The following is a 461373-nucleotide window of genomic DNA, read 5'->3' on the forward strand; positions in this document are numbered from 1 at the left end:
ATCACGATCACCATGATCACGACCACGGCCATGTCCACGGACCGAACTGCGGCCACGCTCACCAGGAACCGGTGCGCAACGCCTTGAAGGACGTTGGCCGCAACGATCCTTGCCCGTGCGGCAGCGAGAAGAAATTCAAGAAGTGCCACGGTGCGTAAGCCACACCAGGACAAACCCTGATACCTGTAGGAGCGAGCAAGCTCGCTTCTACAAGGCATTACACAACTCCCGCTTGCGTCGTTTCGCCGCGCTCACTAACGTAGCGCCTTTACTGACGCTACCCCCCCGCAGGAGCTTTGCCATGGCCTCGCCAGCCCTCTCACATTTTCTTCCCCGGTTCGGCGTTGCCGCGGCAGTGGCCAGTGCCTTGGGCCTGGCCGGTTGCCAGCTCCAGAACACCCAGGACACCCTGCCACCCGTGGCTGGCGTACAGCCAATCAAGGGCCTGGCACAGAATGTATCGGTACGCCGCAATGCCCAAGGCATGCCGCTGATCGAAAGCAACACCTTCCACGACGCGCTGTTCAGCCTTGGTTATGTGCACGCCAGCGACCGCATCACGCAGATGGTCACCTTGCGCCTGCTGGCCCAGGGCCGTCTGGCGGAAATGTCCGGGCCGCAAGTGCTGGACGTAGACCGCTTCATGCGCGCCGTAAACCTCAAGAAAAGCGCCGGTGAGCTGTACAACGCCTCATCGCCACGCCTCAAGCGCTTCTTTGAAGTGTATGCCCGGGGCGTCAACGCTTACCTGTTCCGCTATCGCGACAAGCTGCCGGCGGATCTGGCTCAAAGCGGTTTCAAACCCGAATACTGGAAACCGGAAGACTCGGCACTGCTGTTCTGCCTGCTCAATTTCAGCGAGTCGAGCAACCTGCAGGAAGAGATTTCGTCCCTGGTACTGGCGCAAAAGGTCGGCGTCGACAAACTCGCCTGGCTCATCCCAAGCGCGCCGGATGAAGCCGTACCGCTGGCCGAGGCCGACAAGCTCAAAGGTGTGAACCTGGGGCAGATCAGCGGCCTCGCCGCCCTGGGCACGGTCAGCCAGCAATTGAGCAGCCTCAACGCGCTCGGGGTCACCACCTCAAGCAACTGGGCCATCGCCCCGCAACGCAGCCGCAGCGGCAAAAGCCTGCTGGCCAGCGATATCGCCGCCACGCCACAGGCTCCGTCGCCATGGAGCTACGTGCAGATTCGCGCGCCTAAATACCAGGCCGTCGGCGCTTCGATTGCCGGCCTGCCGACCCTGCTGTCGGGTTTCAACGGCAAGGTGGCGTGGAGCATGAGCGCGGTCAAGGGCGATACCCAGGACCTGTTCCTGGAGAAGGTCAAGCGCCAGGGCAGCGCGTTGTACTACGAGAACAACGGCAAATGGCTGCCCGCTGCCGTGCGCAACGAAACCTTCTTTATCAAGGGCCAGCGCTCGATTCGCGAAACGGTGTACGAAACCCGTCACGGCGCGCTGCTCAATAGCAGCCAGGCCCTCACCAGCGGTCTGGGCCTGGCCTTGCAAACTGCCGACTTCAAGGACGACAAGAGCCTGGATGCGTTCTTCGACCTGTCCCGTGCGCAAAACGCCGGCAAGGCCTCGGACGCCACTCGCGAGATTCGCGCCATCGCGTTGAACATGATCTTTGCCGACGCCAGCAATATCGGCTGGCAGGTCACCGGCCGCTTCCCGAACCGCCGCGAAGGCGAAGGCCTGTTGCCATCGCCGGGCTGGGACACGCGCTTTGACTGGGACGGTTATGCCGATGCGATGCTGCATCCCTACGATCAGGACCCGGCCCAGGGCTGGATCGGCACGGCCAACCAGCGCACCGCACCCCGTGGCTACGGGATGCAGTTGTCCAACTCCTGGGATGCACCGGAGCGCAGTGAACGCCTGGCGCAACTGGCCGGCGCGGGCAAGCATGACAGCCGCAGCCTGATCGCCATGCAATACGACCAGACCACGACCTTCGCCGCCAAGCTCAAGAGCATGTTCCAGGCCCCGGGCATGGCCCAGCCGCTCAAGCAGGCGATCGACGCCCTGCCGCCAGCGGAGCGCGCCAAGGCCCGTGAAGCACTGGAACGCCTGATGGCCTTTGATGGCCGCCTTGCGCCCACCTCGGCTGACGCGGCGGTCTATGAGTTGTTCCTGCAGGAAAGCGCCAAACAGATCTTCCTCGACACACTCGGCCCTGAAAACAGCGCCACTTGGAAAGCCTTTATCAGCAACGCCAGCATGTCCTATTCAGCCATCGCCGACCACCTGCTGGGCCGCGAAGACAGCCCGTTCTGGGATGACACGCGCACCGCGCAAAAAGAAGACAAGCCCGCGATCCTGGCCCGCACGCTTGCCGCCGCTATCAGTGCCGGTGACAGCCAACTGGGCGCCGATCACAAAGCCTGGCAATGGGGCAAGCTGCACAGCACCACTTGGAAGAACACCAGTGGCCAGGTTATCCGCGGCCCCTTTGCCAGCGGTGGCGACCACAACACCCTGAACCCGGCTCCGTACAACTGGGGCGAGGATTTCAACACCACCCAAGTACCGGCGCTGCGCATGATCATCGACTTCGGCCTGGCCGAGCCGATGCTGGGTCAGGGCGGCATCGGCCAGTCCGGCAACCCGGCCAGCCCGAACTATGCCAATGGCATCGACCCGTCGCTCAAGGCGCAATACCTGAGCTTCCCGATGCAGCCGCAGAACTTTGAAAAGGTGTATGGCAAGACCAGGTTGACCCTGACGCCCGGTAAGTGACCCGGTCTCGCTGAAGACATCAGGTAAATCCCGTAGGAGCGAGCTTGCTCGCGAAAAACGTCAACGATAACGCGTGCTTCCTGAATGAACGCGGCGCCTATGAGTTTTTCGCGAGCAAGCTCGCTCCTACAGGTATAGGGCTTGCCCTTTCCCACATTTGGATCCCATGCATTCAGATAGAACTTCTACACCCAGCCCCGCCTCATAAGTAACAAGCCCACCGCCCCGGCAAATCCATGGACCTCGTCATCGCCCGCCCCGAAGGCCTCTATTGCCCTGCCGGTGATTTTTACATCGACCCCTGGCGCCCGGTGGAACGCGCGGTCATCACCCACGCCCACGGTGACCATGCCCGCACCGGCAACCAACATTACCTGGCCGCCGCCCCCGGCGAAGGCATTTTGCGCTGGCGGCTGGGCCAGGACATCAACCTGCAAACCCTGGCCTATGGCGAGCAGTTGGTGCATCACGGCGTGACCTTGAGCTTCCATCCGGCCGGGCACGTGCTCGGATCGGCGCAGGTGCGCCTGGAATATCAGGGGGAAGTCTGGGTCGCGTCCGGCGACTACAAGGTCGAACCCGATGGCACCTGCGCGCCTTTCGAACCGGTGCGTTGCCACACCTTTATCACTGAATCCACGTTTGGCCTGCCGATCTACCGATGGCAGCCCCAGGCGCAGATCTTTGCCGGGATCAACGACTGGTGGCAGGCCAATATCGCCACTGGCAAGGCCAGCGTGCTGTTCTGTTATTCCTTCGGCAAGGCCCAGCGCATTCTCCATGGCCTCGACGCCAGCATCGGCCCGATCCTCAGCCACGGCGCCGTCGAGCCGTTGAACCGGGTGTACCGCGAAGCTGGCATCTACATTCCCGAAACCCTGTATGCCGGGGATTTCAAGAAGACCGACCCGTTGCTGCGCCAAGCCCTGATCATCGCCCCGCCCTCCGCCGGCGGCAGCACTTGGATGCGCCGTTTCGGCGACTACAGCGACGCCTTCGCCAGCGGCTGGATGCGCTTGCGCGGTACAAGGCGTCGGCGCGGGGTGGATCGCGGCTTTGTGCTGTCGGACCACGCCGATTGGCCCGGGCTGTTGTGGGCCATCGAACAAACCGGCGCCGAACGGGTGATGGTTACCCACGGCTCGGTCGGCGTACTGGTACGCCACCTGCGGGAAAAGGGCCTGGATGCCCAGGGTTTCAGCACCGAATACGGTGATGACGAAGAAGAGGCCACGGCATGAAAGCCTTCGCCGAGCTGTACGCCAACCTCGACGCCACCACTTCCAGCAATGCCAAGCTCGCAGCCCTGCAAGCCTACTTCCTGCAAGCGCCGCCGGAAGATGCGGCATGGGCCGTGTACTTTCTCTCCGGCGGGCGGCCGCGGCAACTGGTGCCCACACGCTTGCTCAGGGAGATGGCGACTGAAGCGGCGAGCATTGAGCCGTGGCTGTTCGAAGAGAGCTATCAATCGGTAGGCGACCTGGCCGAAACCATCTCCCTGCTGCTCCCGGAATCGACTTACACCTCTGAAGACGGGCTTGCCGTGTGGCTGGAAGAAAAGCTGCTGCCCCTGCGCGGCCTGTCGCCCCTGGACCTTGCCGAGCGCCTGCCGGCGTTATGGGCGCAACTGGATCAGCCGAGCCTGATGGTGTGCATCAAGTTGATCACCGGCAGTTTTCGCGTCGGCGTCTCCAAACTGCTGGTTACCCGCGCCCTTGCCGCCATGGCCAATCTGGATAGCAAGCGCGTGGCGCAGCGGTTGGTGGGCTACACGGATCTGTCCAATCGCCCCACCGCCGAGGGTTATCTCAAGCTGATCGCTGCCCAATCATCCGACGAACATGCGCAACGTGGCGGGCAGCCGTATCCGTTTTTTCTCGCCCACGGGCTGGCGCAACCCGTGGAGCAATTCGACACCTTGCTCGGCTCCCCCGCCGACTGGCAGGTGGAATGGAAGTTTGATGGCATCCGCGCGCAGTTGGTCAAACGCGAGGGGCGCCTGTGGATCTGGTCCCGAGGCGAAGAGTTGGTAACCGAGCGTTTCCCCGAGCTTCACAGCCTGGTCAGTGGCTTGCCCGATGGCACGGTGATCGATGGCGAAATCGTGGTGTGGAAAGACGCGGTGCAACCTTTTGCGCTGCTGCAACAGCGGATCGGTCGCAAAACCCTGAGTAAAAAAGTGCTTGAGGATGCGCCTGTCGCCGTGCTCGCCTACGACTTGCTGGAATATCAGGGCGACGACTGGCGCAACCACATCCAGGCCGAACGCCGTACGCAATTGGAACAGGTGATTGCTGCGTGCGACCAACCGGTGCTGTTGCCTTCGCCGCTGATCGAGGCGCCAACCTGGGCAGCGCTGGCGACCCAGCGCGAAGCCTCTCGCAACCTGGGCGTTGAAGGCATGATGCTCAAGGATCGCAAGGGGCTGTACGGTGTAGGCCGCACCAAGGACATGGGCCTGTGGTGGAAGTGGAAGGTCGATCCCTTCAGCGTCGATGCCGTGTTGATCTACGCCCAGCGCGGCCATGGCCGGCGCGCCAGCTTGTACAGCGACTACACCTTCGCGGTATGGGACGGCCCGCCGGGCAGCGAGCGCACGTTGGTGCCGTTCGCCAAGGCTTATTCCGGGCTGACCGACGAGGAGATGCGCAAGGTCGATGCGATTGTGCGCAAAACCACGGTGGAGAAATTCGGCCCGGTCAGCAGCGTGACGCCAAGCATGGTGTTTGAGTTGGGGTTTGAGGGTATCGCCCTGTCCAAGCGGCACAAGAGCGGGATTGCGGTGCGGTTTCCGCGAATGCTGCGCTGGCGCCAGGACAAGGCGGTGGAAGAAGCGGACAACCTGGCCACGCTACAAGACCTGCTGACCTGATATAGCCCTTGTGGGAGCTGGCTTGCCTGCGATGACGGTGAGTCAGCACCCCATGTAACAACTGACCCACCGCTATCGCAGGCAAGCCAGCTCCCACCTTTTGATCAGCAACCGATCCAGAATGGTGCACTGGAAATTCCATGCCCACTTTCGGGCACCGCCTACACTTGAAACGGCCTCATCCCACCTTTTAAAAAGCTCATCCGGGACTATGGTGCAGAAATTGCTACTTGTGCTGCGTCTGACACCGTTCAGTAACAGTCCTCAACGCGCCACAAGCGCTTATCTTGGTTTCCAGGGAATACATAATGAAAAAAGCATTGCTGACCCTTTCTGCACTGGCTCTGTGCATGGCCGCTGGTGTTGCTACCGCCAAGGAATACAAGGAATTGCGTTTTGGTGTCGACCCTTCCTACGCACCGTTCGAATCCAAAGCCGCCGACGGCAGCCTGGTGGGCTTTGATATCGACCTGGGCAATGCGATCTGCGCGGAGCTGAAGGTCAAGTGCAAGTGGGTTGAAAGTGACTTCGACGGCATGATCCCGGGCCTCAAAGCCAACAAGTTCGATGGCGTGATTTCGTCCATGACCGTAACGCCGGTGCGCGAAAAGGCGATCGACTTCTCCACCGAGCTGTTCTCCGGCCCCACGTCGCTGGTATTCAAGAAAGGCGCCGGCTACTCGACACCTGAGTCCCTCAAGGGCAAGTCCGTGGGCTATGAGCAAGGCACCATCCAGGAAGCCTACGCCAAGGCCGTACTGGACAAAGCCGGGGTAACCACCAAGGCCTACGCCAACCAGGACCAGGTGTATGCCGACCTGACCTCCGGCCGTCTCGACGCTTCGGTGCAGGACATGCTCCAAGCCGAACTGGGCTTTCTCAAGTCGCCGGCCGGTGCCGGTTATGAAGTCAGCGCAGCCATTGACGACCCGTTGCTGCCATCGAAAACCGCTGTCGGTATCAAAAAAGGTAACACTGAACTGAAAGCGCTTTTGGATAAAGGTATCAAAGCGTTACACGATGATGGCACCTACGCCACCATCCAGAAGAAACACTTTGGCGATTTGAACCTGTACAGCGGCAAATAATGCCTGGAGCGCCCCTCCCGGCAGGGGCGCTTTTCTATCGCCATAGGTCCTGATTTATGTTCGAAGAACTGTTGCAAACCCTCGGGTTGAGCGCGCTCAGCTTGAAGGGTTTCGGCCCACTGTTGCTGCAAGGCACCTGGATGACCATCAAGTTGTCGGTGCTGTCCCTGGCCGTCAGCGTATTGCTGGGCCTGCTCGGCGCCAGCGCCAAACTGTCCAGCTTGCCGTTCCTGCGCATCCCCGCCCAGCTCTACACCACGCTGATTCGCGGAGTACCCGACCTGGTGCTGATGCTGTTGATTTTCTACAGCCTGCAAACCTGGCTCAGCAGCTTTACCGACTTCATGGAATGGGAATATATCGAGATCGACCCGTTCAGCGCCGGAGTGATCACCCTGGGGTTTATCTATGGGGCCTATTTCACCGAAACGTTTCGCGGCGCGATCCTCGCCGTGCCCCGCGGCCAACTGGAAGCCGCCACTGCTTACGGGCTCAAGCGCGGGCAGCGGTTTCGCTACGTGACCTTCCCGCAGATGATGCGCTTTGCCCTGCCGGGCATCGGCAATAACTGGATGGTGATGCTCAAGGCCACCGCGCTGGTATCGATCATCGGCCTGGCAGACCTGGTGAAAGCCGCTCAGGATGCGGGCAAAAGCACCTATCAACTGTTCTACTTCCTGGTACTCGCGGCGCTGATCTACCTGTTGATCACCAGCGCCTCCAACTTTGTCTTGCGCCGTCTGGAACGTCGCTACTCCGCCGGCGCACGGGAGGCAGTGCGATGATCGAACTATTGCAGGAATACTGGCGCCCCTTCCTTTATAGCGACGGTCAGCACATCACTGGCCTTGCCATGACCATGTGGTTGCTGACGGCTGCACTGGTCATCGGCTTTCTGGTGTCGATCCCGCTGTCCATCGCACGCGTCTCGCGCAAGCGCCTGATCCGTTGGCCGGTGCAGTTTTACACCTACCTGTTTCGCGGAACGCCGCTCTATATCCAGCTACTGATCTGCTACACCGGCATCTACAGCATTGCCGCCGTACGCGAACAACCGCTGCTGGATGCGTTCTTTCGCGACGCGATGAATTGCACCATCCTGGCCTTCGCGCTGAACACATGCGCCTACACCACGGAGATTTTCGCCGGGGCGATCCGCAGCATGGCCCATGGCGAAGTCGAGGCGGCCAAGGCTTACGGCCTCAGCGGCTGGAAGTTGTACGCCTACGTGATCATGCCGTCAGCGCTGCGTCGCGCGTTGCCCTACTACAGCAACGAAGTGATTCTGATGCTGCACTCGACCACGGTGGCGTTTACCGCAACGATCCCCGACATCCTGAAAGTGGCACGGGACGCCAACTCAGCAACCTTCATGACCTTTCAATCGTTTGGCATCGCCGCGCTGATCTACCTGGCGGTGACCTTCGCCCTGGTTGGCCTGTTTCGTCTGGCGGAGCGCCGCTGGCTGGCCTTTCTCGGGCCGAGCCATTAAGGAGCCTTCATGCGCCATGAGCTACATGACCTGATCGCGCCGGTGCCCGGCACGGCGCGGCAGATCCATAGTTTTCACTTCGGCCCGCAACAGGCCGCAGGCAAGGTCTACATCCAATCATCGCTGCACGCCGATGAACTGCCGGGCATGTTGGTGGCCTGGCATTTGAAAGTTCGCTTGGCCGAGTTGGCGGCGGCCGGGCACGTGCGCAGCGAAATCGTGCTGGTGCCGGTCGCCAACCCGGTGGGCCTCGAACAAGTGTTAATGGACATCCCATTGGGCCGCTATGAACTGGAAAGCGGGCAGAACTTCAATCGCTTGTTCGTCGACCTTGGCGAAGAGGTCGGCAACCAGGTCGAAGACCTGCTGGGCGATGATCCCCAGCACAATGCCCGCTTGATCCGCACGGCATTGTCCAGCGCCCTGGCCGCACAAACCGCCCAGACCCAACTGCAATCCCAACGCCTGGTATTGCAACGCCTGGCCTGTGATGCCGACATGGTGCTCGACCTGCATTGCGACTTCGAAGCCGTGGCGCACCTGTACACCACGCCCGAAGCCTGGCCGCAGGTAGAGCCGTTGGCGCGGTACCTGGGCTCCGAGGCCAACCTGCTGGCCACCGATTCCGGTGGGCAGTCCTTTGATGAGTGTTTCACCCTGGTGTGGTGGCAGTTGCAGCAACGTTTCGGCGAGCGCTTCCCGATTCCCATGGGCAGTTTTTCGGTGACCGTCGAACTGCGCGGCCAGGGCGATGTAAACCATGGCCTGGCCGCGCTGGACTGCCAGGCCATCATCGATTATCTGATTCACTTCGGCGCCATCACTGGCGACGTGGCGCCCCTGCCCGCCCTGGCATACCCGGCTACGCCATTGGCGGGTGTTGAACCGGTCACCACCCCGGTCGGCGGTTTGCTGGTGTTCAGTGCGTTGCCGGGCCAATACCTGGAGGCCGGGCAACTGATCGCCGAAATCATCGACCCCATTACCGACCGTGTCACACCGGTGCGCTGCGAGCACGCCGGCTTGCTGTACGCCCGCTCGCTACGCCGCATGGCCACTGCCGGGATGGTCATCGGCCATATCGCCGGCGCGCAGGCCTACCGCAGCGGCTACCTACTTTCGCCTTGAGGATGCACGCCCCATGTACAAACTGACCGTTGAAGGCCTGCATAAAAGCTATGGCGACAATCAAGTGCTCAAAGGTGTTTCGCTCAAGGCCAGAACCGGTGACGTGATCAGCCTGATCGGCGCCAGCGGCTCCGGCAAGAGCACCTTCCTGCGCTGTATCAACTTCCTGGAACCCCCCAACGATGGCGCCATGACCCTGGACGGCCAGGCGATCCGCATGGTCAGCGACCGCCATGGTATGCGCGTGGCCGACGACGCCGAGCTGCAACGCTTGCGTACACGCCTGGCGATGGTGTTCCAGCACTTCAACCTGTGGAGCCACATGAGCGTGCTGGAAAACATCACCATGGCCCCGCGCCGTGTGTTGGGTTGCAGCAAGAAGGACGCCGAAGACCGTGCCCGCCGCTACCTGGACAAGGTCGGGCTGCCGGCGCGCGTGGCCGACCAATACCCGGCGTTCCTGTCCGGCGGCCAGCAGCAACGGGTGGCGATCGCACGTGCCCTGGCGATGGAGCCTGAGGTGATGCTGTTCGATGAACCCACTTCGGCCCTGGACCCGGAGTTGGTGGGCGAAGTGTTGAAGGTAATCCAAGGCTTGGCCGAAGAAGGCCGCACCATGATCATGGTGACCCACGAAATGAGCTTTGCGCGCAAGGTTTCAAGCCAGGTGCTGTTCCTGCACAAGGGCCTGGTGGAGGAGCAAGGTACGCCTGAGGCTGTGCTGGGCAACCCGAAAAGCGAACGCTTGCAGCAGTTTCTGAGTGGCAACTTGAAGTAGGAGCGAGCTTGCTCGCGAAAATCGTCAACGATAACGCGGGCATCCTGGATGAACGCGGTGCCTGGGCCTTTTTCGCGGGCAAGCCCGCTCCTACAGTTGGAACGTCAGCAGTGCCTGAGAGGTCTGTGCAATAGACCCTCCAGAGCGTGCGCTGCCGAATGGCAAAAACCCACGACTTCGCCAAACAATGGTTCGCCGCCAAAGGCTGGAAACCGTTCGCCTTTCAGAAAGACGTTTGGGCAGCGGTCAAGGCAGGCCAGTCGGGGTTACTGCATGCCAGTACAGGGGCAGGTAAAACCTATGCCTTGTGGTTTGCCGCCCTCAATCGTTTCGCCATCACCCGCCCACCCGCCACCGGCAAGCGCAAACCGCCTGCCGAACCGCTGACGGTGTTGTGGATCACACCGATGCGTGCCCTGGCGGCGGACTCCGCACGTGCCCTGCAAGCACCTTTGGAGGCCCTGCACATTCCCTGGAGCGTGGGCCTGCGCACCGGCGACACCAGCAGCAGTGAGCGCGCACGCCAGACACGCCGCCAGCCCACCGCCCTGGTCACCACCCCGGAAAGCCTGACCTTGATGCTCGCACGGGCCGACAGTGAAACGAGCCTGGCGCACCTGCGCATGGTGATCGTGGATGAATGGCATGAGCTGATCGGCAACAAGCGTGGCGTGCAGTTGCAACTGGCGCTGGCACGCTTGCGGCGCTGGCATCCTGAGTTGATGGTGTGGGGCATTTCCGCGACGCTGGGTAATCAGGCCCACGCTTTGGAGGTTCTGGTCCCACAGGGCGGTGGGATCAATGTACAGGGGCAGACGGCCAAGGCACTCAAAGTCGACACCTTGCTGCCGCCCGTCGCAGAGCGCTTTCCCTGGGCCGGGCATATGGGTTTAAAGATGTTGCCGCAAGTAGTCGCCGAGGTAGAGGCCAGCAGCAGTTGCCTGGTGTTTACCAACACCCGGGCGCAATCGGAAATCTGGTATCAGGCGATTCTCGACGCCCGACCGGACTGGGCCGGATTGATTGCCCTGCACCACGGCTCGCTATCGCGGGAGACCCGGGACTGGGTGGAGCGAGCGTTGAAAGACGGGCAGCTCAAGGCGGTGGTGTGCACCTCCAGCCTCGACCTGGGTGTGGATTTCCTGCCGGTGGAGCGAGTACTGCAGATCGGCTCGGCGAAAGGTGTGGCGCGGCTGATGCAACGCGCCGGGCGCTCCGGCCATGCACCGGGTCGACCTTCACGGGTAACGCTGGTGCCGACCCACAGCCTGGAGCTGGTGGAAGCCGCCGCCGCCCAGGATGCAATCGCACAACGGCGCATCGAAGCGCGGGAGTCGCCGCACAAGCCGCTGGATGTCCTCGTACAACACTTGGTCAGCATGGCTTTAGGCGGTGGTTTTACCCCGGATGCACTGCTGACGGAAGTACGCGGCGCCTGGGCCTACCGCGATCTTACCGAAGCGGATTGGGCCTGGGCCCTGGGGTTTGTGCGCCATGGCGGCCTGTCGCTGACCGCCTATCCGGATTACCGCCGTGTGGAGCCTGATGAGCACGGTATATGGCGCGTCCCGGACGCCCGCCTGGCACGCCGTCACCGCATGAGCGTGGGCACCATCGTCAGCGATGCCAGTATCCAGTTGAAATTCTGGAGCAAGGGCGGCGGCGGCAAAAACCTGGGCAGTGTCGAAGAGGGCTTTATTGCGCGGCTCAAGCCAGGAGATGGCTTTCTGTTTGCCGGGCGTTTGCTGGAGTTGGTGCGCGTGGAGAATATGACCGCCTACGTGCGCCGCAGCAGCGCGAAAAAAGCCGCGGTACCCCGCTGGAATGGCGGGCGTATGCCGCTTTCCAACGAGCTGGCCCAGGCGGTGGTCGAACGATTTGACGCGGCGGCGCAGGGGCGTTTCGACGGCCCCGAAATGCACGCGGTACAGCCGCTGCTGCAAACCCAGCTGCGCTGGTCCGGCCTGCCGACGCGCCACAATCTGCTCGCCGAAACCCTGCAATCGCGAGAAGGCTGGCACCTGTTTTTGTACCCCTTCGCCGGACGCCAGGTGCATCTGGGTCTGGCCAGTTTGTTGGCGTGGCGGGTCAGTCGGCAGCAGCCGGTGACATTCTCCATCGCGGTGAATGATTACGGCCTGGAACTGTTGAGCGCCACGCCCGTGCACTGGCCGCAGCTGCTGGATGCGGCGTTGCTGAGCCCCCAGGGCTTGCTGGAAGACGTGGCCGCCAGCCTCAACGCAGGAGAACTGGCCCTGCGCCGCTTCCGCGAAATTGCGCGGATCGCCGGGTTAGTGTTTGCCGGGCATCCCGGGGCACCAAAAAGCACGCGGCAGGTGCAAGCCTCCAGCGGCTTGTTCTTTGAGGTATTCAAGCAATATGACCCGCAGAACCTGCTGCTGGCGCAAGCCGGGGAGGAAGTCTTGCGCGACGAGTTGGACATTCGCCGGCTGGAGCAGACCTTACGTCATCTTTCGACCCTGAAGCTGGACCTGCACAAGATCGAGCGCCCCACCCCACTGGCGTTCCCGCTGCTGGTGGAACGGATGCGCGAGAGCATGAGTTCGGAAAAACTGTCGGAGCGTATCGCGCGGATGGTCAAGGACCTGGAAAAAGTCGCAGACAAAGGAAAAGCTTGATGCATTGCGCACTGACGCTGGCAGGCGAAGAACTGTGGTTATTGGCCGACAAGGCCGTGTACTGGCCCGCTCGTCAGTGCCTGCTGATTGCCGATGCGCATTTTGGCAAAGCGTCAGCCTATCGCAGCCTCGGGCAACCTGTGCCTCAGGGCACCACAACGGCCAACCTGCAACGCCTGGACCAGCTATTGTCGGCCTTACCTTGTAGGCAGGTGGTCTTTCTCGGTGACTTCCTTCATGGACCAGGCTCCCACGCCAGCGGCACCCTCGGCGCGATCCGGGCCTGGCGTGAGCGCAACAGTGAACTGGCGATGACCCTGATTCGCGGCAATCACGATAAACGGGCGGGCGACCCGCCTGCGGACCTGAGAATTGAGGTAGTGCCCGAGCCACTGCTGATGGGCCCTTTCGCACTGCAACATGAACCTGACGCCCATGCCAGCCACCACGTACTGGCGGGGCATGTGCATCCGGTGTATCAGTTGCGCGGCAGGGGCCGACAGCGCTTGCGCTTGCCGTGCTTCCGGATCGGCGAACGGGTCAGCCTGCTGCCGGCGTTTGGCGCCTTTACCGGGGGCTATGCCGTGCAGGAGGACGATGAGCACCGAATCTTTGTGATCGGCGAACACCAGGTTTGGCCAATTCAGTCAGCCAGCGACTGATTGGCCGTCCAGGTATCAGGCGACAGGCGCGGGTGGTGGATCGTCTGGCAGGGTTGGCTCACCGGGCTCGGTAGGCTGGGGGTAATCAGGTTCGGGTTGGCCTGGAATGCCGCCTGCATGGGCAGGGTTGGCCATCAGGGACCAGGCCAGAACACCAATCTGGTTGGGTTCAAGCCGGGCGAGTTCTGCGCTGATTCGCGGGTCGATCTTCATAAGGTACTCCTCAAGCGTGGCCCGACGCGTTTTACACGCGTCGAGGCAGTACACCTGAATAGAGTCAATTTACGCAGACTAATTCCCTTTCCTCGTAGGAGCTTTCGATCAAGCGCGTGGAAGAGTGACGCCGCGCTGGCCCTGGTACTTGCCGGCGCGGTCCTTGTAGGACACTTCACAAGCCTCGTCGGACTGCAGGAACAGCATCTGTGCCACGCCCTCATTGGCATAGATCTTTGCCGGCAAGGTGGTGGTGTTGGAGAACTCCAGGGTCACGTGGCCTTCCCACTCCGGCTCAAGCGGCGTGACGTTAACGATAATGCCGCAACGAGCGTAAGTGCTTTTACCCAGGCAGATGGTCAATACATCGCGGGGAATACGAAAGAATTCCACGGTACGCGCCAGGGCGAAGGAGTTAGGCGGGATGATGCACACGTCGCTCTTGACGTCGACGAAGCTCTTTTCGTCGAAGTTCTTCGGGTCGACAATCGCCGAATTGATGTTGGTGAACACCTTGAATTCATCGGCGCAACGCACGTCGTAGCCATAGCTGGAAACCCCGTACGAAATCACCCGCTCGTCGCCTTCGCCACGAATCTGGCGCTCGACGAACGGCTCGATCATGCCGTGTTCCTGCGCCATGCGGCGAATCCACTTGTCCGATTTGATGCTCATGGCGGTGTCCTGAATAGCGAGGTGGAAAAAATCTGTGGGCCATCTTACCGGGGCCAGCCTTGGGGTTCAAAGGCCACAAGGGTTTTCTTGATCAAAGCCCTGTCCGCCATAAGCTCCAGCCAACGGGGCCGGGCCCGGGGTTGCCGTCAGGCATGGCTGTAAATACCACCGCCAGTCACGAAAATAGAGAAACCTTCGGAAATACCATTGGCACGTTCCGGAAAAAGGGTTAAGGTGGCGTCACTGTGTTGCTTGTGTCACTGAGAATCTCTACACGATATGTTGAATTTCGATCCAACCATCTCCAAGAATTTTTCCTGCTCTTTGCACTCAGTCTCGGCCAGGGCTTTTCCTGAGTCGCAGTTAACTTTGTCCAAGGAGTTACACCATGTCTAATCGCCAAACTGGTACCGTTAAGTGGTTCAACGATGAAAAAGGCTTCGGCTTCATCACTCCACAATCCGGTGACGACCTGTTCGTTCACTTCAAAGCTATCCAATCCGACGGCTTCAAAAGCCTGAAAGAAGGCCAACAGGTTTCTTTCATCGCTACCCGCGGTCAGAAAGGCATGCAAGCTGAAGAAGTTCAAGTTATCTAACTTGTACTGAATCAGTCGAAAAAACCCCGCCCTTAAAAGCGGGGTTTTTTTATGCCTGGATTCTGGTGTGCTACACCGATGAATATCGGACACAAAAAAATGTGGGAGGGGGCTTGCTCCCGAATGCGGCGTATCAGTCAACACATCAGCGACTGCCACACTGCATTCGGGAACAAACCCCCTCCCACATTCAAGCATTCAAACTGCGTTACTTACTGGAACAACGACTCACTCGACAAGCCATTCTTTTCAAGGATCTCACGCAAGCGCTTGAGGCCCTCCACCTGGATCTGCCGCACCCGCTCACGGGTCAGGCCAATCTCCAGGCCTACGTCTTCCAGGGTGCTGCTCTCGTGACCCCGCAGGCCGAAGCGGCGAATCACCACCTCACGCTGCTTGTCCGTAAGCTCTGACAGCCACTGGTCAATACTTTGGGAAAGATCATCGTCCTGCAACAGCTCGCAGGGATCGGTCGGGCGATCATCCGTCAGGGTGTCCAGCAGGGTTTTATCCGAATCCGGCCCCAGCGAGACATCGACCGACGATACACGCTCGTTAAGGCCCAACATGCGCTTGACCTCCCCTACCGGTTTTTCCAGCAGGTTGGCGATCTCTTCAGGCGAAGGTTCATGATCGAGTTTTTGCGTCAGCTCACGTGCCGCCCGCAGGTAGACGTTGAGTTCCTTGACCACATGGATCGGCAACCGAATCGTACGGGTCTGATTCATGATCGCCCGTTCGATGGTCTGGCGAATCCACCAGGTGGCATACGTGGAGAAGCGGAAGCCCCGCTCGGGGTCGAACTTCTCCACCGCCCGGATCAAGCCCAGGTTGCCTTCCTCGATCAAGTCCAGCAGCGACAGCCCACGATTGACGTAGCGTCGGGCGATTTTCACCACCAGGCGCAGGTTGCTTTCAATCATGCGTTTGCGCCCAGCCGGATCACCCTTTTGCGACAAGCGCGCAAAATGGACTTCTTCTTCGGGAGTGAGCAGAGGGGAAAAGCCGATTTCATTGAGGTACAGCTGGGTCGCATCGAGCGCCCGGGTGTAGTCAATGTACTTGTGTTGCTTTAACGCGGAGGCGTTCCTGGATTTGGTACGAACTGAAGGTGGTGCCGCTCCTTCATTATCTGACATCGGATCCGTATCGATACCGGCCTCCATAAGGAGAACCTCATCGTCGATGTCAAACTCCGGCGCTTCTTTACTGAGAGCCATTGTTATAGTCCTTTGGTGAGTTCGACCTCAAGCTCAAGCGACGCCTTTATCCTTGGCAACGCTGGAGCCTGTTCCTTCTACGTGAGGGAACAGGCTGTGCAACACATCAACGACGGGGCAGGAATTGCAGCGGATCTACAGGTTTCCCTTGGCGGCGAATCTCAAAGTGCAGTTTCACCCGGTCTGTACCCGTTGAACCCATTTCGGCAATTGTCTGTCCGACCTTGACCTGCTGCCCCTCCCGAACCAACAGCCTGCGGTTATGACCGTAGGCACTGACGTAGGTATCGCTGTGTTTGATGATGACCAGCTCGCCGTAGCCCCGTAGACCACTCCCGGCGTACACCACTGTCCCATCAGACGCAGCCAAAACAGGCTGTCCCAAATCCCCGGCGATATCAATGCCTTTATTCAAACTACCGTTTGAAGAGAATTTTCCAATCAGCACTCCGTTTGAAGGCCATCCCCAGCCGGTCGGCGCCGGCCCTGCAGGTGGCAACGGCGCGGGTGCGGGCTTGCTTGTAGCGCTAGGCGCAGCACTGCCCGCAGGCCGGGTGATGATGGTGGTTTTGCTCGAAGACGATGGCGAAGATCCCGACTTTGTCACAACTGCCGTAGGCGCCGAACCTGGGCGACCATCGAAACGAATGGTCTGCCCTGGATGAATCGTATAGGGCACGGGAATGTTGTTACGGGCGGCCAGCGCCTTGTAGTCCCAGCCATAACGGAAGGCAATGGAGAACAGTGTGTCGCCCTTGCGCACCACATACTGGCCGGTGGTCACCGTGGGCCGCTGCGGTGCCGCTTTAGTGCGGTCAACGACACGGGCGCCGCCCGATGGCGTGCTCGAACAGGCGGCCAATAAGGAACTCAAGACAAGGCCAAGCACCAGTCGCTGAAAGCTTGTTTTACTCATTCGCTGCGCAGGACCTGTGAGACTCACCCGCCGCTCCCTTTGTGGTGGCTGAACGTTAACGCCTGTATCAGGCTTGAAATATGACGCAAGTATAACTGGGCATTGGCTTTTTACTGGCACACGACTGAAACGAAAAATTCATCATGTTTAATTCCGAGTACCAAGCCTGATGATTCAATAGACCCCGGCGTAAGACACATCCTCGCCAGCAGAATTCACTGCAAGGAAATAAATGCTCAGGCCAGGGGGCCATTCAACAGCGGCACGAAGCGCACTGCGCCCAGCACATGCCGGGAAAAGCCTTCTTCCTCGCGGATAATAAGCATCAACTGTTGCACTTCGCCGGAGCCCACCGGGATGACCAGCCGCCCGCCAGGCGCCAATTGGTCCAACAGGGCTTGAGGTACGTCGGTGGCCACGGCGGTGACGATAATGCCGTTGTACGGCGCCAGCGCCGGCCAGCCTTCCCACCCATCGCCCCAACGAAACACCACGTTGCGCAGGTTCAGTTCGACCAGACGCTCCTTGGCACGGTCCTGCAGCACCTTGATGCGCTCCACCGAAAACACCCGCTCTACCAACTGCGACAGCACAGCTGTCTGGTAGCCGGAGCCGGTGCCGATCTCCAGCACCTTGTCCAGGGGCCCGGCCGCCAACAACAGTTCGCTCATGCGCGCAACCATGTAGGGCTGGGAGATGGTCTGGTTGTGGCCGATGGGCAACGCCGTGTCTTCATAGGCGCGATGCGCCAGGGCCTCATCGACAAACAGGTGTCGCGGCGTGCGCCGGATTACTTCCAGCACCTGGGCGTTGGACAAGCCTTCTTCGTACAGACGCTGGATCAGCCGCTCCCGGGTGCGCTGGGAAGTCATGCCGATACCACGGCGCAACAGGTCGTCTTGTTCACGAGCCATCAACGCAGTCCCTCCAGCCAGCCATCGAGGCCACTGAAGGCATCACTGAAGGTGCGATCCAATTGCAACGGAGTAATTGACACATAGCCTTGCATCACCGCATGAAAATCCGTGCCCTCCCCGCCATCCTCGGCATCACCGGCCGCGGCGATCCAATAGCCTTCCTTGCCCCGCGGGTCGACCACCTTCAGAGGCGCCGCCGCTCGGGCGCGATGGCCCAGGCGCGTCAGCTGGATGCCGCGGATATGGTCGAGGGGCAGGTTGGGAATATTGACGTTGAGTACCGTACGCGGCGGCAGGTCCAGGGACCCGTGGGCCTCCACCAGCTTGCGCGCGTAATACGCGGCAGTCGCCAGGTTATCCAGTTGCCGCGAGGCAAAGGAAAAGGCGAACGCGGTGCGTCCCAGGAACCGCCCTTCAAGGGCCGCCGCCACGGTGCCGGAATACAGCACGTCATCGCCCAGGTTGGCGCCCAGGTTGATCCCCGAGACTACCAGGTCCGGCTCATGCTCCAGCAAACTGTTGATTGCCAAATGCACGCAGTCGGTGGGGGTGCCGTTTACGCTGATAAAGCCATTGGCCAGAACCTGCGGGTGCAACGGACGGTCGAGCGTCAGCGAACTGCTGGCGCCGCTCTTGTCCTGGTCGGGGGCAACCACCACGCACTCGGCGTAATCCTGCAGCGCAGCATAGAGCGCGGCAAGACCGGGTGCGGTGGCACCGTCATCGTTTGATATCAGAATACGCATGGGCTGTCCGTCTGCCCCACCGGCACCAGATCAACAAGCTCGCGCACCAAGACAGTGGCGAAGCATCCGGCCGGCAGGACGAATTCCAATTGCAGAATGTCAGGACCGGGATAATGCCACGTCAACCCGCCAATGGGCAGTCGCAGAATGCGACGTTCCTGGCTCATTCCCGCATTCACCAGCCAATCACGTAGGTCGGCTTCGCTGGCAGCGACAGATTGTTCCAACTCATGTGTAAGACCTTTCGCCGGCGAGTCACCTTCGCCCCACTGTGGGCCTGTCGGGTGCAGGTCCAGGATCGCCAGGCGCGGGTCGCTGCACTCAGCCTCACCGGCCGGGAAAAAACTGCGACTGTCGGTAAAGGCCAGCAGGTCGCCCACCTGGGCGCGCTGCCAGGAACCGTCGGCGACACGCGCTGCCAGCACTTTGTTGAACAAGTAGCTACGGGCGGTGGACAACAACCGCGAACGCACATTGCGCTGCTCCGGCAGCGCCTTGCGAGCAGCCCATTCACGGGCATCCACGACGTTACCGCCGTTGTGGCCGAAGCGCTGGGCGCCGAAATAATTGGGAATGCCATGCCGGGCAATCAACTGCAGGCGCGCGTCAATGGCGGCGGTGTCGCCGGTCAGCTGGGTCAGGCGCAAGGTAAAGCCGTTGGCCGAATGGGCACCACGTTGCAACTTGCGTTTGTGCCGGGTGGTTTTCAGGATCTTGAGGGTGTCGTTTTCGGCGCCGCTCATATCCGGGTCGGCCTTGCCGGGCAACTGCACGCTGAACCACTGGCGCGTCAGGGCCTGACGATCCTTGAGCCCGGCATAGCTGACGGTGCGCAGCGGTACGCCGGCCGCCTTGGCGATACGCCGTGCGGCCTCTTCCGTATTCAAGCCGCGCTTTTCCACCCACAGCCACAGGTGCTCACCGTCACCGGTCAGCGGAATATCCAGCACCTCATCAACCTGGAAGTCTTCTGCCGTCGCCTTCAGCACCGCGCTGCCCAGGGCCTCGCCGTAGGCCCGTGGGCCCAGCAGTTGCAAGTCGTTCATGCGCGCAGCAACAAGGCAACGGAGTGCACGGCGATGCCCTCTTCACGACCGGTAAAACCGAGCTTTTCGGTGGTAGTGGCTTTCACGTTGACTTGATCCAGTTCAATTTGCAGGTCTGCGGCAATCAACGCGCGCATCGCTTCGATATGGGGAGCCATCTTGGGCGCCTGAGCCACAATGGTGTTGTCGACGTTGCCGACCTTCCAGCCCTTGGCATGGAGCAAACCGACCACATGGCGCAGCAACACACGGCTGTCCGCGCCCTTGAAGGTCGGATCGGTGTCGGGAAAGTGCTTGCCGATATCACCCAATGCTGCCGCGCCGAGCAAAGCATCGCTCAAGGCATGCAAGACAACATCGCCGTCGGAATGAGCCAGCAACCCATGATGGTGTGCAATGCGCACGCCGCCCAAGGTGATGAAATCGCCCTCAGCGAAACGGTGCACATCGTAGCCGTGGCCAATACGCATAAAAAAACGCCCCGATTTAATTCAGGGCGTGATTCTACCTACTTTTGCCTCACATTAACCGAGCAAAGCACGCCCATGATGGCGCAAATGGTCTTCGATGAAGCTGGCGATGAAAAAGTAGCTGTGGTCGTAGCCAGGTTGCAGGCGCAGTTCCAACGGATGGTTGGCCGCCTTGGCCGCTTGCAGCAGGGCTTCAGGTTTAAGCTGAACCGCCAGGAAATCATCGCGATCGCCCTGGTCCACCAGCAACGGCAACTTTTGCGAGGCCTCACTGATCAGCACGCAGGCATCCCATTCACGCCACTTGGAGCGCTCTTCACCCAAGTAACGGGAAAAGGCTTTTTGGCCCCAGGGGCAGTCCATCGGATTGTTGATCGGCGAAAACGCCGACACCGATTGGTAGCGGCCCGGGTTGCGCAGCGCGCATACCAGCGCACCATGTCCACCCATGGAGTGACCGCTGATGCCGCGTTTATCCGACGCCGGGAAATGCGCCTCCACCAGGGCCGGTAACTCCTGCACCACGTAGTCATGCATCCGATAGTGCTTGGCCCAGGGCTCCTGAGTGGCGTTCAGATAGAAACCGGCGCCGAGGCCAAAATCCCAGGCGTTGTCCGGATCGTCCGGCACACCGGGGCCGCGGGGGCTGGTGTCCGGTGCAACGATAATCAGGCCCAGCTCGGCGGCCACACGCTGGGCGCCGGCTTTCTGCATGAAGTTCTCATCGGTGCAGGTCAAGCCGGACAGCCAGTACAGCACCGGCAACTTACCGCCCTGCTCTGCTTGCGGCGGCAGATAGACGGCGAAGGTCATGTCGCAACCGAGCACATCGGAATGATGCTTGTAGCGTTTATGCCAGCCGCCGAAGCTCTTCTGGCATGACAGGTTTTCCAGACTCATGGCCGACCTCAGAAGTGAATGACGGTACGAATGCTCTTGCCTTCATGCATCAGATCAAACGCTTTGTTGATGTCTTCCAGGCCCATGGTGTGGGTGATGAAGGTGTCCAGTGGGATCTCACCGGTCTGGGCCATTTCCACGTAGCTTGGCAATTCCGTACGGCCACGCACACCACCGAATGCCGAACCGCGCCAGACACGCCCGGTGACCAGCTGGAACGGACGCGTAGCGATCTCCTGGCCTGCACCGGCCACGCCGATGATTACCGATTCGCCCCAGCCTTTATGGCAGCACTCAAGGGCCGCACGCATCAGTTGCACATTGCCGATGCACTCAAAGGAAAAGTCCACGCCGCCATCGGTCAAATCGACAATCACGTCCTGGATTGGGCGGTCGTAGTCTTTCGGGTTGATGCAGTCGGTAGCCCCCAGTTGCTTGGCAATTTCGAACTTGGCAGGGTTGATGTCGATGGCGATGATACGACCGGCCTTGGCCTTGACCGCGCCGATCACCGCCGACAGGCCAATACCGCCGAGGCCGAAGATAGCCACGGTGTCGCCCGGCTTGACCTTGGCGGTGTTGAGCACTGCGCCGATGCCTGTGGTGACGCCGCAACCGAGCAGGCAGACTTTTTCCAGCGGCGCGTCTTTAGCAATCTTGGCCACGGAGATTTCCGGCAACACGGTGTACTCGGAGAACGTCGACGTGCCCATGTAGTGGAAAATCGGCTGACCCTTGTAGGAAAAACGCGTGGTGCCATCCGGCATCAAGCCTTTGCCCTGGGTAGAGCGGATGGCCTGGCACAGGTTGGTCTTGCCCGACAGGCAGAATTTGCACTTGCCGCATTCCGGGGTGTACAGCGGGATCACATGATCGCCCACAGCGACCGAGGTTACGCCCTCGCCGATGGCTTCAACCACTGCGCCGCCTTCGTGCCCCAGGATCGAGGGGAAAATGCCTTCCGGGTCCGCACCCGACAACGTATAGGCGTCGGTGTGGCACACGCCGGAAGCAACCACCCGCAACAGCACCTCGCCGGCCTTGGGCATGGCGACGTCCACTTCAACAATCTCAAGGGGCTTCTTGGCTTCGAAGGCTACGGCGGCGCGAGACTTGATCATCCGGGTTTCTCCAGGGGGTTAAAAATTGATGGCAGGAGTGTAAAACATGGCTGCCTGATTAATAATCCAGGCAAAAGCAAAACTTTATTGCTGTACAGGGATAATGACCATGCTGGAAAACCGCTGGGAAGGCATCGACGAATTCGTTGCTGTGGCCGAATGCAGCCAATTCACTGCGGCGGCCGAGCGCCTGGGCGTGTCGTCGTCGCATATAAGCCGGCAGGTGGCACGCCTGGAAGAGCGGTTGCAAACGCGCCTGTTGTATCGCAGTACGCGCAAGGTGACGCTGACCGAAGCAGGTCAGACGTTTTTGCAGCATTGCCAGCGTTTGCAGGACGGTCGCGAAGAGGCCCTGCGGGCGGTAGGCGACCTCACCAGCGAACCCAAGGGCATGTTGCGCATGACCTGCGCAGTGGCCTACGGCGAGCGCTTCATCGTGCCACTGGTGACCCGGTTCATGGGGCTCTATCCGCAATTGCGGGTCGATATCGAACTGAGCAACCGCCAACTGGATCTGGTGCATGAAGGTCTGGATTTGGCAATCCGCCTGGGCCGCCTGCAAGACTCGCGCATGGTCGCCAGCCGCCTGGCACCTCGGCGCATGTACCTGTGCGCCTCCCCTTCCTACCTGGAAAGGTATGGCCGGCCACACAGCTTGTCGGAATTGAGTCGGCATAACTGCCTGATCGGCAGTTCGGATATCTGGCAACTGGCCCAGGACGGGCGGGAATTTTCCCAAAGGGTTCAGGGGAACTGGCGTTGTAACAGTGGGCAGGCGGTGCTGGACGCGGCGCTGCAAGGTGTGGGTTTGTGCCAGTTGCCGGACTATTACGTGCTGGAGCATTTGCACAGCGGGGCACTGGTGTCGTTGCTGGAGGCGCATCAACCACCGAATACGGCGGTGTGGGCGCTGTACCCACAGCAGCGGCATTTGTCGCCGAAGGTCAGGAAGCTGGTGGACTTTCTCAAAGAAGGCTTGGGTGACAATCCGGTCTATCGAGCATAAACAACTACCGTCTATGTATTGCCTGGATACCGGTTAATAGCCGCTCTCATTGAAAAACCAGGCAAGTCCATGACGTCCAACGCCCAGCAACTGCAGCATATCAATCATTTTGTCCGTAAGGTCCTCGCCGACTTTCCGGTGCCCAGCGCTATCGCCGCCCAATTGCTTGACGAGCATCTGCAACCCTTCACCCAGGAACAACTGGACCCGGACACTACGTTTCTGACCACTTTGGAATACAACCTCGACAATCCCAATGCGCCCTACACCGCAGTGATCGTCCAATCCATGAGCCTGATCGAGGCCATGATCTGTGATGCCCCCCATGCTCCTGGCGGCATGATCAACACCACGGGCTTTTCTACCACCGCGCCGTACTTCCATATCGTGAGTGAACTGCCGCGCCTGATGGATAACCGCATCCCGCAAATGTTCAACGAAGAGTTCATTACTTCCAGCTGGATTCCGCCCAGGCGGTATGAGGCGCTCTACCGGCAAAGTGAACCTCAGGTCTACGGCCCGACCACACAACTGGAACTGGCGCCTGCTATTTTCAGAAAGATTGTTCACTCCAGCGACTTCGAAGACGTTTACGACAATGCCATCACTCGGTTCTGGAGCGAACACCGGGACAACTACACAACCCTGATGCGCATTGCATTCACCAAGGCCTACCTCAATCAATACGAGGAATTCACCCTCACCCAGGCAGAAAGGCAGTTGGCCGCCCGGGCCGCAGGGATCGGCATCGACAAGGACGCCAGCAACCTGACCCTGGAGGACTTTCAAGCACCCTATTCATCGGATGCAAACCTGTCTCTGCGCGTGCTGCGCATTCATCAGTACGAAGCCACCGACATCCTTACGATTACCGACAATCAGAGCCAGATCACCCTGCTGTACATCCCGGGAAACTCCTCCCCCATCCATGGTTTCAACACCCCTACGGACATGCGCAATGCGCTGGTAAAAGCTGCCAGGGACCCGACCCAGCGCAAAGCCCTGACCACCCACTTTGAGCCCGACTCGATTGACTCCGGCCTGCTCTACAGTGGTGTCGAGGAAGCATTGATCGGTATGGCGATGTACCCGGAACCCTCCAGCCCACCCGGTCTTTTCAACAGTTTATTGCGCAATGGCTACTGGGACCCCGAGCAATACATTAATAACCCCATGTATCCGGCGCTCAGAAGTGACCCATTTGCATTTATCGCGCGGCAGATCCGCACTCGCATTGCAAAACTGGCAGCGAAAACCATCGTCTCGCCCCTGGACACGTTCAAGGCCGACACCCTCGACGCCCTGGAAAAAGCCTGCCTGCTGGCAATCCCCGTGGCGCTGACTATGGGCACGGCGCTACTCGCGGAGTTTTGCTTCGTAACATCAGGTTTGGCTGGAATGGCCATCGGTGCTGATGATGTATTCAAAGACAAACCCCACGCCATAGAGCGCATGGTGTTCGGCGCTCTGAACGCACTACCGGTGGTTATCCACGGCATCAGCACAGGAGCGAGCAGTCTTGAGGCGTTGCGCCCTGCGCTTGGCCAAGCCACGCGAACAGAGGAGGGCCTGATCAGTGTCAGAGTCACCACTCTGCCCCCTGCGCCCATCCAGACAGAAACTCGCCCTCTGGTCGCGGCAACACCCCCCAGCGGCTTGCAGTCCGTAAAGATTCAGGGCGAGACCTTCCTGACCTACAAAAAACCGAATGACTGGGGCTTTTTTGAGCTCTTCGTGAACAATCCAGAAGCGCCCGAGACAATTCAATCCACGGGTCTCTACGCTATTCAGAGCAGCGACCTGCAATGGCGCCGTGCCGGTCTGGCCGGAGGTGGGGCATTTCGCAATGCCTGGCAACGGGTGTACAGATTATTCAGCGACACCGAAAACCGAAGTTTCTTCAGTACCTATGAGATGCCTTCGCACGCTAGAGACACCCTGGCGGACATGCTCACTGACAGCAGCTCATTTTCGGAAGACTTCGAGCCCTTCGGTACGGGTGAACAATCGATCAAAAACACGCGAAAACTGTTCTTTGAGAAAAGAAACCTATTAGATCAGGATTCGGCGCTCTTCTTTAACTACCTACCTTATTCGCCCCTGCAGCCGGTAATCCCCCGCTTGAGTCTGAATGAGTCACAGCAAAGCATTATTGAGAAACTGCTGCGCGCCAGTGACGGCCTCGTGATCGGCGAAAGCCACAGCGCAGAAACGAGCAAAGCCTTTCTGATCGACAATATGCAGCTACTCGCCAGCAAAGGCGTGAAACGCATCTACTTCGAACATCTGCTGACCGATGTACATATTCCGCCGTTGAAAGCGTTTTATCGGTCAAAGAACGCGCCCATGCCCCAGGAGCTGACGAATTTTCTGAATGGAATCTACCCACTGCCCCGCAATCACTATTACTCATTCAGAAACGTCGTTACCAAAGCCAGAGACGCCGGGATCAAGATCCAGCCGATCGACTGCACCGCAAGCTACGTGCTTCGCGATATGCGCGACAGCGCGGGTACCCTTCGCCAGCGGATGATGAACTATTACGCCACCGAGGTGATTGAGTGGGTGCAGACCACCAAGCGCCAACCAGGAAAATGGGTAGCCTTGGTGGGCGATACCCATACCAACACTTTCAAGGATATCCCCGGGATTGCCGAACTCACTGGCAGCATCGGCCTGCGGATAGAAGATAGAGTGGGTGCCCGCCCCTTGGGCATCGAAGTCGATCCGGGGCGCACTGCCAGCCTGGGCCTGAACAAAGGGGAAGGCACGGTCAAGGCCAACCTGGTCTTGCGTGTTGATCCTGCCGCGTTGCAGCACTCAATGGAACCACAGCCCGGCCCTTCGCACAGTCGAGTAGTGAAGTCGGCCCAGGCACTGCTGGCACTCCCGGGCCAATTCATGCTCACCGGGGCCAGCCACATTGACTATCGTTCGCGACGCGGGGAACTGCGCAGTTTCAGAATCAACAGTCAGGAGGGCCGATTCTTTATCAATGCGTCCGGCTGGTCTATCGATCAAAAGCCATTCGACAACATCGAGGCACTGGTAAGCGAGCTGGACGCTCAGCCCGGGTTGGAGCAGGTCAGCAACTGAGGATCAAGACGTTTGATAAGCACGCCGCTGACGCAGCCACTCAAGGTCTTCAGGGCGGGTGACCTTGATGTTGTCCGCACGCCCCTCCACCAGCCGCGGCGCCTGGCCAGACCATTCCATGGCCGAAGCTTCGTCGGTGATCACCGCATCGGCTACCAGGCTGTCAGCCAGGGCACGGTGCAACGCGCCCAGACGAAACATCTGCGGCGTGTAAGCCTGCCAGATCAGGCTGCGATCAACCGTTTCTACCACGCGGCCGTGCTTGTCGACGCGCTTGAGCGTGTCGCGAGCGGGCACTGCCAGTAGGCCACCCACCGGGTCATCCGCCAGTTCGGCCAGGAGTTTGTCCAGATCATCACGGCTCAGGTTAGGTCGCGCAGCATCGTGCACCAGCACCCAGTCATCGTCACCAGCGCCCAAGGCATTGAGGTGCAGCAGCGCGTTGAGCACCGAACCCGAGCGCTCCGAGCCACCGTCCGCACGCTGGATACGCGGGTCAGTGGCGCACGTCAGGGTGGGCCAATAGGGATCATCAACAGCAAGACTGACCACCAGGCCCTTGAGCGAGGGGTGGTCGAGAAAACAGCCAAGGCTATGTTCGAGAATAGTGCGCCCGCCCAGTTGCAGGTATTGCTTGGGACGGTCCGCGGCCATACGGGCACCGACGCCCGCGGCAGGAATCACGGCCCAGAAGGCCGGTAGATCGTGGTTCATTGGGCCAACTGATAGAGGGTTTCGCCCTCCTTGACCATGCCCAGCTCATGACGTGCCCGCTCTTCAACGGTCTCCGTGCCTTTTTTCAATTCAAGCACTTCGGCGTCCAGGACACGGTTGCGCTCCAGCAGGCGTTCGTTTTCAGCACGCTGGTCGGCAATTTGCTGGGTCAGTTCTTCCACCTGCGCAAAGCTGCCATTACCGACCCATAGGCGGTACTGCAGGCCAGCCAGCAACAAGAGCAAGACGAGGAACAACCAATTGGGACTGCGCATCGAAATCCGGGTATCCAGTGAAAAAAGACAGTCATGCAAACCTTTTGCAGCAACTGATAGCACAAAGCCTGGAAAAACCAGGCTTGCGCTTGTCAGTCAGCAGATTAGCGCCGAAATTCACATTTTCGTGAGATTTCTGACGCCATCTGCCGACTTTTTACCATTTACTGCTTAGCCGCGAAACTCGCCGCGACCGTTGTACTTGGCTTTACCTGCCAATTGCTCTTCGATGCGCAGCAATTGGTTGTACTTGGAAACGCGATCGGAACGGCACAGGGAACCGGTCTTGATCTGGCCAGCCGAAGTACCCACGGCCAGGTCGGCAATGGTGGAATCTTCGGTTTCGCCGGAGCGGTGGGAGATCACAGCGGTGTAGCCCGCAGCCTTGGCCATCTGGATAGCTTCCAGGGTTTCGGTCAAGGTACCGATCTGGTTGAACTTGATCAGGATCGAGTTGGCGATCTTCTTGTCGATGCCCTCTTTCAGGATCTTGGTGTTGGTAACGAACAGGTCGTCGCCCACCAGCTGGATTTTCTCGCCGATCTTGTCGGTAAGGATTTTCCAGCCATCCCAATCGGACTCGTCCAGGCCGTCTTCGATCGAGATGATCGGGTAGCGCTGGGTCAAGCCCTTCAGATATTCAGCGAAACCTTCGGAGTTGAACACCTGGCCTTCGCCGGACAGGTTGTACTTGCCATCTTCGTAGAATTCGCTGGCCGCGCAGTCCAGAGCCAGGGTCACATCGGTGCCCAGTTTGTAGCCGGCATTGGCCACAGCTTCGGAGATGACTTTCAGTGCATCTTCGTTGGAGGCCAGGTTTGGTGCGAAACCACCTTCGTCACCCACGGCGGTGCTCAGGCCACGGGCCTTCAGTACAGCCTTGAGGTGATGGAAAATCTCGGTGCCCATGCGCAGGCCTTCGGAGAAGGACTTGGCACCTACCGGCTGCACCATGAATTCCTGGATGTCGACGTTGTTATCCGCGTGCTCGCCACCGTTGATGATGTTCATCATCGGCACCGGCATCGAGTAGACGCCCGGGGTGCCGTTCAGGTTGGCGATGTGCGCGTACAACGGCAGGTCCTGGTCCTGGGCTGCTGCCTTGGCGGCGGCCAGGGACACAGCGAGGATCGCATTGGCGCCGAGGCTGCCTTTGTTTTCAGTGCCGTCGAGCTTGATCATCGCGTGGTCCAGGGCTTTCTGGTCCAGCGGGTCCTTGCCCAGCAACAGGTCACGAATCGGACCGTTGATGTTGGCTACAGCCTTGAGTACACCCTTGCCCAGGTAACGGTTCTTGTCGCCATCACGCAGTTCCAGCGCTTCGCGCGAACCGGTGGAAGCACCGGACGGCGCACAGGCGCTGCCGATGATGCCGTTATCGAGAAGCACGTCGGCTTCGACGGTGGGGTTGCCACGGGAGTCGAGAACTTCACGACCTTTGATGTCGACGATTTTTGCCATTGTTGTAAACACTCCAAAGTTGACGAAAACGACGCAGCTGAAGGAAATCTTTTGACCGACCGCAAGGGTGGAACAACGGGGCAGGCTTGCAGACGACAAGGCTCAGGCCCGAGGGCCTGAGCGTAAAGCGTGGGAAATTCTACCGGAGAAATGGCAGTTACGCGGTCTCTACCGTCGGAAAACTCTTGACCAGCTCGTCCAACTGCTTGAGTTGGGCCAGGAATGGCTCCAGCTTGTCCAGGCGCAGGGCGCATGGGCCATCACATTTGGCGTTGTCCGGGTCTGGGTGGGCTTCAAGGAACAGGCCTGCCAGGGACTGGCTCATGCCTGCCTTGGCCAGGTCGGTCACCTGGGCACGCCGCCCGCCAGCGGAGTCCGAACGACCACCGGGCATTTGCAGCGCGTGGGTCACGTCGAAGAACACGGGGTATTCGAACTGTTTCATGATGCCGAAACCGAGCATGTCCACCACGAGGTTGTTGTAGCCGAAGCTCGAACCACGCTCGCACAGGATCAACTGGTCGTTACCCGCTTCCACGCATTTGCTCAGGATATGTTTCATTTCCTGGGGCGCGAGGAACTGGGCTTTCTTGATATTGATCACAGCGCCGGTCTTGGCCATGGCGACCACGAGGTCGGTCTGGCGCGACAGAAAGGCCGGCAACTGGATGATGTCGCACACCTCGGCGACCACGGCAGCCTGCTCAGGCTCGTGGACGTCGGTGATGATCGGCACGCCGAAGGCTTGCTTGATGTCCTGGAAGATCCGCATGCCTTCTTCAAGGCCCGGGCCGCGATAGGAGGTCACGGACGAACGGTTGGCCTTGTCGAAACTGGCCTTGAACACGTACGGGATACCCAGCTTCTGGGTAACGCGCACGTATTCTTCACAGACCTGCATCGCCATGTCGCGGCTTTCCAGCACGTTCATGCCACCGAACAACACCATGGGCTTGTCGTTGGCAATCTCGATATCGCCTACGCGAATGATCTTCTGGGCCATCAGGGTTACGCCTTCTTCTGATGTTGCGTCAGTGCTGCTTTGACGAAACCGCTGAACAACGGGTGACCGTCGCGCGGCGTCGAGGTGAACTCCGGGTGGAACTGGCAGGCCACGAACCAAGGATGATCCGGCGCCTCGACCACTTCAACCAGCTTGCCGTCACCGGAGCGACCGGAAATCTTCAGGCCAGCCTCTTTGATCTGCGGCAGCAGGTTGTTGTTCACTTCATAGCGATGACGATGGCGCTCGACAATCACGTCCTTGCCGTAGCAGTCGTGTACCAGCGAGCCGGCTTCCAGCAGGCAGTCCTGCGCACCAAGGCGCATGGTGCCGCCCAGGTCGGAGGTTTCGGTACGGGTTTCAACGGCGCCGGTGGCGTCTTCCCACTCGGTGATCAGACCCACGACCGGATGGCCGCTGCTGTGATCGAACTCGGTGGAGTTGGCGTCTTTCCAGCCCAGCACGTTACGGGCGAACTCGATAACGGCCACTTGCATGCCCAGGCAGATACCCAGGTACGGCACCTTGTTCTCGCGAGCGTATTGCACCGCGGTGATCTTGCCTTCCACGCCGCGCAGGCCGAAACCGCCCGGCACGAGGATCGCGTCAACACCTTCAAGCAGCGCAGTGCCCTGGTTCTCGATGTCTTCGGAATCGATGTAGCGCAGGTTGACCTTGGTACGGTTGCTGATGCCGGCGTGGCTCATCGCTTCGATCAGCGACTTGTACGCATCCAGCAGTTCCATGTACTTGCCGACCATGGCGATGGTGACTTCATGCTCAGGGTTGAGCTTGGCGTCGACCACGGCGTCCCATTCGGACAGATCTGCGCCATTGCACTGCAGGCCGAAACGCTCGACTACAAAATCATCCAGCCCTTGCGAATGCAGGATGCCCGGGATCTTGTAAATGGTGTCGGCGTCTTCCAGGGCAATCACCGCACGTTCTTCAACGTTGGTGAATTGCGCAATCTTGCGGCGCGAGGAAATGTCGATCGGGTGATCGGAGCGGCATACCAGCACGTCCGGCTGCAGGCCGATGGAGCGCAGCTCCTTGACCGAGTGCTGGGTAGGCTTGGTTTTGGTTTCGCCGGCAGTGGCGATGTACGGCACCAATGTCAGATGCATCAGCATCGCGCGCTTGGCGCCGACTTCGAAACGCAACTGGCGGATGGCTTCGAGGAACGGTTGGGACTCGATGTCACCCACGGTGCCGCCGATCTCGACCATGGCCACGTCGGCATCGCCTGCACCCTTGATGATGCGGCGCTTGATTTCGTCGGTGATGTGCGGGATCACCTGGATGGTTGCACCCAGGTAGTCACCACGGCGCTCTTTGCGCAGCACGTGCTCGTAGACACGGCCCGTGGTGAAGTTGTTGTTCTGGGTCATGGTCGTGCGGATGAACCGCTCGTAGTGGCCCAGGTCCAGGTCGGTCTCGGCGCCGTCATGCGTGACGAACACTTCACCGTGCTGGAACGGGCTCATGGTGCCCGGGTCGACGTTGATGTACGGGTCCAGCTTGAGCATGGTGACTTTAAGCCCCCGCGCCTCCAGGATGGCCGCCAATGAAGCGGAGGCAATGCCTTTCCCCAATGAAGAAACAACACCGCCCGTGACGAATATGTAGCGCGTCATGAAAAACCCTAGAAGTCTGCGTTAAAGCGGTCCGAGCCGCCGGGGAAAGCGAAGGAAGGCCGAAGCCCCCGATCACCTGCATTAATCACAGTGCACCTTTCAAAAAAACCGCCGCGTTGTGACAGACCAGCAAGGAAACACCGGTACGTTGATCGCTACACATTTTTTGGAATCGCCCAGCAAAGACTGCTTGGTAATCGGCAACTGCTGCGATTCAGTCGAATCCACAGAAGTTGTATCAAGAAGGGAGCGTAGTCTACCGGAAAGGCGCTATCAGCTCAAACCTTGATCGCAAGTCTGTGGCAACCAATGTAATTGCCCGTGATCCGTCGAGCTGGCCCACGACCCCGCAAGGGTTGGGACAGCCAGCAATTGTTCACCCCGGTAGACCAGCGGCAATCTGCCACGGACAAAGCCGGGCAAGCCGCTTTCGTTGAGCAGGCGCTTGAGGTCGCGATGACCTCGCCCCGGCACTTCGATGACTTCGCCGCCCTGCCGATAACGGATCACCAAAACACCAGATGGTGCCTTGCCAGCGAACCTGAGTTGACCGTTGCCGGGTAACTCTAGTGGGTTTTGCGCATCGGGCCAGCTCACCGGCGCGTGGGAAAATTCGGACCATGATGAAGGCAGCCACCAGATGCGCTCACCGCTGCGATGCAGTTGGCCGTCGGCCAGACGCCACACCGGCTGCGCATCATTCTTTGCATCGCGCAGGGCATACCAACCGGCCCAGTGGTCACTGTCGGGCAAACGGGTCAGCGGTGTCAGCCAATGCCGCAGGGCATTACGTTGGCGGGCATCGGACAGTTCGCGCAACGGCGCAAGCGCCAGGGACGGCAAAGGCAACCAGGGAAACGCTGAAGGCTGATCGGCACGCTGCAGATCCATCAGCGCCAATTCGTCGAGCAGCCCTTGAGCCTCAGCCATGTGTTCAGCCGTGCGAGCCAGGTGGGTGATCGCCTGGGGCCAGCGCTCCGTCACGGTAGGGAGTACACGGTGACGCAGATAATTGCGGGAAAACCGGGAATCAACGTTGGAGGGGTCTTCGATCCACTGCAACTGATGCTGATGGGCGTAGGCTTCCAGCTCGCTACGGGAGAACGCCAGCAACGGCCGCACCAAGCGGCCTTGGGCCAAGGGGCGATGCTCAGGCATAGCCGCCAACCCTCGCACACCGGCGCCACGCAGCAGGCGAAACAGCAGGGTTTCGGCTTGATCGTCGCGATGCTGGCCAGTGAAAAGCACCTCCCCTGCCCCCATGATTTGCATGAACGCTTGGTAGCGCGCATCGCGCGCCGCACGTTCAAGGCTCGCGCCGGGCCTCACCTGCACACGCATGACGCGCAAAGGTACGCCCAGGCTGTCGCAGACCGATCGGCAATGAGCAGGCCACGCATCGGCAGCAGCTTGCAGGCCATGGTGGACATGGACGGCGCTGACAGGAGGCAGATTTTCGATTTTGGCCAGTGAGGCCATGAGGTGCAGCAGGACGGTGGAGTCGAGACCGCCGGAGAATGCGATATGCCAGGCCGGCGCGTTGCGCCAGGGGGCCAGGGTGTGCAGGAGTATGGCCGGCAGGGTTGGTTTCATCACACGTCACCGCCGCAAAGCTGGAATACGTTCGTCAGCATATACAAAGCAAATGTGGGAGCCGGGCTTGCCCGCGATGCAGGCACCTCGGTGTATCAGTGATACCAAGGTGATGCTATCGCAGGCAAGCCAGCTCCCACACAAGCCGGCTACCACATTGGGTACAGCGTCGACTTAGAGGCCGTAGCTCATCAGGCGCTCGTAACGACGAGCCAGCAGCGCTTCGTTATCCAGCTTCTTGAGCATCGCCAGTTGCGAGCCCAACTCGGCACGGATGGTCGCGGCAGCGGCAGCCGGGTCACGGTGGGCGCCGCCCAGTGGCTCGGCGATGACCTTGTCCACGATACCCAGGCCTTTGAGGCGATCGGCGGTGATGCCCATGGCTTCGGCAGCGTCCGGCGCCTTTTCGGCGGTTTTCCACAGGATCGAGGCACAACCTTCCGGCGAGATCACCGCGTAGGTCGAGTACTGCAACATATTCAGTTGGTCGCAGACACCAATGGCCAAGGCACCGCCGGAACCACCTTCACCGATTACGGTGGCGATGATCGGGGTTTTCAGGCGAGCCATGACGCGCAGGTTCCAGGCAATCGCTTCGCTCTGGTTGCGCTCTTCGGCGTCGATACCCGGGTATGCGCCCGGCGTGTCGATGAAGGTCAGGATCGGCATCTTGAAGCGCTCGGCCATTTCCATCAGGCGGCACGCCTTGCGGTAGCCTTCCGGACGCGGCATACCGAAGTTGCGACGGACTTTCTCGCGCACTTCACGGCCTTTCTGATGGCCGATCACCATTACCGGCTGGTCGTCCAGGCGAGCGATACCGCCCACAATGGCCGCGTCGTCGGAGAAGTGGCGGTCGCCGTGCAGTTCATCGAACTCGGTGAAGATGTGTTCGATGTAGTCCAGAGTGTACGGACGGCGCGGGTGGCGAGCCAGGCGCGCGATCTGCCAACTGGTCAGCTTGCCGAAAATGTCTTCGGTGAGCGTGCTGCTTTTGTCTTGCAGGCGAGCGATTTCGTCGCCGATATTCAGCGAATTGTCATTGCCGACCAGGCGCAGCTCTTCGATCTTGGCTTGCAGGTCAGCGATCGGCTGTTCGAAATCAAGAAAATTCGGGTTCATAAGCGTCCGTCTTGGGTCGACGGCCAGGGAGTGCCTGGCCAGCCGGTTGTCTATTCGCGCCCTACCTTAAGGGAGAGGCGCGTTTAGGTCGAGATTAAATGTTCAGCCGAGGTCAGGGGTGCTGACCGTCAACGGTATTGGAGGAAGACGTTGTCTCGCCCGAACTGGTCACGCAAAGCTTGAATCAAGCCATCAGCCGGATCAATCCGCCACGTCTCACCAAACTGCAACATCGCTTTGGCATCGCTGCCGGTGTACTCCATGGTCACCGGGCACGCGCCCCGGTGGCGTTTGAGCAAGTCACCCAACCAGCGTAGCTGATCGCCCTTGAGCGCTTCGGTCTTGACCTTCAAGCGCAGGCTTTCAGCCAGGTTGGTGCGGGCATCTTCCATGCTCATCACCCGTTTGATACGCAGGCGCAGGCCGCCGGAGAAGTCATCATTGCTGACCTCCCCTTCTACCACCACCATGGCGTCAGTCTGCAAAAGTGACTGGGCGGAGTGGAACGCGTCGGCAAACAACGATGCTTCGATCCGGCCCGAGCGGTCATCCAGGGTGATGAAGCCCATTTTGTCGCCTTTTTTATTTTTCATCACCCGCAGGGCGATGATCATGCCGGCGACGGTCTGGGTATCCCGCGCCGGTTTGAGGTCGATGATGCGCTGGCGTGCAAAACGGCGAATTTCGCCTTCGTACTCGTCAATCGGGTGACCGGTGAGGTACAGGCCCAAGGTGTCTTTCTCACCCTTGAGGCGCTCCTTGAGGGTCAGTTCCTTGGCCTTGCGATGGTTGGCGTAGACATCCGCGTCTTCTTCGACAAACAGCCCACCAAACAGGTCGGCGTGGCCGCTGTCATGGGTGCGGGCAGTCTGTTCGGCGGCCTTGATCGCCTCTTCCATGGCGGTGAGCAGCACCGCGCGGTTACGGTCGATATTGGCCTGGTAAGCCTTCGGCTCATCATGGAAATACGGGCCGAGACGGTCGAGCGCGCCGCTGCGGATCAAGCCATCGAGGGTACGCTTGTTGATGCGCTTGAGGTCAACCCGTGCGCAGAAGTCGAACAGGTCCTTGAACGGCCCATCCTGACGCGCTTCGGTGATGGCCTCCACCGGGCCCTCGCCCACGCCCTTGATCGCGCCGAGACCATAGATGATGCGGCCCTCATCGTTCACCGTGAACTTGAACTCAGAGGCGTTCACGTCCGGCGCATCGAGGCGCAGCTTCATGGTGCGCACTTCCTCGATCAAGGTCACGACCTTGTCGGTGTTGTGCATATCCGCCGAGAGTACCGCCGCCATGAACGGCGCCGGGTAGTGGGCTTTCAGCCAGGCGGTCTGGTACGACACCAGGCCATAGGCGGCGGAGTGGGATTTGTTGAAACCATAACCGGCAAACTTTTCTACCAGGTCGAAGATGTTACCGGCCAGGTCGGCGTCGATGTTGTTGGTGGCGCAACCTTCAATGAAACCGCCACGCTGCTTGGCCATTTCCTCGGGTTTCTTTTTACCCATGGCGCGACGCAGCATGTCCGCACCGCCGAGGGTGTAGCCGGCCATGACCTGGGCGATCTGCATCACCTGTTCCTGATACAGGATGATGCCGTAGGTCGGCGCCAATACAGGCTTGAGGCCCTCGTATTGGTAATCCGAGTGCGGGTAGGCCAGCTCGGCGCGGCCGTGCTTGCGGTTGATGAAGTCGTCCACCATGCCCGATTGCAGCGGACCCGGACGGAACAACGCCACCAGTGCGATCAAGTCTTCCAGGCAGTCGGGCTTGAGCTTTTTGATCAGCTCTTTCATGCCCCGGGATTCAAGCTGGAACACCGCCGTGGTTTCGGCTTTTTGCAGCAGGCTGTAGGTCGGTTTGTCGTCCAGCGGGATAAATGCGATATCCAGCGGTTCTTCGCCAACCTTGGCGCGGTCGCGGTTGATGGTTTTCAGCGCCCAATCGATGATCGTCAGGGTACGCAGGCCGAGGAAGTCGAACTTCACCAGGCCGGCCGCCTCCACGTCATCCTTGTCGAACTGCGTGACCAGGCCGTCGCCTTCTTCATCGCAATAGATCGGCGAAAAATCGGTCAGCTTGGTCGGGGCAATAACCACACCACCGGCGTGTTTACCGACGTTACGCACCACGCCTTCGAGCTTGCGCGCCATGTCCCAGATTTCGGCGGCTTCTTCATCGACCTTGATGAAGTCGCGCAGGATTTCTTCTTGCTCGTAGGCTTTTTCCAGGGTCATGCCGACTTCGAAAGGAATCATCTTCGACAGGCGGTCGGCCAGGCCATAGGACTTGCCCTGCACCCGCGCCACGTCGCGGATTACCGCTTTCGCCGCCATGGAACCGAAGGTGATGATCTGACTTACCGCGTTGCGACCGTATTTCTCGGCCACGTACTCAATGACGCGGTCACGACCATCCATGCAGAAGTCGACGTCGAAGTCGGGCATGGATACCCGTTCCGGGTTCAGAAAACGTTCGAACAGCAGGTCATATTCCAGCGGGTCGAGGTCGGTAATCTTCTGTACGTAGGCCACCAGCGAACCAGCACCTGACCCCCGGCCCGGACCTACCGGCACGCCGTTGTTTTTGGCCCACTGGATAAAGTCCATTACGATCAGGAAGTAACCGGGGAACCCCATCTGGATGATGATATCCAGCTCGAAATTCAGCCGGTCGACGTAGACCTGGCGCTTGGCTTCGTAATCTTCGGTGGTGTCCTTGGGCAAGAGGACGCTGAGGCGCTCTTCCAGACCATCGAACGACACTTTGCGGAAATACTCATCGATGGTCATGCCATCGGGAATCGGGAAGTTGGGCAAAAAGTGTTTGCCCAGTTTCACTTCGATGTTGCAGCGCTTGGCGATCTCGACGGAGTTTTCCAGGGCCTCGGGCAAGTCGCTGAACAGCTCCGCCATTTCCTCGGCGCTTTTGAGGTACTGCTCTTCGCTGTAGTTCTTCGAGCGGCGCGGGTCATCCAGGGCCCGGCCTTCGCCGATGCACACGCGGGTTTCGTGGGCTTCGAAGTCTTCTTTCTTGATAAAGCGCACATCGTTGGTCGCCACCAGCGGCGCGCCCAGCTTGTCGGCCAGGGCCACGGCGGCGTGCAAGTGTTCTTCATCGTTGGGGCGATTGGTGCGCTGGACTTCCAGATAGAAGCGATCCGGGAAAACCTGCATCCACTCGCGCGCCAGCACCTCGGCTTCCTGGGGATTGCCCCCCAGCAACGCGATACCGACTTCACCCTCCTTGGCCGCCGAGAGCATGATCAGGCCCTCGCTGGCTTCGGCCACCCACTCGCGCTCGATGATGATCGAGCCGTTGCGCTGGCCGTCGATAAAGCCACGGGAGATCAGTTCGGTGAGGTTGCGATAACCCACGCCGTTCATCGCCAGCAGGCTGATGCGGCTCAGGGGGTTATCCGGGTCTTTGTTGGACAGCCACAGATCGGCGCCGCAGATCGGCTTGATGCCGGCGCCCATGGCGTTCTTGTAGAACTTGACCAGGGAACACATGTTGTTCTGATCGGTTACCGCCACCGCAGGCATGTTCATGCCCACCAGGGTTTTGACCAGCGGTTTGATCCGTACCAGGCCGTCGACCAGGGAATATTCAGTGTGCAGGCGCAGGTGAACGAATGAAGCCGGCATAGTGATCCTGTCTTGATACATGAAAACAACAAGGCCCGGATTGTACCGGGCCTGGGTAAAAACATCAGCCTTGCTGCTAAACCTCGATCAGGCTCTCACGCGCCTCATAAGCCTGGCGCACCGGGGCAAACGAGCGGCGATGGATCGGGGTGGGGCCGAGCCGAGCCAGGGCTTCCAGATGAACGGGCGTCGGATAGCCTTTATGGCCGCCAATACCGTAGCCGGGATAGATCAACTCGAACGCAGCCATTTCACGATCACGGCTGACCTTGGCCAGGATCGAAGCGGCGGCAATGGCTGGAACCTTGCTATCGCCCTTGACCACCGCTTCCGACGGCATTGTCAGCTTCGGGCAACGGTTGCCGTCGATCATCGCCATTTTCGGGGTGATATGCAGCCCTTCAACGGCACGCTGCATGGCTAACATCGTCGCATGGAGGATATTGAGCTCGTCGATTTCTTCGACTTCAGCCCGGGCGATATGCCAGCTCAGAGCCTTTTCACAGATCTCGTCATAAAGCTTTTCGCGACGGGCCTCGGTGAGCTTTTTCGAATCATTGAGGCCCAGGATCGGACGGTTCGGGTCCAGGATCACCGCCGCCGTCACCACTGCGCCACACAGTGGGCCGCGCCCTACTTCGTCAACACCGGCCACCAGCTCGTGGGCTTGGGCAACCAGGCTGAAATCCAGACCCATTTGCGTGGTCATAAGGCTTCCTGTTTATGGCCGATCAAGGTCAGAACGGCGTCGGCCGCCTGGTTCGAGGCATCACGACGCAGGGTGCGGTGAATATCATCGAAACCACGGGTCTGCTCTTCGCCGCCATCAATCAGGGGTAGTAGGGTTTGCGCAAGCGCTTCGGGCGTTGCATCGTCCTGCAGCAACTCCGGCACCAGCAGGCGCTGAGCCAGCAAATTGGGCAGTGAGATGTAAGGGCTCTTGACCATGCGCTTGAGAATCCAGAAGGTCAGCGGCGCCAGGCGATAGGCTACAACCATTGGCCGCTTGTACAGCAAGGCCTCAAGGGTGGCCGTGCCCGAGGCGATCAACACCGCATCGCAGGCTGCCAGGGCCAGGTGGGACTGACCGTCGAGCAGAGTCAGCGGCAGGTTGCGACCTTCCAGCAGCGTCTCGATCTGTGCGCGGCGCTGCGGGCTGGCACACGGCAGCACAAAGCGCACCTCCGGCTTTTGTGCCTGCAGGCGTTCGGCGGCATCAAAAAACAGCGCGCCCAGGCGCCCTACCTCACCGCCACGACTGCCCGGCATCAACGCCACCAACGGGCCATCGGGCAAGCCCAGTTCGGCACGCGCGGCAGCACGATCGGCTTGCAATGGAATGGCATCGGCCAGGGTATGACCGACAAACCGCACCGGTACGCCCTTCTCTTCGTAGAACCTGGCTTCGAACGGCAACAGGGTCAACATCAGGTCGCAGCCTTCGCGGATCTTCAACACACGCTTCTGCCGCCACGCCCATACGGATGGGCTGACATAGTGCACGGTCTTGATTCCGGCCTGACGCAATTTGAGCTCGATATTGAGTGTGAAATCCGGCGCATCGATGCCGATAAAGACGTCGGGCTTTTCATCGATCAGCGTCTTGATCAGCAGCTTGCGGCGAGCGAGCAGCTCACGCAGGCGCCCCAACACTTCCACCAACCCCATGACCGACAACCGCTCCATAGGGAAGTAGGAAGCAAGCCCTTCGGCCTGCATCAGCGGCCCACCCACGCCGATAAACTCCACCGCAGGATGCCGGGCCTTGAGGGCTCGCATCAAGCCGGCACCCAGAATATCGCCGGAAGCTTCACCCGCCACAAGCGCAATACGCAGATTGGCCATGATCAGCGGGTGATGCCGCGGGTCGACGCCTGGATCGAGTCACGGAACACCGCGACTTCCGGAAACAGGGTTGCCGGCTCGGTCAGTTCGGTCAGCGCCTGCTCAACCGTCAACCCCTGGCGGTAAACCGTCTTGTAGGCACGGCGCAGAGCGTGGATCGCCTCTTCGCTGAAACCGCGACGGCGCATGCCCTCGAAATTCATGCTGCGAGCCTCGGCAGGGTTGCCGAACACCGTCACGAATGCAGGGACATCCTTGCCAATGGCGGTACCCATGCCGGAAAAGCTGTGGGCGCCGATGTGGCAATACTGATGCACCAGGGTGAAACCGGAGAGGATCGCCCAGTCGTCAACGTGCACATGGCCTGCCAACGCGGTGTTGTTGACCAGGATGCAATGGTTGCCGATCACGCTGTCATGGCCGATGTGGGCATAGGCCATAACCAGGTTGTGATCCCCCAACGTGGTTTCGGCGCGATCCTGCACGGTGCCACGGTGGATGGTGACGCCTTCACGGATGATGTTGTGGTCACCGATTACCAGGCGCGTTTCTTCACCCTTGTACTTCATGTCCGGGGTGTCTTCGCCTACCGAGGAAAACTGGTAGATACGATTGTGTTTGCCAATACGGGTCGGACCTTTAAGGATCACGTGTGGCCCGATGACAGTCCCCTCGCCGATTTCCACACCTGCGCCGACGATCGACCAAGGGCCGACCTCAACGTCGGCGGCCAGTACGGCCGACGGATCGATGATTGCGCGAGGGTCAATCAAACTCATAGTTTGCGTTCCGCACAGATGATCTCGGCAGAGCACACCGGCTTGCCATCTACCGAGGCCTGGCATTCGAACTTCCAGATCTGGCGCTTGCAGCTGATGAACCTGGCTTCCAGGATCAACTGGTCACCCGGGGTGACCGGGTTGCGAAAACGCAGCTTGTCGGAGCCCACGAAATAGTAAAGCGTGCCGTCGGCAGGCTTGAGGTCGAGCATTTTGAAACCAAGGATACCGGCAGCCTGGGCCATCGCTTCGATGATCAACACGCCCGGCATGATTGGATGCGCAGGGAAGTGACCGTTGAAGAATGGTTCGTTGATGCTGACATTCTTGTAGGCACGAATGCGCTTTTCCTCGACGTTGAGGTCCACTACGCGGTCCACCAGCAGGAACGGGTAACGGTGAGGCAGGTATTCGCGAATCTCGTTGATGTCCATCATTTCGGGGGGAAGCCTGTAATAAAGATTGGGGGCGGGCGAACTAAGCGCACGCCCCGCTAGCAAATCAAGGGGGCAGTCCAGCGGCTGTGCACACTTGATATGGAAATGGTATCAGCCTTCAGATGAAGCATTACCGCCAGGGGTCACGTCCCCAACACGCTTTTCCAGCTGTTTGATACGTCGTGCCATGTCGTCGATCTTCCTCAAACGCGCCGCGCTCTTGCGCCATTCTGCCGCAGGTTGCATGGCGGTACCGGAAGAATAGGCCCCCGGCTCGGTAATCGAGTGAGTCACCATGGTCATACCGGTGATGAAGACGTTGTCGCAAATATCGATATGCCCCACCAGCCCAACGCCGCCGGCGAGCATGCAATGCTTGCCGATCCTGGTGCTGCCGGAGATGCCCACGCAGGCCGCCATGGCGGTGTGATCGCCAATCTGAACGTTGTGGGCGATCTGGATCTGGTTGTCGAGCTTCACGCCGTTACCGATCACCGTATCGGCCAAGGCCCCGCGATCCACCGCAGTGTTTACACCGATCTCCACGTCGTCGCCGATCAATACGCCGCCGACCTGGGCAATCTTGTGCCAGACACCTTTGGAGTTGGCAAAGCCAAAGCCTTCGCCACCGATAACGGCGCCGGATTGAATGACCACACGCTGACCAATACGCACATCGTGGTAGAGGGTGACACGTGGAGCCAGCCAGCCATCAGCACCGATTTCGCAGCGAGCGCCGATGAAACTGTGGGCACCCACGGTGACACCGGCACCAATACGCGCCCCGCTCTCGATCACGGCAAACGCACCGATGCTGGCCGCCGGGTCAACCTGGGCACCTTCGGCGATCACGGCAGACGGGTGAATACCGCCGGCCGCTTTCGGCTTGGGATCGAACAGGTGCGAGGCCTTGGCGTACGACAGGTACGGGTCGGCCACCACCAGCGCATCCCCGATAAACCCTTCGGCGTCAGCGGCCTTCAGCAACACGGCTGCGGCCTGGCAATCGACCAGGTATTTACGGTATTGGGGATTTGCGAGGAAGCTCAACTGAGCTGGGCCAGCCTCCTGCAAGGTGGCTAGCCCAGTGATTTCTTTCTCCTTGGAGCCACGCAATGTGGCTCCAAGGAACTCGGCCAACTCGCCGAGTTTGATAGTCGCTGTCATGGTTTACTTCAGCTGGTTCATGCGCTCGATCACCTGACGGGTGATGTCGTATTGAGGCTTGACGTCGATCACGGCGCCACGCTCGAACACCAGGTCAAAGGCACCCTTCTTGATGACTTCTTCCACAGCGCTGTCCAATTTAGGCTTGAGCTGCTTGAGCATTTCGCGGTCGGCCACAGCCTTGGCTTCGTTCAGTTCCTTGGATTGGAACTGGTAGTCACGGGCCTTTTGCTTGAATTCAAGCTCCAGACGCTCGCGCTCGCCTTGCTGCATCTTGTCGCCACCGGCTACCAGACGGTCCTGGATACCCTTGGCGCTGCTTTCCAGCGTCTTGAGCTTGGTCAGTTGCGGACCGAATTTCTTCTCGGCATCCACGGCGTATCGCTTGGCCGCATCGGATTCCAGCAGGGCCATCTGATAGTTCAGGACGGCGATTTTCATTTCGGCGAAGGCCGGGGTGGTTACCAGCACAGTGGCCAGCAGGACCAATTGAGTCAACTTACGCACGATGTACTCCTACAGAATCCGTTGTCGTTATCTTGGGTCAGACGCTTAGAACGTCTGGCCGAGGGAGAATTGGAAAATCTGGGTTTCAGCGTTATCCGGTTTCTTGATCGGCATGGCCAGAGCAAAGCTCAACGGGCCCAGCGCAGTCACCCAGGTCACACCCACACCCACGGAGCTCGCCAGGTTGCTGAGGCTCACGTCGTTGCACTGGGTGTTGGACTTCAGCCCGCTTGGGTTCTTGATCTGCTCACACTTGGAGTCGAACACGTTACCCACGTCCCAGAAGACCGAAGTCCGCAGAGAACGCTGGTCCTTGACGAACGGCAGCGGGAACAGGATCTCGGCACCACCCTGGATCAACACGTTACCACCGAACGGCAGTGGATCATCGTCATCATCGCGGCGAGTACCGACGTTACCGGTTTGTTCAACACCGCGACTTGGCGTGCCACGAGGCCCCAGGGTGCTGTCCTTGAAGCCACGCACCGAGTTGAAACCACCAGCGTAGTAGTTCTCGTAGAACGGCAAACCATCGGTCGAACCATAACCATCGCCATAGCCCAGCTCAGTGTGCAGGCGCATGGTGTAGTTATCGCTCAACGGCTGGAACAACTGGCCGCGGTAGTCGAGCTTGAAGAACGACAGGTCGCTGCCCGGCGTGGTGACTTCCGCAGTCAGGCTTTGGGAATGGCCACGGGTTGCCAGTACCCCTTTGTTCAGGGTCGACTCGGACCAGCCGGCAGACGCCTTGAAGTTCAGGAACTTGTCACCTTCACGGCGAGTGAAGTCGAAGATCTCATCCACGGTGTACACACCGGTCTTGATCTCGTCCTGCTGCGCAGTGATGCCGAAGGTCAGGCGTGAGGTTTCGCTGATCGGGTAGCCGATGTTGGCGCCCACACCCAGGCTGTCGATCGCATAGCTTGCAACGTCGACGTCGAGGTCTTTGTAGTCTGTGGTGCGGTAGAAGGCGTTGTAGCCCAGGCTCACACCGTCCGCAGTCCAGTAGGGGTCGGTATAGCCGAAGTTGTATCGGCTCTGGTATTCGCTGCGAGTCAGGCCGATGGACACACGGTTACCGGTACCCAGGAAGTTGTTCTGGGTGATCGAGCCACCCAGGATCAGGCCGGCACTCTGTGCGAAGCCGACGCTGGCGGTGATCGAGCCCGATGCTTGCTCTTCAACGGCGTAGTTCACGTCAACCTGGTCATCCACACCCGGTACGGCCGGGGTTTCGACGTTGACTTCCTTGAAGAAGCCCAGACGTTCAAGACGGGTCTTGGACTGGTCGATCAGGTAGGTCGAAGCCCAGCCACCTTCCATCTGGCGCATTTCACGACGCAGCACTTCGTCTGCTGACTTGGTGTTGCCACGGAAGTTGATGCGGTTTACATAAGCACGCTTGCCGGGGTCGACGACAAAGGTGATGTCCACGGTGTGGTCTTCATCATTCGGGGTCGGCACGCCGTTGACGTTGGCGAAGGTATAGCCTTCGTTACCCAGACGACGGGTGATGAGTTCGGACGTGGTAGTCATCAGCTTGCGCGAAAACACCTGGTCCTTCTGCACCAGCAGCAGGGACTTGACCTGGTCTTCAGGGACTTTCAAGTCACCACTGAGCTTGACGTCACGAACCTTGTACTTCTCGCCTTCGTTGACGTTGACGGTGATGTAGACGTGCTTCTTGTCCGGGGTGATGGACACCTGGGTCGAAGCGATGTCCATGTTGATGTAGCCACGGTCCAGGTAGTAGGAGCGCAGGCGTTCCAGGTCACCGGAAAGTTTTTCGCGGGCGTACTTGTCATCGTTCTTGAAGAACGACAACCAGTTGGTGGTCTTGAGTTCGAACAGGTCGATCAGGTCGTCATCAGCGAACTTGGTGTTGCCCACCACGTTGATGTGCTGGATGGCGGCCACGGTGCCTTCGTTGATGTTGACCTTCAGGCCCACACGGTTACGAGGCTGCGGGATCACTTCGGTTTCCACGGTCGCGGAGTAGCGGCCCTGGGCAACGTACTGGCGTTGCAGCTCGTTACGCACACCTTCAAGGGTGGCGCGCTGGAAGATCTCGCCTTCGGCCAGGCCGGATTGCTTCAGGCCCTTCATCAGGTCTTCAGTGGAGATGGCCTTGTTACCTTCGATCGCGATACTCGCGACGGAAGGTCGTTCGACGACCGTGATGACCAGGACGTTGCCTTCGCGACCCAGTTGGATATCTTGAAAGAACCCGGTTTTGAACAGCGCACGAGTGGATTCCACCAGGCGACGATCATCCGCCTGTTCCCCGACGTTCAACGGCAAGGCACCAAAGACGCTACCCGCGGAAACCCGCTGGAGGCCGTTGACGCGAATATCGGAGATGGTGAAGGACTCGGCGTGAACTTCGGCGATCATCAATACGGTGAGAACCGCAGTTAGCAGCAGACGTTTCATGAAGTCCTTTCTTATTCCAACTGGCAATAAACAAACTGCCGCAAAATGCGGCAGATTCGCAATTCAGCGAAGCGTTACAGTCGTCCCAGATCGTTGACCAGAGCTAACAACATCACCCCGACCACCAAACTGATACCGATCTGTATCCCCCAACCCTGCACCCGATCCGACAAGGGGCGACCACGCACCCACTCGACCAGATAAAACAGCAGATGCCCCCCATCCAATACTGGAATGGGCAGCAAATTCAGAACCCCAAGGCTAATACTCAGATAAGCCAGGAAATTCAGGAAATCCGCGACACCCGACTGGGCAGAAGCGCCCGCCACTTTAGCAATGGTTATCGGTCCACTCAAGTTTTTTACCGAGAGCTCACCGAACAACATTTTCTTGAGGGATTCGAGGGTCAGCACGCTCATGGTCCAGGTGCGTTTCGCGCCCTCGCCAATCGCGGCCAAAGGCCCGAAGCTGACCTCTCGAACCATCGATGGCGGCCACTCGACACCTTTGACCCCGGCACCCAGGTAACCCCCGGCTGCCTTGGCCTCCCCACGAACCGACAGGGTCACGGGAACATCGATTTGAGCACCCTCGCGCTCAACTTTCAGCACAATTTTGGTATCAGGCCGCACACGTACCAGGTCGACCACCTGCTGCCAGTCACCCAGCGCCTGGCCATCGAGGGCCAGCAGGCGATCACCGGTTTTCAGGCCAGCGGCCTGGGCCGGACCTTTTGGATCCAGCTCCGCCAATACCGGCGGCAAGGCCGGACGCCAAGGACGAATCCCCAGGGATTTGATCGGATCAGGCTCATCGGCGCCTTTGAGCCAATGGTCCAGAGCCAACGCACGCGGGGTTTCGGCGCTGGAATCCTGGTCACGCACCACCAGATCGACGGTGCCGCTTTCACCCAGACGACGCACCAACTGCAAATTGACCGCACCCCAACCGGTGGTCGGTTCGCCATCAATGGAAACAATTTCCTGCCCAGCCACCAAGCCGGCCCTGGCCGCGATACTGTCCGCCTCGACCGCACCGATGACCGGACGCACCTGCTGACTGCCCATCATGGCCAAAACCCAGAAGAACACCATCGCCAACAGGAAATTGGCGATCGGGCCCGCTGCGACAATTGCGATACGCTGACGAACGGTCTTGCGATTGAAAGACTGGTCCAATTGATCAGCCGGCACTTCACCTTCGCGCTCATCGAGCATCTTGACGTAGCCACCCAACGGGATAGCGGCGATCACGAACTCGGTGCCACGACGATCATGCCAGCGCAACAATGGCATGCCGAAACCAACGGAAAAGCGCAATACCTTGACGCCGCAACGACGCGCCACCCAGAAGTGGCCGAATTCGTGGAAGGTAACCAGCACACCCAGAGCAACCAGGGTGCCGACAATCATGTAGAGCGCACTCATCTAATTTCTCCGCATTTCAATCCAATGCCTGATGGCTCAAACCCGCCTACCCGCTAACGCGCGTCGCGATCCAGCCATTGCCGGGCCAAGGCTCGGGCCTTGGTATCGGCCTCAAATACCGCTCCCAGGTCATTTACAGCCACGACCGGCTCAAGATTCAGGACGTCCTCGATGATACTCGCGATCTGTGGAAAGCGGATGCGCCGTTCGAGAAACGCCGCCACGGCCACTTCGTTGGCCGCATTGAGCATCGCCGGCGCACTGTTACCCGCCTCGGCCGCTTGCCGCGCCAGACGCAGGCACGGAAAACGCTGCTCGTCCGGAGCTTCGAAGTCCAGGCGCGCAATTGCAAACAGGTCCAGGGGTGCAACGCCGGAATCGATCCGCTCCGGCCAGGCCAGGGCGTTGGCGATCGGCGTGCGCATGTCCGGGTTGCCCAACTGCGCCAACACCGAACCATCCACGTAATCAACCAGGGAATGAATCACGCTTTGCGGGTGAATCACCACCTGGACTTGATCAGGCCGTGCATCGAACAACCAGCACGCCTCGATCAACTCCAGGCCTTTGTTCATCATGCTGGCCGAGTCCACGGAAATCTTGCGCCCCATGGACCAGTTCGGATGCGCGCACGCCTGGTCGGGAGACACATGTTCAAGCTCAGTCAGCGGAGTCTGCCGGAAGGGGCCACCGGATGCCGTCAGCAGAATTCGGCGCACGCCGACCTGGCTCAAGCCGCGGGCGAAATCCCCGGGCATGCACTGGAAGATTGCGTTGTGCTCGCTGTCCAGCGGCAGCAGCACCGCCCCACTCTTGCGCACGGCCTGCATGAAGAGCGCACCGGACATCACCAGCGCTTCTTTATTGGCCAGCAGAATTTTCTTGCCGGCATCGACTGCCGCCAGTGTCGGACGCAAACCCGCCGCACCGACAATCGCCGCCACCACGGTATCCACATCGGCGTCGGCCGCCACCTGGCACAACCCTGCTTCCCCGACCAACACCTGGGTGGTCAGACCCGCGGCCCGCAGATCTTCCTGCAGCCCGCGAGCCTGCGCCGCCTCGGGCACAACGGCGAAGCGCGGTGAGTGGCGCACGCACAAGGCCAGCAACTCGCGCAAACGCGTGAAGCCGGTCAGCGCAAAAACCTGGTAACGATCCGGGTGACGAGCGATGACATCCAGAGTGCTCAGCCCAACCGAGCCGGTCGCGCCCAGCACGGTAACCTGTTGCAGGCCGCTCACGAGGCGATCATCCACAACAGCACGGCAAAGATTGGCAGCGCAGCAGTCAGGCTGTCGATGCGGTCCAGCACACCACCATGACCCGGCAGCAAGTTACTGCTGTCCTTGATCCCGGCCTGGCGCTTGAACATGCTTTCGGTGAGGTCACCCACCACCGAGATAAACACGACGATAGCGGTGCCCAGCAAGGCCAGGAGAACCTCCTTCACCGACCAGTCACGCATCACACCCACGACGAGCGTGATCAGCAGCGTCAAGGCCAGGCCGCCGTACACGCCTTCCCAGCTCTTGCCCGGGCTGACGGCCGGAGCCAGCTTGCGCTTGCCGAACGCGCGACCCGAGAAGTAGGCGCCGATATCGGCACCCCACACCAGCACCATCACGGCCAGGATCAGTTCATTACCGAGAGGGTAGCGCTTGATTTCCACCAGCCCTTGCCAGGCCGGCAGCAGGATCAGCAAGCCGATCACCAGCTTGCAGGCCACGCTGGACCATTGACCACTGGTGCGTGGATAGGTCAGCACCAGGAATGTTGCCAACGCCCACCACAGCACCGCTGCCCCCAATACCCAGGGCGCGATGTCCGGCAGGATATACATCAGGAACAACAGCACCGCGACGACTGCGGCGTATGCCACACGCGGCAACTGGTTGCTGAAACCCGCCAGGCGCGCCCATTCCCAGGCGCCCAGGGTCACGACCAGGCCGATAAACAGCGCAAAGCCGGAGCCTTCAAGCAGGAAAAAACCGCACAGGGCAATCGGCAGCAGAATCAGTGCCGTGATGATTCGTTGTTTAAGCATTTAAACCCGGGCTCCAGCTTCGATCTGCTCGCTCGTTTTACCGAAACGACGCTGACGGGAAGCGAAATCGGCCAGCGCATTGCGCATGGCATCGTGTTTGAAGTCCGGCCAGAACAGGTCGGAGAAATACAACTCGGTATAGGCTAGCTGCCACAGCAGGAAGTTGCTGATGCGATGTTCGCCACCGGTACGTATACACAGGTCCGGCAACGGCAGGTCGCCGGTCACCAGGCAGGTTTGCAACAGTTCGGGCGTAATGTCTTCGGGGCGCAGATGACCGGCCTGCACTTCGCGGGCAAGCCGTTGCGCAGCCTGGGCGATATCCCACTGGCCACCGTAATTGGCCGCAATCTGCAGCACAAAACGATTACTGCCGGCGGTGATGGCCTCGGCTTCGCGCATGGCGACCTGCAGATCCGGATGGAACCGCGAGCGATCACCAATGATGCGCAGACTGATGTTGTTGTCATTGAGGCGCTTGGCCTCACGACGCAGGGCCTTGAAGAACAGATCCATCAAGGCACTGACTTCGTCGGCAGGCCGCTGCCAGTTTTCACTGGAAAAGGCGAACAAGGTCAGCACCTCGACCTTGGCCTCGGCACACACCTCAATCACCGCCCTTACCGCGTCAACACCCGCTTTATGCCCGGCAACACCCGGCATAAAGCGTTTTTTCGCCCAGCGATTATTCCCATCCATGATGATCGCGACATGGCGCGGCACCACGGAGGGCACAGTCTGCTTGGTCTTTTCCATAAAGGCGTCCTGACCCCTTATACGGCCATCAGGTCCTTTTCTTTTTCTTCGGTAGCCTTGGTGATCTGGGCTTCGGCGTCCTTGGTCAACTTGTCGATATCAGCAACGGCACGACGCTCTTCGTCTTCGCTGATTTCCTTGTCCTTGACCAGTTTCTTCAGGTCACCCAACGCATCGCGACGGATGTTACGCACAGCAACGCGCGCATCTTCAGCGGCACTGCGCGCCTGCTTGGTGAAGCCCTTGCGGGTTTCTTCGGTCAGTGCAGGCATGGAAATCAACAACAACTCGCCGAGGTTGGTCGGGTTGAGGTTCAGGCCGGCGCTCTGGATCGCCTTGTCGACTGCCGCGAGCATGTTGCGCTCGAACGCCACGACTTGCAGGGTACGCGAGTCCTTTACGGTCACGTTGGCCACGCCGCTGAGCGGGGTGTCGGAACCGTAGTAAGGCACCATCACGCTACCCAGGATGCTCGGGTGCGCCTTGCCGGTACGGATCTGGCCAAATGCATGGCTCAGCGATTCCAGGGATTTCTGCATACGCGCCTGGGCGTCTTTCTTGATTTCATTGATCATTGTTGGCCTTCCTCGATCAGAGTCCCTTCCGCGCCGCCGTGTACGATATTCAGCAGGGCGCCGGGCTTGTTCATGTTAAATACGCGCAGCGGCATCTTGTGGTCGCGGCACAGGCAGATAGCGGTCAGGTCCATCACACCCAGCTTGCGATCCAGCACTTCATCGTAGGTCAGATGATCGAACTTCTCTGCATGCGGGTCTTTGAATGGGTCTGCAGTGTATACGCCATCTACCTTGGTGGCTTTGAGCACCACGTCGGCATCGATTTCGATAGCGCGCAGGCACGCAGCCGAATCGGTGGTGAAGAACGGGTTGCCTGTGCCGGCGGCAAAGATCACCACTTCCTTGGAGTTCAGGTGGCGCATGGCTTTGCGGCGATCGTAGTGATCGGTCACGCCAACCATGGAGATAGCCGACATCACGATGGCCGAGATATTGGCACGCTCCAGAGCGTCGCGCATGGCCAGGGCGTTCATCACAGTGGCCAGCATGCCCATGTGGTCGCCAGTGACCCGATCCATACCGGCCGCACTCAGTGCCGCGCCACGGAACAGGTTGCCGCCGCCAATCACCAGGCCGACCTGCACACCGATACCGACCAATTGGCCGACTTCCAGCGCCATGCGGTCAAGCACCTTGGGGTCGATCCCGAACTCTTCCGAGCCCATCAGGGCCTCGCCGCTGAGCTTGAGTAGAATGCGTTTATAGCGAGCCTGATAACCACTGCCCTGCTGAGCCATTGCGAATCTCTCCTGCGGCGTATTTTTTAAAAATTCTTGGCGAGCCGTTTACGGCTTGCGTTCACTCTAGCTGGACGCTGTCACAGCGCCATCGGAACACGGCTTTGTAAGCCAGTTCCGAGAGGAATCCAAATAAAATTGGCCTTCCCATTTGAAAAGAGGCTGCGCGCGTGAGCGGGCAGCCTCTTTCGGCGACAGTTTGGGACTGTCTTATTGCTTGGCGGCAGCCAGCTGGGCAGCAACTTCTTCAGCGAAGTTGTCGACCGGCTTCTCGATGCCTTCGCCTACTTTGAAGTAAGTGAAGGAAACGATTTCGGCACCGGCTTTCTTGGCCAGTTCGCCAACCTTGATTTCAGGGTTCTTGACGAACGCCTGCTCAACCAGGCTTGCTTCGGCCAGGAACTTGCTGATACGGCCTTTGACCATGTTCTCAACAATGTTTTCTGGCTTGCCTTTGATTTTTTCTTCGTTCAGCTGCAGGAACACAGCTTTTTCACGCTCGATCGCTTCGGCCGAAACTTCCGAAGGCAGCAGGAACTCAGGGTTGCTTGCAGCAACGTGCATAGCGATGTCTTTGGCCAGCTCAACGTCGCCGCCTTTCAGAACAACTGCTACACCGATTTTGTTGCCGTGCAGGTAGCCACCAACCACGTCACCTTCAACGCGAACCAGGCGACGGATGTTGACGTTTTCGCCAACCTTGCCGACCAGTACCAGGCGAGCTGCTTCTTGAGCTTCGATCAGAGGCTCAACAGTGGTCAGCTTGTCAGCGAAAGCTTTTTCGACGCTGGCAGCAACGAATGCCTTGAAGTCATCCTGCAGAGCCAGGAAGTCGGTCTGGGAGTTAACTTCCAGCAGAACGGCGGATTTGCCGTCTTCTTTCAGAGCGATAGCGCCTTCAGCAGCGACATTGCCTGCTTTCTTGGCAGCCTTGATGGCGCCGGAAGCACGCATGTCATCAATGGCTTTTTCGATGTCGCCGCCGGCCTTGGTCAAGGCCTTTTTGCAATCCATCATGCCTTCGCCGGTACGCTCACGCAGTTCTTTAACCAACGCTGCAGTAATCTCTGCCATTTCAAAATCCTCTTGGATAGGTTTTCAACCATTCCACCCGATCAAACGGGCGATCAATTCTTCCCGAATTTCAGTTGTAGGCCGCTGCACGTTACAAATGATGTAGCTGCGCTGCCGACAAATGGTTTTCGAGGTGGCAAAAAGGGGGCCAAGCCCCCTTTTTGCTTACTGAGTCAACGCCAGGGCGTCAGTTACTCAGCGGCAGCTACCGGAGCTTCTTCAACGAACTGCTCGGTACCGCCAGCAACGTGGTTGCGACCACGGATTACAGCGTCAGCCATCGAACCCATGTACAGCTGGATAGCGCGGATTGCGTCATCGTTGCCTGGGATGATGTAGTCAACGCCTTCCGGGCTGCTGTTGGTATCGACTACGCCGATAACCGGGATGCCCAGCTTGTTGGCTTCGGTGATCGCGATGCGCTCGTGATCAACGTCGATAACGAACAGTGCGTCAGGCAGACCGCCCATGTCCTTGATACCACCCAGGGAACGATCGAGCTTTTCCAGGTCACGGGAGCGCATCAGCGCTTCTTTCTTGGTCAGCTTGGCGAAAGTACCGTCTTCGGCTTGCACTTCAAGGTCACGCAGACGCTTGATGGAAGCACGGATGGTTTTGAAGTTGGTCAGCATACCGCCCAACCAGCGGTGATCGACGTACGGCGAACCGCAACGTGCTGCTTCTTCAGCAACGATCTTGCCAGCGGAACGCTTGGTGCCGACGAACAGGATCTTGTTTTTGCCCTGGGCCAGACGCTCTACGAAAGTCAGAGCTTCGTTGAACATTGGCAGGGTTTTTTCAAGGTTGATAATGTGAATCTTGTTACGCGCGCCGAAAATGTATTTACCCATTTTCGGGTTCCAGTAACGGGTCTGGTGACCGAAGTGCACACCGGCCTTCAGCATATCGCGCATGTTGACTTGGGACATGATAGTTCCTTAATAAGTCGGGTTTGGCCTCCACGTATCCCAATGACCAACCAGCGGCATCAAGGCCTCCGGCACCCAGGTCATCGTGTCGACACGTGTGTGGATTTAAGCTTTTCGGGGTATCCCCGGAAAGCGGCGCATTTTATACCACAGCAAGGGCGAAAACGAAACCCGCAATCACACCTGACCGCAGCGACCTGCGCGCAACCCGTTGAATAGAGCGGATTTACCCCCACCCTATAGAGAGAAGCGATCGTCAGAGGCTCATGATTTACCGCCCGCGTCTGGTAGAATCGCGTTTTTTGTGGCTTGTGCGAGCTCAGCAACCTTTTGTCGCACGCCCGTAAACCGTATTGATTTCAGCGCGTCGCGCTAGAGAGAGCCTGTATGACCGTTAGTTTGAAAACCGCCGAAGACATCGCCGGCATGCGCATCGCCGGCAAACTGGCCGCCGACGTGCTGGAAATGATTGCAGAGCACGTAAAGCCGGGCGTCACCACCGAAACCCTGAACCAGATCTGCCACGACTATATCGTCAACGTGCAAAAGGCCATCCCTGCGCCACTGAACTACAAAGGCTTCCCCAAGTCGATCTGCACCTCGGTCAACCACGTGGTGTGCCACGGCATTCCCGGGGACAAGCCACTGAAGGACGGCGACACTCTGAACATCGACGTCACCGTGATCAAGGACCGCTACTTCGGCGACACCAGCCGCATGTTCCACGTCGGTAACGTGCCGGTCTGGGCCGAACGCCTGTCCCAGGTGACCCAGGAGTGCATGTACAAGGCCATCGAAATCGTCAAACCCGGCTGCCGCCTGGGTGACATCGGTGAAGTGATCCAAAAGCACGCCGAAAAGAACGGCTTCTCGGTGGTGCGCGAGTTCTGCGGCCACGGCATCGGCACCGTATTCCACGAAGAACCGCAGATCCTGCACTACGGCCGCGCCGGCACCGGCATGGAACTCAAGGCCGGCATGACGTTTACCATCGAGCCGATGATCAACCAGGGCAAGGCCGATACCAAAGTGCTGGGCGACGGCTGGACCGCCATCACCAAAGACCGCAAGCTCTCGGCCCAGTGGGAACACACGCTGCTGGTCACCGAAACCGGCTACGAGATCTTCACGTTGCGCGCAGACGACACGATCCCTCGCGTTTCGGCGTGAGGGTTGCGTCGGTTTTCCAGCTTCAACCGTGTGACTGACTCTATAGATAGATAGGAAAGCCGATCAATGCCCCAGGTGGATCCCGAACTCTTCGACCGTGGCCAGTTCCAGGCCGAGCTGGCATTGAAGGCGAGCCCCATCGCCGCCTTCAAAAAAGCCATTCGCCAGGCACGCGAGGTGCTCGACGCGCGTTTTCGCAGTGGTCGGGACATCAGGCGACTGATCGAAGACCGCGCCTGGTTCGTCGATAACATCCTGCAAAAAGCCTGGGAACAGTTCAGCTGGAGTGCAGACGCCGATATCGCCCTGGTGGCGGTCGGCGGCTACGGTCGCGGCGAACTGCACCCCTACTCCGACATCGACCTGTTGATCCTGCTGGGCAGCGCCGACCACGAAACCTTTCGCGATTCCATCGAGCGTTTTCTGACATTACTGTGGGACATCGGCCTGGAAGTCGGCCAGAGCGTGCGTTCGGTAGACGAATGCGCCGAAGAGGCCCGTGCCGACTTGACGGTGGTCACCAACCTGATGGAAAGCCGCACCATCTGCGGCCCCGAGCGCCTGCGCCAGCGCATGCTCGAAGTCACCAGCACCGCACACATGTGGCCGAGCAAGGATTTCTTCCTGGCCAAGCGCGCCGAACAGAAGGCGCGACACCACAAGTACAACGATACCGAATACAACCTGGAGCCCAACGTCAAAGGCTCCCCGGGGGGGCTGCGGGATATCCAGACGATTTTGTGGGTGGCCCGCCGCCAATACGGCACGCTGAACCTGCGCGCCCTGGCTGGCGAAGGCTTTCTGGTGGAGAGCGAAAACACTCTGCTGGCGTCGTCCCAGGAGTTCCTGTGGAAGGTGCGCTACGCCCTGCACATGCTCGCCGGTCGCTCCGAAGACCGCCTGTTGTTCGATCACCAGCGTTCCATCGCAACCCTGCTGGGCTTTGAGGGCGAAGACGCGAAGACCAGCATCGAAAGTTTCATGCAACAGTATTATCGGGTGGTCATGAGCATTGCCCAGCTCAGCGACCTGATCATCCAGCACTTCGAAGAGGTGATCCTGGCCCCCGAAGACGAAGCGCCGCCGCAGCCGATCAATGCGCGCTTCCAACTGCATGACGGTTATATCGAAGCACGCAACGACAACGTGTTCCGCCGTACCCCGTTCGCCATGCTGGAGATCTTCGTGCTGATGGCCCAGCAGCCGGACATCAAAGGCGTGCGCGCCGATACCATCCGCTTGCTGCGGGAAAACCGTCACCTGATCGACGACGACTTTCGCAACGATATCCGCAATACCAGCCTGTTTATCGAACTGTTCAAGTGCCGCATCGGCATCCACCGCAACCTGCGGCGCATGAACCGCTACGGCATTCTCGGGCGCTACCTGCCGGAGTTCGGCTTTATCGTCGGGCAAATGCAGCATGACTTGTTCCACATTTACACCGTGGATGCCCACACCCTGAACCTGATCAAGCACTTGCGTAAGTTGCAATACACTCAGGTATCAGAGAAATTCCCGCTGGCCAGTAAGCTGATGGCCAAGCTGCCCAAGCCCGAGCTGATTTACCTGGCGGGCCTGTATCACGACATCGGCAAGGGTCGCCATGGCGATCACTCGGAAATCGGTGCCGTGGACGCCGAAGCCTTCTGCCAGCGCCACCAGTTGCCCTTGTGGGATAGCCGCCTGATCGTCTGGCTGGTGCAAAACCATCTGGTGATGTCGACCACCGCGCAGCGCAAAGACTTGTCAGACCCGCAGGTGATCCACGACTTTGCCGGCATCGTCGGTGATGAGACCCGTCTGGACTATCTATATGTGCTGACCGTCTCCGATATCAATGCCACCAACCCCACACTGTGGAACTCCTGGCGCGCCAGCCTGTTGCGCCAGCTGTACACCGAGACCAAGCGCGCCCTGCGCCGCGGCCTGGAGAACCCGGTGGACCGCGAAGAACAGATCCGTCGCACCCAAAGCGCGGCCCTGGATATTCTGGTACGCGGGGGTAACGACCCGGACGACGTCGAGCAGCTCTGGTCGCAACTGGGCGACGATTATTTCCTGCGCCACACCGCCGGCGACGTGGCCTGGCACAGCGATGCAATCCTGCAGCAACCGGCCGATGGTGGCCCACTGGTGTTGATCAAGGAAACCACCCAGCGTGAATTCGAAGGCGGCACGCAGATCTTCATCTACGCGCCGGACCAGCACGACTTCTTCGCCGTGACCGTGGCCGCCATGGACCAGCTCAACCTGAACATCCATGACGCCCGGGTCATCACTTCCAGCAGCCAGTTCACCCTCGACACCTACATCGTGCTCGACACCGACGGCGACTCGATCGGCGATAACCCGGCGCGGGTGAAAAAAATCCGCGAGGGCCTGACCGAAGCCCTGCGCAACCCTGACGACTACCCCACCATCATTCAGCGCCGGGTACCGCGCCAGCTCAAGCACTTTGCCTTTGCGCCACAGGTGACCATTTCCAACGACGCCCAGCGACCCGTGACCGTGCTTGAACTCAGCGCACCGGATCGCCCGGGGCTGCTGGCGCGTATCGGCGGGATTTTCCTGGAGTTCGACCTGTCATTGCAGAACGCCAAGATCGCGACGCTTGGCGAGCGGGTAGAAGACGTGTTCTTCATTACCGATGCCGACAATCAGCCGCTGTCCGACCCAGAGCTGTGCCTGCGTTTACAGGCCGCGATCGTGGAGCAATTGAGCGTGACCCAGGAACCCGGCGTCGAACTGACACGCCTGACTATTTGAATTCTTAACTTTGTGAACAGGAGTCATGTGGGAGCTGGCTTGCCTGCCATGCAGATACCTCGGTGCGTCAGCTCGACCGCAGTGAGGCCATCGCAGGCAAGCCAGCTCCCACAGGGTCCGCGCTCACCGTGACAGAGGCTTATATGAACAACGCCCTTAACCAGTTGCAGCCCTACCCCTTCGAGAAACTGCGCGCCCTGCTCGGCAGCGTGACGCCGAACCCGGACAAACGCCCGATTGCACTGTCCATCGGCGAGCCCAAGCACACTTCACCGGCCTTCGTTGCCGAGGCCCTGAGCAATAACCTCGATCAAATGGCGGTGTACCCCACCACACTGGGTATCCCGGCGCTGCGCGAAGCCATCGGCGCCTGGTGCGAACGCCGCTTCAACGTGCCCAAGGGCTGGCTGGACCCGGCGCGCAACATCCTGCCGGTCAACGGTACCCGCGAAGCGCTGTTCGCCTTCACCCAGACCGTGGTTAACCGCGGCGACGACGCACTGGTGGTGAGCCCGAACCCGTTTTACCAAATCTACGAAGGTGCTGCGTTCCTGGCCGGGGCCAAGCCGCATTACCTGCCGTGCCTGGATACCAATGGCTTCAACCCGGACTTCGATGCCGTATCGCCGGATGTCTGGAAGCGCTGCCAGATCCTGTTCCTGTGCTCCCCGGGCAACCCGACCGGCGCGCTGATCCCGGTCGACACCCTGAAAAAACTTATCGCCCTGGCCGACGAATACGACTTCGTGATCGCCGCCGACGAATGCTACAGCGAACTCTACTTCGACGAACAAACCCCGCCTCCGGGCCTGCTCAGCGCCTGCATCGAGCTGGGTCGCCAGGATTTCAAGCGCTGCGTGGTATTCCACAGCCTGTCCAAGCGCTCCAACCTGCCGGGCCTGCGTTCGGGGTTCGTGGCTGGCGATGCCGACATCCTCAAAGCGTTTTTGCTGTACCGCACCTACCATGGCTGCGCGATGCCGGTGCAAACCCAGTTGGCCAGCATCGCCGCCTGGCAGGACGAGGCCCATGTACTGGCCAACCGTGACCTGTACCGCGAGAAGTTCGATGCGGTGCTAGCCATTCTCACGCCGGTACTGGATGTACAAAGCCCGGACGGTGGGTTTTATTTGTGGCCGAATGTGAATGGCGACGACGCCGCCTTCTGCCGCGATTTGTTCGTGGAAGAACATGTAACCGTGGTGCCGGGGTCGTACCTGTCACGGGAAGTGGACGGTTTCAACCCGGGCGCTGGCCGTGTACGCCTGGCGTTGGTTGCGCCGTTGGCCGAATGTGTGGAAGCGGCAGAGCGGATTCGCGCGTTTATCCAGCGCCGCCGCTGAAAGCTGGCGGGTCACTTCATGTGACCCAAATTCGCCTCGCTCATATCCAGTTCCGCCAGCACCTCCCTCAATACGTCATCACCAATCTGGTGGTGACGGCTCAAGCTGTACAACTCCAGCCGTTGCGCGCGCAGAGCCTTGAGTCGCAGCTTGCGCTCAAGCAGGTCCATTTGCTGCGCCAGCGCCTGGGCTTCAGCCGAATCGTTGAAGACTTCCAATTGATGGCGATATTCCGACATCAGCCGTGCCTTCAGTTCGGTAGCCAATGCCGCCTGGGCGGCGTCCGGCGTTTCGGCCTCGGCTGGCTCGTCGGCCTCCAGCGCATGAATCGCGGCCACGGCGGTCTTTTTCCAGGCTTCGCGCACTTCTTTGTGGCGTTTTTCATCCGGGCTATTCTCGACGCCGCGTAACAGTAGCGGTAGCGCGATACAGGCAGCGACCAGTGATAACAGGATCACACCGGCCGCGATAAAAATCAGCAAGTCACGCTCCGGAAAGTCCTGCCCTGGAGCCAGCAGCAAGGGCACCGACATGACACCCGCCAAGGTCACCGCCCCCCTGACACCGCCGACGGTCAGCAACCAGCAGGAACGGGCCGTCGGCACCAGGGTCAGCGCGCTTTTGCCACGCAGCCTGCGCAGTAACCCCGACAGTCGCCAGATGCTCTGCACCCAGATAAAGCGCAATACCACCAGCACCATAAAGATCGCCACCACATCCAGGCAGCGGTACAACAAAGTGGGCCACAGGGTGGTTTCGTGGCTGACCACGGCTTTGATGATGTCCGGCAGTTGCAGGCCCAGTAGCAGGAAGATCAGGCCGTTGAAGGCAAACTCCAATAGCGACCAGACACTGCGGTTGAGCAAGCGGGTACTGGTCTGGCGCGGCAGCAGATCAAGCCAGCTTTGCATCATGCCTGCGGCCACCGCCGACAAAATACCCGAAGCGCCCAGGCGTTCAGCCAATACGTACGCCGCAAAGGGCAGCAGCAACATGAACACCACATGGGTCGCGGGGTCATCCCAGCCCCGGGCAATCATCCATGCGCGCAGGCGACCGACCAGCCAGCTCAACGCCACCCCGATCGCCAGCCCGCCCACAGCCACCAGTACAAAGGTCAGGCTGGCATCCGCCAGGGAGAAAACCCCGGTCAGCGCCGCTGCCAGGGCAAATTTGAAGGTCACCAGGCCCGACGCGTCATTCATCAAGGCTTCGCCCTGAAGCATATGCATCAATGGCTTGGGCAAACGATTCTGGGAAATGGCCGACACTGCCACGGCGTCCGTCGGCGATAGAACCGCCGCCAGGGCAAAAGCCACCGGCAAGGGGATCGAGGGCAGCAACCAATGAATGAAGTAGCCGGCGCCGACCACAGTAAACAGCACCAGCCCCACCGCCAATGTCAGAATCGGGCCACGCAGGCGCCACAATTCGCGCTTGGGCATGCGCCAACCATCGGAAAACAGCAGCGGCGGCAGGAACAAAAACAGGAACAGCTCCGGGTCCAGCGCCACATGCAGCCCCAACGTGGGCCAGGCCAGCAAGGCGCCAGCGGCAATCTGCACCAGGGGCAACGGCAGTGGGATGATGCGCCCGACCAGGCGCGAAAGGCTGACCAGCATCAGCAGGATAAGAACGGTGTAGGCGGTTTGCATAACGCGGGTTTCCCGGACAATCGACTTGCAACGACACATCAGGCAACAACTGGCCGTTGAAGTGCCATATTACCCCGCTATGTTACTCGCCTAGGCTGCGCACCGGCTTTTGCACAAAAGTCGCACGCTGTTGACGAGCGGCGCCGAAACCGGCTGGTCGTGGCATAATCCGCGATCTTTCATTTTTCATTCGTCCAAAGGGGGCAATTCCTTGACCGCTTCAAGCAAAACCTTGCACCTTTTCGGCATCAAAGCCTGCGACACCATGAAAAAGGCGCGCACTTGGCTCGATGAGCACGCGGTGAGCTATGAGTTCCATGACTACAAAACGGCCGGTATCGACCGCGAACACTTGACCCAATGGTGCAACGAGCACGGTTGGCAGGTGGTTTTGAACCGTGCGGGCACCACCTTTCGCAAACTCGAAGACGAACGCAAAGCCGATCTCGATCAGTCGAAAGCCATTGAATTGATGCTCGCACAACCCTCGATGATCAAGCGCCCGGTGCTCGATCTCGGTGACAGAACCCTGATTGGCTTCAAGCCAGATAGTTATTCGGCGGCCCTCAAGTAGGCCAGCCTTCCATTTTTGTAGAGGTAACAGCATGTCCAATTCCCTGTTCAGCCTGGGCTTCGGCGTCGGCACTCAGAACCGCCAAGGTGCTTGGCTGGAAGTGTTTTACGCACAACCCTTGCTCAACCCGTCGGCTGAAATCGTTGCCGCCATCGCACCGATCCTCGGTTACACCGAAGGCAACCAGGCCATCACCTTTACCGTGAGCCAGGCCCTGCAACTGGCTGACGCACTTAAAGGCGTCGACACCGCCCAGGCCGCCCTGCTGAGCCGTCTGGCGGAAAGCCACACGCCGCTGGTCGCCACCCTGTTGGCCGAAGATGCCGCGCTGACCTCCACGCCTGAGGCCTACCTCAAGCTGCACCTGTTGTCCCATCGCCTGGTCAAGCCCCACGGCCTGAGCCTGGCCGGTGTGTTCCCGCAGTTGCCGAACGTGGCCTGGACCAGCCAGGGCGCCATCGACATCAATGAACTGGCCGAGCGCCAACTGGAAGCGCGCCTGCGTGGCGACCTGCTGGAAGTGTTCTCGGTGGACAAGTTCCCGAAAATGACCGACTACGTCGTACCGGCCGGCGTGCGTATCGCTGACGCTGCACGTATCCGTCTGGGCGCCTACGTGGGCGAAGGCACCACCGTGATGCACGAAGGTTTCGTCAACTTCAACGCGGGCACCGAAGGCCCGGGCATGATCGAAGGCCGTGTATCGGCAGGCGTGTTCGTCGGCAAGGGTTCGGACCTGGGCGGCGGCTGCTCCACCATGGGCACCCTGTCGGGCGGCGGCAATATCGTGATCAAGGTCGGCGAAGGCTGCCTGATCGGCGCCAACGCCGGTACCGGTATCCCGTTGGGCGACCGCAACACCGTGGAGTCGGGCCTGTACATCACCGCCGGCACCAAGGTGGCGTTGCTCGATGAGAAGAACCAACTGGTCAAGGTGGTCAAGGCACGCGAACTGGCCGGTCAACCGGACCTGCTGTTCCGTCGTAACTCCGTAACCGGTGCCGTGGAGTGCAAAACCCACAAATCGGCCATCGAACTGAACGAAGCGCTGCACGCTCACAACTAAGCAGCCACTCGATGCCACTAGCGGCCGCACCTTCGGGTGCGGCTCGCTTATACGAGTCTTGATCACCATGCTTGTGCCCTCCCCCTGGCGCGCCGATTTCCCGGCCATCGCTACCCTGCAACGGCAAGACCAGACCTATCTGGACAGTGCCGCCACCACCCAAAAACCCCAAGCTCTGCTGGATGCCATCAGCCATTACTACGCCAATGGCGCAGCCAATGTGCACCGTGCCCAGCATTTGCCGGGGGCCCATGCGACCCAAGCCTTTGAGGACAGTCGCAGCAAGGTCGCGCAGTGGTTGAATGCAGGCGACAGCGGGCAGATCGTATTCACCCACGGCGCAACCTCTGCGCTGAACCTCCTGGCCTATGGCCTTGAGCATCTATTCAATGCGGGCGATGAGATAGCCATCAGCGCCCTGGAACACCATGCCAACCTGTTGCCGTGGCAGCAGTTGGCCAAACGACGTGCGCTGACGCTGGTGGTATTGCCCCTGGACGATGACGGCGTGATCGACCTGCAAGCCGCCGCATCCTTGATCGGCCCGCGCACGCGCCTGCTGGCGCTGAGCCAGTTGTCCAACGTGCTGGGCACCTGGCAGCCGCTGGAAGCCCTACTGACGCTGGCCCAGGCACACGGCGCCCTGACGGTTGTGGATGGCGCTCAGGGCATCGTGCATGGGCGCCACGACGTACAGGCCCTGGGCTGCGATTTCTACGTATTCTCCAGCCATAAACTCTACGGCCCGGACGGCGTCGGCGTGCTGTTCGGCCGCAACGCAGCCCTGCATCACCTGCGCCACTGGCAGTTTGGCGGCGAAATGGTGCAGCAGGCAGATTATCAAGGCGCCAGCTTCCGCCCTGCCCCACTGGGGTTTGAAGCCGGCACGCCGCCCATTGCCGGCGTGATCGGCCTGGGTGCTACCCTCGATTACCTGAGTTCGCTGGATCAGCACGCCGTAGTCGCCCACGAAGCCGCACTGCACGACTATTTGCTGCGCGGGCTGAAAGCTCGCAATGGCGTGCGTGTACTGGGATCACCGCAAGCAGCGCTGGTGAGCTTCGTGGTGGAAGGTGTGCATAACGCCGACCTGGCTCACCTGCTGACCGAGCAAGGCATCGCCGTGCGCGCCGGGCATCATTGTGCAATGCCGCTGCTCAAGGCCATGCACTTGTCCGGCGCCATTCGAGTGTCCCTTGCGCTGTACAACGATTCCGATGACCTGGAGCGCTTCTTTGAAGCGCTGGACCAGGCGCTGGATATGTTGCGATGAGCCTGCCAGTGGACGCGATGATTGCACTGGAGGCATTCCAGGCCGTCGGCGGTTGGGAGCAACGCGCACGGATGCTGATGCAATGGGGCGAGCGACTGCCCGTATTGGCGGATGATGAAAAGGTCGATGCCAACCTGGTGCAAGGCTGTGAAAGCCTGGTGTGGCTGGTGGGGCGTTTGCAGGGCGGCCATTGGCAGTTTGCCGCCAGCAGCGAGGCGCGGATGATTCGCGGTTTGGTGGCGCTGTTGCTGGCGCGGGTCAATGGGCTATCGGCGGCCGAGTTGCAGGCTGTCGACTTGCCCGACTGGTTCAATCAACTCGGGCTTTCCCGCCAGCTGTCACCGTCACGCAGCAACGGCCTGAATGCAGTCCTGCAGCGCATGCGCGAACTAAGCCGTACATAAAGGGGGGCTTGCCCAAATGCCTGTAGGAGCGAGCTTGCTCGCGAAAAACTCACAAGCGCCGCATTCATTCAGGAAGCACGCTTTATCGTTGACGTTTTCGCGAGCAAGCTCGCTCCTACAGAGGGCAATGCCCCGATATCGGTGGGTCAGTGACAAAAGCATCACCTGACACTCCCTCATCGGGAGCAAGCCCCCTCCCACATTTGGATCTATGTTTGGCAATGAGATTCAGGCGGGCTTGATGCGCTCCGAAGGTCTACGCACCCCAGCCACAATCTTGTCCACCGCCTTGGTCGCCGCGACCATGCCGAACGTGGCGGTCACCATCATCACCGCGCCAAACCCTCCGGCGCAGTCCAGCTTTACCCCGTCACCGACAAAACTCTTCTGCAAACAGATACTGCCATCGGGCTTGGGATAGCGCAGTTGCTCGGTGGAAAACACACACGGCACGCTGTAATGACGGGTCACGGTGCGTGAAAAACCGTAGTCGCGGCGCAGGGTAGAACGCACTTTCGAGGCCAGCGGGTCATTGAAGGTGCGGTTCAGGTCGCACACCTGGATCAGCGTGGGGTCAATCTGCCCGCCAGCGCCGCCGGTGGTGATGATCTGGATCTTGCGGCGTTTGCACCAGGCAATCAACGCCGCCTTGGCGTTGACCGCATCGATGCAGTCGATCACGCAGTCAATATCAGGCGTGATGTACTCCGCCATGGTGTCGCGGGTGACGAAGTCCGCTACGGCATGCACGGTGCACGCCGGGTTGATGCCGCGCAGGCGCTCAGCCATCACCTCGACCTTGGGCTTGCCCACGGTGCTGTCCAGAGCGTGCAACTGGCGGTTGCTGTTACTGACGCAGACATCGTCCAGGTCAAACAGCGAAATCTCGCCCACCCCGCAACGGGCGATCGCTTCCGCCGCCCAGGAGCCCACGCCGCCGACGCCGACAATCGCCACATGGGCCGCTTTCAAGCGTTCCAGCCCCTCGATGCCGTACAAGCGGGCGACGCCTGCGAACCGCGGATCTTCTGTACTCATGATCATTACCCCAAAAACCGGCGCGCATTATGGACTACAGCGCGACAAGTTCGAAGCTTCCAGCTACAAGTAAAGAACTTAGGTGGACTTTCGCAGACTAACGTCCGGCTTTTCTCTGTCTGCTGTACGCTCAGGGAAAGGCCGGTGTAGGATGCGCGCCGTTCGGCGTAGGCCGACACCTCTTTTCGTTCCGCACCTTTTGGAACCCGACATAACCATGGCATCGCGTAAATTTGGACTCAACCTGGTGATCGTGCTGGCCATCGCCGCGCTGTTCACCGGTTTCTGGGCGCTGATCAACCGCCCGGTCACCGCTCCCAACTGGCCTGAACAGATCTCCGGGTTTTCCTACTCGCCGTTCCAGCAAGGCCAGTACCCGCAGAAGAATCAGTTTCCGACTGAAGAGCAGATGCGTCAGGACCTTGCGATCATGAGCAAGCTGACGGACAACATCCGTACCTACTCGGTCGATGGCTCCCTGGGCGAAATCCCCAAGCTGGCCGAAGAGTTCGGCCTGCGCGTGACCCTGGGGATCTGGATCAGCCCGGACCTTGAACGCAACGAGCGTGAAATCCAGCGTGCCATCGAGATCGCCAACAACTCGCGCAGTGTCGTGCGTGTGGTGGTCGGCAACGAAGCCTTGTTCCGTGACGAAATCACCCCTGAAGCGCTGATTGTGTTGCTGGACCGTGTGCGCGCTGCCGTAAAAGTGCCGGTGACCACCTCCGAGCAATGGCACATCTGGGAAAAGAACCCCCAACTGGCCAAGCACGTCGACCTGATCGCCGCGCACATCCTGCCGTTCTGGGAGTACATCCCGATGGACAAGGCCGGTCAGTACGTACTCGACCGTGCCAAGGATCTGAAGAAAGCTTTCCCGAAAAAGCCGCTGCTGCTGTCGGAAGTTGGCTGGCCGAGTAACGGTCGTATGCGCGGTGGTAATGAATCGTCGCCGGCAGACCAGGCCATTTACCTGCGTACGCTGGTCAACAAGCTCAACCGCCAGGGCTACAACTACTTTGTGATCGAGGCCTTCGACCAGCCGTGGAAAGTCAGCGACGAAGGCTCGGCAGGTGCTTACTGGGGCGTGTTCAACGCCGCGCGCCAGCAAAAATTCAATTTTGAAGGCCCGGTCGTGGCGATCCCGCAATGGCGGGTGCTGGCCATCGGCTCGGTAGTGCTTGCACTGCTGTCGCTGACCCTGTTGATGATCGACGGCTCGGCGCTGCGCCAGCGTGGCCGCACCTTCCTGACCTTTATCGCGTTCCTGTGCGGGTCGGTGCTGGTATGGATCGGCTATGACTACAGCCAGCAATACAGCACCTGGTTCAGCCTGATCGTCGGCGTGTTGCTGGCCCTCGGTGCCCTCGGCGTGTTTATCGTGTTGCTGACCGAAGCCCACGAACTGGCGGAAGCGGTGTGGACCCACAAGCGCCGGCGCGAATTCCTGCCGGTCGAAGGCGATTCGGACTACCGCCCGAAAGTGTCGATCCATGTGCCGTGCTACAACGAGCCACCGGAGATGGTCAAACAGACCCTCGACGCCCTGGCTGCCCTCGATTATCCGGACTACGAAGTCCTGATCATCGACAACAACACCAAGGACCCGGCGGTATGGGAACCGGTGCGCGACTACTGCGAAACCCTGGGCCCGCGCTTCAAGTTTTTCCACGTCGCGCCCCTGGCCGGTTTCAAGGGCGGTGCGTTGAATTATCTGATCCCGCACACCGCCAAGGATGCCGAAGTGATCGCGGTGATCGACTCGGACTACTGCGTGTCACCCAACTGGCTCAAACACATGGTGCCGCATTTCGCCGATCCGAAAATCGCCGTGGTGCAGTCGCCCCAGGATTACCGCGACCAGAACGAAAGCACCTTCAAGAAGCTCTGCTACGCCGAATACAAAGGCTTTTTCCATATCGGCATGGTCACCCGCAACGACCGTGACGCGATCATCCAGCACGGCACCATGACCATGACCCGTCGCTCGGTGCTTGAGGAACTGGGCTGGGCCGACTGGTGCATCTGTGAAGACGCCGAACTGGGCCTGCGCGTGTTCGAAAAAGGCCTGTCGGCCGCGTACTACCACGACAGCTACGGCAAGGGCCTGATGCCGGATACCTTTATCGACTTCAAGAAACAGCGTTTCCGCTGGGCCTACGGGGCGATCCAGATTATCAAGCGTCACACCGCCAGCCTGATACGCGGCAAAGACACCGAGTTGACCCGCGGCCAGCGTTACCACTTCCTCGCGGGCTGGTTGCCGTGGGTGGCCGATGGCATGAACATCTTCTTTACCGTCGGCGCGCTGTTGTGGTCGGCGGCGATGATCATCGTGCCGACACGGGTCGACCCGCCGTTGCTGATTTTCGCAATCCCGCCGTTGGCGTTGTTTGTGTTCAAGGTCGGCAAGATCATCTTCCTCTACCGTCGTGCGGTAGGCGTGAACTTGAAAGATGCGTTCTGCGCGGCCCTGGCCGGTTTGGCGTTGTCCCATACCATCGCCAAGGCGGTACTGTATGGTTTCTTCACCACCAGCATTCCGTTCTTTCGCACGCCGAAAAACGCCGATAACCACGGCTTCTGGGTGGCCATTTCCGAAGCCCGCGAAGAAATGTTCATCATGCTGCTGCTGTGGGGCGCTGCGCTGGGGATCTACCTGGTGCAAGGCCTGCCAAGCAATGACATTCGCTTCTGGGTCGTGATGTTGCTGGTGCAGTCGCTGCCCTACGTGGCCGCACTGATCATGGCGTTCCTGTCGTCGCTGCCCAAACCGGCACCGAAGGCTGAGCCTGTCACTGCGGTGTAAAAACTTGCGCAATGCACTAAACGGCGGCCTCTGGCCGCCGTTTTGCTATAAGATAACGGCCCTTTTGTGAGACTTGGCCTGGCCCAATTCTATGTGGGAGCTGGCTTGCCTGCGATGCAGACGCCGCGGTCTGACAGGCACACCGCAGTGATGCTATCGCAGGCAAGCCAGCTCCCACATTGGAATTGCGTCGCTCCAGGCTCGATATTTCCACATTCGTCCTGCGCCCATCACACGCTTTCCGGAGTTTTCCCATGACGGCCCATGCCGACCTTTCGCCGACCCTTCAACTGGCCATCGACCTGATCCGTCGCCCCTCGGTCACGCCGATCGATGCCGATTGCCAGAAGCTGATGATGCAGCGCCTGGGCGACGCCGGTTTTGCGCTTGAACCGATGCGTATCGAAGACGTAGACAATTTCTGGGCCACCCACGGCAAGCATGAAGGCCCGGTGCTGTGCTTCGCCGGTCACACCGACGTAGTGCCGACCGGCCCGGTGCAGGCCTGGCAGAACGACCCCTTCGACGCCCTGATCGATGAAAACGGCATGCTCTGCGGCCGTGGCGCGGCAGACATGAAAGGCAGCCTGGCGGCGATGCTGGTGGCGGCGGAACGCTTCGTCACCGACTACCCGGACCACAAGGGCTCGGTCGCCTTCCTGATCACCAGCGATGAAGAAGGCCCGGCGCATCACGGCACCAAGGCCGTGATCGAACGCCTGGCCGCGCGCAAGGAACGTTTGGACTGGTGCATCGTCGGCGAACCGTCGAGCACGACCCTGGTGGGCGATGTGGTCAAGAACGGCCGCCGCGGCTCCCTCGGCGCCACCTTGACCGTACGCGGCGTACAGGGCCACGTGGCTTACCCGCATCTGGCGAAGAACCCGATCCACCTGGCAGCCGCCGCCCTGGCCGAATTGGCTGCCGAGCACTGGGATGACGGCAATGCCTTCTTCCCGCCGACCAGTTTCCAGATTTCCAACCTCAACTCCGGTACCGGCGCCACAAACGTGATCCCCGGCGACCTGACGGCGGTGTTCAACTTCCGCTTCTCGACCGAGTCCACCGTTGAGGGCCTGCAACAGCGGGTCGCGGCGATTCTGGATAAACATGGCCTGGACTGGCATGTGGACTGGGCGCTGTCGGGCCTGCCGTTCCTCACCGAACCGGGCGCACTGCTGGATGCGGTCTCTGCCAGTATCAAGGCGATCACCGGGCGTGAGACCAAGGCGTCCACCAGCGGCGGTACTTCCGATGGTCGCTTTATCGCCACGCTGGGCACCCAGGTGGTCGAGCTGGGCCCGGTCAACGCGACCATCCACCAGGTCAACGAACGCATCCTGGCCAGCGACCTCGATGTGCTGACCGAAATCTATTACCAAACCCTGATCAAGTTGCTCGCCTGATGCTTGCCTGCCCCCTTTGCAGCGCACCGCTCAATGCGGTGGACAATGGCGTGGCCTGCCCGGTCGGGCACCGTTTCGACCGCGCGCGCCAGGGCTACCTGAACCTGCTGCCGGTGCAGCACAAGAACAGCCGCGACCCGGGCGATAACCTGGCCATGGTCGAGGCGCGCCGTGACTTTCTCAACGCCGGGCACTACGCGCCGGTGGCCAAGCGCCTGGCCGAACTGGCCGCCGAGCGTGCACCGCAGCGCTGGGTCGACATTGGGTGTGGCGAGGGTTACTACACCGCGCAAATTGCCCAGGCCCTGCCCGACGCCGATGGCTATGCCCTGGATATCTCCAGGGAAGCGGTCAAGCGCGCGTGCAAACGCAACCCGGCGCTGACCTGGTTGATCGCCAGCATGGCCCGTGTGCCATTGGCTGATGCCAGCTGCCAGTTCCTCGCCAGCGTGTTCAGCCCGCTGGACTGGCAAGAGGCCAAGCGCCTGCTCAGTCCCGGCGGCGGCTTGATGAAGGTCGGCCCCACCAGCGGCCACTTGATGGAACTGCGCGAGCGCCTTTACGACGAGGTACGCGAGTACACCGACGATAAACACCTGGCCCTGGTGCCGGAGGGCATGAGCCTGGCGCACAGTGAAACCCTTGAATTCACCCTGAGCCTGGCCGAGCCTACTGACCGCGCCAACCTGCTGGCCATGACGCCTCATGGCTGGCGGGCCAGTGCCGAACGCCGTAGCGAGGTGATCGAGGCCGCCGAACCGCTGCAGGTCACGGTGTCGATGCGCTACGATTATTTCGTGCTTCAATAGCTCACTTTACAAATTTCGCGATATGGATTTTCGAATCCCGCAACGAGGAACATCCATGCGCCAACCCGATATTGAGATTTACCTGAAAGACGCCGACGTCGATCACAAAGCCATCGCCGCCTGGCTGGGCGCCGCCCTGGGCCCTTGCTCCGACTGGGTCCAGAGAGGCCAGACCTACAAGTGCAAGGCCGGCAGCGTGCCGGTTACCTGGCTGCCCAAGGCTGTAGGCAAATGGAACAGCCTGTACCTGGAAAGCGACCAGACCCCGTGGGACGACGACATCGCCTGTGCCCGTGCCGCATTTGCCGCGCTGAATGTCGAAGTGCGCTGCGCACCGGGGACGTGGGTCGAGGAAGAAGGCGAGGAAAGCGCCGATACCTGGATTCGCATCAGCGCAGATGGTGAAGAGCAGATCACCTGGAAAACTGCCTGACAGCGGGCTAATCCAATCAATGTGGGAGCTGGCTTGCCTGCGATGCAGACACCTTGGTCTATCCGTGAGACCACAGTGATGCTGTCGCAGGCAAGCCAGCTCCCACAGTTGAATGGGTTAGCAAAACAAAGTTGTTACAGGCCCACCACATCCTCCGCCTGCAAGCCCTTCTCGCCCGTCACCACGGCGTATTCCACCTGCTGGCCCTCGGCCAACGAGCGGTGGCCTTCACCGCGAATGGCGCGGTAGTGCACAAACACGTCCTTGCCGTCTTCACGCTGGATAAAGCCGTAGCCCTTCGCATCGTTGAACCACTTCACATTGCCGGTTTCGCGCGTTGCCATCTGTTCACTCCCACTTGGTTTTTATTGTTGAGTCGCACGTATTGAACTGCCGAGTATAAGACAGGCTCAAAAACCATCAACTCAAGTTTACATCGCTGCTTTTTTGCCGATTTTCGGTGAATACGGCACACTACCTGCCCGAGCATCTGCTCGGTTTTTTCCACTTGAAGCAGTTCGCCTATGACCCGCTCCCCGTTCCGCCGTCTGGTGTTTGGCACCTTGCGCCGACTGTTGTACCTCTGGGTTCGCTCGGAGACGATCAATCAGTCGTCCCTCACCCTTAACCTGGACCGCAGCCGGCCGGTTTTCTACGTCCTGCAATCCCCCTCCCTCACCGAGCTGGCGGTGGTCGATGCCGAGTGCACCAAGGCCGGCCTGCCACGCCCGGTGCTGCCGGTTTCGGTAGGCCCATTGATGGAGCCCGCGGCGTTCTTCTATCTCACGCCGGATCCGGATTGGCTCGGGCGCCAGGACAAGCGCGGCGCGCCGCCAACTCTGACGCGCTTGGTCAACACCCTCACCGAACACGCCGAAGAGAATGCACAAATCATTCCGGTCAGCGTGTTCTGGGGCCAATCCCCCGAAAGCGAGTCCAGCCCGTGGAAGTTGTTATTCGCCGACAGCTGGGCGGTCACTGGGCGTCTACGCCGGCTGTTGAGCATCCTGATCCTGGGGCGCAAGACCCGCGTGCAATTCTCCGCGCCTATCAACCTGCGTGAATTGATCGAGCACAATAAAGGCCACGAACGTACCGTGCGCATGGCCCAGCGCATCCTGCGTGTGCACTTTCGTAACCTGAAGACGGCGGTGATCGGCCCCGACCTGTCCCACCGGCGTAATCTGGTCAAGGGCCTGGTCAACATGCCGCTGGTGCGCCAAGCCATTGCGGATGAAGCCGAACGCGAAAAGATCGCCCCGGAAAAAGCCAAGGCGCTGGCCCTGCGCTATGGCAACGAAATTGCCTCGGACTACACCTACACCGCGATCCGCTTCCTGGAAGTGGTATTGAGCTGGTTCTGGAACAAGATCTACGACGGCATCAAGGTCAATAACATCGAAGGCGTGCAACAGGTGGCCCAGGGCTACGAGGTGATCTACGTGCCTTGCCACCGCAGCCACATCGACTACCTGCTGCTGTCCTACCTGCTGTTCAAGAACGGCCTGACCCCGCCGCACATCGCCGCCGGCATCAACCTCAACATGCCGGTGATCGGCAGCCTGCTGCGCCGTGGCGGTGCGTTTTTCATGCGCCGCACTTTCAAGGGCAACCCGCTGTACACCTCGGTGTTCAACGAATACCTGCATACCCTGTTTACCAAGGGCTTCCCGGTGGAGTACTTCGTCGAAGGCGGCCGCTCGCGCACCGGGCGCATGCTGCAACCGAAAACCGGCATGCTGGCGATCACCCTACGCAGCTTCCTGCGCTCCTCGCGCATGCCCATCGTGTTCGTACCGGTGTATATCGGTTATGAGCGCGTGCTTGAAGGCCGCACTTACCTGGGCGAACTGCGTGGCGCGAGCAAAAAGAAAGAGTCGATCTTCGACATCTTCAAAGTGGTCGGCGCGCTCAAGCAACGCTTCGGCCAAGTGGCAGTCAACTTCGGCGAGCCGATCAAACTGGCAGAATTCCTCGACGCCGAACAACCGGACTGGCGCGCCCAGGAACTGGGGCCGAACTACAAACCGGCCTGGCTCAACGAGACCACCAATCGCCTCGGCGAACAGGTGGCGCGCCACTTGAACGAAGCCGCTGCGGTGAACCCGGTGAACCTGGTGGCGCTGGCGCTGCTATCTACCACCCGCCTGGCCCTGGATGAACAAGCCATGGCCCGCCAGTTGGACCTGTACCTGGCGCTGTTGCGCCGCGTGCCCTACTCGCCCCACACCACCCTGCCGGAAGGCGATGGCCTGGCGCTGATCAAGCACGTCAAGGACATGAAGCTGCTGTCGGAGCAAAGCGACGCCCTGGGCAAGATTGTGTACCTGGACGAACAGAACGCCGTCCTGATGACTTATTACCGCAACAACGTGCTGCACATCTTCGCCCTGCCGGCGTTGCTGGCGAGCTTCTTCCAGAGCAGCTCGCGCATGAGCCGCGAACAGATCCTGCGTTTTACCCATGCGCTCTATCCGTATCTGCAATCGGAGCTGTTTATCCGATGGTCGCTGGAAGAGTTGGACACCGTGGTCGACCAATGGCTGGACGCGTTTGTCGAGCAAGGTCTGCTGCGCTTCGAAAACGCCGTGTACCTGCGCCCGGCGCCAAGCTCGCGGCAGTTTGTTCTGCTGACGCTGTTGTCCAAAAGCATCGCCCAGACCCTGCAACGGTTCTACATGGCGATCTCGCTGTTGCTCAACAGCGGCCAGAACAGCATCAGCGCCGAAGAACTGGAAGACCTGTGTACGATCATGGCCCAGCGCCTGTCGATCCTGCACGGCCTCAACGCGCCGGAATTCTTCGACAAAAGTCTTTTCCGACATTTTATCCAGACGTTGCTGGAGCAAGATGTGCTGCGTCGTGATGAAGCCGGCAAACTGGGCTATCACGATCTGCTCGGCGAACTGGCCGAAGGCGCCGCCAAACGCGTGCTGCCAGCCGATATTCGCCTGTCGATCCGGCAGGTGGCCCTGCATCGCGTGGACGGCGCGGCCGAAGCGCCAGCGCACGCAGACACTGTCACACCTGAACAAAGCCGTTAGAGTGACTGAGGCGCCGGGCGGATTCCGGCGCCGTTGAAAAGGAGCTGCACCATGAAAAAGATCATCCTCCTGGGCCTGACCGCCCTGCTCGGAGCCTGCCACTCAATGACCCCAACGCCCAAAGCCAGCCTCGACGGCGAAGTGTTCTACCTGCAACGCATCGCCTTGCCACCGGCCGCCACCTTGAGCGTCAGCCTGCAAGATGTGTCCCTGATGGACGCCCCAGCCGTGACCCTCGCCGAACAGAAAGGCCCGGTCAAAGGCCAGGTGCCGCTGCCGTTTCACCTGAGCTATGACCCGGCCCAGGTCAAACCGGGCCACACCTATTCGGTCAGCGCTCGCATCGAGCTGGACGGCAAACTACTGTTTATCACCACCGAGCGGCACACCGTGCAACTCAACGGCCAGGACCCACAACCGCTGCGCCTGCGGGTTGATGCGGCCGCACACTGATCATTCCCACTTCATAAGGAAGCGCCCATGCTCCGCAAATCTCTTCGCCTCACCGCCCTGTGTGCCGGCTTGCTGTTTGGTGCCAACGCCATGGCCCTGGACCTTGGCAGCCTGTCTCAGGGCGACGCCAACGGCGGCCTCAAGGATGCCCTGACCCAAGGTGCGCAGATTGCCGTCAAACAACTGGGCAAACCCGGCGGTTTCAGCGACAACCCGGAAGTAAAAATCGGCCTGCCGGGCAAGCTCAACAAAGTCGCCGACAAACTGAAAATGTTCGGCATGGGTGACCAGGTCACGCAGCTGGAAACCAGCATGAACAAAGCGGCTGAAAGCGCCGTGACCCAGGCCCAGCCGATTCTGGTCAATGCCGTGAAAAACATGAGCGTGACCGACGCCAAGGGTATCCTCAGCGGTGGTCAGGATTCTGCCACCCAATACCTGAACAAAAGCAGCCGAGAGGAAATCCGCGCCAAGTTCCTGCCTATCGTCAAGGCCTCTACCGACAAGGTTGGCGTGGCTCAGCAGTACAACGCCCTGGCTGGCAAGGCTGCGGCCTTCGGCGCCGTGGACGCCAAGAGCGCCAACGTCGAAAACTACGTAACCGAGCAAGCGCTGGATGGTTTGTTCAAGATGATTGCGCAGCAGGAAGAGACGATTCGCAAGAATCCGGCGGCGGCTGCCACCAGCCTGGCAAAGAAGGTGTTTGGAGCGCTGTAACCCCGCACTGCTACCCTACTGCGCCAAGGCCGCTTGTTACGGGCCTTGGCGCAGTTGTTTCAGGCCAGACCTGTCACGGGTTTAACGAAAGCCAATACCAAGGCCGCCTGGCCTGGCAAAGAACCCTGAAAAACCAAATGCTCGTGAAACGGCAAAGTCCTCACTACGCTGCATCCTTCCTGACTCTGAACCACGCCGCGTATAACGCCGGCAAAAACAGCAGCGTCAACGCGGTCGCCACGATCAACCCGCCCATGATCGCCACAGCCATCGGCCCGAAAAACACGCTGCGCGACAGCGGGATCATCGCCAATACCGCCGCCAGAGCCGTCAGCACAATCGGGCGGAAGCGGCGCACGGTCGCTTCGATAATCGCCTGCCACGGTGCCAGCCCAGCCTTGATGTCCTGCTCGATCTGGTCCACCAGAATCACCGAGTTACGCATGATCATGCCCGACAGCGCGATGGTGCCAAGCATGGCGACAAAACCGAAGGGTTGGCGGAATACCAGCAGGAACAGGGTCACCCCGATCAGGCCCAGGGGAGCAGTCAGAAAAACCATCGCCGTGCGTGAGAAGCTGCGCAATTGCAGCATCAGCAAGGTCAGCACCACCACGATAAACAGCGGCACGCCGGCCTTCACCGAGTTTTGCCCGCGAGCGGAGTCTTCAACGGTGCCGCCTACTTCCAGCAGGTAACCGTCCGGCAATTCGGCGCGCACCTCTGTGAGCGTCGGCAGGATCTGCTGCACCAGGGTCGCCGGTTGCTCCTTGCCGTAGATGTCGGCGCGCACGGTCACGGTCGGCAGGCGGTTGCGGTGCCAGATGATGCCTTCTTCGAAACCGTATTCGAGGGTGGCGATCTGCGACAGCGCTACGCTTTTACCGTTATCGGTGGGCACGGCAAGGCTGGGCAGCAGTGACAATTCAGTGCGTTCGTGGGCGGTGCCGCGCAGGAGAATCTCGATCAATTCATTGTCCTCCCGGTACTGGCTGACGCTGGAACCGGTCAGAGAGCTCTGCAGGAATTTCGACAGGTTGGCGGTACTCACGCCGAGGGCGCGCGCACGGTCCTGGTCGATATTCAGATACACGATCTTGCTCGGCTCTTCCCAGTCCAGATGCACGTTAACCACATGGGCGTTTTCGCGCACCCTGGCCGCCACTTTGCGGGCCAGGTTGCGGACCTCTTCGATGTGTTCGCCGGTCACGCGAAACTGCACCGGGTAGCCCACGGGCGGGCCATTCTCCAGGCGAGTGACCCGCGAGCGCAGCTCCGGGAACTGTTCGTTGAGCGTTTCAATCAGCCAGGTGCGCAAGCTTTCACGCTCCTCGATGGTGTGGGCCAACACCACGAACTGCGCAAAGCTGGCGGCCGGCAGTTGCTGGTCCAGCGGCAGGTAGAACCGCGGCGAGCCGGTGCCCACGTAGGCCACATAGTTGTCGATACCCGCATGCGCCTTGAGCAGCGCCTCCAGGCGCTTGACCTGCTCGGCGGTGTTGCTCAGCGAGGCGCCTTCGGCCAGTTTCAGGTCGACCATCAGTTCCAGGCGCCCGGAAGCCGGGAAGAACTGCTGCGGTACAAAGCGGAACAATGCGACCGAGCCGATGAACAACAGCAGGGTCAAAATGATGACCGTCTTGCGCCGACGTACACACCACTCCACCCAACGTCTTACGCGCTGGTAGAAAGGTGTGCCGTACGGATCCGGGCCATCGGTGCCGTGCTTGGCCGCGTGAATTTTCGCCAGGTCCGGCAGCAGCTTTTCCCCGAGATACGGCACAAACACCACGGCAGCCACCCAGGAGGCCAATAAGGCAATGGTCACCACCTGGAAGATCGAGCGGGTGTATTCGCCGGTGCTCGATTGCGCGGTGGCGATCGGCAAAAACCCTGCCGCCGTGATCAAGGTACCGGTGAGCATGGGGAACGCAGTGCTGGTCCAGGCGAAACTCGCGGCCTTGAGCCGGTCGTAGCCCTGCTCCATTTTGATCGCCATCATTTCCACGGCGATAATCGCGTCATCCACCAGCAAGCCCAGGGCCAGCACCAAAGCGCCAAGGGAAATCTTGTGCAGGCCGATGCCCAGGTAATACATGCTGGCAAAGGTCATCGCCAGTACCAGCGGGATCGCCAGGGCGACCACCATGCCAGTGCGCACACCGAGGGAGAAAAAACTCACCAGCAATACAATGGCCAGTGCCTCTGCCAGCACCTGGACGAATTCGCCGACGCTGGTCTTCACCGCTGCCGGTTGGTCCGACACCTTGCGCAGCTCCATGCCCGCAGGAAGGTTCTTTTGCAGGCGTGCGAATTCGCCCTCAAGGGCTTTGCCCAGTACCAGAATATCCCCACCGTCGCGCATGGCCACGGCCAGGCCGATGGCGTCCGCGCCCATATAACGCATACGCGGTGCCGGTGGGTCGTTAAAGCCTCGGTGGATTTCAGCCACATCGCCGATACGGAAGGTGCGATCGCCCACTCGAATCGGGAAGTCGCGAATCTGCTCCACGGTTTTGAAGTTGCCCGACACGCGCAACTGTACGCGCTCGCTCGGGGTTTCAAAAAAGCCGGCCGTCGATACGGCATTTTGTTCCTGTAACGCTTGCTGTACCGCGGCCAACGGCAGACCCAGGGTCGCAAGTTTGAGGTTGGACAGTTCGATCCAGATCTTCTCGTCTTGCAGTCCAAGCAGCTCGACCTTGCCCACGTCCGGCACCCGTTGCAGCTGAATCTGGATGCGGTCGGCGTAGTCCTTGAGCACGGCGTAGTCAAAACCGTCGCCGGTCAGGGCGTAGATATTGCCGAAGGTGGTGCCGAACTCGTCGTTGAAAAACGGCCCCTGGATATCCGGTGGCAAGGTTTGGCGGATGTCGCTGATTTTCTTGCGCACCTGGTACCACAGCTCAGGAATCTGCGCCGAACGCATCGAGTCACGGGCGATGAAAGTGACCTGGGATTCGCCGGGACGCGAGAAGGACACGATGCGCTCGTACTCACCGGTCTCCATCAACTTTTTCTCGATGCGCTCGGTGACCTGGCGCGACACCTCCTGGGCCGTGGCGCCGGGCCAGTTGGTCTTGATCACCATCGCCTTGAAGGTAAAGGGCGGGTCCTCGCTTTGCCCCAGCTTGGTGTAAGACAAAGTGCCGACCACAGCCAGCAGGATCATCAGAAACAGTACGATCTGGCGATTACGCAACGCCCATTCGGAAAGATTGAAACCCATCGGGACTACTCCTTGGCCGCCAGATTCACAACACGGTTGGAGCGATCCACTGGGCGCACTTGCTGGCCCTCATGCAGCACATGCACGCCTGCGGCAACCACCCAGTCGGTGGGCGCCAAGCCTTCGAGCACCGGCACGGTTTTTTCACCGAACGCGCCAATGCGCACCGGCGTGCGCTGAAGGGTGTTGTCCGGCTGTACCCGCCAGACGAAGGACGCGCCGTTCTCTGCGCTGAGGGCCGACAGCGGTACCGAGAGAGGAATGACCCCGTCGGCTTGTATGAACACGCGCGCGCTCTGGCCCAGTTCGGCAGGCACCTGACCGCCGGTGAAGGCAACACGGGCGGCGAAGGTGCGGGATTTCGGGTCGGCCGCGGGAGACAACTCACGGATGCGTCCGGCAAAGCGCTGTTCGGGCTGGCTCCACAACTCTACCGACACCGGCTGGCCGACCTTGAAGCGACCGAAGCCTTGCTCGGGCAGGCTGATCAGCACTTCGCGTTCACCATCGGTGGCCAGGGTGAATACGGTCTGGCCCGCAGACACGACTTGGCCCACCTCAACAGCACGCTTGGCAACCACGCCGTCCTGGGGCGCGCGCAGTACGGCATACCCGGCCTGGTTGCTCGATACGTCGAACTCGGCCTTGATCTGCTTGAGGCGCGCTTCACCTGCTCGGTAGAGGTTTTCGGAATTGTCGTACTGCGAGCGGCTGACCATCTGACGATCCATCAGGGTCTTGTAGCGATCGCGTTCAGCCCGTACCAGGCTTAGATTGGCCTGCGCGCCAGCCACTTGGGCACGGCTGGCTTCCAGTTGCAGGCGCACATCCTGGGGGTCGAGTTCAGCCAGTGGCTGGTTGGCCTTGACCCGCTCGCCCTCTTCCACCAGCCGCTTGCTGACTTTGCCGCCGATGCGAAAGGCCAGGTCTGGCTCATAACGAGCACGTACTTCGCCGGGGAAGCTGTCCATTGCCTGTGCCGAGGGCTGCGGTTGCACCACCATGGCTGGACGGACGGTAGCCTGGGTCGCTTCTTCATGGCCGCAGGCGGCCAATAAAAAGACCAGGCTGACAGGCAAAGCAAGGGGCAGGAACGCGCTGCGCATGCTGAAGGACCTTTCGCAAATGGAGCTTGGAATAATTATACTGGCCGGTATGTTATTAATACCAAACTCACCAGTCCAGTATTAAAGGTGAAAATGTCCGACAATCCTGTAAACACCGCAAGCCCCGGGCGCCCCAAGGACATGGCAAAACGCCAGGCAATCCTCGAAGCGGCGAAATCCCTGTTCCTGGGCAATGGCTATGCGAACACCAGCATGGATGCCGTCGCCCTTGCGGCGGGCGTCTCGAAGCTCACCGTCTACAGCCATTTCACCGATAAAGAGACGTTGTTCACCGCTGCGGTGGTGGCCAAATGTGAAGAGCAGTTGCCGGTGATGTACTTCGAGCTACCCGCAGGCATACCCGTAGAGACGGTTTTGCTGAACATCGCGCGCGGCTTTCATCGGCTGATCAACAGCGAGGAGTCGGTCAACCTGCATCGCCTGATGATGACCAGCGGCAATCAGGACGTGAAGCTGTCTCAGATCTTCTTCGACGCCGGCCCCATGCGCATGTTGCAAGGCATGGAGCGCCTGCTCGGCAAGATCGACCAGAGCGGAGCCCTGCGCATCGATAACCCCTTCAAAGCGGCCGAACACTTCTTTTGCCTGCTCAAGGGCACGGCGAACTTTCGCTTGTTGTACGGCTGCGGCGGGCAACTGAGCGCGGCAGAGGCCGAGGCGCATGTGCAGGATGTGGTGAGGTTGTTTATGCGGGCGTTTAGAACCTGAACTACCGTTCCCACGCACGAGCATAGGTATCGACACCACTTTGGTGCGCCGCCGAACCTGTGGCGAGGGAGCTTGCCCTAATGCCTGTAGGAGCGAGCTTGCTCGCGAAAAACTCACAGGCGCCGCGTTGATTCAGCAAGCACGCGTTATCGTTGACGTTTTTCGCGAGCAAGCTCGCTCCTACAGAGGGCAATGTACGCTTCGGCTTGCCCCCGACACCCTGGGAACGGCCCAACTTCAAGGCTTCAGGGCTTTTTTGGGATAGATATCATAACGGCTGGATTTGCCATCCAGTGCATGACTCGGCTTGGGCCCGTCAATGCACGGCGCCTTGCGCGGGCGCTTGACCACCACGCGGTGGCTGGCCAACGCCAGGGCGGCCGCGAGCAAGGCCGGCGCATCCGGATCATCGCCCACCAGCGGTCGAAACAGGCGCATTTCCTTCTTCACCAGGGCGGTTTTCTCGCGGTGTGGAAACATCGGGTCCAGGTAGATCACCTGGGGCGGCTCACCCTCCCAATTGAGCATCACATCGATGGAATTGCCCTTGAGCAGCTTCATGCGCGCCACAATCGGCGCTACCTCAAAATCCTGAGCAGCGCGGGCCAGGCCGTCTTCGAGCAAGGCGCCGATCAGCGGCTGGCGTTCGATCAGGCTCATCTCGCACCCAAGGCTGGCCAGTACGAACGCGTCCTTGCCCAAGCCGGCGGTGGCGTCCAGCACCCGAGGCCGCACGCCTTGAGCAATGCCAACGGCCTTGGCGATCATTTGCCCGCTGCCACCGCCATATAAACGCCGGTGCGCCGCGCCACCTTCGACAAAGTCGACCCGCACCGGTCCCGGCGCATCTGGCCCAAGCTGCTGCAATTGCAGCCCCTGCTCGCCCACTTGCAGGGAAAAATCCGCATCCGCCACCTGTAGCGGCAAGCCCAGCTGCGAAGCCCACTGCTCGGCGCGGGCCTGGAAACTGTCGGCCAACGCCTGGACCTGGATGCGGCTGGCCGCTGGTTGTTCGTTCATCAATCGCTACGCTCAAAAATATTAAGGATCGGCAAACAGCGGCCGATAAAAAAAGCAGTCAGGTATTTTGCCAGAGCTGAGCGTCGACCGAGAAAAATGTCAGACATTCTTCCCCTAACCATCGGTGTACTGCCGACCCACAACCACTACGGCCTGCGCAATACTCAAGCGCTGGCCGGGGTGAGTCATGTGTGGCAGGACTTCTTCGCCCGTGCGCTGGCCGAACAGCTTGGTGAAACGTCGCAGGCACTGGCGGCCAAGGCGCCTGCAACGACCGACCCGACGGTGGAACCCAGCGAAGGCGCCGACCTGCTCTCGCAGATCCTCACCCAGCGTGAGTGCGATGTAAAAGACACCGAGATCGCCCCGCCTGAGCCGCTGTTCCTGCCGATTGCCGAATTCGAAACCGAGTTGCTGCCACCGGCGGCCACGCCGTTCCCGGAAGAAGAAATCGTCGCCCAGCAGCGCCAGCAGGATTTCGACAGCGGTTGGGTTCGCCCGATTGTGCTGAACGCCGGCCAACCGCTACCAGCACCCGGCCCGGCGCCCCAGCCGCGTCCACTGCATTTGCCGATTGCCGAGTTCGAACTGGACCTGTTGCCACCAGCGGCCACGCCATACCCCGAAGAAGAAATCATCGCGCAACAGAAGGCGCTGGACTTCGACTACTACTGGGCGCGCCCACTGGTTACCCACAACCTGCGCCTGGCCGCTTAAGCCTCAGCGACACACCCACCATCGCCCCATGTCGAGGTGAAAATGGTTGCGGTGGGCAACGTTGTAGTCCGGGCTCAGCACCACGTTGAAGTCGTCACAGGCGCCATCGCGCACCAGGCGCAGGAAACGCGCGCTGTCGCCCTCCCCCGGCCAATCCTTCAACACGCTGATGCTGCGCCCATCGGCCAGGCGAAAACCGGCGATATCCAGGGCATTGGCTGATGCATGTTGACTCAGGCGCCCGTCCGCACGGTTGTAGATAGTGCGGCAGGCAAAGCTGCCCAAATGCTCGACCCGACTCACTGCCTGGCCAAACACAGCCTGGGCGGCCGGTTGCAGGCTGTGACGCTCGAATAACGCAAACGCCACAGCCAGGGGGCAACTGGCCAGAAAGCTGCTGTTCAAAGCCACCTCAGCGCCCTGCACACGCAGCACATTGCGCAACGGGCACGCCGCATCGGCTGCGCTATCCGCCTGACGAGTCACCCGCAGGCCAGAGGTTTTCAAGACCTGGTCACACAGCGCCGGCTCATCCTGCAAACGGCTGAGCTTGTAGCGCGTGAGCAGGTTGGGACTGGCGCGCACATCAAGGGGTGCCCAGGGGTTCCATTCAGCCGGCATCGGCAGCCAGTCGCGCCAGACACCCAGCACAAAGGCGCCCGCCAACAGCAACAGCAGGCCCAGCACTTTTATCGAACCCACGGCTCAATCCTTGAAAAATCGAACGCCTAGAGTAACCCCAGTTGCTGTGCAACGGGCTCTCGATGCAGGGTGGGCAGCGGCGGCAGGCCGGGCAGACGCGCCATCAGCTTTGCATGAAAGCGCAACGCCAATTGGGCCGCGAGGCGGTTGTCCGAGGTGTGCAGGAACATGTAGGGCGTGCGCCCCTCTTCGATCCAGCTGGCGATCTTTTCTACCCACGGGATCAGAAACGGGTCATTGGCTTCCAGCTGCGGATGCCCGATGAAGCGGACCTGGGGAAACTGGGTCAGCGCCGCCGGGCGCGGTGGCACCCTGGGCTTTTTGGATTGGGCGTGCAGCACTGCCGCCGAGATTGACGTGCAACTGAACAGGGCGCGAGGGTCAAGGCAGATGCGCTCGACGCCACGGTCGCGCAACAGGCGGTTGAGCATACGTTCGGCGTCACCCTTGGCGAAAAACTGCTCATGCCGGACTTCCACCGCCAACGGCCGATCAATGCCATCGAGGAATCCGGCCAGCTCAGCGAGGCGTTGCGGGGTAAACGCCTTTGAGAGCTGCAGCCACAGGGGTGAAACGCGCTCACCCAAAGGGCTCATCAAGCCGACAAAACTTCCTGCCGCGGGCAATTGCTCGCGCAAGTCACCTGCGTGGCTGATATCGCCCGGGAATTTGGCGGTGAAGCGAAAGTCAGCGGGCATGATCTCGGCCCAGCGCTGCACGGTGGCGGCCGAGGGTCGAGCATAAAAGGTGGTATTGCCTTCAACGGCATTGAAGACTTGGGAATAGAGCCCGAGGTAATCGCTGGAACGCGCGTCAACCGGGTACAGGTACTCGCGCCAGGCGTTTTCACTCCAGGACGGACAACCGATGTAGTAAGGCAAACCCATCAGATATGAATGTCGAGACCCAGCACTTCCATATCCCATTCGACAAAGCCGGCGGTGGTCAGGTAACTGGCCAGGGCGGTGGCGACGCTTTTGCTCATGGAACGGGGGAAGACCATGTCTTGCTGACGGGCAGGAACGCCGCTGATGCGTGCGCTACCGGAACCCTTGGCGCTGGAAGGCGAATCAGCGTGAACTTCAATGAAGTCGGGCGAATCTTCTACGGACTCATCTACAGTCACGTTTGCCTTGCGCGGCTTACGCTTGAGAGGGTAGGACTGTGAGGAGAAGCCGTCTATACGCATACATGCAGACTCGGTATCAATGATGGCAATTTAGCGGCACTTTCCGTAGTGCGCAAATGCTCTGGTGATAACTAGAACACATAATTTGTAAAAGGTTTAAAAACCGCGGCAAATTCTGACGATTGGCGAAATTTGCCGTCGAATTCGCCTATTTTTGACGTCAAATAATCCCGCGCTCGGCCTTGGTCTGCGCCACTTTATCGCGCAGGTAAACCGGCGCAGCTTGATCCGCCGGAATCGCTTCGCCGCGCTCGAAGGCAAAACGTGCCAACGTCAGCAGGTCTTCGGCATGGGGCAACATCGCAGCATCCTGCCCGGCCAATTGCACGTTGATACGCTCGCCATAACCCCAGCCAGTGCCGGCACCGAACCACTCACCGCTGGCATCGGCCGGCAACCCTGCCGCTTCCGGCGGCTGCACGGCCTCCACACCCACCAGACGCATTTCGCCGGCAGTTTCGCGATAGCAGCCCCAATACACTTCGTCCATCCGCGCATCGATCGCCGCGGCCACTTGCGTGGCGCCGTGTTCACGCAGTGCGCGCTGGGCCAGCACGGCCAGGTTGGACACCGGCAATACCGGACGCTCCAAGGCAAACGCCAGGCCCTGCACCACACCAATGGCAATGCGCACGCCGGTAAAGGCACCGGGGCCACGGCCAAAGGCGATGGCATCCACGGCCGCCAGGGTGGTACCGGCGTCTTCGAGCAACTGCTTGATCATCGGCAGTAACTTCTGCGCGTGCAGGCGCGGGATCACCTCGTAGTGGCTCGTTACCTTGCCATCGTGCAGCAAGGCAACGGAGCAAGCTTCAGTCGCGGTGTCCAGGGCCAGCAGGGTGCTCATCGGTGTGGGTGTCCAAATCGGGAAAAAAGTGCGCCAGTATAAACAACAACGGCCCGCAAGCGGGCCGTTGTACGCAAAGCGGATGGCGGGATCAGCTCAGTGCTTGCAAAACCTTGGCGGTGATGGCTTCAACCGAGCCCACGCCAGGGATGTGGCTGTATTTTGGCTTGCCCTGGGCTGCCGACAGCTTCTGGTAGAAGTCCACCAGCGGCTTGGTCTGGGAATGGTAGACCGACAGGCGATGACGCACGGTTTCTTCGGTGTCGTCTTTACGCTGCACCAGGTCTTCACCGGTAACATCGTCCTTGCCTTCAACTTTCGGCGGGTTGTAGACGATGTGGTAAACGCGGCCGGAGCCTTCGTGAACGCGACGACCGGCAATACGCTGGACGATTTCTTCGTCTTCTACGGCGATTTCAACCACGGCGTCCAATTCAACACCGGCCTTCACCAAGGCTTCAGCCTGGGGAATGGTGCGAGGGAAACCGTCGAACAGGAAACCGTTCTTGCAATCGTCCTGGCTGATGCGTTCCTTGACCAGGTTGATGATCAGGTCATCGGAGACCAGGCCGCCGCTGTCCATCACGCTCTTGGCGATCAGGCCCAGCTCGGTGCCCGCCTTTACGGCGGCACGCAGCATGTCGCCGGTGGAGATTTGTGGAATGCCGAATTTTTCAGTGATGAACTTTGCCTGAGTACCTTTACCGGCCCCGGGAGCTCCCAGCAGAATGACGCGCATCGATGTGCTCCTCAATTTTTTATAGAGATGACGCTCGGATTCGCCGCGTGGGGCCAATCTCGTAAAAATATGGTTCCAGGCCGATCAAACGGCCAAAGGCTGATCAAGATACACAGCGGGCCCTCACCATACAAGCCGCCAAAAGTAGGAGAAACCCGCACCCGACATGCGTCAGCAACGGGGTGTGCCTGAGCGCAACCCGCCTGCTCAAACAGCGACCGCCCTTTTCAGGGCGGTCGTTGTGGTTGATCCGCAAGCCATTGAGAACACGCGAGAAACCTCAACCGGTGTTGCGCAAACCGGCGGCAATTCCGGCCACGGACACCAGCAGCGCCTGTTCCAGAGGGCTGTCTTGCGCCGCCTCTTGTTGGCGGGAACGTGCCAGCAACTCGGCCTGCAACAGGTGCAAGGGGTCGAGGTAGGTGTTGCGCAGGCGGATGAACTCCAGGGTATCGGGACTATGGGCCAGTAGCTGCGACTGGCCGGTCAGGCCAAGCACCACAGCGCAGGCCTGCGACAATAGGTCGCGTAAATGCGCCCCCAATGGCAGCAGGTCTGGCTGCACCAGGCGCTCATCATAAAGACGGGCGATATCGGCATCGGCCTTGGCCAGCACCATTTCCAGCATGTCGATGCGCGTGCGGAAAAACGGCCACTGTTCACGCATCTGCCCCAGCAACTCACCTTCACCGCGCTCCAGCGCCTTGCTCAATGCGGCTTCCCAGCCGAGCCAGGCCGGCAGCATCAGGCGCGTTTGGGTCCAGCCGAAGATCCACGGGATCGCGCGCAAGCTTTCAATCCCTCCTGCGCGACGCTTGGCCGGGCGGCTGCCCAGGGGCAAGCGGCCCAACTCCTGCTCCGGCGTGGACTGGCGGAAATACTCGACGAACTGCGAATTCTCGCGCACCACGGCGCGGTAAGCGCTGACGCCGTCTGCCGCCAATTCGTCCATCAGGTGACGCCACGCGGGCTCCGGTGGTGGCGGTGGCAGCAGTGTGGCCTCCAGCACGGCGGCCAGATAGAGGTTGAGGTTCTGCTCGGCGATATCCGGCAGGCCGAATTTGAAGCGGATCATCTCGCCTTGTTCCGTGGTGCGGAACCGCCCCGCCACCGAGCCCGGTGGCTGCGACAGGATCGCCGCGTGAGCCGGGCCGCCGCCACGGCCGACGGTGCCACCGCGACCGTGAAACAACAGCAGCTCCACCTGCTGTTCGCGGCAGATATCCACCAGACGCTCCTGCGCCCGGTATTGCGCCCACGCGGCGGCGGTAGTGCCGGCGTCCTTGGCCGAGTCGGAGTAGCCGATCATGACTTCCTGAGGGCCCTGCAACCGTGAGCGATAACCCGGCAGTTGCAACAGCCGTTCCATGACCGGCCCGGCGTTATCCAGGTCGGCCAGGGTCTCGAACAACGGCACCACACGCATCGGCCGTTGTACGCCCGACTCTTTGAGCAGCAGCTGCACCGCCAGTACATCCGAGGCGGCACCCGCCATGGAGATGACATACGAGCCCAACGACGCAGCCGGTGCGGCAGCGATTTCCTTGCAGGTATTGAGCACCTCGGCAGTGTCTGCCGACGCTTTGAAATACCCCGGCAACAACGGCCGACGATTGGCCAGTTCCTGGGTCAGGAAGCGGATGCGCGCGTCTTCGTCCCAATCCTCATAACGCCCAAGGCCCAGGTAGTCAGTGATTTCAGTCATGGCCGCCGAATGACGGCTGGAGTCCTGACGCACATCCAGGCGCACCAGGAACAAACCGAAGGTCACTGCACGGCGAAGGCAATCGAGCAGCGGCCCGTCGGCGATCACGCCCATGCCGCATTCGTGCAGTGACTGGTAGCACAACTCCAGCGGGTCCAGCAGGTCGCGGTTGTTTTGCAACACATCGGCAGGTGCCGGGGTGCTGGCAGTCAACGACGCATGAGCCCACTGGCGTGTGGCACGCAGGCGTTCGCGCAGTTGCTTGAGCAGGGCGCGATAGGGTTCGACGCTGTCGCCGACCTTGGCTTGCAACGCCGGGCTGGCCTGTTGCATCGACAGCTCGGAGGCCAGGTGATCAATGTCGCGCAAGTACAAGTCGGCCGCCATCCAGCGCGCCAGCAACAGCACTTCGCGGGTGACCGGCGCGGTGACATTCGGGTTGCCGTCTCGGTCGCCGCCCATCCACGAGGCAAAGCGAATCGGCGCAGCCTCCAGAGGCAGGCGCAAGCCGGTGGCAGCGTGCAGGGCCTGGTCAGCCTTGCGCAGGTAATTGGGGATGGCGTGCCACAGCGAATGTTCGATCACCGCAAAGCCCCATTTGGCTTCGTCCACCGGGGTGGGCCGGATGCGGCGGATTTCTTCGGTGTGCCAGGCTTCGGCAATCAGCCGTTGCAAGCGCTCGCGGATCTGCTCGCGTTCGGCGCTGGTGAGGTCACGGTGGTCCTGCAGGGCCAGTTGCGCGGCGATGGCATCGTATTTCTGGATCAGCGTACGGCGGGCCACTTCGGTGGGGTGGGCGGTGAGCACCAGCTCAATCTCCAACCGCGCCAACTGCCGGGCCAGCGATTCATTGCTGTGGCCTTCGCTTTTAAGGCGTGCCAGCAACTCCGGCAAGACCCGGGATTCAAAAGGCGCCGGTTGCGATTCATCGCGTCGATGAATCAGTTGATATTGCTCGGCAATATTGGCCAGGTTGAGGAACTGGTTGAAGGCCCGGGCTACGGGCAGCAACTCATCCTCCTGCAACTGATTCAAGCTGGCACTCAGTTCGTCGCCGGCCGCCTTGTCCGAGACAGCGCCGCGGCGGTCAGCCTTGGCGCCTTTGCGGATTTGCTCGATCTTGTCGAGAAAGTCATCGCCGTACTGCTCTCGAATGGTGTTGCCCAACAGCTCACCCAGCAGGTGAACATCCTCACGCAAGCGTGCATCGATATCACTCATCAGCCAATCTCCAGCCAGAAATCCGGGACGCGCAGGTGCTCAAGAGTGCCGTCGGCATCGGTTTCTGACAAGGCCGAACGCAAACCACTTTAAACCTTGCGCCTTGGAGCTAGTCTCAAGGATAAGCCGTCGCGTTATTCACGCGGGCGGCTGGTCACTCATCACCGCCTGCCTGCGCGGGCTTATTGAGGTAGCCATGAAAATTCGAGAACTGGCCCAGCATTGGGAAGAAACCGCCAAGGGTCGCCTGACCAAGACTGAGTACGCGATTCATCTGGATGTGGAATCTGCCGCACGGCTGGCCGCCATTGCCGAGATGTACCCCAAGCGCCACGTCGAAGCACTGCTCGGCGAGTTGATCGGCGCCGCCCTTGAAGAGCTGGAAGAAAGCTTTCCCTATATCAAGGGTGACCAGGTGATTGCCACCGATGAAGAGGGGGATCCGCTGTATGAAGACGTGGGTCTCACCCCCAGGTTTCTGACATTGTCGCGCCGCTACTTGCATGATTTGTCCGCAAGCGCTGACGAACAGAAGCACTGAAAAACAGTTTATTGACGTCAATTTAACCCAGGTATTCCGGGCCTTTTACGGGTTCGGAGTACCGCTGCGCGCTGGGAAAGTTCCATATCCTGAACACTGACCATTCAGTCAGATATTTTTTTAGGCAAATCGCCATATCCGCTGAACTTTTGAAAAAAGCCTCAGGTCACAGCCAGTAGCCATCACTTGTGGAACGGTCGTTTGAACTGGCGTCATGTGCTTTATCGCCGGGCCCGCAACCGATACGCCACGATGGATTTTGATGTTTTTCAGGAGTTATCCAATGGAGTTGAAGACGATGAACACCAGCACCGCCAAATCCTCGTTTAACCACCTGCGCGGGCTCAAATTGGCCGCGCTGGCAATCGGCACCAGCTTCGTTCTGGCAGGCTGCGCCGGCAACCCTCCAACCGAGCAGTACGCTGTGACCCAGTCGGCCGTTAACAGCGCCGTGAGCGCTGGCGGTACCGAGTTTGCAGCCGTTGAAATGAAGTCGGCTCAGGACAAGCTCAAAGAAGCTGAAATCGCGATGCACGACAAAAACTACGAGAAAGCTCGTCAGTTGGCTGAACAAGCCGAGTGGGATGCCCGCGTCGCTGAGCGTAAAGCCCAGGCTGCCAAGGCTCAACAGGCTGTGAAGGATTCTCAGAAGGCTGTTGAAGAACTGCGTAAGGAAGGCATGCGCCCAGCTGCAATCATGCAGAAGTAAGCACTGCCCCTTGACTGCATCGCACCTGATATCGAATTGAAAGGACGACACGACTATGCGTAAACAATTGATGATCCCTGCCCTGCTGGCGATGAGCGTTGCCTTGGCGGCCTGCTCCACCCCGCCGAACGCGAACCTGGAAAATGCACGGACCAATTTCTCGGCCCTGCAAACCAACCCGCAAGCCACCAAACTGGCAGCCCTGGAAACCAAAGACGCCAGCGAATGGCTGGACAAGGCTGACAAGGCGTACCGCGACAACGAAGACGAGAAGAAAGTCGACCAACTCGCGTACCTGACCAACCAGCGCGTTGAAGTGGCCAAGGACACCATCGTCCTGCGCGAATCCGAAGCCAAGCTGAAAAACGCCGGCGACGAACGTGCCCGCGCCCTGCTGGACGCCCGTGACGCGCAAATCAAGCAGTTGCAAAACAGCTTGAACGCCAAGCAAACCGACCGTGGCACCCTGGTGACTTTCGGTGACGTACTGTTCGCCACCAACAAGTCCGACCTGAAATCCAGCGGCCTGGTGAACATCACCAAGCTGGCGCAGTTCCTGCGCGACAACCCGGACCGTAAAGTCATCGTTGAAGGCTACACCGACAGCACCGGTTCGGACTCGTACAACCAGAGCCTGTCGGAGCGTCGTGCAGCTTCCGTACAGCGTGCACTGGCTCAACAAGGTGTGGATATCTCGCGCATCGTGACTCAGGGCTACGGCAAGGAATATCCGGTTGCCGACAACGGCAGCGTTTCTGGCCGTGCCATGAACCGTCGCGTTGAAGTGACCATCTCCAACGACAACCAGCCGGTCAAGCCACGGTCTTCCGTTGCTAACTGATTGATTGTTGAGTGATAAAAAAACCCACCTCGCGGTGGGTTTTTTTTGGCTACGAAAATGTGATTGGACGATCGGTATCTTCATCCGGCGGCGTTATCATCTTCGCGCTTGTGGGGTTGCCTGGCGGGTTGCCAGTCAATTTGTTACGCGCCTGCTCTTGGGCATCGTGCCGCTCCAACGCCTGATGCGCCCTGGCCATGGCCAGCATGTTGCGTATCACATTAATATCGATCACTGCTTCCCCGCCCCCTTCTGTGTAAGTTACATGGCCCTCTGTGGCTTTTTTACACAAAACGGTTCCCGGTATTTTCGTCGGGGCGCTGATCAAGCGTTGTGATCCTCAGGCCTACTCCTGCAATTGCGGGGTTTGCTCCCCCATGCAACGCACGGCCTGCTTCTTGTTGTTCACCAGCACGCCGCTCAAGCCTTTCTGATCGGTATCAAACATCACCAGCACACCGTCGACACACTGCGCCACTTGTGCGGCGGGCGTGAGGGAGACTTTGTAATCCTCACCGGGCACGGTCTTGAGCATGGTGAAGTCGCTGAGCAACAACGCATCTTCGGGTTTGGCAAAGTGCAAGTAGCCGTAGTACCACAGGCAACCGACTGTACCGATGATGGTGCCGATGCCGGTGAGGATCAGCGGGATCATGTTGCGTTCTTCGCTCATTGCGGGCTCTCTGATGAATCAACTTTAGGAACTGGATAATTCGGAATCTCGCCCAGACGGCGCAGGCCATTGAAGTGCTGCGGGTCGTCCAGGTAACGCAGCATGACGGTTTGCCAGGTCTTGTCGGCAAATGTCTGTACATGACCGCCACGGGTCAGTTGCAGCACCCTGGGCGGGGGGGCCGCTTGATACAGGCGGATGCCATTGGCCACCGGCACGATGGGATCATCCAGGCTGTGGAACAGCAGTTTTGGCACGCCGGTCAGCTGGGGTATGGCATTGATTGCACTGTCGGCGTCGGGCACCAGCCACGACAGGGGCACCTGCAACGGCCAGGTTAACCAGGAAGTGCTCAGGGCGAATTGTCCTACGTCACGATAACTGGCGGGCACGCCGTCCAGTACCAAGGCTTTTAGTTGGGCTTGACGCTCCGGGTGGGCTGCCAGGTAATGCACCGCCAGTGCACCGCCCAGGCTTTGGCCGAGAATAATCAGCGGTTGACCCTGGGTTTCAGGCGCCTTGTCGATCCAGCCGAATGCGGCGTCGATATCCTGGTAGATCGCCGGCAACGACGGCTTGCCTTCCGACAGCCCATAGCCGCGATAGTCCAGCAACAGCACTTGATAACCCTGCTCCGGCAACCACCAACTGCCCCCCAGGTGCCAGGCGAGGTTGCCGCCGTTACCATGCAGGTGCAGCACCGTTCCCTTGAGAGGCACGCCGGGTTTGGCCGGCAGCCACCAGGCGTGCAGTTTCACGCCATCTGCGGTGGTGAGCGTGACGTCGCGGTATTGCAGGTGGGCTTTTTCTGGGGTGAAGGGTAGGCCGGGCTCGGGGTAGAACAGCAAGGAGCTGCAGCCGTTCAATGTGAGTAGCAGGCATAAAATGCCGAGGATTCTCATCCGTTGAAACCTCGCGAAAGTTCTGAAGACCAGTAAAGATCAAATGTGGGAGATGGCTTGCCTGCGATAGCGGTCTATCAGTGACTGAGTGCTGGCTGACCCAGCGCTATCGCAGGCAAGCCAGCTCCCACATTTTTTGATTCGGTTTCGTCAGTTACAGGATATTGGAGTAATCCGCCTCGATCCGATCCAGGCTCAAATGGTTGAGGAAGTTGGAGAAACACATCCACGCCGCCAGCGCGTTCATATCGCGAAACTGCTCCGGCAGGTACTTGGGCGGTACCACCAGCCCCTCATCCACCAGTTGGCGCAGGGTGCGCATGTCTTCCAGGGTGGTCTTGCCACAGAACAGCAGCGGCACTTGTTCCAGCTTGCCTTTGCGCACGGCGAGCTGGATGTAGTTGTAGACCATGATAAAGCCCTTGAGGTAGGACAGATCCTTGGTAAACGGCAGACCGGTCGGCACCGAACCACGGAACACCCGGCTGGCGTTGCCATAGCTCTCGGCCATTTCAAAGCCTTGCTCACGGAAGAACTCGAACACCTGCAGGAAGTCGGCGCCCTCCTCCACCATATGGATGGCGCGGGTACGGTTGGTCAGTTTGCGCAAGCGGCTGGGATAGGAGGCAAACGTGATGATTTCCATCAGGATCGCCAGGCCCTCCTGAGTCACGGTGGACGACGGCGGGCCCTTGGACAGGAACGTACAGATCGGCTGGTTCTGGCCGTTGAGCGTGGTGCCCACATGCACCAGCCCTTCGTGTACTTCCAGGGCGCGCACGTCGCGGTCATTGAACATCGCATCGGCGCGGATCTTGATGTAGTCGGCGCCCGCGGCTGCATCGGCGACGATACCGTCGGATTCGAACACGCGAATGGTCTCTTCTGCTTCGCCAAACACCTTGTTCAGACGGGTTTGCAGCAGGCTTACGGCGTCCTTGGCGGTGAGGGTCTTGGCTTCGTCCTTGAGATCGCCCCGGCCATCGATATTGTTCAGGTAGTCCGAGAGCATCAGCCCCAGGTCTGCCAGGGTCGGGTCGCCGGCGTGGAACGCATCGGAGGCAGCGCCGTACAGTTCCTGAGAGATAAGGCCAAAGTCCTCGGTGCCGCGCGCTTCAAGCATACGCACCACCATGCGGTATTCGCGGCACATGCGCCGCATGATCTGCCCCACCGGGCTGAACTGCCCCAGGCGGCGGGTGATGTCGCGCTCGATGTTCTGGAACTCCAGCTTCACGGCACTGGAATCAAAAGACAGGGGCCGGTTCAGGTAGTAATCGCGGTCCACGGCAGGCATGGCCTTGCCCTTGGCCTTGAGAAAACCCTGGCGGATGTTCTCGTCCCACTTCACTGCGTCGAGAACCCGGATCGGTGTCTGCGCCAGCACAATGCGATCGGACAAGCTGCGTATCGTCTGCTGGTAATCGTCCACCCGGTATTTCCCTCTTTAAACGTTGAACCCTCTCAGGCTTTGCTCAAACGCTGTCAGACCGAAGCCAATACCAGGTGCATGTAGCGCTTGAGGATTTCAAGCATCTCTTCACCGGTCAGAGGCTCTGCGCCGCCCAACAGGCCCTGATATTCCATCCGACTGATGATAGCCGTCAACACCTTGGCATCCTGCTGCGGCTCACGGGAGCCCAATACCTGGAAAAACTGCCCGGTGCCCTGCAACAAAATCTGTTGATGGGAGCGCACCAGTTCGGCCAGGCGCGGGTTCAGCAGGGCTTCCTGGCGAAACGCCTGCTCGGCCATCAGGTATTCGCGGCGATTGGTGAGTTGGCGCAGCACGTAATCGGCGGTCAGCCGCGCGATATCATCGGCCAGTTGCGAGCGCGACTGCGGGCTGCCGTCGCCATAGGCGACCATCTCGCGCAACAGGCCTTCGTTGCGCACCCACAGCTTGCCCATGAACGCAGCGCTTCGTTCCACGTACTGGGCGAAGGTGTCGGTGAGCAGGTCGTCGATGTCTTTGAAGTAATAGGTGGTGGCTGATAGCGGCACCCCCGCCTCTGCCGCCACTGCACGGTGACGGACCGCACGCACGCCATCGCGCACGACAATACGCATGGCCGCATCGAGAATGTCTTGCCGGCGTTGCTCGCTGCCCCGTCGACTGGCCTTGCGGCCCTGGTACTGAACGCTTTCAGCCACGGCAGCAGCAATGCCGGCGGCACCTTCTTGAGCCATTACGCGGTTCACCACACTTCTTCCTTTAAAGGTGCCACTGGAATACGCCACATAAAAAAGCCGCCTTATAAAAGGCGGCTTCGGATTTCGCAACGGTTACGCTTGTGGCCGCATGTGCGGGAACAGGATCACATCGCGGATCGACGGCGAGTTGGTCAACAACATCACCAGGCGGTCGATGCCGATGCCTTCACCGGCGGTCGGCGGCATGCCGTATTCCAGGGCACGTACGAAGTCGGCGTCGTAGTGCATGGCTTCGTCATCACCGGCGTCCTTGTCGGCCACCTGGGCCATGAACCGCTCGGCCTGATCTTCCGCGTCGTTAAGCTCGGAGTAGGCGTTGGCGATTTCGCGACCGCCGATGAACAGCTCGAAACGGTCAGTGACGTTCGGGTTGTCGTCGTTGCGACGCGCCAGCGGCGACACTTCGAACGGGTACTGGGTAATGAAGTGCGGCTGTTCCAGCTTGTGCTCAACCAGCTCTTCGAAAATCATCACCTGCAATTTGCCCAGGCCTTCGAAGCCCAGCACCTTGGCGCCGGCTTTCTTGGCGATGGCACGAGCCTTGTCGATGTCATTCAGGTCGTCAGCGGTCAGCTCAGGGTTGTACTTGAGGATCGAGTCGAACACCGACAGACGCACGAACGGCTCGCCGAAGTGGAACACCTTGTCGCCGTACGGTACGTCGGTAGTGCCGAGAACAAGCTGCGCCAGCTCACGGAACAGTTCTTCGGTCAAGTCCATGTTGTCTTCGTAGTCGGCGTAGGCCTGGTAGAACTCCAACATGGTGAATTCAGGGTTGTGACGGGTCGAGACGCCTTCGTTGCGGAAGTTGCGGTTGATCTCGAACACCTTTTCAAACCCGCCGACCACCAGGCGCTTGAGGTACAGCTCCGGCGCGATACGCAGGAACATTTCCATGTCCAGCGCGTTGTGGTGGGTTTCGAACGGCTTGGCTGCGGCACCACCGGGGATGGTTTGCAGCATCGGCGTTTCCACTTCCAGGAAGTCACGCTGCATCAGGAAGCTGCGGATGTGGGCGATGACTTGGGAACGCACACGGAAGGTCTGGCGTACGTCTTCGTTGACGATCAGGTCAACGTAACGCTGACGATAGCGCTGCTCGGTGTCGGTCAGGCCGTGGTGCTTGTCCGGCAGCGGGCGCAGGGACTTGGTCAGCAGGCGCACGTTGGTCATCTCGACGTACAGGTCGCCCTTGCCGGAACGAGCCAGGGTGCCTTCGGCTGCGATGATGTCGCCCATGTCCCAGGTCTTCACCGAGGCCAGGGTTTCTTCCGAGAGGGTTTTACGGTTGACGTAGACCTGGATACGCCCGGTCATGTCCTGAATCACCATGAACGAGCCACGGTTGAGCATGATGCGACCTGCCACCTTGACCGGGATCGCCGCTTCTGCCAGCTCTTCCTTGGTCTTGTCCGCGTACTGTTTCTGCAAGGCATCGCAGTAGTTGTCGCGGCGGAAGTCGTTGGGGAAGGCGTTACCCTTGGCGCGCTCGGCAGCAAGCTTTTCCTTGCGCAGGGCGATCAGGGAGTTTTCTTCCTGTTGCAGGGCTTGCGGATCGAGTTGTTGGTCGCTCATGTCTTTAAATATTCCATCAGGTTCGTTGCCCCCAGCCTTCGGCGGGGGATCGCGGGCAAGCCCGCTCCCACAGAGGGTATTAGAGGCCGGACTTCAGGCTGGCTTCCAGGTATTCGTCGATATCACCGTCGAGTACCTTGTCGCAGTCGCTGCGTTCGATATTGGTGCGCAGATCCTTGATCCGCGAGGCATCCAATACATACGAACGGATCTGATGACCCCAGCCGATATCCGACTTGGTGTCTTCCAGCGCCTGGGAAGCGGCGTTGCGCTTCTGCATTTCCTGCTCGTACAACTTGGCCCGCAGCATTTTCATGGCGGTGTCCTTGTTGGCGTGCTGGGAACGTTCGTTCTGGCAGCTGACCACGGTGTTGGTCGGTACGTGGGTGATACGTACAGCCGAGTCGGTGGTGTTTACGTGCTGACCACCAGCACCGGAGGAACGGTAGGTGTCGATGCGCAGGTCAGCCGGGTTGATCTCGATTTCCACCTTGTCGTCGATCTCTGGCGAGACGAACACCGCAGAGAATGAGGTGTGGCGACGGTTGCCGGAGTCGAACGGGCTCTTGCGCACCAAGCGGTGCACGCCGATCTCGGTGCGCAGCCAGCCAAAGGCGTATTCGCCCTTGATGTGTACGGTCGCGCCTTTGATACCGGCGACTTCACCGGCAGACAGTTCCATGATGGTCGCATCGAAACCGCGTTTGTCGGCCCAGCGCAGGTACATGCGCAGCAGGATGTTGGCCCAGTCCTGGGCCTCGGTGCCGCCGGAACCGGCCTGGATATCCAGGTAGGCGTTGTTCGGGTCCATTTCATGGCTGAACATACGGCGGAATTCAAGCTTGGCGAGGTTTTCCTCAAGACGGGCCAGCTCGGCGACGACATCGCCCACTGCGCCTTCGTCATTCTCTTCGACAGCCATGTCCAGCAGGTCACGGCAGTCGGCCAGACCGGTGTTCAGCTCGTCGAGGGTGTCGACGATCTGCGCCAGCGCCGCGCGCTCGCGCCCCAGTTCCTGGGCGTATTCAGGTTTGTTCCAGACACTCGGATCTTCAAGCTCGCGATTGACCTCGGTCAGACGCTCATGCTTTTGATCGTAGTCAAAGATACCCCCGAATAGTTTCGGAGCGCTCGGACAGGTCCTTGATGGTGTTAAGGATCGGGTTGATTTCCATGGCGGGCAGCACTCGTTGGCGAACTTTTGAAAGCCGGTGAGTATAACGGCAAACGGCTGGAAACGGCAGCCCGCTTGGTCGATTCTGCCAAGACAGCGCTTCCCTCTCATCACGCTTGCTTCAGTGACAGACACGCGACCATCACAGCATTTCCTATAGGTTGACGATGCCGCGCGTTAGAAAACCCGACCTACTACTCGCTAAAACCAGACCGCTCATCTGTTTATGCAAATAATTTGAAAATCCAAATCAGAGCCTGCCTAAAAGACCACAAACCAACCCACTCCAATAAAAACAAACAATTAGGTTGCTAGCCAAATCATCCCAAGACTCAAGTCACAAACATACAAGAATATAAATACATCAGTTTCAGAACCATCTTACAAAGGCTCCTACACGCATAAAATCAAATCAAAACGCCATCAGTTTTTTATTTCCTCCTTCTCAAATAAGTTCGATCAAAGCGCCTGAACTTTTTCTTCAGGACGCAGAAACTTCTAACGATCACTCTCACAAAAATGGAGAGGCCCTATGGCACAACAAGGGTGGCAGCCAGGACAACCTTTAGAACTCAAACCGACGATAATTACCGCCGGGAGACGAAACACTTATTGGGGTGGTGAAGGCGGAGGTTACGTAGGAAGTGGAGATGGCTGGGGCCTTCAAGAAGGGCCACGTCGAGGTGAAGGAGACCGTAGCCGCTTCAAGCAATTTGATTTCCCTAGCACCACCGCCGATTTCATTGGAGAGCAAAAGTACAATCAATCCTTGATTGACGCGGAGTACAGCGCACGGTTCGCAACCCTCACTACTGAAACTGAAGGCGAACTCGCAGAGAAACAGCAAGCCGCGAAAGCTTCACAGGCACTCACAGAGACAGCCTCAGCCATTCTCGATCAAAAAATCGCATTTGAAATCATCGACGCGAAAAAATCCAAATACGCCAGTACTGCACCGCTCATCTATGGGCTCTATGATCAAAGCCCTTTTTACCTGATGGAAAACTTAACTTATACAAAGCTACGTGAAACACTTGCCTCTTCTGACCCGATAAACAATCTGGGCGATGCCTACACACTTTACGACAACGTCTGGAGGGCCGCACAAGAACTCAAGGCTCTCTCGCGCTCCATAGACATTCTGACTAAAAAACTTTCAGGGTTGGCAAAGGCTCGGCAAACACTGGAGGCCAATTTAGCCGAACATGATCCTGGCTGGGCAAATTTACACAATGAGTATCTGAAGGCCATTGCCGATGAGTTGGAAATTCAGGTGCAGTTGCTGCCGGAATACCTGCAGGTGGAACTCGCCTCTCTTGCCGGTTCGGTCGTTGGATTGACACCCGACCAGACCCTCATGCTTTACAAAAACACGCTGGACAAAATGATCGAAGAAACGATGGCTGCGATCAAACCTATTGACCCACCGTTAGCCATAAACCGGAACGGGTTGATGATTTACTATCCCGCAGCCAACCCACAGGTTACACCGCCACTGAGCAAACCCGAGCTTGAGGGACTCAAACAGCTTATTTATCTGCAGCAGAACACCGCTCTTGGGGTGAGATGGCTCAGCCACCATGATTTTGTGCTGAAGTCAGAGTCCGCGCGGTTTCTTGCCAACGCCTCCAATGCAATCAGCGACCTCGCGGAACGTGCGCAGCAGATAGCAACGGCCCAGGCGCGTATTGAAGCGGTACGAGTAGCCAATACCTATCGACTGTCGGGCACTGCTTCTGCGACTCAAGCGATAGTCATGACCTCAGTCGGGACTATCGCTACAGCAGAAGGGATTACCATCACGCTGCAAGCTGCCATTCGGTCAGCAGTGGCCGCATTGACGGAGTTGGTCGCAAGCACGGCAGGCGGCTTACTTGTCGGTGTTTCAGCTCTGGTCTATTCACCCAAGCTTGCAAACGGAGAACTGGCGGAGCGTTACGCACTCGGTACCCCGGTTTCAACGTTTTTGCCAGACGTCAACGAGTCAACGCTCACCACCGCACTCAATGGCACAATCGACCTGCCAGTGCGAATGAGTTCAAAGACGGCGGAGGATGGACGCTCCGAAGTGTTTGTGGTCATTGCCGACGGTACAAGCGTGCCTTCCAAGGTCAAGGTGGTTGCCGCGACCTACGATCCAGCGCGGAAGGTGTACACCGTCACGACAAGTGACGTCCCACCCAGGACGTTGGTCTGGACACCTATCGTTGCCCCCGGGGATAGCTCAACAACTCTGCCCGTTGACCAGCCTGAACCGCCTGTTTACGTTGGAGCTACGGTGACGCCGGTTGCTGGCAGAGTTGATTCGTTTCCAGGAGTCCGTGAGTCACGTTTTGATGACTTTATAACCGTATTCCCTATAGATTCCGGGTTGCCTCCTATCTATGTGATGTTCAGGGATAGGCGGGAGGATCCGGGAGTTGCTACCGGGATGGGCCAACCTGTGTTTGGCAACTGGCTTGGAGCAGCGACCACAGACGACGGCGCCCCCATTCCATCGCAAATCGCTGATCAGTTGAGAGGCCAGCAGTTTAAAAATTTCAAGGCATTTCGTGAGGCTTTCTGGAAAGCAGTGTCTACAGATTCAGAGTTGGCTCAGCATTTTGCACCTAGTGAGTTAGCCACCATGAAAAATGGACGTTCGCCGATTGTTAAAAAAAGTGAAGCAGTGGGTAAACGGATACGGTTTGAGCTTCATCATAAAAAATATGTGTCTACTGACGGTGAAGTATACGGCATCGACAATATCGTGATTCTAACGCCAAAAAAGCATATCGACATTCACAGAGGTTCCTAAAAATGGGCACATTAATGAGCGAGATGACGGAGCGTGAGTTTTTAAACTTGGTTGTGAAAATCTATAACGACGACTACGCCACAGAAAAAGAGCACACCGATGCAATTTTAAAATTTGAAGCGTTAACCGAACACCCTTCTGGTTCAGATCTAATATTTTATCCGGAGCCTGAAAAAGATGGACCTGAATTTGTAGTAAAAGAAGTTAAAGAGTGGCGCGCGAATAATGGCAAGCCTGGTTTCAGAATTGAATAACGCCGTCCTATCACCTGCCATCGTTTCCACAACGATGGCAGACTTCTTATTTCACTCAACAAGTCAACGGTAACCTCGGCAGTCAACAGCACAATCGACCTGCCGATTCGAATGAGTTCGAAGACGGCTGCCGATGGGCGGTCAGAATCATAATGCTGAAAATCTACACCTACTAACCCCTAAACGTCACATGGAACTTCACAATAAAGGAGCCGAACAATGAAACTCAAACAAAGCTTTTCCGAGTATACAAAAGATGAGTTCCTACTACTCATGCAAGAAATACTCAAGGAAAACACCGCTCCAACCGATGAGCGACTAGATGAGCTTTTACAACACTTCGAGTTAATCACTGAACACCCGGCAGGAACAGATCTTATTTATTACGCCGCATCTGACGCAGAAAGTACAATTGAAGCTATAACTGAAAAAATTGAAACCTGGCGCGCCACCAATAACAAGCCTGGATTTAAGGTTGAACCATAATAAATACGGCCATTAAACTGATATTAAGAGCGGCGTTTTTACTCAACGCGCCTAAGTTTTTTACTAAACCATGAAAAACTCTGAAGTTTAAATATGTGAGGGGCCACCCTCCCACATTTGAATTGGTATACAGCCCTCAGATCATTCGATACCAACCTGATTACGCCCATTATGCTTGGCCGTGTACAGTCCCTCGTCCGCCGCCATGATCAATTGCCGGCAGTCCGTACCCTGGACCAGCGTCAACGTCGACAGCCCAATACTGATGGTCAGGCTGGCACCTTCAGCCGGGGCTGATGCTCCAAAACTTAACAAGCGTATTCACGGCAAAGGTAATTAAGATGAAAATATCAATTTCCGAGTACACAGAAAGCGAGTTTTTAAGCTTTGTAATCTCTCTTTGTGACAGCAGCGTTCGCACCGAAGAAGAAGACATTGAAATGGTTTTCGAGTTTGAACGCCTGACGGAGCACCCGGACGGAGCAGATCTAATCTACTACCCAAGAGATGACAGAGAGGACAGCCCAGAAGGCATTGTAAAAGAGGTCAAAGAGTGGCGGGCGAATAATGGCAAGTCTGGATTCAGAATAGAATAACGCCGCCCTGCCCCCTGCCATCGGCTCTACAACGATGGCAGATTTCTTAGCTCAAAAACTTTCATATGTAATCAATTTGGATGAGTACGAAACTCAGGAGTGCAAGGGGGAAGCCCCCCTCTCACATTAGAATTGGCCTCTAATTACTCGATACCAACCTGATTACGCCCATTATGCTTGGCCGTGTACAAGCCCTTGTCCGCCGCCATGATCAACTGCCGGCAGTCCGTACCTTGGACCGGCGTCAATGTCGACAGCCCAATACTGATGGTCAGGCTGGCACCTTCAGCCGGGGCTATGTGCGGGATTTTCAACGCCGCCACCGCCATGCGCAGTTTTTCTGCCACCAGGCGCGCACCGCCCGGCGAGGTGTTGGGCAGGACCAGCGCAAACTCTTCACCACCATAGCGCGCCGGCAAGTCCGAAGGGCGACTGCTGGCATCGCGAATGGTGGCGGCGACTTTGCGCAAGGCTTCGTCGCCCTCGACGTGGCCGAAGCTGTCGTTGTAGGTCTTGAAGAAATCCACATCGATCATCAACAGCGACAGTTGGGTCTGGTCACGCATGGCGCGGCGCCATTCCAGCTCCAGGTATTCGTCGAAGTGGCGGCGGTTGGACAGCCCGGTCAGGCCGTCGGAGTTCATCAGGCGTTGTAGCACCAGGTTGGTATCGAGCAGCTGTTGCTGGCTGACGCGCAGTGCACGGTAGGCCGCGTCGCGCTGCAACAGGGTCATGTAGGAGCGCGAGTGATAGCGGATACGTGCCACCAGTTCGATGTTGTCCGGCAGTTTGACCAGGTAATCGTTGGCCCCGGCCGCAAAGGCCGCGCTCTTGATCAGCGGGTCTTCCTTGGTGGACAGCACGATGATCGGGATATTCGCGGTCGCCGGGTGATTGCGGTATTCACGCACCAGGGTCAGGCCATCAAGCCCGGGCATCACCAGGTCCTGCAGAATCACCGTCGGCTTGATGCGGATCGCCTGGGCAATCGCCTGGTGCGGGTCGGCGCAAAAGTGGAAGTCGATGTTTTCTTCATGGGCCAAGCCGCGCCGCACGGCTTCGCCGATCATGGCCTGATCGTCGACCAGCAGCACCATGGCGGCGTTCTCATCGGTCTTGAAGTCGTCGAGCTGTAAATCATTCATGTGCAGTCACCTGAATTACTACCTGCAAGCCAGCACGGCGGGAGATTTTTGATCATTTTGCAAAGACCTCCAGCAATCGGGGCGCAATTCTATCCAGTGGGCGAATTTCAACAGCAGCATCAATCGCCGCCGCCGCTTTGGGCATGCCGTACACCGCCGAGCTCTGCTGATCCTGGGCGATGGTCAAATATCCTTGTTCGCGCATTAACTTGAGGCCCTGGGCCCCGTCGCGTCCCATGCCGGTCAGTAGTACGCCGACGGCGTCACCGTTCCAGTAACTGGCGACGCTTTCGAAAAATACGTCTATGGAGGGCCGGTAAATCTCGTTCACCGGCTCTGCGGTATAGGCTAGCGTGCCATTTTTCAACAAGCGAATATGGTGGTTGGTGCCAGCCAGCAATACTACCCCGGCCTGAGGCGGCTCGCCCTCACAAGCCAGGCGCACCGGCAAGCCTGAGGCGCTGCTCAGCCACTCGGCCATGCCAGCGGCAAACACCTGGTCCACATGCTGCACTAGCACGATGGCGGCAGGGAAATCCCGGGGCAAACCCTTGAGCAGAACTTCCAGGGCCGCCGGCCCACCGGCCGAAGAACCAATCGCCACCAGCCGTTGACGCTTGCCGGTGACCCGCTGCGGCGGGGTTTCGGCACGCACCCGCGTGCCGCGCTGGCCGATCAGCCAGCCAATATTGAGGATCTTGCGCAACAGGGGCGCCGCCGCATCCTTGGGGTTGCCCACGCCCAGTGCCGGGGTGTCCACCACATCCAGGGCGCCGTGGCCCATGGCTTCGAATACACGGCTGACGTTGGCCTGGCGGTCAACGGTGACGATCACGATCGGGCATGGCGTGTCGGCCATGATCTGGCGGGTAGCTTCCACGCCGTCCATCACCGGCATGATCAAGTCCATCAGGATCAGGTCCGGGGTCAGCTCGGCGCAACGCTGCACCGCTTCCAGGCCATTGCTGGCTACCCACACCACCTCGTGGGCGGGCTCGTAACTCAAGGCACGGCGCAATGCCTCTACGGCCAGGGGCATGTCATTGACGATCGCAATCCTCATGCCCGGGCGCCTCCAATCAGTTCAACCACGGCGTCGAGCAAGGCGTCGTCATGGAAACTGGCTTTGGCTAAATAATAGTCGGCGCCCGCGTCGAGCCCACGGCGGCGGTCTTCTTCACGATCCTTGTAGGAAACCACCATCACCGGCAACGATTGCAGGCGACTGTCACGGCGCAAAAGTGTGACCAATTCAATACCGTCCATGCGAGGCATATCAATATCAGTGATAAGCAGGTCGAAGTCCTCGGAGCGCAATGCGTTCCAGCCATCCATGCCATCGACCGCAACAGCGACTTCATAACCGCGATTGAGTAATAGTTTGCGTTGCAGCTCGCGTACCGTCAGCGAGTCGTCCACCACCAGCACGCGCTTGCGCGGCGCTTCGGTGGCCTGCTGGCTGCGCCGGGCGATACGTTCCAGGCGGCCGGTGTTGAGCAATTTGTCCACCGAACGCAGCATGTCTTCGACATCGACAATCAATACCACCGAGCCATCATCGAGCAAGGCCCCAGCAGAAATGTCCTGGACCTTGCCCAGGCGATCATCCAGCGGCAACACCACCAGGGTGCGCTCGCCGATAAAACGCTCTACGGCAATCCCGTACACGGCATCGCGCTCGCGGATCACCACCACTTTCAAGGTATCTGACGGGGTCTGCCCCGGCGGGCGCTGCAGCAACTGGCTGGCGGCAACCAGGCCAACATGCCGACCCTCATGCCAGAAGTGCTGGCGGCCTTCCAACTGCACGATGTCGTCGGGGGCCAGGTCGCACATGCGTTCGATATGCGCCAGGGGAAAGGCATAGGCTTCTTCGCCGACTGCCACCACCAGGCTGCGCACCACTGACAAGGTCAACGGCACTTCCAGATGGAAGCGACTACCCTGCCCCGCCGTCTGCTCCAGCACCACCGCGCCACGCAATTGGCGGACCATATGCTGCACCGCATCCAGGCCAACACCACGGCCGGACACCTCGGTGACCTTGTCGCGCAGACTGAACCCCGGCAGGAACAGGAAGGTCAGCAGCTCCTCTTCGCTCAGGCGCAGGGCCGTTTCCACCGGCGACAAATTCCGATCGACAATGGTGCCGCGCAGGCGCTCCAGGTCGACACCGTTGCCGTCGTCGCTCAACTCCAGCACCAGCAACCCGGCCTGATGGGATGCGCGCAGGCGGATCAGGCCTTCCGCCGGTTTGCCTGCCAGTACACGCTGCTCGGGCATTTCGATGCCGTGGTCGACGGCATTGCGCAGTAAATGCGTGAGCGGTGCTTCGAGCTTTTCCAATACGTCTCGATCGACCTGGGTTTTTTCGCCCTCGATTTCCAGGCGCACTTGCTTGCCCAGGCTGCGACCGAGGTCACGCACCATGCGCACCTGCCCTGCCAGTACGTCGGCAAACGGTCGCATGCGGCAGGCCAGCGCGGTGTCGTAGAGCACCTGGGCGCGCTGGCCGGCCTGCCAGGCGTACTCGTCCAGTTCGGCGTTTTTATCCGCCAGCAGCGTCTGGGCTTCGCTCAACAAGCGGCGCGTATCGGCCAGGGCTTCCTGAGTCTCAAGATTCAAATCCAGGTGCTTGAGGTGACCGTCCAGAGTGTCGAGGGCGCGCAGGCTGTTACTTTGAATGCGCTTGAGGCGTTGCATACTGGCCAGGTGAGGCTTGAGCCGCTGGGTTTCCACCAGGGATTTGCTCGACAGGTCCAACAGGCTGTTCAAGCGCTCGGCGGTGACCCGCAGCACACGCTCGCCCCCCTCGGTCATGCGCTTGTTCTGGCGCGGCGGTTCACTGCTGACAGGCGGTACAAGTTCTGGCTCTTGCGGCAACACCTCAACGAACGGCGCCGGGGCAGGCTCGGGCTCAGGTTTTGGCGCAGGTACGGCGGGGGGCTGTGCCGGGTCGAGCAAACGCTCCATCAACGCCACGTACGCCTGGATATCCACCGGCCCCACACTGTTGCCTGGCGTGGCGATACGCATCAGCAGGTCAGTGCCTTGCAGCAACGCATCGATATGTTCGGGTTGCAGGTACAGACGGCCTTCCTGGGCGCTGACCAGGCAATCCTCCATGACATGGGCCACGCTGACCCCGGCATCCACCCCAACAATCCGCGCCGCGCCCTTGAGCGAATGTGCGGCACGCATACAGGCTTCGAGTTGATCCGCCTGGGTCGGGTTACGCTCCAGCGCCAGCAGGCCCGTGCTCAATACCTGGGTTTGCGCATCGGCCTCCAGGCTGAACAGCTCCAACAGTGAGGCATCACGCATCTGGTCGGGGGTCATGCGAGGCTCCGGGTCACGGCGGACAACAATTGCGCTTCGTCCAACCAGCGCAGGCTGCGGCCTTTGAACTGCAACACACCTTGGGTATAGCGTGCGCTGGCCTGGGTACCGGAAGCCGACGCCGCGTTCAAGGTGCGCTCATCGATGGCGTGGATACCATCCACTTCATCCACCGGCACGACCACTGGGCCGTCCTGGGCGGCGATGATCAACATACGCGGCATGATGCGCCCGCCTGAGGGCGCGCTGCTGGTGCTGTCCAGGCCCAGCAATTCCACCAGCGACAGGCACGCCACCAGCGCGCCCCGCACGTTGGCAACCCCCAGAAGCGCACGGGAACGCTGGTGCGGCAAGGAGTGGATCGGTTGCAATGGCGCCACTTCCACCAGGCAGCGGGTGGCAATACCAAGCCATTCTTCACCGAGGCGGAACATCAACAGCGAACGGGTGACCACCTCGCTATCCGCTTCGGCGGCGGCCTGCGGGCGCTGATCATCCTGCTGCAGGGCATAGCGGTCGAGCAGGCGCGTAGCGGAGGCGGAATACACCGAGCAGTTGCGGCAATGGATGTGCTCGACCAGCAATGGGCAGGACCTGTCGCCATGAATGCCGATACGGTTCCAACAGTCGTCGATGGCTTGGGTATCGGTCAGCGTCAGGTCCAGGCCTGCGGTGTCGAGCGCGTCAGGGCTGTTCATCGTTCGGACTCACTGTGTGCTCGCTCGCTACGGGCGGCGCGAGCCTGTAGCCGGCGCGCCCCCGCACTGTCGCCCTGAGACTCGAGTAACGCGGCCAGGTGCATCAAGGCCTGCGCATGCTGCGGTTCCAGGTACAAGGCTTTTCGGTAGTACCCCTGGGCCTCCAGGGCGCTGCCGGCCACATCGCTGAGCAGACCCAACCAGTAAAACACCTGGGCAACCGGCGGGTGGCTGCTTAAATAACGCTCACAGGCGGCCCGGGCTTCGGCACTTTTGCCTTCATTGGCCAGGGTGGCGATCTGACCGAGCAAATCCGCCGCGTCGCTGTGGGGCACCTTGACCGGCGCCACTTGAGTGCTGACCGTACTGACCGTGCTGAACGGACGCGGCTTGCGGGGTATCGGTGCCGTGCTGCGCTGCGGTATTGGCGCCGGCGTCGGCACGAACACCGGCGCCGCCTGCTCAACGTGCCGACTGAAGGCAAAGGATTGCGGCACGCCAATCGAACGCATGCCATGACGCCCCAGCAGGCTGCCCTCGGCCGGGCCGATAAACAGCACACCGTCTACGTGCGTCAGCTCCTTGAGTACATCGAAAACTTGCTTCTGGGTTGGCTGGTCAAAGTAGATCAACAGGTTGCGGCAGAACACAAAATCGTAGGTTGGCTCGTTGGCCAGCAGTGTCGGGTCCAGCAAGTTGCCCACTTGCAGGCGCACTTGCTCGCGCACGCGGTCGGCGATGCGGTAACCGCCGGTCTCTTCAATGAAGTGGCGGTCGCGAAACTCAAGATCGGCACCGCGAAACGAGTTCTTGCCGTACACGCCGCGCCGGGCGCGTTCCACCGACAGCGGGCTGACGTCCATCCCCTGCACCTTGAACTGATGAGGCGCCAGGCCTGCATCCAACAAGGCCATGGCAATCGAATAGGGCTCTTCACCCGTCGAACACGGCAGGCTGAGAATGCGCAGCGCGCGCATCTGCTTGATCTCGGCCAGGCGCAGTTGGGCCAGGCGGGCCAAGGTTGCGAAGGACTCGGGGTAGCGAAAAAACCAGGTCTCGGGAACGATCACCGCTTCGATCAGCGCCTGCTGCTCGTCGTGGGAATGTTGCAACAGCTGCCAGTAATCCTGCGTCGACTGCGCCTGGGAGGACTGGCAGCGCTGGCGCACCGCACGCTCGATGATCGCCTCGCCCACCGAGGCAACGTCCAGGCCGATACGTTCTTTCAAGAACGCCGAAAAACGCGGGTCACTGCTCATAGGCTCAACTCGGCGGAAAACAGCAAGGCACGTACTTCAGCGGTCAGCAACTGGGCAACACCAATCCATTGCATCAAGCCCTGGGCATCCTCGCGTACCGGCCCCAGGTAGGGGGCCTGCTGGTTGTCCACGCCATAAGGTTGGAACTCGGCGGGGTCGCAACGCAGGGTGTCGGTGGCCTGCTCCAGGATCAGCCCCAGCCAACGCGCTTCACTCCAGGGCTGCGGCTGGTAGTTGACCAACACCAGCCGCGTGCTGGTGCGGGCCTGGGCCGAGGTGCCGAACGTCAGGGCACTCACATCGATTACCGGCACCAGTGCGCCGCGATGGGCGAAGATACCCGCCACCCACAGGGGCGCATGGGCGATGGGTTTGAGCGGCAGGCGCGGCAACACCTCCGCCACTTCGGTGGCCTTGAGAGCAAAGCGTTCGGTGCCGATGCAGAACACCAGGAACAATGCTTTTTTCGCTGCCGGGACGGCGACGCGTTTAGCCGCGAGGTCGCTCATCAGACTTTGAAACGCGACACGCCGCTGCGCAGACCCACTGCGACCTGGCTCAGTTCATCAATGGCAAAGCTGGCCTGGCGCAGGGATTCGACGGTCTGGCTGCTGGCATCGCCCAATTGCACCAGCGCGTGGTTGATCTGTTCAGCGCCGGTGGCCTGAGCCTGCATCCCTTCGTTGACCATCAACACCCGCGGCGCCAAGGCCTGAACCTGATGGATGATCTGCGACAGTTGCTCGCCCACTTGCTGCACTTCGGACATGCCCCGGCGGACTTCCTCGGAGAACTTGTCCATGCCCATTACGCCCGCCGACACTGCTGACTGAATCTCACGCACCATTTGCTCGATGTCGTAGGTCGCCACGGCAGTCTGGTCGGCCAGGCGGCGCACTTCGGTGGCCACCACGGCAAATCCGCGTCCGTATTCACCGGCTTTCTCCGCTTCGATGGCGGCGTTGAGCGACAACAGGTTGGTCTGGTCGGCCACCTTGACGATGGTGACCACCACTTGGTTGATGTTGCCGGCCTTCTCATTGAGGATCGCCAGCTTGGCGTTGACCAGGTCGGCGGCGCCCATCACCGAGTGCATGGTCTCTTCCATACGTGCCAGGCCCTGCTGGCCGGAACCGGCGGCCACCGAAGCCTGATCGGCGGCGGTGGAGACTTCGGTCATGGTGCGCACCAGGTCTTTGGACGTGGCCGCGATTTCACGGGAGGTAGCGCCGATTTCGGTGGTGGTAGCTGCTGTTTCAGTGGCGGTGGCCTGCTGCTGCTTGGAGGTCGCGGCAATCTCGGTGACCGAGGTGGTGACCTGCACCGACGAACGCTGCGCCTGGGACACCAGGGCAGTCAGCTCGGTCATCATGTCATTGAAGCCGGTTTCGACCGCGTTGAATTCGTCCTTGCGCTCCAGGTTCAGGCGCTTGCTCAGGTCGCCGGTGCGCATGACTTCCAGGATCTGCACGATACGTTGCATCGGCGCCATGATCGCGCGCATCAGCAACAGGCCGCACAGCGCCGCGGCGAGAATCGCCAGCAGCAGCGAGACACCCATGCTGACCTTCGCCGCCGCTACTGCATCATCGATGGCTGCGGTGGCGTTGTCGGCGACCTGTTTGTTCTCATTGATGATGTCGTTGAGCTTCATGCGGCCTGCGGTCCAGGCGGGGGTCAGTTGCTCGTTGAACAGCCTCAGTGCCTCGGTCGGGTTGTTACTCTGATGAGCCGCCAGGACCTGGGCAAGAATAGCGTTGTAGTTCTGGTGCAGTTTTTCGAAGGCATCGAACTCGGTGCGATCCTGGGTGATATTGATCGTGCTCGCGTAACTGGCCATGTGCTGCTCAAGCCGCGCTTCGAATGACTTGTAGTCCTGCCTGTCTTCGTCGGAAATGCCCTGGTTTTCGTGGATCCCTACCAGTTCCTGGGTTTGCAGGTAGCTGTCGACCCAGGCGCTGCGGATCATCGAGCTGAAAAACACGCCGGGCACGGCGTCGTCGCGCACGGAGTTTTCGCTGGCTTCGATCTTCAGCAGGCGTGAATAAGAGAGCACTACCATCAGCAGCATGATGGCGATGATTACCGCAAAGCTCGCCAAAATCCTTTGGCGCAGGGTCCAGTTCTTCACAGTAATTCCTCGCAGGGGCATTCAAATGGAGGGGAGTATAGCTGAGCGGATGCTCGGGTTTATCAACGCTTTTGAGGGAGGGGCCACAGAATGCATAAGTGGGATGGGGGCATCTGCAGCTATAGGGATCTAACTGAGGGGGCGTGGAGCAGATGTGGGAGGGGGCTTGCTCCCGATGAGACCGAGTACATATCCGTTATTTGGGTAACGGCTGCTATGGGTTCCGCTTTTACAGCGGGTCACTTTTGGAAAAGAGCCCCAAAAGTAACCAAAAGGGCTCTTGCCCCACCACTCGGCACCTCGCCTGGGCTCGGTGTGCCCGTAATTCGCCATGAATTTGGGGGGCCGCCGCCACGCGCCATCCATGGCGCGGGGCGGCTAAACCGGCGTCCCTGCCGGTTTACCCCCCAAATCCCTGTCGAATTCCGGCCAGCGTGGTTTAACGGGGCGCCTGAGATCAAGATCAAAAGCAGATCAAGAGCAAGAGCGGCTCGCTTCGCATCGTGGTTAGCGGGTAGAGCTGCGTCGATAGCCTTACTTATGCGTTGAGCCGCACTTGCTTTTCCAGCTCCAGCTTTAAACCGGGTTCAAGTTTCAGTTGGCGCGCCAGTTCGTCCAGGTAGGCTTTTTCCATGAAGTTTTCCTCATCCACCAGCATTACGCTGGCGATGTACATTTCGGCGGCCATTTCCGGGGTGCTGGCGGCGCGGGCAACATCGGTGGGGTCCAGGGGTTTGTTGAGTTCGGCGTGCAGCCAGTGTTGCAGCTCCTGGTCGTTGTCCAGCTTGGTGAATTCGCCTTCGATCAACGCGCGTTCGCGCTCATCCACATGGCCGTCTGCCTTGGCCGCTGCAACGAGTGCCTTGAGGATGCCCTGGCTGTGTTGTTCGACCTGGGCCGGTGGCAGGCGGTCGATGGTTTGTGGCTCGGCTTGCGGGGCGCTGGCTTGCTGGGCTTGCCAGTTGCCGTAGGCTTTGTAGGCAATCACGCCTAATGCAGCCAGGCCGCCGTAGGTCAGGGCCTTGCCGCCGAATTTGCGCGCTTTTTTGTTGCCCAGCAGCAAGCCCATGGCTCCTGCCGCCAGGGCACCACCGCCGGCACCGCCGAGCATGCTGCCCAGCCCGCTGCCGCCGAGCAAACCGCCAAGGGCGCTTTTGTCGTTGGATTTGCGTTGGCCGCCTGCCTTGTTTTGCAACATATCCTGGCCAGACTTGAGCAACTGATCGAGCAATCCGCGGGTATTCATTCGTAGCCTCCAGACACTTGGGTTCATAGGACCAATAGGCCCCAAGCGTAAGACTAAGTGCCAAAAAGCCGTGATCTAGAGTGCTTCCAGATGTAACGCTGACCTGCCAAGCGGGAAATGTCTTGTTGCACATGCAGAGCTATCATCCCGCCATCAATCAATTTGCCTTGTTCATCGAACCGCTTAAGCTATCCGGCGTCTGTTTATTGTCCGTTGCGTTTGGCCGAAGGCATGTCCGAACCGTTATTTCTGATCCGTTACGTGCCAGGAACGGCGCGGGATTTGCTCACGACAGGTTGTCTCTATGCACCGCAGGAATTTGCTCAAAGCATCCATGGCCATTGCGGCTTACACAGGGTTGTCGGCCAGTGGCCTGCTGGCCGCGCAGGCTTGGGCCGGGAACCGTGCCGCCGATGGCAAGGCCGTGGCGTTCGATTTCGAATCGCTCAAGGCGCAAGCCAAGCAACTGGCCACCCGTGGCTATCAGGACACTAAGCAGGTGCTGCCGCCCACCCTGGCCAACATGACCCCGCAGAATTTCAATGCCATTGGTTATGACGCCAACCATTCGTTGTGGAAGGAGCTGAACGGCCAACTGGACGTGCAGTTCTTCCATGTCGGCATGGGCTTCAAGACGCCGGTGCGCATGCACAGTGTCGATCCCAAGACCCGGGAGGCCCGCGAAGTGCACTTCCGCCCTTCGCTGTTCAACTACGAAAAAACCACGGTGGACACCCAGCAACTGACCGGTGACCTGGGTTTTTCCGGTTTCAAGCTGTTCAAGGCGCCGGAGCTGGACCGCCATGATGTGCTGTCGTTTCTCGGCGCCAGCTACTTTCGCGCGGTGGATTCCACCGGCCAATATGGCCTGTCGGCCCGTGGCCTGGCGATTGATACCTACGCGAAAAAACGCGAGGAGTTCCCCGACTTTACGCAGTTCTGGTTCGAAACTCCGGACAGGAATGCCACCCGGTTTGTGGTCTACGCCCTGCTTGACTCGCCAAGCGCAACCGGCGCCTACCGCTTCGATATCGACTGCCAGGCCAACCAGGTGGTGATGGCAATCGACGCCCACATCAATGCACGCACCGCCATCGAACAATTGGGCATCGCCCCAATGACCAGCATGTTCAGCTGCGGCACTCATGAGCGGCGCATGTGCGACACCATCCACCCGCAAATCCACGACTCGGACCGCCTGGCCATGTGGCGCGGCAACGGCGAGTGGGTCTGCCGCCCACTGAACAACCCGGCCAAGCTGCAATTCAACGCGTTTGCCGACACCGACCCCAAAGGCTTCGGCCTGGTGCAAACCGACCATGAATTCGCCAGCTACCAGGACACCGTTGACTGGTACAGCAAGCGCCCAAGCCTGTGGGTTGAACCTACCACTGCGTGGGGCGAAGGCTCGATCGATCTGTTGGAAATCCCTACCACCGGCGAAACCCTGGACAATATCGTCGCCTTCTGGACCCCGAAAAAGCCCGTCGCCGCCGGTGATTCGCTCAACTATGGCTACAAGTTGTACTGGAGCGCACTGCCACCGGTGAGCACGCCGTTGGCGCAGGTCGACGCGACCCGCTCAGGCATGGGTGGTTTTACCGAAGGCTGGGCACCCGGCGAGCATTACCCGAAGGTGTGGGCGCGGCGTTTTGCCGTAGATTTCAAGGGCGGCGGCCTGGATCGCTTGCCGGCGGGCACTGGCATCGAGCCGGTGGTGACCTGTTCCCAGGGTGAGGTGAAGGATTTCAGCGTGCTGGTGCTGGATAACATCAAGGGCTATCGCATCCTGTTCGACTGGTACCCCACCAGCGACAGCGTGGAGCCGGTTGAGCTGCGTCTGTTTATTCGGACCCAGGACCGCACTCTGAGCGAAACCTGGCTCTATCAGTACTTCCCGCCTGCACCGGAGCAGCGCAAGTACACCTGAAATTAACCGCCTGATCATTCCCACGCCGCAGCGTGGGAATGATCACAGGTGGCTTAGAACCGCGACACGCTTTTCATCGCGCCAATCAGATACCGCATCGCCACCTGATCGCTCTCGGTCAGCGCCCGGTACTGGGCCAGCAACTCCATTTCATCCGAACTCAACCTTCGACCCCGCAAAGACATCCGGCGGCTCAGAAAAGAAGCCATCGCACCCGCTACGCCATAGGATTTGGCCATGGACCACTACTCCTGCTATCAGTCAAATACTCCTGGTGCCCATTTCCAAACTCCCCGAAGTACAACGCTTTCGTGGACAAACAGCCTGCCTCCCTGGGCCAGGAACCAGGCTCACCCTAAGCTTAGAAACTATCTCGTCACACGTGGGATTTTTTTAGAGTATTCACTTAAAAAAATAGCTTCAGTAATAAAAACCTACAGCCATTACTCACGTGATAGCCGGTGTCGGCTGCGGAACGCCTACAACGCGAGCATGAAAAAACCCACCGTATCAGGGTGGGTTTGGCACAGAGGTGAGTAGGGTCAATCGCGCAGATCCGACTCATGGATCGGTTGGTCCCGGTGGGTTGCCCGCTGGTACTGCGCCGGCCAGATAGCTTTGCGCCCGCCCAGGTCATCGTCGGCATGCAACGGCCAGTACGGGTCGCGCAGCAGTTCACGGGCCAGGAAGATGATGTCGGCCTGGCAGGTACGCAGGATGTGCTCGGCCTGGGCCGGTTCGGTAATCATGCCGACCGTGCCGGTGGCAATGCCCGACTCCTTGCGCACGCGCTCGGCGAAGCGGGTCTGGTAGCCGGGGCCGGTGGGAATCTCGGCGTTGGCAGCGGTGCCGCCGGAAGAGACATCGATCAGGTCAACACCCAAATCTTTCAGGCGGCGCGCCAGTTCCACGGTTTCATCCGGGTTCCAGCCATCTTCTACCCAGTCGGTGGCCGATACCCGCACAAACAGCGGCAATTCCTGTGGCCAGGCGGCCCGCACGGCCTTGGTCACCTCCAGCACCAGGCGAATGCGGTTTTCGAACGAGCCACCATAGTGGTCCTGACGCTGGTTGCTGATGGGCGAAAGAAACTGATGCAGCAGGTAGCCATGGGCGGCGTGGATTTCCACCACTTCAAAGCCTGCGGTCAAGGCGCGCTTGGCGGCGGCGACAAAGTCGGCGATCACTTGTTGGATCTGCCCTTCGTCCAATTGCTTGGGCTGGGTGTGATTGGGGTCAAACGCAATTGGCGAAGGGCCCACCGGCACCCAGCCGCCCTCCTCCGGCTTGACGCTGCCATGCTTGCCGATCCAGGGCCGGTGGGTGCTGGCCTTGCGTCCGGCGTGGGCCAGTTGAATACCCGCCACCGCGCCCTGGGCCGCGATAAAGCGCGTGATGCGCTGCAGCGGTTCGATCTGGGCGTCGTTCCACAGGCCCAGATCCTGGGCGGTGATACGCCCATCAGCCGTCACGGCGGTGGCTTCGGTGAAAATCAGCCCGGCGCCGCCCACAGCTCGGCTGCCGAGATGCACCAGGTGCCAGTCATTGGCCAGACCGTCGTCGCTGGAATATTGGCACATCGGCGAGACCGCGATGCGATTGAGCAGGGTCAATTGGCGCAGGGTATAAGGTTCGAGCAGCTGACTCATGGCGCACCTCTTGTGGGTTTCATAAGCATTTGTGTAGGAGCGAGCTTGCTCGCGAAGGCCGCACAGGCGCAGCGTTTAACCAGGATTAACGCGTTATCGTTGACGTTTTTCGCGAGCAAGCTCGCTCCTACCAGCCTAGTCGACAACCATCGATTGCACAGGGTTCAGAAAGGAAAGCGGGAGCCGATTGCCGGCTCCCGATATGCAGCGCCTTACATTTCGACCTGGGTGCCCAGCTCGATCACACGGTTTACCGGCAACTTGAAGAAGCGCAGGTTGCCGTTGGCATTCTTCAACATGAAGGCAAACAAGGTTTCGCGCCAGCGCGCCATACCCTTGATGCGCGAGGCAATCACGGTCTCGCGGCTGAGGAAATAGGTGGTGCGCATCGGGCTGAAATCCAGGTCATCCAGATGGCACAGCTTCAGTGCTTCGGGCACGTCCGGCTCATCGGTGAAGCCAAAGTGCAGGATCACGCGAAAGAAGCCCTCACCGTAGGAATCCACCTCGAAACGCCGTGCGGCAGGCACCCGTGGAATGTCTTCGTAGACCACCGTCAACAGCACCACTTGCTCATGCAGCACCTGGTTGTGCAGCAGGTTATGCAACAGCGCGTGGGGCACAGCATCCGGGCGGGCGGTGAGAAACACCGCCGTGCCCTGTACGCGATGGGGCGGCTGCACGCGAATGCTGCCGATAAAGATCGGCAACGGCAGCCCACCCTCGTCGAGGCGCTCGACCAGCAATTGCTTGCCGCGCTTCCAGGTGGTCATCAACACGAACAACACGATCCCCGCGAGCACAGGGAACGCGCCACCCTGGATCACCTTGGGCACGTTGGCGGCGAAGAACAGACCATCCACCAGCAAGCAGCAGAGCAACACCGGCACTGCCAGCACCGGCGGCCACTTCCACAACAACAGCATGACCGCCGACACCAAAATAGTGGTCATCAGCATGGTGCCGGTCACCGCTACACCGTAGGCCGAGGCCAGAGCGCCGGAGGACTCGAAACCCAGCACCAGCAGGATCACGCCCACCATCAGCGACCAGTTCACGGCGCCGATGTAGATCTGGCCCTGCTCGGCACTCGAAGTGTGCTGGATATGCATACGCGGGATGTAACCCAACTGGATCGCCTGGCGCGTCAACGAGAACGCACCTGAGATCACCGCCTGGGACGCGATCACGGTCGCCAGGGTGGACAAGCCCACCAGCGGGATCAGCGCCCAGCTCGGCGCCAGCAGGTAAAACGGGTTGCGCGCGGCCTCCGGATCGCCCAGCAGCATCGCGCCCTGGCCGAAATAGTTGAGCACCAGCGCCGGCAGCACCAGGATGAACCAGGCACGGGCAATGGGTTTGCGCCCGAAGTGGCCCATGTCGGCGTACAGCGCTTCGGCGCCGGTCAAGGCCAGCACCACCGCGCCCAGAATCGCCACGCCGATGCCGGGGTGAACCATAAAGAAACGCACGCCCCATGCCGGGTTAAGTGCGTTCAATACTTCGGGCTGCTGCAAGATGCCATATACCCCCAGACCGCCCAGCACCAGGAACCAGGTGACCATCACCGGGCCGAACAACTTGCCGATACGATCGGTGCCGTGCTTCTGAATCAGAAACAGCGCCACCAGCACGATCAACGCAATGGGCACCACCCATTTTTCCAGGCCGTCGAACGCCAGCTCCAGGCCTTCGATGGCCGACAATACCGAAATCGCCGGGGTGATCATGCTGTCGCCATAAAAGAGCGCCGCACCACACAGGCCGCACACCACCAGGAAACTGCGCAATTTTGCGCGTTCCCCGGCGGCCCGCCGCGCCAACGCGGTGAGCGCCATAATCCCGCCCTCGCCCTGGTTGTCGGCACGTAGCACGAACAACATGTACTTGATCGACACCACCCAGATCAGCGACCAGAAGATCAGCGCCAAAATCCCCAGAACACCGTCATGGTTGACCTGCACGCCATAACCGCCGTTGAACACCTCTTTAAGGGTGTAGAGCGGGCTGGTCCCGATATCGCCATAAACCACCCCGACCGCCGCCACCAACATGCCAATCGGCTTGGCGTTTGAATGCTCGGCACCTGCTGCCTGACTACTTGCCTGACCCATCAACCACTCCTGCCCTTTGACCCGAGGTCTTTTATAAACAGCACGACTAAGCTGACCCTAGCATGTACTGTTTTACTTCTCGTAACAGACGTTTTATTGACCCAAGGGCATTACCCGTGTGCAACGGCGCAAAGCATAGCGCAGCACTCGTCGCATTTCCCTGCATAAAGCTGGTCAAGTGCGCTGCCCGCCGATAGAATTGCGCACTTTTTGATCAGAGGCGCACCAAGCGCCCATCCGTTGCCTTGTCGTGCACGACCGGCAGCGTCATTCAATACCGAGGTTAGACATGTCCACCACCATCGCAAAAGCCAACCCCAAGGTTGGCTTTGTTTCCCTGGGTTGCCCGAAGGCTCTGGTCGACTCCGAGCGCATCCTCACGCAATTGCGGATGGAAGGCTATGACGTCGTGTCCACGTACCAGGACGCCGATGTGGTGGTGGTCAACACCTGCGGCTTTATCGACTCGGCCAAAGCCGAGTCACTGGAAGTGATCGGCGAAGCCATCAAGGAAAACGGCAAGGTCATCGTGACCGGTTGCATGGGTGTGGAAGAAGGCAATATCCGCAACGTGCACCCGAGCGTGCTGGCCGTGACCGGCCCGCAGCAGTACGAGCAGGTGGTCAACGCCGTGCACGAAGTGGTGCCGCCACGTCAGGACCACAACCCGCTGATCGACCTGGTGCCACCCCAGGGCATCAAGCTGACCCCGCGTCACTACGCGTACCTGAAGATTTCTGAAGGCTGCAACCACAGCTGCAGCTTCTGCATCATCCCGTCGATGCGCGGCAAGCTGGTGAGCCGCCCGGTCGGTGATGTGCTTGATGAGGCCCAGCGCCTGGTCAAGTCTGGCGTCAAGGAGCTGCTGGTGATCTCCCAGGACACCAGCGCTTACGGCGTCGATGTGAAATACCGCACCGGCTTCTGGAACGGCGCGCCGGTGAAAACCCGCATGACCGAACTCTGCGAAGCGTTGAGCAGCCTGGGCGTGTGGGTGCGCCTGCACTACGTTTACCCGTACCCGCACGTGGACGAACTGATCCCGTTGATGGCCGCCGGCAAGATCCTGCCGTACCTGGACATCCCGTTCCAGCACGCCAGCCCGAAAGTGCTCAAGGCGATGAAACGCCCGGCGTTCGAAGACAAGACCCTGGCACGCATCAAGAACTGGCGCGAGATCTGCCCGGAACTGATCATCCGTTCCACCTTCATCGTCGGCTTCCCCGGCGAGACCGAAGAAGACTTCCAGTACCTGCTGGACTGGCTGACCGAAGCGCAGCTGGACCGCGTCGGCTGCTTCCAGTACTCGCCGGTGGAGGGCGCTCCGGCCAACCTGCTGGATCTGGCCGTGGTGCCGGACGACGTCAAGCAAGACCGTTGGGAGCGCTTCATGGCGCACCAGCAGGCGATCAGCTCGGCACGCCTGCAACTGCGCATCGGCAAGGAAATCGAAGTGTTGATCGATGAAGTCGACGAGCAAGGCGCCGTTGGCCGCTGCTTCTTCGATGCCCCGGAAATCGACGGTAACGTGTTTATTGACGATGCCAGCGGCTTGAAACCGGGCGACAAGGTCTGGTGCACCGTGACCGACGCCGACGAGTACGACTTGTGGGCTGAAAAGCGCGACTGAAGGGTGTTTGCGTAAAATTTTAAAAAAGCCCCGCCTCTGACAAGATGCGGGGCTTTTTTAGGTCTATCGTTTTGCCCATCAGCGCCAATTACGCCAAGGGGCAGCGGTCATGCGTCAGCATTCGGTCATCTACACACCTAAAGCCAGCGACCACGAGCGCCTGGCGCAGATCTGGGAAGCGTCGGTACGCGCCACCCACGACTTCCTGCCGGACAGCTATATCGATCTGCTGAAAAACCTGGTGCTGACCCGCTACCTGGATGCAGTGATGCTGATTTGCACCAAAGACTCACGCCAACACATCACCGGGTTCGCCGGAGTGTCGGCGGGTAAGGTGGAGATGCTGTTTATCGACCCGCACCACCGTGGCCAGGGACTGGGCCGGCAATTGCTGGTATACGCGATCGAACACATGAACGCCGATGAACTGGACGTCAACGAACAGAACCCCCAGGCCCTGGGTTTTTACCTCAAGCAAGGCTTTGAGGTCATCGGGCGCACAGAGCATGATGGTCTTGGGCAGCCCTATCCATTGCTGCACCTGCGCCTACACCAGCAGCAACAGGCCCGTAAGGCCTGAACTGTGGGAGCTCGCTTGCCTGCGAAGGCGTCGGATCAGTCTACCCATCCGGTGCTGGTATACCGCCATCGCAGGCAAGCCAGCTCCCACATTTGATCCGTGGTGCCTCAGTTAAATAATGTTAAGGCACATGCGCTGAAATGGGGCCGGGATTAACCGGCGCCAGGCAGGTACAATAGTGGCCCCCTTTTGTTACGGCCCTTGTCATGACTGACCCCATACGCCTCTCCAAACGCCTTATCGAACTGGTCGGTTGCTCCCGTCGGGAGGCTGAGCTGTTTATCGAAGGCGGCTGGGTCTCGGTGGACGGCGAAGTGATCGACGAGCCGCAGTTCAAGGTCACTGACGAGAAAGTCGAGCTGGACCCAGAAGCCAAAGCCACCGCGCCTGAGCCGGTGACCATTCTGTTGCACGCGCCGGCTGGCATGGACCCTGAAACCGCCATGGCCACGATCAGCGCCGAGACCCTGTCCGAAGAACACCGCTTCAGTAAGCGCCCGCTCAAGGGGCATTTCCTGCGCCTGACCGCCAGCGCCGACCTGCAAGCCAAAGCCAGCGGCCTGCTGGTGTTCACTCAGGACTGGAAGATTCTGCGCAAGTTGACCGCCGATGCCGCCAAGATCGAGCAGGAATACGTGGTAGAAGTCGAAGGCGACATGGTTGCCCACGGCCTTAACCGCCTGAACCACGGCCTGACCTACAAGGGTAAAGAGCTGCCCGCCGTGAAAGCCAGCTGGCAGAACGAAAACCGCCTGCGCTTTGCGATGAAAAACCCGCAACCCGGCGTGATCGCACTGTTCTGCGAAGCCGTTGGCCTGAAAGTCATCGCCATCCGCCGCATCCGCATCGGCGGTGTGTCCATTGGCAAGGTGCCAGTGGGTCAATGGCGTTACCTGTCCGGCAAAGAGAAGTTCTAAACCGTTCCCCTTTTCCCGACACCGCCTGATTCCGGCGGTGTCATCAGTTGAATACCAGGATTGCCCACCATGATTCACAACGACGTACTGCGCAGCGTGCGCTACATGCTCGACATCAGCGACAACAAGATGGTCGAGATCATCAAGCTCGGCGGCATGGACGTGACCAAGGAAGACCTGCTGACCTACCTCAAAAAAGATGAGGAAGAAGGCTTCGTGTTCTGCCCGGATGAAGTCATGGCTCACTTCCTTGATGGCTTGGTGATTTTCAAGCGCGGCAAGGACGAAAGCCGTCCACCGCAGCCGATCGAAACCCCGGTGACCAACAACATCATCCTGAAAAAGCTGCGTGTGGCCTTCGAACTCAAGGAAGACGACATGCATGCCATCCTCAAGGCGGCGGAGTTCCCGGTATCCAAGCCAGAGCTGAGCGCACTGTTTCGCAAGTTTGGTCATACCAACTACCGCACCTGTGGCGACCAGTTGCTGCGCAACTTCCTCAAGGGCCTGACCTTGCGGGTCCGTGCCTAAGCCATGAGTTACCAGGTCTCGCCCGTCGGCTTCGTACGCTCCTGTTTCAAGGAGAAGTTCGCCATCCCGCGCCAACCGCAACTGGCACCGGCTGCCCGTGGCGTGCTGGAGCTGGTGGCGCCGTTCGACCAGGGCGAGGCGGTGCAGGGGCTGGAACAGGTCAGCCATGTGTGGCTGCTGTTTCTGTTTCATCAGGCCCTGGAAGACAAACCACGCCTGAAAGTGCGCCCGCCACGCCTGGGCGGCAATACGTCCATGGGCGTGTTTGCCACCCGCGCAACCCATCGGCCCAATGGCATTGGCCAGTCGGTGGTGAAGCTGGACAAAGTGGAGCCGGGGCGGTTGTGGATTTCCGGGATCGATTTGCTCGATGGCACGCCGGTGCTGGATATCAAGCCGTATGTGCCCTATGCCGATATCGTGGATGCGGCCACCAACGACATCGCCAGCGATGCGCCCGCGCAGATCGGCGTGCAATGGCTCAAGGCTGCGCTGCAACAGGCGCAAGGCCATGCACAGCGCCTTGGTGAACCGCTGGTGGAATTGATTGATCAGTGCCTGGCGCAAGATCCGCGACCGGCCTACCAAACGCCCGGTCCTGAGCGTGAATACGGTGTGCGTTTCTGGGATGTGGATGTGCGCTGGCACTACCCGGAGCCGGGGATGATTTGTGTGCTGGAAGTGGTTTCGGCTAAATAGGGCGAAAACCAAATGTGGGAGCTGGCTTGCCTGCGATAGCATCACCTCGGTTCAACTGAACCACTGAGGTGTCTGCATCGCAGGCAAGCCAGCTCCCACACTTTTTGGATCGCTGGTGTTACTGACTCTGTATTACTTCTCGACGAACGCACGCTCGATCAGGTAGTCACCCGGCTCACGCATCCGTGGCGAAACCTTCAGGCCGAAGCTGTTCAACACTTCGCTGGTTTCATCCAACATGCTTGGGCTGCCGCACAGCATGGCGCGGTCGTCTTCAGGATTGATCGGCGGCAGGCCGATGTCGCTGAACAGCTTGCCGCTGCGCATCAGGTCGGTCAGGCGGCCTTCGTTTTCGAACGGCTCGCGGGTCACGGTCGGGTAGTAGATCAACTTGTCACGCAGGGCTTCACCGAAGAACTCGTTCTGCGGCAGGTGCTCGGTGATGAATTCGCGGTAGGCAACTTCGTTGACGTAACGCACGCCGTGGCACAGGATCACTTTTTCGAAACGCTCGTAGGTCTCCGGGTCCTGGATCACGCTCATGAACGGCGCGAGGCCAGTGCCGGTGCTGAGCAGGTACAGGTGTTTGCCCGGCTTCAAATCGTCAAGCACCAGGGTGCCCGTCGGTTTTTTGCTGATGATGATCTCGTCGCCTTCCTTCAAATGCTGCAATTGGGAAGTCAGCGGGCCATCCGGCACCTTGATGCTGAAGAATTCCAGATGCTCTTCCCAGTTTGGGCTGGCAATCGAGTAAGCGCGCATGAGCGGGCGGCCGTTGGGCTGTTGCAGGCCGATCATCACGAACTGACCGTTCTCGAAGCGCAGGCCCGGATCGCGGGTGCACTTGAAGCTGAACAGAGTGTCGTTCCAGTGATGAACACTGAGGACACGCTCGTGGTTCATGTTGCTCATGTACGGGGGACTCCTGGAAATGGGTCTGCGCCAAAGGTAAGGATGCGCAATTGCACAGCATTCTAATGGCGGCGACAATATCTGTTAACTGGATTATTAAGATAAGGGTTATCGGTTATATCGATATGCGATTTACTCTCCGTCAACTGCAAGTTTTCGTCGCCGTCGCCCAGCAGGAAAGCGTCTCTCGCGCTGCTGGCCTTCTGGCCTTATCTCAATCCGCCGCCAGCACGTCGATTACCGAGCTGGAGCGTCAATCCAGCTGCCAATTATTCGACCGCGCCGGTAAACGTCTGAGCCTCAACGCCCTCGGCCATCAGTTACTACCCCAGGCGGTGGCGCTACTGGACCAGGCCAAGGAGATAGAAGACCTGCTCAACGGCAAATCCGGCTTCGGCTCCCTGGCAGTCGGCGCCACCCTGACCATCGGCAATTACCTGGCGACGCTGCTGATTGGCAGCTTTATGCAGCAGCATCCCGAGAGCCAGGTGAAACTGCATGTGCAGAACACTGCGCATATCGTGCATCAGGTGGCGCACTACGAAATTGACCTGGGTCTAATCGAAGGTGACTGCAGCCACCCGGATATCGAAGTGCAAACCTGGGTAGAAGACGAGCTGGTGGTGTTTTGCGCGCCCCAGCATCATCTGGCCAAGCGTGGCGTGGCAAGCATGGATGAGCTGACCCACGAAGCGTGGATCCTGCGCGAACAAGGTTCGGGCACGCGCCTGACCTTTGACCAGGCCATGCGCCATCATCGCAGCGCGCTGAATATCCGCCTGGAGCTGGAACATACCGAGGCAATCAAGCGGGCTGTGGAGTCGGGGTTGGGGATTGGCTGCATTTCGCGGCTGGCGCTACGCGACGCGTTCCGTCGCGGCAGCCTGGTGCCGGTAGAAACCCCGGACCTGGACCTGGCCCGGCAGTTCTACTTCATCTGGCACAAGCAGAAGTACCAGACCTCGGCGATGCGCGAATTTCTCGAACTGTGCCGCGCTTTCACCGCCGGGGTGCAGCGCAGCGACGAGATCGTGCTGCCGAGTATCGCCTGATCGTCAGATCAGGATCACAGCCCACACCAGAGTGATCATGGTCAGTGCCACAAATTGCGCGGCGCTGCCCATGTCCTTGGCGTTTTTCGATAAGGGGTGGCGGTCCAGGGAAATGCGGTCAATGGCCGCTTCTACCGCAGAATTGAGCAATTCGACGATCAACGCCAGCAAGCACACCGCGATCAGCAACGCGCGCTCAACCCGGCTGACCTGCAGGAAAAAGCTCAACGGGATCAGGATGACGTTCAGCAATACCAACTGACGGAACGCCGCCTCGCCGGTGAAAGCTGCGCGCAGGCCATCCAGGGAATAGCCCCCAGCATTGAAGATACGTTTGATACCGGTTTGACCCTTGAAAGGCGACATAGATGTAGGCAACTGAACCAAAGAAGTGGGGAAGCTAGATCACGCAAAGTCAAAAAAGCGTGAAGCGGCTGTAACTTAATGTTGCGAGATTGACTCAAGCTGCTGCAAGAGCAACGCCGCCTGGGTCCGGGTACGCACTCCGAGCTTACGGAAAATCGCCGTCACGTGGGCCTTGATGGTCGCCTCCGACACGTTCAATTCGTAGGCAATCTGCTTGTTCAGCAAACCTTCGCACACCATGGTCAGCACCCGGAACTGCTGAGGGGTCAGGCTGGCCAGGCCATCACGGGCGGCCTTGGCTTCGTCGGACACATTGATTTGTTCAAACGCCTGGGGCGGCCAGGACACATCGCCGTCCAATACCGCACGCACGGCTTTCTGGATATCTTCCATCGCGCTGGACTTGGGAATGAAACCGCTGGCGCCAAACTCTTTGGAGCGTACCACCACGTCGGCTTCTTCCTGGGCCGAGACCATGACCACCGGGATCTGCGGGTACTGCCCGCGCAGCAGTACCAGCCCGGAAAAGCCATAGGCGCCGGGCATGTTCAGGTCGAGCAATACCAGGTCCCAGTCGGATTTTTCGGTGAGGCGCGCTTCCAGTTCAGCGATGCTGGCCACTTCGACCAAGCGAACATCAGGGCCAAGCCCCAGGGTGACTGCCTGATGCAGAGCGCTGCGAAACAGCGGATGGTCATCGGCTATCAGGATTTCGTATGTGGCCATTGGTTAAATGATCCTGTTTTTTATGGGAGCCCCGATGGTTCAGGGCTCACCAATACACAAGGCGACGGCCTGGCAGCTATCGCCACAGGGCCTGCTCGACGTCAAAAGCACTTGAAACGACGTCAGGCATTCACGGTTGCGCCCCAATCGGCGCCCAGCATGACCAGCGTAGCCTGGAGGGTCAAGCACTACGCCTGCGGGCATTTTAGCGGGTTGCAGGTTTACGGTGCCATCATGCAAACGTCGTCTGGTTATACCGCCGGGATGTAGGGTGCGAGGCGAGTATGCACAGCGTCCGTCGGATCCAGCGGCATTTGAAACTTGGCAGCCAGGTAGTGGGTGCTGAATACATCGAGGTAGGCATCCAGCACTTCGCTGGCCGCCAAGTCATCAGCCAATTCCAGGCACAACGCCGCCACCTCGGCGGTACAGAAATGGTCATCACGTTTGGAACGGCGCAGTTTGTAGCGAGACAACTGCTCGGGCGCCAGGCTCAGGACCGGCAGATGCTCCAGATAAGGGCTTTTGCGAAACATCTTGCGCGCTTCGCTCCAGGTGCCGTCCAGCAAGATAAACAGCGGGCGCTTGCCCTCCCCTGCGCGGACTTCACTGACCACCCGTTGTGGCGCCACGAATTCACCGGGAAATACAATATAGGGCTGCCACTGTGGATCGGCCAACAACCTGAGCAAATCAGGGTCGACTTCGGTACGCGACCAGGCGAATGCGGTGGTGTCGTGTATGACATCGGCGATCAGCCAGCCGGTGTTGCTGGGTTTCATCGGCTCAACGTCATGCATCAACAGGCACATGGCTGACTTGGCTTGTACCTGGGGCCGCCAGGCGCACAAACAGTACTCAGGAATGACCCGACAACCGGCACAGCGCTCAGCGCGGGAACCCCGATTGAGAAACGGCCTGACGGCACGCGCCAGACGCTGGGCACGCAAACGAGAAACGGCGTGGCTCATCGAGCACGCGGCGAAGAAAAGGAAATCGACACGGGAGAAACTCGTGAAAAACAGAAGTCCCGCAGTTTACCAGCGATACGCCTGGCTGTAGTGGCAAGGGCTCACCTATAATTGCGCGCCACTGAACGCACAGCGCAGTGGCTGGTCTATGCACCAGTAACCGAATCAGGAGATTTCCATGCTGCGTTCCATGCTGCGCCTTGTTGCCCCATCCGTCGCCCTTGCGCTGGTTTTGCCTATGGGCGCCCACGCGGCCTCGCTGCTGGAGGCTCAAATGAACAAGAAGCTGCAAAGCGTCGCGGCCGAAAGCAACAAGGACCTGCCCCGGGAAATCGACGAAAAGACCCTGGAAGTGGCCTACACGGTTGAAGGTATGCAACTGATCGATCACCTCAGCGTTCAGTCTGATCGTGCCGAACAGATGCGTGCCAACCCCAAGGCTGTGTATTTCCAGCTCGGACGCAGTGTTTGCACCAACCCTGGCTACCGCGAATTGATGGCAAAAGGTGCGGTGATGCGCTACGAAATCACCGAGAACAAGACCAATCGCCCTGTGGCGTCGGTCAAGTTCGTTGAAGCCGATTGCCCGACTCCGGCAAAAAAGAAAAAGTAATTGCTGCTGCCCCCTCGCGCGCGGCTGTCCAGCGGCGCGCAATCCCTGGATCCGTTTTCTGCCAACGACTGAACGCTCTGATGTGTAACCAATAAGTGGTTGCCAGCCAAGGGTTTTTCGGCCCATGATCAAGCCATTCCATACGCCCGCCCACAGCTATTTCAATGCTGTTCTGTAACACTTTCAGGGCAAAAGAGGCCTGCCCTCCTGTGGCATGCAACGACACATGCAGTGTCGTGGCCCCCGACGACGCTCTCGTCGACTATCCAGGCCCTGTAAAGAAGGAGAAGTTGAATGCCTTATGAATCCAATGACCAGTTGCTTCGTCACTTTGAAGAAAACGGAACCGACCTCACGCAGCAGGTCGACGCACAAATCCAGCTGATCGCTCCCAACAGCCCGAATATCCCCCTGTATCGCGACATGATCCTCACCGTTCTGCGCATGGCTCAGGACGACCGTGATCGCTGGAACGCCAAGATCACCCTGCGCGCCATTCGCGAGTTGGACCATGCCTTTCGCGTACTCGAACAATTCAAGGGGCGGCGCAAGGTGACGGTGTTCGGCTCGGCACGTACCCCTGTGGAAAGCCCACTGTATTCGCTGGCCCGAGAGGTGGGTGCCGCGTTGGCGCGCTCCGACCTGATGGTGATCACTGGCGGCGGCGGCGGCATCATGGCGGCAGCCCACGAAGGCGCAGGGCTGGCACATAGCTTGGGGTTCAATATCACCCTGCCCTTTGAACAACACGCCAACCCCACCATCGATGGCACCGAAAACCTGCTGTCATTCCACTTTTTCTTTACCCGCAAGCTGTTCTTCGTCAAGGAAGCCGACGCGCTGGTGTTGTGCCCTGGCGGTTTCGGCACTCTGGACGAAGCGCTGGAAGTACTGACCCTGATCCAGACCGGCAAGAGCCCGCTGGTGCCAGTAGTATTACTGGATGCACCGGGCGGTGGGTTCTGGCAAGGCGCCCTGGACTTTATCCGCAGCCAGTTGGAGGCCAACCGCTATATCCTGCCCACCGACCTCAAGCTGATACGTTTGGTCTACAGCGCCGAAGAAGCCGTGGATGAAATCAACCAGTTCTATGCCAACTTCCACTCCACCCGTTGGCTGAAACGTGAGTTTGTGGTGCGCATGAACCATCCTCTCAGTGAACGCGCCCTGGCCCATTTGCAGCAAGAGTTCGCCAGCCTGCGGCTCAGTGGCGAATTTCAACAACTCGCCTATACGGGCGAAGACCATGACGAACCCAGGTTCAGCCACTTGACCCGCCTGGTGTTCAACTTCAATGGCCGCGACCAGGGGCGGCTGCGGGAGTTGGTGGATTACATCAACCTGCCGGAAAACTGGGCACAGGCCCAAGGCGAGACGCAGCAACGCGTGACGTCACTGCCGGCGTAGTTTTTTGCAGGCGAAAAAAAAGGCCCACTATTTTCATAGTGGGCCTTTCGTTTTGGGGCGTTCAGTCGTCCATATCCCGACCGCTTAACAAGCGACTGATCATGTCCATCGAAAACCCGCGATAGCTCAGGAAGCGACCTTGCTTCGCACGCTCCCTGGCATCAATCGGAAGATGCCCCGCAAACTTGCGGCGCCAGGTGTCTTCCAATTGAGACTGCCAGCTGATACCGCACTCACGCAGGGCAAGATCAATATCGGCACGTTGCAGGCCACGCTGGCTCAGCTCTTCACGAATTCGCGCAGGGCCATAACCGGAGCGCGCTCGGTAGGACACAAAACTTTCAAGGTAACGGGCTTCCGACAACAGCCCCTCTTCCGTCAAACGGTCGAGGGCTGTTTCGATCATCTCAGGCTCTGCGCCGCGCTGACGCAACTTACGCGTCAGCTCGACTCGGCCATGCTCGCGGCGAGCAAGCAGGTCCATCGCAGTGCGCCGAACGGCGACGAGTGTATCCAGTACAACAGTCATCGTTTGCTTCAGATGTCAGTGTCTGCTTCTTCCATCTCGTCAACCGGCTCGCGGTTGGCGGCAGCTTTAACGTCCGGCGCCGGGGTCAGCAGCTTGTCGCGGATCTGCTTCTCAAGCGTGGCAGCGATATCCGGATTGTCCGCCAGGAACTTGGCCGAGTTGGCCTTGCCCTGACCGATCTTGCTGCCGTTGTAGGCATACCAGGCACCGGACTTCTCGACGAAACCGTGCAGTACGCCCAGGTCGATCATCTCGCCGTTCAGGTAGATACCCTTACCGTAGAGAATCTGGAACTCAGCCTGACGGAATGGCGGGGCCACTTTGTTCTTCACGACCTTGACGCGGGTTTCGCTACCGACAACCTCGTCACCTTCCTTCACCGCGCCAGTACGGCGGATATCCAGACGGACCGAAGCGTAGAACTTCAGCGCGTTACCACCGGTGGTGGTTTCCGGGCTGCCGAACATCACGCCGATCTTCATACGGATCTGGTTGATGAAGATCACCAGGCAGTTGGCGTTCTTGATGTTACCTGTGATTTTACGCAGCGCCTGAGACATCAAACGGGCTTGCAGGCCCACGTGCATGTCGCCCATTTCGCCTTCGATTTCAGCCTTGGGTACCAGGGCAGCCACGGAGTCGACCACGATCACGTCGATGGCGTTGGAGCGCACCAGCATGTCGGTGATTTCCAGGGCTTGCTCGCCGGTGTCCGGCTGAGAAACCAGCAGGTCATCGACGTTGACGCCCAGCTTGCCGGCGTACTCAGGATCCAGGGCGTGCTCGGCGTCGACGAACGCACAGGTGGCGCCCATCTTTTGCGCCTGGGCAATCACCGACAGGGTCAGGGTGGTTTTACCGGAAGATTCAGGACCGTAGATTTCAACGATACGGCCTTTTGGCAGGCCGCCAATGCCGAGTGCGATGTCCAGACCCAGAGAGCCGGTGGAAATAGCCGGGATCGCCTGACGGTCGTGATCGCCCATACGCATTACGGCACCCTTGCCGAATTGACGTTCGATCTGACCCAGGGCCGCAGCCAAGGCTTTCTTCTTGTTGTCGTCCATTAAAGTCCTCACGTAATCAATAAGGCCTGACGGCCAACACCTGTATAAGTAGACAGTATTGTTCCACAAAGATCGGTGATCGCCTACCCCTGATTGTCTATTTCTGCTGCAGCTCGTCGCAACAAGCCCTCCAGCGCGGCTTTCACCGTTTGTCGGCGGACCTCGTCGCGGTTGCCGGGGAAGTGCGCGAGCTCGGCGGTCACCTCATCGCCCACCGCAAAGGCCAGCCAAACGGTGCCCACCGGCTTGTCCGGCGAGCCGCCATCGGGGCCGGCCACACCGCTGACCGCCACGGCAAATCGCGCCAGGCTTTTTTCCTGCGCACCGCGGGCCATCGCCTCCACCACTTCCTGGCTGACAGCCCCGACCTTGACGAACAGTTTTTCCGGCACATTCAACTGTCGGGTCTTCTGCCGGTTGGAATAGGTGACATAGCCCGCCTCGAACCAGGCCGAGCTGCCCGGAATTCGCGTGATGGCTTCGGCAATGCCGCCGCCGGTACAGGACTCGGCAGTGGTCACGTGAGCACTGAGCACCTGCAAACGGCGACCCAGTTCGGCAGCCAGTTGAGTGATTTCCTTCACAGTCGTCTCCAGGAGTGGGCGGGGGTTCGCCTACCCTACAGGAGCCTATCGGCCATGCAAGATACAGAGTGCATCAAGAGACTAACGCGCGACGGCCTGCACATAGGCCTGGCAAGCACGCAAGGCGATCAGGGCGCTGTCGCCGTCGTCGGTGATGCGGATAATTCGTTGAGCATGCGCCGGGTCAAGTCGGGCTCGCGGGGCTGCATGAACCACGCCGCCGGGGGTGGAGGTGGCTGGCACTGTACAGCCAGTGGCGGTGGTGTCGAGAAGGACTGACAGCCGCACATCAGCAGTGGCCAGGCGATCGCGCAGAGCCGCTTGGTTGCGTTGGGCATCGCTTAATTCCTGGGTGTGTTGCTGGTCGCTGGCGTTGAGCTGTTGCTCAAGAGCCAGGCGTTTGGTTTGTTCGGCCTGTTGACGCTCCAGGGCTGCCTGGCTTTGTCGACTCAGAGCCTGGGCATGGGCGACCGATTGCAACTCAATACGCGCACCGTATCGCCACGCTTGTACCTGCCAGACCAACGCCATGAGCAAGCACACACCGATCAAGCGAAACGCGCCTAGGAAGCGCATAACACCGCCTTCGCCCGGGCCCATAATTGCAAACGGTCGTCCAGACCGTTAAGGCCACCGTTGATGCGGCGGGTGATGGTGGTGAACTGGCCTTTGTCGGCGAGCTCGTTGAGGCCGTTGCTTTGCCAGAACCAGGCGGCGGATTCGCAGGCCCATTGCGGTTGCTCCAGCAATTGTGGCTGGAGCAACAGGCGATCATCGGCGAACAATGCCTGGCTGCACGCAAGGTAATTACGGCGGCCAGTTATCTGGATGAGCCCTCTGCCACGATACTTTTGTCCATCTCCGTCCGCTTCGGGGGTGTTGCCCAGGCGCGCGGCCAAGCTGCCGGTGTCGTACTTGGTCAGGTATTGATCACTGCCCAGTTCGCGCACGTAGTGCAGTTCACCCGACTCGTGACCGATTTGAGCAAGGAAGGCTGCGGCGCGTTGGGGAGTGTTGATTTGCCGATTCAGCATTGCCAAGTTGAGTGAGGATATGAAAACGCCCGCTAGAGAGCGGGCGCGTGGGAAGACTTGCTGAAGTTGCGCGAGTGTCATGGGATGACCTTGCCACGGGCCACCGCTCTGGCAGCCAGAATCGCTTCGGGCACGGGCGTGTTCTCTTCGAGGTACCGCAAGCTGTACCAGTCGGTAGACGCCAGATAAGCAAGGGCCTCACGGGAGTCCGCCTGTGCCTGGAGGTCTTGGGGGGTCTGGTTTTTTTCAAGCTTCGACAAATCAAACATCGCTCAAGTCCTCCACGGGTTTGGCTGAGTGATTGGGCGGATCAATCGGCTCGACCGGAAAGGGAACCGGCCCGGCGGATACCTGGAGCCTGCCGTTCTGCCACATATAAGCTGGCGCCCCCGCGTTGACGGCCAGCTTCAAGGTCAATTCGATCTCGCCATTACGACGGGTGACGGGCCCTGCGAACAATTCATGCCCGATGGCGGACATCGGCAGGGTCATTCCGTCAGGGATCTGCGAAAGGTCAATCCTTTGGTCATTCAGGATCAATGTTTCACCTTCGACAAAGGCTGTCGTGGGAGTCGCGATGCCAAGAGGCCGAAAAGGAACATGGTGAATAATCATGCGTGCCATCTCCCGATTGCCGTCACTGTCACGATATTGTTCAGCGTCCGGTCAGACATAAAAAAGTAGGAACCACTATTGCCGTAGCATCTGGCCGACATGTCCCAGTCAATCGACGGGTAAATGTTGGGGAACACCGCCACAGGCGTGTCCGCGAAAGCCGCCAGCCATGCAACGTTGCGCGTGACACCAGCGGTGTAGCCGGTGAAGCGCTGCTGACAGATTTGCAAACCCCCGGCAAAGCGGAAGTACCAATTATCGAGCGCACCGCCACGTTCGATCAGCCCGGAATTAATTGGCAAAGCACCCGAAGGGCCAGCGTTAAGCACCCCGGAAATCGCGTTACCGTTATGAAGAATGCTGCGCCAGTTGGGTGCCGCCGCGCCTGGGTTGACGCTGAACTGGCGGAAGTGAATACCATCCCCCGATACCGCCATCGACAACTGCGCACGCCACTGCGGATCATGGCCCCACGCCTGGGACAGCACACTGATCGCACCAAAGCCCGGCACACCGTCGGGGTGCAGGTAATAACTGTACAGGCCGGTATTGGCTTTGTTGGGCGAAGCGGTTTGCGCCGCCGATAGCCCCATCAATTCTCCCGGCGTTGCGCCTGGCGCAGTCCCCAGGGCGAAAACCGATGTATTGATTTCGGCGCGCCACGGTGACCACTGCCCATCGCCCCGTCGGCCGCGGGTAAAAACCGACTCATCCAGCATGGCTTTCGCGGTTTGCCAGATATAGCCGCCCGAGTTGGCAATCTGCAGGATCTGTACATAGGGATTGGGCAGGTTGGCGCCCCCATTGCCGAACTGAAACAAACCACTGACACGCGGCAACTCGTTGGCGTCGTCGGTCGGCTGTTTCGAAATGGGCTCGGCGCCCCAGCCCGCATGACCCATCATTGACACTCGCCCTGGGGTGAAGTCGTCGCTGCCCGTCACTACGTTTTGAGTGGCTGCCGTGCCCAACTGAGCCTGGCGGGCAAACAGCTCCTGGGTCATTGCGTTGATCTTGATACTGGCGCTGCGCGGAGTATCACCGCCGACGCCAGTGGGTGCCGCACCAATATTGATTTCCTGTCGTGCCATGGGGACTCTCCATAGTCAGTTCAATAAAAAGCCCGCGCGAAGGCGGGCACTGGAAAACGCCTGTCAACCGTTCAAAAAACTGGCACCACCACCGGAGCCGCATCGGCTATTTCACAATGCAGGGAAACAGCCCCGACCAACTCGTAGGGTTGCCCGTCTTTTTGCAATTTGACGGTCATGACTTTTCTGGAGAACGTGATAACTGCCAACACTTCTTTCTCACCGACTCCCATGCTGTAGCCCCACCCACTCCCTTCAGGCGCCAGCGGGATAAGACCCAACGTACCGCGCACTTCATAGACACCTTGAGCCTTTCGCTTCGAGGTGACTTTCTGATTGCTGAACGGGACAACCGTGCAAGCGCCCTCGGCCCCGCGTAGTTCAATGACTGCTCTCATTTCAAATCGCCTTTATCGAGCCATCAGCCTGTTTTGCGCAGTTGGCCGTGTTCAGAGTGGTAATGACATTCAGCGCGCCCACGTTCATGCCGGTGGTAGGCGGTGCGATGTCCGCCTCCGTGATCCAGTTCGATGCAAAGGCTGCGGGCACTTCAAGGGTGCCGGTCTGAATTGAATACATCGCAAACCGGGGCAGGTAGACCACTCCGGGAAACCCGATGTAAACGGACATCAGGCCGGTCTCTGGACGGCGATATACGCTGACTTTCAAAGCGGGTCCGCCTTGCACATTACCGATGGCCGGGGATGCTGCATTCAACAGCGCAACGCCGGAACTGAACGCGCCCTGGTAGTAATACCAGGACAGGTCAAGCGTAAACGGCGACGTGTATCCGTTTATGCAGCCCACACAACGAATCAACGGCGATTCGCTCTCGGTATAGGGGATGGCGGTGTGGATGGTCAGCGAGGAAACCAGAGAACCACTGGCCCTCCCCGCCTCCGTGGTGTTTTGCCCAAGCAGGCGCTCACCATCAGCCTGAAAGGCACGCGACTTGAGGCCCAACCTTTGCTGGCTGGAGGCCAGGCCTGGGCCGTCGGTGAGGACTTTTTGCCAGGGTTGCCAAACGCCCACCATCTCCACACGGACCCACTTGGAAGCGTCGTTGACGACAAAGTACTCTTGCATGGTATAGCCAGCGCCGGCCTCATTGACGGTCAACCAACCGTTTTGACCTGTGGGAGTATGCAAGCCGGATATTGAATAATAGGTGCCCGGTTTGCGCACACCATCAAGGTCTGCTTCCGGGAGGGGATTGTAGGCGCCCACGCCAAAGTCGCCCACGCGAACGACTCGGCCCGGAGTATGGTCATCGGCGCTTGTCGTCAATATGCCCGAAGCCGCCGAGCCAAGTGCATCCATCCGGCTATATAGCTCTTGAGTCATCGCGTTGATTTTAAAATTAGCGCTACGCGGTGTATCACCGCCCACACCGCTGGGGCGCGTACCGAGATCAATTTCTTGTCGAGACATCCTTAACCTCCAAATTGAAAATCCATTTCAACCTCAGCAAGTTCCTTATCTTATTATCACTTGCAGTCATATCCCGCTCACATCGACTACGAGGTAGCTGTAGGCTTCAGCTCGATAATTGAACTCTTTCACCTGATGCTGCTTGGTATATCCATAGTAATAATAATATTTGACCTTAAAATTTATTTTACCTGGACCATGAGTGAAGAAGTTAGTGCTCGCATATTCATTAATCCTGAAGTTCCCACCGCCACCCGTAAATTGCGTGGTGCGCCAACTTCGCCCACATCGACCTCCAAATACAACTGCATATTTCTTGCCTGTCTCATAATTATGATCGCCGACCACCGCCTCAAAATTATCCGTCCCTACCAATACGTCTCTTACAATTAACTGAGGCGTCGTCGCGTCATAAACCAACTCGCCATGGTCATTGAATATCTGCATGCCAAAGGCTCCTCCCGCAGACACGCCCGGCCGGAAACGATAAACGTCCAGGTTGACGATCGTTGAACCATCGGTGACGTAACGCTGGATGTAACCACCTCCACTGCGCGATACATTCGCCAGGCACACTGAGTGAGCTTCGTTCTGGGCGCGTACAGCCACAATTTCCTCGGCATCCGGTATCCAGACATCCAAGTACTGCCCCCATGCCGGGTTGCTGCTGGTGGCAGTACTCACCTGAGTTGTCTTACTCACAAAACCGTAAGTTTTAAAGTTTTGATCAAGGAGTACGCTGCGGTCATCGTTTAAAACTTGAAAACCAATAGCCATCATGAAATACCGTAAGTGATAAGCCCTGGATTGACAGAGGCACTCCACATCAAGGTGTTCTGTGAAATACGGCATTGGGGCCCATCAGTAACATTGATGCCTGCCTCGAGTGTGACCATATACCAAGGACGACCTTGAGCGAATGCATCGACCATCAACGAACCTGATCCAGTGCCGCTGCTTATTCTACCAATCACTCGAGCAAGCCGAGTGTTTACATCGACCAGCACTTCGCCCTGTGCATTGAACGCTTGAAATCCTGCTGCCATAGCCTCTCTCCTGTTGATGGGTTGGTGATTAACCCCAGATCCCGAATCGAACACGCAATACCTGGTTAGCATCAAACACTTGAACCAATTGATTGCTGATGGTCATCCGGCCACCGCCACCTACCCCGTTAAGTTCCAACCCACCCGCCTTGTCAAGCTTCCAACCACGGACACCCGGTTGATAGTCATTGGACTGAATAACCTGACCAATTTTGGCGTTAGTGATCGTGCCGTTCTGAATAAATGCACTATCGATAAATGTCTCAGTTCCCCTGACTGCGAACGGTGTCGAAGGCTTACCCGGCGTATTTTCGTTATAAATCGCAAACTGATCCGCCGAAATCAGAAACTGACTTTGTAACCCACCTGGACCATTCTCGATGCCCAACCCAATACCGGCGAACTTATAACCACCACCCGCAGCAACTTGCATCCGCACTGACCAATTCGCCGCCAACTTCCCATTGGTATCCGCAATCGCCGAGGCATTGGTCTGGATACTCACTGACTGTTGGTTAACTTTGGTCTGTACCGTTTCAATGCTTTGGGCCAGCGTTTTATCCGCAGTGGCCAACGTCGTTAGTCGCGTATCAATCGATGCCGAGTTGTTATTGACCTTTGCATCCAGCCGCGTAACCCGCTGGGCAAGGGCTTCATCCCGGGAAGCAGAAGCGCTATCTACGCTGGTGATACTGGCTCGGTTCTGATTAACCCTGACCTCCAACGCATCCGTCTTAATCGCCTGGGCAATATCACCTTCGGCAATCGCAGACATCACCGACCAAGTACCAGCCATGGAAACGTCATCACCCGCAAATGAGGTTTGCTCATCACCTGCCATCTTCGGATTGACCTGAGCATAAACCCCGTCGGTTTTCTGGGCGGTGCTGGTAACCTTGCCGTCCACCGTCTCAATCGCTGTTTTGTTCTGCTGGATCTGCAACGCCAGTGCATTGCTGGTTTGCACCAGGGAGCCAATGTCGAGCCAATAAGCCGCGTTAGGCGGCGGGCTGTTAGCCGGTACTGTCTGGATAGCCTGGTAAAGATGATTTTCCTGGCGTACAAACTCGCCACTGGCATATGCCCTGGCCGCGTCATACAGCAACGCATCCGTCACTTGATCAACCAGTGCTTGCAGTTCTTTACGGGTATTGTCCAATCGGTCGTTGACCGAACCCGCGCCCGATCCATCAATCAACTCGATACGGTCGAGCAAGTGCTTGCCCAGTTCCGTCTCGCTGATTTGCCCTGCGATCAGATCCAGAATCGGCGAAGCATCCGAACTCGCTTGCCCGTTGACGCCCGACCCGCTTGGAAACCACGGCCCGATATTGCCCGTGCGATCCACCAACCGTGCCCAGAAGAACAACGACGTCCCCGCCGCCAGCCCCATCATGGTCAAATCAGTCTGCGGATAGGCGTAATCCCCCAGCTTGGTTGCCATCGCCAGATCAGCGGTCTTCCCGTACCAGATTTCCGTACGCTGCAAATCCGCCGTGCTCACTCCCTGCGGAATCTGCCATTTCACCTTGATCGCAAACACCAACGACTCCGTCGTCAGCGCGGCCACGGTCGGCGGCAGTGTGGTCTTGCCGTTAAGGACGGTTTCCACGGACTCGCTATACAGGGAGCCGATATCCAGCGCGTTGATCGCCCGCACCTTGGCCACATAACGCCCGGCATAAATGCCGGACACCTCGATAGAACTGCCGCCCGTGCGGCCTGCGTAGACCCATTCACCGTCGTTCTTGCGCCAGTAAGCCTCGTACGCAATGGCATTGGCCACTCGCTGCCACTCGATGGTCATGACATTGACCGCGCTGCCTTGCTCGACGAAATGGTCATTGCTGACCGTCACGCCGGTCGGTGCTGCTTGCACGCTCGGCGGGATCACGGTGATCGGCGGGCTGTCGATTTTGGCGCCGTTGTCGATGGCGGCAAATTTGCTCGGTACGTGCTTGACCGCGCTGAGGCTGTATTTGATTTCGTCATCCGAAAAGTCTTCGGAAATCGACAGTACGCGAAACTGTTGCAAAGCCAGGGTCGCCGAATCGATAGCCCAGATCGATTGGGCCGACGGGAGTTCGTCGAGCCTGGTTTGCAGCACTACCAACTGCTCATCCGCACCTGCGGCGCTGACGGATTTTACCGCTCGGGACACCGCCTTGCCGTTGGGCATCACCAGGGTGATGGTGTCGCCGGCAGTGGCGGTGACTTCGGCATCCAGGGTCAGGGTGTCGAGGGTGGCAGCGCGCAAGCGCCCGCCAATGCGGCGGCCGGCGCGGTCGTTGTCGGCCACGCGGATGATCTGGCCGGGGCGCGCCAGGGTGCCGTCGAGGCCGACCGCGAAGGTCACGCTTTCGGTTTCCAGGCGGTTGGTCAGCAACGCCCATTTGCCGATGCGCTGGGCTTGGGCTTGCGACGTGCAACCGGTGGCGCTGATTTCGGTTTGCTGAATGCCGTAGCGTGCGATGCCTTCGGCGTCGTCGACGTATTGCACCTTCTGGCGATAGAAATCCGTCGGGTCATTCCAACTGACCAGGGCGACGGTGTAGCGGGTCTTTTTCGCCGAACCGCCGTAGATGAACTGGCCGCCGATCACGTTGGCGTTGGAGTAGGTGTAGACCGGGTCTTCCGGCATATCCGCCACCGCCATCACGGAACCCGCGCCCCAATAGGCCATGCCCCGAAAGGTAGTCGCCAGGTCTTGCAGCACCTTCAAGGCATCGGCACGCACCGACAGGTACAGGTTGCAGGTGAAGCGCGGTTCGGTGCCGCCCTTGCCGTCGGACACCGGCTGGTCGCAGTACTGGCCGATGCGGTAAAGCTCCCACTTATCCACTTGGCCGGCGTTGAGCAGGTGGCCCAGGCCATAGCGTTGGTGCAACAGCAGATCGTAGTAAATCCAGGCCGGGTTGTCGGTCCAGGCCGATTTGAACGTGCCGTCCCATACCCCGCTGTAGGTGCGGGTTTGCGGATCGTAGTTACTTGGCACCTTGATGATGCGCCCGCGCAGTTCGAAAGAGCGCGAGGGGATCGACTGAAATTGTGCGGCATCGAATTGCAGGCCGATCAGCGCCGAGCCCGGGTAGCGCAGCTTGGCGTCAATCACCTCGGTGGACGACTCCACGGTGGTGGTATCGGCAATCGCACCACTGGTGGAGTTGGGTGTAATACGCCGCACGCGCAGGGCCCAGCCCACTTTGGCTGGGGGCAAGTCAACGCGGTGGGAACGTTCGTACTTGGTGGTGGTTTTACCGCTGAACGCAGCGGCCAGCACCTCTGTAAACGCACCGCCGTCGGTGGACAGGTCGATGGCGTACTGCACGGTATAACCGTTGGTGTCGCCGTTGCTGGTGTTGGTCTGCGACAGCCGCGTCACGGCCAGGCGAACCCGTACCGCCGACAGTTGCAGGTTGGAATAGGACTTGGTCCAGGGCTGATCGCTGCGCAGCTCGATCGACACCGGGCTTTCGTTTTCCACTGCCGGGAAGCCAGGGATATGTGACTGGTCCTGGCTGCCATTGCGGGTGTCGAGGGTCACGCCACTGAAGTTGAGGCTGCCATCGGCGTTGGCCAGCGGGGTCTCGTCGAGAAACACCGAGCGCTTATCGTTTTTCAAACCGACAATCTCGCCTTCGCTGACGAGATCGAGGATACGGGCATAGGCCGTACTTTGCAGGCTGTCTGGCGCCTCCACGGAGGGACGGGGCTTGGACGCGCCGCCTTTGCTGCCAGCGAGAGTGAGGTCAGTCATGGCTTTCCTTCAGGCGAAATAAAGCCCGCACTCGGCGGGCTGGTTGAAGAGCAGGAACGTTAGAGTTGATCCTGGGTGTAGATCCCGGCGCTGATCACGGAGCTGCCGACGATCAGTTGGCCGTAAAGCAGGCCTACCGGGTTGCCCTGGGCACTGGTGTTGACCGGTCCGTTGAAGCTGTAGCTGGCGCGGTTATTGGGGCCATCTTGTGCCGCCAGCCCCTTGGGTACGGGTGACAACATCTGCATCACGCCTCCCATTACCATGGAGGCGCCCATCATGATCATGCCCGAACCAAACGGTGCGCCGGCACCAAAGGTACCGCCTGTGATAATCGCGCCAACGACAATCAGCACCGCGCCGACAATGGTCTGCAGGGCGCCCGCGCGCTTGCTGCCGATCAGCACTGGCGCCAGGCGGATGTCGTCATTGCCGATCGGGGCACCGAGGCGCTCCTGGGGGATGTTTTCCTTGCCCGTGAACACCGAATAGGTCAGCCCGTTGTCTTTGGACTCCATCAGGAAACGTTCAAAGCCAGGCAGAAGGATGCTCAGGGCATGTATGGCCTCTGAAACGCTACTGACTGCCAATCGATGCACTCTGCCAAAGCGCGCCCCCAGCACGCCATACAGGCGAACCGTGCGCACCTTTTCGGCAGCGGTTTGTTGTGTGGCTGGCACGCACGTTTGGGAATTGGGAGTCACCGCAATCTTCCTCATAGTTGGTCCTGTGCATAAATGCCCGCGCTGATGACCGCGCTGCCTACCGTCAACTGACCATAAAGCAGGCCCACAGGGCTGCCTTGAATGCTGGTATTGACCGGCCCATTGAAGCTGTAACTCGCACGGTTTTCCGGACGGTCCATGGTGCCCAGGCCTTTGGCCATCGGCGACATCAACTGCATAACGCCGCCCATGGCCATGGAAATCCCCATGCTCGCGGCAAAGGTCCAACCGGTGGTGGATGAAGCACCGATCAAGGCTGAGGAACTCCCCGAGGCCAGACCGCCAGAGAAGTACGAGGCAGCGACAATCAGCGCCACGCCAATAATGGTTTGCATGGACCCTGCGCGTTTGCTGCCCATCAGTACCGGTGCGATACGTATATCCGCAGCGCCTGGAGGTGCCTTGAGGCGATCCTGGCCAATGTTGTCACGCCCCAGGAAAATCGAATACGTCACGCCCCGGTCCTTGGACTCCATCAAGAAACCCTCGAACCCCGGCACCAGAATGCACAGCGCATGGATCGCTTCTGAAGCATTGCTCACCGCCAGCCGATGCACGCGCCCGAAGCTGGCGCCCAGGCTGCCGTAGAGGCGCACCGTCCTGACTTTTTCATGATGCATGGCATCCTCCAGGCGAATGATCCGCCGATGTGGTTAGTGTTTGGCCCGCAGGCCGTGTCGCCAATAGCTCACCGTCACCTCGCCCCAATAGCCGCCGTAGGTATCGCGCTTGCTGTCGCGGCCATACAGGTGGTGCAGGATCGAACCTGGGGCCGGGTAATGTTCGGGTTCACTTTGCAGCACGCCGTCGGCCAGGTAGATCGCAGCATGGTTGGGCACTGGCGAGCGGATCTGCATCAGTACGATATCGCCCTGTTGCAGTTGGCTGACCTGCACGAAGCCAGCGGCCGGCAGGTTGTCCAGGTAGAGGTTGCCGCCCTTGTCCCACCAACCGTCTTCGCGCTGATAGTCGCCAAGCTCGATGCCCAGCTCGCGACGGTAGTAGTCGAGGATGATGCTCAGGCAGTCATGCACACCGTGGGCGAAGGCGCGACCGATCAGGGGCGCCTGGTAGCCGTTCGGCGTGCAACTGGCCCATTCACCAGTGCGGACCTGCCCATCGTCTTCCGTGCGTACTTCCACAATGTGCCAGGGCAACCCGGAGGCTTCGCACGCCACACGGTCTGCTTCACTGGGTGTCGCCGGACAATCGGGATGGCTGTGTACTACTGCGAGAATCTCGCCCCGCTCTTCGGCGCCGGCGTAGTCCTCGGGCGCCAGGCGAAAGTGTTCGCTGGGCGTGCTCGCCGTATTTCGACACGGCACATACACACGCTTGCGCCCTTCGCGAATCAGCAGGCCGCAGCACTCATGGGGATACGCGGCCACGGCGTGCCGGGCAATCGCCGCCAGGTTGGTCTTGTTCATGCTCAGCTCCGCAACAGGCCGGCTGCCGGAAATGAGCCGTAGGGCAGCGGGTTGTTCTCGCCGAAACGCAGCTTGCAGCTGGTCAGCCGCCCACCGCATTTATCCTTGGCCGCGTCGGTGACGATCACGTCATTGGCATCCGCCACCGGGCCGCCGTTATAGCCGCAATAAGGGCCACGGTAACCACCGCAACTGAGCCACCAACACACGTTGGCAACGATCTGGCGACGTGGCAGCTGCACGCCGTTGAAGTCCAGCGCACTGGCCAGTTCGAACTTCACCGTCTCGCTGCTTTCCGCGACTTTGCGCTCGACGTACCAGATGTCCGGCGGCAGTTCCTCTTCCGGGTCGGCTTCGGGCTGGCCGTCGAGGTACTTGGCCAGAGTGCGATGGCGGATCAGGCGCGCGCCTACCAGGTCTTCGAAATACAGCACCAGCGCCGTGATGAAACCGCCGACGTTACCTACGGCCAGTGTCGGCGTCGGTTGGGTGCCCTGCCCCGACATTTCAAAACCCTCGGCCTGGATCGGCCAGGGGGAATATTCGTGGCCCTGCCAGAAGATCGAAGACTCCTGGGGGTAACCATGAAACCGGTACAGCTCGGCGCCCAGGGGAGTGGCATCGAGCTCGAAAAGTTCCACCCAGGCCCCGGGCTCCAGGGTCTGGATATCTGCAGTGATGGACATATGATTCTCCGGGCAAAGAAAACCCCGCACTGTGGCGTACTGCCGTTCAGTTAAGGCTTTTTGTAGGAGCGAGCTTGCTCGCGAAAAACTCACAGGCGCCGCGTTCAATCAGGAAACACGCGTTATCGTTAACGTTTTTCGCGAGCAAGCTCGCTCCTACAGAGGCGATATACGCTTAACTGAACGGCATTACGCACTGTGGCGGGGTGGGGGCGGCGCTAGGGGTGGAAGGCTTGCTCGAACGTCGCCGTCAGGGAGTAGAGCCCGGCGCCCATGGGCGTGGGCTGGTAACCCTTGCAGCGATACAACGCAGGCGCTGCCAGTGGCGCGGTCCAGTTGAACGCCTTGGCGCCGGCATGGCGATCAAGGAAAGCAACGATCGCTTTGATGCGCGCCTCGTCACCCACGAACGTCAGTGGCCAGGACTGGGTTTTGTTGTTGATCCCGTCCGCTGCCGTCTGCTGGTAGCCATCGCCGAACTTGGCCGTCTTCAGGCGAAACTCGACGCTGCCGACGGGCTCCACCTTGGGCACCCAGGTGAAAGTTTCTGTGCTCATGTTTTCTCCAGGCCGAAGCCGTTGGTGGTCAGCGGCCGTTGATGGCCGACCAGATTTGCCCGCCCGGCTTGAGGTCGCGGGCGATCTGTTCGGCAGCGCCCTGGCGGGCGGAACCGGCATAGGCGCGAGCGACGTTCTGGGCGTTGGTGTCGGTGCCTGAGCCCTGGCCGTCGGCGACGTTGATGGTTTGCTGGATCACCACTTGGTTACTGCTGGTGCTGCCTGATTGGCCGCCGCCCAGTGCACGCACGCCCAGGGAACCGTCGGAGCCACGGCTCAGAGGCATGATGGCTTCGGGGCCGGCTTCGCCGAAAAGGGCCATGGGGGCTAACGTTGGGCCAGTGGCGAGGGAGTTGGTGAAGGTGCCGCCATTGGCAAAGGCTTGAACACCGTAGTTCCAAGCGCTCCCTTTCGCGTTGTAATGAATACCCGCCGTGTTGAGCTGGGGGTTAAAGGTGTAGCTGTTAGCATCGACACTGGTGGTTGTCGGAGTCGGCGTGCTGCTACCCAACCAGGCACTCACTGCCGAACTGGCCAGCCCGAACAACGAACTCAGCGCACTGGATGCCGCGGTCTTGGCCGCCATCGTGGCCATGTCCTTGAGCACTGACGTGGCGAAATCCGAAAAATTGAATTTGCCCGTGGTGGCGAACGTCAGCACCGCCTGGTCCATTTTCTCGAAAGCGCTGGTAAACACTGCCTTCGATTGTTCGGCCGCCGTACCTGCCTTGTTCGAATACTCATCGAACGCACTGTTAGCGCCCTGACGCCAGTCATCAAGCAGCTGCGTCATTTCGGCGAAGTTGCTCTTTACCTGCCGGGCCTTTGCATCGTCCAAAAACGCCATCGCCGCTTCGTCACCCGAAGGCGTGGGTACAGCCTCTGCGTATGGCCCACCCACTGGAAACGTCAGCCCCGCCCGCTCGGTGTAACTGGACTGCGCATCCAACGCGCCAACAAAATCATTCTGCGCCCCCTGGCTCTGCTTGAGCACTTGCACCAGTTGCGCATTTTTCTGGATAAATTTTTCCGCCGCATCCGTGGCCGGGTCATAGGCCCGTTGAAAGCCCTTGAACTGGCCGGACGTGACCTGTAGCGCCGCTGCGGCAGAGGCGCTGACCTTTTTACCGGCGTCCTCGATCTTCTGCTGCATCTCGCGCAGGCTGTTTTCGGTAATCCGTGACGCCTTCGCCAGGGCCTGCTCCAGGCTGCCGAGGTTGAGCGTCAGATTACCCTGGGTAGCAGTTGCCATAGGTTTCTCCGGGTCATGGATAAAACCCGTCGAAACGGGTTTCAAGGAAAGTGGCGTCGTCCTTAACGCCACTCGTTCATCGCACGTTCGAGCGACACACCCCGGCGCAGCTCATGAGGCATGAAGTCAATCATCTCGGCCGTGCCGCCGCCCAGCCGGTGGGTCTGCAGCGCTATCAACGCGCTGCCCGCCTCCAGCCGCCTACCGGCGTGCAGGGAGCCATATCGGTCGATATAGCGCCCCCAGGCCAGGGCTTCTTGATAGGTCATGCGTTCCTTGGCTTCGGCGATCGTCCGGCCGCCCACTCCGTTCAGCACCAGTTCGTGCCAGAACTCATCGGCAGCCGTCAGCTCTTTACGCCGCCACCCTGGGTGCCATTGACCTCATTGACTGCATTGAGGATCACAAACCCCAATGACGGCTCAAGGCCGAACGCATCGTCGTAACTCAGAGCTTCATCACCCTCGGCACCCAGCGACACTGACGCGGCGAGATAGCTGGCGTTGCGGCTCTGTGCTGACTCGCCTTGACTGAACAGACGCTCGATCACGCCGAAGGACTGGCGGCGAATGTGCAACGTGAACGTGTCAGTCACTTGCTTGCCGGTCTTGCTGTCCAGGTGCGTCCAGCTGATGTCTTTCTTCACCGGCTGGGCATCGACGATGCCGCCCTTGGCTTTCAGTTGTTTGAGGTTCATGGCGTCTCTCAGGCTTTCTTGATCCAGGCGCTGGCGCCAGTGCGTTGGATGGTGACGGTAGTGGTCACGACTGCGTTCAGTGCGAAGTTGAACGGGAAGTCCGATACGTAGCCGTCAAAGGTGAACCAGGTGCGGGTTGCCGGCAATTCAAAGCCATCGCCCTTGGCGTTGACGGTCGGCAGCACGTCCTTGCCATCGGACCAACCCACGGCCCACTTCACGCCGGTATCGCCCTTGGCTTCAGACAGCTGGTGCAGGCGGATATGGCTGGCGTTGGTCGGGTCGGCGTTCAGGCCCAGGCTCGCCGTGCCAGGGGTGCGCAAACCTTTCTTGTAGCTGCGTTCTTCGGCGTTGAGGCTGGTGTCTTCAATCTGCTCGGCCGGCGCGCCACCCGGTTCAAACGAAGTGGCGTGCTCGACTTCCAGCACGGTATAGGGCCCGGTGCCGGAGACCGGCGGAACGAGGGCGAAAATCTGGGTACCTTGGGTAAGAATCGACATCGAGTGTTCTCCATGAACAATAAAAAACCCGCGAAGGCGGGTTGTGGGGTGCAACGGCTGTGTTGCTGCGTACAAGGCAGGTCGAGACGGGATCAGGGCGCCGGTTTGCCGTCCAGGTAAGGCGGTGAATTCGGGTCCGGCTCTCGGCTCTTGATCAGGTCGACCAATGCCTGGTTGCTCTGGGCCAACAGTCGAATGGCCGCGTTGAGCGCCACTTGGCCATCGGTCTGGGTTTGCAGGGCGGCGATCAAACGGTTGATCGCGGCCAATTTTTCGTCATTCATAGGCATCCTGGTTCCTGTAGCGAGTCAGTGGTGAGCGTGCGCAACGTGCAACGGTGACGATCAAGACGCCAACCCACCAGCCATGATCGAACTGCGATACCCCGTCGCCGGGTCGCCAACGTGGGTCACTTTGGTAATCGACCAGCGCCCCTGCATGTACACAGGCCAGGTGTCATCCAGCACCAGCAACCCTTCGGCTGCCAGCAACGGGTTGCCTGGGCAATCGATCTGTAACTTCAAGCCTTCACGGCCCACGCGGCGCAGTTCACCTTCGGCCACGGCGCGGGCTTCGGCTTCGTTCTGGCAAGGCTGGCGCAAGGTCTTGAATGGGGCTATTCCGATCTGGACCACACGCTGTTTGCCTGCAGCGGCGTCCCACCAGCTGACGCGGCTGCCCATGTATTTGGAGCGCGATTTTTCATCAAGCTTGGCGGTGATAAAGGCCTGGTTTCCCGGGCGGTTATCGTGTGTCACGGACAGCTTTACTTCGGGCAGCAACTGGCCGGTGAGTGACTTGGCCTGCCCCGCTTCGGCCAGCACATAAAGCTCGTTGAACGGCTTGGTGACCGCGTTGTAACGCTTGGCCAAGCGGGTGATAAAGGCCATGTCGCTTTCGTTGGACTGGTCGATATGCTCGATCGCAATACCGTCCAGCGTGGGTGCCACACGCGGCGAAAAGCCGTGGCGGCTGACCAGTTGCCGGAACAATGCGCCCAGGGTGGTCGGCCCATGACTGGCGGAACGGCGCTGGCGGTAGCCGCTTTTATCCGTCCCGCTGAAGGGTGCGGCGGTGGCCACGATCATCAGGCGCATTGGAAAGAGCACCGGGGTTCGTTGGGTGACGACAAATTCGCCTTTTTCCACCAGGCCGGTTTCCTGATAGCCGACGCGCAGGCCGATCTTGCCACTGAGGCTGGGCAAGCCTTCCAACCCTTCGATGTTGAGGGTCAGCTCCAGGCGATCGGTCTCGATGCCTGCGGCGTCGGTGTGGCTCCAGTGCATCAGGCGTTGATTGAGCAGCGTCGCATTGGCGCCATAGAACTCCACGATCGGGGTGAATCCCTGTGCCATACCGCCTCCTTAATCCCAGGCCAGGACGGGACGCACCGCGGCCGGCCTGGCTTGCATCTCAGGCACAATCACCCATACACCTGCGGGCAGTACCGGGCCGTATTCGGCGAGTTCAGGGTTCAAGCGCCAGAGGGTTTCTTCCGCCGCGTCATCGCAACGCCCCAATTCGCGGTAAAGCAACAGGTTGACCGAATCACCGGCAATACTTCGCACTCTACGCATTGACGAATTCCTCCAGTTCAAGGGTCCAGGTCATGACCATGGCAGTGCCGTCATCGATCACATGGCTCTGGTTTTCCACCACCGCATTGATCCGCCACTGGCCCCAGTTACGGCCGATGCCATCGACCAGCGGCAACGGCGCCCGCGCATTTTGCAGAGCGCGCAATTCGTCCAGGCGTTGCATACCGACGGCGTACATGGCGGTGCCGCTGAACGTGAGTTTTTCCAGCTTCTGGCCGTTCTGGCGCGACTGCGGTTTGCTGGCAATGATCGCCAGGTCACTCCAACCGCCGTCGCTGTTGCGCATCAGCGACGAATAGGCAAAACCTCGGGACAAGCCAAAAATAAAGTCGCCCAGCACCATTTGTTGTCGCATCAATCACCTCCTGAAGGATCGGCCAGGGCCGCGTTGCGCCGGATGCCCAGGGAGTCGGTAACCATCGGCACGCATTGAAACTGCAGGGCCTGGATCACCTGATTGACCACCTGCTGAGCGTCCGCCGGGTTGACGCCGGTGATCTGGATGCTCGGTGAGAGCGTGACCTGGACGTTGTCTGTTCGCGCGCTGTTGAGCTCTTTACTCAGGGCGTTCGGCGCAGGCAGACGATCGCTTGAAGCGAACAACTTATCCCCAAGCCAACTGCCTGCTTCGCTGCCGAGCAAGCCACCGATGGCGCCGCCGACTGCGGTGCCGATACCTGGGAAAACCAGGGTGCCGAGCGCGGCGCCGGCGGACGCCCCGGCCCAGGCGCCACCGGCAGTGCTCAGGCCAGAACCGACAGCCTTGACGTCACCAGTGCGCACGCCCTGGATCACATCCACGGCGGTGTCGACGTACTTCAGTGGACCAAGACGGCGGGCGCCGGCCAATCCCAATCTACTCACGGTTCCCAGCGGGTTGGCAGGCATCTTCAGCGTGCCAGGCAGAGGTTCACGCTTGAAATCGGGAGTATTGGCCGGAGTCGTTACCCGGCTTTCAAAAGGCATGGGGATGAGCTTGCGCTCTAGTGCCTCGATCAGCCCGGGGCCTTTGTTCGCGGTCAACGAGCCTGCGGATGGGTTCTTTGCTCGACTGTTCGCCAGCACCTCACGGGGTTGCAACCGCTGAGCCGGGCCAGCGGCATTCAGGCCTAAAAACGGCGGCGGTAACAACGCTTTTGCATCGCGTTCGAGGCCGCTTAGAATCCTGGCAAACACACCGCCTTTCCTGCCTGCCGGTGATCGTTTGGTCGAAGCTGTCTTCGGCGCAAGCGGCTGTTTCTTTTGCCTGCTCTGCGCGCTTTGAGGGCTTCGAGATCTCTGCGGTTTTTGCGAGGACGACTGACGAGAACTCTTTTTCCCCCGGGAGCCCTGCGAGCGCGAACGTCGACTTCCAATCGGGCGCTCAGTTGCGGTCGCACAGCAGCACGCTTTGTCTTTCTCCGAACCGCCATCCTTGAACAGCTTGCCAACACCGGGGAGCTTACCCAGCGTCGCATCGACCACATTGCCGGCAACGCGGCTTTTTATCGTGTCTCCCAAACCTGAGAACAGTTCGGTAAACACCGGCGTAACAGCTCCAGCCGTTTTGATCGCGCTCGCCAGAACCGGTGAGTCTTCAGCGGCGACATTGGCGCTGTCCGTCAGGCTCGTCTTGGCTTTCAGCCAAAGCGATTCTCCCCAAACCGATGTAGCGTCCAGGGTTTTAGAGAAGCGTTTGCTGCTTTCGCTGGACTCCTCGCGCAGCACCTTGACTGACTTCTCCGAGGTTGCGGATTTGTCGAACTTCAAATAGCTGCCTGAATGCTGCAGCGCGCTTGCCAGGTCTAGTATCTGGGCGTTGCCCAGGGTCATGGCCTCGCGGATATGGCGTAGATCCTCAGAGGTGCTCGAAGCGGATTCAGACACCGTCTTCGATTCTGTTCGCTCACCCACATTGGATGAACGCACATCAATTGCCCGCAGCGTCGACAAGGCGGTGTCGAGCGAATCTACACCCTCACGCAATGAGCCGAGCGACAGTGCCAGTTCATCAAGTTTCAGCGTTGCGTTGGCGAGCGCGGCAACTGTCCCGGACAAGGCCGCCAAATCCGTTGACGGGGGTGGGCTGCCAACCGACAACGTGCCTGGGCTGAGGATATCGGCGTCCTGTGCGCCGTTTGTATTGCCGAACGCATCCCGGCCATTCAAGGCGACGGCATATGCGAGCGAATAGCTGTTCTGCATCCCGCTTACTCCTGTTTAACGCCAAGGCGAGTGATCGCGATGTCGTAGCGGCGCAATGCTTTTCCGGCGTCCCAGTCGAGGATCTCTGCCTCATTGACCGAGTAGATCAGCGGTACCACATCGAGGATTACTTCGATGTCGCGCTGCGAAAGAAGTCCGCCGGTTGATTTAAAAAATCGTCGATACGCTCCTGCAGTTCCGTCCAGTCGGGCACGGTCAAGCCGGCCAGGTCGGGGATCATCAGGCCCGTGCAATGGGCAGTGATGAACTCGGCGCGCTCTTTGTTGGTGGCGAGTTTTTTCATCACTTTGGTGGCGCGCAAGGCGGGTATTTCCAGGGGCAGTTCGGTCAGGGTTCGGCCGGCGGCTTCCAGGGGCAATAGCAGGTGGACAGGCTGGTCGTGGGTCGTCACGTCCTGTTGTTTCAGGAAGAACGAGGCCGGGCGCGTCGACATTTCGTGTACGTACTGCGCAATGCTCACGTAGTCCGGGCGCTTGAGTTGGTCGAGCTCTTTTTCCGACAGGCCGGTGGCGAGTTTCGCCAGCTCAAAGAACTGGTCGTCCTCGTCATCACCGGCCCGGGCCAGCGCGTCTTTTTGCGCGGCGTAGAACAACGGTTTGAGCTGAACCTGCTGGATTGTCGCACCGGTATCGGCGGTGATCGGGGCCAGCAGGGTATGCAACGGTGGCATCCAGGCCATGGGGCAATTCCTTGTTGAACGGTGTTGAAAAGTGCGAAAAATCTAAACCTGAGCACGGCCTCTGTGGGAGCTGGCTTGCCTGCGATGGCATCCACTCGATACACCAGGGATACCGAGCCGCCTGCATCGCAGGCAAGCCAGCTCCCACCTTGACCGTGCTCGCTTCAGATTGCGCTGGCCTTTAAGGCATCAGTACGGCGCGGCGCGCATCGCCAAGAATGTCGACACCGTTCAGTACGAACTTCTGGGTGCGCACGTCGATGTCGATCACCGAAACGCCATTTTCCAGACGGTTGTAGGTACGGCAGGACAGTTCCAGTGTGGTGGTGGCCTTGTCGCCCATCTTCAGCTTCGCCTCCTCCAGGGATTTGAGCTTGCCGCCCACGGTGTGGTAGGTGAAGTAGGTTTTGCCATCCTGATCCTGGCCGGCTTCACGCACGTTCAGCAAAATGTCGTCGCCCATGCGCACGCCCAGGGCCAGCATGATTTCCGGGCCCGCACCTTGCAGCACCAGCTTGGCATTGAGCACCTTGCCGCTCTTGGCCATTTCCTCGGCGATAAAACGCCCGCCGGACATGGCCTCCATGTCGAACTCGATCTTCGGCGGGGTGAACTCTTCCACGGTTGCGGACAACGGCAGGCCTTGAAGGGTGGCCGCAATGGCCTGTCTGACTCGATTGGTAAACATTAGAGAACGTCCTCCAGGAACTGCTCGATGATTTCATCGCGGGCGTTGAGTTGATAAACCATGTGTTCGTTCGGCGCGTAGCGGCCGTAGTCGATGACGATGAACCAGGTGCCGTTCTTGTACTTCTCGACGCTGTTCAGCTCCGGGTGCAGGTACACGCTGCCGCCGGGAATGGTTTCGTCGGCCACCAGGGTTTGCAGCCAGTCGTTGATGCGCTTGACCTCCTGGTCCATGAAGGACTTGGTGAGGTTCTTGGCCATGGCTTTCTGGCCGGCCTTGACCAGCTTGCGGCTGATGGCATCTTCCAGGCCGACGTAGCTGATGAACTTGCCGGTGATGGAGCGGTTGCCCAACAGCGAGAAGCCGCCAAGGATGGTGCGGGCGTAGTAGCTCACGCCGTAGCGGTTGAGCAAGTCACCTTCGGTGGAGGTGTCGAGGATGTTGTACTCGACCACGCGGGAAACGTCCTCGGCGAAGGTCACCTGGTTGCCCGGGCTTTCCCACTGCTTGACCTTGGCCAATGCGGCGATGGCCAGCGAGGATGGCGACAGGAACACGTTTTTCTTCGCGGCCTTGGAGTACACCGACGGCATGTTGTGCACCAGCAGGCAACGGTCGAAGCCCAGGTCTGCACCGCCCAGCTCGCCGCTGTACGTCACTTGATCGGCAACGGAAGCGTCCTTGCCATCCAGCACTACACGGGCCTTGATGCGCTTGCCGAAGGAGGCGAACTCACCGGCCACGGCCTTGGTGCCAGTGAAGCCTGGAGCGCCGATGATGGTCAGGTCTTCAGGGACGCTGCTCAAGGCAGCCAGGCCCAGTTTGCGACCGGTGACCGGGTCGTTGCCGCCGATCACATTGTTGATCGTGTCGGCCGGGGTGGCGCCTTCTTCGACGATCACGACATAGACCGGCACCTTGACCACTTTGAGGATCTGGTACACCGCCTGGAACAGGGTGCCCGACTCGGTGCCGGTAGGGTCCAGCAGCGCCTGGGTGGTGAAACTGTTGATGCGAAACGGCGCGTTTTTGGGGATCGACGCATGGGCATTCGGCGCAGTGCCGACCAGGCCGATGACGTTATCGCCAAGGCCACCCATGGCCTCGGGGGATTCAGTGGCATTCACAGTGATGCCGTTGTGCTCGAAGTTCAGGACTTCTGCCATGGTTATTCAGCCTTCTTGGGGGTGGAGTTGAGGACGCTGGTCAGTTCCAGGCGGCCAGCGGTGCGCAGGGCGGATGCTTCGACGTCGAGCAGTTCCAGCTCCTCACCGGCGGTGGACCAATGGCCGTTGCCGATGGGGAATGGGATGAGGACGGTGTAGGTTTGGCGGGTGGGCATGGGTGGAGATCTCCGGGATGGAAAATGTTAAAGCCCCTGCAGGAGGGGCTTTCGGGGGGCGAAAAAACCGCTTTCGCGGTGGGGGGCTTACTTCAGGAAGCGGGGCTTTTCAGGCCATACCACCGCGTCCGGGTCGGCACCCTGATCGGGGATGTCGCGCAGAGCTTTACGGTAGGCCACGAACACTGAGCGATCTTCGTCGGCCATTGGGTAATCAGGCATGGCCGCATAGTCGCTAGATGCCAGGTCGGCGTCCCGGGACTTACGAATGAGCGTCCACTTGATCAAAGGGTGAAGCTCAGCAGGTACAAATTCAGGTTTCATCAATATTCTCCTTAACCCAAAGCCAACATGGTTCCCCAGTCAGCGGGGTGGGCAACTACGCCCGTACAAGCGCCCGCCAGCATTACTTCAACAACTCCACCCTCGGAGTTGCGCATTGGATGAAGATGCGCGTAATACCCAAAACGCTGGGCCGGCAATACCACCTCAGAACACCAACGCCACTTACCCTTTTCGCTCTGTGTACTCCAAAAACCTGAAACAGCGCCCTCAATCACTCGAACAAAAGCTCCGAAAGTCATACACGAATTCAGACTCACGGGCGTCCCTCCGCTTGCCCTGTCGCTGTCAACAGAATAAGGAAACGCAAGCCACATGCCGCTCTGCGGGGTGCCTTGATTGTCCGACCATTTCATTTGCCAGACGTTAATACTGGTGCGCCAATATCCAGTCGAGCTTATGTCGAAATCTGGATATTGCTCACGCACATCCGCCTGTACCTGAAGCATAAAGTCGACGTCCGCCTGAGGCCGCCCCGCAGTTTTCGCCGCCGCGGTCACCGTCCGCAGTTTTGTGGCAGTTACCTGTTGATGAACAGCCCACCCATCAATCAGGGTTCCCGTGGCATCCGCTGTCATATTGAAGTTTCGCGTAAGCGCCAGCCTAGGCAACCTCTGCTCCAGGCTTACAAGCTGTGCCTCATATTTTCGACGCGAAGCTTCAAGCGCCTTATCAATATCATCGACCTTGCTCGTAACGATGTTCGTCAAATTATTTGCCGCGCTTACAACAGCGGCCAATTGCTGTTCAGTACTCACTGTTTGAACTCCCTGTATTCCATTAATATTTCCCCTGAGTTTTCAATCAAGCCCAAAGAGCGGCTTCATGGTGACAAGTAAAATGGCTCTGTCGCTAAGTCGCATTCTTTTCCAAAGCCATTACCCGAAATAGAACCCCTACACCTCGGGCCATGTTGTCGACGCTTGCCGCCGAAAGAGAAGCAAGCTCTTCGACCAGCAAAATATTGAGGTTTTCAGACCCCACTACCACCGTAACGCTATCCGCCGGCAACGGCGAAACATCCAACGTAAACTTCTGCAGCACCCGCGCCGCCGCCGCTTTATACGTCAGCAACTTCCCCGCCACGGAATACACCGCCAGCAAGGTCCCACTGGCGAGGTAAAAACCGAACTCGCCAATCTCATACTCACCGTCGCCATCAAACAGCGCGGCCATCCTGAGTTGGCGCTCGCCCAGGTCTTCGTAATCAACGATGGCCACCCGTTGGCGCTCGTCACGCAAGGCCACTTCGCTGCCGTCGGGGTTGTAGCGGCCGGTGCCGGCGCCGATGTGGGTGATTTCGCCTTTGAGGCCCTGGTTCTTTGCCTGCAGCACTTCATCCAAACCTTTGGAGGTGAAGCGCACCAGGCGCGTGATTTCATCTGTCATGGCTGCGCCCTGAGGTCGTAGTCGTTAATGGTGTAGTGCTGGGCAACCCCGGCACTGTTTAACCGGGCCACCAGCGCCAAGTCCGGCAACGCGCCGTTCAGGTAGAACTCGCCGTCGCTTAAAGGCGCGTCGAGCACTTGCGTGAGCGCGAGCTGGCCTTCGGTCTCATGCACGATGGTGATCGTCGCCTGATCGCGCTCACTTTTTGCCGCGTTGATGCGGCGGATCAGCCGGTTGTGATCGCCGCTGGACCAGCTGCGCCCGATGATCGCCTGCACGTCGAAGGTGTAAGGCACGCCCAGCGGACGTTGCTGGTACCAGGCGCTGATATTGGGCGTGAAGCCCAATGACTCCACCGCATGACTCAGCGCCTTGGGTGTGCCGGCCTGGCGCTGGATCTGCCAGGACAACGCTACGGTCAGACGCTTTTCCGCCTCGCTGGCCTCGGCATCCCATTCGCTGACGCCACGGTCGGCGGCCAGGTAAGGGAGGAATTCGCTTGGGGTTTGAAGTGGATTCATCAGCGCTGGAAACGGCGGCGTGACACGTTCAATCAATGTGCCGAAGCCCAGGTCCAGGGCCTTTTCCAGCGGTGAACTGTTGGCAGGCAGCAAACTCGCTTTGGGTTCACTCATAGGGTGCGCACCTCCACCTCGACGCCCGTGCAATACGGGGCCTGGAACGCGGTGCTGACAATCGGCGCCAGCGGTTCCAGGATGTGCAGTTGCGCAGCGCCAGCGCTGTGGATGGCGTAGTCGATCCAGCTGGGGTCGACCCGCCCTTCCAGCCGATGGCAGGACTCTGCGTAGTCTTGCAGCAGTTTCTGCGCCGCCACTTGGGTCAGCCCGGAGTCCGGGCCGGCGTTGATCTTGGCCACCACGCGAATTTTGTAGGGTTGAATCTGTGCGCCCTGAACGCTGACAAGGTCGGTTTCGGGCCGTACATCCGGCCGTGCGAAATGCCGACGCACGCCGTCAAGCAAGTCGGCAGACGGCGTACCGTCGCCCTCGCGGGAAAGCACGGTGACCATGACTTCACCCGGTGCGGTGCGTCGGGCGTTGCCGTCCTTGATCTGGGCCGCATAGCCGTCCGGGTCGAAGGTGTAGGTGACCGTCACCACCCCAGGCGTCGCGCTCTGCACTTTCACCACCGGGCGCTCGCCAAGGGTGAACACTTCGCGGCGATACTGCATGCGCGAGCCCGCTGCCGGGGCGTGGGGCGCCAGGTAGTAACGCAGGCGGGCGTCGTCGTCGCTTTCCAGGGTTGGCGGCACCGGGGGAAATGCCGCCGGGTCGCCAGCGTCGAGCACTTGGCGTTCCAGGCCCATATCGGCCAGGCGTGCATCCAGGTTGCTGCCGGTGGCCCACCACGCCAGCATCTGCTTGATGCGGGCGTTGTATTTGCGTTCGTGGGTTTGCAGGCGCACGCAAAAAGCTTCCAGGGCCAGAGTCAGCAGTTCGCTCTCGTTGTCGAGGCTGACCTTGAGCTTAGCCGCGCTTTGCGGCGCGCGGCTGGCAACGTAGTCAATGACGAACGCCTTGAACTCGGCCAGCAATGGCTCGAACTCATCCACCTTGATCAGGGCTGGTTCCGCCAGTTGGTTCTGGCCGGGGATCAACATGCTCATGTCACGACCTCGAAGGATTGTTGGCGGTTTTTCCAGGTGCCGGCAAACCGCAGCAGCAGGCCGGCGCCCTGGCGGGTAGCGACGATGACCTGAGGGTCGAAGTCGCCGATACCGTTGTGGGTGTTGTAGAAGGCTTGCGCGGCGTGGCTTTGGGCGAGGATCAGCAGGTCGTCGCCCAGGTTCTGGCCGAGCAAGTGCGGGATCAGTGAGCCGTACAGCGGGCGTTTTTGCCGAGTGCCCACCGGAGTGGTCAGCGCCCGGGTGGCGCGCTGCACAAATTGCAGCCAGTCATCGACGGCTGCCCCGGTGTTCCTATCGATTCCGAGCATGGGGTGTCCTTATCGGGGGCTGATGACGCGTCCTTGATGGTCCACCACCGGGCCGCTGAAGTGCGCGCCGCCGGCATCCAGCAACAGGCTGGTACCGCCGATTTGCAGGGTGATGCTCTGGGCGTTGAGGCTCAGGCTGGCGGCGCCGACTTTAATGTCGACCTGTTCACGGGAGCCGCTGACGGTGGTCGGGCCGTTGACCCAGTTGAAGGTATGGCTGGCATCGTCGTAGTCGCTTTGGGTGCCGTCCTGGTGTCGACGCCGGGTCAGCGTCGCAACGCTGGAAACCGGCGGAAAGCGATCACTGTTAAGGCCGAACAGAGCCACGGATTGCACCCCGCCCTCGCCCCCGCCGTAGTTGAGCAGCAGGCATTGTTCACCCACCGTGGGGATACGGGTTTCGGTTTGCGCACCGGCGCTGGGGTTGAAAAAGCGGATCGCCGGGGTCAGCAAGTCACCATGGCTGACCTTGCAGGTGTTGCTGGCCGCGTCGACCTGCTGGCAAATGCCAATCCGGCAGAAGCTTTCGGCGCGGCGGTAGAGGTCTTCGAGCTGGGTTTCCATCTCTGCCAGGCGTTCGACGATCGGTCCCAATTGCATGCGTAACAGCGCGTCGAACATGGGCTACTCCGCCAGTGGCTTGTATTGAGCCGGGTCGTCGATGTTGGAGACGTCCCAGGTGCAGGCAAACAACGGCTGGCCTGTAGGATCTTCAAGTAACGGCGGCCCCAGATAGAGGGTCTGAGTGAAGGAAACCGTCCAGGTGTCGTAGTCCGCATCATGGGTGCTACGTACAGCTGGAGCGGCGACGATATTGGCGGGCAAATCGCACTGTGCCTGGGGCAGGTTCCAACGGTTATCCAGCACCAGGTCCATCAATTGGCTGGCCAGGTCGCAGGCATCGAACGGCAATGCACCGGGGGTGACCATGGCCCTGAGTGAAATGCTCAGCACGTGGGCCTTGCGGCCTTCGCGAGAGCGAATGCCTGGGCCATTGCCTTCGACCGTGACCATTACGCCGGTTTGTTCAGCATCGCCTTGAAAGTCTTGGTGGCTGCCGACCTTGATGTCCGCAAAGGCCGCATGTAGCGCCGCGCCGATGGCTTGGGGCAGTTGGGATGGCTTTTCGATAAGCGTCATTTTAAGTCGCGTCCTTGCAACGATTAGTGCGGGTCCTGGCCGGAGCCTTGGTTGATCCCGATGCGCTTGGCCGCCCATCGTTCATAAAGGCCGATGGCCACATCAGCACCGGCCATGGCGGTCAGGCAACCAATGGCGCCGGCGGTCCAGATCGACATCCCGGCGGCGTAGCACAGCATCAGGGCCGAAACCCCGCAGACCATGCACGCCCCGGAGCGCAGGGCCAGTCGGCGGATCAGCGACCAACCGCGGGCGCCCTCCTTGTCGGCCCGCCACATCTCGCCGGATACACCGCCGATCACTGCCAATACGATGACCAGCCAGATAGGCATTTCCGCTAACGCTTGCTGTTCATTTGTCATGTCACGCCTCCTGGCTGAGCAATAGATAGTCCGTATTTCATTTACAAATGCTTGAGTAGGTAGGCATTCCAAAAAGCCCGGTCGCCCGGGCTTTTCAGTAATGATGTCCTCGGACTTTCGGCGCTACTGGCGCGGTACGGTCCTTTCCTCGATGTTTTTCCGACCACGATCCCTGTCTGCCGGATAACTGCTTCTGGTGCTTTACGCTGCACACCCGGGTCAGTTGCCAACCCTCTGAACCGTTAAGGCCGGTTCATCGCTGCCTGTTGTTGAAGCGTTGAAACTAAAGAGCGTCGGCATCCTTGCCGGTGTTGCCTGGCATCCTTGCCATCGCTTCGATGGCGTCCTTGCCGATGTTGCGTGCCTTCCTTGTCTTCCTTGGCAGCATCCTTGCCGCCTCCACCAGGCCTTGTTGGCTGGCTTGAGACGAAGAATATGCATGTATGCATATACAGTCAATGCACAAATGCATTTATTTTCACCGCGGGAATGCATTAATGCATTGGAGGCCTTACGGGCATGGGCTTGGCCGGTTTTCTAAGGGCGAAAAAAAACCCGCACACGGGCGGGTTTCTTCTTACGCGTGGAGGTTAGCGGGCGTACATGCCCCACCAGAAAACATGACCGAGGATACTGATCTGCTCGTCCTGGATATCCTGGAAGCTGTAGTCCTCATCGGGGTGCTCATCACGGTTGAAGCTGCGCAGGCGAATCCCGGAAGGCAGGCGGTAGAGCTGTTTAACCCGCAACTGGCCGTTGTGATTGATGGCATACAGATCGCCATCGACGATGTCGCCAATGCCGCTCTTGCCGGCATTCACCCCAACCGTGGCGCCGTCGCGCAACACCGGCAACATACTGTTGCCGCGCACCGTCACGCACTTGGCCTGGTCGAACTGCACACCGTTATGCCGCAGGCTGCGCTTGCCGAACCGCAGGCTGGCCTTTTCGCTTTCCTCGATGACGAATCTTCCTGATCCAGCAGCCAATTCAACCTCGCGCAGAAAGGGGATCGACACCTCGTCATCATTAACGGGGGTATCGTCGTCCCACAGGCTTATGTCCTTGAGTTCCGAATGCATCGGGTCACGCCCATCATCGCGCAAGCCGCCCACCGCAGCGCGCCCACGCAGCTGGTCGGTGCTCACGCGAAAATACTCGGCGATACGGGAGATGTGTTTATCCGACGGATCAACGATCTTGCCGCTGAGGATCCGGGACAGTGTGGATTGAGGCACGCCGGTGCGCCGGTGAAGCTCCGTGGGGGAGATTCGGTCGCGGTCCAGCAGCTCTCTTAAGACGATAGAAACGTTGCGTTTTTGCATAACGCGGATATTGACCTGAGTTTTTGAGGTTGGCAAATGCTAATTTGCATAATTTATGCGGCGCGAGGAAATTCTAGTCCACACATCAGTAGGCCGTGGAGCGCTAGGCAATCGACAATTTCAGCCTCAGGCAGGGCTTGAGGCCAGAAGCATATGCCGAGTGCAACTGCTAGGAGCCACCTCCAGCCTTCCATGAGGATAAAAAGAGTTATTCAGCTAACAGCCGCCTTTCAAAACGATTAATGCACACATAATTACTGCCTATAAAGTTAACGCAAAAACAATAGGTGCAGCATAAAGAGCAATAGTAATAATCAATCGCGAAACTAACCAAAACAAAACATGGATAGACTCGAAAACTGTAGGGTGTCGGCTAGTCAGCTGTGGCGCAAGTATTCTAGCTATTCTATCGTCAATTTCTCGATGATTTTCAGTTTCATCAAGAAGCTCGTCATACCTAGAGGATTGTTCTGACGTAAGTGACGCATCCTTGCTTATTGATCGATATAACTGATGAAGTCCTAGGTAATTTCTGCGCATTTGAATTGCCCTCCCCCTGAAGTCTCGATTCGAGACGGACAAAGAAACACCGAGAAGAGCAACAGAAAGGATAGCAGCCATCACATCAGTATCGTCACCCAACGCCTTTGGATGTTTTATTGAAATTACAGCTAGAGCGGAGCTGAGTATTGCGTACCACACTAATAACAACTGAGAGTGAAGATCTAGCCATTCAAGACGTTTATGGGCTTGAATTCTGGCTTTGTAGGTAAACCAAACGTTATCCTTCACAGCGTTCTCCTGGGAGGTGCAGTCGACTTTGAATACACTGACAGCCCCAAAGGTAAGGCAGACCGTAGCTCATCAGCTCAACCGTTAGTTTTAGATTGATAGAAAGGCTATGCAATAGAATAATTCTACAATGCCAGCACGAATAATTGGAAGTGATATTCGTGAACAAGGCGTAGGAATTCGCGGCAAGCGTGCGGCTAGCAGCTAAAAGCTGCGCCCTGCCTGACAGGCCCTAAACTCTAGCGCTTAAACCTAGTATTAACCTGAAAAGTAACAAATATTAGACTGCTATTCTATTTTCGGGATCAGTTCCATTCCCAGCATTTGTACCTAGCGTGGACTTTTGAGAAACGAAGCACACTAGCAATGCCAGTATATCAGCGAAAATACACACCACATACAAAAGCATTAAAAAACCTTAATAACAAACTGAAACGCTTTGCTGGTTTTCTATTAGTCGACATTGCAGGCAAGGCTGCCTGCAATGCGATATAACGAGACTGTATATTTTTCGGAGCAAACCAAAAATCTAGTATGTAAGCCGTTTATAAATAATGTTTTCATTAAGCACTTAATGACATAAACGGCCTAATAGTTAACGAGGCTTACCTTAAAATATACTTTTTATTTCTTCAGCAACGGCATGCCCCTCTACATGCACCCCAATCTCGTCATAGTCATTTCCATAAGCTGAGGCAGAAAGCCAATTGAGGCTAGTAATAACGAAATTATCACTGTCCCAGGCTAAAATTTTTGCATGAATAGCAGGGAGAGCAATTTTTTCAATATTAATATTAGCGTCTTTAGCTGCCTCGGATATTGTTGATATGTTATTTTCAGTGAGTCCGCCGCTAGTACGCCCATAAAAAATTTTCGCTTTTACGCCACTATTTCCATTCGTTGATGTAATTAGCGGTGTAATAACTGGTCTCTGGGCGATGTGACTAAACCTGTGACTGCAAACGACGATATCAATCTTCGCTTCGTCCCTAGCTCTTCTAACTAAGTCGTAATGTTCGTTCTTAAGTATGAGCTTAACGCTAACTAGGTCCTCGGAAGGGTCATTTTGTTGCGCTATTGATTTTCTAGCCACCGAATTAGCTAAAGTTGATAACTCCCTGCTAAATAAATTAGACACCTTTGAAATCCCCTGTGCCAGTGAGCTAGATATTCTAAGCATATCAGATGCAAACGCTGTACTAGAAATCTTTACCGATGCCTCAAACAGAGTAAAATTACTATTTAGCCAGTTACAAGATCCTAAAAAAACCGAATAATCACCCTTCGGATCGTCGTAAATAATGAACTTTGAATGTGACGCCGTGGGCTCTAAATGAACATTAATTAATGTGTCGAGCCCCTCCAGCCTAGCATGTTCAACCATTTCACTAAGAGAGTCTCTAGTTTGTTGATAGGGCTGAAGGTCCTTGCCCTCACTTGGTTCAACCTGCCCCCATAATATATCAATTTTTACAGACCGCTTTGCTAGAGAAAATAGCTCACCGGTTAAAGCTTTTAAATTGGCAGGATTGATAAATGTAGAGTGTATTATTAGCCTTGTACTTGCTGTCTTCAGGGAAATTTCAAGCGCAGCTTTGTGCTCGTCGGCACCAAGAATCAACTGGACATCGTCCCTTTTTAATTCAATTGCGGGAAAGTTCTTTTCGATCTTAGATCCTTGAAAAGTAAACATGCTATGTTGTTTTTCTGTTTGCGTACCAAGCAGTTCAAGCTCTTCGGACTTTTTATGAGCGGTCATTAATATTTGCTCTGTCAAATCATCAGACAGATTAATTGGCGCATTGCCAATTCTATCTGAATCGTCGACAGACACTAAGCCATATCTTATATTATCTCTACTTATTCTTATATATGTATCATCAATGGCTACGGCCTCTTCATCCCCATCGGAAACGCAGTCAAATATGTCCGCATGATGCGCTTCTTTATATGGCTTTGGGAATGAGAGCGTCGCTACAAAACTTCCTTTACTTGGCAGTATTTCACCTAATCTCTTTTCATTGTATAACTGAAAAGCTTGCTGTCTATGACCAACCCTGTAGCAATCAGAAGTGCACGGATCTATTATATACTGTCTTATCGAAGTAATTGGTTCCTTCTCAAGTGGAAGCTCTTCCAAGGTAGCAACAGCCTTGCCGTTAGACGTTGCGACAAAAGAAAATTGTTTTTCGACTTTCACTAACTCGAGCCAACCTGCTTTCATTAAAGGTATAAGCACTTCAATAATAAGACGTTTAGGCAAATTTGACGCTTTAGCGAGTTGCTGTGCGGAAGCCGGTTGTTTTACAATCGCCTGCAATAGTAAATGATCAATTGCCCCCCACCTTTTCCCTTTTAGAATTTTAAATCGCTGCTGTTCGTAGTAAAAAGGTACAGCAACAAATATTGTAGGTCTATTAGCCATTGTGATTTTTCTCTGTCGATTGATGACTTGCGGTTTGTCTAATAGATGATGGAAATGATTTTTTTTTGTTGCAGGGCTTTGCTTTACGAGCATCATGCTCAGATAACTCATAACTGGATATTAACGTAACAGCACCCGATGCAATAAACGCTTCGAGCTTATTAATTAATTTGATAAAAAATTCCGTTTGAGATTTTAGGCTAGCATCACTAACATTAGTTGATTCGTTAACCCCCCAGTACTTCAGGAAGGAGTATGAACCCACGACTATAAGTTTATGACGAGCTCTACTTAAAAGTACATTCATGCGGCGCTCATCTGCAAGAAAACCTAGCGCACCACGTATGGTCGGATTTCCGTTATTTCTAACTAATGAAACTATGACGACATCTGCCTCGCTTCCTTGAAATGCGTCAACAGTACTGCAAAAATCCGAGTGATCGCTGGCCGGGTCAAAATCAGACAAGTGAGAGAACTCTGGCTTAAGTTTGCCGTGCTTATAAATAAATCGTGATATCCTCCCAACCTGTTCAGAATAGGGGGATAGTATTGCTATTTTGCACCGGGAGCTTGAGTCTTTATTAGCTTTTATATTTTTCAACAACGAAGTAATAACTTTGCGTTCATTAAGGTTATTCCACCTAGGCAAGCTTTCCCCAGTTTTCATTTGTTTAGTTGTCTGGACATCCGGCATATCTATCCAAGTAATTGAAGCTGAGTCTCTAAGCAACGTGGAGGCATCAAATGAGAACGGTAAAACCTTATCACTACTAGTGAATGCTTTTTTCTTATCCTCATCAGTTTTTAGATCATCATCATAAAAAACATTTGAAATAACTTCTGCGATATCTGGGTGCATCCTATGTTGAACAGTGAGCATACTACCGATAGCACTTCTGCCATCCTCGGAGCCAAACATATGTTTATGTTGCTTAGCTTCCTTAACCTCATCCTCAACTAAGGTTTTAAAGAGCATAAAGTACTTTGACGCCGCCCGCCCAATGTCAGCCGTACTTTTTTCTGTACTTTGCAACTCATCAAGAAAAGTTTTGGTTGCTTCACCTTTGATTTTGGCGCTAAAGATACTTTCGCTGTCTTGCAATAGGCTTTTGAGTTTCTCAGGAGAGCCCAGTATTGATATTATTTCATTGGATCTATATGGGGGCAGTTGCTTGTGGTCTCCAATCATCAATCGACGATGAGACAGCAACAATGGACTGGCTAACTCTAGTCCAGTTGCCTTACCTGTTTCCTCCATAATTGACCAGTCAAATTGGGCTCTGTCTTTGATCATTCGCTCCACTTGCTCGGAGTTTGTAGTAGAAAAAACTATATTAGCTGCGCGAAGTAGCTGATTAATGAGCGGGTGTCTTTTATATATTTGCCCACTAAGTAAAAGTCGAGCTTCATTTTTTATTGAATCGGAACCGGAATTTAAAAAAAGCTCGCTATTGATAAAATTTTGAATATATTTCTTGGCTTTCTCATCGGCATCAACGAGAGAAGTTTCATCATTTTTATCTTGCTTACTACACCTTATGATTAATAGCTCATCTGAATGTTCACTTTTTTCAAGATGTTGGCATACCTCATGAAACAAGTGTTGAACGGTTGAGTGACTTTGTGCCGTTAAAAGGATTCGACTATCAGGCTCTTGTTCAAAAAAGTATCTTACCAGTGTTGATACCAAGAATGTTTTTCCGACACCTGGTGGGCCTTGAACTAAAGATAGAGGATGAGTTGAAATAATTTTTTTGAATGATTTTTTTTTCGAATCATCCAACCTAGCTGTATGATTATCAATATTCGGAGGCAACGCAAAAGTGTTGGAGTACTTTTGCGGCGATATCAGTACATTAATTAGCTCAGTATGAGATGTCAGTGTGTCTAAGGCTTTTGATCGTCGAGTAAGTTGTCTTATAGTGCCTTGCAATGAATTCGGCGCTATAAAATAGTTTTGGTGGTTAGGCAAGGGCGACTTGGTTGTAAAATTATACGTTAACTGACCCTCATCAGTTATGTGATAGTTTTGATAATCAAGAATAATTTCTTCGTCTTCTTTTCCGAATCCGTTTCCACTTACTAAACTCCAGACGAGAGTTTCAAACTCGCCCTCGTCCTTCTTAAGGATTTTTTCGAGCCTCACAGCTGGCGGATCAACATCCAATAGTTTAGCTAGCCGCTCAGACTCTTCAGAGTTCTTGCTGCATATTTGAATGCAGTAGCTTTCCCCGTCATTTTCAGAGCACATTATTTCGATGGGAAATATTTCAGATCTCGCATAAGCAATCTCGGTAAGATGGCAAGCGATAAAACTATCAATAAGTTCTTGTTGCTCAGTTGTTCGAGCAGCTTCACCTGCTTCCAACTTGCTAAATAACGAAACCCATGAATTTTCTTCCGGCGCGCTGGTATTACTGCGCTGAGAGCTGAATGCATCTGCTATGGTTATAGTTAATATTTTCTCAGATGCAATCGAAATTGCTCTTGAGTACTTCATGAGGTGAGCGGGCGGGTCAGAATATGCTCGATCACACACGGCAATATCCCATGTACTTTCATCTGAATGTTTACCAGGGCTGAATTGATCAAGCTGATAGGTTAATTCATTTCCTTTTAGCAGATATATTGGATCCTGCTTGTTTGGTGGTGTTGCTCTCAATAGTAGCGCAGAATCTGCAATATCTTTTTCAACGAATTTCTTAAGCTCGGCGATATTTGTTTTATCTAACGTCACACCGTATTTTTGCTTATATATGTCCTGGATTTTAGAGGTCACGCTATTTTGATATAGCTTTGATTCGGGATTGGTGGACACTTTAAGAGCAAGGCTAAATGGGTTGGCTGTTTTTGAAGCCCCTCGATCTAACGCAGAGACAATTTCCAATATTGCATTTTTCGTGAAGGCGCCATCAATACTTTCGTATGTCGAGCTAGATCTAAATGGTATAGCACCTATGAGTTTTTTTATAAATATCACCTCTATAAGCATTAGCCCTGAGGTAGCCGAGATATCTTTAATTTGCTCCGACATGCCTTCCAGGGAGCCGAGATCAAGATTAAGTATTTTTGAGACCAGTATACCAAGTTCTTTCCAATCGTTCGCAAATGAATACGTAGGAGTGGTATTTATGGCGCTTGACCTTTCTGGCGTTGAATGCGAGATCGTGGTCACTCGCATAGACCATTCAAACCCGGTAAGTTGAAAGTCTCTGCATCCATCATGCTGGTTATTTGTAGCTAAAATGGAGTCCGTGCTTAATTGACGATGCAGTAGGCCTTGATTATGCAAGATTTCAATTGCAGATGAAATTCTTATTATATTTTTCCAGAAATGCGCTCGCTGGCTTGGTTTCTTTAAGTTTTTTATCCAAAATGGTTTTCGTGTTAACACCTTAGAGCTCATGAGAAAAGAAAGGGGCAGCCTCTCTTGAGTGTCTAGGACCAAATAGAACCCCTCGGTATCTTTGCCTGAATCAACCAAGGTTGCTATTAGATCGTCCGCGCCAGGAAAACCATTTAGCCGATGCAATTGGCGGAGTTCATGTAGCCAAATTGCCTCAACCTCTTCATCGCATATTTCGAGAGACCTAGGCCAGTGCTTTATGATAAAAAAATCGCCTTCTTTTTCAGCACTGTAAATAATTGGTCTTCCTGAGGAGTCATCGGCTACTGATAATGGAACCTCACTGAGGTTGTAATTTTGCAAGAATTCATTTTCCGCATTTATCATATTCAATTCCATTGAGTGGGCAGCCGTTGTAACGTACCAGATTGTGAAAACTTATTGGAGGCCCTATGCCATCATTCTCGGCAAAGTTTTTCAACTTCTAGCTGAGTCTGACTGAGGTGCAATGGCCGATAGCTGCCTTCACCTTTAAAACGCTGACCAGAGGTGATCAAGCCTGCTCTTACATCTTAGGTGATCATTTCCGGGGCGGATCCTCTTCCCTGGGTCCGCTTGTCCACTGGCAAAGCAAAGAGGTTACCCATTTCCCAGTTGCACCCACCCCACCACCACGCTACCCTTTCCTCCATCGCTGCCAATTCAGCGATCGGGTCTGATAACCCGTCAAGATGCAGGTGCACTAAGCGCTCCCAAACCCGATTGAAGGCGTTTTTTTTCGTCCATCATTTCGTGCAATGGCGGCTGTGCGTGGGAGACCTTCGGGTCTGCCGGGTTCCTGTATCTCCGGTTTATCAGCCTGCGCACAGCTGCCACCCCATTCGCCTGATAACGAACGTGGTAGCTCTCACTTGATATGGGAGTTTTACCGATGACCGCTACAAATCAGCCTGCGTTAACCACCCTCGGCGTCACCCCCTTCTCCTTTCACTCCGACCAACCTCTATTCCGCGTCAACAGCGGTGTTTCCCTGCAAGACGCCTTGCACCACGCCTCCGATCTTCTCCATGTCGCCAAGCTGCTCGCAGAAGATGCGGCGATGATCAAGGAGACGGACCGTTATGCGTGGGCGTCGCATTACTTGCAGGAGATGGTCAAGGCGGTAATTGATGATGTGGTGAAGGTGTTGGATTCGCCCGGCAACATTCAGTAAGGGGGCGATAAAAAGAAGGGGGCGGCGTATTTTAATAAATGCGCCACCCCTTCTTCTATTTCTACCGGGTCGTTTGCGACCTGCGAAGGGTCGACTTCGCATGTTAACCTTGCGCCCATCGCAAAAAATGCTGGGCCAAGCGCCCAATGCCGATCAGTTAAGCGACCACGATTGGGCAAGGTGTGGAGCTTTTGAACTTCAGCGATGCGGGTGCTTCGGCCCGCCGGTACAGCGCGGTGATCCCATCGCAGCCTCGCTGAAGCTCGACAGCTCCCACATTCGACCTGCTTTGTTTTGACGTGCGCCTTTCTAAACTGATCGACACTGGACCACGCGCCCCCTTTGCCCCATCACTTTCAACGAATTTGCCTATTACCCAATGAGTAAAAACACCTCCGATCTGTCCTCCCACACCCCGATGATGCAGCAGTACTGGCGCCTGAAAAACCAGCACCCTGATCAGTTGATGTTCTATCGCATGGGCGACTTCTACGAGATCTTCTATGAAGACGCGAAGAAGGCCGCCAAGCTGCTGGACATTACCCTGACCGCTCGCGGGCAGTCGGCGGGGCAGTCGATTCCGATGTGTGGCATCCCTTACCACTCGCTGGAAGGCTACCTGGTCAAGCTGGTGAAGCTGGGCGAGTCGGTGGTGATCTGTGAGCAGATCGGCGACCCGGCGGCCAGTAAAGGGCCGGTGGAACGTCAGGTGGTGCGCATTATTACGCCGGGTACGGTGAGTGATGAGGCACTGCTGGATGAGCGTCGCGATAACCTGATCGCTGCGGTGTTGGGCGATGAGCGTTTGTTCGGCCTGTCGGTGCTGGATATCACCAGCGGCAACTTCAGCGTGCTGGAGATCAAGGGTTGGGAAAACCTGCTGGCGGAGCTGGAGCGGATCAATCCGGTGGAGTTGTTGATTCCGGATGATTGGCCCAAGGACCTGCCGGCGGAGAAACGTCGTGGGACCAAGCGTCGTGCGCCGTGGGATTTTGAGCGCGATTCGGCGCTGAAAAGTCTGTGCCAGCAGTTCTCGGTGCAGGACCTTAAAGGCTTTGGTTGCGAAACCCTGACCCTGGCTATCGGCGCTGCCGGCTGCCTGCTCAGCTACGCCAAGGAAACCCAGCGTACCGCCCTGCCGCACTTGCGCAGCCTGCGCCATGAACGTCTGGACGATACCGTGGTGCTTGATGGCGCCAGCCGTCGCAACCTGGAGCTGGACACCAATCTGGCCGGCGGGCGCGATAACACTCTGCAATCGGTGGTCGACCGTTGCCAGACGGCGATGGGCAGCCGCTTGCTGACCCGCTGGTTAAACCGTCCGCTGCGGGATTTGACTGTACTTCAAGCACGTCAGACCTCTATTACTTGCCTGCTTGACGGTTACCGCTTTGAAAAATTGCAGCCGCAACTGAAAGAAATTGGCGATATCGAGCGCATCCTCGCGCGGATCGGCCTGCGTAACGCGCGGCCCCGTGACCTGGCGCGCCTGCGTGATGCCTTGAGCGCCCTGCCGCAGTTGCAAGTGGCGATGACCGAACTGGACACGCCGCACCTGCAGCAGCTTGCAGTCACCGCGGGCACTTACCCGGACCTCGCGGCGCTGCTGGAAAAGGCCATCATCGACAACCCGCCGGCGATCATTCGTGACGGCGGCGTATTGAAAACCGGCTACGACAGCGAGTTGGATGAGCTGCAATCGCTCAGCGAAAACGCCGGGCAGTTCCTGATCGACCTGGAAGCCCGCGAAAAAGCCCGTACGGGCCTGGCTAACCTGAAGGTCGGCTATAACCGCGTGCATGGTTACTTTATCGAGTTGCCGAGCAAGCAAGCCGAGTCGGCGCCTATCGACTATCAACGTCGCCAGACCCTCAAAGGCGCCGAGCGTTTTATCACCCCCGAGCTCAAAGAGTTTGAAGACAAGGCGCTGTCGGCCAAAAGCCGCGCCCTGGCGCGGGAAAAGATGCTCTACGAAGCCTTGCTTGAGGACTTGATCAGCCGCCTGGCGCCGTTGCAAGACACCGCCGCCGCCCTGGCGGAGCTGGATGTGTTGAGCAACCTCGCCGAACGTGCGCTGAACCTGGACCTCAATTGCCCACGGTTTGTCAGCGAACCGTGCATGCGCATCGTGCAAGGCCGTCACCCAGTGGTGGAGCAGGTGCTGACCACGCCGTTCGTCGCCAATGACCTGTCGCTGGACGACGATACCCGCATGTTGGTGATCACCGGTCCGAACATGGGCGGTAAATCCACTTACATGCGCCAGACCGCGTTGATCGTGTTGTTGGCGCATATCGGCAGCTTCGTACCGGCAGCCAGTTGCGAATTGTCGCTGGTGGACCGCATTTTCACGCGGATCGGCTCCAGCGATGACCTGGCCGGTGGCCGTTCGACCTTTATGGTGGAAATGAGCGAGACCGCCAACATCCTGCACAACGCCACCGAACGCAGCCTGGTGCTGATGGACGAAGTGGGCCGCGGCACCAGCACCTTCGACGGCCTGTCCCTGGCGTGGGCTGCGGCTGAACGCTTGGCGCATTTGCGTGCGTACACGCTGTTTGCCACGCACTACTTCGAGCTGACCGTGTTGCCAGAAAGCGAGCCGCTTGTGGCCAACGTGCATCTCAATGCCACGGAGCACAACGAGCGCATCGTGTTTCTGCACCATGTGCTGCCAGGGCCGGCGAGCCAGAGTTATGGTCTGGCCGTGGCGCAGTTGGCCGGTGTGCCGAACGAGGTGATTACTCGCGCCCGCGAACACCTCAGCCGCCTGGAAACCACGGCCCTGCCCCATGAAACCGTGGTCGCCAGCCCGGCCAAAGCCAGTAAGAAACCTGCCGCGCCGCACCAGAGCGATATGTTCGCCAGCCTGCCCCATCCAGTGCTGGATGAGTTGGCAAAGCTTGACCTGGATGACTTGACGCCGCGTAAAGCGCTCGAAATGTTATATGCACTGAAGACTCGGATATAACGCAGACGCTTGCAAGCTGATAGAATCTCGCGCGGTTTGGGATGCTGCGGGCTTTTAGCCTGGTCCGCAGACTATCGCTCTCAAACCTCGCGAACCCCACCACAAGGGGTTTCGCTGCCGCCGCCTGAGGAGAAAATTAGAAATGACCTTCGTCGTCACCGACAACTGCATCAAGTGCAAGTACACCGACTGCGTAGAAGTCTGTCCGGTGGACTGCTTCTACGAAGGCCCGAACTTCCTGGTTATTCACCCGGATGAGTGCATTGACTGCGCCCTGTGTGAACCAGAATGCCCGGCCGTCGCGATTTTCTCCGAGGACGAAGTGCCTGCGGGCATGGAGCAGTTCATTCAATTGAACGTCGAACTGGCAGAAGTGTGGCCGAACATCACCGAGCGCAAGGATCCGATGCCGGATGCCGCCGAGTGGGATGGCAAACCCAACAAGATTGAGCAACTAGAGCGCTAAAGCGCCACTGCCCAACAAAAAAAGGCCCTTGAGGGCCTTTTTTGCATTCTGGTACCTGCATTCACTTTTCTGCAGGCGAAAAAAGGGGCGGTATGACCCGCCCACATTTTTTCCCTAGTCCCTGTATTCCTTTTCATCATCCTGATGAATCGCATCCTGCGACGTTCCTTCAAACCATCGTTCCTTGATGGCTGTGTCAATCCGTGGACACAGGGCTGATGTTAGAGGGTTCAAAGATAAGTTCAACGCGACCCGTTTCCATCCACTGGCACGCAGCGACGCCCCCACATAGATAAATAAGTCTTGTATTTCAATGAGATGAAAAAATTCTCAAAAAAATCGGGACGTCCTTGCCAGGTAAAAAAACCAATCACTTACGCAAAGGTAAGCAAATGCTTACGTGCGCGATTGCGGAAAAGGGCAATAAACCTCATTGCCCACCGTTTACGGGCATCAGTCGTCACTGACCGTAATCGTCGGCATCGCCGGCGCGGCCGCTTCCTGCAAGACAATGCGCGCACCGACATGCCGGGCCAGCTCCTGGTAGATCATCGCGACCTGCCCTTCGGGCTCGGCCGCTACAGTGGGTTTGCCACCATCGGCCTGTTCACGAATGTCCATCGACAGCGGCAAAGAAGCGAGCAGTTCGACGCCATACTGCGTGGCCAGCTTTTCACCGCCCCCTTCACCGAACAGATGCTCGGCATGACCGCAGTTGGAACAAATGTGCACCGCCATGTTTTCCACTACGCCGAGCACCGGGATATTGACCTTGCGGAACATCTCGACGCCTTTTCTGGCGTCCAGCAGCGCCAGGTCCTGGGGCGTGGTGACGATCACCGCACCGGCCACCGGGACTTTTTGTGCCAGGGTCAGCTGGATGTCGCCGGTGCCTGGCGGCATGTCGATCACCAGGTAATCGAGGTCGCCCCAGGCGGTCTGTGTGACCAATTGCAGCAACGCCCCGGAGACCATCGGCCCGCGCCAGACCATCGGCGTGTTGTCATCGGTCAGGAAGGCCATGGACATCACCTCCACCCCCAACGACTCGATGGGCACAAACCATTTCTGATCCTTGACCTTCGGCCGTGTGCCTTCGGCGATGCCGAACATCACGCCCTGGCTTGGGCCGTAGATATCGGCGTCGAGAATCCCCACCCGCGCGCCTTCGCGGGCCAGGGCCAAAGCCAGGTTGGCCGCAGTGGTGGATTTGCCCACGCCGCCCTTGCCGGAGGCTACCGCCACCACGTTCTTGACATTGGCCAAACCCGGGATCTGCGCCTGGGCCTTGTGCGGGGCGATCACGCACTGGATCTCGACCTTGGCCGATCCCACGCCATCAATGCCTTCAATGGCCATTTGCAGCATCTGCGCCCAACCACGCTTGAACAAACCTGCGGCATAACCCAGTTGCATCTGTACCGACACCTGGTCGCCCTGGACCTCGATGTTGCGCACACAACCGGCACTGACCGGGTCCTGGTTCAAATAGGGGTCGGTGTACTGGCGAAGAACGGCTTCCACCGCTGCGCGATTGACGGCGCTCATGGGCTACTCCCGAAAAAAGACTGACTGAAACAGGCGGCTATCCTAACCGTTCCGACGGTTGAACGGCACGCTTTCGAGGTTCCGGAAGATTCTGAAACAGCGTCACGGGGTGAAATAAATTTCCCGGCGCTTTATAGTGGCCGACCTCCGTTTCATCAAGTAGCCGAGCCCCATGTCCGAGCCACGCAAGATCCTCGTCACCAGCGCCCTGCCCTATGCCAATGGTTCCATCCATCTTGGCCATATGCTTGAGTACATCCAGACCGATATGTGGGTGCGCTTCCAGAAGCATCGCGGCAATCAATGCATTTATGTCTGCGCGGACGACGCCCACGGTTCGGCCATCATGTTGCGCGCCGAAAAGGAAGGCATCACCCCGGAACAACTGATCGCCAACGTGCAGGCTGAACACAGCGCCGACTTTGCCGAGTTCCTGGTGGACTTCGACAACTTCCATTCGACCCACTCGGACGAAAACCGCGAGTTGTCGAGCCAGATCTACCTGCGGTTGAAAGAAGCCGGGCACATCGACCAACGTTCGGTGACCCAGTATTTCGACCCGGAAAAGAAGATGTTCCTGGCCGACCGCTTCATCAAGGGCACCTGCCCGAAGTGCGGCACCGAAGACCAGTACGGCGACAACTGCGAAAAATGCGGCGCGACCTACGCACCGACCGACTTGAAGGACCCCAAGTCGGCGATCTCCGGCGCCACTCCGGTGCTTAAAGACTCGCAGCACTTCTTCTTCAAGCTCCCGGATTTCCAGCAAATGCTGCAAACCTGGACGCGCAGCGGCACCTTGCAGGACGCCGTGGCCAACAAACTCTCCGAATGGCTCGACAGTGGCCTGCAGCAGTGGGACATCTCCCGCGACGCGCCGTACTTCGGCTTCGAGATCCCGGGCGAGCCGGGCAAGTACTTCTATGTATGGCTGGACGCGCCGATCGGCTACATGGCCAGCTTCAAGAACCTCTGCGATCGCACCCCGGAGCTGGACTTCGACGCGTTCTGGGGCAAAGACTCCACTGCCGAGCTGTACCACTTTATCGGCAAGGACATCGTCAACTTCCACGCGCTGTTCTGGCCGGCAATGCTTGAAGGTTCGGGCTACCGCAAGCCGACCGGCATTGCCGTGCACGGCTACCTGACGGTCAATGGGCAGAAAATGTCCAAGTCCCGTGGCACCTTTATCAAGGCACGCACCTACCTGGATCACCTGTCGCCGGAATACCTGCGCTATTACTACGCGTCCAAGCTGGGCCGGGGTGTCGACGACCTGGACCTGAACTTGGAGGACTTCGTACAGAAGGTCAACTCGGATCTGGTGGGTAAAGTCGTCAACATCGCCAGCCGTTGCGCCGGTTTTATCCACAAGGGTAACGCAGGCGTACTGGTAGCCGAGAACGCTGCACCGGAGCTGACCGACGCCTTCCTGGCCGCCGCGCCAAGCATCGCCGACGCCTATGAGGCCCGCGACTTCGCCCGCGCCATGCGCGAGATCATGGGCCTGGCCGATCGTGCCAACGCCTGGATCGCCGACAAGGCCCCGTGGTCGCTGAACAAGCAGGAAGGCAAGGAAGCCGAGGTGCAGGCTATCTGTGCCACAGGCGTCAATCTGTTCCGCCAGTTGGTGATCTTCCTCAAGCCGGTGCTGCCATTGCTGGCCGCCGATGCCGAGGCGTTCCTCAACGTGGCGCCGTTGACCTGGAACGATCACGCCACCTTGCTCGGTAATCATCAGTTGAACGCCTTCAAGCCCCTGATGACCCGCATTGACCCGGTGAAAGTCCAGGCCATGACCGACGCTTCGAAAGAAGACCTGGTCGCCAGCCAGACCGATACCGGCAAATCTGCGCCGGCGGGCAATGGCGAGCTGGCCAAGGACCCGATTTCCCCGGAAATCGATTTCGACGCCTTTGCCGCCGTGGATTTGCGCGTGGCACTGATCATCAAAGCCGAAGCTGTGGAAGGTGCCGACAAGCTGCTGCGCCTGACGCTGGATATCGGTGACGAGCAGCGCAACGTGTTCTCCGGGATCAAGAGCGCTTACCCGGACCCGTCCAAGCTCGACGGTCGCCTGACCATGATGATCGCCAACCTCAAGCCACGGAAGATGAAGTTCGGTATTTCCGAAGGCATGGTGATGGCGGCTGGCCCTGGCGGCGAAGAAATCTACCTGCTGAGCCCCGACAGCGGCGCCAAGCCGGGTCAACGCATCAAGTAACCCCTGCAAAATGCCCCGCTGTTGCTACGGCGGGGCTTTTCAGCTTGCCCACCTCCCTGGGCCGGGCGTCAACGCTATGATCACAGCATGAACCTCATTCAACGTATCGACGCGCTGCTGCCGCAGACTCAATGCGGCAAATGCGGGCACCCGGGTTGCAAGCCTTATGCAGAAGGCATCGCCAAAGGCGAGGCCATCAACAAGTGCCCGCCCGGTGGGCAGGAAACCATCGCCGGGCTTGCGCAACTGCTGCACCTGCCACTGCTGGAGCTGGACACCAGCCGCGGGGAAGCGCCCGCGCAGGTAGCCTATATCCGTGAGGCCGAATGCATCGGTTGTACCAAATGCATCCAGGCTTGCCCGGTGGATGCCATTGTGGGTGCCGCCAAGCTCATGCACACGGTGATTATCGATGAGTGCACCGGTTGCGACCTGTGTGTCGCACCCTGCCCTGTCGACTGTATCGAGATGCGTGCGCTCGCTGACGTGCTGCCTATCGTGGGCGACCTGGCTGGCAGCAATGACGAGCGGCGTGAACGTGACCTCAAACGTGACCGAGCGCGGCGGCGCTTCGAACAACGTAACGCCCGCCTGCAACGTGAGGAAGCCCGCAAGCTCGCCGAACGCCTGACACGGGCCAAACCTGCAGCTGCAATGGAAACAGCAGCGATAGATAATCATCAGGGCGCGCAGGAAGCCGCCATCAAGCAGGCCAGAATCAGCGTCACCATGAGTCGCGCTCAGTTGCACAAGTCCTTGAAGGCGTTTGGGCATCCTCCGACCTTTGAGCAACAGTCGCAATTGATTAAGCTGCAACGGCAGTTTGAAGCTTGCGAACAGGCGCTTGCCAAGCTGGAGGCCAACAGTGCGCCGCCGACAAAGACACCCCAAGGCACCGACCTCAAGCGCGCAAAGATCCAACTGGCCATGCGTCGGGCCGAGCTGAAAAAGGCCCAGGCCGAGCAGGCTGGCGAGCAGCAGCTGGCAGCCTTGAGCGCTGCTTTGAACGCCGCCGAGCAGACGCTGCAGGATGCCGAGGCCAACACTGGCGCCTGAACCTGCACGCTGTATTGCTAACATCACGTCGACCGCCTGCAAGGAAACGTCCGCCCCTATGAATGCCGCAAAACGCCTGGAAATCTTCCGCAGGTTCCACGAAGACAATCCGGAACCGAAAACCGAACTGGCTTACTCCTCACCGTTCGAATTACTGATTGCGGTGATCCTGTCAGCCCAATCAACGGACGTTGGGGTTAACAAGGCGACGGCGAAGCTGTATCCCGTGGCCAATACCCCGGCCGCAATTTACGCCCTGGGTGTGGAAGGCCTGTCCGAATACATCAAGACCATCGGCCTGTATAACAGCAAGGCCAAGAATGTGATCGAAACGTGCCGCCTACTGGTGGAGCTGCATGATGGTGAAGTCCCGCAAACGCGTGAAGCTCTGGAGGCCTTGCCAGGGGTGGGCCGTAAAACGGCCAATGTGGTGCTCAATACCGCATTCAGGCAACTGACCATGGCAGTGGACACGCACATCTTCCGGGTCAGTAACCGAACCGGTATTGCGCGGGGCAAAAATGTGGTCGAAGTGGAAAAGCAACTGATGAAGTTTGTGCCCAAGCCGTATTTGCTCGACTCCCATCACTGGCTGATCCTGCACGGGCGCTACGTTTGCCAGGCTCGCAAGCCCCGCTGCGGCAGCTGTCGGATCGAAGATTTGTGTGAATACAAGGACAAGACGTCAGACGATTGAGCGACCATTGCTTTTTATGATCAGTCGATTGAAAAAATCTTTTTTACCCGTTCGCAGATTATCGCTATAAGGAGCCCCAATGGCAGTCTTAGCCCGGAGTTAATCTTATGAGCGCTGGCAAAGAACAACTGGAAGTGGAAGACGACCTCGTTGAGTCGGATGACGATGCGGTAGAGACACCTGTAGAGGTAGCCAAGACCAATTTGAGCAAACGCCGCACTATCGACAATCTACTGGAAGAGCGACGCTTGCAAAAACAGCTGGCCGATTACGACTTCGATCTGTGATCGATGCATGAACGACCGGAAGCCTCCCTGACGGAGGCTTTTTTCTGCCGGATACACGGGTTTTGAGCGGTGCAATGCCCTCCTACACCAAGCCGTTGCGTTGTGCCAACTCGATCAGGTCCACAAGGGAGCGGGCATTGAGCTTGAGTAGCAAGCGGGTCTTATAGGTACTGACGGTTTTGTTGCTCAGGAACATGCCGTCGGCAATCTCCTTGTTGGTTTTGCCACGGGCCAGTTGTTGCAGCACCATCATCTCTCGCCCCGACAAGCGTTCAACCATTTCGGCTTCACTGGCGTTGCCCATGGTTGAACGCACTGAATTGAGCGCCTGGTTCGGGAAATAGCTGTAGCCGGAGAGCACCGCCTTGATGGCGCTCAACAGCTCAGTCAGATCCTGCTGCTTGCAGACATAGCCGGCCGCCCCTGCCTGCATACAGCGCATGGAAAAATGGCCCGGAGCCTGGGACGTCAGCACCAGCACCTTGAACGATACGGCTTGCTTGGTTGAAGCCAACCGGCAAATCACTTCCAGGCCGTCGAGCTTGGGGATTCCGATATCCAGTATCACAATATCCGGCATATGTTCCCGTGCAAGTTGCAACGCATCGACACCGTTATCGGTCTCGGCAACGACCTCATAACCATGACGCTCCATTAGCATGCGCACAGCAAGACGAATGACGGGATGATCATCCACGATCAGCACTTTATTCATGAGAAAGTCCAATTTCGCTGTTCGAATTATTTAGAGCAAACACAATAGCCTAGTCGATTACTAGTTGGCATAGCATTCCACCCCGAGCAACGGCAGGGAGAGACCCAACCCACAGGAAGATAGGAATTAGCCTACAAAAAATCGCAAACTTAGATGTATGGGGCTTTATGGAAGCTTTCAGATCTTTCTCGACGCGTACACATTTTGACTGAAATGTCCCAGGCATGGGCCCATGAAGGTAAACGCAGCGCACAAGACTTTCAGGAAATACCCCTTGCTTGTAGCCATGCCGCACGCAGAACGGCAAGGAAGGCCCATCTGCATTAGTTCCATTTAACATATTTATAAACTTCCATAATTCCTACAGAAAATTCTACAACTCACCTTCTCATTGCACTTACATGAGTGAATTTTCTGTCAGACATAGTTCCTCCGCAGATGTAAAAAATCATTCAGCGCTAAAAACAAAACGCAAAAAAGTAAAACAACCGTTAAAGTTTCAGAAAAAAACACAGTCAAGCATCTGCTAAACGCCGATAAACATCGCCGCTGTATTTATGTTCATTCAATAATAAACAAGCAAAAAAAATGGCCCCTTGGATAAGGAGCCATTTCGCACACTCAAGACAACACTCAGAACAATGAGCGGCCCTTGTTGGCAGCAATGCGCATACGCAGGGCGTTCAGCTTGATGAAGCCAGCCGCATCCGCCTGGTTGTAGGCGCCACCGTCTTCTTCAAAGGTTGCGATGTTGGAGTCGAACAGTGACTCTTCGGACTTACGGCCAGTGACGATTACGTTGCCCTTGTAGAGCTTCAGGCGCACGACGCCGTTCACGTGGGCCTGGGAAGCGTCGATCATCTGTTGCAGCATCAGACGCTCAGGGCTCCACCAGTAACCGGTGTAGATCAGGCTGGCGTACTTGGGCATCAGCTCGTCTTTAAGGTGGGCGACTTCACGGTCCAGGGTGATGGACTCGATGGCGCGGTGGGCACGCAGCATGATGGTGCCGCCCGGGGTTTCGTAGCAACCGCGGGACTTCATGCCCACATAACGGTTCTCGACGATGTCGAGACGGCCGATACCATGCTGGCCACCGATACGGTTGAGGGTCGCCAGCACGGTGGCCGGAGACATTTCAACGCCGTCCAACGCAACGATGTCGCCGTTGCGGTAAGTCAGTTCCAGGTACTGCGGCTTGTCAGGAGCGTTCTCCGGAGAGACGGTCCATTTCCACATGTCTTCTTCGTGTTCGGTCCAGGTGTCTTCCAGCACGCCGCCTTCATAGGAGATGTGCAGCAGGTTGGCGTCCATCGAGTACGGCGACTTCTTCTTGCCATGGCGCTCGATCGGGATTGCGTGCTTTTCAGCGTAATCCATCAGCTTTTCACGGGACAGCAGGTCCCATTCACGCCAAGGAGCAATCACTTTTACGCCAGGCTTGAGTGCGTAGGCACCCAGTTCGAAACGCACCTGGTCGTTGCCCTTGCCGGTGGCGCCGTGGGAAATGGCGTCAGCGCCGGTTTCGTTGGCGATCTCAATCAAGCGCTTGGCGATCAGCGGACGTGCGATGGAGGTACCCAGCAGGTACTCACCTTCGTAGACAGTGTTGGCGCGAAACATCGGGAATACGAAATCGCGGACGAACTCTTCGCGCAGGTCGTCAATGTAGATCTCCTTCACGCCCATGGCTTGCGCCTTGGCACGTGCAGGTTCGACCTCTTCGCCCTGACCCAGGTCAGCGGTGAAGGTCACCACTTCACAGTTATAAGTATCCTGCAGCCACTTGAGGATCACCGAAGTGTCCAGGCCGCCGGAATACGCGAGAACGACCTTGTTTACGTCGGCCATGCCATCACTCCACGGGGTTGTACGGAAAGGCGACGATTCTACCGATCAAAACCGCGAAATTACAGGGGCGCGACAGCAAATGAAGATAAAGCGACAGATTATGTCGAGCGGGCGACCGATGGTCGCACCTACGACGTGGCCGCCGGGTTGCTCGGCACCGTGGCCTGGGGTGCCGGTTTCTCGGGAGCAGCTACCCGCTCAAGCTGGATATTCACCCGACGATTACGGGCGCGGTTGGCGGCATTGGTGTTGGGGGCCAGCGGGTAGCTTTCGCCATGGAAACGCAGGGTGATCTGCGACTCCTGAATGCCATTGGCCTTCAAGTAATCCATCACCGCCAGGGCGCGGCGGCGCGAGACGTCGCGGTTAGTCAGCCGATTGCCACTGTTATCCGAGTGGCCATTCAACTCGACATGATTGACGGTGGGGTCGGCCTTCATGAACGCAAGAATCACAGACAGCTTCTTCTTGGCGGCAGCGTCCAGCTCAATGCCACCACCGGGGAAGCCGACTTCCGTCTGCTTGACCTGGTCGTAATTCATGGGCAACAGCTTGGCGGTGCACGACTGATAGTCGCTGTAGGCCTTGCTGAACCTCACCGGCAGCAGACGCACCTCCGAATAACCGCCTTCGCGCGCGTAATGCCGTACGGTCGGGCTGCGCCCCTCAAGCAAACCGGTGAAGAGGCGCCCGGCCTGAGCCTGGGAGCTATTCAACAGTACGTCGCCACTGCCGACACGCACCGCCCCGAGGTTGATATCGCCTCGGCCCGGCTGCCAGGGCGCGGCCGCGGCCAGCAAGGTTGCCGAACCTGCGCCAAACGCACCGTTATAGGCTTTCAGGCGAAACGTTGCCTGCTCGCCGGCACGGCGCACGAACTCCCCGGAACCAAAATCGGTGATCGGCTGCGTCAGGCGGCACTCGAACTGATCGCCCTCTACCTTCCACTCAATATTCTCCAGACGTGTCTGGAACGTGAGGGCCATAGCGGGCAGGCTGGCGAACACACTGAGCAGGGCTAGATAATGCTGGCGCACGGGGGGCTCCACTGGTTTTTACAACACTTCAAAGCGTCATACATCGTTAAGGCATACCCGGGGATATCGGTAGCATCCGGCAAAACTTGATAGCGAGTGCCTGCAAGAGTCTTTTCCGGTAGCATTCCCACCAGATTGACCCGCCTGGAATCCCCAATGTCCGACCGCCTGACCCTGCTGCGTCCCGACGACTGGCATATTCATCTTCGTGATGGTGCTGCGTTACCCCAAACCGTGGCCGATGTTGCGCGCACGTTTGGCCGTGCCATCATCATGCCTAACCTGGTACCTCCGGTGCGCAATGCCGCAGAAGCCGACGCCTATCGCCAGCGTATTCTCGCTGCACGACCGGCCGGCAGCCGCTTTGAACCGTTGATGGTGCTCTACCTGACCGACCGCACCCAGCCTGAAGAGATTCGCCAGGCCAAGGCCAGCGGCTTCGTACATGCCGCCAAGCTCTACCCGGCCGGCGCGACCACCAACTCCGATTCCGGCGTCACCAGCATCGACAAGATCCTGCCGGCGATCGAAGCCATGGCCGAAGTCGGTATGCCGTTGCTGATCCACGGGGAAGTCACCCGTGGCGATGTGGATGTGTTCGATCGCGAGAAGATTTTCATCGACGAACACATGCGCCGTGTGGTCGAGCTGTTCCCGACCCTGAAGGTCGTGTTCGAGCACATCACCACCGCCGATGCCGTGCAGTTCGTCACCGAAGCTTCGGCTAACGTTGGTGCGACCATCACCGCTCATCACCTGCTCTACAACCGCAACCACATGTTGGTGGGCGGGATTCGGCCGCACTTCTATTGCCTGCCGATTCTCAAGCGCAATACTCACCAGGTGGCACTGCTGGATGCCGCCACCAGCGGCAGTCCGAAGTTCTTCCTCGGCACCGACTCGGCGCCCCACGCCCAGCACGCCAAGGAAGCGGCCTGCGGCTGTGCCGGCTGCTACACGGCGTTTGCCGCCATCGAGCTGTATGCCGAGGCGTTCGAACTACGCAATGCCCTGGACAAACTCGAAGGTTTTGCCAGCCTCAATGGTCCGCGTTTCTACGGCCTGCCGGCGAATACCGATCGCATCACCCTGGTCCGTGAAGACTGGACCGCCCCCGCCAGCCTGCCGTTTGGCGAGCTGACCGTTATCCCGCTGCGCGCCGGTGAAACACTGCGCTGGCGCCTGCTGGAGGAAAGCAAGTGAGTGAAGACCATTACGACGACGAACAAGAGCACGGTGGCGGCGGTTCGCGCCACCCGATGGCCGAGCGTTTTCGCGGCTATCTGCCGGTTGTCATCGACGTAGAAACCGGTGGTTTCAATTGCGCCACCGACGCGCTGCTGGAAATCGCGGCGACCACCATCGGCATGGACGAACAGGGTTTCGTGTTCCCGGAACACACCCACTTCTTCCGGGTAGAGCCGTTCGAAGGCGCCAATATCGAAGCCGCTGCCCTGGAGTTCACCGGGATCAAGCTCGACCATCCGCTGCGCATGGCCGTCAGTGAGGAAGCGGCGCTGACCGATATCTTCCGCGGTGTACGCAAGGCGCTGAAGGCCAATGGCTGCAAACGTGCGATTCTGGTCGGCCACAACAGCAGCTTCGACCTGGGTTTCCTGAACGCCGCCGTGGCGCGCCTGGACATGAAGCGCAACCCGTTTCACCCGTTCTCCAGCTTCGACACTGCAACCCTTGCAGGCCTGGCGTATGGCCAAACGGTACTGGCCAAAGCCTGCCAGGCAGCCGGTATCGACTTTGACGGTCGTGAGGCTCACTCGGCCCGCTACGACACCGAAAAGACCGCCGACCTGTTCTGTGGCATCGTCAACCGCTGGAAACAGATGGGTGGCTGGGAAGACTTCAACGACTAAGACGCCTCCCACAAAAAAACCGGCCTTCTCAGGCCGGTTTTTTTATACCAAAACGCAGGCTTACAGCTTGCCGGCGTTCTCGGTCAGGTAAGCGGCAACGCCTTCTGGCGAAGCGTTCATGCCTTTGTCGCCTTTTTTCCAGTTGGCAGGGCAGACTTCACCGTGCTCTTCGTGGAATTGCAGAGCGTCAACCAGACGGATCAGCTCTTCCATGTTACGGCCCAGCGGCAGGTCGTTGATGATCTGCGAACGCACGACGCCCTTGTCGTCGATCAGGAACGCGCCACGGAAAGCGACGCCGCCTTCGGACTCAACGTCGTAGGCCTTGGCGATGTCGTGCTTCATGTCGGCAGCCATGGTGTATTTGACTTTGCCGATACCGCCATCATTGATGGCCGTGTTGCGCCAGGCGTTGTGGGTGAAATGGGAGTCGATGGACACCGCAACCACTTCAACGTTACGCGCCTTGAAATCGTCCATGCGGTGATCCAGAGCAATCAGCTCCGAAGGGCAGACGAAAGTGAAGTCCAGCGGGTAGAAGAATACCAGGCCGTATTTGCCTTTGATGGCTTCAGACAGTTTGAAGCTGTCGACGATTTCGCCATTGCCGAGGACGGCTGGTACGTCGAAATCCGGGGCTTGTTTACCGACGAGTACGCTCATTGGATATCTCCTGATATAGGGATGACGATTGAAGTAAAAGGACCGGTCGAGTCTACCTGTGGAAACAGACAGAAACATGACGCAATCACGCTTCGTGAAGACCGACCATCATACACCGAAAAAACCGTTCGTCAGCGCACGGGCCATCCGCCCGAATTGCTGTTGAAACTATTTTGACAATCATTCTCGTTAACATTAAGATCCATCGCACTTAAGCCATAAACCCGCGACGGTTCTCACTTATGTATGTCTGCCTCTGCACTGGCGTCACCGACGGACAAATCCGCGAAGCAATCTACGAAGGTTGCTGCAGCTACAAAGAAGTGCGTGAAACCACGGGCGTTGCCAGCCAGTGCGGCAAATGCGCCTGCCTCGCCAAGCAAGTGGTACGGGAAACCCTGACGCAGCTGCAAACAGCCCAGGCCGCGCTCCCCTACTCGACAGAATTTACACACGCCTGATAGGCATGTTTTAAAGAACCGGACCTTGTGTCCGGTTTTTTTATGCCTGTAATTCAATTAGTTAGCGTCAAGACGCGGAACACAAACATTCTTATTCCGATTAATTTTCATTTATTATTCAATAACTTAGGTTTGACACTAGGATTTTCACCGCTCAGACTCCGCCCTATACACAGCTATTACAGGGCAGGACCCCAGTCATGAAAGGCGACATCTCAGTCATCCAGCAACTCAATAAAATCCTTGCCAATGAACTGGTCGCGATCAATCAGTACTTTCTGCATGCGCGCATGTACGACGATTGGGGCCTGGAAAAGCTTGGCAAGCGTGAATACAAAGAATCGATCAAGGCCATGAAGGACGCCGACGCGCTGATCAAGCGCATCCTGTTCCTTGAAGGTCTGCCGAACGTGCAAGACCTGGGCAAGCTGAACATCGGCGAGCACACTCAGGAAATGATCGGCAGCGACCTGGGTTTTGAGCGCAAAAGCCACAGCGACATCAAGGCAGCGATTGCCAACTGCGAAACCAAGGGCGATTTCGGCAGCCGTGAGCTGTTGGAAGACATCCTTGAGGACCAGGAAGAACACATCGACTGGCTGGAAACCCAGCTGGGCCTGATCGACAAGGTCAGCCTGGAGAATTACCTGCAATCGCAGATGGGTGAATAACCCGTAGCGTTCAGGCACAAAAAAGCCCCGCTCTCACCAGAGAAGCGGGGCTTTTTATTGCTCGCCAATTAGGCGTCAGTCTTGACTGCTGCTTTTTGCGCTGCGTCTTTGATCAGCGCTTGCAGCGAGCCATCAGTTGCCATTTCAGTGATGATGTCGCTACCGCCAACCAGCTCACCGGCTACCCACAACTGCGGGAAAGTCGGCCAGTTGGCGTACTTTGGCAGGTTGGCGCGGATCTCGGGGTTTTGCAGGATATCCACGTAAGCGAACTTCTCGCCACACGCCATGACGGCCTGGGACGCTTTCGCGGAGAAACCGCACTGAGGCGCGTTTGGAGCGCCTTTCATGTAAAGCAGAATGGTGTTGTTGGCAATCTGCTCTTTGATCGTTTCGATGATATCCATGGAACACCTCTGCAGGAACTTTGCGACTCACGGGTCGGCACGGTGGCGCATTGTAACGCAAAAATCCAGCGGGATGCTCAGGCCGCCGCCACCTTCACCGGTACGCCATTGAGCGCCGAATTACCCGACAACTCATCCAAGTGCCGCTCGTCGGTCAAGTCATTCGCACTCGCCCCCGGCTGGCCGCTTGCAATGCTCATCTGTACGCCCGGACGATCATGACCCCAACCGTGAGGCAGGCTAACCACACCCGGCATCATGTCCGCGCTGGCCACAACTTCCACTTCGATCATGCCGATGCGCGAACTCACTTGCACCCGCTGCCCATCGCTCAACTGCCGAGTGGTCATATCATCCGGGTGCATCAACAGCTGATGACGCGGCTTGCCCTTCACCAACCGGTGATAGTTATGCATCCACGAATTATTGCTGCGCACATGGCGCCGACCGATCAGCAACAGCTCGTCGGCCACAGGCACGGGCTGCGCGGCAAAACGCGCAAGGTCCGCCAGGATCACCGACGGTGCCGCCTGCACCTTGCCATCGGCGGTTTTCAGCCGGGCGCCCAGGTTTGGCTTGAGTGGGCCCAGGTCCACGCCGTGAGGGTGATCGGCCAGCATCGCCACCGACAACTTGTGTGCAGACGCATCCCCATAAGTACCGGCACGCAGCCCGAAATCAATCATTTGCGCCGGCGGCATTGTCGGTTTGAGTGATACGCCGGTCTGCGTTGCAAAGGCTTTGGCCAAACCGACAAAGATCTCCCAATCGTGCAGTGCGCCTGCAGGCTTGGGCAGGATCGCGCGATTGAAGCGCGTGACGTTGCGCACTGCGAACATGTTGAAAGTGGTGTCGTAGTGGTCATTTTCCAATGCCGACGTGGACGGTAGGATCAGGTCGGCATAACGCGTGGTTTCGTTGATGTAGAGATCCACACTGACCATGAACTCCAACCCATCCAGCGCCTGCTCCAGTTGACGGCCATTGGGCGTGGACAGAACCGGGTTGCCGGCCACTGTCACCAGGGCGCGGATCTGCCCTTCGCCTTCGGTGAGTATTTCTTCAGCCAAGGCCGATACCGGCAATTCGCCTCCGTACTCGGGACGCCCGGACACACGGCTCTGCCAGCGATTGAAATGCCCGCCTCCGGTCGACGCCACCAGGTCCACCGCCGGTGTGGTGCATAACGCACCTCCCACCCGATCCAGGTTGCCGGTCACCAGGTTGATCAATTGCACCAGCCAATGGCACAACGTGCCGAATGCCTGGGTCGAGACGCCCATGCGTCCGTAGCACACCGCTTTATCGGCGGCCGCAAAGTCTCGCGCCAATTGACGGATCTGCTCGGCAGGCACTGCACATTGGCGGCTCATGGCCTCGGCGGTAAAGCTGGCGATCGCATGGCGTACGTCGTCCAGGCCCTCAACCGGTAAATGGCTGGCGCGGGTCAGCCCTTCCGTAAACAAGGTGTTGAGCATCCCGAACAACAACGCCGCATCACCACCGGGGCGTACGAACAGATGCTGATCGGCAATCGCCGCCGTCTCGCTGCGCCGCGGGTCGACCACCACCACTTTACCGCCCCTTGCCTGAATGGCTTTAAGGCGTTTCTCCACATCGGGCACGGTCATGATGCTGCCGTTGGACGCCAGCGGGTTACCGCCCAGAATCAGCATGAAGTCGGTGTGGTCGATGTCCGGGATCGGCAACAGCAAGCCATGGCCGTACATCAGGTGACTGGTCAAATGATGGGGTAATTGGTCGACGGAGGTCGCGGAGAACCGGTTGCGCGTCTTCAAAAGGCCGAGAAAATAATTACTGTGCGTCATCAACCCATAGTTGTGCACGCTCGGGTTGCCCTGGTACACCGCCACCGCGTTCTGGCCATGCCGGGCCTGGATGCCGGCAAGGCGTTCGGCTACAAGTGCGAAGGCATCTTCCCATGGGATCGGCTGCCATTCGCTGCCAACCCGCAGCATGGGCTGGTGCAGGCGGTCCGGGTCATTCTGAATATCCTGCAGCGCTACGGCCTTGGGGCAGATGTGCCCACGGCTGAAGCTGTCCAGGGGGTCGCCCTTGATCGAGGTGATCGCCAGGCGACCGTCTTCGGCTTGTGTCGTTTCCAGGGTCAGGCCGCAGATGGCTTCGCACAGGTGGCAGGCACGGTGATGGAGAGTCTTGGTCATGGCCAGTCTCTTTATAAGGGCTTTGGCCCAACTATGGCCCGCGACCGCTCAGGGCACCAGCAACCTTCGTGTTGTGAATCGACGGGCATAGGCAAAGGCATGGCTAACCATAAGCAAATGTTTCAGAAGCCTCCCGCATACCGACCAAAACCGACGCAACCTGGCCTGGGCCCGCCCCCGCGCATTGCAAAACGTCTGGACGCCAGTGTACAAATGGCTCACTGCTGTCGGGAAATCGTCTTCAAACGCGCATTAGCGCCCTGCTTGAACACTCTTAAAAACCGTAGCCCTATTGGTAAGACGCGACATTTAATGTCAATATCGCGCCTTCCCCTATTTCGTCGCCCCGTGCGGCTTTCGCCGCAGGTCTCGCCCGTTGTCACAATAAACAAGGCTTTGAGTATCTGCGGTCTGTTGCAAAAAGGTAGTTAATGATGAGCGCAAGGCACTTTCTCTCCCTGATGGATTGCACGCCCGAAGAGCTGGTCAGCGTGATCCGTCGAGGCATTGAGCTTAAAGACCTGCGTAACCGCGGCGTACTGTTTGAGCCCTTGAAAAACCGTGTACTGGGGATGATCTTCGAGAAGTCCTCGACGCGCACACGCCTGTCTTTCGAAGCCGGCATGATCCAGCTGGGTGGCCAGGCAATCTTCCTGTCCCCGCGTGATACCCAACTGGGCCGTGGCGAGCCGATCAGCGATTGCGCCATCGTCATGTCGCGGATGCTCGATGCCGTGATGATCCGTACCTTCGCCCACAGCACCCTGACCGAATTTGCCGCCAACTCCCGCGTGCCGGTGATCAACGGCCTGTCCGACGACCTGCACCCCTGCCAGTTGCTGGCCGACATGCAAACGTTCCTCGAACACCGTGGCTCAATCCAGGGCAAGACCGTGGCCTGGATCGGTGACGGCAACAACATGTGCAACAGCTATATAGAAGCGGCGATCCAGTTCGACTTCCACCTGCGCATCGCTTGCCCTGAAGGCTACGAGCCGAGCGCCGAGTTCATGGCCAAGGCTGATGGCCGCGTGCAGCTGCTGCGTGATCCGAAGGATGCGGTGGTCGGCGCACACTTGGTCAGTACCGACGTCTGGACCTCCATGGGCCAGGAAGACGAGACCGCCAAGCGCCTGGCACAGTTCGCGCCGTTCCAGGTGACACGCGCGCTGCTCGATACCGCAGCGCCGGACGTCCTGTTCATGCATTGCCTGCCTGCTCACCGTGGTGAGGAAATCAGCCTCGACCTGCTCGATGACCCGCGCTCTGTCGCCTGGGACCAGGCTGAAAACCGCCTGCACGCACAAAAAGCCTTGCTCGAGTTTCTCGTCCCGCCGTCGTACCACCACGCATGAGCCAGCCATTACTGCTGAATCTGCGCAATCTGGCATGCGGCTATCAACATCAACGCGTGGTGCAGAACCTCAACCTGCACCTCAACGCCGGCGACATCGGTTGCCTGCTTGGTTCATCCGGTTGCGGCAAGACCACCACCTTGCGCGCCATTGCCGGCTTTGAACCGGTACACGAAGGCGAAATCAGCCTGGCGGGCGAAGTCATCTCCAGTGCCGGCTTCACCCTGGCACCGGAAAAACGGCGTATCGGCATGGTGTTTCAGGACTACGCACTGTTCCCGCACTTGAGCGTGGCGGACAACATCGCCTTCGGCATTCGCAAGCATCTGCAAAAAGATCGCGTGGTCGCCGAGTTGCTGGAGCTGGTCAACCTCAAGAATCTGGGCAAGCGCTTTCCCCATGAGCTGTCCGGTGGTCAGCAACAACGTGTCGCCCTCGCCCGCGCACTCGCGCCGGAACCGCAACTGTTGCTGTTGGATGAACCCTTTTCCAACCTGGATGGGGAACTGCGCCGCAAGCTCAGCCATGAAGTGCGCGACATCCTCAAGGCTCGCGGCACCAGCGCGATCCTGGTAACCCATGATCAGGAAGAAGCCTTCGCCGTCAGCGACCATGTCGGCGTGTTCAAGGAGGGTCGTCTTGAGCAGTGGGACACGCCCTACAACCTTTACCACGAACCACAGACGCCCTATGTCGCCAGCTTTATCGGCCAGGGTTACTTCATTCGAGGCCGCTTGAATTCACCGGAGTCAGTGAGCACTGAACTGGGCGACCTGCGCGGCAACCGTGCCTACACCTTGCCGACCGGCGCTGCGGTGGATGTGCTGCTGCGCCCGGACGATATCGTGTATGCGCCGGACAGCGCGTTGAAAGCCCGGATCGTCGGCAAGACCTTCCTCGGCGCCTCAACGCTGTACCGGTTACAGCTGCCGACCGGCGCTCAGTTGGAGTCGATTTTCCCCAGCCATTCCGATCATCAAGTGGGCGCAGAGGTGGGGATTCGTGTGGCGGCTGAACATTTGGTGGTGTTCCAGGCATCCGGCAGCACAGCGGCGCAGATTCCCGCTGTTGAGTCAGGCGTGCGCCGCCACAGCGTCGCTCACTGACGAAACCGGATCAAACTGTGGGAGCTGGCTTGCCTGCGATGCAGACAACTCGGGTTATCTGTTACACCGCGTTGATGCTATCGCAGGCAAGCCCACATTTGATCCTCATAGACTTCAAAGAATAATTATCAGGCCCGCCCGATCGGTGCGAATTTGGCCTGGGTGTGTTCAGCCAACACCGCCGCTGGCAATTCAACTTCCAATCCTCTTCTGCCCGCGCTGACAAAAATCGTTGCAAAGGGTTGCGCCGTTTCATCGATAAACGTGCGCAGCCGCTTCTTCTGCCCCAGTGGGCTGATGCCGCCCAAAAGATAGCCAGTGGACCGCTGCGCTGCCGCCGGGTCCGCCATTTCGACCTTTTTTACGCCGGCGGCATGGGCCAGCGCCTTCAAGTCCAGACTTCCGACGACCGGCACCACGGCCACCAACAATTCGCCCTTCTCGCTACTCGCCAAGAGCGTCTTGAACACCTGCGCCGGGTCGAGGCCCAATTTCTCCGCAGCTTCCAGACCATATGACGCCGCCTTGGGGTCATGTTCATAACTGTGAATGCGATGTTCGGCGCGAACTTTTTTCAACAAATCCAGTGCGGGCGTCATGGCGTCTCCGGCAGGGAAATCAGGTGCCCAATTCTAGGCCAAGCGCCGGCAAAACGCTCTAGTTCAAGCGCTGCTGGCCCAGAGCTCCGGTATACAGGGCGTGATCATTCATCAGACCAATAGTTCGAAAGTGACCAATGGTTCACTTTCGACCTTTGACAGCGGTCATTCTTGTCTATATTTTTTCGTTTCCGAATACTGTAGGAATAGTCCATCAGTGCTCCAGCAGTAAGCCGCGGCTAAGGATGGGGATCCTCGTCACGGTGAAAATCGCGCAACCGCCCGTTGAGGCAGTGCGCCAGACAAGAACAACAACTGAGGTTTTCCATGACAACTGCTCTTCAACAGCCTTCACTTTCGAGCCAATGCATGGCCGAGTTCCTGGGCACTGCGCTGCTGATTTTCTTCGGTACCGGCTGCGTCGCTGCGCTCAAGGTCGCGGGTGCGAGCTTTGGCTTATGGGAAATCAGCATCATCTGGGGGGTCGGCGTCAGCATGGCGATCTACCTGAGTGCCGGTATTTCCGGGGCTCACCTCAACCCGGCGGTGAGTATCGCCCTGTGCCTTTTTGCCGATTTCGAAAAGCGCAAACTGCCCTTCTATATTCTCGCCCAGGTCGCTGGCGCATTCTGCTCCGCCGCCCTGGTGTACACCCTCTACAGCAATCTGTTTTTCGATTACGAACAAACCCACCAGATGGTCCGCGGCTCCCAAGCCAGCCTGGAACTGGCGTCGGTGTTCTCCACCTACCCTCATGCACTGCTGAGCACGGCCCAGGCATTCCTGGTAGAAATGGTCATCACCGCGATTTTGATGGGCGTGATCATGGCCCTCACCGACGACAACAACGGCCTGCCTCGCGGCCCGCTGGCCCCGCTGCTGATCGGCTTGTTGATCGCGGTGATTGGTAGCGCGATGGGCCCGCTGACCGGCTTTGCGATGAACCCGGCGCGGGACTTCGGGCCCAAGCTGATGACCTTTTTTGCCGGTTGGGGTGAAATGGCCTTTACTGGCGGTCGCGATATTCCTTACTTCCTGGTACCGATTTTCGCCCCGATTGTCGGTGCCTGCCTCGGTGCTGCCGCCTATCGCGGGCTGATCGCCCGCCACCTGCCGAGCGCAACACCTGCTATAGCTGAAACACCTGACACGGCTGTCGACGGCAAGACTCGTATTTCCTGAAAGCGCCAGCCTGGCCCCTGCCCTTCGCGGCCCAGGCTGATTTCTGACTTCCTTATTTCGTTCAAGGCAATTGACATGACCGACCTTCAGAATAAGAACTACATCATTGCCCTCGATCAGGGCACCACCAGTTCGCGGGCGATCATCTTCGATCGTGACGCCAACGTGGTGTGCACCGCGCAACGTGAATTCGTTCAACACTACCCGCAGGCCGGCTGGGTAGAGCATGACCCGATGGAAATCTTCGCCACCCAAAGCGCGGTGATGGTAGAGGCGCTGGCCCAGGCCGGCTTGCACCATGACCAGGTTGCCGCCATCGGTATCACCAACCAGCGTGAAACCACCGTGGTCTGGGACAAAATCACCGGCCGCCCGATCTACAACGCGATCGTGTGGCAGTGCCGACGCAGCACTGAAATTTGCCAGCAACTCAAACGCGACGGCCATGAGCAATACATCAGCGACACCACTGGCCTGGTCACCGACCCCTACTTCTCCGGCACCAAGCTCAAGTGGATCCTCGACAACGTCGAAGGCAGCCGCGAGCGTGCACGCAATGGCGAACTGTTGTTCGGCACCGTCGACAGTTGGTTGATCTGGAAATTTACCGGCGGCAAAACCCACGTCACCGACTACACCAACGCGTCGCGCACCATGCTCTTCAACATCCACACGCTGGAGTGGGACGCGAAGATGCTGGAGATTCTCGACATCCCGCGGGAAATGCTCCCCGAAGTGAAGTCGTCCTCCGAAATCTACGGCCGCACCAAAAGTGGCATCGCCATTGGCGGTATTGCCGGTGACCAGCAAGCCGCGCTGTTTGGCCAGATGTGTGTCGAAGCCGGCCAGGCCAAGAACACCTACGGCACCGGTTGCTTCCTGCTGATGAACACCGGCGACAAGGCGGTGAAATCCAAGCACGGCATGCTCACCACCATCGCCTGCGGCCCCCGCGGCGAAGTGGCCTACGCCCTGGAAGGCGCCGTATTCAACGGCGGCTCCACCGTGCAATGGCTGCGTGACGAGCTGAAAATCATCAACGACGCCCACGACACCGAATACTTCGCCGGCAAGGTCAAGGACAGCAACGGTGTGTACCTGGTACCCGCCTTTACCGGTCTGGGCGCTCCTTACTGGGACCCGTATGCCCGTGGCGCGCTGTTCGGCCTGACACGAGGCGTACGCGTCGATCATATTATTCGTGCGGCGCTGGAGTCGATTGCCTACCAGACCCGCGACGTACTCGACGCCATGCAGCAGGACTCGGGCGAACGCCTCAAGGCCCTGCGTGTGGACGGTGGTGCGGTGGCCAACAACTTCCTGATGCAATTTCAGGCCGACATCCTCGGCACTCAGGTCGAGCGCCCGCAAATGCGCGAGACCACAGCCCTCGGCGCCGCCTACCTGGCCGGCCTGGCGTGTGGCTTCTGGGGCAGCCTGGATGAGTTGCGTGGCAAGGCGGTGATCGAGCGCGAATTCGAACCACAACTGGACGAAGCCGCCAAAGAGAAACTCTATGCCGGCTGGCAAAAAGCGGTGAGTCGCACCCGCGATTGGGAGCCGCACGAAGGCGCCGAATAAGCCAAGCGCCGGTTTCCCTTGAGGTTGTAACTGGCAGGGAGCGGATTCCTGCGTCATCATGGGCCACTTTTGTATGGCAGCCCAAAGGACGCCCCATGAATCTGCCTCCCCGCCAACAACAAATCCTCGAACTGGTCCGCGAACGCGGGTACGTCAGTATCGAGGAAATGGCGCAGCTATTCGTTGTCACCCCGCAAACCATCCGCCGCGATATCAACCAACTGGCGGATGCCAACCTGTTGCGCCGCTACCACGGCGGCGCGGCCTATGACTCCAGTGTCGAGAACACCGCGTACGCCATGCGGGCCGATCAGATGCGTGACGAGAAGCAACGCATCGGTGAAGCCATCGCTGCGCAGATTCCCGATCATGCCTCGCTGTTCATCAACATCGGCACCACCACCGAATCCATCGCCCGTGCGCTGCTCAATCACAACCACCTGAAAATCATCACCAACAACCTCAACGTCGCCACCATGCTCAGTGCCAAGGACGACTTCGATGTGTTGCTGACCGGCGGCAACGTGCGCCGCGATGGCGGCGTGGTGGGCCAGGCCAGTGTCGATTTCATCAATCAGTTCAAGGTCGACTTTGCCCTGGTGGGTATCAGCGGGATCGACGAGGACGGCAGCCTGCTGGACTTCGATTACCAGGAAGTGCGGGTTTCCCAGGCCATCATCGCCAATGCGCGGCAGGTGATTTTGGCGGCGGACTCCAGCAAATTCGGGCGCAATGCCATGATTCGCCTGGGGCCGATCAGCCTGGTGGACTGCCTGGTGACTGACCAGCAGCCGGTTCCGGCGTTGGTGCAAGTGCTGAATGAGCACAAGGTGCGGCTGGAAGTCGTTTAGCGCCTGTTCAGGCGTCATCGCGGGCAAGCCCGACTCCCACAGTTTGAAATGCGATCAAATGTGGGAGCCGGGCTTGCCCGCGATGACGGCCTCACTAACACCCATACATTCACCTTTGTTCATAATTCTTCCTTTCTCCGCCCTTCGATGAGTTTTTTCAATCGAAGTCAGCTGGCTGTGCCCGCATTTATCAGCTACCATTTTCGCAAATGAACATTAATGTTCGAATTCCAAGACGAAAAGATCGCGAGGCTAGCCGATGAACCCTTCCACCTTGCCTGCTCCACCGCTTGCCGAAGTCTATGACGTTGCCGTAATTGGTGGCGGGATCAACGGCGTCGGCATTGCAGCAGACGCAGCCGGTCGCGGGTTGTCGGTATTCCTTTGTGAAAAGGATGACTTGGCCAGCCACACTTCTTCGGCCAGCAGCAAGCTGATCCACGGTGGCCTGCGTTACCTGGAGCATTACGAATTCCGTCTGGTGCGTGAAGCATTGGCCGAACGCGAAGTTCTGCTGGCCAAGGCACCGCACATCGTCAAGCAAATGCGCTTCGTACTGCCGCACCGCCCGCACCTGCGCCCGGCCTGGATGATTCGTGCTGGTCTGTTCCTTTATGACCACTTGGGCAAGCGCGAAAAGCTCGCGGGTTCCAAAAGCCTTAAGTTCGGCGCCGACAGCCCGCTCAAAAGCGAAATCACCAAAGGCTTTGAATACTCCGACTGCTGGGTCGACGATGCCCGCCTGGTGGTACTCAACGCCATGGCTGCCCGTGAGAAAGGCGCGCACATCCACACCCAGACCCGTTGCGTCAGCGCCAAGCGCAGCAACGGTATGTGGGAAATGAACATGGAACGTGCCGACGGCAGCCTGTTCTCGATCCGCGCCCGCGCCCTGGTGAATGCCGCCGGCCCATGGGTGGCCAAATTCATCCGCGATGACCTGAAGCTGGATTCACCGTACGGCATTCGTCTGATCCAGGGCAGCCACCTGATCGTGCCGAGACTGTACGAGGGTGCTCACGCGCATATTCTGCAAAACGAAGACCAACGCATCGTCTTCACCATTCCGTACCTGAACCACCTGACCATCATCGGCACCACCGACCGCGAATACACCGGCGATCCGGCAAAAGTCGCGATTACCGAAGGTGAAACCGACTACATGCTCAAGGTGGTCAACGCACACTTCAAGAGACAGCTGAGCCGCGACGATATTGTCCACACCTACTCCGGCGTGCGCCCACTGTGCAATGACGAGTCGGACAACCCGTCGGCAATTACACGGGACTACACCCTGTCGCTGTCCGGCGGCACCGGCGAAGCGCCGATCCTGTCGGTATTCGGCGGCAAGCTGACCACCTATCGCAAGCTGGCCGAATCGGCCATGGCCCAACTGGCGCCGTACTTTACCCAGATGCGCCCAAGCTGGACCGCCACCGCAAGCCTGCCCGGCGGCGAAGACATGAGCACGCCTGAAGCGCTGGCCGAAGCCATCCGCAACAAGTTCGACTGGGTGCCGAGCGAGATCGCCCGCCGCTGGTCCACCACGTATGGCAGCCGCACCTGGCGCCTGCTTGAAGGCGTGCAGTCGCTGGCCGACCTCGGTGATCACCTGGGCGGCGGCCTGTATACCCGCGAAGTCGACTACCTGTGCGCCGAGGAATGGGTGACCCAACCGCAGGACGTGCTGTGGCGCCGCACCAAGCTCGGCCTGTTCACCACACCGCAGGAGCAGGAAAACCTGCAGCATTACCTGTCCAAGGTCGAGCAGAGCCGCAGCAAGATCGAAGCCGCCTGACCGCCCTACTGTAGGAGCGAGCTTGCTCGCGAAAAACCTGAGAGCGCCGCGTTTATCCAGCATAAACGCGGCGTTTTTGCGTTTTTGGCGAGCAAGCACGCGCCTACGGACTATTCGGTTTTCCGAACACGTCCCTCTGCTCTATTCGGTTTGCCGGATCGAAGACTGAAAATATCGCCGAAACAAAAAATTAATTTCTATATAAATCATGCGCTTAACCTTTTATTTTCGGTATGGCACGACTCATGCTCTACACTCTTTGACGATTACCTGAGGCGCCTTAGGAGCCGTCACGGGCATTCGCTGTACAAGAGAGCCGTTCAAGCTGGCTTCATAAAAAAAACAAATGTCGAGGAAGTATTGATGCGCATCGTTCCCCATATCCTGGGCGCAGCTATCGCTGCTGCTCTGATCAGCACTCCAGTTTTCGCCGCAGAACTCACCGGCACGCTGAAGAAAATCAACGACTCCGGCACCATCACTCTCGCTCACCGCGACAGCTCTATTCCGTTTTCCTACATTGCGGATGGTTCGGGCAAACCCGTGGGCTACTCCCACGACATTCAGTTGGCCGTCGTTGAACAACTGAAAAAAGACCTGAACAAACCCGACCTGAAAGCCAAGTACAACCTGGTGACCTCGCAAACCCGTATCCCGTTGATCCAGAACGGCACCGCGGACCTGGAATGCGGTTCCACCACCAATAACGCCGAACGCGCCCAGCAGGTCGACTTCACCGTCAACATCTTCGAAATCGGCACCCGTCTGCTGGTCAAGAAAGACAAGGAAGGCAAGCCGTCCTACGCTGACTTTGCCGACCTCAAAGGCAAAAACGTCGTGACCACCGCCGGCACCACGTCCGAGCGCATCATCAAAGCGATGAACGCCGACAAGCAGATGGGCATGAACGTTATCTCCGCCAAAGACCACGGCGAATCCTTCCAGATGCTCGAAAGCGGCCGTGCCGTTGCGTTCATGATGGACGACGCGCTGCTGGCCGGCGAAGAAGCCAAGGCCAAGAAGCCGGACGACTGGGTTATCACCGGTACTCCGCAGTCCTTCGAAGCCTATGCGTGCATGGTTCGCAAAGGCGACCCGGACTTCAAGAAAGCCGTGGATGACGCCATTGTCGCCCTGTACAAGTCCGGCGAGATCAACAAGATCTACGCCAAATGGTTCGAAAGCCCGATCCCACCGAAAGGCCTGAACCTGAACTTCCCGATGAGCGACAAGGTCAAGGAGCTGATCGCTAACCCAAGCGACAAACCAGCGCCAGAAGTAAAAATCTGATACCTGACTAAGCTTATCTCCTGAGGGAGCCAACCTCCCTCAGGCGTCTGTAATTACCTGCTGGCTTTAACTTGGAACACTCGACCTGGCGGTTTTCGAGCCGATCGCGTGTGCCTGGCATTCATTGTCAGGCGGGAAAGGATCTTCCCCAAGCGGGTGCTTGTACATCGATCGATTTCGAGGGGAGACCCTAATGAATTACAACTGGGACTGGGGCGTATTCTTCAAGTCCACCGGCGTGGGCAGCGAGACTTATCTCGACTGGTACCTCTCCGGGCTGGGCTGGACCATCGCCATCGCCATCGTGGCATGGATTATCGCCTTGCTGCTGGGCTCCATTCTGGGGGTCATGCGCACGGTGCCAAACCGCCTCGTGTCGGGCATTGCGACCTGCTACGTGGAACTGTTTCGTAACGTGCCGCTGCTGGTTCAGCTGTTCATCTGGTACTTCCTGGTACCGGACATGCTGCCGCAAAACCTGCAGGACTGGTACAAACAAGACCTGAACCCGACCACCTCGGCCTACCTGAGCGTCGTGGTGTGCCTGGGCCTGTTTACCGCCGCCCGTGTGTGTGAGCAAGTACGTACAGGCATTCAGGCGCTGCCACGCGGCCAGGAATCCGCCGCCCGCGCCATGGGCTTCAAGCTGCCGCAGATCTATTGGAACGTGCTGCTGCCCCAGGCGTATCGCATCATCATTCCACCGCTCACCTCCGAATTCCTCAACGTATTCAAGAACTCCTCCGTGGCGTCCTTGATCGGCTTGATGGAACTGCTGGCGCAAACCAAACAGACCGCCGAGTTTTCGGCCAACCTGTTTGAAGCCTTCACCCTGGCCACGCTGATTTACTTCACCCTGAACATGAGCCTGATGCTGCTGATGCGCGTCGTGGAGAAGAAAGTCGCAGTGCCCGGCCTGATCTCTGTGGGGGGTAAATAATGGACTTCGATTTCAGCGGCATCATCCCCGCCATCCCGGGCCTATGGAACGGCATGGTCATGACCTTGAAGCTGATGGTCATGGGTGTGGTCGGCGGCATCATCATCGGGACCATCCTGGCCCTGATGCGCTTGTCGTCCAATAAACTGCTGTCGCGTGTGGCCGGCGCCTATGTGAACTACTTCCGCTCGATCCCGCTGCTGCTGGTGATCACCTGGTTCTACCTGGCGGTGCCGTTCGTACTGCGCTGGATCACCGGCGAAGACACGCCGATCGGTGCGTTCACCTCCTGCGTCGTGGCGTTCATGATGTTCGAGGCCGCGTACTTCTGCGAAATCGTGCGGGCCGGTGTGCAGTCGATTCCCAAGGGCCAGATGGCGGCGGCACAAGCCATGGGCATGACCTACGGCCAGACCATGCGCCTGATCATCCTGCCCCAGGCGTTCCGCAAGATGACACCGTTGCTGCTGCAACAGTCGATCATCCTGTTCCAGGACACTTCCCTGGTCTACACCGTGGGCCTGGTGGACTTCCTCAACTCCGCCCGCTCCAACGGCGACATCATCGGCCGCTCCAACGAGTTCCTGATCTTTGCCGGTGTCGTCTACTTCATCATCAGCTTTTCCGCCTCGCTGCTGGTCAAGCGTCTGCAAAAAAGGTTTGCCGTATGATCTCTATCAAGAACATCAACAAGTGGTATGGCGACTTCCAGGTGCTGACCGATTGCAGCACCGAGGTTAAAAAAGGCGAAGTGATCGTGGTGTGCGGGCCCTCCGGCTCGGGCAAATCCACCCTGATCAAGTGCGTCAACGCGCTGGAGCCGTTCCAGAAGGGCGACATCGTGGTCGATGGCACCTCCATCGCCGACCCGAAGACCAACCTGCCGAAACTGCGCTCACGCGTGGGCATGGTGTTCCAGCACTTCGAACTGTTCCCGCACCTGACCATCACCGAAAACCTGACCATCGCGCAGATCAAGGTGCTGGGCCGCAGCAAGGAAGAAGCCACCAAGAAGGGCCTGCAACTGCTCGAACGCGTGGGCTTGTCGGCACACGCCCACAAGCACCCTGGCCAGCTCTCCGGCGGCCAGCAACAACGTGTGGCGATTGCCCGCGCCCTGGCCATGGACCCGATCGTCATGCTGTTTGACGAACCGACCTCGGCGCTGGACCCGGAAATGGTCAACGAAGTGCTCGACGTGATGGTGCAACTGGCCCACGAAGGCATGACCATGATGTGCGTGACCCACGAGATGGGCTTTGCGCGCAAAGTGGCCGACCGTGTGATCTTCATGGACGCCGGCAAGATCATCGAAGACTGCCCGAAAGAAGAGTTCTTCGGCGACATCAGCGCACGCTCCGAACGCGCGCAGCACTTCCTTGAGAAAATCCTGCAGCACTAAAAGCAACACCGTTCGTCCTGTAGGAGCCGGGCTTGTGTGGGAGCTGGCTTGCCTGCGATGGCATCGCCTCGGTGCAACTGTTACACCGAGGCGCCTGCATCGCGGGCAAGCCCGGCTCCCACACAAGCCCGCTCTTACACTGGCAAGCGGTAGCTGACCCAAGGCATCTGTGATGAAATGCGACCCCAATCAATATCGCGCCGCGCCGCCATCACTTGCCGTGAAGCCTCGTCTGATACGCCAACTGTTCCTGCCGCCGCTGATCATCGCCCTGATGATCGGGCTGGGTTATATCGGCTTCTGGGTCAGCGAGTACTATGGCATCCGCACCCTCAGCGACAACGGCGAACGCCAGTTGGAGCTGCACGCCCGCACCGTCGAAAGTGAACTGAGCAAATACACCTACCTGCCCAGCCTGCTGGAGCTGGAGTCCAGCGTGTCGCAATTGCTGGCCGAGCCGAACCAGGAAACCCGCAAAACAGTCAATGACTACCTTGAAGGCCTGAACCGTCGCAGTCGCAGCCGAGCCATCTACGTGATGGACACCACCGGCCGCGTGCTGGCTACCAGTAACTGGCGCGATGCCGACAGTTACCAGGGTGAAGACCTGTCTTTTCGCGCCTATTTTCAGAATGCCGTACGTGGCCAGCCCGGCCGTTTCTACGGTATCGGCAGCACCAACGGCGAACCCGGCTATTACCTGGCCCATGGCCTGGAAGAGCACGGCAAGATCATCGGCGTCGCCGTGGTCAAAGTGCGCCTCGAAGCCCTTGAAGAGCGCTGGCAACGCGCCCGTCTTGAGGCATTCGTGAGCGACGAGAACGGCATCATCATTTTGTCCAGTGACCCGGCGCGTCGCCTCAAGGCTGTACGTCCGCTGAGCGATGACACCAAGGATCGCCTGGCTCACAGCCTGCAATATTACTGGGCAACGCTCAATGAACTGCAACCCCTGGCCCGCGAGCGCCTGAACGAAGGCACCGAGAAGCTGACCTTCCCGGCCAATTCGGAAGTGGTCAATGACCAGCACGCCGTCAGCTACCTGGCGCAAACCCGACCGCTCAACGACACGCCGTGGAATTTCACCCTGCTTACCCCGCTCAATGACCTGCGCCGCGCCGCCATCAATCAGGGCATTCTGGTGGCCGTTGCCTTTGGCCTTGTGGCCTTCCTGCTGATTGCCTGGAACGAACGACGCAAGGTCATCGCCACCCGCCTCGCCGCCCGGGAAGCCTTGCAGGAAGCCAACAGCCAACTGGAGCGGCGGATCGCCGAACGCACCGCCGACCTGCGCGCCAGCAACGAACGGCTCAAGGGCCAGATTCGCGAACGGCGCCAGGCCGAAGAAACCCTGCGCCGCGCCCAGGACGAATTGGTGCAGGCCGGCAAACTCGCCGCCATCGGCCAGATGTCCACCAGCATCGCCCACGAGTTGAACCAGCCGCTGGCCGCGCTGCGCACCCTATCCGGCAACACCGTGCGCTTTCTTGAGCGCGGCGCCCTGGACACCGCCAGCACCAACCTCAAGACCATCAACGAACTGATCGACCGCATGGGCCGTATCACCGCCAGCCTGCGCTCGTTCGCCCGGCGCGGCGATGACCAGGGCGAAGCCAGCCTGGGCAAGGCCGTGGACGCTGCGTTTCAGGTGCTGGGCGCGCGCCTGGACGGTTTGCCACTGACCTTGCACCGCGACTTCGCTCCCGCCCAGTTGCAGATTGATCAGACGCGCCTGGAACAGATCCTGGTCAACCTGATCGGTAATGCGCTGGATGCGATGCAGGCGCAACCGGCGCCGCAATTGTGGCTGGAGGGCCAGAGTGCCGAGGGCAAATATCGTCTGCTGGTGCGCGACAATGGTCACGGCATCGACCCGGAGGCGCGCAAGCATTTGTTCGAACCCTTCTTCACCACCAAGCCCGGCGAACAAGGCCTTGGGCTGGGCCTGACGCTGTCCGCGAGCCTTGCGGCCGCGACCGGTGGCAGCCTGGCCGTGGAACACCCGGCCAATGGTGGTACTGCCTTTGTCCTGAACCTGCCGCTGGCGGGTTCTGAAAAAGTTGAGTCGACATGAATATTGAATCCCAAGACCTGACCGTGCTGATTGTCGAAGATGACCCCCATGTGCTGCTCGGTTGCCAGCAGGCCCTGGCGCTGGAAGACATCCCCAGCGTCGGCGTGGGCAGCGCCGAAGAAGCGCTCAAGCGCATCGGCGAGAACTTTGCCGGCATTGTCATCAGTGATATTCGCCTGCCGGGCATCGACGGCCTGGAGCTGCTGACCCGCCTCAAGGCCCTGGATAAAAGCCTGCCGGTGGTGTTGATTACAGGGCATGGCGACATCTCCATGGCCGTCGGCGCCATGCGCAACGGCGCCTACGACTTCATGGAGAAACCCTTCTCGCCCGAACGCCTGGTGGACGTGGCACGCCGCGCCCTGGAACAACGCGGCCTGGCGCGGGAGGTCTGGTCGTTACGCCGGCAACTGGCCGAGCGCGACTCGCTGGAAGGTCGCATCATCGGCCGCTCGCCGGCCATGCAGAACCTGCGCGAACTGATTGCCAATGTCGCCGACACCTCGGCCAACGTGCTGATCGAAGGCGAGACCGGTACCGGCAAGGAATTGGTCGCGCGTTGCCTGCATGATTTCAGCCGCCGCCACGCCCATCAGTTCGTTGCCTTGAACTGCGGGGGCCTGCCGGAAAACCTGTTCGAAAGCGAAATTTTCGGCCACGAGGCCAATGCCTTTACCGGCGCCGGAAAACGCCGCATCGGCAAGATCGAACACGCCCATCAGGGCACGCTGTTCCTCGATGAAGTGGAAAGTATGCCGATCAACCTGCAGATCAAACTGTTGCGGGTGCTGCAGGAACGTACCCTGGAACGCCTGGGTTCGAACCAGAGCGTGGCCGTGGATTGCCGGGTAATCGCCGCCACCAAGTCCGACCTCGACGAACTGAGCCGCGCCAACCAGTTCCGCAGCGACCTGTACTACCGCCTCAACGTGGTCACCCTGGAACTGCCGCCGTTGCGCGAGCGGCGTGAAGACATCCTGCAACTGTTCGAACACTTCCTGCAGCAATCGTCGCTACGCTTCGACCGGGCGGTGCCGGAGCTGGACAACCAGACCTTGTCGAGCCTGATGAGCCACGACTGGCCGGGCAACGTGCGCGAACTGCGCAACGTCGCCGAACGCTTTGCCCTGGGCCTGCCCGCCTTCAAGAAAAGCGGCGCCGGCAACGGCAACCAAGGGGTTGCCTTTACCGAGGCGGTGGAAGCCTTTGAGCGCAACCTGCTGGTGGATGCCTTGCAGCGCAGCGGCGGCAACCTGACCCAGGCCAGCCAGGAACTGGGGATGGCCAAGACCACCCTGTTCGACAAGGTCAAGAAATACGGGTTGAGCCACTGATGGATCTGTTTTTGAAGGCCGCGCTCGGCGCGGCGGTGGTGCTGATCCTGGCGGCACTGGCCAAGACCAAAAACTATTACATCGCAGGCTTGGTGCCGCTGTTTCCGACCTTCGCGCTGATCGCTCATTACATCGTCGGCAAAGGGCGAACGGTTGCGGATTTGAAGACCACCATCGTGTTCGGGATGTGGTCGATCATTCCGTACTTCGTGTACCTGGCGACCTTGTATGTGATGGTGGATCGGATGCGGTTGGAGGCATCGCTGGCAGTCGCCGCCGTGGCCTGGTTGATGGCTGCGACGGTGTTGGTCAGCGTGTGGGTACGCCTCCACACCTGACGCAACGCGGTTAAACAGGTGGGATCGCCCTTTGTAGGAGCGAGCTTGCTCGCGAGAAACTCACAGGCGCCGCGTTTACTCAGGAAGCACGCGTTATCGTTGACGTTTTTCGCGAGCAAGCTCGCTCCTACAACATGTTTAATCACAGCGTGTCAGCGGACTATTTTGTCTACCTGAATACCCAGTTTTTTCAGGCGATACCAGAAACTGCGTTCGGAAATCCCGATGCGCTGCGCCGCCGCAGCCTGCACCCCATTGCTCTCCTGCAACGCCGCCAGAATGTAGGCTTTCTCCACCTCGGCCAGCGCCGCATCCAGATCCTGCGGCACGCCCGGGCCGTCGCTGAGGATCGCGGTCACATCGCCTTCGCTCGGTTTCGAAGCAAACAGGTACCCCGGCAAATCTATATCCTCGATCACCGGCGACGCCGCCACGATGGTCGCGCGCTCCACGCAGTTTTGCAGCTCGCGGATATTGCCCGGCCAGTGATACGCCGCCATCGCCTGCAATGCCTCGGGGCTGAAGCCGGTAATGCGTTTGCCCGCGGTGGCACTCAAGGTCTGGGCGAAATGCCGGGCCAGGGGCGCGATGTCTTCCACGCGCTCGCGCAGAGCCGGCAATGGAATCGGGAAGACGTTGAGGCGGTAGTACAGGTCTTCGCGAAACTCTTTATTCGCCACCGCATCCAGCAGGTTCTTGTTGGTGGCGGCAATCACCCGCACGTCCACCTTGCGCTCGCGTGGGTCCCCCACCGGCTCGATCACCCGCTCCTGCAAGGCACGCAAAATCTTGGCCTGCAACGCCAGGGGCATATCCCCCACCTCATCGAGGAACAACGTGCCCTTGTCGGCCTGCATGAAGCGCCCAACCCGGTCGGCCACGGCCCCGGTGAAAGCGCCTTTGCGATGGCCGAACATTTCGCTTTCCAGCAAGCCTTCGGGAATCGCCGCACAGTTGACGGCCACAAAAGGTTTGTCGGCGCGGCTGCCATGCTTGTGAATGGCGCGGGCGACCATTTCCTTGCCGGTGCCGCTTTCGCCAGTCAGCAGGATGGTGGCGTTGCTGTCGCGCACTGAGTCCACCGCCTGGAGCACCTGGCGAAACGCCGGGCTGTCGCCCACCAGGCTGTCGAACTGCGCGTGTTCGTCCAGCTCGGCGCGCATCCGCGCGTTATCGCGCATGATGTCGCGAAATTGCAGGGCCTTGGCTACGGTGATGTCCAGCTCATCGATATCAAACGGTTTGGCGATGTAGTCATAGGCGCCGTTGCGCATCGATTGCACGGCGTTTTTGACTGTGCTGTAGGCGGTCATCACGATCACCGGCACATGCGGATAGCGCACCTTGATCTCGGCCAACAGCGCCGGCCCGTCCATGCCCGGCATACGCCAGTCGCTGATCACCAGGTCGATGTCCTCCTCGCCCAGCACCTTGAGCGCATGCAGGCCGTTGCCCGCGCTGAACACCTCAATACCGTTCTGGCTCAGGGCCTGGGTCAACAGATCACAGAGCTTGGGCTCGTCGTCGACCACCAGTACGTTATGCGTCATGCCCGTCCTCATCCTCGCCGTCGTCTTCACCGTTAGCCGGAATGTACAGGCTGAAGGTGGCGCCGGCATCTTTCTCACTGGCGCATTCGATGCTGCCGTCGTGACTTTCCATGATCGAATAGACTTTGGCCAGGCCCAACCCGGTGCCTGAGGCCTTGGTGGTGACAAACGGCGTGAAGATACGCTCGACCATATCCGCCGGGATCCCCTGGCCCGTGTCGGCGATGCTGATCACCGTGTTGTCGTCCACGCTGCGAATGCCCAGCGTCAGGCGCCCGCCTTCGGGCATCGCGTCGATGGCGTTGAGTATCAAGTTCAGGCAAGCCTGCTTGAGCTGCTTGGCGTCGGCGTAGATCGTGGCGTCGGGCGCCTGATCGTCAATCTGTGCATCGATAGTATGGGTGCTCAGCTCCGGGCCGCAGAAACCGAGGATTTCTTCCACCAGGGCGCGTGCCGGTTGCAGCACGCGAATCGGTGGGTTGGGCTTGGCGAAATCGAGGAACTCGGTAATCAGTTCGTTGATGCGGCTGACCTCGCTGATGACGTATTCCAGGTGACGCTTATCGGTGTCTGCCAGGTCGGCACGCCGATGCAACAGTTGGGTGGCAGTCTTGATGATGCCCAGCGGGTTGCGGATTTCGTGGGCCAGGCCCATGGCGACCTCACCCAGGGCATGCAGGCGATCACGTCGGCGCAGTTGGGCTTCGAGGTGGTGCAGTTCGCCCAGGCGCTCGGTCATGTGGTTGAAGGTGCTGCTCAACTGCGCCAGTTCATCGCCGCCACTGACCACCACGCGGTGCGCGTAGCTACCGGAAATCACCGCGTTGACGCCTTGGGACAAGTCACGCAGCGGCTTGGTCAGGCGCTGCGACACCAACACCCCGGCCGCCAGTGACAGCGCCGAGCTGAGCAGGAAGATCAGCACGAACAGGTTGCTCTGATTCACCAGCCCGACCAGGCTGGTATGACGCAACAGGCCGCTGAATATCACGCCCTGCAGTTCACCGGCATCATTGAAGATCGGCCAATACAAACCGCTGTACTGGTTGGTGAATTGCTCACTGGGCTGCTTGGTGCTGCGCAGCGCAGCCTCGACATTTTTCGGAATGCGCGAAGGGTGATTCTCGAAACGCTGGGTGGAAAATATCTCGGAAAAACCCGCCGGGTTGGCCAGGTACAAACGCAGGTCCAGGGAGTGCACATCGGCTACGCTGGTCAGGAAACTGCTGTCCAGGTAGGTCGCCACCAACAACAGGTAGTCAACGCCATCGCGGCTGGTCTCGAAGGTCGACACCACCAGCCCCGTGCTCACCCCGGCGACTTGCACCGTCTGCAGCACGGCGTTGCTGGTCAGGTTGATCTGCCTGACGATGTCATCGGAGGCCGTGCTGAACACCACTTTACGGTCGCTGGAACGAATCAGCGCGACTACATCGATATCGGTGGCATCGGCAATGTCGGCGGTGAGCCGGTCATGCTTCTCGGCATTTTTGGACGACGGCGGGCTGGTATAGCGCAGGAACAGCTTGGCCATGCGCGCGTTGTCATGAAGGATGTCACCGATCTCATCCTTGACGATCTTGGTCGACTCTTGCAGCCAGATGCGCACGTTACTGTCGAAAATCTGCGACAGCGTAGTGGCCGCCAGCTCAGCGGCAATCATGGTTGGAATCACGCTGACCAGCCAGAACGCCAGCACCAGCTTGCGCTGGACGCTCCAACGCGAAATGGCAAAGGGGCGGGCTTTCTGGCGGGTCTTGGTAATCATCAGGTTTCGCTTATCGCAGCAGCCATGGCAGGGTCGGAACGATCCGGTCGAATAAACAGTTTTACAAGTTTGAGCAGGCTGTTGACCAGCCGGTTGCGATGGCGGAAGAACAGGCTGTTGCCCTCGAACTCGCACCCCAGCCGCAGTTTACTGGCATACCCGGCCTGGCCGCACTCGTACACCGGGATATTGTGTTCAATACAATAGTCGACATTGGTCAGCCAACTGCGAAAGTACAGGTTGTACTCACGGCTGAACTCGATGTCGTGACCAAAGAACTTGTCCACCAGCCGCTGCTCATCCAGCAGGATCAGGTTGAACGCCACCAGGCGTTCGTCCACCCAGTAAAGAACACAGACCGCCCGCTCGTGAAGGTGTTCGAGTACGCCGGTGAAGTAACCGGCAGGCAAACGCTCGAACTGTAAATCCGCGCGTGCAAGCGTGGCCTCATACAGGCGCATGATCTCGGGCAGCACATCATCGACGTTGTGCCGCCACTCGATGCGCGGCCCGGGTGCCCGCAGTTTGCGGCGCAGGTCCTTGCGCGTGGATTTGCCCAGCGAGCCCAGGTACGCATCCACCGACCCATAGGGCAACGGCAACACCCCGGTCGGCAAGCTCGGCATGGTCTGAAAGCCGGCCGCGCGGCAACTGTCGGCCCAATGTGGGTCGTTGGTCGGCGCGTCCTTGACCGCCACCAGGCCGATACCGAAGTGATCGGCATCACGCCGCGCAGCCGCCAGTAACTGCTGCAACAACACTGCACGACGGGCCTCGGGGATATGGCTGGCGACGCCCGCATCACAGCGCTCAGCCACCGGCGAACCCAGGGCGTACAGCGCCAATTGCAAAGCCTGCGGCCACAGGCGATTCAGGCGCTCGGTCAAACGCTTGCCGGCCCCCGACACCGTGGTGTCGAGGCGATAGTGGGTGATGAACGCAGCAGCCACGGCCACCAGCGTTTCATCTTCGTAGACTGCCAGGTAGCGCCACTGAAAATCATCAATCGCAGCGTTTTCCACGGCCAGGTAATAGTCCCAATCCTCCAGGGCACCGGGAAAACAGTCATTCCAGGCATCACGCTGGATCGCCCGGATGGTCGGGAAGGCTTGGGTAGTTATCACAGTTTTTCCTTATCAACGCCGCCCTACTGTAGGAGCGAGCTTGCTCGCGAAAACCGAACAGACACCGCGTTCAAACTGGTAGTACGCGTTATCGTTAACGACCTTCGCGAGCAAGCTCGCTCCTACAAGTAACTAATCACGCCACACGATTGAGTTGCACCGAATGCTGCTCTACAAACTCGGCACTCAACTCGATCACCCGTCGGTACTGCAAATCGACCGTGATCATGTGGTAGCAGTTATCCAGCAAAATCTTGGTCACCGGCCCGCCGAGGTGGCGTTCCACGTAGTCGGCGTTCCAGCGGCTGGTGATGTCATCCTCGATGGAATGCAGCACCAGCGCCGGCACCTTGATGTCGGGCATACGCTTTTTGACCACCGCGTTCATGCGGTGCAATTCACGCACGGTGATGCCCTCCATCGTCAGCAAACCGGCTTCGCTGCTTTCGCCTTCCTTCATCTGCCGCTCGACGATGGCCCGCAGGCGCTCGTTCTTGATGCCGTAGGGCGGTTTCTCTTCGAAGCTGCAAATGTGCACACCGAATGGAATCTTCATCAGCAACGGCGTGAGGAACGCCAGCTTGTTGATGCTCCAGCCGTCGTACTTCAAGGTGGTGGAATACATCAGCAGCCCGGCGACCTGGCCCGGGTGTTCGGCGGCCACGTACATGGACATCACCGCGCCCATGGACAAACCGCCGACAAACACTTGCCCGTGGCGTTGCTTGACCTGCACGAAGGTCTTGCGCACACCTTCGTACCAGTCACGCCAGCCGGTGGCCTGCAGGTCGCTGTTATCACCGCAGTGCCCGGCCAACGTGGGCACATACACGGTGCAATTACCTGCCTTGGCCAAGCCCTTGGCGACCTGGCGCAACTCGGTCGGTGTGCCGGTCAGGCCGTGGATCAACAGGATCCCGACCGGACCATCACCGAGAACGAAACCGGCAGTACCTTCACCGAGGTCGATCCCTTGCGCATTCACCGATTAGTCGCTCGCACCAACAGTTGCTCAAGCAGCTTGAGCCCCAGTTCGATTTCCGGGTAGCTGATTTCCAGGGACGGTGCCAGGGTGATGACGTTCTTGTAGTAACCGCCCACGTCGAGGATCAGGCCGAGTTTCTGGCCGTCCACCACCATGTCGCCTTTCATGCCTTCCTCGACCATGTAATCCAGGGTCGCCTTGTCGGGGGTGAAGCCATCCGGGCCGCAGATTTCGCAGCGCAGCGCCAGGCCCAGGCCGTCGACATCGCCGATGATCGGGAAGCGTTTTTGCAGGTCCTGCAAGCCTTCCAAAAAGAACTTGCCCTTGGCCATGACCATCGCGCCGTAATCGACTTCGCTGGTCATCTTGAACATTTCCAGGCCCACGGCAGTGCCCAGCGGGTTGGAGGCGAAGGTGGAGTGCGTCGAACCTGGCGGGAACACCTTCGGGTTGATCAACTCTTCACGGGCCCAGATACCGCCCAACGGGTTGAGGCCATTGGTCAGGGCCTTGCCGAACACGATCACGTCCGGCTGCACGTCGAAGTGCTCGATCGACCAGAGTTTACCGGTGCGGTAGAAGCCCATCTGGATTTCATCGGACACCATCAGGATGCCGTGCTGATCCAGGACGTGCTTGAGTTCGCGGTAGAAGTTCATCGGCGGGATCACGTAGCCGCCGGTGCCCTGGATCGGCTCGACGTAGAAGGCCGCGTATTCGCACTGGTTGGTTTTAGGGTCCCACACGCCGTTGTATTCGGTCTCGAACAAGCGCGCGAACTGCTGCACGCAATGGCTGCCGTACTCTTCCTTGGTCATGCCCTTCGGGCCACGGAAGTGGTAAGGGAACGGGATGAAGTTGGCGCGTTCGCCAAAGTGGCCGTAGCGACGACGATAGCGGAAGCTGGAGGTGATCGACGAGGCGCCGAGGGTGCGGCCGTGGTAGCCGCCTTCAAAGGCGAACATCAGGCTTTTGCCGTTGCTGGCGTTGCGCACCACCTTGAGGGAGTCCTCAATGGACTGCGAGCCGCCGACGTTGAAGTGCACGCGACCGTCGAGACCGAATTTTTTCTTGGCGTCGACCGCGATCATTTCCGACAGCTCGATCTTGCCTTTGTGCAGGTACTGGCTGGCGATCTGCGGCAGGGTGTCGATCTGTTGCTTCAGCGCATTGTTCAGACGCGGGTTGGCGTAGCCGAAGTTGACGGCCGAGTACCACATTTGCAGGTCGAGGTAGGCCTGGTCTTCGGTGTCCCACACATAGGAGCCTTCGCAACGGCTGAAAATGCGCGGCGGCTCGATGTAGTGAACGGTGTCGCCGTAGGAGCAATACTTGGCTTCTTTATCCAGAAGAATCTGGTCTTCGGCGGTAGCGATACGGATATCAGACATGATGGAAGAGTTCCTGATTGTCAGAAGAGGTGTTGAAGGTGGTGGCGTTGGCAGCGATGCCTTGAGGCAGCTTGGCCAGCAGTGCGGTCACTTGCGCAAAGGTGTCGAAGCGCGCGTGAGGAATGTGGTTGGCGACGCAGTACTCGGCGAGGCTGCCCTTGGCGAATACAAAGTCGGCGGTGGAAGCCACGCACATGTCGGACTTGCCGTCGCCGATCACCAGCACGCGCTTGTTGCGCGGGGTGGATTTGCACTTGCAGTTGCCGGAAGCGGCGCGGCAAGCATCGCTGGCGTAAGGGAAGTCGATACGCCAGCTGTTCTGGTCGACCTGGCGCAGGCGGTTGGCGAGGATCGGCAACAAGGTCACGTAGTTGCGCGACAGGATGCGCGCGATACCCTGCTCGATGCCGTCGCTGACCACCTCGATGGTCGCGCCCAGGTCCATGACGTGATCGACGAAATCCGGAAAGTCCGGGTCGATCTCGACGCTGTCGAAATACGCCAGCAATTCACTTGGGGTGGCCTTGATCAGCGCCAGTTGGCGGCTCAGGCATTCGCGTGAACCGATATGCCCGTCCAGCCATTGCTGTTCAATGGTTTCCCACTCGGGGCCGGCGAAGCGTTGGAGGACGTTGTCAATGACATCCGTGGGGGTAATGGTCCCATCGAAGTCACACACGATATGCCAGTGGATCATCTGCCTTTCCTTTAGGTAAGGGCCTGGGAGAGTGCGCTGTATGCGCTTGCCAAGGGATAGAGCAGGGACTGTGCCAACTGGACAGAACCCAGTGGGGCTGGGGGTTTGGCGGGATACGCCAGGGGATTTGTGTGGCGCAAGCTACAATTTTTGTAGCTTGCTACAAACAACATGAGTGCTTGCACAGGCGCGAGGGTTTGCGCGTTCATGCGCGCCTGTCCACCTCAGGAACGTACGCCATGACCAACATCACTTCTGCCGTATTCGCAGGCTTGCTCGGCCTGTGGGGCTGCTCCAGCGCCGTCTGGGCAGACGGCATCAGCGGCGACGTGGGCGCGGGCCTGAGCTATCAGCCCCATGACCCCACCGGCAGCCGCTACGAAACCCGGCCCGTGCCTTACCTGGACCTGGATTGGGGCGACGTCAGCCTGAGCACCGACGACGGCCTGACCTGGAGCGCGCTGAACACCCACGGCATCACCGCCGGCCCCTATATCAACTACCTGTCGGGGCGCACCTCCAACGGCGAGTTGCAGGGCTTGCGCAATGTGTCGGACATGGCTGAGGTCGGTGGTTTTATCCAGTACGCCCCGGCCAATTTCTGGCGGGTCTACGCGCAGCTGGGCCAGGCGGTGGGCGGTGGGCACTCCCAGAGCGGCACCCTGGGTAAAATCGGCGGCGAACTGGGCTACCCGCTAGGCGGCGGGATTATCGGCAGCAGTGGCCTGGTGGCGCATTTTGCCGATGCGCGCCAAGCCAATACCTTCTTTGGCGTGGATAACAACGAAGCCGCCGCCACCGGGTTTCGGCCCTACAACGCCAGCGGTGGCTTCCAGAATGTGACGCTGAGCCAGAGCTTCGCCTTTCCTCTGGCGCCCCATTGGTCGCTGTTGACCAGTGCAAGCTGGGTGCATTTGGTGGGCTCGGCGGCCCGGAGCAGCATCGTCAAGCAGGCTGGTGACGTGAACCAGGGGCAGGTGCAGACGGCGATAAGCTACACCTTTGACTGAATCACCTGGGAGCAAAATGTGGGAGCGGGCTTGCTCGCGAAAACAGTGTGTCAGTCACCCGATACTTCACTGACCCACCGTATTCGCGAGCAAGCCCGCTCCCACAATGGGCCTGTGTTTCATAGCTCTATCCTCAGTGTTCTTCGCCCTCAGCCAACAGCGCGATACCACCGATAATTACCCCCACCCCCACCCAGTGCAGCAGGCTGATGTGCTCGCCCAGCCCCAACCACGACCCCGCCAGCACAGCCACAAACACCAGTGAACTCAGCGGAAACGCCAAAGACAAACTGCTGCGCCGCAGGATCAGCATCCACACAAAAAACGCCCCCAGATAACTGGCAATGGCGGCCAGTATCCCCGGGTTACGCGCCACGTCGGCCAGCCACTGCCAGGTAAAGTCCATCTGCCCCAATTGATCACCGGCCACCTTGGTAAACAATTGCCCGGCGCTTTCGGTGGCGATCAACAGTGCCCACAGCACCAGGGTGCCCAGACGCCCATGTAACCAACCGCTATCGACTGTTTGCGTCGTCATGCCTGGCTCCCCGCAATCGCTACCAACATCACACCCAGGGTAATCACCAGCGTGCCCAGCCAACGCCTTGGGCTGACCCTTTCCTTGAGCACCACCCTGCCCGCCAGAACCACCAGGCAATAGGCCAATGCCGCCAGCGGGAACAGCAGGCTCAATGGCGCGCGGGACAAGGCTTCCAGCCAGACAAAAAACTCGACGACATAGGCGCCGACGCCCGCCCAGAGCAGCGGCGCATTGAACACCTGGCCCCAAAAGGCGCGCAGGCTGAACCCGCCATCGAGTTGCGGTAAGCGGTCCACACCGAGTTTGAAACACAGCTGGCCAATCACATCGAGGACGATGGAAAACGCCAGCAACAACACCACGGTCAGGGTCACGGGAACAGCTCCTCAAACAGGTTGATCAGGGCTTCATTGGTCGCGGCATTGCGCTGCAAGTCTTGCGCGCTCCAGCGCTGCGGTGGCGGCTGGTCGGACTTGGCTTCCCAGCGCTTGAACGCGTTGCTGAACACCGGCGTGGCGAACTCACCGCACACGTCGATACCAATGATGCGTTTATGCGCCGCCAACGCCCGCAGGGCCTGGAGCAGATGGGTCAGGCGCATACCGCCCTGGTCCCAGTTGGTGGCGGCGTCTTCACTGGCCAGCACATCCTTGTCGATGGTGATCCAGATCGCCTCGGTGGGCAGGCTGGCGATCATCTGGTCGAGAAATTTCGCCCAATCCAGCTCAGCGAGGTTGCGCCAGTGCAGGTGGTTTTCCTGCTGCTGGTGGCCCGCCCCATCGCCGACCCGGCCCCAGACCTTGGACGGCGGGTGCTGCCACGGAAACAGCTGCAATTGCCCGCGCTTGAGTGCCCCAAGGTTGCCGCCACGCAATTGCGGGTTATGCAGGTCATCGCTGCACGGGCCGAGGGTGACGATACGTTTGATCGCCGGCATCTTCAGCGCACGGTTGACCCACGAACCACAGTGGCGCCTGGGTGCAAAGCGCACCCAGTCGGGGTGGTTGTCGAAGTGGATCAGGCTGACGGGCTCTTTAAGGTCAGCCAAAAAGGCCGGCGTGAGGTGGTGGTAGTCGCCGGAGCCGACAAACAGGATTTCCGGGCGCGCATCCCTGGGCCTAGGCCGTTGGGCGAGGCGCTCGGTGAAACGTTTCCAGGTTTTTTCAGTGGACCACAGGCGCAGTTTCGGCCCCAGGTCGAGCAGGTCCAGACGCGTGGCCCGGCCGCTGGCCAACCGCCGGGCAATGGGCGCCTGGCCGGTGAGGCTGTGGTCGAGGTCAAGTATGTTCAAGGTAGTGTTTCACCCCTAATGGCAGCGCCCAACCGCAGGCCGGCTGGGCTTTAGGGGGTTAATGCAAGGGATGGGCCAGCGTTGGGATGAGCGCCGTTTTTGAAAACAATGAGTATCAAGTGTGGGAGCTGGCTTGCCTGCGATGGCGGTGCCACGGTTAAACAGGTGCCGACTGACCCACCGCTATCGCAGGCAAGCCAGCTCCCACATTAGAGCGGCGTCAGGATCGCGCGTCGGCAATGATCTGGCGAATCGCGCCCACAAAGGCTTCAGCCGGCTGACCGCCGCTGACCGCGTACTGGTCGTTGAACACGATGGTCGGCACCGAGGTCACTCCGCGGGTGATCCACAGCTTTTCCTGCTCGCGAACTTCGGCGGCGTATTCATCGGAGGCGAGAATCTGGGCGGCGCGTTTCAAGTCCAGACCGACGCTTTCGGCAATGATCGCCAGAGTCGCGTGATCGGACGGGTCCTGGCCATCGCTGAAGTACGCCTTGAACAGGGCTTCCTTGAGGTTGTACTGCAAGCCCTCCAGCCCGGCCCAATGCAACAGGCGGTGCGCATCGAAGGTGTTGTAAATGCGGCTCTGGCCGTCGGTGCGAAAGGCAAAGCCCAGCGCTGCGCCCATGTCGCGGATACGCGCCCGATTGGCCTGGGATTCTTCGGCGGTGGAGCCGTATTTTTCGGTGATGTGCTCGACGATGTTCTGCCCGATGGCGGGCATGTTCGGGTTCAGCTCAAACGGCTGGAAATGAATCTCGGCCTGCACCTCGGCGCCAAGCTGGTCGAGGGCTTCGGTCAGGCCGCGCAGGCCGATGATGCACCAGGGGCAAGACACGTCGCTGACGAAATCGATTTTCAGGGGAGTACTCATGGTAGGCAACCTCGCTGGCATTAATGCGCCGCAAAGCTACACGATACACCACCTCTACAGCAGCTTCGACGGCGCGCCCTGGTCAATCTGCGCCCAGTGCGCCGTATCCTGGCGATGGGCTTGCAGGTACGGCAGCACCGCCGCCAGCAGCGGCGCCTTGAACGCCTCCTGAAAACGATGGGCCAGACCCGGGATCAATTTCAGCTGGCTGCCCTGGATATGCGCGGCCAGATGCACGCCGTGCATCACCGGCAGCAACGGATCAGCCGTGCCGTGCACAACCAGGGTCGGCACGCGCAGTTGGTTGAGCAAAGGTACACGGCTGGGCTCGGCGAGGATCGCCATGATCTGGCGCTTGACGCCTTCGGGGTTGAAGGCGCGGTCGTAGGACTGCGCCGCCTGGTGCAGCAATGCCTGACGATCATCCTTTACGTTCGGGCTGCCCAGCGCTGCGAGCAAATCGGCTTGCTGCTCCAGGGCCACTTCGCGATTGGGCGCGCTGCGCCGCGACAGCAATTGCACCAGAGCCGCGTTCGGAGCGGGCAGGCCCTCGGCGCCGGAGCTGGTCATGATCAGAGTCAGGCTCTCGACCCGTTGCGGCGCCATGGCCGCCATGTGCTGGGCGATCATGCCGCCCATGCTCGCGCCGAGAACATGAAATTGCTGCACCTGCAACGCATCCATCAAGCCCAGCGCGTCGTCGGCCATGTCGGTCAACGTATAGGGCGCCGCCACCGGCAGGCCGAGCTTGTAGCGCAGCACTTCGAAGGTCAGGTTGGCACTGGCCGGCGCCTGACGCCAGGTCGACAGGCCGACGTCTCGGTTGTCGTAGCGGATCACCCGAAACCCTTGCTCGCACAGGGCGACCACCACTTCATCCGGCCAATGGATCAACTGCCCACCCAGCCCCATCACCAGCAGCAAGGCAGGGTCCGACGCACGCCCGATACTCTGGTAGGCGATGCTCACCTTTTCCAGGTCGACCGTTTGGGTAGGGACATTGACATCACATCGAGACGCCGCAAAAGACGGCAGGCCGAACAACAGAGCGGCCAATAAAAGCAACACGCGCATGAAAAACACCGAAACGCAGAACCCCAGTAGAGCGCGAGTCTGATGAAGTTTGTTCAAGCGCGCTGCCACAGTTCGATGACAGTTTGATGAAGAGTGCCAGGCGGTCATGGTCGACACGCCTTTAAACATGAGACAAACTCACGTCATTCAATATTCTTGCAAATTGTTCTCATGGTGCGCCCGTGCTCGAAATCCGTCATCTCAAGACCCTGCACGCCCTGCGTGAAGCCGACAGCCTGGTGGAGGCCGCCGAGCGCCTGCACCTGACCCAGTCCGCACTCTCCCATCAATTCAAGGAGCTGGAAGAGCGCTTGGGCATGCCGTTGTTCGCCCGCAAGACCAAGCCCGTGCGCTTTACCAGCGCCGGCCTGCGCCTGCTGCAACTGGCGGACGCCACCCTGCCCTTGCTGCGTGGCGCCGAACGCGATATCGCGCGGCTGGCCGGCGGCACCGCCGGGCGCCTGCACATGGCTATCGAATGCCATAGCTGTTTCCAGTGGCTGATGCCCACTATCGACCAGTTCCGCGATGCCTGGCCGGAAGTCGAGCTCGACCTGGCCTCCGGCTTTGCCTTCGCGCCATTGCCAGCCCTGGCCCGCGGCGACCTGGACCTGGTGGTGACCTCCGACCCGCTGGAACTGCCGGGCATCACCTACGTACCGTTGTTCACCTACGAAGCCATGTTGGCCGTGGCCAACCAGCACGCGCTGGCGAACAAGTCATACATCGTGCCCGAAGACCTGCTGACAGAAACCCTGATCACCTATCCGGTGGAACGTGACCGCCTGGACATCTTCACCCGCTTCCTGGAACCGGCCGACGTGGAACCCGCCCAGGTGCGCACCTCGGAACTGACGGTGATGATGATGCAACTGGTGGCCAGCGGCCGAGGCGTCTGCGGTATGCCTCATTGGGCACTGCATGAATACAGTTCACGCGGGTACGTGAAGGCCAAGCGGTTGGGCGAAAAAGGTCTGTTCGCCACGCTGTACGCAGGCATTCGGGCCGACATGCTGGATGCACCGTACATGCGCGACTTCTTGCTGACAGCCAAAGACACCTCATTTTCCACCCTGGATGGAGTGAGTGCCGTGCGTTAAGCGACTGCATAGCCACCAACGCTAACCACGATGCGAAGCGAGCCGCTCTTGCTCTTGATCTGCTTTTGATCTGCTTTTGATTTTAAGCGCCCCGTCAAACCACGCTGGCCGAAGTGAGGGCACACCGAGCCTAAGCGAGGTGCCGAGTGGTGGGGCAAGAGCGTTTTGCTTACTTTTGTCTGGGCCGGCATTCCGGCTTTTCAAAAGTGAGCCGCTGTAAAAGCGGAACCAATAGCAGCCGTGACCCTAATAACGGATATGTACTCGATCAAAGTCCAGCATCCCAACCAACCCTGAGGCCGCCATCGGGGGCAAGCCCCCTCCCACATTTGAATCGTGTGGCATCAGTGAGATCGTCGTCGGCTTTCAGGCCGCCATCGGGAGCAAGCCCCCTCCCACATTGGATATCACTGATCTTTTAACTCACGCCACATGTGGATCTTGTCGAAATACTCCTCACCTACCCGCACCGCCAACGGCTCCAACCCGTACTGAATAAAACCGCAACGCTGATAAAGCGCCAACGCCGCGTCATTCCCGGCGGTAACAGTCAGTTGGATCAGCTTCAACCGCGGCTGCCCACGAGCCTGCTCCAGCGCAGCCTCTACCAATTGCCGGCCCAATCCACGTTGTTGATAAGCCGCGCTCACGTACATACCGAACAAGGTCGCCTTGTGCCACGCCTTCTCCCGCGGCTCGAACGCCAGGCCGACGATCCCCGCCAGTTGATCACCCTCGAATGCCCCAAGCAGGCGATCCAGGGCGCTGCTCACGCGCTTTTCCCACCAGCTCAATGGCATCGCGGCACGCTCGGCAACACTGGAGGTAAATGCCTGGGGATACGCGCCATAAGCCTCAAGCATCAATGCCCGATACGCTTGGGCATCGCCAGCCTGCAATGGGCGAATCATGCGCTGCGCAAGGAAGCACGGTAATGGGGCAGGATGTACTCACGCGTCAGCGGCGCCAACTCCAGGCCGCCGTCGCCCATGGGGTCGATCCAGCATATTTCTTCAATTTCGGCCGCCGGTTTTACCGCCACGTCGATATGCAACTGGTACATATCGGCCTGCACCATAAAACCCGGCTCATTTGCCGCCCGGCTCGAGAATTGGCCGAGATACACGGCCTCTTGCGGATTAATGTGCAGGTTCAGCTCTTCGTGCAGCTCACGGGCCAACGCCTGGAGCGGGGTTTCGTCAGCATCGATCTTGCCGCCAGGCTGCATGAAGGCCCGGGTGCCGCGCTTGCGCACCAGCAAGGTTTGGCCGTCTTTGTCGATCAAAACGGCGGCGGCGATGCGGATAGTTGAATGGCTCATGAAGGAATCGAGGTATCGTCCGGTTGTTTGATGAATATGCTGTATTTGGCACCCTCCATGGCTTCGAAGGCAATCAGCTTGTCTACCAGCGGCAGGTTCAGCACCTTGCCGGCGTTGAGCAGCAACATGCCGTTGTCGGCATTGAGGTTGCGTGCCAACACCATCCCGGCTTCAAGTTCGCGGGTGGTGAGGACTTTGACCGTCGGGTCGCCCAGGGTCACGTCGCTGAGGAAGGTCGCGCAGGCCAGCACAAAGTCTTCCACCAGCGCCGGGTCATACAAGCGCCCGGCGTATTTGCGAATGTACAACAGCGCTTCGTCGCTGTTCAGGTGCCGCTCCAGGATCAAGCCCTTTTGCAGCTCGATGAAATCCACCGCCAGCTTCAACAGCCGCGAACCTGCGGGAATGGTCTCGCCCTTGAGGTGATCGGGAAACCCCGAGCCGTCCCACCGCTCCTGATGATGACGAATGATCCGCGCTGCATCCTTCATCGGTTCCAGGGTCATCAACAGTGATTCGCTTTGCGTCGGGTACTCGCGATACTGCGCGCGGTCGGTGCTGTGCAGTTTGTCTGCCGGCGACACCATCATGCTGTCGCTCCAGCTCAGCTTGCCGATGTTGTACAGCGCGGCGGCCATGGTCAGGTCGCGGGTGCTGGCTTCATCCAAAGACTGGGCAGCGCAGCACACGCGGATCAGCTCGATCAACGCGCGGTTAGTCTGCTTGTTCTTGGGCAAGCGCAGGTTGGCCAACAGCGAAAACACTTCAGTGCCGGTCACGTAGCTGCGCTTGAGCTCATCGTAGGCCAGGTCGAGCATGTCGGCGGTCTGCTGCAACTCGGCGGTGCGCGCGGTCACGCGTTTTTCCAGGGTGGCGTTGAGCGCTTTGAGCTGCTCGTTCTGCTGGTGGGTCAGGCGTTGGAGCCGCTGGTGTTCGAGGCACTGCTGCAGCACCAGTATCAGCTCTGCGTCATTCCAGGGTTTGCTGATGTAGCGGTGGATCTGCCCGTCGTTGATGGCCTTGATGATGGTGTCATGGTCTGCGTAACCGGTGAGCAGGATGCGGCCGGTGGCGGGATACAGGCGGTGAACCTGCGCCAGGAGCGTGGCCCCGTCCATACCGGGCATACGCGCATCGCTCATCACCAGGTCGATAGGGCGACTGGCAAGAACCTCCAGCGCCTGAGCACCGCTGGTGGCCAATAAAACCTCATAAGGCTGGCCGCGCAACAGACGGCGCAGGCTGTTGAGGATCGATTCCTCATCGTCGACCAGCAAAACGGCAGACTTCGTAGCGAGTTGTTCATCCATGGTGACTCTGCCTTCAAATTGAACGAAGCTTGGCTCAACTGAACCCCTGCAAACATACGCGATGTTGATTTGACGCCAACTGGCCGTCGATATCAAGGGAACTCAACTATGCTTTGCAGCAGGTTGAAAAGCACGCAAATCGCTGTGCCGGACACCTTCGATTGCGCAACACTGGTACTCGATCAATAGCCCAGGGCCTGCAAGGAGTGCTCGCTTGAGCAAGGTTTTAACTACCCGGTTCGGCTTGATGTTGGCGTTGTGCATGAACATCGGCACTCCACCGAGCGCCGCCCCGCTGAATGAAGCACTCAAGCCATTGCCCGCGGTTGCGGCACAGGACCCGGCCAAAGTTGAGCTGGGCCGCCGGCTGTTCAACGAGCCGCGGTTGTCGGTCAACAACACGCTGTCCTGCGCCAACTGCCACCACCTTGAAACCGGCGGCGCCGACAACAAGCCCTTCTCCCTTGGCTTCGACGGCAAGCCGGTGCCACTTAATACGCCCACCGTGTTCAACGCCAGCCTGAACTTCAAACAGTTCTGGGATGGCCGGGTCGACACCCTTCAAGCGCAGATCGAGCACGTGGTGATCAGCCCGGTGGAAATGGGCAGCGACTGGAAAACCGTGGTGCACAACCTGTCAGCCCACCCCGAATACCAGCGCGCATTTGCACAGCTGTATCCCGATGGCGTCAGCGCCGCCAATGTGCAGGACGCGCTGGCGACCTACGAGCGCACACTACTCACGCCCAACTCGCGGTTCGACCAGTATCTGCTGGGCAACACCGAGATCCTGACGACCAAGGAAAAATACGGCTACCAGCGTTTCAAGGACTATGGCTGTATCGCCTGCCACCAGGGCGTGAATATCGGCGGCAATATGTTCCAGAAGTTCGGCGTGATGGGCGATTACTTCAAGGCACGCGGCAACCCGGTCGAATCGGACCTGGGGCGCTACCTGCTGACCGGGGAGGAAGAGGACCGCCACGTATTCAAGGTGCCCAGCCTGCGCAATGTGGCCGTCACTGCGCCCTACTTCCACGACGCGTCAGCCAAGACCCTGGAAGACGCGGTTGACGTAATGTTCAAGTACCAGTTGGGCCGCAACCCGTCCCAGGAAGACAAAGAACTGATTATCCAGTTTCTCAAGACCCTGACCGGCGAATGGGCGGGCAAGCCGCTATGAGACGACTCTCGCGCCGCCGTGCCGGCCAGATACTCCTGGGTGTCATGACCCTGTTCCTGGCCTCCACCCTGGTATTTCTATACCTCAAGTCTTCCCGCGACCAGACGGCCACCTATACCCAGTCGCGAGACCTGATCCGCCAGCTCCAGCAGCTCAATGCTCAATGGGACAGCGAAGTGCTCAAGGCCCGGATCGCGATTACCCACAATTACGATCCGCTGGTCACCCCCCTCTCGGACATGACCCGTATCTGGTCTGAACTGCAAAGCCGCGACACCCACCAAAACCCTGCCGACCTGGCGGGTTGGCAGGCCAACGAGGCGGCGTATATGAGCGCCATCCAGGAGAAAGCCCGCCTGGTGGATCAGTTCAAGTCTCACAACGCTGTGTTGCGCAACTCACTGGCGTTTTTACCGACCGCCGAAGATGACATCCAGGCCCAATTCAACCAGATTGACGATCAAGGCCGGCTGCAACTGCAAGACGTGGCCACCGACACCTACGACCTGCTGCTCAGCAGCCTGGAGTTTGCTCAGGTCACCAGCGACGAACGCGCCGCCGATATCCTGGTGGGCCTGGGCAAACTGGCGATCAACAAACAGAGCCTGCCCAGTGAGTTCCAGGCGCCGGTGGATATCCTCAGCAACCATATTTCGCTGATCCTGCGCGAACAGCCGCTGGTCAACAGCCTGCTCGAACGCATCGCCGCCGTGCCGGTGGCCGAGCGGCTCGACGACTTGACCACTCACCTCAACCAGGACCAGCAGACTTCGGACCTGGTTGACCATCAATATCATCGCTACCTGTTGGTCTTCTCGACGCTGCTGGTGGTGCTGTTGCTGTACCTGGCAGTGCGCCTGCTGCGCAGTTTTGCCGAGATCAACCGCGTCAATCGCGCCTTGCAATCGGCCAACGAAACCCTGGAGCAACGGGTGGAACGGCGCACCCAACAACTCAAGGACGCCCAGAGCGAACTGCTCGACAGCGCCCGCCAGGCAGGCATGGCGGAGATCGCCACCAACGTGCTGCACAACGTCGGCAACGTGCTCAACAGCGTGAATATTTCTGCCGAGCTGGTCAGCCGCAAACTGCGCGGCAGCAAAGCCCTGGGCCTGGGCAAAGCGATGCAATTGATCAACGCACACCAGAGCGACCTGGGCACCTTTCTCACCGAAGATGAAAAAGGCAAATTGCTGCCGGGTTACCTCAACCAACTGGTGGAAGCGATCGCCGTGGAGCAACAGGGCATGAGCGATGAGCTGGCGCAACTGAGTAAAAGCATCGATCACATCAAAGACATCGTCTCGACCCAGCAATCCTATGCCGGCGCCGCCACGTTGCTGGAGCCCATCGATATTGGCGCTTTGATGGATGACGCCCTGCGCATGAACGCCGGCTCGCTGAGCCGCCACCACGTCACGGTGATCAAGGAGTACGCACAGGTCCCGCAGATCCTCGGCGACAAGCACCGCCTGCTGCTGATCATGGTCAACCTGATCAGCAACGCCAAGTACGCCATGGACAAACTGTCTGATCGGCCACGGCAAATCACCCTCGCGGTCGAACCGGTGGGCGATGACACTTTGAAGATCAGCGTGAAAGACGATGGAGAAGGCATACCGCCTGAAAACATGACACGAATCTTCACCCACGGTTTTACCACGCGTAAAGAAGGCCATGGCTTCGGCCTGCACAGCTGCGCCCTCGCCGCGGTGGAAATGAACGGCCAGCTCAGCGCTCACAGCAACGGGCCAGGCCTGGGCGCGGTATTCACCTTGACCATCCCCCTGACCCTTGCCGGAAGCCGCTCATGAACCAACCTCCCAACCGGCGCATCCTGCTGATCGACGACACACCGTCCATTCATGAGGATTTCCGCAAGATCCTGATGCCGGAGGCTGTGTCCAGCCAGGCGCTGGATGACATGGAGTCGGCGCTGTTTGGCGAAGCGGCCAAGCCCCAGGCCCAGGCGTTCGAACTGCATTCGGCTTATGGCGGCGAAGAGGGTCTGGGCTTGCTCACCAGCGCCATGGCGCAACAGCGTCCGTATGCGCTGGCATTCGTTGACATGCGCATGCCCCAGGGCTGGGACGGTGCAAAAACGATCGAAGCGTTATGGAAGGTCGCGCCCGAGTTGCAAGTGGTGGTGTGCACCGCATACTCGGATTACTCTTGGGAAGACCTGCTGTTTCGCCTGCAGGCCCATGACCGCTTGCTGATCCTGAAAAAGCCGTTCGACAATATTGAAGTGCAGCAAATGGCCAATACCCTGGCCAATAAATGGGACATGGCCCGGCGTGCGTCCCTGCAAACCTCACACCTGGAACAACTGGTGGAACAACGCACCCAGGCGCTGCAATTGGAAATCAACGAGCGCAAGCACCTGGAAAGCCAACTGGTGCAGTCGGAAAAGCTCGCCTCCCTTGGGCAGCTCGCCGCTGGCGTCGCCCATGAAATCAACAATCCGGTGGGTTTTATTTCCTCCAACCTCAGCACCCTCGATAGCTACTTCAAGCAGCTGCAACAAATGCTCGATGCCTATCAACGCAGTGAGGAACACCTCGCGGCGCCAGAACAGCGCGATCTGCTGAAGGTATTGCGCACCGACCTGGAACTGGACTTCCTCAAGGAAGACATACCGATCCTGATCCGCGAATCCCAGGAAGGCATTGGCCGCGTGGTGCAGATCGTCAAAGACCTGAAGAACTTCTCACGGGTGGACAATGACCAGACCTGGCAGTTGGCTAATCTGCAGCAAGGCATCGACTCGACCCTGAATATCGTCGCCAGCGAACTCAAGTACAAGGCCGACGTGGTCAAGCACTACACGCCCCTGCCGGACATCGAATGCCTGGCCTCGCAACTCAATCAGGTCGTGATGAACCTGGTGATCAATGCGGCCCAGGCCATGGGGCCCCAGCGCGGCACCATCACCATCAGCAATGGCGTGGAAGGCGAGAATATCTGGCTGGAAGTGGCCGATGACGGCTGCGGGATTGCCCCTGAAAGCGTACCGAAGATTTTCGACCCGTTCTTTACCACCAAGCCGGTGGGCGAAGGGACCGGGCTGGGGTTGTCACTGTCTTACGGCATCGTCAAGAAACACGGCGGGGACATTTGCGTCAGCAGCGAACTGGGCAAAGGCACGACATTTCGCGTGGTGTTGCCAATTCGTCAGACGGCGGCGTAGGGCACGCCGCCGAATCATCCTCATGCCTCGACTTTTTTCGGGTTCGACCCAAACGATGCAAAGCGCTTGTTGAAGCCGGCGATGCGGCCTTCGGCCTGGGTCTTGCGCTGCTGGCCGGTGTACACCGGGTGCGATGCGCTGGACACGTCCAACGGGATATAGGGATAGGTGTTGCCGTCACTGTGTGTGTGGGTGCGGTCGCTGTCGGCAGTGGAGCCGATAAGGAAATACACGTCAGCGGCGGTGTCGTGGAACAGTACGGTGCGGTAGTCGGGATGGATACCAGCTTTCATGAGGCCTCCGGGGCGTTTGAGTGCAATACATGCGTTATACAGTAACACTAATAATGCAGCCAAACGAGAACAGATTGCAATAACTACAGGCCGATCCGTTCTCCTCCGAGAGGTCCCAGCAGGTCGCCAGTCGTCTATTGCGGGCCAGTCTGTCCCAGTGATGAGGTCAAACTGATTATTCCCACAGGTTGTCTATGGTTTCCTCAGAGGCGCAGAATGGGTGATCGACCTGAAGAGTCCGAACCCAAGGAAACCGTATGAGCCTGTCCTTGTTAAGCCGCTACGCCTTCTTTGCTGTGTGCGTCATTTTCACCCTCGCCAGCCTGCCCTTTATCGAACATGAATGGCTGTGGCCCATCACCCTGGTCACCGGCATCCTCAGCCTGATCGGCATTTTCGACCTGCTGCAAAGCCCCCACGCCGTGCGCCGCAACTACCCGATCCTGGGCAATATCCGTTACCTGGTGGAAGGCATTCGCCCGGAAATCCGCCAATACCTGCTCGAATCCGACAGCGACGCCCTGCCCTTCTCCCGGGCCCAGCGCTCGCTGGTGTACTCGCGTGCCAAGAACGAAACCGCAGACAAGCCCTTCGGCACCTTGATCGACGTATACCAGTCGGGCTTCGAATTTATCGGCCACTCCATGCGCCCGGCACCGTTGAGCGACCCCAGCGCCTTTCGCGTGATGGTCGGCGGCCCGCAGTGCACGCAACCCTACTCGGCGTCGGTGTTCAACATCTCGGCGATGAGCTTCGGCTCGTTGAGCGCCAACGCGATTCGCGCCCTCAACCAGGGCGCCAAGCTCGGCAACTTTGCCCACGACACCGGTGAAGGCAGCATCAGCCCCTATCACCGCGAAAACGGTGGCGACCTGACCTGGGAACTGGGCAGCGGCTACTTCGGCTGCCGCACCAGCGACGGCCGTTTCGACCCGGAACGCTTTGCCGCGCAGGCGCAGAACCCGCAAGTACGCATGATTGAAATCAAGATGAGCCAGGGCGCCAAGCCGGGCCATGGCGGAATCCTGCCCAAGCACAAGGTCACCCAGGAGATCGCCGACACCCGCGGCATCATGATGGGTGAAGACTGCATCTCGCCGTCGCGTCACAGTGCGTTTTCCACGCCCATTGAGCTGATGCAGTTCATCGCCCAGTTGCGTGAACTGTCCGGCGGCAAACCAGTGGGGTTCAAGTTCTGCCTGGGCCACCCATGGGAATTTATGGGCATCGCCAAGGCCATGCTCGAAACCGGCATCCTCCCCGACTTTATCGTGGTGGACGGCAAGGAAGGTGGCACCGGCGCAGCCCCCGTGGAGTTCACCGACCATATTGGCGTGCCGCTGCGTGAGGGTTTACTGTTTGTGCACAACACCCTGGTGGGCCTGAACCTGCGCGACAAAATCAAACTCGGCGCCAGCGGCAAGATTGTCAGCGCGTTCGATATTGCCAGCGTCCTGGCCATCGGCGCCGACTGGGCCAACTCGGCGCGCGGCTTCATGTTCGCCATTGGCTGCATCCAGTCCCAGTCATGCCACACCAACAAATGCCCGACTGGCGTAGCGACACAAGACCCACTGCGCCAACGGGCTCTGGTGGTGCCGGACAAGGCCCAGCGCGTATTCAACTTCCACCGCAACACGCTGCACGCCCTGGCCGAAATGCTCGCCGCCGCCGGGCTCGATCATCCGTCGCAGTTGTCGGCCAAGCACTTGGTGCGACGCATGTCGGCCACCGAGATCAAACTGTTTTCGCAGTTGCATGTGTTCTTGAAACCCGGCGAATTGCTCACCGGGGACGTGAACGGCGAGTTCTATTCGCGCATGTGGCAGATGGCGCGGGCGGACAGTTTTGAGCCCCACGAAACCGCTGCAGCCTGACGGACGCCTGCCATGTTGAAAGTCATCGCTGAAGACTTTATCAAGCCCGAGCACCTGGAAACCGTGCGCCCGTGGTACGCCGAACTGGTGGAAAAAACCCGCCAGGAACCGCTGTGCATGGACTACGATCTGTTTGTCGATCAAAAAGACCCGGGCCATTTTATTTTTATCGAACAATGGCCCGATCAGGCGGCGCTGGATGCGCACTGCCAAACCGAACACTTCAAACGGTTGGTGCCGCAGATCAACGCGTATCAGGCCAAGCCGTGCAGGATATTGTTGATGGACGCTTTTGGATAAGCCCTGTTCCGGTACGAACCCAGGATGCCCGAACAGGCGCCCCATCTATCTGAAAACAGCCCCTGACTGTCAATTCTGACAGTAGATGATTTTGCTCGGATGCAAAAGACTAAGGCATATCCCCTGCCCATGGACGGCTGAACGATGCCCAAGCGCCTACCTGTATTACTGCTCGCCTGCCTGCCGCTGCTGGCGGTAGCCCAAGACGATCCGGTTGAGCGCTTGCTTGCGCAAATGACCCTTGAAGAGAAGATTGGTCAGCTCAGCCAGCTGACTATCCAATCTACGCCTACCGGCCCCGTCATTGATCAAGGCGAGCACACACAGATGCCTGTGACCCTCCTGGGCTCGGTACTTGGCGCCGACACGGCCCAACAGACGCGTCAATTGCAGGAGCAGGTGGTCAACGGCTCCCGGCTGCATATTCCCTTATTATTTGCCTACGATGTATTGCACGGTTTCCGCACAGTATTCCCGGTGCCATTGGCACTAGCCTCAGCCTGGGATCCGGATCTTGCGCAACGAACTGCACGCGCCGCAGCCGTCGAAGCCACTGCCAGTGGCGTGCATTGGACCTTCGCGCCCATGGTTGATATTGCCCGTGACCCGCGCTGGGGTCGTGTCGTGGAGGGCGCAGGAGAAGATCCGTTTCTGGGTTCTGCGCTGGCCACCGCCCTCGTACATGGCTTTCAGGGCGCAGGCGCCCCTGACGTCTCGTCCATGCTCGCGACGGCAAAACATTTCGTGGCCTACGGCGCGGCCGAAGGCGGTCGAGACTACAACGTTGCCGATCTGTCGGAACGTACCTTGAGAGAGGTGTACTTGCCGCCCTTCGAGGCAGCCGTTGCGGCCGGCGTTGGTGCAATCATGCCGTCCTTCAATGAAGTGGCCGCAGTTCCGATGCACAGCCATACTAAGCTGCTGACCGCTCTGTTGCGCGAGCAGTGGGGGTTCGCAGGCTTGCTGGTCAGTGACTTCAATGCTGTCTGGGAACTGGCCCAACAAGGCATCGCCAGCACGCAGGCCGACGCAGCACGACTGGCTTTCAATGCCGGGGTGGATATCGAGATGGCCAGTCAATCCTATCGCCAACACTTGGCAACGTTGGTGCGTAAAGGCCAGGTGTCCCGCAAAAATGTGGATGACGCCGTTCGCCGCGTCCTCAAGGCCAAACAACGCTTGGGACTGTTCGATGACCCCTATCGTTACAGCGATGAAGCCCGCGAGCGGGCCAGCCAACTCACGCCGCAGCATCGTGCACTGGCTCGGGAAGCGGCGCAGAAATCTATCGTCTTATTAAAAAACGACAGTGCGCTGCTGCCACTTTCCAAACAACCGGGCAAGGTTCTGGTAGTCGGCAGCCTCGCTTCGGACGCCAGCGCCACCATCGGCCCGTGGTCCGGGGCCGCAAATCCCGAAGACTCCGTCACAGTCTTGCAAGGCATCCGCAATGCAGTTGCCCCAGGCACCGAGATCGTTTACCTGCCTGGCGCTTCACCCACCAGCCCAGCCACTCCGAACATCACCCAGGTGGAACAGACCGCTCGCAGTAGCGATGTACTGATCGCCGTCCTTGGCGAAACGGCTGAACAGAGCGGTGAAGCCCACAGCCGCGCCGAACTCGGACTGCCAGGCGGACAGGCCGCACTGCTGCACACCCTGCTGAACACCGGAAAACCACTGGTTATCCTCCTCATGAATGGCCGCCCGCAGGTCCTCGACGCTTCAGTCCAGCAAGCCCCTGCCTTGCTCGAAACCTGGTTCCTGGGCAGCGAGACCGGAAATGCCGTGGCTGATGTGCTGTTCGGTGACATTAACCCCAGCGGCAAGCTGCCAATGACCTTTCCCCGCCATGTGGGGCAGATACCGATTTACTACGCGCATAAAAATACCGGGCGCCCACCCAGCGGGGATGGCAGCTTCGCATCCGCCTACATCGATGTGCCCTGGACACCGCTGTATCCGTTTGGCTTCGGCCTGAGCTACACCTCGTTCAGCTATTCCTCACCTCGCCTGAGCACTACTCGACTGGCCTCCACCCAAACGCTGGAGGTTGAAGTCACCGTCACCAATACCGGCAAACGCGCCGGTGATGAAATCGTCCAGTTGTACCTGCGCGATGACGTTGCCAGCGTCACCCGCCCAGTGCGCCGGTTACGGGGTTTTCGCAAAATTCATTTGGCACCGGGCGAAAGTCGCAGCGTCAGCTTTTTTCTGAGCCAACAGGACTTTGCCTTACTCGACGAGCATTTTTCACCGAAGGTCGAAGCCGGCGGTTTCACCGTCTTCGTCGGGCCGGATTCGACTACTGCCAACCAGGCGCATTTCGAGGTGAGCGATACGCGCCGCTTGTCTGACGATCAGGTTGATAGGCGGTAGAACAACGACGCACTGTGGCGCTTGAGGTAGCCGTCGCTGGAGCGATCGCGCCGTTTGGCCAACACCACCTCGGCGGTCTGGGCGGTGCGGTCATTGCTACCATCGTTGATGAATACCATTTCAACGGTGTAGGCCTGCAACAACGGGTCTTGCCGGACCGCGAGGTAAAACACGCCCACCGTTTGCTCCTCGTTGAACAGAGGCACTATCAGTGAGATCTTCATCGGCTACCCTCGCGAAACACCACCCACCGCGACAGCAGGAACCCGAACAGCAGGCTGACCAGTGAAAACACCAGCACAGTGATCAGCCCTGGCATGTGCAGATGATCACCCAGCCAACCTACCCCCAGGCTTAACGCTCCCATACAGGTCATGAACAGCAGATAGCGGCCCAGGGAAACCGGCATGTCAAAGGTGAACAGGGCATTTACATAGAACGAAAAGGATGCCGCCACACAGAATGCCAGAAGATTGCTCAGCGCCTGGCTGAGCTCAAACCCTGCCCGCAGCATGAAAAACAGCTGCCAATGGATCACCGTATTGGCGACACCGACTACTGTATAAAGAGTGAATCCTTTCCATAACCGAGCCATACCGTCATCCTTTGCAGTTACGCTTTAGCAAGCCACGGTGTTCGTGTTGCGTCTACTGTCAGAGTTGACAGCCCCCCGCTCCTACGACTGAGACATTCAGTAATACCCAGCCTTTGCATTTGCTTACAAATACCGCCACCCTGCGCCCGCCCGATGTGCGGCGTACGACAACGCGCGCGCTCACCTATCGCCACTCAACAACTTGTTCAAGAGCCCGCTGCCATGCTGAACGGACGCGACCCGCGCATCGATTTTTTTCGGGGCCTGGCGTTGATCTTTATTTTCTGGGATCACGTGCCCCACAACCCCCTGGCCAATGTCACCGTGCAGAACTTCGGGTTCAGTGATGCCGCCGAAATTTTCGTGTTCCTGGCCGGCTATGCGGCGGTGCTGGCCTACGGCAAGATCCTGCAGCGCGACGGTTACTTCATCGCCTGCCTGAAAATCCTGCGCCGGGTGTGGACGCTTTACGTGGTGCACATTTTCCTGTTGGCGTTGTTGATGGGCATGGTGATTTTTGCCAACAGCCATATCGAAACCCGCGACCTGGTGCAGGAAATGGGCCTGGAATACTTCCTCACCCACACCCAGCAAGCCCTGCTCGATGAGCTGCTGCTGCGATTCAAACCCAACCTTACCGACCCGCTGCCGTTGTATATCGTGCTGATTCTCAGCCTGCCCATCACGTTACCGTTGCTGTTGCGTGCGCCCAAAGTCACCGTGGCGGCGTCCCTGACGGTGTACCTGCTGGCGCCCTGGCAAGGCTGGAATTTGCCCGCGAGCAACGGCGGGGTGTGGTACTTCAACCCCATCACCTGGCAGTGCTTGTTCATCCTCGGCGGCGCAGCTGCGTTGCGCTCACCCAGCCGCGCCGAACCGCGGCCGTTGCTGCGCCAACCCTTGTTCGTGGCCGCTGCGCTCTACGTGTTGGTGACCTGTGTGATCACCTTGTCTTGGCGCTGGCCCGAGGTGCATGACGCCTGGATGCCACGCGTGATTGGCGAATGGCTGTACCCCATCAGCAAGACCGACCTGTCCCCGGTACGCCTGCTGCACTTCCTGGCATTGGCCTACGTCACCGCCAAATTGCTCCCCGACGTCGGCTGGACGCAGCAGTGGCTGGCCCTGCAATTGGCGCGGATGGGGCGTTACTCCCTGGAAGTGTTTTGCCTGGGCGTGGTGCTGGCGCCACTGGCCGACATGCTCAATGCCATGGCCGGCGACAGCTTGGCGATCAAGTTATCCACGGCCTTGGCGGGCGCTGTGTTGATGGGCGTATTGGCGGCATGGCTGGACCTGAACAAGCGCCTGGACCAACGCTACGCCAGCCGCGCCGTCATCGCGACTAAATAGTTAGCGACGCCGCCGGACACCGGAATGGCAACTGAACCACCGCTTTCGCAGGCAAGCCTGCCACATTGGTAATGTATTGCTCACAGGATCAACGCTCGGCACAGATCCCCTGTGGGAGCGGGCTTGCCCGCGAAAGCGGAGTGTCAGTCACTGAATTTTTAACTGCACCACCGCTATCGCAGGCAAGCCAGCTCCAACATTGGTCGTGTATTGCCCACAGCCCGGCACAGATCCCCCTGCGGGGCGGGCTTGCCCGCGAAAGCGGAGTGTCAGTCACTGAATTTTTAACTGCACCACCGCTATCGCAGGCAAGCCAGCTCCCACATTGGTCGTGTATTGCCCACAGCCCGGCACAGATCCCCTGCGGAGCGGGCTTGCCCGCGAAAGCGGAGTGTCAGTCACTGAATTTTTAACTGCACCACCGCTATCGCAGGCAAGCCAGCTCCCACATTGGTCGTGTATTGCCCACAGCCCGGCACAGATCCCCCTGCGGGGCGGGCTTGCCCGCGAAAGCGGAGTGTCAGTCACTGAATTTTTAACTGCACCACCGCTATCGCAGGCAAGCCAGCTCCCACATTGGTCGTGTATTGCCCACAGCCCGGCACAGATCCCCCTGCGGGGCGGGCTTGCCCGCGAAAGCGGAGTGTCAGTCACTGAATTTTTAACTGCACCACCGCTATCGCAGGCAAGCCAGCTCCCACATTGGTCGTGTATTGCCCACAGCCCGGCACAGATCCCCCTGTGGGAGCGGGCTTGCCCGCGAAAGCGGAGTGTCAGTCACTGAATTTTTAACTGCACCACCGCTATCGCAGGCAAGCCCGCACCTTTAAACGGAGCGGGTCGCGCTGCTATTGGCGACGGCGGGCTGCAACTTGAATACAGAGTACAACACCGTCAACAGCACCAGGAACGCTGGCCCGACATACAGCGCCACACGGGTCTCCGGGAAGTACGCCATCAGGCCCACCACCAGCACCAGGAACGCCAGCGCCAGGTAGGAGCTGACCGGGTACAGCCACATGCGGTACTTGAGGGCCGCTTGCTCCGCCGGGCTCAAGCCCTTACGGAACTTGAGCTGGGCCAGCAGGATCATCAACCAGGTCCAGATCGCGCCGAAGGTGGCGATGGAGGTCACCCACACGAACACCTGGTCCGGCACCAGGTAGTTGAGCAGTACGCCCAGCAACAAGGCAAAGATCGACAACAGCAAAGCCTTGCGTGGCACGCCGTTACTGGAGGTGGTGCCGAACGTCGCCGGCGCCTGGCCGTTCTGCGCCAGGCTGTAAAGCATACGCCCGGTGCTGAAGATGCCGCCGTTGCAGGACGACAGCGCGGCGGTGATCACCACGAAGTTGATGATACCCGCGGCAGTCTTGATGCCCAGACGCTCGAAGGTCATCACGAACGGGCTGCCCTGGGTGCCGATTTCATTCCACGGGTAGATCGACAGGATCACGAACAGCGCGCCCACGTAGAACAGCAGGATGCGCCAGAACACCGAGCCGATGGCGCTGGGAATGGTCTTCTGCGGGTTACGCGCTTCACCGGCGGTAAGGCCGATCATCTCGACGCCCAGGTAGGCGAACATCACCATTTGCAGGGACATCAACACGCCCTGCACACCATTGGGCATGAAGCCGCCATGGGTCCACAGGTTGGAAATACCCAACGCCACGCCGTCATTGCCGAAACCGAAGGCGATGATACCGACGCCACCAATCACCATGGCAATGATGGTGACGATCTTGATCAGCGCGAACCAGAACTCGAACTCACCGAACGCCTTGACCGCGATCAGGTTGATGGTGCCCATGCTGATCAGCGCCGCCAGTGCCCAGATCCAGCGTGGCGTGTCGGGGAACCAGACCCCCATGTACACCGCCACCGCGGTAATTTCTGCGACGCAGGTCACCAGCCACAGGAACCAGTAGTTCCAACCGGTGAGAAAGCCTGCCAATGGACCGAGGTAATCCTGCGCATAGCGGCTGAACGAACCGGCCACCGGGTTGTGCACGGCCATCTCTCCGAGGGCGCGCATGATCACCAGGATCGCCAGGCCGCCAATGATGTAGGAGAGCATGATCGCCGGGCCGGCCATTTCGATGGCCTTGGCCGACCCCAGGAACAGACCCACACCGATACACGCGCCGAGCGCCATCAGGCGGATATGCCGTTCGCCGAGTTCGCGTTTGAGCGGGCCGCCTTGAGCGGTCTCGCCAGGGGGCAGTGGTTTGCCGACAGGCATAGGAATACAACCTCATTTTGTTATTGGATTTAGCCACCGAGCCTGGGCGTATCCGCGGATGGGCTGATACACCGGCTGGACCGGACTCGCCTCATGGGCAAATCCGCCTGGCGCGTCTCACGCGCACAGGTCAGCGGGCGTGCAGTATAAAAAGCTAACGTCAGGTCTTTTCACTCAATAAACGGGGAAATTTGGCGATAACCCCCGAGAAAAACCGCTTGGGCGGTGCAAGCACCAAGCGTCTAGATCGGCCTTCCCGGCGCAAAACGGCGCAGAGTATTGCATAACCGGTCAGGATCAGGACACCTGGAGGCAAGCACATGAAGGCGCGGGTTTGGACTACGAGGCCGCTCAAATGTGGGAGCCGGCGTGCCGTTCAGTCCACACTGAAAAACAAGCGTCTGGCCAGCAGCCGGGAAATGCTCGCACGGTCGATGTCCAGGGTTTGCTGCACGCGCCCGGTCTGTCCGCTGCGTATTCGGGCGAACGCCTGGGCTTCAGCTTCGGCCTGGGCCTGGCGCCCCAGGCGCTGCTGTTCGGGGCTTTTGATGTGGGCGGCGGTGTAGTGATCGTCCGGGCCCAGGCGGGTTCCATAGTGAAAATGCGCATAACACAGCGGCTGCGCCGTTTGCGCATCCTGCACAACATAGACTTGCAGAAAATCCACGGTTTTGCCCTTGAGGCGTACGCGGGCACCTTGTCGCTGAATGCGCACCTCATTGAGCGCGTGCAGGAAGTCGACATCTTCGGCCCGCGTCAGCTTGAGTTTGCTGGCCCGGACGCGGGCCTCGACACCCGCTGCCTCCAGGCGCGTCGCCGCAGCCCGCAAGTCGCTGGCCCGCACCCTGGCGTTGGCCTGCTGGGTGGCGGCCAGCCGTGAAACGTCCAGGCTACGTAATTTTCTGTCGATATCCGCCGCCACCATGCGCCGACTGTTGGCTTGCGCCACCAACAGGGCTTGCAGAGATTCGGGCTCACACCTGTCCGACATGCCTTGCACCTTCGCAATCGCGTTGTCGACGCCTGCCAACAGCCGCTGGCCCTTGTTCACCAGCGCTCCCAGTTGCGGGTCGGCCGTACGGGGTCTGGCCGGCGGTTCCACCGCTTCCCATACGCCGTCGTCGGCCTCGGTGAAGGTGGCGATCACACTGCCCTTGTCGTCCACCAGCTCTGCGGTGCCGGTCGGGCCTTTGACCCGGGCCACATACACATCGCGGTTGCGCGTGCGGATGATCTTTTTTTGCCGCGAGCCTGCCACGTCTGTCCTGACCGATACCACACCGGGGGCCGGGTCCAGCAGGTCAGCCAGTTGCTCCTCGACCTGACGGTGCAGGCCAGACAGCAACGTCTGGAGTTTTTGCAGATTGGCCAAGTCAAAGGTGTCCGGCGCCATGGCGCGCCAGAACTGAATATGGTCGTCGGTGAGCGCATAGATGCGCCCCAGGCTTTTGAGCACTTCTACACGTTCTTCTCGCGCGATGGACAGATGCTCCAGGTCCGCCAGGGAGCGGCTGGCCCAACGGGCACGCGTGATCACCTGGTTCAAGCTGTCAAAAAATTCGGCTTCCAGCGGTGGGCCTTCGATATCAATGGTGATGCCCCACAGTGTGGTCACTTGCAACGCTTGCAAATCCAGGATCGAAGGCCGCGCAGCCAAGTCGTTTTGCAGCTCGCGGGCCTTGTTGCGTCCAAGGCGCGGCACCGCCTTGAGTTGGTCAATATAGGTTTTTTCCAGCGTGCGCCAGCGAATCGCCGCCTCCTCGGCTGCCACTTGCTCACGCATGTTGCGGTCCAGGTCAGCATGGGCCTGGCGATTAAGATCGGAGCCGGCTTCGTCCTCACTCTCATCTTGCAGGACATCGAGCAGAGGGCGGATGCGCGCATTGATCTGCAGCATCTGCTCACGCGTGTCGGCATCCAGTAATTGCACGCCCAGAATCAGCGACTCCAGCACTTCACAAAGTTCTTCTTCATACCGAGGCCGTGGCTTGATCGCACGCAAACGCATCAGCAATTGCAGCTCCTGTTGCGAGGACGTCACCTTATTCTGCATTTCCTTGCGGTAGCGCTCCTCAAGTTGCGCCAACTGCGCCTCGGTAACCTTGCCCTTTGATTCGCGCGCCAGCTTACGCGCCACGATCATGGCTGCACCGGCCTTGTCACGTGCGCGCCCGGCATTACGGTATTGTTGTTCAAGGCTGGGCTCGGACACTTCAAGTGCCTGCAGCTCGGCTTCGAGCGCGGAATCGGCATTCCCCCCTGGCAAGTGCAATCGCGCATCAAAATCCCAATACCCGTCACCCAAGGGTTTCAACCAGGGACCTTTCTCGCGGCCATCGGCGCTGACGACCCGCACTGCATTGGCCTCGTCCACCACCCGGTACACGTGCCCGCGTACCAAGGCATGCCATTGCGGTGGTGAAAATGAAGTGTCATAAACCAAACCCTGGCGCGGGCCGCTTTGCTCGGCGTTGCTCCATTCTCCGGAGAAAACCCTGAGGCTCAGGCGGCGTGCCCGAGCATTCTGCGCGGTGCTCAGGTCTTTACGCGCATTACTCCAACGGATCGGGGTATGGAACATCGCAGGCACGGGCACACGAACGGGCACCGACGCGGCGGACTCGGCGTGTGCCAACGGCGCAAAGACGGGGTGCTCCAGTTGCAGCGCCTGATGGGGCACGTGGGGCGTGGCCTGGTGCGCAACAATTGCCATCAGGTTGCTCAGTACATCCGTAACGGCTTTGTTCCTGGCCTGTTCATCGTCGCTGGCCAGGTCCTGAATATCCTGCTGCAGGCTGTCGACCAATTGCACCAGCCATCCGCCCAATTGCAACGGCCCGCTGGTCAACGGCAGGACACTGGCAAACAACAGCCAACCTACCTCTTTCATATGGGCCCAGCGTTGTTCGGCGTTCGATACCGATTGCCGGTCAGCCAGGGCAACCAAAGCCTTCGCCGTGCCGTTGAACACCAGCGTGCAGGGGCCTTGCGCGCCCAACTGTTTGTGCAGTTGCGCCGCCGGCGGTTTGTCATACACGCCGAACTCATCGCCAGGCAAAAAGCGACGGATATGCGGCTCATTAAAGCCGCCGTTGGCGTAGACCGCCTGGCGTGCCGGGGCGATCCAGGTCAGCACGCTGTCTTGCAAGGGGCCTGGCGCCTTGATGGCCTCGAACAACGCCTGGATCGACGCGTACTCCTGCAACATCGGTTCGAGCAATGGCCGGTACAGGAGATGCGCGCCCGCCTGCCCTGCCCGTGGGCCAATGATGAAGTGCGCGGTGACCTCATCGGCCTCAGCAGCCGCCGAAGCCTTGAACGCCAGCGGCCACAGCGCCATTGCCTGGCCCTGTACCGTACGATCGGCCACGCGCGATTGCAGCGCAGCCTGCACGCGCCTGAAGCCATCCAGCGTCAGGCCGTGCTCGTCCTTGATCTTCAGTTCCAATGCCAGCATCGGCAACTGCACGCGCAATTGGCGCTTGAACAACTGCAAGCGCCGAGCGTTTTCGGTTGGATCATCCAACAGCTTTCTTTTCAACAAAGCCGGGTAAGCCTGGCCGACGTCAGCCGTTTGCACACACCCGCTCAGCAGGTCGTAAGTCAACCAACCGGGCGCCGGGGCGTCGTTCAACGTGATGCTGGTGACGGTGTGCGGGAACCCGGCCAGGTTTTCCAGCGCCAGTTCGGTCAGGCTTACGGTGATCAGGTCGACTTCACCCGCGATGAAACCTCCCGGCACCGGCACTGCGGCGGCAATCACCCGTTTAAAGGTCAGCCGGACATCGGCAGGCCGCACTTTGCGCGCCGCGGGTTGAGCGTGCAGGCACGTTTTGAGCGCGTCATCGGCAAACTGACGGATTGAGTCGACACCGTCGAGAAACTGTTTACCGCCATTTTGCTCGCGGGCCAGCACCAGCGCCTGTAGCAGGCGCGCATAGGCGATGCTGTCATGCTCGTCGGCGTGGGCCAGCCACAGCGGCATGGCGCTGCGCAGCGCTTGCTGACGTGCGCCCAGGCTGGCGACGAACCAGCGTCGCGGGTCGGTGATGTAGTCGAGCAACGCCTGATGCTGCCCCGGTGCAAGCGCCAGGTTGCGGTCGATGCGGTCAATGTCGCGCAGTTGACGTGCCAGGTAGCTCGCGGCCAGGGCGTCGAACGGGTCGGTGTCAACGTCCTCGGCAAACCACTGCTCTACGCGCGCGCGCTCAGCAAAAGCCGGCAACCACGCAGCGATTTCGTCCTCGTCGCGCAGCGGGTGCAGGCCACTGGCCGGGCTGAACAGCAAGCGCTGTTGCCCGTGAATAAGGACCAGCACCGGCAGCATCTCGACGGGCGGCCCCGCCAGGTAAACCGCCTGCACCCGCAATGCATCGCCGTGGGCGCTCCACTCGTTATCCGGGCGAATCGGATGCAGCAGGGTTTTGGGGAACAGTGTGGCGAATTGCTCTTCGCTGTATCCCGGCGGCTTGGGTGAGTCATACAGCAGTGTCAGCAGGTCATCCGACAGGTAGCCCCAGCGCGTCATGTTCACCGGCAACTCTTCACACCACCAGGCTTGCAGGCGTTGCACATAGGTCCTCCACAACAGCGCGCCGCAGCGGTTGATGAGCCGTTCCAGTTCAACCAGGCTCGGGCCACCTTCCACAAACACCTCGCGCACCCGTTGGGCGACCACGTGATAGTCCGCCACCAGCAACACCGGGCCGGCCAGGGCCAGGCGTTGCAGCAGCCACTCGGACAAGGCCTGGTAAACGAGGCTACCGTCACTGTCGGCGGGCGTGGCGATATAAATCAGACCGGCCTGCCATTTGTGTTCAGCAAAATGCTGGTCAAGGTAGGCTTGGGCGCTTTCTTGCGCGACCGCCAGCAATGACGGCGGCAGGCGAAACAACGTTTCGATTTGCTCGCTCGTGATGAGGTGCTGTGAGTCGGCTGGAGGGGTGGAAGCGGTCATGTTGACACTCTGAGGGCAGTTAAAATCAAACGCTAACCGCCGCCGCGCGACCCGCTGGCCTAGACAATTAACGCCTGCCGTGACGCGCTGTGTGCTGCCCCGTCGACAAACTTCGTAGGCAAGGCAATTCGCGTCTACGCTTCAGACAAGTCCGATCAATCTGTATGAATGGATCAATCGACTATGGGCGCACTGTGGCAAACCGACTCGCACCAGGCTGAAGCCGACAGCCCGTCACCCGCCCCATTGCCGAAAAAATCCAGACCGCCCCGGCCATGGCGCCGGCTGTTCTGGTTGATCCTGTTGCTGGTGCTGCTCGCCCTGGGTTTTGCCGCGTTGCGCGAGATGCACAGCGCTCGCTGGCAAGCTCGCACCCTCAGCCAATGGGCCGCGCAGTTGACCTACCGCGTCGAACCCGGAGCCAGCGATGCGATCCTGTACCCCGGCACCGGGCCCTTCGATCAACGCCTGGGCTACAGCGCCCTGGGCGACTTCCTGCCGCGCCTGCTCAAGCGTAATTACGTGATCGAGTCCCAGGCGCGCTTCTCCGCGGCGCTGATGAATTACAGCCGTCACGGCCTGTTTATTCCCTACGCAGAAAAAATCCAGGCCGGGCTGAGCATCACCGATTGCCGCGCCGCGCCGCTGTATCAGTTCAATTACCCGACGCAGTTGTATGCGCAGTTCAGCGACGTGCCACCGTTGATGGTGCGCAGCCTGCTGTTTATCGAAAACCGCGAGTTGCTCGACCCACAGCCTGCCCAGGCCAACCCGGCGGTGGACTGGCCGCGCTTTGCCAAGGCCGCGTGGTCGCAGGTTGCGCGCCAGTTGCATCTGCCGGGGCAGACGGCAGGCGGCAGCACCCTGGCCACGCAGTTGGAAAAGTACCGCCATTCGCCGGACGGCCTGACCCTGTCGGGCAGCGAAAAACTGCGCCAAATGCTCTCGGCCAGTGTGCGCGCCTATCAGCACGGCCCCGACACCCTTGTCGCTCGGCAGAACGTGGTGCGCGACTACCTCAACAGCGTGCCGCTTTCGGCAGTGCCCGGCCACGGCGAAGTGCACGGCATGGCCGAAGGTTTGCGGGTGTGGTACGGCGCCGATTTCAACCAGGTCAACCGGGCCCTGGCCGACACCACAAACACCGCGCCCAGCCTGGCGGCCCGTGGCCTGGCGTTGCGCCAGGTGTTGTCGCTGATGATCGCCCAGCGCCGCCCGTCCCATTACCTGACCAAGGGCCGCGATGAGCTGGCGCAGTTGACCGACAGTCACCTGCGACTGCTGGCGCAACAGGGCGTGATCGAGCCGGGATTATTAAAGGCAGCGCTGGCCAGCCAGGTCACCTACCGCGACTGGCAGCAACAACCGACTACCCAGAAGATCGAGGCCAACAAAGGCATCAGCGTGGCCCGCAGCCGCCTGGCCGCGCTGCTCGATCGCCCGCTGTACGACCTCGACCGCCTGGACCTGTCCGCCACCAGCACCTTGCAAGGCCAACTGCAGGAGCAGATCACCGCCTACCTCAAACAACTGGCCGACCCGGCCTACGCCAAAGAGATCGGGCTGCTGGGCGAGCGCTTGCTCACCCCCGCCAGCACGCCGCAGGTGCGCTACAGCTTTACCTTGTTCGAGCGCACCGCCGACAGCGCGCGCGTGCGGGTGCAGACCGACAACACCGACCAGCCGTTCGACATCAACGAGGGCAGCAAGCTTGAGTTGGGTTCTACCGCCAAGTTGCGCGTGCTGACCACCTACCTGCAAATCATCGCCGAGCTCCATGAGCGCTACGGCGCATTGGCGCCAGCGGCGTTGAAAAAAGTCGAGGTCGCCGAACAGGACCGTCTCAGCCGTTGGGCCGTGGACTACCTGCTGCAAAATCCAGGAAAATCCCTGGCAGACATGCTCGACGCGGCCCTGGACCGCACCTATTCGGCCAGCCCCGGCGAGAGCTTTTTCACCGGTGGCGGCCTGCACCGCTTCCACAACTTTCGCAACCAGGACAACGGCCGCAACCCGAGCCTGCGCGATGCCCTGCGCGAGTCGATCAACCTGCCGTTCATCCGCCTGATGCGCGACCTGGTGCGCTACGTCACCTACACCAGCGCCAACAACAGCGCGCAGTTGCTCAAGGACGACAGCGAGCCCCGCCGCCAGGAATACCTGGCGCAATTCGCCGACCGTGAAGGCACCGCTTTTTTGCTCAAGTTCTGGAAGAAGTACCAGAAAAAAGACACCCAGGCGCGCCTGGAAACCTTCCTCGACAGTCTGCACCCCACCCCGATCCGCCTGGCGGCCGTGCACCGATACCTGCTGCCCGACGCCAGCCGCGAGAGTTTCAACAGCTTCCTGCGCGCGCGCCTGGCGGGAACCAAAGGCCAGCAGACACTCACCGACAAACGCCTCGACACGCTGTACGACAGCTACGGCCCAGGCGCCTATGACTTGCCCGACCAGGGCTACATCGCCAAGGTGCACCCGCTGGACCTGTGGCTGATGGGCTACCTGCTCAACCATCCGGACGCGACGTTCAGCGAGATCGTCAAAGCCAGTCAGTTCGAGCGCCAGGAGGTCTACAGCTGGCTGTTCAAAAGCCGCCATCAGAGCGCCCGCGACGGGCGTATCCGCACCATGCTGGAGATCGAAGCGTTTCTGGAGATTCATCAGCGCTGGAAGGCGGTGGGCTATCCGTTTGATCATCTGGTGCCATCGTTGGCGACCGCGATTGGCAGCTCCGGCGACCGCCCGGCAGCACTGGCCGAGTTGATGGGCATCATCCTCAATGACGGCGTACGCATTCCGGTGCTGCGCATCGACAGCCTGCACTTTGCCGCCGGTACGCCCTATGACACCCGCCTGATCAACGCCCCCGACCGCGCCCGCCGAGTGATGCCTTCCGAGGTGGCAACGGCCCTTCGCGGCGCGCTCTCCCAGGTGGTCGATGCCGGCACCGCCAAACGCGTCGCCGGCAGTTTCAAACACGCCGACGGCACACCGTTGGCCATGGGCGGCAAGACCGGCACCGGCGATAACCGTATCGAAGCCATCGGTGCCGGCGGGCGCATTCTCAGTTCCAAAGCAATCAACCGCACCGCCACCTTCGTGTTTTATATCGGCGAGCGCCACTTCGGCACGCTCACCGCCTTCGTGCCCGGCAGTTCGGCGCAGGGTTTCACCTTCACCTCGGCGCTGCCGGTGCAGGTGCTCAAAGGCATGGCGCCCCTGTTGATGCCATACCTGCAAGGCAACGAGCAGAACGCCTGCGTGAGCAGCACCGATAAATGAACATACAGCGCAAAGTGCGATGCAGTGGTTATGTATTGGCCTTTCATGGGCATAGGTATCTACACAACTTTTGTAGCCACTGCCAACCGTAACCACGATGCGAAGCGAGCCGCTCTTGATCTGCTTTTGATCTGCTTTTGATCTTGATCTTAGGCGCCCCGTCAAACCACGCTGGCCGGAATTCGACAGGGATTTGGGGGGTAAACCGGCAGGGATGCCGGTTTAGCCGCCCCGCGCCATGGATGGCGCGTGGCGGCGGCCCCCCAAATCCCTGGCGGATTACGGGCACACCGAGCCTAAGCGAGGTGCCGAGTGGTGGGGCAAGAGCGCTTTGGTTACTTTCGCGCTTTTCGAAAGTGACCCGCTGTAAAAGCGGAACCCATAGCAGCCGTTACCCAAATAACGGATATGTACTCGATCAAAGCCCAGCACCCTGGTCGGCCCTGAGGCCGCCATCGGGGCAAGCCCCCTCCCACAGGTCCGGCGTCGCACCAAAAAGTTGTGTAGATACCCATGCTTTCATGGACGTGATTAGGGTAAGTCATCTGACTTACAGACTACCCAACCCTGTTATTCGAGCCCCGCTACCCGCACGCAGCTGGACCAGCACCGGCTCACATCGGACGACGAGGCCGGTATTCATCTGGCCTATCGCAGTACACTGGTACCCCGGTTGAGAAGGTTGGGAGCGTTACCTTGAGCAGCAGAACCCCACCGCCAAATGGAACAACGGCAACACCTTCGACCTGAAGTACCAGCAGCTCGATGAAATGAGCGCAAACGGTCAAGGCGCCAGAAAATCAAACATCAGGTGCACCGTGCCGTAGTAGGACCCGCCCTGGTATCCACCCTGCGGCTCGATCGGAGCAATCTCCAGCTCGACGCGCCGGCCCATGCCCGCCTCGTCAGCGCTGAGTATCTGGGTCGAGTCCAGGGTCAGGGGCACCCGGTTGAACAGCACGCGCAAATCAATACGGTCGCGGCCGCTCAACAGATAGGGCACGTCCCCCAGCCGCGCGGCTACGCCGCCATTGAGGTTCTTCACGTCGAAGTTCTTGCGCAGGCGCCCGAGCCTGGAGGTCGCCAGGTCCCAGGCCAGCAGTTGGTCCTGCGCCATCCAGTCAGGTTCGGAGGGCAGCACATAGGCTTCGTGGATCGGAATGGTGACCGACACATCAAAACTCTGGCGCTCCTGAAACGCCTGTACCGGCGCGCCGATGAACAACGTTGCGACCAGCCCCGCCCATACCGTCAGTTGCTTGAACATTGTCATCACCCGTTGCTATTGACCGTCATCGGTGTTTTGTCGCGGCCTTCGATCATCTGGAAGCGATATTCACGCCCGGGCTTCTTCTCAAGCTGCCATTGGCGCCCCGGCAGAATGTGGTGCTTGGTGGTGGCTTCGCAGTCGGTTTTTTTCGCCGCTGAACAGTCCCGGAACTCATCGAGCACCACCACGCTGTTGCCGGCGTTGCGCAGGGTGTACTGGTCGGCGGTCTCGACGACCTTCGTATCGAAGCGGGTGTCCTTGGGCCGCACGAAAAACACCGTGCCGTAACCGGCCATGACGTTAACGCCGGCGGCGAGATCTTTTTTGTACTCGTCGCGCTCGGCGTCGGTCACGGCGAAGTCGTCTTCCTTCTCCGGCACCACCGGGATGAAACGCACCCGGAAGTAACGCTCCTTGTCGCGCTCACCCATGTACAGCAAGCGCGTCCCCTGGCGCCCGCCCGCCGGAACGATCAACCGCGCCGGGCTGGCCATCAGGCCGTCGCGGCTGGTGGCGGCGCCCTTGTCATCCGTCAGGGAGGCCACCGGGATTTCCCTGGACGTGCCGTCGGCGTTATAGACAATTTCCAGCACATTGACCTTGATAAAGGCGGTGCTGGTGCCGCCGTTGAATACCCGCTTGAGGTAAGAACTGCGGTCGCCCTCCAGGTAGTCGTACACCACGCCGACATTGATCGCCGGCCCGGCCTGCGCCGCCAACGACATCAGCAACAGCCCAGCCCCTAACACTGCATGTTTCATGTTTGATTACGCCTTATTGATTGAACGCGGCCCACCACAGGGAGCCGATATGCGAGCCGGGCTCGCCTAGACTTCCGAATCCCAGATCACCGTGGCCACGCCGGAATAGGTGCTGCCGGGCTTCTTGAGCATGTCGGCGACGTCATCCTTGCCTACCTCGAAATGCAACTTGCCCTCGCGGTTATTGACGTACTGCAACGGCTGGAACAGTTCGGTGCCGACGCCGTCGAGGCGCAGGGGCAGTTTGTTCACACCCTGGTCATGCTGATCACGCAAGCCATAGGGCAGGCTCACGGCGACTTGAAGCGGCACTTCGTCACCGTCGTTGTTGCGCAGGCCACAGGTGTTGCCGATCACTAGCCCGCACTCCAGGGTCATCTTGAAACGTGAGCTGGCGGAGATTGCGAAGGTCTGGTCACGCCATAGCCGCGACGGGCGCCGCCCCTGGTTGAGCCAGGCTTGCCAGCCGCCTTCGGGTAACAGCTCGATGCGATTGCCGCCCGCCGGCAGGTCAATCTTGAGCACGTGCTCCACCGACAAGATGAAGTTGAAGGTCAGGGTGTTTTCGTCGGGGATCATGGTGGTGCCGAAATCCATATCGCCACCCGGGCCCATGGTGTAAGTGATGGAACCCTCATAAGTACCAGCGTCCATACCCAGAGGGTTTGGTGTCTTGAGTTCGTAGCCGTACTCAAGCGTGCTGTAGCTCATCCGCCCGATTTCCATACCATTTGTAACGCTGCAGGCTCCGGCGTTCTCCGGAACGATCCAGAAAAAGAGCGCATACGCTTGTCCCGCCGCCATGTAATTGATCGGCAAGCACGGTGCCGGCGCCCCTCGCCAATAAGCGTTCCAGCCCACACCTGGCGTGGCCCAGCCGGACACACCCGGTGGATAAGAGACATTCCACCGTCCCCCAATACCGGCAATGCGCATCTGTACCGTCTCCGCACGACCGGTGACGGTGTGAGTCACTTGCAGATCGCGAAATGCCGAGGGCACCTTGAAATAGGCGCTCTGGCGCGGATCCTCCGGAAACGCCGGTATCGGCCCATTGGAATAGGCCCGGAACGAACTGTTACGGATACTGAAGGTATTGACCGCCTCGCACCTGGCGGGAACGTGCCAGGGACACAAGCCACTTTGCGGCGTGGTGTTGACGAATTTATTGCTCGTTGGGTTGGCCGGATCGGGGCGAAACACCGCCGTGATCTGCTCGACGATAGCCAGTGCCGGCAAGCTGTAGGTAGTGCCCAAAACCAGCGCGAATGCACAGAGCCCCAAGCGTTTTTTCATTGCGGTAATCAAGGTCATGAACTCCCGTTTCAACCGCCGTCAACCGGCGGTTTCGCCCTTGTGGTTAGCTTCGGCCAGCGTGTCCGGCGTGCAGCGCAAGTCACCGATCATCAGCACGTCGTTTTCATTCGGCGCGGTGCTCGGGTCCAGGCGGAACTGGCAGAGCAACTGGTTCTGGTAGCGCACCTGCAGGGTCGGCGCGCTGGCGCTCATCTCCATGGAGAAGAACCCGTCCACTTCGCTGACTCCACGGCTGGCGTGGTTGATCACGTGATGGCCTTTAAGCGGCGCACCGCGTTCATCCAGCAGGCGGCCAAGTACGGTGACGGTTTTCATCACGGTGATCTTGCGGTAGTCCACGCCGCCCTTGTTCAGGTGGTAGCTGGAACGCGCGGGCTGGATGTTCGCCGCCGGCGGGTGGTTGCCTTCGAAGTCGAAGCTCACGCTGCTGCTCTTGTAAGCCGAGACCGGAACGTAGTTGCGCCCCGGACGCAGTACCGCGCTGCCGCCGCCCAGGTCGTCGGCGCGCAGGGCGATCTCATCGAGGTCGGTTTCCACGTCGATAATCATCCCCGCGCCGTTGCCCTGGTACTGGCTGCTGAGCAGCATTTTCCCGGCACCGGCGACGAAGGTGCTGTTGAGGTTCAAGCCACCGCTGAGGTCGCCGTTGAAGGAGCTGCGCTGCACAAAGCCGTCGCCGCTGACCACGTCGGTACTGAAGTTGGCCATGCCTGACAGGCCGACGCCGTAGGTATCAGTGATCGCCGTGGCCGAGACACTTTGCAGCACATGGTCGGTGAGGTTTTGGCGATACGTGATCGACGCATTGTTATCGCGGCCGCCATCACGGGCGGTGCGGGTGCCGATGCTGCCGGAAATCTGCCGGCCATCGCTGCCCAGGTTCACGCTCAGGCTCACATCTACGCCACGGTTGCGCTGGTCGTTGGTGCCGGCGCTGCCGGGGCGGTCGAACACCGAGAAACGCCAGTTGGCGTCACTGCCGAAAAAGCTGTCGTGACGGCTCCAGCCCAGGTCCAGGCCCGCGCCTTCGACGTTGCCTTGGCTGTGGGACACGCGCATGTTCAAAGTGTTTTTCGCATCAAGACGATGGTTGACCGACAACGCCGAATTGCTGGCCTGGCCGACAAAGGTGTTGCGCCGCAGGCGCGTGCCGTCGGGCAGGGTTTCGTAGGTGTCGCGGGTGTCGAGCCAGCTGCGGTTGTGACTGAACACCAGGTTGGTCGCGCCGAAGCTGTAGAGCCCTTGCAGGTCAAGGCCGGTGCCATGTTCACGGGTTTGATAAACATTGGCATAGAGGCTGGTGTTGTCGGCAACGGTCCAGTCCACCGAGCTGCCATATTGCAGTTGCTCACGCACCTGGCGAGCCGACAGCCCAAGAATCACTCGTGGGTGCAGCAGGTAATTGAGCGACGCGCCGGCCGTCACCGCACCCGAGGCTTGCTCGTCCCAGTTGCTGAACAGCTTGGTTTCGCGCCCGGCGAACAGGTTGTAGCGCCAGCGGTCTTCGGCGTTGCGCCAGTTACCGGGCTTGTACACCAGCTCCTGGGTAGTGCTGGTGGTGAGGCCGTCTTCCACCAGGCGCACTTCCACTTCATAGATACCGCCGGGCAGTGGCCGGGTGTCCAGGGTTTGCAGGCCGGCGGCCACGGCCTGGGTGTTGATCAACAAGCCGTTGCGATAAATCTCTACCGCTGCCTGACGGTTGGCGGTGACGTAGATCGGGTACACGCTGGGCTTGGGGTTGTTGATGGCCAGGCTGTCGGAGCTGCCGTACATGACGCCCAAGGCGGTGTCGGGGCTGGCGCCGAAGCTGCGCAGTTGACGGGTCAGGCCATCGGAATTGGGGGTGAAGTGGCCGAGGCGAAAAAACTGCCCCTCCAGTTCACGCTGGGTATACAGCTCATGAATCGCGTGGCGCATGGGTTGGTCATTACCGCTCTGGCGTGCCAGTTGCAGGTTGAACACCTGGCTCCAGTTGCCCACGCTGGAACTGGCTTGCAAACCATAACGGCCGCCGAGGCTGTCTTGCTGACCGCCATTGAGGTTGAGCTGGTTGTTGATGATCAACCCCAGGCTGCCGCCGTCGGGCTGGTCGTAAAAGCGCGGGGCTTCGCTGCTCAGTTCAACGTCCTGCGTGAGGATCGACAACTGGGAGCTTTCCAGATTGTAGTAAGCAGAGATCATCTTTTGCGGGCAAGACTGGGTGCAGGCGCCCAACGCCACGCCTTCTTCCAGCAGACCTTGCCAGGTGTCGCGGGTGGCAGCCGGCACCTTGCTGTCGCCAGTGTCGGTGAATTCGAGCAGGGTAACGCGATCATCCCGGGACAGCACGATCAGCGCTTCGCCAAGCAGTTGGTGGTCCAGGTCTACGCGTACCGCGAGGGGCACATCGAAAAAGTGATCGGCAAAGCCTGCGGGCAAGCCTTGGGCCTGAGTGATCAGGCTGCCGGGTGTGGCTGCACCGGAAGCAGCAGGTGCCGCCAGCGCACTCGTACATATCAGCAGCGCAAGCGCAGCCGCGATAGGCGTCATCGGGAACATGAACGGATACTCTGAATGCCAGGAGACCAGAATCGAAAACCAGGCCGGCGAACGGAGGAGGAATTCGCCGACCTGAAAAGTCATGCCCGCGCCAAGCGGGCATTGATTGGCATCAAGGCCCTACTGGCAGTACCGCGTCGAAGACCACTGGCATCACGGAGGTGTACGAACCGCGCTGCGTCGCCGAAGGCTTGGCTGCGACGATGCGCATCTCCGCACCTACGCCTGGGGTGGAGTCGGCTTCGTTGACCACTTCCTGTGGGGTGCCGGTCAGGGTCACGCCATTGAGGGTGGTGGTGAGCGGGATGTTCTGGCTTGGGTCACCGTTGAACAGCACGGCCGGGCCGCCTTCGATGTAGGCGTGAACCGAACCATTGGTGTTCTTGATGTCGTAGATGGCGCTCAACGGCGCCAGCTCACCGCTGACCAGGTTGTAGGTCATGGTTTCATCGCGACCCCAGTTCGGGTCACGCGGCTGGGCGTGGAACACGGTAGTCGGGATGGTGGCCTTCATGTTGACGGTGTGGCTGGCTTCACCGGCAGCAAAAGCTGTTACCGAGGAGGACAGCGCCATAACAGCCAGGGGAACAGCAATCGCGAACTTCTTGAACATGGTTAATACCTGTAGTTATCAACATTGAGTGATTCGTCGCCAAGTAACCGCCTTAACAACGAGTGCGCGGCCATTAGTTGCAACGCCCAACAATGATCAACTCAAAATAACAGTAGGTATGCAGGCAACCTCTCCCACTTGCGTAGCCCGATTAATCAGGGGTTGAGAGAAAAATATGGCACTTTGCCAAAACTTTTAAAGTGGCTGTAAGAACAAGACTACAACCCAAAAAACAGTGCCAACCGAAAGAACTTTCAGTCAGAAAAATACCACAAACCCGCTGCCGCACTCGAACTTAACCGAGTGTAAACTCTAATTAAAGTTATCACTCTAAAATTAATCGTATTCCAGGTATTCAAAGGACCTCTCCTGAAAAAGGCGCCGATGACCGTTGGTCGCCAAGCCCTATCGTCACATTAAGATATATCTTAAGTTATATCTAAACCTTTCTGGAGGCCCTGCATGAGAAACGAACCTCGCGGTGAATTCGAAAAACGTGGCGGTCGCGGTCCTCGCGTCTTCGCACCGGGTGATCTTAAATTACTGCTGCTGGCACTGATCGCCGAACAGCCATGCCACGGCTACGATTTGATACGCCGCATCGAAAGCCTGTTCGACGGCGCCTACAGCCCCAGCCCCGGCGTGATCTACCCGACCCTGACCTTCCTCGAAGAGAGCGAGCTGATCAGCGGCACTGCCGAAGGCGGGAAAAAACACTACACAATCACCGACGCCGGTCGTCTCTTCTTAAGCGAGCAAGCGGTTGCTCTGGACGGCGTACGTATGCGCATCGACGTCAGCAAACGCTCACTGCGCGGCCACGACCGCCCACCTGAAATCCACGAAGCGGTGCATAACCTGCGCCATGCCTTGCATTCGCACAACGGGCACTGGAGCCCGCAGGAAATCGTTCGTGTTGCGGCGCTGCTCAACCGCACAGCTCAAGCCATTGCCGACGGGACAGACCAATGAACACACAAGCCATTCACCGCGTAACCCACGAAATCAAACGCCGCCGCCTGGAAGTGCTGCGGGTGGTGGACATCACCCCGCGCATGCGCCGCATCACACTGGGTGGGCCTGAGCTGGCGGGCTTTATCAGCCTGGGCAGCGACGATCACATCAAGCTGCTGTTCCCACAGAACGCCGCCGAGCAAGCGGCGCTGGAAAGCCCGACATTCGCCATCAAGGGCGACGGCCCGCAACCGGCCATGCGCGACTACACGCCACGACGCTACAACCTGGAAATCGGCGAGCTGGATATCGACTTCGTGCTGCATGGCGATGGCCCTGCGTCTACCTGGGCCGAGCAGGCGCAGGTCGGTCAGCACCTGTATATCGGTGGGCCACGAGGCTCGATGATCGTGCCGGACATTTTCGACAGCTACCTGCTGATCGGCGACGAAACCGCCCTGCCCGCCATCGGTCGACGCCTGGAAGAACTGCCGGCCGGGCGCAAGGTGCTGGCGGTGATTGAAATCGCCGATGCGGCGGAGCAACAAGCGCTGCAAAGCGCGGCGGACGTCGAGGTTATTTGGCTGCTGCGTGGTCAGGATGACCTGCTCGATGTGGTGCGAAACCTGACACTGCCCGGCGGCACGCTGTACAGCTTTGTCGCCACCGAAACCAGGTTGTCACGCCAGGTACGGCGGGTGCTGCTGGATACCCACAAGGTCGATGAGCAATACCTCAAGGCCGTGGGCTACTGGCGTGCTGAAGGCAGCGAAGAAGAATAAAGGTGGGGCTTGCCTGCGATGCAAGCACCTCGGTTTATCAGTTACACCGAGGTGATGCTATCGCAGGCAAGCCAGCTCCCACCTTAATGGTGCTCACTTTAAATCGAGGGTGATTTGAGGCGCTTGTCCAGGCCAACGATCACCAGCCCAATGACGATAAACCCTGCCAAAATCCCTCCGGCATTCACAAACACTTGTGGATAACCGAGGCTGTCCACATCCATGAACGGGTACTGATACTGCCCGAGCATATGCCCCCGCAGCAGCACATAACCGAAGTACACCAATGGGTAGATCACCCAGCCGGCAATGTGTTTGAGCCGCAACGTACCCTTGGGCACACACCGCCACCAATACACCACAAACGACAACGGCATGACGTCGTGCAGCAATTCATCGGCGATAAATTGAAAGCCTTGCGGGCTCCACAAATGCCGCAGCAGCAGGTTGTAGGCCAGGCTCACCACCACAATGCTCGTGGCGATCCCACTGCTGACGCCAGGCCTGAGGAAAAACCGTTTGGCGGCAGATTCGCGAGTCACCAGCGCATAGCTGAGCACCACGACCACCAGGGTGTTGGTCAATACGGTGAAAAAGCTCAGGAAGCTGACCAGCCCGCCCAGCAGGCTGGCGCCGATGGACCAGCGCGAATACAGAATCAGGTATTGCTGGATCGCCAAGCCCACCCAACCGGCGAGTGCGGCCGTTGCGACAAAACGCTTCATGGGCTCAGTCCAGCGGGCGTTTGGTCCGCATCAGCTTGACGTACAACCCTTCGACTTTTTCCCGCGCCCAGGGCGTCTTGCGCAGGAAGGTCAGGCTCGACTTGATGCTCGGGTCGCTCTTGAAGCAGCGGATATCAATACGCTCGGCCAGGCCGCTCCACTCGTAATGTTCCACCAGGGTGGTGAGCACGTGTTGCAGGGTCACACCATGGAGCGGGTCGTTGCTTGTCGCGGTCATGCCAGGCCTTTTGCAAAAAGAGGAAACACAGCCGCGCACCTTAGCCGACGAGGCGTGCAGGTGGAAGCATCGCATTGAATATAGCCCGTCAGGAAAAGTTCCCCCTTTCCCGCAAAAAAAGAGATGTTATATTGTAACTTTACTTATCAGAAGTTTTGCCTAGGAATCTCCGATGTCTCTGCCTTCCCTCTGGCGTTTGTCTCCCCTCGCCACTGCCTTGCTGATCGGCGCTCAAGCCCATGCCCTGGAACTGCCTCCCCAGGTTGTTACCGGCAACCCGCTGGGCAGCGCACAACTCGCCTCGCCCACCACCGTGCTGGAAGGCGATGACCTGACGCTGCAACAAAAAGGCAGCCTCGGTGAAACCCTGAACAAGCAGCCGGGCGTGTCATCTTCTTACTTCGGCCCGGGCGCCAGCCGCCCGATCATTCGCGGCCAGGATGGCGACCGCATTCGCATCCTGCGCAACGGCGTGGGCGCGCTGGATGCCTCGTCGCTGTCTTATGACCACGCGGTGCCGCTGGACCCGATCAATGTCGACCGCATTGAAATCGTGCGCGGCCCGGCGGCCTTGCTGTACGGCGGCAGCGCCATCGGCGGCGTGGTCAACACCTTCGACAACCGCATCCCCACCGAGGCCATCGAAGGCATCCACGGGGCGGGGGAACTGCGCTACGGCGGCGCCGACACCACCCGCAGCAGCGCCGGCAAGCTGGAGGCCGGCAACGGCACCTTCGCTTTGCACCTGGACGCCAATGCGCGGGAATTCAACGACCTGAAAATCCCCGGGTATGCCCGCAGCCGCCACGCGCCGGAGAGCGAAAACGGTCCCGGCAAAAATGGCCGCCTGGGTAACAGCAACGGGCGTCAGGACGGCGGCGCGGTGGGTGGCTCCTACACCTGGGATGATGGTTACGCGGGCCTGTCCTACAGCAACTACGACAGCAATTACGGCTCCCCCGCCGAGCAGGATGTGCGCATCCGCATGAAGCAGGATCATTACGCCTTTGCTTCCGAGATCCGCAACCTGCAGGGCCCGTTTACCTCGGTGAAGATCGACGCGGGCTACACCGATTATCAGCACCGCGAAATCGAAGGCGGCGAAACCGGCACGACCTTCAAGAACAAAGGCTATGAAGCCCGGGTGGAGGCGCGTCACCAGCCCATCGGCCCGTTCGATGGCGTGGTTGGCGCCCAAGTGACCCGCAATGAATTCTCGGCCCTGGGTGAAGAAGCCTTTGTACCGCAGACCGATACCAACGCTGGCGCCCTGTTTATCCTGGAAGAGATGCAAGCCACCGAACGCTTGAAACTCAGCCTCGGTGCGCGCCTGGAACACACCAACGTCGACCCGGACGGCAAGGGCAATGCGCGCTTTGCCAATGCGGATAAATCCAGCGACTTCACCGCAGGCAGCCTGTCGTCCGGTGCGGTTTATACGCTGACGCCTGTCTGGTCCGTGGCCGCGACGCTGGGCTACACCGAACGCGCCCCGACCTTTTATGAGCTGTATGCCAACGGCGCCCATGTCGCCACCGGCACCTATGAGTTGGGCGATGCCAACCTGAAAAAGGAAAAGGCCGTGTCCAGCGACCTGGCCCTGCGTTTTGACAATGGCACCCACAAGGGCAGCTTTGGCGTGTTCTACAGCCGCTTCTCCAACTACATCGGTTTGCTCGGCACTGGCCGTACGTTGAACGACGAGGGTGAAGAAGACGCGAGCGGTATTCCCGAGTACGGCTATTCCGGCGTGCGCGCACGTTTCGCCGGCTTCGAAGCCCAGGATCACTGGAAGCTCGGCGAAGGTGCCTACGGCAAGTTCGCGCTGGAACTGTCGGGCGATTACACCCGCGCCACCAACCTGGACACCGGAGAAGCCTTGCCGCGCATTGCGCCCCTGCGTTTGAACAGCGGCTTGCTGTGGGAACTGGATCGCTGGCAGGCGCGTATCGACGTGGAACATGCCGCAGGCCAAGGGCGCGTGCCGGATAACGAGAGCGGCACCGACGGCTACACCACCCTCGGTGCCAGCGCGGGTTACCGTTTCAATGTGGGTGGCAGCCAGTGGCTGGCGTTCGTCAACGGTGAAAACCTGACCAACCAGACCGTGCGCTATGCCAGCTCGATCCTGCGCGACATCGCCCCAGCGCCTGGACGCAGTGTGCAGTTCGGTATCCGCACCACCTTCTAATCATCACCGCAAATCCTATATGGGAGCGGGCTTGCCCGCGAAAGCGCTGGGTCAGTCAACATCACTGTTTGCTGGACCGACGTCTTCGCAGGCAAGCCAGCTCCCACATTTGATCGTCGTCGCGTTGAGCATTGCGTTCGCGTGACTGATCGGTATTGCAGCGACTATCTGTCACTGTTACCAAAACTGAAATGATGCATCTTGCGATTCACCCTTTCTCAAAACGCCCCGCCGCATTATCCTTCGCAACAATCTGAAACGCTTCACCTCCCGGTCGACCCCATTTGCCGAATCTCTTCTTGCACAAAGACAGCGCTGTCTTGAATCGACCTGCGCCAGGGGATTGATTGCCCGCCTGTGGATAACCCGGTTATCCACAGAAAAAACCAAAAATAACGATGAACCAAGCCCGAGCCGAATCGTCATCTACAGTGAGTGAAGCACGGGGTTACATAATTCCAACGTAACGGAGAAACACACTATGAGCACTGATGGTGCCTCAAGCCCAAGCCGCCTGTTGCCCAGGCTGCTGGGGGTCTTGCTGCTGATCATGGGGCTGGCCTTGCTGGCCGGTGGCGTCAAGCTGAGTATGCTCGGCGGGTCGCTGTACTACCTGCTGGCCGGTATCGGCATTGCCCTGACCGGCGTATTGCTGCTGGCCACCCGCCGCGCCGCGCTGGGCCTGTATGCACTGGTGTTGTTCGCCAGCACCGTGTGGGCCTTGTGGGAAGTGGGCCTGGACTGGTGGCAACTGGTGCCGCGCCTGGCCCTGCTGTTCGCCCTGGGCATCGTCATGCTGCTGCCGTGGTTTCGTCGGCCATTGCTGCGTGGCCAAGCCGCGCCGCTGGGTACCGGCGCACTGAGCGTGGCCGTGGTGCTGGCGGGCGCGACCGCCCTGGCCAGCCAGTTCACCAACCCAGGTGAAATGGTCAAGACCGGCCAACTGGACCGCGACGCGGTACCGGGTATGGCCAGCGCTGCGCCAACCCAGGCCGATGGCGACTGGAACTCCTATGGCCGCTCGGCCTTTGGTGACCGTTATTCGCCGCTGGCACAGATCACCCCGGAAAACGCCCACAAGCTGGTGCCGGCGTGGACCTATCGTACTGGCGACATCCCAGGGCCTAACGACCCGGGTGAAACCACTGCGGAAAACACCCCGCTGAAAGTCAACGGCATGCTCTACGTGTGCACGCCGCACAGCCAGGTGATCGCACTGGACCCGGACACCGGCAAGGAAATCTGGCGTTTCGATCCGAAGATCAGCAGCCAGGGCGCCGAGAACTTCAAGGGTTGGGCGCACATGACCTGCCGTGGCGTGTCGTACCACGATGACGCTGCCTACGCTTCCGAGCAGAGCCCGACCGGCAGCGCCAGCCCGGCTGCCGCACCGACTGCCTGCCCGAAACGCATTTTCGTGCCGACCGCCGATACCCGTCTGATCGCCCTGAACGCCGACACCGGCAAGATGTGCGAAGACTTCGGTGACAAAGGCCAGGTGGACCTGCGCGCCAACATCGGCAGCTTCGCCCCAGGCGGTTACTACTCCACTTCACCACCGGCCGTGACCAGGAACCTGGTGGTGATCGGCGGTCACGTGACTGACAACGTTTCCATCGACGAGCCGAGCGGCGTGATCCGCGCGTTCGACGTGCACACCGGCAAGCTGGTGTGGAACTGGGACAGCGGCAACCCGGACGACACCACCCCGTTGGCCGAGGGCAAGACCTACACCCGCAACTCGCCGAACATGTGGTCCATGTTCGCCGTGGATGAAAAACTCGGCATGTTGTACCTGCCGATGGGCAACCAGATGCCCGACCAGTACGGCGGCGACCGTACCGGTGACTCCGAGAAATATGCAGCGGGCCTGACCGCTCTGGACATCGACACCGGCCATGTGAAGTGGACCTTCCAGTTCACCCACCACGACCTGTGGGACATGGACGTGGGCGGCCAGCCTTCGCTGATCGACATCAAAACCGCTGACGGCGTCAAGCAAGCGGTGATGGCATCGACCAAGCAAGGCAGCATCTACGTGCTGGATCGCAGCAACGGTCAGCCAGTGGTTCCGATCAACGAAATCCCTGTACCGCAAGGCGCAGTGGCTGGCGATCGCACCTCCCCGACCCAACCCAAGTCCGACCTGAACTTCATGCCGCCGCCCCTCAAGGAGCGTGACATGTGGGGCGTGACGCCGTTCGACCAACTGATCTGCCGGATCGACTTCAAGTCAATGCGCTACGACGGCCCGTTCACCCCGCCGTCGCTGCAAGGCTCGATCGTGTACCCAGGCAACTTCGGCGTGTTCGATTGGGGCGGCATCTCGGTTGACCCGGTGCGCCAGATCGCGTTCGTAAACCCAAGCTACATGGCGTTCAAGTCGAAACTGATCCCGGCTGCCGACATCGCCAAGCAAGGCCCACGCGTCAGCGAAACCGAAGGCGTGCAGCCGAACAAAGGCGCGCCGTACGGTGTGATCCTTGAAGCACTGCTGTCGCCGATGGGCCTGCCGTGCCAGGCGCCAGCGTGGGGCTACGTGGCAGCGGTCGACCTGACCAACCACCAGACCATCTGGATGCACAAGAACGGCACCGTGCGTGACAGCTCGCCGGTTCCGATCCCGCTGACCATGGGCGTGCCTAGCCTGGGCGGTACGTTCACCACCGCCGGTGGCGTCGCGTTCCTCAGCGGCACCCTGGACCAGTACCTGCGTGCCTATGACGTGAAAAACGGCAAGCAACTGTGGGAAGGCCGCCTGCCAGCAGGCGCGCAAACCACCCCGATGACCTACACCGGCAAGGACGGCAAGCAATACGTGCTGGTCATGGCCGGCGGTCACGGCTCCCTGGGTACCAAACAGGGTGACTATGTGATGGCGTTCAAACTGCCGGATTAAGCAGCACCGGCGGTAAAACAAAGGCGGCTACCTGATGGTAGCCGCCTTTTTTTCGTCCCTGAAAACCGCCACGCCAGGAAAAATCCCGCTTGCACCCTGCCCGTTGAAACTAATTTAGTGCGCACCCCCTGCGTAATACCTGGGTGCACGGATGACATTCAAATGGAGCTTTTCACTATGACGGACCATAGCGCTGTAAAACCAACCCCCTGTATTTCGGCGAAAATCCTGGAGCTCGAACAACTCGACAGTCCAGGTTTAAGCAAATTGATCAGCGGGCAAGTGCTTGCCATTCGAGTACCCGACTTCGCCAACGAAAAAACCAGCGCACGGCTGATTCACAGCATCAGCGAAACCGCCACGCTGGAACAATACAGCCACGAAACCTACGAGGGCGGGCACGTCGTACAGCATTTCTATGGCGTGCATCGCTGGGGCACGCCGTTCAATTCCACCTACGGCAAGGCCGCGGGCAGTGAAGCCCAACGCAAGTATTACGCTGACGCCGCGCATATGCGCAGCCTGATCGACCGCATTTGCGCCCCGCAACAACCGCCGATTCAAGCCTTGATGCAGCAGCTCCAGGCGATTTGGCCGCAAGGCGCGGTCGCCGCCGCCTTCCAGGGCCAGCCGATGTTTTGCGGGATTATCCGCGCCATGTTCCCCGAGACCGCGCACCTCTCGGAAACCGTTCCCCACGTGGATTGCCTGCCCCGCTCGGTCGCCGAACTGGAGCAGCAATTGAGCGCCAATATCTACCTGCAAACGCCGCCTTCGGGAGGCGAATTGATCATCTGGGACACCCCAGCGTTTGCCTACGATGAGGTCAAACGTTTCGAGGGTGCCCAATTGCCCGAACAGCGCTTGCAAACGCCGTTGCGTATCCGGCCGCGCAAAAACGAACTGGTGATCATCAACACACGCCGCCCCCACGCCATTTGCGGATTCGATTCGGGCACACGCATCAGCATGCAGTCGTTTATCGGCTATATCCCGGGCGAACCGTTTTACTTCTGGTGCTGATACTTTTCTCGCGCTTGCCAATGGACACTTCTATATGACCCCCGAAGAATTCCGCCGCCATGGCTACGCCATGATCGACCTGATCGCCGACTATCGCCAAAACATCGAGCAACGCGGTGTGCAGCCCACCACCCTGCCGGGCGAGATCAAAGCCGCCCTGCCGGTGAACCCGCCTGACAGCGCCGAACCGTTCGAACAGATCATGGGCGACGTCGAAAAGCTGATCATGCCCGGGCTGCTGCATTGGCAGCATCCGAGTTTTTTTGGCTTCTTCCCTTCCAATGTGGAGCTGTCGTCGGTGCTGGGCGATTGCCTGAGCACCGGCCTGGGTGTGGTGGGCTTGTCCTGGCAATCCAGCCCGGCCCTCACCGAAATCGAAGAAGTGACCACCGACTGGCTGCGCGACATGCTGGGCCTGAGCAGCGCATGGAGCGGCGTGATCCAGGACTCCGCGTCCACCTCCACCCTGGTGGCGCTCATCAGCGCCAGGGAGCGCAGCTCCGATTACGCGCTGATGCATGACGGCCTGCAAAACAGCGGCGCGCCTCTGATCGTGTACACCTCAGCTCACGCCCATAGCTCGGTCAACAAGGCGGCGATCCTCGCAGGGTTCGGCCAGAACCATATCCGCACCATCGCCACCGACCCACACAATGCAATGTCGCCCCAGGCGTTGGCGCACGCCATCGAACAGGACCTGGCTGTCGGCAACACACCCTGCGTGGTGATTGCCACCACCGGAACCACGGCCGCCATGGCGATCGACCCTCTGGATGCGATTGGCGATGTGACCCAACGCCACGGCGTGTGGCTGCACGTGGACTCGGCCATGGCCGGCGCCGCGATGATCCTGCCGGAATGCCGGGCACTGTGGCAGGGCATCGAAAAAGCCGACTCCCTGGTACTCAACCCACACAAATGGCTGGGCGCAGCCTTCGATTGCTCGGTGTACTTTGTGCGCGACTGCGAACATCTGATTCGCATCATGACCACCAACCCGAGCTACCTGCAGTCCAGCGCAGACGGCCAAGTGCGAAACTACCGTGACTGGCGGATCTCCCTGGGCAGCCGTTTTCGCGCCTTGAAGTTGTGGTTTCTGATACGCGAGCAAGGCGTCAGCGGCCTGCAAACGCGGCTGCGGCGAGATCTGGCCAATGCGCGCTGGCTGGCAGAGCAGATCGAAGCCACTGAGCACTGGGTATGGGTGGCTACGCCCGCCCTGCAAACCTTGTGCATCCGTCATGAGCCGCCGGGGTTGGAAGGCCAGGCGCTGGATACTCACACCCGAGCCTGGGCAGAAAAACTCAACCAGTCAGGCGATGCCTACGTCACCCCCGCCCTCCTCGATGAGCGCTGGATGGTGCGGGTGTCTATCGGTGCACTGGGCACCGAACGCCAGCATGTCGAACGGTTGTGGGCGCGATTGCAAACCTTGGTCGCTGAAACGCTGCCAAAGTAGCCCACAGTTAAACTGTCTAGGTTGGCACACGCGCACGCCGCATCCAGCGCTCGAACGCCATGGCATTGAGTGGCCGGCTGATCAGGTAGCCCTGGGCCGTGTCGCACTGCCAGCGCTTGAGCAGGGTGAGGCTGTGCTCGAACTCCACACCCTCGGCCACAACCTTGAGGCCCAGGTTGTGGCTCATCTCGATGGTGGAACGCACGATCACGCCGTCGCCGCTGGTGCTGTCGAGGTTGCGCATAAACGACTGGTCGATCTTCAGCTCCTGCACCGGCAGGCGCTGCAACTGCGCCAGCGATGAATAACCGGTACCGAAGTCATCCACCGACAGGCTGATGCCGCAGCCACGCAGTTGTTCCAGCACGCTGAGGGCTTGTTGCGGGTTGTGCATGATCGCGCTTTCGGTGATTTCGAAAATCAGGTGCTCGGCGCTCACGTCGTATCGGATCAATAGCGCAGTGACGCGAATGGCCAGGTCGTCATCGGCCAGGTCGTTCACCGAGATATTCACCGACAGTTGAATCACCAGGCCACGCAGCGCCCATTCGGCAATCTGGCGGATGGCCTCTTCAATCACCCATAAGGTCAGGGGCCCCATGCTGCCGGTGCGTTCGGCCAGGGGAATGAACTCGGTGGGCGACACTTGCCCAAGGGTCGGGTGTTGCCAACGCAGCAAGGCTTCGGCCTGGCCCACATGGCCGTGCTTGAGGTCGAGCTTGGGCTGATAGCACAGGAACAACTCGCCTTCGATCACCGCCCGGCGCAGATCGCGAATCAGGGTAATCTGGCGTTGGTAAGCCAGGTCACGATCAGGCTGGTAGATCTGCAAATGCCCCGGCATGGTGGCCGCGTCATGCCGAGCGATGGCGGCGCGATTGATCAGTTCCTCGACCTGCTGGCCGTCTGCGGGGTACGCGGCAATGCCGATGCTCACTTCATGGCGCACTTCATCGTTGCCGATGCGCTGGGGTTGGGTCAGCAGCGCGTACACGCCGTCGGCACGGGCGACGGCGGAGTCGATTTCAGTGTTTTCCAGCAACAGCAGAAACTCACTGCCGGCAATGCGCGCGGCGGTGTCGCTGGCCAGCAGGCTCATGGACAGGCAGCGGCTGGCTTCGCAGAGCATTTCTTCCACACCCTGGGGGCCGAAGCCTTCGTTGATGACCCGATAGTTTTCAATCCCCAGGTACAGCAACACCACCGGCCGCCGCGCACTGATCGCACTGCCCAGCCGCTCCATGGCCAGGGCGCGATTGGGCAGGCCGGTGAGCGCATCATGCAAGGCGTTATGGGCCAACTGTCGTTCGCGCACGGCGATGCCGCTTTGCATGGCATTGAAAGCGCGGGCCAACAGGCCGAACTCATCGTGGCCGCGCACCCGCACCGGCGTGTGGTAGTCACCGGCGCCGATCCGCTCGGCGGCCTGCACCAAAGCATTGAGCGGGCGTGATACCCGCCGCGCTAAAAATAACGCAGCCACCAGCGAGACCAACAACACCGCCACGGCAATCAACATAAATTGCCGGTCCAGCGGTGCGAAGGATTCCAGGGCGTGGTCCAGCGGGCTTTGCAGCAGCACACGCACTTCATCGCCTTCACCGCTATTGGCCAGGGGCAACACCTGGCTGAGCACGCGCTGGCCGTGGAACAGCTGGACCCGCGCCTGCGGATCGATCGACGTGCCCAGCAACAGGTCGATGACGCTCGGGCGCAAACTGCCAGGCTGGGTGGTGAAGAGCTGCCCAACATGGCCGCCGTGTACGCTGAGGAACGACACCTCAAGGTTGCTCATGGAACGCAGCTCATGGGCAAATTGCGTATCCATGGGAAAGCCCATGATCACCCGGGCGATGGGCGCGGGTTCAAGGACTTCCTTCTGCACCAGCAAATAGGGGCGCCCGGCCATGGCGACGATCAACATTTGCTGGCCGCTGCGGCGCGCGCTGCGCAATGCACCGGCATAGGGGAACGCCTCCCCTCGCTTCATCGCCAGCAAGGTACTGACCATGATCTTGTCATCCAGGCCCAACACAAACACTTCGCTGGAACTGACCCCCGTACCATGGCGCCCCAGAGCCTCCAGGATCGGCACCGTCGCACCACCGGCCACCGCCTGCTTGAACGGGCCATCGATGGTGAGCCAATCCAGGCCGTATTGCAGGCGGCGGCCGCGCAGGTCCAACAAGCGCTCGAACACCTGCCGCCCGGTATCCAACTGCACCTGGGCCTGGTTCTCCACGGCGCGGGTAGTGGCGGCCTTGACGGCAAAATAGGTAGCCGCCACGACCACCAGCAACAACAGCGCGAGCACCCCGGCAATCCGGGTTTGAAAGGTGTGGCGCCACTGCAATGCGGTAACTGCCGGCCGCGCTCGGCGTTCTGTGCGGTGCCTTCCTTGTGTCATACGCATCCCAGTCGGCTGGCGTCCAAGCGTCAAAAAAACGTCTTATCGTATCGAGATTTTTATGTAAGCAGATTAGCTGGGACCACCAGGAAGTAAACCTAGTAAACACTGGAGTTTTCAAGTCATTTTTTTGACCTTGACGCGGTATGGCTGACATGAGACCGGCCATACCGTCTGTCGGCACTGTCAGTTCTCACAGCTAGGCAATTTGCGTAGCAAGAGCCTTGAATAAAGCTGCCGCTCGACCTGAAGCGATGATGGGTCGCGTGCCCAATCTACTTTTATCAGGTACTCGTCATGACAAACGATCTGCTACCCACGGTGTCCGCTGCGCGCCTCTCAGCTGACCGCCTGCCCAATGCACCGGCTCACCAGAATGCCGGCGCCACATTACCCTTCAGCGACCTCGACCTGATTATCCCCAATCTTACCGCCATTGCAGGTACCGACGGCGCCCTGAATAACGCCGCATTGACGGTGAACGCCGTTGGGGTAATTTGCATCCTCCTCGCCTGGGCCGAACAGGCGGCGGGGGACTTTGTCTACCTGGAACTTAACGGCATAGAAGTGGATCACTACACCGTCACCGACGATGATGCCATGCAACGCAAGCATGTGAAGTTGGCCATAGAGAGCGTCAGATTCATCGACCAGGCCGATAATATCTTGCAAGCCTTCGTCAGACGCCTGAGCGGTACGACTGGCCACACCAAGGCGTTCAGTATCTGGGTGGATACCAAAGCACCTGGCGGTCGTGACCCTCAAGTCAGTACGCCGCTTATCAACGAAAACCTGGCAGGTATTACCTTCGAAGATACAACTATTGAGGCCTTTGGCGTCGTAAACCCTGCGGATGCGCAAAAAGGCGTCAAGATGATCATCGATAACTACCCGGTAAACCGGGCAGTGGATCAAGTTCATCACCGCAAAGAAGGCGATGTGATCTATATCAGCATTGGCGGTGTGTTCGTCACTCACAGGGTGACCAGTTTTGAAGCTTCCCGCACCGCCCCTATCATTATTACCGTCTACAACGGCACCTGGCTGCAAGTAACGCCGGGACCCAACATTCTTGAGTGGTTCGTAAAGGATAAGGCCGGAAATCAATCCATCGGCTTTTCCATCCCCAGGCTCATACAAAACAGGACCGGTGGCGGAACCGTACCGCAACTGATAGAGGGTCATGTTACCGAGTCTGAATACGATGCCGACACGGACGAGGAATACATCGACACGGATGTGCACACCGATGATCTGAATTTTGAAGTACCGTTAAGAGGCCATGGGTGGCAAGTCAACGACCAGATACAGGTCACTTATTCAGGGCTGACAAATAACGGGGAGCGTCTGGACCACACTGAATCTCATTGGGTGTTGCAGCCTAACCTGGTTCGCGTATTGATCCGTTTGCCATTCAACAACTTTATAGAACTCCTGGGGGGAGGCCGTTTGTTGGCTTTCTATGAACGGGTCCGCTCCAACGAGCTCAACACCCCGTCCAATGCTGTCATTTACAGTATTCGTGGCAAAGCAGTGGACAATCGCCGCCCGGCGCCGCAAGTACGCAACCTGGAGAATGGTGCGCTGCCCGAAATCGACCCGGTTAGCATTATCGTGCCCGGCACTCGGCTGGGCGTGAATGACAAGGTCGACCTGGTCATTGAAGGCAGAACCACTACAGGCGACGTTGTGTATGAAAGCTTCAGCGAGTTTTCGCAGGGTTTGGACATTGACTACTTGTTGGACTACAGCCTGTTTGAGCCGCTAAAGGGTTCCACTTTCACCGCCTATTACATCGTTAATAACGATGCCGCCAATCCCTCGCAATCGATCACCATACCCGTCGGTAATATTTCAGTCTTGCTTCCGCCCCCCAGATCACCGGAGGCACCTGCGCCAGACCACCAATTTGACGAACTCATCAACAAAGGCAATCTCAGAGTGCTGGTCGATCCCCACTCAAGCATCTCGCTCAATGATGAGGTAAGGGTGGTGGCGACAGGCAGTAAGCCTGGCGGCAGTTTTACGTTTGCGTGGCTGAAAGTGACCAGCGCGTGGTTTGGCTTCCCCCTGCCTTTCACACTTGCCCGTGCTATCGTCCTGGCCAATAAAGGAGCCATCGTGGCGCTGCACTGGGAAGTCCGCACGCTGCCTACGGATACCCCGCGCAAGTCCCTGCCTTTGGTTGTCAAAGTGGGGGCGGCGCTGCAACTGACCGAATGCCCGACGTTGCTGGAAGCCACCCAGGTGTCGCCATGCACCATGCGTCTAAATCCCCTGAACGTATGGACGCCATCGCCCCGCATCACTACGTTGCGGGTCAGGTACCCCATGCTGGGGAGTGACCTTGTGACCCTGCGCATCGAAGGAAAGCCCGGCGTAGGCACGCCCAATATCCCAAGCAAACCCGGTATTCCCGACGCGGGTCATGACTACATTACATTCGCCCCGTTAAGCGACTATGTCGCGGCCTATGTGGGAGAGACGTTTACGGTTCACTTTGACGTGCTGCGCGACGGCATCACGACTCAATCTCCTCGACTGACCGTCGATGTGGACAGTTTTTCTGCGCAAACGCTGAACCTGCTGAGCGTACCCGAGGCGGTAAACGGGGTGATCAATCCCAACGAGGCCAACTCGGTACAAATCAGGGCCTGGCCGTTTTTCCGCGCAGGCCGCGCGGTGGGGATCAACCTTTACAGCACCACCGACCTGGCGCTGCGGCGCGCGGTTGATGTAACACCGGCGGAAGTCAGTGCCGGGCGTACGCTTGATCACATACCTGCCGAGTATTTTGAAGGCTTTGCCGATGACACCGAAGTCCGCGTGGAAGGCTGGGTATCGTTGGATGGGTATAACTGTGAGGAAACAGCTCAGCACTTTAACGTGGCTACTTATCGGATACGCAGGACTGGGGGGGAGATTGTTCGGGAGTTTGACGTGGGGAATGGGCCGACTTATATCGTGGCCAGTCTGGACGGTAAGAAGGTTTGCGTGGCGAATGGGCGTACGCCTTCGATTTCCGTAATTAATCTGGAGACTGATGAAGTAAGAACCGTGAATACGGTGGGATCTGTTATTAATGGGTTGGCGTTACATCCTTCGGACTCGAGGCTGTTTTTTTCGGTGGCAGGGGCTTCCATTGCGCAAAACACTCCAATCCTTGACATCAGCAACTTCACTTTCCGTTATCCGCACTGGCATGATCGGGGCACTCAGGCAATATGCCTAAATCCAGCAGGTACGCTTCTACTTATAGGTAACGTTGCCAATCCCTACATCTTTTATTGGAATGCGGTAAACGAACGTCACGAGGGAATTTATGTTCTAGGCCAAATCGTATCTAGAGCAATAACAACTAATCCGCAGGGAACTGCACTATTTTCTATAGCCGATAAGACCGAACGATTTAGAATCAACTCCAATGCTCGCACCCACACCGTCGATAACAATGGGCTTGCGAGTGCACTTGCCCACTCTCCGCTATTCGCTCCCCTCGAACGGCTGTTTGTATGTGTCCCCAACTTGGGAAAAGTGAACATCTACAACACATACAACGATGACCTTACTTTCGTTAAATCCCTCACCGGACTTGCCACCCCACGAGGCGTCGCTTTCCACCCCGTTAAACCATTGGCTTACGTGACCGAGTTCGCCAGCAACACCGTCCGAATCATCGACACCACGACCGAGGAACTGGTTGGAAGTATCCCCGGTTTCAATCAACCCACCGGCCTGGCCTGCAGCGCAGACGGCAGATACCTGTACGTCTGCAACTTCGGCAACAACACCGTGGCCGTGGTCAACGTGTAAGCCCCCAAAAATGCCGCGTCTGTCTCAGGACGCGGCATTCAAACGCTCTACAGCGCCGGAGGCCATCTGCGCCATGCCCGGAAATCTCATGCAATATGTTGCTATCTCACCCCCACCATTGAAACCACCGCTCCCCCGCCCCATCTAAGCTGCATACTCCCTTATGCAGGTGCCCCATGAGCGACCAGCAAGACGTCCCTGATTACGACCTCAACGATTACGCCGACCCCGAAAACGCCGAAACCTCCTCGTCCAACACCGGCCTGGCGCTGCCTGGGCAGAACCTGCCGGACAAGGTCTACATCATCCCGATCCACAATCGGCCGTTTTTCCCGGCGCAAGTGCTGCCGGTGATCGTCAATGAAGAGCCATGGGCCGAAACCCTGGAGCTGGTGAGCAAATCCGAGCATCACTCCCTTGCGCTGTTTTTCATGGACACACCGCCTGAAGACCCACGGCACTTCGACACCTCGGCCCTGCCGCTGTACGGCACCCTGGTGAAGGTGCACCACGCCAGCCGCGAGAACGGCAAGCTGCAATTCGTCGCCCAGGGCCTGACCCGCGTACGCATCAAGACCTGGCTAAAGCATCACCGCCCGCCGTACCTGGTGGAAGTCGAATACCCGCATCAGCCCAGCGAGCCGACCGACGAGGTCAAGGCGTACGGCATGGCGCTGATCAATGCGATCAAGGAACTGCTGCCGCTCAACCCGCTGTACAGCGAAGAGCTGAAAAACTACCTCAACCGCTTCAGCCCCAACGACCCGTCGCCGCTCACCGACTTCGCCGCCGCGCTGACGTCGGCCACCGGTAACGAGTTGCAGGAAGTGCTGGACTGCGTGCCCATGCTCAAGCGCATGGAAAAAGTGCTGCCGATGCTGCGCAAAGAGGTCGAAGTGGCGCGCCTGCAAAAAGAGCTGTCTGCCGAAGTGAACCGCAAGATCGGCGAGCATCAGCGCGAGTTCTTTCTCAAGGAACAGCTCAAGGTCATCCAGCAGGAGCTGGGCCTGACCAAGGACGACCGCAGTGCCGATGTCGAGCAGTTCGAGCAGCGCCTGGAAGGCAAGGTGCTGCCGGCCCAGGCGAAAAAGCGCATTGATGAAGAACTGAACAAACTGTCGATCCTGGAAACCGGCTCGCCGGAATACGCCGTCACGCGCAACTACCTGGACTGGGCCACCTCAGTGCCATGGGGCGTGTATGGCGCCGACAAACTCGACCTCAAACACGCACGCAAGGTGCTGGACAAGCATCACGCGGGCCTGGATGACATCAAAAGCCGTATCCTCGAATTCCTCGCCGTCGGCGCCTATAAAGGCGAAGTCGCCGGCTCCATCGTGCTGCTGGTGGGCCCGCCGGGTGTGGGCAAGACCAGCGTGGGCAAATCCATTGCCGAGTCCCTCGGCCGGCCGTTCTACCGCTTCAGCGTCGGCGGTATGCGCGATGAGGCCGAGATCAAGGGCCATCGCCGCACCTACATCGGCGCCCTGCCCGGCAAGCTGGTGCAGGCCTTGAAAGACGTGGAAGTCATGAACCCGGTGATCATGCTCGACGAAATCGACAAGATGGGCCAGAGCTTCCAGGGCGACCCGGCATCGGCGCTGCTGGAAACCCTGGACCCGGAGCAGAACGTCGAATTCCTCGATCACTACCTGGACCTGCGCCTGGACCTGTCCAAAGTGCTGTTCGTGTGCACCGCCAACACCCTGGACTCGATTCCCGGCCCGTTGCTGGACCGCATGGAAGTGATTCGTCTGTCGGGCTATATCACCGAAGAAAAAGTCGCCATCGCCAAGCGCCACCTGTGGCCCAAGCAGCTGGCAAAAGCCGGCGTCGCGAAAAACAGCCTGACCATCAGCGACGGCGCCCTGCGTGCATTGATCGACGGTTATGCGCGGGAATCCGGGGTGCGGCAGTTGGAGAAGCAACTGGGCAAACTGGTGCGCAAGGCGGTGGTCAAGCTGTTGGATGAGCCCGACAGCGTGATCAAGATCGGCAACAAGGACCTGGAAAGCTCCCTGGGTATGCCGGTGTTTCGCAACGAGCAAGTGCTGTCCGGTACCGGTGTGATCACAGGCCTGGCCTGGACCAGCATGGGCGGCGCCACCTTGCCGATCGAGGCGACGCGTATCCACACGCTCAATCGCGGCTTCAAGCTCACCGGGCAATTGGGTGAAGTGATGAAAGAATCCGCCGAAATCGCCTACAGCTACATCAGCTCGAACCTGAAGTCGTTTGGCGGTGATCCGAAGTTCTTCGACGAAGCCTTCGTGCACTTGCACGTGCCGGAAGGCGCCACCCCCAAAGACGGCCCGAGCGCCGGTGTGACCATGGCCAGTGCGCTGCTGTCTTTGGCGCGTAACCAGCCGCCAAAGAAAGGCGTGGCGATGACCGGCGAACTGACGCTGACCGGGCATGTACTGCCGATTGGCGGGGTGCGTGAGAAAGTGATCGCGGCGCGGCGCCAGAAGATTCACGAGTTGATCCTGCCGGAGCCCAACCGTGGGAGCTTTGAAGAGCTGCCGGAGTATTTGAAGGAAGGCATGACGGTGCACTTTGCCAAGCGGTTTGCGGATGTGGCGAAGGTGCTGTTCTGATAGAGCTCTAGCGCCTGAACCGGCCTCATCGGGGGCAAGCCCCCTCCCACAGGGGACCGGCGTCGTGAATGACAACGCGGTCAAATGTGGGAGGGGGCTTGCCCCCGATGGCGTCAGTGGCCGTAACACACGTCCTGCTTGTCACACCCTGTCTCATCTTCGGTTATGCTCGCCCTTCGTCGTGTATAAACGGAGCCTTCATGACCGCTGCCCGCCTGCTTCTCCCCTTGAGCCTTGCCCTGCTGGCCGCGTGCGCCAGTGCGCCAAAGCAAAACGTCACCGTGGACAACCAGAGCGCCTGCCCGCTCCTGCTTAAAAACGGGCAAAACCTGATCCTCACCCTGCCCAGCAACCCCACCACCGGTTACCGCTGGGCCATCCAGGACTCCGCCGGCGGCGTGTTGCGCGCCTTGAGCCCCGAGGTCTACAGCAGCACCGAATCCGGCGTGATCGGCGGCGGTGGCCAATCCACCTGGCGCTTCCAGGCATTCGCCCCAGGGCAAGGCCGTTTGCGCCTGACCTCCCAGCAACCCTGGGAGCCGGAAGCCGAACCCGCCGAGACCTTTGACTGCGCCATTACGGTGAACTGATATGCCGTGGCTGATCCTTGCCTTGATGGGCGCCGGTACCTTTATCTACGGCCTGGCGACTCACGCGACGCTGCTGTGCCTGTTGGTGAAGCCGCTGCCGGTGCTGGCGCTGCTGGGTTGGCTGCATGACGCGCCGCCCACTGAGTATCGACGCTGGATCAGCCTGGGGTTGATTTTTTCCGTGGTGGGCGACGTATTGCTCGCCTGGCCGGGGGATTTGTTTATCTTCGGCCTGGGTGCGTTTTTGTTTGCGCATCTGGCCTACCTCAAAGCCTATTTCAGCGACTGCCGGCGCTTGGCACTGTTGCCGCTGATGCTGGCCCTGGGGGTGGGGGCGGTGCTGCTGAGTATTCTGATTGCCCATGGCTTGGGCGACCTGCTGATACCGGTGGTGGTTTACGCGCTGGTGATCAGCGCCATGCTCTGGCGAGCATTGGCGCGTTTGGGCAGCGAGGTGCCGAAACGCTCGGCCCTGCTGGCGGCGGCAGGTGCAATATCGTTTGTGATTTCCGATACGCTGATCGGCATCAACCGCTTTGTTGTCGCCTTCGAAGCCGCGCCGTATTGGTTGATCGCTACCTACTGGCTCGGGCAATGGGGCATCACCGCCTCGGCTTTCCATCAGACAACCCGCGCATCCGACGAGCAACTTGGCTAAAATGCCGGCCTTTCCCCCTCGTCGCCGGAACAACCGTGAGCAAAGAACCCGATCGCCTATTCGCCCAGCCCCTGCCCCAGGTGCCGGACTTCGCCTTTAACGAGGATGTGGTGCGGGTGTTCCCGGACATGATCAAGCGTTCGGTGCCGGGTTATCCGACCATCGTCGAGAACCTGGGCGTGCTGGCCGCGCAATTTGCCCAACCGGGTAGCGTGCTGTATGACCTGGGCTCGTCCCTGGGCGCCGTGACCCAGGCCCTGCGCCGCCATGTGCGCACCGATGGCTGCCGGGTGATTGCGGTGGATAACTCGGCGGCGATGGTCGAGCGCTGCCGCGAATACCTCAACGGCCAGGACTCGATGTTTCAGGAGTTGCTGCCGGTCGAGGTCATCGAGGGCGATATCCTCGCGCTGCAATTTAAGCCCGCCTCGGTCGTGGCGCTGAACTTCACCCTGCAATTTATCGCTCCCGATGAACGCCTGGCCTTGCTCGGACGTATCCGCCAGGCCTTGCTGCCAGGCGGTGCGTTGATCCTTTCGGAGAAGCTGCGCTTCAACGACAGCGAGGAGCACGCGCTGCTGACCGACCTGCATATCGCCTTCAAGCGCGCCAACGGCTACAGCGAACTGGAAATCGCCCAGAAGCGCAGCGCCATCGAAAACGTCATGAAGCCCGACAGCCTCGAAGAACACCGCGAACGCCTGCTGGCGGCCGGGTTTTCGAAAGTCGTGCCGTGGTTCCAGTGTCTTAACTTTGCCTCGTTGATTGCCTTGCCATGATTGATTTGTCTCCCCTCGCCCGCCACCTGGTCGGCACTCCTTTGGCCGTATGGGCCCAGGGCCTGCAAGCGCAGCTCGACAGCAAGATGGAAAAAGGTCATGGCGACCTGGAGCGTTGGCAGAGTGCCTTGGACGCGCTGCCGAAGATCCAGCCCAGCGAAGTCGACCTGTTGAACGGCCTGGTGCTGGACACCGACTGCGACGACCAAACCCGCGCACAGATGCACACGGCACTGATGGGCCTGAGCCCGTGGCGTAAAGGTCCGTTCCATCTGTTCGGCGTGCATGTGGACACCGAATGGCGTTCGGACTGGAAGTGGTCGCGGGTAGCACCGCACTTGAACTTGAAGGGCAAACGCATCCTTGATGTGGGCTGCGGCAACGGCTACTACATGTGGCGTATGCTCGGCGCGGGGGCCGACAGCGTGATCGGCGTGGACCCAAACTGGTTGTTCTTCTGCCAGTTCCAGGCGGTGCAGCGTTACCTGTCCGAACCCAAGGCCTGGCACCTGCCGTTCCCGTTCGAAGACTTGCCGGCCAATCTGGAAGGCTTCGACACGGTGTTCTCCATGGGCGTGTTCTACCATCGCCGCTCGCCGATCGAGCACTTGCTGGCGCTCAAAGACACCCTGGTCAAGGGCGGCGAGCTGGTCCTGGAAACCCTGGTGGTGGAAGGCGATCAGCAGCAGGTGCTGGTGCCGGAAGACCGTTATGCACAGATGCGTAACGTGTGGTTCCTGCCCTCGGTGCCGGCGTTGATGCTATGGCTGCGCCGCGCCGGGTTCAGTGAGGTGCGGTGCGTGGATGTGAGCGTGACCACCGTTGAGGAACAGCGCGGGACCGAGTGGATGAAGTATCAGTCGCTGAGTGACTTTCTTGATCCGAATGATCACAGCAAGACCATTGAAGGGCTGCCGGCACCGATGCGGGCGGTGATCATCGCTCGCAAATGACCCCCCTCTCGTCCTGAAAAAATGAAGATCAAAGGTGGGAGCTGGCTTGCCTGCGATAGCTATCTGTCAGCCAACGGCTCAGTGGCTGATACACCGCGATCGCAGGCAAGCCAGCTCCCACAGTGGTTTCTCAGTGTCAGTTAGAAGGTGGCTTGGCTCGTCGGGCTTTGAAGAACTCGCTCAGGACAGCCCCACACTCCTCGGCCAATACCCCGCCTTCAAACAACACCCGATGATTCAGAAAGCCCTGGGTAAAAAACTGCCCCTGGCTCTGCACAATCCCGGCCTTGGGCTCCAGTGCGCCGTACACCACCCGCGCAATCCGCGAATGCACGATCAACCCCGCGCACATGCTGCACGGTTCCAACGTCACATAGAGGGTGCTGCCCGGCAGGCGATAATTGCTGATCGCCTGGGCGGCAGCGCGGATCGCGACCATTTCGGCATGGGCGCTGGGGTCGTTGCCGCTGATTGGGCAGTTGAAGCCGCGGCCGATGATTGCACCGTCCTGCACCAGCACCGCGCCCACCGGCACTTCGCCAAGCGCAGCGCCTTGGGCGGCAAGGGCCAGCGCTTCGCGCATAAAGTCCTGGTCGCGGCTGCGGTCGATAATCGCGGTGGGGCGAATCTGGCGCATCACGCCACCTCAATCGCGGCCATCAGGCCGGTTTCCATGTGGTCGATCACATGGCAATGGAACATCCACACCCCCGGGTTATCCGCCACCAACGCCACGCGGGCGCGTTCGTTCTTGCCCAGCAGGTAGGTGTCGGTGAAATACGGGATGACCTTGTGGCGGTTCGACGCGATCACCTTGAAGCTCATGCCGTGCAGGTGGATCGGGTGCTGGTACTGGGTCATGTTCTTCAGTTCAAAAATGTAGCTCTTGCCCTTCTCAAGCCTGGCAATCGGGCGGTCGGCGCAGGTCTTGTCGGTGATGTCCCAGGCCTGGCCGTTGATCTGCCACAGGCTCGGCGGCTTGCCGTTTTCGACATTGACCGACACCGAACCGACCCATTCGAAATTGAAGTTGAGTTTCTCGGCATTGGCCAGGTCCGGTTCGGCAACCGGGTTGGCCGGCAATGCCGGGGGCCATTCGGTGGGCGCGTCGGTATTGGCCACCGAACGGAAGGTGCCCAGGCGCACCGGGCCGTTGCGGATCGACAGCTCTTCACCCGCTGGCGGCGCCTTGATTGCCAGGCAGATGCGCATCCCCGGGCCCAGCCAGTATTCCTTGCCCAGCGGGCGCGGCTCGATGGGGTTGCCGTCCAGCGCGTAGATCTGCGCTTCGACGCCGGGGATGTTGAGGCGATAGGTCAGGGTGTTGTCGAGGTTGAGCAAACGCACGCGAGTGATTTGCCCGGCTGGCAGGTCGATGACCGCCTGGGGAACGCCATTGATAGTGGAGAGGCGCCCGGCAGTGCCGCCACGTGCCGCTTCACGGGGGATGCTGAACTCGACAAACGCGCCCTCTTCGTCGATGTGCCAGTTCTTCAGGCTCAAGGTCCGTTCGTATTTGAAACCGGTGGGTTCACGCTCTTCCACGATCAACGGGCCAACCAGGCCACGGCCCAGTTCTTCGCTGCTGCTCACGTGAGGGTGATACCAGTAGCTGCCGGCATCGGGCACGCGAAATTTATAGTCGAAGTATTCGCCAGGCAGCACGGGCAATTGCGAGACGTAGGGCACGCCGTCCATCTCCAGCGGCAGGCGGATGCCGTGCCAGTGGATGGTGGTGGCGACCGGCAGATGGTTGATGAAGCGCACCCGCAGCCATTCGCCTTGGCGCACGCGCAACTCGGTACCCGGTGCCGAAGGGCCGAATGCCCAGGCCTGGGTCTTGTGCCCCGGCACCAGTTCTACGTCCAGGGGGGCGGCAATCAGTTGGTAGTCGCTTCCTGCGTTGGCATCGGCAACCTTGCCCAGCCAGTAGCGATAGGCGCCACCGGCGCCCACACCGACCACTGCCAGGCCGGCAAGGCCACCGAGGATCTGTCGACGGGAAAACGATTGGGACACAGCAACCTCACGTATCTACCGCAGGCCAAGGCCCGCAAAGGGCAGATACGATACACCTGCGTCGCCTAAACAGTAAGGCTTCGCATTGCCGCATGCCAAAAACGCCGACGACTCATCATGTGGGAGCTGGCTTGCCTGCGATTGCAGTGGGCCAGCTACGAATGCGTCAACTGACACTCCGCTATCGCAGGCAAGCCAGCTCCCACAATGATCTTCATCGTTTATCAGTGCTTGGCAGCGGCCAGAATCAGGGCTTTCATCTCGGCCACGGCGCCTTTGAAACCGACGAAAAGCGCGTGCGCGACCAGCGCATGGCCGATGTTCAGTTCGTTGATGCCCTTGATCGCGGCCACGGCTTCGACGTTGTGGTAATGCAGGCCATGGCCGGCATTGACGATCAAGCCTTCGTTGAGCCCGCAGTTCACGCCGTCGATGATGCGTTGCAGCTCGTCGGCCACTTCGGTCGGGGTGGTTGCATCGGCATAACGACCAGTGTGCAGCTCGATCGCCGGGGCGCCCACACGGCGGGAGGCTTCGATCTGGCGCTCGTCGGCGTCGATGAACAACGAGACTTCACTGCCGATCTTCGACAGGCGCTCCACCGCGGCCTTGATCCGCGCTTCCTGGCCGCCGACGTCGAGGCCGCCCTCGGTGGTCAGCTCCTGACGAGTTTCGGGCACCAGGCAGATATGCGCCGGGCGAATGCGCTCGGCGAACGCCATCATTTCTTCGGTGACGCCCATTTCGAAGTTCATGCGGGTTTGCAGCACGTCCTTGAGCAGCAACACATCGCGCTCCTGGATGTGGCGGCGGTCTTCGCGCAGGTGCACGGTGATGCCGTCGGCGCCCGCTTCTTCGGCGTCCAGCGCGGCCTTGACCGGGTCGGGGTAACGGGTGCCCCGGGCCTGGCGCAGGGTGGCGACGTGGTCGATGTTGACGCCAAGAAGAATGCGATTGCTGGTGGTCACGGAAGCGCTCCTGAAAAGGGAAAGAATCGGTGCACAGCATACACGGGGATGTCAGGGCTTTCGAAACAACTCGCGACTGACCAGCGGCCGCCCGCCCAGGTGCACGGCCAGGGCCTGGCGCATCAGGCGCTTGGCGGCGGACAAGGCGCCCGGCGCGCTCCAATCCGCGTCACTCATGGCCAGCAGTTCGGTGCCCTGAAACAGGCCCGGCTGCAACAGGTACACGCGCTCAAGGCCCGCATCCACTTGCAGGCGGTACATGCCGTCGGCGGCCACAGGATCACCGTGCAGGTCGTTGTGCAATTCAAAGCCATAGCCCAGGTCGTCGAGCAAGCGCCATTCGAAAGCGCGCAGCAGCGGCTCCAGGGGACGACCTTCAGCAAGGGCCAACAAGGTGGCAGCGTAGTGATCGAAGACAGCCGGGTGCGGGTCTTCGGCGGGCAGCAGGCGGATCAGCAGTTCATTGAGGTAGAGGCCGCTGAACAAGGCATCGCCGTTGAGCCAGGCAGAGGTACCGACGCTTTCCAGACGACCGACGTTCTTCAACTCGCCCTTGCCACGAAACTCCACATCCAGGGCCACAAAAGGCCGCGCCAGGGTACCCGCCTTGCCCCGCGCGCTGCGCAGCACCGCACGCAGGCGGCCTTGGGGCGTGAGGAAGTCCACCAAAGCGCTGGTTTCGCGGTAGGCGCGGCTGTGCAGGACGTAGGCGAGTTGGCTGGGGGGGGAGGCGGACATGAGGCTCTCTCGCAGAACGTGAAACAGCGTCGATCCAATGTGGGAGCGGGCTTGCCCGCGATGGCGGCGTCACAGTCAACATCTCTGCTGAATGTTACATCCTCATCGCGGGCAAGCCCGCTCCCACAAGGTTTTGCAGTGTGTTCGAGACCCGTTACAGGTCGCCATAGCCCAGGGAGCGCAACGCACGCTCATCATCGGACCAGCCACCCTTAACCTTCACCCACAGGTTAAGCATGATCTTGGAGTCAAACAGCAGCTCCATGTCCTTGCGCGCTTCGGTGCCGATGCGCTTGATGCGCTCGCCCTTGTCGCCAATGATGATTTTCTTCTGGCCGTCACGTTCGACGAGGATCAGCGCATGAATGTGCAAGGTCTTGCCCTGCTGCTTGAACTCTTCGATTTCGACGGTGATCTGGTACGGCAGCTCGGCGCCCATCTGGCGCATGATTTTCTCGCGTACCAGTTCGGCGGCGAGGAAGCGGCTGCTGCGGTCGGTGATCTGGTCTTCCGGAAAGAAATGCTCGTTTTCCGGCAGGTAACCGGCGATCACGCGCTCCAGAGCTTCGAGGTTGTGGCCGTGCTGAGCCGAGATCGGCATGATCTGGGCGTTCGGCAGTTGTTCCTGCAACCAGGTCAGGTGCGGCATCAGCTCGGCTTTGTCTTCGATGCGGTCGGTCTTGTTCAACGCGACGATCAAGGGGCCGGTGACGTACTGCACACGCTCAAGCACCATCTGGTCTTCGTCGGTCCACTTGGTGCGGTCGACCACGAAGATCACCACGTCGACGTCTTTCAACGCCGCCGAAGCGGTCTTGTTCATGTAACGGTTCAGGGCTTTCTCGCCACCTTTGTGCATACCCGGGGTATCGACATACACCGCCTGCACGTTGCCTTCGGTCTTGATACCCAGCATGTTGTGGCGGGTGGTCTGAGGCTTGCGCGAGGTGATCGCAAGCTTCTGGCCGAGGATGTGGTTGAGCAGCGTGGACTTGCCCACGTTCGGGCGGCCGACGATGGCAACATAGCCACAGCGTGTTGCGGTTGAATCAGTCATGGCCATTCTCCACGCCCAGGGCAATCAGTGCTGCAGCGGCCGCTACCTGTTCGGCAATACGACGGCTCACACCCTGACCTCGGCTTTTTTCGTTCAATAAGGTGATTTCACATTCCACGAAGAACACGCGGCAATGCGGTTCGCCCTGGATATCCACCACTTCGTAGCGTGGCAGTTCGCAACCGCGGGACTGCAGATACTCTTGCAGACGGGTCTTGGGATCCTTGTTGGTGTCTACCAGCGTCAGGCTTTCGATTTCCGAGGCCAGCCAGGCGACAACGCGCTCCTTGGCAGTCTCCATCCCGGCATCGAGGTAGATCGCACCGATCAAGGCTTCCAGGGCATCAGCCAGGATTGACTCACGACGGAAACCGCCGCTTTTCAACTCACCGGAACCCAGCCGCAGGTACTCGCCCAGGCCGAAACCTCGGGCCAGCACGGCCAGGGTTTCGCCTTTCACAAGACGTGCGCGCAGGCGCGACAGCTGGCCTTCGCGCGCTTGAGGGAAACGCTCGAACAGCGCCTCGCCGGCGGCAAAATTGAGGATAGCGTCACCAAGGAATTCCAGGCGCTCGTTATTGCGCCCTGCAAAGCTGCGGTGTGTGAGGGCAAGGACCATCAATTCCTGGTCCTTGAAGGTGTAGCCGAGCTGGCGCTCGAGACGACTTAGAGAAACGGTCACGGTTTATCCATATCTAGTTGATGGCACCGGCGGCCATCGACGATTGACGCAGTGTTCAAATTCAAATCCTGATGGGTACCGGGCATCGGAAAATGTCCAAGCCCCAGAAAAGCATTCGGCGCTGTGTTCACAGCGCCGCTTGTATTACTTGATCAGCCCGACCCGCGAGAAGTTCGGCAGGTGGCTGAGCTTGGGCTCCGGCCAACTCATCCAGACCGCGAAGGCTTTGCCGACGATGTTCTCGTCGGGCACCATGCCCAGCAGGTCCTTGGGAATGTTGGGGTCATCCCAGTAACGGCTGTCGTTGGAGTTGTCGCGGTTGTCGCCCATCATGAAATAGTGCCCGGCGGGTACTTTCCACTGGCCATCAGGCATCGCGCGGTAGCGGCTCATTTCCTTGCGGATTTCGTGCTCTACCGCACCGAGTTTCTCCTGGTACAGCTCGGCGCTGCCCAGGGTGTTCGGCTCGGCGCCCAGCAGCTTCTCGGCCACCGACTCACCGTTGATGAACAGGCGTTTGTCGCTGGTGTAGCGCACCACATCGCCCGGCAGGCCGACTACACGCTTGATGTAGTTGACGTTCGGGTCGCTTGGGTAGCGGAACACCATCACATCGCCGCGCTGCGGGTCACCGATCTCGATGACTTTCTTGTCGATCACCGGCAAGCGGATCCCGTAGGAAAACTTGTTCACGAGAATGAAGTCGCCCACGTCCAGGGTTGGCTTCATCGACCCCGAAGGGATCTGAAACGGCTCCACCAGGAACGAACGCAGCACCAACACGATGAACAACACCGGGAAGAACGACTTGCCGTATTCAACCAGCAAGGGCTCTTTGTTCAGCTTCTCGACCACCACCGCATCGGGCTGGCTGACGCTGCCCTGATAGGAAGCAATGGCCGACCGCCGACGCGGGGCGAAGAACACCAGATCGAGCAACGCCAGGAGGCCGCAAACGGCAACGGCGATGACCAGCAACAGCGGGAAATTTAGTGACATAGGACCTAACTATCCAACCTGAGCACCGCAAGGAAGGCTTCTTGTGGAATTTCCACGTTGCCCACTTGCTTCATGCGTTTTTTACCGGCCTTTTGCTTCTCAAGCAGCTTGCGCTTACGGCTTACGTCACCGCCGTAGCATTTGGCCAGTACGTTCTTTCTGAGAGCCTTGACGGAAGTCCGCGCAATGATCTGCCCGCCAATGGCGGCCTGGATCGCAACGTCGAACATCTGGCGCGGAATCAGTTCTTTCATCTTCTCGGTCAACTGGCGACCTTTGTAATGCGCGTTGTCCTTGTGCACGATCAGTGCCAGGGCATCGACCTTGTCGCCGTTGATCAACACATCCAGTTTCACCAGATTAGCCGATTGATAACGGTCGAAATGGTAATCCAGCGAAGCATAGCCGCGACTGGTGGATTTGAGACGGTCGAAGAAGTCCAGAACCACTTCGTTCATCGGCAAATCGTAGGTCACTTGCACCTGGGTACCGAGGAACAGCATGTCGTGCTGTACGCCACGCTTTTCGATACACAAGGTAATTACGTTGCCCAGGTGTTCCTGCGGCACAAGAATATTTGCGCGCACAATCGGCTCGCGCATGTCTTCGATGGAAGACAGATCCGGGAGCTTGGACGGGTTGTCGACGTAAATCGTTTCACCGGTTTTCAGCGCCAGCTCAAAAATAACCGTGGGTGCCGTGGTAATCAGGTCCAGGTCGTATTCGCGCTCCAGGCGCTCCTGGATGATTTCCATGTGCAGCATGCCCAGGAACCCGCAACGGAAACCGAAGCCCAGGGCGTCGGAACTTTCCGGGGTGTACTGCAACGACGAGTCGTTGAGAGTCAGCTTCTGCAGCGCTTCACGGAAGTCTTCGAAGTCGTCGGAGCTGACCGGGAACAGGCCTGCGTAGACCTGCGGCTGGATGCGTTTGAAGCCCGGCAGCATCGCCACGTCAGGAGTGGAGCTCAGGGTCAGGGTGTCACCCACTGGCGCACCGTGGATGTCCTTGATACCGGCGATGATGAAGCCTACTTCACCGGCTTTCAGATCAGTAGTAGCGGTGTGCTTGGGGTTGAACACACCGACGCTGTCCACCAGGTGGATCTTGCCGGTGGACTTGACCAGGATCTTGTCGCCCTTCTTCACGCGGCCTTGACGCACGCGTACCAGGGAGACAACGCCCAGGTAGTTGTCGAACCAGGAATCGATGATCAACGCTTGCAGCGGATCTTCGTAGTTGCCGGTGGGCGCGGGGATGGTCTTGACCAGGCGTTCGAGCACTTCGTCGACGCCCAGGCCGGTCTTGGCGCTGCACTCGACGGCGTCGGTGGCGTCAATACCGATGATTTTTTCGATTTCTTCTTTTACACGGTCCGGATCGGCCTGAGGCAGGTCGATCTTGTTCAGCACCGGCATGACTTCCAGGCCTTGCTCGATGGCGGTGTAGCAGTTTGCAACGGACTGGGCTTCAACGCCCTGGCCCGCATCCACCACCAGCAACGCACCTTCGCAGGCCGCCAGGGAACGGCTGACTTCATAGGTAAAGTCTACGTGGCCTGGGGTGTCAATGAAGTTCAGCTGGTACTTGATACCGTCTTTGGCGGTGTAATACAGGGTAACGCTGTGGGCCTTGATGGTGATCCCGCGCTCGCGCTCAAGGTCCATGGAATCCAGGACCTGGGCCTCCATTTCACGTTCGGCAAGGCCGCCGCACATCTGGATAAACCGATCGGCCAGCGTCGACTTGCCATGGTCAATGTGGGCGATGATGGAGAAATTGCGGATATGACTCAAATCACTCACGGATCAACACTCAAAAAGGCTGCAGGCAGATTGCCCGCTGAAAAATAGCCGGGAATTGTACCTGATGCTCGGGCCAGACGTCATCTTTGCTGACCAATACAAAAAAGCCCCATTTTAATGGGGCTTAAAACTGTAGGAGCGAGCTTGCTCGCGAAGATCGCCAACGATAACGCGTTCATCCTGGATGAACGCAGCGTTTCGCGGATTTTCGCGAGCAAGCTCGCTCCTACAGTGGCTGGCATTTTGCGAGCGTGGCTTCAACCTGCCCGACGCAGCAACCAGAACCCGGCCACGGCGCAGATGGTCGTCGGCACCAGCACCGCAAACAGCGGCGAGAAGCCGAACACCAGGCTCGACGGCCCGAGCAAATCCTGGGCGATGCGGAAGGTAAAGCCCACCAGCACACCGGTAAATACCCGCTGGCCCAGGGTTACGGAGCGCAGCGGCCCGAAGATGAAGGAAATCGCCATCAACACCAACGCAGCGGTCACCACCGGTTGCAGGACTTTCACCCAGAACGCCAGCCAGTAGCGGCCGTTGTTCAGGCCCTGCTCCTTGAGGTAATGAATGTAGCTCCACAAACCAGAGATCGGCAGCGCTTCGGGGACCATCACCACGGTGTTGAGCAGTTCCGGCTTCAGGGCGATATCCCACTGTTCGGTCGGTACATTGACCACTTCGGTGCTGGCCTTGGTGCCTTGGCCCACATTGCGGAAGTAGGTAGTGGTGACGTCGCTCAACTGCCATTGCTCGGCATTGTATTGCGCACGCTTGGCGAAGCTGGAAGACAGCATGTGCCGCTCTTTATCAAAGGTATAGCGCGTGACACCGATCAACAGGCCGCCCGGTTGTACGGCGTTGATGTGGATGAACTCATCACCCTGGCGGTGCCACAAGCCGTGCTTGGCGCTTTGCGCATCGCCCGACCCCTGGGCCAGGGCGCGATTGGCCTGGGCAGTGGCTTCGGCCGGGGGCGCAACGTATTCGCCGATCAGCACGCTGCACGCCATCAGCAGCAGCATCGGCTTCATCACCGCCCAGACGATACGACCAATGGATACACCAGCGGCGCGCATGATGGTCAGTTCGCTGTTGCTGGCCAGGGTGCCCAGGCCGATCAGGCAACCGATCAGCGCCGCCATCGGCATCATGTCGTAGAGACGGCGCGGCGCAGTCAGCGCCACGTAGCTCAGCACATCCGTGACCGTATAGGTGTCGGTGACGTTGCCGACTTCATCAATGAAGGCAAACAGCAAGGCCAGGCCGAGGATGATGCCCAGTACCGCCAGGATGGCGATCAGTACGCTGCTGCCAATGTAGCGATCAAGCTTAGCCACGGGCCAACTCCTTCTGGCCACGACGGCTCTTCATTTTCAAACGGATAGGTTCCCAATAGAGCAGCCCCAGGCCGATCATCAGGAAAACCCCGTGCACCCACCACAGGCCAAGGGCTGGCGGCAACTTGCCTTTCTCCAGGGAGCCACGGGCAGAAATCAGGATGGTCAGGTAGGCCATATACAGCAGGATCGCCGGCAGCAGCTTGAGGAAACGCCCCTGGCGCGGGTTGACGCGCGACAGCGGCACGGCCATCAGGGTCACGATAAATACCAGCAGCGGCAGGGACAAACGCCATTGCAGCTCGGCAATGGAGCGCAGTTCCTGGCTGCCGAACAGCGATGCGGTCGGCAGGGCGTCGCGGTCGGTGACCTCGCCGCTGATCTCGGGCTTGGGCAGCATGACGCCATAAGTGTCGTACTTGATCGCCCGGTAGTCCGCCAGACCCGGGCTGCCGTCGTAGCGGTAGCCGTTTTCCAGGATCAGGTAGCGGTTGCCGTCGGGGCGCACTTCCTGGCGACCGCTGTCGGCCACCAGAATGGAAATGCCACGGTCTTTCTGGTTCTGGCCGAGGTTCTTCTGGGAAATGAACACGCCGCCGAGATTGGAGCGGTCATCGTTCATGGTTTCGGTATAGGTCACCCGCGTACCATCACTGAGCGCCTGGAAGCGTCCGGGCTCAAGGGTGTCGAACTCGGTCATGGCATCCTGCTTGTTCAGCAGCAATTGGAATTGCATGGCCCCCTGGGGCGCCAGGCTCATGCTCAACCAGGCCACCACCAGGGCAACACCGGCGGCGGGCACCATGGTCATGGCCAGCAACCGCTGCTGGCTCATGCCGGTGGCCGACAGCACGGTCATTTCGCTTTCAAGGTACAAGCGGCCATAGGCCAGCAATATGCCGAGAAACAGGCCCAATGGCAGGATCAACTGCAGCATCCCGGGCATCCGGTAGCCCATGATCAAGAACAACGACCCCGGGTCCAGTGCGCCTGCGGCGGCTTGAGCCAGGAACTTGACGAAACGACCACTCATGATGATGACCAGCAACACCGCACTCACGGCACTCAGGGTCAACAGGACTTCGCGGGACAGATAACGGAAGACGATCAAACCAGACACTCCAGGGTTGTCAGGCTAAGGCGGCCAAACAAGCAAGCATACCAAGTCGACCCGTTTACCACGGGCCGGCTGAAAAGATGGCGCATTATCCTGTGATTGACCGCGCCTGTCACGGAGCTTACTCATGCGCACGCACAAAGCGTGCGCCAAGGGTTGTCAGGCTCCGTCGGCGAGGTTCAAACTGCGGCCTTTGCCCGCAGGCGGTTTACCAAGCTGCCGAGCTTCAAGCCTGAGTACAAACTCCAGGCTCACAGACCTTGATAAGGGACCCGAACATGGAATTGGTTGTAAAAAGCGTTAGCCCCGAAACGTTGAAAACCGCCACCCTCGTGGTCGCTGTCGGCGAAGGCCGCACACTCGGCGTCGCCGCCAAGCAACTGGACGAACTGAGCGGCGGCGCGATCAGCGCGATCCTCAAGCGCGGCGACCTGGCCGGTAAAGTCGGCCAGAGCCTGCTGCTGCAGAGCCTGCCCAACCTCAAGGCCGAGCGCGTATTGCTGGTGGGCGTGGGCAAGGACGCCGAACTGGGCGACCGTACGCTGCGCAAGATCATCAGCGGCATTCTCACCACCCTCAAGGGCCTGGGCGGCAGCGATGCGGCACTGGCACTCGACGAAATCGTGGTCAAGGGCCGTGACAGCTACGGCAAGACCCGCCTGTTGGCCGAGTCGCTGCTGGACGGCGGTTATGTTTTCGACCAGTTCAAGAGCCAGAAGGCCGAACCGCGCGCCCTGAAAAAAATCACCCTGCTGACCATCAAGGCCGCTCAGGCTGAAGTTCAGCGCGCCGTGACCCACGCCCAGGCCATCGCTAACGGCATGTCGTTCACTCGCGACCTGGGCAACCTGCCGCCGAACATCTGCCACCCGACATTCCTGGGCGAACAGGCCAAGGCATTGGGCAAAGAGTTCAAGGGCTTGAAGGTTGAAGTGCTGGACGAAAAGAAGATCAAGGACCTGGGCATGGGCTCGTTCTATGCCGTAGGCCAGGGCAGCGACCAGCCGCCACGCCTGATCGTGATGCAATACAACGGCGGCAAGAAGTCCGAGAAGCCTTACGCCCTGGTGGGTAAAGGCATCACCTTCGACACCGGCGGCATCAGCCTCAAGCCGGGCGCGGGCATGGATGAGATGAAGTACGACATGGGCGGCGCCGCCAGCGTATTCGGTACCCTGCGTGCCGTGCTGGAACTCAAGCTGCCGATCAACCTGGTGTGCATTCTGGCTTGTGCCGAGAACATGCCGAGCGGCGGCGCGGCCCGCCCGGGCGATATCGTCACCACCATGAGCGGCCAGACCGTGGAAATCCTCAACACCGACGCCGAAGGCCGCCTGGTGCTGTGCGACGCCCTGACCTACGCCGAGCGCTTCAAGCCCCAGGCCGTGATCGACATCGCCACCCTGACCGGCGCGTGCATCGTTGCCTTGGGTTCCCACACGTCGGGCCTGCTGGGCAACAACGACGAACTGATCGAGCAACTGCTCAGCGCCGGCAAGGCTGCCGACGACCGCGCCTGGCAACTGCCGCTGTTCGATGAGTACCAGGAACAACTGGACAGCCCATTCGCCGACATCGCCAACATTGGCGGCCCGAAAGCCGGCACCATCACGGCGGCCTGCTTCCTGTCGCGCTTTGCCAAGAACTTCAACTGGGCCCACCTGGACATCGCCGGCACCGCCTGGACCAGCGGCGGCAAGGACAAAGGCGCAACTGGCCGTCCGGTACCCCTGCTGACCCAATACCTGCTGGATCGCGCCAAGGCCTAAGCGCCCCCCGCGCCCTTTGTAGGAGCGAGCTTGCTCGCGAAGATCGCCAACGATAACGCGCCCATCCTGGATGAGCGCGGTGTCCTCAGGTTTTTCGCGAGCAAGCTCGCTCCTACAGAGGCCGCGGGCCAGCACCAGGAACTGCAATGACCCAAGTCGACTTCTATATATTGCCCAGCGCCGATCCCCTCGCGCGCCTGGACTTTGCCTGCAAGCTCACCGAAAAAGCCTGGCGCATGGGCCATCGCATCTACCTGCATTGCAGCGATGCCGCCCAACGCGATGAGCTGGATGCGCGCCTGTGGCGCTTCAAGGGCGAAAGCTTCGTGCCCCACGGCCCCGCCGAATCAGAACCCGAAGGCCTGGTAGTGCTGGGCCTGGGCGACAGTTGCGGCGATCACCATGACCTGTTGGTCAATCTGGACCTGAAAGTACCGGCCTTTGCCAAGGCGTTCGCCCGTGTGGCGGAAGTGGTGGTGGAAGACCCGGCTATTCGTCAGGCCGCGCGGGAGAGTTTTCGTTTCTATCGCGAACAGGGCTATTCTCTGCAGGATCACCGGTTACAACGACTTTAGAGCACACGATGGACACTCCCAACCCGCTGAAAAAAGACGACCACCTGCTGGACGACCTGGAGTCGATCCGTCAGTTGCTGGGTGATGACAACCTGCAACCGCCGCTGCTGACCGAAACGGCCGATGGCGAGGTACAGATACCGCTGCTGTTCGACATGGTCGGCCACAAGCCTGCCGCGCCGGAACCTGTGGTTGAACAACCCGCCCCCGCCGCAGAAAAAGCCCCCGATGCCCTGCTGCTGCACCTGGACAACGAACTGCGCGCTGCCGCCCAGCTGATCATGCAGGATGTGATCGATGACTTTGCGCCGCATATCGAAGCCGAGATCAAGCGTCGGATGGATGCGCGCATGGAGCGGTTGCTCAGCCAATACCAGTCTTAAACCTTGCATAGATCCCTGTGGGAGCTGGCTTGCCTGCGATGGCGGCGCATCAGTCGCCGACGATGCTGACTGAAACACCGCCATCGCAGGCAAGCCAGCTCCCACATTAATTCTGCATCGGTCTTAAACCGTCTTCACCTCGCCCTCGCCCCTATCCCTCGTTATACTTGCCGGCTTTCCTGAATAAATGCCAACTAGGGTCCCGCCGCGCATGGATAAGACCTACCAGCCCCACGCTATCGAAACTTCCTGGTACAACACCTGGGAGTCCGAGAACTATTTCGCCCCACAAGGTGCGGGCGACTCCTACACCATCATGATTCCGCCACCGAACGTCACTGGCAGCCTGCACATGGGCCATGGCTTCAACAATGCGATCATGGATGCGTTGATCCGTTTCCGCCGTATGCAGGGTCGAGACACCCTGTGGCAGCCGGGTACCGACCACGCCGGTATCGCCACGCAAATGCTGGTGGAACGCCAACTGGAAGCCACCGGCCAGAACCGTCACGACCTGGGCCGCGAGAAATTCCTGGAGAAAGTCTGGGAATGGAAGGACCAGTCCGGCGGCAATATCAGCCGTCAGATCCGTCGCCTGGGCTCGTCCGTGGACTGGAGCCGCGAGCGCTTCACCATGGACGACGGCCTGTCGGAAGCCGTGAAGGAAGCCTTCGTGCGCCTGCACGAAGACGGCCTGATCTACCGTGGCAAGCGCCTGGTTAACTGGGACACCAAGTTGCACACGGCGATTTCCGACCTCGAAGTGGAAAACCATGACGAGAAAGGCTTCCTGTGGAACCTCAAGTACCCGCTGGCCGACGGCGCCAAGACCGCTGAAGGCAATGAGTACCTGATCGTCGCCACTACCCGTCCGGAAACCATGCTCGGCGATGCCGCCGTGGCCGTTAACCCGAACGACGAGCGCTACCAGGCGCTGATCGGCAAATTCGTCGAACTGCCACTGGTTGGCCGCCGTATCCCGATCATCGCGGATGACTACTGCGACCCTGAGTTCGGCACCGGCTGCGTGAAAATCACCCCGGCCCACGATTTCAACGACTACGAAGTCGGCAAGCGCCACAACCTGCCGTTGCTGAACATCTTCGACAAAAATGCCGCCGTATTGCCGGCCTGCCAGGTGTTCAACCTGGACGGCTCGCTGAACGACAGCATTGACGGCAAGATCCCGGCCGAATACGCAGGCCTGGACCGGTTTGAAGCGCGCAAGCAGATCGTTGCAGCCTTCGACGCCGCCGGTTTGCTGGTCAGCGTTGACGACCACGGCCTGAAAGTGCCGAAGGGCGACCGCTCCGGCACTGTGATCGAGCCGTGGCTGACCGACCAGTGGTACGTGTCCACCAAGCCGCTGGCAGAACCTGCGATTGCCGCCGTTGAAGACGGCCGCATCCAGTTCGTGCCTAAACAGTACGAAAACATGTATTTCTCCTGGATGCGCGACATCCAGGATTGGTGCATCAGCCGTCAGCTGTGGTGGGGCCACCGCATTCCGGCCTGGTACGACGAGTCGGGCAAGGTCTATGTAGGCCGCGACGAAGCCGAAGTGCGTGCCAAGCACAACCTCGGCGCCGACATCGCGCTGCAACAGGACAACGACGTACTGGACACCTGGTTCAGCTCGGGCCTGTGGACCTTCTCTACCCTGGGCTGGCCGCAGCAGACCGAGTTCCTGAAGAAATTCCACTCCACCGACGTGCTGGTCACCGGCTTCGACATCATTTTCTTCTGGGTTGCCCGGATGATCATGCTCACCATGCACCTGGTGAAGAACGAAGACGGCACCCCGCAGGTACCGTTCAAGACCGTGTACGTACACGGCCTGGTGCGCGACGGCCAGGGCCAGAAGATGTCCAAGTCCAAGGGCAACGTCCTGGACCCGCTGGACATCATCGACGGCATCGACCTGGAAACTCTGGTGCAGAAACGCACCTCGGGCCTGATGCAGCCGAAACTGGCGAAAAAGATCGAGAAGCAGACCCGCGATGAATTCGCCGACGGCATCGCCAGCTACGGCACCGACGCCCTGCGCTTCACTTTCTGCTCGCTGGCCTCCACCGGTCGCGACATCAAGTTCGACATGGGCCGCGTCGAAGGCTATCGCAACTTCTGCAACAAGATCTGGAACGCGGCGCGCTACGTGCTGGACAAAGGCGAAGACTGCGGCCAGAACGGCGAATCCTATGAGCTGAGCCTGGCTGATCGCTGGATCATCTCGCAGCTGCAACGCACCGAAGCCGAAGTGACCCGCCAGCTCGACCAGTTCCGTTTCGACCTGGCCGCACAGGCCCTGTACGAGTTCATCTGGAACCAGTATTGCGACTGGTACCTGGAACTGTCCAAGCCGGTACTGTGGGACGAAAACGCGCCGGTCGAACGCCAGCGCGGCACCCGTCGCACCCTGGTGCGCGTGCTGGAAGTGGCGCTGCGCCTGGCGCATCCGTTCATGCCGTTCATCACCGAAGAAATCTGGCAGCGCCTGGCGCCGTTGGCCGGTATCGAAGGCAAGACCATCATGCTGCAGCCTTGGCCAGTGGCCAACGAAGCGCGCATCGATGAGGCCGCCGAAAGCGATATCGAATGGCTCAAGACCCTGATGCTCGGCACGCGCAACATCCGCGCCGAGATGAACATCGGGCCGGGCAAGCCATTGGCCGTGTTCGTCAAGAATGCCAGTGCCGAAGATCAGCGCCGTCTCAGCGAAAACGATGCGCTGCTCAAGAAGCTGGCCAAGCTGGAGTCGATCACCGTATTGGCTGCCGATGCCGAAGCACCGCTGTCTGCCACCGCGTTGGTCGGTGATATGGAAGTGCTGGTGCCGATGGCCGGCCTGATCGACAAGGGCGCGGAACTTGCCCGCCTCGACAAGGAAATTGCGCGTCTGCAAGGCGAAGTGCAGCGGGTGGGCGGCAAGCTGTCCAACGCGGCGTTCGTTGACAAAGCGCCAGCTGAAGTGATCGAGAAAGAACGCGCCAAGTTGGCCGAGGCTGAACAGGCCTTGGGCAAGCTGGCGGAGCAACACGCGCGAATTTCCAGCCTGTAAGGGGAAACCATGTAGAGAAAGAGGCCTTCGGGCCTCTTTTTTTGTCCAGGAAAACGACACCATTTCCCAATCAAAACCCTATCCCTGTGGGAGCTGGCTTGCCTGCGATACTGACGACTCGGTGTATCAGGCATACCGAGGTGATGCTATCGCAGGCAAGCCAGCTCCCACATTTGACCGAGTTGTGTTCAGGAATGTGTGACAATGCTCACCACTTTGAGCCAACACCAGAATCATCATGACCGCCCCGACTACGCCAAAACCTCCGCGCAAGAAGCCTAAAACCGCCGCCACGACCAAGCCCGTCGCGCCGCGCAAAGAGGCCACCTTGCACCCGCGCAACCGCCACACGGGCCGTTACGACTTCCCGGCGCTGATCAAGACCACGCCGGAACTGGCGAAATTCGTGATCATCAACCCCTATGGCAAGGAAAGCATCGACTTTGCTAGCCCAGACGCGGTGCGGGTGTTCAACCGGGCGTTGCTCAAGTCGTTCTATGGCATCCAGCACTGGGACATCCCGGCCGATTACCTGTGCCCCCCGGTACCGGGGCGTGCCGACTATGTGCACTTCCTCGCCGACCTGCTCGCCAGCGTCAACGACGGCAAGATCCCACGTGGCTCGATCGTCAAGGTGCTGGATATCGGCATGGGCGCCAACTGCGTGTACCCGCTGATTGGCTATATGGAGTACCGCTGGAACTTCCTGGGCTCGGAGGTCGACCCGATTGCCGTGTCCGCCGCCAAGGCCATCGTGCAGTCCAATGACCTGAGCAAGGTTATCCAGCTGCGCCAACAGCCCAACCCCAAGCAGATCCTGTTGGGCTTGCTGGAGCCGGGCGAACGCTTTGACCTGACCATGTGCAACCCGCCGTTCCATGCATCCATGGATGAAGCCACCAAGGGCAGCGAGCGCAAGTGGCGCGCCCTGGGCAAGGCGGATCCGAAGCGCAAGTTGCCGGTGCTCAACTTCGGTGGCCAATCGGCCGAGTTGTGGTGTGAAGGCGGCGAAGCGCGGTTTGTAACGCAATTGATCGCCGAGAGCGCGCATTTTGCCCACAAAGTGCTGTGGTTCAGCACCCTGGTGTCAAAAGCGTCCAACTTGCCTGCGATCGAAACCGCGCTGAAAAAAGCCGGCGTGCTGGAAAGCCAGGTGGTGGAGATGTCTCAGGGGCAGAAGCAGAGCCGGTTTGTGGCCTGGACCTTCCAGACCAAGAACGAACAGCAGATCTGGCGCCAGCGCTGGGTTCGCTGACGCCCACCTGTAGGAGCGAGCTTGCTCGCGAAAAACGCCAAGGCGCCACGCTCAACCAGGACGGGCGCGTTATCGTTAACGTTTTTCGCGAGCAAGCTCGCTCCTACAGTTAAAAAACGCAGGCAACAAAAAACCGTGCCCGGATCACTCCGGAGCACGGTTTTTTTACTGCGTCTTACTTGTTAACAGCGTCGGTCAGGCCTTTAGCCACAACCAGCTTGATAACTTTCTTGGCAGCGATTTCGATGGCAGCGCCAGTCGAAGGGTTACGGCCGGTACGGGCAGGACGCTCGGTCACTTTCAGCTTGCCAATGCCTGGCAGAGTGATTTCGCCGCCATTTTCCAGCTGATCGGCAACGATCTGGCCCAGTTGGTCCAGAGCAGCGCGCGCGGTGGTTTTTGGCGCGTCGATAGCTTCAGCGATATCAGCGATCAGTTGGTCTTTAGTCAAAGCCATTGTGGTGTTCCTTCCCTATCAAATTCATATGGATTGCAGAGTGCAGTGTCAGCCGTCGAGCCCGACCGTCATGGCCTGGCATCCCCGGCTATAACCACGGAGATCGGGGTTATAGATGCTTGAAACGGGGATTGGTTCGACCTGACAAATGCTGAATGCACGCTTAACGCCGAGACTTGGCGTAAGACGGGGCAAAACTAGCACAGAGACGGGGAAATATCCGCCTCAACATACCCATTTGGTCAGCTTTATCGCTCTAAACCGTGAAAAAAAGGCATATGGGCGGTCGGAGGCCATCCAAAATGCCCTTTGGGGCACGTCGCGGCCAATGGGTGCGGTACACTGGGCGACTTTTCGGGGAGGCCGACCGCTCCCCCTTCAACCAGCCGAGAAGCCTATGCCGATCCGTCATTGCATCGTCCACCTGATCGACAAAAAACCCGACGGCACACCCGCAGTTCTTCATGCCCGCGACTCCGAACTGTCCGAGTCGGCCGCTATCGAGAACATGCTTGCCGACCTCAACGAGAGCTACAACGCCAAACAAGGCAAGGCCTGGGGCTTCTTCCACGCCGAGTCGGGCGCGCACCCGTTCAGCGGCTGGTTGAAGGAATACTTTGACGGTGGCCAGGACTTCACCGCCTTCAGCCGTACGGCGGTGGAGCACCTGCAGAAGCTGATGGAGGAGTCCAACCTCTCCACCGGCGGCCATGTGCTGTTTGCCCACTACCAACAAGGCATGACCGACTACCTGGCCATCGCCCTGCTGCACCACAGCGAAGGCGTGGCAGTCACCGACGAGCTGGACGTGACGCCCTCGCGCCACCTGGACCTGGGCCAACTGCACCTGGCGGCACGCATCAACGTTTCCGAGTGGCAGAACAACAAGCAGTCCAAGCAATACATCTCGTTTATCAAGGGCAAGAACGGCAAGAAGGTCTCGGAGTACTTCCGCGACTTTATCGGCTGCCAGGAAGGCGTCGACGGCCCGGGCGAAACCCGCACCCTGCTCAAGGCGTTCAGTGACTTCGTTGAAAGCGAAGACCTGCCTGACGAATCCGCCCGCGAAAAGACCAAGACCCTGGTGGACTACGCCAGCAGCCAGGCCAAGCTCGGCGAACCCATGGGCCTGGAAGAGCTCTCCGGCCTGATCGATGAAGATCGGCCAAAAGCGTTCTATGACCATATCCGCAACAAGGATTACGGCCTGTCACCGGAAATTCCAGCCGACAAACGCACCCTTAACCAGTTCCGCCGCTTCACCGGGCGCGCCGAGGGTTTGTCCATTAGCTTCGAAGCGCACCTGTTGGGCGACAAGATCGAGTACGACGAAGCCGCCGGCACCTTGATCATCAAGGGCCTGCCGACCCAGCTGACCGACCAGCTCAAGCGCCGTAACTGATGCTGGGCGGGGTTCTGAAGAAAGTCCTGCTGGTGTTACTGGTGGTGGTTGCGATCCAGAACTGGGGCAAGATCGAGCGGGCGTTCAACCCCTCCCAGGTAGTGTCGGAGCAGGTACGCGCCTCGGCGCGTGTGGTGTTGTATTCCACGCAGTGGTGCGGGTACTGCAAGCAGATCCAGCGTTTTCTGGACCAGAAAGGCATACCGTACCAGGCGCTGGATATCGAAAAGGACGCCCAGGCGCGCAAGGCCTATGAGGCGCTGGGTGGTGGCGGAATCCCGTTTGTGGATGTGAACGGCACGTTGATTCGCGACTACAACCCCGAAGCAATCATGGCCGCCCTGAAGTAACACCCAATCAAATGTGGGAGCTGGCTTGCCTGCGATGGCGGTGTAACAGGTTCAATACCTGTGACTGACACACCGCTATCGCAGGCAAGCCAGCTCCCACACACGTCAGCTCTGCACATTGGGTCGTGTGGTGGCCTTAGAAGTTGGCTTCCAGAGACACCATCGCCGTGCGCTCCTCGCCGACGTTGTAATACGCCGTGCTTGCCCCCAGCCCGTTGACCGGCGCCGAGTTGAACGCAACGGTACGCGCGGAGCTCAGGTATTGCTTGTCAAACACGTTGAGCATCGAAAACCGCAGGGTTGCCGACTTGATGATCTTTTTGTCCACCGGCAAGTAAATACCGGCGTTAAGGTCAAACACCGTACGGCCTTCGATCTTTTCCTTGTTGGTCAAATCACCATAAAAGCTGCCGACATACTTGCCCGCGACATTCCCGTAGAACCGCGAGTCGTCGTACCCGAACACCAGATTGAACATGTTTTCCGGCACGTTGGCCAGTTGCTTGCCCGAGGTTGGCAGCAGCACGTTCTTGCTCAGCAAATCGTCCTTCTGCTCGGACTGGGTGTAGGTGTACGAGGCGTAGTAGTTGAAGTTGTGCGGCAACAAGCCACTCCACTCCAGTTCCAGCCCCTTGTTATCCACGCTGCCGACGTTGAGCACCATGTAGTCACCGCTGGCGTCGGTGGTCGACACCTGGCGATCCTTGAAGCTGATATAGAACAAGGTCGCACTCAGGGCCATGTCGTCTTCGGTATAACGCCAGCCCAGTTCCTGGTTCCAGCTCAATTCGGACTTGAGGCTGACGGAGTCTCCCTTGTTGTAGAGCACATAGTTGGGCGGTGTGCGCATATTGCGGGTGACGTTGTAGAACGCCTGGTTGCTTTCATCGACCTGGTACTTGGCACTGAAATTGGGCAGGAACTGGTGGTAACGGGTGTTACGTTTTTCCGGTTTGTCGTACAGGCTGCCGAGGTTGTCGCCGTCGCGCTCGACGTATTGGTAGGCCAGGCCCGCGACAAAACTCAGGTCCGGCGTGGCTTGCCAATTGTCCTGCACCCAGAGTTTCTGCGCCGGGGTGACGGTGTAATAGTGGCGACCTTGTACGGTGGCGCCATTCTTGTCGACCACCTGCCCGCCGCTGTTGTAATCGCCCCACACATCATCGGGCGCGCCTTCGCCGTTGATCCCGATAAATGGCTGGGTCTGGCGCTGGCGTGCGCGCTCATACCAGTAGCCGTAGTCCAGGCTGTGCGCTTCGTTGATGTCCCACTTCATTTTGGCGGTGAAACCGGGGCGCCAGGTCTCGGTCCACGACGGGCGATAGTAGTTGGCCGATTGCAGGTTACTCAGGTCGTAGTTGCCGGCCTTGTCGGACTTCGGGCCCAGGTTGGAGGCGGTCTGGCCGCTGAAGCTGCCGCCGTTGGACCAGTAGTAGTACGGCGTGACGGTCAGCGACAGGTTGTCCTGCAATTGCCAGCGCTGGGTCAGCGTAGCGTTTACGCTTTCGAAGGGGTTGCGGTTGAGCTTGTAGGACGCCGACAACAAACCTGCCTTGTACACCGGGCTTTCGGCGTAATCCTTGCGTCGCCCCTCCGTCTCGAACTGTGACTTGCTCAGGCTGTTGTAGTTGTAGTTTTCCTGCTTGTTGTACTTGACCGTGGCCAGTGTGGAGCTGCCGTTGTCACCTTCGAAGAGGCTGCTCCACTCGATTTTGTCGCTGCGCAGGGTGCCCTTGCCGCGCCATTTATCGCCTTCCAGGTGCGACGCCGAGACCCAGGTTTTCAAGCCACCAAAATCGCCGGTATTTGCCCGCACGAACGTCTTGCGCAGGGCATTGGCGCCTACGATCTGCTTGGCGAATACCCCGGCGTCTTTGGTCGGCCGGACAGTGATCATGCCGATGTTGCCGCCGCTGGAGCCGATGTGCGGGCCGTCCGCCTCCGACGAACCCTGAGTGGCGAACACTTCGGCGAGGTTTTCCGGGTCGCCCAGCTGGTTGGAATACACGCTGTAGTTGCCCGAGTCGTTAATCGGCACGCCGTCGACTGAAACCCCGACCTGGTCCGAACTCATACCGCGCATGGTGAAGCTGGTGCCGCTGGTACCGCTGGCGTCATCACTGGAAACGTTGATGCCCGGGGTGTACTTGAGCTTGTCGATGGCGTTGGCGGTGGCCGACATTTCATCCATGGCTTCTTTGGTGACCGTCGAGCGCGCCTTGGCACTTTCCTCGCGAATCATATGCCCGTTGCCCAGGGTCTGCTTGCCGGTAACATTCACCGAACCCACATCCTGTGTGTCATCGGCCAGAACCAGCGGCGCAAAGCCGCCCAGGCCCGATGCCATAAGCAGGGCATAAAGAGTGTTGTAGTTCACGTGTTGATCCCTTACTGACATTGTTGTGTTGTATGGGGCAGAGAGGCTCTTCCTGACCATTTGCTCAGGAACCAGGGATGATCCACGGCACGTGTAACCGTTTGGTGACAGGTTTGGGCGATTGCGATGAAGGTTCGGTGAACGGCGCCTTGGGCCTAGCGCAACACGATCATGCGCCCCAGCAGTGAGTGTTGTTCAAAGCCGAGCACCGCTTGCAGCGCATTCAACACCGCCTGCGGATCGCTGCTCGCAAAGCTGCCGCTGACGCGTCTGGCGCCTATCTCATCGTTGAGCAACAGGATGCGGCCCGGGTAGTAACGGCTCAGGTCCTTGACCACATCTGCCAGCGGCGCCTTGTAGTAATTGAGCCAGCCGTCACGCCAGGCCAGGCGTGACTGGCTGTCGACCGCGTGCAGGGCGTCGGCTACGCCGTCGGCATAGGCCACTTGCTGACCCGCTGCCAGGACCTGTTGCAGGCCCTGTTTGGATGGGGTTACGCCGACTCGCCCGGACAGCACGGTGACCTCAGCGCCTGCAGGTTGCAGACGCACTTCGAACTGGGTGCCCAGCACCCGCGCCTCACCACCGCCCGCCTCCACCACAAAGGGCTGTCCCGTGTGGCTCACGCTGAAAAACCCCGCCCCGCGCCGCAGTTGGATATGCCGCTCACCCTGGCTGAAATCCACGGCAATGGCGCTGTCGGCATCCAGGGTGACCTGGGATTGATCTGCCAGGATGAAGGTCTTTACCTCCCCCGCCGCTGTCACGTAATCGGCACCCAACTCATCGACCCAGCGCGACGGCTGCCAACCGGCGCCCATCGCCACCATCAGCAGCAGGCTTGCGGCCATCGCCAGGGCGGCGGTCCAGCGCAACCCCCGTGAACGCCTGGAGGTGTTGATCTGGTTGAGGTAGCCCTGCAAGGCCAGCGCGTCCTCATCGGCCAGCTGGCGTGCCGGCACTTCGCTCAACTCCCACAGCACCTGGGCCTGGGAGTAAGCCTGGACATGCGCGGGGTCGGCGCGCAGCCAGCGGCTGAACGTGGCCTGGTCGCCGCTGCTGGGCTGGTCATGCAACAGGCTCAGCCAGGCCAGCGCGGCCTGTTCCTGGGCGGGTGTGGGCGTAACGTTCACGGTGCTTTCCCTGGCGTACGTGGAGGCGGCGGTTCACGAAGGCTGGCCTTGCAGGCTTCGAGGGCGCGCATCATATGTTTTTCTACGGCGCTTTGGGACAGCCCCATGGCCTTGGCGATCTCGGCGTATTTGCGACCGTGGATGCGGTTAAGCAGGAAAATCTGCCGAGTGCGTTCGGGCAAGCTGCGCAAGGCGGCTTCGACATGGCGCAGATCATTGCCTGCCTCCAGCGCCGCCTGGGGTTCACAACTGTGGTGATCTGGCTGCTCGGGCCGCCAGCCTTCACTGCTGCGTACCCGCGCGCCTTCGCTGCGCAGATGGTCGATGGCGATATTGCCCGCGCAGCGCAGCAGGTAAGTGCTGAGCTCCTCAACCTGCACCAAAGGGCGGCGCCAGAAACGCAGGAACAAGTCCTGCACCAGGTCGGCCGCCGTGGCGCGGCAACCAACCCGGCGGCTCACCAATGCCTCCATCTGCGAACGCTGGGATAAAAATACCTGCAGGAAATGCGCACGCCCACCGGCCGCATCCGGGTGCGGGCTGTCCTGAGGTTCCGGCGGTGGGCTGATCATCATGGCAGGCTCAGAACAGGGCGAAGGCCGCAACCGGGCTGGCCAGCAGGCCAAGGCCTGCCAGAATCAAGGCCAGCCTTGGCCGATACGGCAACAGCAACACCAGCAGCAAGGCGCTGAGCATCAACACCGCGCACCACTGCACCAGGCCCTGGCTCCAACCGGCGGCAAACACGGCGGGCCAGATCGCAACCATCAGCAGCAACCAGCCACCCACCCGCAGCCCCAGGCGCCGAGTGGGCGTAGGTTTGCTGTGCAGCAGTTCGCCGTGGTGGCGGTCGGTGGACAGGCACAGCGCCGTAAACCCGGCGTAGCACATCAGCAGCGCGAGCAGCATCAGTTGGCCTCCTGCTTGAGCGTCAGGCCACGCGCACGTTCGGCCTTGGGTTGCGGCGCCGTGCGGTGGTGCATCTTCCAGGCCGCCCAGGCGAGGAACACGCCACTGGCCAGGCAGGTCAGGTCGAAGCCCGCCATGGCCCAATCGCCATTGACCAGAGAGACGCCCAAATGCTGCGAGGTGGTGCTGGCGTTAAGCAGCGGGATCAGCGCGAACAGCAACGCGCCGAAGCTCAGTTGCTCAACCCAACCCTGACGACCGCGTCGCAGCATGGCGTGCAGCAAGCTCAGGCCCCAGGCGATAAAGAAGGCCTGTACTTCCCAGTCAGAACGTTCGGCGAAACTCACCGGCAGCAGTCGATTGGCCCAGAAAAACGCGGCGATGGCGATCATCAGCCCGGCCATGCTGGCAACGTTCAACACTTCCACCAACCGCAGTTCAAACGGCATCACCGAGGTTTTGGCGTGCTTGAGCTGGCGCTTGCCAAGCCAGATCACCAGCCCGGTGCCGATCATCGCCGTGCCCGCCAGGCCGCAGATAAAGTACAACCAGCGCAGCACGGGACCGGCGAAATGGCCCATGTGCAACCCATAGAAGCTGCCACCAATTACCGCAGGCAAAGACGGCTTGCCACTGGCCCGCAGCAGCTCGCCGGTGGTGCCGTTGAACGACAGGGTATTGCCAAAGGCGTGCACCACGCTGTCGGAGCCGGCGCGCGACACATTGACCGAGGCGTTGACATCGCCCGGGTTGTTGACCGCCAGCCGCCCCACATGGCCGCCCGCCCACTGCTCGCGGGCCTGCTGGTACATCGGCAGTAACGGCAGCAATTGGCCGGGTTGACCCAGGGCGGGCGCATTGTTGGTAGCGGGAAACAATTCATCGAAGAACGCCCGGCTGTCATCGCCGTAGGACGCCATGATGGGCGCGGGCATGACCATGTTCATGAAAATCACCAGGCTGCTGTAGGTGATCATCAGGTGAAAAGGCAGCACCAGCACACCCACCGCGTTATGCCCGTCGAGCCAGGAGCGCTGGCCTTTGCGCGGGCGGAAGGTGAAGAAGTCCTTGAAGATTTTTTTGTGGGTGATGATGCCGGTGATCAGTGCGACCAACATCACCATGGCGGCGATGGTCGAGAGCCAGCGGCCCCACGGGTAAGGCATTTGCAGCTGGAAGTGGAACCGATAGAAGAACTCGCCGCCCTTGCTGTCGCGGGCCTGGACGGGCTGGCCGCTGACCGGGTCGAGGGTTTTCTGGATAAAGGTGCCGCGCTTGCCGGGCTCGACCTTGTCTTGCCACATCACCGACAGGCCGGGATCGCGTTGGGTCGGCAAGGTAATGAACCAACGCGCCGCCGTGGGCGCCTGTTGTTGCAGGTAATTCTGAGCTACGGCAAGGCTACGCCCGTCGTCCAGGGGATGGGCCTGCACTTCGGGCTGCATCCAGTGGGTCATTTCGTCTTTGAAATAGGCCAGGGTGCCCGTCAGGAAAATCGCAAACAGCAACCAACCGAAGATCAATCCGGCCCAGGTATGCAGCCAGGCCATGGCCTGGCGAAAGCCCTCTTTCATGTGTGCGCCACCCAGAAACCAACGCCGGCCAACGTGGCGAACAGCGCACTCGGCAGCATCACCCCGGCCCAGGCGCGCCAGGCCGTGCGGCAAGCAAAACACCAGAGCACCGCCAGCAGGTAGAACACGAACGAACTCATCATGCCGGTGACCACCGCATCGGCGCGGGAAGTGGGCAACCAGAGCGCCAGACAGATGGCGGCCAGGGAAGCCATCAAGTAACCACCGATGACAGCTGCCAGCACGCGCGAGGTGACAGCGAGGCGATAGGAAAGGGGCAATGCGGTTTTGCTTTTCATGCGGCAGGCGCCAAGTTCATCAGCGCGCAATATTAATGATAAATATTCTCATAAGCAAAAGAGAACGGATGAATCACCTGCCCTGGCCGATTGCCGAACCTCGTCACTCACCCTACAATGCGAACAATTCTTGTTCTCTAAAGCATGTCAATGCTTGTGGAGTGATCGCGTTGCAGCCTTCCAACACCGTCGAAGTTTTGTATAACGACCATCACCACTGGCTCACCGGCTGGTTGCGACGCAAGCTCGGCTGCCCGGAAAACGCCGCCGACCTGGCCCAGGACACCTTTATTCGCGTGCTCAGCGCACGGGAAACCCCGACGCTGATCGAGCCCCGCGCTTTCCTCACCACCGTGGCCAAGCGCGTGCTGTGCAACTTCTATCGCCGCCAGGACCTGGAACGCGCCTACCTCGATGCCCTGGCGCAAATGCCCGAGCATGTGGTGCCATCGGAAGAAGACCGCGCAATTATTCTGCAAACCCTGCTGGAGCTGGACCAACTGCTCGACGGCCTGCCCAGGCTGGTGAAACGCGCATTCCTGCTGGCCCAGCTCGACGGTCTGACCTACGCGCAAATCAGCGCCGAGCTGGGCATCTCCATCGCCACGGTCAAACGTCATCTGACCAAAGCCGCCATGCGTTGCTACTTCGCCCTATGAACGTCTCCAGCCAAGTCGCCGAACAAGCCGTGCACTGGCTGCTGGAAATGCAGCAAGGCACGCTCAACCCTCGCCAGCAAGCGGCCTGGCAGCAATGGCTGAACGCCCACAGCGAGCACCAGCGTGCTTGGGAGCAGATCCAACAGGTCAACCAGCGCCTGCGCGGGATGCCTTCGCCCCTGGCCCACGCAGCCTTGAATGCACCGCGCTCCAGCAGCCGACGCCAGGCGCTGAAGTTGCTTTTGATCCTCGGTGCTGGCTCGGCAGCCGCGTGGAGCCTGCGCCAGCAACATATCCTGCCGCCGCTGAGCGCCGACTATCGCAGCCCGGTGGGCCAGCGCCGCACGGTGCAACTGGCCGACGGCAGCCAGTTGCAGCTCAACACCGGCAGCGCGGTGGATGTGCATTTCGACGGTCGGCAGCGCCTGGTACGCCTGCTCGAAGGTGAAATCCTGCTGACCACCCGTGCCGGTGACACGCCCTTGCATGTGCTGACCGGCCAGGGCCTGCTCAGTAGCCAGACGGCGCGCCTGAATGTGCGCCAGTTCAACGACCACACCCAACTGGCAGTGCTGGCCGGCCAGGTCGACGTCATGCCCAACAGCTACAGCGGTTTGCCGCTGAGCGTCGATGCCACCCGCCAGGTCAATTTCACCCGCAAGGGCTGGGATACCCCGCGCGCCACCGACGCCAACAGCGGCGCCTGGGCCGACGGTATGCTGGTGGCTGCACATATGCGCCTTGGAGACTTCTTGAGTGAACTGGGGCGCTATCGTCGCGGCCAGCTCAATTGCGACCCGCAAGTGGCGAACCTGTTGCTGTCCGGCAGCTACCCGCTGGATGACAGCGAACGCATCCTCGACCTGCTGGAAATCAGCCTGCCGGTGAAAGTGCGGCGCTTTACGCGCTATTGGGTGACCGTGCAGGCCCGCGCCTGATTATTGTAGGAGCGAGCTTGCTCGCGAAAAACGCCAGCACACCGCGTTAAACCAGGCAACCGGCTTTATCGTTGATGATTTTCGCGAGCAAGCTCGCTCCTACCGTAACTATTTTTTATAAATGTGAGCCGTTTTCCGCACCTGGCGTGACAGAGAAGGAAAGCCACCTTGATCCTTCCTTCTCAGGACCGCCTTCATGCCCCAGCAACCGACGCTTCTTGCCCGCACCTTGCGCCAACTTCTACTGGGCGCCAGCCTCAGCCTGACCGCACTGCCGGCGGTGATGGCGGCCGACGCCAAGGCTTACCACATTGCGCCGACCACCCTGGAAGCGGCCTTGAACCAATTTGGTCGCCAGGCCGGTGTGTTGGTGTCGTTCGGCTCCGATGTGACGGCCGGTATGCAAAGCCGCGGTCTGTCGGGCAATTACAGCGCAGCCGAGGGCCTGAGCAAACTGCTGGAGGGCACCGGCCTGCAAGCCCGGGCCGAGGGCGACAACGCTTTCAGCCTGCAACCGGCTGATGCCCCCGCCACCCTCGAACTGCAAACCTCCAATGTGGTTGGCGACTGGCTCGGTGACGCGGCGCAAACCAACGTGTTTGAACACCCCGGCGCCCGTGATGTGATCCGCCGCGAAGAGTTCGAGCGCCAGGGTGCAACCCAGGCCCGCGACGTGCTCAACCGTATCCCCGGCGTCAACGCCCCGGAAAACAACGGCACCGGCAGCCATGACATGGCGCTCAACTTCGGCATTCGTGGGCTCAACCCACGCCTGGCATCGCGCTCTACGGTACTGATGGATGGCATCCCGGTGCCCTTCGCGCCCTATGGCCAGCCGCAGTTGTCCTTTGCACCGATCAGCATGGGCAACATGGACGCGGTAGACGTGGTACGCGGCGGCGGTGCGGTACGCTATGGCCCGCAAAACGTCGGCGGCATCGTCAACTTCGTGACCCGCGCCATTCCGGATGCGCCCACGGTCAAGGGCGGCTTGCAGACCGAAACCAGCCCGTCTTCCAGCCACGACGGCTTCAAGACCACCGGCAACCTGCTGGCCGGCGGCACGGCCGACAACGGCTTGGGCGGCGCGATTTTGTACTCCGGTACCCGTGGCGGTGACTGGCGCGAAAACAGCAACGCACGCATCGACGACCTGATCCTCAAGGGCAAGTACCAACTGGACGACGCCAACAGCTTTAACGCCATGGCGCAGTACTACGAAGGCCAGGCCGACATGCCCGGTGGTTTGAACGTCAAGGACTACAAGGCCGACCCGTATCAGTCCACTCGGCCCTACGACAAGTTCTGGGGCCGCCGCACGATGTTCAACGTCGGCTACCGCTACGAGCAGGACCGCCGCGAATTCACGGTCAACAGCTTCTTCACCAAGACCCTGCGCAGCGGTTACCTGGACCAGGGCAGTTTCCTGTCGCTGTCGCCACGCGAATACTGGGTACGCGGCCTGGAAACCCGTTTCGCCCAAGGCTTCGACCTTGGCCCCACCAGCCACGAAGTGGGCGTCGGCTACCGCTATATCAATGAAGCCGGTCACGAGTTGCGCTACCGCACGCCGATTGCCGCCAACCAGCAAATCCCCACTACCAACAGTCGCAACGACCGCGACACCCGTGGCGGCACCGAGGCCAACGCGTTCTTTATCGACGACCGCATTGATATCGGCAAGTGGACCATCACCCCGGGCGTACGCTACGAGATGATCAAGTCCCAGCAAACCAACAACCTGAGCAACGTCAAATACAAGGGCGACTACAACACCGCACTGCCGGCGCTGAACGTGCTCTATCACCTCACCGATGAGTGGAATCTCTACGCCAACACCGAAGGCTCGTTCGGCAGCGTGCAGTACAGCCAGATGCCCAACCGCGTGAACAGCGGCGAAGTGAAACCGGAAAAAGCCCGCACCTGGGAACTCGGCACGCGCTATGACAACGGTAACCTGCGTGCAGAAATCGGCGCGTTCCTGATCAACTTCGACAACCAGTACGACAGCAACCAGACCAACGACACGGTGATCGCCCGCGGTGAAACTCGTCACCAGGGCATCGAGTCGAGCGTCAACTATGCGCTCGACGGCCTGAGCCCGGCGCTGGCCGGTTTCGATGTGTACGCCACGTACGCCTATGTGGACGCGACCATCCGCGAGGACGGGCCGAACAAAGGCAACCGCGTGCCCTTCTCGTCCAAGCACAAAGGCACCCTGGGCGTCGGTTACACCGAAGGCCCGTGGAAGCTGAATGTGGACAGCAGCTACCAGAGCAGCCAGTTCGCCGACAACGCCAACACCCAGGCCGAAAGCGCCGACGGTGCCAACGGGCGCATCCCCGGCTACATGCTGTTCAGCAGCCGCGCGGCCTATGATTTCGGCCCGCAGTTGTCGGATTTGAATGTGGCGGTGGGGGTGAAAAACATCTTCAACAAGCAGTACTACACGCGCTCGTTCGACGACAACAACAAGGGCAAGTACGTAGGCGAGCCGCGCACGGTGTATGTGCAAACCTCTATCGCGTTCTGACCGCATTTTGTAGGAGCGAGCTTGCTCGCGAAAAACTCACAGGCGCCGCGTTCTTACAGCAAGCACGCGCTATCGTTGACGTTTTTCGCGAGCAAGCTCGCTCCTACAGATGATTTTCACTCTAGCTACCCGCCAGGCAACTCGGGGTGGCCGCCACCAGCGCATCGATGGCACACCGCGTCTTGGCCGGCATATGCACCGCCGTCGGCCAGACCACATGGATCGGCGCCGGCTGCTCGCGATAGCTGGGCAGCACCGCCTCCAACTGCCCGCGCAACGCATAGTGGGCAATCAACCAACTCGGCAACCAGGCCAGGCCCACGCCCGCGATGGCGGCATCGGCTACCGCCTGGAGGTCATCCACAATCAAGGGCGAAGCCAGGCGCGAGCGCTGTGCGGTGTTGCTGCGGTAGGCAATGCCACGATGAGCAGCCAGGTCTTCGATACGTTCAATGGCGCCCTTGCGCTGCAAATACGCCGGTGACGCTGCCAGCCCCATGACCTGCTGACCCAGGCGGCGGGCACTCAGGCGATCGGTATCCGGCAACGGGCCGATACGCACGGCCATGTCGAAGCCTTCCTGCGCCAGATCGATCATGCGGTCGCAGAAGCAAATCTCGATTTCCAGTTCAGGGTAACTCTCCATCAAGCCCCACAAGGCCGGTGCCGCATAGTGGTGCCCGAACGCCAGCGGCACACTGACCCTCAGCCGCCCTCGTGGCTGTTGCCGGCCACTTTCGAGCACCGATTCGGCCGCTTCCAGTTCGGCCAATGCGCGCAGGCAATGTTCGTAATACGCCTGCCCGTCTTCGGTCAACCGCTGCCGGCGCGTGGAACGCTGCAACAGGCACGTGCCCAGCCGCGCCTCCAGACGCGCCAAGCCTTTACCGACGGCCGAGCGTGTCAGGTTCAGGCGCTCGGCGGCGTCGGTCAGGTTGCCGCTCTCGACGATCTGCAAAAACAGTTCGACGCCATCAAAACGCGGGGTAGCCATGAGTCAATTGTCGCCCTTGATTCCCATATCAATGGAAAACTTATCACGGATAACGAATCCAGTTCCCGAGAGAATAGAGCCCTCCCCTATTTGAAAGGAACTCATCATGCCGTCCGCCGCTGCTGCATCGGCCCTCACCCCGCCGAGCACCGCCAGAAATGCCCTGGCACTCACGGCCGTTTGCCTGGTGGCCCTGATGTTCGGCCTGGAAATCTCCAGCGTGCCGGTCATCCTGCCCACACTGGAACAGGAATTGGGCACCGGTTTTCAAGACGCCCAATGGATCATGAACGCCTATACCCTGGCCTGCACCAGTGTCCTGATGGCGGCGGGCACCCTGGCGGATCGCTTCGGTAGGCGGCGCGTACTGGTGCTGTGTCTGTGGGTGTTCGCCCTGGCCTCGCTGGCCTGTGGCCTGGCCAACGATGCGCCGACACTGATCGTGGCGCGGTTCGTCCAGGGCATTGGCGCCGGGGCGATGATGATTTGCCAATTCGCCATCTTGTCCCACCAGTTCCGCGAACCGACAGCGCGGGCGCAAGCGTTCGCGATATGGGGCGTGATCGCCGGAGTGGGTCTGGGTTTCGGGCCGATGATCGGGGCATTGATCCTGGCCGTGGCGGACTGGCGCTGGGTATTCCTGGTGCATGTGCCGCTGACCCTGTTCACCTTGGTGCTGCTGCACGTCAGCGTGCAGGAATCCCGAGACCCGGCCAGCCATCGCCTCGACATTGCCGGCATGTTGACCATGACGCTCACAGTGTTTGCGCTGGTTTACTTCATCACCCAAGGCAGCGAGAGCGGCTTTGACACCCCAGCGATGCTTGGCTGGGCCGGCCTGTCGGGCTTCGGGCTGCTGCTGTTTATCTTGATCGAGCGACGCAGCGCCCATCCGATGTTCGACTTCTCGGTGTTCCGCATCCAACGGTTCAACGGCGCATTGATGGGCTCAATTGGCATGAACTTCAGCTTCTGGCCATTCATGATCTACTTGCCACTGTATTTCCAGGCGGGCCTGGGCTACGACACGCTGACCACCGGCGCCGCGCTGCTCGCGTACACCTTGCCCACTTTGCTGGTGCCGCCATTGGCCGAACGCCTGGCCCTGCGCTTTGGCGCCGAACGCATCATTCCCCTGGGCCTGGGAACGATGGGCGCAGGATTTTTGGGCATGGCCGCGGTTAATTTCGCCCAACAGCCCAGCACGGCGCTGGTGCTGCTCAGTTGTGTGATCGCCGGTATCGGCCTGGCGCTGACCAATTCGCCGACCACCAACACCACCACCGGCGCCGTCTCAACTGACCGTGCGGGCATGGCCTCGGGCATCGATTTCAGCGCGCGGCTGATTACCCTGGCGCTCAACATCGCATTGATGGGGTTGGTACTGTTGCTCGGAATCAGCCATCACCTGGCCAATGTATTGCCGGCCAGCACGGCGGCGGATTGGGCAACCCTCAGCCAGCATATTGCGGCGGGCAAGCTGAACGCGCCGGGGCTGACCAGCCAGGATGCACAGTCAGCGCTGCGTAGCGGCACCGGTTGGGCCATGCTGTTTGCAGGCCTGGGAGCTTGCGCACTGGCGGCGTTGAGCCGGTATTTTTTCCAGCGGGGGCGTTAAAACGAAAACGGGCCTGCATGTGCAGGCCCGTTTTCAGTGGCGAATGAAAAAACAGTCAGCTGTTGATAACCGCGTTTTCGTTTTCCAGGAATTCCTCTTCAAGCGCGTCTTCATTCACTTTGTTGATCGGCTGGTTTTTACCGGCAGCGCGAGGCTTGCCTTGCAGTTTGCCGAACAAGTGTTCCAACGCATGATCCAGCTTGGTGGCGGCGCCATCGATCGCTTGTTCCAGCGTATCGGCTTTATGGCACACGGAAACTGGCTGATGGCCCTTTGGCCGTGCTTCCAGGCGGCAACTTAAATCGTGGGGGCCGGGCTTGTCGCCGTTCTCGTCCCGCAGGTAGACCTCAACGCGGGTCAGGTCTTCTTCATAACGTTCGAGCGTGCTCTCAATGGTAGTACGTACCCACTCCTCCAGTCGGATGCTGCTTTCAATATGGTTATCGCTATTGACTTGGATTTGCATAGTTCTTCCCTTATTTCAGCTAGCTCGCCAGAGATCACAAACTGCAACACCGGGGTGGTGAAACCATGACCTCTTGATTACACAATTGAGCACCTGCTGAAACATTTCAACCCCTTTGCAAAGATAAATCCCACATTACAAATTAACCCTGACGACGAGCAAAAACGCTGGTAGGGTGGGGAGTTAGTTACAACTTCTTACGTCCTGTTTTCCTCACAATTGCCCCTCTCCCAATGGGTGCAAACCGCGAAAAATCCCTGCTTCCTCCACCAGCCAGTCATGCACCGCGCGCACGCCGGGGTGGTTCAATGCACCCGGCGCATACAGCAGCACGTAGCGTTTATGGTTGGGCACGGCCAGGCCGAACGGCACGATCAGGGTGCCGCGTTCCAGTTCATCATTGAGCAACGTGCGCCGCGCAATCGCCACGCCCATGCCGGCAATGGCCGCTTCGATGGTCAAGTGGTTGCGGTTGAAGGTGTGCCCGCGTCGTACGTCGGCGTCGTGGTAGCCAATGGCATTGAGGTAAAACTCCCACTCGGCATATTCATAACTCCCACGCCAAGCCGTGATGTCGTGCAGCAGCGGGAAATGCGCCAGGTCGGCCGGGCCATGCAAGGGCGGGCGGCCGCGCAACAGGCCGGGGGCGCACACCGGGAAGATCTGCTCGTCCAGCAGGGCTGTGGATAACAGGCCGGGGTAGCTGCCGTCGTTGAGGTCGATGGCCAGGTCGAAGTCACCCTCATGCAAGGCGATACTGCTGTCTTCGGCGACCATGCGCAGTTGGATGTCGGGAAAGCGCTGCTGCAAACGTGGCAGGCGCGGGGTCAGCCACTTGCCGAGAAACGAGGGGATCGAGCGCAGGCGCAGGGTGCCGCTGATCATGCCGGCGTCCAGGCGCTGTAACTCCGCATCAATGCTGCCATACGCCTCGCCGACCACCGTCGCCAGGCGCTGCCCCTCGGCGCTGAGCTCCACACCCCGGGCGCGTCGATGAAACAGCCGAAAGCCCAGGCGCTCCTCCAACTGGCGGATCTGCTGGCTCACCGCCCCCGGCGTGATGTGCAACTCTTCGGCGCAGCGAGTGAACGACAGATGCCGTGCAGCGCAAGAAAACACATGCAGCCACACGTAGGTCTGGCCGTGGAGGGGGCGGGTCATAGCGTTTAGTCCTGCTAAAGGGTGTCTTAGGATAATTCGTTGGTCAGTGCCGATCCAGAGGCTCAGTATCGCGCCAATTCCGCCTGCTCTACAAAACATGGCAGCGATTTCTACTCCATTGCTTGTAAGGCTTTAGCATGGCTATCAGTGTTTTCGATCTATTCAAGGTGGGCATCGGCCCTTCCAGCTCCCATACCGTTGGCCCGATGCGCGCTGCCGCGACGTTCGCCCAGGCCCTGAGCGATCAGCGTGTGCTCAGCCAAACCCGCCGCGTCGAAGTGCGTCTGTATGGCTCGTTGTCCGCCACCGGCGTCGGCCATGCCACCGACCGTGCCTGTGTCATGGGCTTGATGGGCGAATGGCCAGACCGCGTCGACCCCACCTCGATCAACGGGCGTATCCAGCAATTGCGCGAGTCCGGCCGGCTATTGCTGGCCGGCCAACAGGAGATTGCCTTCAACTGGCACACCGACCTGTTGCTGCTGGACGAAAGCCTGCCTTACCACCCCAACGCCATGTCCCTGCACGCCTATGGCGACAGCGGCCTGCTGAGCGAACAAACCTATTACTCGGTGGGCGGTGGTTTCATCATCGAAGCCGCCGAAGCCGCATCGGGCGTTGCGCCGTCCAGCGACGTGCAACTGCCCTACGACTTTTCCAGCGCCGTCGAACTGCTGTCGTTGTGCAACAAGCACGGCTTGCGGGTTTCCGAACTGATGATGGCCAACGAACGTGCGTGGCGCAGCGACGAAGAGATCCGCAGCGGCCTGCTGCACATCTGGTCGGTGATGCGCGAATGCGTGGAACAGGGCCTGCGCGATGAAGGCATCCTGCCCGGCGGCCTGGACGTACCGCGCAGGGCGGCGAAACTGCATCGCAGCCTGCTGGAAATCGGCAAACCCAATGTGATCACCTCGACCTTGTCGGCGATGGAATGGGTCAACCTGTTCGCCCTCGCCGTCAACGAAGAAAACGCCGCCGGCGGGCGCATGGTCACCGCGCCGACCAATGGCGCGGCCGGTATCATCCCCGCCGTGCTGCACTACTACATGAAATTCAACGCCGACGCGTCTGACGACGATGTGGTCAATTTCTTCCTGGCCGCCGCTGCCGTCGGCATCCTCTGCAAGAAAAACGCCTCGATCTCCGGCGCTGAAGTCGGCTGCCAGGGCGAAGTGGGTTCGGCCTGCGCCATGGCTGCAGCCGGGCTGGCCGATATTCTCGGCGCCACCCCCGAGCAACTGGAAAACGCCGCCGAAATCGGCCTGGAACATAACCTCGGCCTGACCTGCGACCCGGTCGGTGGCCTGGTGCAGGTGCCGTGCATCGAGCGCAATGCCATTGCGGCGGTCAAGGCGATCAACGCCACGCAGATGGCCCTGCGCGGCGACGGCAAACACTTCATCTCCCTCGACCGGGTCATCCGCACCATGCGCGATACCGGCGCCGATATGCATGACAAATACAAAGAAACTTCACGGGGCGGCCTGGCGGTCAGCTGGGTGGAGTGCTGATCGGAGCACTGCTACCCGCCCCAACGTGAGCCCGCGCAAAAATAATAACGAGGCAATACCGATGACTGATGTACGTACACCTGCTGCCGAAAACCCCGATGTCAGAGAAAACACAGTAACCACCGGCTGGACCAAACACGACACCACCTGGATGCTCGGCCTCTACGGCACCGCCATCGGCGCCGGCACCCTGTTCCTGCCGATCAATGCTGGCGTCGGCGGTTTCTGGCCGCTGATCGTGCTGGCGCTGCTGGCGTTCCCGATGACCTTCTTCGCCCACCGTGGGCTGACGCGCTTTGTGCTGTCGGGCAAATCCGGCGACATCACCGAAGTGGTCGAGGAACACTTTGGGGTCGGCGCGGGCAAGCTGATCACCCTGCTCTACTTCTTTGCCATCTTCCCGATCCTGCTGGTGTACAGCGTCGCGCTGACCAACACCCTGGGCAGTTTCATGGAACACCAACTGCACATGACCCCGCCGCCCCGGGCGATCTTGTCCCTGGTGCTGATTCTTGGCCTGATGGCTATCGTGCGGTGCGGCCAGGGCGTGATCGTCAAGGCCATGAGTGTGCTGGTGTACCCATTCGTGGCTGCGCTGCTGTTGCTGGCCGTCAGCCTGATCCCCAACTGGAACGGTGCGTTCTTCGCCTCCGCCAGCGAGGGCATGCCGCTGCCGCTGTTCTTCAAGACGTTGTGGCTGGCGATCCCGGTCATGGTGTTCTCGTTCAACCATTCGCCGATCATCTCCGCCTTTGCCGTGGACCAAAAGCGCGTCTACGGCGCCCAGGCCGAGCGCAAAAGCAGCGGCATCCTCGCCACCGCCCACGCCATGATGGTGCTGACCGTGATGTTCTTCTGCTTCAGTTGCGTACTGGCGCTGTCGCCCGCTGACCTGGCCGCCGCCAAGGCACAGAACATCTCGATCCTGTCGTACCTGGCCAACCACTTCCAGACGCCAGTGATCGCCTACGCTGCGCCGTTGATCGCGCTGGTGGCGATCACCAAATCCTTCCTGGGCCACTACATCGGCGCCAGCGAAGGCTTCCAGGGCCTGATCGTCAAATCCCTGCGTGGGCGCAACCGTTCGATGTCGTCCAAATGGCTGGAACGCTGCACCGCGTTGTTCATGGTGCTGACCTGCTGGGCCGTGGCCACCTTCAACCCAAGCATCCTGGGCATGATCGAAACCATGGGTGGGCCGATTATCGCGTGCCTGCTGTTCCTGATGCCGATGTACGCGATTCGCCGCGTACCGTCGCTGCGCCAGTATTCGGGGCAGGTATCGAATGTGTTTGTGGTGGTGATCGGGCTGATTGCGCTGTCTGCGATCGTTTTTTCCGTGATGCCCTGAAATAGCTCACCTGCCTGAGTAACAACACAGACCCAATGTGGGAGGGGGCTTGCCCCCGATAGCAGTCTTTCAGCCGAGTATTTATTGGCTGATACACCGCTATCGGGGGCAAGCCCCCTCCCACATTGCGAACCCAGAGCCTGTACGGCACGGCCCTTGCTGTAGAGCTTCTGAGGAAAACGGACTTTGGCCGACGGTCAGGCAATGCGAACTAATCCCGACACCGGCCGTCAATGACTGCATGTTCTTATCAGGCGGTAACGCACCATGGACAATCCTTTTCAGATCATCACCGACACGTTCAGCCCCCAATACCGCGTCAACCTGAGCATCCAGCGCCTGGACGGCAGCATCATGCTCACCCTCTCTAACGAGACTGGCGTGGTGGCCAAGCGCATGATCAGCGCCGAACAACGCAACGATCCCCAGCGCCTCAAGCGCCTGGTGCAAAGCATCCAGTTCGGCATTGCCATCGAGCAAGGCCATAGCGCTGTAGAAATCCTGGAGCTGATGACGGACGGCGACAGCCACAAACTCCTGCAGCGACCGCCCGCCCGCACCCTGCCCTTCAGCGTCGGGCTTTAAAGCTCGCCTTTCTCGGTCTCAAGGCTCGCTTCGCCCTTGCGACGCGGGCTTTCGACCTTCACCGAAGGGAAGGCCGACGAGGCATAGCGCACCACAAGGATCGCGAACGCCAACAGCAAAATGCCGCCGCACAGGTAGATGATGCCCACGTCCGGCGGGTTGTGGTGGGACACGTTGGAGATCAGCAAACGCGTGAGTGCAGTGATCGCCACGTAGATCAGGAAGCGCACCGGCATGTGGTTGGTCTTGAAGTAAATCCCGACCATGGCGCCCAATTCCAGGTAGATGAACAGCAGCAAGATGTCATCGATCTTGATGTGCCCATTTTCCAGCATCCCCAGGAACTCCATCACCGCTGCCCAGGCGGTCACCGCACCAATGGCGAACAGCGCCAGGTAATGGAACGACTCGACAAACAGATTGCCCAGGGACTCGGCCAGCCCGTGCACTTGCTGGCGCAGCCTTTCGGCCCAGTTGATTTTCACGATGAGGCTTCCTTAGGTCGATTCGACCGGATAATGCGGGTTGGACGTGACGGTTGTTCTGTATGCAGAAAAAAGGCCATAGGCAGGGTATTGAGATGGTGGCGGGCTGATATTAGGCACTTAATCGGCCGGATGGAGTGAAAGCTTCGACTCGATGACCGCTTTCATCTCCCTCATGACTTCGTCATGAGGGATGCCTGGGCTTGGATCATCCAAGGCCTCTTGCACTCGGGCTCTGAACCATTCTTCGTAGGACGAATGGTCCTCAATGCGTTGAGAAACTTCAGAACACTTATTTTTCATATGAACGCCTCCTGTGTGGCGAGGGAGCTTGCTCCCGCTGAGGTGCGAAGCGCCCCCAAGAGCGTGTCACTGTGATTCCTGAAAGCACACCCTTGCCTGAATTGGGGCTGCTGCGCAGCCCAGCGCGAGCAAGCTCGCTCGCCACATCCAACTCACTCGGCAAAGGCGTGGTGGGGACTCAAACGGGTGCTACTTGTTCCAGCGCTCGGTCAACTAACAAGCCACCCAGTTCTACCACTTGGTGAATAGCCAACGCCAAGCTTCGCTGAGGACCTTCAAGTTCAAAGGCCAGCGTACTAGCCATTTCCCGAGCGCTGCTGAGGGTTTCGCTGGCATTGACCAGTAAGGTTTCTACATCTGCTTCAGGCGTGACACTGAATAGCGTCGAATCGTTAGATGGGGGATTGGGGGTAATTTTTTTCATGAGACAGCACCTTTCGTAGGGAAACCAAGCACCGCCTGCCGCCAAGCAGGTTGGGTGACGGATTGCACAAGGTTGGCGGACCGGTACGAAAGAACCGGCACCCCTAAGGGTCCGTGCGCAACCCGCCATTACACAGAAACTCAAACGCCATTAGCGTCTGCATCTGTTTAAAGCGTTATTGCGCCTTTCGTACCGGGCCGCCAAGCCCGCTCGCTGCAAATGCAGCGCACAAGGAAGGTAAGCCACCGGACAATTCCAGCGCAACCCCGGCAAGTTGTCAGAAATTTCCGGTGTAGCAAACCCCCATTTCCCAACTACATTAAAAACCTACTACCCAAACCCCTGCGTTTGGCTTATCCTTTTCGCTGTATATAAATACAGTAGTCGCAAAAGACAACTATCGTGAAGGCATGTGAGGTGGTGAATGGCCGTCGAAGTGGTATACCGCAGCAGCCGAGATCTGGAGCGTTTGTTCATGGATAAAGCCGAAGCTGACCGTCATGACAAGATGCTTGAACTCGCTGAGTTGCTGGCAGAGGTGTTGCAAAAAGCCGTGCCGTCGTTGAGCGAGCAGCAGGTGGAGGAAGCCGGGATTTACATGGCGAAGAACCGTGATGTATTTGCCAAGGCGTTCAAGAGCCAACCGGACGCGCTGTCCGAGTTGCTGAACCCGGCAGCAGAGTAAAGCCCGAATTGAACAGGCCCTGAATCATGGATTCAGGGCCTTTTTAATGCCTGGCCTATTTGTACAGCAGGCGTTCGGCCAGTTCATCGGCCACCCGTGCGGGGGAGCGTTTTTCGGCTTGGGCGTGGGCGAAGATTTCGGTCAGGCGGCTGCCGATGTTCGACAGGTGCGCGGTGATGCCAGGCAGGTCGGTGCCGGTGTGTTTGAGGGCGACGTAGATCAGGCCGCCGGAGTTGATTACGTAGTCCGGGGCATAGAGGATGCCGCGGCCTTCCAGCTGGTCGGCGATGTCCAGGTTGGTCAGTTGTGCGCTGGCGGCACCTGCGACGGCGGCGCACCGCAGCTGGCCGACGCTGTTGCGGTTGAATACGGCGCCGACGCCGCACGGTGCGAGGATGTCGCAGGGGGTGCTGAGCAAGGCGTCGTTGGCAATCGGGTGGGCGCCCAGTTGTTCCATGGCCAGCTGCACCTTGCCGTGGTCGATATCGCTGACCAGCAGTTCTGCACCCGCGGCGTGCAGTTGCTCGGCCAGGGCATAACCGACATTGCCCAAGCCCTGCACCGCTACGCGCAGGCCCTCAAGGTTGTCGCTGCCCAGGCGCGCCATGGCGGTGGTGCGGATGCCGGTAAACACACCCATGGCGGCATGGGGCGCAGGGTCGCCGGCGGCGCTGGTGCTGGTGACGAAGCGGGTGTGTTGGGCGATGCAGTCCATGTCGGCGACCGAGGTGCCGCTGTCAATCGAGGTAATGAAACGGCCGTCGAGTTTTTCGATACAGCGGCCAAACGCTTCGAACAGCGCGGCGCGACTCTCCACATGCACCGGACGGATGATGACCGCCGTACCGCCGCCCACCGCCAGCCCGGCCAATGCAGCCTTGTAGCTCATGCCTTGGGCCAGCCGCGCGGCATCGGCCACGGCACTGTGATCGTCGGGGTAAGCCAGGTAGCGACACCCACCCAGGGCAGGCCCCAGGCGACTGTTGTGGATGGCAATGATCGCTTTCAGCCCGGTCACCGGGTCGACGCTCAGGTGCAGCGATTCAAGGCGGGTGCTGTGCATGAGCGCAAACATCAATGAGCTCCCGAATCACTTTTGGTAGTGGGCAAAGTATAGGCTTGCGGGAGAAAACTGCTGGATTGCACTGGAATAAGCCACGCTGTTTCGTAAGATCCAGGACATAAGCGCGTCGGTTCTTTCTCAAGGTACTGGACGAAAATTCCTGGCAAGGCTAAAACGAGGCATCCGCCGGAGAACGCGATGAATCCCCGCACAGCCTTTTTCGCCTGCCTGGACCGTTCACCCCCTGCGCTGTTTGAAGCCGCGCTGTGGCTGGCTGCCGAACACGATGCCAGCGTACAGCCGTTGCTGATCCTGCAGGAACTGCGTGTGCTGCAACAGCAGGTGAGCCTGGGCATGCCCCTGCTACCAGCCGATGAGCTCGGCCAGCCGCTGTTGCGACGCCTGAATGACCTGGGGTTTGCCCAGGATGATCACACCCCCCTGCGCCCCGCCGCCGCGCTGCTGGACAAAGTGCTGCTGCGCAAACGCGGGCAACCCTTGGCTATGGGCCTGATCGCACTGGAAATGGCACGGCGCCTGGAGATCCCCATGGTCGGCGTGAATTTCCCCGGGCACTTCCTGCTGCGCGTGCCCGGTGCCGACCACCTGCTGGACCCGTGCGGCGGTCGACGCCTGTACCCCAATGACTGTCGCGAACTGCTGCACCGCCAATACGGGCCGAAACTCAACCTGCACGCCGACCACCTGCATACCGCCGAGCCAAGGGCGATCCTGCAACGGCTGTCGCGCAACCTGCGCCAACTGCACCTGGCCAACGACGAGCCCCTGGCGGCCCTGGTGGACGCCGAGCGTGTGCTGGAACTGGGCAACGCCAACGCCGCCGACTACCTTGCGCGCGCCAGCCTGTACCAGCGCCTGGATTGCCCGAGCGCCGAGCGCTTTGATCTGGAGCACGCGTTGATGCTCAGTGATGACCCGATCCAACGCCTGCGCCTGACCGAGCGGCTGGGGCACCTGCGGCCCAATTCAGTGGTGCATTGACCCAACTCCCAACTGTAGGAGCGAGCTTGCTCGCGAAAAACGCAAGAGCATCGCGTTACCCCAGGATGCCCGCGTTATCGTTAACGTTTTTCGCGAGCAAGCTCGCTCCTACAGTGAGGGTTTGAGAATGTCGCTGTGCAGCGGCCCTTGGGGCGTAGTGGGTCCCGGCGAGCGCACCTGAATAATCAACAACGCCGCAATCACCGCCGGAATCGCGCAGAAGAAGAAAATCTGCTCCACCGGTATATGCATCGCCAGCAACATACTCCCGAACAGCGGCCCCAGGATTGATCCGAAACGCCCTACCCCCAACGCCCAGCCCGTGCCGGTGGCACGCACCTGCGCCGGGTAGAAATTGCTGGCAAAGGCATTGAGGGTCAGTTGCCCGCCGATGATGCAGAACCCCGCGGCAAACACGCAAGCCACCAGGTAACGTGGATTGTCGTGGTTCAAGCCCAGCAGGATGGTGCACAGCGCGGCCGCCGCCAGCACCCCGGACAACAGACGCACTTTGCTTTTGAGACGGTCGGCAAACCAGGCCATGAGGATGGCGCCCAAAGTGCCGGCAAACAGAAACATGGAGGTGACCAGGTTGGCTTCGTTCAGCGCCAGGCCGCTTTCGAGCAACAGCGATGGCAACCAGCTGATCATGAAATACAACAAAATCAGGCTGACAAAAAAGGTCGCCCAGATCAGCAGCGTCGGGCGCGCGTAGCCGTTGCGAAACAGCTCCACCACCGTCAGTTTGCTGCCTTGCTCCTTCAAATTTTCCGCTTGGGTCGCGGGCGGCGGTTGCCAGTCGGGCAGCATCCGCGCCGTGACTTTGCGCAATCGCAGGTACGGCGGCGCATCGCGCAACAGACGCGGCAAGGATTCAGGCAACAGCCACACCAGGAACGGGAACAGCAGCAACGGCGTCACACCACCGGCCAGGAACACCGCCTGCCAACCAAACCCATCGATAAACCCGGCCGCTACAAAGCCGCCTGCCGCCCCGCCGAACGAAAAGCCGCAGGCCGCCAGGGTCACCATCAAGGTGCGCATGCGCGGCGGCGAGTATTCGGACATTAACGCCATGGCACTGGGCATTGCGCCGCCCATGCCGATGCCGCAGATAAACCGCGCCGCCATCAATGTGGTGAGGGAATTGGCGAACACCATCAGGACGGTGAGGCTGGCGTAGATCAGCACACAGGCCAACAGGATGCGCCGCACGCCGAACCGATCCGCCAGCGGTGTCACCAGCAGCGAGCCGAGGGTCAGGCCGAGCAGGTTGGCGCTGAACACGGGGCCGAACGCAGCCTTTTCCAGGCCCCAATCCTGAGCCAGTGCGGGCACCACATAGCCCAGCACCTGGGCGTCATAGCCATCGGTGACCAGCAGCAGTGCCAGCAACAGGAGAATCAACCACTGGTAGCGCGACACCGGGCGGGCGTCGAGCGCCGCACGAAAGCTGGCAATCTGATTGTGCATCGCAAGGTACCTTTATTTTTTATTAGGTTGGCGCGATCAAATGTGGGAGGGGTTTACCCCAATGCCAGTCAGTTAAGCGCGAATCCCCTGTGGGAGCGGGCTTGCCCGCGAAGGCGGTGTGTCAGTCACCGCATCTGCCACTGCACTAACGCTTTCGCAGGCAAGCCAGCTCCCACATTTGATCTTCATGGTTGTGAGCATTGCGCTCGCTTAACTGAACTGCATTGGGGCTTCCCCCTCCCACAGGGGTCCTAGGGGGTGTCAGGTTGATTGGCGGGGTGGGCCTGCACGAAGGCTGGATGTTGGGCCGCCAATGCCGCCACCCGCCCAATGCGTGGGTATGCCGCCAACGGTACTTTGAAACGCTCGGCCGCATACAGCTGGGGAATCAGAAACGCATCCGCCATGCCCGGCTGCTCGCCAAAACAGAACCCCTTATCGCCAATCAACTGCTCCACCGCGCCCAACCCCTGGCTGACCCAATGGGCGATCCATTCAAGCAATTGCGCTTCATCGTGCCCCCACTGACGCAACAGGTTCTGCGTGCTGGAGTTATGCAGCGGGTGAATATCGCAGGCAATGATCGACGCGACCGCCCTTTCATGGGCACGGGCTGCCGGATCGCTGGAGAGCAGCGGCACCTGTGGATAACGCTCCTCCAGATACTCGATGATCGCCTGCGACTGGATCAACGTCTGCCCTTGATCCGTACACAACGCCGGCACGCGCCCCTGGGGATTGATCGCCAGGTACTCGGGCTGGTGATTGGCGCCGCCTGCAGGCACCAGCAGGTTGACCGGCAGCGCAGTGAAATCCAGACCCTTGAGCGCCAGGGCAATACGTACCCGATACGACGCGGTGGAACGGTAGTAGGTATAAAGCTTCATAGCCCTGCCCTCTTAACGCGCCGCGACCACGGTACCGCGGCATTCGCCGAAGCCGATGCTGGCAAACCCTTCGCGGCGGCAACGGCCACGCAGGATGATTTCGTCGCCGTCTTCAAGGAATTTACGTACCTCGCCGGAGGTCAATTCAATCGGCTTCTTGCCGCCCTCGGTAATCTCCAACAGGCTGCCGAATTGCCCCGGCTGCGGCCCGGACAAGGTGCCTGAACCAAACAGGTCGCCGGCCTGCAACTGGCAGCCGTTAACGCTGTGGTGCGCAACCATTTGCGCCACGGTCCAGTACATATGCTCGGTATTGCTCAAGGTCAGGCGATGGGCAGGCAGGTTTTGCTCGCGCATTGAGGCCGTGGTGAGCAGCACTTCCAGTTCGATATCAAAGGCACCCGCGGTCTGATCACGCTTATCCAAAAGGTACGGCAGCGGCTGCGGATCGCCCTCGGGACGCGCCGGTTGCGCTTTGCGAAAGGGCTCCAGCGCTTCGGCGGTCACCACCCACGGCGAAATACTGGTGATAAAGCTTTTCGACAGGAACGGGCCCAGGGGCTGGTATTCCCAGGCCTGGATATCCCGCGCCGACCAGTCGTTGAGCAGGCAGAAACCGGCGATATGCTCGGCGGCATCGCCGATGGCAATCGCGTCGCCCATGGCATTGCCCTGGCCGATCCATATGCCCAGCTCCAACTCATAGTCCAGGCGCGCGCAAGGGCCGAAGGTCGGCTCGGTCTGGCCGGCCGGTAATGTCTGGCCTTTGGGGCGTCGGACATCCGTGCCCGATGGGCGAATGGTCGATGCACGGCCGTGGTAACCAATCGGCACGTACTTGTAGTTGGGCAACAAGGGGTTATCCGGGCGGAACAGTTTGCCGACGTTCTGCGCGTGCTCGATGCCGACGTAAAAGTCGGTGTAGTCATTGATCTTCGCCGGCAAGTGCATCCGGCAATCGGCGGCGCGGTGCAGCACCTGCGCTTGGCGCTGTTGCAGTGGGCTGCCTTCGGCCAGCAGCGCCAGCAGGCGTTCGCGCAACGCCACGCGTGGCCCACGGCCCAGTTCGAAAAAGGCGTTCAATTGGCCACCCGCTGTCGCTTCAACCGCACGCCGGGCGTCACCGTCAAATTCATCCAGTGCAGCGTGCAGGTCGAGGATCATGTCGCCAATCGCCACGCCACAGCGCGGAGCCGAGCCGTTGATACTGAACACGCCCAGCGGCAGGTTTTGCAGGGGGAAATCCGCGTGACCGTTGGCCGAGGCCACCCAGCTGCGGGTCTGCGTTGGTTGCGTCATGGCTTATCTCCGATTCGGGTTGAAGGTGGCGGGCAGCGAGGCCCAGCACGCGTCGTAAGCAGGTTGCAGTTGTGGGCATTGCAGGGCGAACTGGGTCGGGCGCAGCACTTGGCTGGTCTCGAACATGAAGGCCATGGTGTTATCGATCTTGTGCGGCGCCAGGTCCACGTTGATGGCCTTGGTGCAGGTCTCTCCATCCGGGCCGTGGGCGCTCATGCAGCTGTGCAGCGACGCGCCGCCGGGTACGAAGCCTTCGGCCTTGGCATCGTAGGCACCCTGGATCAGGCCCATGTATTCGTTCATCAGGTTGCGATGGAACCACGGCGGCCGGAAGGTGTTTTCGGCCACCATCCAGCGCGGCGGGAAGATCACGAAGTCGAGGTTGGCCAGGCCATGCACGCTGGTGGGCGAGGTCAGCACGGTGAAGATCGACGGGTCCGGATGATCGAAACTCACCGTACCAATGGTGTTGAAGCGACGCAGGTCGTATTTGTACGGCACGTTGTTGCCGTGCCAGGCGACCACATTGAGCGGTGAGTGGTCCAGCTCGCAGGCCCACAGTTCACCGAGGAATTTCTGTACCAGCGTGGTCGGTTGCTTGAGGTCTTCGTAACGGGCGACCGGCGTGAGGAAGTCACGCGGGTTGGCCAGGCCGTTGCTGCCGATGGGCCCCAGGTCGGGCAGGCGCAACGGGGCGCCGTGGTTCTCGGCGACGTAACCGCGTGCTTGTGCCTCCAGCAGTTCGATACGGAACTTGAGGCCACGGGGCAGCACGACGATTTCCAGCGGCTCGACATCCAGCACGCCCAGTTCGGTGGCGATGCGCAAGCGGCCCTGCTCCGGCACGATCAGCAACTCGCCGTCGGCGTTGAAGAACACGCGCTCCATGGAACGATTGGCGCGGTAGTTATAAATGCTGATGCCCGAAGGTTTTTCCGACCCCGAGTTGGCAACCATGCCGACCAGTCCATCGATAAAGTCCGTAGGTTCACTCGGAATATCCAGCGGGTTCCAGCGCAGGCGATTGGGCGTCACCGCTCCCAGCGGGCCACCGGCCAATTGCCGTGCAAGTTTGATGAACGCCGGGTGATTGGCCGACGGCTGGATGCGGTACAGCCAGGTGCGCCGGGCTTCGCTGCGCGCCATGGTGAAGGCAGTGCCGGAAAACAGTTCGGTGTAGAGCCCGTAGGGGGCCTTTTGCGGCGAGTTCTGGCCGACCGGCAGCGCGCCAGGCAAGGCTTCGCTGGCGAACTCGTTGCCGAAACCCGACAGGTATTCGAGGTCCATGGATCTTCCTCTGTACAGAAGTTGTTTTTATCGTAATCCAGTTACGCATAACGTAATTTGATCACTGTTGACCGTCAAGCTATAAAGACGCCCATTCATCTCTCGGATTCTCGCCCTTCCATGGAAAAGCCCCGCGACACCGGTAAACAGAAAGTCCGCTCGGCGGAAGTCGGCACCGATATTCTCAAGGCCCTGGCCGAACTGTCCCCAGCCACCTCGCTGTCACGCCTGGCCGAGCATGTGCAGATGCCCGCGAGCAAGGTCCATCGCTATTTGCAGGCGCTGATCGCCTCGGGCTTTGCCGAGCAGAACACTGCCACCAACCATTACGGCCTGGGCCGTGAGGCGTTGCGCGTGGGGCTGGCGGCGCTGGGCAGCATGGATGTGTTGAAAGTCGGCGCCCTGCCCCTGGCCGAACTGCGCGATGAATTGAATGAAACCTGCTTTCTGGCGGTGTGGGGCAACCAGGGCGCCACCGTGGTGCAGATTGAGCCGGCAGTGCGCGCCGTTACCGTGGTGACGCAACTGGGCTCAGTGTTGCCGCTGCTCAGCTCTTCCACCGGGCTGGTGTTCAGCGCTTATCTTCCGTCACGGGAAACTGTAGAACTGCGCGAACGCGAGGTTCAGGCCGGCACCGCCCACAGCTTGGCGGACGATCAAGCCTATGCCAGCGTGTGCGAGCAAATCCGCAGCCGCGGCCTGCACTTTGTACATGGCCTGCTGATGCCCGGCGTGGACGCGTTGTCGGCGCCGGTGTTCAATGCGGTCGGGCAAGTGGCGGCGGTGATGACCGTGGTCGGCCCAACCTCGCTGTTCCATGCCGATGAAGATGGCCCGGCGGCGCAGCACTTGCTGGCGGCGACCCGGGCCGTGAGTTGGCGGATGGGTTATCAGCCCTGAATCAATCGTCGCTGCGCGCCAGCGCCACGGCCACGCGATCCTCCAACGCCTTGACCTGCGCGCCGGCCACCACGTAGTTGTTGGTCAGCATCGAAAACACCAGCTTGCGCCCGCCAGCGTCGGTGATGTAACCACTCAATGACGACACGCCGCCCATGGAGCCGGTCTTGGCGTGCAGGTTGTTTTGCGCCTGTGTGTCGCGCAGACGATAGCGCAGGCTGCCGCCGGTCATGCGGTCGGTGTTGCCGGCAATCGGCAGCGCGTTGTACCAGACGTCGAACCACGGCTGTTTGCGGGCGGCCAGCAGCAGTTCGGTAAGGGTTTGCGACGACACCAGGTTGCGCCGCGACAGGCCTGAGCCGTCGACCTGACTGAATGTGGCGGTGTCCAGCCCCTGGCGCTTGAGGAACCCGGCCACCGCCACGGCGCCCGCCGCTGCCGTGCCGCTGTTGGCAGTCTTGCGCCCCATGGCCTTGAGCAAGGCTTCTGACATGTTGTTGTTCGAGAGCTTGAGCAACGGCGTGATCAACGCCTGTAACGGCGCCGATTGGTGCTCGGCCAGCACCGTTACCGCCGCCGGGCTTGCCCCGCCCATCACTCGACGCCCCAGTACGGTGATGCCCTGTTGCGCCAGGGCTTGTTCAAACAGATTCGCGACCAGTTGCGTTGGCTCCCAGACGCTGACCAATTGCTGGCTCTGCTTTCCCGGCGCCACTGCGCCGCTGAGTTGCAACAGGTTAGTGCCATGGCGACGGTTGATCCCATAGCTTTTGCCCGGTCCGCTCACGGCACGGTTGCTCAGTTGCAGGTAATCAGTAGGCGGGAAAATATCGACACTCACCGGCGAGCCGACCCGCAATGGCGCCTTGGCTGTGACCAGTACGCTGCCCGCATCAAAATCCGCATTGGGTGCCACGGTCAGCGCCGAAATCTGCGCGCCGTAGTAGGTGGTTTCATCGTCATGGGACCAATCCACCCCCAATCGCTCGGCATCGAACCAGGTGTCATCGAACACCAGATCGCCTTGCACCTGGCGCACGCCCTGGCTGGCCAATTGCGCGGCCAGCGCCTGGTAATCGGCAAACTGAATGCTCGGGTCACCCAGGCCACGCAGGTACAGGTTGCCGGTCAGGCGGTCGCCCTGGCGTATGCCATTGCTCAGCAGTTGGGTGGCAAAGCGGTATTGCGGCCCCAGCACATCCATGGCCGCCGCCGTGGTCAACAGCTTGAGGTTGGACGCGGGCACCAACCGGCTGCGTGGGTTGTGCTGATACAGCGTGGAGCCCGTGCGGGCGTCACGTACCATCAGCGAGACCGTAGCACCTTGCAGCGCCGGATCGCTCAGCAGTTTATCCAGGGTTGCCGGAGTGGAAGTTTGGGAGACACTGGCGCAGCCGCCCAGTAAAAAACTCAAACCGACCAGCAGGGTGCCGGTGCGTAGCCATTTTCCAAAGTACATCAGTAGCGTTTTCCATAAGCATGCAATGGCGGCAACGCTAACAGCTCGCTATCAATGTGGCGACCGCTTTCCTGTGGGAGCTGGCTTGCCTGCGATGCAGACAACTCGGTGTATCAGGCAAACCCGGTCGATGCCATCGCAGGCAAGCCAGCTCCCACAGATAAATGAATCAGAAGGTAAGCGTGCTGGACACCGACACCTGCCGCGCATCGCCCATGGACACAAACTGCGTATTCACCGAGGACGTGTAGTAGGTACGGTCGAACAGGTTTTTCACGTTGAGCTGGAATTTGACCTTCTGTCCCTCAAGCCTGGTGTCATAGCTGGCGAACACATCGGCGACGGTGTAGCTGGGCAGTTCGAAACTGTTGGCCGCATCCCCTGCCCGCTCGCCGACATAACGCGCCCCGGCGCCGACGCGCAGTTGATCACCGCCCAGGATGCTGCCGAAGTCGTACACCGCTGACAGCGAGCCGGTGCTTTTTGCCACGTTCTGCAGGCGGTTGCCTTTGAGCTTGGGGTCTTCGGTGACCTCGGCATCGGTGTAGGCATAACTGCCGATCAGACTCCACTTGTCCGTCAGCTGGCCGCTGGCATCCAGCTCCAGACCACGGGAGCGCACTTTACCGGCCATGCTGTACTCCGAGGTCAGGCCTTCGCCTACCTGCACCAACACGTTGCGTTTATCGATCGTGAACAGTGCTGCGCTGGCGGTGATACGCCCCGGCAAGTCGAATTTGGTACCCAGCTCCCAGGCTTTGGATTCTTCCGGCTGCAAGCTGCCGTCCAACACGGTTTTATTGGCCAATGGCGCGATGGTGGAGTTGGGTTTGAACGACTCGGTGTAGCTGCCGTAGAACGACAATTCGTCACTGTAGCGATACACCAACCCGGCCCGAGGCACCCACTTCTGGCCGTTGCCGTCGGTGTTGGCGGTGAACGGCACGCCTTTGCCGGCGTATTGGTCGTACATCTGGTAGCGCGCACCGCCGACCAGAATCCATTGATCGTTGAGGTGGATGGCATCCTGGAAGAACAGCGAATCGCTGCGCAAAAGGTCGGTCTGGTTGCTGTCCGGCGCGCTCACCTTGGAACCAGCGACTTCGTTGCCGTACACCGGGTTGGTGTAATCAAAGGTGCCCCGCGGTGCCTGGCGGATCAAGTCGGCGCGGTAGATCTTGCGGTACTCATCGTCCAGGCCGAACACCAGGTCGTGCTGCATACCTGCGACATCTACCTTGCCTTCAAGGCTGGCGGTGGCGAAGCGGTCGGTGGTCAGTGCGCCTTGAGTGCCGTCCATGCTGCGGGTCAGGGTGCCGTTGGTGTTGACCTTGACCACGCGCACCTGGCTGGCGTCGTAGGTCTCGCGGTTCCAGCTGTAACCGAAGTGGGCTTTCCAGTCGTCGTTCAGATCATGATCGACAGTCAGGCGATACAGGTCGGAGCGGCCTTCCATATTGTTGAACGGCTCATCCAGACGGCGGGTGGCGGGGATATTCAACGGGTGGTTGGTCTTGGGATCGATGGCGGTGCCACGGTCGAACGGGGCGAGAAATTCGCGGTGCTCATAGGCCAGCAGCACTTGGGTGGTGTCGCCATACCAGGCCAGGGACGGCGCCACCAGGGTTTCGCGGTGGGTGCCGTAGTTGCGCCAGTAGTCTTCGTCTTCATGGTCGACGATCAGGCGATAAGCCAGGCCGCTATCACCCAGAGGGCCGGTGGTGTCGAGGTTACCGCCGCTGCCGTTCTTGCCGCTGCCGAAGGTCGAACCGCGTGCGGTCAGGGAGGTGGACTGCACCAGCTCAGGCTTTTTGCTGACGATATTGACCACACCGCCTGGATCCTGGATGCCATACAACAGCGACGACGGGCCCTTGAGCACTTCGACGCGCTCGGCCGTCGCGTTCAAGGCACGGCCCTGCACCATCGGCATACCGTCCTTCATGATCGAGCCGTTACGGTTGTCGCCAAAGCCGCGCAACATCACCGCATCCTGGGTGCTGCCGAGGGTGTTTGTCTGGGTGATACCGCTGATATTGCCCAGCGCGTCATCCAGGTTGCGCGGTTGCTGGTCGCGCAGCACTTGAGCAGGCACTACGTTGACGGTCTGTGGGGTTTCCAGCAGCAACCCATGGGAGCGCATCACCGAACTGGTCGGCGGCGGTTGGTAGCTGGTGCTGTCCTGGGTGAGGTTGGCGCCGCTGATGGTGGTAGCGCCGAGGTTGACCGCGCCGTCTGTAGGCACCGGCTCCAGCGCCAGGGTGCGGGCGTCGATCTGTCGGAAGGTGAAGCCGGACTGGCTCAACAGGCGTTGCAGCGCCTGGCTCGCCGTCATCGGCCCACTGACCGCCGGGGCATTGAGGCCGTAGGGCGCTTCATCGGTATAGATCACGCTGATGCCGGTGACCCGGCTGAACTCGCTCAGGGCCTGCGGCAATGGTTTGGCTGCCAGGGCAAAATTGAACTGGGCGCTGTGCTGCTCCTGCGCACGTGCAACGCTCAAGGGCAGCAACGCCAGCCCCGACACCGCCAAGACCGAAGCTCCCAGCCACTGTTTTACCCAACCGCCCGCCGTCGACTTCATGCTCTGAGAACCCGTGTTGAAAACGCTGTTAATGCGAATAGATCGCAGTTTCAAGCACTACACGGATGGGGCGCAGGTTTACCTCACATGGGTTTGCAACTATTTTTGTTTTTGCCGCCCTCAAGGCTACTCGCGGCCAGGCACTCCTTGGCACTCTTCTTCAATTTCTTGATCAAGCGCTCCTGACGCAGCGCCTCGCCCTTGCTCGCACATTGCTCGGTATAGACCAACGCCACGGCAGGGCTGGACAGAAAAAACCGTGCGCCCTTGCCGCTTTGGTGCGAGGCAAATCGGCGCACCGGGTCATTGCTGATGCCGCAGTACAGCGAGCCGTTGGCAGCACGCACCAGGTAGACGAACCAGGGTTTGGGTTCAGAGGGATCAGTCACAAGTCGATGTCGGCAAACCAGAAGAGCGCCAATCTTATCAACGCCCGGCCTGAAATGCCTTCAAGCCTTTGAGCGCCTGGGCACGTACCGCGTTTTTCAACGCGGGCGACCAACCCAGCAACAGGCCCTTGAGGCCCAACGCCTGGCGCGACCAACGCCACAGGTCGAAGTGGTCGTGATGCTCACAAATCTTGCCGTCACGGAACACGAACCGCGCACCGATATCGTTGACCACGGTATTGCCGGTGGCGCTGAACAAATACGTCGCCACCCAATGGGCACTGCCGCTGCTGTCATCGCTGCGCACATGGTCGAACGTCAGGGAAAAATCCTTGGCCCGCGTGGTAAGCATGCGCCACATATCGCTGGCATCCCGCCCGCGCAGTTCGCCAAAAGCTGGGTCGCTGAAGACCACATCGTCGGTGTAGCAAGCGGCCATGGCCTCGGCGTCAAGGCGCTCAAAGGCCTCATAGAAGCGGTGGATCAGGGCATCGTGGGCAGCACTCATGGGCAGGTTCCGCAGCAATTATTGTCAAGCCTGCACGATAATCCGCGCAGGCCGCGAAGACCATGGGCATTCATGACAAAAATAGCGCTGCCGTCGATCGGGATCTCTTCAGCGGTCGGCAGTGCGGACTTGGACACTAGCGGCTATCAATGCAGGCACGTTGCAACTGACCTCCGTCAGGGTCGCATCACTTACGGTCGATTAACCCGCGGTAAAACGGGCACAAGCAAGTACACCGCCCAATGGGTATTTCGTCTCAACTAATTTGACCGGGAATTTAAACAAACCTCAACTAATGCCAGCAGGCGCGAATAACAAGTTAGAGCACTTAGCGCACCAGCCCCATACAACCAATACGAATCCTGCGCTTGGCCTTTAGTTAAACCACTGTCATAAAACTGCAACTTTCTAAGGCACCATTCCCGATGCACGCGCATAGGCGAACAGTTCAACGTCGGTAGAGATACTCAGTCGCTGCATCGCTGTACTTTTCTGTTTGCTGATGGTGGAAATACTCCGGTGGACCTTGGCCGCGATCTGGCTGACCGTCATGCCGCTGGCCAACATACGCACCACCTCGCTCTCCTTGCCGGACAACTGCGGCTCATGGGACTGATTGCCTGTCCCCGCCTCCACCAGTTGCACGCGCAGGCATTCACTGGCGAAGGTTTGGCCTGCGCACACGGCTTTGATCGCCAGGGGCAACTCCTTGGCAGAGGCACTTTTGGCGACCACTGCCTTGGCACCATGGGCGAAGGCGGCACGCAGGGTGGCAACGTTGGCGAACATCGTCACCAGGATCACCGGCACGTTCGGGTACTGACGACGCAGCAGGCTCAACAGGCTATAGCCATCGGCTTGCTGACCGCCCGGCATTGCAAAATCGGTGACCAGCACATCACATGCCGTAGTACTCAACACCCCGAGCAGTTGATCGGGACCGTCGGCTTCGCCGACCACCTTGCACTTGCCATTCGCCTCAATCACGACTCTCTGCCCGACTCGGACAATAGGGTGATCGTCAGCAATAATTACTCGAAGCATAGATACCTACGAATGGTGGCAACTTGAATCCGCGCAAAATACCCCTGCCAGCGATTATCAACAACTGCTAACAAAGACCCGCTTGCAGCCGAAACCAATGTTTAGTAGTGGCTACTTTTTGGACTACAACATAATAGGAAACTACCTACAGCAAAAACTAGACTTCCAAATAACTTAAACCCTCTGCAAACACCTTTCATAGAGTGGACAGATAATCCAGATAGGCGCGCAAGCGTGCCTGGAACAGTGTCAATTCCGCCAGGTGTGCAGACACGCCATCGCGCTGAACCTGCTCGATCAACCTCACCGCACAGGACTCCAGCCCCGCCCCTCCTACAAACACCAGGCTACCCGTCAATCGATGCAGGCGTTCGGCGGTCAATGATGCGTTCAATGCGGCACAGGCACGACCTAACAGGTCGTGATCTTGCCAAGCCTCGACCAGCAGATTTTCCAACAGTTGATTGACCACCTGCTCACTGCCAAACGTCGCGACCAGGCTCGCGCGGGCGGGCCACCCCGAAACCCGCGCAACAAGCTCCTCACCGATGGGCACGTGATCGGCATCCGGGAGCCATCGCGCCAGTACGGCACGTAATTGTTCCAGGGTCAGAGGCTTGAGTAGCCACGCATCGATGCCCGCGTCGCTGCAGCGCTGGGGGCTGTCGTTTTGCAGGTCGGCGGTCAACGCGATGATCGGCACTCGTCTCAAGTCGAAGTGGTGCTCATATTGGCGAATAGCGCGGGCCATGCTGTAACCGTCCATGACGGGCATCTGGCAATCAGTGATCACCAGGTCAAAGGGCCGACGAGCATAAGCCACCCGCCCGAGATACCCGTCGGCGACCAGCTCATGGTCCAACCCGAGTTTTTGCAGCAAGCAACCCAGTAATAGTCGGTGGGCTGAATGGTCCTCCGCCACCAGGACATGCAACTGCCGCCAGTGAGGCGGGGGAGTAACAGGCGATTTCGATTTGCGGCTCGCGCCTGCGGTTGAACCTGACAGCGAACCCATCAGTACCTCTTCGTAGCTATTGATCCGGCAGCAACCTTCGGCACTGGCGCAATAGCCATAGAGGCCTACTCAGGCAGCAACGAGCGCCACATTCCTTTGAATGCTATCGACAAAAAACCAATAACCTTTTGAATGACTTAAAGCCGATACAACAACTACGAAAAAACGCGAACTGACCCTATTCGATCCACCCTGCCAATGTCGTATTAGTTGTATTTCCCCCGCGCACGCTCCTCGCTAAATTGTGCCCCACCCCAAAAGAGGGACGGCTTGCCACTCCCCGGCAGCCGCAAAAAATATCGAGACCGTCGCATCGACAACCACTCGCCGACACCAGCGCGGGCGTTGCGTTGCACGCACCTCTATCTGCCAGCCTGCAATGGAAAAAACAGAAAAATGAAGAGCCCTGTAGCCCTATTGAGCAGTGCCCTGCTGCTCGCCATGAGTTCATCGGTATTCGCAGCCAGCAGTGTGGACCTGGCCGTCAAAGGGCTGATCACACCCAGCGCCTGTGCACCTAGCCTTTCAAGCGGCGGGATTGTCGACCACGGAAAAATTTCGGCCAAGGATTTGAGGCTGGATGGATGGACCGTGCTTAAAAGTCACAACCTGCAACTGGGCATCACGTGCGATGCGCCAACCCTGCTAGCCCTGAAGGGCATTGATAACGTTGGTGACGCCCACGATCCGAGGAACAGCTATGGCCTGGGCTTGGTCAGCGGAAAAAAATTAGGCAGTTTCTCCCTGATCTTAAGCAATCCGATCGCCGATGGCGCAGCGATCTCCATGATTGAGTCCTCGGATAACGGCCTCACCTGGCGGGCAAGTATCCCGGGTGACATGTGGCCAGCCTCCTACCTTGCTTCGTTTGGCGACAACACCACCGGCAGGTGGGCACCCACCCCGGTCCAGCAGGTGTTGGCAGACCTCATGGTGGCAACCATCATCGCGCCGACAGCAGGAATGGATCTGACCACAGAGGTTCCAATCAACGGGTCCGCCACGCTTGAAGTCAAATACCTATAACGCCTCTGCCCCATGCCCAAGGAGATTCACTGACATGAATGTTTTTGCATCCAGCCTGCTAGGCGCCTTGCTGCTCTGCCCGACCGCATTCGCCGCCAGCAACACAGACTTGCTCGTGCGCGGCAGCATCACCCCCAGCGCTTGCTCACCAGTCATCGCCGGCGGCGGGACTGTGGACTTCGGCAAGGTGTCGGTCAAGGACCTCAACACCGACACCTACACCGATCTGCCCAGAGAAACCATGCTGTTGAGTGTGCGCTGCGACGGGCCGACGTACTTCACCCTCAACACCATCGACAACCGTTCAGGCACCGCCGCCAGCCACTTCAGCTGGCATGGGCTGGGCACCACACCCAGCGATGAAAAAGTCGGCGATGCCGGGCTGGGTCTCTATATGCCCGTGGCCGACGGCGTCTCCGTGCGCACCATCACCTCAAGGGATGGCGGCGTGACCTGGATGCCTTCGGTGATGCTCAGCCATACCTTGCTGACGGCGATCGCCCACAGCAACGACGTGATACCGATTGCAGTTCAGGAACTGGACGCCGAGATCCGCCTGATCACCCACATCGCACCTGCCAACAACCTGACGTTGACCGACGAAGTCCCTATCGACGGTCACGCCACCGTACAAGTCAATTACCTTTAAGGAGTCCCTACGATGAAAACCCGATTGACCACCCTGGCCGCCGGCGTATTGCTGCTCGGCTCGGCCACCACCTTCGCTGCCTCCAGCGTGGACCTGGCCGTCAAAGGCCTGATCGTGCCCAGCGCTTGCACACCCAGCTTGTCCGGCGGTGGCGTGATCGACCATGGCAAGATTTCCGCCAAGGACTTGAATACAGACAGGGAGACATTTCTCGGTAGACAGACCCTGGCAATGACAGTCAATTGTGACGCCCCGATTCAGTTTGCCCTGCACTCGGTGGATAACCGTGCAACTTCAAGCCCGTCAGGCTCAGGATATTATGGGCTGGGCTTTATCAACGAGACCCAGCAACTGGGTTATTACTACATCCGCATGAGCAACCCGGTCGCCGATGAAGGCGTGGTAGTGCAGACGATTTCCTCCACTGACCTTCAGAATTGGATGAGATGGCCAGAGTGGGACGCAGGCCTGTACATGTCGGTGGCCTCGATGGAGGACCACACCCAGCCCCTGGCAGTTAAGGATTTGACCGTCGACCTGAACGTGTACACCGCTATCAACCGCGCCGATGGCATGGACCTGAGCAACGAAGTGACCATCGACGGCTCCGCCACCCTTGAAGTGAAGTACCTCTGACCCATGGCCCCCATGCCCTTACCCTTGAAGGGCATGGGCTTCGCCGTGGGCTGTGCTCACCCGTGCCAGTGATGAATCGATGACTATGTTCACCCGTTTCTTTACCGTGCTGTTGTTATCCCTGTGCGCTGCGGCCAAGGCCAGTGCGGGCACCGCTGCCGAGCTTACGGTAACCGGTCGCGTGACACCGGATGCCTGCTATATCGAGCTGTCGGATGAAGGCTTTGTCGACCACGGAAAGATCCCCGCACACACCCTCCTTGTCGACGAATTCACCGTGCTGCCCAGCCGACAACTCGAACTGCAGGTGCAATGCGCCAGGCCCATGCTGTTTGCGCTGGTGGGTATCGACAATCGTGCGGAGTCTTCCCTGGCACCGGATTTTTTCTATGGGCTGGGCAGAAACATCCATGCACCGGACGAGCGTCTCGGCTCCGTGGCGTTGTCGTACCGCAACCCAGTAGGGGATTCCCAGGCCATGCAAGTCCTGGCCTCCACCAACAGCGGCGAAACCTGGACGCCCGAGCCCAATGGCTATCCACGCTCCTATATGGCCTTCGCCCCCGCGGGCGACCGTCAGCCCGACTTCATCAGCCAGTTGAGGGTCCAGCTTCAAGTGGACACCGCCATCAACTTTTCGCAGTACCTGACCCTGAATCAGGAAGTGCCCCTCGACGGCTCCATCGTCCTGGATTTGCGTTACCTCTGACCCACTCATTTCGCCTAATGGAAAGCCCATCATGACGATGACATGCTCAAACACCGCGTTCGGCCTTATTGCCCTGCTGCTGATATTCGGCAACCAAGCAAAGGCTGACGGCATGGTCCCGGACACCTCCGTGGTGATCGTCCACGAGGCCGATGGTGAAGCTTCCGTTTCGGTGACCAACTCCGACAGCCAGCTCTCGTTGTTGCATGTGACCTTGCAGGATATTCCGGAAGACACCGAACCCCTGCTGGTGGTGACGCCGCCGCTGTCCCGAGTCGAAGCGTCCAAATCCCAGTTGGTGCGCTTTATTCTGCAAAACCAAAAACCGTTGCTCACCCAGCGGCTCAAACGCGCCGTGTTCGAAGGCATGCCCCAGGGCCGCGCAGCCACTGCCGCCGGTCATGCCCGCGTGGGCGTGACCGTGCGCCAGAACCTGCCGGTGATTGTGCATCCCAAGGGCCTGGCACCCAATCGCAGCCCCTGGACCGGCCTGACATGGACCCTGCGCGACGGCCAATTGCAGGTGCGTAATGACACGCCTTATGTGGTGCGCCTGGCCCAGGAGCTGCGACTGTTGCCCGGCGACGGCAAGGCGATGCTGCCGCGCACCTACGTGCTGCCAGGTGAAGCCTTGAGCGTGCCTGCCAGCGGTGGCCAAGCCAAGACGGTGAGGCTGCAACCGGCCACTGTGTACGGGTTTGCGGTCAAGGCCTACGACGCCCCCATCACCCTCTGACAGAAAACCACAGGCGTCGCCAAGACCGCCGCCTGGATAACGAAGTGACGGCTTATCGACCGTCACCAGAACGCCCAAAGCCCCGAACCCAATGAGGGCTGTGCGTTCACTAAACGAGTACCTTGCGTGAAAACAGTATTGAGTTACCGTGACGGCGAAGCCGTGCCCATTCGCCCAGCCTTGCCGCTGGTGTTGCTGCTGTATGCGCTTATGCCGGACAACGCGTGGGCCGACGACAGCAGCCCCGCAGGCTTCGACGCCCAGACCTTGCATCAGCGCGGCATCGATCCACAGTTGGCCAGCCTGCTGCTGGCAACACCGCGCTTTGCCGCCGGCCGTCATAGCGTCAACCTGCGGGTCAATGGCCTGCGCCGGGGACGCCTGGAGGTCAGTTTCGATCCACAGGGCAACCCCTGCCTGGACCGTGCGTTGCTGGACGCCGCCAACCTGGTGATACCCGCTGAACCCGTGGGTTGTCAGGATTTTCTCGTGCGGTATCCGCAAAGCCTGGTGGAACCGGACCCGTCGACACTGACGTTGGCACTGGTCGTGCCCACCGAAGCACTGCGCCCCGTGCAACAGGATATCTCGGGCTACCAGACCGGCGGGTTTGCCGGGATGCTCAACTACGACCTGAGCGGGTTCTACAACCGCTTCGGCGAAGACGCCAGCCGGTTTGGCTCAGCCAATACCGAAGTCGGCTTCAACGCCGGCGACTGGATCGTGCGCAGCCGCCAGGTGCAGACCTGGCAGGATGGCTTATCGCGCAGCACCCACTTGGAGGCCTATGCGCAACGGACCTTCGCCAGCCATCAGGCAGTGCTGCAGGCCGGGCAGATCAACCTCTATAACCCGGTGTTGTCTGGCGCACAGATCACCGGCGTCCAGGTGCTGACCGAGCACGCCCTTCAGGAGCAAGGCCAGAGCGCACAAATCCAGGGGATCGCCAACAGCCCGGCACAGGTAGAAGTGCGCCAGAACGGCGCGCTGATTCACTCCACCGTGGTGCCTGCCGGGCCGTTTGTGCTGAACGATGTACGTCGCCTGAATACGCGCTCGGATGTCGAAGTCACGGTCAAGGAAAGTGTCGGCGGGGAACGACGTTTCACTGTACCCGCCGCCATGCTCGGTCTCGGCCTGCCTGCGCCCGGGTATTCGGTCGCAGCGGGGCGCGTACGTAACGTCGGCGGGGCCGAAGCAGAGGCGCCGTGGGTGGTCAGCGCCGGTTGGACCGGGAACTTGCATCCGCAACTGACCCTGGGCAGTGGCGTGCTGGCGACCGGCGAGTATCGCTCGGCGGGCGCTAGCTTGGGCTGGCTGCCGTGGCTGGACAGTCAGATACAGGTGTCTACCCAATTGTCCAACACCCAGTCGTGGGAAAAAGTCTCGGGCGTGCAGACCGATCTTTCCTGGTCACAGCGCCTGAGCGAGCGATGGTCGTTCAGCGCCGCCAATTCCTGGCGCAGCAGCGGCTACCGCGAACTGGAGGAAAGCACCTACGAGCGCGACGGCAGTCAGCGCAACTCACGCTATCGCGACCAGCAAAGTATCAACCTGGGGTGGTCACATCCGCAGTTGGGCGCATTCAGCGCCGGCGTTTCACGTTCGAGCACCTTCGAGGGCAACAGCAGCAGCCGCGCGCTCGCAGCGTGGGGCACGAGCATTGGCGCAGTCTCGTTATCGGCCAGTGCCGAGTGGCAGATGGGCGGACGCCAGCAACAGGACAACGCGGTCTACCTCACTGTCAGCGTGCCGTTGGGCGAAAGCCGCCGGCTGCGCAGTTGGGTGCGCAACTCCGGCGGCCAAAACCGTACCGGTCTGGGCCTGACCGAACAGCTTGACGACCAACTGAGCTACCGCGTCAGCGCCGAACACGACAGCAGTGACCATGAAGTGGAAACCAGCGTGGGCATTTCGGCATTGCCACGCTATACCCAACTCGACTTGAGCTACAGCCGCTCCGATGCCGAGCGTTCGAGCTACCAGGGCGGCGCCCGCGGCGGTGTGGTCGTGCATGGCGACGGTATGACATTTACCCCCTACCCGGTGCGCGACACCTTCGCTCTGGTTTCCGTCGGCGACATGAGCGGCATCAAACTCAGCACCCCCAGTGGCCCGGTATGGACCGACTGGCAAGGCCAGGCCGTGGTGTCGCAGGTGGCCGCCTACGGGCGCAGCCCAGTGGAAGTGCAGACCCGCTCTCTACCGCGCAACGCCGACATCAACAATGGCCTGGCGGTGATCTCGGCCGGGCGTGGCGCTGTCGATCGGGTCGAGTTCGGCGTGGGCCTGACCCGCCGCATGCTGCTCACCGTCAGCGACGATCAGGGAAATCCCATGCCGGTGGGAGCCTCCGTTACGACGACCACAGGTGAGTTCATCACCTTGGTGCAGGACGCCAGCCAGGTGTTCCTGCCCAATGTGCTGGACCAAGGAGCGCTGTGGATCACCACCTCGCAAGGCGAACGCTGTGAATTGCGCTACCAACTGCCGGCAAAAGCCGACCCCACGGTGTATTTCGAAACCGCACCTGCTCGTTGCCACACACCTTGAGGACTACTGCCATGCACCCTGCAACCTGTTTGCGCCACCTGAGTCTGGGGTTATTGCTCGCGTTTGCCGGCACCGCTCAAGCCTTTGAGGAATGCCAAATCAACCTCAGCGAACCGCTGGTGGATTTGGGCTTGATGAGTCGCCTGGCGCAAAGCGACAGTGCGCCGCAACGCCTGCTCGGCGAGCGCCGTTTGAGCCTGACGTTCACCTGCCCCCAGGCCCAGGACCTGAGCCTGTTTTATCGCGGCACCGCCGCCTCCGCGCAACGCCTGCAATTCACTCCCAACGGCAGCTACGCCATCGAGGTCGGCAACGCCGTACTCGACGGTCGGGCGGTGGAACTGGGCTTGTTGCCCGGCGCAGGCCAGGCGCCGGTGAGCAGCGCCAGCGTGCTGGAATGGCGGCCCGACCATGGCATCGCGCCGCTGCAACAGGGCACGGTATTGCAGGGCAAAACCCTGGCGTTGCAGTTGACGCTGCGCGCCTGGGCCGACCCGGCCGCCACCCAGGTACGCGACGCCACCACCTGGGAAGTCAGCGGGATGATGTACCACAGCGCAAGCGGGCGTTACCGCGAGCTCACGTTGCGCGCCCACTTCGCGCCGACCGCCTGCCAACCGACACTGTCGGACCAGGGCGTCGTGGACTACGGCACGCTGTACGCCAAGGATCTGAGTGCCACCCACGAAACACCGCTACCCACGCGCACCGTGCGCCTGAGCGTGACCTGCGATGCTCCGGCCCGCTTCGGCCTGCGCATGAAAGACAACCGCGATGGCTCGGCTACCGGCGGCACCGATGAAACGGCCTATGGCCTGGACCTGGACGCCAGCAACAACAAAATCGGACGCTTCTACCTGACGATCGACCCTGCGGAATTCAGCGCCGACAGCTTGTCCACGCTGTATCGCACCGACTCCACCAGCAATGGCGCAGCCTGGAGCAGTTCCACTGCGCGGCAGATCCCCATGGCTGCCAACAGCCTCATGGGCTTTACCGACAAGACCGGCGTGACTACGGGCCCGCTCGCCATACAGGTCCTGACCGGCACGATGCGCGTCAAGACGTACCTGGCCCCCATCCAATCGCTGGATCTGCGCGACGTCGTGCGTATCAATGGGTCCGGCACCCTCGAAATCATTTACTTGTAGGAGTGCGTACCATGAAAATTCCTGCCCTTTGCAGCCTGCTGTTATTGACCAGCACTCAGGCGGCGCTGGCGGCCTCGACGGTGGACCTCAGCGTCCAGGGGTTGGTCACGCCCGCCGCGTGCCTGCCGCAACTGTCAAACGGCGGCCTGATTGACTACGGCAAAATATCTCAACAAGACTTGAACCTGGAAACCCGCACCCGTCTTCCCGCCAAGACCCTGTTCTTCGGCATGGCGTGTACCGGCCCGGTACGTTATGCCCTGCGCATGCAAGACAACCGCAGCGACTCGACCCTGGTCGAAAGCGAGATTTACTACGGGCTGGGATTCGACAGCAACGGCACGCCCCTGGGCGTCTACTCCATGACCTTCGATCCTCGGCAGACCCAGGCCAGCAACAACGGGCAACTCTACGGCACCGAATCCACCACCGGGGGCCTGGCATGGCGCACGTCCAACCTCAACCCCATCGACATCGGTTCCCGCAGCTACCTGGGCTTTACGTCGATCGAGGGCAGCGTCAGCGGCCCCACCGCCATTGGCATAATAGGCAGCCACGTCACGGTGCAGACCGTGATCAATGCTCGCAAGAATCTGGACTTGAGCACGCAAACCCCGATTGACGGCTCGGCCACCCTGGAGGTGGTTTATCTCTAGACCCTCTCGCAGGTGACGCACACGTAGCGCGCACGTCCGGCGCCCAGGCCCGCCACGATGGCGCCGAGGCCGATCACTGCGAAGATCCAGCCGATGGCCGTCCAGCCGCCGGTCCAGTCATGCACCACGCCCACAGCGAAAGGGCCAAGGGACGCCAGGGTATAACCGACCCCCTGGGCCATGCTCGACAGGTTGGCGGCTACGTGAGCGTCACGCGAGCGCAGCACAATCAAGGTCAGCGCCAGGCTGAAAGTACCGCCCTGCCCCAGGCCGAGCAGAATCGCCCAACCCCACAAACCGTCCAGCGGCGCATACAGGCAACCGAACAGGCCGCAGAGGGTCAGCAGCATCACCACCACAATCGCCAGGCGCTGGTCCTTGCCACGGGTGGCCAGCCATGGCGCGGCCAGGGAACTGAACAATTGCACAATGATCGAGCCGGACAACGCCAGTCCCGCCTCCGTGGCACTCAGGCCACGGCCGATCAGAATCGACGGCAACCAGCCGAATACGATGTAGGCCAGGGATGATTGCAGGCCCATGTATAAGGTCACTTGCCAGGCCAGCGGGTCACGCAGTAGCCCCTTCACGCGGTAGGCGACGCGATGGGCGCCGTGCTTCTGCCCGACTTGCGGCAACCAGAACAACGCCGCCAACAGCGCTGGCAGAATCCAGAACCCCAGGCCAAGGGGCCAACTGTCGCCGAAGTAATGACTCAAGGGTACCGTGGCCCCTGCCGCCAATGCGGCGCCCAGGCACAGGGCCATGGTGTAGACGCCGGTCATGGCGCCCGCACGTGCGGCGAAGTCGCGCTTGACGATACCCGGCAGCAATACGCCGATGATGCCAATGCTGGCGCCGGCAATCAGGCTGCCGGCAAACAGGCCCACTTCCCCGAATGAACTGCGCAGGATGATCCCGCCAGCCAGCGTCAGCAAGACGCCGAACACCACCCGCTCAGCCCCAAAGCGTCGGGCCAGGATCGGCGCAGTGGGCGCGAACAGGCCCAGGCACAACACCGGCAGGGTAGTCAGTAAACCGGCTTGCGCGGCCGACAGGCCCAGGCTGCTGGAGACATCAGCCAACAGCGGCGACAGGCTCGACAAGGCCGGGCGCAAGTTGAGCGCCACCAGGATCAGGCCCAGCAGCAGCAACCAGGGCCGGCTCACCAGCGGGTGGCTATCTTGCACCACGTCGTCATCGGCCTCGGCGTCAATCAACAACTCTTCAAGTTCGGGTGTGTGTTGGGTTTCAGGGTTCATTGATCAACTGCCGGCAGAGGGATTTGGCACGTTCGGGGTCTTGCTGCTCCACGGCGTCAAGCAGGGCAATGTGCAAGTCGAACACGGCCTGGCGACGCGGTGAAAGGTTCAGGGTCTGGCGCAACTGCGCGCCGACGATGGCGGAGAAATACTGATACAGCTCGCTCAAGGCCGGGTTGTGTGCGGCATCCACCAAACGTTGGTGAAACGCCAGGTCGGCGCTGATATAGGCCTCGAGGTCGCCCTGATACAGCGCGGCGCTGGCATCCAGCGCAGTGCGCAATGCTCGCAGGTCACTTGCAGTGCGGCGTTGTGCAGCGAGGCCGATGGCTTCCACTTCCAGAATTTGCCGCGTCTCCTGCGCCTGCCCCAGGGTGCAATGGGACAACGCACGCATCGTGCCCAACGGGTCGGTCATCGAGCGCAGATAACTGCCGTCGCCCTGGCGGATTTCGATCAACCCGGAGAATGCCAACACACGCATGGCTTCGCGCACGGTGTTACGGCTGATCCCCAGCTCGGCGCACAGTTCGGGCTCGGTGGGCAGGCGTTCGCCAACGGCCCACACACCCTGCGCAATGCGCAAACGCAGTTGTTCCAGCGCCTGGTCAACCAGCGAGCGTTTGATCAGCGGGGCGATGTCTGTCATGGGTTTAACGCTTTCGTCCAATCATGGGATGAATTTTCCTACAGCCTATTGGGAGTCGCCTACAAAGGCAACGCACTAGGGTTTTTAGGCAGGGAAAGGAGCAGTATTTTCGATTGGTAAAATTACCCTCAGAGGGTAATTATTGGACTCAGGTGTCTTATGGAAAAGTACACACCTCATTACGATTTAGCCCTGATCAAGGCGCAAGTCATCCGGCTGGGCCACAGAGCCTTTACTGCAACCGCGCGGGAGAGCGCTCGACAACTTGAATTGAGCATCGGCCAGATGCGGTTGGCGGTTTGCGCCCTTGAAACGCGAATGTTGTACAAATCGATGACAACCTATGCAGATCACCGGATATGGCAGGACGTCTATCTGATCAAAATGTACGGTATGGAGATTTACATCAAGGTGACTCACCGCCCAGGCGGCGAAGCTCCCGTAATCTCCTTCAAGGAGAAAACCTTATGAAAACCCAACAATGCGTGAATTGCGGAACCCATGATGGAATGCAGTATTTCGCAGGTCGCACCTTCACCATCAACACACGCGGCATGATGCGCGACATTCCAAACATCGCGGGCTGGGAATGCCAGGTTTGTAAGGAAATCGAATTCGATCATGACGATGACAGCGCAGAGCGTTATTCCGACGCCAGTGACCGATTATTGATGGATGGCAAAAAAATCATCGCGGCTGAAATGAAGCGAATCCGTCGCAAACTGCACCTCACTCAGAAGGAGGCAGTGAAGCTGTTGACTGTGCGCGGGCAAAACTCGTTTTCTCGCTACGAAAGGGCTGAGGTTTTCCCTCCTGAACCATTGTTTACACTTATGCGCCTACTGGATAAGCATCCGCATCTGCTGGCCGAGATCGAGGCGCTCAATGTCGGCGAAGACCTCAATCGCCTGCTCATTGCAAAAGATCAGCAACAACGTGCGGCCCAAGCCTCCTGAACCATGCCGTGTAGGAGCGAGCTTGCTCGCGAAAAACGTGAACGAGAACGCGTGTTTCCTGATTGAACGCGGCGCCTGTGAGTTTCTCGCGAGCAAGCTCGCTCCTACAAAAAGCCTTAACTGAACGGTATCAGGCCATGTTTGTTTTTTAACCTTCCATCAATGCAGTATCTGGCTCAAGAACAACTTGGTCCGCTCATTCTGCGGGTTATCAAAGAAGTCATTCGGCGCCGCCTGCTCGACGATCTCGCCCTTATCCATGAAGATCACGCGGTTGGCCACGGTGCGCGCAAAGCCCATTTCGTGGGTCACGCACAACATGGTCATGCCGTCTTCGGCCAGGCCGATCATGGTGTCCAATACCTCTTTGACCATCTCCGGGTCCAGCGCCGACGTCGGCTCATCGAACAGCATGATTTTGGGTTTCATGCACAGCGCACGGGCAATCGCCACACGCTGTTGCTGGCCACCTGAAAGCTGCCCGGGAAACTTGTGGGCCTGCTCCGGAATGCGCACGCGCTCCAGGTAGTGCATGGCGATTTCCTCGGCCTTGCGCTTGGGCATCTTGCGCACCCACATCGGCGCCAGCGTGCAGTTTTGCAGGATGGTCAGGTGTGGGAACAGATTGAAGTGCTGGAACACCATACCGACTTCACGACGGATCGCTTCGATTTGCTTGAGGTCGTTGGTCAGCTCCACGCCATCGACCACGATGCGGCCTTGCTGGTGCTCTTCCAGGCGGTTTAGGCAGCGGATGGTGGTGGATTTGCCCGAACCCGATGGCCCGCACAGCACGATGCGCTCCCCCTGCTTGACGTTGAGGTTGATGTCTTTCAACACGTGGAACTGCCCGTACCACTTGTTGACGCCCTGCATCTGAATAATGCCTTCAGGGCTCACAGGCTGTTTGATTGCTTCGCTCATCAAAAAACTCCTAACGCTTGTGGCCAGTGTCGAGCTTGCGTTCCAGATGCATGGAATAGCGCGACATACCAAAACAGAAAATCCAGAACACCAGGGCGGCGAACACGTAGCCTTCGGTGGCCATGCCCAGCCATTTGGGGTCGGCGGCGGCTTGCTTGACGCTGTTGAGCAAGTCGAACAGGCCGATGATGATCACAAGGCTGGTGTCCTTGAACAGGGCAATGAAGGTGTTGACGATCCCAGGGATCACCATCTTCAAGGCTTGCGGCAAGATCACCAGGCCCATGCTGCGCCAGTAGCCCAGACCCATCGCCGCAGCGGCTTCATATTGGCCCTTGGGAATCGCCTGCAAACCACCGCGCACCACTTCGGCCACATAGGCCGACTGGAACAGGATCACACCGATCAACGCCCGCAGCAGCTTGTCGAAGTTCATGCCTTCGGGCAGGAACAGCGGCAGCATCACCGACGACATGAACAGCACCGTGATCAACGGCACGCCGCGCCAGAACTCGATGAAGGTCACGCAGACCACCCGAATGGCCGGCATGTTCGAACGCCGCCCCAGCGCCAGCACAATGCCCAGCGGCAAGGCGCCGGCGATGCCCACGGTGGCGATCACCAGGGTCAGCATCAGGCCGCCCCATTGGCTGGTCGCCACGTTGCTCAGCCCGAACACACCGCCGTGCAGCAAGCAGTAGGCGATGATCGGGTACAGCACCAGAAAGCCCAGGCCGTGAATCGCCTTGCGTGGGAAACGCGAGATGAACAACGGCGCCACGCCGACGATGGCCAGCCAGACCGTCATGTCTACGCGCCAGCGCAGGTCGACCGGGTAATAGCCATACATGAACTGCCCGAAGCGCTGTTGGATAAACACCCAGCAGGCGCCCTCTTTGGTGCAATCGGCGCGGGTGGTGCCCACCCAGTTGGCATCGAGGATGGCCCAGTGCAGGATCGGTGGCACCACCAGGTACACCAGGTAGATCGCCAGCAAGGTCAGCAGTGTATTGAGCCAGCTCGAGAACAAGTTGGCGCGCATCCAGGCCACCGGCCCGAAGACTTTGCTCGGCGGTGGCATGTCAGGTTTGAACGTATGCGTAGTCATGGGGGTGTCCTCACCGCTCGATCAGCGCAATGCGCTTGTTGTACCAGTTCATCAGCAGGGAAATGCTGATGCTGATCGCCAGGTACACGCTCATGGTGATGGCAATGACTTCAATGGCCTGGCCGGTCTGGTTGAGCACCGTGCCGGCAAACAGCGAAACCATTTCCGGATAACCGATACCGGCGGCCAACGACGAGTTTTTCGCCAGGTTCAGGTATTGGCTGGTCAGCGGCGGAATGATCACGCGCAACGCTTGCGGGATGATCACCTTGCGCAGCGTCGGCCCCGGGCGCAGGCCCAGTGAACGTGCCGCTTCGGTCTGGCCATGGCTGACGGACTTGATGCCCGAGCGCACGATCTCGGCAATGAACGCCGCCGTGTACACGGTCAACGCCAGGGTCAACGCCAACAGCTCAGGGATCAGTACCCAGCCACCCACAAAGTTGAAGCCCGCAAGCTTGGGCATTTCCCAATGCAGCGGTGCGCCGACGATCAACACACACAGGGCCGGGATCACGATGAGTAGCGCCAGGCCCGCCCAGAATTTATGAAACGGTACGCCGGTCGCTTCAAAGCGCTTGTTGGCCCAGCGGGCCATCAATACAACCGCAACAATCGCTACCACAATGCTGGTCACGAACGGCCAGAACCCATCGGCCGCCAGTGCCGCCGGCATATTCAGGCCACGGCTGCTGACGAAGAACATGTCACCGAAGTTATGGCTGTTGCGCGGCCCTGGCATGGTCAGGAACACCGCGAAGTACCAGAACAGGATTTGCAGCAGCGGTGGAATGTTGCGGAACACCTCCACATACACCGTCGCCAGCTTGTTGATCATCCAGTTGGGCGACAAGCGCGCCACGCCGATGATGAAGCCCAGCAGTGTTGCCAGCACCACACCGATGACGGTCACCAGCAAAGTGTTGAGCAGGCCGATGACAAACACCCGGGCATAGCTGTCCGATTCGGTGTAGTCGATCAAATGCTGCGCGATGCCAAAGCCGGCACTGCGCTCAAGAAAGTCGAAACCGGAAGTAATGCCCCGGTGTTGCAGGTTGGTCTGGGTGTTGTGAAACAGGTACCAGCCCAGCGAGACCACCGCCACAATGGTGATGATCTGGAAGAGCCACGCGCGCACTTTGGGATCGCTGAAGCTGAGCTTCTGCTTGGGTGCGCCGATTAGATTTTGCATGGAATGCCCCGCAAGGAATGGAACAGAACATCACCCGGCGGTTGGCCCACCGGGTGATAGAACCATCAGCGATCAGCGCACAGGGGGTGCGTACTGGATACCGCCGTTGTTCCACAGCGCGTTCAGGCCACGGTCGATTTCCAGCGGCGTGCTCTTGCCCAGGTTGCGCTCGAACATCTCGCCGTAGTTACCCACTTGCTTGACGATCTGTACCACCCAGTCCTTCTTCACTTTCAGGTCTTTGCCGTATTCGCCGTCGGCACCGAGCAGACGCGCAACGTCCGGGTTCTTGGTGGCCTTGGCTTCAGCTTCGACGTTCTTGGAGGTCACACCGGCCTCTTCGGCGTTGAGCATGGCGTAACCCACCCAGCGCACGATGGCAAGCCATTCGTCGTCACCGTTGCGCACGACCGGGCCCAGCGGCTCCTTGGAAATGGTTTCCGGCAGCACCACGTAATCTTTCGGCGAAGCCAGCTTGCTGCGCTGGGCAAACAGTTGGGATTTGTCGGAAGTCAGCACGTCGCAACGCCCGGATTCCAGCGACTTGGCGCTTTCATCGGAAGTGTCGAAGGTGATCGGAGTGTATTTGAGGTTGTTGGCGCGGAAGTAGTCGGAGACGTTCAGCTCGGTGGTGGTACCGGCCTGGATGCAGATGGTGGCACCGTCCAGCTCCTTGGCACTTTTCACGCCCAGCTTGTTGTTAACCAGAAAGCCGATACCGTCATAGTAGGTGATGAAGCCCGGGAATTTCAGGCCCATGCCCGCATCGCGGGAACTGGTCATGGTGGTGTTGCGCGACAGGATGTCGACTTCGCCCGATTGCAGCGCGGTGAAACGCTCCTTGGCATTCAACTGGCTGAACTTGACCTTGGTGGCGTCACCAAAAACCGCAGCGGCTACGGCGCGGCAATAGTCAGCGTCGATCCCGAGGATCTTGCCGCTGGCATCCGGCACCGAGAAACCCGGCAAGCCGTCACTCACGCCACATTGCACAAAGCCTTTTTTCTGCACGGCATCCAGGGTGGCGCCCGCCTGGGCGAAACCACTGACACCCAGTACAGCCGCCGCGGTGACGATGGCCAGGGTGGACTTCAATACCTTCATTACATACCTCCAATTGCTCTTGTTGTGTCGGAGCTCCAACCTCAGCGCACCCTTATGAGGCGATATCGACCCGTGTTGGCTTTTTTTGGGGTCAAGCAGCATGAGATTTTTGCGGTAATTCCAGTTGCTTTCCCACAGGCGGCAGTCACTGATAGTGTTACCGCCCTGGGAGAGTTCTGACATCGACCTACACATAGCAAGGCGCGTACCAGAGTGCTGGCCGAGTCGTTGCCCGTCTTGTTCAGTGGTAAAAGATTCAACCTTGCGACATTCTCTTAACAGATCAACCTGTCGCGCACCGTCCCGACGCCCCTAATCGAAGCGCGCGCACATATATGGAGCAGACATGACCGACCCCTTGATTCTTCAGCCCACCAAGCCCGCAGACGCTTGCGTTATCTGGTTGCATGGCCTGGGTGCCGATCGCTACGACTTCCTGCCGGTGGCCGAGGCGCTGCAGGAAAGCTTGCTGACCACGCGCTTCGTTTTGCCCCAGGCGCCGATGCGCCCGGTGACCATCAACGGCGGTTATGAGATGCCAAGCTGGTACGACATCAAGGCCATGAGCCCGGCGCGTTCGATCAGCCTGGAAGAACTGGAAACGTCGGCCAAAATGGTCACGGATTTGATCGAGGCACAAAAGAGAACCGGAATAGACGCTTCGCGAATTTTCCTCGCGGGCTTTTCCCAGGGTGGCGCAGTGGTTTTCCACACAGCATTCAAACACTGGGAGGGTCCACTGGGTGGCGTAATTGCCCTCTCCACCTATGCACCCACCTTCGACGATGAACTGGAATTGTCCGCCAGCCAGCAACGCATCCCCGTCCTCTGCCTGCATGGCCAGTACGATGACGTTGTGCAGAACGCCATGGGCCGCAGCGCCTACGAGCATTTGAAGACCCGTAGTGTCACCGTGACATGGCAGGAATACCCAATGGGCCACGAAGTGTTACCCGAAGAGATACGCGATATCGGCGCCTGGTTGACTGAACGCCTGCGCTGAAACCCGCGTTTATGTAGCCGTATGACAGACGCACTACGCCGCGCCCGATTCTTGCATTACACTGGCCGGCGTACATTCCTTAACCAATTAATGAGATGACCGTGCTCAAAGCACTCAAGAAGATGTTCGGCAAAAGCGAGGCTGAGCCGCTCGCGCCTGTTCCCAGTGCTCTTGCCCCCAAGCCCGGCAGCCGCAATGACGGTCCCCAGCCTGGCCGCACCGCGCCTGGCGCCTCACCGAAAAAAACCACGGTGGCGCCGCCTGAACAGGTAACGCCGGCCGAGGCCGCCCCAACGCCTGCGGCCAAGCCTCGTCGCGAACGCGCGCCCAAGCCGCCTGTGACCCCGTGGAAACTCGAAGACTTCGTCGTCGAACCCCAGGAAGGCAAAACCCGCTTCCACGACTTCAAACTGGCTCCGGAACTGATGCACGCCATCCAGGACCTGGGCTTCCCGTACTGCACGCCGATCCAGGCGCAGGTGCTGGGCTTTACTCTGGCGGGCAAAGACGCCATCGGTCGTGCCCAGACCGGCACCGGCAAGACCGCCGCGTTCCTGATCTCGATCATCACCCAGCTGCTGCAAACGCCGCCGCCCAAAGAGCGCTACATGGGTGAACCGCGTGCGCTGATCATCGCCCCGACCCGCGAGCTGGTGGTGCAGATCGCCAAGGACGCCGCCGACCTGACCAAGTACACCGGCCTCAACGTCATGACGTTCGTCGGTGGCATGGACTTCGACAAGCAGCTCAAGCACCTTGAAGCCCGTCACTGCGACATCCTCGTCGCCACCCCGGGCCGCCTGCTCGACTTCAACCAGCGCGGCGACGTGCACCTGGACATGGTCGAAGTGATGGTGCTGGACGAAGCCGACCGGATGCTCGACATGGGCTTTATCCCCCAAGTACGCCAGATCATTCGCCAGACCCCGCCAAAAGCCGAGCGCCAGACCCTGCTGTTCTCCGCCACCTTCACCGAAGACGTGATGAACCTCGCCAAGCAGTGGACTACCGATCCGTCCATCGTTGAGATCGAGGCGCTGAACGTCGCCAGCGAAAACGTCGAGCAACATATCTACGCCGTGGCCGGTGCCGACAAGTACAAGCTGCTCTACAACCTGGTCAACGACAATGGCTGGGAACGCGTGATGGTCTTTGCCAACCGCAAGGACGAAGTGCGCCGCATCGAAGAACGCCTGGTGCGCGACGGCGTCAATGCCGCGCAGCTATCCGGCGATGTGCCGCAGCACAAACGCATCAAGACCCTGGAAGGTTTCCGCGAAGGCAAGATCCGCGTGCTGGTAGCCACCGACGTGGCCGGTCGCGGCATTCACATCGACGGCATCAGCCATGTGATCAACTTCACCCTGCCGGAAGTGCCGGACGACTACGTGCACCGCATCGGCCGTACCGGACGTGCTGGGGCTGCGGGTGTGTCGATCAGCTTTGCGGGCGAGGATGACTCGTACCAGTTGCCGTCCATCGAGGCGTTGCTGGGGCGCAAGATCAGCTGTGAGACACCGCCGACGCATTTGTTGCGGGCCGTAGAACGCAAACGCCCTTAAGCTCAAATGCGGTAAAAAATGCGGGAGCGGGCTTGTGTGGGAGCTGGCTTGCCTGCGATGCAGACACCTCGGTTTTTCAGTCACGCCGAGGTGATGCTATCGCAGGCAAGCCAGCTCCCACATTGGTTTCTGCGTCTGGCTGGCTACTTCCAGCGATCCGCTGCGGCGTGGTCACTGCTGCGCCCTTCTACCCAACGCGCGCCCTCGCTGGTGTTTTCCTTTTTCCAAAACGGCGCCCGCGTCTTCAGGTAATCCATCACGAACGCACAGGCATCAAACGCTGCCTGACGGTGGGCGCTGGCGGCTCCGACAAACACAATCGGTTCACCCGGTTCCAAGGCGCCGATGCGGTGCAGCACTTGCAGCTTTAGTAGCGGCCAACGCTGCTCGGCCTCGATGATGATTTTGGCCAAAGCCTTTTCAGTCATGCCCGGGTAGTGCTCCAGGAACATCCCCGACACCTCGCGCCCGTCATTGAAGTCACGCACATACCCGACAAAACTCACCACCGCGCCTACGCCCACATTGGCCGCGTGCATGGCGTTGACTTCGGCGCCCGGATCAAAAGCTTCGACCTGCACACGAATGGCCATGGTCAGCCCCCGGTCACTGGCGGGAAGAAGGCGATTTCATCACCGGCTTGCACCGGCTCATCGAGGTCGCACAGTTCTTCGTTGCGTGCGCACATCAGGCTGGTCTCGTTGAGCACTGCAAACTCCGGATCACCGGCCAGCGCCAGGCGCACAGCATCGACCGTAGCAAACTCACCTTCCATCTCCAGCGAATCAAAGCCCACCGCTTCGGCGTAACGCGCAAAAAACAATACGTTGATGCTCATACCTGGTCCGCCTTGAAATGCCCGCTTTTACCGCCCAGCTTTTCCAGCAGGCGAATACTCTCGATGGTCATGCCACGGTCCACGGCCTTGCACATGTCGTAGATCGTCAGCGCAGCGACGCTGGCCGCGGTCAGCGCTTCCATCTCGACGCCGGTCTGGCCGGAGAGTTTGCAGCGCGCCAGGATATGCACGGCGTCCACGCCATCAGCGCGCAGTTCGACCTTGACGCCCGTGAGCATCAGCGGATGACACAAGGGGATCAAGTCACTGGTTTTTTTTGCCGCCTGGATCCCGGCAATGCGGGCCACGGCAAATACGTCGCCCTTGGGGTGAGCGCCGTCGACAATCATTGTCAGGGTTTCGGGCAACATGCGCACCCGCGCTTCGGCCACGGCCTCACGGAACGTCACGGCTTTGTCGGTGACGTCGACCATATGGGCGCGACCTTGGGAATCGAGATGAGTCAGCACAGCGATACTCCTGATCAGGAGCAGCGATTGTAAACCTGTGGGTCAAATTTGCGCAGGGCTGTTTATCCCATTCTGTAGGAGCGAGCAAGCTCGCTCCTACAGTGAGTGCAATACCCTGGGTTAGAACCGGAAGGTAAACCCGGCATTGATCCCGTTGTTGTTACCACGGTTGGACAACAAGCCGCTGTAGTTCAACGACACCAGGGTGTCCTTGGTCAGGGCCATTTCCGCACTGGCTTTGATCACCGCGCCATCCCGGGCTACGGGTACGCTGTTGACGGCAAAAGCGGTGTCGCTGCCGGCAAACCTCAGCGAGGCTTCGCGATCGGTATCACCGAGCTGATGCTCCCAACCCAGCTCACCACGCAACGTCACTGCCGAGGTGGAGCTGACCGGCAACTGCGTATGCGCACGCAGGCCCACCGTAGAAAGTGTCGCGTCCTGGCTTTGCTTGCTGGCATGCAAGGCTGCAGCACCGCCTTTTTCCTTGAACGAGTCGCTCTGATAGTTCAGGTATGTGAGGTTGGCGAAGGGTTCGAATGGTGTCCACTGGGTGTAGCCGATCTCGGCAAACACTTGGTCGGTGCGCGCATTGTAATCGGCCTTGGCGTAGTCCGACTGGTTGGCGTAAGCCACCCGCCGCGAAGTATCCAGACGGTGCCAAGTGGTGGCGCCACCCAGGCGCAAGGCAATCGCCTCGAAGCGCTTACCGCCATACACCGACAGGTGATAGTTGTCGCTGTCCGCTGAAGCCGACTGGCCATTGAGGTGGCTCTGGGTATAACCGGTCGCCGCCCCTACGCGCCAGCCGTCGCTGACCTCGGTATCCAGCCCCAGCAACACACCACTGGTGGACGAGGAATAGCCACTGGCGTTGTTATCACCGCTGACGTTATTGCGCCCACCGAGCAGTTGCACCCAGCCGCCGTTGTCACGGCTATCGATCTGCGCGCTGGAGTCCAGTGCCTGGGCCTGCTGCAGACGAGCATTGACCGCTTCGCGAAGGTATCGACTGTCGGCCATTTGCGCCGCCGCAACATCCGAATGCAGTTGCCCCGACAATTGCTTGAATGCATCCCGAGCCTGGGCGGCGGAATCGGAAGCCAACAGGCTTTCGTATACCGCGCTGCCAGCCCCAAGTGTCTCCGCCGCCGTCGCCACCGCGCGTTCGTTGCGCGTCTGTGCGACGCTGGCGAAGCTGGTCTGGTTGCGCGCAATCGCCAGGGTCAGTTGGTTCGGTTGGTAAGCGAGTTGCGTGCCGATGAACAGGTAGTTGGGCGCGAACGCCGCAAACTGACCATTGATACCCTGGCTGGCGCTGAGAATGGTGAACTGCTGGCCCAGCAAGCTGCGCGCCTCGCTGGCAGACAGCAGGTTGGGGCTGTTCTCCAGGGAAACGTTCACCACACCGCCATTGAGCGTGGCCACGCCACTGCTTTGGATCTGGTCGCTCTGGCCATTGGCACCGACTTCGACGGCATACACCGAGCCTGGATTGAAGGTCACGTCGCCAGCGCGCAGTGTGCCAATCGAATGCCCCGGCGCCACGCGCCCGCCATTGTTGACCGTCAAGGCGCCCACCGTGCCGTTGCCGGCCAGGATGCCGCCCACTGTGGTCACGACGCCATTGTCCGCATTACGGGTGCCCACGGCACTGCCATCCACCGTCACGGCCGAGGTCAACGCACCGTCCACCGACAATTTGCCACCGCGTACCCAAGTACTGCCTGAATAGGTGTTATGGCCTTCCAATACCAGCTCGCCGTCTCCGGACTTGACCAGGCTACCGACGTAGGTGGTGCCGGTGAGCAGGTCCTGGCCACGGGTGAGCATCGCCTGCTCCCGGGCATGACCGATCTCGTATTCGAACTGATCGTCGGCCGAGGCACTGGCGGGCAGGCCATTGAGCCAGCCCTTTTGCTGCTTGGTCGCCGCCCAAACGGCCTGCTCGGCAGCGTCTTCTACACCGCGGGCGCGAATGGCCTCATCGGAAATCGGGTTGGCCCAGATATCGCGGGTACCGGTAGGCAAGGCCACCGCCACGGCACCCAGGAACTGCCCCGGCCCTTGCATAGCTTTTTGCAGATTGGGCAAGCCCCATCCGCTGACCACACCCGGCACTTGCGGCGTGCCCGGCGCGGCATCATGCACCGGTTGCAGGTTGTCGTAGGTGCGGCCGCCCGTCAGCTCACCGACAGGTGTGTCCGGGCCATCCGGCGCCTGCAGGCTGGAGGTGGTGAGCAACACATCCCGCGCCTGACTGGCGGTCATGTAAGGAAAGCGCTGGATCACCAAGGCCAAGGCTCCGGAAACACTCGGCGCAGCCGCGGAGGTCCCGTTGGCGTTGGGCATGATTTCACCCTCAGGCCCTGTGGACGGGATGCCCGAAACGCCCATCACACACCACCACTTCGAGGTGCCGCAGCGGTTGTAGACCTGGGCGCTGGTCTCGTCGTAGCCGGTGATGGAGAGGAACTTAGCTTCGATATCCGGTTTGAAAAACGGCAGGTTCGCATTGGTGTCCGGGTTGGCACCGTGGCTGTCGTTGCCCGCCGAGATGATCTGGATAAAGGTGTTCTCACGGGCCGCATCGGCCATGGCGTCCATCCAGGTTTTGCGCCCGGCGTGGGCCTTGTCCCAGAACGGGCGATAGGCGGCGGTCATGTCACGCAGGTTTTGCGCGGCGCTGTCGCCAACATTGCCAAAGTGGTTCTCCACGTCATCGCGCGAGCTTTGCCCCCAGCTCTGGTTGACGATCGCCACGTTCTTTGCCGCCAGGGCGTTGTAGCTGGCCATGAACGCGTTGTAGTCGAGGTCGTTGGAGCCCTGGTACCGGTCGTTGTCGCTGCCGCCGGTATTGGCGACAAAGATATTCGCTTCGAAGGCGATCCCGTGCATACCGGTGCCGTTGCGGCTGGCGCCGAGCACACCGGACATTTCCGTACCGTGACCATCATTGAACGCCGGATCATATTCCCCGGGAATACTGAAATGTTCACCCTGCTTGAACTCGCCGCTGGGCACTTCAAGACGGTAGCGTGGATGAGTGGCGTAGTACTCCCCAGTGGAGGTCACCGCCTGTACCCGCTCCTGGCCCTGGGCGTTCTTGCCCTGGAACTCGGAGTGTTCGGTGAGGATGCCCGAGTCAAGCACGCCAACATTGACCCCCTTGCCAGTGATGCCCAGGGCATAGGCGTAATACGCGTTGGTGCGGTCCAGGCCGGAGTTGACCTGGGCTTCCGGGGTCTTCCAGGTTTGCGCGTTGGCGCTCCAGTCTCCGGTTGCGCCAGCCCAGGACTGGCCTGCATTCAACTGCCCACTCAGGTTGCTGCTCACGCCCGGTTCTACGTAGGTGTAAGGTTTGGCGGCCGGCAGGTTGGCGATGATGGCCTTGGAAAAATCGAGAATATTGGTGGTGTAGCGGCCGCTGTTGCTGAACAGCCGACTGCGGTAGTAATCCAGGCGCGAGGTGTAATCCAGTGGCCGCCGAGTATCGCCGAGCATGGCACCGATGGTGAGGTTTTCGGGTTGCAGTTCGTAGTTCTGTTTGAGGGCCGAGTCGAACTTGCCGGACTGGGCAGCGAAGTCCTTGGCCGCCAGGTCGACGATATCCGAGTAGGCAAACCGCAGATTCTTGTACACGTCGGTGCCGGGGCCGAACGAGGCGACGGCTCTGCGGAATGCCGATTCCAGTACTTGAGACGTGTACGGATTGTCTTCGGCCCAGGCCATGGTTCCCTGGCCCAGCCAAAGAGCCAGGCCGAGCGCGATGGGTGTTAGAGGCATCTGCTTGAAACGAGTGGCGTGCTTGTGTTGCGACAAAGTGAAGCCATTACCTGCTACGTCCATTTTCCTTTCCCTTTGGATATGTGCGTCGTCAATGAGCGATGTATCGGGCTTTTGTAATAGGCAGGGTCACGGTGAAGAACCTAGACAGGTCTTCAAAACGTTCGTCGAATCAAGGAGGAGTGCTCCGACGGGGGTCACGCAGAGTTCTTGTTGTTTTTTACCGCAAGAAAAAATGTAACAAAATAATTACAAAAACCACAAGCACCCAGGACGCGTTATCGCAGACAAATGTCGCGCACAACAAAAACCCCGGACTTCGTGAAAAATCCGGGGCAGTTCGTGGCACTTAGCCACTTTTTGGTGAGTAGGCGGTTACAGGTGAGATTCGGCGTATTCAGCCAGAATCGAGCGAGGCACACCCTGCAGCGCAATATGCACGCCGTTCGGGAAATCCTTGAAGCGTTCCGTCAGGTAGGTCAGCCCGGAGCTGGTCGCGGACAGGTAAGGGGTGTCGATCTGCGCCAGGTTGCCCAGGCACACCACTTTGGAACCGGCGCCGGCACGGGTGATGATGGTTTTCATCTGGTGCGGTGTGAGGTTCTGACATTCATCGATCAGGATCAGGCTCTGCTGGAAGCTGCGACCTCGGATGTAGTTGAGTGATTTGAACTGCAACGGCACTTTGCTGAGGATGTAGTCGACGCTGCCATGGGTGTTTTCGTCATCCATGTGCAAGGCTTCGAGGTTGTCGGTGATCGCCCCCAGCCACGGCTCCATTTTTTCCGCTTCGGTGCCGGGCAAAAAGCCGATTTCCTGGTCCAGGCCCTGCACGCTGCGGGTGGCGATGATGCGGCGATAGCGTTTGGTCACCATGGTTTGTTCGATGGCGGCGGCCAGGGCGAGGATGGTTTTCCCCGAACCTGCGGCGCCGGTCAGGTTGACCAGGTGAATGTCCGGATCGAGCAGCGCATACAGCGCCAGGCTCTGGTAGATATCACGCGGTTTCAGGCCCCAGGCTTCCTGGTGCAACAGGGGTTCCTGATGCAGGTCGAGAATCAGCAGCTTGTCGACCTGGATCTCTTTGATCCAGCCCACGAAGCCCTGCTCGTCGACGATGAATTCATTGATATGCACGGCCGGCAGGTTGTCGGTCAATTGCACCTGGTGCCAGGTGCGGCCATGGTCCTGACGGGTTTCGACCTTGCTGACACGGTCCCAGAACGAGCCGGTCATCATGTGATAACCCCGCGACAGCATCGACACATCGTCGACCAGTTGGTCGGTACTGTAGTCCTCGGCAGCGATCCCACACGCTCGTGCCTTGAGGCGCATATTGATGTCTTTGGTCACCAGCACTACGCGCAGGTCCTTGTCGCGAGCGTGCAGGTCGATCAATTGGTTGATGATTTTATTGTCGTTCAGGTTTTCCGGCAGCAGGCTGTTGGGCTCGCTGCGCTTGCTCATCAGGATCGACAGCAAGCCCTTGGGCCCGCTTTTGCCACGCTGGATCGGCACACCGACCTCAACGTCCTCGGGCGAGGCTTCGCCCAGGGTTTTGTCGATCAGGCGGATGGCCTGGCGGCATTCGGCGGCAACGCTGTGGTGGCCGCTTTTGAGTTTATCGAGCTCCTCAAGCACGATCATCGGAATGGCGACGTGGTGTTCTTCAAAGTTAAGCAATGCGTTTGGATCGTGAATCAATACGTTGGTATCAAGCACATAAAGGATTGGCTGGTCGGAAGAAGGGTTACGTCCATGATCATCCATACTCGGTCACCTTTGTGGGAGCCAGTCGACGCAATACCTGGGCGGTGCTGCGCCTCGATTCGACCACCGAATGCACCTGAGGGACGTCAAGTGCAGTGCCCACATGCGGAGTCTTGGAAGACGCCACCTGTGTTGCAGGTTTCGGCGGTCTGACTTCGTAATACCGCAAAACCCATGACAGGAAAAAGCACTTTGACGCTTTTTTGAAGTTTATTTTTCAGGATGACGAATAGCACTAGCCGAGTACCATGTACCCCGTTAAAGTCGGAAGTCCGCCTGCATCGAAATGTCGCAGCAAATCGCCCCGAAAACACCCCATCCCCAGCAAAGCCGGGCACTTCATCGAAATGCCTCGCGACACTCCTGCCAACCCAGGCCACTCTGCGCCGTTGCCTGCAATACCATCGGCAATGCCACCCGCGCCTTGTCCTGGGTGTCGTGAAACACGATCACGCCTTTGCGCCATAGCAGCATCAATGTCAGCACCCGTTGCGCCGACTCATCGGCCTTGAGCTTGCCCGGCTCGTCCTGGGAATCGATGTCCCATAACGCCACCTGCAAACCCTGTTGCTGGAAGAAGCCCTGGCTGTCCGCACGGCGCTGCCCATAGGGCGGACGGAACAGCGGCACATAGTTTTCCGGCAGCAGATTTTGCACCAGCGCGGCACTGCGGGTGATGGAGCTTTGCCAGTCAACCCAATGGCTATGGGAACGGTATTGCCACCCCTGGATACCCACGCACTGCCCCTGATACAGCGCCTGCACATCCGCGACAGAACTGCGCTCCACACGGCTTTGCAAACTGCTGCCAAGGGCGAAGAACGCGGCGTTCATCTTTTGCTTGCGCAGGTAGTCGGCCATCCAATCGGTATGGCCGCCCACCAATGCCGGGCCGCCGTCGAAGGTCAGCAAGAACATGCGATCGTTGAGCTCGTCGCCATTGCGCTCATGATCGCCAAAGCGCGCCACTTCACTGCTGATCTGCGGAAACAGCGCGGCCTTGCGCAACAACTCGTCCAGATAGCGTTCGTGAAAGTGCCGACTGGGGGCAGCCCAGCCTATATAGAAAGAGTTGTCACTGACCTCGAACTTGCCGGCCTGCTCGCGCAGATCGTCCATGTTTTCCACCAGGTAGCAGAACGAGGCATCTTCTTCGCAGCTCTGCTGGGCGAATGTGTAGTTCTCCAACAGCCGTTGCCAGAGCTGGCGACGCAGGTCATCGATGGCGGCCAGGTTGATGATCTTAAGCCCCAGCCGTTGCTTGAGCGCGGTTTCGTCCTGGGCTTCGCTGGCGATTAAACCATGGGCAAACATCAGGATTTCCGCCCGCGAGGCCACATCGAACAGCGCCGGGCTGCTGAGTTTTTCCGGCCAGGTGTTGCGGTCGAGGCTGGCGACATCCACCGGCGCGGCCTGGGCATTCAGGCACAGCAGGCAAGCGGACAATAAAAGCGCTAATCGCACACGGGGTCTCCCTCTGCAGAGTCGTCGGCCACTATAGCTGATCACGTCCGCCCAGATGGCATTGGCCAGGTTCGACGGGCCTCTGGCTGGCCATGATGGATAAGTCCTACAGCTATTGCCCCTCCAATAAGTAAGAGACCTCTTGATTCCCTCCACCCTATTGAAGGGCTCGCTTACGGCTTCCTAAGATCGGCCCATCTGCGGCTCTGCGAGCAGCATGTTCCCCATCGTGTCCCGGCTGACGGCAATTGCAATTGGCGGGTCAACTGGAAAGAAGGAAGTTCCATGCCCCGCCAAAGCGATATGCGCTTCACGTTCGAGCCCTTGAAAGGCGATGCCTTCGATGTGGTGTCCTTCACGCTTGAAGAAGGCCTGTCACAGCCGTTCAAACTGGAACTGCAACTGGCCAGCCACAACGCGGCCATCGACTTCAATCGGGTACTCGACTTGGCTGGGTTATTCACCATATGGCGTGATGAAACCCCAGTACGTTACGTTCATGGCCTGGTCAGCCTATTCACCCAGGGCGACACCGGCTTCCATCGCACCCGCTACACCGCCGTCATCGAACCGACCCTGGCGCGTTTCGACCTGCGCTCCAACTGGCGCATCTTCCAGGGCCAGACCGTGCCCGACATCATCACCAGCCTGCTTGCCGAGCACCGACTGACCGACATCCGCCGCGAAATCAGCTTCGATCACCAACGCCGCGAATACTGCGTACAGGCCGGCGAAACCGACCTCGATTTCATCGCCCGCCTCGCTGCCGAAGAAGGCCTGCTCTACACCTTCGAACACCGCGACGACGGCCACACCCTCGTCCTCACCGACCGTGTTGGTGGCCTGGGCACCATCGGCACGCACAAACATTGCCCCGTGATCTACCAACCCATGGCCGGCGGCGATGCCACAGAACCGGCCTTGACCCGCTTCCACTACACAGAACAAGTACGCATCGCCCGCCAGGTGCAGCGCGACTACACCTTCACCCACCCGCGCTACGACCAGCAGCACACCGCCACCGGCGACCAGGACCTGAAAAACCAGCACAAGGACTACGAGCGCTACGACTACCCTGGCCGCTACAAGCGCGACATCGCCGGCAAGCCCTTCACCAAAACGCGCCTCACCGCCCTGCGCAATGACGCCAAACTGGCGCACCTGGCCGGTGACGACGCGCGCCTGCAACCGGGGCTGGCGTTCGACCTCAACGAACATCCCCGCGAAGACTTCAACGACCGTTGGCGCACCATCGCCATCACCCACGAAGGCAAACAGCACACCAGCCTGGAGGAAGAGGCGTTCGGCAGCGACCACGGCACGTCTTATGAAATGACCGCCACCGCCATCCGCTGGACCTCGGATTGGAAGGCGCCGCTGCGTGCCAAACCCTGCATCGACGGCCCACAGATTGCCACGGTGGTTGGGCCGCCAGGGGAGGAGATTTATTGCGATGAATGGGGCCGGGTGAAAGTTCAGTTTCCGTGGGATCGCTCGGACAAAAACAACGATCACAGCTCATGCTGGATTCGTGTGGCTCAAGGCTGGGCGGGAGAGCTTTGGGGCGCCATGGCCATCCCACGTGTGGGTCAGGAACTGATCATCGGCTACCTTGATGGCGATGCCGATCAGCCTATCGCTATCGGTCGGGCGTACCGGCAAACCAACCTGCCACCGTACGAGCTGCCCAAGCACAAGACACGGATGACCATCAAAAGCCGAACTCATAAAGGCGAAGGCTTCAATGAGCTGCGTTTTGAGGATGAACTCGGGCATCAGGAAGTGTTCATCCATGCCGAAAAGGACAAGAACGTCCACATCAAAAACAACAACGGCATCTTCGTTGGCAACGACCGCAAGGAGCGAGTCGAGCACAACGAAACCATCTCCATCGGTGACCACCGCACCGAGGACGTCGGCCAGAACGAAACCATCAGCATCGGTGCCAACCGCAGCGTAACCATCGGTGGCAACAAGGCAGAGACCATCAAGCTGGCCAAAGCCGAAACCATCGGTTTGGCCAAGGCGCTGACCATTGGCGCGGCCTACCAAACCAGCGTTGGCGCGGCCATGAACACTACCGTGGGCCTGAGCCAAAGCGAGCAGGTCGGCATCCACAAATCGGTGGCGGTGGGCAAGAAATTCACCATCGACGCGGGGGATGAATTCAAGGTCACGGTGGGCAAATCCACCTTGGTAATGAAGTCCGACGGCACCGTACTGATCAATGGCCGCACCTTCGATTTCAGCGCCAGCGGCGCGGTGCAGATCAACGGCAAAGACGTGGATATCAACTAGGGGGCGTCATGGAATTTCGCAATCTGACGCCTTTTGATGCGCTGTGTTTCAGTGCCCTGGGCATGGACGACCAAGAGTACCCGGTGCTGGTTTTGAAGGTGGGCTATCGGTTGATACCCATTGACGACCAACCGGGGCAGTTTCGGGCCGAGGTACTGGATGAGGATCCGTTGGCCCTATGCACCGCTGATCGCTACTACGGCGAGGAAGGGGCAAGAAGCGTCTGCGAGGAAAGCGACCTGGCGCCATTCAAACCACGCTGTGATGTGATCGTTGCGGGCCATGCTCATGCGCCACAAGGCCAACCAGCAACGCAGTGGACCGCCGGGCTGCGCATCAGTGCTCCGCTGGCGCCGCCGCCCAGCATCGAGGTGCCCCTGCCGACGCCGCTGAGTCCCGGCGAACGACTGACCGAGTACCAGCTAATGGAATGGCAAGCCGCCCGGCAAGAAGCTTTTAAGCGTCGGGCCGATGCGCCGAGGCGCCATTACTTGTTGGACAAGCACCTGAAATTCACCGGCCCTCGCCACTTCCGTCACAGCTTGTTCGGCGGCTGGCAATTGTCCGAGCCTCAGCCCGCAACGTGTGTTCCGCTGCGCTGGGAATATGCCTTCGGTGGCAGCAGCGTAGTGCCTAATCCCGAGCACGCGATTGATGAAAACACCCCGCCCTATCTGCTCAACGAAGTTTGCTACAGCAACCCACTGGGCTGCGGCTGGATCGACAAGCGTCAAGAAGACCTTGGCTATCAACTGGACAAGCCGCTGCGCGAACTCCGCGCGCCACAGATAGAGCCCATCGACAAACCGGTGTGGCGTCTGGATCGGGTCAAACACCCCGAGGATCAACTTGACGCCCGTGGCATGGCGCAGCTCGCGGCCAGCTACAAAAACCAACCGGTTGGATTCGGCGTGGTTGGGCGTGCCTGGGCGCCTCGCCTGCCCTTGGCCGGGAGCTATGACGAGGACTGGCAGCGGGAACGCTGGCCGGGCTTGCCACGGGATTTCGACTTTGCCTACTGGAACGGTGCGCCGGTTGATCAACAGATCGAATTTCCGCCGCCCGCGTTTCGTCTTGAACTGTTCAACCTGACCGCCCCTGGCCTTACGCCCGATGGCACATTGTGCGTCGAACTGCCCGGCCATCGCCCGTTTGTCCTGATGCGCCTGCACAACGGCGCCATGCTGCCGCTGCCCATGCTCACCGACACCCTGCGCATCGACACCGAAGCCATGACCTTGGCGCTGACCCACCGCATCAGCCTGCCCAATCACCTGGGCATTCGCGTATTGGAAGCGCGCTTCGAGACGGATCCGAACGCACTGCTGATCAAGCGCACAGCCAAGGAGATGCTCTGACATGGCCGACAACGTCATCGCCCGCAGGCAAGATAAATGGAAGGTCGTCAGCATCGTCCCCGACGTGTGCAAAACCCCGATGGGCAGCGCCATCCCACCCGTTCCCTACCCCGTCACCGCCGAACTGAAAACCGCCACTGGCGTGGCCAGGTCGGTACGTGTGAACGGCGAACCGGTGGTGGTGTTCAACAAGAGTCTGGTTCCCAGCACCAAAGGTGATGGAGCCGGTGCCGCCAAAGGTATCAAGAGCAATACAGTGGGTGGCAAGTGCTACCCCTTGGAGAAAAGCAGCACCGTGAAAGCTGAAGGCAAGTTGATGGTGCGCAATGGCGATCTATTTTGGATGAACGGGGTGTAGTGTGTGACTGAGCCCCTAAACATAAATATCAGGAAATTTCAGCGCCCAATTGGTGATACCAAAAGTATCGCAACATTCGAAAGCGGTAGCGGTGTAACTGTGCAGATCTGGGACGGAAACGCAATCCAATACCAGCAAGCACTAACTCATGAAGAATATGACAAATTTCGCGAAAGGGTCCCTGAATATGAACTCCCAGACTACCCCCATCCCAATAAAGAAAACCCCGTTGGCGGGACGAATTCAAATGGAAACACATTGGGCGTGTAGTTGGGGAAACAGCATCTACTGACGTTCCTGCTGCACAGGCAAACCCTTCCGTTGACAACGAGACAGATGAAGAGACCAGCACGACAGATAAAGTGCTTGATGGAGTGCAACTTGGTCTAGATGTAGCTAGCCTTGTACCGGGACTAGGTATCGTGACCGGTGGAGCTAGCGCCGCGATCAGCATCGTACGGGGTGACTATACTGGCGCTGCGACCTCAGCACTCGCTATGATCCCTTTCGCAGGAGGTGTCGTCAAAGGAGGTGTACTAGTCGGAAAGCATGCCGGAAAACTTGAAAGAGCTTCTAGCAAAATAGGAAGAGGGCAAGCAAAAGCCAAGGGCAGAAGCAAATGTATACTGCGACCTTATAAAATCAATGGAAAATCACCGTGCACCCCTTTAACCGGGCACCACGTAGTACCAGACCGAGCGTTTCGACTTGGGAATCCATCTGGCCCTGATCGAATTCCTGGAGGTCTCAACAACTCAGAAGGTTTGGTAATTTGTGTTAGGGGTAAGGGGCGACAAGATGAGCATGGCCGTATTCATAAATATTACGATGCCGATGAGCACAAGTTAGCGTTAATCAGCACCCCTAAAGGTACCGCGCCCTTGATAGCACTTGAAACACTTGGTGCAAAGGCAGCCAGCAAGGTAACAGGTTGCAGGCAAAAAGATCTATTATTGCAACTTCGAACTTACCACCAAGCTAAAGGAATGGGGCCAGACTTCATCGTTAGGGCTGATCCGTATGGAAGATTCGCAAAAACAATCCCAAAGGAAATTTATGGTTCCAAATCTTCCGGCGGACCAGGATCCTTTTAAAGGAGTAAACAATGAAAGTAAGAGCACATTCGAAAGTAACCATGGGCGCCGGGACAGCCATTGATAAGAATATGTATTATATGGCATGCACCCTAGATTCTCTTGACAGGGACACGCCATTTTCTCGACTGTTTTTCTATCAAGATCAGACGGCACAAAAATGGTTCCATCACGACTTAAACAGATGGAGAGTCGTATCAACTTGCCTCATCCCAGAAACAAAAAACTCACCCAGACAAGTTTGCGCGCTTAGTGAGGAAGGCGAAGTGGAATATTACAGCAGAGACGGGAGCAGGATCGATAGAATCTTAGATGCAGGGCTCTCCGGCCATGGTCAAAATTTTGGTTACATGAGCCGCATCCGCTGCATAGGAGAGTCGATTTATGCCTGTGGATATCATGGTCAAATTTACAAGAAAGATTCATCTAGCAATTGGAAACATTTCGACGACGGCATTCTCCAGCCCCACTCAAAAATCTTTAACCAAGCTCCGAACGACAAGCACTCGAAAAATTTGATTGCGCCAGCTCCAGAAAGCATTGACCTTCTTGATATAAACGGCAGCAGCGAGTCCGAAATTTATACAATAGGCGATGATGGCTTCATCGCCTATTACAATGGAATAAACTGGTCAACCTTGCCAGCAGTGACCAAAGCATGTCTATATGGAATGCACGTAATGTCACCACAAGAAATTTGGATCGTCGGCTCCAGAGGAACTCTTCTTTGTGGGAATGCCCACACGGGTTTCAAAGTTCATCACAGAAAGAACATGGATTGCGATTTCTATTCCATAACCAATTACAAAAACACGTTTTATATCGGAGCCAGTGACGGCATATACACAATAATTGATGGCAAGCCCATCCCCCTAGACATACATAACGCTCACAAAATAAGAGAAATAGACACCATTGAGAGCAAAAATGGAGTGTTATGGGCCCTAGCTGCAAAAGAGCTACTTAGATTTGACGGAGCTAAGTGGGATATATTTGAACACATTGATAACATTTAGTGGGTGACCTGCTTTTAAGCCAAAAGGCATATTCAACGATTCATTCAGATCGAGTTGCCGTAACCAGATCGGACATGGATACGGGCGGCTTGTGTTGGCCGAGTCTAATCGGTTGCGTTCACGACCTTCAAACCTCCTACGCATGGAAGTTCGCAATCGTAACTGCATCAACAAAGGACGATAACGTCATCGCTCGCAAACAAGGCAAATGGAAGGTCGTCAGTATCGTCCCCGACGTGTGCAAGACGCCGATGGGCAGCGCCATACCACCGGTGCCCTACCCGGTCACTGCCGAGCTGAAAACTGCCACCGGCGTGGCCAAATCGGTACGTGCCAACGGCAGGCCAGTGGTGGTGTTCGACAAGAGCCTGGTACCGACTACCAAGGGTGATGGAGCCGGCGCTGCCAAAGGCATCAAGAGCAACACAGTCGGCGGCAAATGCTACCCGTTGGAGAAGAGCAGCAGCGTACGCGCCGAAGGCAAGTTGGTGGTGCGCCATGACGACATGTTTTGGATGAATGGGGTCTAGAGCATGGCGGAGCCATTAGAGATCAACGTCAACAGGTCCTTCGTACCTTATGGCGGCAAGGTCTTCGCTAGTTTTGAGAACGGCTGGGGCGTGACTGTTCAGGTCTATGAAGGAGCGACGCTCCTGACCCAACAGGAAATGACCTATGCCGAGTATGTGGCGCTACAAAAAGAAGCACTACCTGTTCCCCTGCCCGACTACCCTCATCCACGCCTGAATCGAACTCCCGGTGGGACGAACGCCAATGGCAATACCATTGGCCGCGTGGTGGGAGAAACCGCACCCGCTGCGGTCCCCGCCGCGCAGGCCAATCCGCCGATCAAGGCCGAAACAGATTCGGAAAAAGGCTGGTGGGGCAGCGCGAGCCCACGGGTTCACGGCGGCTTGGACGCGTTGGGCTTCGTGCCTGGACTGGGGGCTATCCCGGACCTGATCAACGCAGGGATCTATGCGGCAGAGGGCGATGCGGTCAATGCTGGCCTCTGCGCAGTCGCGGCGATACCATTTGTGGGAGATGCAATAAAGGGAGGTGTGCTGGTTGGCAAGGGCGCGAACCGTCTCGGATCAGAGGCCGCGCAACAGGCAACGCAGAGAGCAATAAAAGAGTCAGCGGAACGTGGGGAAAAAGAGGCATCGGAACGACTTTCAAAAAATGCAGCAGAACGACATGCGTCGGAACAGCCTCTAGCCCCAAAAGCAGACAACGGCGCAAAGATACAACCACAAAGGCCGACTACGCATACAAAAAACGGATACACATATCAGCTTGACAGTCATGGACGAGTGACAAAAGTTGAAGGCACTTTAACGCTAAACAAGTCTCAGACGAGAAACCAAAATGCCCAAAAAACTGCAGGAGGAAAAGATCGACTACCTGATGACCAAGGCGGGCATTTCGTAGGACGTCGGTTTGACGGCCCGACTGACGAGATGAACCATTTTGCACAAAATGGCAATTTCAATAACAGCGCCTACAAAAAGCTAGAAAAATCTTGGGAAAAAGCATTAAAAGACAACAAAGATGTACGCATCGAAATAAACCCAAGATACAATGGAGACTCACTCGGATCCGACAAAGTAACAATTAAGCAATGGATAGATGGCATACCACAAGACCCAATAACCTATGCAAATAAGTATGGCGGATAGCCAGGAGTAATTCATGCAAGAGAACCTACCACCACAAGAGCAAGTCTATACTCTAATCGGTCAATTTTTAATTGACACCGTGCCTGATGACTTCATAGAAGCATGGATAAAAACCGAGATGATTGAAGACGTTTGGAGCATAAGTATCTTCTACAAAAAGCCTCAAGGCAGTTACGGCTACATAAACAAGAATATAGAAGAACTGGAAGAACACTTCCAAACACTTCGACGTATATACAAAAAGGACACTAATTCACCATGGACCACCGCCACCTTTCACCTTTCCAAAGACCTTAAAATGAGTCTTGATTTAGGGTACGAAGACATTTCCGATTTCGGCTTAAGTTCCGAAAGGCGTGAAACATGGATAAAACACAATCTAGGTGAAACACCACAAATCGATTGGTATTAATATTGATTGCGCACTCTTCATGAAAGCCACACATATTTGGCAACCGGCGGTTGCCCCCCCTGGTGCGCTACGTCTACGGCCTGGTTAGCCTGTTCCAACAAGGCGACACCGGCTTTCGCCGCACCCGCTACACCGCCGTAGTCGAACCGAATCTGGCGCGTTTCAACCTGCGTTCCAACTGGCGAACTTTCCAGAACCAGACCGTGCCCGACATCATCACCAGCATGCTGGCCGAGCAGAAACTGACCGACATCCGCAGCGAAATCTGCTTCGAACACCAACCTCGCGAATACTGCGTTCAGGCCGGTGAAACCGACCTCGATTTCATCGCCCGCCTCGCCGCCGAAGAATGTTGCGATGTAGGGGGGCGGGTAAAATTGCAGTTCACGTGGGACCGCTCGGACAAAAACAACGACCAGAGTAGGTGCTGGATGCGTGTGGCTCAGGGTTGGACCGGTGCGACCTGGGGCGCCATGGCCCTGCCGCGTGTGGATCAGGAACTGATCATCAGCTTTTTGGATGGCGACCCCGACCAGCCCATCACCACGGGCCGCAACTACCGCGTGACCAATTTGCCGCCGTATGAGCTGCCCAAACACAAGACGCGGATCACCATCAAGAGCCGAACCCATAAAGGCGATGGCTTCAATGAGCTGCGCTTTGAGGATGAGCTGGGGCACCAAGAGGTGCTTATCCATGCCAAAAAAATAACGACGTCCCTATCAAAAACAACAACGGCATCTTCGTCGGCAAGGACCGCAAGGAGCGGGTCGAGCACAACGCAACCATCTCAATCGGCAACCACCGCGCGGAGGACGTCGGCCAGAACGAAACCATCAGCATCGGTGGCAACCGCAGCGTAACCATCAGTGGAGCGGTAACTACAGCAAAGTTCCGACTACGATGCACAATGTTCGAAACAACAAGGCTGGTTACAAGATGCAAAAAAACAAACTTCCTCCGGCACACGAAAAGTATGATGTATTTTTAGATAATCTTAAGAAAGGATGCAGCAAGCTTCCCAAGCGATCGGCAAAACTTACAACCTAGCAACAAGGACATAACAAATGAATTCAATTACAAATACAATTAAGCTTGATAAAAAAGTCAGAAAATGGATAAATAACTGGATCAGCACTCCCACACCAAAAGAACTATTTCTAGATGAGCCGGCAAGGGCATTTACCGACTACCTGAATGGACAAGATATTGCGCACACCTTAGGAGATCAAGCCGAAAATCTAGCAACCTGGCATCTAATTCACTATGAAAGCACTGCACTTAACAACAACCACGACTTTAAAGAACTGGCAAATGCATCGTTCTATTATGGCCAAATGGTTGAGCTGAAAGAAACACTGGCCAATAGCGGAAAAGGCGGATCAATTCTCCCGGCAGTGTCAGTGCTTTCACTTTCCCTGGCAGCAATTTCGGGCTGGAAGAATCAATGTGCCCTACTATTCAACATAATAATAAGGGGTCTAGATACGCCACTACTGAACTTCCAGAACAATGAGAAATATCAAGTAGGTACGCTATTTCGCCACTTCTGGTTTCTGATAGAGCTCTACGCAAAAAGCACTAACAAAGACATAGACACATCACCATACTCATACCCACCAGAACTCTCCCCATACCAGCAAGCCCTCATTAACTGGGACACTGCAGACCAGGCACTCTTACAAGTATTAATTTCTTCAATGGCGGACTTTCACCTTTCAAATGCAAGAACACCACAACAGAATAACGTGCTTGAATTTGATTATGAAGAACGCATGCTCTTCCCATACGAAATTCTTGCATTTCTCAGAATCCGGGAGTGGGCTAACCTTAAAAATCCATCAAGCTTTGATCACCCACTAATGCAACACCCACTAGCTCAGCTCCCTGCTACTCTCATCGAACCAAATAATGAACACTTTAATAATGTTATTGATAAATTCAAAAAAGAGTTTCCTCTCGATAACTGAAAGCATCGAGGACGAAAATCCTTGCACAGGAAATCGAGTATCAGATCACCACGTCTACCGCATGCTCGACCTGGCAGCCGGGTGACAACAGCTTTAGCCGTACCCGCTACACCTCCGTGGTCGAACCGACTCTGGCGCGTTTCAACCTGCGCTCCAACTGGCGAACTTTCCAGAACCAGACCGTGCCCGACATCATCACCAGCATGCTGGCTTAGCATCCGACATCCGCTGCGAAATCTAGGCCGGCGAGGAAGGTCTGCTCTACACCTTCGAACACCCGCGCTACAACCAGCAGCACACCGCTACCGGCGACCAAGACCCGAAAAACCAGCACAAGGACGACGAACGCTACGGCTACCTCGGCCGCTATAATGTGCCTATCACCATCATAGGTGGAGTCAAAACGCCCAACCCCCTAGAATCGCGCCCACGCTACACGCCACGATTCCAGGAGCCAACTTCATGCTGATGGTGATTTCCCCCGCCAAAACCCTCGACTTCGAGTCCAAGCCGGTCACTGCGCGCTTCACCCAGCCGCAATACCTGGACCACTCCCAGGAACTGATCGAGCAACTGCGCGAACTGAGCCCGGCGCAAATCAGTGAGTTGATGCACGTCTCCGACAAGATCGGTGGCCTTAACGCCGCGCGCTTCGGCAGCTGGACACCGGCCTTCACTCCGGCCAACGCCAAGCAGGCGCTGCTGGCGTTCAAGGGCGATGTGTATACCGGCCTGAATGCCGAGACTTTCAGCGAGGCCGATTTCAGCTATGCCCAGGACCATCTGCGTATGCTCTCGGGCCTGTACGGCCTGCTGCGTCCGCTGGACCTGATGATGCCGTATCGCCTGGAGATGGGCACCAAGCTGGCCAACGCCCGCGGCAAGGACCTTTACGCGTTCTGGGGCACACGCATCAGCGAATGGTTGAATGAAGCCCTGGCCGAACAAGGCGACGATGTGCTGCTTAACCTGGCCTCCAACGAGTACTTCTCGGCGGTCAAGCGCACAGCCCTGAACGCACGGATCATCAACACCGAGTTCAAGGACCTGAAGAACGGCCAGTACAAGATCATCAGCTTCTACGCGAAAAAGGCCCGGGGCATGATGAGCCGGTTTGTGATTGAAGAACGCATCAACGACCCGGCGAAGCTCAAGCAGTTCGATGTGCAGGGTTACCGCTTCAATGCGGAGCAATCCAAGCCGGATAACCTGGTGTTTTTGCGCGAACACGCACCGGAATAAGGCCTGTACAGCCACCAAAATCAACTGTGGGAGCTGGCTTGCCTGCGATAGCGGAGGGTCAGCCGACTCACATGTCGCTGATACACCGCTATCGCAGGCAAGTCAGCTCCCACATTTTTTGCCTGCATTTCACGCCATCGATCGTCATTTATTTGGCGCCAGAAAAACATCAAGACACAACCCTAACGATTTTTTCACTCGACACCCGTCGGTTTTTTTCGTAGTGGCACCACTTTTTTTAAACGGTAGTGGCACAAAACTATCCCCTCGCACCAACTCCCCATAACTACTGGTCTAAATAGCAAGTGCTATCAATATAGTACCAGTGCCATCTTTTCTAATATTTCAAAAAATTTCGGGAAAGGGGATGAGTGGCCCGGAACTTCGTCCTGAAGCACCGCTCATACCACCGGTAACGAAATTCTCTGCTTACGTAAGAGATGACTTACATAACGACCAACGGAAGTAGCCAAGTTGTCATAAAGCACTTTGGTTCTATGGTCATAACATCAACTGATCGAGTTAAGGGTGGCGATAAGTACGCATTGCTATCCCCTGCAGGCCAAGGCAGCGCTGACCTAAATGAGCCCGTGCAAACACACAAGGCATTGATAAAAAAGGCATTTTGCCTACATCAAAACCTTGCCGCACCGGCGCCGGAGCCTTCCTCCAAGGAAGCACGGCTGCATTTCAGGGCAAGCCCCAATAATAAGGCCTCGTTGCGCACAACTTGAGTGCAATAGTTAGTCACTCGTTATTCAACATGCCTGCACGCGGTAAGTCGGCGTCTATTCGCCTAACTTTCGCGGCATCAGTGACGCTTGCAAACATGAACTCCGGCCATTTAATGGCATGAATTAAACAAAGAGGTAATTGCGATGCGCATCAGCATATTTGGTTTGGGTTACGTTGGCGCAGTGTGTGCCGGTTGCCTGTCTGCCCGTGGCCACGAAGTGGTCGGCGTAGACATTTCCAAGGAAAAGATCGACCTGATCAATGCCGGTAAGTCGCCGATTGTTGAACCGGGTCTGGGCGACCTGTTGAGCCAGGGTATCCAGACGGGCCGACTGCGTGGCACTACCAACTTCGCCGAGGCGATTCGCGATACCGACCTGTCGATGATTTGCGTCGGCACGCCAAGCAAGAAGAACGGCGACCTGGAACTGAACTACATCGAGTCGGTATGCCGCGAGATCGGTTTTGTGCTGCGTGACAAGACCACCCGCCACACCATCGTGGTGCGCAGCACCGTACTGCCGGGCACCGTCGCCAACGTGGTAATCCCGATCCTGGAAGACTGCTCCGGCAAGAAAGCCGGCGTCGACTTCGGCGTTGCGGTCAACCCGGAATTCCTGCGTGAATCCACTGCCATCGCCGACTACGACCTGCCACCGATGACCGTTATCGGCGAGTTCGACAAAGCCTCCGGCGACGTCCTGCAGTCGTTGTACGAAGAACTCGACGCGCCGATCATCCGCAAGGACATCGCCGTTGCCGAGATGATCAAGTACACCTGCAACGTATGGCACGCCACCAAAGTCACCTTCGCCAACGAGATCGGCAACATCGCCAAGGCCGTCGGCGTTGACGGTCGTGAAGTGATGGAAGTGGTCTGCCAGGACAAGACCCTCAACCTGTCCCAGTACTACATGCGCCCAGGCTTCGCTTTCGGCGGTTCGTGCCTGCCAAAAGACGTGCGTGCCCTGACCTACCGCGCCGGCTCCCTGGACGTGGAAGCACCACTGCTCAACTCGCTGATGCGCAGCAACGAATCCCAGGTGCAAAACGCCTTCGACATCGTCTCCAGCCACGACAAGCGCAAAGTCGCCCTGCTGGGCCTGAGCTTCAAGGCCGGTACCGATGACCTGCGTGAAAGCCCATTGGTAGAACTGGCGGAAATGCTGATCGGCAAGGGCTACGACCTGAGCATCTACGACAGCAACGTCGAATACGCCCGCGTGCACGGCGCGAACAAGGACTACATCGAAGGCAAGATCCCGCACGTGTCGTCCCTGCTCAACTCGGATTTCGATGATGTGATCAACAACTCCGACGTGATCATCCTCGGTAACCGTGACGAGAAGTTCCGCGCCCTGGCGCATAACGCTCCGGAAGGCAAGCAAGTGGTCGACCTGGTGGGCTTCATGTCCAAGGCCACCAGCGTGAGTGGCCGTACTGAAGGTATTTGCTGGTAACAGCAACGGCAAGTTTCAGGCTGCCAGCGGCTTGCAAAAGCGCTTGTAGCCTGAAGCCTCCTCCCCTTCCGGATGACGCTTATGTCCAAGTTAAAACATGTATTTCTGCAATCGGCCGGCTGGCTGTTATTCCTCAGCCTGTTGATGGGTCTCGCCCTGCTGTTGCCGGCGAGTACCTTCGATTCGCAATCGAAGAATTTTATTTTCCTGATTGGCGCTGTGGGTATCTGGCGCTACTCGATGGGTGCGACGCATTTCTTTCGCGGCATGCTGTTCCTGTACGTGGTGTACCCGCACCTGCGCCGCAAAGTGCGCAAGCTGGGCAAGGCCGCCGACCCGTCCCATGTATTCCTGATGGTCACCAGTTTTCGTATCGATGCGCTGACCACCGCACAGGTCTACAGCTCGGTGATTCGCGAAGCCATCGAATGCGGCTTCCCGACCACCGTGGTGTGCTCGCTGGTGGAAATGTCCGATGAGCTGCTGGTGAAAAGCCTCTGGGAAAAGCTCAACCCGCCGGCTCACGTCAAGCTCGACTTCGTGCGTATCGCCGGTACTGGCAAGCGTGACGGCCTGGCGTTTGGTTTCCGCGCCATCTCCCGCCACTTGCCGGACGACCGCGCCGTGGTTGCCGTGATCGATGGCGACACCGTGCTGGCCGAAGGCGTGGTGCGCAAGACCGTGCCGTGGTTCCAGCTGTTCGGCAATGTCGGTGGCCTGACCACCAACGAATTCTGCGAAGTGCGCGGCGGCTACATCATGAGCGAATGGCACAAACTGCGCTTCGCCCAACGCCACATCAACATGTGCTCCATGGCCCTGTCCAAGCGCGTGCTGACCATGACCGGGCGCATGTCGGTGTTCCGCGCCAGCGTAGTGACTGACCCGGGCTTTATCGCCGACGTGGAAAGCGACTCGCTGCAACACTGGCGCCTGGGCCGCTTCAAGTTCCTCACCGGCGATGACAAGTCCAGCTGGTTCAGCCTGATGCGCCTGGGCTACGACACCTTCTACGTGCCGGACGCCGCCATCAACACCGTGGAACACCCGCCGGAAAAAAGCTTTATCAAGGCCAGCCGCAAACTGATGTTCCGCTGGTACGGCAACAACCTGCGCCAGAACTCCCGTGCCCTGGGCCTGGGCGTGCGTCGCCTGGGCCTGTTCACCAGCGTGGTGCTGTTCGACCAGCGCGTGTCGATGTGGACCTCCCTGCTCGGCCTGACTGTGGCCATGATCGCCACCTTCAAGTATGGCGGCGCGTTCATCCTCGCCTACCTGCTGTGGATCGGCATCACCCGCCTGATCCTCACCCTGCTGTTGTCGTGCTCCGGCCACAAGATCGGCCCGGCCTACCCGCTGATTCTCTATTACAACCAGATCATGGGCGCGCTGGTGAAGATCTACGTGTTCTTCCGCCTTGATCAACAGTCCTGGACCCGCCAAGACACCAAACTGACCCGCGATTTGGCCAGCTTTCAACGTTGGTTCAACACCTGGTCGTCTCGGACCATGACCTTCTCCGCCGGCAGCATCTTCGTTGCCGTGTTGCTGATGATGGTCTGACCCTGCCAAGCCTGAATTAACTAGGAAATCGAATACTATGAACAGCCAAGTAAACGCCAACGTTGTCCACGAATCCGAAGCCCAGCGCCAGCACGCCCGGGTGAAAATCCCGGCCAAGCTGCGCTTCTTCAACAGCGACCGCACGCCAACTGAAGCACGCGTGATCGACCTGTCCGCCGGTGGCCTGGCCTTTACCGCCACCCAGCCGCTCACCGTCGGCCAAGTGCACAAGGGCCGCCTGCAGTTCGTGATCGATAACCTCGGCCTGGCCATGGATGTGGAGCTGCAGATCCGCTCCTACGACCGCCAGACCGGCCGCACCGGCTGCCAGTTCCAGAACCTCGATGCCCAGGATATTTCTACCCTGCGTCACCTGATCACTTCGCACCTGTCCGGCGACATCGTGACCATGGGCGATGTGTTGGCGACCCTGCAACGCGACAACTTCACCAAGGCGCGCAAGGTCAAGGACGGCGGCAGCGGCATGACCGCGTTCGGTCGCCTGCGTGCGGTGACGTTCAGCCTGGCGATTTTCCTCGTTGGCCTGGCCGCCTTCGGCTTTGTGTTCAAATCGCTGTACGGCATGTACTTCGTCAGCCACGCCCAGGCGGGCCTTGTGAGCGTACCGGGCATGAACGTGACCATGCCGCGTGACGGCACCGTGCAGAGCCTGCTCAAAGGTGACTCGGTAGCGGCCAAGGGCGCGCCACTGGCGACGTTCAGCACCAGTATGCTCGACGTACTCAAGGGCCACCTGGACGAAGACCAACTGCAACCGGCCAAGGTTGAAGAGCTGTTCGGCAAGCAAATGACCGGCACCCTGACGTCGCCGTGCGATTGCGTGGTCGCCCAGCAACTGGTCGCCGACGGCCAGTACGCCAGCAAGGGCGATGTGATCTTCCAACTGGTGCCGCGTGGCAGCCAGGCTAATGTTGAAGCCCGCTTCACCTACCGCCAGTTTGGCGATGTTCGCCCAGGTACGCCGGTGAGCTTCCAGGTCGCCGACGAAGAACAGGTGCGCACCGGCACCATCGTCAGCAGCACCAGCCTGAACAGCGCCGACCTGTCCTCCGACATCCGTGTGCAGATCAAGCCCGACGCACCGCTGGACAGCACCTACGCCGGTCGCCCGGTGGAAGTCACCAGTGACCGTGGCCCATCCCTGAACTGGCTGATCGACAAAGCCATGGCTCACGGTCTGTAAGCGAGGACATGCCTGTGAACTCTATTCCAACAACACCGCTGACCTCTGTGGGAGCCGGGCTTGCCCGCGATGCAGGCGACTCGGTGCATCAGTTGCACCGCAGCGATGCCATCGCAGGCAAGCCAGCTCCCACACAGAGCAGATTTCACTTGGCCTCTGCGTACTGCGCGCTGGCACTGGCCGTGAGCCTGGCCGGTTGCGCCGGCCTGCCCGACCAGCGCCTGGCCAACGAAGCCCTCAAGCGTGGCGACACCGTCACCGCGCAGCAGAATTACCAGCAACTGGCAGACCTGGGCTACAGCGAAGCCCAAGTGGGCCTGGCCGATATCCAGGTCGGCACCCGCGACCCGGCGCAGATCCAGCAGGCCGAAGCCACTTACCGGGCAGCGGCGGACACCTCGCCACGCGCCCAGGCACGCCTGGGTCGCCTGCTGGCGGCCAAGCCCGGCGCCAGCGAAGCCGAACACCACGAAGCCGAAACGCTGCTGAAAAAAGCCTTTGCCAATGGCGAAGGCAATACCCTGATTCCGCTGGCAATGCTGTACCTGCAATACCCCCACAGCTTTCCCAACGTGAATGCCCAACAGCAGATCAGCCAATGGCAGGCGGCGGGTTACCCGGAGGCCGGTCTGGCCCAAGTGCTGCTGTATCGCACCCAGGGCACCTACGACCAGCATCTGGACGATGTGGAGCGCATCTGCAAAGCCGCGCTGAACACCACGGATATTTGCTACGTGGAGCTGGCCACGGTCTATCAGAAAAAACAGCAGCCGGAACAACAGGCCGAACTGCTCAAGCAAATGGAAGCAGGCTATAGCCGTGGCACCGTCACCGCCCAGCGCGTCGACAGCGTCGCCCGCGTACTCGGTGATGCCACCCTAGGCACGCCAGACGAAAAAACCGCCCAGGCGTTGCTGGAAAAAATCGCCCCTGGCTACCCGGCGTCCTGGGTCAGCCTGGCGCAACTGCTCTACGACTTCCCCGAACTGGGCGACGTCGAGCAGATGATGAAGTACCTGGACAACGGCCGCGCCGCCGACCAGCCACGCGCCGAATTGCTCTTGGGCAAGCTCTACTACGAAGGCAAGTGGGTGCCGGCCGATGCCAAGGCTGCCGAGGCGCATTTCGAAAAAGCCGTGGGCCGTGAAGTGGCCGCCGATTACTACCTCGGCCAGATCTACCGCCGTGGCTACCTGGGCAAGGTTTACCCGCAAAAAGCCCTGGACCACCTGCTGACCGCAGCGCGCAACGGCCAGAACAGCGCCGACTTCGCCATCGCCCAACTGTTTTCCCAAGGCAAGGGCACCAAGCCCGACCCGTTGAACGCCTATGTCTTCAGCCAACTGGCCAAGGCCCAGGACACGCCAGAGGCCAATGACCTGGCCACCCAGCTCGAAGCGCCGCTGACGCCTGCGCAACGCGCCGAAGGCCAACGCCTGGTGCAACAGGAACTGGCCGCCCGCGGCACCCTGGCCCAAAGCACGCTGCAACTGCACGCCCTGCAAGAAGAAGACGGCGAGGAATCCCTATGAAGCTCAACCCATTCGTCAAGGCCGGTATCGGCCTGTCCTTCGCCCTGCTGTGGTCGTGCCCGACCCTGGCCGCGCTCACCGAAGCCAAGAACTTCGGCCTGGAAGTCAAAGCCACCGCGCAGTCTGAAGATGACCGCGACCTCGGCACCCAGAAAGGCGGCGACGTCAACGGCATCGGCCTCGACCTGCGCCCCTGGATCTACGGCGAAAGCGGCGCGTGGAGTGCCTACGCCATGGGCCAGGCAGTAACCTCCAGCGACATCATCGAGACCGACACCCTGCAACAGTCGACCGATGACACCACCGAGCAGCAGTCGAGCAACGACGACCGCAAGGCCAAGAAAAACTACCTGGCCCTGCGCGAGTTCTGGGTCGGCTACAGCGGCTTCACGCCCTACCCCGGCGAGATTCTCAAGTTCGGCCGCCAGCGTCTGCGCAATGATGACGGCCAGTGGCGCGACACCAACATCGAAGCGTTGAACTGGACCTTCGACACCACCTTGCTCAAGGCCAATGTCGGCGCCGCCGAACGCTTCAGCGAATACCGCACCGACCTCAAGGAATTGTCGCCGGTCGACAAGGACCGCCAGCACTTCTACGCCGACGCCGCCTACCAGTGGACACCGGGCCAGTGGATCGGCCTGCGCGGCCACCACACCCACGACGACGGCAAGCTCGACTACGCCGAACCGGGTGTGGCCAGCGACCCGTTGGACAAGCGCGAAAACGGCGACCTGACCTGGCTGGGCATCGAAGCCAACAGCGACGCCTACAACTGGCGCAACACCAACACCGTCAACTACTGGGCGAGCATCACCGGCATGAAAGGCGACCGCGACAAGGTCAACGCCTTGAACGCCGACGGCAGCCGTCCCACCTCCGCCAAGCGCAGCGATGACCTGAGCGGCTGGGCCACCGATATCGGCGTGCGCCTGCGCCTGGATCCGCAGTGGCAAGTGGGTGCAGCGTACTCGCGCGCCAGTGCCGAGTACGAACAGAACGGCCTGCAAAGCAACCGTTCGAACTGGACCGGCACCCAGTCCCGCGTGCATCGCTTCGGTGAAGCGTTTCGCGGCGAAATGAACAACATGCAGTCCATGAGCCTGTTCGGTTCCTGGCAACTGCGCGAGGACTACGACGCCAGCCTGGTGTACCACAAGTTCTGGCGCGTGGACGGCAACAAGCCGGTGGGCAGCAACGGTATCGACGCGGTGCAGAACAACACTGATGACGTTACCGGCGCGATCCTCTCCAGCACCTCCCTGCCCCTTGAAGACGGCAAGAAAGACCTCGGCCAAGAGATGGACCTGGTGGTCACCAAGTACTTCAAGAAAGGCTTGCTGCCCGCCGCGCTGAGCCAGTCGATCGACGAGCCGTCGGCCCTGGTGCGTTTGCGCGCCGGCGTGTTCAAGCCCGGCGATGCCTATGGCAGCCAGGTCGACTCCTACATGCACCGCGCGTTTGTCGACGTGGTCTGGAAATTCTGATGGGAGCCTGCGCCATGAATGCTCAAAGCCTACTCGTCGCGGCAATGCTGATGGCCAGCGCCACAGCGTTCGCCGATACGGCGGCCAAGGCGCCGATCATCGCCAAGGAACTGCAACAGGCCAAGACCTACACCATTTCCAGCCCGCCCACCGCGCCGCTGGAAATGGCCAAGCCGGCGCTGCCCGACCTGTCGGGCTACACCGCGCAGGCGATGGAAAAGAAAATCGTCAAGACCAAGGCCGGCAAGATCAGCATCCGCCGCATGATGCAGGAAGACGCGCTCAAGGACTTTATCGGCGGCGATAACAAGATGGCCGAATGGGTAGTGCGCCAACACGGCATCCCCCAGGCGATCTTTGTCGACGACGGCTACATGAACCTCAAGGACCTGCTGGGCAAGGTGCCCAAGCAGTACTTCAGCGAAACGTCGCCGGGGGTGTTCCTGGCCAAGTTGCCGATCGTGGTGGGCCGTAAAGGTATCCTCGATATCGACAAAAACACCCAGGAACTGCGCCTGTCCCAGCAAGCCGGCTCGTTTTTGATCAACGACGGTCAGCTGTTCGTGCGTGACACCAAGGTCACCGGCTGGGATGAAAAAACCAACGGCCCGGCGCTGTTCAAGTCGGCCAAGGAGTTCCGCCCGTTCCTGCTGGCCTGGGGCGGCACCGAGACCTATATCTCCAAAACCAAGATGGCCAGCTTCGGCTACGCCAACAGTAAGTCGTACGGGGTGAGTATTTCCCAGTACACGCCGAACATGGCCAAGGTGCTCAAGCGCCCTGAGCCAACCGGTTGGATCATCGACTCCGAGTTCTCGGACATGTGGTACGGCTTCTACTGCTACGAGACCACGGGCTTTGTGATCAAGGGCAATACCTACAAAGACAACATCGTCTACGGCATTGACCCCCACGACCGTTCCCACGGCCTGATCATCGCGGACAACACCGTGTACGGCACCAAGAAGAAGCACGGCATCATCATTTCCCGGGAAGTGAACGACAGCTTCATCTTCAACAACCGCAGCTACGACAACAAGCTCTCGGGCCTGGTGATCGACCGTAACAGCGTGAACAACCTGATCGCCGACAACGAGATCTACCGCAACCACACCGACGGCATCACTCTCTATGAGAGCGGCGACAACCTGCTGTGGGGCAACAAGGTGATCAGCAACCGTCGCCACGGGATCCGCGTGCGTAACAGCGTGAACATCAAGCTCTACGAAAACACCTCGATGGCCAACGGGCTGACCGGCGTGTACGGCCACATCAAGGACTTGACCGACACCGACCGCGACATCGCCCTCGACCCGTTTGACGCCAAGGTCTCGCTGATCGTGGTCGGCGGTGAACTGGCGGGTAACGGCAGCGGGCCGCTGTCCATCGACTCGCCGTTGAGTATCGAGCTGTATCGCGTGTCGATGCTGGCGCCGACCAAATCCAGCGGTATCAGCTTCTCCGGCATCCTGGGCGACCGCCAGGAAGAAATTCTCGACCTGCTGGTGCGCCAGCAGAAAGCCGTGCTGATCGACCCCGTCGAACGCCAGACCGAATTGCAGGACTGAGGATGACCCTTATGCACCCACACATGATCAAACTGCTGAGCCTCTCGGGTCTGACCCTCGGCCTGCTGGCGGCCAGCCAGGGCGTACGCGCCGATGAAGGCAAAGCCCCTACCTTCACCGCCGAACCGTGCTGCAGCCTGTGCCCGGCCGCCCATGACGCGAAGAACTACACCACGCGCTACCAGCAGAACTTCACCACCCTGGTGCAAGCCCAGGGCGACTGGTTGTTCCGTACCCAGGAAGACCTGCGCACCGAGTTCGACACCACCCCGGCCGGCTACAAGCGCATGCAGCAGTTGCACGATGCGTTCAAGAGCAAGGGCGTGGAACTGGTGGTGGTCTACCAGCCAACCCGTGGCCTGGTGAACCGCAACAAGCTCAACCCCGAGGAAAAGGCCAAGTACGATTTCGACAAGGCCCTGACCAACTACAAGACCATGCTCGGTCGTTTCGCCAAGATGGGCTACGTGGTACCAGACCTGTCGCCGCTGACCAACGAGCAGTTGCCGGATGAGTTACCGGCCCACGATTTCTACTTCCGTGGCGACCAGCACTGGACCCCATACGGCGCCCAGCGCACCGCGAAAATCGTCGCGGCCAAGGTCAAGCAGATGCCGGAATATGCCGAGATTCCCAAGCGTGAGTTCGAGACCAAGCGCTCGGGCCGCATGGGTAAGACCGGCACCCTGCACAACATGGCCGGGCAACTGTGCGGCACCAGCTATGCGATCCAGTACATGGACCAGTTCACCACCGAACCCAAGGGCGAGGCCGGTGACGGTGACCTGTTCAGCGATTCGGGCAACCCGCAGATCACCCTGGTGGGCACCAGCCACAGTGGCAAGAACTACAACTTCGCCGGCTTCCTCGAAGAAGAAATCGGTGCCGACATCCTCAACGTCGCCTTCCCCGGCGGTGGCCTGGAAGGCTCGATGCTGCAGTACCTGGGCAGCGACGAGTTCCAGAAGACCCCGCCGAAGATCCTGATCTGGGAATTCTCGCCGCTGTATCGTCTCGACCAGGAAACCATCTACCGCCAGATGATGGCGCTGCTGGACAACGGTTGCGAAGGCAAGACCGCGCAGATGTCGGCCAGTACCACGCTCAAACCGGGCAAAAACGAACTGATGGTCAACAGCGCGAACAAAGACCTGCGCAACGCCAACCATCAGGTCGATATCCGCTTCGCCGATCCGTCGGTGAAAACCTTGCAAGCCACCCTCTGGTACATGAACGGGCGCCACGAGGACATCAAGATCGAGAAACCCGAAACATCCGATACAGACGGGCGTTTCGCCTTTGAACTGCGCACCGATGAAGACTGGGCCTCGCAGAACTTGCTGGCCGTGGAAGTGCAGGGCCCTGAAGCGGGCGCTGCGGCGCAGAAGGTTGAAGCGAAAATTTGCACACGCAACGTATTCCCAAGCGGTGGTCAGCAGACCGCCCAACTCGGGAAGTGAGGTTACTTATGCAAAAGTTATTGCTCCCTACCCTGCTGGGCCTGGCCGTGTTTGCCGGTTCCGTGAATGCGGCCGCGCCGCTGCGTCCGCCCCAGGGTTACTTCGCACCGATCGAAGCGTTCAAGACCGGCGACTTCAAGGAAAACTGCGACACCATGCCAACGCCCTACACCGGGCCATTGCAGTTTCGCAGCAAGTACGAAGGTTCGGACAAGGCGCGCTCGACCCTGAATGTGCAGTCCGAAAAAGCCTTTCGCGACAGCACAGCCGACATCACCAAGCTGGAAAAAGACACCAGCAAGCGGGTGATGCAGTTTATGCGTGACGGCCGCCCGCAGCAGCTCGAATGCACGCTGAACTGGCTGGTGTCGTGGGCCAAGGCGGATGCGTTGATGTCCAAAGACTTCAACCACACCGGCAAGTCCATGCGCAAATGGGCGCTGGGTAGCATGGCCTCGGCCTATGTGCGCCTGAAGTTCTCCGAGTCGCACCCGCTGGCCAACCACCAGCAGGAGTCGCAACTGATCGAAGCCTGGTTCAACAAACTGGCCGATCAGGTGGTGAGCGACTGGGACAACCTGCCCCTGGAAAAAACCAACAACCACTCCTACTGGGCTGCCTGGTCGGTGATGGCAACGTCCATCGCCACCAACCGCCGCGACCTGTTTGACTGGGCGGTGAAGGAATACAAGGTCGGCGTGAACCAGGTCGATGACCAGGGTTTCCTGCCGAACGAATTGAAGCGTCAGCAACGCGCCCTGTCGTACCACAACTACGCCCTGCCGCCGCTGTCGATGATCGCCAGTTTTGCCCTGGTCAATGGCGTGGACCTGCGCCAGGAAAACAACAGCGCGCTCAAGCGCCTGGGTGACAAGGTGCTGGCCGGGGTCAAAGACCCGGACATCTTCGAACAGAAGAACGGTAAAGAGCAGGACATGAAGGACTTGAAGCAGGCCATGAAATTCGCCTGGCTCGAACCCTTCTGCACCCTCTACACCTGCGCCCCGGAGGTGATCGAACGCAAGCATGGCATGCAACCGTTCAAGACCTTCCGCCTGGGCGGCGACCTGACCAAGGTCTACGACCCGGCGCATGAAAAAGGCAACAAAGGCAGCTGATACATAGCTCCCGGTTGGACTCGGTCCAACTGTGGGAGCTGGCTTGCCTGCGATAGGGGCCTGACATTCAACATTGATGTCGACTGAAACACCGCCATCGCAGGCAAGCCAGCTCCCACCGTTAACCCGGTTCCTTCAGTGAAATTGCAATACAACCTCCCCCGAAATCGTGGGGGGGTTTGGGGGGGCTCTGGCCCTTGACTGTTGGTTAAACATGGAGAGATCGGGATGGTTTTCTCGTCCAATGTGTTCCTGTTTCTGTTCTTGCCGATCTTTCTCGGCTTGTACTACTTGAGCGGGCAACGCTATCGCAACCTGCTGCTGCTGATTGCCAGCTACGTGTTCTACGCCTGGTGGCGAGTGGACTTCCTGGCGCTGTTCGCGGCCGTCACGCTGTGGAATTACTGGATCGGCCTCAAGGTCGGTGCCGCCGGCGTGCGCACCAAACCGGCACAGCGCTGGCTGTTGCTTGGCGTGGCGGTCGACCTGTGCATCCTCGGCTACTTCAAGTACGCCAACTTCGGCGTCGACAGCATCAATGTGATGATGAAGTCCGCGGGCCTGGAGCCGTTCATCCTCACCCACGTGTTGTTGCCGATCGGGATCTCGTTCTACATCTTCGAGTCCATCAGCTACATCATCGACGTGTACCGTGGTGACACCCCGGCGACCCGCAACCTGATCGACTTCGCGGCGTTCGTGGCGATTTTCCCGCACCTGATCGCCGGTCCCGTGCTGCGTTTTCGCGATCTGGCCGACCAGTTCAACAACCGCACCCACACCCTGGATAAATTCTCCGAAGGCTGCACGCGGTTCATGCAGGGTTTCATCAAGAAGGTCTTTATTGCCGACACCCTGGCGGTGGTGGCCGACCATTGCTTCGCCCTGCAAAACCCCACCACGGGCGACGCCTGGCTCGGCGCGCTGGCCTACACCGCGCAGCTGTATTTTGACTTCTCCGGCTACAGCGACATGGCCATTGGCTTGGGCTTGATGATGGGTTTTCGCTTCATGGAAAACTTCAAGCAGCCCTACATCAGCCAGTCGATCACCGAGTTCTGGCGGCGCTGGCACATCAGCCTGTCCACCTGGCTGCGTGACTACCTGTACATCACCCTGGGCGGCAACCGCAAAGGCACGCTGACCACCTACCGCAACCTGTTCCTGACCATGCTGCTCGGTGGCCTGTGGCACGGCGCCAACATCACCTACATCGTGTGGGGCGCCTGGCACGGCATGTGGCTGGCGATTGAAAAAGCCATCGGCCTGAACACCGCGCCGCGCAGTTTCAATGTGCTGCGCTGGGCCTTCACCTTCCTGCTGGTGGTGATGGGCTGGGTGATCTTCCGCGCCGAAAACCTGCACGTTGCCGGGCGCATGTACGGTGCGATGTTCAGCTTCAGCGAATGGTCGTTGTCTGAACTCAACCGCGCCAACCTTACCGGCCTGCAAGTGGCAACCCTGGTGGTGGCCTACGCAACCCTGGCGTTTTTCGGTCTGCGCGACTTCTACACCAACCGCCCGGCCGACAAGGCCAAGCCAGCCGACCCGAGCCTGATCAAGGCCGTACCCGGCGACAACCCTGGCAGCATCCACGAGCCCGGTTTCAGCGTGGGCCGTGACGCTGCCGTGCAACCGGCCTACTGGACCGCTGACTGGCCACGCTACGCCATGCGCGCGGCGGTGCTGCTGCTGTTCGTGGCGTCGATCCTGAAACTGTCGGCGCAGAGTTTCTCGCCGTTCCTTTACTTCCAATTCTGAGGGAGCCGACCATGACCCGTTCATTACGCGTCCTCTACATAAGCCTGTTCCTGGTGCTGTTGCTGGCACTCGGCGCCTGGTCGCTGCGCAGCTTCTTTGGCTTCAGCACCAACGCCGATGCCACCGTGCTCAACGGTCGCTGGACCAAAGCCGTCGAGACCCACTACGACGACGAGTTCCCGATCAAGCGCCTGGGCACCAACCTGTGGGCCGCGCTGGACTACAAGCTGTTCAATGAAGGTCGCCCTGGCGTGGTGCTGGGCCGCGATCACTGGTTGTACAGCGACGAGGAGTTCAACCCTGCCGTCAACGAAGACCAGAACCTTGAAGGCAATTACGCGCTGGTCGAAGGCGTGCGCCAGAAACTCAAGGCCCAGGGTATCCAACTGGTGATGGCGATCGTGCCGGCCAAGGTACGCCTGTACCCGGAGCACCTGGGTGAGGTGAAACCGGCGAGCATCCACGCCAACCTGTACCAGGACTTCCACGCCCGCGTGGCGGCAGACAACATCCCGGCGCCAGACCTGCTCGGCCCGCTGCAACAGGCCAAGCTCGCCGGCAAGCAGGTGTTCCTGCGTACCGATACCCACTGGACCCCGGACGGTGCCGAAGTCGCCGCCAAGCAATTGGCCAAGTCGATTGCCGACAAGACCCCACTGAGCGGCGAGCCGCAGCGTTTTGTCACCGAGGCCGAGAAAACCGAACCGCATAAAGGCGACCTGCGTTTGTTCCTGCCGCTGGACCCGCTGTTCGAGAACCTGATGCCGCCTAAAGAGCCGCTGGAAAAACGTGTCACCCACCTGGCCGAACAGAAAGGTGATGACGCGCTGTTCAGCGACAGCGAAACCCCAGTGGCTCTGGTCGGTACCAGCTACAGCGCCAACCCCAACTGGAACTTCGTCGGGGCGCTCAAGCAAGCCTTGCACAGCGACGTGGTCAGCTACGCCGAAGACGGCCACGGCCCGATTCTGCCGATGCTCAGCTACCTGAAAAGCGACGACTTCAAGAACAACCCGCCCCAGGTGCTGATCTGGGAATTCCCTGAACGCTATCTGCCCGTGAATAACGAAATCGGTGATGCCGACCCATCGTGGGTTGCGCAGCTTAAACAAGCCGGTTCGCGCCAACAGAACATGGCAAGCAACAACACACCTAAATCCGAGACGCCCGACCGGGCGCAAAACTGAAAGAGAGGTAACTCACATGACTTTCACTACTACTCCTCGTCGTCTCGCCAAGACCCTGGCCATCGCTGCCGGCCTGAGCTTCGTATCGATGTCCGCCTTCGCCGGTGGTGACGCCGCCCTCTACGGCCCAACCGCGCCAAAGGGTTCGAGCTTCGTGCGCATCTACAACGCCAGCAACCAGGAAGTCAGCGCCACCGTCGGCGCCACCAACCTCAGCGACGTTGCACCGCTGGCCAGCAGTGACTTCAGCTTCATGCCCGGCGGTGACTACAGCGCCAAGGTCGGCAGCCAGACCGTGCCGGTCAAACTCGCCGCCGACCACTACTACACCCTGGTCAACAGCGGCAGCGGCCAGCCGCAATTGATCGAAGAACCGCCGTTCAAGAACAAGCAAAAATCCCTGGTGCGCGTGCAAAACCTCAGCGACAAGGCTCTGAGCCTGAAAACCGCTGACGGCAAGACCGACGTGGTCAAGTCGGTGGCTGCCAAGGGCCGTGGCGAGCGTGAGATCAACCCGGTGAAAGTGAGCCTGGCGTTGTATGACGGTGACAAGAAAGTCGGCGATGTGAAGCCGGTTGCGCTGGAGCGTGGTGAGGCCGCGGTGCTGTATGTCACCGGCTCGGGTTCGAGCCTGTCGCCAGTGTGGGTGAAACGCCCCGTGTCGACCCGCTGATTATTTCCCTGAGTTGACACGCCCCCTTGTGGGAGCTGGCTTGCCTGCGATGGCGGTCTTGAAGGCGCCATCGCAGGCAAGCCAGCTCCCACACTGAACGGGTTTCAGCTCAGGACCGAGACAAAAACAAGAGTGAAACGACAAACCTTCGTAGCTCTGACCCATATCGATTCAAGGAGAAACACCATGATCCCAGTAATCCTTTCCGGTGGTAGCGGCTCACGTCTTTGGCCGCTTTCGCGTAAACAGTTTCCCAAGCAATTCCTGGCCCTGACCGGCGAACACACCTTGTTCCAGCAAACCCTGGAACGCCTGGTGTTCGAAGGTATGGACGCCCCCATCGTGGTCTGCAACAAGGACCACCGTTTCATCGTCAACGAGCAACTGAGCGCGCGCAAGCTCGAATGCCAGCGCATCCTGATGGAACCCTTTGGCCGCAACACCGCGCCAGCCGTGGCCCTGACCGCGATGATGCTGGTCAACGAAGGCCGTGACGAGCTGATGCTGGTGCTGCCCGCCGACCACGTGATCGACGACCAGAAAGCCCTGCAACGCGCACTGGCCCTGGCCACCGTGGCCGCCGAGCGTGGCGAGATGGTGCTGTTCGGCGTACCGGCGACCCGTCCGGAAACCGGCTATGGCTATATCAAGTCCACCAATGACTCGCTGCTGCCCGAAGGCGTAAGCCGTGTGCAGCAGTTTGTGGAAAAGCCCGATGAAAAGCGCGCTATCGAGTTTGTCAAAAGCGGTGGCTATTTCTGGAACAGCGGCATGTTCCTGTTCCGCGCCAGCCGCTTCCTCGAAGAGCTGAAAAAACACGATCCGGACATCTACGACACGTGCGTGTTGACCCTGGAGCGCAGTGAGCAGACCCACGACACCGTGACCTTCGACGATGCTACCTTCGCCTGCTGCCCGGACAATTCCATCGACTATGCCGTGATGGAAAAGACCCAACGCGCCTGCGTGGTGCCCCTGGCCGCCGGTTGGAGCGACGTGGGTTGCTGGGCCTCGCTGTGGGCGGTCAATGACAAAGACGCCAACGGCAACGTGAGCAAAGGCGACGTGGTGATCCAGGACAGCCGCAACTGCATGGTGCACGGCAACGGCAAACTGGTGTCGGTGATCGGCCTGGACAACATCGTGGTGGTGGAAACCAAGGACGCGATGATGATTGCCCACAAGGACAAGGTCCAGGGCGTCAAGCAGATGGTCAACACCCTCAACGAACAGGGCCGCAGCGAAACCCAGAACCACTGCGAGGTCTATCGTCCGTGGGGTTCCTACGACTCGGTGGACATGGGCGGACGCTTCCAGGTCAAGCACATCTCGGTCAAGCCGGGCGCGTGCCTGTCGTTGCAGATGCACCATCACCGCGCCGAACACTGGATCGTGGTCAGCGGCACCGCCGAAGTCACCTGTGACGACAACGTGTTCCTGCTCTGCGAGAACCAGTCCACCTACATCCCGATCGCCTCGGTGCACCGCCTGCGCAACCCGGGCAAGATCCCGCTGGAGATCATCGAAGTGCAATCGGGCAGCTATCTGGGTGAAGACGATATCGAGCGGTTCGAAGATATCTACGGTCGCTCGACGCCGGTTGAACGTGGCGTGTCGGTGAAAACTATCGCGCAATAAAACAGTCGTACAAGAAGCCCTCGCCCAGCCCATTGCGTCCCCTATCCGCAGTGGGTTGGGTGGGGGCTTTTTGCTTTAGATTTATGGTGACTGTGCAGGCCTCATCGGGGGCGTAGGTATTTACACAACTTGGGTGTGACGCTGGACCTGTGGGAGGGGGCTTTCCCCGATAACGTCAGCCAACCAACACACCTTTCAAGGTAACCCACCCCAGCCAGCCGCCTACGTCTCCTATCCGCCGCGGTTGGGTGGGACACAACAGCCATCATTGGCCTTTACCGAATATCGGCCAACGCCATGGGCTTATTTTAAAATGGGCGTTTTCCCATGAGAAATAACGCGATCGACTAACTCAGCGTTAGGGCCACCCCGGTACTGCAAAGGAATTTGAAACGGCACATCCACATAGAAAATATGCGGATTATCAGGGCTTTGAATAACATTTAACCCCGACGTATTGATTTCATAGTAGTGCGACATTTTATCCATCGCATTGCCATATTTACGCTTCCCAAAGATGGTTTCTGAAATCTTTTGGGTAGGCATATCCCCTGGCGCCAAGTCGGTAAAGTAATGCCGGCCTCGCGTTCCGGGCAGACGGTTACCGATCAAATCTGAACTTGAAGGTGAAAGGCTCCTGTCGGCCATGATTGCGGCATGTGGTTTACCGCCGGTGTAGTGATAAAAAACATTCTTACCTTTTACCGGTGGCTCCATCAGCGCTTTTTCACCCGGAAAGCTTTCCGGCACTCTTGGTCGCTTATTGGCCGATGGGCCACCTGCCCCGCTAGTCATGTTGACGCGGCCTGAAGAGCTGCCTTGGTCTAACGGACGCTTGCTCGGCCGGGATGTCCCGGTAGCAGTGGGAGCCCCGCCCGGCAATCGGCTCAATCGCCACTCACCGTTACCGGCGGATTCCAGAAATGCTTGAACCCTATAGAGCTTTGACGTCGTCAATGGCGCCTGGGGATCCACGATAGCGACCCGCCCATCGCGTGCGTGGAAGGCCGAATCAATCTGATACACCTTGTTAACCCCGGTACTGTCGGTAAAACGCACGTAAAAATCATTGCCCACGTTATAGGTACCGTCTGGCCTCAAAGGGCGTCCTTTGATGACGTCTTCCGACACGGAGAAGGCGCTCAGACTGACGTTTGGTCGCGTGCCAGCCGTTGGTGCTCTGACGATGACTGGAGGGACTGGCGGGACCACCGGTTTTTTAAACACTGGCCGCAACGGCACGGCACTCACATTGGGAATACCAGAGGCCGCCATTGTGAAATCGGAGTAGACCGCACGCATAGCGCCCGGACTTTTGAGTAGCCGCGGCAAGACTCGGGCATTGGCGCGCAAGGCCGTCACGCCAGCTTTTCCTAAGCGAACCCCCATGGAGATGCCTTTTCCGAGCACGGGCAACAAATCGAGGAAGATGGAGGCCACCTCAACGCCGAACTGAACTTTGTTGATTCTCGATTGGTACGCGACTTCTGCGCTGCTGACGCTTTGGTGGTCCGCGTGATCGATGAGTAACTTTACTTTCTGCTGGTACAGCTCCTCCTGAAAGTTGCCATCGAAGGGTTTGAGCGTCACCGGGGCGCTCGTCAACTTGAGCACCTTGATGAGCGCATCCAGCATACGCAATGGGTTTTTCGTCGTATCGAATGCGCTTTCCTTGATTGCCTGGCCAGCTTTCACCACGTCGTTTTTATCGACCGGTGACGTTCTGCTAGCGGTGTAGAGCCTCCACTCCTTTTTCTCCATCAAAGCGTTCAGGGCGTTCATATCCGCCACTTCGCGAAAACACACGCCATCGGGCGCATTCGGCGTGCACAGCACCAGCGACGCATCTGTGTCATTGCCAATCACCATCGCGCCCTGAACCGGCAACCCACGCTGGATAAGGGCATTGGTGACAATTTTTTTCCCATCCACCAGAGGCCGGTCAGCCGAGTCCGGGTAATCAAGAACAGCCGCAACCCACTGTGCCCCTCGTTTGGTACTGGTGTCTTGGGTAGCGTCTATGGTGTAGGTATTGGGGTTGAGTGCTGCAAGAAAAGCCTCCTTATCCAGCATGTCGCTCAGGTGGGTTTTCCACGCTTTGCGGACTTCGCCGGCAGCACCCGACGAAGCATCCGTGGTCAACGCCTGCTTAAGCATCCTGGTATAGGAGCCTCCCACATCGGCAGTGTTGACCAACGCCTTGAGTTGCTCGGTATTCAGGACGACCTGCTTGCCATCGTCGCCCAGCAGAGGGTTACCGTGAGCATCGGTCAGCGGCAGTTCGAAGGTGAGCTGGGTGAAGTGGCCGTACTGGACGGCTGGAAACTCACTGGGGTTTTTCAGCGCCAGATCAGTCAGCGATACCCGGTCGTGCTTGATGCTGAGCGTATGGCTGCTGCTTTGGCCGCCAGTGTGAGGATTGGAGCGGGTTTCCACCCGCACCATCAGCTTGTCCGCGTCGACCTGTGCAGCAGGGAACTGCCGTTCGATCGCTTCGTTCATCCGGTCGCGGGAAAAGGCACCCAGCGAAGGAAGGGTTGCCAGTGATGAAGCCAATGCATTTGCGCTGCGTGCCTCGGAATGTTCCAGGTAATCAAACACTCCTTCCTGTGCCGGGCTCAGGTTTTTCAGCCACTCGGGGGCCAGCTTGTCAGCCAGTTGTTCATCCCGCGCCGCCATGGCGTTGTCGCCACTGAGCAGGTACGACCAGTCAGCGGCCTCATCCATACGCTTGGTTAGCCGGGGCTGTGTCGATGCCTGGGCGAGATTTGCAACGACTTCCTCCTGCTGGCGCTTGAGCATCCACGGGATGGCCTCGGCCAGCACATCCCCCGTCAAGGGGTCGGCACTCAACATCACATCGTTGCCAGAGGGCGGCTCGGATTTGTTTTGTAACGACAACGGCAGCGTTTGCAACAGTAGCTCAGCGTCGGTACCCGCCCCGTCAAGGCGCTCTGCAATCGCCTGGCGCGCCAGGGCTGGCGTCGCGAACTCCTCGAACCCCTCACCCGGGGTGTACAGCACCACCGGCCCATTGGCCTCATCGAGTGCCAGAGTCCGGCCTTTCGCCCAGACAGGGGGCGTGGCTTCGGAACCGTCGGTGCTGGTGATCAGGAAGCAGCCCGCCATCAAGGCTCCCCGCTCGGTACCGTTATCAACGGTAAGCGGGTAGACGCCTGGGCGGGCGCCATTGGGGAAGGCCGCTTCCCGTTGAGCCAGCGTAGGGTATTGCAGTGCTGCGTCGATCAACCGCTTGCTCGCCGCGCTCAATGTTCCATCACTCACGCGTAATGCCGCCAGCGTCGAGAGTTGTTGCTTGTGCAAGGTCAACAACTGGTCTTGAGGGGCCTGTAGAACCTGAGGGTCTCTCAACGTCGGGCGGGGGGTTGTCCAGAAGGTTTGAAGGGCCGCAGGAAACTGCGTGACGATGCGCTGGGCAATCGTATCCAGGGTCAACTGTGGCGTGACAAGGATGCTCGGGCCGGCGTCGGTGGTCAGGGTAAAAATGCCGGACTGTTCACCGTCGTCAACGACGGGCTGCTGGCCAGGATTGACCAGCAAATTCACAACCTTCCCTCTCAAGGCCTCCAGCACCGTCTCGGACGACAGTGTTTTGATAGAGCCATCGTCCTGCCTGACCCAGCGCTTGAAGATCAGGTCTTTTGGCCTCAGGGGCGAGCCGTGCGCAAACATTTGGTCCACTTGCTCGCGCACGAAGTCCTGAAAGCTCGGCTGCTCACCGTGCAAACGCTGCATGTCGCGGGATTGAAGAGCGTGTTGGGTGACGAACGCCTCCTGATGGCTAATCTTGAATTGCTGCATGAGCCGTGGGTACTCCAGCCTGGCGGGGGAGATGCCGGCCGAGGCGGGAAGAGGAATACCATCCGGCGCGTAGGTCGATACCGGCGGCAGGTGACCAGGGAGTTGCGTAGATGTTTCGGCGCCAATATCGGTTTGGGCGGCCAATGCGTTTGGGGCTACAACGCTTTGTGGGGAAGCACGGCGGGTCGAGTTTTCGGTCGCTGCGAACATGAAATGAACCTTACATAGAGGAGTTTAACGTCACCGTTACGTCCCTGTAGGTCGTCAGATAAGTGGACGTTTAATGGGCCCCGGTTCCTGCCAAGAATGTAAGTTCACTTATCAGATCGCTGTGAGTTCTGTTGAAAATATAAGACCACGTATCAACCCGGCACTCACCTCAAGGTAATCAATCCCACCTACGCTTAAGTTAGGATGCTCGTTCACAATTCGAGGTGGTCTCCATGTTTTTCGGCGTTCTTCTGATCATCACCTGGCTGATCCTGCTGCTGCGCTACCCGGCCAAGGCGCTGCCGGTATCGCTGGCCGCTGCCGTCGGCCTGGGGTTTGTCGCAGTGTGGGTGGTATGGTTGGACACCCGCGAAGCGTCGCAACTGGCGCGCCTTGAGCTGCGCATCACCTACGCGCCGCAAGACTGCCCAGCCGACCGGCCGCTTAAACTGACCCTCAACAACGGCAACGACGTCCCCCTGACCGAACTGCGCTGGCGCGTCGCGGCCTATGCACCGGGGGACACCGTCAATCTGGCCGACAACGTCTACGCCGCGCCGCGCTACCGTGGACCCGGCGAATTGCAGGCCGGTGCGACCTGGGACGATTGCCTGCCCACTCCGCCATTGCGCCCCGGCTATCGCCCACAAACTCTGGAATTTCGCGCCGAGCATCTGCAAGGCAGCTTCTCGGACTGACAAAGGATGGAATCCATGCCCAACGTACTGATCACCGGTTGTTCCAGCGGCATCGGCCGCGCCCTCGCCGATGCGTTCAAGGCCGCAGGCTTCAACGTGTGGGCCAGCGCCCGCCAGCCCGATGACGTCGCCGCCCTCGCGGCCGCAGGCTTCAATGCCGTGCAGTTGGACGTCAATGACAGTGCCGCCTTGCAACGCCTGGCCGAGCAATTGAGCGAGCTGGATGTATTGGTCAACAACGCCGGCTACGGTGCCATGGGCCCGCTGCTCGACGGCGGCACCGAGGCGATGCAGCGCCAGTTCCAAACCAATGTGTTTTCCATCGTCGGCGTGACCCAGGCGCTGTTCCCCGCCCTGCGCCGCAGCAAGGGCATTGTGGTGAATATCGGCAGCGTTTCCGGGGTATTGGTGACGCCGTTCGCCGGTGCGTACTGCGCATCCAAAGCCGCTGTCCACGCCTTGAGCGACGCCCTGCGCATGGAGCTGGCACCGTTTGATGTACGCGTCATGGAGGTTCAACCCGGGGCGATCAATACCAGTTTTGCAAAGAATGCCGGTGCCCAGGCCGAACTGCTGCTCAACGAAACGTCGCCCTGGTGGCCGTTGCGCGAAGGCATTCGTGCCCGCAGCCAGGCCTCCCAGGACAACCCCACCCCAGCCAGTGAGTTTGCAGCGGATGTGCTCAAGGCCGTGCAACACGCCCAGCCACCGCGCCTGCTGCGCTCGGGCAACGGCAGCCGCGCGCTGCCGTTGATGGCGGCGCTGTTGCCCAAGGGGTTGTTGGAGAAGGTGTTGAAGAAGCGCTTTGGTTTGAGTGGCAGCCTCTAGCCCTTCATAAAATCAATAAACGCCCGCACCTTCAGCGGCAGGTGCCGGGTATCGGGGTACATCGCGTAGACCCCTTGGGGGGCGAAGCGGTGATCCGCCAGCACACGCACCAGCCGTCCAGCCTCCAGGTCTGCCTGCACCAGCCACTGCGGCAGGATCGCCACACCGTGGCCGCGCACGGCAAATGCCTGAAGCACTGCCGCGCTGTCAGCCACCAACGCAGCAGGCCCGGCGCGGTATTGATGTTGAATGCCCGCCGGTTCGGTCACGCTCAACTCGGTCAAGCGGCCATGGCCCAGTCGGGGGACCTGCTCCAACGCTTCCAGGGTCTGAACCTCGGCAAACTGCGGTGCCGCAACAGCAAACACATCGAACGTCGACAACTGCACCGCCCGATGATTGGAGTCCAGCAGGCGCCCCAGGCGAATCGCCACATCAAAACGTTCGGAGATCAGGTCGGCGTGGGTGGAAGATGTGGATAAGTGAATATTCAGGTCCGGGTGCAGGCGTCGAAAGGCTTCCACCGCCGGGGCGACCACCGCCAGGGCATATTCGACGGTGGTGGTGATGCGCAGGGTGCCCTTGAGCTGGGCATGTTCAGAGCGAGCTTCTTCCACCGCCAGGCGGGCTTCTTCGAGCATACGCGTGCAGCGCAGGTAGAAGCGCTCACCGGCATCGGTGAGTGCCAATTGCCGAGTGTTGCGGGTGAGCAGGGTGACACCCAGTTCCGCCTCCAGGCGTTTGAGGTTGAAGCTGACCACGGCGCGGGTCTGGCCGAGCAGATCCGCGGCGGCAGTGAGCGAGCCGGCCTCGACCACGGCCTTGAAGGTGTCGAATCGGTCCAGGCTCACCATGGGCCACGCGCTCCGTTGTCAAAATATTTTTGACAAACTAACAGTCAAACCGGCGTATCTCAAACCCTGCGCCCGCCCTACCCTGCACGCTTCATTCGCAGGATCGCGTTCATGACCTACCGCTCGAAAATCGCCTGGATCTTTCTACTGGGGTTTGCCCTGGACCTGGTGAACATGTTTGTCGCCACCGTCGCCTATCCGGACATCGCCCGCGAACTATCCGCCTCGGTCACGCAACTGGCGTGGATCAGCAATGCCTACATGCTTGGGCTGACGGTGATTATTCCTTTAAGTGTGTGGCTGGCGGCGCTCATGGGCGAACGCACGCTGATCGCCACCAGCCTGCTGCTGTTTGCCGGCGCATCGGCGATGGTCGGCCAGGCTGGCTCCATTGAGGCGTTGATTGGCTGGCGCGCTGTGCAGGGGCTCGGCGGCGGGTTGCTGATTCCGGTGGGGCAAGCCATGGCTTACCGACACTTTCCGGCTGGCGAGCGCAGCCAGTTGACGGCGCGGGTGATGTCGGTGGCATTGCTGGTACCGGCATTGTCCCCGGCGCTGGGCGGGGTGATTGTCGACAGCCTGTCCTGGCGCTGGATTTTCTACGCCAACCTGCCTCTGGCACTAGTGACCCTGCTGCTGGCGCTGCTGTGGATAAAACCCGATGTGCCTGCAAGCGTGCGTCCCTCTCTAGACCTGGTCGGTATATTCAAACAAGCCGCCAGCCCGATGTTGCGCGTGGCAATGCTGGTCTACCTGTGTATTCCGGGGGTATTTATCGGCACCAGCCTGATCGCCATCCTCTACGTGCGTGGCCGGGGGTATGACGCCACCCAGACCGGCGCGCTCATGTTGCCATGGGCACTGGCCTCGGCCGTGGCAATCTACCTGAGCAAACGACTCTTCAATCGCTGCGGCCCCAAACCGTTGTTGCTGGCCGGCATGGCGCTGCAATGCGGCGGTATCCTGCTGCTCAACGAGCCGGCGCTGATGATTGCGGCCTACGTTCTGATGGGCCTGGGCGGCAGCTTGTGCAGCAGCACCGCGCAAACCCTGGCCTTTCTGGATATTCCCGCCGAGCGTATGGGCCACGCCAGCGCGTTGTGGAACATGAACCGGCAAGTGAGCTTCTGCGTGGGCGCCGCCGTGCTCAGCGCAGTGCTGTCGGCCTTGGATTCCTTCACCATAACCTTCACGATAGCGGCAGCTCTGACCCTGTTGCCGCTTTTCGCAGTGTTGCGCCTGGATGCTTCCAGGGTACGCGCGCTGCTTCACCCTTGCAGCGAGCCCAAGCATGATTGACTACAGTGATTTTTTTGAAGAAGTGATCCAGACCCACGTCGAGATCGAACAATGGTTTGCCGGGATTGCGCCTGAGGGCACGCTGGAAAATTTGCTGGCGCGCTTCTCTCCCGAGTTCAGCATGGTGGCGCCCGCCACCGGTACGCGGGTCAACACGGCCGGGGTCAATGCGCTATTCACGCGCCTGGGCGGGATGCGGCCGGGACTGAAAATCACCCTGAGTGAAATGACCGGCATCGACCGCCATGCACGCGGCGCGACGGTCACGTATCGCGAGCATCAGATTGACGACAGTGGCACCCAGACCGACCGCCGCGCCACGGTGGTGTTCGAGAAACAGGCCAGTGGCGCGCTGCTGTGGCGGCACTTGCATGAAACCTTTATCAAAGCTTAAAGCGGTCTAAATGTGTGAGGGGGCTTACATCGCCCTCTGTAGGAGCGAGCTTGCTCGCGAAAAACCGCAACGATAACGCGTGCTTCCTGAATGAACGCGGCGCCTAGGAGTTTTTCGCGAGCAAGCTCGCTCCTACAACAGCCTTAACTGACTGGCATTAGGGCTTGCCCCCCACATTTTTTAGTTTTGTGTTGGGTTGACGATCACGGTGCAAGTAATCCCCGCCGCCAACAACACGCCCTCCGGCACTTCATCAATGTGAATCCGCACCGGCACACGCTGGGCCAAGCGCACCCAGTTGAAGGTCGGGTTCACATCGGCAATCAGCTCGCGGCTCTCGGGGTTGTCGCGGTCGTAGATGCCGCGCGAGATGCTTTCCACATGGCCCTTCAAGGTCTCGCCGCTCATCAATTGCATATCGGCTTTGTCGCCCACCTTCACGTGGGGCAGTTTGGTTTCTTCAAAGAAGCCATAGACCCAGAACGAGTTCATATCCACCACGGCCATTTTCGCTTCGCCGATACGCGCATAGTCGCCACGGTGCACGTTGAGGTTGGTGACATAACCGTCCACCGCCGCCAGCACTCGCGTGCGTTTCAAGTTGAGTTCGGCGGCCTCCAGTTGCGCCAGGGCGTGCTGATAATCGGCCAGGGCCGAGTCGGCAATGTTGCTGGCGTCGTCGCGGTTTTCCCTGGAGATCACCAGGGCGTCGAGGTCGGCGCGGCGATGGGCGTTGAGCTTGCGCATTTCCCAGGTGGCCTTGCGTGAAGCCACCAACGATTGCGCCTGCTTGACCGCGATACGGTAGTGCTCAGGATCGATCTGCATCAGCAGGTCGCCTTTTTTCACCAACTGGTTATCGCGTACCGGCACGTCCACCACTTCGCCGGTAACGTCAGCGGCCACATTAATGATATCGGCACGTACGCGACCGTCGCGGGTCCACGGCGTTTGCATGTAGTGCACCCACAATGTGCGGCCTATCCAGATCGCCAGGGCCAGAACCAGCAAGGTCGCGAGCAGGCTGAAAAACTTTTTCATCGGGGCATTCTCAACGGTAGACGCTCAGCGCCAGGGCGCCGAACAGGCAAGCGAACAGGCTCAGACGCAGCAGCGCCGGGTGCCAGAAAAACCGGTACAGGTCGAACCCGGCCAGGAAGCGATCAATCGCCCAGGCCAGCCCCGCGGCAATCAAAAACATCAGGGTCATGGTCGGCATATAGATGCCGTGAAATGCAATTTCACGAGGCATTCGGGGCTCCTTTGAGGGCGGCCAGGGGCGATTGCGGGTCGAGCAGCGAGGTGCGAATAAAGTGCAGGTAGCTCTTCACCCGGCGCAGGGCCGAGGTGTCGAAGTGCGGGGCGAAGGGTTCGTCGGTGGCCTGCACACGGCTGATCGCATGGTCGACAGCAACCAAGCCACGCTCCAGATTGCTGGCGCTCGGTTGCAGAAACAACCGCACCAGCGAACGGCCCATCACGCGGATCGCCTGGCGCCACGGCTGCGATTCGGCATACGCCGGATGCACTGGCAGGATCGCCTGCTCCTTGCGCAATTCGATGATGGCGTGGCCGACTTCCAGCACCACGAACATCCAGCGCAGCAGATCACGTTGCACCTGGGGCTGGCCGGCCGCGAGGCCATAAGCCTGGTGCAACAGGTCGCGGGTGCGGCTTTCAAAACTCGACGCCAGGCCCTTGAGTTTGCCGCTGATGGCATACACCACCTGCTCACGCAGGTCCTGCTCCAGGCGGCGCCACAGCCAGCGGCTGTTGGGCGGCAGGATGATCGCCCCCGCTGCCGCGCACACCAACATGCCGATAACCATGGCGATGTAGTCGTTAATAAAGGTGTAGGGGTTGTAGACCGTGAGGTTGTCCGGCACCGAACCGGTGCTGAAGAAAATCAACAGCCCCACGCCCACACCGGCGTATTGCGGGCGTGAAGAAAGAAAGGCACCGAAGATGATCACCGGTGCGAGCATCACGCACAGCAACGGGAAGCCATCGATCCAGGGGAACACGAAGAACATTTCGACAAAGCCGACCAAAGCACCGATCAGCGTGCCGCAAGCCATTTGAAACGCCATGCGCTTGGGGTTGGGCGTAGCGGCAGACAGGCCCACCGTCGCCGCCGCGATCAAGGTCATGGTAGCGCCGCTGGGCCAGGCGGTGGCCACCCAGTAACTGCCCAGCACAATCAGGATAAACGAGGCGCGCACCCCGGCGGCGGCGCAGGCCAGCCAGTTGGTTTTGGGCGTATAGGCTTCGTGCCAGTCTTCGCGTGCATGGCGGTGGTCAGCCAGTGAGGCATGGGTTTGTGCGTAGTTGTGCAGGTCGTCGACGAAGCGGTACAGCAGCTCGTAGGCCGTATGAAAATCCAATTGCTCGGCTTCGGTAGGGTCACCCTCCTGAAAGCTGGTGCGCAGGCTGCGCACCTTGGCAGGCAAACCGTCCTTGTAGGCGCTCAGTTGGCTGGCCAGGCGTGCCGCATCGGGGCTGGTGAGAGCACGACCCGAGAAGCCGTCGAGCACTTCGGCCAGGTCCTGTAGCCCGGGTTTGATCGCTGCGACCACATGATCGGCCGCGTCGGCGCGCAGTCGTTCAAGCAACTGGTGCAGGGCGTTGAAGCGCGTGGTGATGCTCATGAATTCGCTGTTGAGGCGACTGAGCCGCCCGTTGCGCCGACGCATGTGCGGGTCTTCGAACACGGTGACGCTGCGCAACCCTTCCAGGCCCACGGCTTCGGCGATAAAGCGCACGTTGCTGGCCTCGAACCCTTCGCGCTGGCTGCGCCCGCGCAGGCCGTCGGTGACGAACAATGCGAACACGCCGAAGCGCTGGTACAACGCGTTGCGCATGGCGGCGCTGGAGGTCTGCGGCAAGATGGCGGCGCTGACCACTGTCGAGCACAGAATCCCCAGAGAGATTTCCAGCACCCGCCACACCGCCGCCATAAAGGCGCCGTCCGGGTGCGCCAGGGCCGGCAGGCCGACCATCGCCGCGGTGTAGCCGGCAAGCACAAACCCATAGGCGCGGAAGTTGCGGTTGCGCGTAGCGCCGGCGGTGCAAATACCTACCCAGATCGCCAGCGCGCCGAGGAACAGCTCAGTGTTCTGCGCAAACAAGGCGATCAGCAGCACCATCACCGCCGAGCCTGCCAGGGTTCCGAGGAAGCGATAGAAACTCTTGGCGAACACCTGGCCGCTCTGGGGCTGCATCACAATAAATACGGTGATCATTGCGGTGCGCGGTTGCGGCAGTTCCAGGCGCATCGCCAGCCACAGCGTGAGGAACGCGGCGACCAGCACCTTGAAGATATACACCCAGGTCACGCCGTCGCTGCGTGCCCAGTCGAAAAAGCCACGGCGCCATTCAAGGGAATGCAACCAGCGCAGCGGTGCAGGCAAGGGAGTCATCAAATCCTACTCAGTGGTCGAACACGGCAAGCGCCGCCGGGGTCTTGCTCGGGAGGGTCTTGGTATCCAGGGGCACATCGTTGCCGGCACCAAGGCCGCCGCCCAACGCCGTCACCAGTTCGGCATGGGCACTCAGACGCGCCGCCTGCACCTGTTGCGCGACCTGTTGCTGACGGAACAGCAGGGTCTGGGCGTTGAGCACATTGAGGTAATCGGTTAGGCCACGCTGGTAGGCGATCATGGCGATGTCGTAAGTCTTCTGCGCCGAGGCCACCGACTGCGCGGCGAAGGCCGACTGCTTGTCCATGGACTCGCGGCGGATCAACTGGTCGCTGATGCCCTTGAGCGCATTGACCAGCGTCTGGTTGTACTGGGCGACCGCGATGTCATAGCCGGCACTGGCCTCGCCTAATTGAGAACGCAGGCGGCCGCCGTCAAAGATCGGCAAGGTGATCGCCGGACCGACGTTGTAGTTGAATTTCTTGCCGGCCAGGAATTCCAGCATACCGCCGCCCGTGGCCATGTAGCCGAAGCTGCCGACCAGATCGACGTTGGGGTAGAAACCGGCGTGGGCCACATCGATGCCACGGGCCTGGGCCGCCACTTGCCAGCGGCTGGCGACCACATCCGGGCGTTGGCCGAGCAGTTGCGCTGGCAAACGTGAGGGCAGTTTCAATGGCGCGGCGAGAGCCAGGGTCGGACGTTGCAACTGTGCGCCCTCCCCCGGTCCTTTGCCGGCCAGGGCCGCCAGCTGGTTCCGGCTCAGGGCGATTTCCTCATCCAGGGCATCCAGTTGGCGATGGGTTTCCGGCAGCGGGGTTTCGGCCTGGCTGACGTCAAAATGGGTGCCGATCCCGGCGTTCAGGCGTTTGTTGGCCAGGTCGAGAATCTGCTGTTGCTGGGCCAGGGTGGCGGCGACGATATCGCGGTTGGCGTAATGCAACGACAGCTGGATATAGGCGCGCACCACGTTGTTCTGCAATTCGAGCTGGGCCTGACGCGCTTCGGCGGCGCTCATGTGCGCCAGGTCAACGGCGCGTTCAGTGCTGTTGCTTTCACGGCCCCACAGGTCGAGGGCGTAACTCAGGCCCAGGGACGAGTTGTTGTCCCAGGTATTGGCGCCGCTCAATTCACCGGGGCCATAGAACTGATCTTTCGGCCAGTTGTGGCGCTTGAGAGTGGTGTCACTGTTGATCTGCAACGACTCGGCTGATTCAGCCACCCCGGCCAGCGCCCGGGCTTGTCGCACGCGTGCAGCAGCCATGGCCAGGCTGGGGCTGTTCTGGGTCGCCAGCGCGACCCAACGGTTAAGCTGCGGGTCGCCGTAGGCTTGCCACCATTGGGCGGTGGGCCAATGAGCATCCTGAGCGGCGTCTTGAATGGCTTCATCGGTGGCCAGGGTATTGGCGTTGAGGGCCTGGCCTTGGGGGGCAATTCCTCCGGTTCCGATGCAACCGCCGATGGCTAACGATAAGGCGCAAACACAGAGAGCCTTCAGCTCTCTATTGATGAGAGTCTTCAGCTCTCTGCTGATGTGACGCGGCACGGCAAGCGAATTCCTGAAAGGTGTTGCGCAAGAGGTGGCGCAATTCTAGGCGGCGGCATGGAGGACGATAAGCTGGCATTCCTGTGAATCTTTGTTACCGTTCAGGCGATAATCCGTTGGTAGGGATCACTGGTCGGCGTAACTTTCTGTCACAATTTGTCATCTCCCTTGAGAACACTCCATGGACACTTTGCAAAACATGCGCGCTTTCAGTTGCGTGGCCGAAGCCGGCAGCTTCACCGCCGCCGCCGTGCAACTGGACACCACCACGGCCAACGTCTCGCGCGCGGTCTCCAACCTTGAGGCCCACCTGCAAACCCGCTTGCTCAACCGCACCACCCGACGCATCGCGCTGACCGAAGCCGGCAAACGCTATTTGCTGCGCTGTGAGCAGATCCTGGCCTACGTCGAAGAAGCCGAAGCCGAGGCCAGCGACGCCCACGCCCGCCCCGCCGGGCAGCTCAAAGTGCACACCATGACCGGCATCGGCCAGCACTTCGTCATCGATGCGATTGCCCGTTACCGCCGCACGCACCCCGACGTGACCTTCGACCTGACCCTGGCCAACCGCGTGCCGGACTTGCTCGATGAGGGCTACGACGTGTCCATCGTGCTGGCCAGTGAACTGCCGGATTCGGGGTTCGTGTCCCAGCGCCTTGGCATCACCTACAGCATTGCCTGTGCCTCGCCGGACTACGTCAAGGCCAAAGGTTGCGCACAACGGCCCCAGGATTTGCTCAACCATGCCTGCCTGCGCCTGGTCAGCCCGGTGGTCCAGCTGGATAAATGGACCTTCAACGGCCCTGAAGGCCAGGAAAGCGTGGCAATCAACAGCTCGCCGTTCCTGGTCAACTCGGCCGACGCGATGAAAACCGCGATCACCAGCGGCATGGGCGTTGGCCTACTGCCGGTGTACGCCGCTATTGAAGGGCTGCGCAACGGCACACTGGTGCGGGTGATGCCGACCTACCGTTCTCAGGAATTGAACCTGTACGCCATCTACCCTTCGCGCCAATACCTGGATGCGAAGATCAAGACCTGGGTGGAGTACCTGCGCGGTTCGTTGCCGGAGATTCTGGCGGCGCACCAGGCAGAATTGGTGGCGTATGAGTTGAGCGGTGGTTTGGGTGGTAATCGCTTGAGCAATTGAGCCGTGCCTGCCGTGCCCTGTCCTGAAAGGGTCGGCAGGCATTGATATGGCGTGTCACTTGACGGTGAAGGTTGTCCAGCTAGAGGTTTGTGCGCCATCAATGAAGTAAACACACAAACCCAGTTCGTCTTTATACAGTTGTTCAACATACGCTTTGGGGAAGAGAACGGTGTGAGGCTTCACCTCCCGCACGGTGAAGCAAACGTTATGGTCGCCCGGCCCGGGCCTGTTGCCGAACAGATACACATCGATGTTCTGCCCCACCTGCATAGTGTCGTAATCCACCCCGACCTCCAGCCCGGTATCAGGCACACGGTCGACGTGCAACTCGCCGTTGACGATCAAATCGATCGTGGGGGCTTTGGGCAAGAGCGTGTCAATCTCATCGTTCGCCTTACCAGTGGCCAGCAATTTTCTGATGCGAGCAATTTCTTCATTGATATACATAAGGGTTATCTCCTGTTCAAAGGCCTCAACACCCGCCTCAAAAGGCGAAAATAGGCGTTCGTGTAGTGTTCGAACAGCTCGTAACCTTCACAGTTGACATGCATTAAAACTAATGAAGCGCCAGCTGACAGGTTAAAAACCTGCAAAGCTCTGATTGGACATGTCAGCCTGACAACCCTAACCAGGAATGTTAGCGTGCTTGGCATTCTTCCGTAGTCGACGAGTCCGCCTGCAATGAAAAAGACTGTCCTGGCCTTCAGCCGCATCACCGCGCCCATGATCGAACGCCTGCAACAGGATTTCGAGGTGATCGTGCCCAACCCCAAGCTGGGTGATATCAACGCGCAGTTCAACGAAGCCCTGCCCCACGTCCATGGTTTGATCGGTGTGGGTCGCAAGCTGGGCCGTGAGCAGCTTGAAGGCGCGAGCAAGCTGGAAGTGGTATCCAGTGTGTCGGTGGGCTACGACAACTACGACGTGCCGTACTTCAACGAGCGCGGGATCATGCTCACCAATACCCCTGATGTGCTCACCGAAAGCACCGCCGACCTGGCCTTCGCCCTGCTGATGAGCAGCGCACGTCGGGTGGCCGAGCTGGACGCCTGGACCAAGGCCGGTCAATGGAAAGCCAGCGTCGGCGCGCCATTGTTTGGCTGCGATGTACACGGCAAGACCCTGGGCATCGTCGGCATGGGCAACATCGGCGCAGCCGTGGCCCGACGCGGGCGCCTGGGCTTCAATATGCCGATCCTCTACAGCGGCAACAGCCGCAAGACCGCGCTGGAGCAAGAGCTGGGCGCGCAGTTGCGTAGCCTGGATCAACTGCTGGCCGAGGCGGATTTCGTTTGCCTGGTGGTACCACTGAGCGACAAGACTCATCACCTGATCAGCACCCGCGAGCTTGCGCTGATGAAACCCAGCGCAATCCTGATCAATATCTCCCGCGGGCCGGTGGTGGATGAGCCGGCACTGGTCGAAGCCCTGCAAAGCCAGCGCATTCGCGGTGCGGGGCTGGATGTGTATGAAAAGGAACCGCTGGCCGAATCGCCGCTGTTCCAACTGAGCAATGCGGTCACCCTGCCGCACATCGGTTCGGCCACCGGTGAAACCCGCGAAGCCATGGCCAACCGCGCATTGGACAACCTGCGCAGCGCCCTGCTGGGCCAGCGCCCCCAGGATCTTGTGAACCCGCAGGTCTGGAAGGGCTGATACCCCGCCCCACTGTAGGAGCGAGCTTGCTCGCGAAAGACGTCAACGATAACGCGCAAAATCTGTTTTAACGCGGCGCTTTCAAGTTCTTCGCGAGCAAGCTCGCTCCTACAGTTTTCGGGGCAAGGGTCGATAACGGTGTATAGATCGTCATCCCTGATCCACAGAAGGTTTTTATGTCCACCACCAAAGCCCGCGCAGACTCGCTCTCGCTTCTGCTCTTTACCTTGCGCAGCGGCAAGCTGATGGCCATCAACCTGTTGAAAGTCAGTGAGATCATCCCCTGCCCGCCGCTGACCAAGCTGCCGGAGTCCCACCCCCACGTCAAAGGCATCGCCACCTTGCGCGGCGCTTCGCTGTCGGTGATCGACCTGAGCCGTGCCCTCGGTGAAATGCCCTTGCAAGACCCGGACGGAGGCTGCCTGATCGTCACCGATGTCAGCCGTTCCAAGCAGGGCTTGCATGTGCAGGCGGTGAGCAAGATTGTGCATTGCCTGACCACCGACATCCGCCCACCCCCCTACGGCTCCGGTGGCAATCGGGCGTTTATCACCGGGGTAACCCAGGTGGAAGGTGGCCTGGTGCAGGTGCTGGATATCGAAAAAGTTATCCACGGCATCGCCCCGGCACCGATTGAAACGGCACCGACCGACCTGACCATGGAAGAAGCCGAAGTGCTGGGCAACGCCCGCATCCTGGTGGTGGACGACAGCCAGGTGGCCTTGCAGCAGTCGGTACACACCCTGCGCAACCTTGGCCTGACCTGCCATACCGCGCGCAGTGCCAAGGAAGCCATTGACGTGTTGCTGGAGCTGCAAGGCACGGGCGAGCAGATCAATGTGGTGGTGTCGGACATCGAAATGTCCGAGATGGACGGCTACGCCCTCACCCGCACCCTGCGCGAAACTCCGGACTTCAAGGACCTCTACGTGCTGTTGCACACCTCCCTGGACAGCGCGATGAACAGCGAAAAAGCCCGCCTGGCCGGTGCCGATGCAGTGCTCACCAAATTCTCCTCGCCGGAGTTGACCAAGTACCTGGTCATCGCCGCGCAAACCGTGGCGCAAAAGGGCCTGTAAGCGGTGGCCGAGTATTTCCAGCTGCTGCGCCGCGACCTCACGGGCAGCCTGCCCGCCCCGCAGTGGCCGGCGAATACCCGGCTGGATCATTACCGTGATGAGTTGGCCCCGGCGATCCATGCCGTGTTGCGCCTGACCCAGGATCAGGGCGGCGGCCGTGTCGCCAGCCTGGATGAATGGCGCCGACAGTTCGTGACCGATGCCGAGTGCGACCCGACGTTGTGCCTGGTCGCCATCAACGGCGACGGCATTCTCGGTGTCGCCCAGTGCTGGACCAGCGCCTTCATCAAGAACCTCGCGGCACACCCTTGCGCCCAGGGCCAGGGGCTGGGCCGCGCCTTGTTGCTGCACAGCTTCCAGGTGTTCAAGCAGCGCGGCGAACCCTATGTGGATCTCAAGGTGCTGGAGAGCAACCTGCGTGCCCGGCATCTGTATGAAAGTGCCGGTATGAGATTTGTGCTGCGCGACATAGTGCCCAAAGACTGACAATCACTGGCGCATAACTTGCTTCCAGAGTGCCGAGCGGTGAATAGAGGTAAAAACCCGTCACCCCTCAAGCGTGCCCTCTGACCTAGCCTGGTGACAGATCCGCCATGAACACTCAATTTTCTTGCGTAGGTTGCGGCAAATGCTGCAGCGACCATCACGTCCCCCTGACCCTTGAAGAAGCCCGCAGTTGGGCGGCGGACGGCGGTAACGTCATCGTCCTGGTCGAGGGTTTCCTGGGCAACGGCCTGGGCCTGCCCCCGCAACAACGTGAACACGCCGAACGCCGTTCGGTGATCGTGCCCAGCGGCACTACCGAGGCGTTTGTGGCAATCACCTTCGCCGCCTACAACGCCGGACGCTGCCGGAATCTTGACGAAGACAACCTTTGCCGCATCTATGAACGGCGCCCGCTGGTATGCCGAATCTATCCGATGGAGATCAACCCGCACATTCCGCTGAACCCGAGTGCCAAGGATTGCCCGCCAGAATCCTGGGAGCAGGGCCCTGCATTGATCGTCGGTGGCGAGTTGATGGACAAGGAGCTGGCTGAGCTGATCCGCCGCTCGCGCCAGGCCGACCGTGATGACGTGCAGACCAAGGAGGCGGTATGTGCGTTGCTCGGCATTCATACCACAGCACTCAAGGGCGACGGTTTTACCGCCTACCTGCCGGATATGCAGGCATTTGCCCAGGCTATTGAGCAGGCGGCAGTCCAGCCGAACGTGGCCAATGAATGGGTGTTCCATGTGTCCGGCATGGACATCGCCGAACAACTGCTGGACGCCGGGGCGCAGATTGCCACCCAAGTCCCGGCCAACTATGCGTTTATCTCGTTGCGGGCGGCCTGACCGCTGAGGAGGCTAATGGTGCGCCCGCGCAGGGGATCCACAGCCATCACGACCTGGAAGGCGCTACATCCAGACGATAGGGCTGGAGGATGCGTTGGTACTCGCCGTTTTGCATCAGTTGTTCAAGCGCATGGTTCAGCTCATTGCGCAGTGCGGTATCGGGTTTGCGCACCGCGATCGCCACGCTGCTGCCCAACAGGCTCGATGACACCACAGGCCCAAGGAAACCGAAGTCCAGGCCGTCGGCCCTGTCGAGCAGTGCCTCACGGATCTCCACGGCACCTTGCAGGGTCGCATCGATATCACCTGCCACCAGGCTCTGAACCAGTTGGTCGTTAAGCCAGAAACTTCTGATGATCACCCCGGCCGGCGCCCACTGCGAGAGCGCAAAGGCTTCACGATTACTCCTGACCAGTACACCCACGCGTTTGCCCTTGAGCGAGCGCCGATTAGGGGTCAAACCCGAAGTTTTGCGGCCCACCAGGCGGGTGCTGATCGGGTAGAGGTCATCGGTAAAACTCACCCGCTGTCGGCGTCGACATGTCGGTGCCATGCCCATGATCGCATCAAACTGCCTGGCTTCGAGGGCGGGGAAATTCTCCATGACGACTTGGTCAACCCAGATACAGCGGACGTTGAGCTGTACACACAAAGCGTTGCCCAGTTCGATATTCAGCCCCACCAGTTGCCCTTGCGGGTTACGGCTTTGAAACGGGGGAAAATGCGCGGCCACGGCAAAGCGGATCTCGCGCCGCGGTTGAATGTCGCCAGCAACGGCAGGCGTCGAGAGCAAGAGGGCAAGCACGGCACAGAGGTGTATCAGGGCCACGAGAACGTCCTATTCCGGAAAGCTGACTCACAGCGTCCCGATAGGCGTTATCGGGACGAAGCAAACGCTGTGCAAGCTTTCAAGAATCGACCGCGAACCTACAAGTAGAAATAACGACAGGCAACGTAGGCAAGTGCCTATAACGCAGCCATAACCTTAGCCTTAACGTTTACCCATCGAACGGCGGGTGCCCGGGGGCGCCATGCCTGGCGTTTTGGTATGGCCGTTCTTGGCGCCGCCTTTATACCAGGGCTGGCTGGCGTTCCTGGCGCCTGCCAGTTCACCCGGTTTGAAGGGGAACTTGAACGCCGGGATCTCGGCTTTTTCAGCGCCGTCGGCGGTGGCCGAATCGACGAAGTCGGCCGCTTCGACAGGGGGTTGGGTGGGGGAAGTCATAGGGGCTCCGGCACAGCTATAGGTGTAAAAGCGCAAGTATACGGGGCCGCGACTGCCAGCAGTAACTTCAAGCGACAAGCTCGCAGGGCCTAACTGTCACGGCTGTCAGTTTGCCGTCACCGTGCTGACGGTGAAACAGCGCTATAAAGCAGCTTTCCAAACTCAAACGTGCAGTTTGCGCCGGCGTCTCTCCTATGCAGAACAAACGAAACATGGCCCTGATGGTGGGCGCCGCCCTGATACTGGCCGTCGCAGCCTGGGCGTTAACTCGGCCAGCCAAGGCCCGGCTGGCGGCGCCTACCGCGATTCCTGTGCGGGTGGTGAGCGTGACGCAACAGGATGTACCGCGGTTTGTCAGCGGCATCGGCTCGGTGCTGTCGTTGCACAATGTGGTGATTCGCCCGCAGCTCGACGGCATTCTCACCCGGTTGCTGGTCAAGGAAGGCCAGTCGGTGAAGGCCGGTGACCTGCTGGCGACCCTCGATGACCGCTCGATCCGCGCCAGCCTCGACCAGGCCAAGGCGCAACTGGGCGAAAGCCAGGCGCAACTGCAAGTGGCACTGGTCAACCTCAAGCGCTACAAGGAATTGAGCATCGACGACGGCGTGTCAAAGCAGACTTACGACCAGCAACAGGCATTGGTGAATCAGCTCCGGGCCACCGTGCAAGGCAATCAGGCCGCGATTGAGGCTGCCAACGTGCAACTTTCCTACACCCAGATTCGCTCTCCCGTCAGCGGCCGCGTGGGCATTCGCAGCGTGGATGAAGGTAACTTCCTGCGCATGAGCGACGCCCAGGGGCTGTTCTCCGTCACCCAGCTCGACCCGATCGCCGTTGAGTTCTCCCTGCCGCAGCAGATGCTGCCGACCCTGCAGGGCCTGATCGCGGCGCCAACCCCGGCCAGCGTCGACGCCTACCTGGGCGCCGATACCGACGGCGACACCGGCCACCTGCTCGGCGAAGGCCACCTGAGCCTGATCGACAACCAGATCAGCTCTACCACCGGCACTCTTCGGGCCAAGGCCGAGTTCAACAACTCGGCGCAAAAGCTGTGGCCTGGGCAACTGGTGACCATCAAGATCCAGACGGCCCTCGACAAGAATGCTCTGGTGGTGCCGCCGACCGTGGTGCAGCGTGGGCTGGACTCGCATTTCGTGTACCGAGTGAACGGTGATAAAGCAGACGTGGTACCGGTGCAGGTCACCTACCAGAACAGTGAGATCAACATCATCAAGGGCGTGCAGGCCGGGGACGTGCTGGTCAGCGACGGTCAGTCGCGGCTCAAGGCCGGCGCCCAGGTGGAGGTGCTCAAGGCGCCGCCGCACGTGATACAGGCCGCTGACGCCACGGTGCAACCATGAGCGGCAGCCGCTCGCCCTCGGCCTGGTGCGTTGATCACCCGGTCGCCACTCTGCTGCTGACATTTGCCTTGGTACTGCTGGGGATCATCGCCTTCCCACGCCTGTCCATCGCCCCGCTGCCGGAAGCGGAATTTCCGACGATCCAGGTCACCGCGCAACTGCCCGGTGCCAGCCCGGACACCATGGCTTCATCAGTGGCCACGCCGCTGGAAGTGCAATTCAGTGCCATCCCCGGTGTGACCCAGATGACCTCCAGCAGCGCCTTGGGCTCAAGCCTTTTGACCTTGCAGTTCACCCTGGAAAAAAGCATCGACACCGCCGCCCAGGAAGTCCAGGCCGCGATCAACACCGCCTCCGGCAAGCTGCCCGGCGATATGCCGAGCTTGCCGACCTGGAGAAAGGTCAACCCGGCGGACAGCCCGGTGCTGATCCTCAGCGTCAGTTCAGGCAGCATGCCCAGCACCGAGCTGAGCGACTACGTGGAAACCCTGCTGGCGCGCCAGATCAGCCAGATCGACGGCGTCGGTCAGATCAACATCACCGGCCAGCAACGCCCGGCGATTCGCGTGCAGGCCTCCCCCGACAAACTCGCAGCCATCGGCCTGACACTTGCCGATATACGCCTGGCTATTCAGCAGTCGAGCCTCAACCTGGCCAAAGGCGCGATCTATGGCGAGAACAGCGTGTCGACCCTGTCGACCAACGACCAACTGTTTCACCCCGAGGAATACGGCCAGTTAATCGTTTCCTACAAAAACGGCGCACCGGTTCAACTGCGCGATATCGCCAAGGTCATCAATGGCTCGGAAAACGCCTACGTGCAAGCCTGGTCCGGCGATACGCCAGGGGTGAATCTAGTGATTTCGCGCCAACCCGGCGCCAACATTGTCGAAACCGTCGACCGCATCCAGGCCGAACTGCCGCGCCTGCAAGGCATGTTGCCGGCCTCGGTACAGGTCAGCGTATTGACCGATCGCACCAAGACCATCCGCGCGTCTCTGCATGAAGTGGAAATGACCCTGCTGATCGCCATCCTGCTGGTGGTGGCAGTGATGGCGCTGTTTTTGCGCCAACTCTCGGCGACGTTGATTGTGTCGGCCGTGCTGGGTGTATCGCTGGTGGCCAGTTTTGCCCTGATGTACGTGATGGGGTTCAGCCTGAACAACCTGACCCTGGTCGCCATCGTGATTGCCGTGGGTTTTGTGGTGGACGATGCGATTGTGGTGGTGGAGAACATCCATCGACACCTGGAGGCCGGCCTGAGCCAGCGCGAAGCGGCGATCAAGGGTTCCGGCGAAATCGGCTTTACCGTGGTGTCTATCAGCTTCTCGCTGGTGGCGGCGTTTATTCCACTGCTGTTCATGGGCGGCGTGGTCGGGCGGCTGTTCAAGGAGTTCGCGCTGACGGCCACCTCGACCATCCTGATTTCGGTAGTGGTTTCGCTGACATTGGCACCGACCTTAGCCGCCTTGTTCATGCGTGCCCCTACCCACCCTGCCCACGCCAAACCCACCTTCAGCGAACGCCTGCTGGCCGGCTATGCGCGCAACCTGCGCCGTGCCCTGGCGCACCAACGCAGCATGGCCGCGATCTTCGTGGTAACCCTGGCCCTGGCTGTGGTCGGCTATGTGTTCATTCCCAAGGGATTCTTCCCGGTGCAAGACACCGGTTTCGTGCTCGGCACCAGCGAGGCGACGGCCGATGTGTCGTACAAGGACATGGTCGCCAAGCACAAGACCCTGGCGGACATCGTCAAGGCTGACCCCGCGGTGCTGGCGTTTTCCCACTCGGTGGGCGTCACCGGCAGCAACCAGACCATCGCCAACGGGCGCTTCTGGATTGCCCTGAAAGATCGCGGTGATCGCGACGTGTCCGCCAGCCAGTTTATCGACCGCCTGCGCCCGCAACTGGCGAAGGTGCCCGGTATCGTGCTGTACCTGCGCGCCGGCCAGGACATCAACCTGAGCTCCGGCCCCAGCCGCGCCCAGTACCAATACGTGCTCAAGAGCAACGACGGCCCGACGCTCAATACCTGGACCCAACGCCTCACCGAGAAACTGCGCAGCAACCCGGCGTTTCGCGACCTGTCCAACGACCTGCAACTGGGCGGCAGCATTACCCACATCAGCATCGACCGCCAGGCCGCGGCCCGCTTCGGCCTGACCGCCACCGATGTCGACCAGGCGCTGTACGACGCCTTCGGTCAGCGCCAGATCAACGAGTTTCAGACCGAGATCAATCAGTACCAGGTGATACTCGAACTGGACAGCCAGCAACGCGGCAGGGCCGAAAGCCTCAATTACTTTTACTTGCGCTCGCCGCTGACCAACGAGATGGTGCCGCTGTCGGCACTGGCCAGGGTCGACCCGCCGACCGTCGGGCCGTTGTCTATCAGCCATGACGGCATGTTCCCCGCCGCCAACCTGTCGTTCAACCTGGCGCCCGGCGTGGCCCTGGGCGACGCGGTGATCATGCTCGACCAGGCCAAGAACGACATCGGTATGCCCAGCACCCTGATCGGCAACTTCCAGGGCGCGGCCCAGGCGTTCCAGAGTTCGCTGGCCAGCCAACCATGGCTGATCCTCGCAGCGCTGGTGGCGGTGTATATCATCCTGGGCGTGCTGTACGAGAGTTTCGTGCACCCGCTGACGATCATTTCCACCTTGCCCTCGGCGGGCCTGGGTGCGCTGATCATGCTGTGGCTGCTGGGCCAGGATTTTTCGATCATGGCCTTGATCGGCCTGGTGTTGCTGATCGGCATCGTCAAGAAAAACGGCATCCTGATGATCGACTTCGCCCTGGAAGCCCAGCGCGTGCGTGGGCTGACCCCGCAGGATGCGATTTATGAAGCCTGCGTCACGCGGTTCCGACCGATCGTCATGACTACCCTCGCCGCCCTGCTCGGCGCGGTGCCCTTGATGCTGGGCTCGGGCCCTGGGGCGGAACTGCGCCAACCGCTGGGCATTGCGGTGGTGGGCGGCTTGCTGGTGAGCCAGGCGCTGACGCTGTTCACCACTCCGGTCATATACTTGTACCTCGAACGGCTTTTCCACAGGCCCAAACCAGCGCTGGCGCTGGCGACCACACACTGAGGCGGTCATGCGCGTCCTGATTATTGAAGATGAAGAAAAAACCGCAGACTACCTGCACCGCGGCCTGACGGAGCAAGGCTATACCGTCGACGTGGCACGTGAAGGCGTCGAGGGTCTGCACCTGGCGCTGGAGAATGAGTACGCGGTGATCGTGCTCGATGTGATGTTGCCCGGCCTGGACGGCTTTGGCGTATTGCGAGCGTTGCGCGCCCGCAAGCAGACGCCGGTGATCATGCTCACCGCCCGCGAGCGCGTGGAAGACCGTATCCGCGGCCTGCGCGAAGGCGCCGATGATTACCTGGGCAAGCCGTTTTCGTTCCTTGAATTGGTGGCGCGCCTGCAAGCCCTGACCCGCCGCAGCGGCGGCCATGAGCCGGTGCAGGTCACCGTTGCCGACCTGTGGATTGACTTGATCAGCCGCAAGGCCAGTCGCAACGGTGTACGCCTTGACCTGACCGCCAAGGAGTTCTCGCTGCTCAGCGTGTTGGCGCGGCGCCAGGGCGAGATACTGTCCAAGACCGCCATCGCCGAGATGGTCTGGGACATCAATTTCGACAGCGATGCCAACGTGGTGGAAGTGGCGATCAAGCGCTTGCGCGCCAAGCTCGATGGGCCGTTCGAACACAAGCTGCTGCACACCATTCGCGGCATGGGCTATGTGCTGGAGAACCGCATACTGGAAAACCAAAGTGGTCGCTAACTCCATCGCCCTGCGCCTGAGCGGCATGTTTACCCTGGTGGCGCTGCTGATCTTCGTGTTGATCGGCGGCGCGCTGTACCAGCAAGTGGATCGCGGCCTGGGGTTGTTGCCGGGGGCCGAACTGGATGCGCGCTACAGCGTGCTGGAGTCATCGGTGAACCGCTTCGGCACGCCGGAGCATTGGGTCAAGATAAAGGCCAAGCTCAAGCTGTTGGGGGAAGAGGACAAACGCATTCGATTCTGGGTGGTCAGCAGCGACCCGAGCTATGAATATGGCGAACCGGATGCGCAAATCCGCGCCTTTGCACAGGGCCCGGCAGGCAAGCGCGACCTGCGCCTGCCCGGCCACGCTTATCCCTTCAAGGTGCTGGTCAGCCAGTTTGCGGCCAAGGACCAGCGCCCGGCGTTGCGCTTTATGATCGCCATCGACACCGAAAACTTCCGCGCCACTCAGCATCACTTGCTGGTCGCGCTGATCAGCCTGGCGCTGGTCGGTGTGGTGCTGGCCTCGCTGTTGGGCTTCTGGGTTGCGCGTATCGGCCTCAAGCCACTGGAAAAACTCTCCGATGAGGCTCAGAAACTCGCCCCGCCCAAACTCTCCGGGCGCTTGCAACTGTCGCCGCTGCCGCCGGAATTGAGCCTGTTCGTCAATTCGTTCAATGCCACCCTCGACCGTGTGGAGCAAGCCTATTCGCGCCTGGAATCGTTCAACGCCGACGTGGCCCATGAACTGCGCTCGCCGCTGACCAACCTGATCGGCCAGACCCAAGTCGCGCTCACACGCGGGCGTTCGGCCGAGCACTATTTCGAGGTGCTGCAATCGAACCTGGAAGAGCTGGAACGGCTGCGCTCGATCATCAACGACATGCTGTTCCTTGCCAGCGCCGACCAGGGCAGCAAAGCCACCAAGCTGATCGAATGCTCCCTGGCCGATGAAGTGGCCACCACCCTCGACTATCTGGATTTTATCCTCGAAGACGCCCAGGTTCAGGTGCGCGTGGACGGCGATGCCCTGGTGCAGATCGAAAAGGCCCACCTGCGGCGTGCGCTGATCAACCTGCTGAGCAATGCCGTGCAACACACCGCACCCGGGCAGATTATCGACGTGCATATCCAGGTGCAGGCACACCAGGTGGCGATTGGCGTGACCAACCCCGGCGATGCGATTGCCAGCGAACACTTGCCACGCCTGTTTGAACGTTTCTACCGCGTGGATGCCTCGCGCAGCAACAGCGGGGCCAATCACGGGCTGGGGCTGGCGATCGTCAAGGCGATTGCGTTGATGCATGGGGGGGATGTGTTTGTGCGCAGTGAGGGCGGTGGCAATACGTTTGGTATCACCCTGCCGGTATAGCTGCGTTCGCTGAACAGTTTACCTTTGCTCTAGCTCGTGCGAGTGCTCAGCACTTCGTCGTGCAATGCGCCGCGCTCGAAATCGCTGATCACCCGGCCGCCCAGGTTGATTTGATGCAGGTGACTGCTGCCGTAGTACAGGTGGTTAAGTTGGCGCTGATCGGGCAGGGTCAGGGTTTGCAGGTTGCCCAGTTCATCGTAGTCGTACTGCAAAAGGCCGGCGCTGTTGGTTTCGCTGAGCAGTTGACCGAGGGCATCGTAGGTGTAGTCGAGCCGCTGCTGGTCACCTCGTATGTCGGTGAAGTTGATCGCCAGCAGGTTGTCGGCATTGTCGTAGGCATACTCGGTGATGCCATCGTCGGTGCGTTTGCGGATCAGGCGGCCGAGGGCGTCACGCTCGAAATGATGTACCAGTGGCCTGTGCGGTTCGGCGCTGTCCTTGCCATCCAGCTCAGGTTCGGCATTCGGCGCGGGGATGTGGTGGATGGCGGTGACATCGTCCAACGGGTTGTACTGGTAGATGCGCCCGCTGCCATCCAGGTCCTGCTGGGCCAGCAGGCGGTCCAGCACGTCCCATTCGAAGCGGTAGCGTTCGCGGTTTTCATTGCTCAAGTGCAGCAGGCGGCCATAGGCGTCGTAGCCAAACTCGACACTGTGGCCGAGGGCGTCAATCCGGCGGATTAGCCGGCCACTGTGGTCGTAACGCAGGCGGGTGATGCGCTGGGCCGGGTCGGTATAGGCAATGAGGTGGCCGGCGGCGTCAATATCGTAGCGGTCGATGCGGCCGTCCGGGCGCTGGCTTTCGATCAGGTAGCCGCGGGTGTCATACCGATAGTGGGTGTGTTCGCCACGGGCATTGATAGCTTCGCTGAGTTGGCCGCGCCGATTATAGCGGTAGTGGGTTTCGGCGTTGGAGCAGTCGCGGTAGCTGAGTAACTGTCCATGGGCGTTCCAGCGCAGGTATTTGTGCTTGTCCAGCGGGTCGAGGATGCATTGGACTTGGCCTTGGCTGTCGTAACGATAATGGGTCTTTCGGCCGAGAGGATCTTGCTCCCACAGCAGATTGCCCTGGCTGTCATAACCGAAACGTTGAGTGCGCCCGGCGCCGTCGGTAATGCTCAGGGGTAACGCCCAGTGGCGGGTGTAACGGACCCGTTCGTAGCGACCCAGTGGGTCGCGGGTCTCGATCAGACGGCCGAGTTCGTCGTAGCCGTATTGCCATTCGCCGCCCTGTGGGTCGATGCTCTTGAGCAGTTGGCCGGCCAGTACATCGTCTTGCCAACAATGGCCCATGGGGTCGATGTGTTTGTAAATCTCGTAGAACGGCCCCCAGTAGTAATGGTCCTGGCGACCGAGGCTGTCGGTAACGCGGGTTTCGCCTTTTTCCAGGTCGTAATCGAAGCGGTAGTCTTCGCCATCACTGCCCCAATGGCGAATGACGCGCCACTCATGGTCAGGCAGAGGCTCCAGCAGCGGAGGGAAGTTGCAGAGGCTGCCATCTGCGCGCACTGATTGAGGACGTTGCGCAAGAACTTCGAAACGTTGCCATTGATACTGTCGAGTCGCGCCACTGGGCAGGGTGTGGCTACCGAGGTAGCCATGCGCCGTGTAGGTGAAGCTACGCAAGACCTGGCCGGTGGCATCGAGCACCTCCTGCAGTTGGCCGCTTTGGGTATAGCGATAGCTGGCAAGGACTTCGGTGTGTTCGATCTGCGGATCATCGCCAAGCCTGATATAGAGCCGTTCCACTTGGCTGACCCGCTTCGGGTGCTGCGTGTCATAGCTCAGTCGGATGGTGGTTCGGCTCAAACCGTCGCACACGTAGTGCAGCCGACCTGTCTGATCGTAGAAAAGCCCTACGGTATTCAGGTTGCGATCACCCAGCTTGATCAGGCGTGAGCGTTTCGGGTTGTGCGGGTCAGTCTGGAAGACTTGGTAGAGACCGGTGTAGATGTCCTCGACCACGGTCTGTCCGTCTTCAAGTTGAAAGAACGCTAACCCATCGAGAACGCTGACAAAGGCATCGTTCGCCTTTAGCCGACCCAGTTCCAGGCGGGTGCCTTCGTCATCGACATAGATCCACAACTCGCCGCCCTCGGGGTGGGGCACGCGCAGGATTTCCACTTCGTAGGGCACGCTCCAGCCCATGCCGAACAGGCCTTCGCTGCGCAGGTCATTGCTGTCATAACCTCTGGCCCATTCAATGGGAAGCAACCCCGGCAAGGTGAAGTCGTGATCCTCCGGTCCTCCCAGCACTTTGCTTCCGGTTGAAACAATCACCGGGCTGCCTTTGCACGGACGGATGCGTGGCTGCGGTTTGGGGCTGCCCTTCGGTCGCGGCCGAAGCTTGATTTTGCGTGAGATCAACATGCCGGCCACCATGCCGGTGAATTGCGCAATTTTGCTTTTGCCATTGCGGATATCCCGCACGGTCAGTGGCTCGCCACCTATGCGCACGTTGGGAGACACATTGGCATCGCTGTCGATGGTTGCATCGCACGTGGTCTTGTCGCCGGCTCGGGCGGCAGGCTGCCCGTTGATGAAGACCTTGCTGGACCCCTGCGCGATGTAGCCAATCGGCATGGGCGGATGGCGTTCGCAAGTGATCTCATCTTGGTCTGCCGGTTGTGTTCCCGGGGCTGCTGGCGTGGTGACCGGCGGGTTGAAGATGTCGTAGATCGCCATGCCCAGCCCGAGTACCGGCATGAGCATGGGCGCGGCGGACATCGCCATTGCGCCGATATTGTCCAGAAATGACGGTTCTGCCTGTTCTTCGGAAGCGTCCTCGCTGCCACCCTCTGAGCTGCGTCCAGCGGCCCGAGCAGCGGGTTTTCCGTTGACGTGGGTATTTTGCGAGCCGCTTTCAATCTTGCCGAAAGGTTCTGCCGGGAACACGCTGTTGGCGAGTGAATCACACCCATCGGTGATGGCTTCACCAATGCTCTTGTCGCCTATTGGAATCATGCTGGCACCGCCTACCAGTGCTCCAGCAATCACAGGGACAAGTACTGCCGCCGCACCGCCCGTACCCACAACCGCGACAACAGTACCGGCGATAGCCGCCGCAACAAGAGCGGTAGCTGCGGCGTAGACAACCGCTTCTGCCAATGCGCTCATCAGCTCTGCAGCGAGTGGTGGGTGAAGGATCGCGTCTCCCTCCCTGGCGGCGTGTACGTTCTGCGCCATTGGTATGTGCTCCTTGCTTAACGGGCGTGCAGGCAAATGGAATGAGTGACCTGATCAGGCAAAGTGCAGGCTGTCTTTGATCGCGCGCCAATGGCCGATGTCTGCTTCGCTAAGCGCGCTATGTTTGCTGTAATTCAGGACCAGCAGGCGTTGTTGCCCAGGCAGTTGGCAGGCCAACTGAAGCTGGTACATCGGCTTGTTTGCGTGCGTAAACTGGAGCACGGCTTCGCGACCTTCGACTGGCTTGTCTTTCCCAATAAAAACGGTTACTGGGTCAGTGCAGGTCAACGCAGCGAGCCGCTTGTGCAGCAAGTCCAGTTGAAACGCGTAAGCCTCATCCAAGGTCTGGTGCTCCGGCAGCGCACTGCGAGCGATGACCAAGGTCGTTTGCCGTTCGCGAAACTGGAGCATGTTCAGCGTGGTGTCTTCGGGCATCTCATCGCCGAGATCGACGTTGAGATCCTGAGTCAGGTATCTGGCCATTCAGGTGTTCCTTGTTTGGGGAAATACAGGTCAGTGATCGGAGTCTCAGTCCTGCTGGAAGTGGCTGTTCGCTTGGTCTTGGAGCGCACTGGCAGCTCGCCCGTCAGCCGCAACGGCAGCGGTACCACCTTCCACATTGAGATCCAACATGCCGTCGGGGGTGTTGATTTGGCCGGACTTCAACCCGGTGATATTGAAGTTCTCGCAGGTGATATTCAGGGTGCCGTTGGCGTGCAATTCGATCACCGTCTTGCCGCATTTCAGGCGTAACGCGTTGCCCACTTCGACGGTGTATTCGTCGGCGACCGAGTCACTTTTGCTGCCGCCTACTTTCAACGTGTCGTTGGCCTTCACCACCCGCATGCGGGTACGGCCAACAGTGATGGTTTCGTCCTGGCCGACCTGGCTGCTTCGGTCGGCGCCAATGGATTGGGTCTGGTTGTTCTTGACGATGGTGTTCTGATCTTTCTGGGCATGAATAAACACCTCCTCCTGGCCCAGCTCATCCTCAAAGCGCAGCTCATTGAAACCTTCGCCCTTGTGGGTGCGGCTCTTGATGGTCATCCGCGTCTTGTGTTTGGGCAGCTCGTAGGGCGGCAGGTTGGTCTGTCTGTAGGCGGTCCCAGTGGCGATCGGCTGGTCAGGATCTCCGTCCAGGTGGCTGATCACTAACTCCTGACCTACGCGCGGGATCGCGATGGAGCCCCAGGTCGCCCCGGCCCAGCCTTGGGTGACGCGGATCCAGCACGAGCTGTGGTCGTTGTTTTTGTCCGCACGATCCCATGGAAACTGCACCTTGACCCGGCCCCATTCATCGCAATAGATCTCTTCCCCCGGCGGGCCAACTACCGTGGCGATCTGCGGGCCATCGATGCAGGGTTTGGGGGGCAGCGGCGCTTTCCAGTCCGAGGTCCAGCGGATGGCGCTGGCTTTCAACGAGTAAGAGGTACCGAGGCCGCTGCCGAACGATTCTTCCTGCAAGCTGGTGTGCTGCTTGCCTTCGTGTTTTATGGCGATGGTGCGCCAGCGGTCGTTGAAGTCTTCGCGGGGATGATCGTTGAGGTCGAAGGCCAACCCCGGTTGCAGGCGTTCATCGTCGCCTTCGACATGGGCCAGTTTGGCGTCGTTGCGTAGCGCCGTTAGGCGCGTCTTGGTGAAGGGCTTGCCAGCAATGTCGCGTTTGTAGCGGCCGGGGTAGTCGTAACGTTCGTAGTCCTTGTGCTGGTTTTTCAAGTCCTGGTCGCCGGTGGCGGTGTGCTGTTGGTCGTAGCGCGGGTGTGTGAAGGTGTAGTCGCGCTGCACCTGGCGTGCGGTGCGCACTTGTTCGGTGTAGTGGAAGCGGTTTAACGCTGGCTCCTTGGAGTCGCCACCTCCCATGGGCTGGTAGATCACCGGGCAGTCGGTGTGGGTGCCGATGGTGCCGAGGCCGCCGACGCGGTCTGTGAGCACGAGGGTGTGGCCGTCGGCGCGGTGTTCGAAGGTGTAGAGCAGGCCTTCTTCGGCGGCGAGGCGGGCGATGAAGTCGAGGTCGGTTTCACCGGCCTGCACGCAGTATTCGCGGGGTTGGTGTTCGAAGCAGATTTCGCTGCGGATGTCGGTCAGTTTGTGCTCGGCCAGCATGCTGGTGATGATGTCTGGCACGGTCTGGGCCTGGAAGATGCGCCAGTTGGAGCGCAGATCGAAACGCTTCAGAGTCGGTTCGACCACGGCGGTGTAGCGGGTTCGGCGAAAACCGGTATCGCCCTGTTGGAACAGGCTGACCAGGCCATGGACGTAGCGTACCGGAGTGTCGTCGCGCCAAATGGTGAACACGGCGGCCAGGTCGAGCATGCGGTAGAAGTCGATGGCCGGGTGGTGACTGACCAGTTCCAGTTCGAGTTTGAAGGGCTGGGACAAGCCTTCTTCAAGGGTGAACGAGACCACTTCGAAGGGATCGCCCCGCAGCGGTTCGAAGGTGTAACGCAGGTCACTTTGACGGGGCATGAGGGCATCCTTGTAATACGCCTGAGACAAGACGTAATCCTAGGAAGCTGTGATCTAGCACTTCAATGGTGCGGAGGAAATCGAGAGGTCTCTTACCCACGCAGCTACAAAGAGCTGTCAGACCTTTCTGTACTACTCAGAGTAAAGCCGTACAACTGTAGGCAAATCAATCGATAGCTTGAAGGTCCACGCCAGAGGTCAACTGTTGCGGTTTGGGCAATAGTTATTATCTTGTTACACTCTGTATCGCACCGCTCGCCTGCGTTACTTTGACGCACCGATGAGCGCGACGGCAAAGACAGCTGACCACTCACCCGAATTTCCCTCGACTTATTTCCAGGGCTCTACACTGGGAATCTGTCTTAAAGCCGCTGACTTCAGCGGCTTTTTTTTGCCGTGAAAAAAGGCCGGGCACACCCCACGACACTGGCCGTTCATGATTGACCAAAGGAGCTCCACCGGTGAAGAACTCGCTGACGTTCACCCCGTTATTCCTCGCAATCGCAGCAACGATCATCCCGCTTGCCCACGCGGCAGACGCCCCGCCCGCCGAAGGTTTCGTCGAGGGTTCACACCTCACGATCAACACCCGCAACTACTACATGAACCGCGACCGGCGCGACATCCACACCGATGACAGCAAGGAATGGGGCCAGGGCTTTATCGGCACCTTCGAGTCCGGCTACACCCAGGGCACCGTCGGTTTCGGCCTGGACGTCAATGCCATGCTCGGCCTGAAGCTTGACGGCGGCGGTGGCACTGATGGCTCCAGCATCCTTCCCTACGGCAGCGGCAACGGCAAGGCGCCGGGGTCGTTTTCTACCGCTGGCGGCACCTTGAAAATGCGTGCCTTCGACACTGAACTCAAGGCCGGCGACCTGTTCCTCAACAACCCGGTAATCGCCGGCGGCATGACGCGCATGTTGCCGCAGACGTTCCGGGGTGTAAGCCTGACCAACCACAGCTTTGACGGCTGGATGATCGAAGGTGGCCAGGCCAGCTTCACCAAGCTCTACAACCAGAGTGGCCATCGTCGCATCGGCACCAGCTACGGTGCCCTGCCGGCCAATGCCGACAGCCAGCACCTGGACTGGGCCGGCGTGTCGTTCAGCGGTATCGCCGGGCTGACCAGCAACCTGTACGCCTCCGAACTCAAGGACGTATGGCACCAGTACTACTACGACCTCGAATATACCTACGCCCTCAACGATCTGGTCAGCCTGACCCCCGGCCTGCATTACTACCACACCCAGGACACCGGCCAATCGCTGCTGGGCGATATCGACAACAACACCTACAGCCTGCATTTCACCGTAGGTGTGGGCAACCACAGCGTCACGGCCACCTACCAGCGGGTCAACGGCAACACCCCGTTTGACTACATCACCCAGGGCGACAGCGTGTACCTGGACAACTCCCAGCAGTACTCGGACTTCAACGGCCCCAACGAGCGCTCCTGGAAACTCAAGTACGCCTATGATTTCGCCGGCCTCGGCGTGCCTGGGCTGACGTCTGCCGTGTCGTACATCAGCGGCAAGACCGACCTGACCAAGGTCGACCCCAACAGCCGTGGCTACAGCAGTTGGTACAGCGCCGATGGCAAGGACGCCAAGCACTGGGAACGGGATATCGACGTGAAATATGTGGTGCAGGGCGGCAAGGCCAAGGACCTGGCGGTGCGCCTGCAATGGGCGACCAACCGCGGCAGCAACGGCTACTCGGCAGTGGATCGGGATGTGGATGAGTACCGTGTGATTGTGGATTACCCGATCAACGTGTTCTGAATACAGGTAGGAGCGAGCTTGCTCGCGAAAAACGTTAACGATAACGCGTGCTTCCTGAATAAACGCGGCGTCTGTGAGTTTTTCGCGAGCAAGCTCGCTCCTACAGCCATATTCAAGAGTTGCTACTACGCTAAGGGCATTCTCAACGCAGAAGTATTCCCGATGAGTTCAAGCCCTACCCGCCCCAACCGCCGCCCTGAGCGCCTGCTTATCCTGGGCAGCACGCTGACAGTGTTGCTGATCGTGGGCGTCGTCACGGCACTGCTGATTCGTGAACACGCCAATACCCTGCAGACGGCCAAGCGCACCGCCAACACCATCACTCAAATGATTGATGCTGACGTACTGCGTAACGTCGAGCTCTACGACCTGGGCCTCAAGGGTTTGATTAGCGCTACAGAGCGTACTGACCTTCAGGATGTTTCAGCGAGCATCCGCCATTTAATGCTGTTCGACCGCTCTGCTGCGGCGCCGTACAAGGGCGATGTCTTGTTGCTGGACCCCACCGGCGAGGTGCTTGCCGACTCCTCGCTGCTCACGCCCAAGACCGGCAACTTCGCTGATCGGGACTATTTTCAGGTTCACCGCAAGAATCCGGACGTGGGGTTGTACATCAGCCGTCCGTTCATGGCCCGCTGCGTGTGCGATGACCAATGGCGCATCGCTTTCAGCCGCCGCATTTCATCACCGGACGGGCGTTTCCTGGGGGTTGCCGTCGCGTCCATGCGCCTGTCGTACTTCCACCAGCTGTTCAACAGCCTGAATATCGGCAGCAACAGCACTATCAACCTGCTTAACCACCAAGGCATCCTGCTGGCACAAGAGCCTTTGCTGGAAGTGGACATCATCAACAAGGACCTGAGCCAACGTCCCAACGTCGCACGTATGCTGCGCGAACGGGACGGCAGCTTCCGAAGTATTTCCAGTGTCGATCATCAGGCACGACTTTACAGTTTTTCGAATGTGGGCAACTTGCCGCTGATCGTGGCGGTGGCCTTGTCCAGCGATGAAGTGTTCGCACCCTGGCGGCGTGCGGCGTGGTTGGTTAGCCTCGCGACCGGGGTGCTGTGCGTGGGCCTGCTGTGGCTGACCTGGGCGTTGAGCATGGAGCTGCGCCGTCGCCAGCACGTGGAACAGGTACTGTCAGAACTGGCAGCCACCGACGCCCTCACCGGGCTGGCCAACCGCCGCACCCTGGACGAACGCTTGCGGCTGGAATGGGACCGGGCACAACGCTCGACCGAGTCGTTGAGCGTGTTGATGATCGATGTGGACCACTTCAAGGCCTTCAACGACCGTCATGGTCACCAGGGCGGCGATGAGGCGTTGCGTACAGTCGCACAGGTAATCGCCAGCCATATCCGCCGCCCTGCCGACCTGGCGGCGCGTTACGGCGGTGAGGAATTCGCGGTAGTGCTGCCCAATACCGACGCCGAGGGGGCGTGGGTGATCGCCGAGTATATCCGCGAGGGGGTCCAGCACTTGCCGAGAGTGGCCGGGGACGAGCAACCGATCACCGTAAGCATCGGCCTGAGTAACTGGCAGAAGCACAGCCGTATTTCCCTTGAAGACCTGCTGCTCAAGGCTGACCAAGCGTTGTATCAGGCCAAGCACAGCGGCCGTAACCGGACAATGGATGTTTCAAAGACCTCAAACTGATGAGGTCAATTGTGGGGGCTTGCCTGCGATGGCAGTGTTGGATTCACTACCGCTATCGCAGCATAGGTATCTACACAACTCTGTAGCGCTCAACGGTAACCACGATGCGAAGCGAGTCGCCGTTGATCTTGATCTGCTTTTGATCTTGATCTCAGGCGCCCCGTTAAACCACGCTGGCCGAACGCAGGCTTGAATTCGTGGGTAACCCGGCAGGACGCCGGGTTAGCCGCCCCGCGCCATGGATGGCGCGTGGCGGCGGCCCACGGATTCAAGCCTGCGTTCGGGCACACCGAGCCTAGGCGAGGTGCCGAGTGGTGGGGCAAGAGCGTTTTGCTTACTTTTGCGCTTTTCAAAAGTGAGCCGCTGTCAGAGCGGAACCCTAGGTGGCCGTTACCGCAGGAATGGATATGTACACAATCCAACTGTGTTGACTGCGAGGCCGCCTTCGCGAGCAAGCCAGCTCCCACAGTTTGATTGCGGGGTGTCAGGTAGATTGGCGTCGGCTGGCAGGCCGCCATCGCAGGCAAGCCAGCTCCCACAGTTGGATCGCTGAGTGTCAGGTAGATTGGCGTGGGCTGGCAGGCCGTCATCGCAGGCAAGCCAGCTCCCACAGCTGGATCGTGGGGGGGCAGGCAGATTGGCGTCGGCTGGCAGGCCGTCTTCGCAGCGATGCGGCGACCCGACAAGCCAGCTCCCACATTTGGATATTCGTCAGGCATAAAAAAAGGCCACCCGAAGGCAGCCTTTAAAAACTAAAGAAAGAGAGTTGTTACTTACACCGCCGCAACGGGACGCATGTAAGAGATCGGTGCGGTGCTGGCATCTTCGAAGGTCACGACTTCCCAAGCGTCTGTCTGCTCAATCAACTTGCGCAGCAGCTGGTTGTTAAGGGCGTGGCCCGACTTGAAGCCTTTGAACTCGCCTATCAGGCTATTGCCCAGCAGGTAGAGGTCACCGATTGCATCGAGGATCTTGTGCTTCACGAATTCGTCTTCATAGCGAAGGCCGTCTTCGTTCAGTACACCATCCGCGTCGACCACAATGGCGTTTTCAACGCTGCCGCCGAGTGCGAGGTTGTGCTTGCGCAGGTACTCGATGTCACTCATGAAACCAAAGGTACGGGCGCGGCTGACTTCTTTTACAAACGAAGTGCTGGAAAAATCCACGCTTGCACTTTGGGTGCGGTCACGGAATACCGGGTGATCGAAATCGATCTCAAAGCTCACTTTAAAGCCTTCGAACGGGACGAAGGTGGCGCGCTTGTCGCCGTCTTCTACTGTCACTTCCCGCAGAATGCGAATGAACTTCTTGGCTGCGTCCTGTTCTTCCAGGCCGGCAGATTGAATCAAGAATACGAAGGGTCCAGCGCTGCCATCCATGATCGGGACTTCGGACGCGGAGAGCTCGACGTAGGCGTTATCGATGCCCAGGCCAGCCATGGCCGAGAGCAAGTGCTCCACCGTGTCCACTTTGACGTCACCGTTGACCAGTGTGGTCGACATTGTGGTTTCGCCAACGTTTTCCGCGCGAGCAGGAATCTGCACCACAGGGTCCAGGTCGGCACGAACAAACACGATGCCGGTGTCGACAGGTGCGGGCTTGAGGGTCAGGTATACCTTCTCCCCGGAGTGCAGACCTACACCTGTGGCACGGATAATATTCTTCAGGGTGCGTTGTTTAATCATGGCTTGGACCGCTTCAGCGCAAATTGCGAACTGGTATCAACAAAGGCTGGCGATAATAACAGACCAGACCTTTGCTGAACACCAATCACCTTCATAGCCCTGATACATTCCATTAATCGGCCTGACGACGCAGGAATGCCGGGATGTCCAGGTAGTCCAGATCATCTTGCGGATTCAGGCTACGGGACGCAGCAGCACCGGCCTGAGCCTGGTTGCGCATCACGGTCGGACGGTCCAGATCACGGTAGTTCACCGACGGCAGTTCCTGGCGAGCAGGTGCTGCAGCGGCCGCTGCCTGATTAGCCTGGCTGACCTGGCTGTTGTGCAGGGTGTTGTCGATAACCTTCACAGGCTTCTCGATTTTCGCACCCAGGCCGGTCGCAACCACGGTTACATGCAGTTCATCACGCATGTCCGGATCGATAACGGTACCCACCTTGACCATGGCGTGCTCGGACGCGAAGGCTTCGATGATGCTACCCACGTCGGAGTACTCACCCAGGGACAGGTCGGGACCGGCGGTGATGTTCACCAGGATGCCGCGTGCGCCTTGCAGGTTCACGTCTTCGAGCAACGGGTTGCGGATGGCCGCTTCGGTCGCTTCGCGTGCACGGTTAGGACCGCTGGCGCAGCCGGTGCCCATCATCGCCATGCCCATTTCGCTCATGACGGTACGTACGTCGGCAAAGTCGACGTTGATCATGCCCGGACGCTTGATGATGTCGGAGATACCGCGAACGGCACCGGCCAGTACATCGTCAGCCTTGGCGAAGGCGGACAGCAGGCTGGCATCCTTGCCCAGGATGGTCAGCAGTTTCTCGTTGGGGATGGTGATCAACGAGTCGACGCTTTCAGACAGCAGACGGATACCTTCGTCGGCGATCTGCATACGCTTGCGGCCTTCGAACGGGAACGGACGCGTCACGACAGCAACGGTCAGAATCCCCATTTCCTTGGCCACTTCGGCAATGATCGGTGCAGCACCGGTACCAGTACCGCCGCCCATGCCGGTGGTGATGAACACCATGTTGGTGCCTTGCAGCACTTCGGCAATACGCTCGCGGTCTTCCAGGGCGGCTTGACGGCCGACTTCCGGATTGGCGCCAGCGCCGAGGCCCTTGGTCACGGCTGTGCCCAATTGCAGGATGGTCCGCGCGCCGATGCTTTTGAGCGCCTGGGCATCAGTGTTGGCGCAGATGAATTCAACGCCTTCAATGTTGCTCTTGACCATATGGTTGACAGCGTTGCCGCCGCCACCGCCGACACCGATTACTTTGATAACCGGGCTAGCGGGGATGTTGTCTACGAGTTCAAACATGTTCCCTCTCCTTTCATTTTCTCTAGTTTTTTCGCCTACTGCTTGTTGCGGGTGTTGCGGTGTCGCGGTAAATCTTTAGAAATTGCCTTTTACCCAAGCCTGCAGCCGCTCGAACAACGGTGCTTTGGCTTCGTCGTCGCTGCGGTAGCTGTCACGGATGCTCGGGCCCGACAGGGAAATGCCGTCGGTCTGCTTTTGCAGCCCGTACAACAGCAAGCCCACACCGGTGGAATAAATCGGGTTACGCACCACGTCGCCCAGACCCTTGACGCCATGAGGCACGCCCAGGCGCACAGGCATGTGGAAGATCTCTTCGGCCAGTTCGACCGCGCCTTCCATCTTCGAGGTGCCACCGGTCAGCACGATGCCGGCCGGGATCAAATCTTCGTAGCCGCTGCGGCGCAGTTCAGCCTGGATCAGGGTGAACAGCTCGTCGTAGCGCGGCTCGACCACTTCAGCCAGGGCCTGGCGCGACAGTTCGCGCGGTGGACGGTCGCCCACACTTGGCACTTTGATGGTCTCGCCGGCACCGGCCAGTTTGGCCAGGGCGCAGGCGTAGCGGATCTTGATTTCTTCGGCGTACTGGGTCGGTGTGCGCAGCGCCATGGCGATGTCGTTGGTGACCTGGTCGCCGGCAATCGGGATTACCGCGGTGTGACGGATCGCACCCTCGGTGAAGATCGCAATGTCGGTGGTGCCGCCGCCGATGTCCACCAGGCACACGCCCAGCTCTTTTTCGTCGTCGGTGAGTACCGAGTAGGCCGAAGCCAACTGCTCAAGAATGATGTCGTCGATTTCCAGGCCGCAGCGGCGCACGCATTTTTCAATGTTCTGTGCGGCGTTGACGGCACAGGTCACCACGTGGACCTTGGCTTCCAGGCGAACGCCCGACATGCCCAGGGGCTCGCGCACGCCTTCCTGGTTGTCGATCACGTAGTCCTGCGGCAGGGTGTGCAGCACGCGCTGGTCAGCCGGGATCGCCACAGCCTGGGCGGCGTCGAGGACGCGCTCAAGGTCGGCCGAGCTGACTTCACGGTCGCGGATCGCCACGATGCCATGGGAATTCAGGCTGCGGATATGGTTGCCGGCCACGCCGACGAACGCCGAGTGAATCCGGCAACCGGCCATCAGCTGCGCTTCTTCGATAGCGCGCTGGATCGATTGCACGGTGGACTCGATGTTCACCACCACGCCCTTCTTCAGGCCCCGGGACGGATGCGTGCCAATACCGACGATTTCGATCGCGCCGTCTTCCCCAACCTCGCCCACCAGCGCCACCACCTTGGAGGTGCCGATATCGAGACCGACGATCATTTTGCCGCTTTGCACGTTTGCCATGGGTCCTGCCTCTTCTTAATTCTTCGCGACAGCGGGTTGTGCTGCCGTGGGCGCGGCCGGTGTACGCCAGCCGACGGCCAGGCCGTTGGCGTAACGCAGGTCGACGCTCGCAATGTTCGTAATCTGTTCTTTCAGGGTTTTTTCATAGATGGCAATAAAGCGGCGCATCTTTTCCACCAAGCGGTCGCGTCCCAGCAACAACTCGATGCCCGGGCCGGAACTGCCTGCCCCGGTCGTCAAAAACCAGCTGCCCCGTTCACGCAGTTCCAGGCGTGCAATGGAGAAGCCCAGTGGCCGCAGCATCTGGCTCAAGGCCTGGTACTGCTGCATCACTTGCTGCTGCGCCCGCTGCGGCCCGAACAGCTGCGGCAGGTGCTCATAGTTGGCCAGTTCACGCGGGGTGAACGCCTGGCCCTGGTTGTTCAACAGCGCTTCATCGCCCCAACGGGCCACGGGCAGTTGTTCTTCCAGGCGGATCGTGACCTGGTCGGGCCATACGCGGCGCACTTCGGCGTGGGCGATCCACGGCATCTGTTCCAGCTCCGAGCGCATACCGGCCAGGTCGATGGTAAAGAAGCTCGCGGCCAGGTACGGGCCAATACGCTGCTGTACCGCCTGCTGGCTGATGTAGCTCAAGTCACCCTGCACGCTGATCTTGGTGATCGGGCGGTCGGCATACGGCAACAGGCGTTGTGCGCCTTCGTAGGTACCAAAGCCCAGCACCACCAGCAACACCGGCCAGAACAGCGCCTTTAGAAAACCAAAGTTGGCTTTGGGCAGGCGCGCCGACATCGGCTCTTTGGCCACCATGCGGCTGGCACCCCGCGGCACCGGCTTGCGGCTCGGTGCTTGTGGGGGCTGATGACGAAGCGATGCGCCTTTCATGTCTTAGCCTCGTGACTCGATACTTGCCGCCAGAATCGCCAGCACCAACTGCTGGAAATCCAGGCCGGCTGCGCGAGCGGCCATCGGCACCAGGCTGTGATCGGTCATCCCCGGTGCGGTGTTGACTTCAAGGAACCAGAAATTCCCTTGGTCATCCTGCATCACGTCTGCCCGCGCCCAACCGGCGATACCCAGCGCCTCACAGGCTTTCGCCGTGAGGTCCATCAATTCTTGTTCCTTGCTTGCTTCGAGGCCGCATGGGATCCGGTACTGGGTATCAGAAGCCAGGTACTTGGCGTCGTAGTCATAAAAAGTGTGGGGCGTGCCCAAAGCGATGGGCGGCAATACCTGGCCACGCAGGGTGGCGATGGTGTACTCGGGACCGGAAATCCACTGTTCCACCAACACTTGCGAATCGTAGGTACTTGCCGCTTTCCATGCGTCGATCAATTCGGCGGCCGAGTTCACTTTAGCCATGCCGATACTGGAGCCTTCATGGGCTGGTTTGACGATCAAAGGCAGGCCCAGTTCCTTGGCCGCAGAAATACAATCGTCTTCGCTGCACAGTACGGCGTGACGCGGGGTCGGAATACCCAGGCTGTGCCACACCTGCTTGGTGCGCAATTTGTCCATCGCCAGTGCGGAAGCGAGGATACCGCTACCGGTGTAGGGGATGCCGGCGCATTCGAGCAGGCCTTGCATGCTGCCGTCTTCACCGCCACGGCCATGAAGAATGATGAAGGCGCGGTCGATTTTCTCGGCCTGCAGACGGGCGAGGAAATCATCGCCGACATCGATACCGAACGCGTTCACACCGGCGCTTTGCAGCGCCTGGAGCACGGCATTGCCGGACTTGAGCGACACTTCGCGCTCAGCGCTCTTGCCGCCGAACAGTACGGCGACGCGACCGAAGTCGGCTGGCGCAACCGTGGAAAACAGAGAGGCGTAGTCAGTGATCATTTCGACACTCCCTTTGCAGCCGCTGCAAACAGCGGGCTGGCCAGCAACTTGGGCGCAAGGCCACCGATATCACCGGCCCCCTGGCACAGCAGGATGTCGCCAGCGCGCAGCAGCGGCTTGACGATAGGCGCCAGGTCCACGCCACGCTCGATGTAGATCGGGTCCAGTTGGCCGCGCTGGCGAATGCTGTTGCACAGCTTGCGGCTGTCAGCGCCCGGGATCGGCTCTTCACCGGCCGGGTAGACTTCCATCAGCAACAGCACGTTGGCATCGGCCAGTACATTGACGAAATCGTCGTACAGATCACGCGTACGGCTGTAGCGGTGCGGCTGGTAAACCATCACCAGACGACGCTCCGGCCAGCCACCGCGCACGGCCTTGATCACAGCCGCAACTTCGGTCGGGTGGTGACCGTAGTCGTCCACCAGCATCACGTCACCGCCATCAACCGGCAGTTGGCCGTAGACCTGAAAGCGACGGCCTACACCGGCAAAGCGCGACAGCCCCTCGACGATGGCTTCATCGCTGACGCCCTCATCGGTGGCGATGCAGATGGTGGCCAGGGAGTTCAGCACGTTGTGGTTGCCCGGCATGTTCACCGAGACATCCAGCGGCTCGCGGTCGGGACGCAGCACAGTGAAGAAGGTTTGCATGCCTTCCTGGCGGACATTGATTGCGCGCACGTCGGCGTCTTCGCTGAAGCCGTAGGTCACGGTGGGGCGCTTGACCTGCGGCAGGATTTCGCGCACCACCGGGTCGTCCAGGCACACCACCGCCAACCCGTAGAACGGCAGGTTGTGCAGGAAGTCGACGAAGGTTTTCTTCAATTTGTTGAAGTCACCGTCGTAGGTCGCCATATGGTCTTCGTCGATGTTGGTGACGACGGCGACCAGCGGCTGCAGGTGCAGGAAGCTTGCATCGCTTTCATCGGCTTCGGCGATCAGGTAGCGGCTGGTGCCCAGCTGCGCATTGGTACCGGCTGCATTCAGGCGGCCACCGATGACGAAGGTCGGGTCCAGGCCACCGGCGGCGAACACCGAGGCGATCAGGCTGGTGGTGGTGGTCTTGCCATGGGTACCGGCGACGGCGATGCCGTGGCGATAGCGCATCAGCTCGGCGAGCATCTCGGCACGCGGCACCACCGGAATTCGGCGCTCAAGGGCAGTGGCCACTTCCGGGTTGGAGGTGTTCACGGCGCTGGACACCACCAGCACGTCGGCCTCGGCGGCGTTCTCGGCACGGTGACCGATAAAGATCTGCGCGCCAAAGGACTTCAAGCGCTCAGTGACCGGCGACTCTTTCAAGTCCGAGCCGGACACCTGGTAGCCCAGGTTCAGCAGTACTTCGGCGATGCCGCACATGCCCACGCCGCCGATACCGACGAAATGAATGCGACGGATGCGGCGCATCTCGGGTTGCGGCATGGCTTTCTGATTCTCAACCATGGGCCACCTCCAGGCAGATATCGACCACGGTGCGGGTTGCGTCAGGTTTGGCCAGGCGGCTTGCGGTGCTCGCCATGCTGTTGAGTCGTTCCGGTTGCATCAAAACCTCGGTCAGGCGTGCGGCCAAATCGGCGGCGCCAGTCGTTCTTTGCGGCAGCAGGAAGGCAGCGCCCTCCCCGGCCAAATATTCGGCGTTGCGGGTCTGGTGATCGTCGATGGCATGGGGCAAAGGCACCAGCAAGGACGGCAGACCGGCGGCCGCCAGTTCACTGACGGTCAGCGCACCAGCGCGGCAGACCACCAGGTCGGCCCAGCCATAGGCTTGGGCCATGTCTTTGATGAAAGGCTGTACGTTCGCCTCTACACCGGCCTCGCGATAACGTGCGGCGGTGACTTCATCGTGGTTTTTGCCGGCCTGGTGGAAGATCTCCGGGCGCACATCCTCAGGAAGTTGCGCAACGGCTTCAGGCAGCAATTTATTCAGTGGCTCGGCGCCCAGGCTTCCGCCCAGGATCAGCAGGTGCGCCTTGCGCCCCGTCAGCGCGTCACGCGCAATGGCCATGAACAGTTCGGTACGCACCGGGTTACCGGTGGTGCGAAGCTTGTCGGAGGCGGCGAAGGTTTTCGGGAAGGCTTCACACACACGCGCAGCCAATGGCACCAGCAGGCGGTTGGCAGTACCGGCGACGGCGTTCTGTTCGTGAACGATCACCGGCACGCCCGCGAGTTTCGCCGCGACGCCGCCGGGGCCGGTCACATAACCGCCGAAGCCGAGCACACACACCGGCTTCAACTCGCGAATGATCTTGCGCGCCTGCATGACCGCCTTGAGCAACACGAACGGCGCCTTTAGCAATGACAACTTGCTCTTGCCGCGCAACCCGGTGACGTTGATCAAATGCAGGGGCAAACCGGCATTGGGCACCAATTCGTTTTCGATGCCACGGGGCGTACCCAGCCAGTGCACGGTGTAGCCACGGTTCTGGAATTCACGGGCGCAGGCCAGGGCCGGGAACACATGGCCCCCGGTGCCGCCCGCCATGATCAGCACGTTAGCGCCCATGAGTAGGCTCCTCGGCGAAGTCGCTTTCGCTGAACTCCATCTCTTCGCTGCCCAAGTGGGTTCGACTCTCCCACTCGATACGCAGCAACAAGCCAAGACAGGCGCAGCAGATCACCAACGAACTGCCACCGTAACTGAGGAATGGCAAGGTCAGGCCCTTGGTCGGCAACAGACCGACGTTCACGCCGATGTTGATCAGGAACTGGCCGATCCACAGGAAGGCCAGCCCGTAAGCAACATAGGCGGCGAAGAACTGCTTGGCTTTCTCGGCCCACAGCCCGATGTACATGGCGCGTACACAGACGAATACGAACAGGCCGACAGTGCACAGCGAACCCACGACACCCAGCTCTTCGGCGAGCACCGAGAACACGAAGTCGGTGTGGGCTTCGGGCAGGTAGAACTGCTTCTGCACGCTATTGCCCAGACCCACGCCCAGCCACTCGCCGCGACCGAAGGCAATCAGCGCCTGGGTCAACTGGTAGCCGGAACCGAACTGGTCGGACCAGGGGTCGGTAAAGGTAATCAGACGGGCCATCCGGTAGGGTTGCGCCTGCACCAGAATGGTCACCGCCGCGACGGCCAGCACCACCATCAAGGTGAAGCGGAACAGCCCGACGCCGCCGAGAAACAGCATGGCCGCCGCAGCGCCCATCATAACTACGGTGGCGCCGAAGTCAGGCTCCATCAACAACAGTCCGGCCATGGGCAGCAGCACGATGAAAGGTTTGAAGAACCCCATCCAGCTTTCGCGCACTTCTTTCTGACGGCGCACCAGGTAACCGGCCAGGTAAATCACCACGAATACTTTGGCGATTTCCGAGGGCTGTACGTTGAAGGCGCCGAAACCGATCCAGCGCATCGAACCGTTCACCTCGCGGCCAATGCCGGGCACGATCACCATGACCAGCAAGCCGAACGCACCGATCAGCATCAACCAGCCCAGACGCTGCCAGGTAGCAATCGGAATCATCATGGTGACGATGCAGGCGCCCAGGCCGATCACCAGGTACACCAGGTGGCGGATCATCATGTACAGCGTGTTGCCCGACTGCACGGCAGCCACTTCGGAGGACGCCGAAGTGATCATCACCAGGCCCAGGCCGAGCAGCGCCAGGCAACCGGCGAGCATCGGGAAATCGAGGTCGATGCCGCGCCCGGTAATGATCGGCGACGGGTACGGCTTGATGATGTTTTTCAGGTTGAGGCTCATGCCAAAGCCTCCACGGCGCGGGCGAACAGCTGACCGCGCTCTTCGTAATTCTTGAACATGTCGAAACTGGCGCAGGCCGGCGACAGCAGCACCGCATCACCCGGCTGGGCCAGGGCTTTGCAGTGGGCAATGGCGTCATCCAGCGAAGTCGCACGTACTTGCGGTACAGCGTCACCGAGGGCGGCGGCGATCAGGTCTGAATCGCGGCCCATCAGCACCACGGCGCGGCAATGGGCGGCCACTGGCGCTTTAAGGTCCTTGAAGTCGGCACCCTTGCCATCACCACCGGCGATCAGCACCAGCTTGCCGTCGATATCGGCACCCAGGCCTTCGATGGCCGCCAGGGCCGCACCGACGTTGGTGGCTTTGGAGTCGTTGTAATAGCTGACGCCATTGAGGTCGCGCACCCACTGGCAGCGATGCTCAAGCCCGGCAAAGGTGCGCAGGCTGGCGAGCATGGCGTCGAATGGCAGGCCAACCGCGTGACCGAGCGCCAAGGCCGCCAGGGCATTGGACTGGTTGTGTGCGCCACGGATCTTCAGTTCGCGTACCGGCATCAGGTTCTGGAATTCGAACGCCAGGTATTTCTCGCCGTTCTCTTCACGAATGCCGAAGCCTTTGAAGTCCGGTTTGCCCAGGCCGAACGTCCAGCAGGGCATGCCCTCGCCCATCAGCGGACGGCTCAGGGCATCCTGACGGTTGACGACAAATTGCCTGGCGCCACGGAAAATCCGGTGCTTGGCCAGGTGATAAGCCGGCAGGCCGCTGTAGCGGTCCATATGGTCTTCGCTGACGTTCAGTACCGTCGCCACTTCGGCGCCCAGGTCGTGGGTGGTTTCCAACTGGAAGCTCGACAATTCCATCACGTACAGCTCGACGTCGTCGCTGAGCAGGTCCAGGGCCGGCACGCCAAGATTGCCGCCGACAGCCACACGCTTGCCCGCCGCCGCTGCCATCTCACCCACCAGGGTGGTAACGGTGCTCTTGGCGTTGGAACCGCTGATGGCCACGATCGGCGCCTTCGCGTTGCGCGCGAACAGGTCGATATCGCCGGACAGCTTCACGCCGCGGGCCGCAGCGGCTTGCAGGGCGGGCGTCGCCAGGGCCAGGCCGGGGCTCACGTAGAGCTCATCGGCACGGCACAGAAACTCGACATCCAGCTCGCCACAACGCACTTCCACGTGCGGGTAGTCACGGCGCAGCGTGACCAGCTCCGGTGGATTTTCCCGCGTATCGGCCACAGCAAACGACGTGCCCCGGTTCGCCAGGAAGCGAACCAGGGACATGCCGCTCTTGCCGAGGCCGACAACGATGCGGAAGTGGTCTGAAGCGATCAGGGACACTCGTTTCTACCTCAGTTTCAGGGTGGCAAGGCCGACCAGTACCAGAATCACGGTGATGATCCAGAAGCGGACAATCACGCGTGGCTCAGGCCAGCCCTTGAGTTCAAAGTGGTGGTGAATCGGCGCCATGCGGAACACACGACGCCCGGTCAATTTGAAGGACGCCACCTGGATGACCACCGACAGGGTTTCCATCACGAACACACCGCCCATGATGAACAGCACGATTTCCTGGCGAACGATCACCGCGATGGTGCCCAGGGCAGCGCCCAGCGCCAGCGCGCCGACGTCACCCATGAAGACTTGTGCCGGGTAGGTGTTGAACCACAGGAACCCAAGGCCGGCACCAATCAGCGCGCCGCAGAACACGATCAGCTCACCGGCACCCGGTACATAAGGAATCAGCAGGTACTCAGCGAATTTCACGTTACCCGACAGGTAGCAGAAGATGCCGAGTGCGCCGCCCACCATCACGGTCGGCATGATCGCCAGGCCATCGAGGCCGTCGGTCAGGTTCACCGCGTTGCTGGAGCCGACGATCACGAAATAGGTCAGCACCACGAAGCCGACACCCAGTGGAATGCTCACGTCCTTGAGCATCGGGATGATCAAGGTGGTCTCGACTGCGCTCGGGGCAGTTGTATAGAGGAAAATCGCCGCAGCGAGGCCGAACACCGACTGCCAGAAATACTTCCAGCGGCTTGGCAGCCCCTTGGAATTTTTCTCGATGACTTTGCGGTAGTCATCCACCCAGCCGATGGCACCGAACAGCAGGGTTACCAGCAGCACCACCCACACGTAGCGGTTATGCAGGTCGGCCCAGAGCAAGGTGCTGACGCCGATGGACGACAGGATCAGCGCACCACCCATGGTCGGCGTGCCGGACTTGGACAGGTGCGACTGCGGGCCGTCGTTACGAACCGATTGACCAATTTGCAGGTTCTGCAGGGTGCGGATCATCCACGGCCCCAGGAACAGTGACAAAGACAGCGCGGTCAGAATACCCAGGATCCCGCGCAGGGTCAGGTACTGGAAGACCGCGAAGCCTTTGTGGAACTGTTGCAGATACTCAGCCAGCAGCAGCAGCATTAATGTTTCTCCGTACTTGAGCCACACAAGGCTGCGACGACGTTTTCCATCACCGCGCTGCGCGATCCCTTGATCAAAATGGTTGTGTGTTTGTCGTGTTCAGACGCCGTCAGCGCCTGGATCAGTTCAGCCTGCGTCGCGAAATGCCGCGCACCGGGGCCGAAGGCGTTGACCGCATGAATCATGTTCGTGCCGACTGCGTAGAGCGCATCCACCTTAGCGGCGGCATAGGCACCGACTTCACGGTGGCCTTGTTCAGCCCAATCGCCCAATTCGCCGATATCGCCCAGCACCAGCACCTTGCGCCCATCAAAGCCCTTGAGCAGGTCCACGGCGGCATTGATGGAGGACGGGTTGGCGTTGTAGGTGTCATCAATCACACGCATGCCGTTGCCGGCCAATTGCGCCACGGTGCGACCCTTGACCGGCTGCACCGCGCCCAGGCCGGTGGCAATACCGAACAGCGACACACCCAGGGCATGGGCAGCGGCGGCGGCGGCCAGGGCGTTGGCGACGTTATGGTTGCCCAGCAGGTTCAACTGCACGTGTTCGCTGCCTTGCGGGGTATGCAAGGTGAAGGACGGGCAACCGCGGGCGTCGACGGTAATGTTTGAGGCATGGAAGTCGGCCGCTGCATTGAGCACCGCAAACGTCAGCACCTTGCGCCCGGCAGCGCGTACACGCCAGGTCTCGAAAGCCTTGTCGTCCAGGTTCAGCACAGCGGTGCCTGAGGCATCGAGGCCTTCAAGGATTTCGCCCTTGGCTTCGACGATTTTGTCCGGCCCGCCGAACTCGCCGACATGGGCGGTACCGGCATTATTGATAATGGCAACGTGAGGCTTGGTCAGCGCCACGGTGTAGGCGATTTCGCCAATGCGCGAAGCACCCAGTTCGATCACGGCGGCCGTGTGTTCCGGAGCCAGTTCGAGCAGGGTCAGCGGTGCGCCGAAATCATTGTTGAGGTTGCCACGGGTCGCAAGCACCGGTCCGCGCGTACGCAGGACTCCGGCAAGCAGTTCCTTGACCGTGGTCTTGCCGCTGGAGCCGGTAATGGCCGCCACCGGTTTGTCAAAAGCAGCGCGGTTGAGCGCGCCCAGTTGGCCCAGGGCCAGGCGGGTATCGGCAACCAGCAATTGCGGCAAGGTGGAGTCGGCCACTTCACGCTGCACCAAGGCACCGACGGCACCTTTGGCGGCGACTTCGTTCAGGTAATCGTGACCATCGAAGCGCGGTCCTGCCAAGGCGACAAACAACTGCCCAGGCTGAATGTTGCGACTGTCGATGCTGACGCCGTTGAAGGTGCAATCGCTGGACACGACACGGGCCGACAAGGCCAGGGTGAGTTCGCTGAACTTCATGACTTTAAGCATGGGCGACCTCCCAGGCAGTCAAGGCGTGATCGGCCTCGACCAGATCGGAGAAGGCATGACGCTCGCCGTTGATTTCCTGGTAGTCCTCGTGGCCCTTGCCCGCCAGCACCACCACGTCGTCAGCGCTGGCGCTGGCAATCAGTTGGGCAATGGCGGCGCCGCGACCGGCAACGAAGGTGGCCTTGGAGGCATCTTTGAAGCCGGCACGGATGTCATCGAAAATCTGGTTTGGGTCTTCGCTGCGCGGGTTGTCGTCGGTGACAAGTACGCCGTCGGCCAAACGCTCGACGATCTCAGCCATCAATGGACGCTTGCCGCGATCGCGATCACCGCCGCAACCGAACAGGCACAGCAATTTGCCCTTGGCATGTGGGCGCAGCGCTTCGAGGACTTTTTCCAGGGCGTCCGGAGTATGGGCGTAATCGACCACCACCAGCGGCTGCTTGCCGCCACCCAGGCGTTGCATACGGCCAGCCGGACCTTCCAGCTTGGGCAGTACGCGCAGAATTTCATCCAGGGCGTAATCCAGACCCAGCAATGCGCCGATGGCGGCGAGGACGTTGCTCAGGTTGAAGCGACCGAGCAAGGTACTGCGCAAGTGGTGTTCACCCTGGGGCGTGACCAGCGTGGCGCGTACGCCTTCGTCATTGAACTGGGCTTCGCGGCAATACAGGTAGGCACTGGAATCGTTCAGGCTATAGCTGATCAAGCGTGCTTCGCTTTCTTCGCCAGCCAGTTGACGGCCAAATGCGTCATCGAGGTTGATTACCCGGCACTTAAGATCATTCCAGGCAAACAGCTTGGCCTTGGCGGCGGCGTACGCCTCCATGGTGCCGTGGTAGTCAAGATGATCGCGGGACAGGTTGGTCATCACCGCTACGTCAAAAGCCAGGGCAGCCACTCGCCCTTGATCCAGGCCGTGTGAGGAGACTTCCATGGCAACTGCCTTGGCACCGGCCTTTTTCAGGTCGGCCAGGGTCGCTTGCACGGCAATTGGATTGGGCGTGGTATGCAGGCCGCTTTGCAGCGCGCCATAAAAGCCGGTGCCGAGGGTGCCGACAATGCCGCAGTGCTGGCCCAACAGGTCAAGGGCCTGGGCGACCAATTGGGTCACGCTGGTCTTGCCATTGGTGCCGGTCACGCCGATCAGGTTGAGCTGACGGCTCGGGTCGCCGTAAAAACGCCCGGCGATGTCGGAAAGCTGTGCAGCCAGGCCCTTGACCGGAATCAACGGCACGTCGGTGATCGGCAGCACAGTGGCGCCTTCCACTTCATAGGCCACAGCCGCCGCGCCGCGCTGCAGGGCGTCTGCGATATGGGCACGCCCATCGAACTTGCCGCCAGGCACCGCCAGGAACAGGTCACCGGCGCGTACGTTGCGGCTGTCCAGGCTCAGCTCGCGAATCAGCAGATCGCGGCCGGCATGGGCAAAAATCTTATTGAGGCTCAGAGACATCAGCCGCGCCCTCCATTGGCTTTGACAACGGCGGCCGGCGGCCCTGCGTTGGCTTGTTGAGTCGGCGGCAGGTTGTCCGGCGTGATGTTCATCAGGCGCAGGGTGCCGGACATCACTTTGCTGAACACCGGCGCCGAGACCAGGCCACCGAAGTAGCCGGCTTTACTCGGTTCGTCGATCACCACGACGATGGCGTAGCGCGGATCGCTCATCGGGCCGAAGCCGGCGAACAGCGAACGGTAGGAGTTTTCGGCATAGCCCTTGGTGCCCACCGAGGTCTTACGCGCCGTACCGGACTTGCCTGCAACGTGATAAGCCGGCACCTGGGCGCGGAACACGCCGCGGGGTGCTTCGATCACTTGCTGCAGCATGCCTTGCATGGTCTTGGCGACTTTTTCCGGGATGACCTGGTTGGCTTTCGGCGGCTCGTCCACATGGATCAGGCTCAGCGGCACCATGCGTCCGTTATTGGCCAGTACCGAGAAAGCGTGGGCCAACTGGATCGCAGTCACCGACAGGCCGTAGCCGTAGGACAGCGTGGCAGTCTCGGCCTTCCTCCACTCGCGGTAGTTCGGCAGGTTGCCCACGCGCTCACCCGGGAAATCAAGGCCGGTGGGTTGCCCCAGGCCGATTTTTTGCGCCAGGTGATAGATCGTCTCGCCGCCAATGTCGAAGGCAACCTTACTCATGCCCACGTTACTGGAGTTGATCAGGATGCCTGTCAAATCCAGCACCGGACCTTCGGTACGGGACACGTCACGAATGGTGTATTTGCCCAACTGCAAGGTGCCTGGGTAAACCTCGACCTTGTCGCTGGGTTTCCAGCGACCGGTTTCCAGGGCAGCGCTCATGGAGATGGCTTTCATGGTCGAACCCGGCTCGAACACGTCGATCATTGCGCGGTTACGCATCATCGCCGGCTGCAGGTTGCGACGGTTGTTCGGGTTGTAGGTCGGCTGGTTGACCATGGCGAGGATCTCGCCGGTCTTCACGTCCATGATCACCAGGCTGCCGGCCTTGGCGCCGTTCTCGATGATTGCGTTACGCAGTTCGCGGTTGGCCAGGTATTGCAGGCGCAAATCGATCGATAACGCCAGAGGCTTGCCGGCCTTGGCGTTTTTGGTGACCTGGACATCCTTGATCAGCCTGCCGCGCCGATCCTTGATGACCTGCCGCTTGCCGGGAACGCCGGCCAGCCATTCGTCGTAGGCCAGCTCGACACCTTCGCGACCATGGTCATCGATATCGGTAAAGCCGACCATGTGCGCGGTGGTTTCACCGGCCGGGTAGAAACGACGAAACTCCTCGATGCCGTAGACACCGGGGATTTTAAGGTCAAGCACCTGCTGGCCTTGTTCCGGGGTGAGCCCACGAACCAGATAGATGAATTCCTTGTTGGCCTGGGCTTCAAGGCGCTCGGTCAGCGCCTTGCGGTCCTGGCCTAGGGCGGCGGCCAGCTCAGGCCACTTGTCCTTGGCAACTTGAAGCTCTTTGGCGTTGGCCCACAGCGTGGTTACCGGGGTACTGACAGCCAGGGGCTCGCCATTACGGTCGGTGATCAGGCCGCGGTGCGCAGGAATGGGAATATGCCGCAGGCTGCGGGCGTCACCCTGGCCGATCAGGAAGTCGCGATCGACCACCTGCAAGTCGAAGATGCGCCAGACGATCGCGCCCACCATCAATGCCAGCAAGCCGAGCATCAGGCGGAAGCGCCACGGGTAGAGTGCGCCTTCGAGCTTCATCATGGCGCCACCATACGGACTTCGGCCGCGCCCGGAATGTGCATCTTCAACTGCTCGGTGGCCAGCACTTCAATACGGCTGTGGGCTGTCCAGGTACTTTGTTCGAGGATCAACCGGCCCCACTCCGCCTGCGCCTTGTCACGCACGCTCAACTCCCCATACAGGGTATTGAGCAACTGACGATTCCAGTGGGCGCTGTAGGACACCGCAATCGCGGACACCAGCACGCCGACAAACAGCAGCAACATAAAGAAGCTGCCGCCCGGCAGGGGCTTGGCGAAAAGCTTGCTCACCGCAACTTCTCCGCGACGCGCATGACGGCGCTACGGGAACGTGGGTTGGCCTTGAGCTCGGCTTCGGAAGCGAACTGCGCTTTGCCATGGATTTTGATTTTCGGCACAAAGGCTTCGAAACGTACCGGCAGGTTGCGCGGCAGGTTGTCGGACTCGCCCTTGACCAGACGACGCATGAACAGCTTGACGATGCGGTCTTCCAGAGAGTGGAAGCTGATCACCACCAGGCGACCGCCCACTTCCAAAGCATCCAGAGCGGCTTCAAGGCCAGCTTCCAGATCGCCCAATTCGTTGTTGACGTGAATGCGCAGGCCCTGGAACGCGCGGGTCGCCGGGTTCTTGCCCTTTTCCCACGCAGGGTTAGCGACCTTCAACACTTCGGCCAGGTCGGCGGTACGCTCGAACGGCTGGATTTCCCGACGCTCGACCACGGCACGCGCCATGCGGCCTGCGAAGCGTTCTTCGCCGTATTCCTTGAATACGCGGGCGATTTCTTCCACCGGTGCGGTGGCAATGAACTGGGCAGCGCTGACACCACGAGTGGGGTCCATGCGCATGTCCAGTGGGCCGTCGTTCATGAAGCTGAAGCCGCGCTCCGGGTCATCAAGCTGCGGCGAAGACACGCCCAGGTCGAGCAAAACCCCGGCCACCTTGCCCGCCATGCCGCGCTCGGCAACTTCGGCACCCAACTCGGCAAAGCTGCGCTGCACAACGACAAAGCGGCCGTCTTCGGCCGCTAGCGCTTGCCCGGTGGCAATCGCTTGAGGGTCCTTATCGAACCCGAGGAGCTTACCGTCGGGCCCGAGCCGGCTGAGTATCAAACGACTGTGCCCGCCCCTGCCGAAGGTGCCATCCAGATAGCAGCCATCCGCGCGTACGGCGAGAGCCTCAACGGCTTCGTCAAGCAGTACGGTGATGTGGTTAAAGCCGCTATCTATAGTCACAGGATCAAATCACGCAGTTCATCAGGCATGGCGCCCGGTTGTTGAATAGCAGCCAGGTCTGCTGCAGAAACAGCGTCCCAGGCATCTTCGTCCCACAATTGGAACTTGTTCAGTTGGCCTACCAGCATTGCGCGCTTGTCGAGCTTGGCGTACTCGCGCAGACGCGGCGGCACCAGGAAACGACCGCTGCCATCGAGTTCAAGGTCGACGGCATTGCCGATCAGCAAACGCTGGAGGCGGCGGTTTTCTTCACGCAATGAAGGCAGCGCGCGCAACTTGGTTTCAATCAACTCCCACTCATCGAGCGGGTAAACACACAAACATGGATCAACGGCGTCAATCGTGATGATTAACTGCCCTGAACTTCGCGAAATGAGCTCGTCACGATACCGGCTCGGCATGGCGAGACGGCCTTTTGCATCGAGACTGATAGCGTTAGCTCCGCGAAACACAGATGCGTTTCTCCAAATTTTAGCGTTTTACGTTCAAAAAACCCACTTTGTGCCACTTTCCGCCACTTGCGCACACTATAGGAATGCGCCCACCACACCGTCAAGGCGCGTATTCAAGGAAAAGCCTTACAGAACGGAGATTTAGGAAGGTAAAAGGAGGAGAAACGAGAGTTTGACGATGTTTTTGACTCAACAACGGCAAATAGCTCATGGAGCTACGACTTAAAGTTAAAGTAATTTATTAAGAGTAAGATTTTTTTGGTATTACGAAGACGCATCTGCCAATGATTTGGCAGGGAGGGATTCTTGCGTTACTACCGGGTTTGCGCACGAGATTCGAACGCAAGGAAAAAAGGTGGAGAGTCGATCTGTAAGCCGGGTTCTGTCTTGAACAGTCATTCGTCTACGATGGCCATCACTGGACATCTTTAGCAACCTACCCGGTCCCAGCGCGGGCCACGCCTTGGGACCCTATTTGGTCTTGCTCCAAGTGGGGTTTACCTAGCCACGAACTGTTGCCAGTCGCGCGGTGCGCTCTTACCGCACCTTTTCACCCTTACCGGCACCGAAGTGCTTAGGCGGTTATTTTCTGTGGCACTTTCCGTAGGCTCACGCCTCCCAGGCATTACCTGGCACTTCGCCCTATGGAGCCCGGACTTTCCTCCCCCCCCTAATTTTCATAGAGGGCAGCGACTGTCCAATCGACTCTCCGCCGCGCAGGTTAACGGCACGAGGGTCTGAGGACAAGTATTAAAGTGCAGCAGTGCCATCATGTTCGGACGAAATACAGGTTTGACCCCGGAACTATTCGGCCTTCTGTTTATCGAGCGCCACTTGATACAACACGTTTTTGCGCACGCCGGTAATTTCTGCGGCAAGGGCCGCAGCACGCTTTAGCGGCATCTCCTTGAGCAACAAATCAAGGACGCGCATGGCTTCACTGCCCACAGCATCTTCATTCTCCGGCGCAGTCCAGCCGGCCACCAGCACCACACATTCGCCGCGCTGCTGATTGCTGTCGCCCTCGACAAACGCCCGCAACGCCTCCAGCGGCAGCCCCTTGAGGGTTTCGAAGGTCTTGGTCAACTCCCGGGCCAGCAAGGCCAGGCGCTCGCCGCCGAACACCAGTTCCATATCCTGCAGGCATTCAAGGATGCGGTGCGGAGCTTCGTAGAAGATCAGGGTGCGTGGCTCTTCCTTCAGGGCCTGAAGGCGTGCGCGACGCCCTACTGCCTTGGCCGGCAGGAAACCTTCAAAAATAAAACGGTCCGACGGCAAGCCTGCGGCAGATAATGCGGCAATCAGCGCGCACGCTCCCGGAACAGGCACTACATTGATACCAGCGGCGCGTGCCTGGCGGACCAGGTGGTATCCCGGATCGGAAATCAACGGCGTCCCCGCATCGGAGATCAGCGCTACATCGTCACCGGCCAGCAAGCGGGTGATGAAACGGCTGCCTTCTTCGCGCTCATTGTGCTCATGGCACGCTGCCAGTGGCGTGCTGATACCAAAATGCTGCATCAATCGTTGGGAGTGCCGCGTGTCTTCCGCCGCGATCAATTTAACCTCGCGCAACACCTTCAGCGCCCGGGCACTGATGTCGTCCAGGTTGCCAATGGGCGTCGCCACCACAAAAAGCGAGCCAGCAGTGGAATTCAATGGACCTGGAGCAGTCAAAACGCACACCTCGATGGTTGGCAAAAGCCACATTGTAGCGCGTAGACGCCTTGAAAATATGCCATCACGGTGGATGCCGTTTCAGCCAGCCTTTGCCAATCGCAACATTTACACGACCTAAATCCACGGTTTAACGCCACTAACATCGCGCCTGGGCCAGTGCTTGGGTACACTTCCACGCTAATTTGATCGGTATCAGGAACACTTACATGATCGCTTGCCTGCGGCTGCTCTCCGCCCTCTGCCTCGCTGCCTTGCTGGCTGCTTGTGCCAGCTCGCCCTCGTCCAGCCTTGGCGACCTGCCACGGACTCCGGATGCCAGTATCGAGCAACTGCTCGAACAGGCGACGAACGCCAACACGCCAGAAAAGGCTGCCATGCTGCGCCTGAGTGCGGCAGACCTGGCCTACCGGCAAAACAACCCCGGCCGCTCGTCGCAGATTCTTGCGCAGGTGCCCCTGGATGCTCTCAAGCCCGCCGCGCAGATATTTGCCAGCACCCTGGCCGCCGAACTGGCGATGACACGCAACCAGCCCAAGGCGGCATTGGCGGCGCTGAACCATCCCAGCCTGCAAAGCCTGAAGGAGCTGCCGGCAGACCAACAGATCCGCACCGGCACCGTGCACGCCCGCGCTTATGAAGCAGACGGCCAGACCCTGGCCGCCGCTCGCGAGCGGGTTGCCATGGCACCGCTGCTCACAGGTGACGCCGCCGCAAGCAATCATGAAGCCATCTGGGTACTGATTGCCGCGCTGCCGGCCGAACAGCTGCAAGCCAGCGGCAACCCGACACTCGATGGCTGGGTGACCCTGGCCCAGGCAGTCAAGGGCGCCGGCACCCTGGAGCAACAACAGGCTGCCATCGATACCTGGCGCGCGCAGAACCCGGGCCACCCGGCAGCGGTGCAACTGCCGACGCCATTGACCAAACTCAAGGAGCTGGCCAGCCAGCCCCTGAACAAGATTGCAGTGCTGCTCCCGCAGGAGGGCCCGCTGGCTTCGGTCGGCAAGGCGCTGCGTGAAGGTTTCATGGCGGCTCACTACCAGGCCGAACAGGCCGGGCAGAAGGCGCCGGTCATTGAGTTCTACGACAGCTCGCGCCTGAGCTCTCTTGATGATTTTTACGCCAAGACCCAGGCCGCCGGCGTGCAACTGGTGGTAGGCCCGCTGGAAAAGCCCCTGGTCAAACAACTCAGCGCACGCCCGCAATTGCCGATCACCACCCTGGCACTCAATTACAGCGAGACCGATCAAGCCCCGGCGCAACTGTTCCAATTCGGCCTGGCGGCTGAAGACGAAGCCCGTGAAGTGTCGCGCCGCGCCCGTGCCGACGGCCTGCATCGCGCCGCTGCCATGGTGCCCCGTGGCGAATGGGGCGAGCGTGTCTACAAGGCCTTCCGCCAGGATTGGGAAGCCAATGGCGGCACTGTGATGGGCGTCGAGTATGTCGATCAGCCTGTGGCACTGGCCCAGCAGATCGCCGACCTGTTCCAGTTGCGTAAAAGCGAAGGTCGCGCCAAGAGCCTGCAAAGCACGGTCGGCACCGACGTTGCCGCCCAGCCTTCACGTCGCCAGGACATTGAGTTCATCTTCCTGGCCGTCACCCCGCAACTGGCCCAGCAGATCAAGCCCACCCTGAACTTCCAGTACGCCGGCGATGTGCCGGTCTACGCCACGTCCCATGTCTTCAGCGCCAGCGGCGACCGCAACCAGTACCTGGACATGACCAACGTGATGTTCTGCGAAACCCCTTGGCTGCTGGACACCACCGACCCGCTGCGCAACCAGGTCGCCGCGCAATGGCCGCAAGCCAATGGCAGCCTGGGCCGTCTGTACGCGATGGGCGTCGACGCCTACCGCCTGGCACCACGCCTGGGCCAACTCAAGGCACTGCCCGACACCCGTGTCGACGGCCTCTCGGGCAATCTGGGCATCAGCGCCAACCAGCGCGTTGATCGCCAGATGCCATGGGCGAAGTTCGTTGGCGGCGCCATCCAGCGCCTGCCCGATACCCCACGCTGATGCCCGAGCGGTCCAGCACACAAAGCGGCAAGGATGCCGAACTTCAAGCGCTGAAATATCTGCAACAACAGGGTCTGCGCCTTCTGGCGCAGAACTGGTTATGTAAACGCGGCGAGCTTGATCTGGTCATGCTTGACGGCGATACAGTAGTATTCGTCGAAGTCCGCTACAGAAAACACGCACAATGGGGTGGCGCGCTCGCCAGTATCGACGGGCGCAAACGTCAGAAACTGATACTCGCCGCGCAGTTTTTTCTGCTAAAAGAGCATCGCTGGGCTGACAGCCCCTGCCGTTTCGATGTGGTCGCCATAGAAAGCACACCGTCGGGTCCTGCTGATCTGAACTGGCTCAAAGACGCCTTCGACAGCTGACGCACCCGGCACCTTCACCACACATTTTTGCTCTTTGCATTGCGGGCTGCACATTACCTGTGCCAAACAGCCGCGCTACTTAAGGTCACACAGATGGACATGCAATCCCGAATTCGCCAGCTTTTCCAGGCCAGCATCGACACCAAGCAACAGGCGATGGACGTACTTGCACCGCACATCGAGCAAGCCAGTCAGGTCATGGTCAACGCCTTGCTCAACGAAGGCAAAATGCTTTCGTGCGGCAACGGGGGTTCGGCTGGTGATGCCCAGCATTTCTCTTCCGAGCTGCTCAACCGCTTCGAGCGCGAACGTCCGAGCCTGCCGGCCATTGCCTTGACCACCGACTCGTCGACAATCACTTCGATTGCCAACGACTACAGCTACAACGAAATCTTCTCCAAGCAGATCCGCGCCCTCGGCCAGCCGGGCGATGTGTTGCTGGCGATTTCCACCAGCGGCAACTCGGCGAATATTATTCAAGCGATCCAGGCCGCACATGATCGCGAAATGATTGTCGTAGCCTTGACCGGTCGCGACGGTGGCGGCATGGCTTCGCTGCTGCTGCCTGAGGACGTGGAGATTCGCGTCCCGGCCAATGTCACTGCACGTATCCAAGAAGTTCATCTGCTGGCGATCCACTGCCTGTGCGATCTGATCGACAGCCAACTGTTCGGGAGTGAAGAATGACCGTTAATCGCCTCAGTCTTTTGGCCATCACGCTGTGCGTCGCCATCAGCGGCTGCAGCTCGGCTATCACCGCTACACGGGACACCCCCATCCAGGACGACCGGGGCACACGCACCTTCGGCAGCACCATCGATGATTCGCTGATCGAAACCAAGGTCAAGGTCAACGTCGCCAAGGCCGCCACAGACCTGGGCAACGGCGCCTCGCGCATCGTGGTCACCAGCTTCAACGGCGTCGTCCTGCTGGCAGGGCAAACCCCGCGCGCCGACCTCAAGGCCCAGGCTGAACAAGCCGCTGCGGGCGTGCAGCGCGTCAAGAAGGTCCACAACGAACTGCAGGTCATGGACCCGATCACCCTGCTGGCCATCAGCAACGATGCGCTGCTGACCACCAAGATCAAGGCGCAGATGCTCACCGACAGCGCGGTTCCGGGCTCGCGGATCAAGATCGTGACCGATAACGGCATCGTCTACATGATGGGCCTGCTGACCCAGGCCGAAGCCACCCGCGCCGCCAACCTGGTGCAGGGCGTGTCCGGCGTGCAGAAAATTGTAAAGGTGTTCGAATACATCGATTGAGAACGCCCCCTAGACCAACAGCCACAAAAAAGGGCGCCGTGCATTGACTGCACGGCGCCCTTTTTAGTAGCCAGCGTTTACTGGTATTGCTGGTACGGGTTGCCCTGGAACTGATTGTTCTGCTGTGGCGCCTGTTGTTGCTGACCAGGCTGGCCGTACTGCTGGCCTGGGATCGGACCGAGGTTGACCTCAACGCGACGGTTCTGGGCACGGCCATTCACATCGCCGTTGCTGGCAATCGGGTTATCCGGGCCGGCACCGCGCGCGCTCAGGTTGGCACCATTGACGCCTTGGGACGTCAGATAGTTAGCCACGCTCTGCGCACGACGCTGGGACAGGTCCATGTTCAACTGGCGGCTGCCGGTGCTGTCGGTGTAGCCGACGATCTGGATGGTGTTCTGGTTGAACTGCTTGAGGGAGCTGGCCAGGTTGTTCAGCGGCTGGTAGAAGCTGCTGGAGATCGCGTCCGAGTTGGTGGCGAAGGTGATATTACCCGGCATGATCAGCTTGATCTGGTCACCCTGGCGCTGCACCTCTACCCCGGTATTGGCCATGCTCTCACGCAGCTTTTTCTCTTGCTGGTCGGCGTAGTAGCCATAGCCTGCCGCACCGGCACCCGCAACGACGGCGCCAATCAGCGCACCCTTGCCACGGTTGTTATGGTCGATGGCCGCACCGGCCAATGCACCGGCCAGCGCACCGAGGCCGCCGTACTTGGCGGTCTTGCTCATACCGCTTTCGGAACCATTGCCGGCCTGTCCCTGGCTGCCGTCATAAGGATTAGGTGAGGCGCAGCCGGACAACAGGGCTACGGCGGTAGCGACAACAAGCAGACGACGCGAAGTGAACATGAAGGAAGCTCCTACTTTTGCATTCTGTGATGCAGAGGACATTGGCAATGGACCTGTGCCGAGTTTGGAACGCGACAAACGGCAAAAATTCCGTGGTGGGGTGCGTAAAGCATAGCTGTCTTTGGCTCGGGCCTGTGTCGGTGTGTGTCTGTGGCGAGGGAGCTTGCTCCCGCGCCACAGTCCTGACTGAAAGACCCGATCACGCACGCACGAAAGGATTCTCGCGCATCTCATCCCCCAGCAACGTATCAGGCCCATGCCCGGTTACCACCGTCGCGCCTTCGTCCAACGTATACAAGCGCTGCTTGATCGACCGCACGATCGTCGCCTGGTCGCCGCCCCACAAATCCGTACGCCCCACGCCACGCCGGAACAAGGTGTCACCGGCAATCAGCAGCTTGGCATCGGCAAACCAGAAGCTCATCGAGCCCGGCGTATGCCCTGGAGTGTGCAAGGCTACGCCGCACCCACAAGCCAACTCTTCATCGTGTTCCAGCCAGCGATCCGGCGACGGCACCGGCACATAGGGCACGCGAAACATCTGGCATTGCATTTCCAGGTTGTCCCACAGAAATTGATCGTCCTTGTGCAGGTGCAGCGTGGCGCCGGTCTTTTCCTTCAATTGGCCGGAAGCCAGAAAGTGATCCAGGTGAGCATGGGTATGGATAATGCTCACCACCTTCAGACCCAACGCATCAAGACGCGCCAGGATCAACTCGTGGTTGCCGCCGGGGTCGACTACGATGGCTTTTTTAGTGATCGGGTCGCCAATGATGGTGCAGTTGCACTGCAACGGGCCGACGGGGAAGGTTTCGCGAATCAACGGTTGTTTTTCGATAGTCATGGGTGTCCTGCAAGCTCTATGGCGCGTTCCAAGTGCAGTATGGTGTAGCTTGCCCCTGCTCTGGAAGGAGTCGATTGCGCGGTATATCCGCTGCTAAGCTACACAAGCGCCATTAAGTCCACCGCTGCAGTCAGTCGCATTTGGAGCAACACCTTTGGTGAATCAACAGATCATCTGCGAGCACTGCGACTGCGTGTACGAGAAAGTCACGCTCGCCAAACATCAAAAAGCCCTGTGTGTGCGTTGCTCTGGCGTGCTGCAGCGCTACAACGGCCTGTCGGTGCAACAACGCCTCGCCCTGACGGTGACCGCCGCAGTGCTGTGGACCTTTGCCAACTTTTATCCAGTGATGAGTATCAGCCTGCAAGGCTTGAAAAACAGCGCGACGCTGTGGGATTCGGTGGTGGCGCTGAGCCTGGGGCCGATCACGTTCATTGCACTGGTGGCGGCGATTTCCATCATTATCGCGCCGGTGTTTCAGCTGCTGTTGCTGATCTGGGTGCTGAGTTTCGCCCTGGCCGGCAGGCGCTCGCCGGCATTCAAGCTGTGCATGCGCTGGCTGGAAGCGCTCAGGCCCTGGAGTATGCTGGAAGTCTGCCTGCTGGGCGCCATGGTCGCCGTGTTCAAGCTGGCGGGTATGCTGGATGTGATCCCCGGCACCGGCCTGTTTGCCTTGGCCGCCCTCAGCCTGTTGCTGATCCGTATTGCCGGACGCGATGTCCGCGACCTCTGGGACACCGTATGAATTCACCGCCCACCGCCCGCGAGCTCAACCTGTGCCTGTGCCATACCTGCGGCCAGGCCTGCGACATGCGCCTGGAGCCCACCGAATGCGAGCGCTGCGGCGCGCCTTTGCACCGGCGCAAAACTCAATCCCTGACGCGCACCTGGGCCTACATGCTGACCGCCCTCGCCTTTTACGTACCGGCCAATTTACTGCCGGTGATGAATACCACCATGCTCGGCTCCGGCGCAGACAGCACCATCATGAGCGGCGTGCTGGAGTTCTGGCAGCATGGCGCCTGGGACATTGCACTGATCATTTTCATCGCCAGCATTGCCGTGCCGGGCATCAAGTTCTTGTCACTGGGGCTGCTGCTGATCACCGTGCAGCGCAACAGCCAGTGGGCGCGCAGGGAACGCTCGAAGCTGTTTCGGTTTATCGAGCTGATCGGCTATTGGTCGATGCTGGATGTCATCGTGGTTGCACTGGTGGCCGCGCTGGTGAAGTTTCAAGCCCTGGGCACGATCGAACCGCGCCTGGGCATTCTGTTTTTTGGCTTGGTGGTGGTATTTACCATGCTCGCGGCCATGAGTTTTGATCCCCGGCTAATCTGGGAAAACCCACCTAACGAGGAGACCTCGGATGAGCGCATCCAAGGCTGACACCCCTGCGGGGCAACCCATGATCAAGACGCGTCGCTTCAGTGTCTCGCTGGTTTGGATCGTGCCGATTGTCGCCGTGCTGGTCGGTATTTCGCTGGTGGTCCACAGCGTGCTTCAGCAAGGGCCCACCATCGTCCTCAACTTCAAGACCGGGAGTGGGCTGGTCGCCAACAAGACCGAGGTCAAGTACCGCAACGTGGTGATCGGCCAAGTGACCGCCGTGGCCTTGAGCGATGACCAAAAAAGTGTCAACGCCACCATCGAGCTGTCCAAGCAGGCCGAAAGCTTCACCCGTGAAGATTCGAAATTCTGGGTCGTGCGCCCACGCATCGGCGCAGGCGGCGTATCCGGTATCGACACGCTGTTGTCCGGCGACTACATCGGCGCCGATATCGGCCAGTCCGAAAACCGCGCCAAACATTTCACCGGCCTGGAAAACCCGCCCCCCATCACCTATGGCGAGCCTGGCAAGCGCTTCACTCTGCACACGCAAACGTTGGGTTCCCTGGACATCGGTTCGCCGGTCTATTACCGCAAAATCCCGGTCGGCCAGGTGGTGGCATACGAGCTGGACAGCGAAGGCAAGGGCGTGAACGTCGAAGTCTTTATTCACGCGCCCAATGATGGGTACGTCACCGAAAACACCCGGTTCTGGAATGCCAGCGGGGTCGATCTGAGCGTCGGTGCCAATGGCTTTGCACTGAAGACCGAATCGGTGTCGTCCATGCTGATGGGCGGAATCTCCTTCCAGGCCCCACCCTACAATCCCAACGACAAGCCGGCAGAAGAGAACCGCGGCTTTGAACTGTTCGAAGACCAGCAAAGCGCCCTCGCCCCACCCAATGGCAAGGGGCAATACATGGTCCTGCGCTTTGATCAGGCCCTGCGCGGGCTGAAAGTCGACGCACCGGTGGAGTTCCTCGGTGTCGAGTTCGGCAAGGTGGTATCGATCAATCTGGATTTCGATGCGAAGAAACGCAGCTTCCCGGTCAATGTCGGCATCGTGATCTACCCGCAACTGCTCGGCGAGGCGCACACCAAGTTGCTCAAGGCCATGCACAATAACCCTGACGATGAGGCGGCCGGCGTGCGCCTGATCGGCAGCTTCATCGAAAACGGCCTGCGCGCCCAGGCCCGCAGCGGTAACCTTTTGACCGGCCAGTTGTACATCGCTCTGGACTTCTACCCCAAAGCCGAGAAAGTGGCGTTCGATCCAAACCAGCGCCCTGTGGGCATCCCCACCATCCCGGGCAACCTGGAACAACTGCAAGAGAAGTTCGAAGGTATCGTCAACAAGCTCAGCCAACTGCCGGTCGAGCGGATTGCCGGCAACCTGGACGCCAGCCTTGTCGAACTGCGCAAGGGCCTGGCGCAATTCAACGCCAAGACGCTGCCGGGTGTGCAGACGACACTGGCCGACGTGAGCAAGACCCTGCAATCGGCCAGCTCAACCCTGGCCGAAGACTCACCCCAGCGTGAACAACTGACCCAGACCCTGGATGAACTGGCACGCATGTCGCGTTCCTTGCGCGAGCTTTCCGATTACCTGGGCCGGCATCCAGAGTCGCTGATTCGCGGTCGTCCCGATAACGCTGCGCCGAACGACCTGCAAGGGCCACCCCGCAAATGACCATTGGAGCCGCCATGACGTCGCCGTTGAAGATCACCCTGTTGACCACGATGCTGTTGCTCGCGGCCTGTCGCAGTGACCCCATCGCCTTCCACACCCTGACTCCGTCGCACGCCAGCAACAGCACAGGCGCAGATGCCGGTGGTGTACGGATTGAAAGCCTCAGCGTGCCGCCACAGGTCGACCGCGCGCAGATCGTGGTGCGCCAGGGTGACAGCGGGCTGGCGATTCTGGAAACCCAGTGGTGGGCCGCCAGCCTCGCTGACGAACTCAAGAGCGCTTTGGTTGATCAATTGGCCAATAGCGATCCGCGCCACGCAGTGGCCCTGCGCCTTGAAGTGCAGCGCTTTGACTCGGTCCCAGGGCAGTACGCGCTGCTCGATGTACGCTGGCGCCTGCGGCAGATCAACGGCGACCGCCCGGCACTGACCTGCCGCAGCACTTTGCAATCACCGGCGGGGCCGAGCATCGACGATCTGGTGGTGGCGCATCAGAACAACCTCAAGCGGTTCGCCGCACTGATCAATCAAACCATCGGCACGTCACTCAAAGGCTGCCCCGCCGCGCCATAAACGGCGCTGGGCTCAGGCCAGCAAGCCCATGGCCTTGGCTCGCGCCACTGCCTGGGTTCGGCGCTCCACGCCGAGCTTGCTGTTGATATGGCTGGCGTGGGTCTTGACCGTGTGCAAGGAGATAAAAAGCTGGTTGCTGATTTCCTGGTTTGAACAGCCTTGGGCAATCAGTTGCAGCACCGCCAGCTCCCGCGTACTCAGGGTTTCCTGATGAGCCGGGGCCTGGACCACGCTGACCTGGGGCAGCAGCGCCAGCAAGCTCTGGTTCAGCAAGCCATGGGGATCCTTGCCCAACTGCTCGCGCATCCAGTCCGGGTGGCCCTCCAGCAGCCGCTGAAATGGCTGCAATGCGCCACCCGAGCCGGCTTCAAGTGCACGTACCAATACTGCCCGGGCCTTGGCTTCCTGGCCGCACGCCAACAGAAGCTGTGCCTGCTGGGTCAGCGCCATCAAGGCAATCATCTGACGCCCGCTGTTTTGGGACTGTTGCGCCAGTTCTTCCAGGCGTCGCAACGCGGTGTCGGGCTGACTGCGTATCGCATCGAGCGCGGCTTGTTGCAGTTCGATATGTTGCGGCAGATGTGGATGAAATTCCGGCGCGGCGGCGGCGTGCTCGCCGTTGTAAGTCTGCCCCAGCCGGGTCAGCCAGGCGTCCGCCAGGTCGATACGGCCTTGAGCCAACCACAGCTCGCATTTGATCAGCGTAATCATCGCCAGGTAATAGATCGGCGGTACGTCCCAGATGTGCATCAAGCGCTCGGCCTCGGCCAGCTCGGCAAAGGCATTGGCAAACTGGCCGCGCCGCCCTTCATAGCTGGCGATCACGCAATGCCCGATCAGTACGCTGATATCCCGACAGGCGCGGGCTTCGGCCAGGCCCGTACGCAAACGCACAAGGCCGGCTTCGGGCTGGTAACGCGCCAGCAGCAGGTAACCTTCGTAGAGCGACAGCCGCGCCCGCACCGCATACAGGCGCTGGGGCGCCAGGCCGTGCAGGCGTTCCAGGCCCTGGCGTACTTCATCCAGTGAGCGCAGGATTTCGCCACGCGCCTGCAGAACCCTTGCCCGGTCGTAATGAGCCAGGGCTTCAAACAACGGGTTACCGACGCGCTGCGCCAGTTCCAGGGATTCGCGGTTCAAACCGCGGGCGCGCCACAGGTCGGCATCGACAATCGCCAGATTGGACAGGGTCGACAGGCACATCAGGCGTTGGCCGTAGCGCTTTTGCGGCAGGCTTTCCAATGCCTCGTTGCAATAGCGCTGGGTCAATTCGTGATCCCCGCGCCCGCGGGCAATGATTCCGCTCAACGCCAGCCACTGGGCCAACATGGATTTTTGCGCGGTCGCCGAGGGTGCCGGCAGGAAGCGGCTGAGGTAGCCGGAGAGCTCCTGCGCCGCGTCCAATTGGCACGCCAGCCCCAATGCCCAGCTGTAGAGCACGATCAAACGCGGCGTGCTGATCAGCAGGCTGTCGGGCAAGTCCATCTTCCAGCGCAGCAACATGCCCACATTCTGCTCCGCCAACAGCTGCTCTTCGGACAGGTTCTGGACCAGGTTCGCCGCCACGTCCAGATGGCCGGCCCGCAGCGCCTGCTCCACCGCCTCGTCGATCAAGCCCTGGGCGTTGAACCAGCGGCAGGCGCGCAAGTGCAAGCTGGCCGGCGGCAAGGTGGCGCTCTTCTCGCGACGGGTACGCAGCAGGTCGGAAAACAAATGGTGATAGCGGAACCAGTGGCCCTGTTCATCCAGCGGCACCAGGAATACCTGATGGGCCTGCAAATACCTCAGGATTTCGGCGCTGTCATGGGCTTCGCGGAGTGCATCACACAACTCGCTGCAAAAACGCTCCTGGGGCGCGGTGTCGTACAGGAACGCCTGCACGTCGGCAGGCAGGCAGTCGATGACTTCTTCAAGCAGGTAATCCCGGATCAACCCTTCGCCACCGTGCAGGCTTTGGGGCAAGGCCCCCTCATTACCACCGGCTTCGGACGCGGCCAATAGCCAGAAGCGCAGGCCGGCGACCCAACCCTCGCTGCGGCGGATCAGGTTTTCCAATGCCTCGCCGCCCAACCCGCTGCTGTGTCCATCCAGCACGGCCAGGGATTCGTCGTGGGTCAGGCGCAGGTCTTGTTCATGCAACTCCAGCAGATGCCGCGACAAACGCAGGCGTGCCAGGTGCCAGTCCGGACGCTGCCGGCTGGTAACCAGTACCAACAGGCCATCGGGCAAATGATTGAGAAAAAATTGCAGACAACGATCCAGCACCGGGCCCTGGGCCAGGTGGTAGTCATCCAGCACCAGCAATAGCGGCGAGCGTGTGGACAGATGCTCCGCCAGCTCATCGAGCAAGCCGTCCAGCCACTCTTCAAAGGCAAAGGGTTGATGACGCTGACGCATTTTCAGCAGGCCCAGGGATTGGGCGCCCAGCTGCGGAAAATAGTGCTGCAAGCCGTCGAGCAACCGCTCAAGGAAGCGGCCAGGGTCATTGTCCCGCGGGCTCAGGCCCAGCCACAGACTTTGCCAGTGCGCGGGCAGGCCCTGACAGAACTCCACCGCCAACGAGCTCTTGCCGAAGCCCGCGGGCGCGCAGACCAGCAACAGTCGCCCCTCCAGCCCGGCATTCAACCGTTCGCACAGGCGCGGGCGCAGCACGTAGCCATCAGGCAAAGGAGGCCTGTAGAAACGGCCTTCCAGGGTTGGTATCACCACACCGGCAGGCGCTTGAATTCGGGACAGATCAGTCATCGCCGGGCTCTTGTAGAAGGCTGTTGTCGGCATTGCAGATGTCCGCAGACTAGCGGTAAAAGCGGCGGGATTGTAGATCTTTGCAACAAATGGCTGAAAAAGAACTGCGACAAGAAATATCCCAGAAGACACCACAAACAAAAAGTGGGAGTGGGCTTGCTCCCGATTGCGGTGGATCAGTCAACATAGCTATCGACTGTCGAGCCGCTATCGGGGGCAAGCCCCCTCCCACAGGGGATACATCAGCAGTGGTTAGCGAACACCGTCCTGGCGCAGGGCCGCTGGGGTGAAGTCGCTGGTGGTGGCGGTGAAGCCGAAGTCATAAGCCTGTTTCTCTTCGTTCTTCATGCCCAGGGCCAGGTAGCGGCCGGACTGCAGGTCGTAGAGGGTTTCCAGGGCGTACCACGGCACTTGTTTGTCGTAGTAGTTCTCGGCATGGGCCTCGGCGACGCGCCACAGTTGGCCACGGCCGTCGTAGTGGTCGATCACCGCCGCTTGCCAGGTGTCTTCGTCGATAAAGAAGTCACGCTTGGCGTAGATGTGGCGCTGGCCTTCCTTCAAGGTGGCGACCACGTGCCAGACGCGGCGCAGCTCGTAGCGCGCCAGGTCCTGGTTGATGTGGCCGGCCTTGATGATGTCGGCGTACTTGAGCTTCGGATCGTCGATCTTGTAGCTGTTGGAGGCGATGTAGATTTCTTTCTTGCCTTCCAGCTTCCAGTCGTAGCGATCCGGCGCACCGTTGTACATGTCGAGGTTGTCGGAGGTACGCAGGCCATCGGCAGCAGTACCCGGCCCGTCATAGGACACTTGCGGTGCCCGACGCACACGGCGCTGGCCGGCGTTGTAGACCCACGCCGAACGCGGCTCCTTCACCTGGTCCAGGGTTTCGTGCACCAGCAGTACACCACCGGCCAGACGCGCCGGGGCGGTGACTTGCTGCTTGAAGTAGAACAGGATATTGCCCGGATTTTTCGGATCGAAATCCTTCATCTTGTCGCGGAACACGAACTGGTCGCGGAAGTACACCAGGCTGTAGGAGCCGTTGGTTTGCGGCGTAGCCTGGGTGACCAAACGGGTCACGCTGCCGCCGCGATAACGGGTGATGTGGTTCCAGATGACTTCAACGCCGGTTTTGGGAATCGGGAACGGCACGGCGGTCTCGAAGTTTTCCAGGCCATTGCCGCCGGACACCAGGTTGGTGGTGGTGGCGTTTTTCTTGATGGCGGCGAACACATCAGCCGGCACCGTGGCACCGCGATGAGTCGGGTAGACCGGCATCTTGAAGCTGTCGGGGTAACGCTTGAACATCGCGTACTGCCCTGGAGCCAGCTTGTCCTTGTACTGTTCGACGTTCTGCGCAGTGATGGTGAATTGCGGTTGTTCGCTGGCATACGGGTTGGCCAGGAAACCGCGGGCATCCACGGCACCTGCGTTGGTCGGCAAGGGTGACCATTTGGGGATGGTGCCGGCCGCGTTGCCCGCCATCTCGGCGCCCATCGGGGTCAGGGTAGTACCGAGCTTGGCAGCTTCATCCGCCGAGACTGCCGCCATGACGTTGCTCGCCAGGATCGACAGCCCAAGCACACCGACGTGCAACAGACTTTTAGTTATTTTCATACTCTGGTCTTCCTGAATACATGCCACTTGAAAAGAGTGTGCTTAGAAGTTGGCGCCGAAGCTCAAGGCGACAAAGTCGCGGTCATCCACGGTGCTGAACTTGCCACCAAAGAAGTTGGTGTACGCCAGGCTCGCGGTGTAGGTGTTCTGGTACTCGGCATCCAGGCCCAGGCTGACCGCCTTGCGACCCTCTTCAAAGTTGCCGCCTGGGCCTGGCGAGTAACCTTTGACGTCATGGGACCAGGCCACGTTGGGCTTGAGGTTCACGCCAGCGAACACGTCCGGGTATTCCCAGATGGCACGGGCACGGTAGCCCCAGGAAGTTGCCGTGGTGTAGCCGTCGTTGTTGCAGTTGGTGTTCAGGCCGGCAGCGTTGGGCAGGCCGGCGCCGTTGGCGGTGGAGTTGTTCAGCGCGTTGCAAAACCCACCCGGCAGCGTGCCTGGGCCGAATACCGGATCGCGGCCATAACGGGCCTGAGACTTGCTTTCCAGGCCACCCACATGGGTCACACCGATTTCACCCACAGTGGTCAGGCGACTGGCGCCCATCACTTGGTCGAAGAAATGCGTGAAGGTGGTCTGGAATTGGGTGACTTCCTTGCGGTTGTAGCCATGCAGGTCCTGGCCGGGCGAGCCCTTGAGCACCGAAGCATTGCCAAAGCCGGGAATCGGCGTGACACCGGCGAACAGAATGTCGGTGGTGCTCAACTGCACCGGCGCATTCGGCCGATAGCTCAATTCACCACTCCAGGCGGTGCCGGTAGGCAACGTGGTGGAGAAGCTCAAGCCGTAGAGGCGGATATCTTCCGGGTACTCGACGAAGTAGTTCGAGCTGCCCGCCACGATCAGCGGACGCAATGCTCCCAGCGGGCCCAGTGGACGGGTATAGGCCGCCGACGGCGCGCCCTGTGCACTGAAAATCGGCGCACGGCTGTGGTAGTTCATGAAGTAGGCGCCGAACTCGGTGTCCAGCGGTTCGAAGTTGTAACGCATGGCCACGCCGAACTGGCCGCTGTCACGAGCATCACGGTCCGGCCCACGGCGCACCAGTACGCCCTCGTTGTTGACGTCCACGCCCAGGGCACCCAGGGTCGGCAGTGCCGCGCCGGGAATGGTCGAGCGCTTGTTCAGCACCCGCAGGTTATTGCTGCAACCATCGGAAATCACGTCCGGCTGCGAGAAGAAGGTGCCGCAGTTATCGGTGACGGTCTGGTCCCATTCCAGTTGGTAAAACGCCTCGGCCGACAGGTTGTCGGTGAGCGTCTGGGACACGTAGAACATGTTGACCGGAATCAGGCCCTCCTTGATCTCGGCCCCCGGACGACGAAACGCTGACACGTCGATCGGGTTGATGGAGTTGATGCCGCCACCGATGAAGGTGCTTTCGCCCCAGCTCACCACCTGCTTGCCGAAACGCACCGAACCCGGGGCATCGGCAATCGAGTAGTTGTGGTAGACGAAGGCATCGAGAATCTGCCCGCCCGAAGACTTGGCGCCTTCTTTGCGGTTGTTGTCGCTGATGTCCTTGAACTGACGGCTTTCGTCCTTGAGCTCGAAGTCGTACCAGTACTTGCCACGCACAAACACGCCGGTGTCGCCGTACTTCAGTTCCAGGTCATGGATGCCCTTGAAGATCTTCGAGAACGTCTCGCCGCGCTTGAAGTTCAAGTGGCCGTCATCGGAGGTCTGGGACAGGCCCTTGCCGCCATTGTTGGCGCCAATCAGATCACGATTGGGCTTGGCCGTAGACCAGCTCGCGCCCACCGAAAGCGAGGAGTCAAAGCTCCCTTCGATTTCACCGATGTTGAAACTGACGCCGAATGCAGGCCCGGCGAGCGTAGAAGCGAGACTGACGGCCAGGGGCAGTCTTGCCCGGCGCCAGAACTGGTTTACTTGGGTCATCGACGCTACTCCATGTGCATATTTTATTGTTATGGCAGTGAGCCCTTTCTTCAGATGTAACGGCCGGGATACAACGATTCCAATGCCGAACCGCAATCGAGCCTCCATGGCTCGACGCGCAACATCCGCGAAAAACTCTGAAAGGGACTATAGCCAGAGGGGGGTAGTGCTTGATCCCTCTAAAGTGTGATTTGCATCACCAACCTGTCTGCCACAACCCTTTCGCCACGCCGACGAAGGTCGACGCGGGAAGGATGGCTGAAATTCGGCAAATCACAAGTAGAGGCTTGAGATAGAGCATTGCCGCGCCCGAAAGGGCGCGGCGAGGGGCATTAAAGCGTAGACAGGAACGTGCTGTTGTTGGCTTGCCATTCGATGATGTCGATACGGATACGTTTTTTGTCGAGCTTTCCTACACTGGTCTTGGGAATTTCAGTAACAACCGCGATCTGGCTTGGAATCGCCCATTTGCTCAAATGCCCAAGTTCAACGAAAGGTTTGAGGTGCTCCTTGAGCTCCCGCGCGCCAATCACATGGCCCTCATGCACCACCAGCAAGGCGAATGGGCGCTCGCCCCATTGCGGATCGGCGATGCCCACCACTGCTACCTCGCGTACCGCCGGGTGGCGGCTGACCAGGTCTTCGAGGGCCAGGGACGAGATCCACTCGCCACCGGTTTTGATCACATCCTTGATGCGATCGCGGATATCAATCACGCCGAACGCATCCAGCGTGGCCACATCGCCGGTGTGCATCCAGCCGCCCGCCCACAGTTCGGCGCCCTTTTGCGGTTCGTTGTAGTAACCCTCGGTCAGCCAGGGTGCGCGCAGCACCAGTTCGCCCTGGGTTTCGCCGTCGGCGGGGAGAAAATTGCCGTCGGTGTCCATGATTGCCGCCTCAACCAACGGCCCGGGCACACCGGCCTTGATGCGGTAGGTGGTGCGTTCGTCTTCGCTGCCGGCCATCAACTCCTCATTGAGGTGCGCGCAGGACACCAGCGGCCCGGTCTCGGACATGCCATAGGCGGCGGTCAATTGAATGCCGCGGACCTTGGCGGCTTCGTACAGCGAGCGGTTGAGCGCGCTGCCGCCAATGACGATTTTCCACCCAGCAAAATCCACACCCTGGGCAGCCTTGGCGTTGAGCACCATTTGCAGAATGGTCGGCACACAATGCGAGAACGTGACGTTCTCCTCGCGCCACAGCTGCACCAGGTATTCCGGGTCGTAGCGCCCCGGGTAGACCTGCTTCAAGCCGAGCATGGTCGCCACATACGGCAGGCCCCAGGCGTGTACGTGGAACATCGGTGTGATCGGCATGTACACATCGTTGGTGCCCAACAAACGCACGCTGTCGACGCTGCCCATGATGGTCGCCACGCCGATGGTGTGCAGCACCAGTTGGCGGTGGGTGAAATACACGCCTTTGGGGTTGCCGGTGGTACCGGTGGTGTAGAAGGTGGTGGCGACGGAGTTTTCGTCGAAGTCCTGGAAGTCGTATTGGGGGCTGGCGGCGGCCAGCAGGGTTTCGTATTCGCCGACCAGGTTGGGTAACTCTGCGGTCCTGGTGTCACCATCGGTAATCAACAAGGTCTTGTCGACGGTAGTGAGTTGCCCGGCAATCGCCTGGTAAAGCCCCACGAACTCACTGTTGACCAGCACAAAGCGATCTTCGGCGTGGTTCATGGTGTAGAGAATCTGTTCCGGTGACAGGCGCACGTTGATGGTGTGGATAACCGCGCCGATCATCGGAATGGCGAACATGCATTCCAGGTAACGGTGGCTGTCCCAATCCATCACCGCCACGGTATCACCGGCCTTGACCCCGGCTTCGGTCAGCACATTAGCCAGGCGCGCAACGCGCTCGATCAGCGTCGGGTAGGTGTAGCGCAGCTTGTCACGGTAGATGATCTCCCGGGTCTTCTCATAGCGAGTCCCGGACATCAGCAGGCGCTTGATCAGCAGCGGGTATTGGTACGCACCTTCGGCGGGCGGGATGACACGGGTCTGCAACATACGAATCCCTTTAATGACTGCGCGGTCTTGGCTTTAAGACCTGCACTGTAGAGGGCTTATGTTTCAGCCAAATCAGCCAAAGGAATGATTTGCAGAACTCAGCAAATGCTAGCTTTGCGCCAGTATCCGCGGCTTAGGGAAGACCCATGTGGGAGGGGGCTTGCCCCCGATAGCAGGGTGTCAGTCAGCTTATGTAGGGCTGACACACCGCTATCGGGAGCAAGCCCCCTCCCACATTTGAGCTGTGTACCCTTGAGAAAATTGATTACTTCATGCTGGTAAACGCCAGCTTCACCCCAATCGCAATCAACACCGCGCCCATGGTCCGATCAAACCAGTGGCCCATCTTCGCAAACCCGGCACGTACGCGTTGCTGGCTGAACAACATGGCCACCAGGCAAAACCACAGGGCCGTGGCCACCGCCAGGTACACACCGTAACCAGCCTGTACCGCCAGCGGCGTGTGGGGGTTGATCACCACGGTGAACAGCGAGAGGAAGAACAACGTGGCCTTGGGGTTCAAGCCATTGGTCACAAAGCCTGCGGTAAACGCGCCGCGTGGGGTGCGCTCGCCCGCTTCACGGTGCAGCTCGCCCTCGGCGGTGGGCTTGGCCGGCTGCGCACGCAGGGCCTTGAAGCCGATATACAGCAGGTACGCCGCGGCAGCCCATTTGAGCGCATTGAACAACACGATGGACTGGGACACGATCAAACCGATCCCCAACAGCGAATAACCCACATGCACGAAAATCGCCGTGCCAACGCCCAGGGCCGTCCAGGTGCCGGCGCGGCGCCCGTGGGTCACGCTCTCACGGACCACCACGGCGAAATCCGGGCCGGGGCTGGCCACCGCCAACAAGTGAATCAAGGCTACGGTCAAAAACTCGGCGACGTACATGCTCACTCCATTAAGTAACTGATTATTTCATCTGATAGGCTCGGAAGATTACGCCTTCGAACCTCGTCGCAAAAGGTACAGTTGATCATGAACAATCGCCGCGCCGTCTTCCTCGACCACTCTTCGCTGGACTTGGGCGACCTTGACCTCAGCGGTCTGCGTGACTGCTTCAGCGAGCTGCAGTTGTTTGAACAGACCACGGCGCAGAATGTGCTGGAGCGCTTGCAGGGCGCTCAAGTTGCGATCAGCAACAAAATCCCGCTCACGGCGCAAACCCTGGCGGCCTGCCCCGAGCTCAAGCTGATCCTGGTATCGGCCACCGGCACCAACAATATCGACCTTGAAGCCGCTCGCGCCCATGGCATCACCGTGAGCAACTGCCAGGGTTACGGCACGCCGTCGGTGGCCCAGCACACGATCATGCTGCTGCTCAACCTCGCCACGCGTCTGAAAGACTACCAACAGGATGTAGCCGCCGGTAAATGGCAGCAGGCCCGGCAGTTCTGCCTGCTGGACCATCCAATCGTCGAACTGGAAGGCAAAACCCTCGGCCTGCTCGGCCATGGCGAACTGGGCAGTGCCGTGGCGCGTCTGGCCGAAGCCTTCGGTATGCGTGTGGTGCTCGGCGCAATTCCCGGGCGCCCTGCCCGCGCCGACCGCGTGCCACTGGATGAACTGCTGGCCCAGGTCGATGCGCTGACCTTGCATTGCCCGCTCAATGAACACACCCGCGACTTTATCGGCGCCCGTGAACTGGCGCTGCTCAAGCCCGGCGCGTTTATCGTCAACACCGCACGCGGTGGCTTGATCAACGAACAGGCCTTGGCGGACGCGTTGCGCAGCGGGCATTTGGGTGGCGCGGCGACCGACGTGTTGAGTGTGGAGCCGCCGGTCAATGGCAACCCGCTGCTGGCCGGCGACATTCCTCGCTTGATTGTCACGCCCCACAACGCCTGGGGCAGTCGCGAAGCGCGGCAACGGATCGTCGGCCAACTGACGGAAAACGCCCGAGGCTTTTTCAGCGGTGCCCCGCTGCGCGTCGTCAGTTGATAAACTGCGCCCCTTTTTCAAGGAGCAGACCATGGATCCGCGCAGTGAAGTACTGCTTCGCCAGGCCGAACTTTTTCAAGGCAACCTGCTGCTGGCAGGTCTGCCTGCCGACGATTTGCTCGGGCGCCTGCCCAACGCCCATGGCTGGTGTTGGCACGCCGGCGACCAGGCGGCGCTTGATGCGCGGTTTCCCGAGCGCAGCCAGTTCGGGGTAAATGTGCCCGAGCGTGCCTTTGATGCGGCGGTGATCTTCCTGCCCAAGTCCAAGGACCTCACCCACTACCTGCTCAACGCCGTAGCCGCGCGCCTGCCTGGCGCCGAGTTGTTTCTGGTAGGTGAGAAAAAAGGTGGCATCGAAAGCGCCGCCAAGCAGATGAGCCCTCTGGGCAAGCCACGCAAGCTGGATAACGCGCGGCATTGCCAGCTGTGGCAAGTCACCGTCGCCAATGCTCCGCAAGCCGTGGAGCTGGAAAGCCTGGCGCAGGTTTTCGACGTACCGCTGGCCGAAGGCCCGCTGAAGGTGGTGAGCCTTCCGGGCGTGTTCAGCCATGGCCGCCTGGACCGCGGCACCGAGTTGCTGCTGGAGCATCTGGACAAACTGCCAAGCGGGCACCTGCTCGACTTCGGTTGCGGCGCCGGGGTACTGGGGGCTGCGGTCAAGCGTCGCTACCCGCATAACACCGTGACCATGCTGGATGTGGATGCCTTTGCGGCGGCCAGCAGTCGGCTGACGCTGGCGGCGAACGGGCTGGAAGCCGAGGTGCTGACCGGTGATGGAATCGATGCCGCACCGATGGGTTTGAACGCGATTTTGAGCAACCCTCCGTTCCATGTCGGGGTGCACACCGATTATTTCGCCACGGAGAACTTGCTGCGAAAAGCGGCCAAACATCTGGCAAAAGGCGGCGAACTGCGCCTTGTCGCCAACAGCTTTCTGAAGTACCAGCCGCTGATCGAAGAGCATTTGGGTATCTGCGCGATCAAGGCCGAAGGCAATGGTTTTCGTATCTACCGCGCCAAGCGCCCCTGAAGGGCCTTTGAAAAAGAAGGCTTGCCGAATGGGTTTTGCCTAGGCAGAATCCGCAGCGTCCTAGGGGAGTAGTCTCCCACGAGCGCCATGCTCGTCCGGCATACGTCAACATACTTGGTCAGCAGATCATGGCGTATGCGACCCAGGAGTCCGCACAGACGGACCGGGGTTTGACAAGACCTATGACACGCACACCTTACCCGGGGCGGGAAGGCTGTACGTGTCATAGCCGTGTCGACCCGCCCCTGGAAACTACCTGATGCTGGATTCACTACTCGTTCCTACTGCAATCGTTGCCTTGGCCGAAATCGGCGACAAGACGCAACTGCTCGCGCTCATTCTTGCTGCCCGCTTTCGCAAGCCTTGGCCAATCATCGCCGGCATCGTCGCCGCGACCCTGGCCAACCATGCGGCGGCCGGCGCCGTGGGGGCCTGGTTCGGGAGTTTCTTCTCGGATGCGGTGCTTCACTGGATTCTTGCGGCGAGCTTCTGTGCCACGGCACTCTGGACCCTGGTGCCGGACAAGCTCGATGATGACGAAGCCAGCACCACACGCAAGTTCGGGCCATTCCTGACCACGCTGATTGCGTTCTTCCTTGCGGAAATCGGCGACAAGACCCAGATCGCCACGGTCATGCTGGCCGCGCAGTATCCGGAGTTGTGGCTGGTGATTATCGGCACCACCCTGGGCATGTTGATTGCCAACGTACCGGTGGTTCTGGCGGGGAATTTCGCCGCGGAGAAACTACCGCTGACCTTGATTCGTCGATTGGCGGCTACGGCGTTTTTTGTGCTGGCAATCGTGGCGGTCTACAAAGCCATGCAAAGCAGTGGCTGGATCTAGTTTGCCTTGATGCCTGTAGGAGCGAGCTTGCTCGCGAGAAACGTCAACGATAACGCGTACTGCCTGAATAAACGCGGCGCCGGTGAGTTTTTCGCGAGCAAGCTCGCTGCTACACGGCGCCCATCAGGATTTTTTGGCCTGCTGGTACAGCGGCATTACCTTCGGAATCGCGGCCTGCAACGAAGCGATCCGGCTGTCGGAAGCCGGGTGAGTGCTCATGAATTCCGGCGGCGCGCCTTCGGAAGCCTTGGCCATTTTATTCCACAGCGTGATCGCCGCGTTCGGGTTATATCCGGCACGCGCCGAAAGCTCCAGGCCGATCAGGTCGGCTTCGTTTTCGTTGCTGCGGCTGTTGGGCAAGGTCATGCCATAGTTGGCCACGGTATCGGCCAGTGCCAGGCTGTCCTGGCCGAGACCGAACAGGGCCCCGGCGCCCTGCTTGGCCATCTCGATACCGTATGCCTTGGACATCGCTTCACGACCATGCTCACGCAGGGCGTGGGCGATTTCATGGCCCATCACTGCGGCCAACTCATCGTCGGTGAGCTTGAGGTTGTCGATCAACGCGCTGTACACCAGGATCTTGCCGCCAGGCCCGCAGTTGGCGTTCATCTCGTCGCTTTTGATCAGGTTCACTTCCCAGTTCCACTGGGCGGCGTCCGCGCGAAAGGTCGGCGCCTGAGCGATCAGGCGCTTGGCGATGGCCTGCACACGCTTGGCGTTGGCGCTGGTCTTGTCCAGAACGCCTTTGCCACTGGCTTCACCCAGGGTCTGCTGGTAGGACTGGGCATACATCTGGTCGACTTCCTGGCTCGACAACATGCTGAACATGTATTGCTTGCGCTCAACCCCAACGGCTCCGCCGCTGGTCGTGTTGACCGACTGGCAACCCGCCAGCAACATCGCTGCAACCAAACCGCTTACCGCCAATGACTTCTTCATGAACACGCTCCCTGAAAACATGGCGCGTATCGTAGGCGGTCGTTGGTATTGGCGCCAGATACATCAGACATTTAACCGCTGATTTTCGGATACATCCCACAGTGCAGGCTCAAGCCGGGGTCAGGCACTCCGGCCCATTGAGCTTTGGATCATTGACCATATTGGCCAGCACGCGCTCACGCAAAGCGCTGGGCTCACCCGCCAGCAACCCTTGCAGCACCTGCAACGGCGTCTCGGGATCGAGCCAGGCGGCCTGCCCCGCCGCATCAAGAATCAATGGCCGACGTTGGCTTTGCGCCGCCTGGGTGACCACCGCGGTACTCAGCCACACCTGCTCCTGCACGGGATACGCCTCCCAGATTGCGGCAAAAAACAAGGTAGAACCCTCCCCCGGCGTCAACCAATACGGGCGCTTGCGCTGGGTGCCGCGCCATTCGTAGAAACCGTTGGCCGGCAGCAAGCAGCGGCGCTGGCGGAACGCTTCACGGAACATCGGTTGTTCGGCCAGGGTTTCGGCGCGGGCATGGGCTGGGGTGCGCGACATGTCTGTCAGCCAGGGCGGCGTAAGGCCCCAACGGGCACGCGCCAGGGTGAGCTGGCCTTCGCTCAGGCGCTGGATCAGTACCGAATCATTCGGGGAAATGTTCCACTGGGCCTGCTGGTCGGCGGGGAAGCCCGGCAAGGCAGCAAAGGCAGGGTTCCAGCGAAACAGGGCATAACGTCCACACATGGGGCAACACGACTCTTGGGGTAAACCGACCGACAGCCTAACAGACCAGTACGTCGGGGAAGCTGTCGGGTTCGTCGCCGGGCAACGGTTGCGCGCCAATATAGGCAGTAATCAGCTCTCGGGCATCAGCCGCCTGATCGTTATCGACCTCCATCCCCAGCAAACCGAAGATTGGCAACTCGCCGGTACCACCGAGCAAGTGGCGCCCCACCAGGTGCGCTTCGATGCCTTCACTGGCAAGCATCTGCTGCAGCAACTCGCCCTCCATCAGGTTTTCCGGTTCGTAGATTCGCTGCATGGGGCTTACCTGCTATTCATTTTCGCTGCGGGTTTCAAGCATCCACTCTTCACCATGAACTTGCAGGTCGAACGTGATCGGCCGGCAACACACTTGGCAGTCTTCTATATAGGTCTGGTCCCCGCCAGACAAATCCACGGTTGTCTCGACCGCTTCGCCACAATAAGGACAATCGTACAGCGCAGTTTCCAGCATCGCAGTCTCCCAGGTGACTTGTGCGTATAATCGCCGGTCTATTTACAGGGCTATTCCGGCAGAGCCAGTTTACTCACGCCGCCCCTGCTATTTCCTTTACTTACCCTAGCCGTTTCTAACAAGAGAGCATGATGGGCGAATTCGATACCATCCGACCTTACAACGACAGCGAAGTCCCGGCAGTGCTGGCGCGTCTGTTCAGTGACAAGGCCTTTCTGGACATCCTGACCCACTTTCGCTTCCCGCGCTTTGCCGGCGCCCTGGGCTGGTTGCTCAAGCCGATGATCGCGCGCAAATTGCGCCGTGAGTTTGCCGGCGTCACCACCGTGGCGACGCTGCAAGACAAAGTCGAGTACTACGTCGACCACACCATTGACCGGGCGACCGACGGCGTGACCTACACCGGCGTCGAGCAGCTCAAATCCGGCACCGCTTATCTGTTTTTGGCCAACCACCGCGACATCGTGATGGACCCGGCCTTCGTCAACTATGCCGTATACCACGCCGGCCTGCCGACGCCACGCATCGCCATCGGTGACAACCTGCTGCAAAAGCCGTTTGTCAGCGACCTGATGCGCCTGAACAAGAGTTTCATCGTGCACCGTTCGATCACCGGGCGAAAGGAGAAGATGGCGGCCTACAACCTGCTGTCGGCCTATATCAACCACTCGATCCGCAACGACTGCCAGTCGATCTGGATCGCCCAGGCCGAAGGCCGGGCCAAGGATGGTGATGACCGTACCGAATCGGCAATCCTCAAAATGTTCCACGTCAGCCGCAAGGACGAGCCGTTTGCCGAGGTCATTCAGTCGTTGAACCTGACGCCGGTGTCCATCAGCTACGAGTACGACCCTTGCGATGCCGCCAAGGCCCGCGAGCTGTACATCCGCGCCACCACCGGCACCTACACCAAGGCGCCGGGCGAGGACGACGTGAGCATTGCCCTGGGTATCACCGGCTACAAAGGCCGGGTGCACGTGAATTTTGCGCCGCCGATTACCGAGCGCTTCGAAGATACCAAGCTGCTGGCAGTGGAAATGGATCGGCAGATCCTCGGTGGCTACCGCTTATTCCCGGTGCATTACCTGGCGTACGCGCAGTGGAGCGATGCCGACCCGCAACTGCAGGTGCCCAAAGCGGCGGACGTATTCCCGGCCGATGAGCTGGCCAAGGCCAAGGCGGAATGGGAGCGGCGCTTGAATGAGTGCCCGGCGGAGCACCGGCCTTATCTGGTGGTGCAGTATGCGACGCCGGTACGCAATCAGTATCGGGTCAAGGCCGGGATCCCCCTGTAATATGTGCCCCTACAGGGGATATGTGGCAGGCGCTGATTCTACGGGCAGTACATGGCCAGTGTGGGAGCTGGCTCGCCTGCGATAGCAGTGATTCAGTTAAAGACTCAGTGGCTGATACACCGCCTTCGCGGGCAAGCCCGCTCCCACATTTGGTTTTGCAGTGAAATTAGAAATGGGTGCTGAGCCAGGAGATTGCCAGGGCCAGGCCAAGGCAGCCGAACCCGACGCGGTATGCCTGACGATGCGCCCGTTCAGTGTGCGTATCCAGAAAGAGCATCGGCTGGTCGATAGCGCGCTCTTCGCTGCGCATGGCCAAATCGGCCATCGCACGTTGCGCATGCAAGCGGGTGATGAACAGCACCAGGGCGCCCGAGCAGGCAACCAACAGGGCAATAGCATTGATGAGCAGCGCCATCGCAAACCTCGGCGAATCAGTATTCGGATATCAGTCCAGATACCAACCTGAACGATAGTCGCCTCCTGCGCCGTTAATGCTCCTTCTCCGTTGACGGTTAATGTATCCAGTAATTTACAGCGTCACCTGAACGTCACCTTAACAAGCCACTCTGTTGCCCTTCGACGCTTGAGGAGCTTGTCATGTTGCATGCGCAAAACCAGGATCGGCTGTATCTGATCGCCCAAAGCGATGAGCAAGAGGCGCTGGTCGGCAGCCTTGCGTTCAACGTTCAGGACCGCCATTGGCTGGTGTATTGCGCCCTCGGCGGGCACCAACATGCCGACCTGCCGGAGCTGGATTTTCTTACCGGCGTGAGCATGCTGGACTTTTATGTCGATACGGCCGCCTGACCAAACTACAGGCACAAAAAAACCGGGCTCAGTGATGAGCCCGGTTTTTTTATAACCGGCTTATTGCGCGCTGAGCAGTTGACCGATGCTTGGGTCCTTGAACAGGCGGGTCAAGGCATCACTGAGCACATCGCTGACCAATTTAGTGTTGGTTTCCTGGTTGGGCGACATGCCAAAGCGCTGGTTCAGCGAAGCAGCGTAGCGACCACTGTAGCGACGGGTACCGGCGCTGACGTCAGACTTGAAGGTCGCGCCGATGGAGGCTTCGGTCACATACAGCCCCTCTTTGGGCGATTGGTACTTCAGCTCGGCCAGGGTCACGGTCAGTTGCGGCACACCTGGCGAGTTGGTCGGCGTAAAGCCCAGCAAACGCACAGCAGCTTCAGCCTGGGCCTGCAGCTTGGGCAGCACATCCTGGCCGGTCACCGAAATCAGTGCGGTCTCCGGGTACAGGCCGCCACGCGAGCCCAGGGTCGGCGACGGACGCCCGTCGACCACGCGTACCGAGACCGGCTGGCCATGGCCTACCGCAGCCAACGGCGCAGTGACTTTAGGTTGCGGGCTGAGTTGTTGCGGGCTGTTGGCGCAGCCAACCAGGGTCAAACTGGTCACAGTGATCAAACCGAACAACAGGCGTTGCAACATACTCATTTCTCCAGGACTAGGCGCAGACAGGTCGCCAGTATAACGGTGCACGCACGCCACTCACCAGCAATCCTGAACGGTGGCTGAAGCCAAGGGCAAATTACAAATTCGCATAAATTGGTCACCGCAGTGTCATGCCACACTGGCACTCTTCAAGCATGTAACACACCAGGTACACAGCCATGCGCCTTCTCAAGACCCTGTTCATGTCACACGCCCGTCATCGCCACTTTGCCCTGCTCGACGCCCAGGGCCATTGCCAGGCATTCAAGCAATGCAGCCTGCCGCCCGTCGGTGAAGGTTGGGTTGAAGTGACCGAGACTCACCTGGGCTGGATGCACCGCCCCCTGCCGGCCAGCGCCCGGGTCAGCCCGCAGGTTTTTCGCGCACAACATCGGCAAGCGTTGGCCTCCTGACCGGGACCCGAATAAAAGTCATAAAACACGCCCATTTCCTTGGCGTTCTTCGCTACAATCTCCCCCCGATTATAAGGACGTCTCCTGATCGGGCCCCGCAGCATCGTTAATGCCCAGGCATTAACCCCCAAATCGCCCACAGAGAGCCGCCCACACAGATCGAGTGAAGCTGGCGTGCTTGCTGTTTCCTTTGCAAACCACCCCGCCTTTTATCGAATCTGCCAGAGCTGCCATTGCGCTCGGCCACTTGTGTTGTTTGCCCGTTTTGCCGCGTGTCGGCAAAGGTTTACGGGCCAGGTGCCAGGCTGGGGCAGCCCTTTTTTGAGGTTCACGTCTTCAAAAGAGCGTGAAAAAACGGGTTTTCACAACTTCACAAGAGTGTGGCGAGCAAATGAATAGTTTGGCGTTTGTACAAGCACCATCAGCGTCTGGGTCAGCCCAATTACACAGGATCGAGCCTTCCTCAAAAACCGGAGCTTGAGCCTGTCCGCTACGGATTGGTTGCACGAATCGCACGCTTTGACCATAAGTCGAATTGCCACAGGCGCCCATGAATGCGTTCATAGGCAGATTAGCCCGGCAGGAAGCGTGTGCTGAAGTTGCAAAGAATTGCGAAACGGACATGGCGATCCTGGCCATGGGTAACCTGGGGCAACACGTGAACCGCCCCGTCACTCCTGGCAGCCATGCCGTCAATTTGGTGCTGCAGATTTTGGAGACGCGTTAAATGGCGCATAACGAAGCAGTCGACGTAGTTCTGGTAGGGGCCGGCATCATGAGTGCCACCCTGGCCGTACTGCTCAAAGAGCTCGACCCCGGCCTCAAGCTGGAAGTCGTTGAGCTGATGGATTCGGGTGCCGCGGAGAGTTCCAACCCGTGGAACAACGCCGGTACCGGCCATGCCGGGCTGTGTGAGCTGAACTACACGCCGCAGGCCGCCGATGGCTCCATCGATATCAAGAAAGCCGTGCACATCAACACCCAGTTCGAGGTGTCGAAGCAGTTTTGGGCTTACCTGACCAAGAAAGGCACCTTTGGCTCGTCCAGGTCGTTCATCAGCCCGGTCCCGCACCTGAGCTTCGTGCAGGGCGACAAAGGCGTGTCCTTCCTCAAGAAGCGCTTTGAGACCCTCAGCCAGCACCACGCGTTTTCGGATATGCATTACACCGAAGACCGCAGTGAGATGGCCGAGTGGATGCCGCTAATGATGCCGGGCCGCCCGCTCGACGAAAAAATCGCCGCTACCCGCGTGATGAACGGCACCGACGTCAACTTCGGTGCCCTGACCAATCAGTTGCTCAGCCACCTGACCAGCTCTGCGGATGCCCAGGTCAAGTACTGCAAGCGCGTCACCGGCCTCAAGCGCAACGGCGCCGGCTGGACCGTGAGCATCAAGGACGTTAACAGCGGCAACAGCCGCGAAGTGGACGCCAAGTTCGTGTTCCTTGGCGCAGGTGGCGCGGCTCTGCCGCTGCTGCAAGCCTCGGGCATCGAAGAGAGCAAAGGCTTCGGCGGCTTCCCGGTCAGTGGCCAGTGGCTGCGTTGCGACAACCCGGAAGTGGTCAAGCAGCACCAGGCCAAGGTTTACAGCCAGGCCGCCGTGGGCTCGCCGCCCATGTCCGTGCCGCACCTGGACACCCGCGTAGTGGATGGCAAGAAATCCCTGCTGTTCGGGCCATACGCAGGCTTTACCACCAAGTTCCTCAAACACGGCTCGTTCCTTGACCTGCCGATGTCGATTCGCGCCGGCAACATCGGCCCGATGCTGGCCGTGGCCCGCGACAACATGGACCTGACCAAGTACCTGGTCAGCGAAGTACGCCAGTCCATGGAACAGCGCCTGGAATCCCTGCGTCGCTTCTACCCCGAGGCGAAAGCCGAAGACTGGCGCCTGGAAGTGGCCGGCCAGCGGGTGCAAATCATCAAGAAAGACCCGAAGAAAGGCGGCGTGCTGCAGTTCGGCACCGAACTGGTTGCTGCCAAGGACGGTTCGCTTGCGGCGCTGTTGGGCGCGTCTCCTGGTGCTTCGGTCACCGTCTCGATCATGCTGGAGCTGATCGAGCGCTGCTTCCCGGAGAAAACTGCCGGTGAATGGGCGAGCAAGCTGCACGAGATCTTCCCGGCGCGGGAAAAGGTTCTGGAGACGGACGCCGAGCTGTATCGCAAGATCAACACGCAAAACAACATCAGCCTTGAGCTGGTGGACCCTGTAGGAGCGAGCTCGCTCGCGAAAAACGTCAACGATAACGCAGCGCAAGTGGATTAACGCAGGCTCTTCGCGAGCAAGCTCGCGCCTACCGTTGAAAGCAAAACGCCCCGGCCTCTCATGAGGCCGGGGCGTTTTTTCGTGGCTCGGATAATCAGCCGCGGGCTTTGTCGATCAGCTCGATGTATTCGGCGGCGTTGCGCTGGTCCTTGATCAGGTCGACAAAGGTCTGGCCATGCTCATCCTGGCCATCCAGGTCCAGGCCTGCTTCTTTGAAAAAGCCCAGGAAACGCTCGAAATCGTCGATACGCAGGCCGCGATAGGCCTTGATCAGTTTGTGCAGGGACGGTGAAGTCGCATCAACCGGCTCAAAGTCCAGGAACAACTTGATTTGGTCGTCACCGATCTCGTCGCCAATCACCTGTTTCTTATCTTTACGCATTACCGACTCCAGCCTGCAGACATTTACACGGGGCTAGAAGTCTACCTGCGCGACGCAGTATGTGGGAGGGGCTTGCCCTAATACCTGTAGGAGCGAGCTTGCTCGCGAAAAGCTCTAAGGCGCCGCGTTCATTCAGGAAGCACGCGTTATCGTTGACGTTTTTCGCGAGCAAGCTCGCTCCTGCATTTGGATGTCAGTGTTCAATCGAACTGGGCAAGCATCCAGCGGTGATACTCCGCCATCCCCACCTCGCCTTCACGAGGCGCCCAGCTTGCCAGTTCGCCATCGCCAACAGGACGATAAGGGCCTGCTTTGCATTCAAACATGATGCTGTCTGGCTCCAGCACCACCAGGCCATGAAAAACGCCGGGCGACAGGTCGACGCCCTGGCATTCCCCGCCCGCTTCCAACACACGCTTGCTGAGCAGTTCGCCGGTCTCGCTGAAAATCAGGATTCCCAGACGCCCCTTGAGCACCAGCAAGGTCTCGGCCTTATCGGCGCTCAGGTGACGATGAGGCTGCACATAGGTGCTGGGCTGCAAGCCGACTGCCATGCGATGACAAGGCTCTTGCATCTCATGGAAGTTGACGTTCTGACGCCCACGGGGGTTGGCGGCCGCTTTCTCGGCCAATTCGGCAAACAGAGTCTGATCAAGAAAGCGGGCCATCGATTACATTCCTTTAACGGCAAAGATGCCATTGGCGTTACGCCAGTAGCCTTTGTAGTCCATGCCATAACCAAAGATATAGCGGTCGACGCACGGCAGACCCACAAAATCGGCTTTCAGTTCAGGACGGGCTTTGCGGTCGTGGTCTTTATCGATCAGTACGGCGGTGTGCACTTTGCGCGCGCCAGCATGTTTGCAGAAATCAATGATCGCCCCCAGGGTATGACCTTCATCGAGGATGTCGTCGATGATCAGCACATCGCGATCGATGAACGAAACTTCCGGCTTGGCCTTCCAGAACAGGTCGCCGCCGCTGGTTTCGTTGCGATAACGGGTGGCGTGCAGGTATGAGGCTTCCAGTGGGAATTGCAGGTGGGTAAGCAATTTACCGGCGAAGATCAGACCACCGTTCATCACGCAAAAGACCACCGGGTTGGTGTCGGCCATTTCGCGAGTGATGTGCTCGCCGACCTTGGCGATTGCTGCTTCGACCTGCGCTTCGGTGTACAGGCAGTCAGCCTCGTGCATGATTTGACGGATATGCTCGAGATCAGCAGACATGGCGCTCTCCAAGGGGGTGCTGTGGCAAGAAAAGCGGGCGAAGGTACGCTTCTCGTGCGCTCCAATCAAGCCTTTATGGACTAACGTACTTGATGTCTATAGGACAACACCCTCGGATAGATTAATCTAGGCCGGTTTTTTTGCCCGCCGCCGGAGCCTTTCCCATGCCCACTCGCGAGATCCGCCACCCGCTGATCCGACACAAACTCGGCCTTATGCGCCGTGCCGACATTAGCACGAAGAATTTCCGTGAGCTTGCTCAGGAAGTCGGAGCGCTGCTGACTTACGAAGCCACCAAGGATTTACCCCTGGAAACCTACGAGATCCCCGGTTGGGCCGGTCCCGTACAAGTGGAGAAAATCGCCGGTAAGAAAATTACCGTCGTGCCTATCCTGCGTGCCGGTATCGGTATGCTCGAAGGTGTACTCAGCCTGATCCCGGGCGCCAAGGTCAGCGCCGTGGGCGTTGCCCGCAATGAAGAAACACTGCAGGCCCACACCTACCTGGAAAAGCTTGTTCCGGAAATCAACGAGCGCCTGGCCATGATCATCGACCCGATGCTCGCCACTGGCAGTTCCATGGTTGCGACCATCGACCTGCTGAAAAAAGCCGGTTGCCGGGACATTCGCGCCATGGTGCTGGTGGCTGCGCCCGAAGGCATCGCCGCCGTCGAGAAGGCCCACCCGGATGTGCAGATCTACACCGCATCCATCGATGAGCGCCTGAATGAACACGGCTACATCATCCCGGGCCTTGGCGATGCCGGTGACAAGATCTTCGGCACCAAGCAGAAGGACGCGTGAACATGCAGGATGAATTCAACGACCCGCTTTGGCGCCAGATCCTGTCTGGCGCACAGATGCTCTTCGTAGCATTTGGCGCGCTGGTGTTGATGCCGCTGATCACAGGTCTTGATCCAAACGTCGCACTGTTCACCGCCGGCCTGGGCACCTTGCTGTTCCAGGTGGTGACAGGGCGGCAGGTGCCGGTATTTTTGGCATCAAGCTTCGCGTTTATCACTCCGATCATCCTCGCCAAGGGCCAATTCGGCCTGGCGGCGACCATGGGTGGGGTGATGGCAGCCGGCTTCGTCTATACGTTCCTGGGCCTGGCCGTGAAGGTCAAGGGCACCGGTTTTATCGACCGGCTGCTGCCACCGGTGGTCATCGGCCCCGTGATCATCTCGATCGGCCTGGCCATGGCGCCGATTGCGGCCAATATGGCCATGGGCAAATCCGGCGACGGCGCCGAGTTGATCCATTACCAGACGGCGATGCTGATCTCGATGCCCGCACTGCTGACCACCTTGATCGTGGCCGTGTTCGGCAAAGGCATTTTCCGCCTAGTGCCGATCATCTCCGGCGTGCTGGTGGGTTTTGCCATGTCGTTCTACTTTGGCGTGGTCGACACGGCAAAGATCGCGGCTGCGCCGTGGTTCGCCCTACCCCACTTCACTGCACCTGAGTTC

Annotated in this window: 411 protein-coding genes, 1 other RNA gene, 3 pseudogenes and 1 riboswitch (2 of these 416 cut by a window edge); of the genes and pseudogenes, 176 read left to right on the forward strand and 239 right to left on the reverse strand. The window is 59.6% G+C overall.

The window, feature by feature from the left end; genetic code table 11:
* From TX23_RS05005 to pdeM, 11 genes are all read left to right on the forward strand, one after another.
* Positions 1-158: the 3' portion of an SEC-C metal-binding domain-containing protein gene (locus TX23_RS05005; RefSeq protein ID WP_003189235.1), read on the forward strand. The gene continues 43 nt to the left of window position 1, outside the view; only the last 158 of its 201 coding nucleotides appear in the window; the start codon falls outside the window, past its left edge; the stop codon is at positions 156-158.
* Positions 159-301: 143 nt separating this feature from the next.
* A complete protein-coding gene (locus tag TX23_RS05010) occupies positions 302-2743 on the forward strand; it encodes a penicillin acylase family protein (RefSeq protein ID WP_057701287.1) in 2442 nt (813 codons plus the stop codon).
* A gap of 236 nt (positions 2744-2979) precedes the next feature.
* Positions 2980-3984, forward strand: coding sequence for a ligase-associated DNA damage response exonuclease (locus TX23_RS05015; protein ID WP_032877352.1), 1005 nt, complete (start codon positions 2980-2982; stop codon positions 3982-3984).
* Positions 3981-5615: an ATP-dependent DNA ligase gene (locus TX23_RS05020; RefSeq protein WP_057701288.1), complete on the forward strand. Its 1635-nt coding sequence runs from the start codon at positions 3981-3983 to the stop codon at positions 5613-5615. The genes TX23_RS05015 and TX23_RS05020 overlap by 4 nt, the downstream gene beginning before the upstream one ends.
* A gap of 308 nt (positions 5616-5923) precedes the next feature.
* Complete coding sequence (locus TX23_RS05025) at positions 5924-6703, forward strand: transporter substrate-binding domain-containing protein (RefSeq protein WP_005785784.1); 780 nt, start codon at positions 5924-5926, stop codon at positions 6701-6703.
* A gap of 56 nt (positions 6704-6759) precedes the next feature.
* Entirely contained in the window at positions 6760-7488 is a 729-nt protein-coding gene (locus tag TX23_RS05030; RefSeq protein ID WP_005785781.1) for an ABC transporter permease, read from the forward strand.
* Entirely contained in the window at positions 7485-8195 is a 711-nt protein-coding gene (locus tag TX23_RS05035; protein ID WP_057701289.1) for an ABC transporter permease, read from the forward strand. The genes TX23_RS05030 and TX23_RS05035 overlap by 4 nt, the downstream gene beginning before the upstream one ends.
* A gap of 9 nt (positions 8196-8204) precedes the next feature.
* Positions 8205-9323, forward strand: a complete 1119-nt coding sequence (locus tag TX23_RS05040; RefSeq protein WP_057701290.1) for a succinylglutamate desuccinylase/aspartoacylase family protein — start codon at positions 8205-8207, stop codon at positions 9321-9323.
* Positions 9324-9336: 13 nt separating this feature from the next.
* On the forward strand, positions 9337-10101 hold the full coding sequence (locus tag TX23_RS05045; protein ID WP_057701291.1) for an ABC transporter ATP-binding protein: 765 nt from the start codon (positions 9337-9339) through the stop codon (positions 10099-10101).
* A gap of 158 nt (positions 10102-10259) precedes the next feature.
* Positions 10260-12740: a ligase-associated DNA damage response DEXH box helicase gene (locus tag TX23_RS05050; RefSeq protein ID WP_057701292.1), complete on the forward strand. Its 2481-nt coding sequence runs from the start codon at positions 10260-10262 to the stop codon at positions 12738-12740.
* Positions 12740-13402 carry a ligase-associated DNA damage response endonuclease PdeM gene (gene pdeM, locus TX23_RS05055; protein WP_057701293.1) on the forward strand — a complete coding sequence of 221 codons (663 nt, stop codon included), beginning with the start codon at positions 12740-12742 and terminating at the stop codon, positions 13400-13402. Before TX23_RS05050 ends, pdeM begins: the two co-directional genes overlap by 1 nt.
* 15 nt (positions 13403-13417) lie before the next feature.
* Here the strand turns inward: pdeM and TX23_RS05060 are convergent, their stop codons facing one another.
* Positions 13418-13615 carry a hypothetical protein gene (locus TX23_RS05060; RefSeq protein WP_057701294.1) on the reverse strand — a complete coding sequence of 66 codons (198 nt, stop codon included), beginning with the start codon at positions 13613-13615 and terminating at the stop codon, positions 13418-13420.
* A gap of 108 nt (positions 13616-13723) precedes the next feature.
* Positions 13724-14290 carry a dCTP deaminase gene (gene dcd, locus TX23_RS05065; protein ID WP_003189215.1) on the reverse strand — a complete coding sequence of 189 codons (567 nt, stop codon included), beginning with the start codon at positions 14288-14290 and terminating at the stop codon, positions 13724-13726.
* A 388-nt stretch (positions 14291-14678) separates the two neighbouring features.
* Here dcd and TX23_RS05070 point away from each other — a divergent pair, with 388 nt between their 5' ends.
* Positions 14679-14888, forward strand: coding sequence for a cold-shock protein (locus tag TX23_RS05070; protein ID WP_002554837.1), 210 nt, complete (start codon positions 14679-14681; stop codon positions 14886-14888).
* Between the two features lie 212 nt (positions 14889-15100).
* Here TX23_RS05070 and rpoS read toward each other — a convergent pair whose 3' ends face one another.
* From rpoS to TX23_RS05110, 8 genes are all read right to left on the reverse strand, one after another.
* Positions 15101-16108, reverse strand: a complete 1008-nt coding sequence (gene rpoS / locus TX23_RS05075; protein WP_032877359.1) for an RNA polymerase sigma factor RpoS — start codon at positions 16106-16108, stop codon at positions 15101-15103.
* Positions 16109-16214: 106 nt separating this feature from the next.
* On the reverse strand, positions 16215-17051 hold the full coding sequence (locus TX23_RS05080) for a peptidoglycan DD-metalloendopeptidase family protein (RefSeq protein ID WP_057701295.1): 837 nt from the start codon (positions 17049-17051) through the stop codon (positions 16215-16217).
* A 209-nt stretch (positions 17052-17260) separates the two neighbouring features.
* Complete coding sequence (locus tag TX23_RS05085) at positions 17261-17896, reverse strand: protein-L-isoaspartate(D-aspartate) O-methyltransferase (protein WP_010176736.1); 636 nt, start codon at positions 17894-17896, stop codon at positions 17261-17263.
* A gap of 41 nt (positions 17897-17937) precedes the next feature.
* A complete protein-coding gene (gene surE / locus TX23_RS05090) occupies positions 17938-18687 on the reverse strand; it encodes a 5'/3'-nucleotidase SurE (RefSeq protein ID WP_057701296.1) in 750 nt (249 codons plus the stop codon).
* Positions 18675-19733 (reverse strand): tRNA pseudouridine(13) synthase TruD, encoded by a 1059-nt coding sequence (gene truD, locus TX23_RS05095; RefSeq protein WP_057701297.1) that lies wholly within the window; start codon positions 19731-19733, stop codon positions 18675-18677. Before truD ends, surE begins: the two co-directional genes overlap by 13 nt.
* Entirely contained in the window at positions 19730-20203 is a 474-nt protein-coding gene (ispF, locus tag TX23_RS05100) for a 2-C-methyl-D-erythritol 2,4-cyclodiphosphate synthase (RefSeq protein WP_057701298.1), read from the reverse strand. Before ispF ends, truD begins: the two co-directional genes overlap by 4 nt.
* Positions 20204-20257: 54 nt before the next feature.
* Positions 20258-21103, reverse strand: a complete 846-nt coding sequence (gene fghA / locus TX23_RS05105) for an S-formylglutathione hydrolase (RefSeq protein ID WP_057701299.1) — start codon at positions 21101-21103, stop codon at positions 20258-20260.
* An 8-nt stretch (positions 21104-21111) separates the two neighbouring features.
* Positions 21112-22224: an S-(hydroxymethyl)glutathione dehydrogenase/class III alcohol dehydrogenase gene (locus TX23_RS05110; RefSeq protein WP_057701300.1), complete on the reverse strand. Its 1113-nt coding sequence runs from the start codon at positions 22222-22224 to the stop codon at positions 21112-21114.
* A 109-nt stretch (positions 22225-22333) separates the two neighbouring features.
* On the opposite strand from TX23_RS05110, the gene TX23_RS05115 reads away from it, so the two are divergent.
* Both TX23_RS05115 and TX23_RS05120 read left to right on the forward strand, forming a co-directional pair.
* Positions 22334-23230, forward strand: a complete 897-nt coding sequence (locus TX23_RS05115; RefSeq protein WP_057701301.1) for a LysR substrate-binding domain-containing protein — start codon at positions 22334-22336, stop codon at positions 23228-23230.
* A 69-nt stretch (positions 23231-23299) separates the two neighbouring features.
* Positions 23300-26326 carry a membrane-targeted effector domain-containing toxin gene (locus TX23_RS05120; RefSeq protein ID WP_057701302.1) on the forward strand — a complete coding sequence of 1009 codons (3027 nt, stop codon included), beginning with the start codon at positions 23300-23302 and terminating at the stop codon, positions 26324-26326.
* 3 nt (positions 26327-26329) lie between these two features.
* Here TX23_RS05120 and ispD read toward each other — a convergent pair whose 3' ends face one another.
* From ispD to rpsB, 23 genes are all read right to left on the reverse strand, one after another.
* Positions 26330-27040, reverse strand: coding sequence for a 2-C-methyl-D-erythritol 4-phosphate cytidylyltransferase (ispD, locus tag TX23_RS05125; protein ID WP_057701303.1), 711 nt, complete (start codon positions 27038-27040; stop codon positions 26330-26332).
* Complete coding sequence (gene ftsB / locus TX23_RS05130; RefSeq protein ID WP_003189195.1) at positions 27037-27315, reverse strand: cell division protein FtsB; 279 nt, start codon at positions 27313-27315, stop codon at positions 27037-27039. The genes ispD and ftsB overlap by 4 nt, the downstream gene beginning before the upstream one ends.
* Before the next feature lie 171 nt (positions 27316-27486).
* Positions 27487-28776, reverse strand: coding sequence for a phosphopyruvate hydratase (gene eno / locus TX23_RS05135; RefSeq protein ID WP_057701304.1), 1290 nt, complete (start codon positions 28774-28776; stop codon positions 27487-27489).
* Positions 28777-28933: 157 nt separating this feature from the next.
* The gene (gene kdsA / locus TX23_RS05140; protein ID WP_003189190.1) at positions 28934-29779 is read right to left on the reverse strand and encodes a 3-deoxy-8-phosphooctulonate synthase; all 846 of its coding nucleotides are present in this window, start codon (positions 29777-29779) and stop codon (positions 28934-28936) included.
* A 5-nt stretch (positions 29780-29784) separates the two neighbouring features.
* Positions 29785-31416, reverse strand: a complete 1632-nt coding sequence (locus tag TX23_RS05145; protein ID WP_057701305.1) for a CTP synthase — start codon at positions 31414-31416, stop codon at positions 29785-29787.
* Positions 31417-31689: 273 nt separating this feature from the next.
* Positions 31690-33009, reverse strand: a complete 1320-nt coding sequence (tilS, locus tag TX23_RS05150; RefSeq protein WP_057701306.1) for a tRNA lysidine(34) synthetase TilS — start codon at positions 33007-33009, stop codon at positions 31690-31692.
* Positions 33010-33183: 174 nt separating this feature from the next.
* Entirely contained in the window at positions 33184-34131 is a 948-nt protein-coding gene (locus TX23_RS05155; RefSeq protein WP_003189182.1) for an acetyl-CoA carboxylase carboxyltransferase subunit alpha, read from the reverse strand.
* A gap of 128 nt (positions 34132-34259) precedes the next feature.
* Positions 34260-37781, reverse strand: a complete 3522-nt coding sequence (dnaE, locus tag TX23_RS05160; protein WP_057701307.1) for a DNA polymerase III subunit alpha — start codon at positions 37779-37781, stop codon at positions 34260-34262.
* Between the two features lie 76 nt (positions 37782-37857).
* On the reverse strand, positions 37858-38490 hold the full coding sequence (gene rnhB, locus TX23_RS05165; protein WP_032900444.1) for a ribonuclease HII: 633 nt from the start codon (positions 38488-38490) through the stop codon (positions 37858-37860).
* Positions 38487-39626, reverse strand: a complete 1140-nt coding sequence (gene lpxB / locus TX23_RS05170; protein ID WP_057701308.1) for a lipid-A-disaccharide synthase — start codon at positions 39624-39626, stop codon at positions 38487-38489. Before lpxB ends, rnhB begins: the two co-directional genes overlap by 4 nt.
* 2 nt (positions 39627-39628) lie before the next feature.
* Positions 39629-40405 carry an acyl-ACP--UDP-N-acetylglucosamine O-acyltransferase gene (lpxA, locus tag TX23_RS05175; protein ID WP_005785728.1) on the reverse strand — a complete coding sequence of 259 codons (777 nt, stop codon included), beginning with the start codon at positions 40403-40405 and terminating at the stop codon, positions 39629-39631.
* Positions 40402-40842, reverse strand: a complete 441-nt coding sequence (fabZ, locus tag TX23_RS05180) for a 3-hydroxyacyl-ACP dehydratase FabZ (RefSeq protein ID WP_005785726.1) — start codon at positions 40840-40842, stop codon at positions 40402-40404. Before fabZ ends, lpxA begins: the two co-directional genes overlap by 4 nt.
* 111 nt (positions 40843-40953) lie before the next feature.
* On the reverse strand, positions 40954-42009 hold the full coding sequence (gene lpxD / locus TX23_RS05185) for a UDP-3-O-(3-hydroxymyristoyl)glucosamine N-acyltransferase (RefSeq protein WP_057701309.1): 1056 nt from the start codon (positions 42007-42009) through the stop codon (positions 40954-40956).
* Positions 42010-42012: 3 nt separating this feature from the next.
* A complete protein-coding gene (locus TX23_RS05190; RefSeq protein ID WP_003189173.1) occupies positions 42013-42516 on the reverse strand; it encodes an OmpH family outer membrane protein in 504 nt (167 codons plus the stop codon).
* Positions 42517-42561: 45 nt separating this feature from the next.
* Positions 42562-44949, reverse strand: coding sequence for an outer membrane protein assembly factor BamA (gene bamA / locus TX23_RS05195; protein ID WP_057701310.1), 2388 nt, complete (start codon positions 44947-44949; stop codon positions 42562-42564).
* 74 nt (positions 44950-45023) lie between these two features.
* Positions 45024-46376, reverse strand: coding sequence for a sigma E protease regulator RseP (gene rseP, locus TX23_RS05200; protein ID WP_057701311.1), 1353 nt, complete (start codon positions 46374-46376; stop codon positions 45024-45026).
* Positions 46377-46429: 53 nt separating this feature from the next.
* The gene (ispC, locus tag TX23_RS05205) at positions 46430-47620 is read right to left on the reverse strand and encodes a 1-deoxy-D-xylulose-5-phosphate reductoisomerase (RefSeq protein ID WP_057701312.1); all 1191 of its coding nucleotides are present in this window, start codon (positions 47618-47620) and stop codon (positions 46430-46432) included.
* Entirely contained in the window at positions 47617-48423 is an 807-nt protein-coding gene (locus TX23_RS05210) for a phosphatidate cytidylyltransferase (protein ID WP_057701313.1), read from the reverse strand. Before TX23_RS05210 ends, ispC begins: the two co-directional genes overlap by 4 nt.
* Positions 48424-49179, reverse strand: coding sequence for a polyprenyl diphosphate synthase (gene uppS, locus TX23_RS05215; protein WP_057701314.1), 756 nt, complete (start codon positions 49177-49179; stop codon positions 48424-48426).
* A gap of 17 nt (positions 49180-49196) precedes the next feature.
* Complete coding sequence (gene frr, locus TX23_RS05220) at positions 49197-49754, reverse strand: ribosome recycling factor (protein ID WP_003189163.1); 558 nt, start codon at positions 49752-49754, stop codon at positions 49197-49199.
* Entirely contained in the window at positions 49751-50494 is a 744-nt protein-coding gene (gene pyrH, locus TX23_RS05225) for a UMP kinase (RefSeq protein ID WP_003189161.1), read from the reverse strand. The genes frr and pyrH overlap by 4 nt, the downstream gene beginning before the upstream one ends.
* A gap of 210 nt (positions 50495-50704) precedes the next feature.
* Positions 50705-51568, reverse strand: a complete 864-nt coding sequence (tsf, locus tag TX23_RS05230; protein ID WP_005785711.1) for a translation elongation factor Ts — start codon at positions 51566-51568, stop codon at positions 50705-50707.
* A 191-nt stretch (positions 51569-51759) separates the two neighbouring features.
* Positions 51760-52497: a 30S ribosomal protein S2 gene (rpsB, locus tag TX23_RS05235; RefSeq protein WP_003189158.1), complete on the reverse strand. Its 738-nt coding sequence runs from the start codon at positions 52495-52497 to the stop codon at positions 51760-51762.
* Between the two features lie 387 nt (positions 52498-52884).
* Between rpsB and map the strand changes: the two genes are divergently transcribed.
* The 3 genes from map (at position 52885) to dapC (ending at position 57779) form a co-directional block, all read left to right on the forward strand.
* A complete protein-coding gene (map, locus tag TX23_RS05240) occupies positions 52885-53667 on the forward strand; it encodes a type I methionyl aminopeptidase (RefSeq protein ID WP_032877377.1) in 783 nt (260 codons plus the stop codon).
* A gap of 66 nt (positions 53668-53733) precedes the next feature.
* Complete coding sequence (locus TX23_RS05245; protein ID WP_057701315.1) at positions 53734-56436, forward strand: [protein-PII] uridylyltransferase; 2703 nt, start codon at positions 53734-53736, stop codon at positions 56434-56436.
* 143 nt (positions 56437-56579) lie between these two features.
* On the forward strand, positions 56580-57779 hold the full coding sequence (gene dapC, locus TX23_RS05250) for a succinyldiaminopimelate transaminase (RefSeq protein ID WP_057701316.1): 1200 nt from the start codon (positions 56580-56582) through the stop codon (positions 57777-57779).
* Between the two features lie 11 nt (positions 57780-57790).
* On the opposite strand, the gene TX23_RS05255 is transcribed toward dapC, so the two are convergent.
* A complete protein-coding gene (locus TX23_RS05255) occupies positions 57791-59434 on the reverse strand; it encodes a Na+/H+ antiporter (protein WP_057701317.1) in 1644 nt (547 codons plus the stop codon).
* Positions 59435-59699: 265 nt separating this feature from the next.
* Here TX23_RS05255 and TX23_RS05260 point away from each other — a divergent pair, with 265 nt between their 5' ends.
* From TX23_RS05260 to TX23_RS05275, 4 genes are all read left to right on the forward strand, one after another.
* Entirely contained in the window at positions 59700-60008 is a 309-nt protein-coding gene (locus TX23_RS05260; protein WP_231982825.1) for an arsenate reductase, read from the forward strand.
* A 31-nt stretch (positions 60009-60039) separates the two neighbouring features.
* The gene (dapD, locus tag TX23_RS05265) at positions 60040-61074 is read left to right on the forward strand and encodes a 2,3,4,5-tetrahydropyridine-2,6-dicarboxylate N-succinyltransferase (protein WP_057701318.1); all 1035 of its coding nucleotides are present in this window, start codon (positions 60040-60042) and stop codon (positions 61072-61074) included.
* A gap of 67 nt (positions 61075-61141) precedes the next feature.
* Positions 61142-62347: an aminotransferase class V-fold PLP-dependent enzyme gene (locus TX23_RS05270; RefSeq protein WP_057701319.1), complete on the forward strand. Its 1206-nt coding sequence runs from the start codon at positions 61142-61144 to the stop codon at positions 62345-62347.
* Complete coding sequence (locus TX23_RS05275) at positions 62344-62751, forward strand: SufE family protein (protein ID WP_057701320.1); 408 nt, start codon at positions 62344-62346, stop codon at positions 62749-62751. The genes TX23_RS05270 and TX23_RS05275 overlap by 4 nt, the downstream gene beginning before the upstream one ends.
* Positions 62752-62979: 228 nt before the next feature.
* On the opposite strand, the gene tcdA is transcribed toward TX23_RS05275, so the two are convergent.
* Positions 62980-63789 (reverse strand): tRNA cyclic N6-threonylcarbamoyladenosine(37) synthase TcdA, encoded by an 810-nt coding sequence (gene tcdA, locus TX23_RS05280; protein WP_167346921.1) that lies wholly within the window; start codon positions 63787-63789, stop codon positions 62980-62982.
* Between the two features lie 217 nt (positions 63790-64006).
* On the opposite strand from tcdA, the gene TX23_RS05285 reads away from it, so the two are divergent.
* The 4 genes from TX23_RS05285 to TX23_RS05300 all read left to right on the forward strand — a co-directional run bounded on the left by TX23_RS05285 (position 64007) and on the right by TX23_RS05300 (position 69246).
* Entirely contained in the window at positions 64007-66598 is a 2592-nt protein-coding gene (locus tag TX23_RS05285) for a glycosyltransferase (protein ID WP_057701322.1), read from the forward strand.
* A gap of 254 nt (positions 66599-66852) precedes the next feature.
* Positions 66853-68004 carry a succinyl-diaminopimelate desuccinylase gene (gene dapE, locus TX23_RS05290; RefSeq protein WP_005785553.1) on the forward strand — a complete coding sequence of 384 codons (1152 nt, stop codon included), beginning with the start codon at positions 66853-66855 and terminating at the stop codon, positions 68002-68004.
* Positions 68004-68813, forward strand: coding sequence for a putative RNA methyltransferase (locus tag TX23_RS05295; RefSeq protein ID WP_057701323.1), 810 nt, complete (start codon positions 68004-68006; stop codon positions 68811-68813). Before dapE ends, TX23_RS05295 begins: the two co-directional genes overlap by 1 nt.
* A gap of 55 nt (positions 68814-68868) precedes the next feature.
* Positions 68869-69246, forward strand: a complete 378-nt coding sequence (locus tag TX23_RS05300) for a hypothetical protein (protein WP_005785549.1) — start codon at positions 68869-68871, stop codon at positions 69244-69246.
* Between the two features lie 134 nt (positions 69247-69380).
* On the opposite strand, the gene TX23_RS05305 is transcribed toward TX23_RS05300, so the two are convergent.
* Positions 69381-69590: a cold-shock protein gene (locus TX23_RS05305; RefSeq protein ID WP_003219353.1), complete on the reverse strand. Its 210-nt coding sequence runs from the start codon at positions 69588-69590 to the stop codon at positions 69381-69383.
* A gap of 180 nt (positions 69591-69770) precedes the next feature.
* Here TX23_RS05305 and plsB point away from each other — a divergent pair, with 180 nt between their 5' ends.
* Genes plsB through TX23_RS05320 form a run of 3 tightly spaced genes read left to right on the forward strand, consistent with a single transcriptional unit; the run spans position 69771 to position 73460 of the window.
* Positions 69771-72290 (forward strand): glycerol-3-phosphate 1-O-acyltransferase PlsB, encoded by a 2520-nt coding sequence (plsB, locus tag TX23_RS05310; protein WP_057701324.1) that lies wholly within the window; start codon positions 69771-69773, stop codon positions 72288-72290.
* Positions 72291-72341: 51 nt separating this feature from the next.
* Positions 72342-72743 (forward strand): YbaY family lipoprotein, encoded by a 402-nt coding sequence (locus TX23_RS05315; RefSeq protein WP_057701325.1) that lies wholly within the window; start codon positions 72342-72344, stop codon positions 72741-72743.
* A gap of 27 nt (positions 72744-72770) precedes the next feature.
* A complete protein-coding gene (locus TX23_RS05320) occupies positions 72771-73460 on the forward strand; it encodes a DUF4197 domain-containing protein (protein WP_057701326.1) in 690 nt (229 codons plus the stop codon).
* 163 nt (positions 73461-73623) lie between these two features.
* On the opposite strand, the gene TX23_RS05325 is transcribed toward TX23_RS05320, so the two are convergent.
* Entirely contained in the window at positions 73624-76689 is a 3066-nt protein-coding gene (locus tag TX23_RS05325) for an efflux RND transporter permease subunit (protein WP_057701327.1), read from the reverse strand.
* 5 nt (positions 76690-76694) lie between these two features.
* Positions 76695-77795, reverse strand: coding sequence for an efflux RND transporter periplasmic adaptor subunit (locus TX23_RS05330; protein ID WP_057701328.1), 1101 nt, complete (start codon positions 77793-77795; stop codon positions 76695-76697).
* 93 nt (positions 77796-77888) lie between these two features.
* On the opposite strand from TX23_RS05330, the gene TX23_RS05335 reads away from it, so the two are divergent.
* A complete protein-coding gene (locus TX23_RS05335; RefSeq protein WP_057701329.1) occupies positions 77889-78524 on the forward strand; it encodes a TetR/AcrR family transcriptional regulator in 636 nt (211 codons plus the stop codon).
* Between the two features lie 237 nt (positions 78525-78761).
* On the opposite strand, the gene TX23_RS05340 is transcribed toward TX23_RS05335, so the two are convergent.
* The gene (locus TX23_RS05340; protein ID WP_057701330.1) at positions 78762-79544 is read right to left on the reverse strand and encodes a class I SAM-dependent methyltransferase; all 783 of its coding nucleotides are present in this window, start codon (positions 79542-79544) and stop codon (positions 78762-78764) included.
* A gap of 96 nt (positions 79545-79640) precedes the next feature.
* On the opposite strand from TX23_RS05340, the gene TX23_RS05345 reads away from it, so the two are divergent.
* Positions 79641-80261 (forward strand): hypothetical protein, encoded by a 621-nt coding sequence (locus TX23_RS05345; protein ID WP_057701331.1) that lies wholly within the window; start codon positions 79641-79643, stop codon positions 80259-80261.
* A gap of 3 nt (positions 80262-80264) precedes the next feature.
* On the opposite strand, the gene TX23_RS05350 is transcribed toward TX23_RS05345, so the two are convergent.
* From TX23_RS05350 to ppc, 6 genes are all read right to left on the reverse strand, one after another.
* On the reverse strand, positions 80265-80963 hold the full coding sequence (locus tag TX23_RS05350; RefSeq protein WP_057701332.1) for an extensin-like domain-containing protein: 699 nt from the start codon (positions 80961-80963) through the stop codon (positions 80265-80267).
* Between the two features lie 26 nt (positions 80964-80989).
* Positions 80990-81850, reverse strand: coding sequence for a DUF72 domain-containing protein (locus tag TX23_RS05355; RefSeq protein ID WP_057701333.1), 861 nt, complete (start codon positions 81848-81850; stop codon positions 80990-80992).
* A complete protein-coding gene (locus TX23_RS05360; RefSeq protein WP_057701334.1) occupies positions 81850-82152 on the reverse strand; it encodes a hypothetical protein in 303 nt (100 codons plus the stop codon). The genes TX23_RS05355 and TX23_RS05360 overlap by 1 nt, the downstream gene beginning before the upstream one ends.
* Before the next feature lie 160 nt (positions 82153-82312).
* Entirely contained in the window at positions 82313-82999 is a 687-nt protein-coding gene (gene tsaB, locus TX23_RS05365) for a tRNA (adenosine(37)-N6)-threonylcarbamoyltransferase complex dimerization subunit type 1 TsaB (protein ID WP_057701335.1), read from the reverse strand.
* 91 nt (positions 83000-83090) lie between these two features.
* Positions 83091-83738: an adenylate kinase gene (gene adk, locus TX23_RS05370; protein WP_032893225.1), complete on the reverse strand. Its 648-nt coding sequence runs from the start codon at positions 83736-83738 to the stop codon at positions 83091-83093.
* 280 nt (positions 83739-84018) lie between these two features.
* Positions 84019-86664 carry a phosphoenolpyruvate carboxylase gene (gene ppc, locus TX23_RS05375; protein WP_057701336.1) on the reverse strand — a complete coding sequence of 882 codons (2646 nt, stop codon included), beginning with the start codon at positions 86662-86664 and terminating at the stop codon, positions 84019-84021.
* Between the two features lie 196 nt (positions 86665-86860).
* Between ppc and TX23_RS05380 the strand changes: the two genes are divergently transcribed.
* The 3 genes from TX23_RS05380 to TX23_RS05390 all read left to right on the forward strand — a co-directional run bounded on the left by TX23_RS05380 (position 86861) and on the right by TX23_RS05390 (position 88755).
* Positions 86861-87205, forward strand: coding sequence for a hypothetical protein (locus TX23_RS05380; RefSeq protein ID WP_057701337.1), 345 nt, complete (start codon positions 86861-86863; stop codon positions 87203-87205).
* A 283-nt stretch (positions 87206-87488) separates the two neighbouring features.
* Positions 87489-87914, forward strand: coding sequence for a DUF4398 domain-containing protein (locus TX23_RS05385; protein WP_005785519.1), 426 nt, complete (start codon positions 87489-87491; stop codon positions 87912-87914).
* A gap of 55 nt (positions 87915-87969) precedes the next feature.
* Positions 87970-88755: an OmpA family protein gene (locus TX23_RS05390; protein ID WP_005785517.1), complete on the forward strand. Its 786-nt coding sequence runs from the start codon at positions 87970-87972 to the stop codon at positions 88753-88755.
* A 49-nt stretch (positions 88756-88804) separates the two neighbouring features.
* Here TX23_RS05390 and TX23_RS05395 read toward each other — a convergent pair whose 3' ends face one another.
* The 7 genes from TX23_RS05395 to prfB form a co-directional block, all read right to left on the reverse strand.
* Positions 88805-89083 carry a hypothetical protein gene (locus tag TX23_RS05395; protein WP_198843626.1) on the reverse strand — a complete coding sequence of 93 codons (279 nt, stop codon included), beginning with the start codon at positions 89081-89083 and terminating at the stop codon, positions 88805-88807.
* A gap of 18 nt (positions 89084-89101) precedes the next feature.
* Positions 89102-89428 (reverse strand): hypothetical protein, encoded by a 327-nt coding sequence (locus TX23_RS05400; protein WP_057701338.1) that lies wholly within the window; start codon positions 89426-89428, stop codon positions 89102-89104.
* The gene (locus TX23_RS05405; protein WP_057701339.1) at positions 89425-90330 is read right to left on the reverse strand and encodes an alpha/beta hydrolase; all 906 of its coding nucleotides are present in this window, start codon (positions 90328-90330) and stop codon (positions 89425-89427) included. The genes TX23_RS05400 and TX23_RS05405 overlap by 4 nt, the downstream gene beginning before the upstream one ends.
* A gap of 154 nt (positions 90331-90484) precedes the next feature.
* Entirely contained in the window at positions 90485-91762 is a 1278-nt protein-coding gene (locus TX23_RS05410; protein WP_005785511.1) for a flavohemoglobin expression-modulating QEGLA motif protein, read from the reverse strand.
* Between the two features lie 53 nt (positions 91763-91815).
* Complete coding sequence (locus TX23_RS05415) at positions 91816-92532, reverse strand: TetR/AcrR family transcriptional regulator (RefSeq protein WP_082629591.1); 717 nt, start codon at positions 92530-92532, stop codon at positions 91816-91818.
* 84 nt (positions 92533-92616) lie between these two features.
* A complete protein-coding gene (gene lysS / locus TX23_RS05420; protein WP_057701341.1) occupies positions 92617-94119 on the reverse strand; it encodes a lysine--tRNA ligase in 1503 nt (500 codons plus the stop codon).
* A 79-nt stretch (positions 94120-94198) separates the two neighbouring features.
* Positions 94199-95294 (reverse strand): peptide chain release factor 2 gene (gene prfB / locus TX23_RS05425; RefSeq protein ID WP_098465888.1). Its coding sequence is split into 2 segments (ribosomal slippage): positions 94199-95221 and positions 95223-95294, totalling 1095 coding nucleotides; the frame shifts between segments, so codons are not numbered across the junction.
* Between the two features lie 531 nt (positions 95295-95825).
* Here prfB and TX23_RS05435 point away from each other — a divergent pair.
* The 3 genes from TX23_RS05435 to TX23_RS05445 all read left to right on the forward strand — a co-directional run bounded on the left by TX23_RS05435 (position 95826) and on the right by TX23_RS05445 (position 98830).
* Positions 95826-98090: an S-type pyocin domain-containing protein gene (locus TX23_RS05435; protein WP_057701342.1), complete on the forward strand. Its 2265-nt coding sequence runs from the start codon at positions 95826-95828 to the stop codon at positions 98088-98090.
* 2 nt (positions 98091-98092) lie between these two features.
* Complete coding sequence (locus TX23_RS05440) at positions 98093-98344, forward strand: bacteriocin immunity protein (RefSeq protein ID WP_057701343.1); 252 nt, start codon at positions 98093-98095, stop codon at positions 98342-98344.
* A gap of 219 nt (positions 98345-98563) precedes the next feature.
* Positions 98564-98830 carry a bacteriocin immunity protein gene (locus TX23_RS05445; protein ID WP_057701344.1) on the forward strand — a complete coding sequence of 89 codons (267 nt, stop codon included), beginning with the start codon at positions 98564-98566 and terminating at the stop codon, positions 98828-98830.
* 141 nt (positions 98831-98971) lie between these two features.
* On the opposite strand, the pseudogene TX23_RS26885 reads toward TX23_RS05445, so the two are convergent.
* Positions 98972-99121: pseudogene (locus TX23_RS26885) on the reverse strand (diguanylate cyclase domain-containing protein); the annotation flags it as partial.
* 50 nt (positions 99122-99171) lie between these two features.
* On the opposite strand from TX23_RS26885, the gene TX23_RS05450 reads away from it, so the two are divergent.
* Complete coding sequence (locus TX23_RS05450) at positions 99172-99426, forward strand: bacteriocin immunity protein (protein ID WP_057701749.1); 255 nt, start codon at positions 99172-99174, stop codon at positions 99424-99426.
* 143 nt (positions 99427-99569) lie between these two features.
* Here TX23_RS05450 and TX23_RS05455 read toward each other — a convergent pair whose 3' ends face one another.
* The 8 genes from TX23_RS05455 to TX23_RS05490 all read right to left on the reverse strand — a co-directional run bounded on the left by TX23_RS05455 (position 99570) and on the right by TX23_RS05490 (position 109244).
* Complete coding sequence (locus TX23_RS05455) at positions 99570-100571, reverse strand: response regulator (RefSeq protein ID WP_057701345.1); 1002 nt, start codon at positions 100569-100571, stop codon at positions 99570-99572.
* Between the two features lie 52 nt (positions 100572-100623).
* Positions 100624-101634, reverse strand: coding sequence for a chemotaxis response regulator protein-glutamate methylesterase (gene cheB / locus TX23_RS05460; protein ID WP_057701346.1), 1011 nt, complete (start codon positions 101632-101634; stop codon positions 100624-100626).
* Entirely contained in the window at positions 101631-103910 is a 2280-nt protein-coding gene (locus tag TX23_RS05465) for a hybrid sensor histidine kinase/response regulator (protein WP_057701347.1), read from the reverse strand. Before TX23_RS05465 ends, cheB begins: the two co-directional genes overlap by 4 nt.
* A complete protein-coding gene (locus TX23_RS05470; protein WP_057701348.1) occupies positions 103907-104608 on the reverse strand; it encodes a chemotaxis protein CheW in 702 nt (233 codons plus the stop codon). The genes TX23_RS05465 and TX23_RS05470 overlap by 4 nt, the downstream gene beginning before the upstream one ends.
* A complete protein-coding gene (locus TX23_RS05475) occupies positions 104605-105867 on the reverse strand; it encodes a CheR family methyltransferase (protein ID WP_057701349.1) in 1263 nt (420 codons plus the stop codon). Before TX23_RS05475 ends, TX23_RS05470 begins: the two co-directional genes overlap by 4 nt.
* Positions 105864-106376, reverse strand: a complete 513-nt coding sequence (locus TX23_RS05480) for a chemotaxis protein CheW (protein ID WP_057701350.1) — start codon at positions 106374-106376, stop codon at positions 105864-105866. The genes TX23_RS05475 and TX23_RS05480 overlap by 4 nt, the downstream gene beginning before the upstream one ends.
* The gene (locus TX23_RS05485; RefSeq protein ID WP_057701351.1) at positions 106376-107998 is read right to left on the reverse strand and encodes a methyl-accepting chemotaxis protein; all 1623 of its coding nucleotides are present in this window, start codon (positions 107996-107998) and stop codon (positions 106376-106378) included. Before TX23_RS05485 ends, TX23_RS05480 begins: the two co-directional genes overlap by 1 nt.
* A 538-nt stretch (positions 107999-108536) precedes the next feature.
* Positions 108537-109244, reverse strand: coding sequence for a tellurite resistance TerB family protein (locus TX23_RS05490; protein WP_057701352.1), 708 nt, complete (start codon positions 109242-109244; stop codon positions 108537-108539).
* A gap of 304 nt (positions 109245-109548) precedes the next feature.
* Between TX23_RS05490 and TX23_RS05495 the strand changes: the two genes are divergently transcribed.
* The gene (locus tag TX23_RS05495; RefSeq protein WP_057701353.1) at positions 109549-111174 is read left to right on the forward strand and encodes a glucan biosynthesis protein D; all 1626 of its coding nucleotides are present in this window, start codon (positions 109549-109551) and stop codon (positions 111172-111174) included.
* A 53-nt stretch (positions 111175-111227) separates the two neighbouring features.
* Here TX23_RS05495 and TX23_RS05500 read toward each other — a convergent pair whose 3' ends face one another.
* The 3 genes from TX23_RS05500 to TX23_RS05510 form a co-directional block, all read right to left on the reverse strand.
* Positions 111228-111413, reverse strand: coding sequence for a hypothetical protein (locus TX23_RS05500; RefSeq protein WP_005785481.1), 186 nt, complete (start codon positions 111411-111413; stop codon positions 111228-111230).
* A gap of 303 nt (positions 111414-111716) precedes the next feature.
* A complete protein-coding gene (locus TX23_RS05505; RefSeq protein WP_057701354.1) occupies positions 111717-112823 on the reverse strand; it encodes an NADH:flavin oxidoreductase/NADH oxidase in 1107 nt (368 codons plus the stop codon).
* A gap of 212 nt (positions 112824-113035) precedes the next feature.
* On the reverse strand, positions 113036-114937 hold the full coding sequence (locus tag TX23_RS05510) for a potassium transporter Kup (RefSeq protein WP_057701355.1): 1902 nt from the start codon (positions 114935-114937) through the stop codon (positions 113036-113038).
* 289 nt (positions 114938-115226) lie between these two features.
* On the opposite strand from TX23_RS05510, the gene rimO reads away from it, so the two are divergent.
* From rimO to tsaA, 5 genes are all read left to right on the forward strand, one after another.
* Positions 115227-116567 (forward strand): 30S ribosomal protein S12 methylthiotransferase RimO, encoded by a 1341-nt coding sequence (gene rimO, locus TX23_RS05515; RefSeq protein ID WP_003231334.1) that lies wholly within the window; start codon positions 115227-115229, stop codon positions 116565-116567.
* A 109-nt stretch (positions 116568-116676) separates the two neighbouring features.
* Positions 116677-117147, forward strand: a complete 471-nt coding sequence (locus TX23_RS05520) for a GNAT family N-acetyltransferase (RefSeq protein ID WP_057701356.1) — start codon at positions 116677-116679, stop codon at positions 117145-117147.
* 206 nt (positions 117148-117353) lie between these two features.
* The gene (locus tag TX23_RS05525) at positions 117354-118064 is read left to right on the forward strand and encodes an rRNA pseudouridine synthase (protein WP_057701357.1); all 711 of its coding nucleotides are present in this window, start codon (positions 117354-117356) and stop codon (positions 118062-118064) included.
* A 69-nt stretch (positions 118065-118133) separates the two neighbouring features.
* Positions 118134-118595, forward strand: coding sequence for a YehS family protein (locus TX23_RS05530; protein WP_005785469.1), 462 nt, complete (start codon positions 118134-118136; stop codon positions 118593-118595).
* A gap of 3 nt (positions 118596-118598) precedes the next feature.
* A complete protein-coding gene (gene tsaA, locus TX23_RS05535; protein ID WP_057701358.1) occupies positions 118599-119294 on the forward strand; it encodes a tRNA (N6-threonylcarbamoyladenosine(37)-N6)-methyltransferase TrmO in 696 nt (231 codons plus the stop codon).
* A gap of 132 nt (positions 119295-119426) precedes the next feature.
* On the opposite strand, the gene fpr is transcribed toward tsaA, so the two are convergent.
* Entirely contained in the window at positions 119427-120206 is a 780-nt protein-coding gene (fpr, locus tag TX23_RS05540) for a ferredoxin-NADP reductase (RefSeq protein ID WP_003189055.1), read from the reverse strand.
* A 125-nt stretch (positions 120207-120331) separates the two neighbouring features.
* Here fpr and TX23_RS05545 point away from each other — a divergent pair, with 125 nt between their 5' ends.
* Complete coding sequence (locus TX23_RS05545) at positions 120332-121258, forward strand: LysR family transcriptional regulator (protein WP_010212678.1); 927 nt, start codon at positions 120332-120334, stop codon at positions 121256-121258.
* A gap of 3 nt (positions 121259-121261) precedes the next feature.
* On the opposite strand, the gene TX23_RS05550 is transcribed toward TX23_RS05545, so the two are convergent.
* The 3 genes from TX23_RS05550 to TX23_RS05560 all read right to left on the reverse strand — a co-directional run bounded on the left by TX23_RS05550 (position 121262) and on the right by TX23_RS05560 (position 123321).
* Complete coding sequence (locus TX23_RS05550) at positions 121262-121624, reverse strand: diacylglycerol kinase (protein WP_003189051.1); 363 nt, start codon at positions 121622-121624, stop codon at positions 121262-121264.
* Between the two features lie 75 nt (positions 121625-121699).
* On the reverse strand, positions 121700-122350 hold the full coding sequence (gene erdR / locus TX23_RS05555) for a response regulator transcription factor ErdR (protein ID WP_057701359.1): 651 nt from the start codon (positions 122348-122350) through the stop codon (positions 121700-121702).
* A gap of 251 nt (positions 122351-122601) precedes the next feature.
* Positions 122602-123321 (reverse strand): tRNA-uridine aminocarboxypropyltransferase, encoded by a 720-nt coding sequence (locus tag TX23_RS05560; protein ID WP_057701360.1) that lies wholly within the window; start codon positions 123319-123321, stop codon positions 122602-122604.
* Positions 123322-123499: 178 nt separating this feature from the next.
* Here TX23_RS05560 and TX23_RS05565 point away from each other — a divergent pair, with 178 nt between their 5' ends.
* Both TX23_RS05565 and TX23_RS05570 read left to right on the forward strand, forming a co-directional pair.
* Positions 123500-123934, forward strand: a complete 435-nt coding sequence (locus tag TX23_RS05565) for a PA3611 family quorum-sensing-regulated virulence factor (protein WP_057701361.1) — start codon at positions 123500-123502, stop codon at positions 123932-123934.
* 294 nt (positions 123935-124228) lie between these two features.
* Positions 124229-125341 (forward strand): LOG family protein, encoded by a 1113-nt coding sequence (locus tag TX23_RS05570; protein WP_057701362.1) that lies wholly within the window; start codon positions 124229-124231, stop codon positions 125339-125341.
* A gap of 61 nt (positions 125342-125402) precedes the next feature.
* On the opposite strand, the gene recX is transcribed toward TX23_RS05570, so the two are convergent.
* The 44 genes from recX to TX23_RS26895 all read right to left on the reverse strand — a co-directional run bounded on the left by recX (position 125403) and on the right by TX23_RS26895 (position 162315).
* On the reverse strand, positions 125403-125870 hold the full coding sequence (recX, locus tag TX23_RS05575; RefSeq protein WP_034118389.1) for a recombination regulator RecX: 468 nt from the start codon (positions 125868-125870) through the stop codon (positions 125403-125405).
* A gap of 8 nt (positions 125871-125878) precedes the next feature.
* Positions 125879-126937: a recombinase RecA gene (recA, locus tag TX23_RS05580; RefSeq protein WP_005785454.1), complete on the reverse strand. Its 1059-nt coding sequence runs from the start codon at positions 126935-126937 to the stop codon at positions 125879-125881.
* Positions 126938-127020: 83 nt separating this feature from the next.
* Complete coding sequence (locus TX23_RS05585; protein ID WP_014717175.1) at positions 127021-127521, reverse strand: CinA family protein; 501 nt, start codon at positions 127519-127521, stop codon at positions 127021-127023.
* An 81-nt stretch (positions 127522-127602) separates the two neighbouring features.
* Positions 127603-128097 carry a lysis system i-spanin subunit Rz gene (locus TX23_RS05590; protein ID WP_057701363.1) on the reverse strand — a complete coding sequence of 165 codons (495 nt, stop codon included), beginning with the start codon at positions 128095-128097 and terminating at the stop codon, positions 127603-127605.
* Entirely contained in the window at positions 128085-128636 is a 552-nt protein-coding gene (locus tag TX23_RS05595) for a glycoside hydrolase family 19 protein (RefSeq protein WP_057701364.1), read from the reverse strand. The genes TX23_RS05590 and TX23_RS05595 overlap by 13 nt, the downstream gene beginning before the upstream one ends.
* Positions 128633-128824: a hypothetical protein gene (locus TX23_RS05600; protein ID WP_057701365.1), complete on the reverse strand. Its 192-nt coding sequence runs from the start codon at positions 128822-128824 to the stop codon at positions 128633-128635. The genes TX23_RS05595 and TX23_RS05600 overlap by 4 nt, the downstream gene beginning before the upstream one ends.
* Complete coding sequence (locus tag TX23_RS05605; protein ID WP_057701366.1) at positions 128817-129170, reverse strand: hypothetical protein; 354 nt, start codon at positions 129168-129170, stop codon at positions 128817-128819. The genes TX23_RS05600 and TX23_RS05605 overlap by 8 nt, the downstream gene beginning before the upstream one ends.
* Positions 129167-130261: a hypothetical protein gene (locus TX23_RS05610; protein ID WP_057701367.1), complete on the reverse strand. Its 1095-nt coding sequence runs from the start codon at positions 130259-130261 to the stop codon at positions 129167-129169. Before TX23_RS05610 ends, TX23_RS05605 begins: the two co-directional genes overlap by 4 nt.
* Positions 130262-130332: 71 nt before the next feature.
* Positions 130333-130659 (reverse strand): hypothetical protein, encoded by a 327-nt coding sequence (locus TX23_RS05615; RefSeq protein WP_057701368.1) that lies wholly within the window; start codon positions 130657-130659, stop codon positions 130333-130335.
* A 1-nt stretch (position 130660) separates the two neighbouring features.
* Positions 130661-131692 (reverse strand): pyocin knob domain-containing protein, encoded by a 1032-nt coding sequence (locus tag TX23_RS05620; protein ID WP_157243906.1) that lies wholly within the window; start codon positions 131690-131692, stop codon positions 130661-130663.
* Between the two features lie 66 nt (positions 131693-131758).
* Positions 131759-132469 carry a hypothetical protein gene (locus TX23_RS05625; protein ID WP_157243907.1) on the reverse strand — a complete coding sequence of 237 codons (711 nt, stop codon included), beginning with the start codon at positions 132467-132469 and terminating at the stop codon, positions 131759-131761.
* The gene (locus TX23_RS27975; protein ID WP_157243908.1) at positions 132469-132738 is read right to left on the reverse strand and encodes a hypothetical protein; all 270 of its coding nucleotides are present in this window, start codon (positions 132736-132738) and stop codon (positions 132469-132471) included. Before TX23_RS27975 ends, TX23_RS05625 begins: the two co-directional genes overlap by 1 nt.
* Before the next feature lie 28 nt (positions 132739-132766).
* Positions 132767-136495: a host specificity protein J gene (locus TX23_RS05630; RefSeq protein ID WP_057701371.1), complete on the reverse strand. Its 3729-nt coding sequence runs from the start codon at positions 136493-136495 to the stop codon at positions 132767-132769.
* A gap of 59 nt (positions 136496-136554) precedes the next feature.
* Positions 136555-137214, reverse strand: a complete 660-nt coding sequence (locus TX23_RS05635) for a tail assembly protein (protein ID WP_198843640.1) — start codon at positions 137212-137214, stop codon at positions 136555-136557.
* Entirely contained in the window at positions 137211-137840 is a 630-nt protein-coding gene (locus TX23_RS05640; RefSeq protein WP_057701372.1) for a tail assembly protein, read from the reverse strand. Before TX23_RS05640 ends, TX23_RS05635 begins: the two co-directional genes overlap by 4 nt.
* Before the next feature lie 33 nt (positions 137841-137873).
* Positions 137874-138647, reverse strand: a complete 774-nt coding sequence (locus TX23_RS05645) for a C40 family peptidase (RefSeq protein WP_057701373.1) — start codon at positions 138645-138647, stop codon at positions 137874-137876.
* 2 nt (positions 138648-138649) lie between these two features.
* The gene (locus TX23_RS05650; RefSeq protein WP_057021849.1) at positions 138650-139333 is read right to left on the reverse strand and encodes a phage minor tail protein L; all 684 of its coding nucleotides are present in this window, start codon (positions 139331-139333) and stop codon (positions 138650-138652) included.
* 218 nt (positions 139334-139551) lie between these two features.
* Entirely contained in the window at positions 139552-139890 is a 339-nt protein-coding gene (locus TX23_RS05655) for a phage tail protein (RefSeq protein WP_005785426.1), read from the reverse strand.
* A 28-nt stretch (positions 139891-139918) separates the two neighbouring features.
* On the reverse strand, positions 139919-141142 hold the full coding sequence (locus TX23_RS05660) for a phage tail tape measure C-terminal domain-containing protein (RefSeq protein ID WP_057701374.1): 1224 nt from the start codon (positions 141140-141142) through the stop codon (positions 139919-139921).
* A gap of 62 nt (positions 141143-141204) precedes the next feature.
* The gene (locus TX23_RS05665; protein ID WP_057701375.1) at positions 141205-141459 is read right to left on the reverse strand and encodes a hypothetical protein; all 255 of its coding nucleotides are present in this window, start codon (positions 141457-141459) and stop codon (positions 141205-141207) included.
* Positions 141460-141488: 29 nt separating this feature from the next.
* Entirely contained in the window at positions 141489-141839 is a 351-nt protein-coding gene (locus tag TX23_RS05670) for a phage tail assembly chaperone family protein, TAC (RefSeq protein WP_057701376.1), read from the reverse strand.
* 8 nt (positions 141840-141847) lie between these two features.
* Complete coding sequence (locus tag TX23_RS05675; RefSeq protein WP_032893279.1) at positions 141848-142339, reverse strand: phage tail tube protein; 492 nt, start codon at positions 142337-142339, stop codon at positions 141848-141850.
* Between the two features lie 92 nt (positions 142340-142431).
* Positions 142432-142623 (reverse strand): hypothetical protein, encoded by a 192-nt coding sequence (locus TX23_RS05680; RefSeq protein WP_057701377.1) that lies wholly within the window; start codon positions 142621-142623, stop codon positions 142432-142434.
* Between the two features lie 60 nt (positions 142624-142683).
* The gene (locus TX23_RS05685; protein WP_057701378.1) at positions 142684-143694 is read right to left on the reverse strand and encodes a contractile injection system protein, VgrG/Pvc8 family; all 1011 of its coding nucleotides are present in this window, start codon (positions 143692-143694) and stop codon (positions 142684-142686) included.
* Between the two features lie 9 nt (positions 143695-143703).
* A complete protein-coding gene (locus TX23_RS05690) occupies positions 143704-143916 on the reverse strand; it encodes a tail protein X (RefSeq protein WP_017137071.1) in 213 nt (70 codons plus the stop codon).
* Positions 143909-144292: a phage tail protein gene (locus TX23_RS05695; RefSeq protein WP_057701379.1), complete on the reverse strand. Its 384-nt coding sequence runs from the start codon at positions 144290-144292 to the stop codon at positions 143909-143911. The genes TX23_RS05690 and TX23_RS05695 overlap by 8 nt, the downstream gene beginning before the upstream one ends.
* The gene (locus tag TX23_RS05700) at positions 144292-146121 is read right to left on the reverse strand and encodes a hypothetical protein (protein ID WP_057701380.1); all 1830 of its coding nucleotides are present in this window, start codon (positions 146119-146121) and stop codon (positions 144292-144294) included. The genes TX23_RS05695 and TX23_RS05700 overlap by 1 nt, the downstream gene beginning before the upstream one ends.
* 127 nt (positions 146122-146248) lie before the next feature.
* On the reverse strand, positions 146249-146821 hold the full coding sequence (locus TX23_RS05705; RefSeq protein ID WP_057701381.1) for a phage tail assembly protein: 573 nt from the start codon (positions 146819-146821) through the stop codon (positions 146249-146251).
* A gap of 181 nt (positions 146822-147002) precedes the next feature.
* Positions 147003-147509: a phage major tail tube protein gene (locus TX23_RS05710; RefSeq protein WP_032893288.1), complete on the reverse strand. Its 507-nt coding sequence runs from the start codon at positions 147507-147509 to the stop codon at positions 147003-147005.
* Positions 147509-148675 (reverse strand): phage tail sheath protein, encoded by a 1167-nt coding sequence (locus tag TX23_RS05715; protein WP_032877508.1) that lies wholly within the window; start codon positions 148673-148675, stop codon positions 147509-147511. Before TX23_RS05715 ends, TX23_RS05710 begins: the two co-directional genes overlap by 1 nt.
* Before the next feature lie 2 nt (positions 148676-148677).
* Positions 148678-148851 (reverse strand): hypothetical protein, encoded by a 174-nt coding sequence (locus TX23_RS28160; protein ID WP_003189022.1) that lies wholly within the window; start codon positions 148849-148851, stop codon positions 148678-148680.
* A gap of 87 nt (positions 148852-148938) precedes the next feature.
* On the reverse strand, positions 148939-149175 hold the full coding sequence (locus TX23_RS05720; protein ID WP_054917790.1) for a tail fiber assembly protein: 237 nt from the start codon (positions 149173-149175) through the stop codon (positions 148939-148941).
* Between the two features lie 11 nt (positions 149176-149186).
* Positions 149187-149951 (reverse strand): hypothetical protein, encoded by a 765-nt coding sequence (locus tag TX23_RS05725; RefSeq protein WP_057701382.1) that lies wholly within the window; start codon positions 149949-149951, stop codon positions 149187-149189.
* A gap of 94 nt (positions 149952-150045) precedes the next feature.
* Complete coding sequence (locus tag TX23_RS05730; protein WP_057701383.1) at positions 150046-150582, reverse strand: hypothetical protein; 537 nt, start codon at positions 150580-150582, stop codon at positions 150046-150048.
* The gene (locus TX23_RS05735) at positions 150579-151217 is read right to left on the reverse strand and encodes a phage tail protein I (RefSeq protein ID WP_057701384.1); all 639 of its coding nucleotides are present in this window, start codon (positions 151215-151217) and stop codon (positions 150579-150581) included. Before TX23_RS05735 ends, TX23_RS05730 begins: the two co-directional genes overlap by 4 nt.
* Entirely contained in the window at positions 151214-152209 is a 996-nt protein-coding gene (locus TX23_RS05740; RefSeq protein ID WP_057701385.1) for a baseplate J/gp47 family protein, read from the reverse strand. The genes TX23_RS05735 and TX23_RS05740 overlap by 4 nt, the downstream gene beginning before the upstream one ends.
* Positions 152206-152538 carry a hypothetical protein gene (locus tag TX23_RS05745; protein ID WP_057701386.1) on the reverse strand — a complete coding sequence of 111 codons (333 nt, stop codon included), beginning with the start codon at positions 152536-152538 and terminating at the stop codon, positions 152206-152208. The genes TX23_RS05740 and TX23_RS05745 overlap by 4 nt, the downstream gene beginning before the upstream one ends.
* 9 nt (positions 152539-152547) lie before the next feature.
* Positions 152548-153159 (reverse strand): phage baseplate assembly protein V, encoded by a 612-nt coding sequence (locus tag TX23_RS05750; RefSeq protein WP_057701387.1) that lies wholly within the window; start codon positions 153157-153159, stop codon positions 152548-152550.
* A 3-nt stretch (positions 153160-153162) separates the two neighbouring features.
* Entirely contained in the window at positions 153163-153678 is a 516-nt protein-coding gene (locus TX23_RS05755) for a hypothetical protein (protein ID WP_057701388.1), read from the reverse strand.
* A gap of 23 nt (positions 153679-153701) precedes the next feature.
* Complete coding sequence (locus tag TX23_RS05760) at positions 153702-154040, reverse strand: phage holin family protein (protein WP_003189007.1); 339 nt, start codon at positions 154038-154040, stop codon at positions 153702-153704.
* A gap of 590 nt (positions 154041-154630) precedes the next feature.
* Positions 154631-155374 (reverse strand): LexA family transcriptional regulator, encoded by a 744-nt coding sequence (locus TX23_RS05765; RefSeq protein WP_172833446.1) that lies wholly within the window; start codon positions 155372-155374, stop codon positions 154631-154633.
* Between the two features lie 252 nt (positions 155375-155626).
* Positions 155627-156157 (reverse strand): SLATT domain-containing protein, encoded by a 531-nt coding sequence (locus tag TX23_RS26890; RefSeq protein ID WP_082629575.1) that lies wholly within the window; start codon positions 156155-156157, stop codon positions 155627-155629.
* Between the two features lie 610 nt (positions 156158-156767).
* Positions 156768-158582, reverse strand: a complete 1815-nt coding sequence (locus tag TX23_RS05770) for a phospholipase D-like domain-containing protein (protein WP_167346922.1) — start codon at positions 158580-158582, stop codon at positions 156768-156770.
* The gene (locus TX23_RS26895; RefSeq protein ID WP_167346923.1) at positions 158575-162315 is read right to left on the reverse strand and encodes an AAA domain-containing protein; all 3741 of its coding nucleotides are present in this window, start codon (positions 162313-162315) and stop codon (positions 158575-158577) included. The genes TX23_RS05770 and TX23_RS26895 overlap by 8 nt, the downstream gene beginning before the upstream one ends.
* Before the next feature lie 544 nt (positions 162316-162859).
* Between TX23_RS26895 and TX23_RS05775 the strand changes: the two genes are divergently transcribed.
* From TX23_RS05775 to fdxA, 3 genes are all read left to right on the forward strand, one after another.
* Positions 162860-163141 (forward strand): DUF3077 domain-containing protein, encoded by a 282-nt coding sequence (locus tag TX23_RS05775; protein WP_057701390.1) that lies wholly within the window; start codon positions 162860-162862, stop codon positions 163139-163141.
* Between the two features lie 379 nt (positions 163142-163520).
* Positions 163521-166112, forward strand: coding sequence for a DNA mismatch repair protein MutS (mutS, locus tag TX23_RS05780; protein ID WP_057701391.1), 2592 nt, complete (start codon positions 163521-163523; stop codon positions 166110-166112).
* 142 nt (positions 166113-166254) lie between these two features.
* Positions 166255-166578 (forward strand): ferredoxin FdxA, encoded by a 324-nt coding sequence (gene fdxA, locus TX23_RS05785; protein ID WP_003172109.1) that lies wholly within the window; start codon positions 166255-166257, stop codon positions 166576-166578.
* A gap of 453 nt (positions 166579-167031) precedes the next feature.
* Here fdxA and apbC read toward each other — a convergent pair whose 3' ends face one another.
* Positions 167032-168126, reverse strand: a complete 1095-nt coding sequence (gene apbC, locus TX23_RS05790; protein WP_057701392.1) for an iron-sulfur cluster carrier protein ApbC — start codon at positions 168124-168126, stop codon at positions 167032-167034.
* A 172-nt stretch (positions 168127-168298) separates the two neighbouring features.
* On the opposite strand from apbC, the gene metG reads away from it, so the two are divergent.
* The 4 genes from metG to TX23_RS05810 all read left to right on the forward strand — a co-directional run bounded on the left by metG (position 168299) and on the right by TX23_RS05810 (position 172390).
* A complete protein-coding gene (gene metG, locus TX23_RS05795) occupies positions 168299-170350 on the forward strand; it encodes a methionine--tRNA ligase (protein ID WP_057701393.1) in 2052 nt (683 codons plus the stop codon).
* Positions 170351-170437: 87 nt separating this feature from the next.
* Positions 170438-171406 (forward strand): electron transport complex subunit RsxB, encoded by a 969-nt coding sequence (gene rsxB, locus TX23_RS05800; RefSeq protein ID WP_057701394.1) that lies wholly within the window; start codon positions 170438-170440, stop codon positions 171404-171406.
* A gap of 58 nt (positions 171407-171464) precedes the next feature.
* On the forward strand, positions 171465-172103 hold the full coding sequence (gene nth, locus TX23_RS05805) for an endonuclease III (protein WP_057701395.1): 639 nt from the start codon (positions 171465-171467) through the stop codon (positions 172101-172103).
* Positions 172104-172210: 107 nt separating this feature from the next.
* Positions 172211-172390, forward strand: coding sequence for a PA3496 family putative envelope integrity protein (locus TX23_RS05810; protein ID WP_057701396.1), 180 nt, complete (start codon positions 172211-172213; stop codon positions 172388-172390).
* 82 nt (positions 172391-172472) lie between these two features.
* On the opposite strand, the gene TX23_RS05815 is transcribed toward TX23_RS05810, so the two are convergent.
* From TX23_RS05815 to TX23_RS05825, 3 genes are all read right to left on the reverse strand, one after another.
* A complete protein-coding gene (locus tag TX23_RS05815; protein ID WP_057701397.1) occupies positions 172473-173105 on the reverse strand; it encodes a response regulator transcription factor in 633 nt (210 codons plus the stop codon).
* Between the two features lie 633 nt (positions 173106-173738).
* Complete coding sequence (locus tag TX23_RS05820) at positions 173739-174956, reverse strand: argininosuccinate synthase (protein ID WP_057701398.1); 1218 nt, start codon at positions 174954-174956, stop codon at positions 173739-173741.
* A gap of 128 nt (positions 174957-175084) precedes the next feature.
* Positions 175085-175993 (reverse strand): flagellar protein MotY, encoded by a 909-nt coding sequence (locus TX23_RS05825; RefSeq protein WP_057701399.1) that lies wholly within the window; start codon positions 175991-175993, stop codon positions 175085-175087.
* A 156-nt stretch (positions 175994-176149) separates the two neighbouring features.
* Between TX23_RS05825 and pyrC the strand changes: the two genes are divergently transcribed.
* Positions 176150-177196, forward strand: a complete 1047-nt coding sequence (gene pyrC, locus TX23_RS05830) for a dihydroorotase (RefSeq protein ID WP_057701400.1) — start codon at positions 176150-176152, stop codon at positions 177194-177196.
* On the forward strand, positions 177193-177864 hold the full coding sequence (rnt, locus tag TX23_RS05835; protein WP_057701401.1) for a ribonuclease T: 672 nt from the start codon (positions 177193-177195) through the stop codon (positions 177862-177864). The genes pyrC and rnt overlap by 4 nt, the downstream gene beginning before the upstream one ends.
* A 60-nt stretch (positions 177865-177924) precedes the next feature.
* On the opposite strand, the gene TX23_RS05840 is transcribed toward rnt, so the two are convergent.
* Entirely contained in the window at positions 177925-178527 is a 603-nt protein-coding gene (locus TX23_RS05840; protein WP_003172097.1) for a peroxiredoxin, read from the reverse strand.
* A 242-nt stretch (positions 178528-178769) separates the two neighbouring features.
* On the opposite strand from TX23_RS05840, the gene TX23_RS05845 reads away from it, so the two are divergent.
* Both TX23_RS05845 and bfr read left to right on the forward strand, forming a co-directional pair.
* Positions 178770-178988, forward strand: a complete 219-nt coding sequence (locus TX23_RS05845; RefSeq protein WP_017526354.1) for a bacterioferritin-associated ferredoxin — start codon at positions 178770-178772, stop codon at positions 178986-178988.
* Positions 178989-179188: 200 nt separating this feature from the next.
* A complete protein-coding gene (gene bfr, locus TX23_RS05850; RefSeq protein ID WP_057701402.1) occupies positions 179189-179659 on the forward strand; it encodes a bacterioferritin in 471 nt (156 codons plus the stop codon).
* 68 nt (positions 179660-179727) lie between these two features.
* Here bfr and grxD read toward each other — a convergent pair whose 3' ends face one another.
* The gene (gene grxD / locus TX23_RS05855; RefSeq protein WP_057701403.1) at positions 179728-180066 is read right to left on the reverse strand and encodes a Grx4 family monothiol glutaredoxin; all 339 of its coding nucleotides are present in this window, start codon (positions 180064-180066) and stop codon (positions 179728-179730) included.
* Positions 180067-180143: 77 nt separating this feature from the next.
* Complete coding sequence (locus tag TX23_RS05860; RefSeq protein ID WP_057701404.1) at positions 180144-182252, reverse strand: molybdopterin oxidoreductase family protein; 2109 nt, start codon at positions 182250-182252, stop codon at positions 180144-180146.
* Positions 182253-182686: 434 nt separating this feature from the next.
* On the opposite strand from TX23_RS05860, the gene argF reads away from it, so the two are divergent.
* Entirely contained in the window at positions 182687-183607 is a 921-nt protein-coding gene (argF, locus tag TX23_RS05865; RefSeq protein WP_057701405.1) for an ornithine carbamoyltransferase, read from the forward strand.
* Positions 183604-184713, forward strand: coding sequence for an ABC transporter ATP-binding protein (locus TX23_RS05870; protein WP_057701406.1), 1110 nt, complete (start codon positions 183604-183606; stop codon positions 184711-184713). Before argF ends, TX23_RS05870 begins: the two co-directional genes overlap by 4 nt.
* 128 nt (positions 184714-184841) lie before the next feature.
* On the opposite strand, the gene ybaK is transcribed toward TX23_RS05870, so the two are convergent.
* On the reverse strand, positions 184842-185312 hold the full coding sequence (gene ybaK / locus TX23_RS05875) for a Cys-tRNA(Pro) deacylase (protein WP_057021816.1): 471 nt from the start codon (positions 185310-185312) through the stop codon (positions 184842-184844).
* A 327-nt stretch (positions 185313-185639) separates the two neighbouring features.
* Between ybaK and TX23_RS05880 the strand changes: the two genes are divergently transcribed.
* The 11 genes from TX23_RS05880 to TX23_RS05930 all read left to right on the forward strand — a co-directional run bounded on the left by TX23_RS05880 (position 185640) and on the right by TX23_RS05930 (position 198102).
* Positions 185640-186494, forward strand: coding sequence for an MIP/aquaporin family protein (locus tag TX23_RS05880; protein WP_057701407.1), 855 nt, complete (start codon positions 185640-185642; stop codon positions 186492-186494).
* A 75-nt stretch (positions 186495-186569) separates the two neighbouring features.
* Positions 186570-188075, forward strand: coding sequence for a glycerol kinase GlpK (glpK, locus tag TX23_RS05885; protein WP_032893327.1), 1506 nt, complete (start codon positions 186570-186572; stop codon positions 188073-188075).
* A gap of 95 nt (positions 188076-188170) precedes the next feature.
* Complete coding sequence (locus TX23_RS05890) at positions 188171-188926, forward strand: DeoR/GlpR family transcriptional regulator (protein ID WP_014717134.1); 756 nt, start codon at positions 188171-188173, stop codon at positions 188924-188926.
* Positions 188927-189185: 259 nt separating this feature from the next.
* The gene (gene glpD / locus TX23_RS05895) at positions 189186-190724 is read left to right on the forward strand and encodes a glycerol-3-phosphate dehydrogenase (protein ID WP_057701408.1); all 1539 of its coding nucleotides are present in this window, start codon (positions 189186-189188) and stop codon (positions 190722-190724) included.
* 363 nt (positions 190725-191087) lie between these two features.
* On the forward strand, positions 191088-192014 hold the full coding sequence (locus tag TX23_RS05900; protein WP_005785249.1) for a glutamate/aspartate ABC transporter substrate-binding protein: 927 nt from the start codon (positions 191088-191090) through the stop codon (positions 192012-192014).
* Between the two features lie 193 nt (positions 192015-192207).
* Entirely contained in the window at positions 192208-192954 is a 747-nt protein-coding gene (locus tag TX23_RS05905; RefSeq protein WP_003188956.1) for an amino acid ABC transporter permease, read from the forward strand.
* A complete protein-coding gene (locus TX23_RS05910; RefSeq protein ID WP_003188954.1) occupies positions 192954-193625 on the forward strand; it encodes an amino acid ABC transporter permease in 672 nt (223 codons plus the stop codon). The genes TX23_RS05905 and TX23_RS05910 overlap by 1 nt, the downstream gene beginning before the upstream one ends.
* Positions 193622-194356: an amino acid ABC transporter ATP-binding protein gene (locus tag TX23_RS05915; RefSeq protein WP_007916729.1), complete on the forward strand. Its 735-nt coding sequence runs from the start codon at positions 193622-193624 to the stop codon at positions 194354-194356. The genes TX23_RS05910 and TX23_RS05915 overlap by 4 nt, the downstream gene beginning before the upstream one ends.
* 172 nt (positions 194357-194528) lie before the next feature.
* Positions 194529-196430 carry a two-component sensor histidine kinase AauS gene (gene aauS / locus TX23_RS05920; protein ID WP_057701409.1) on the forward strand — a complete coding sequence of 634 codons (1902 nt, stop codon included), beginning with the start codon at positions 194529-194531 and terminating at the stop codon, positions 196428-196430.
* Positions 196427-197764, forward strand: a complete 1338-nt coding sequence (aauR, locus tag TX23_RS05925; protein WP_057701410.1) for a two-component response regulator AauR — start codon at positions 196427-196429, stop codon at positions 197762-197764. The genes aauS and aauR overlap by 4 nt, the downstream gene beginning before the upstream one ends.
* Complete coding sequence (locus tag TX23_RS05930) at positions 197764-198102, forward strand: GlpM family protein (RefSeq protein WP_057701411.1); 339 nt, start codon at positions 197764-197766, stop codon at positions 198100-198102. Before aauR ends, TX23_RS05930 begins: the two co-directional genes overlap by 1 nt.
* A 152-nt stretch (positions 198103-198254) precedes the next feature.
* On the opposite strand, the gene TX23_RS05935 is transcribed toward TX23_RS05930, so the two are convergent.
* The 6 genes from TX23_RS05935 to TX23_RS05960 form a co-directional block, all read right to left on the reverse strand.
* A complete protein-coding gene (locus TX23_RS05935; RefSeq protein WP_057701412.1) occupies positions 198255-199652 on the reverse strand; it encodes a sigma-54-dependent transcriptional regulator in 1398 nt (465 codons plus the stop codon).
* Entirely contained in the window at positions 199642-201420 is a 1779-nt protein-coding gene (locus TX23_RS05940; protein WP_057701413.1) for a HAMP domain-containing sensor histidine kinase, read from the reverse strand. Before TX23_RS05940 ends, TX23_RS05935 begins: the two co-directional genes overlap by 11 nt.
* On the reverse strand, positions 201420-202544 hold the full coding sequence (locus tag TX23_RS05945; RefSeq protein ID WP_057701414.1) for a GNAT family N-acetyltransferase: 1125 nt from the start codon (positions 202542-202544) through the stop codon (positions 201420-201422). Before TX23_RS05945 ends, TX23_RS05940 begins: the two co-directional genes overlap by 1 nt.
* 136 nt (positions 202545-202680) lie before the next feature.
* Positions 202681-203529, reverse strand: coding sequence for an alpha/beta hydrolase (locus tag TX23_RS05950; protein ID WP_057701415.1), 849 nt, complete (start codon positions 203527-203529; stop codon positions 202681-202683).
* Positions 203526-204920: an aspartate aminotransferase family protein gene (locus tag TX23_RS05955; protein ID WP_057701416.1), complete on the reverse strand. Its 1395-nt coding sequence runs from the start codon at positions 204918-204920 to the stop codon at positions 203526-203528. Before TX23_RS05955 ends, TX23_RS05950 begins: the two co-directional genes overlap by 4 nt.
* Positions 204913-205617 (reverse strand): MtnX-like HAD-IB family phosphatase, encoded by a 705-nt coding sequence (locus tag TX23_RS05960; RefSeq protein ID WP_057701417.1) that lies wholly within the window; start codon positions 205615-205617, stop codon positions 204913-204915. Before TX23_RS05960 ends, TX23_RS05955 begins: the two co-directional genes overlap by 8 nt.
* A gap of 239 nt (positions 205618-205856) precedes the next feature.
* On the opposite strand from TX23_RS05960, the gene TX23_RS05965 reads away from it, so the two are divergent.
* Positions 205857-206627: a MipA/OmpV family protein gene (locus TX23_RS05965; RefSeq protein ID WP_057701418.1), complete on the forward strand. Its 771-nt coding sequence runs from the start codon at positions 205857-205859 to the stop codon at positions 206625-206627.
* Between the two features lie 133 nt (positions 206628-206760).
* On the opposite strand, the gene TX23_RS05970 is transcribed toward TX23_RS05965, so the two are convergent.
* The 5 genes from TX23_RS05970 to TX23_RS05990 all read right to left on the reverse strand — a co-directional run bounded on the left by TX23_RS05970 (position 206761) and on the right by TX23_RS05990 (position 210407).
* Entirely contained in the window at positions 206761-207165 is a 405-nt protein-coding gene (locus TX23_RS05970) for an EamA family transporter (RefSeq protein ID WP_057701419.1), read from the reverse strand.
* Positions 207162-207542, reverse strand: coding sequence for an EamA family transporter (locus TX23_RS05975; protein ID WP_057701420.1), 381 nt, complete (start codon positions 207540-207542; stop codon positions 207162-207164). Before TX23_RS05975 ends, TX23_RS05970 begins: the two co-directional genes overlap by 4 nt.
* Positions 207539-208459 carry an arginase family protein gene (locus TX23_RS05980; protein ID WP_057701421.1) on the reverse strand — a complete coding sequence of 307 codons (921 nt, stop codon included), beginning with the start codon at positions 208457-208459 and terminating at the stop codon, positions 207539-207541. The genes TX23_RS05975 and TX23_RS05980 overlap by 4 nt, the downstream gene beginning before the upstream one ends.
* A gap of 220 nt (positions 208460-208679) precedes the next feature.
* A complete protein-coding gene (locus TX23_RS05985) occupies positions 208680-209333 on the reverse strand; it encodes a DsbA family oxidoreductase (protein WP_057701422.1) in 654 nt (217 codons plus the stop codon).
* A gap of 54 nt (positions 209334-209387) precedes the next feature.
* Positions 209388-210407 carry an alpha/beta fold hydrolase gene (locus TX23_RS05990; RefSeq protein ID WP_057701423.1) on the reverse strand — a complete coding sequence of 340 codons (1020 nt, stop codon included), beginning with the start codon at positions 210405-210407 and terminating at the stop codon, positions 209388-209390.
* Between the two features lie 182 nt (positions 210408-210589).
* On the opposite strand from TX23_RS05990, the gene metR reads away from it, so the two are divergent.
* Entirely contained in the window at positions 210590-211507 is a 918-nt protein-coding gene (gene metR / locus TX23_RS05995; RefSeq protein WP_057701424.1) for a transcriptional regulator MetR, read from the forward strand.
* A 407-nt stretch (positions 211508-211914) separates the two neighbouring features.
* Here metR and TX23_RS06000 read toward each other — a convergent pair whose 3' ends face one another.
* From TX23_RS06000 to TX23_RS06010, 3 genes are read right to left on the reverse strand one after another with little or no spacing between them, the layout of a single operon-like run.
* On the reverse strand, positions 211915-212418 hold the full coding sequence (locus tag TX23_RS06000) for a GNAT family N-acetyltransferase (protein WP_057701425.1): 504 nt from the start codon (positions 212416-212418) through the stop codon (positions 211915-211917).
* On the reverse strand, positions 212415-212828 hold the full coding sequence (locus tag TX23_RS06005) for an NUDIX hydrolase (protein ID WP_057701426.1): 414 nt from the start codon (positions 212826-212828) through the stop codon (positions 212415-212417). The genes TX23_RS06000 and TX23_RS06005 overlap by 4 nt, the downstream gene beginning before the upstream one ends.
* On the reverse strand, positions 212825-214138 hold the full coding sequence (locus TX23_RS06010) for an HD domain-containing phosphohydrolase (protein WP_057701427.1): 1314 nt from the start codon (positions 214136-214138) through the stop codon (positions 212825-212827). The genes TX23_RS06005 and TX23_RS06010 overlap by 4 nt, the downstream gene beginning before the upstream one ends.
* Before the next feature lie 247 nt (positions 214139-214385).
* Here TX23_RS06010 and TX23_RS06015 point away from each other — a divergent pair, with 247 nt between their 5' ends.
* From TX23_RS06015 to TX23_RS06025, 3 genes are read left to right on the forward strand one after another with little or no spacing between them, the layout of a single operon-like run.
* Positions 214386-215321: a cytochrome-c peroxidase gene (locus TX23_RS06015; protein ID WP_407071377.1), complete on the forward strand. Its 936-nt coding sequence runs from the start codon at positions 214386-214388 to the stop codon at positions 215319-215321.
* The gene (locus tag TX23_RS06020) at positions 215318-217135 is read left to right on the forward strand and encodes a DAHL domain-containing protein (protein ID WP_057701751.1); all 1818 of its coding nucleotides are present in this window, start codon (positions 215318-215320) and stop codon (positions 217133-217135) included. Before TX23_RS06015 ends, TX23_RS06020 begins: the two co-directional genes overlap by 4 nt.
* Positions 217132-218511, forward strand: a complete 1380-nt coding sequence (locus TX23_RS06025; RefSeq protein ID WP_057701429.1) for an ATP-binding protein — start codon at positions 217132-217134, stop codon at positions 218509-218511. The genes TX23_RS06020 and TX23_RS06025 overlap by 4 nt, the downstream gene beginning before the upstream one ends.
* Positions 218512-218531: 20 nt before the next feature.
* On the opposite strand, the gene TX23_RS06030 is transcribed toward TX23_RS06025, so the two are convergent.
* On the reverse strand, positions 218532-218804 hold the full coding sequence (locus tag TX23_RS06030; RefSeq protein ID WP_057701430.1) for a type B 50S ribosomal protein L31: 273 nt from the start codon (positions 218802-218804) through the stop codon (positions 218532-218534).
* Between the two features lie 257 nt (positions 218805-219061).
* On the opposite strand from TX23_RS06030, the gene TX23_RS06035 reads away from it, so the two are divergent.
* From TX23_RS06035 to bglX, 3 genes are all read left to right on the forward strand, one after another.
* Positions 219062-220681 carry an FMN-binding glutamate synthase family protein gene (locus TX23_RS06035; protein ID WP_005785200.1) on the forward strand — a complete coding sequence of 540 codons (1620 nt, stop codon included), beginning with the start codon at positions 219062-219064 and terminating at the stop codon, positions 220679-220681.
* Between the two features lie 12 nt (positions 220682-220693).
* Positions 220694-220981 (forward strand): putative quinol monooxygenase, encoded by a 288-nt coding sequence (locus TX23_RS06040; RefSeq protein WP_057701431.1) that lies wholly within the window; start codon positions 220694-220696, stop codon positions 220979-220981.
* A gap of 144 nt (positions 220982-221125) precedes the next feature.
* On the forward strand, positions 221126-223360 hold the full coding sequence (bglX, locus tag TX23_RS06045) for a beta-glucosidase BglX (protein ID WP_244885941.1): 2235 nt from the start codon (positions 221126-221128) through the stop codon (positions 223358-223360).
* On the opposite strand, the pseudogene TX23_RS06050 reads toward bglX, so the two are convergent.
* Positions 223351-223584 (reverse strand): annotated as a pseudogene (locus TX23_RS06050) (glycosyltransferase); the annotation flags it as partial. The gene bglX and the pseudogene TX23_RS06050 overlap by 10 nt on opposite strands.
* Complete coding sequence (locus TX23_RS06055; RefSeq protein ID WP_057701433.1) at positions 223581-223955, reverse strand: GtrA family protein; 375 nt, start codon at positions 223953-223955, stop codon at positions 223581-223583. The gene TX23_RS06055 and the pseudogene TX23_RS06050, both read right to left, overlap by 4 nt.
* A gap of 222 nt (positions 223956-224177) precedes the next feature.
* Here TX23_RS06055 and TX23_RS06060 point away from each other — a divergent pair, with 222 nt between their 5' ends.
* A complete protein-coding gene (locus TX23_RS06060; protein WP_057701434.1) occupies positions 224178-225308 on the forward strand; it encodes an OpgC family protein in 1131 nt (376 codons plus the stop codon).
* Positions 225309-226134: 826 nt separating this feature from the next.
* Here the strand turns inward: TX23_RS06060 and TX23_RS06065 are convergent.
* Both TX23_RS06065 and TX23_RS06070 read right to left on the reverse strand, forming a co-directional pair.
* Positions 226135-227553 (reverse strand): amino acid permease, encoded by a 1419-nt coding sequence (locus tag TX23_RS06065; protein ID WP_057701435.1) that lies wholly within the window; start codon positions 227551-227553, stop codon positions 226135-226137.
* 376 nt (positions 227554-227929) lie between these two features.
* On the reverse strand, positions 227930-232510 hold the full coding sequence (locus TX23_RS06070; RefSeq protein WP_057701436.1) for a hypothetical protein: 4581 nt from the start codon (positions 232508-232510) through the stop codon (positions 227930-227932).
* 183 nt (positions 232511-232693) lie between these two features.
* Between TX23_RS06070 and TX23_RS06075 the strand changes: the two genes are divergently transcribed.
* A complete protein-coding gene (locus TX23_RS06075; protein ID WP_057701437.1) occupies positions 232694-235792 on the forward strand; it encodes a transglycosylase domain-containing protein in 3099 nt (1032 codons plus the stop codon).
* Between the two features lie 784 nt (positions 235793-236576).
* On the opposite strand, the gene TX23_RS06080 is transcribed toward TX23_RS06075, so the two are convergent.
* The 5 genes from TX23_RS06080 to TX23_RS06100 form a co-directional block, all read right to left on the reverse strand.
* Positions 236577-237059 carry a CS1 type fimbrial major subunit gene (locus tag TX23_RS06080; RefSeq protein WP_034127990.1) on the reverse strand — a complete coding sequence of 161 codons (483 nt, stop codon included), beginning with the start codon at positions 237057-237059 and terminating at the stop codon, positions 236577-236579.
* Positions 237060-237064: 5 nt separating this feature from the next.
* Positions 237065-237823, reverse strand: a complete 759-nt coding sequence (locus tag TX23_RS06085) for a hypothetical protein (protein WP_054922506.1) — start codon at positions 237821-237823, stop codon at positions 237065-237067.
* Positions 237824-237889: 66 nt separating this feature from the next.
* A complete protein-coding gene (locus TX23_RS06090) occupies positions 237890-239137 on the reverse strand; it encodes a hypothetical protein (RefSeq protein ID WP_054897685.1) in 1248 nt (415 codons plus the stop codon).
* A 21-nt stretch (positions 239138-239158) separates the two neighbouring features.
* Positions 239159-241681, reverse strand: a complete 2523-nt coding sequence (locus tag TX23_RS06095; protein WP_057701752.1) for a CS1-pili formation C-terminal domain-containing protein — start codon at positions 241679-241681, stop codon at positions 239159-239161.
* Positions 241682-241793: 112 nt separating this feature from the next.
* On the reverse strand, positions 241794-242294 hold the full coding sequence (locus TX23_RS06100) for a CS1 type fimbrial major subunit (protein WP_057701438.1): 501 nt from the start codon (positions 242292-242294) through the stop codon (positions 241794-241796).
* 462 nt (positions 242295-242756) lie between these two features.
* Here TX23_RS06100 and TX23_RS06105 point away from each other — a divergent pair, with 462 nt between their 5' ends.
* Entirely contained in the window at positions 242757-243266 is a 510-nt protein-coding gene (locus TX23_RS06105; protein ID WP_057701439.1) for a PadR family transcriptional regulator, read from the forward strand.
* Positions 243263-244030, forward strand: coding sequence for a siderophore-interacting protein (locus tag TX23_RS06110; RefSeq protein WP_057701440.1), 768 nt, complete (start codon positions 243263-243265; stop codon positions 244028-244030). Before TX23_RS06105 ends, TX23_RS06110 begins: the two co-directional genes overlap by 4 nt.
* 98 nt (positions 244031-244128) lie before the next feature.
* On the opposite strand, the gene TX23_RS06115 is transcribed toward TX23_RS06110, so the two are convergent.
* Together TX23_RS06115 and TX23_RS06120 are read right to left on the reverse strand one after the other, a co-directional pair.
* Positions 244129-244755: a Pr6Pr family membrane protein gene (locus TX23_RS06115; RefSeq protein WP_057701441.1), complete on the reverse strand. Its 627-nt coding sequence runs from the start codon at positions 244753-244755 to the stop codon at positions 244129-244131.
* 4 nt (positions 244756-244759) lie between these two features.
* Entirely contained in the window at positions 244760-244993 is a 234-nt protein-coding gene (locus TX23_RS06120; protein WP_003188882.1) for a VF530 family protein, read from the reverse strand.
* A 172-nt stretch (positions 244994-245165) separates the two neighbouring features.
* On the opposite strand from TX23_RS06120, the gene TX23_RS06125 reads away from it, so the two are divergent.
* The 4 genes from TX23_RS06125 to TX23_RS06140 all read left to right on the forward strand — a co-directional run bounded on the left by TX23_RS06125 (position 245166) and on the right by TX23_RS06140 (position 252565).
* Positions 245166-247184, forward strand: coding sequence for a TonB-dependent receptor (locus tag TX23_RS06125; RefSeq protein WP_057701442.1), 2019 nt, complete (start codon positions 245166-245168; stop codon positions 247182-247184).
* Positions 247185-247665: 481 nt separating this feature from the next.
* Positions 247666-250083, forward strand: a complete 2418-nt coding sequence (locus TX23_RS06130; protein ID WP_057701443.1) for a glucose/quinate/shikimate family membrane-bound PQQ-dependent dehydrogenase — start codon at positions 247666-247668, stop codon at positions 250081-250083.
* 177 nt (positions 250084-250260) lie between these two features.
* Entirely contained in the window at positions 250261-251106 is an 846-nt protein-coding gene (locus tag TX23_RS06135) for a 2OG-Fe(II) oxygenase (protein ID WP_057701444.1), read from the forward strand.
* A 34-nt stretch (positions 251107-251140) separates the two neighbouring features.
* A complete protein-coding gene (locus TX23_RS06140; protein ID WP_057701445.1) occupies positions 251141-252565 on the forward strand; it encodes a pyridoxal phosphate-dependent decarboxylase family protein in 1425 nt (474 codons plus the stop codon).
* 16 nt (positions 252566-252581) lie between these two features.
* On the opposite strand, the gene TX23_RS06145 is transcribed toward TX23_RS06140, so the two are convergent.
* A complete protein-coding gene (locus tag TX23_RS06145; RefSeq protein WP_057701446.1) occupies positions 252582-254918 on the reverse strand; it encodes a putative bifunctional diguanylate cyclase/phosphodiesterase in 2337 nt (778 codons plus the stop codon).
* Between the two features lie 351 nt (positions 254919-255269).
* Between TX23_RS06145 and TX23_RS06150 the strand changes: the two genes are divergently transcribed.
* The 6 genes from TX23_RS06150 (at position 255270) to cmoB (ending at position 264362) form a co-directional block, all read left to right on the forward strand.
* Complete coding sequence (locus TX23_RS06150; RefSeq protein WP_157243909.1) at positions 255270-258785, forward strand: YncE family protein; 3516 nt, start codon at positions 255270-255272, stop codon at positions 258783-258785.
* 176 nt (positions 258786-258961) lie between these two features.
* The gene (gene lon / locus TX23_RS06155; protein ID WP_057701448.1) at positions 258962-261382 is read left to right on the forward strand and encodes an endopeptidase La; all 2421 of its coding nucleotides are present in this window, start codon (positions 258962-258964) and stop codon (positions 261380-261382) included.
* 200 nt (positions 261383-261582) lie between these two features.
* The gene (locus TX23_RS06160; RefSeq protein ID WP_057701449.1) at positions 261583-261972 is read left to right on the forward strand and encodes a protease inhibitor I42 family protein; all 390 of its coding nucleotides are present in this window, start codon (positions 261583-261585) and stop codon (positions 261970-261972) included.
* A gap of 1 nt (position 261973) precedes the next feature.
* Positions 261974-262630 (forward strand): lysoplasmalogenase, encoded by a 657-nt coding sequence (locus tag TX23_RS06165; RefSeq protein WP_057701450.1) that lies wholly within the window; start codon positions 261974-261976, stop codon positions 262628-262630.
* 35 nt (positions 262631-262665) lie between these two features.
* Positions 262666-263409 carry a carboxy-S-adenosyl-L-methionine synthase CmoA gene (cmoA, locus tag TX23_RS06170; protein WP_057701451.1) on the forward strand — a complete coding sequence of 248 codons (744 nt, stop codon included), beginning with the start codon at positions 262666-262668 and terminating at the stop codon, positions 263407-263409.
* Complete coding sequence (gene cmoB / locus TX23_RS06175) at positions 263406-264362, forward strand: tRNA 5-methoxyuridine(34)/uridine 5-oxyacetic acid(34) synthase CmoB (RefSeq protein ID WP_057701452.1); 957 nt, start codon at positions 263406-263408, stop codon at positions 264360-264362. The genes cmoA and cmoB overlap by 4 nt, the downstream gene beginning before the upstream one ends.
* Before the next feature lie 136 nt (positions 264363-264498).
* Here cmoB and tadA read toward each other — a convergent pair whose 3' ends face one another.
* From tadA to lptF, 10 genes are all read right to left on the reverse strand, one after another.
* Positions 264499-264999, reverse strand: coding sequence for a tRNA adenosine(34) deaminase TadA (gene tadA, locus TX23_RS06180; protein ID WP_057701453.1), 501 nt, complete (start codon positions 264997-264999; stop codon positions 264499-264501).
* A complete protein-coding gene (locus TX23_RS06185) occupies positions 264999-266381 on the reverse strand; it encodes a multicopper oxidase family protein (RefSeq protein ID WP_057701454.1) in 1383 nt (460 codons plus the stop codon). The genes tadA and TX23_RS06185 overlap by 1 nt, the downstream gene beginning before the upstream one ends.
* A gap of 224 nt (positions 266382-266605) precedes the next feature.
* The gene (gene pdxJ / locus TX23_RS06190) at positions 266606-267349 is read right to left on the reverse strand and encodes a pyridoxine 5'-phosphate synthase (protein ID WP_057701455.1); all 744 of its coding nucleotides are present in this window, start codon (positions 267347-267349) and stop codon (positions 266606-266608) included.
* 51 nt (positions 267350-267400) lie between these two features.
* A complete protein-coding gene (gene recO, locus TX23_RS06195; RefSeq protein ID WP_057701456.1) occupies positions 267401-268087 on the reverse strand; it encodes a DNA repair protein RecO in 687 nt (228 codons plus the stop codon).
* A gap of 154 nt (positions 268088-268241) precedes the next feature.
* A complete protein-coding gene (gene era, locus TX23_RS06200; RefSeq protein WP_005785147.1) occupies positions 268242-269144 on the reverse strand; it encodes a GTPase Era in 903 nt (300 codons plus the stop codon).
* The gene (rnc, locus tag TX23_RS06205) at positions 269137-269826 is read right to left on the reverse strand and encodes a ribonuclease III (RefSeq protein WP_003188856.1); all 690 of its coding nucleotides are present in this window, start codon (positions 269824-269826) and stop codon (positions 269137-269139) included. The genes era and rnc overlap by 8 nt, the downstream gene beginning before the upstream one ends.
* Before the next feature lie 144 nt (positions 269827-269970).
* Positions 269971-270825 carry a signal peptidase I gene (lepB, locus tag TX23_RS06210; protein WP_005785144.1) on the reverse strand — a complete coding sequence of 285 codons (855 nt, stop codon included), beginning with the start codon at positions 270823-270825 and terminating at the stop codon, positions 269971-269973.
* 5 nt (positions 270826-270830) lie between these two features.
* Entirely contained in the window at positions 270831-272630 is a 1800-nt protein-coding gene (lepA, locus tag TX23_RS06215; protein WP_057701457.1) for a translation elongation factor 4, read from the reverse strand.
* Between the two features lie 257 nt (positions 272631-272887).
* Positions 272888-273967, reverse strand: a complete 1080-nt coding sequence (gene lptG / locus TX23_RS06220) for an LPS export ABC transporter permease LptG (RefSeq protein ID WP_057701458.1) — start codon at positions 273965-273967, stop codon at positions 272888-272890.
* Entirely contained in the window at positions 273960-275078 is a 1119-nt protein-coding gene (gene lptF / locus TX23_RS06225; protein WP_057701459.1) for an LPS export ABC transporter permease LptF, read from the reverse strand. The genes lptG and lptF overlap by 8 nt, the downstream gene beginning before the upstream one ends.
* Positions 275079-275362: 284 nt before the next feature.
* Here lptF and TX23_RS06230 point away from each other — a divergent pair, with 284 nt between their 5' ends.
* The 5 genes from TX23_RS06230 (at position 275363) to rlmF (ending at position 282124) form a co-directional block, all read left to right on the forward strand.
* Positions 275363-276853, forward strand: coding sequence for a leucyl aminopeptidase (locus tag TX23_RS06230; RefSeq protein ID WP_057701460.1), 1491 nt, complete (start codon positions 275363-275365; stop codon positions 276851-276853).
* 146 nt (positions 276854-276999) lie between these two features.
* Positions 277000-277428 (forward strand): DNA polymerase III subunit chi, encoded by a 429-nt coding sequence (locus TX23_RS06235; RefSeq protein ID WP_057701461.1) that lies wholly within the window; start codon positions 277000-277002, stop codon positions 277426-277428.
* An 8-nt stretch (positions 277429-277436) separates the two neighbouring features.
* Complete coding sequence (locus TX23_RS06240) at positions 277437-277811, forward strand: hypothetical protein (protein ID WP_057701462.1); 375 nt, start codon at positions 277437-277439, stop codon at positions 277809-277811.
* A 211-nt stretch (positions 277812-278022) separates the two neighbouring features.
* Positions 278023-280869: a valine--tRNA ligase gene (locus tag TX23_RS06245; RefSeq protein WP_057701463.1), complete on the forward strand. Its 2847-nt coding sequence runs from the start codon at positions 278023-278025 to the stop codon at positions 280867-280869.
* 238 nt (positions 280870-281107) lie between these two features.
* Positions 281108-282124 carry a 23S rRNA (adenine(1618)-N(6))-methyltransferase RlmF gene (gene rlmF, locus TX23_RS06250; protein WP_057701464.1) on the forward strand — a complete coding sequence of 339 codons (1017 nt, stop codon included), beginning with the start codon at positions 281108-281110 and terminating at the stop codon, positions 282122-282124.
* Between the two features lie 175 nt (positions 282125-282299).
* On the opposite strand, the gene TX23_RS06255 is transcribed toward rlmF, so the two are convergent.
* Positions 282300-282581, reverse strand: coding sequence for an HU family DNA-binding protein (locus tag TX23_RS06255; RefSeq protein ID WP_005785131.1), 282 nt, complete (start codon positions 282579-282581; stop codon positions 282300-282302).
* Positions 282582-282978: 397 nt separating this feature from the next.
* Here TX23_RS06255 and yejK point away from each other — a divergent pair, with 397 nt between their 5' ends.
* Both yejK and TX23_RS06265 read left to right on the forward strand, forming a co-directional pair.
* Positions 282979-283983 carry a nucleoid-associated protein YejK gene (gene yejK / locus TX23_RS06260; RefSeq protein WP_057701465.1) on the forward strand — a complete coding sequence of 335 codons (1005 nt, stop codon included), beginning with the start codon at positions 282979-282981 and terminating at the stop codon, positions 283981-283983.
* Complete coding sequence (locus tag TX23_RS06265) at positions 283983-284333, forward strand: glutaredoxin family protein (RefSeq protein ID WP_057701466.1); 351 nt, start codon at positions 283983-283985, stop codon at positions 284331-284333. The genes yejK and TX23_RS06265 overlap by 1 nt, the downstream gene beginning before the upstream one ends.
* A gap of 136 nt (positions 284334-284469) precedes the next feature.
* On the opposite strand, the gene TX23_RS06270 is transcribed toward TX23_RS06265, so the two are convergent.
* From TX23_RS06270 to TX23_RS06295, 6 genes are all read right to left on the reverse strand, one after another.
* Complete coding sequence (locus TX23_RS06270) at positions 284470-286710, reverse strand: TonB-dependent receptor (RefSeq protein ID WP_087149481.1); 2241 nt, start codon at positions 286708-286710, stop codon at positions 284470-284472.
* A 155-nt stretch (positions 286711-286865) separates the two neighbouring features.
* Positions 286866-287843 (reverse strand): FecR family protein, encoded by a 978-nt coding sequence (locus TX23_RS06275; protein WP_057701468.1) that lies wholly within the window; start codon positions 287841-287843, stop codon positions 286866-286868.
* Entirely contained in the window at positions 287840-288418 is a 579-nt protein-coding gene (locus TX23_RS06280; protein ID WP_057701469.1) for an RNA polymerase sigma factor, read from the reverse strand. The genes TX23_RS06275 and TX23_RS06280 overlap by 4 nt, the downstream gene beginning before the upstream one ends.
* A 7-nt stretch (positions 288419-288425) precedes the next feature.
* Positions 288426-288752 (reverse strand): DUF3325 domain-containing protein, encoded by a 327-nt coding sequence (locus TX23_RS06285; RefSeq protein WP_057701470.1) that lies wholly within the window; start codon positions 288750-288752, stop codon positions 288426-288428.
* On the reverse strand, positions 288752-290326 hold the full coding sequence (locus tag TX23_RS06290) for a PepSY-associated TM helix domain-containing protein (RefSeq protein ID WP_057701471.1): 1575 nt from the start codon (positions 290324-290326) through the stop codon (positions 288752-288754). The genes TX23_RS06285 and TX23_RS06290 overlap by 1 nt, the downstream gene beginning before the upstream one ends.
* On the reverse strand, positions 290323-290625 hold the full coding sequence (locus TX23_RS06295; protein WP_057701472.1) for a DUF3649 domain-containing protein: 303 nt from the start codon (positions 290623-290625) through the stop codon (positions 290323-290325). The genes TX23_RS06290 and TX23_RS06295 overlap by 4 nt, the downstream gene beginning before the upstream one ends.
* A gap of 170 nt (positions 290626-290795) precedes the next feature.
* On the opposite strand from TX23_RS06295, the gene TX23_RS06300 reads away from it, so the two are divergent.
* From TX23_RS06300 to fecA, 3 genes are all read left to right on the forward strand, one after another.
* Positions 290796-291284, forward strand: a complete 489-nt coding sequence (locus TX23_RS06300) for a sigma-70 family RNA polymerase sigma factor (protein ID WP_057701753.1) — start codon at positions 290796-290798, stop codon at positions 291282-291284.
* Positions 291281-292222, forward strand: a complete 942-nt coding sequence (locus TX23_RS06305) for a FecR domain-containing protein (RefSeq protein WP_057701473.1) — start codon at positions 291281-291283, stop codon at positions 292220-292222. The genes TX23_RS06300 and TX23_RS06305 overlap by 4 nt, the downstream gene beginning before the upstream one ends.
* 196 nt (positions 292223-292418) lie before the next feature.
* The gene (gene fecA, locus TX23_RS06310; protein WP_057701474.1) at positions 292419-294755 is read left to right on the forward strand and encodes a TonB-dependent Fe(3+) dicitrate receptor FecA; all 2337 of its coding nucleotides are present in this window, start codon (positions 292419-292421) and stop codon (positions 294753-294755) included.
* Between the two features lie 121 nt (positions 294756-294876).
* Here fecA and TX23_RS06315 read toward each other — a convergent pair whose 3' ends face one another.
* On the reverse strand, positions 294877-295749 hold the full coding sequence (locus tag TX23_RS06315) for a LysR family transcriptional regulator (protein ID WP_057701475.1): 873 nt from the start codon (positions 295747-295749) through the stop codon (positions 294877-294879).
* Between the two features lie 106 nt (positions 295750-295855).
* On the opposite strand from TX23_RS06315, the gene TX23_RS06320 reads away from it, so the two are divergent.
* Positions 295856-297367, forward strand: coding sequence for an MFS transporter (locus tag TX23_RS06320; RefSeq protein ID WP_057701476.1), 1512 nt, complete (start codon positions 295856-295858; stop codon positions 297365-297367).
* A 55-nt stretch (positions 297368-297422) separates the two neighbouring features.
* Here the strand turns inward: TX23_RS06320 and TX23_RS06325 are convergent, their stop codons facing one another.
* Positions 297423-297833 (reverse strand): HPF/RaiA family ribosome-associated protein, encoded by a 411-nt coding sequence (locus TX23_RS06325; protein ID WP_005785111.1) that lies wholly within the window; start codon positions 297831-297833, stop codon positions 297423-297425.
* A 213-nt stretch (positions 297834-298046) separates the two neighbouring features.
* Positions 298047-298994, reverse strand: coding sequence for a LysR substrate-binding domain-containing protein (locus tag TX23_RS06330; RefSeq protein WP_057701477.1), 948 nt, complete (start codon positions 298992-298994; stop codon positions 298047-298049).
* Positions 298995-299131: 137 nt separating this feature from the next.
* On the opposite strand from TX23_RS06330, the gene TX23_RS06335 reads away from it, so the two are divergent.
* From TX23_RS06335 to TX23_RS06345, 3 genes are all read left to right on the forward strand, one after another.
* Positions 299132-300508 carry an L-serine ammonia-lyase gene (locus tag TX23_RS06335; RefSeq protein ID WP_057701478.1) on the forward strand — a complete coding sequence of 459 codons (1377 nt, stop codon included), beginning with the start codon at positions 299132-299134 and terminating at the stop codon, positions 300506-300508.
* A gap of 61 nt (positions 300509-300569) precedes the next feature.
* Positions 300570-301859 carry a serine/threonine transporter gene (locus TX23_RS06340; RefSeq protein WP_057701479.1) on the forward strand — a complete coding sequence of 430 codons (1290 nt, stop codon included), beginning with the start codon at positions 300570-300572 and terminating at the stop codon, positions 301857-301859.
* A gap of 267 nt (positions 301860-302126) precedes the next feature.
* Positions 302127-302444 carry a DUF3509 domain-containing protein gene (locus TX23_RS06345; protein ID WP_020301218.1) on the forward strand — a complete coding sequence of 106 codons (318 nt, stop codon included), beginning with the start codon at positions 302127-302129 and terminating at the stop codon, positions 302442-302444.
* On the opposite strand, the gene TX23_RS06350 is transcribed toward TX23_RS06345, so the two are convergent.
* The 3 genes from TX23_RS06350 to TX23_RS26910 all read right to left on the reverse strand — a co-directional run bounded on the left by TX23_RS06350 (position 302441) and on the right by TX23_RS26910 (position 303656).
* Positions 302441-302929, reverse strand: coding sequence for a phosphate-starvation-inducible protein PsiE (locus TX23_RS06350; RefSeq protein ID WP_003188808.1), 489 nt, complete (start codon positions 302927-302929; stop codon positions 302441-302443). The genes TX23_RS06345 and TX23_RS06350 overlap by 4 nt on opposite strands.
* A 120-nt stretch (positions 302930-303049) precedes the next feature.
* A complete protein-coding gene (relB, locus tag TX23_RS28365) occupies positions 303050-303232 on the reverse strand; it encodes a type II toxin-antitoxin system RelB family antitoxin (protein WP_057701480.1) in 183 nt (60 codons plus the stop codon).
* 178 nt (positions 303233-303410) lie between these two features.
* Complete coding sequence (locus tag TX23_RS26910) at positions 303411-303656, reverse strand: DUF6124 family protein (protein WP_082629579.1); 246 nt, start codon at positions 303654-303656, stop codon at positions 303411-303413.
* 424 nt (positions 303657-304080) lie between these two features.
* Between TX23_RS26910 and TX23_RS06360 the strand changes: the two genes are divergently transcribed.
* Positions 304081-304341, forward strand: a complete 261-nt coding sequence (locus tag TX23_RS06360) for a YebG family protein (RefSeq protein WP_003188807.1) — start codon at positions 304081-304083, stop codon at positions 304339-304341.
* A gap of 55 nt (positions 304342-304396) precedes the next feature.
* Here TX23_RS06360 and TX23_RS06365 read toward each other — a convergent pair whose 3' ends face one another.
* Positions 304397-305416: a Glu/Leu/Phe/Val dehydrogenase family protein gene (locus TX23_RS06365; protein WP_057701481.1), complete on the reverse strand. Its 1020-nt coding sequence runs from the start codon at positions 305414-305416 to the stop codon at positions 304397-304399.
* A 186-nt stretch (positions 305417-305602) separates the two neighbouring features.
* Here TX23_RS06365 and TX23_RS06370 point away from each other — a divergent pair, with 186 nt between their 5' ends.
* Positions 305603-306406, forward strand: a complete 804-nt coding sequence (locus TX23_RS06370) for a SirB1 family protein (protein ID WP_057701482.1) — start codon at positions 305603-305605, stop codon at positions 306404-306406.
* Between the two features lie 108 nt (positions 306407-306514).
* Here the strand turns inward: TX23_RS06370 and TX23_RS06375 are convergent, their stop codons facing one another.
* From TX23_RS06375 to hmgA, 4 genes are all read right to left on the reverse strand, one after another.
* Positions 306515-307879: an MFS transporter gene (locus TX23_RS06375; protein WP_057701483.1), complete on the reverse strand. Its 1365-nt coding sequence runs from the start codon at positions 307877-307879 to the stop codon at positions 306515-306517.
* A gap of 251 nt (positions 307880-308130) precedes the next feature.
* Positions 308131-308766 (reverse strand): maleylacetoacetate isomerase, encoded by a 636-nt coding sequence (gene maiA / locus TX23_RS06380; protein ID WP_057701484.1) that lies wholly within the window; start codon positions 308764-308766, stop codon positions 308131-308133.
* A gap of 12 nt (positions 308767-308778) precedes the next feature.
* Complete coding sequence (gene fahA / locus TX23_RS06385; protein WP_057701485.1) at positions 308779-310065, reverse strand: fumarylacetoacetase; 1287 nt, start codon at positions 310063-310065, stop codon at positions 308779-308781.
* A gap of 3 nt (positions 310066-310068) precedes the next feature.
* Positions 310069-311352: a homogentisate 1,2-dioxygenase gene (gene hmgA / locus TX23_RS06390; protein WP_057701486.1), complete on the reverse strand. Its 1284-nt coding sequence runs from the start codon at positions 311350-311352 to the stop codon at positions 310069-310071.
* 120 nt (positions 311353-311472) lie between these two features.
* Between hmgA and TX23_RS06395 the strand changes: the two genes are divergently transcribed.
* On the forward strand, positions 311473-312252 hold the full coding sequence (locus tag TX23_RS06395; protein WP_057701487.1) for an IclR family transcriptional regulator: 780 nt from the start codon (positions 311473-311475) through the stop codon (positions 312250-312252).
* Position 312253: 1 nt separating this feature from the next.
* Here the strand turns inward: TX23_RS06395 and dacB are convergent, their stop codons facing one another.
* The 6 genes from dacB to TX23_RS06425 all read right to left on the reverse strand — a co-directional run bounded on the left by dacB (position 312254) and on the right by TX23_RS06425 (position 319251).
* Positions 312254-313711: a D-alanyl-D-alanine carboxypeptidase/D-alanyl-D-alanine endopeptidase gene (dacB, locus tag TX23_RS06400; RefSeq protein ID WP_057701488.1), complete on the reverse strand. Its 1458-nt coding sequence runs from the start codon at positions 313709-313711 to the stop codon at positions 312254-312256.
* Positions 313712-313880: 169 nt separating this feature from the next.
* Positions 313881-316295 (reverse strand): TonB-dependent siderophore receptor, encoded by a 2415-nt coding sequence (locus tag TX23_RS06405; protein WP_057701489.1) that lies wholly within the window; start codon positions 316293-316295, stop codon positions 313881-313883.
* An 83-nt stretch (positions 316296-316378) separates the two neighbouring features.
* Positions 316379-316684, reverse strand: a complete 306-nt coding sequence (locus tag TX23_RS06410; protein WP_057701490.1) for a GIY-YIG nuclease family protein — start codon at positions 316682-316684, stop codon at positions 316379-316381.
* A gap of 37 nt (positions 316685-316721) precedes the next feature.
* Positions 316722-317192, reverse strand: a complete 471-nt coding sequence (locus tag TX23_RS06415) for a nuclear transport factor 2 family protein (RefSeq protein WP_057701491.1) — start codon at positions 317190-317192, stop codon at positions 316722-316724.
* 408 nt (positions 317193-317600) lie between these two features.
* Positions 317601-318236: a response regulator transcription factor gene (locus TX23_RS06420; protein WP_054897729.1), complete on the reverse strand. Its 636-nt coding sequence runs from the start codon at positions 318234-318236 to the stop codon at positions 317601-317603.
* Positions 318237-318432: 196 nt separating this feature from the next.
* Entirely contained in the window at positions 318433-319251 is an 819-nt protein-coding gene (locus tag TX23_RS06425; RefSeq protein WP_057701492.1) for a response regulator, read from the reverse strand.
* 270 nt (positions 319252-319521) lie between these two features.
* Here TX23_RS06425 and TX23_RS06430 point away from each other — a divergent pair, with 270 nt between their 5' ends.
* The 8 genes from TX23_RS06430 to TX23_RS06465 all read left to right on the forward strand — a co-directional run bounded on the left by TX23_RS06430 (position 319522) and on the right by TX23_RS06465 (position 327367).
* Positions 319522-320277, forward strand: a complete 756-nt coding sequence (locus TX23_RS06430; protein ID WP_332873425.1) for a DUF1120 domain-containing protein — start codon at positions 319522-319524, stop codon at positions 320275-320277.
* Between the two features lie 34 nt (positions 320278-320311).
* Entirely contained in the window at positions 320312-320926 is a 615-nt protein-coding gene (locus TX23_RS06435; protein WP_057701494.1) for a DUF1120 domain-containing protein, read from the forward strand.
* A gap of 12 nt (positions 320927-320938) precedes the next feature.
* Positions 320939-321562, forward strand: coding sequence for a DUF1120 domain-containing protein (locus TX23_RS06440; protein ID WP_057701495.1), 624 nt, complete (start codon positions 320939-320941; stop codon positions 321560-321562).
* Positions 321563-321641: 79 nt separating this feature from the next.
* Positions 321642-322271, forward strand: a complete 630-nt coding sequence (locus TX23_RS06445; RefSeq protein WP_057701754.1) for a DUF1120 domain-containing protein — start codon at positions 321642-321644, stop codon at positions 322269-322271.
* Positions 322272-322302: 31 nt separating this feature from the next.
* Positions 322303-323007: a fimbria/pilus chaperone family protein gene (locus TX23_RS06450; protein WP_034128691.1), complete on the forward strand. Its 705-nt coding sequence runs from the start codon at positions 322303-322305 to the stop codon at positions 323005-323007.
* A 138-nt stretch (positions 323008-323145) separates the two neighbouring features.
* Positions 323146-325560, forward strand: coding sequence for a fimbria/pilus outer membrane usher protein (locus tag TX23_RS06455; protein ID WP_057701755.1), 2415 nt, complete (start codon positions 323146-323148; stop codon positions 325558-325560).
* An 11-nt stretch (positions 325561-325571) separates the two neighbouring features.
* Positions 325572-326711, forward strand: a complete 1140-nt coding sequence (locus tag TX23_RS06460; RefSeq protein ID WP_209445910.1) for a DUF1120 domain-containing protein — start codon at positions 325572-325574, stop codon at positions 326709-326711.
* Positions 326712-326722: 11 nt separating this feature from the next.
* A complete protein-coding gene (locus tag TX23_RS06465) occupies positions 326723-327367 on the forward strand; it encodes a DUF1120 domain-containing protein (protein WP_034128692.1) in 645 nt (214 codons plus the stop codon).
* On the opposite strand, the gene TX23_RS06470 is transcribed toward TX23_RS06465, so the two are convergent.
* Together TX23_RS06470 and TX23_RS06475 are read right to left on the reverse strand one after the other, a co-directional pair.
* On the reverse strand, positions 327364-328629 hold the full coding sequence (locus TX23_RS06470) for a CynX/NimT family MFS transporter (RefSeq protein ID WP_057701496.1): 1266 nt from the start codon (positions 328627-328629) through the stop codon (positions 327364-327366). The two genes, TX23_RS06465 and TX23_RS06470, sit on opposite strands and share 4 nt — an antisense overlap.
* Positions 328619-329278, reverse strand: a complete 660-nt coding sequence (locus TX23_RS06475) for a FadR/GntR family transcriptional regulator (protein WP_057701497.1) — start codon at positions 329276-329278, stop codon at positions 328619-328621. The genes TX23_RS06470 and TX23_RS06475 overlap by 11 nt, the downstream gene beginning before the upstream one ends.
* A 159-nt stretch (positions 329279-329437) precedes the next feature.
* Between TX23_RS06475 and TX23_RS06480 the strand changes: the two genes are divergently transcribed.
* Both TX23_RS06480 and TX23_RS06485 read left to right on the forward strand, forming a co-directional pair.
* Positions 329438-329749, forward strand: a complete 312-nt coding sequence (locus TX23_RS06480; protein WP_057701498.1) for a type II toxin-antitoxin system MqsR family toxin — start codon at positions 329438-329440, stop codon at positions 329747-329749.
* A complete protein-coding gene (locus TX23_RS06485; RefSeq protein WP_057701499.1) occupies positions 329746-330234 on the forward strand; it encodes a type II toxin-antitoxin system MqsA family antitoxin in 489 nt (162 codons plus the stop codon). Before TX23_RS06480 ends, TX23_RS06485 begins: the two co-directional genes overlap by 4 nt.
* A 159-nt stretch (positions 330235-330393) precedes the next feature.
* Here the strand turns inward: TX23_RS06485 and TX23_RS06490 are convergent, their stop codons facing one another.
* From TX23_RS06490 to TX23_RS06505, 4 genes are all read right to left on the reverse strand, one after another.
* On the reverse strand, positions 330394-331158 hold the full coding sequence (locus TX23_RS06490; protein WP_010444394.1) for an amino acid ABC transporter ATP-binding protein: 765 nt from the start codon (positions 331156-331158) through the stop codon (positions 330394-330396).
* Between the two features lie 10 nt (positions 331159-331168).
* Positions 331169-332266, reverse strand: a complete 1098-nt coding sequence (locus tag TX23_RS06495) for an amino acid ABC transporter permease (protein WP_057701500.1) — start codon at positions 332264-332266, stop codon at positions 331169-331171.
* Between the two features lie 10 nt (positions 332267-332276).
* Complete coding sequence (locus tag TX23_RS06500; protein WP_057701501.1) at positions 332277-333458, reverse strand: amino acid ABC transporter permease; 1182 nt, start codon at positions 333456-333458, stop codon at positions 332277-332279.
* A gap of 72 nt (positions 333459-333530) precedes the next feature.
* Positions 333531-334562 carry an amino acid ABC transporter substrate-binding protein gene (locus TX23_RS06505; RefSeq protein ID WP_057701502.1) on the reverse strand — a complete coding sequence of 344 codons (1032 nt, stop codon included), beginning with the start codon at positions 334560-334562 and terminating at the stop codon, positions 333531-333533.
* A 346-nt stretch (positions 334563-334908) separates the two neighbouring features.
* On the opposite strand from TX23_RS06505, the gene TX23_RS06510 reads away from it, so the two are divergent.
* Both TX23_RS06510 and rhlB read left to right on the forward strand, forming a co-directional pair.
* The gene (locus TX23_RS06510) at positions 334909-335565 is read left to right on the forward strand and encodes an alpha/beta hydrolase (protein ID WP_057701503.1); all 657 of its coding nucleotides are present in this window, start codon (positions 334909-334911) and stop codon (positions 335563-335565) included.
* 95 nt (positions 335566-335660) lie between these two features.
* Positions 335661-337127: an ATP-dependent RNA helicase RhlB gene (gene rhlB / locus TX23_RS06515; protein ID WP_057701504.1), complete on the forward strand. Its 1467-nt coding sequence runs from the start codon at positions 335661-335663 to the stop codon at positions 337125-337127.
* A 143-nt stretch (positions 337128-337270) separates the two neighbouring features.
* Here rhlB and moaE read toward each other — a convergent pair whose 3' ends face one another.
* The 6 genes from moaE to TX23_RS06545 form a co-directional block, all read right to left on the reverse strand.
* Positions 337271-337720, reverse strand: coding sequence for a molybdopterin synthase catalytic subunit MoaE (gene moaE / locus TX23_RS06520; protein ID WP_057701505.1), 450 nt, complete (start codon positions 337718-337720; stop codon positions 337271-337273).
* 2 nt (positions 337721-337722) lie between these two features.
* Positions 337723-337965, reverse strand: a complete 243-nt coding sequence (gene moaD / locus TX23_RS06525) for a molybdopterin converting factor subunit 1 (protein ID WP_057701506.1) — start codon at positions 337963-337965, stop codon at positions 337723-337725.
* Positions 337962-338435, reverse strand: a complete 474-nt coding sequence (gene moaC / locus TX23_RS06530; RefSeq protein WP_046071003.1) for a cyclic pyranopterin monophosphate synthase MoaC — start codon at positions 338433-338435, stop codon at positions 337962-337964. Before moaC ends, moaD begins: the two co-directional genes overlap by 4 nt.
* Positions 338436-338555: 120 nt before the next feature.
* Positions 338556-342284: an autotransporter domain-containing protein gene (locus TX23_RS06535; RefSeq protein WP_057701507.1), complete on the reverse strand. Its 3729-nt coding sequence runs from the start codon at positions 342282-342284 to the stop codon at positions 338556-338558.
* Between the two features lie 312 nt (positions 342285-342596).
* Positions 342597-343991 carry a PhoH family protein gene (locus TX23_RS06540; protein ID WP_057701508.1) on the reverse strand — a complete coding sequence of 465 codons (1395 nt, stop codon included), beginning with the start codon at positions 343989-343991 and terminating at the stop codon, positions 342597-342599.
* A gap of 339 nt (positions 343992-344330) precedes the next feature.
* Positions 344331-345455, reverse strand: coding sequence for a polysaccharide deacetylase family protein (locus TX23_RS06545; protein ID WP_057701509.1), 1125 nt, complete (start codon positions 345453-345455; stop codon positions 344331-344333).
* A 285-nt stretch (positions 345456-345740) separates the two neighbouring features.
* Here TX23_RS06545 and TX23_RS06550 point away from each other — a divergent pair, with 285 nt between their 5' ends.
* The 23 genes and pseudogenes from TX23_RS06550 to TX23_RS06655 all read left to right on the forward strand — a co-directional run bounded on the left by TX23_RS06550 (position 345741) and on the right by TX23_RS06655 (position 374268).
* Entirely contained in the window at positions 345741-347753 is a 2013-nt protein-coding gene (locus TX23_RS06550) for a type VI secretion system Vgr family protein (RefSeq protein ID WP_057701510.1), read from the forward strand.
* 8 nt (positions 347754-347761) lie between these two features.
* Positions 347762-349111 (forward strand): DUF2169 family type VI secretion system accessory protein, encoded by a 1350-nt coding sequence (locus tag TX23_RS06555; protein ID WP_057701511.1) that lies wholly within the window; start codon positions 347762-347764, stop codon positions 349109-349111.
* A gap of 1 nt (position 349112) precedes the next feature.
* Positions 349113-349469: a DUF4150 domain-containing protein gene (locus TX23_RS06560; RefSeq protein WP_057701512.1), complete on the forward strand. Its 357-nt coding sequence runs from the start codon at positions 349113-349115 to the stop codon at positions 349467-349469.
* A 1105-nt stretch (positions 349470-350574) separates the two neighbouring features.
* Positions 350575-351579 carry a beta propeller repeat protein gene (locus tag TX23_RS06565; protein WP_057701513.1) on the forward strand — a complete coding sequence of 335 codons (1005 nt, stop codon included), beginning with the start codon at positions 350575-350577 and terminating at the stop codon, positions 351577-351579.
* 74 nt (positions 351580-351653) lie between these two features.
* A complete protein-coding gene (locus tag TX23_RS28670) occupies positions 351654-352109 on the forward strand; it encodes a DUF4150 domain-containing protein (protein ID WP_269835566.1) in 456 nt (151 codons plus the stop codon).
* A 3-nt stretch (positions 352110-352112) separates the two neighbouring features.
* Positions 352113-353258, forward strand: coding sequence for a DNA/RNA non-specific endonuclease (locus TX23_RS06575; protein WP_057701514.1), 1146 nt, complete (start codon positions 352113-352115; stop codon positions 353256-353258).
* A 13-nt stretch (positions 353259-353271) separates the two neighbouring features.
* The gene (locus TX23_RS06580) at positions 353272-353670 is read left to right on the forward strand and encodes an immunity protein YezG family protein (protein WP_057701515.1); all 399 of its coding nucleotides are present in this window, start codon (positions 353272-353274) and stop codon (positions 353668-353670) included.
* A gap of 62 nt (positions 353671-353732) precedes the next feature.
* Positions 353733-354661 (forward strand): annotated as a pseudogene (gene tssI, locus TX23_RS28370) (type VI secretion system tip protein TssI/VgrG).
* A gap of 76 nt (positions 354662-354737) precedes the next feature.
* Positions 354738-355640 (forward strand): hypothetical protein, encoded by a 903-nt coding sequence (locus tag TX23_RS06590; protein ID WP_057701517.1) that lies wholly within the window; start codon positions 354738-354740, stop codon positions 355638-355640.
* A gap of 116 nt (positions 355641-355756) precedes the next feature.
* The gene (locus tag TX23_RS28375) at positions 355757-355855 is read left to right on the forward strand and encodes a contractile injection system protein, VgrG/Pvc8 family (protein ID WP_244885944.1); all 99 of its coding nucleotides are present in this window, start codon (positions 355757-355759) and stop codon (positions 355853-355855) included.
* Between the two features lie 247 nt (positions 355856-356102).
* Entirely contained in the window at positions 356103-356882 is a 780-nt protein-coding gene (yaaA, locus tag TX23_RS06595; RefSeq protein ID WP_057701518.1) for a peroxide stress protein YaaA, read from the forward strand.
* 878 nt (positions 356883-357760) lie between these two features.
* On the forward strand, positions 357761-359077 hold the full coding sequence (locus TX23_RS06600) for a nucleotide sugar dehydrogenase (RefSeq protein WP_057701519.1): 1317 nt from the start codon (positions 357761-357763) through the stop codon (positions 359075-359077).
* 81 nt (positions 359078-359158) lie between these two features.
* Positions 359159-360640, forward strand: coding sequence for a mannuronan synthase (alg8, locus tag TX23_RS06605; RefSeq protein ID WP_167346924.1), 1482 nt, complete (start codon positions 359159-359161; stop codon positions 360638-360640).
* 37 nt (positions 360641-360677) lie between these two features.
* A complete protein-coding gene (locus TX23_RS06610; RefSeq protein ID WP_005785015.1) occupies positions 360678-361844 on the forward strand; it encodes an alginate biosynthesis protein Alg44 in 1167 nt (388 codons plus the stop codon).
* Positions 361845-361927: 83 nt separating this feature from the next.
* Positions 361928-363376, forward strand: a complete 1449-nt coding sequence (algK, locus tag TX23_RS06615) for an alginate biosynthesis TPR repeat lipoprotein AlgK (RefSeq protein WP_244885945.1) — start codon at positions 361928-361930, stop codon at positions 363374-363376.
* Positions 363373-364863, forward strand: coding sequence for an alginate export family protein (locus TX23_RS06620; protein WP_057701521.1), 1491 nt, complete (start codon positions 363373-363375; stop codon positions 364861-364863). The genes algK and TX23_RS06620 overlap by 4 nt, the downstream gene beginning before the upstream one ends.
* The gene (gene algG, locus TX23_RS06625; protein ID WP_038448982.1) at positions 364863-366431 is read left to right on the forward strand and encodes a mannuronan 5-epimerase AlgG; all 1569 of its coding nucleotides are present in this window, start codon (positions 364863-364865) and stop codon (positions 366429-366431) included. The genes TX23_RS06620 and algG overlap by 1 nt, the downstream gene beginning before the upstream one ends.
* Before the next feature lie 11 nt (positions 366432-366442).
* Positions 366443-367891, forward strand: a complete 1449-nt coding sequence (locus tag TX23_RS06630) for an alginate O-acetyltransferase (protein WP_057701759.1) — start codon at positions 366443-366445, stop codon at positions 367889-367891.
* Positions 367892-367899: 8 nt separating this feature from the next.
* Positions 367900-369009 carry a mannuronate-specific alginate lyase gene (locus TX23_RS06635; protein ID WP_057701522.1) on the forward strand — a complete coding sequence of 370 codons (1110 nt, stop codon included), beginning with the start codon at positions 367900-367902 and terminating at the stop codon, positions 369007-369009.
* A gap of 228 nt (positions 369010-369237) precedes the next feature.
* Entirely contained in the window at positions 369238-370770 is a 1533-nt protein-coding gene (locus TX23_RS06640) for an MBOAT family O-acyltransferase (protein WP_003188730.1), read from the forward strand.
* A gap of 11 nt (positions 370771-370781) precedes the next feature.
* Positions 370782-371957: an alginate O-acetyltransferase gene (locus TX23_RS06645; RefSeq protein ID WP_057701523.1), complete on the forward strand. Its 1176-nt coding sequence runs from the start codon at positions 370782-370784 to the stop codon at positions 371955-371957.
* 16 nt (positions 371958-371973) lie between these two features.
* A complete protein-coding gene (locus tag TX23_RS06650; RefSeq protein ID WP_005785001.1) occupies positions 371974-372630 on the forward strand; it encodes an alginate O-acetyltransferase AlgF in 657 nt (218 codons plus the stop codon).
* A gap of 186 nt (positions 372631-372816) precedes the next feature.
* Entirely contained in the window at positions 372817-374268 is a 1452-nt protein-coding gene (locus TX23_RS06655) for a mannose-1-phosphate guanylyltransferase/mannose-6-phosphate isomerase (protein ID WP_057701524.1), read from the forward strand.
* 303 nt (positions 374269-374571) lie between these two features.
* Here the strand turns inward: TX23_RS06655 and TX23_RS06660 are convergent, their stop codons facing one another.
* Positions 374572-378300, reverse strand: a complete 3729-nt coding sequence (locus TX23_RS06660; RefSeq protein WP_057701525.1) for a dermonecrotic toxin domain-containing protein — start codon at positions 378298-378300, stop codon at positions 374572-374574.
* A 233-nt stretch (positions 378301-378533) separates the two neighbouring features.
* Between TX23_RS06660 and TX23_RS06665 the strand changes: the two genes are divergently transcribed.
* Both TX23_RS06665 and TX23_RS06670 read left to right on the forward strand, forming a co-directional pair.
* Positions 378534-378998, forward strand: coding sequence for a hypothetical protein (locus TX23_RS06665; RefSeq protein ID WP_057701526.1), 465 nt, complete (start codon positions 378534-378536; stop codon positions 378996-378998).
* Positions 378999-379013: 15 nt separating this feature from the next.
* Positions 379014-379826: an SDR family oxidoreductase gene (locus TX23_RS06670; protein ID WP_057701527.1), complete on the forward strand. Its 813-nt coding sequence runs from the start codon at positions 379014-379016 to the stop codon at positions 379824-379826.
* Here TX23_RS06670 and TX23_RS06675 read toward each other — a convergent pair.
* Positions 379823-380680 (reverse strand): LysR family transcriptional regulator, encoded by an 858-nt coding sequence (locus TX23_RS06675; RefSeq protein WP_057701528.1) that lies wholly within the window; start codon positions 380678-380680, stop codon positions 379823-379825. The genes TX23_RS06670 and TX23_RS06675 overlap by 4 nt on opposite strands.
* 111 nt (positions 380681-380791) lie before the next feature.
* Here TX23_RS06675 and TX23_RS06680 point away from each other — a divergent pair, with 111 nt between their 5' ends.
* Together TX23_RS06680 and TX23_RS06685 are read left to right on the forward strand one after the other, a co-directional pair.
* Positions 380792-381979, forward strand: a complete 1188-nt coding sequence (locus tag TX23_RS06680) for an MFS transporter (RefSeq protein WP_057701529.1) — start codon at positions 380792-380794, stop codon at positions 381977-381979.
* The gene (locus TX23_RS06685; protein WP_057701530.1) at positions 381972-382373 is read left to right on the forward strand and encodes a hypothetical protein; all 402 of its coding nucleotides are present in this window, start codon (positions 381972-381974) and stop codon (positions 382371-382373) included. Before TX23_RS06680 ends, TX23_RS06685 begins: the two co-directional genes overlap by 8 nt.
* 180 nt (positions 382374-382553) lie before the next feature.
* On the opposite strand, the gene TX23_RS06690 is transcribed toward TX23_RS06685, so the two are convergent.
* Genes TX23_RS06690 through TX23_RS06705 form a run of 4 tightly spaced genes read right to left on the reverse strand, consistent with a single transcriptional unit; the run spans position 382554 to position 387338 of the window.
* A complete protein-coding gene (locus tag TX23_RS06690; RefSeq protein WP_057701531.1) occupies positions 382554-383414 on the reverse strand; it encodes an efflux RND transporter periplasmic adaptor subunit in 861 nt (286 codons plus the stop codon).
* 10 nt (positions 383415-383424) lie between these two features.
* On the reverse strand, positions 383425-383625 hold the full coding sequence (locus tag TX23_RS06695) for a DUF1656 domain-containing protein (protein WP_005784982.1): 201 nt from the start codon (positions 383623-383625) through the stop codon (positions 383425-383427).
* Positions 383615-385792, reverse strand: coding sequence for an FUSC family protein (locus TX23_RS06700; RefSeq protein ID WP_057701532.1), 2178 nt, complete (start codon positions 385790-385792; stop codon positions 383615-383617). Before TX23_RS06700 ends, TX23_RS06695 begins: the two co-directional genes overlap by 11 nt.
* 10 nt (positions 385793-385802) lie before the next feature.
* Entirely contained in the window at positions 385803-387338 is a 1536-nt protein-coding gene (locus tag TX23_RS06705; protein WP_057701533.1) for an efflux transporter outer membrane subunit, read from the reverse strand.
* Between the two features lie 181 nt (positions 387339-387519).
* Between TX23_RS06705 and TX23_RS06710 the strand changes: the two genes are divergently transcribed.
* Positions 387520-388488, forward strand: coding sequence for a LysR family transcriptional regulator (locus TX23_RS06710; protein ID WP_057701534.1), 969 nt, complete (start codon positions 387520-387522; stop codon positions 388486-388488).
* A 54-nt stretch (positions 388489-388542) separates the two neighbouring features.
* Here TX23_RS06710 and TX23_RS06715 read toward each other — a convergent pair whose 3' ends face one another.
* Positions 388543-388935 (reverse strand): hypothetical protein, encoded by a 393-nt coding sequence (locus TX23_RS06715; protein WP_057701535.1) that lies wholly within the window; start codon positions 388933-388935, stop codon positions 388543-388545.
* Between the two features lie 234 nt (positions 388936-389169).
* Here TX23_RS06715 and TX23_RS06720 point away from each other — a divergent pair, with 234 nt between their 5' ends.
* The 4 genes from TX23_RS06720 to TX23_RS06735 all read left to right on the forward strand — a co-directional run bounded on the left by TX23_RS06720 (position 389170) and on the right by TX23_RS06735 (position 392560).
* On the forward strand, positions 389170-390144 hold the full coding sequence (locus TX23_RS06720) for a 2-hydroxyacid dehydrogenase (protein WP_057701536.1): 975 nt from the start codon (positions 389170-389172) through the stop codon (positions 390142-390144).
* 176 nt (positions 390145-390320) lie between these two features.
* Positions 390321-391223: a chemotaxis protein CheV gene (locus tag TX23_RS06725; RefSeq protein WP_057701537.1), complete on the forward strand. Its 903-nt coding sequence runs from the start codon at positions 390321-390323 to the stop codon at positions 391221-391223.
* A gap of 3 nt (positions 391224-391226) precedes the next feature.
* A complete protein-coding gene (locus tag TX23_RS06730) occupies positions 391227-391709 on the forward strand; it encodes a GNAT family N-acetyltransferase (protein WP_057701538.1) in 483 nt (160 codons plus the stop codon).
* Positions 391710-391816: 107 nt separating this feature from the next.
* On the forward strand, positions 391817-392560 hold the full coding sequence (locus tag TX23_RS06735) for a YkgJ family cysteine cluster protein (protein WP_057701539.1): 744 nt from the start codon (positions 391817-391819) through the stop codon (positions 392558-392560).
* A 46-nt stretch (positions 392561-392606) separates the two neighbouring features.
* Here the strand turns inward: TX23_RS06735 and TX23_RS06740 are convergent, their stop codons facing one another.
* Together TX23_RS06740 and TX23_RS06745 are read right to left on the reverse strand one after the other, a co-directional pair.
* Positions 392607-393389 (reverse strand): transporter substrate-binding domain-containing protein, encoded by a 783-nt coding sequence (locus TX23_RS06740; protein ID WP_057701540.1) that lies wholly within the window; start codon positions 393387-393389, stop codon positions 392607-392609.
* A gap of 162 nt (positions 393390-393551) precedes the next feature.
* Positions 393552-393785 carry a hypothetical protein gene (locus TX23_RS06745; protein WP_057701541.1) on the reverse strand — a complete coding sequence of 78 codons (234 nt, stop codon included), beginning with the start codon at positions 393783-393785 and terminating at the stop codon, positions 393552-393554.
* A 194-nt stretch (positions 393786-393979) separates the two neighbouring features.
* Between TX23_RS06745 and TX23_RS06750 the strand changes: the two genes are divergently transcribed.
* The 4 genes from TX23_RS06750 to TX23_RS06765 are packed head-to-tail and all read left to right on the forward strand — an operon-like array spanning position 393980 to position 400292.
* Complete coding sequence (locus tag TX23_RS06750; protein WP_057701542.1) at positions 393980-395146, forward strand: efflux RND transporter periplasmic adaptor subunit; 1167 nt, start codon at positions 393980-393982, stop codon at positions 395144-395146.
* Positions 395143-398238, forward strand: a complete 3096-nt coding sequence (locus TX23_RS06755; RefSeq protein WP_057701543.1) for a multidrug efflux RND transporter permease subunit — start codon at positions 395143-395145, stop codon at positions 398236-398238. The genes TX23_RS06750 and TX23_RS06755 overlap by 4 nt, the downstream gene beginning before the upstream one ends.
* A 7-nt stretch (positions 398239-398245) precedes the next feature.
* Positions 398246-398938: a heavy metal response regulator transcription factor gene (locus TX23_RS06760; protein ID WP_057701544.1), complete on the forward strand. Its 693-nt coding sequence runs from the start codon at positions 398246-398248 to the stop codon at positions 398936-398938.
* Positions 398928-400292 (forward strand): heavy metal sensor histidine kinase, encoded by a 1365-nt coding sequence (locus TX23_RS06765; protein ID WP_057701545.1) that lies wholly within the window; start codon positions 398928-398930, stop codon positions 400290-400292. The genes TX23_RS06760 and TX23_RS06765 overlap by 11 nt, the downstream gene beginning before the upstream one ends.
* Positions 400293-400321: 29 nt before the next feature.
* On the opposite strand, the gene TX23_RS06770 is transcribed toward TX23_RS06765, so the two are convergent.
* The 3 genes from TX23_RS06770 to TX23_RS06780 are packed head-to-tail and all read right to left on the reverse strand — an operon-like array spanning position 400322 to position 405943.
* Positions 400322-403477 carry a PAAR domain-containing protein gene (locus TX23_RS06770; RefSeq protein WP_082629581.1) on the reverse strand — a complete coding sequence of 1052 codons (3156 nt, stop codon included), beginning with the start codon at positions 403475-403477 and terminating at the stop codon, positions 400322-400324.
* 54 nt (positions 403478-403531) lie between these two features.
* On the reverse strand, positions 403532-403960 hold the full coding sequence (locus TX23_RS06775; protein ID WP_057701547.1) for a DcrB-related protein: 429 nt from the start codon (positions 403958-403960) through the stop codon (positions 403532-403534).
* 45 nt (positions 403961-404005) lie between these two features.
* Complete coding sequence (locus TX23_RS06780) at positions 404006-405943, reverse strand: type VI secretion system Vgr family protein (RefSeq protein WP_034126342.1); 1938 nt, start codon at positions 405941-405943, stop codon at positions 404006-404008.
* Positions 405944-406404: 461 nt separating this feature from the next.
* Here TX23_RS06780 and TX23_RS06785 point away from each other — a divergent pair, with 461 nt between their 5' ends.
* Together TX23_RS06785 and TX23_RS06790 are read left to right on the forward strand one after the other, a co-directional pair.
* Entirely contained in the window at positions 406405-407727 is a 1323-nt protein-coding gene (locus TX23_RS06785; protein WP_057701548.1) for an OprD family porin, read from the forward strand.
* A gap of 162 nt (positions 407728-407889) precedes the next feature.
* Positions 407890-409386 (forward strand): diguanylate cyclase, encoded by a 1497-nt coding sequence (locus TX23_RS06790; protein ID WP_057701549.1) that lies wholly within the window; start codon positions 407890-407892, stop codon positions 409384-409386.
* A gap of 773 nt (positions 409387-410159) precedes the next feature.
* Here TX23_RS06790 and lpxC read toward each other — a convergent pair.
* The 18 genes from lpxC to rsmI all read right to left on the reverse strand — a co-directional run bounded on the left by lpxC (position 410160) and on the right by rsmI (position 429692).
* Positions 410160-411071, reverse strand: coding sequence for a UDP-3-O-acyl-N-acetylglucosamine deacetylase (lpxC, locus tag TX23_RS06795; protein WP_003171886.1), 912 nt, complete (start codon positions 411069-411071; stop codon positions 410160-410162).
* Between the two features lie 112 nt (positions 411072-411183).
* Positions 411184-412389 (reverse strand): cell division protein FtsZ, encoded by a 1206-nt coding sequence (gene ftsZ / locus TX23_RS06800; protein ID WP_005784951.1) that lies wholly within the window; start codon positions 412387-412389, stop codon positions 411184-411186.
* Between the two features lie 75 nt (positions 412390-412464).
* Positions 412465-413727, reverse strand: coding sequence for a cell division protein FtsA (gene ftsA, locus TX23_RS06805; protein ID WP_003188682.1), 1263 nt, complete (start codon positions 413725-413727; stop codon positions 412465-412467).
* A gap of 15 nt (positions 413728-413742) precedes the next feature.
* Positions 413743-414612, reverse strand: a complete 870-nt coding sequence (locus TX23_RS06810) for a cell division protein FtsQ/DivIB (protein WP_057701550.1) — start codon at positions 414610-414612, stop codon at positions 413743-413745.
* 3 nt (positions 414613-414615) lie between these two features.
* Complete coding sequence (locus TX23_RS06815; protein WP_057701551.1) at positions 414616-415572, reverse strand: D-alanine--D-alanine ligase; 957 nt, start codon at positions 415570-415572, stop codon at positions 414616-414618.
* Positions 415569-417017, reverse strand: a complete 1449-nt coding sequence (gene murC, locus TX23_RS06820; RefSeq protein WP_057701552.1) for a UDP-N-acetylmuramate--L-alanine ligase — start codon at positions 417015-417017, stop codon at positions 415569-415571. Before murC ends, TX23_RS06815 begins: the two co-directional genes overlap by 4 nt.
* Positions 417010-418080, reverse strand: a complete 1071-nt coding sequence (gene murG, locus TX23_RS06825) for an undecaprenyldiphospho-muramoylpentapeptide beta-N-acetylglucosaminyltransferase (RefSeq protein WP_057701553.1) — start codon at positions 418078-418080, stop codon at positions 417010-417012. The genes murC and murG overlap by 8 nt, the downstream gene beginning before the upstream one ends.
* Positions 418070-419293 carry a putative lipid II flippase FtsW gene (gene ftsW / locus TX23_RS06830; RefSeq protein WP_005784942.1) on the reverse strand — a complete coding sequence of 408 codons (1224 nt, stop codon included), beginning with the start codon at positions 419291-419293 and terminating at the stop codon, positions 418070-418072. The genes murG and ftsW overlap by 11 nt, the downstream gene beginning before the upstream one ends.
* Positions 419290-420636 carry a UDP-N-acetylmuramoyl-L-alanine--D-glutamate ligase gene (gene murD / locus TX23_RS06835; protein ID WP_057701554.1) on the reverse strand — a complete coding sequence of 449 codons (1347 nt, stop codon included), beginning with the start codon at positions 420634-420636 and terminating at the stop codon, positions 419290-419292. Before murD ends, ftsW begins: the two co-directional genes overlap by 4 nt.
* Before the next feature lie 6 nt (positions 420637-420642).
* Positions 420643-421725 (reverse strand): phospho-N-acetylmuramoyl-pentapeptide-transferase, encoded by a 1083-nt coding sequence (mraY, locus tag TX23_RS06840; RefSeq protein WP_057701555.1) that lies wholly within the window; start codon positions 421723-421725, stop codon positions 420643-420645.
* Positions 421725-423095 (reverse strand): UDP-N-acetylmuramoyl-tripeptide--D-alanyl-D-alanine ligase, encoded by a 1371-nt coding sequence (locus TX23_RS06845; protein WP_057701556.1) that lies wholly within the window; start codon positions 423093-423095, stop codon positions 421725-421727. Before TX23_RS06845 ends, mraY begins: the two co-directional genes overlap by 1 nt.
* Entirely contained in the window at positions 423088-424551 is a 1464-nt protein-coding gene (murE, locus tag TX23_RS06850; RefSeq protein WP_057701557.1) for a UDP-N-acetylmuramoyl-L-alanyl-D-glutamate--2,6-diaminopimelate ligase, read from the reverse strand. Before murE ends, TX23_RS06845 begins: the two co-directional genes overlap by 8 nt.
* Positions 424551-426293 carry a peptidoglycan D,D-transpeptidase FtsI family protein gene (locus TX23_RS06855; protein WP_167346925.1) on the reverse strand — a complete coding sequence of 581 codons (1743 nt, stop codon included), beginning with the start codon at positions 426291-426293 and terminating at the stop codon, positions 424551-424553. Before TX23_RS06855 ends, murE begins: the two co-directional genes overlap by 1 nt.
* Positions 426293-426586 (reverse strand): cell division protein FtsL, encoded by a 294-nt coding sequence (gene ftsL / locus TX23_RS06860; protein WP_003188663.1) that lies wholly within the window; start codon positions 426584-426586, stop codon positions 426293-426295. Before ftsL ends, TX23_RS06855 begins: the two co-directional genes overlap by 1 nt.
* A complete protein-coding gene (gene rsmH / locus TX23_RS06865; protein ID WP_057701559.1) occupies positions 426583-427530 on the reverse strand; it encodes a 16S rRNA (cytosine(1402)-N(4))-methyltransferase RsmH in 948 nt (315 codons plus the stop codon). Before rsmH ends, ftsL begins: the two co-directional genes overlap by 4 nt.
* On the reverse strand, positions 427527-427982 hold the full coding sequence (gene mraZ, locus TX23_RS06870) for a division/cell wall cluster transcriptional repressor MraZ (protein WP_003171868.1): 456 nt from the start codon (positions 427980-427982) through the stop codon (positions 427527-427529). Before mraZ ends, rsmH begins: the two co-directional genes overlap by 4 nt.
* Positions 427983-428337: 355 nt before the next feature.
* Positions 428338-428691: RNase P RNA component class A (gene rnpB, locus TX23_RS08165), an RNA gene on the reverse strand.
* Positions 428692-428786: 95 nt separating this feature from the next.
* The gene (rsmI, locus tag TX23_RS06875; protein WP_087149482.1) at positions 428787-429692 is read right to left on the reverse strand and encodes a 16S rRNA (cytidine(1402)-2'-O)-methyltransferase; all 906 of its coding nucleotides are present in this window, start codon (positions 429690-429692) and stop codon (positions 428787-428789) included.
* 176 nt (positions 429693-429868) lie between these two features.
* Between rsmI and TX23_RS06880 the strand changes: the two genes are divergently transcribed.
* From TX23_RS06880 to TX23_RS06895, 4 genes are all read left to right on the forward strand, one after another.
* Positions 429869-431680, forward strand: a complete 1812-nt coding sequence (locus tag TX23_RS06880) for a penicillin-binding protein activator (RefSeq protein ID WP_057701560.1) — start codon at positions 429869-429871, stop codon at positions 431678-431680.
* Positions 431680-432051 carry a YraN family protein gene (locus TX23_RS06885; protein WP_057701561.1) on the forward strand — a complete coding sequence of 124 codons (372 nt, stop codon included), beginning with the start codon at positions 431680-431682 and terminating at the stop codon, positions 432049-432051. Before TX23_RS06880 ends, TX23_RS06885 begins: the two co-directional genes overlap by 1 nt.
* Before the next feature lie 93 nt (positions 432052-432144).
* Positions 432145-432738 (forward strand): phosphoheptose isomerase, encoded by a 594-nt coding sequence (locus TX23_RS06890; RefSeq protein ID WP_007904374.1) that lies wholly within the window; start codon positions 432145-432147, stop codon positions 432736-432738.
* A complete protein-coding gene (locus TX23_RS06895; protein ID WP_003188655.1) occupies positions 432735-433316 on the forward strand; it encodes a BON domain-containing protein in 582 nt (193 codons plus the stop codon). The genes TX23_RS06890 and TX23_RS06895 overlap by 4 nt, the downstream gene beginning before the upstream one ends.
* 77 nt (positions 433317-433393) lie before the next feature.
* Here TX23_RS06895 and TX23_RS06900 read toward each other — a convergent pair whose 3' ends face one another.
* Both TX23_RS06900 and TX23_RS06905 read right to left on the reverse strand, forming a co-directional pair.
* Positions 433394-434167, reverse strand: coding sequence for an OmpA family protein (locus TX23_RS06900; protein WP_057701562.1), 774 nt, complete (start codon positions 434165-434167; stop codon positions 433394-433396).
* Between the two features lie 199 nt (positions 434168-434366).
* A complete protein-coding gene (locus TX23_RS06905; RefSeq protein WP_034126333.1) occupies positions 434367-435011 on the reverse strand; it encodes an MBL fold metallo-hydrolase in 645 nt (214 codons plus the stop codon).
* 154 nt (positions 435012-435165) lie between these two features.
* Here TX23_RS06905 and TX23_RS06910 point away from each other — a divergent pair, with 154 nt between their 5' ends.
* Genes TX23_RS06910 through TX23_RS06925 form a run of 4 tightly spaced genes read left to right on the forward strand, consistent with a single transcriptional unit; the run spans position 435166 to position 438599 of the window.
* On the forward strand, positions 435166-435756 hold the full coding sequence (locus TX23_RS06910) for a paraquat-inducible protein A (RefSeq protein ID WP_057701563.1): 591 nt from the start codon (positions 435166-435168) through the stop codon (positions 435754-435756).
* Positions 435753-436397 carry a paraquat-inducible protein A gene (locus TX23_RS06915; RefSeq protein WP_057701564.1) on the forward strand — a complete coding sequence of 215 codons (645 nt, stop codon included), beginning with the start codon at positions 435753-435755 and terminating at the stop codon, positions 436395-436397. Before TX23_RS06910 ends, TX23_RS06915 begins: the two co-directional genes overlap by 4 nt.
* Entirely contained in the window at positions 436378-438027 is a 1650-nt protein-coding gene (locus TX23_RS06920; RefSeq protein ID WP_057701565.1) for a PqiB family protein, read from the forward strand. The genes TX23_RS06915 and TX23_RS06920 overlap by 20 nt, the downstream gene beginning before the upstream one ends.
* Positions 438028-438041: 14 nt before the next feature.
* A complete protein-coding gene (locus TX23_RS06925; RefSeq protein ID WP_057701566.1) occupies positions 438042-438599 on the forward strand; it encodes a PqiC family protein in 558 nt (185 codons plus the stop codon).
* Positions 438600-438611: 12 nt separating this feature from the next.
* On the opposite strand, the gene TX23_RS06930 is transcribed toward TX23_RS06925, so the two are convergent.
* The 5 genes from TX23_RS06930 to TX23_RS06950 form a co-directional block, all read right to left on the reverse strand.
* On the reverse strand, positions 438612-441344 hold the full coding sequence (locus TX23_RS06930; RefSeq protein ID WP_057701567.1) for a LuxR C-terminal-related transcriptional regulator: 2733 nt from the start codon (positions 441342-441344) through the stop codon (positions 438612-438614).
* A gap of 252 nt (positions 441345-441596) precedes the next feature.
* On the reverse strand, positions 441597-442961 hold the full coding sequence (locus TX23_RS06935; RefSeq protein ID WP_005784906.1) for a DUF1329 domain-containing protein: 1365 nt from the start codon (positions 442959-442961) through the stop codon (positions 441597-441599).
* 42 nt (positions 442962-443003) lie between these two features.
* Positions 443004-444863, reverse strand: a complete 1860-nt coding sequence (locus tag TX23_RS06940; RefSeq protein ID WP_057701568.1) for a DUF1302 domain-containing protein — start codon at positions 444861-444863, stop codon at positions 443004-443006.
* 332 nt (positions 444864-445195) lie between these two features.
* Complete coding sequence (locus TX23_RS06945) at positions 445196-446878, reverse strand: fatty acid--CoA ligase (protein WP_057701569.1); 1683 nt, start codon at positions 446876-446878, stop codon at positions 445196-445198.
* A gap of 265 nt (positions 446879-447143) precedes the next feature.
* A complete protein-coding gene (locus TX23_RS06950; RefSeq protein ID WP_057701570.1) occupies positions 447144-447776 on the reverse strand; it encodes a LysE family translocator in 633 nt (210 codons plus the stop codon).
* A gap of 87 nt (positions 447777-447863) precedes the next feature.
* On the opposite strand from TX23_RS06950, the gene TX23_RS06955 reads away from it, so the two are divergent.
* The 3 genes from TX23_RS06955 (at position 447864) to TX23_RS06965 (ending at position 450700) form a co-directional block, all read left to right on the forward strand.
* Positions 447864-448826 carry a 2-hydroxyacid dehydrogenase gene (locus TX23_RS06955; RefSeq protein ID WP_189663558.1) on the forward strand — a complete coding sequence of 321 codons (963 nt, stop codon included), beginning with the start codon at positions 447864-447866 and terminating at the stop codon, positions 448824-448826.
* A 31-nt stretch (positions 448827-448857) separates the two neighbouring features.
* Positions 448858-449856, forward strand: a complete 999-nt coding sequence (locus TX23_RS06960; protein ID WP_057701571.1) for a class I SAM-dependent methyltransferase — start codon at positions 448858-448860, stop codon at positions 449854-449856.
* A 50-nt stretch (positions 449857-449906) separates the two neighbouring features.
* A riboswitch (yybP-ykoY riboswitch) is annotated at positions 449907-450028 on the forward strand.
* An 87-nt stretch (positions 450029-450115) separates the two neighbouring features.
* Positions 450116-450700, forward strand: a complete 585-nt coding sequence (locus tag TX23_RS06965; RefSeq protein WP_005784895.1) for a TMEM165/GDT1 family protein — start codon at positions 450116-450118, stop codon at positions 450698-450700.
* Between the two features lie 123 nt (positions 450701-450823).
* On the opposite strand, the gene TX23_RS06970 is transcribed toward TX23_RS06965, so the two are convergent.
* The 4 genes from TX23_RS06970 to TX23_RS06985 all read right to left on the reverse strand — a co-directional run bounded on the left by TX23_RS06970 (position 450824) and on the right by TX23_RS06985 (position 452865).
* The gene (locus TX23_RS06970; RefSeq protein ID WP_057701572.1) at positions 450824-451642 is read right to left on the reverse strand and encodes a M48 family metallopeptidase; all 819 of its coding nucleotides are present in this window, start codon (positions 451640-451642) and stop codon (positions 450824-450826) included.
* A gap of 109 nt (positions 451643-451751) precedes the next feature.
* Positions 451752-452372: an SOS response-associated peptidase gene (locus tag TX23_RS06975; RefSeq protein WP_057701573.1), complete on the reverse strand. Its 621-nt coding sequence runs from the start codon at positions 452370-452372 to the stop codon at positions 451752-451754.
* A gap of 37 nt (positions 452373-452409) precedes the next feature.
* On the reverse strand, positions 452410-452670 hold the full coding sequence (locus TX23_RS06980) for a putative signal transducing protein (RefSeq protein WP_057701574.1): 261 nt from the start codon (positions 452668-452670) through the stop codon (positions 452410-452412).
* 12 nt (positions 452671-452682) lie between these two features.
* Entirely contained in the window at positions 452683-452865 is a 183-nt protein-coding gene (locus TX23_RS06985; protein ID WP_034126324.1) for a CPXCG motif-containing cysteine-rich protein, read from the reverse strand.
* A 131-nt stretch (positions 452866-452996) separates the two neighbouring features.
* On the opposite strand from TX23_RS06985, the gene TX23_RS06990 reads away from it, so the two are divergent.
* Entirely contained in the window at positions 452997-454160 is a 1164-nt protein-coding gene (locus TX23_RS06990; RefSeq protein WP_186559221.1) for a 1-acyl-sn-glycerol-3-phosphate acyltransferase, read from the forward strand.
* A 166-nt stretch (positions 454161-454326) separates the two neighbouring features.
* Here the strand turns inward: TX23_RS06990 and TX23_RS06995 are convergent, their stop codons facing one another.
* Positions 454327-454575, reverse strand: a complete 249-nt coding sequence (locus TX23_RS06995) for a hypothetical protein (protein ID WP_057701576.1) — start codon at positions 454573-454575, stop codon at positions 454327-454329.
* Between the two features lie 182 nt (positions 454576-454757).
* Between TX23_RS06995 and TX23_RS07000 the strand changes: the two genes are divergently transcribed.
* Positions 454758-454967, forward strand: coding sequence for a hypothetical protein (locus TX23_RS07000; protein WP_057701577.1), 210 nt, complete (start codon positions 454758-454760; stop codon positions 454965-454967).
* A gap of 60 nt (positions 454968-455027) precedes the next feature.
* Here the strand turns inward: TX23_RS07000 and TX23_RS07005 are convergent, their stop codons facing one another.
* A complete protein-coding gene (locus TX23_RS07005) occupies positions 455028-455612 on the reverse strand; it encodes a YajG family lipoprotein (RefSeq protein WP_043050774.1) in 585 nt (194 codons plus the stop codon).
* A 182-nt stretch (positions 455613-455794) separates the two neighbouring features.
* Here TX23_RS07005 and TX23_RS07010 point away from each other — a divergent pair, with 182 nt between their 5' ends.
* Together TX23_RS07010 and mqo are read left to right on the forward strand one after the other, a co-directional pair.
* A complete protein-coding gene (locus TX23_RS07010; protein WP_057701578.1) occupies positions 455795-456028 on the forward strand; it encodes a hypothetical protein in 234 nt (77 codons plus the stop codon).
* Positions 456029-456755: 727 nt separating this feature from the next.
* Entirely contained in the window at positions 456756-458294 is a 1539-nt protein-coding gene (mqo, locus tag TX23_RS07015; protein ID WP_057701579.1) for a malate dehydrogenase (quinone), read from the forward strand.
* A gap of 94 nt (positions 458295-458388) precedes the next feature.
* Here mqo and TX23_RS07020 read toward each other — a convergent pair whose 3' ends face one another.
* The 3 genes from TX23_RS07020 to TX23_RS07030 all read right to left on the reverse strand — a co-directional run bounded on the left by TX23_RS07020 (position 458389) and on the right by TX23_RS07030 (position 459905).
* Complete coding sequence (locus tag TX23_RS07020) at positions 458389-458676, reverse strand: PA4642 family protein (RefSeq protein ID WP_043050771.1); 288 nt, start codon at positions 458674-458676, stop codon at positions 458389-458391.
* A 200-nt stretch (positions 458677-458876) separates the two neighbouring features.
* On the reverse strand, positions 458877-459344 hold the full coding sequence (locus TX23_RS07025) for a WbuC family cupin fold metalloprotein (protein ID WP_057701580.1): 468 nt from the start codon (positions 459342-459344) through the stop codon (positions 458877-458879).
* A 3-nt stretch (positions 459345-459347) separates the two neighbouring features.
* Positions 459348-459905, reverse strand: coding sequence for a hypoxanthine-guanine phosphoribosyltransferase (locus TX23_RS07030; protein ID WP_005784869.1), 558 nt, complete (start codon positions 459903-459905; stop codon positions 459348-459350).
* 164 nt (positions 459906-460069) lie between these two features.
* On the opposite strand from TX23_RS07030, the gene upp reads away from it, so the two are divergent.
* The gene (upp, locus tag TX23_RS07035) at positions 460070-460708 is read left to right on the forward strand and encodes a uracil phosphoribosyltransferase (protein ID WP_003188608.1); all 639 of its coding nucleotides are present in this window, start codon (positions 460070-460072) and stop codon (positions 460706-460708) included.
* 2 nt (positions 460709-460710) lie between these two features.
* Positions 460711-461373: the 5' portion of a uracil-xanthine permease family protein gene (locus tag TX23_RS07040; protein WP_057701581.1), read on the forward strand. Its footprint extends 612 nt past the window's final position; 663 of the gene's 1275 nt are visible here — the first part of the coding sequence; it begins with the start codon at positions 460711-460713; its stop codon lies beyond the right edge, outside the window.

The sequence above is a fragment of the Pseudomonas paralactis genome, assembly GCF_001439735.1.
GTDB classification, from domain to species: domain Bacteria; phylum Pseudomonadota; class Gammaproteobacteria; order Pseudomonadales; family Pseudomonadaceae; genus Aquipseudomonas; species Aquipseudomonas paralactis.

Coding starts and splice junctions, on each gene's coding strand:
- lysS (WP_057701341.1), bottom strand. CDS start 94,119: ATGAGCGACCAACAACTCGATCCGCAAGCCCTGCAACAGGAAGAAAAC.
- upp (WP_003188608.1), top strand. CDS start 460,070: ATGCCCACTCGCGAGATCCGCCACCCGCTGATCCGACACAAACTCGGC.
- ftsA (WP_003188682.1), bottom strand. CDS start 413,727: ATGGCAAACGTGCAAAGCGGCAAAATGATCGTCGGTCTCGATATCGGC.
- TX23_RS05930 (WP_057701411.1), top strand. CDS start 197,764: ATGGATCTGTTTTTGAAGGCCGCGCTCGGCGCGGCGGTGGTGCTGATC.
- mqo (WP_057701579.1), top strand. CDS start 456,756: ATGGCGCATAACGAAGCAGTCGACGTAGTTCTGGTAGGGGCCGGCATC.
- TX23_RS06040 (WP_057701431.1), top strand. CDS start 220,694: ATGTTGAAAGTCATCGCTGAAGACTTTATCAAGCCCGAGCACCTGGAA.
- TX23_RS05285 (WP_057701322.1), top strand. CDS start 64,007: ATGGCATCGCGTAAATTTGGACTCAACCTGGTGATCGTGCTGGCCATC.
- TX23_RS06375 (WP_057701483.1), bottom strand. CDS start 307,879: ATGCACAATCAGATTGCCAGCTTTCGTGCGGCGCTCGACGCCCGCCCG.
- TX23_RS28160 (WP_003189022.1), bottom strand. CDS start 148,851: ATGCCCACCCGCCAAACCTACACCGTCCTCATCCCATTCCCCATCGGC.
- TX23_RS07005 (WP_043050774.1), bottom strand. CDS start 455,612: ATGTTGCAACGCCTGTTGTTCGGTTTGATCACTGTGACCAGTTTGACC.
- TX23_RS05900 (WP_005785249.1), top strand. CDS start 191,088: ATGCGCATCGTTCCCCATATCCTGGGCGCAGCTATCGCTGCTGCTCTG.
- TX23_RS06750 (WP_057701542.1), top strand. CDS start 393,980: ATGCAGAACAAACGAAACATGGCCCTGATGGTGGGCGCCGCCCTGATA.
- fecA (WP_057701474.1), top strand. CDS start 292,419: ATGCCCCAGCAACCGACGCTTCTTGCCCGCACCTTGCGCCAACTTCTA.
- cheB (WP_057701346.1), bottom strand. CDS start 101,634: ATGAGGATTGCGATCGTCAATGACATGCCCCTGGCCGTAGAGGCATTG.
- TX23_RS06505 (WP_057701502.1), bottom strand. CDS start 334,562: ATGAAGGTATTGAAGTCCACCCTGGCCATCGTCACCGCGGCGGCTGTA.
- TX23_RS05455 (WP_057701345.1), bottom strand. CDS start 100,571: ATGAATGATTTACAGCTCGACGACTTCAAGACCGATGAGAACGCCGCC.
- TX23_RS05155 (WP_003189182.1), bottom strand. CDS start 34,131: ATGAACCCGAATTTTCTTGATTTCGAACAGCCGATCGCTGACCTGCAA.
- TX23_RS06620 (WP_057701521.1), top strand. CDS start 363,373: ATGAAGCTCAACCCATTCGTCAAGGCCGGTATCGGCCTGTCCTTCGCC.
- map (WP_032877377.1), top strand. CDS start 52,885: ATGACCGTTAGTTTGAAAACCGCCGAAGACATCGCCGGCATGCGCATC.
- ftsZ (WP_005784951.1), bottom strand. CDS start 412,389: ATGTTTGAACTCGTAGACAACATCCCCGCTAGCCCGGTTATCAAAGTA.
- TX23_RS06115 (WP_057701441.1), bottom strand. CDS start 244,755: ATGAAGCGTTTTGTCGCAACGGCCGCACTCGCCGGTTGGGTGGGCTTG.
- TX23_RS05635 (WP_198843640.1), bottom strand. CDS start 137,214: ATGAGGAAGATTGCGGTGACTCCCAATTCCCAAACGTGCGTGCCAGCC.
- fghA (WP_057701299.1), bottom strand. CDS start 21,103: ATGAGTCTGGAAAACCTGTCATGCCAGAAGAGCTTCGGCGGCTGGCAT.
- TX23_RS06495 (WP_057701500.1), bottom strand. CDS start 332,266: ATGACTACGCATACGTTCAAACCTGACATGCCACCGCCGAGCAAAGTC.
- TX23_RS05550 (WP_003189051.1), bottom strand. CDS start 121,624: ATGTCGCCTTTCAAGGGTCAAACCGGTATCAAACGTATCTTCAATGCT.
- TX23_RS05325 (WP_057701327.1), bottom strand. CDS start 76,689: ATGGGTTTCAATCTTTCCGAATGGGCGTTGCGTAATCGCCAGATCGTA.
- TX23_RS05385 (WP_005785519.1), top strand. CDS start 87,489: ATGGAGTTGAAGACGATGAACACCAGCACCGCCAAATCCTCGTTTAAC.
- TX23_RS05705 (WP_057701381.1), bottom strand. CDS start 146,821: ATGGCCTGGATGCCACCGTTGCATACCCTGCTGGCCCCGATCACCGCC.
- TX23_RS05630 (WP_057701371.1), bottom strand. CDS start 136,495: ATGACTGACCTCACTCTCGCTGGCAGCAAAGGCGGCGCGTCCAAGCCC.
- TX23_RS06125 (WP_057701442.1), top strand. CDS start 245,166: ATGTCTCTGCCTTCCCTCTGGCGTTTGTCTCCCCTCGCCACTGCCTTG.
- era (WP_005785147.1), bottom strand. CDS start 269,144: ATGACTGATTCAACCGCAACACGCTGTGGCTATGTTGCCATCGTCGGC.
- algG (WP_038448982.1), top strand. CDS start 364,863: ATGGGAGCCTGCGCCATGAATGCTCAAAGCCTACTCGTCGCGGCAATG.
- TX23_RS05960 (WP_057701417.1), bottom strand. CDS start 205,617: ATGATCCACTGGCATATCGTGTGTGACTTCGATGGGACCATTACCCCC.
- lon (WP_057701448.1), top strand. CDS start 258,962: ATGAGCGACCAGCAAGACGTCCCTGATTACGACCTCAACGATTACGCC.
- TX23_RS06500 (WP_057701501.1), bottom strand. CDS start 333,458: ATGCAAAATCTAATCGGCGCACCCAAGCAGAAGCTCAGCTTCAGCGAT.
- TX23_RS05275 (WP_057701320.1), top strand. CDS start 62,344: ATGAGCCTGCCAGTGGACGCGATGATTGCACTGGAGGCATTCCAGGCC.
- TX23_RS06760 (WP_057701544.1), top strand. CDS start 398,246: ATGCGCGTCCTGATTATTGAAGATGAAGAAAAAACCGCAGACTACCTG.
- TX23_RS06685 (WP_057701530.1), top strand. CDS start 381,972: ATGATTGACTACAGTGATTTTTTTGAAGAAGTGATCCAGACCCACGTC.
- TX23_RS06635 (WP_057701522.1), top strand. CDS start 367,900: ATGCAAAAGTTATTGCTCCCTACCCTGCTGGGCCTGGCCGTGTTTGCC.
- TX23_RS06560 (WP_057701512.1), top strand. CDS start 349,113: ATGGCCGACAACGTCATCGCCCGCAGGCAAGATAAATGGAAGGTCGTC.
- TX23_RS05620 (WP_157243906.1), bottom strand. CDS start 131,692: ATGTCTCGACAAGAAATTGATCTCGGTACGCGCCCCAGCGGTGTGGGC.
- tsaA (WP_057701358.1), top strand. CDS start 118,599: ATGAGTTACCAGGTCTCGCCCGTCGGCTTCGTACGCTCCTGTTTCAAG.
- TX23_RS05670 (WP_057701376.1), bottom strand. CDS start 141,839: ATGAACCTCAAACAACTGAAAGCCAAGGGCGGCATCGTCGATGCCCAG.
- TX23_RS06575 (WP_057701514.1), top strand. CDS start 352,113: ATGGCGGAGCCATTAGAGATCAACGTCAACAGGTCCTTCGTACCTTAT.
- TX23_RS05660 (WP_057701374.1), bottom strand. CDS start 141,142: ATGGCAACTGCTACCCAGGGTAATCTGACGCTCAACCTCGGCAGCCTG.
- TX23_RS06940 (WP_057701568.1), bottom strand. CDS start 444,863: ATGACCCAAGTAAACCAGTTCTGGCGCCGGGCAAGACTGCCCCTGGCC.
- erdR (WP_057701359.1), bottom strand. CDS start 122,350: ATGGCCACATACGAAATCCTGATAGCCGATGACCATCCGCTGTTTCGC.
- pyrC (WP_057701400.1), top strand. CDS start 176,150: ATGTCCGACCGCCTGACCCTGCTGCGTCCCGACGACTGGCATATTCAT.
- TX23_RS06905 (WP_034126333.1), bottom strand. CDS start 435,011: ATGACTATCGAAAAACAACCGTTGATTCGCGAAACCTTCCCCGTCGGC.
- argF (WP_057701405.1), top strand. CDS start 182,687: ATGAGCGCAAGGCACTTTCTCTCCCTGATGGATTGCACGCCCGAAGAG.
- lepB (WP_005785144.1), bottom strand. CDS start 270,825: ATGTCACTAAATTTCCCGCTGTTGCTGGTCATCGCCGTTGCCGTTTGC.
- TX23_RS05320 (WP_057701326.1), top strand. CDS start 72,771: ATGCTCCGCAAATCTCTTCGCCTCACCGCCCTGTGTGCCGGCTTGCTG.
- TX23_RS06960 (WP_057701571.1), top strand. CDS start 448,858: ATGGATCCGCGCAGTGAAGTACTGCTTCGCCAGGCCGAACTTTTTCAA.
- TX23_RS05475 (WP_057701349.1), bottom strand. CDS start 105,867: ATGAGCAGTGACCCGCGTTTTTCGGCGTTCTTGAAAGAACGTATCGGC.
- relB (WP_057701480.1), bottom strand. CDS start 303,232: ATGAAAAATAAGTGTTCTGAAGTTTCTCAACGCATTGAGGACCATTCG.
- TX23_RS06660 (WP_057701525.1), bottom strand. CDS start 378,300: ATGTTCGCAGCGACCGAAAACTCGACCCGCCGTGCTTCCCCACAAAGC.
- TX23_RS05695 (WP_057701379.1), bottom strand. CDS start 144,292: ATGCGACAACAAATGGTGCTGGGCGACTTTATTTTTGGCTTGTCCCGA.
- TX23_RS06150 (WP_157243909.1), top strand. CDS start 255,270: ATGACAAACGATCTGCTACCCACGGTGTCCGCTGCGCGCCTCTCAGCT.
- TX23_RS06345 (WP_020301218.1), top strand. CDS start 302,127: ATGGACAATCCTTTTCAGATCATCACCGACACGTTCAGCCCCCAATAC.
- yaaA (WP_057701518.1), top strand. CDS start 356,103: ATGCTGATGGTGATTTCCCCCGCCAAAACCCTCGACTTCGAGTCCAAG.
- rhlB (WP_057701504.1), top strand. CDS start 335,661: ATGACCGTGCTCAAAGCACTCAAGAAGATGTTCGGCAAAAGCGAGGCT.
- grxD (WP_057701403.1), bottom strand. CDS start 180,066: ATGGATATCATCGAAACGATCAAAGAGCAGATTGCCAACAACACCATT.
- TX23_RS06075 (WP_057701437.1), top strand. CDS start 232,694: ATGGGCGCACTGTGGCAAACCGACTCGCACCAGGCTGAAGCCGACAGC.
- TX23_RS06755 (WP_057701543.1), top strand. CDS start 395,143: ATGAGCGGCAGCCGCTCGCCCTCGGCCTGGTGCGTTGATCACCCGGTC.
- TX23_RS06160 (WP_057701449.1), top strand. CDS start 261,583: ATGACCGCTGCCCGCCTGCTTCTCCCCTTGAGCCTTGCCCTGCTGGCC.
- TX23_RS06655 (WP_057701524.1), top strand. CDS start 372,817: ATGATCCCAGTAATCCTTTCCGGTGGTAGCGGCTCACGTCTTTGGCCG.
- TX23_RS06325 (WP_005785111.1), bottom strand. CDS start 297,833: ATGCAAATCCAAGTCAATAGCGATAACCATATTGAAAGCAGCATCCGA.
- pyrH (WP_003189161.1), bottom strand. CDS start 50,494: ATGGCTCAGCAGGGCAGTGGTTATCAGGCTCGCTATAAACGCATTCTA.
- TX23_RS05390 (WP_005785517.1), top strand. CDS start 87,970: ATGCGTAAACAATTGATGATCCCTGCCCTGCTGGCGATGAGCGTTGCC.
- TX23_RS05380 (WP_057701337.1), top strand. CDS start 86,861: ATGAAAATTCGAGAACTGGCCCAGCATTGGGAAGAAACCGCCAAGGGT.
- plsB (WP_057701324.1), top strand. CDS start 69,771: ATGACCCGCTCCCCGTTCCGCCGTCTGGTGTTTGGCACCTTGCGCCGA.
- TX23_RS06990 (WP_186559221.1), top strand. CDS start 452,997: ATGGGCGAATTCGATACCATCCGACCTTACAACGACAGCGAAGTCCCG.
- TX23_RS06600 (WP_057701519.1), top strand. CDS start 357,761: ATGCGCATCAGCATATTTGGTTTGGGTTACGTTGGCGCAGTGTGTGCC.
- hmgA (WP_057701486.1), bottom strand. CDS start 311,352: ATGGACCTCGAATACCTGTCGGGTTTCGGCAACGAGTTCGCCAGCGAA.
- TX23_RS26910 (WP_082629579.1), bottom strand. CDS start 303,656: ATGAAAAAAATTACCCCCAATCCCCCATCTAACGATTCGACGCTATTC.
- TX23_RS06085 (WP_054922506.1), bottom strand. CDS start 237,823: ATGAAACATGCAGTGTTAGGGGCTGGGCTGTTGCTGATGTCGTTGGCG.
- murG (WP_057701553.1), bottom strand. CDS start 418,080: ATGGGCGCTAACGTGCTGATCATGGCGGGCGGCACCGGGGGCCATGTG.
- TX23_RS06975 (WP_057701573.1), bottom strand. CDS start 452,372: ATGTGTGGACGTTATGCCCTGTTTCGCTGGAACCCTGCCTTTGCTGCC.
- TX23_RS06420 (WP_054897729.1), bottom strand. CDS start 318,236: ATGCTTCGAGTAATTATTGCTGACGATCACCCTATTGTCCGAGTCGGG.
- TX23_RS05340 (WP_057701330.1), bottom strand. CDS start 79,544: ATGAACGAACAACCAGCGGCCAGCCGCATCCAGGTCCAGGCGTTGGCC.
- TX23_RS06415 (WP_057701491.1), bottom strand. CDS start 317,192: ATGAGTGCTGCCCACGATGCCCTGATCCACCGCTTCTATGAGGCCTTT.
- TX23_RS05755 (WP_057701388.1), bottom strand. CDS start 153,678: ATGACGCTTATCGAAAAGCCATCCCAACTGCCCCAAGCCATCGGCGCG.
- TX23_RS06295 (WP_057701472.1), bottom strand. CDS start 290,625: ATGAAAAGCAAAACCGCATTGCCCCTTTCCTATCGCCTCGCTGTCACC.
- TX23_RS06330 (WP_057701477.1), bottom strand. CDS start 298,994: ATGACCCGCCCCCTCCACGGCCAGACCTACGTGTGGCTGCATGTGTTT.
- TX23_RS05560 (WP_057701360.1), bottom strand. CDS start 123,321: ATGAGCCACGCCGTTTCTCGTTTGCGTGCCCAGCGTCTGGCGCGTGCC.
- lpxB (WP_057701308.1), bottom strand. CDS start 39,626: ATGGCCAATCTGCGTATTGCGCTTGTGGCGGGTGAAGCTTCCGGCGAT.
- TX23_RS06230 (WP_057701460.1), top strand. CDS start 275,363: ATGGAATTGGTTGTAAAAAGCGTTAGCCCCGAAACGTTGAAAACCGCC.
- TX23_RS06490 (WP_010444394.1), bottom strand. CDS start 331,158: ATGAGCGAAGCAATCAAACAGCCTGTGAGCCCTGAAGGCATTATTCAG.
- TX23_RS05400 (WP_057701338.1), bottom strand. CDS start 89,428: ATGAGCGAAGAACGCAACATGATCCCGCTGATCCTCACCGGCATCGGC.
- TX23_RS06165 (WP_057701450.1), top strand. CDS start 261,974: ATGCCGTGGCTGATCCTTGCCTTGATGGGCGCCGGTACCTTTATCTAC.
- TX23_RS06715 (WP_057701535.1), bottom strand. CDS start 388,935: ATGTATATCAATGAAGAAATTGCTCGCATCAGAAAATTGCTGGCCACT.
- TX23_RS05720 (WP_054917790.1), bottom strand. CDS start 149,175: ATGAAACCTGAATTTGTACCTGCTGAGCTTCACCCTTTGATCAAGTGG.
- TX23_RS05470 (WP_057701348.1), bottom strand. CDS start 104,608: ATGAACAGCCCTGACGCGCTCGACACCGCAGGCCTGGACCTGACGCTG.
- TX23_RS06965 (WP_005784895.1), top strand. CDS start 450,116: ATGCTGGATTCACTACTCGTTCCTACTGCAATCGTTGCCTTGGCCGAA.
- TX23_RS06780 (WP_034126342.1), bottom strand. CDS start 405,943: ATGCCCCGTCAAAGTGACCTGCGTTACACCTTCGAACCGCTGCGGGGC.
- rpsB (WP_003189158.1), bottom strand. CDS start 52,497: ATGTCCCAAGTCAACATGCGCGATATGCTGAAGGCCGGTGTGCACTTC.
- TX23_RS06565 (WP_057701513.1), top strand. CDS start 350,575: ATGAAAGTAAGAGCACATTCGAAAGTAACCATGGGCGCCGGGACAGCC.
- TX23_RS06365 (WP_057701481.1), bottom strand. CDS start 305,416: ATGTTTGCGCTCATGCACAGCACCCGCCTTGAATCGCTGCACCTGAGC.
- TX23_RS26895 (WP_167346923.1), bottom strand. CDS start 162,315: ATGATAAATGCGGAAAATGAATTCTTGCAAAATTACAACCTCAGTGAG.
- TX23_RS05040 (WP_057701290.1), top strand. CDS start 8,205: ATGCGCCATGAGCTACATGACCTGATCGCGCCGGTGCCCGGCACGGCG.
- TX23_RS05045 (WP_057701291.1), top strand. CDS start 9,337: ATGTACAAACTGACCGTTGAAGGCCTGCATAAAAGCTATGGCGACAAT.
- TX23_RS06320 (WP_057701476.1), top strand. CDS start 295,856: ATGCCGTCCGCCGCTGCTGCATCGGCCCTCACCCCGCCGAGCACCGCC.
- TX23_RS05060 (WP_057701294.1), bottom strand. CDS start 13,615: ATGAAGATCGACCCGCGAATCAGCGCAGAACTCGCCCGGCTTGAACCC.
- lpxA (WP_005785728.1), bottom strand. CDS start 40,405: ATGAGTTTGATTGACCCTCGCGCAATCATCGATCCGTCGGCCGTACTG.
- TX23_RS05525 (WP_057701357.1), top strand. CDS start 117,354: ATGACTGACCCCATACGCCTCTCCAAACGCCTTATCGAACTGGTCGGT.
- TX23_RS06395 (WP_057701487.1), top strand. CDS start 311,473: ATGGAAAAGCCCCGCGACACCGGTAAACAGAAAGTCCGCTCGGCGGAA.
- TX23_RS06120 (WP_003188882.1), bottom strand. CDS start 244,993: ATGACCGCGACAAGCAACGACCCGCTCCATGGTGTGACCCTGCAACAC.
- TX23_RS06090 (WP_054897685.1), bottom strand. CDS start 239,137: ATGACCTTGATTACCGCAATGAAAAAACGCTTGGGGCTCTGTGCATTC.
- rnhB (WP_032900444.1), bottom strand. CDS start 38,490: ATGACCACGCAAATGGGTCTGGATTTCAGCCTGGTTGCCCAAGCCCAC.
- TX23_RS06610 (WP_005785015.1), top strand. CDS start 360,678: ATGAACAGCCAAGTAAACGCCAACGTTGTCCACGAATCCGAAGCCCAG.
- TX23_RS07020 (WP_043050771.1), bottom strand. CDS start 458,676: ATGCGTAAAGATAAGAAACAGGTGATTGGCGACGAGATCGGTGACGAC.
- TX23_RS06010 (WP_057701427.1), bottom strand. CDS start 214,138: ATGGATGAACAACTCGCTACGAAGTCTGCCGTTTTGCTGGTCGACGAT.
- TX23_RS06935 (WP_005784906.1), bottom strand. CDS start 442,961: ATGAAAATAACTAAAAGTCTGTTGCACGTCGGTGTGCTTGGGCTGTCG.
- TX23_RS06110 (WP_057701440.1), top strand. CDS start 243,263: ATGAACACACAAGCCATTCACCGCGTAACCCACGAAATCAAACGCCGC.
- TX23_RS05590 (WP_057701363.1), bottom strand. CDS start 128,097: ATGCGCTTCCTAGGCGCGTTTCGCTTGATCGGTGTGTGCTTGCTCATG.
- TX23_RS06690 (WP_057701531.1), bottom strand. CDS start 383,414: ATGAAAAAGTTTTTCAGCCTGCTCGCGACCTTGCTGGTTCTGGCCCTG.
- ftsB (WP_003189195.1), bottom strand. CDS start 27,315: ATGCGCAGTCCCAATTGGTTGTTCCTCGTCTTGCTCTTGTTGCTGGCT.
- TX23_RS06035 (WP_005785200.1), top strand. CDS start 219,062: ATGAGCCTGTCCTTGTTAAGCCGCTACGCCTTCTTTGCTGTGTGCGTC.
- rsxB (WP_057701394.1), top strand. CDS start 170,438: ATGAACCTCATTCAACGTATCGACGCGCTGCTGCCGCAGACTCAATGC.
- TX23_RS06285 (WP_057701470.1), bottom strand. CDS start 288,752: ATGCTGCTCGCGCTGCTGATGTGCTACGCCGGGTTTACGGCGCTGTGC.
- TX23_RS05505 (WP_057701354.1), bottom strand. CDS start 112,823: ATGAGTCAGCTGCTCGAACCTTATACCCTGCGCCAATTGACCCTGCTC.
- TX23_RS05680 (WP_057701377.1), bottom strand. CDS start 142,623: ATGAATGACGAAAAATTGGCCGCGATCAACCGTTTGATCGCCGCCCTG.
- pdeM (WP_057701293.1), top strand. CDS start 12,740: ATGCATTGCGCACTGACGCTGGCAGGCGAAGAACTGTGGTTATTGGCC.
- adk (WP_032893225.1), bottom strand. CDS start 83,738: ATGCGCGTCATTCTGCTGGGAGCTCCCGGGGCCGGTAAAGGTACTCAG.
- TX23_RS05675 (WP_032893279.1), bottom strand. CDS start 142,339: ATGTCGATTCTTACCCAAGGTACCCAGATTTTCGCCCTCGTTCCGCCG.
- TX23_RS06775 (WP_057701547.1), bottom strand. CDS start 403,960: ATGGCCAGATACCTGACTCAGGATCTCAACGTCGATCTCGGCGATGAG.
- TX23_RS06005 (WP_057701426.1), bottom strand. CDS start 212,828: ATGAGCCATTCAACTATCCGCATCGCCGCCGCCGTTTTGATCGACAAA.
- TX23_RS05810 (WP_057701396.1), top strand. CDS start 172,211: ATGAGCGCTGGCAAAGAACAACTGGAAGTGGAAGACGACCTCGTTGAG.
- TX23_RS05305 (WP_003219353.1), bottom strand. CDS start 69,590: ATGGCAACGCGCGAAACCGGCAATGTGAAGTGGTTCAACGATGCGAAG.
- TX23_RS05495 (WP_057701353.1), top strand. CDS start 109,549: ATGCACCGCAGGAATTTGCTCAAAGCATCCATGGCCATTGCGGCTTAC.
- TX23_RS05480 (WP_057701350.1), bottom strand. CDS start 106,376: ATGAGCGACCTCGCGGCTAAACGCGTCGCCGTCCCGGCAGCGAAAAAA.
- TX23_RS05520 (WP_057701356.1), top strand. CDS start 116,677: ATGCGTCAGCATTCGGTCATCTACACACCTAAAGCCAGCGACCACGAG.
- TX23_RS05295 (WP_057701323.1), top strand. CDS start 68,004: ATGCTTGCCTGCCCCCTTTGCAGCGCACCGCTCAATGCGGTGGACAAT.
- TX23_RS05565 (WP_057701361.1), top strand. CDS start 123,500: ATGCTGCGTTCCATGCTGCGCCTTGTTGCCCCATCCGTCGCCCTTGCG.
- lpxD (WP_057701309.1), bottom strand. CDS start 42,009: ATGACAGCGACTATCAAACTCGGCGAGTTGGCCGAGTTCCTTGGAGCC.
- TX23_RS06025 (WP_057701429.1), top strand. CDS start 217,132: ATGAACCAACCTCCCAACCGGCGCATCCTGCTGATCGACGACACACCG.
- dcd (WP_003189215.1), bottom strand. CDS start 14,290: ATGAGCATCAAATCGGACAAGTGGATTCGCCGCATGGCGCAGGAACAC.
- TX23_RS05300 (WP_005785549.1), top strand. CDS start 68,869: ATGCGCCAACCCGATATTGAGATTTACCTGAAAGACGCCGACGTCGAT.
- TX23_RS05335 (WP_057701329.1), top strand. CDS start 77,889: ATGTCCGACAATCCTGTAAACACCGCAAGCCCCGGGCGCCCCAAGGAC.
- TX23_RS05860 (WP_057701404.1), bottom strand. CDS start 182,252: ATGACCAAGACTCTCCATCACCGTGCCTGCCACCTGTGCGAAGCCATC.
- TX23_RS05570 (WP_057701362.1), top strand. CDS start 124,229: ATGCCTTATGAATCCAATGACCAGTTGCTTCGTCACTTTGAAGAAAAC.
- TX23_RS06645 (WP_057701523.1), top strand. CDS start 370,782: ATGACCCGTTCATTACGCGTCCTCTACATAAGCCTGTTCCTGGTGCTG.
- TX23_RS06435 (WP_057701494.1), top strand. CDS start 320,312: ATGAATGTTTTTGCATCCAGCCTGCTAGGCGCCTTGCTGCTCTGCCCG.
- TX23_RS05085 (WP_010176736.1), bottom strand. CDS start 17,896: ATGACTTCCCAGCGCACCCGGGAGCGGCTGATCCAGCGTCTGTACGAA.
- TX23_RS06890 (WP_007904374.1), top strand. CDS start 432,145: ATGGACATGCAATCCCGAATTCGCCAGCTTTTCCAGGCCAGCATCGAC.
- TX23_RS28670 (WP_269835566.1), top strand. CDS start 351,654: ATGGATACGGGCGGCTTGTGTTGGCCGAGTCTAATCGGTTGCGTTCAC.
- TX23_RS06020 (WP_057701751.1), top strand. CDS start 215,318: ATGAGACGACTCTCGCGCCGCCGTGCCGGCCAGATACTCCTGGGTGTC.
- TX23_RS05070 (WP_002554837.1), top strand. CDS start 14,679: ATGTCTAATCGCCAAACTGGTACCGTTAAGTGGTTCAACGATGAAAAA.
- TX23_RS06675 (WP_057701528.1), bottom strand. CDS start 380,680: ATGGTGAGCCTGGACCGATTCGACACCTTCAAGGCCGTGGTCGAGGCC.
- TX23_RS06695 (WP_005784982.1), bottom strand. CDS start 383,625: ATGCCTCGTGAAATTGCATTTCACGGCATCTATATGCCGACCATGACC.
- mutS (WP_057701391.1), top strand. CDS start 163,521: ATGAGTAAAAACACCTCCGATCTGTCCTCCCACACCCCGATGATGCAG.
- TX23_RS06950 (WP_057701570.1), bottom strand. CDS start 447,776: ATGTACGTCGCCGAGTTTTTGACCGTAGCCTTGATTCACTTGTTGGCG.
- cmoB (WP_057701452.1), top strand. CDS start 263,406: ATGATTGATTTGTCTCCCCTCGCCCGCCACCTGGTCGGCACTCCTTTG.
- TX23_RS06970 (WP_057701572.1), bottom strand. CDS start 451,642: ATGAAGAAGTCATTGGCGGTAAGCGGTTTGGTTGCAGCGATGTTGCTG.
- apbC (WP_057701392.1), bottom strand. CDS start 168,126: ATGAGCGCCGTCAATCGCGCAGCGGTGGAAGCCGTTCTTCGCCAGTAC.
- TX23_RS05910 (WP_003188954.1), top strand. CDS start 192,954: ATGGACTTCGATTTCAGCGGCATCATCCCCGCCATCCCGGGCCTATGG.
- surE (WP_057701296.1), bottom strand. CDS start 18,687: ATGCGTATTCTGATATCAAACGATGACGGTGCCACCGCACCCGGTCTT.
- TX23_RS05020 (WP_057701288.1), top strand. CDS start 3,981: ATGAAAGCCTTCGCCGAGCTGTACGCCAACCTCGACGCCACCACTTCC.
- TX23_RS06855 (WP_167346925.1), bottom strand. CDS start 426,293: ATGAAGCTCGAAGGCGCACTCTACCCGTGGCGCTTCCGCCTGATGCTC.
- TX23_RS06845 (WP_057701556.1), bottom strand. CDS start 423,095: ATGCTTAAAGTCATGAAGTTCAGCGAACTCACCCTGGCCTTGTCGGCC.
- TX23_RS05915 (WP_007916729.1), top strand. CDS start 193,622: ATGATCTCTATCAAGAACATCAACAAGTGGTATGGCGACTTCCAGGTG.
- TX23_RS05640 (WP_057701372.1), bottom strand. CDS start 137,840: ATGCATCATGAAAAAGTCAGGACGGTGCGCCTCTACGGCAGCCTGGGC.
- TX23_RS05255 (WP_057701317.1), bottom strand. CDS start 59,434: ATGCAAACCGCCTACACCGTTCTTATCCTGCTGATGCTGGTCAGCCTT.
- bglX (WP_244885941.1), top strand. CDS start 221,126: ATGCCCAAGCGCCTACCTGTATTACTGCTCGCCTGCCTGCCGCTGCTG.
- aauS (WP_057701409.1), top strand. CDS start 194,529: ATGAAATGCGACCCCAATCAATATCGCGCCGCGCCGCCATCACTTGCC.
- TX23_RS05770 (WP_167346922.1), bottom strand. CDS start 158,582: ATGGCTAATAGACCTACAATATTTGTTGCTGTACCTTTTTACTACGAA.
- alg8 (WP_167346924.1), top strand. CDS start 359,159: ATGTCCAAGTTAAAACATGTATTTCTGCAATCGGCCGGCTGGCTGTTA.
- TX23_RS05490 (WP_057701352.1), bottom strand. CDS start 109,244: ATGAATACCCGCGGATTGCTCGATCAGTTGCTCAAGTCTGGCCAGGAT.
- TX23_RS05715 (WP_032877508.1), bottom strand. CDS start 148,675: ATGGCAGAAGTCCTGAACTTCGAGCACAACGGCATCACTGTGAATGCC.
- TX23_RS06140 (WP_057701445.1), top strand. CDS start 251,141: ATGACCCCCGAAGAATTCCGCCGCCATGGCTACGCCATGATCGACCTG.
- TX23_RS06000 (WP_057701425.1), bottom strand. CDS start 212,418: ATGATTCGCCCATTGCAGGCTGGCGATGCCCAAGCGTATCGGGCATTG.
- tilS (WP_057701306.1), bottom strand. CDS start 33,009: ATGAAACCAACCCTGCCGGCCATACTCCTGCACACCCTGGCCCCCTGG.
- TX23_RS06060 (WP_057701434.1), top strand. CDS start 224,178: ATGCTGAACGGACGCGACCCGCGCATCGATTTTTTTCGGGGCCTGGCG.
- moaE (WP_057701505.1), bottom strand. CDS start 337,720: ATGGCCATTCGTGTGCAGGTCGAAGCTTTTGATCCGGGCGCCGAAGTC.
- dapC (WP_057701316.1), top strand. CDS start 56,580: ATGAACAACGCCCTTAACCAGTTGCAGCCCTACCCCTTCGAGAAACTG.
- TX23_RS05845 (WP_017526354.1), top strand. CDS start 178,770: ATGTATGTCTGCCTCTGCACTGGCGTCACCGACGGACAAATCCGCGAA.
- TX23_RS05955 (WP_057701416.1), bottom strand. CDS start 204,920: ATGTCTGATATCCGTATCGCTACCGCCGAAGACCAGATTCTTCTGGAT.
- TX23_RS05940 (WP_057701413.1), bottom strand. CDS start 201,420: ATGATTACCAAGACCCGCCAGAAAGCCCGCCCCTTTGCCATTTCGCGT.
- maiA (WP_057701484.1), bottom strand. CDS start 308,766: ATGAAGCTTTATACCTACTACCGTTCCACCGCGTCGTATCGGGTACGT.
- TX23_RS06440 (WP_057701495.1), top strand. CDS start 320,939: ATGAAAACCCGATTGACCACCCTGGCCGCCGGCGTATTGCTGCTCGGC.
- TX23_RS06445 (WP_057701754.1), top strand. CDS start 321,642: ATGACTATGTTCACCCGTTTCTTTACCGTGCTGTTGTTATCCCTGTGC.
- TX23_RS05610 (WP_057701367.1), bottom strand. CDS start 130,261: ATGGCACGACAGGAAATCAATATTGGTGCGGCACCCACTGGCGTCGGC.
- TX23_RS07025 (WP_057701580.1), bottom strand. CDS start 459,344: ATGGCCCGCTTTCTTGATCAGACTCTGTTTGCCGAATTGGCCGAGAAA.
- TX23_RS05710 (WP_032893288.1), bottom strand. CDS start 147,509: ATGTTTACCAATCGAGTCAGACAGGCCATTGCGGCCACCCTTCAAGGC.
- TX23_RS05745 (WP_057701386.1), bottom strand. CDS start 152,538: ATGCTCGGAATCGATAGGAACACCGGGGCAGCCGTCGATGACTGGCTG.
- TX23_RS05530 (WP_005785469.1), top strand. CDS start 118,134: ATGATTCACAACGACGTACTGCGCAGCGTGCGCTACATGCTCGACATC.
- TX23_RS05510 (WP_057701355.1), bottom strand. CDS start 114,937: ATGGGTCAGGCAAGTAGTCAGGCAGCAGGTGCCGAGCATTCAAACGCC.
- TX23_RS06290 (WP_057701471.1), bottom strand. CDS start 290,326: ATGAAAGAGGGCTTTCGCCAGGCCATGGCCTGGCTGCATACCTGGGCC.
- kdsA (WP_003189190.1), bottom strand. CDS start 29,779: ATGGCCCAGAAGATCATTCGCGTAGGCGATATCGAGATTGCCAACGAC.
- TX23_RS05760 (WP_003189007.1), bottom strand. CDS start 154,040: ATGACAAATGAACAGCAAGCGTTAGCGGAAATGCCTATCTGGCTGGTC.
- rseP (WP_057701311.1), bottom strand. CDS start 46,376: ATGAGTGCGCTCTACATGATTGTCGGCACCCTGGTTGCTCTGGGTGTG.
- metG (WP_057701393.1), top strand. CDS start 168,299: ATGTCCGAGCCACGCAAGATCCTCGTCACCAGCGCCCTGCCCTATGCC.
- tsaB (WP_057701335.1), bottom strand. CDS start 82,999: ATGAGCACCCTGCTGGCCCTGGACACCGCGACTGAAGCTTGCTCCGTT.
- TX23_RS06745 (WP_057701541.1), bottom strand. CDS start 393,785: ATGACTTCCCCCACCCAACCCCCTGTCGAAGCGGCCGACTTCGTCGAT.
- TX23_RS06070 (WP_057701436.1), bottom strand. CDS start 232,510: ATGACCGCTTCCACCCCTCCAGCCGACTCACAGCACCTCATCACGAGC.
- TX23_RS06995 (WP_057701576.1), bottom strand. CDS start 454,575: ATGGCGCTGCTCATCAATGCTATTGCCCTGTTGGTTGCCTGCTCGGGC.
- TX23_RS05595 (WP_057701364.1), bottom strand. CDS start 128,636: ATGACACTCGCGCAACTTCAGCAAGTCTTCCCACGCGCCCGCTCTCTA.
- TX23_RS06790 (WP_057701549.1), top strand. CDS start 407,890: ATGAGTTCAAGCCCTACCCGCCCCAACCGCCGCCCTGAGCGCCTGCTT.
- TX23_RS06735 (WP_057701539.1), top strand. CDS start 391,817: ATGAACACTCAATTTTCTTGCGTAGGTTGCGGCAAATGCTGCAGCGAC.
- TX23_RS05345 (WP_057701331.1), top strand. CDS start 79,641: ATGTCAGACATTCTTCCCCTAACCATCGGTGTACTGCCGACCCACAAC.
- TX23_RS05965 (WP_057701418.1), top strand. CDS start 205,857: ATGACCAACATCACTTCTGCCGTATTCGCAGGCTTGCTCGGCCTGTGG.
- TX23_RS05880 (WP_057701407.1), top strand. CDS start 185,640: ATGACAACTGCTCTTCAACAGCCTTCACTTTCGAGCCAATGCATGGCC.
- TX23_RS05625 (WP_157243907.1), bottom strand. CDS start 132,469: ATGGCTATTGGTTTTCAAGTTTTAAACGATGACCGCAGCGTACTCCTT.
- TX23_RS06670 (WP_057701527.1), top strand. CDS start 379,014: ATGCCCAACGTACTGATCACCGGTTGTTCCAGCGGCATCGGCCGCGCC.
- TX23_RS05260 (WP_231982825.1), top strand. CDS start 59,700: ATGAAAAAGGCGCGCACTTGGCTCGATGAGCACGCGGTGAGCTATGAG.
- frr (WP_003189163.1), bottom strand. CDS start 49,754: ATGATCAATGAAATCAAGAAAGACGCCCAGGCGCGTATGCAGAAATCC.
- TX23_RS05815 (WP_057701397.1), bottom strand. CDS start 173,105: ATGAATAAAGTGCTGATCGTGGATGATCATCCCGTCATTCGTCTTGCT.
- TX23_RS05110 (WP_057701300.1), bottom strand. CDS start 22,224: ATGATCAAGTCTCGCGCCGCCGTAGCCTTCGAAGCCAAGAAGCCCCTT.
- bfr (WP_057701402.1), top strand. CDS start 179,189: ATGAAAGGCGACATCTCAGTCATCCAGCAACTCAATAAAATCCTTGCC.
- TX23_RS06945 (WP_057701569.1), bottom strand. CDS start 446,878: ATGTTGCAGACCCGTGTCATCCCGCCCGCCGAAGGTGCGTACCAATAC.
- TX23_RS06315 (WP_057701475.1), bottom strand. CDS start 295,749: ATGGCTACCCCGCGTTTTGATGGCGTCGAACTGTTTTTGCAGATCGTC.
- bamA (WP_057701310.1), bottom strand. CDS start 44,949: ATGAAACGTCTGCTGCTAACTGCGGTTCTCACCGTATTGATGATCGCC.
- TX23_RS06535 (WP_057701507.1), bottom strand. CDS start 342,284: ATGGACGTAGCAGGTAATGGCTTCACTTTGTCGCAACACAAGCACGCC.
- TX23_RS05270 (WP_057701319.1), top strand. CDS start 61,142: ATGCTTGTGCCCTCCCCCTGGCGCGCCGATTTCCCGGCCATCGCTACC.
- TX23_RS06425 (WP_057701492.1), bottom strand. CDS start 319,251: ATGGGTTCGCTGTCAGGTTCAACCGCAGGCGCGAGCCGCAAATCGAAA.
- TX23_RS06925 (WP_057701566.1), top strand. CDS start 438,042: ATGACGTCGCCGTTGAAGATCACCCTGTTGACCACGATGCTGTTGCTC.
- TX23_RS05120 (WP_057701302.1), top strand. CDS start 23,300: ATGACGTCCAACGCCCAGCAACTGCAGCATATCAATCATTTTGTCCGT.
- TX23_RS06815 (WP_057701551.1), bottom strand. CDS start 415,572: ATGATCACTGACTACGCCTCTCTGTTTTCCACGGTTGCGCCAGCCGAC.
- TX23_RS05440 (WP_057701343.1), top strand. CDS start 98,093: ATGGGCACATTAATGAGCGAGATGACGGAGCGTGAGTTTTTAAACTTG.
- TX23_RS05605 (WP_057701366.1), bottom strand. CDS start 129,170: ATGATTATTCACCATGTTCCTTTTCGGCCTCTTGGCATCGCGACTCCC.
- TX23_RS05360 (WP_057701334.1), bottom strand. CDS start 82,152: ATGCGTATAGACGGCTTCTCCTCACAGTCCTACCCTCTCAAGCGTAAG.
- nth (WP_057701395.1), top strand. CDS start 171,465: ATGAATGCCGCAAAACGCCTGGAAATCTTCCGCAGGTTCCACGAAGAC.
- TX23_RS06640 (WP_003188730.1), top strand. CDS start 369,238: ATGGTTTTCTCGTCCAATGTGTTCCTGTTTCTGTTCTTGCCGATCTTT.
- TX23_RS06930 (WP_057701567.1), bottom strand. CDS start 441,344: ATGACTGATCTGTCCCGAATTCAAGCGCCTGCCGGTGTGGTGATACCA.
- eno (WP_057701304.1), bottom strand. CDS start 28,776: ATGGCAAAAATCGTCGACATCAAAGGTCGTGAAGTTCTCGACTCCCGT.
- dacB (WP_057701488.1), bottom strand. CDS start 313,711: ATGTACTTTGGAAAATGGCTACGCACCGGCACCCTGCTGGTCGGTTTG.
- dapD (WP_057701318.1), top strand. CDS start 60,040: ATGTCCAATTCCCTGTTCAGCCTGGGCTTCGGCGTCGGCACTCAGAAC.
- TX23_RS05615 (WP_057701368.1), bottom strand. CDS start 130,659: ATGAGAGCAGTCATTGAACTACGCGGGGCCGAGGGCGCTTGCACGGTT.
- uppS (WP_057701314.1), bottom strand. CDS start 49,179: ATGGAAAAGACCAAGCAGACTGTGCCCTCCGTGGTGCCGCGCCATGTC.
- ppc (WP_057701336.1), bottom strand. CDS start 86,664: ATGAGTGATATCGATGCACGCTTGCGTGAGGATGTTCACCTGCTGGGT.
- TX23_RS05970 (WP_057701419.1), bottom strand. CDS start 207,165: ATGACGACGCAAACAGTCGATAGCGGTTGGTTACATGGGCGTCTGGGC.
- TX23_RS06450 (WP_034128691.1), top strand. CDS start 322,303: ATGACGATGACATGCTCAAACACCGCGTTCGGCCTTATTGCCCTGCTG.
- TX23_RS06920 (WP_057701565.1), top strand. CDS start 436,378: ATGAGCGCATCCAAGGCTGACACCCCTGCGGGGCAACCCATGATCAAG.
- TX23_RS05050 (WP_057701292.1), top strand. CDS start 10,260: ATGGCAAAAACCCACGACTTCGCCAAACAATGGTTCGCCGCCAAAGGC.
- rpoS (WP_032877359.1), bottom strand. CDS start 16,108: ATGGCTCTCAGTAAAGAAGCGCCGGAGTTTGACATCGACGATGAGGTT.
- TX23_RS06240 (WP_057701462.1), top strand. CDS start 277,437: ATGGACACTCCCAACCCGCTGAAAAAAGACGACCACCTGCTGGACGAC.
- TX23_RS05935 (WP_057701412.1), bottom strand. CDS start 199,652: ATGACGCATAACGTACTGGTGGTCGACGACGAGCCCAAGCTCTGTGAT.
- TX23_RS06650 (WP_005785001.1), top strand. CDS start 371,974: ATGACTTTCACTACTACTCCTCGTCGTCTCGCCAAGACCCTGGCCATC.
- TX23_RS05015 (WP_032877352.1), top strand. CDS start 2,980: ATGGACCTCGTCATCGCCCGCCCCGAAGGCCTCTATTGCCCTGCCGGT.
- TX23_RS06980 (WP_057701574.1), bottom strand. CDS start 452,670: ATGCAGCGAATCTACGAACCGGAAAACCTGATGGAGGGCGAGTTGCTG.
- TX23_RS06305 (WP_057701473.1), top strand. CDS start 291,281: ATGAACGTCTCCAGCCAAGTCGCCGAACAAGCCGTGCACTGGCTGCTG.
- fdxA (WP_003172109.1), top strand. CDS start 166,255: ATGACCTTCGTCGTCACCGACAACTGCATCAAGTGCAAGTACACCGAC.
- TX23_RS06360 (WP_003188807.1), top strand. CDS start 304,081: ATGGCCGTCGAAGTGGTATACCGCAGCAGCCGAGATCTGGAGCGTTTG.
- TX23_RS27975 (WP_157243908.1), bottom strand. CDS start 132,738: ATGGCAGCAGGATTTCAAGCGTTCAATGCACAGGGCGAAGTGCTGGTC.
- TX23_RS06340 (WP_057701479.1), top strand. CDS start 300,570: ATGACTGATGTACGTACACCTGCTGCCGAAAACCCCGATGTCAGAGAA.
- TX23_RS06680 (WP_057701529.1), top strand. CDS start 380,792: ATGACCTACCGCTCGAAAATCGCCTGGATCTTTCTACTGGGGTTTGCC.
- TX23_RS06700 (WP_057701532.1), bottom strand. CDS start 385,792: ATGACTCCCTTGCCTGCACCGCTGCGCTGGTTGCATTCCCTTGAATGG.
- TX23_RS05035 (WP_057701289.1), top strand. CDS start 7,485: ATGATCGAACTATTGCAGGAATACTGGCGCCCCTTCCTTTATAGCGAC.
- glpK (WP_032893327.1), top strand. CDS start 186,570: ATGACCGACCTTCAGAATAAGAACTACATCATTGCCCTCGATCAGGGC.
- TX23_RS05315 (WP_057701325.1), top strand. CDS start 72,342: ATGAAAAAGATCATCCTCCTGGGCCTGACCGCCCTGCTCGGAGCCTGC.
- ftsW (WP_005784942.1), bottom strand. CDS start 419,293: ATGAGCCTCAACCTGAAAAACATCATCAAGCCGTACCCGTCGCCGATC.
- rlmF (WP_057701464.1), top strand. CDS start 281,108: ATGACCGCCCCGACTACGCCAAAACCTCCGCGCAAGAAGCCTAAAACC.
- TX23_RS05115 (WP_057701301.1), top strand. CDS start 22,334: ATGCTGGAAAACCGCTGGGAAGGCATCGACGAATTCGTTGCTGTGGCC.
- TX23_RS06080 (WP_034127990.1), bottom strand. CDS start 237,059: ATGTTCAAGCAACTGACGGTATGGGCGGGGCTGGTCGCAACGTTGTTC.
- mraY (WP_057701555.1), bottom strand. CDS start 421,725: ATGCTGCTGCTGCTGGCTGAGTATCTGCAACAGTTCCACAAAGGCTTC.
- TX23_RS05025 (WP_005785784.1), top strand. CDS start 5,924: ATGAAAAAAGCATTGCTGACCCTTTCTGCACTGGCTCTGTGCATGGCC.
- TX23_RS06015 (WP_407071377.1), top strand. CDS start 214,386: ATGTTGGCGTTGTGCATGAACATCGGCACTCCACCGAGCGCCGCCCCG.
- TX23_RS05690 (WP_017137071.1), bottom strand. CDS start 143,916: ATGCGTAGAGTGCGAAGTATTGCCGGTGATTCGGTCAACCTGTTGCTT.
- TX23_RS06465 (WP_034128692.1), top strand. CDS start 326,723: ATGAAAATTCCTGCCCTTTGCAGCCTGCTGTTATTGACCAGCACTCAG.
- TX23_RS06720 (WP_057701536.1), top strand. CDS start 389,170: ATGAAAAAGACTGTCCTGGCCTTCAGCCGCATCACCGCGCCCATGATC.
- recA (WP_005785454.1), bottom strand. CDS start 126,937: ATGGACGACAACAAGAAGAAAGCCTTGGCTGCGGCCCTGGGTCAGATC.
- TX23_RS05655 (WP_005785426.1), bottom strand. CDS start 139,890: ATGAGCACAGAAACTTTCACCTGGGTGCCCAAGGTGGAGCCCGTCGGC.
- tadA (WP_057701453.1), bottom strand. CDS start 264,999: ATGCGCCAGATTCGCCCCACCGCGATTATCGACCGCAGCCGCGACCAG.
- moaD (WP_057701506.1), bottom strand. CDS start 337,965: ATGAGCATCAACGTATTGTTTTTTGCGCGTTACGCCGAAGCGGTGGGC.
- truD (WP_057701297.1), bottom strand. CDS start 19,733: ATGAACGACTTGCAACTGCTGGGCCCACGGGCCTACGGCGAGGCCCTG.
- TX23_RS06135 (WP_057701444.1), top strand. CDS start 250,261: ATGACGGACCATAGCGCTGTAAAACCAACCCCCTGTATTTCGGCGAAA.
- recO (WP_057701456.1), bottom strand. CDS start 268,087: ATGTCCGCCTCCCCCCCCAGCCAACTCGCCTACGTCCTGCACAGCCGC.
- TX23_RS06900 (WP_057701562.1), bottom strand. CDS start 434,167: ATGTTCACTTCGCGTCGTCTGCTTGTTGTCGCTACCGCCGTAGCCCTG.
- TX23_RS06470 (WP_057701496.1), bottom strand. CDS start 328,629: ATGAACCCTGAAACCCAACACACACCCGAACTTGAAGAGTTGTTGATT.
- TX23_RS06245 (WP_057701463.1), top strand. CDS start 278,023: ATGGATAAGACCTACCAGCCCCACGCTATCGAAACTTCCTGGTACAAC.
- TX23_RS05210 (WP_057701313.1), bottom strand. CDS start 48,423: ATGCTTAAACAACGAATCATCACGGCACTGATTCTGCTGCCGATTGCC.
- TX23_RS06555 (WP_057701511.1), top strand. CDS start 347,762: ATGGAATTTCGCAATCTGACGCCTTTTGATGCGCTGTGTTTCAGTGCC.
- TX23_RS06880 (WP_057701560.1), top strand. CDS start 429,869: ATGATCGCTTGCCTGCGGCTGCTCTCCGCCCTCTGCCTCGCTGCCTTG.
- TX23_RS06480 (WP_057701498.1), top strand. CDS start 329,438: ATGGAAAAGTACACACCTCATTACGATTTAGCCCTGATCAAGGCGCAA.
- TX23_RS06665 (WP_057701526.1), top strand. CDS start 378,534: ATGTTTTTCGGCGTTCTTCTGATCATCACCTGGCTGATCCTGCTGCTG.
- TX23_RS06540 (WP_057701508.1), bottom strand. CDS start 343,991: ATGGATGATCATGGACGTAACCCTTCTTCCGACCAGCCAATCCTTTAT.
- TX23_RS06550 (WP_057701510.1), top strand. CDS start 345,741: ATGCCCCGCCAAAGCGATATGCGCTTCACGTTCGAGCCCTTGAAAGGC.
- TX23_RS05600 (WP_057701365.1), bottom strand. CDS start 128,824: ATGTTTGATTTGTCGAAGCTTGAAAAAAACCAGACCCCCCAAGACCTC.
- TX23_RS05435 (WP_057701342.1), top strand. CDS start 95,826: ATGGCACAACAAGGGTGGCAGCCAGGACAACCTTTAGAACTCAAACCG.
- TX23_RS05030 (WP_005785781.1), top strand. CDS start 6,760: ATGTTCGAAGAACTGTTGCAAACCCTCGGGTTGAGCGCGCTCAGCTTG.
- TX23_RS05330 (WP_057701328.1), bottom strand. CDS start 77,795: ATGCGCAGCGCGTTCCTGCCCCTTGCTTTGCCTGTCAGCCTGGTCTTT.
- rsmI (WP_087149482.1), bottom strand. CDS start 429,692: ATGTGGCTTTTGCCAACCATCGAGGTGTGCGTTTTGACTGCTCCAGGT.
- TX23_RS06985 (WP_034126324.1), bottom strand. CDS start 452,865: ATGCTGGAAACTGCGCTGTACGATTGTCCTTATTGTGGCGAAGCGGTC.
- TX23_RS06255 (WP_005785131.1), bottom strand. CDS start 282,581: ATGGCTTTGACTAAAGACCAACTGATCGCTGATATCGCTGAAGCTATC.
- TX23_RS07030 (WP_005784869.1), bottom strand. CDS start 459,905: ATGTCTGCTGATCTCGAGCATATCCGTCAAATCATGCACGAGGCTGAC.
- TX23_RS05010 (WP_057701287.1), top strand. CDS start 302: ATGGCCTCGCCAGCCCTCTCACATTTTCTTCCCCGGTTCGGCGTTGCC.
- TX23_RS06100 (WP_057701438.1), bottom strand. CDS start 242,294: ATGTTCAAGAAGTTCGCGATTGCTGTTCCCCTGGCTGTTATGGCGCTG.
- TX23_RS05355 (WP_057701333.1), bottom strand. CDS start 81,850: ATGGGTTTGCCTTACTACATCGGTTGTCCGTCCTGGAGTGAAAACGCC.
- yejK (WP_057701465.1), top strand. CDS start 282,979: ATGCCGATCCGTCATTGCATCGTCCACCTGATCGACAAAAAACCCGAC.
- TX23_RS05905 (WP_003188956.1), top strand. CDS start 192,208: ATGAATTACAACTGGGACTGGGGCGTATTCTTCAAGTCCACCGGCGTG.
- aauR (WP_057701410.1), top strand. CDS start 196,427: ATGAATATTGAATCCCAAGACCTGACCGTGCTGATTGTCGAAGATGAC.
- murE (WP_057701557.1), bottom strand. CDS start 424,551: ATGTCTCTGAGCCTCAATAAGATTTTTGCCCATGCCGGCCGCGATCTG.
- dnaE (WP_057701307.1), bottom strand. CDS start 37,781: ATGCCGGCTTCATTCGTTCACCTGCGCCTGCACACTGAATATTCCCTG.
- TX23_RS05650 (WP_057021849.1), bottom strand. CDS start 139,333: ATGTCCATCACTGCAGATATCCAGACCCTGGAGCCCGGGGCCTGGGTG.
- TX23_RS06710 (WP_057701534.1), top strand. CDS start 387,520: ATGGACACTTTGCAAAACATGCGCGCTTTCAGTTGCGTGGCCGAAGCC.
- TX23_RS06895 (WP_003188655.1), top strand. CDS start 432,735: ATGACCGTTAATCGCCTCAGTCTTTTGGCCATCACGCTGTGCGTCGCC.
- murC (WP_057701552.1), bottom strand. CDS start 417,017: ATGGTTGAGAATCAGAAAGCCATGCCGCAACCCGAGATGCGCCGCATC.
- TX23_RS07000 (WP_057701577.1), top strand. CDS start 454,758: ATGTTGCATGCGCAAAACCAGGATCGGCTGTATCTGATCGCCCAAAGC.
- TX23_RS05730 (WP_057701383.1), bottom strand. CDS start 150,582: ATGACAGATGAAATCACGCGCCTGGTGCGCTTCACCTCCAAAGGTTTG.
- TX23_RS05985 (WP_057701422.1), bottom strand. CDS start 209,333: ATGAGTACTCCCCTGAAAATCGATTTCGTCAGCGACGTGTCTTGCCCC.
- ispD (WP_057701303.1), bottom strand. CDS start 27,040: ATGAACCACGATCTACCGGCCTTCTGGGCCGTGATTCCTGCCGCGGGC.
- lpxC (WP_003171886.1), bottom strand. CDS start 411,071: ATGATTAAACAACGCACCCTGAAGAATATTATCCGTGCCACAGGTGTA.
- TX23_RS06955 (WP_189663558.1), top strand. CDS start 447,864: ATGAACAATCGCCGCGCCGTCTTCCTCGACCACTCTTCGCTGGACTTG.
- TX23_RS05645 (WP_057701373.1), bottom strand. CDS start 138,647: ATGAACAAGACCAACCTGGCGGCGATTGCCCGGCACGCCGTGGCCGCG.
- TX23_RS05990 (WP_057701423.1), bottom strand. CDS start 210,407: ATGCGCGTGTTGCTTTTATTGGCCGCTCTGTTGTTCGGCCTGCCGTCT.
- TX23_RS06130 (WP_057701443.1), top strand. CDS start 247,666: ATGAGCACTGATGGTGCCTCAAGCCCAAGCCGCCTGTTGCCCAGGCTG.
- TX23_RS06335 (WP_057701478.1), top strand. CDS start 299,132: ATGGCTATCAGTGTTTTCGATCTATTCAAGGTGGGCATCGGCCCTTCC.
- TX23_RS05545 (WP_010212678.1), top strand. CDS start 120,332: ATGCGATTTACTCTCCGTCAACTGCAAGTTTTCGTCGCCGTCGCCCAG.
- TX23_RS05445 (WP_057701344.1), top strand. CDS start 98,564: ATGAAACTCAAACAAAGCTTTTCCGAGTATACAAAAGATGAGTTCCTA.
- recX (WP_034118389.1), bottom strand. CDS start 125,870: ATGACTGTTGTACTGGATACACTCGTCGCCGTTCGGCGCACTGCGATG.
- TX23_RS05465 (WP_057701347.1), bottom strand. CDS start 103,910: ATGACCCCCGACCAGATGCGTGATGCCTCACTGTTGGAGCTGTTCAGC.
- TX23_RS05735 (WP_057701384.1), bottom strand. CDS start 151,217: ATGAGTGAACCCAAAGCGAGTTTGCTGCCTGCCAACAGTTCACCGCTG.
- TX23_RS06105 (WP_057701439.1), top strand. CDS start 242,757: ATGAGAAACGAACCTCGCGGTGAATTCGAAAAACGTGGCGGTCGCGGT.
- TX23_RS05750 (WP_057701387.1), bottom strand. CDS start 153,159: ATGTTCGACGCGCTGTTACGCATGCAATTGGGACCGATCGTCGAACGC.
- fahA (WP_057701485.1), bottom strand. CDS start 310,065: ATGACGCAACCAACGCAGACCCGCAGCTGGGTGGCCTCGGCCAACGGT.
- TX23_RS06370 (WP_057701482.1), top strand. CDS start 305,603: ATGAATCCCCGCACAGCCTTTTTCGCCTGCCTGGACCGTTCACCCCCT.
- TX23_RS05145 (WP_057701305.1), bottom strand. CDS start 31,416: ATGACGCGCTACATATTCGTCACGGGCGGTGTTGTTTCTTCATTGGGG.
- rimO (WP_003231334.1), top strand. CDS start 115,227: ATGTCCACCACCATCGCAAAAGCCAACCCCAAGGTTGGCTTTGTTTCC.
- TX23_RS06095 (WP_057701752.1), bottom strand. CDS start 241,681: ATGTTCCCGATGACGCCTATCGCGGCTGCGCTTGCGCTGCTGATATGT.
- TX23_RS06915 (WP_057701564.1), top strand. CDS start 435,753: ATGAATTCACCGCCCACCGCCCGCGAGCTCAACCTGTGCCTGTGCCAT.
- TX23_RS05820 (WP_057701398.1), bottom strand. CDS start 174,956: ATGGCCGACGTAAACAAGGTCGTTCTCGCGTATTCCGGCGGCCTGGAC.
- TX23_RS06280 (WP_057701469.1), bottom strand. CDS start 288,418: ATGATGATCAGCCCACCGCCGGAACCTCAGGACAGCCCGCACCCGGAT.
- TX23_RS05775 (WP_057701390.1), top strand. CDS start 162,860: ATGACCGCTACAAATCAGCCTGCGTTAACCACCCTCGGCGTCACCCCC.
- TX23_RS06590 (WP_057701517.1), top strand. CDS start 354,738: ATGAATTCAATTACAAATACAATTAAGCTTGATAAAAAAGTCAGAAAA.
- TX23_RS06460 (WP_209445910.1), top strand. CDS start 325,572: ATGCACCCTGCAACCTGTTTGCGCCACCTGAGTCTGGGGTTATTGCTC.
- TX23_RS06580 (WP_057701515.1), top strand. CDS start 353,272: ATGCAAGAGAACCTACCACCACAAGAGCAAGTCTATACTCTAATCGGT.
- tsf (WP_005785711.1), bottom strand. CDS start 51,568: ATGGCAGAGATTACTGCAGCGTTGGTTAAAGAACTGCGTGAGCGTACC.
- TX23_RS06235 (WP_057701461.1), top strand. CDS start 277,000: ATGACCCAAGTCGACTTCTATATATTGCCCAGCGCCGATCCCCTCGCG.
- glpD (WP_057701408.1), top strand. CDS start 189,186: ATGAACCCTTCCACCTTGCCTGCTCCACCGCTTGCCGAAGTCTATGAC.
- TX23_RS05405 (WP_057701339.1), bottom strand. CDS start 90,330: ATGAGAATCCTCGGCATTTTATGCCTGCTACTCACATTGAACGGCTGC.
- dapE (WP_005785553.1), top strand. CDS start 66,853: ATGACGGCCCATGCCGACCTTTCGCCGACCCTTCAACTGGCCATCGAC.
- ybaK (WP_057021816.1), bottom strand. CDS start 185,312: ATGACGCCCGCACTGGATTTGTTGAAAAAAGTTCGCGCCGAACATCGC.
- TX23_RS06725 (WP_057701537.1), top strand. CDS start 390,321: ATGTCCACCACCAAAGCCCGCGCAGACTCGCTCTCGCTTCTGCTCTTT.
- TX23_RS06065 (WP_057701435.1), bottom strand. CDS start 227,553: ATGCCTGTCGGCAAACCACTGCCCCCTGGCGAGACCGCTCAAGGCGGC.
- TX23_RS06485 (WP_057701499.1), top strand. CDS start 329,746: ATGAAAACCCAACAATGCGTGAATTGCGGAACCCATGATGGAATGCAG.
- TX23_RS05450 (WP_057701749.1), top strand. CDS start 99,172: ATGAAAATATCAATTTCCGAGTACACAGAAAGCGAGTTTTTAAGCTTT.
- fabZ (WP_005785726.1), bottom strand. CDS start 40,842: ATGATGGACATCAACGAGATTCGCGAATACCTGCCTCACCGTTACCCG.
- TX23_RS05890 (WP_014717134.1), top strand. CDS start 188,171: ATGAATCTGCCTCCCCGCCAACAACAAATCCTCGAACTGGTCCGCGAA.
- TX23_RS06055 (WP_057701433.1), bottom strand. CDS start 223,955: ATGGCTCGGTTATGGAAAGGATTCACTCTTTATACAGTAGTCGGTGTC.
- TX23_RS05870 (WP_057701406.1), top strand. CDS start 183,604: ATGAGCCAGCCATTACTGCTGAATCTGCGCAATCTGGCATGCGGCTAT.
- TX23_RS05840 (WP_003172097.1), bottom strand. CDS start 178,527: ATGAGCGTACTCGTCGGTAAACAAGCCCCGGATTTCGACGTACCAGCC.
- TX23_RS06770 (WP_082629581.1), bottom strand. CDS start 403,477: ATGGCGCAGAACGTACACGCCGCCAGGGAGGGAGACGCGATCCTTCAC.
- tcdA (WP_167346921.1), bottom strand. CDS start 63,789: ATGAGTACAGAAGATCCGCGGTTCGCAGGCGTCGCCCGCTTGTACGGC.
- ispF (WP_057701298.1), bottom strand. CDS start 20,203: ATGCGTATTGGCCACGGCTACGATGTGCACCGTTTCGCTGAGGGCGAT.
- TX23_RS06475 (WP_057701497.1), bottom strand. CDS start 329,278: ATGACAGACATCGCCCCGCTGATCAAACGCTCGCTGGTTGACCAGGCG.
- TX23_RS05500 (WP_005785481.1), bottom strand. CDS start 111,413: ATGGCCAAATCCTATGGCGTAGCGGGTGCGATGGCTTCTTTTCTGAGC.
- TX23_RS06405 (WP_057701489.1), bottom strand. CDS start 316,295: ATGAAGTCGACGGCGGGCGGTTGGGTAAAACAGTGGCTGGGAGCTTCG.
- fpr (WP_003189055.1), bottom strand. CDS start 120,206: ATGAGCAACATGAACCACGAGCGTGTCCTCAGTGTTCATCACTGGAAC.
- TX23_RS06510 (WP_057701503.1), top strand. CDS start 334,909: ATGACCGACCCCTTGATTCTTCAGCCCACCAAGCCCGCAGACGCTTGC.
- TX23_RS05740 (WP_057701385.1), bottom strand. CDS start 152,209: ATGAGCATGTTGATCCCCGGCCAGAACCAACTGGCGGAACCAGCCCTG.
- TX23_RS06030 (WP_057701430.1), bottom strand. CDS start 218,804: ATGAAAGCTGGTATCCATCCCGACTACCGCACCGTACTGTTCCACGAC.
- TX23_RS06265 (WP_057701466.1), top strand. CDS start 283,983: ATGCTGGGCGGGGTTCTGAAGAAAGTCCTGCTGGTGTTACTGGTGGTG.
- TX23_RS06885 (WP_057701561.1), top strand. CDS start 431,680: ATGCCCGAGCGGTCCAGCACACAAAGCGGCAAGGATGCCGAACTTCAA.
- TX23_RS07010 (WP_057701578.1), top strand. CDS start 455,795: ATGCGCCTTCTCAAGACCCTGTTCATGTCACACGCCCGTCATCGCCAC.
- TX23_RS06810 (WP_057701550.1), bottom strand. CDS start 414,612: ATGAAAGGCGCATCGCTTCGTCATCAGCCCCCACAAGCACCGAGCCGC.
- TX23_RS05700 (WP_057701380.1), bottom strand. CDS start 146,121: ATGCAGAACAGCTATTCGCTCGCATATGCCGTCGCCTTGAATGGCCGG.
- TX23_RS06630 (WP_057701759.1), top strand. CDS start 366,443: ATGCACCCACACATGATCAAACTGCTGAGCCTCTCGGGTCTGACCCTC.
- TX23_RS05245 (WP_057701315.1), top strand. CDS start 53,734: ATGCCCCAGGTGGATCCCGAACTCTTCGACCGTGGCCAGTTCCAGGCC.
- TX23_RS05685 (WP_057701378.1), bottom strand. CDS start 143,694: ATGGCACAGGGATTCACCCCGATCGTGGAGTTCTATGGCGCCAATGCG.